Annotated in this window: 429 protein-coding genes, 5 tRNA genes, 3 rRNA genes, 5 pseudogenes and 1 riboswitch (2 of these 443 cut by a window edge); of the genes and pseudogenes, 160 read left to right on the top strand and 282 right to left on the bottom strand. The window is 57.5% G+C overall.

What is annotated here, in order from left to right:
- Window positions 1-179, bottom strand: the 5' end (the start) of a protein-coding gene (locus BJP61_RS04315; protein WP_171997876.1) for an alpha/beta hydrolase. Its footprint begins 661 nt before the window's first position; the window shows 179 of its 840 coding nt (coding positions 1-179); its start codon is at window positions 177-179; its stop codon lies off the left edge, out of view.
- Window positions 180-373: 194 nt separating this feature from the next.
- Between BJP61_RS04315 and BJP61_RS04310 the strand changes: the two genes are divergently transcribed.
- Both BJP61_RS04310 and BJP61_RS04305 read left to right on the top strand, forming a co-directional pair.
- Window positions 374-3,493 (top strand): autotransporter outer membrane beta-barrel domain-containing protein, encoded by a 3,120-nt coding sequence (locus BJP61_RS04310; protein ID WP_171997875.1) that lies wholly within the window; start codon window positions 374-376, stop codon window positions 3,491-3,493.
- A 267-nt stretch (window positions 3,494-3,760) separates the two neighbouring features.
- Window positions 3,761-4,378, top strand: a complete 618-nt coding sequence (locus BJP61_RS04305) for a DUF2238 domain-containing protein (RefSeq protein ID WP_171997874.1) — start codon at window positions 3,761-3,763, stop codon at window positions 4,376-4,378.
- 41 nt (window positions 4,379-4,419) lie between these two features.
- Here the strand turns inward: BJP61_RS04305 and BJP61_RS04300 are convergent, their stop codons facing one another.
- Window positions 4,420-5,373: a LacI family DNA-binding transcriptional regulator gene (locus BJP61_RS04300; RefSeq protein WP_038867734.1), complete on the bottom strand. Its 954-nt coding sequence runs from the start codon at window positions 5,371-5,373 to the stop codon at window positions 4,420-4,422.
- Window positions 5,374-5,663: 290 nt separating this feature from the next.
- Here BJP61_RS04300 and BJP61_RS04295 point away from each other — a divergent pair, with 290 nt between their 5' ends.
- The 4 genes from BJP61_RS04295 to BJP61_RS04280 all read left to right on the top strand — a co-directional run bounded on the left by BJP61_RS04295 (window position 5,664) and on the right by BJP61_RS04280 (window position 9,290).
- Entirely contained in the window at window positions 5,664-5,978 is a 315-nt protein-coding gene (locus tag BJP61_RS04295; RefSeq protein WP_171997873.1) for a PTS sugar transporter subunit IIB, read from the top strand.
- A gap of 16 nt (window positions 5,979-5,994) precedes the next feature.
- A complete protein-coding gene (locus BJP61_RS04290; protein ID WP_038867727.1) occupies window positions 5,995-7,320 on the top strand; it encodes a PTS transporter subunit EIIC in 1,326 nt (441 codons plus the stop codon).
- Window positions 7,321-7,456: 136 nt separating this feature from the next.
- Entirely contained in the window at window positions 7,457-7,762 is a 306-nt protein-coding gene (locus tag BJP61_RS04285) for a PTS lactose/cellobiose transporter subunit IIA (RefSeq protein ID WP_038867722.1), read from the top strand.
- Between the two features lie 148 nt (window positions 7,763-7,910).
- Window positions 7,911-9,290, top strand: coding sequence for a carbohydrate porin (locus tag BJP61_RS04280; protein WP_038867719.1), 1,380 nt, complete (start codon window positions 7,911-7,913; stop codon window positions 9,288-9,290).
- 96 nt (window positions 9,291-9,386) lie between these two features.
- On the opposite strand, the gene BJP61_RS04275 is transcribed toward BJP61_RS04280, so the two are convergent.
- Window positions 9,387-10,517 carry a mechanosensitive ion channel family protein gene (locus tag BJP61_RS04275; RefSeq protein ID WP_038867716.1) on the bottom strand — a complete coding sequence of 377 codons (1,131 nt, stop codon included), beginning with the start codon at window positions 10,515-10,517 and terminating at the stop codon, window positions 9,387-9,389.
- A 197-nt stretch (window positions 10,518-10,714) separates the two neighbouring features.
- On the opposite strand from BJP61_RS04275, the gene BJP61_RS04270 reads away from it, so the two are divergent.
- Window positions 10,715-11,755, top strand: coding sequence for an aldo/keto reductase (locus BJP61_RS04270; RefSeq protein ID WP_038867713.1), 1,041 nt, complete (start codon window positions 10,715-10,717; stop codon window positions 11,753-11,755).
- Window positions 11,756-11,821: 66 nt separating this feature from the next.
- Here the strand turns inward: BJP61_RS04270 and BJP61_RS04265 are convergent, their stop codons facing one another.
- Both BJP61_RS04265 and BJP61_RS04260 read right to left on the bottom strand, forming a co-directional pair.
- Window positions 11,822-12,319: a TIGR00645 family protein gene (locus tag BJP61_RS04265; RefSeq protein ID WP_038868356.1), complete on the bottom strand. Its 498-nt coding sequence runs from the start codon at window positions 12,317-12,319 to the stop codon at window positions 11,822-11,824.
- 121 nt (window positions 12,320-12,440) lie between these two features.
- Window positions 12,441-12,941 carry a hypothetical protein gene (locus BJP61_RS04260; RefSeq protein ID WP_038867709.1) on the bottom strand — a complete coding sequence of 167 codons (501 nt, stop codon included), beginning with the start codon at window positions 12,939-12,941 and terminating at the stop codon, window positions 12,441-12,443.
- 105 nt (window positions 12,942-13,046) lie between these two features.
- On the opposite strand from BJP61_RS04260, the gene BJP61_RS04255 reads away from it, so the two are divergent.
- Window positions 13,047-13,448 carry a hypothetical protein gene (locus tag BJP61_RS04255; RefSeq protein ID WP_171997872.1) on the top strand — a complete coding sequence of 134 codons (402 nt, stop codon included), beginning with the start codon at window positions 13,047-13,049 and terminating at the stop codon, window positions 13,446-13,448.
- 5 nt (window positions 13,449-13,453) lie between these two features.
- The gene (locus BJP61_RS04250; protein WP_075193812.1) at window positions 13,454-13,873 is read left to right on the top strand and encodes a cytoplasmic protein; all 420 of its coding nucleotides are present in this window, start codon (window positions 13,454-13,456) and stop codon (window positions 13,871-13,873) included.
- Here the strand turns inward: BJP61_RS04250 and fucR are convergent.
- A complete protein-coding gene (gene fucR, locus BJP61_RS04245) occupies window positions 13,859-14,599 on the bottom strand; it encodes an L-fucose operon activator (RefSeq protein WP_161579599.1) in 741 nt (246 codons plus the stop codon). The two genes, BJP61_RS04250 and fucR, sit on opposite strands and share 15 nt — an antisense overlap.
- Window positions 14,600-14,770: 171 nt before the next feature.
- Here fucR and BJP61_RS04240 point away from each other — a divergent pair, with 171 nt between their 5' ends.
- Window positions 14,771-15,667, top strand: a complete 897-nt coding sequence (locus BJP61_RS04240; protein WP_075193810.1) for an SDR family oxidoreductase — start codon at window positions 14,771-14,773, stop codon at window positions 15,665-15,667.
- Window positions 15,668-15,737: 70 nt separating this feature from the next.
- Here BJP61_RS04240 and exbD read toward each other — a convergent pair whose 3' ends face one another.
- Window positions 15,738-16,163 (bottom strand): TonB system transport protein ExbD, encoded by a 426-nt coding sequence (gene exbD, locus BJP61_RS04235; protein ID WP_038867698.1) that lies wholly within the window; start codon window positions 16,161-16,163, stop codon window positions 15,738-15,740.
- Window positions 16,164-16,169: 6 nt separating this feature from the next.
- Window positions 16,170-16,904, bottom strand: coding sequence for a tol-pal system-associated acyl-CoA thioesterase (exbB, locus tag BJP61_RS04230; RefSeq protein ID WP_038867696.1), 735 nt, complete (start codon window positions 16,902-16,904; stop codon window positions 16,170-16,172).
- Between the two features lie 249 nt (window positions 16,905-17,153).
- Here exbB and metC point away from each other — a divergent pair, with 249 nt between their 5' ends.
- Together metC and yghB are read left to right on the top strand one after the other, a co-directional pair.
- Entirely contained in the window at window positions 17,154-18,341 is a 1,188-nt protein-coding gene (gene metC, locus BJP61_RS04225; RefSeq protein ID WP_038867688.1) for a cystathionine beta-lyase, read from the top strand.
- Between the two features lie 118 nt (window positions 18,342-18,459).
- Window positions 18,460-19,113: a DedA family general envelope maintenance protein YghB gene (yghB, locus tag BJP61_RS04220; protein ID WP_038867686.1), complete on the top strand. Its 654-nt coding sequence runs from the start codon at window positions 18,460-18,462 to the stop codon at window positions 19,111-19,113.
- A 28-nt stretch (window positions 19,114-19,141) separates the two neighbouring features.
- On the opposite strand, the gene BJP61_RS04215 is transcribed toward yghB, so the two are convergent.
- Entirely contained in the window at window positions 19,142-20,035 is an 894-nt protein-coding gene (locus BJP61_RS04215) for an AraC family transcriptional regulator (RefSeq protein WP_171999237.1), read from the bottom strand.
- A gap of 3 nt (window positions 20,036-20,038) precedes the next feature.
- Window positions 20,039-20,230: a hypothetical protein gene (locus BJP61_RS04210; protein ID WP_131824746.1), complete on the bottom strand. Its 192-nt coding sequence runs from the start codon at window positions 20,228-20,230 to the stop codon at window positions 20,039-20,041.
- On the opposite strand from BJP61_RS04210, the gene yqhD reads away from it, so the two are divergent.
- From yqhD to BJP61_RS04195, 3 genes are all read left to right on the top strand, one after another.
- A complete protein-coding gene (gene yqhD / locus BJP61_RS04205) occupies window positions 20,223-21,386 on the top strand; it encodes an alcohol dehydrogenase (protein ID WP_171997871.1) in 1,164 nt (387 codons plus the stop codon). The genes BJP61_RS04210 and yqhD overlap by 8 nt on opposite strands.
- Before the next feature lie 105 nt (window positions 21,387-21,491).
- Window positions 21,492-22,319 (top strand): 2,5-didehydrogluconate reductase DkgA, encoded by an 828-nt coding sequence (dkgA, locus tag BJP61_RS04200; protein ID WP_038867680.1) that lies wholly within the window; start codon window positions 21,492-21,494, stop codon window positions 22,317-22,319.
- Between the two features lie 76 nt (window positions 22,320-22,395).
- On the top strand, window positions 22,396-22,905 hold the full coding sequence (locus BJP61_RS04195; protein ID WP_038867678.1) for a DUF3828 domain-containing protein: 510 nt from the start codon (window positions 22,396-22,398) through the stop codon (window positions 22,903-22,905).
- Between the two features lie 65 nt (window positions 22,906-22,970).
- Here the strand turns inward: BJP61_RS04195 and BJP61_RS04190 are convergent, their stop codons facing one another.
- Window positions 22,971-23,273 (bottom strand): putative quinol monooxygenase, encoded by a 303-nt coding sequence (locus BJP61_RS04190; protein WP_171997870.1) that lies wholly within the window; start codon window positions 23,271-23,273, stop codon window positions 22,971-22,973.
- Between the two features lie 54 nt (window positions 23,274-23,327).
- A complete protein-coding gene (gene grxB / locus BJP61_RS04185) occupies window positions 23,328-23,963 on the bottom strand; it encodes a glutaredoxin 2 (RefSeq protein WP_075193804.1) in 636 nt (211 codons plus the stop codon).
- A 192-nt stretch (window positions 23,964-24,155) separates the two neighbouring features.
- Between grxB and BJP61_RS04180 the strand changes: the two genes are divergently transcribed.
- The 4 genes from BJP61_RS04180 to treC all read left to right on the top strand — a co-directional run bounded on the left by BJP61_RS04180 (window position 24,156) and on the right by treC (window position 29,241).
- Window positions 24,156-24,782: a TetR/AcrR family transcriptional regulator gene (locus BJP61_RS04180; protein ID WP_038867672.1), complete on the top strand. Its 627-nt coding sequence runs from the start codon at window positions 24,156-24,158 to the stop codon at window positions 24,780-24,782.
- A 240-nt stretch (window positions 24,783-25,022) separates the two neighbouring features.
- A complete protein-coding gene (treR, locus tag BJP61_RS04175; RefSeq protein ID WP_161579560.1) occupies window positions 25,023-25,970 on the top strand; it encodes a trehalose operon repressor TreR in 948 nt (315 codons plus the stop codon).
- A 136-nt stretch (window positions 25,971-26,106) separates the two neighbouring features.
- Entirely contained in the window at window positions 26,107-27,525 is a 1,419-nt protein-coding gene (gene treB / locus BJP61_RS04170) for a PTS trehalose transporter subunit IIBC (RefSeq protein ID WP_038867664.1), read from the top strand.
- Window positions 27,526-27,585: 60 nt separating this feature from the next.
- Complete coding sequence (gene treC / locus BJP61_RS04165; RefSeq protein WP_171997869.1) at window positions 27,586-29,241, top strand: alpha,alpha-phosphotrehalase; 1,656 nt, start codon at window positions 27,586-27,588, stop codon at window positions 29,239-29,241.
- Between the two features lie 27 nt (window positions 29,242-29,268).
- Here treC and BJP61_RS04160 read toward each other — a convergent pair whose 3' ends face one another.
- Window positions 29,269-29,799 carry an NAD(P)H-dependent oxidoreductase gene (locus BJP61_RS04160; RefSeq protein ID WP_038867659.1) on the bottom strand — a complete coding sequence of 177 codons (531 nt, stop codon included), beginning with the start codon at window positions 29,797-29,799 and terminating at the stop codon, window positions 29,269-29,271.
- Between the two features lie 102 nt (window positions 29,800-29,901).
- Between BJP61_RS04160 and BJP61_RS04155 the strand changes: the two genes are divergently transcribed.
- From BJP61_RS04155 to nrdG, 3 genes are all read left to right on the top strand, one after another.
- The gene (locus BJP61_RS04155; RefSeq protein ID WP_075192377.1) at window positions 29,902-30,783 is read left to right on the top strand and encodes a LysR family transcriptional regulator; all 882 of its coding nucleotides are present in this window, start codon (window positions 29,902-29,904) and stop codon (window positions 30,781-30,783) included.
- A gap of 297 nt (window positions 30,784-31,080) precedes the next feature.
- Window positions 31,081-33,216 (top strand): anaerobic ribonucleoside-triphosphate reductase, encoded by a 2,136-nt coding sequence (nrdD, locus tag BJP61_RS04150; RefSeq protein WP_038867654.1) that lies wholly within the window; start codon window positions 31,081-31,083, stop codon window positions 33,214-33,216.
- 179 nt (window positions 33,217-33,395) lie between these two features.
- Window positions 33,396-33,860, top strand: a complete 465-nt coding sequence (gene nrdG / locus BJP61_RS04145; protein ID WP_038867651.1) for an anaerobic ribonucleoside-triphosphate reductase-activating protein — start codon at window positions 33,396-33,398, stop codon at window positions 33,858-33,860.
- Window positions 33,861-33,889: 29 nt separating this feature from the next.
- Here nrdG and BJP61_RS04140 read toward each other — a convergent pair whose 3' ends face one another.
- The 11 genes from BJP61_RS04140 to pmbA form a co-directional block, all read right to left on the bottom strand.
- On the bottom strand, window positions 33,890-35,800 hold the full coding sequence (locus tag BJP61_RS04140) for a PRD domain-containing protein (protein WP_171997868.1): 1,911 nt from the start codon (window positions 35,798-35,800) through the stop codon (window positions 33,890-33,892).
- A 111-nt stretch (window positions 35,801-35,911) separates the two neighbouring features.
- Complete coding sequence (locus BJP61_RS04135) at window positions 35,912-36,652, bottom strand: KDGP aldolase family protein (RefSeq protein WP_038867647.1); 741 nt, start codon at window positions 36,650-36,652, stop codon at window positions 35,912-35,914.
- A complete protein-coding gene (locus BJP61_RS04130) occupies window positions 36,649-37,767 on the bottom strand; it encodes a DgaE family pyridoxal phosphate-dependent ammonia lyase (protein ID WP_171997867.1) in 1,119 nt (372 codons plus the stop codon). Before BJP61_RS04130 ends, BJP61_RS04135 begins: the two co-directional genes overlap by 4 nt.
- Window positions 37,751-38,884 carry an amidohydrolase/deacetylase family metallohydrolase gene (locus BJP61_RS04125; RefSeq protein ID WP_171997866.1) on the bottom strand — a complete coding sequence of 378 codons (1,134 nt, stop codon included), beginning with the start codon at window positions 38,882-38,884 and terminating at the stop codon, window positions 37,751-37,753. The genes BJP61_RS04130 and BJP61_RS04125 overlap by 17 nt, the downstream gene beginning before the upstream one ends.
- A 39-nt stretch (window positions 38,885-38,923) precedes the next feature.
- Window positions 38,924-39,568, bottom strand: coding sequence for a DUF4310 family protein (locus tag BJP61_RS04120; protein WP_038867642.1), 645 nt, complete (start codon window positions 39,566-39,568; stop codon window positions 38,924-38,926).
- Window positions 39,569-39,578: 10 nt separating this feature from the next.
- A complete protein-coding gene (locus BJP61_RS04115) occupies window positions 39,579-40,355 on the bottom strand; it encodes a DUF4311 domain-containing protein (protein ID WP_038867640.1) in 777 nt (258 codons plus the stop codon).
- Window positions 40,356-40,377: 22 nt separating this feature from the next.
- Window positions 40,378-40,680: a DUF4312 family protein gene (locus tag BJP61_RS04110; RefSeq protein ID WP_038867638.1), complete on the bottom strand. Its 303-nt coding sequence runs from the start codon at window positions 40,678-40,680 to the stop codon at window positions 40,378-40,380.
- Window positions 40,681-40,683: 3 nt separating this feature from the next.
- Window positions 40,684-41,046 carry an SFCGS family glycine-rich protein gene (locus BJP61_RS04105; protein WP_038867636.1) on the bottom strand — a complete coding sequence of 121 codons (363 nt, stop codon included), beginning with the start codon at window positions 41,044-41,046 and terminating at the stop codon, window positions 40,684-40,686.
- 16 nt (window positions 41,047-41,062) lie between these two features.
- Complete coding sequence (locus BJP61_RS04100; RefSeq protein WP_071603785.1) at window positions 41,063-41,404, bottom strand: glycine dehydrogenase; 342 nt, start codon at window positions 41,402-41,404, stop codon at window positions 41,063-41,065.
- 303 nt (window positions 41,405-41,707) lie between these two features.
- On the bottom strand, window positions 41,708-42,094 hold the full coding sequence (gene cybC, locus BJP61_RS04095) for a cytochrome b562 (RefSeq protein ID WP_171997865.1): 387 nt from the start codon (window positions 42,092-42,094) through the stop codon (window positions 41,708-41,710).
- Between the two features lie 57 nt (window positions 42,095-42,151).
- Entirely contained in the window at window positions 42,152-43,504 is a 1,353-nt protein-coding gene (pmbA, locus tag BJP61_RS04090) for a metalloprotease PmbA (protein WP_075192370.1), read from the bottom strand.
- Window positions 43,505-43,611: 107 nt separating this feature from the next.
- Between pmbA and yjgA the strand changes: the two genes are divergently transcribed.
- Window positions 43,612-44,163 carry a ribosome biogenesis factor YjgA gene (gene yjgA / locus BJP61_RS04085; protein ID WP_075192369.1) on the top strand — a complete coding sequence of 184 codons (552 nt, stop codon included), beginning with the start codon at window positions 43,612-43,614 and terminating at the stop codon, window positions 44,161-44,163.
- Window positions 44,164-44,487: 324 nt separating this feature from the next.
- Window positions 44,488-45,696, top strand: a complete 1,209-nt coding sequence (locus BJP61_RS04080) for an aldose 1-epimerase family protein (RefSeq protein ID WP_171997864.1) — start codon at window positions 44,488-44,490, stop codon at window positions 45,694-45,696.
- A 56-nt stretch (window positions 45,697-45,752) separates the two neighbouring features.
- Here the strand turns inward: BJP61_RS04080 and mpl are convergent, their stop codons facing one another.
- Complete coding sequence (gene mpl / locus BJP61_RS04075; RefSeq protein ID WP_038869940.1) at window positions 45,753-47,132, bottom strand: UDP-N-acetylmuramate:L-alanyl-gamma-D-glutamyl-meso-diaminopimelate ligase; 1,380 nt, start codon at window positions 47,130-47,132, stop codon at window positions 45,753-45,755.
- 175 nt (window positions 47,133-47,307) lie between these two features.
- Here mpl and fbp point away from each other — a divergent pair, with 175 nt between their 5' ends.
- Window positions 47,308-48,306 (top strand): class 1 fructose-bisphosphatase, encoded by a 999-nt coding sequence (gene fbp / locus BJP61_RS04070; protein ID WP_038856242.1) that lies wholly within the window; start codon window positions 47,308-47,310, stop codon window positions 48,304-48,306.
- A 212-nt stretch (window positions 48,307-48,518) separates the two neighbouring features.
- Here fbp and BJP61_RS04065 read toward each other — a convergent pair whose 3' ends face one another.
- The 5 genes from BJP61_RS04065 to ytfQ all read right to left on the bottom strand — a co-directional run bounded on the left by BJP61_RS04065 (window position 48,519) and on the right by ytfQ (window position 54,854).
- Window positions 48,519-50,084, bottom strand: a complete 1,566-nt coding sequence (locus tag BJP61_RS04065; protein WP_171997863.1) for a methyl-accepting chemotaxis protein — start codon at window positions 50,082-50,084, stop codon at window positions 48,519-48,521.
- Window positions 50,085-50,194: 110 nt separating this feature from the next.
- A complete protein-coding gene (gene yjfF / locus BJP61_RS04060) occupies window positions 50,195-51,184 on the bottom strand; it encodes a galactofuranose ABC transporter, permease protein YjfF (protein WP_075192366.1) in 990 nt (329 codons plus the stop codon).
- Entirely contained in the window at window positions 51,171-52,196 is a 1,026-nt protein-coding gene (gene ytfT / locus BJP61_RS04055; RefSeq protein ID WP_108695643.1) for a galactofuranose ABC transporter, ATP-binding protein YtfT, read from the bottom strand. Before ytfT ends, yjfF begins: the two co-directional genes overlap by 14 nt.
- 10 nt (window positions 52,197-52,206) lie before the next feature.
- Window positions 52,207-53,709: a galactofuranose ABC transporter, ATP-binding protein YtfR gene (gene ytfR, locus BJP61_RS04050; protein ID WP_171997862.1), complete on the bottom strand. Its 1,503-nt coding sequence runs from the start codon at window positions 53,707-53,709 to the stop codon at window positions 52,207-52,209.
- Between the two features lie 188 nt (window positions 53,710-53,897).
- A complete protein-coding gene (gene ytfQ / locus BJP61_RS04045; RefSeq protein WP_075192363.1) occupies window positions 53,898-54,854 on the bottom strand; it encodes a galactofuranose ABC transporter, galactofuranose-binding protein YtfQ in 957 nt (318 codons plus the stop codon).
- A gap of 400 nt (window positions 54,855-55,254) precedes the next feature.
- Here ytfQ and ppa point away from each other — a divergent pair, with 400 nt between their 5' ends.
- Window positions 55,255-55,782: an inorganic diphosphatase gene (ppa, locus tag BJP61_RS04040; protein WP_038867619.1), complete on the top strand. Its 528-nt coding sequence runs from the start codon at window positions 55,255-55,257 to the stop codon at window positions 55,780-55,782.
- A gap of 48 nt (window positions 55,783-55,830) precedes the next feature.
- Here ppa and BJP61_RS04035 read toward each other — a convergent pair whose 3' ends face one another.
- The 14 genes from BJP61_RS04035 to tamA all read right to left on the bottom strand — a co-directional run bounded on the left by BJP61_RS04035 (window position 55,831) and on the right by tamA (window position 73,564).
- Window positions 55,831-57,426: a methyl-accepting chemotaxis protein gene (locus BJP61_RS04035; RefSeq protein ID WP_171997861.1), complete on the bottom strand. Its 1,596-nt coding sequence runs from the start codon at window positions 57,424-57,426 to the stop codon at window positions 55,831-55,833.
- Between the two features lie 166 nt (window positions 57,427-57,592).
- Window positions 57,593-59,206, bottom strand: coding sequence for an O-antigen ligase family protein (locus BJP61_RS04030; RefSeq protein ID WP_171997860.1), 1,614 nt, complete (start codon window positions 59,204-59,206; stop codon window positions 57,593-57,595).
- Between the two features lie 217 nt (window positions 59,207-59,423).
- The gene (locus BJP61_RS04025; protein WP_171997859.1) at window positions 59,424-60,377 is read right to left on the bottom strand and encodes a fimbrial protein; all 954 of its coding nucleotides are present in this window, start codon (window positions 60,375-60,377) and stop codon (window positions 59,424-59,426) included.
- A 127-nt stretch (window positions 60,378-60,504) separates the two neighbouring features.
- Window positions 60,505-61,020 (bottom strand): fimbrial protein, encoded by a 516-nt coding sequence (locus tag BJP61_RS04020; protein ID WP_161579574.1) that lies wholly within the window; start codon window positions 61,018-61,020, stop codon window positions 60,505-60,507.
- 10 nt (window positions 61,021-61,030) lie between these two features.
- Window positions 61,031-61,636 carry a fimbrial protein gene (locus tag BJP61_RS04015; RefSeq protein WP_255485489.1) on the bottom strand — a complete coding sequence of 202 codons (606 nt, stop codon included), beginning with the start codon at window positions 61,634-61,636 and terminating at the stop codon, window positions 61,031-61,033.
- A 10-nt stretch (window positions 61,637-61,646) separates the two neighbouring features.
- On the bottom strand, window positions 61,647-62,165 hold the full coding sequence (locus tag BJP61_RS04010) for a fimbrial protein (RefSeq protein WP_171997857.1): 519 nt from the start codon (window positions 62,163-62,165) through the stop codon (window positions 61,647-61,649).
- Between the two features lie 10 nt (window positions 62,166-62,175).
- Entirely contained in the window at window positions 62,176-62,751 is a 576-nt protein-coding gene (locus BJP61_RS04005; RefSeq protein ID WP_171997856.1) for a fimbrial protein, read from the bottom strand.
- Window positions 62,752-62,772: 21 nt separating this feature from the next.
- On the bottom strand, window positions 62,773-63,531 hold the full coding sequence (locus tag BJP61_RS04000; RefSeq protein WP_171997855.1) for a fimbria/pilus periplasmic chaperone: 759 nt from the start codon (window positions 63,529-63,531) through the stop codon (window positions 62,773-62,775).
- Window positions 63,532-63,573: 42 nt separating this feature from the next.
- The gene (locus tag BJP61_RS03995) at window positions 63,574-66,084 is read right to left on the bottom strand and encodes an outer membrane usher protein (protein ID WP_171997854.1); all 2,511 of its coding nucleotides are present in this window, start codon (window positions 66,082-66,084) and stop codon (window positions 63,574-63,576) included.
- A 59-nt stretch (window positions 66,085-66,143) separates the two neighbouring features.
- Entirely contained in the window at window positions 66,144-66,695 is a 552-nt protein-coding gene (locus tag BJP61_RS03990) for a fimbrial protein (protein ID WP_171997853.1), read from the bottom strand.
- A 73-nt stretch (window positions 66,696-66,768) separates the two neighbouring features.
- Window positions 66,769-67,302 carry a fimbrial protein gene (locus tag BJP61_RS03985; protein ID WP_161579579.1) on the bottom strand — a complete coding sequence of 178 codons (534 nt, stop codon included), beginning with the start codon at window positions 67,300-67,302 and terminating at the stop codon, window positions 66,769-66,771.
- A 417-nt stretch (window positions 67,303-67,719) separates the two neighbouring features.
- Window positions 67,720-68,055, bottom strand: coding sequence for a gamma-glutamylcyclotransferase (locus BJP61_RS03980; RefSeq protein WP_004387569.1), 336 nt, complete (start codon window positions 68,053-68,055; stop codon window positions 67,720-67,722).
- Between the two features lie 2 nt (window positions 68,056-68,057).
- The gene (locus BJP61_RS03975) at window positions 68,058-71,834 is read right to left on the bottom strand and encodes a translocation/assembly module TamB domain-containing protein (RefSeq protein ID WP_171997852.1); all 3,777 of its coding nucleotides are present in this window, start codon (window positions 71,832-71,834) and stop codon (window positions 68,058-68,060) included.
- Entirely contained in the window at window positions 71,831-73,564 is a 1,734-nt protein-coding gene (gene tamA / locus BJP61_RS03970) for an autotransporter assembly complex protein TamA (RefSeq protein WP_075192351.1), read from the bottom strand. Before tamA ends, BJP61_RS03975 begins: the two co-directional genes overlap by 4 nt.
- A 224-nt stretch (window positions 73,565-73,788) precedes the next feature.
- On the opposite strand from tamA, the gene msrA reads away from it, so the two are divergent.
- The 3 genes from msrA (at window position 73,789) to BJP61_RS03955 (ending at window position 77,477) form a co-directional block, all read left to right on the top strand.
- On the top strand, window positions 73,789-74,427 hold the full coding sequence (gene msrA, locus BJP61_RS03965) for a peptide-methionine (S)-S-oxide reductase MsrA (RefSeq protein WP_038867588.1): 639 nt from the start codon (window positions 73,789-73,791) through the stop codon (window positions 74,425-74,427).
- 105 nt (window positions 74,428-74,532) lie between these two features.
- Window positions 74,533-75,948 (top strand): DUF1996 domain-containing protein, encoded by a 1,416-nt coding sequence (locus BJP61_RS03960; protein WP_075192350.1) that lies wholly within the window; start codon window positions 74,533-74,535, stop codon window positions 75,946-75,948.
- A gap of 197 nt (window positions 75,949-76,145) precedes the next feature.
- A complete protein-coding gene (locus tag BJP61_RS03955; RefSeq protein WP_038867583.1) occupies window positions 76,146-77,477 on the top strand; it encodes a hemolysin family protein in 1,332 nt (443 codons plus the stop codon).
- A 64-nt stretch (window positions 77,478-77,541) separates the two neighbouring features.
- On the opposite strand, the gene BJP61_RS03950 is transcribed toward BJP61_RS03955, so the two are convergent.
- On the bottom strand, window positions 77,542-77,748 hold the full coding sequence (locus BJP61_RS03950; RefSeq protein WP_004387562.1) for a DUF1107 domain-containing protein: 207 nt from the start codon (window positions 77,746-77,748) through the stop codon (window positions 77,542-77,544).
- 328 nt (window positions 77,749-78,076) lie between these two features.
- On the opposite strand from BJP61_RS03950, the gene BJP61_RS03945 reads away from it, so the two are divergent.
- Window positions 78,077-78,634, top strand: a complete 558-nt coding sequence (locus BJP61_RS03945) for a YtfJ family protein (RefSeq protein ID WP_038867581.1) — start codon at window positions 78,077-78,079, stop codon at window positions 78,632-78,634.
- Here BJP61_RS03945 and cysQ read toward each other — a convergent pair.
- Complete coding sequence (cysQ, locus tag BJP61_RS03940) at window positions 78,624-79,367, bottom strand: 3'(2'),5'-bisphosphate nucleotidase CysQ (protein ID WP_171997851.1); 744 nt, start codon at window positions 79,365-79,367, stop codon at window positions 78,624-78,626. The two genes, BJP61_RS03945 and cysQ, sit on opposite strands and share 11 nt — an antisense overlap.
- A gap of 219 nt (window positions 79,368-79,586) precedes the next feature.
- Between cysQ and BJP61_RS03935 the strand changes: the two genes are divergently transcribed.
- Window positions 79,587-81,530: a bifunctional 2',3'-cyclic-nucleotide 2'-phosphodiesterase/3'-nucleotidase gene (locus tag BJP61_RS03935; protein WP_171997850.1), complete on the top strand. Its 1,944-nt coding sequence runs from the start codon at window positions 79,587-79,589 to the stop codon at window positions 81,528-81,530.
- Window positions 81,531-81,650: 120 nt separating this feature from the next.
- Here the strand turns inward: BJP61_RS03935 and BJP61_RS03930 are convergent, their stop codons facing one another.
- Complete coding sequence (locus BJP61_RS03930) at window positions 81,651-82,031, bottom strand: helix-turn-helix domain-containing protein (RefSeq protein ID WP_075192347.1); 381 nt, start codon at window positions 82,029-82,031, stop codon at window positions 81,651-81,653.
- 89 nt (window positions 82,032-82,120) lie between these two features.
- On the opposite strand from BJP61_RS03930, the gene BJP61_RS03925 reads away from it, so the two are divergent.
- The 5 genes from BJP61_RS03925 (at window position 82,121) to BJP61_RS03905 (ending at window position 86,054) form a co-directional block, all read left to right on the top strand.
- A complete protein-coding gene (locus BJP61_RS03925; RefSeq protein WP_171997849.1) occupies window positions 82,121-82,975 on the top strand; it encodes an SDR family oxidoreductase in 855 nt (284 codons plus the stop codon).
- A 108-nt stretch (window positions 82,976-83,083) separates the two neighbouring features.
- Window positions 83,084-83,455, top strand: a complete 372-nt coding sequence (locus BJP61_RS03920; RefSeq protein WP_038868348.1) for a lysozyme inhibitor LprI family protein — start codon at window positions 83,084-83,086, stop codon at window positions 83,453-83,455.
- Window positions 83,456-83,540: 85 nt separating this feature from the next.
- The gene (locus BJP61_RS03915) at window positions 83,541-84,365 is read left to right on the top strand and encodes an AraC family transcriptional regulator (RefSeq protein ID WP_038867572.1); all 825 of its coding nucleotides are present in this window, start codon (window positions 83,541-83,543) and stop codon (window positions 84,363-84,365) included.
- A gap of 59 nt (window positions 84,366-84,424) precedes the next feature.
- Complete coding sequence (locus BJP61_RS03910) at window positions 84,425-85,006, top strand: DUF1349 domain-containing protein (protein WP_075192344.1); 582 nt, start codon at window positions 84,425-84,427, stop codon at window positions 85,004-85,006.
- 79 nt (window positions 85,007-85,085) lie between these two features.
- A complete protein-coding gene (locus BJP61_RS03905; RefSeq protein WP_038867568.1) occupies window positions 85,086-86,054 on the top strand; it encodes a DMT family transporter in 969 nt (322 codons plus the stop codon).
- Window positions 86,055-86,085: 31 nt separating this feature from the next.
- Here BJP61_RS03905 and BJP61_RS03900 read toward each other — a convergent pair whose 3' ends face one another.
- Window positions 86,086-87,759 carry a methyl-accepting chemotaxis protein gene (locus BJP61_RS03900; protein WP_171997848.1) on the bottom strand — a complete coding sequence of 558 codons (1,674 nt, stop codon included), beginning with the start codon at window positions 87,757-87,759 and terminating at the stop codon, window positions 86,086-86,088.
- Window positions 87,760-88,002: 243 nt separating this feature from the next.
- On the opposite strand from BJP61_RS03900, the gene ytfE reads away from it, so the two are divergent.
- The gene (gene ytfE, locus BJP61_RS03895) at window positions 88,003-88,668 is read left to right on the top strand and encodes an iron-sulfur cluster repair protein YtfE (RefSeq protein ID WP_171997847.1); all 666 of its coding nucleotides are present in this window, start codon (window positions 88,003-88,005) and stop codon (window positions 88,666-88,668) included.
- Between the two features lie 67 nt (window positions 88,669-88,735).
- On the opposite strand, the gene cycA is transcribed toward ytfE, so the two are convergent.
- Window positions 88,736-90,148, bottom strand: coding sequence for a D-serine/D-alanine/glycine transporter (gene cycA / locus BJP61_RS03890; protein WP_171997846.1), 1,413 nt, complete (start codon window positions 90,146-90,148; stop codon window positions 88,736-88,738).
- 288 nt (window positions 90,149-90,436) lie between these two features.
- The gene (gene fklB, locus BJP61_RS03885) at window positions 90,437-91,057 is read right to left on the bottom strand and encodes an FKBP-type peptidyl-prolyl cis-trans isomerase (RefSeq protein ID WP_007709296.1); all 621 of its coding nucleotides are present in this window, start codon (window positions 91,055-91,057) and stop codon (window positions 90,437-90,439) included.
- Between the two features lie 191 nt (window positions 91,058-91,248).
- On the opposite strand from fklB, the gene BJP61_RS03880 reads away from it, so the two are divergent.
- Window positions 91,249-91,827 (top strand): LysM-like peptidoglycan-binding domain-containing protein, encoded by a 579-nt coding sequence (locus tag BJP61_RS03880; protein WP_171997845.1) that lies wholly within the window; start codon window positions 91,249-91,251, stop codon window positions 91,825-91,827.
- Between the two features lie 72 nt (window positions 91,828-91,899).
- Here BJP61_RS03880 and rplI read toward each other — a convergent pair whose 3' ends face one another.
- The 5 genes from rplI to yjfP all read right to left on the bottom strand — a co-directional run bounded on the left by rplI (window position 91,900) and on the right by yjfP (window position 94,244).
- Window positions 91,900-92,349: a 50S ribosomal protein L9 gene (rplI, locus tag BJP61_RS03875; RefSeq protein ID WP_075192341.1), complete on the bottom strand. Its 450-nt coding sequence runs from the start codon at window positions 92,347-92,349 to the stop codon at window positions 91,900-91,902.
- Window positions 92,350-92,390: 41 nt separating this feature from the next.
- On the bottom strand, window positions 92,391-92,618 hold the full coding sequence (gene rpsR / locus BJP61_RS03870) for a 30S ribosomal protein S18 (RefSeq protein ID WP_000135199.1): 228 nt from the start codon (window positions 92,616-92,618) through the stop codon (window positions 92,391-92,393).
- A gap of 4 nt (window positions 92,619-92,622) precedes the next feature.
- Entirely contained in the window at window positions 92,623-92,937 is a 315-nt protein-coding gene (gene priB, locus BJP61_RS03865; RefSeq protein ID WP_032966206.1) for a primosomal replication protein N, read from the bottom strand.
- A gap of 5 nt (window positions 92,938-92,942) precedes the next feature.
- A complete protein-coding gene (rpsF, locus tag BJP61_RS03860) occupies window positions 92,943-93,338 on the bottom strand; it encodes a 30S ribosomal protein S6 (RefSeq protein ID WP_001216673.1) in 396 nt (131 codons plus the stop codon).
- A 177-nt stretch (window positions 93,339-93,515) separates the two neighbouring features.
- Window positions 93,516-94,244, bottom strand: a complete 729-nt coding sequence (yjfP, locus tag BJP61_RS03855; RefSeq protein WP_171997844.1) for an esterase — start codon at window positions 94,242-94,244, stop codon at window positions 93,516-93,518.
- A gap of 203 nt (window positions 94,245-94,447) precedes the next feature.
- Here yjfP and bsmA point away from each other — a divergent pair, with 203 nt between their 5' ends.
- From bsmA to BJP61_RS03840, 3 genes are all read left to right on the top strand, one after another.
- Entirely contained in the window at window positions 94,448-94,756 is a 309-nt protein-coding gene (gene bsmA / locus BJP61_RS03850) for a biofilm peroxide resistance protein BsmA (protein WP_038867551.1), read from the top strand.
- Window positions 94,757-94,891: 135 nt separating this feature from the next.
- Window positions 94,892-95,167, top strand: a complete 276-nt coding sequence (locus tag BJP61_RS03845) for a DUF1471 domain-containing protein (RefSeq protein WP_038867549.1) — start codon at window positions 94,892-94,894, stop codon at window positions 95,165-95,167.
- A gap of 148 nt (window positions 95,168-95,315) precedes the next feature.
- Window positions 95,316-97,247 (top strand): methyl-accepting chemotaxis protein, encoded by a 1,932-nt coding sequence (locus BJP61_RS03840; RefSeq protein ID WP_038867547.1) that lies wholly within the window; start codon window positions 95,316-95,318, stop codon window positions 97,245-97,247.
- Here BJP61_RS03840 and BJP61_RS03835 read toward each other — a convergent pair whose 3' ends face one another.
- From BJP61_RS03835 to nnr, 18 genes and pseudogenes are all read right to left on the bottom strand, one after another.
- Complete coding sequence (locus tag BJP61_RS03835; protein WP_161579589.1) at window positions 97,248-98,882, bottom strand: isovaleryl-CoA dehydrogenase; 1,635 nt, start codon at window positions 98,880-98,882, stop codon at window positions 97,248-97,250. It lies immediately after the preceding gene.
- 89 nt (window positions 98,883-98,971) lie between these two features.
- Window positions 98,972-100,159: a glutathionylspermidine synthase family protein gene (locus tag BJP61_RS03830; RefSeq protein WP_171997843.1), complete on the bottom strand. Its 1,188-nt coding sequence runs from the start codon at window positions 100,157-100,159 to the stop codon at window positions 98,972-98,974.
- Window positions 100,160-100,810: a DUF1190 domain-containing protein gene (locus BJP61_RS03825; RefSeq protein ID WP_038867540.1), complete on the bottom strand. Its 651-nt coding sequence runs from the start codon at window positions 100,808-100,810 to the stop codon at window positions 100,160-100,162.
- 22 nt (window positions 100,811-100,832) lie between these two features.
- Window positions 100,833-101,231: a DUF350 domain-containing protein gene (locus BJP61_RS03820; RefSeq protein ID WP_081642103.1), complete on the bottom strand. Its 399-nt coding sequence runs from the start codon at window positions 101,229-101,231 to the stop codon at window positions 100,833-100,835.
- 187 nt (window positions 101,232-101,418) lie between these two features.
- Window positions 101,419-102,150, bottom strand: a complete 732-nt coding sequence (rlmB, locus tag BJP61_RS03815) for a 23S rRNA (guanosine(2251)-2'-O)-methyltransferase RlmB (RefSeq protein WP_075192337.1) — start codon at window positions 102,148-102,150, stop codon at window positions 101,419-101,421.
- Window positions 102,151-102,245: 95 nt separating this feature from the next.
- The gene (rnr, locus tag BJP61_RS03810; protein ID WP_075192336.1) at window positions 102,246-104,675 is read right to left on the bottom strand and encodes a ribonuclease R; all 2,430 of its coding nucleotides are present in this window, start codon (window positions 104,673-104,675) and stop codon (window positions 102,246-102,248) included.
- Window positions 104,676-104,711: 36 nt separating this feature from the next.
- A complete protein-coding gene (nsrR, locus tag BJP61_RS03805; RefSeq protein ID WP_032966202.1) occupies window positions 104,712-105,137 on the bottom strand; it encodes a nitric oxide-sensing transcriptional repressor NsrR in 426 nt (141 codons plus the stop codon).
- 154 nt (window positions 105,138-105,291) lie between these two features.
- Window positions 105,292-106,590: an adenylosuccinate synthase gene (locus tag BJP61_RS03800; protein ID WP_038867528.1), complete on the bottom strand. Its 1,299-nt coding sequence runs from the start codon at window positions 106,588-106,590 to the stop codon at window positions 105,292-105,294.
- Window positions 106,591-106,693: 103 nt separating this feature from the next.
- Window positions 106,694-106,891 (bottom strand): DUF2065 domain-containing protein, encoded by a 198-nt coding sequence (locus BJP61_RS03795; protein WP_007709257.1) that lies wholly within the window; start codon window positions 106,889-106,891, stop codon window positions 106,694-106,696.
- Window positions 106,892-106,954: 63 nt separating this feature from the next.
- Complete coding sequence (gene hflC, locus BJP61_RS03790) at window positions 106,955-107,959, bottom strand: protease modulator HflC (protein WP_038867525.1); 1,005 nt, start codon at window positions 107,957-107,959, stop codon at window positions 106,955-106,957.
- A gap of 2 nt (window positions 107,960-107,961) precedes the next feature.
- A complete protein-coding gene (gene hflK, locus BJP61_RS03785) occupies window positions 107,962-109,206 on the bottom strand; it encodes an FtsH protease activity modulator HflK (protein WP_075192335.1) in 1,245 nt (414 codons plus the stop codon).
- A gap of 171 nt (window positions 109,207-109,377) precedes the next feature.
- Window positions 109,378-110,658 (bottom strand): ribosome rescue GTPase HflX, encoded by a 1,281-nt coding sequence (gene hflX / locus BJP61_RS03780; RefSeq protein WP_038867521.1) that lies wholly within the window; start codon window positions 110,656-110,658, stop codon window positions 109,378-109,380.
- Between the two features lie 73 nt (window positions 110,659-110,731).
- A complete protein-coding gene (gene hfq / locus BJP61_RS03775) occupies window positions 110,732-111,040 on the bottom strand; it encodes an RNA chaperone Hfq (RefSeq protein WP_004385293.1) in 309 nt (102 codons plus the stop codon).
- A gap of 100 nt (window positions 111,041-111,140) precedes the next feature.
- Window positions 111,141-112,091 carry a tRNA (adenosine(37)-N6)-dimethylallyltransferase MiaA gene (miaA, locus tag BJP61_RS03770; protein WP_171997842.1) on the bottom strand — a complete coding sequence of 317 codons (951 nt, stop codon included), beginning with the start codon at window positions 112,089-112,091 and terminating at the stop codon, window positions 111,141-111,143.
- Window positions 112,084-113,979, bottom strand: a complete 1,896-nt coding sequence (gene mutL / locus BJP61_RS03765; protein WP_171997841.1) for a DNA mismatch repair endonuclease MutL — start codon at window positions 113,977-113,979, stop codon at window positions 112,084-112,086. Before mutL ends, miaA begins: the two co-directional genes overlap by 8 nt.
- 9 nt (window positions 113,980-113,988) lie before the next feature.
- Window positions 113,989-115,323, bottom strand: coding sequence for an N-acetylmuramoyl-L-alanine amidase AmiB (gene amiB / locus BJP61_RS03760; RefSeq protein WP_171997840.1), 1,335 nt, complete (start codon window positions 115,321-115,323; stop codon window positions 113,989-113,991).
- A 16-nt stretch (window positions 115,324-115,339) separates the two neighbouring features.
- The gene (gene tsaE, locus BJP61_RS03755; protein ID WP_038867502.1) at window positions 115,340-115,798 is read right to left on the bottom strand and encodes a tRNA (adenosine(37)-N6)-threonylcarbamoyltransferase complex ATPase subunit type 1 TsaE; all 459 of its coding nucleotides are present in this window, start codon (window positions 115,796-115,798) and stop codon (window positions 115,340-115,342) included.
- Window positions 115,773-117,318, bottom strand: a pseudogene (gene nnr / locus BJP61_RS03750) (bifunctional ADP-dependent NAD(P)H-hydrate dehydratase/NAD(P)H-hydrate epimerase); the annotation flags it as partial. The pseudogene nnr and the gene tsaE, both read right to left, overlap by 26 nt.
- Here nnr and queG point away from each other — a divergent pair.
- On the top strand, window positions 117,317-118,456 hold the full coding sequence (queG, locus tag BJP61_RS03745) for a tRNA epoxyqueuosine(34) reductase QueG (protein ID WP_171997838.1): 1,140 nt from the start codon (window positions 117,317-117,319) through the stop codon (window positions 118,454-118,456). The pseudogene nnr and the gene queG sit on opposite strands and share 2 nt — an antisense overlap.
- Window positions 118,457-118,725: 269 nt before the next feature.
- On the opposite strand, the gene BJP61_RS03740 is transcribed toward queG, so the two are convergent.
- The 4 genes from BJP61_RS03740 to orn all read right to left on the bottom strand — a co-directional run bounded on the left by BJP61_RS03740 (window position 118,726) and on the right by orn (window position 119,733).
- Window positions 118,726-118,801: transfer RNA gene (locus tag BJP61_RS03740), tRNA-Gly, on the bottom strand.
- Window positions 118,802-118,834: 33 nt separating this feature from the next.
- A tRNA-Gly gene (locus BJP61_RS03735) sits at window positions 118,835-118,910 on the bottom strand.
- Between the two features lie 34 nt (window positions 118,911-118,944).
- A tRNA-Gly gene (locus BJP61_RS03730) sits at window positions 118,945-119,020 on the bottom strand.
- Window positions 119,021-119,187: 167 nt separating this feature from the next.
- Entirely contained in the window at window positions 119,188-119,733 is a 546-nt protein-coding gene (gene orn, locus BJP61_RS03725; RefSeq protein WP_161578844.1) for an oligoribonuclease, read from the bottom strand.
- A gap of 112 nt (window positions 119,734-119,845) precedes the next feature.
- Between orn and rsgA the strand changes: the two genes are divergently transcribed.
- From rsgA to mscM, 3 genes are all read left to right on the top strand, one after another.
- On the top strand, window positions 119,846-120,892 hold the full coding sequence (gene rsgA, locus BJP61_RS03720; protein ID WP_075192330.1) for a small ribosomal subunit biogenesis GTPase RsgA: 1,047 nt from the start codon (window positions 119,846-119,848) through the stop codon (window positions 120,890-120,892).
- Window positions 120,893-120,988: 96 nt separating this feature from the next.
- The gene (gene asd / locus BJP61_RS03715) at window positions 120,989-121,951 is read left to right on the top strand and encodes an archaetidylserine decarboxylase (RefSeq protein ID WP_161578846.1); all 963 of its coding nucleotides are present in this window, start codon (window positions 120,989-120,991) and stop codon (window positions 121,949-121,951) included.
- 17 nt (window positions 121,952-121,968) lie between these two features.
- Window positions 121,969-125,301: a miniconductance mechanosensitive channel MscM gene (gene mscM, locus BJP61_RS03710; RefSeq protein ID WP_038867484.1), complete on the top strand. Its 3,333-nt coding sequence runs from the start codon at window positions 121,969-121,971 to the stop codon at window positions 125,299-125,301.
- 146 nt (window positions 125,302-125,447) lie between these two features.
- On the opposite strand, the gene epmA is transcribed toward mscM, so the two are convergent.
- Entirely contained in the window at window positions 125,448-126,425 is a 978-nt protein-coding gene (gene epmA, locus BJP61_RS03705; protein ID WP_038867474.1) for an elongation factor P--(R)-beta-lysine ligase, read from the bottom strand.
- A gap of 302 nt (window positions 126,426-126,727) precedes the next feature.
- On the opposite strand from epmA, the gene frdA reads away from it, so the two are divergent.
- The 5 genes from frdA to BJP61_RS03680 all read left to right on the top strand — a co-directional run bounded on the left by frdA (window position 126,728) and on the right by BJP61_RS03680 (window position 130,678).
- Window positions 126,728-128,518 (top strand): fumarate reductase (quinol) flavoprotein subunit, encoded by a 1,791-nt coding sequence (gene frdA, locus BJP61_RS03700; RefSeq protein ID WP_171997837.1) that lies wholly within the window; start codon window positions 126,728-126,730, stop codon window positions 128,516-128,518.
- Complete coding sequence (locus BJP61_RS03695) at window positions 128,511-129,257, top strand: succinate dehydrogenase/fumarate reductase iron-sulfur subunit (protein ID WP_038867470.1); 747 nt, start codon at window positions 128,511-128,513, stop codon at window positions 129,255-129,257. The genes frdA and BJP61_RS03695 overlap by 8 nt, the downstream gene beginning before the upstream one ends.
- The gene (gene frdC, locus BJP61_RS03690) at window positions 129,257-129,652 is read left to right on the top strand and encodes a fumarate reductase subunit FrdC (RefSeq protein ID WP_038867468.1); all 396 of its coding nucleotides are present in this window, start codon (window positions 129,257-129,259) and stop codon (window positions 129,650-129,652) included. Before BJP61_RS03695 ends, frdC begins: the two co-directional genes overlap by 1 nt.
- A 10-nt stretch (window positions 129,653-129,662) precedes the next feature.
- Window positions 129,663-130,022: a fumarate reductase subunit FrdD gene (gene frdD, locus BJP61_RS03685; protein ID WP_038867465.1), complete on the top strand. Its 360-nt coding sequence runs from the start codon at window positions 129,663-129,665 to the stop codon at window positions 130,020-130,022.
- A 122-nt stretch (window positions 130,023-130,144) separates the two neighbouring features.
- Complete coding sequence (locus tag BJP61_RS03680) at window positions 130,145-130,678, top strand: lipocalin family protein (RefSeq protein ID WP_038867498.1); 534 nt, start codon at window positions 130,145-130,147, stop codon at window positions 130,676-130,678.
- Here BJP61_RS03680 and sugE read toward each other — a convergent pair.
- Complete coding sequence (gene sugE / locus BJP61_RS03675) at window positions 130,675-130,992, bottom strand: quaternary ammonium compound efflux SMR transporter SugE (protein ID WP_038867463.1); 318 nt, start codon at window positions 130,990-130,992, stop codon at window positions 130,675-130,677. The genes BJP61_RS03680 and sugE overlap by 4 nt on opposite strands.
- A gap of 278 nt (window positions 130,993-131,270) precedes the next feature.
- On the opposite strand from sugE, the gene BJP61_RS03670 reads away from it, so the two are divergent.
- A complete protein-coding gene (locus tag BJP61_RS03670; protein WP_038867461.1) occupies window positions 131,271-131,876 on the top strand; it encodes a LuxR C-terminal-related transcriptional regulator in 606 nt (201 codons plus the stop codon).
- Window positions 131,877-131,913: 37 nt separating this feature from the next.
- Here the strand turns inward: BJP61_RS03670 and ecnB are convergent, their stop codons facing one another.
- The 3 genes from ecnB to efp form a co-directional block, all read right to left on the bottom strand.
- A complete protein-coding gene (gene ecnB, locus BJP61_RS03665) occupies window positions 131,914-132,060 on the bottom strand; it encodes a lipoprotein toxin entericidin B (RefSeq protein ID WP_004386070.1) in 147 nt (48 codons plus the stop codon).
- Between the two features lie 102 nt (window positions 132,061-132,162).
- A complete protein-coding gene (locus tag BJP61_RS03660; RefSeq protein WP_071603781.1) occupies window positions 132,163-132,294 on the bottom strand; it encodes an entericidin A/B family lipoprotein in 132 nt (43 codons plus the stop codon).
- 55 nt (window positions 132,295-132,349) lie between these two features.
- Entirely contained in the window at window positions 132,350-132,916 is a 567-nt protein-coding gene (efp, locus tag BJP61_RS03655) for an elongation factor P (protein WP_004386068.1), read from the bottom strand.
- Between the two features lie 40 nt (window positions 132,917-132,956).
- Between efp and epmB the strand changes: the two genes are divergently transcribed.
- Window positions 132,957-133,985: an EF-P beta-lysylation protein EpmB gene (epmB, locus tag BJP61_RS03650; protein ID WP_171997836.1), complete on the top strand. Its 1,029-nt coding sequence runs from the start codon at window positions 132,957-132,959 to the stop codon at window positions 133,983-133,985.
- Window positions 133,986-134,129: 144 nt separating this feature from the next.
- Here the strand turns inward: epmB and BJP61_RS03645 are convergent, their stop codons facing one another.
- From BJP61_RS03645 to BJP61_RS03630, 4 genes are all read right to left on the bottom strand, one after another.
- Window positions 134,130-134,483 (bottom strand): DUF4156 domain-containing protein, encoded by a 354-nt coding sequence (locus tag BJP61_RS03645; protein WP_038867456.1) that lies wholly within the window; start codon window positions 134,481-134,483, stop codon window positions 134,130-134,132.
- A gap of 151 nt (window positions 134,484-134,634) precedes the next feature.
- A complete protein-coding gene (gene groL / locus BJP61_RS03640) occupies window positions 134,635-136,278 on the bottom strand; it encodes a chaperonin GroEL (RefSeq protein ID WP_038867453.1) in 1,644 nt (547 codons plus the stop codon).
- A 48-nt stretch (window positions 136,279-136,326) separates the two neighbouring features.
- Window positions 136,327-136,620, bottom strand: a complete 294-nt coding sequence (locus tag BJP61_RS03635) for a co-chaperone GroES (RefSeq protein ID WP_004387018.1) — start codon at window positions 136,618-136,620, stop codon at window positions 136,327-136,329.
- Window positions 136,621-136,755: 135 nt separating this feature from the next.
- Window positions 136,756-137,232, bottom strand: coding sequence for an FxsA family protein (locus tag BJP61_RS03630; RefSeq protein WP_038867450.1), 477 nt, complete (start codon window positions 137,230-137,232; stop codon window positions 136,756-136,758).
- A 337-nt stretch (window positions 137,233-137,569) separates the two neighbouring features.
- Here BJP61_RS03630 and aspA point away from each other — a divergent pair, with 337 nt between their 5' ends.
- From aspA to yghU, 8 genes and pseudogenes are all read left to right on the top strand, one after another.
- On the top strand, window positions 137,570-139,006 hold the full coding sequence (gene aspA, locus BJP61_RS03625) for an aspartate ammonia-lyase (RefSeq protein ID WP_075192325.1): 1,437 nt from the start codon (window positions 137,570-137,572) through the stop codon (window positions 139,004-139,006).
- Window positions 139,007-139,118: 112 nt separating this feature from the next.
- Window positions 139,119-140,420, top strand: a complete 1,302-nt coding sequence (locus BJP61_RS03620) for an anaerobic C4-dicarboxylate transporter (protein WP_038867445.1) — start codon at window positions 139,119-139,121, stop codon at window positions 140,418-140,420.
- A gap of 125 nt (window positions 140,421-140,545) precedes the next feature.
- Window positions 140,546-140,893 (top strand): divalent cation tolerance protein CutA, encoded by a 348-nt coding sequence (cutA, locus tag BJP61_RS03615; protein WP_038867443.1) that lies wholly within the window; start codon window positions 140,546-140,548, stop codon window positions 140,891-140,893.
- Window positions 140,869-142,605 (top strand): protein-disulfide reductase DsbD, encoded by a 1,737-nt coding sequence (locus tag BJP61_RS03610; protein WP_161578851.1) that lies wholly within the window; start codon window positions 140,869-140,871, stop codon window positions 142,603-142,605. The genes cutA and BJP61_RS03610 overlap by 25 nt, the downstream gene beginning before the upstream one ends.
- 50 nt (window positions 142,606-142,655) lie before the next feature.
- Window positions 142,656-143,231, top strand: coding sequence for a transcriptional regulator (locus tag BJP61_RS03605; RefSeq protein WP_038867430.1), 576 nt, complete (start codon window positions 142,656-142,658; stop codon window positions 143,229-143,231).
- A gap of 114 nt (window positions 143,232-143,345) precedes the next feature.
- A tRNA-Phe gene (locus BJP61_RS03600) sits at window positions 143,346-143,421 on the top strand.
- A gap of 342 nt (window positions 143,422-143,763) precedes the next feature.
- Window positions 143,764-144,725 (top strand): annotated as a pseudogene (locus BJP61_RS03595) (nickel/cobalt transporter).
- A gap of 109 nt (window positions 144,726-144,834) precedes the next feature.
- Window positions 144,835-145,701, top strand: coding sequence for a glutathione-dependent disulfide-bond oxidoreductase (yghU, locus tag BJP61_RS03590; protein WP_161579059.1), 867 nt, complete (start codon window positions 144,835-144,837; stop codon window positions 145,699-145,701).
- Window positions 145,702-145,760: 59 nt separating this feature from the next.
- Here the strand turns inward: yghU and kduI are convergent, their stop codons facing one another.
- Window positions 145,761-146,597, bottom strand: coding sequence for a 5-dehydro-4-deoxy-D-glucuronate isomerase (gene kduI / locus BJP61_RS03585; RefSeq protein WP_038867421.1), 837 nt, complete (start codon window positions 146,595-146,597; stop codon window positions 145,761-145,763).
- Between the two features lie 399 nt (window positions 146,598-146,996).
- On the opposite strand from kduI, the gene kdgT reads away from it, so the two are divergent.
- The gene (gene kdgT, locus BJP61_RS03580) at window positions 146,997-147,992 is read left to right on the top strand and encodes a 2-keto-3-deoxygluconate transporter (protein ID WP_038867497.1); all 996 of its coding nucleotides are present in this window, start codon (window positions 146,997-146,999) and stop codon (window positions 147,990-147,992) included.
- 32 nt (window positions 147,993-148,024) lie between these two features.
- Here the strand turns inward: kdgT and BJP61_RS03575 are convergent, their stop codons facing one another.
- Both BJP61_RS03575 and crfC read right to left on the bottom strand, forming a co-directional pair.
- Entirely contained in the window at window positions 148,025-148,876 is an 852-nt protein-coding gene (locus BJP61_RS03575; RefSeq protein WP_171997835.1) for a diguanylate cyclase regulator RdcB family protein, read from the bottom strand.
- A 5-nt stretch (window positions 148,877-148,881) separates the two neighbouring features.
- Window positions 148,882-151,245: a clamp-binding protein CrfC gene (gene crfC / locus BJP61_RS03570; protein ID WP_161580883.1), complete on the bottom strand. Its 2,364-nt coding sequence runs from the start codon at window positions 151,243-151,245 to the stop codon at window positions 148,882-148,884.
- A gap of 563 nt (window positions 151,246-151,808) precedes the next feature.
- On the opposite strand from crfC, the gene BJP61_RS03565 reads away from it, so the two are divergent.
- Together BJP61_RS03565 and phnH are read left to right on the top strand one after the other, a co-directional pair.
- Window positions 151,809-152,144, top strand: a complete 336-nt coding sequence (locus BJP61_RS03565) for a zinc ribbon domain-containing protein YjdM (protein ID WP_171997834.1) — start codon at window positions 151,809-151,811, stop codon at window positions 152,142-152,144.
- Between the two features lie 713 nt (window positions 152,145-152,857).
- A complete protein-coding gene (gene phnH, locus BJP61_RS03560) occupies window positions 152,858-153,454 on the top strand; it encodes a phosphonate C-P lyase system protein PhnH (RefSeq protein ID WP_038867410.1) in 597 nt (198 codons plus the stop codon).
- Here phnH and yjdP read toward each other — a convergent pair.
- From yjdP to BJP61_RS03545, 3 genes are all read right to left on the bottom strand, one after another.
- A complete protein-coding gene (yjdP, locus tag BJP61_RS03555) occupies window positions 153,451-153,792 on the bottom strand; it encodes a DDRRRQL repeat protein YjdP (RefSeq protein ID WP_038867408.1) in 342 nt (113 codons plus the stop codon). The genes phnH and yjdP overlap by 4 nt on opposite strands.
- A 106-nt stretch (window positions 153,793-153,898) precedes the next feature.
- A complete protein-coding gene (locus tag BJP61_RS03550; protein ID WP_171997833.1) occupies window positions 153,899-156,214 on the bottom strand; it encodes a hypothetical protein in 2,316 nt (771 codons plus the stop codon).
- Window positions 156,214-158,070 (bottom strand): ATP-binding protein, encoded by a 1,857-nt coding sequence (locus tag BJP61_RS03545; protein ID WP_171997832.1) that lies wholly within the window; start codon window positions 158,068-158,070, stop codon window positions 156,214-156,216. The genes BJP61_RS03550 and BJP61_RS03545 overlap by 1 nt, the downstream gene beginning before the upstream one ends.
- Before the next feature lie 547 nt (window positions 158,071-158,617).
- Here BJP61_RS03545 and BJP61_RS03540 point away from each other — a divergent pair.
- Together BJP61_RS03540 and BJP61_RS03535 are read left to right on the top strand one after the other, a co-directional pair.
- A complete protein-coding gene (locus tag BJP61_RS03540; protein ID WP_038867402.1) occupies window positions 158,618-158,770 on the top strand; it encodes a Hok/Gef family protein in 153 nt (50 codons plus the stop codon).
- 399 nt (window positions 158,771-159,169) lie between these two features.
- Window positions 159,170-159,322, top strand: a complete 153-nt coding sequence (locus tag BJP61_RS03535; protein WP_032966408.1) for a Hok/Gef family protein — start codon at window positions 159,170-159,172, stop codon at window positions 159,320-159,322.
- 260 nt (window positions 159,323-159,582) lie between these two features.
- Here the strand turns inward: BJP61_RS03535 and gltP are convergent, their stop codons facing one another.
- Window positions 159,583-160,896 (bottom strand): glutamate/aspartate:proton symporter GltP, encoded by a 1,314-nt coding sequence (gltP, locus tag BJP61_RS03530; RefSeq protein WP_038867496.1) that lies wholly within the window; start codon window positions 160,894-160,896, stop codon window positions 159,583-159,585.
- A gap of 424 nt (window positions 160,897-161,320) precedes the next feature.
- Here gltP and acs point away from each other — a divergent pair, with 424 nt between their 5' ends.
- From acs to BJP61_RS03510, 4 genes are all read left to right on the top strand, one after another.
- The gene (gene acs, locus BJP61_RS03525; RefSeq protein WP_038867395.1) at window positions 161,321-163,279 is read left to right on the top strand and encodes an acetate--CoA ligase; all 1,959 of its coding nucleotides are present in this window, start codon (window positions 161,321-161,323) and stop codon (window positions 163,277-163,279) included.
- Between the two features lie 96 nt (window positions 163,280-163,375).
- Window positions 163,376-163,687 carry a DUF485 domain-containing protein gene (locus tag BJP61_RS03520; RefSeq protein ID WP_038867495.1) on the top strand — a complete coding sequence of 104 codons (312 nt, stop codon included), beginning with the start codon at window positions 163,376-163,378 and terminating at the stop codon, window positions 163,685-163,687.
- Window positions 163,684-165,333 (top strand): cation/acetate symporter ActP, encoded by a 1,650-nt coding sequence (actP, locus tag BJP61_RS03515; RefSeq protein ID WP_075192314.1) that lies wholly within the window; start codon window positions 163,684-163,686, stop codon window positions 165,331-165,333. The genes BJP61_RS03520 and actP overlap by 4 nt, the downstream gene beginning before the upstream one ends.
- A 141-nt stretch (window positions 165,334-165,474) precedes the next feature.
- Entirely contained in the window at window positions 165,475-166,770 is a 1,296-nt protein-coding gene (locus BJP61_RS03510; RefSeq protein WP_075192313.1) for a Gfo/Idh/MocA family oxidoreductase, read from the top strand.
- Between the two features lie 33 nt (window positions 166,771-166,803).
- Here the strand turns inward: BJP61_RS03510 and BJP61_RS03505 are convergent, their stop codons facing one another.
- On the bottom strand, window positions 166,804-168,450 hold the full coding sequence (locus BJP61_RS03505; protein WP_038867391.1) for a Na+/H+ antiporter: 1,647 nt from the start codon (window positions 168,448-168,450) through the stop codon (window positions 166,804-166,806).
- 138 nt (window positions 168,451-168,588) lie between these two features.
- Complete coding sequence (gene ghxP, locus BJP61_RS03500; RefSeq protein WP_038867387.1) at window positions 168,589-169,938, bottom strand: guanine/hypoxanthine transporter GhxP; 1,350 nt, start codon at window positions 169,936-169,938, stop codon at window positions 168,589-168,591.
- A gap of 104 nt (window positions 169,939-170,042) precedes the next feature.
- Between ghxP and BJP61_RS03495 the strand changes: the two genes are divergently transcribed.
- Window positions 170,043-170,192: a hypothetical protein gene (locus tag BJP61_RS03495; RefSeq protein ID WP_161580889.1), complete on the top strand. Its 150-nt coding sequence runs from the start codon at window positions 170,043-170,045 to the stop codon at window positions 170,190-170,192.
- Between the two features lie 61 nt (window positions 170,193-170,253).
- On the opposite strand, the gene BJP61_RS03490 is transcribed toward BJP61_RS03495, so the two are convergent.
- Complete coding sequence (locus tag BJP61_RS03490) at window positions 170,254-170,922, bottom strand: glutathione S-transferase (protein ID WP_171997831.1); 669 nt, start codon at window positions 170,920-170,922, stop codon at window positions 170,254-170,256.
- Between the two features lie 77 nt (window positions 170,923-170,999).
- A complete protein-coding gene (soxR, locus tag BJP61_RS03485) occupies window positions 171,000-171,458 on the bottom strand; it encodes a redox-sensitive transcriptional activator SoxR (protein ID WP_038867382.1) in 459 nt (152 codons plus the stop codon).
- Between the two features lie 86 nt (window positions 171,459-171,544).
- Here soxR and soxS point away from each other — a divergent pair, with 86 nt between their 5' ends.
- Window positions 171,545-171,868 carry a superoxide response transcriptional regulator SoxS gene (gene soxS, locus BJP61_RS03480; RefSeq protein ID WP_004386206.1) on the top strand — a complete coding sequence of 108 codons (324 nt, stop codon included), beginning with the start codon at window positions 171,545-171,547 and terminating at the stop codon, window positions 171,866-171,868.
- Here the strand turns inward: soxS and BJP61_RS03475 are convergent.
- Entirely contained in the window at window positions 171,856-173,463 is a 1,608-nt protein-coding gene (locus BJP61_RS03475; protein ID WP_144420880.1) for an EAL domain-containing protein, read from the bottom strand. The genes soxS and BJP61_RS03475 overlap by 13 nt on opposite strands.
- Before the next feature lie 581 nt (window positions 173,464-174,044).
- Here BJP61_RS03475 and BJP61_RS03470 point away from each other — a divergent pair.
- Window positions 174,045-174,323, top strand: coding sequence for a YjcB family protein (locus BJP61_RS03470; RefSeq protein WP_171997830.1), 279 nt, complete (start codon window positions 174,045-174,047; stop codon window positions 174,321-174,323).
- 55 nt (window positions 174,324-174,378) lie between these two features.
- Here BJP61_RS03470 and BJP61_RS03465 read toward each other — a convergent pair whose 3' ends face one another.
- From BJP61_RS03465 to ssb1, 3 genes are all read right to left on the bottom strand, one after another.
- Entirely contained in the window at window positions 174,379-174,723 is a 345-nt protein-coding gene (locus tag BJP61_RS03465) for a hypothetical protein (protein WP_038867371.1), read from the bottom strand.
- Between the two features lie 175 nt (window positions 174,724-174,898).
- Window positions 174,899-175,945, bottom strand: a complete 1,047-nt coding sequence (locus tag BJP61_RS03460) for a GGDEF domain-containing protein (protein WP_171997829.1) — start codon at window positions 175,943-175,945, stop codon at window positions 174,899-174,901.
- Window positions 175,946-176,372: 427 nt separating this feature from the next.
- Window positions 176,373-176,915 (bottom strand): single-stranded DNA-binding protein SSB1, encoded by a 543-nt coding sequence (gene ssb1, locus BJP61_RS03455; RefSeq protein ID WP_007702264.1) that lies wholly within the window; start codon window positions 176,913-176,915, stop codon window positions 176,373-176,375.
- A 230-nt stretch (window positions 176,916-177,145) separates the two neighbouring features.
- On the opposite strand from ssb1, the gene uvrA reads away from it, so the two are divergent.
- A complete protein-coding gene (gene uvrA, locus BJP61_RS03450) occupies window positions 177,146-179,974 on the top strand; it encodes an excinuclease ABC subunit UvrA (RefSeq protein ID WP_038867366.1) in 2,829 nt (942 codons plus the stop codon).
- Window positions 179,975-180,118: 144 nt separating this feature from the next.
- On the opposite strand, the gene BJP61_RS03445 is transcribed toward uvrA, so the two are convergent.
- The 7 genes from BJP61_RS03445 to dnaB all read right to left on the bottom strand — a co-directional run bounded on the left by BJP61_RS03445 (window position 180,119) and on the right by dnaB (window position 190,068).
- On the bottom strand, window positions 180,119-182,431 hold the full coding sequence (locus tag BJP61_RS03445; RefSeq protein WP_171997828.1) for a filamentous hemagglutinin N-terminal domain-containing protein: 2,313 nt from the start codon (window positions 182,429-182,431) through the stop codon (window positions 180,119-180,121).
- 509 nt (window positions 182,432-182,940) lie between these two features.
- Window positions 182,941-183,294 (bottom strand): MmcQ/YjbR family DNA-binding protein, encoded by a 354-nt coding sequence (locus tag BJP61_RS03440; protein WP_038867364.1) that lies wholly within the window; start codon window positions 183,292-183,294, stop codon window positions 182,941-182,943.
- Window positions 183,291-183,713 (bottom strand): secondary thiamine-phosphate synthase enzyme YjbQ, encoded by a 423-nt coding sequence (locus tag BJP61_RS03435; RefSeq protein WP_038867361.1) that lies wholly within the window; start codon window positions 183,711-183,713, stop codon window positions 183,291-183,293. The genes BJP61_RS03440 and BJP61_RS03435 overlap by 4 nt, the downstream gene beginning before the upstream one ends.
- A 126-nt stretch (window positions 183,714-183,839) precedes the next feature.
- Entirely contained in the window at window positions 183,840-185,522 is a 1,683-nt protein-coding gene (locus BJP61_RS03430; RefSeq protein WP_171997827.1) for a ShlB/FhaC/HecB family hemolysin secretion/activation protein, read from the bottom strand.
- A gap of 433 nt (window positions 185,523-185,955) precedes the next feature.
- Window positions 185,956-187,149: an aromatic amino acid transaminase gene (gene tyrB, locus BJP61_RS03425; RefSeq protein WP_171997826.1), complete on the bottom strand. Its 1,194-nt coding sequence runs from the start codon at window positions 187,147-187,149 to the stop codon at window positions 185,956-185,958.
- Between the two features lie 259 nt (window positions 187,150-187,408).
- Entirely contained in the window at window positions 187,409-188,488 is a 1,080-nt protein-coding gene (alr, locus tag BJP61_RS03420) for an alanine racemase (protein WP_171997825.1), read from the bottom strand.
- 173 nt (window positions 188,489-188,661) lie between these two features.
- Window positions 188,662-190,068, bottom strand: coding sequence for a replicative DNA helicase (gene dnaB / locus BJP61_RS03415; protein ID WP_004388597.1), 1,407 nt, complete (start codon window positions 190,066-190,068; stop codon window positions 188,662-188,664).
- Window positions 190,069-190,188: 120 nt separating this feature from the next.
- On the opposite strand from dnaB, the gene BJP61_RS03410 reads away from it, so the two are divergent.
- Window positions 190,189-191,172 (top strand): quinone oxidoreductase, encoded by a 984-nt coding sequence (locus tag BJP61_RS03410; RefSeq protein WP_038867353.1) that lies wholly within the window; start codon window positions 190,189-190,191, stop codon window positions 191,170-191,172.
- Between the two features lie 180 nt (window positions 191,173-191,352).
- Here BJP61_RS03410 and pspG read toward each other — a convergent pair whose 3' ends face one another.
- The 4 genes from pspG to BJP61_RS03390 form a co-directional block, all read right to left on the bottom strand.
- Complete coding sequence (gene pspG / locus BJP61_RS03405; RefSeq protein ID WP_007752812.1) at window positions 191,353-191,613, bottom strand: envelope stress response protein PspG; 261 nt, start codon at window positions 191,611-191,613, stop codon at window positions 191,353-191,355.
- A 131-nt stretch (window positions 191,614-191,744) separates the two neighbouring features.
- The gene (dusA, locus tag BJP61_RS03400) at window positions 191,745-192,740 is read right to left on the bottom strand and encodes a tRNA dihydrouridine(20/20a) synthase DusA (protein ID WP_161579047.1); all 996 of its coding nucleotides are present in this window, start codon (window positions 192,738-192,740) and stop codon (window positions 191,745-191,747) included.
- A gap of 90 nt (window positions 192,741-192,830) precedes the next feature.
- A complete protein-coding gene (locus BJP61_RS03395; protein WP_038867347.1) occupies window positions 192,831-194,111 on the bottom strand; it encodes a conjugal transfer protein TraF in 1,281 nt (426 codons plus the stop codon).
- A gap of 146 nt (window positions 194,112-194,257) precedes the next feature.
- A complete protein-coding gene (locus BJP61_RS03390; protein WP_038867345.1) occupies window positions 194,258-194,764 on the bottom strand; it encodes a cupin domain-containing protein in 507 nt (168 codons plus the stop codon).
- Window positions 194,765-194,872: 108 nt separating this feature from the next.
- On the opposite strand from BJP61_RS03390, the gene zur reads away from it, so the two are divergent.
- Window positions 194,873-195,388, top strand: coding sequence for a zinc uptake transcriptional repressor Zur (zur, locus tag BJP61_RS03385; protein WP_038867342.1), 516 nt, complete (start codon window positions 194,873-194,875; stop codon window positions 195,386-195,388).
- A gap of 80 nt (window positions 195,389-195,468) precedes the next feature.
- Here zur and BJP61_RS03380 read toward each other — a convergent pair whose 3' ends face one another.
- The 4 genes from BJP61_RS03380 to BJP61_RS03365 form a co-directional block, all read right to left on the bottom strand.
- Entirely contained in the window at window positions 195,469-195,678 is a 210-nt protein-coding gene (locus BJP61_RS03380) for a CsbD family protein (protein WP_004388591.1), read from the bottom strand.
- Window positions 195,679-195,889: 211 nt separating this feature from the next.
- Window positions 195,890-197,197, bottom strand: coding sequence for an MATE family efflux transporter DinF (gene dinF, locus BJP61_RS03375; RefSeq protein WP_171997824.1), 1,308 nt, complete (start codon window positions 197,195-197,197; stop codon window positions 195,890-195,892).
- Between the two features lie 122 nt (window positions 197,198-197,319).
- Window positions 197,320-197,928, bottom strand: coding sequence for a transcriptional repressor LexA (gene lexA / locus BJP61_RS03370; protein WP_038867337.1), 609 nt, complete (start codon window positions 197,926-197,928; stop codon window positions 197,320-197,322).
- 108 nt (window positions 197,929-198,036) lie between these two features.
- The gene (locus BJP61_RS03365) at window positions 198,037-198,405 is read right to left on the bottom strand and encodes a diacylglycerol kinase (protein WP_161579045.1); all 369 of its coding nucleotides are present in this window, start codon (window positions 198,403-198,405) and stop codon (window positions 198,037-198,039) included.
- Between the two features lie 132 nt (window positions 198,406-198,537).
- Between BJP61_RS03365 and plsB the strand changes: the two genes are divergently transcribed.
- Window positions 198,538-200,964 carry a glycerol-3-phosphate 1-O-acyltransferase PlsB gene (plsB, locus tag BJP61_RS03360; RefSeq protein ID WP_075192303.1) on the top strand — a complete coding sequence of 809 codons (2,427 nt, stop codon included), beginning with the start codon at window positions 198,538-198,540 and terminating at the stop codon, window positions 200,962-200,964.
- Between the two features lie 47 nt (window positions 200,965-201,011).
- Here the strand turns inward: plsB and ubiA are convergent, their stop codons facing one another.
- The 5 genes from ubiA to malK form a co-directional block, all read right to left on the bottom strand.
- On the bottom strand, window positions 201,012-201,884 hold the full coding sequence (ubiA, locus tag BJP61_RS03355; protein WP_038867330.1) for a 4-hydroxybenzoate octaprenyltransferase: 873 nt from the start codon (window positions 201,882-201,884) through the stop codon (window positions 201,012-201,014).
- Window positions 201,884-202,393: a chorismate lyase gene (gene ubiC, locus BJP61_RS03350; protein ID WP_075192302.1), complete on the bottom strand. Its 510-nt coding sequence runs from the start codon at window positions 202,391-202,393 to the stop codon at window positions 201,884-201,886. The genes ubiA and ubiC overlap by 1 nt, the downstream gene beginning before the upstream one ends.
- Before the next feature lie 182 nt (window positions 202,394-202,575).
- Window positions 202,576-203,541, bottom strand: coding sequence for a maltose operon protein MalM (gene malM / locus BJP61_RS03345; RefSeq protein WP_171997823.1), 966 nt, complete (start codon window positions 203,539-203,541; stop codon window positions 202,576-202,578).
- Window positions 203,542-203,663: 122 nt separating this feature from the next.
- On the bottom strand, window positions 203,664-204,980 hold the full coding sequence (locus tag BJP61_RS03340) for a maltoporin (RefSeq protein ID WP_161579043.1): 1,317 nt from the start codon (window positions 204,978-204,980) through the stop codon (window positions 203,664-203,666).
- Window positions 204,981-205,024: 44 nt separating this feature from the next.
- Window positions 205,025-206,134 carry a maltose/maltodextrin ABC transporter ATP-binding protein MalK gene (gene malK / locus BJP61_RS03335; RefSeq protein WP_007667583.1) on the bottom strand — a complete coding sequence of 370 codons (1,110 nt, stop codon included), beginning with the start codon at window positions 206,132-206,134 and terminating at the stop codon, window positions 205,025-205,027.
- Window positions 206,135-206,503: 369 nt separating this feature from the next.
- On the opposite strand from malK, the gene malE reads away from it, so the two are divergent.
- The 5 genes from malE to BJP61_RS03310 all read left to right on the top strand — a co-directional run bounded on the left by malE (window position 206,504) and on the right by BJP61_RS03310 (window position 211,632).
- The gene (gene malE / locus BJP61_RS03330) at window positions 206,504-207,694 is read left to right on the top strand and encodes a maltose/maltodextrin ABC transporter substrate-binding protein MalE (RefSeq protein ID WP_038867325.1); all 1,191 of its coding nucleotides are present in this window, start codon (window positions 206,504-206,506) and stop codon (window positions 207,692-207,694) included.
- Between the two features lie 162 nt (window positions 207,695-207,856).
- Window positions 207,857-209,398: a maltose ABC transporter permease MalF gene (gene malF / locus BJP61_RS03325; protein WP_161579042.1), complete on the top strand. Its 1,542-nt coding sequence runs from the start codon at window positions 207,857-207,859 to the stop codon at window positions 209,396-209,398.
- 11 nt (window positions 209,399-209,409) lie between these two features.
- Entirely contained in the window at window positions 209,410-210,300 is an 891-nt protein-coding gene (malG, locus tag BJP61_RS03320; RefSeq protein ID WP_038867311.1) for a maltose ABC transporter permease MalG, read from the top strand.
- 223 nt (window positions 210,301-210,523) lie between these two features.
- The gene (locus tag BJP61_RS03315) at window positions 210,524-211,165 is read left to right on the top strand and encodes a glutamate racemase (protein ID WP_171997822.1); all 642 of its coding nucleotides are present in this window, start codon (window positions 210,524-210,526) and stop codon (window positions 211,163-211,165) included.
- A complete protein-coding gene (locus BJP61_RS03310) occupies window positions 211,165-211,632 on the top strand; it encodes an acyltransferase (RefSeq protein WP_171999235.1) in 468 nt (155 codons plus the stop codon). Before BJP61_RS03315 ends, BJP61_RS03310 begins: the two co-directional genes overlap by 1 nt.
- On the opposite strand, the gene BJP61_RS03305 is transcribed toward BJP61_RS03310, so the two are convergent.
- From BJP61_RS03305 to pgi, 6 genes are all read right to left on the bottom strand, one after another.
- Window positions 211,618-211,809: a hypothetical protein gene (locus tag BJP61_RS03305; protein ID WP_171997821.1), complete on the bottom strand. Its 192-nt coding sequence runs from the start codon at window positions 211,807-211,809 to the stop codon at window positions 211,618-211,620. The two genes, BJP61_RS03310 and BJP61_RS03305, sit on opposite strands and share 15 nt — an antisense overlap.
- An 82-nt stretch (window positions 211,810-211,891) precedes the next feature.
- Window positions 211,892-213,988: a YjbH domain-containing protein gene (locus BJP61_RS03300; RefSeq protein ID WP_038867300.1), complete on the bottom strand. Its 2,097-nt coding sequence runs from the start codon at window positions 213,986-213,988 to the stop codon at window positions 211,892-211,894.
- The gene (locus BJP61_RS03295) at window positions 213,988-214,722 is read right to left on the bottom strand and encodes a capsule biosynthesis GfcC D2 domain-containing protein (RefSeq protein WP_161579040.1); all 735 of its coding nucleotides are present in this window, start codon (window positions 214,720-214,722) and stop codon (window positions 213,988-213,990) included. Before BJP61_RS03295 ends, BJP61_RS03300 begins: the two co-directional genes overlap by 1 nt.
- Entirely contained in the window at window positions 214,722-215,357 is a 636-nt protein-coding gene (locus BJP61_RS03290; RefSeq protein ID WP_220393057.1) for a YjbF family lipoprotein, read from the bottom strand. The genes BJP61_RS03295 and BJP61_RS03290 overlap by 1 nt, the downstream gene beginning before the upstream one ends.
- Before the next feature lie 68 nt (window positions 215,358-215,425).
- Window positions 215,426-215,674 carry an exopolysaccharide production protein YjbE gene (gene yjbE, locus BJP61_RS03285; RefSeq protein ID WP_038867292.1) on the bottom strand — a complete coding sequence of 83 codons (249 nt, stop codon included), beginning with the start codon at window positions 215,672-215,674 and terminating at the stop codon, window positions 215,426-215,428.
- A gap of 380 nt (window positions 215,675-216,054) precedes the next feature.
- Entirely contained in the window at window positions 216,055-217,704 is a 1,650-nt protein-coding gene (pgi, locus tag BJP61_RS03280) for a glucose-6-phosphate isomerase (RefSeq protein ID WP_161579039.1), read from the bottom strand.
- Between the two features lie 760 nt (window positions 217,705-218,464).
- Window positions 218,465-218,658, top strand: a riboswitch (Lysine riboswitch).
- Window positions 218,659-218,767: 109 nt separating this feature from the next.
- Here pgi and lysC point away from each other — a divergent pair.
- The gene (gene lysC, locus BJP61_RS03275) at window positions 218,768-220,120 is read left to right on the top strand and encodes a lysine-sensitive aspartokinase 3 (protein ID WP_171997820.1); all 1,353 of its coding nucleotides are present in this window, start codon (window positions 218,768-218,770) and stop codon (window positions 220,118-220,120) included.
- A gap of 22 nt (window positions 220,121-220,142) precedes the next feature.
- On the opposite strand, the gene BJP61_RS03270 is transcribed toward lysC, so the two are convergent.
- Genes BJP61_RS03270 through BJP61_RS03260 form a run of 3 tightly spaced genes read right to left on the bottom strand, consistent with a single transcriptional unit; the run spans window position 220,143 to window position 223,304 of the window.
- Window positions 220,143-220,928 carry a nucleotidyltransferase domain-containing protein gene (locus tag BJP61_RS03270; RefSeq protein WP_038867286.1) on the bottom strand — a complete coding sequence of 262 codons (786 nt, stop codon included), beginning with the start codon at window positions 220,926-220,928 and terminating at the stop codon, window positions 220,143-220,145.
- A gap of 16 nt (window positions 220,929-220,944) precedes the next feature.
- On the bottom strand, window positions 220,945-222,168 hold the full coding sequence (locus BJP61_RS03265) for an RtcB family protein (protein WP_038867284.1): 1,224 nt from the start codon (window positions 222,166-222,168) through the stop codon (window positions 220,945-220,947).
- Window positions 222,169-222,170: 2 nt separating this feature from the next.
- Window positions 222,171-223,304 (bottom strand): slipin family protein, encoded by a 1,134-nt coding sequence (locus BJP61_RS03260; protein ID WP_171997819.1) that lies wholly within the window; start codon window positions 223,302-223,304, stop codon window positions 222,171-222,173.
- Between the two features lie 475 nt (window positions 223,305-223,779).
- Here BJP61_RS03260 and rtcR point away from each other — a divergent pair, with 475 nt between their 5' ends.
- The 3 genes from rtcR to BJP61_RS03245 all read left to right on the top strand — a co-directional run bounded on the left by rtcR (window position 223,780) and on the right by BJP61_RS03245 (window position 226,865).
- A complete protein-coding gene (gene rtcR, locus BJP61_RS03255) occupies window positions 223,780-225,372 on the top strand; it encodes an RNA repair transcriptional activator RtcR (RefSeq protein ID WP_171997818.1) in 1,593 nt (530 codons plus the stop codon).
- Window positions 225,373-225,554: 182 nt separating this feature from the next.
- The gene (gene panS, locus BJP61_RS03250; RefSeq protein ID WP_038867277.1) at window positions 225,555-226,502 is read left to right on the top strand and encodes a ketopantoate/pantoate/pantothenate transporter PanS; all 948 of its coding nucleotides are present in this window, start codon (window positions 225,555-225,557) and stop codon (window positions 226,500-226,502) included.
- 90 nt (window positions 226,503-226,592) lie between these two features.
- Window positions 226,593-226,865 (top strand): DUF3811 domain-containing protein, encoded by a 273-nt coding sequence (locus BJP61_RS03245; protein ID WP_038867274.1) that lies wholly within the window; start codon window positions 226,593-226,595, stop codon window positions 226,863-226,865.
- A 91-nt stretch (window positions 226,866-226,956) separates the two neighbouring features.
- On the opposite strand, the gene BJP61_RS03240 is transcribed toward BJP61_RS03245, so the two are convergent.
- Window positions 226,957-228,588: a Na/Pi cotransporter family protein gene (locus BJP61_RS03240; protein WP_161578840.1), complete on the bottom strand. Its 1,632-nt coding sequence runs from the start codon at window positions 228,586-228,588 to the stop codon at window positions 226,957-226,959.
- Between the two features lie 895 nt (window positions 228,589-229,483).
- A complete protein-coding gene (gene metH, locus BJP61_RS03235) occupies window positions 229,484-233,167 on the bottom strand; it encodes a methionine synthase (RefSeq protein WP_161578839.1) in 3,684 nt (1,227 codons plus the stop codon).
- A 197-nt stretch (window positions 233,168-233,364) separates the two neighbouring features.
- On the opposite strand from metH, the gene iclR reads away from it, so the two are divergent.
- Window positions 233,365-234,201 (top strand): glyoxylate bypass operon transcriptional repressor IclR, encoded by an 837-nt coding sequence (gene iclR, locus BJP61_RS03230; RefSeq protein ID WP_038867268.1) that lies wholly within the window; start codon window positions 233,365-233,367, stop codon window positions 234,199-234,201.
- Window positions 234,202-234,243: 42 nt separating this feature from the next.
- On the opposite strand, the gene aceK is transcribed toward iclR, so the two are convergent.
- From aceK to metA, 4 genes are all read right to left on the bottom strand, one after another.
- On the bottom strand, window positions 234,244-236,082 hold the full coding sequence (aceK, locus tag BJP61_RS03225; protein WP_171997817.1) for a bifunctional isocitrate dehydrogenase kinase/phosphatase: 1,839 nt from the start codon (window positions 236,080-236,082) through the stop codon (window positions 234,244-234,246).
- A 146-nt stretch (window positions 236,083-236,228) separates the two neighbouring features.
- Entirely contained in the window at window positions 236,229-237,536 is a 1,308-nt protein-coding gene (aceA, locus tag BJP61_RS03220; RefSeq protein WP_038867264.1) for an isocitrate lyase, read from the bottom strand.
- 31 nt (window positions 237,537-237,567) lie between these two features.
- Complete coding sequence (gene aceB, locus BJP61_RS03215; RefSeq protein WP_171997816.1) at window positions 237,568-239,166, bottom strand: malate synthase A; 1,599 nt, start codon at window positions 239,164-239,166, stop codon at window positions 237,568-237,570.
- Between the two features lie 272 nt (window positions 239,167-239,438).
- Window positions 239,439-240,368: a homoserine O-succinyltransferase gene (gene metA, locus BJP61_RS03210; RefSeq protein ID WP_038867261.1), complete on the bottom strand. Its 930-nt coding sequence runs from the start codon at window positions 240,366-240,368 to the stop codon at window positions 239,439-239,441.
- Window positions 240,369-240,573: 205 nt separating this feature from the next.
- Between metA and BJP61_RS03205 the strand changes: the two are divergent.
- A pseudogene (locus BJP61_RS03205) lies at window positions 240,574-240,795 on the top strand (hypothetical protein); the annotation flags it as partial.
- Window positions 240,796-240,917: 122 nt separating this feature from the next.
- On the opposite strand, the gene rrf reads toward BJP61_RS03205, so the two are convergent.
- From rrf to BJP61_RS03185, 4 genes are all read right to left on the bottom strand, one after another.
- Window positions 240,918-241,033, bottom strand: a 5S ribosomal RNA gene (rrf, locus tag BJP61_RS03200).
- Window positions 241,034-241,125: 92 nt separating this feature from the next.
- A 23S ribosomal RNA gene (locus BJP61_RS03195) occupies window positions 241,126-244,029 on the bottom strand.
- Window positions 244,030-244,230: 201 nt separating this feature from the next.
- A tRNA-Glu gene (locus tag BJP61_RS03190) sits at window positions 244,231-244,306 on the bottom strand.
- Between the two features lie 78 nt (window positions 244,307-244,384).
- A 16S ribosomal RNA gene (locus tag BJP61_RS03185) occupies window positions 244,385-245,927 on the bottom strand.
- Together the 16S, 23S and 5S rRNA genes with 1 tRNA gene alongside form the textbook arrangement of a ribosomal RNA operon.
- 476 nt (window positions 245,928-246,403) lie before the next feature.
- Between BJP61_RS03185 and BJP61_RS03180 the strand changes: the two genes are divergently transcribed.
- Complete coding sequence (locus BJP61_RS03180; RefSeq protein WP_038867252.1) at window positions 246,404-246,958, top strand: gamma carbonic anhydrase family protein; 555 nt, start codon at window positions 246,404-246,406, stop codon at window positions 246,956-246,958.
- Here BJP61_RS03180 and BJP61_RS03175 read toward each other — a convergent pair.
- Genes BJP61_RS03175 through dprA form a run of 6 tightly spaced genes read right to left on the bottom strand, consistent with a single transcriptional unit; the run spans window position 246,934 to window position 250,710 of the window.
- Window positions 246,934-247,191, bottom strand: coding sequence for a DUF1488 domain-containing protein (locus BJP61_RS03175; protein WP_075193688.1), 258 nt, complete (start codon window positions 247,189-247,191; stop codon window positions 246,934-246,936). The genes BJP61_RS03180 and BJP61_RS03175 overlap by 25 nt on opposite strands.
- Window positions 247,188-248,006, bottom strand: coding sequence for a shikimate dehydrogenase (gene aroE / locus BJP61_RS03170; RefSeq protein ID WP_171997815.1), 819 nt, complete (start codon window positions 248,004-248,006; stop codon window positions 247,188-247,190). The genes BJP61_RS03175 and aroE overlap by 4 nt, the downstream gene beginning before the upstream one ends.
- Before the next feature lie 3 nt (window positions 248,007-248,009).
- Window positions 248,010-248,582 (bottom strand): L-threonylcarbamoyladenylate synthase type 1 TsaC, encoded by a 573-nt coding sequence (gene tsaC / locus BJP61_RS03165; protein ID WP_171997814.1) that lies wholly within the window; start codon window positions 248,580-248,582, stop codon window positions 248,010-248,012.
- Window positions 248,572-249,129: a type I DNA topoisomerase gene (locus tag BJP61_RS03160; protein ID WP_071603778.1), complete on the bottom strand. Its 558-nt coding sequence runs from the start codon at window positions 249,127-249,129 to the stop codon at window positions 248,572-248,574. The genes tsaC and BJP61_RS03160 overlap by 11 nt, the downstream gene beginning before the upstream one ends.
- A gap of 23 nt (window positions 249,130-249,152) precedes the next feature.
- Window positions 249,153-249,626, bottom strand: coding sequence for a DUF494 family protein Smg (gene smg, locus BJP61_RS03155; RefSeq protein WP_038867234.1), 474 nt, complete (start codon window positions 249,624-249,626; stop codon window positions 249,153-249,155).
- Window positions 249,598-250,710 carry a DNA-protecting protein DprA gene (dprA, locus tag BJP61_RS03150; protein ID WP_171997813.1) on the bottom strand — a complete coding sequence of 371 codons (1,113 nt, stop codon included), beginning with the start codon at window positions 250,708-250,710 and terminating at the stop codon, window positions 249,598-249,600. Before dprA ends, smg begins: the two co-directional genes overlap by 29 nt.
- Window positions 250,711-250,839: 129 nt before the next feature.
- Between dprA and def the strand changes: the two genes are divergently transcribed.
- The 5 genes from def (at window position 250,840) to mscL (ending at window position 255,654) form a co-directional block, all read left to right on the top strand.
- The gene (gene def / locus BJP61_RS03145; RefSeq protein ID WP_038867230.1) at window positions 250,840-251,355 is read left to right on the top strand and encodes a peptide deformylase; all 516 of its coding nucleotides are present in this window, start codon (window positions 250,840-250,842) and stop codon (window positions 251,353-251,355) included.
- 18 nt (window positions 251,356-251,373) lie between these two features.
- On the top strand, window positions 251,374-252,321 hold the full coding sequence (fmt, locus tag BJP61_RS03140) for a methionyl-tRNA formyltransferase (protein WP_171997812.1): 948 nt from the start codon (window positions 251,374-251,376) through the stop codon (window positions 252,319-252,321).
- A 68-nt stretch (window positions 252,322-252,389) separates the two neighbouring features.
- Window positions 252,390-253,679 (top strand): 16S rRNA (cytosine(967)-C(5))-methyltransferase RsmB, encoded by a 1,290-nt coding sequence (rsmB, locus tag BJP61_RS03135; protein WP_171999231.1) that lies wholly within the window; start codon window positions 252,390-252,392, stop codon window positions 253,677-253,679.
- A 40-nt stretch (window positions 253,680-253,719) separates the two neighbouring features.
- Window positions 253,720-255,096, top strand: a complete 1,377-nt coding sequence (gene trkA, locus BJP61_RS03130) for a Trk system potassium transporter TrkA (protein ID WP_038867224.1) — start codon at window positions 253,720-253,722, stop codon at window positions 255,094-255,096.
- 153 nt (window positions 255,097-255,249) lie between these two features.
- On the top strand, window positions 255,250-255,654 hold the full coding sequence (gene mscL / locus BJP61_RS03125; protein WP_038867220.1) for a large-conductance mechanosensitive channel protein MscL: 405 nt from the start codon (window positions 255,250-255,252) through the stop codon (window positions 255,652-255,654).
- Here mscL and BJP61_RS03120 read toward each other — a convergent pair.
- From BJP61_RS03120 to rpsJ, 31 genes are all read right to left on the bottom strand, one after another.
- A complete protein-coding gene (locus BJP61_RS03120) occupies window positions 255,608-255,868 on the bottom strand; it encodes an alternative ribosome-rescue factor A (RefSeq protein WP_038867218.1) in 261 nt (86 codons plus the stop codon). The two genes, mscL and BJP61_RS03120, sit on opposite strands and share 47 nt — an antisense overlap.
- A 52-nt stretch (window positions 255,869-255,920) precedes the next feature.
- Window positions 255,921-256,346 (bottom strand): Zn(2+)-responsive transcriptional regulator, encoded by a 426-nt coding sequence (zntR, locus tag BJP61_RS03115; protein WP_038867217.1) that lies wholly within the window; start codon window positions 256,344-256,346, stop codon window positions 255,921-255,923.
- A 2-nt stretch (window positions 256,347-256,348) separates the two neighbouring features.
- On the bottom strand, window positions 256,349-256,714 hold the full coding sequence (locus BJP61_RS03110) for a DUF1992 domain-containing protein (RefSeq protein ID WP_075193695.1): 366 nt from the start codon (window positions 256,712-256,714) through the stop codon (window positions 256,349-256,351).
- A 110-nt stretch (window positions 256,715-256,824) separates the two neighbouring features.
- Complete coding sequence (rplQ, locus tag BJP61_RS03105; RefSeq protein ID WP_004388624.1) at window positions 256,825-257,211, bottom strand: 50S ribosomal protein L17; 387 nt, start codon at window positions 257,209-257,211, stop codon at window positions 256,825-256,827.
- A 40-nt stretch (window positions 257,212-257,251) separates the two neighbouring features.
- On the bottom strand, window positions 257,252-258,241 hold the full coding sequence (gene rpoA, locus BJP61_RS03100) for a DNA-directed RNA polymerase subunit alpha (protein ID WP_004388623.1): 990 nt from the start codon (window positions 258,239-258,241) through the stop codon (window positions 257,252-257,254).
- 25 nt (window positions 258,242-258,266) lie between these two features.
- Window positions 258,267-258,887: a 30S ribosomal protein S4 gene (gene rpsD / locus BJP61_RS03095; protein ID WP_004388622.1), complete on the bottom strand. Its 621-nt coding sequence runs from the start codon at window positions 258,885-258,887 to the stop codon at window positions 258,267-258,269.
- A 31-nt stretch (window positions 258,888-258,918) separates the two neighbouring features.
- Window positions 258,919-259,308 carry a 30S ribosomal protein S11 gene (gene rpsK / locus BJP61_RS03090; protein WP_004388621.1) on the bottom strand — a complete coding sequence of 130 codons (390 nt, stop codon included), beginning with the start codon at window positions 259,306-259,308 and terminating at the stop codon, window positions 258,919-258,921.
- 16 nt (window positions 259,309-259,324) lie between these two features.
- Window positions 259,325-259,681, bottom strand: coding sequence for a 30S ribosomal protein S13 (gene rpsM / locus BJP61_RS03085; protein WP_004388620.1), 357 nt, complete (start codon window positions 259,679-259,681; stop codon window positions 259,325-259,327).
- Between the two features lie 146 nt (window positions 259,682-259,827).
- On the bottom strand, window positions 259,828-259,944 hold the full coding sequence (gene rpmJ, locus BJP61_RS03080; protein ID WP_000868187.1) for a 50S ribosomal protein L36: 117 nt from the start codon (window positions 259,942-259,944) through the stop codon (window positions 259,828-259,830).
- A gap of 30 nt (window positions 259,945-259,974) precedes the next feature.
- Window positions 259,975-261,306, bottom strand: coding sequence for a preprotein translocase subunit SecY (gene secY / locus BJP61_RS03075; protein WP_004388619.1), 1,332 nt, complete (start codon window positions 261,304-261,306; stop codon window positions 259,975-259,977).
- Window positions 261,307-261,313: 7 nt separating this feature from the next.
- Window positions 261,314-261,748 (bottom strand): 50S ribosomal protein L15, encoded by a 435-nt coding sequence (rplO, locus tag BJP61_RS03070; RefSeq protein WP_004388618.1) that lies wholly within the window; start codon window positions 261,746-261,748, stop codon window positions 261,314-261,316.
- 3 nt (window positions 261,749-261,751) lie between these two features.
- On the bottom strand, window positions 261,752-261,931 hold the full coding sequence (gene rpmD / locus BJP61_RS03065; protein ID WP_001140434.1) for a 50S ribosomal protein L30: 180 nt from the start codon (window positions 261,929-261,931) through the stop codon (window positions 261,752-261,754).
- 6 nt (window positions 261,932-261,937) lie between these two features.
- Window positions 261,938-262,438, bottom strand: a complete 501-nt coding sequence (gene rpsE, locus BJP61_RS03060; RefSeq protein WP_004388617.1) for a 30S ribosomal protein S5 — start codon at window positions 262,436-262,438, stop codon at window positions 261,938-261,940.
- 14 nt (window positions 262,439-262,452) lie between these two features.
- Window positions 262,453-262,806 carry a 50S ribosomal protein L18 gene (gene rplR / locus BJP61_RS03055; protein ID WP_000358956.1) on the bottom strand — a complete coding sequence of 118 codons (354 nt, stop codon included), beginning with the start codon at window positions 262,804-262,806 and terminating at the stop codon, window positions 262,453-262,455.
- 9 nt (window positions 262,807-262,815) lie between these two features.
- A complete protein-coding gene (gene rplF / locus BJP61_RS03050; protein WP_038867213.1) occupies window positions 262,816-263,349 on the bottom strand; it encodes a 50S ribosomal protein L6 in 534 nt (177 codons plus the stop codon).
- A gap of 12 nt (window positions 263,350-263,361) precedes the next feature.
- The gene (rpsH, locus tag BJP61_RS03045) at window positions 263,362-263,754 is read right to left on the bottom strand and encodes a 30S ribosomal protein S8 (protein WP_007702493.1); all 393 of its coding nucleotides are present in this window, start codon (window positions 263,752-263,754) and stop codon (window positions 263,362-263,364) included.
- Between the two features lie 33 nt (window positions 263,755-263,787).
- Window positions 263,788-264,093 (bottom strand): 30S ribosomal protein S14, encoded by a 306-nt coding sequence (gene rpsN / locus BJP61_RS03040; protein WP_004388614.1) that lies wholly within the window; start codon window positions 264,091-264,093, stop codon window positions 263,788-263,790.
- 14 nt (window positions 264,094-264,107) lie between these two features.
- On the bottom strand, window positions 264,108-264,647 hold the full coding sequence (gene rplE, locus BJP61_RS03035; RefSeq protein WP_007670001.1) for a 50S ribosomal protein L5: 540 nt from the start codon (window positions 264,645-264,647) through the stop codon (window positions 264,108-264,110).
- 14 nt (window positions 264,648-264,661) lie between these two features.
- Window positions 264,662-264,976: a 50S ribosomal protein L24 gene (gene rplX, locus BJP61_RS03030; RefSeq protein WP_000729185.1), complete on the bottom strand. Its 315-nt coding sequence runs from the start codon at window positions 264,974-264,976 to the stop codon at window positions 264,662-264,664.
- Window positions 264,977-264,986: 10 nt separating this feature from the next.
- Window positions 264,987-265,358, bottom strand: a complete 372-nt coding sequence (gene rplN / locus BJP61_RS03025) for a 50S ribosomal protein L14 (protein WP_004388611.1) — start codon at window positions 265,356-265,358, stop codon at window positions 264,987-264,989.
- 166 nt (window positions 265,359-265,524) lie between these two features.
- A complete protein-coding gene (rpsQ, locus tag BJP61_RS03020; RefSeq protein ID WP_000130100.1) occupies window positions 265,525-265,779 on the bottom strand; it encodes a 30S ribosomal protein S17 in 255 nt (84 codons plus the stop codon).
- A complete protein-coding gene (rpmC, locus tag BJP61_RS03015) occupies window positions 265,779-265,970 on the bottom strand; it encodes a 50S ribosomal protein L29 (protein ID WP_004388609.1) in 192 nt (63 codons plus the stop codon). Before rpmC ends, rpsQ begins: the two co-directional genes overlap by 1 nt.
- Window positions 265,970-266,380: a 50S ribosomal protein L16 gene (gene rplP / locus BJP61_RS03010; protein WP_004388608.1), complete on the bottom strand. Its 411-nt coding sequence runs from the start codon at window positions 266,378-266,380 to the stop codon at window positions 265,970-265,972. The genes rpmC and rplP overlap by 1 nt, the downstream gene beginning before the upstream one ends.
- A gap of 12 nt (window positions 266,381-266,392) precedes the next feature.
- Window positions 266,393-267,094, bottom strand: coding sequence for a 30S ribosomal protein S3 (gene rpsC / locus BJP61_RS03005; RefSeq protein ID WP_004388607.1), 702 nt, complete (start codon window positions 267,092-267,094; stop codon window positions 266,393-266,395).
- A gap of 17 nt (window positions 267,095-267,111) precedes the next feature.
- Window positions 267,112-267,444, bottom strand: a complete 333-nt coding sequence (gene rplV / locus BJP61_RS03000) for a 50S ribosomal protein L22 (protein WP_000447529.1) — start codon at window positions 267,442-267,444, stop codon at window positions 267,112-267,114.
- A 13-nt stretch (window positions 267,445-267,457) separates the two neighbouring features.
- A complete protein-coding gene (gene rpsS, locus BJP61_RS02995; RefSeq protein WP_001138115.1) occupies window positions 267,458-267,736 on the bottom strand; it encodes a 30S ribosomal protein S19 in 279 nt (92 codons plus the stop codon).
- A 16-nt stretch (window positions 267,737-267,752) separates the two neighbouring features.
- A complete protein-coding gene (gene rplB, locus BJP61_RS02990) occupies window positions 267,753-268,574 on the bottom strand; it encodes a 50S ribosomal protein L2 (protein ID WP_000301864.1) in 822 nt (273 codons plus the stop codon).
- A 17-nt stretch (window positions 268,575-268,591) separates the two neighbouring features.
- Window positions 268,592-268,894 carry a 50S ribosomal protein L23 gene (rplW, locus tag BJP61_RS02985; RefSeq protein WP_004388606.1) on the bottom strand — a complete coding sequence of 101 codons (303 nt, stop codon included), beginning with the start codon at window positions 268,892-268,894 and terminating at the stop codon, window positions 268,592-268,594.
- Complete coding sequence (gene rplD / locus BJP61_RS02980) at window positions 268,891-269,496, bottom strand: 50S ribosomal protein L4 (protein WP_000424395.1); 606 nt, start codon at window positions 269,494-269,496, stop codon at window positions 268,891-268,893. Before rplD ends, rplW begins: the two co-directional genes overlap by 4 nt.
- A gap of 10 nt (window positions 269,497-269,506) precedes the next feature.
- Window positions 269,507-270,136 carry a 50S ribosomal protein L3 gene (gene rplC, locus BJP61_RS02975; protein WP_007681261.1) on the bottom strand — a complete coding sequence of 210 codons (630 nt, stop codon included), beginning with the start codon at window positions 270,134-270,136 and terminating at the stop codon, window positions 269,507-269,509.
- Between the two features lie 32 nt (window positions 270,137-270,168).
- Window positions 270,169-270,480 (bottom strand): 30S ribosomal protein S10, encoded by a 312-nt coding sequence (gene rpsJ, locus BJP61_RS02970; RefSeq protein ID WP_001181005.1) that lies wholly within the window; start codon window positions 270,478-270,480, stop codon window positions 270,169-270,171.
- A gap of 379 nt (window positions 270,481-270,859) precedes the next feature.
- Here rpsJ and BJP61_RS02965 point away from each other — a divergent pair, with 379 nt between their 5' ends.
- Complete coding sequence (locus BJP61_RS02965) at window positions 270,860-271,327, top strand: A24 family peptidase (RefSeq protein WP_075193697.1); 468 nt, start codon at window positions 270,860-270,862, stop codon at window positions 271,325-271,327.
- Window positions 271,328-271,330: 3 nt separating this feature from the next.
- On the opposite strand, the gene bfr is transcribed toward BJP61_RS02965, so the two are convergent.
- The 11 genes from bfr to fkpA form a co-directional block, all read right to left on the bottom strand.
- Window positions 271,331-271,807 carry a bacterioferritin gene (gene bfr, locus BJP61_RS02960; protein ID WP_171997811.1) on the bottom strand — a complete coding sequence of 159 codons (477 nt, stop codon included), beginning with the start codon at window positions 271,805-271,807 and terminating at the stop codon, window positions 271,331-271,333.
- Window positions 271,808-271,872: 65 nt separating this feature from the next.
- Window positions 271,873-272,067, bottom strand: coding sequence for a bacterioferritin-associated ferredoxin (gene bfd / locus BJP61_RS02955; protein WP_007702510.1), 195 nt, complete (start codon window positions 272,065-272,067; stop codon window positions 271,873-271,875).
- Between the two features lie 177 nt (window positions 272,068-272,244).
- Window positions 272,245-273,429: an elongation factor Tu gene (tuf, locus tag BJP61_RS02950; RefSeq protein WP_038869252.1), complete on the bottom strand. Its 1,185-nt coding sequence runs from the start codon at window positions 273,427-273,429 to the stop codon at window positions 272,245-272,247.
- A gap of 67 nt (window positions 273,430-273,496) precedes the next feature.
- Window positions 273,497-275,611 carry an elongation factor G gene (gene fusA / locus BJP61_RS02945; protein WP_038867180.1) on the bottom strand — a complete coding sequence of 705 codons (2,115 nt, stop codon included), beginning with the start codon at window positions 275,609-275,611 and terminating at the stop codon, window positions 273,497-273,499.
- A gap of 97 nt (window positions 275,612-275,708) precedes the next feature.
- Window positions 275,709-276,179 carry a 30S ribosomal protein S7 gene (gene rpsG / locus BJP61_RS02940; protein ID WP_007720812.1) on the bottom strand — a complete coding sequence of 157 codons (471 nt, stop codon included), beginning with the start codon at window positions 276,177-276,179 and terminating at the stop codon, window positions 275,709-275,711.
- A gap of 95 nt (window positions 276,180-276,274) precedes the next feature.
- The gene (rpsL, locus tag BJP61_RS02935) at window positions 276,275-276,649 is read right to left on the bottom strand and encodes a 30S ribosomal protein S12 (RefSeq protein WP_002436309.1); all 375 of its coding nucleotides are present in this window, start codon (window positions 276,647-276,649) and stop codon (window positions 276,275-276,277) included.
- Between the two features lie 124 nt (window positions 276,650-276,773).
- Window positions 276,774-277,061, bottom strand: a complete 288-nt coding sequence (gene tusB / locus BJP61_RS02930) for a sulfurtransferase complex subunit TusB (RefSeq protein WP_075193953.1) — start codon at window positions 277,059-277,061, stop codon at window positions 276,774-276,776.
- Window positions 277,062-277,069: 8 nt separating this feature from the next.
- Window positions 277,070-277,429, bottom strand: a complete 360-nt coding sequence (gene tusC / locus BJP61_RS02925) for a sulfurtransferase complex subunit TusC (protein WP_171997810.1) — start codon at window positions 277,427-277,429, stop codon at window positions 277,070-277,072.
- Window positions 277,429-277,815 (bottom strand): sulfurtransferase complex subunit TusD, encoded by a 387-nt coding sequence (gene tusD, locus BJP61_RS02920; RefSeq protein WP_038867177.1) that lies wholly within the window; start codon window positions 277,813-277,815, stop codon window positions 277,429-277,431. The genes tusC and tusD overlap by 1 nt, the downstream gene beginning before the upstream one ends.
- On the bottom strand, window positions 277,815-278,537 hold the full coding sequence (locus BJP61_RS02915; protein ID WP_038867175.1) for a transcriptional regulator: 723 nt from the start codon (window positions 278,535-278,537) through the stop codon (window positions 277,815-277,817). The genes tusD and BJP61_RS02915 overlap by 1 nt, the downstream gene beginning before the upstream one ends.
- Before the next feature lie 174 nt (window positions 278,538-278,711).
- Window positions 278,712-279,539 carry an FKBP-type peptidyl-prolyl cis-trans isomerase gene (fkpA, locus tag BJP61_RS02910; protein WP_161580007.1) on the bottom strand — a complete coding sequence of 276 codons (828 nt, stop codon included), beginning with the start codon at window positions 279,537-279,539 and terminating at the stop codon, window positions 278,712-278,714.
- Window positions 279,540-279,754: 215 nt separating this feature from the next.
- Between fkpA and BJP61_RS02905 the strand changes: the two genes are divergently transcribed.
- Entirely contained in the window at window positions 279,755-279,973 is a 219-nt protein-coding gene (locus BJP61_RS02905) for a SlyX family protein (protein WP_007720801.1), read from the top strand.
- Between the two features lie 54 nt (window positions 279,974-280,027).
- Here the strand turns inward: BJP61_RS02905 and slyD are convergent, their stop codons facing one another.
- The 4 genes and pseudogenes from slyD to kefG all read right to left on the bottom strand — a co-directional run bounded on the left by slyD (window position 280,028) and on the right by kefG (window position 283,276).
- Window positions 280,028-280,612 (bottom strand): peptidylprolyl isomerase, encoded by a 585-nt coding sequence (slyD, locus tag BJP61_RS02900; RefSeq protein ID WP_038867172.1) that lies wholly within the window; start codon window positions 280,610-280,612, stop codon window positions 280,028-280,030.
- A 94-nt stretch (window positions 280,613-280,706) separates the two neighbouring features.
- Window positions 280,707-280,907 (bottom strand): YheV family putative zinc ribbon protein, encoded by a 201-nt coding sequence (locus tag BJP61_RS02895; protein WP_171997809.1) that lies wholly within the window; start codon window positions 280,905-280,907, stop codon window positions 280,707-280,709.
- 10 nt (window positions 280,908-280,917) lie between these two features.
- A pseudogene (gene kefB, locus BJP61_RS02890) lies at window positions 280,918-282,722 on the bottom strand (glutathione-regulated potassium-efflux system protein KefB).
- Window positions 282,722-283,276 (bottom strand): glutathione-regulated potassium-efflux system ancillary protein KefG, encoded by a 555-nt coding sequence (gene kefG, locus BJP61_RS02885; protein ID WP_071603777.1) that lies wholly within the window; start codon window positions 283,274-283,276, stop codon window positions 282,722-282,724. Before kefG ends, kefB begins: the two are co-directional and overlap by 1 nt.
- Before the next feature lie 124 nt (window positions 283,277-283,400).
- On the opposite strand from kefG, the gene BJP61_RS02880 reads away from it, so the two are divergent.
- From BJP61_RS02880 to BJP61_RS02870, 3 genes are all read left to right on the top strand, one after another.
- Window positions 283,401-285,311, top strand: coding sequence for an ABC transporter ATP-binding protein (locus BJP61_RS02880; RefSeq protein ID WP_171997808.1), 1,911 nt, complete (start codon window positions 283,401-283,403; stop codon window positions 285,309-285,311).
- Window positions 285,312-285,722: 411 nt separating this feature from the next.
- A complete protein-coding gene (locus BJP61_RS02875; protein WP_038867166.1) occupies window positions 285,723-286,844 on the top strand; it encodes a toxic anion resistance protein in 1,122 nt (373 codons plus the stop codon).
- A 59-nt stretch (window positions 286,845-286,903) separates the two neighbouring features.
- Complete coding sequence (locus BJP61_RS02870; RefSeq protein ID WP_038867164.1) at window positions 286,904-287,878, top strand: 5-bromo-4-chloroindolyl phosphate hydrolysis family protein; 975 nt, start codon at window positions 286,904-286,906, stop codon at window positions 287,876-287,878.
- 89 nt (window positions 287,879-287,967) lie between these two features.
- On the opposite strand, the gene BJP61_RS02865 is transcribed toward BJP61_RS02870, so the two are convergent.
- Complete coding sequence (locus tag BJP61_RS02865; RefSeq protein ID WP_171997807.1) at window positions 287,968-289,458, bottom strand: nicotinate phosphoribosyltransferase; 1,491 nt, start codon at window positions 289,456-289,458, stop codon at window positions 287,968-287,970.
- Window positions 289,459-289,469: 11 nt separating this feature from the next.
- Window positions 289,470-290,327, bottom strand: a complete 858-nt coding sequence (gene prs / locus BJP61_RS02860) for a ribose-phosphate diphosphokinase (RefSeq protein ID WP_171997806.1) — start codon at window positions 290,325-290,327, stop codon at window positions 289,470-289,472.
- Between the two features lie 195 nt (window positions 290,328-290,522).
- Here prs and BJP61_RS02855 point away from each other — a divergent pair, with 195 nt between their 5' ends.
- From BJP61_RS02855 to BJP61_RS02840, 4 genes are all read left to right on the top strand, one after another.
- The gene (locus tag BJP61_RS02855) at window positions 290,523-291,242 is read left to right on the top strand and encodes an NUDIX domain-containing protein (protein WP_038867150.1); all 720 of its coding nucleotides are present in this window, start codon (window positions 290,523-290,525) and stop codon (window positions 291,240-291,242) included.
- A gap of 74 nt (window positions 291,243-291,316) precedes the next feature.
- Complete coding sequence (locus BJP61_RS02850; protein WP_038867148.1) at window positions 291,317-292,333, top strand: hydrolase; 1,017 nt, start codon at window positions 291,317-291,319, stop codon at window positions 292,331-292,333.
- Window positions 292,334-292,552 (top strand): YheU family protein, encoded by a 219-nt coding sequence (locus tag BJP61_RS02845; RefSeq protein WP_038867145.1) that lies wholly within the window; start codon window positions 292,334-292,336, stop codon window positions 292,550-292,552.
- Between the two features lie 48 nt (window positions 292,553-292,600).
- A complete protein-coding gene (locus BJP61_RS02840; protein ID WP_038867142.1) occupies window positions 292,601-293,470 on the top strand; it encodes a phosphoribulokinase in 870 nt (289 codons plus the stop codon).
- Between the two features lie 61 nt (window positions 293,471-293,531).
- On the opposite strand, the gene BJP61_RS02835 is transcribed toward BJP61_RS02840, so the two are convergent.
- Window positions 293,532-293,936 carry an OsmC family protein gene (locus tag BJP61_RS02835; RefSeq protein WP_038867140.1) on the bottom strand — a complete coding sequence of 135 codons (405 nt, stop codon included), beginning with the start codon at window positions 293,934-293,936 and terminating at the stop codon, window positions 293,532-293,534.
- A gap of 308 nt (window positions 293,937-294,244) precedes the next feature.
- On the opposite strand from BJP61_RS02835, the gene crp reads away from it, so the two are divergent.
- Window positions 294,245-294,877: a cAMP-activated global transcriptional regulator CRP gene (gene crp / locus BJP61_RS02830; protein ID WP_000242758.1), complete on the top strand. Its 633-nt coding sequence runs from the start codon at window positions 294,245-294,247 to the stop codon at window positions 294,875-294,877.
- A gap of 65 nt (window positions 294,878-294,942) precedes the next feature.
- Window positions 294,943-297,027: a YccS/YhfK family putative transporter gene (locus BJP61_RS02825; protein WP_171997805.1), complete on the top strand. Its 2,085-nt coding sequence runs from the start codon at window positions 294,943-294,945 to the stop codon at window positions 297,025-297,027.
- Here BJP61_RS02825 and BJP61_RS02820 read toward each other — a convergent pair whose 3' ends face one another.
- The 5 genes from BJP61_RS02820 to ppiA all read right to left on the bottom strand — a co-directional run bounded on the left by BJP61_RS02820 (window position 297,028) and on the right by ppiA (window position 300,371).
- Window positions 297,028-298,248: an aspartate aminotransferase family protein gene (locus BJP61_RS02820; RefSeq protein WP_038867135.1), complete on the bottom strand. Its 1,221-nt coding sequence runs from the start codon at window positions 298,246-298,248 to the stop codon at window positions 297,028-297,030.
- 86 nt (window positions 298,249-298,334) lie between these two features.
- Window positions 298,335-298,898 (bottom strand): aminodeoxychorismate synthase component 2, encoded by a 564-nt coding sequence (gene pabA, locus BJP61_RS02815; RefSeq protein WP_038867133.1) that lies wholly within the window; start codon window positions 298,896-298,898, stop codon window positions 298,335-298,337.
- A gap of 30 nt (window positions 298,899-298,928) precedes the next feature.
- The gene (locus BJP61_RS02810; RefSeq protein WP_161580015.1) at window positions 298,929-299,531 is read right to left on the bottom strand and encodes a putative adenosine monophosphate-protein transferase Fic; all 603 of its coding nucleotides are present in this window, start codon (window positions 299,529-299,531) and stop codon (window positions 298,929-298,931) included.
- On the bottom strand, window positions 299,521-299,691 hold the full coding sequence (locus BJP61_RS02805; RefSeq protein ID WP_071603776.1) for a YhfG family protein: 171 nt from the start codon (window positions 299,689-299,691) through the stop codon (window positions 299,521-299,523). Before BJP61_RS02805 ends, BJP61_RS02810 begins: the two co-directional genes overlap by 11 nt.
- 107 nt (window positions 299,692-299,798) lie before the next feature.
- The gene (gene ppiA / locus BJP61_RS02800) at window positions 299,799-300,371 is read right to left on the bottom strand and encodes a peptidylprolyl isomerase A (protein ID WP_007702586.1); all 573 of its coding nucleotides are present in this window, start codon (window positions 300,369-300,371) and stop codon (window positions 299,799-299,801) included.
- 275 nt (window positions 300,372-300,646) lie between these two features.
- On the opposite strand from ppiA, the gene tsgA reads away from it, so the two are divergent.
- The 11 genes from tsgA (at window position 300,647) to BJP61_RS02745 (ending at window position 312,984) form a co-directional block, all read left to right on the top strand.
- Window positions 300,647-301,834: an MFS transporter TsgA gene (tsgA, locus tag BJP61_RS02795; RefSeq protein WP_038867129.1), complete on the top strand. Its 1,188-nt coding sequence runs from the start codon at window positions 300,647-300,649 to the stop codon at window positions 301,832-301,834.
- A 323-nt stretch (window positions 301,835-302,157) separates the two neighbouring features.
- Window positions 302,158-304,704, top strand: coding sequence for a nitrite reductase large subunit NirB (gene nirB, locus BJP61_RS02790; RefSeq protein ID WP_171997804.1), 2,547 nt, complete (start codon window positions 302,158-302,160; stop codon window positions 304,702-304,704).
- A complete protein-coding gene (nirD, locus tag BJP61_RS02785) occupies window positions 304,701-305,027 on the top strand; it encodes a nitrite reductase small subunit NirD (protein ID WP_038867125.1) in 327 nt (108 codons plus the stop codon). Before nirB ends, nirD begins: the two co-directional genes overlap by 4 nt.
- A 279-nt stretch (window positions 305,028-305,306) precedes the next feature.
- On the top strand, window positions 305,307-306,110 hold the full coding sequence (gene nirC, locus BJP61_RS02780) for a nitrite transporter NirC (protein WP_038867123.1): 804 nt from the start codon (window positions 305,307-305,309) through the stop codon (window positions 306,108-306,110).
- Window positions 306,111-306,122: 12 nt separating this feature from the next.
- Window positions 306,123-307,496 (top strand): siroheme synthase CysG, encoded by a 1,374-nt coding sequence (gene cysG, locus BJP61_RS02775; protein WP_161580017.1) that lies wholly within the window; start codon window positions 306,123-306,125, stop codon window positions 307,494-307,496.
- A 283-nt stretch (window positions 307,497-307,779) separates the two neighbouring features.
- Window positions 307,780-309,120 (top strand): fructoselysine/psicoselysine transporter FrlA, encoded by a 1,341-nt coding sequence (gene frlA, locus BJP61_RS02770; RefSeq protein WP_171997803.1) that lies wholly within the window; start codon window positions 307,780-307,782, stop codon window positions 309,118-309,120.
- Window positions 309,121-309,141: 21 nt separating this feature from the next.
- Entirely contained in the window at window positions 309,142-310,164 is a 1,023-nt protein-coding gene (gene frlB, locus BJP61_RS02765) for a fructoselysine 6-phosphate deglycase (protein ID WP_075193274.1), read from the top strand.
- Between the two features lie 50 nt (window positions 310,165-310,214).
- Window positions 310,215-311,045 carry a fructoselysine 3-epimerase gene (frlC, locus tag BJP61_RS02760; RefSeq protein WP_171997802.1) on the top strand — a complete coding sequence of 277 codons (831 nt, stop codon included), beginning with the start codon at window positions 310,215-310,217 and terminating at the stop codon, window positions 311,043-311,045.
- Window positions 311,042-311,827 (top strand): fructoselysine 6-kinase, encoded by a 786-nt coding sequence (frlD, locus tag BJP61_RS02755; protein ID WP_171997801.1) that lies wholly within the window; start codon window positions 311,042-311,044, stop codon window positions 311,825-311,827. The genes frlC and frlD overlap by 4 nt, the downstream gene beginning before the upstream one ends.
- A gap of 101 nt (window positions 311,828-311,928) precedes the next feature.
- Window positions 311,929-312,660, top strand: coding sequence for a GntR family transcriptional regulator (locus BJP61_RS02750; protein WP_075193275.1), 732 nt, complete (start codon window positions 311,929-311,931; stop codon window positions 312,658-312,660).
- 153 nt (window positions 312,661-312,813) lie between these two features.
- Window positions 312,814-312,984: a YhfL family protein gene (locus tag BJP61_RS02745; protein ID WP_038867109.1), complete on the top strand. Its 171-nt coding sequence runs from the start codon at window positions 312,814-312,816 to the stop codon at window positions 312,982-312,984.
- Window positions 312,985-313,077: 93 nt separating this feature from the next.
- On the opposite strand, the gene trpS is transcribed toward BJP61_RS02745, so the two are convergent.
- The 12 genes from trpS to BJP61_RS02685 form a co-directional block, all read right to left on the bottom strand.
- A complete protein-coding gene (gene trpS / locus BJP61_RS02740) occupies window positions 313,078-314,082 on the bottom strand; it encodes a tryptophan--tRNA ligase (RefSeq protein ID WP_038867107.1) in 1,005 nt (334 codons plus the stop codon).
- Window positions 314,075-314,833 carry a phosphoglycolate phosphatase gene (gene gph, locus BJP61_RS02735; protein ID WP_075193276.1) on the bottom strand — a complete coding sequence of 253 codons (759 nt, stop codon included), beginning with the start codon at window positions 314,831-314,833 and terminating at the stop codon, window positions 314,075-314,077. The genes trpS and gph overlap by 8 nt, the downstream gene beginning before the upstream one ends.
- Entirely contained in the window at window positions 314,826-315,503 is a 678-nt protein-coding gene (gene rpe, locus BJP61_RS02730) for a ribulose-phosphate 3-epimerase (RefSeq protein WP_038867103.1), read from the bottom strand. Before rpe ends, gph begins: the two co-directional genes overlap by 8 nt.
- A gap of 44 nt (window positions 315,504-315,547) precedes the next feature.
- On the bottom strand, window positions 315,548-316,366 hold the full coding sequence (gene dam, locus BJP61_RS02725) for an adenine-specific DNA-methyltransferase (RefSeq protein ID WP_171997800.1): 819 nt from the start codon (window positions 316,364-316,366) through the stop codon (window positions 315,548-315,550).
- Between the two features lie 70 nt (window positions 316,367-316,436).
- The gene (gene damX, locus BJP61_RS02720; RefSeq protein ID WP_171997799.1) at window positions 316,437-317,750 is read right to left on the bottom strand and encodes a cell division protein DamX; all 1,314 of its coding nucleotides are present in this window, start codon (window positions 317,748-317,750) and stop codon (window positions 316,437-316,439) included.
- Between the two features lie 92 nt (window positions 317,751-317,842).
- Window positions 317,843-318,931, bottom strand: a complete 1,089-nt coding sequence (aroB, locus tag BJP61_RS02715) for a 3-dehydroquinate synthase (protein ID WP_038867097.1) — start codon at window positions 318,929-318,931, stop codon at window positions 317,843-317,845.
- Window positions 318,932-318,987: 56 nt separating this feature from the next.
- On the bottom strand, window positions 318,988-319,509 hold the full coding sequence (gene aroK / locus BJP61_RS02710) for a shikimate kinase AroK (RefSeq protein ID WP_004386573.1): 522 nt from the start codon (window positions 319,507-319,509) through the stop codon (window positions 318,988-318,990).
- A 295-nt stretch (window positions 319,510-319,804) separates the two neighbouring features.
- The gene (hofQ, locus tag BJP61_RS02705; RefSeq protein ID WP_255485530.1) at window positions 319,805-321,055 is read right to left on the bottom strand and encodes a DNA uptake porin HofQ; all 1,251 of its coding nucleotides are present in this window, start codon (window positions 321,053-321,055) and stop codon (window positions 319,805-319,807) included.
- The gene (locus tag BJP61_RS02700) at window positions 320,970-321,347 is read right to left on the bottom strand and encodes a HofP DNA utilization family protein (protein ID WP_220393060.1); all 378 of its coding nucleotides are present in this window, start codon (window positions 321,345-321,347) and stop codon (window positions 320,970-320,972) included. The genes hofQ and BJP61_RS02700 overlap by 86 nt, the downstream gene beginning before the upstream one ends.
- Window positions 321,348-321,366: 19 nt before the next feature.
- Complete coding sequence (locus tag BJP61_RS02695) at window positions 321,367-321,843, bottom strand: hypothetical protein (protein WP_075193278.1); 477 nt, start codon at window positions 321,841-321,843, stop codon at window positions 321,367-321,369.
- Window positions 321,827-322,264 (bottom strand): PilN domain-containing protein, encoded by a 438-nt coding sequence (locus BJP61_RS02690; protein WP_255485465.1) that lies wholly within the window; start codon window positions 322,262-322,264, stop codon window positions 321,827-321,829. Before BJP61_RS02690 ends, BJP61_RS02695 begins: the two co-directional genes overlap by 17 nt.
- Before the next feature lie 113 nt (window positions 322,265-322,377).
- The gene (locus BJP61_RS02685) at window positions 322,378-323,169 is read right to left on the bottom strand and encodes a hypothetical protein (protein ID WP_038867092.1); all 792 of its coding nucleotides are present in this window, start codon (window positions 323,167-323,169) and stop codon (window positions 322,378-322,380) included.
- Window positions 323,170-323,288: 119 nt separating this feature from the next.
- On the opposite strand from BJP61_RS02685, the gene mrcA reads away from it, so the two are divergent.
- Complete coding sequence (gene mrcA, locus BJP61_RS02680) at window positions 323,289-325,841, top strand: peptidoglycan glycosyltransferase/peptidoglycan DD-transpeptidase MrcA (RefSeq protein WP_038867091.1); 2,553 nt, start codon at window positions 323,289-323,291, stop codon at window positions 325,839-325,841.
- 78 nt (window positions 325,842-325,919) lie between these two features.
- Here mrcA and nudE read toward each other — a convergent pair whose 3' ends face one another.
- Window positions 325,920-326,480 carry an ADP compounds hydrolase NudE gene (gene nudE / locus BJP61_RS02675; RefSeq protein ID WP_038867187.1) on the bottom strand — a complete coding sequence of 187 codons (561 nt, stop codon included), beginning with the start codon at window positions 326,478-326,480 and terminating at the stop codon, window positions 325,920-325,922.
- A 337-nt stretch (window positions 326,481-326,817) separates the two neighbouring features.
- Between nudE and BJP61_RS02670 the strand changes: the two genes are divergently transcribed.
- The 4 genes from BJP61_RS02670 (at window position 326,818) to hslO (ending at window position 331,002) form a co-directional block, all read left to right on the top strand.
- The gene (locus BJP61_RS02670; RefSeq protein ID WP_038867090.1) at window positions 326,818-328,956 is read left to right on the top strand and encodes an intracellular growth attenuator family protein; all 2,139 of its coding nucleotides are present in this window, start codon (window positions 326,818-326,820) and stop codon (window positions 328,954-328,956) included.
- Between the two features lie 62 nt (window positions 328,957-329,018).
- Complete coding sequence (gene yrfG / locus BJP61_RS02665; protein WP_038867088.1) at window positions 329,019-329,699, top strand: GMP/IMP nucleotidase; 681 nt, start codon at window positions 329,019-329,021, stop codon at window positions 329,697-329,699.
- Window positions 329,699-330,100 carry a ribosome-associated heat shock protein Hsp15 gene (hslR, locus tag BJP61_RS02660; RefSeq protein WP_038867087.1) on the top strand — a complete coding sequence of 134 codons (402 nt, stop codon included), beginning with the start codon at window positions 329,699-329,701 and terminating at the stop codon, window positions 330,098-330,100. Before yrfG ends, hslR begins: the two co-directional genes overlap by 1 nt.
- 23 nt (window positions 330,101-330,123) lie before the next feature.
- Window positions 330,124-331,002 (top strand): Hsp33 family molecular chaperone HslO, encoded by an 879-nt coding sequence (gene hslO / locus BJP61_RS02655; RefSeq protein ID WP_038867086.1) that lies wholly within the window; start codon window positions 330,124-330,126, stop codon window positions 331,000-331,002.
- Between the two features lie 50 nt (window positions 331,003-331,052).
- On the opposite strand, the gene BJP61_RS02650 is transcribed toward hslO, so the two are convergent.
- Complete coding sequence (locus tag BJP61_RS02650) at window positions 331,053-332,765, bottom strand: DUF4153 domain-containing protein (RefSeq protein ID WP_171997796.1); 1,713 nt, start codon at window positions 332,763-332,765, stop codon at window positions 331,053-331,055.
- A 428-nt stretch (window positions 332,766-333,193) separates the two neighbouring features.
- On the opposite strand from BJP61_RS02650, the gene pckA reads away from it, so the two are divergent.
- Window positions 333,194-334,813, top strand: a complete 1,620-nt coding sequence (gene pckA, locus BJP61_RS02645; protein WP_171997795.1) for a phosphoenolpyruvate carboxykinase (ATP) — start codon at window positions 333,194-333,196, stop codon at window positions 334,811-334,813.
- Between the two features lie 57 nt (window positions 334,814-334,870).
- Here the strand turns inward: pckA and envZ are convergent, their stop codons facing one another.
- Complete coding sequence (gene envZ / locus BJP61_RS02640; protein WP_038867082.1) at window positions 334,871-336,217, bottom strand: two-component system sensor histidine kinase EnvZ; 1,347 nt, start codon at window positions 336,215-336,217, stop codon at window positions 334,871-334,873.
- Complete coding sequence (gene ompR / locus BJP61_RS02635) at window positions 336,214-336,933, bottom strand: two-component system response regulator OmpR (RefSeq protein WP_006177890.1); 720 nt, start codon at window positions 336,931-336,933, stop codon at window positions 336,214-336,216. Before ompR ends, envZ begins: the two co-directional genes overlap by 4 nt.
- Window positions 336,934-337,276: 343 nt before the next feature.
- Between ompR and greB the strand changes: the two genes are divergently transcribed.
- The 5 genes from greB to feoC all read left to right on the top strand — a co-directional run bounded on the left by greB (window position 337,277) and on the right by feoC (window position 343,589).
- Window positions 337,277-337,750: a transcription elongation factor GreB gene (gene greB, locus BJP61_RS02630; RefSeq protein WP_171997794.1), complete on the top strand. Its 474-nt coding sequence runs from the start codon at window positions 337,277-337,279 to the stop codon at window positions 337,748-337,750.
- Between the two features lie 112 nt (window positions 337,751-337,862).
- Complete coding sequence (locus BJP61_RS02625; RefSeq protein ID WP_075193285.1) at window positions 337,863-340,187, top strand: Tex family protein; 2,325 nt, start codon at window positions 337,863-337,865, stop codon at window positions 340,185-340,187.
- A 599-nt stretch (window positions 340,188-340,786) separates the two neighbouring features.
- The gene (feoA, locus tag BJP61_RS02620; RefSeq protein ID WP_038867066.1) at window positions 340,787-341,011 is read left to right on the top strand and encodes a ferrous iron transporter A; all 225 of its coding nucleotides are present in this window, start codon (window positions 340,787-340,789) and stop codon (window positions 341,009-341,011) included.
- Window positions 341,012-341,037: 26 nt separating this feature from the next.
- Complete coding sequence (gene feoB, locus BJP61_RS02615) at window positions 341,038-343,353, top strand: Fe(2+) transporter permease subunit FeoB (RefSeq protein WP_038867064.1); 2,316 nt, start codon at window positions 341,038-341,040, stop codon at window positions 343,351-343,353.
- Window positions 343,353-343,589 (top strand): [Fe-S]-dependent transcriptional repressor FeoC, encoded by a 237-nt coding sequence (gene feoC / locus BJP61_RS02610; RefSeq protein WP_075193286.1) that lies wholly within the window; start codon window positions 343,353-343,355, stop codon window positions 343,587-343,589. Before feoB ends, feoC begins: the two co-directional genes overlap by 1 nt.
- 33 nt (window positions 343,590-343,622) lie before the next feature.
- On the opposite strand, the gene BJP61_RS02605 is transcribed toward feoC, so the two are convergent.
- Complete coding sequence (locus BJP61_RS02605; protein WP_038867060.1) at window positions 343,623-343,892, bottom strand: YdgH/BhsA/McbA-like domain containing protein; 270 nt, start codon at window positions 343,890-343,892, stop codon at window positions 343,623-343,625.
- 84 nt (window positions 343,893-343,976) lie between these two features.
- Window positions 343,977-344,756 (bottom strand): pimeloyl-ACP methyl ester esterase BioH, encoded by a 780-nt coding sequence (bioH, locus tag BJP61_RS02600; protein ID WP_171997793.1) that lies wholly within the window; start codon window positions 344,754-344,756, stop codon window positions 343,977-343,979.
- Window positions 344,757-344,795: 39 nt separating this feature from the next.
- On the opposite strand from bioH, the gene gntX reads away from it, so the two are divergent.
- Together gntX and nfuA are read left to right on the top strand one after the other, a co-directional pair.
- On the top strand, window positions 344,796-345,473 hold the full coding sequence (gntX, locus tag BJP61_RS02595) for a DNA utilization protein GntX (protein WP_171997792.1): 678 nt from the start codon (window positions 344,796-344,798) through the stop codon (window positions 345,471-345,473).
- Between the two features lie 58 nt (window positions 345,474-345,531).
- Complete coding sequence (gene nfuA / locus BJP61_RS02590; RefSeq protein ID WP_007720650.1) at window positions 345,532-346,107, top strand: Fe-S biogenesis protein NfuA; 576 nt, start codon at window positions 345,532-345,534, stop codon at window positions 346,105-346,107.
- 159 nt (window positions 346,108-346,266) lie between these two features.
- Here nfuA and cspA read toward each other — a convergent pair whose 3' ends face one another.
- The 3 genes from cspA to malP all read right to left on the bottom strand — a co-directional run bounded on the left by cspA (window position 346,267) and on the right by malP (window position 351,264).
- Window positions 346,267-346,479 (bottom strand): RNA chaperone/antiterminator CspA, encoded by a 213-nt coding sequence (gene cspA, locus BJP61_RS02585; RefSeq protein WP_038867051.1) that lies wholly within the window; start codon window positions 346,477-346,479, stop codon window positions 346,267-346,269.
- A gap of 272 nt (window positions 346,480-346,751) precedes the next feature.
- Entirely contained in the window at window positions 346,752-348,851 is a 2,100-nt protein-coding gene (gene malQ / locus BJP61_RS02580) for a 4-alpha-glucanotransferase (protein ID WP_171997791.1), read from the bottom strand.
- 10 nt (window positions 348,852-348,861) lie between these two features.
- A complete protein-coding gene (malP, locus tag BJP61_RS02575) occupies window positions 348,862-351,264 on the bottom strand; it encodes a maltodextrin phosphorylase (RefSeq protein ID WP_171997790.1) in 2,403 nt (800 codons plus the stop codon).
- Between the two features lie 613 nt (window positions 351,265-351,877).
- On the opposite strand from malP, the gene malT reads away from it, so the two are divergent.
- Entirely contained in the window at window positions 351,878-354,583 is a 2,706-nt protein-coding gene (malT, locus tag BJP61_RS02570) for an HTH-type transcriptional regulator MalT (RefSeq protein ID WP_038867044.1), read from the top strand.
- Window positions 354,584-354,730: 147 nt separating this feature from the next.
- On the opposite strand, the gene BJP61_RS02565 is transcribed toward malT, so the two are convergent.
- The 3 genes from BJP61_RS02565 to glpE form a co-directional block, all read right to left on the bottom strand.
- The gene (locus BJP61_RS02565; protein WP_038867185.1) at window positions 354,731-355,489 is read right to left on the bottom strand and encodes a DeoR/GlpR family transcriptional regulator; all 759 of its coding nucleotides are present in this window, start codon (window positions 355,487-355,489) and stop codon (window positions 354,731-354,733) included.
- A 25-nt stretch (window positions 355,490-355,514) separates the two neighbouring features.
- Complete coding sequence (glpG, locus tag BJP61_RS02560) at window positions 355,515-356,345, bottom strand: rhomboid family intramembrane serine protease GlpG (RefSeq protein ID WP_038867042.1); 831 nt, start codon at window positions 356,343-356,345, stop codon at window positions 355,515-355,517.
- Between the two features lie 80 nt (window positions 356,346-356,425).
- Complete coding sequence (gene glpE / locus BJP61_RS02555; RefSeq protein WP_038867182.1) at window positions 356,426-356,755, bottom strand: thiosulfate sulfurtransferase GlpE; 330 nt, start codon at window positions 356,753-356,755, stop codon at window positions 356,426-356,428.
- 224 nt (window positions 356,756-356,979) lie between these two features.
- On the opposite strand from glpE, the gene glpD reads away from it, so the two are divergent.
- The gene (gene glpD / locus BJP61_RS02550) at window positions 356,980-358,497 is read left to right on the top strand and encodes a glycerol-3-phosphate dehydrogenase (protein WP_171997789.1); all 1,518 of its coding nucleotides are present in this window, start codon (window positions 356,980-356,982) and stop codon (window positions 358,495-358,497) included.
- A gap of 145 nt (window positions 358,498-358,642) precedes the next feature.
- The gene (locus BJP61_RS02545) at window positions 358,643-360,202 is read left to right on the top strand and encodes a sensor domain-containing diguanylate cyclase (protein ID WP_171997788.1); all 1,560 of its coding nucleotides are present in this window, start codon (window positions 358,643-358,645) and stop codon (window positions 360,200-360,202) included.
- A 7-nt stretch (window positions 360,203-360,209) separates the two neighbouring features.
- On the opposite strand, the gene BJP61_RS02540 is transcribed toward BJP61_RS02545, so the two are convergent.
- From BJP61_RS02540 to asd (BJP61_RS02510), 7 genes and pseudogenes are all read right to left on the bottom strand, one after another.
- Window positions 360,210-360,665, bottom strand: a complete 456-nt coding sequence (locus BJP61_RS02540) for a hypothetical protein (protein WP_171997787.1) — start codon at window positions 360,663-360,665, stop codon at window positions 360,210-360,212.
- A gap of 68 nt (window positions 360,666-360,733) precedes the next feature.
- Entirely contained in the window at window positions 360,734-363,181 is a 2,448-nt protein-coding gene (gene glgP, locus BJP61_RS02535; protein WP_038867027.1) for a glycogen phosphorylase, read from the bottom strand.
- Window positions 363,182-363,193: 12 nt separating this feature from the next.
- Complete coding sequence (glgA, locus tag BJP61_RS02530; RefSeq protein WP_038867026.1) at window positions 363,194-364,627, bottom strand: glycogen synthase GlgA; 1,434 nt, start codon at window positions 364,625-364,627, stop codon at window positions 363,194-363,196.
- A 97-nt stretch (window positions 364,628-364,724) separates the two neighbouring features.
- On the bottom strand, window positions 364,725-366,008 hold the full coding sequence (glgC, locus tag BJP61_RS02525; protein ID WP_032805004.1) for a glucose-1-phosphate adenylyltransferase: 1,284 nt from the start codon (window positions 366,006-366,008) through the stop codon (window positions 364,725-364,727).
- Between the two features lie 13 nt (window positions 366,009-366,021).
- Window positions 366,022-368,004, bottom strand: a complete 1,983-nt coding sequence (gene glgX, locus BJP61_RS02520; protein ID WP_171997786.1) for a glycogen debranching protein GlgX — start codon at window positions 368,002-368,004, stop codon at window positions 366,022-366,024.
- Window positions 367,991-370,186 carry a 1,4-alpha-glucan branching enzyme gene (gene glgB, locus BJP61_RS02515; protein ID WP_038867024.1) on the bottom strand — a complete coding sequence of 732 codons (2,196 nt, stop codon included), beginning with the start codon at window positions 370,184-370,186 and terminating at the stop codon, window positions 367,991-367,993. Before glgB ends, glgX begins: the two co-directional genes overlap by 14 nt.
- Before the next feature lie 258 nt (window positions 370,187-370,444).
- Window positions 370,445-371,550: pseudogene (gene asd, locus BJP61_RS02510) on the bottom strand (aspartate-semialdehyde dehydrogenase).
- A gap of 169 nt (window positions 371,551-371,719) precedes the next feature.
- Between asd (BJP61_RS02510) and BJP61_RS02505 the strand changes: the two are divergent.
- Complete coding sequence (locus tag BJP61_RS02505) at window positions 371,720-372,313, top strand: YhgN family NAAT transporter (protein ID WP_038867019.1); 594 nt, start codon at window positions 371,720-371,722, stop codon at window positions 372,311-372,313.
- A 102-nt stretch (window positions 372,314-372,415) separates the two neighbouring features.
- On the opposite strand, the gene gntU is transcribed toward BJP61_RS02505, so the two are convergent.
- From gntU to BJP61_RS02480, 5 genes are all read right to left on the bottom strand, one after another.
- Window positions 372,416-373,756 (bottom strand): gluconate transporter, encoded by a 1,341-nt coding sequence (gntU, locus tag BJP61_RS02500; protein ID WP_038867017.1) that lies wholly within the window; start codon window positions 373,754-373,756, stop codon window positions 372,416-372,418.
- Between the two features lie 3 nt (window positions 373,757-373,759).
- Window positions 373,760-374,287 (bottom strand): gluconokinase, encoded by a 528-nt coding sequence (gene gntK, locus BJP61_RS02495; protein ID WP_038867014.1) that lies wholly within the window; start codon window positions 374,285-374,287, stop codon window positions 373,760-373,762.
- 141 nt (window positions 374,288-374,428) lie between these two features.
- Window positions 374,429-375,424, bottom strand: a complete 996-nt coding sequence (gene gntR / locus BJP61_RS02490; protein WP_171997785.1) for a gluconate operon transcriptional repressor GntR — start codon at window positions 375,422-375,424, stop codon at window positions 374,429-374,431.
- A gap of 104 nt (window positions 375,425-375,528) precedes the next feature.
- Window positions 375,529-376,224 carry a pirin family protein gene (locus tag BJP61_RS02485; protein WP_053531595.1) on the bottom strand — a complete coding sequence of 232 codons (696 nt, stop codon included), beginning with the start codon at window positions 376,222-376,224 and terminating at the stop codon, window positions 375,529-375,531.
- 121 nt (window positions 376,225-376,345) lie between these two features.
- Complete coding sequence (locus BJP61_RS02480; protein ID WP_171997784.1) at window positions 376,346-377,386, bottom strand: oxidoreductase; 1,041 nt, start codon at window positions 377,384-377,386, stop codon at window positions 376,346-376,348.
- Window positions 377,387-377,658: 272 nt separating this feature from the next.
- Here BJP61_RS02480 and yhhY point away from each other — a divergent pair, with 272 nt between their 5' ends.
- Window positions 377,659-378,156, top strand: a complete 498-nt coding sequence (gene yhhY, locus BJP61_RS02475) for an N-acetyltransferase (protein WP_075193295.1) — start codon at window positions 377,659-377,661, stop codon at window positions 378,154-378,156.
- Between the two features lie 117 nt (window positions 378,157-378,273).
- Here yhhY and ggt read toward each other — a convergent pair whose 3' ends face one another.
- Window positions 378,274-380,031 carry a gamma-glutamyltransferase gene (ggt, locus tag BJP61_RS02470; protein WP_171999228.1) on the bottom strand — a complete coding sequence of 586 codons (1,758 nt, stop codon included), beginning with the start codon at window positions 380,029-380,031 and terminating at the stop codon, window positions 378,274-378,276.
- A 129-nt stretch (window positions 380,032-380,160) separates the two neighbouring features.
- Here ggt and BJP61_RS02465 point away from each other — a divergent pair, with 129 nt between their 5' ends.
- Window positions 380,161-380,637 (top strand): DUF2756 family protein, encoded by a 477-nt coding sequence (locus BJP61_RS02465; RefSeq protein WP_171997783.1) that lies wholly within the window; start codon window positions 380,161-380,163, stop codon window positions 380,635-380,637.
- Here BJP61_RS02465 and ugpQ read toward each other — a convergent pair.
- The 12 genes from ugpQ to BJP61_RS21795 all read right to left on the bottom strand — a co-directional run bounded on the left by ugpQ (window position 380,634) and on the right by BJP61_RS21795 (window position 390,609).
- Complete coding sequence (ugpQ, locus tag BJP61_RS02460; RefSeq protein ID WP_075193297.1) at window positions 380,634-381,374, bottom strand: glycerophosphodiester phosphodiesterase; 741 nt, start codon at window positions 381,372-381,374, stop codon at window positions 380,634-380,636. The two genes, BJP61_RS02465 and ugpQ, sit on opposite strands and share 4 nt — an antisense overlap.
- Entirely contained in the window at window positions 381,371-382,444 is a 1,074-nt protein-coding gene (locus BJP61_RS02455) for a sn-glycerol-3-phosphate import ATP-binding protein UgpC (protein WP_038866967.1), read from the bottom strand. Before BJP61_RS02455 ends, ugpQ begins: the two co-directional genes overlap by 4 nt.
- A 1-nt stretch (window position 382,445) precedes the next feature.
- Complete coding sequence (ugpE, locus tag BJP61_RS02450) at window positions 382,446-383,291, bottom strand: sn-glycerol-3-phosphate ABC transporter permease UgpE (protein ID WP_038866965.1); 846 nt, start codon at window positions 383,289-383,291, stop codon at window positions 382,446-382,448.
- A complete protein-coding gene (ugpA, locus tag BJP61_RS02445) occupies window positions 383,288-384,175 on the bottom strand; it encodes a sn-glycerol-3-phosphate ABC transporter permease UgpA (RefSeq protein WP_038866963.1) in 888 nt (295 codons plus the stop codon). The genes ugpE and ugpA overlap by 4 nt, the downstream gene beginning before the upstream one ends.
- A 217-nt stretch (window positions 384,176-384,392) precedes the next feature.
- Window positions 384,393-385,712: a sn-glycerol-3-phosphate ABC transporter substrate-binding protein UgpB gene (ugpB, locus tag BJP61_RS02440; RefSeq protein ID WP_075193298.1), complete on the bottom strand. Its 1,320-nt coding sequence runs from the start codon at window positions 385,710-385,712 to the stop codon at window positions 384,393-384,395.
- A gap of 170 nt (window positions 385,713-385,882) precedes the next feature.
- Window positions 385,883-386,251 (bottom strand): type II toxin-antitoxin system death-on-curing family toxin, encoded by a 369-nt coding sequence (locus tag BJP61_RS02435; protein WP_161581900.1) that lies wholly within the window; start codon window positions 386,249-386,251, stop codon window positions 385,883-385,885.
- Window positions 386,251-386,472: a type II toxin-antitoxin system Phd/YefM family antitoxin gene (locus tag BJP61_RS02430; RefSeq protein ID WP_007730583.1), complete on the bottom strand. Its 222-nt coding sequence runs from the start codon at window positions 386,470-386,472 to the stop codon at window positions 386,251-386,253. Before BJP61_RS02430 ends, BJP61_RS02435 begins: the two co-directional genes overlap by 1 nt.
- Before the next feature lie 132 nt (window positions 386,473-386,604).
- Window positions 386,605-387,318, bottom strand: a complete 714-nt coding sequence (gene livF, locus BJP61_RS02425) for a high-affinity branched-chain amino acid ABC transporter ATP-binding protein LivF (RefSeq protein WP_038866956.1) — start codon at window positions 387,316-387,318, stop codon at window positions 386,605-386,607.
- A 1-nt stretch (window position 387,319) separates the two neighbouring features.
- Window positions 387,320-388,087: a high-affinity branched-chain amino acid ABC transporter ATP-binding protein LivG gene (livG, locus tag BJP61_RS02420; protein WP_038866954.1), complete on the bottom strand. Its 768-nt coding sequence runs from the start codon at window positions 388,085-388,087 to the stop codon at window positions 387,320-387,322.
- Entirely contained in the window at window positions 388,084-389,364 is a 1,281-nt protein-coding gene (locus BJP61_RS02415) for a high-affinity branched-chain amino acid ABC transporter permease LivM (RefSeq protein ID WP_075193300.1), read from the bottom strand. The genes livG and BJP61_RS02415 overlap by 4 nt, the downstream gene beginning before the upstream one ends.
- Window positions 389,361-390,287, bottom strand: a complete 927-nt coding sequence (gene livH, locus BJP61_RS02410; RefSeq protein WP_038866950.1) for a high-affinity branched-chain amino acid ABC transporter permease LivH — start codon at window positions 390,285-390,287, stop codon at window positions 389,361-389,363. The genes BJP61_RS02415 and livH overlap by 4 nt, the downstream gene beginning before the upstream one ends.
- Window positions 390,288-390,351: 64 nt before the next feature.
- Window positions 390,352-390,609, bottom strand: coding sequence for an amino acid-binding protein (locus tag BJP61_RS21795; RefSeq protein WP_171997782.1), 258 nt, complete (start codon window positions 390,607-390,609; stop codon window positions 390,352-390,354).
- Window positions 390,610-391,029: 420 nt separating this feature from the next.
- On the opposite strand from BJP61_RS21795, the gene panM reads away from it, so the two are divergent.
- The gene (gene panM / locus BJP61_RS02400) at window positions 391,030-391,422 is read left to right on the top strand and encodes an aspartate 1-decarboxylase autocleavage activator PanM (protein ID WP_038866997.1); all 393 of its coding nucleotides are present in this window, start codon (window positions 391,030-391,032) and stop codon (window positions 391,420-391,422) included.
- A 233-nt stretch (window positions 391,423-391,655) separates the two neighbouring features.
- On the opposite strand, the gene BJP61_RS02395 is transcribed toward panM, so the two are convergent.
- The 3 genes from BJP61_RS02395 to BJP61_RS02385 all read right to left on the bottom strand — a co-directional run bounded on the left by BJP61_RS02395 (window position 391,656) and on the right by BJP61_RS02385 (window position 395,835).
- A complete protein-coding gene (locus tag BJP61_RS02395; protein WP_144420914.1) occupies window positions 391,656-392,759 on the bottom strand; it encodes a branched-chain amino acid ABC transporter substrate-binding protein in 1,104 nt (367 codons plus the stop codon).
- Between the two features lie 250 nt (window positions 392,760-393,009).
- Window positions 393,010-394,251, bottom strand: coding sequence for an amino acid permease (locus BJP61_RS02390; protein ID WP_171997781.1), 1,242 nt, complete (start codon window positions 394,249-394,251; stop codon window positions 393,010-393,012).
- A 318-nt stretch (window positions 394,252-394,569) separates the two neighbouring features.
- Window positions 394,570-395,835: a 4-aminobutyrate--2-oxoglutarate transaminase gene (locus BJP61_RS02385; protein WP_171997780.1), complete on the bottom strand. Its 1,266-nt coding sequence runs from the start codon at window positions 395,833-395,835 to the stop codon at window positions 394,570-394,572.
- 118 nt (window positions 395,836-395,953) lie between these two features.
- Between BJP61_RS02385 and BJP61_RS02380 the strand changes: the two genes are divergently transcribed.
- Window positions 395,954-397,447, top strand: a complete 1,494-nt coding sequence (locus tag BJP61_RS02380) for a PLP-dependent aminotransferase family protein (RefSeq protein WP_171997779.1) — start codon at window positions 395,954-395,956, stop codon at window positions 397,445-397,447.
- Window positions 397,448-397,492: 45 nt separating this feature from the next.
- Here BJP61_RS02380 and rpoH read toward each other — a convergent pair whose 3' ends face one another.
- The 4 genes from rpoH to ftsY all read right to left on the bottom strand — a co-directional run bounded on the left by rpoH (window position 397,493) and on the right by ftsY (window position 401,932).
- Complete coding sequence (gene rpoH / locus BJP61_RS02375; protein ID WP_007679219.1) at window positions 397,493-398,350, bottom strand: RNA polymerase sigma factor RpoH; 858 nt, start codon at window positions 398,348-398,350, stop codon at window positions 397,493-397,495.
- 261 nt (window positions 398,351-398,611) lie between these two features.
- The gene (gene ftsX / locus BJP61_RS02370; protein WP_038866995.1) at window positions 398,612-399,667 is read right to left on the bottom strand and encodes a permease-like cell division protein FtsX; all 1,056 of its coding nucleotides are present in this window, start codon (window positions 399,665-399,667) and stop codon (window positions 398,612-398,614) included.
- Entirely contained in the window at window positions 399,660-400,328 is a 669-nt protein-coding gene (ftsE, locus tag BJP61_RS02365) for a cell division ATP-binding protein FtsE (protein ID WP_015742802.1), read from the bottom strand. The genes ftsX and ftsE overlap by 8 nt, the downstream gene beginning before the upstream one ends.
- A gap of 2 nt (window positions 400,329-400,330) precedes the next feature.
- Entirely contained in the window at window positions 400,331-401,932 is a 1,602-nt protein-coding gene (gene ftsY, locus BJP61_RS02360; RefSeq protein ID WP_171997778.1) for a signal recognition particle-docking protein FtsY, read from the bottom strand.
- Window positions 401,933-402,121: 189 nt separating this feature from the next.
- Between ftsY and rsmD the strand changes: the two genes are divergently transcribed.
- Both rsmD and BJP61_RS02350 read left to right on the top strand, forming a co-directional pair.
- Window positions 402,122-402,718 (top strand): 16S rRNA (guanine(966)-N(2))-methyltransferase, encoded by a 597-nt coding sequence (gene rsmD / locus BJP61_RS02355; RefSeq protein ID WP_038866935.1) that lies wholly within the window; start codon window positions 402,122-402,124, stop codon window positions 402,716-402,718.
- Window positions 402,708-402,977 (top strand): DUF1145 family protein, encoded by a 270-nt coding sequence (locus BJP61_RS02350; protein ID WP_038866934.1) that lies wholly within the window; start codon window positions 402,708-402,710, stop codon window positions 402,975-402,977. Before rsmD ends, BJP61_RS02350 begins: the two co-directional genes overlap by 11 nt.
- Window positions 402,978-403,032: 55 nt before the next feature.
- Here the strand turns inward: BJP61_RS02350 and BJP61_RS02345 are convergent, their stop codons facing one another.
- Entirely contained in the window at window positions 403,033-403,398 is a 366-nt protein-coding gene (locus tag BJP61_RS02345; RefSeq protein WP_161580046.1) for a DUF2500 domain-containing protein, read from the bottom strand.
- A gap of 140 nt (window positions 403,399-403,538) precedes the next feature.
- On the opposite strand from BJP61_RS02345, the gene BJP61_RS02340 reads away from it, so the two are divergent.
- Window positions 403,539-404,165, top strand: coding sequence for a lysoplasmalogenase (locus BJP61_RS02340; protein ID WP_038866932.1), 627 nt, complete (start codon window positions 403,539-403,541; stop codon window positions 404,163-404,165).
- Between the two features lie 100 nt (window positions 404,166-404,265).
- A complete protein-coding gene (zntA, locus tag BJP61_RS02335) occupies window positions 404,266-406,479 on the top strand; it encodes a Zn(II)/Cd(II)/Pb(II) translocating P-type ATPase ZntA (RefSeq protein ID WP_171997777.1) in 2,214 nt (737 codons plus the stop codon).
- A 132-nt stretch (window positions 406,480-406,611) separates the two neighbouring features.
- Here zntA and BJP61_RS02330 read toward each other — a convergent pair whose 3' ends face one another.
- From BJP61_RS02330 to tusA, 4 genes are all read right to left on the bottom strand, one after another.
- Entirely contained in the window at window positions 406,612-407,898 is a 1,287-nt protein-coding gene (locus BJP61_RS02330; RefSeq protein ID WP_038866928.1) for a TRAP transporter large permease, read from the bottom strand.
- An 11-nt stretch (window positions 407,899-407,909) separates the two neighbouring features.
- The gene (locus BJP61_RS02325) at window positions 407,910-408,419 is read right to left on the bottom strand and encodes a TRAP transporter small permease (protein ID WP_038866921.1); all 510 of its coding nucleotides are present in this window, start codon (window positions 408,417-408,419) and stop codon (window positions 407,910-407,912) included.
- A gap of 48 nt (window positions 408,420-408,467) precedes the next feature.
- The gene (locus BJP61_RS02320) at window positions 408,468-409,451 is read right to left on the bottom strand and encodes a TRAP transporter substrate-binding protein (RefSeq protein WP_075193310.1); all 984 of its coding nucleotides are present in this window, start codon (window positions 409,449-409,451) and stop codon (window positions 408,468-408,470) included.
- Window positions 409,452-409,636: 185 nt separating this feature from the next.
- Window positions 409,637-409,882, bottom strand: a complete 246-nt coding sequence (tusA, locus tag BJP61_RS02315) for a sulfurtransferase TusA (protein WP_038866917.1) — start codon at window positions 409,880-409,882, stop codon at window positions 409,637-409,639.
- Window positions 409,883-410,088: 206 nt separating this feature from the next.
- On the opposite strand from tusA, the gene BJP61_RS02310 reads away from it, so the two are divergent.
- Window positions 410,089-410,754, top strand: a complete 666-nt coding sequence (locus BJP61_RS02310; RefSeq protein WP_038866915.1) for a 7-cyano-7-deazaguanine/7-aminomethyl-7-deazaguanine transporter — start codon at window positions 410,089-410,091, stop codon at window positions 410,752-410,754.
- 73 nt (window positions 410,755-410,827) lie between these two features.
- On the top strand, window positions 410,828-411,385 hold the full coding sequence (locus tag BJP61_RS02305; protein ID WP_038866913.1) for a DcrB family lipoprotein: 558 nt from the start codon (window positions 410,828-410,830) through the stop codon (window positions 411,383-411,385).
- A 39-nt stretch (window positions 411,386-411,424) separates the two neighbouring features.
- Here the strand turns inward: BJP61_RS02305 and BJP61_RS02300 are convergent, their stop codons facing one another.
- Window positions 411,425-412,615, bottom strand: a complete 1,191-nt coding sequence (locus BJP61_RS02300; protein ID WP_075193312.1) for an MFS transporter — start codon at window positions 412,613-412,615, stop codon at window positions 411,425-411,427.
- Window positions 412,616-412,762: 147 nt separating this feature from the next.
- Between BJP61_RS02300 and BJP61_RS02295 the strand changes: the two genes are divergently transcribed.
- Window positions 412,763-413,821 (top strand): AI-2E family transporter, encoded by a 1,059-nt coding sequence (locus tag BJP61_RS02295; RefSeq protein WP_038866909.1) that lies wholly within the window; start codon window positions 412,763-412,765, stop codon window positions 413,819-413,821.
- A 5-nt stretch (window positions 413,822-413,826) separates the two neighbouring features.
- On the opposite strand, the gene BJP61_RS02290 is transcribed toward BJP61_RS02295, so the two are convergent.
- Entirely contained in the window at window positions 413,827-414,333 is a 507-nt protein-coding gene (locus tag BJP61_RS02290) for an NlpC/P60 family protein (protein WP_038866993.1), read from the bottom strand.
- Window positions 414,334-414,637: 304 nt separating this feature from the next.
- Between BJP61_RS02290 and BJP61_RS02285 the strand changes: the two genes are divergently transcribed.
- Window positions 414,638-416,053, top strand: a complete 1,416-nt coding sequence (locus BJP61_RS02285) for a glutamine synthetase family protein (protein WP_171997776.1) — start codon at window positions 414,638-414,640, stop codon at window positions 416,051-416,053.
- 24 nt (window positions 416,054-416,077) lie between these two features.
- Window positions 416,078-417,487 (top strand): trehalose-6-phosphate synthase, encoded by a 1,410-nt coding sequence (locus tag BJP61_RS02280; protein WP_171997775.1) that lies wholly within the window; start codon window positions 416,078-416,080, stop codon window positions 417,485-417,487.
- A gap of 6 nt (window positions 417,488-417,493) precedes the next feature.
- On the opposite strand, the gene BJP61_RS02275 is transcribed toward BJP61_RS02280, so the two are convergent.
- Window positions 417,494-418,684 carry an NAD(P)/FAD-dependent oxidoreductase gene (locus BJP61_RS02275; protein WP_171997774.1) on the bottom strand — a complete coding sequence of 397 codons (1,191 nt, stop codon included), beginning with the start codon at window positions 418,682-418,684 and terminating at the stop codon, window positions 417,494-417,496.
- 229 nt (window positions 418,685-418,913) lie between these two features.
- Between BJP61_RS02275 and pitA the strand changes: the two genes are divergently transcribed.
- Window positions 418,914-420,416 carry an inorganic phosphate transporter PitA gene (gene pitA / locus BJP61_RS02270; protein WP_038866892.1) on the top strand — a complete coding sequence of 501 codons (1,503 nt, stop codon included), beginning with the start codon at window positions 418,914-418,916 and terminating at the stop codon, window positions 420,414-420,416.
- 50 nt (window positions 420,417-420,466) lie between these two features.
- On the opposite strand, the gene uspB is transcribed toward pitA, so the two are convergent.
- Window positions 420,467-420,802, bottom strand: coding sequence for a universal stress protein UspB (gene uspB / locus BJP61_RS02265; protein ID WP_038866891.1), 336 nt, complete (start codon window positions 420,800-420,802; stop codon window positions 420,467-420,469).
- Between the two features lie 395 nt (window positions 420,803-421,197).
- On the opposite strand from uspB, the gene uspA reads away from it, so the two are divergent.
- From uspA to BJP61_RS02250, 3 genes are all read left to right on the top strand, one after another.
- The gene (uspA, locus tag BJP61_RS02260; RefSeq protein ID WP_004388310.1) at window positions 421,198-421,635 is read left to right on the top strand and encodes a universal stress protein UspA; all 438 of its coding nucleotides are present in this window, start codon (window positions 421,198-421,200) and stop codon (window positions 421,633-421,635) included.
- A gap of 173 nt (window positions 421,636-421,808) precedes the next feature.
- Window positions 421,809-422,000 carry a stability determinant gene (locus tag BJP61_RS02255; RefSeq protein WP_171997773.1) on the top strand — a complete coding sequence of 64 codons (192 nt, stop codon included), beginning with the start codon at window positions 421,809-421,811 and terminating at the stop codon, window positions 421,998-422,000.
- 32 nt (window positions 422,001-422,032) lie between these two features.
- On the top strand, window positions 422,033-422,275 hold the full coding sequence (locus BJP61_RS02250; protein ID WP_255485459.1) for a type II toxin-antitoxin system RelE/ParE family toxin: 243 nt from the start codon (window positions 422,033-422,035) through the stop codon (window positions 422,273-422,275).
- 66 nt (window positions 422,276-422,341) lie between these two features.
- Here BJP61_RS02250 and rsmJ read toward each other — a convergent pair whose 3' ends face one another.
- Together rsmJ and prlC are read right to left on the bottom strand one after the other, a co-directional pair.
- Window positions 422,342-423,094 (bottom strand): 16S rRNA (guanine(1516)-N(2))-methyltransferase RsmJ, encoded by a 753-nt coding sequence (gene rsmJ, locus BJP61_RS02245; RefSeq protein WP_075193318.1) that lies wholly within the window; start codon window positions 423,092-423,094, stop codon window positions 422,342-422,344.
- A gap of 8 nt (window positions 423,095-423,102) precedes the next feature.
- On the bottom strand, window positions 423,103-425,145 hold the full coding sequence (prlC, locus tag BJP61_RS02240; RefSeq protein ID WP_075193319.1) for an oligopeptidase A: 2,043 nt from the start codon (window positions 425,143-425,145) through the stop codon (window positions 423,103-423,105).
- A gap of 193 nt (window positions 425,146-425,338) precedes the next feature.
- Between prlC and BJP61_RS02235 the strand changes: the two genes are divergently transcribed.
- Both BJP61_RS02235 and gorA read left to right on the top strand, forming a co-directional pair.
- Complete coding sequence (locus BJP61_RS02235; protein WP_038866881.1) at window positions 425,339-426,181, top strand: 23S rRNA (adenine(2030)-N(6))-methyltransferase RlmJ; 843 nt, start codon at window positions 425,339-425,341, stop codon at window positions 426,179-426,181.
- A gap of 74 nt (window positions 426,182-426,255) precedes the next feature.
- On the top strand, window positions 426,256-427,608 hold the full coding sequence (gene gorA, locus BJP61_RS02230; protein WP_038866878.1) for a glutathione-disulfide reductase: 1,353 nt from the start codon (window positions 426,256-426,258) through the stop codon (window positions 427,606-427,608).
- A 79-nt stretch (window positions 427,609-427,687) separates the two neighbouring features.
- On the opposite strand, the gene BJP61_RS02225 is transcribed toward gorA, so the two are convergent.
- Together BJP61_RS02225 and BJP61_RS21810 are read right to left on the bottom strand one after the other, a co-directional pair.
- Complete coding sequence (locus BJP61_RS02225) at window positions 427,688-429,292, bottom strand: STY4199 family HEPN domain-containing protein (protein WP_171997771.1); 1,605 nt, start codon at window positions 429,290-429,292, stop codon at window positions 427,688-427,690.
- Between the two features lie 58 nt (window positions 429,293-429,350).
- Window positions 429,351-429,530, bottom strand: a complete 180-nt coding sequence (locus BJP61_RS21810; RefSeq protein ID WP_346341554.1) for a hypothetical protein — start codon at window positions 429,528-429,530, stop codon at window positions 429,351-429,353.
- A gap of 33 nt (window positions 429,531-429,563) precedes the next feature.
- On the opposite strand from BJP61_RS21810, the gene BJP61_RS02220 reads away from it, so the two are divergent.
- Together BJP61_RS02220 and BJP61_RS02215 are read left to right on the top strand one after the other, a co-directional pair.
- Window positions 429,564-430,139: a GNAT family protein gene (locus BJP61_RS02220; RefSeq protein ID WP_075193323.1), complete on the top strand. Its 576-nt coding sequence runs from the start codon at window positions 429,564-429,566 to the stop codon at window positions 430,137-430,139.
- Between the two features lie 112 nt (window positions 430,140-430,251).
- Entirely contained in the window at window positions 430,252-430,650 is a 399-nt protein-coding gene (locus BJP61_RS02215; RefSeq protein ID WP_007730710.1) for a YdeI family stress tolerance OB fold protein, read from the top strand.
- 45 nt (window positions 430,651-430,695) lie between these two features.
- On the opposite strand, the gene BJP61_RS02210 is transcribed toward BJP61_RS02215, so the two are convergent.
- Window positions 430,696-431,454 carry an SDR family oxidoreductase gene (locus tag BJP61_RS02210; RefSeq protein WP_161581910.1) on the bottom strand — a complete coding sequence of 253 codons (759 nt, stop codon included), beginning with the start codon at window positions 431,452-431,454 and terminating at the stop codon, window positions 430,696-430,698.
- 118 nt (window positions 431,455-431,572) lie between these two features.
- On the opposite strand from BJP61_RS02210, the gene BJP61_RS02205 reads away from it, so the two are divergent.
- The 3 genes from BJP61_RS02205 (at window position 431,573) to BJP61_RS02195 (ending at window position 435,162) form a co-directional block, all read left to right on the top strand.
- Window positions 431,573-432,472, top strand: a complete 900-nt coding sequence (locus BJP61_RS02205; RefSeq protein WP_161580055.1) for a LysR family transcriptional regulator — start codon at window positions 431,573-431,575, stop codon at window positions 432,470-432,472.
- 52 nt (window positions 432,473-432,524) lie between these two features.
- On the top strand, window positions 432,525-433,559 hold the full coding sequence (gene yhjD / locus BJP61_RS02200) for an inner membrane protein YhjD (protein WP_161581911.1): 1,035 nt from the start codon (window positions 432,525-432,527) through the stop codon (window positions 433,557-433,559).
- 274 nt (window positions 433,560-433,833) lie between these two features.
- Window positions 433,834-435,162: an MFS transporter gene (locus tag BJP61_RS02195; protein ID WP_038866852.1), complete on the top strand. Its 1,329-nt coding sequence runs from the start codon at window positions 433,834-433,836 to the stop codon at window positions 435,160-435,162.
- 266 nt (window positions 435,163-435,428) lie between these two features.
- Here BJP61_RS02195 and BJP61_RS02190 read toward each other — a convergent pair whose 3' ends face one another.
- Window positions 435,429-437,486 (bottom strand): AsmA family protein, encoded by a 2,058-nt coding sequence (locus BJP61_RS02190; RefSeq protein WP_171997770.1) that lies wholly within the window; start codon window positions 437,484-437,486, stop codon window positions 435,429-435,431.
- 64 nt (window positions 437,487-437,550) lie between these two features.
- Window positions 437,551-438,324 (bottom strand): cyclic-guanylate-specific phosphodiesterase, encoded by a 774-nt coding sequence (gene pdeH / locus BJP61_RS02185; protein WP_171997769.1) that lies wholly within the window; start codon window positions 438,322-438,324, stop codon window positions 437,551-437,553.
- Window positions 438,325-438,557: 233 nt separating this feature from the next.
- On the opposite strand from pdeH, the gene BJP61_RS02180 reads away from it, so the two are divergent.
- On the top strand, window positions 438,558-439,490 hold the full coding sequence (locus BJP61_RS02180; protein ID WP_171997768.1) for a sugar kinase: 933 nt from the start codon (window positions 438,558-438,560) through the stop codon (window positions 439,488-439,490).
- 106 nt (window positions 439,491-439,596) lie between these two features.
- Here BJP61_RS02180 and BJP61_RS02175 read toward each other — a convergent pair whose 3' ends face one another.
- The 9 genes from BJP61_RS02175 to bcsR all read right to left on the bottom strand — a co-directional run bounded on the left by BJP61_RS02175 (window position 439,597) and on the right by bcsR (window position 455,412).
- On the bottom strand, window positions 439,597-441,075 hold the full coding sequence (locus tag BJP61_RS02175) for a pitrilysin family protein (protein ID WP_038866844.1): 1,479 nt from the start codon (window positions 441,073-441,075) through the stop codon (window positions 439,597-439,599).
- 198 nt (window positions 441,076-441,273) lie between these two features.
- Entirely contained in the window at window positions 441,274-442,560 is a 1,287-nt protein-coding gene (locus BJP61_RS02170) for a dicarboxylate/amino acid:cation symporter (RefSeq protein WP_075193329.1), read from the bottom strand.
- 180 nt (window positions 442,561-442,740) lie between these two features.
- Window positions 442,741-444,684: a sensor domain-containing phosphodiesterase gene (locus BJP61_RS02165; protein WP_220393056.1), complete on the bottom strand. Its 1,944-nt coding sequence runs from the start codon at window positions 444,682-444,684 to the stop codon at window positions 442,741-442,743.
- 123 nt (window positions 444,685-444,807) lie between these two features.
- Window positions 444,808-448,311, bottom strand: a complete 3,504-nt coding sequence (gene bcsC / locus BJP61_RS02160) for a cellulose synthase complex outer membrane protein BcsC (RefSeq protein WP_171997766.1) — start codon at window positions 448,309-448,311, stop codon at window positions 444,808-444,810.
- A complete protein-coding gene (bcsZ, locus tag BJP61_RS02155) occupies window positions 448,293-449,408 on the bottom strand; it encodes a cellulose synthase complex periplasmic endoglucanase BcsZ (RefSeq protein ID WP_038866835.1) in 1,116 nt (371 codons plus the stop codon). The genes bcsC and bcsZ overlap by 19 nt, the downstream gene beginning before the upstream one ends.
- A 6-nt stretch (window positions 449,409-449,414) precedes the next feature.
- On the bottom strand, window positions 449,415-451,847 hold the full coding sequence (bcsB, locus tag BJP61_RS02150) for a cellulose biosynthesis cyclic di-GMP-binding regulatory protein BcsB (RefSeq protein WP_171997765.1): 2,433 nt from the start codon (window positions 451,845-451,847) through the stop codon (window positions 449,415-449,417).
- Between the two features lie 12 nt (window positions 451,848-451,859).
- The gene (bcsA, locus tag BJP61_RS02145) at window positions 451,860-454,478 is read right to left on the bottom strand and encodes a UDP-forming cellulose synthase catalytic subunit (RefSeq protein WP_075193333.1); all 2,619 of its coding nucleotides are present in this window, start codon (window positions 454,476-454,478) and stop codon (window positions 451,860-451,862) included.
- Window positions 454,475-455,209 carry a cellulose biosynthesis protein BcsQ gene (bcsQ, locus tag BJP61_RS02140; protein WP_171997764.1) on the bottom strand — a complete coding sequence of 245 codons (735 nt, stop codon included), beginning with the start codon at window positions 455,207-455,209 and terminating at the stop codon, window positions 454,475-454,477. Before bcsQ ends, bcsA begins: the two co-directional genes overlap by 4 nt.
- Window positions 455,206-455,412: a cellulose biosynthesis protein BcsR gene (gene bcsR, locus BJP61_RS02135; RefSeq protein WP_038866831.1), complete on the bottom strand. Its 207-nt coding sequence runs from the start codon at window positions 455,410-455,412 to the stop codon at window positions 455,206-455,208. Before bcsR ends, bcsQ begins: the two co-directional genes overlap by 4 nt.
- Before the next feature lie 172 nt (window positions 455,413-455,584).
- On the opposite strand from bcsR, the gene bcsE reads away from it, so the two are divergent.
- From bcsE to bcsG, 3 genes are read left to right on the top strand one after another with little or no spacing between them, the layout of a single operon-like run.
- Window positions 455,585-457,159: a cellulose biosynthesis protein BcsE gene (gene bcsE, locus BJP61_RS02130; protein WP_171997763.1), complete on the top strand. Its 1,575-nt coding sequence runs from the start codon at window positions 455,585-455,587 to the stop codon at window positions 457,157-457,159.
- The gene (bcsF, locus tag BJP61_RS02125; protein WP_075193335.1) at window positions 457,156-457,353 is read left to right on the top strand and encodes a cellulose biosynthesis protein BcsF; all 198 of its coding nucleotides are present in this window, start codon (window positions 457,156-457,158) and stop codon (window positions 457,351-457,353) included. The genes bcsE and bcsF overlap by 4 nt, the downstream gene beginning before the upstream one ends.
- Window positions 457,346-459,031: a cellulose biosynthesis protein BcsG gene (gene bcsG / locus BJP61_RS02120; RefSeq protein WP_038866826.1), complete on the top strand. Its 1,686-nt coding sequence runs from the start codon at window positions 457,346-457,348 to the stop codon at window positions 459,029-459,031. The genes bcsF and bcsG overlap by 8 nt, the downstream gene beginning before the upstream one ends.
- 159 nt (window positions 459,032-459,190) lie before the next feature.
- Here the strand turns inward: bcsG and dppF are convergent, their stop codons facing one another.
- Window positions 459,191-459,897 carry the 3' portion of a dipeptide ABC transporter ATP-binding subunit DppF gene (gene dppF / locus BJP61_RS02115; RefSeq protein WP_038866824.1) on the bottom strand. It continues 307 nt past the right edge of the window, so only the last 707 of its 1,014 coding nucleotides appear in the window; its start codon lies off the right edge, out of view; it ends in the stop codon at window positions 459,191-459,193.

Raw genomic sequence — 459,897 nt, 5'->3', positions numbered from 1 at the left:
GTTATGCGCTGCCAGGTGCGAAGAGATATCCCACCCGCAACAATCTCTTCACTGATTAAACCGCCGCGTGTTGCCTGCGCTTGTGCGCTTTCACGAAAATTTTCACTGGCGCATCCCGCTAACAATAAAATCATACTAATCAATAATACGCGTGCAGACATCAGGTCTTTCTTAGGCATTTTTATTGTCCAGCAGAATTTTATTTAACCGAAACTATAAAGTATCGCGCGGCCTGCGCCGAAAATCGTTAAGCCTTGCTTATCGTTTTCTTTGCAAACGCCTCGTTTATCGCAACGGAATGTAAGCAGACGAATTTGAACATAACACATTGGCTTCTTTCGTTAATCACAAGCGCGATAACGCACGGTACATCATGAAGAAATCACGGTTTAACCAGCAGGGAACATGGCTGGTAGCGTTAACCTCTGCCCAGGGACTGCTGGCACCTTATGCCTTTGCGGTTTCGGCCGACTATGTCATTTCCAGCCCGCAATTTAACGTTCAGATCCCTGCTGAATCTGAGACGGTACGCGTCACGAATGAAGGGAGCGCCACGGGTGACGGGGCCGCAGGGCTGGATGTCAGCCAGCAAGCTAACCTCAATTCACTGGTTAACGACGGCTCGATTTCGGCGATTAACGGCGAACTCGGCAATATTTCCCTTCACGCTCTGCAAAACCAGGGAACCGTTAGCACGATTAATAATACCGGCAGCATTAAAGTCACGGGCGACAGCGGTAATTACTCAAGCAGCGCCATTAACCTGACGAGCACCAGCCATGTTGGCACGCTAACCAACAGCGGCACGATTGCCGGCCCGCAATCCACCACGTATTACAGCAATACTGATTACACCAACTTTGGCGGCGGTATTACTAACAGCGGCGCGATAGGCACCCTTAATAACCTTTCAGCAGGCGTGATCAGTGGCCAAACCGGCGTGAATAACAGCGGGACTATCGACCTGCTGGAAAACGCGGGCGTTATTAACTCGATTATCAGCAATACCAATGGCTATTATTATAACAGCGGCGCGATATATAACTCCGGCACCATTAATACGTTGCATAACACGGGCACCATCGCTAGCACCAATAACAACACCTCTCATTATAATGATTCCGCTATTTTTAATAACAGCACAGGCGTCATTAAATCATTAATCAACGACGGTAAACTTTCCAGCGCCTATTTCGGTGTGTATAACGTCGGTCAGATAGAGAAGCTGGTTAATAACGGCGATATCACTGGCTCTGTGGTAGGGGTTTTCAACCGTAACTATACCAACACTGTGGTTTCCGCCGGCACCATTATTAATAACGGCACCATCAGCGGCAATTATGGTGTTTATACTTCGAATTATAATACTCAAGCGGCAGCCACGTCGTTGATTAATAACGGCGCCATTACCGGTAACTACTACGGTATTTATATCGATGGCAGCAACGGCGCTAAAAATGCCATTATCAATAACGGCACGATTACCAGCAATAACGCGATTTACATCCGGGGCACCACTGAATCTACACTGACTATCACCAACAGCGGCATCATTGAAGGCAATATTACGTCCAACAACGGCGCGGCGCTGGAATTTATCGGCGGTACGGATAAGCAGGGCGTTCTTACGGGGGCTCGCATCGTCAGCGACGACGAAACTGTTTCCGGCACTAACGGCATCGGTACGATTGCCAGCAACGGTGACGTTATCTTCCGCTCCGGCGCGATGCTGCTGAATGACAACATCAATATTGCCACTCTCAAGACAAACAGCCTCTCAGGCGATGAGAGCAGCGCCACCGCTGGCACCGTGATTAACGATGCGGCGCAGCTACAGGTTAACGCTCCGATCGCTATCAGCGGCAACTATCATCAAAACGCGGGCGCGACGCTTATCCTCGGCGTGAGCAATACCGCGTCCGCCAGCGGCGATATCGCCCAGGACACCGGCTATGGCCGCCTGAACGTCACAGGCACCGCCACCGTGGATCAAGGCTCCACCGTGTCGCTTGCCCGTACCGGCAACACCTATAAGTTCGCGCCCGGCCAGCGTTATGTCGTTATCAACGCCAACAGCAACGGCACTAACTATAACGCGGACAAACTGACGTATAAGGCTGTGGGTTATACCGGCCAGGTTACAGGTTCAACTTATGTTGACGAGACCAACAGCGCGCTGGTCGTCAGGCTAGAAAAAGCGCCGACGCCGCCTTTGCCAGAAACGCCAACCGCACCGGGTAAACCTGCGACGCCAGAAACGCCAACCGCGCCTGGTAAACCTGCAACGCCCGGAACGCCAACCGCGCCAGTTAAGCCGCCAGTCGTCGTAAAACCGCCTGTGTCGCCGGTGACCGGGCCTGAGCGGGCCACCACGTCGAACGCGACGTCGTCGCTGAATGGCCTCGCCAGTTACTCCGGCATCGCGCCGCAACTGCTTGAGCTTTATAACGCGTCGCTGGCGATTGAAGGCACGAAAGAAGCCAACCGCGTGGGCGAGCGTCTTTCTACCAGCCAGAACATCAATGTCAGCACGGCGAGCGGCGTGGCGACATCCACCGCAATGGGTGTCGTCGGCAACCATCTGGATACCATCCGCAGTCCGCAAACGGCGGGCCTGAGCGGCGTGTCAACCGGTGACGGCTACAGCGACTGGATAGTCTGGGCGCAACCGTACGGCGGCTATACCCGCCAGGACAGCACCCGCGAAGTGAGCGGTTACAGTGCGAAATTCGGCGGCCTGCTGTTTGGCGCAGACCGTACCGTCGCAGAAGACTGGCGCGTGGGTGCGGCGCTGAACTACAGCAACACCTCCGTACACGGTAAAGACAACCTGACCGGCAACAACTCAACCGCGAATAACTATGGTGTGATTGGCTATGCCGGCTACGCTGGCGACCCGTGGTTTGTGAACCTGTCCGCCGCGCTGACCCGTCAGAACTACGACACGGTGCGTCGCGCAGAATTTACCGGCTTCTCCGGCGCGGCAAACGGCAAGTTCAACGGCCAGTCCGTGACCCTGCAAAGCGAATTCGGCTACCCGTTCACGCTGCCTGCTGAGGTTGTTCTCACGCCGATGGCTGGCCTGACTTACGGTTATCAGCACGTTGATGGCTATAAAGAGAGCGGCGGCAACGGCATGGCGCTGGAGGTGGGCTCATCGCACACGCAATCGGTCACAAGCGATCTTGGCGCGCGCATTGAGAAAGGCTTCGACACCGGTCTTGGCCGCCTGACGCCGTTCGCGCAGGTCTCCTGGATCCACCAGTACGACAACCGCCGGGCAAGTAACACCGCGACCTACGCCGCCGATACCATTGGCGAGACGCAGTTCACCACCAAAGGTGCCGCGCCGGTTAAGGATATGGCGGGTCTGTCAGTCGGCAGCACGCTGTTTAACGCCAGCGACCTGAGCGTTGACGCGCGTTATGACCTCCAGGCTGCCGAGCGTTACCAGGCGCACACCTTCAGCCTGCGCCTGAACAAATCGTTCTGAGCATTACCCTGAAAACTCACGGGGCCACGCGGCCCCGTTTTTTATTTCAGGCGTACCACATCCCCCCTCTCCCGTCTCGCGATACGCCCTCTCCTCTGCGGCCCGATCCCACGCGGCACGCGTTTCATCATGAGCCCGGCCGTAATCCATCTAAAATGAATAAGATAACGTTTGTGGCATTGTGCCTGGCGCCGCCAGGTGGCCGCGCGGCGCAGTATCAATGCTTTTGGTTTACGCTTTTCACCTGGCTTTTGTGAAGGATCGCTGATGAAAACCTCTCGTCCCTTTTATCTCACCGCAGGCGTTGCGCTGCTGGCGCTGTTGCTGGTCATCACCGCGCTGACCACCGGGCGCAGGCTGACCTGGCTTATGGAAGTAATGCCGGTACTTATCGTGGCGCCGGTGTTATGGGTCACCGCGAAGCGCTATCCGCTGACGCCGCTGCTATATGCGCTGATTTTTATAGGCTGCGCGTCGCTTATCGTCGGTGGGATGTATTCCTATGCGCGCGTACCCGTCGGGTTTGCGGTGCAGGAGTGGTTCGGACTCTCGCGCAACCCTTACGACCGCTTCGGGCATGTATTGCAGGGGCTGGTTATCTCGATGGCGGCGCGGGAAGTGCTGGCGCGCGGCGGCTACCGGCTCGGCGCGAAAATGCTGGCGTGTCTGGTCTGCTGCGTGACGCTTGCCATCAGCGCGTTTTATGAATTGATTGAGTGGTGGGTGGCGCTGGCGCTCGGCAAAGACGCCGATGATTTCCTCGGCACCCAGGGCGATGAATGGGATACGCAGGCGGATATGCTCTGCGCGCTGGTGGGCGCGTTTATTTCGGTGTTCGTGCTGGGGCGCTGGCATACGCGCCAGCTGCGGCGCTTTTTGCGCTAATGCCGCCATTAAAAAAGCCGCCCGCAGGCGGCTTTTTATTTTTAGCGTTTATGCATTTCCGGCAGGAATAAGTCGCCGCGCAGCACGCCGCTGCCCAGCACATCCTGCGTTTTCTCATTCAGCCAGCCGACAATACGCGCGGCCATCACATCCATCGAATATTCGATAGCCGGGATTGTCGGGATACCAGGCATATGCAGCGTGCCCGCCAGGCTGAAGACCATGATTTCGTCCGGCACCGATTTGTTGAATGCCTGAAGCTGCGGGATCACCCGCTGCGCCTCCTGATCGTCTGCCACCAGCAGCGCATTGAAGTTCACCGTCGTGGCATTATTCAGCAGCTCCTGCAACGCCACCGACGAGGAGGTGGCGTCCATAAATACCAGATTGCGGTTAAAAGGCAGGAAATTGCGCTCCAGCGCCAGCTTATAGCCGAGCAGCACCTGATCGGCGAAGCCGTTGCCGTGCGGATAGATAAGCGCAATCTGGCGGCGGCTCTGGCGAATCAGATAATTACAGGCGGTTTCCACAGCGAACGCGTGGTCGTACTGGAGACTGGGGGCGTTTTCGCTCTCCATACAGTCCACCAGAATGACATTTTCCTGCGTGATGTTTAACGGAAACCGCGCGCCGATAATAAGCACGTCGTCGCACAGGCCGCTGGTGAGTTCGTCGAGCGCCTGCATCACTTCAGGTTTGCTGTTGGCGAAGCGCAGCAGCAGGTGTTTCTGATGCTGGCTGAGCTGTTTTTCCAGCGCGTAGAGGTAGCCGGTGGTCTGGTTAATATTATCCTGCGCGCAAATCACGCCAATGCAGCCGGTGCTCTGGCTCAGCAGCGACTGGGCGATGACGTTAGGCCGGTAGTTGAGTTCATCCACCGCCTTCAGCACCGCCTGACGGCTGGCTTCCTTCACGCCGCGCGATCCGCTCAACACCCGTGACACCGTGGCTTTCGACACCCCGGCCAAACGCGATACGTCGTTGATTGTTGACATCTTTTTCCCCTGACAGAAACCTGGCTTTCTGCGTCAAACTTTCATCAAAAATTGTTCAGATGATAACCGGCTGAAGTATATCCGTTTCCCGAAATCATGGAAACCGATTTTCCATTTCGTATCCGTGCTACCCATTCCGCGTGAAAAGCTGTGATGCAAATCCAATTAATCCGCGCGATAAGCGGGAGATCTTGATAGGGCTCACAGTTCCATTTTTTATAAATGGAAATCGGTTTCCATATCCTATCCAATCATCTCCGCAATAAGTTTTTACATTTAAGGATGAGGTCATGTACAAGATTATGCTGTGTTGCTCTGCGGGGATGTCCACCAGTCTGCTGGTGAGGAAAATGGTAGACGCGGCGGAAGAACGGGATCTTCCGGTGCAGATCGAAGCCTGGGGCGTGGCCGAATTTGATACGCAGTTTCCAAAGTATCAGGTGGTGCTGCTCGGGCCGCAAGTGAAGTATATGTTACCGACGCTGTCGCAAAAGGCTGCCGCTCACGGCATTCCCGTGCAGGCCATCGATATGATGGATTACGGAATGCAGCGTGGCGACAAAGTGCTGAACTACGCGCTCTCGCTCATCGAAGCGGCGCATTAGAAACAGGATCTCGCCCATGAGTTCTTTATATCAGTCGATGATTGCCGTCATTGAACAGACGATCACCCCGCTCGCCGGCAAGCTCGGCCAGCAGAAATACGTTATCGCCATTCGCGACGGCTTCACCGCGGCGCTGCCGTTTATGATTATCGGCTCGTTTATGCTGGTGTTTATCTTCCCGCCATTCTCCGCCGATACCACGGTCGGCTTCGCCCGCGCCTGGCTCGATTTCTCCGAGACTTACCGCGAGCAACTGATGCTGCCGTTTAACCTCAGCATGGGCGTGATGACCTTTTTTATCGCGGTCGGGATCGGCGCAAGTCTGGGACGGCAGTTCCAGCTTGACCCGGTGATGTCCGGCCTGCTGGCTTTTATGGCGTTTTTGCTGGTCGCCGCGCCCTATTCCGACGGCAAAATCTCTACGCAATATCTCTCCGGCCAGGGCATTTTTACGGCGCTTATCACCGCCATTTACTCTACCCGCGTGTACGCCTGGCTGAAGCAGCATAAAGTGACGATCCGGCTGCCGAAAGAAGTGCCGACCGGCGTGGCGCGCTCTTTTGAAATCCTCATCCCGGTGATGGCGGTCATGGGCACGCTGCACCCGCTGAACCTGTTTATCGAAGCGCAAACCGGCATGATTATGCCGCAGGCGATTATGCATCTGCTGGAGCCGCTGGTTTCCGCCTCGGATTCCCTGCCCGCGGTGTTGCTCTCGGTACTGCTGTGCCAGATTTTCTGGTTCGCCGGCATCCACGGCTCGCTCATCGTCACTGGCATTATGAACCCGTTCTGGATGGCGAACCTCTCCGCCAACCAGGCTGCGCTCGCCGCGGGCGCCGCGCTGCCGCACACCTATCTGCAGGGCTTCTGGGATCACTATCTGCTGATTGGCGGCGTCGGCTCTACCCTGCCGCTGGCGTTCCTGCTGCTGAAAAGTCGCGTCACGCACCTGCGCACTATCGGCAAGATGGGCGTCGTACCGAGCTTCTTTAATATTAACGAGCCGATTCTGTTTGGCGCGCCCATCATCATGAACCCGATGATGTTCCTCCCGTTCGTCTGCGTGCCGCTGGTGAACGCCGTGCTCGCCTGGACCGCCACGCGTCTGGGCCTGATTGAACAGGTGGTGTCGCTCACGCCCTGGACGACGCCTGCGCCCATCGGCGCCTCCTGGGCCGCCAACTGGGCCTTCGCCCCGGTGGTGATGTGCCTTCTCTGCATGGTGATGTCAGCGCTGATTTACCTGCCGTTCCTGCGCGCCTATGAGCGTTCACTGATTAAAACCGAAGAGCTGAAGGCCCGTAACGCCGCGCCGACGGCGCAAACCGTCACCGGATAATTACCGTCGCGCTACGGACAGCGCGTCTGAATAACGGTGTCGGGAATTGTCACCCGAAATAAACGCGTGGCGTATTACGCCATGCGGGGGCGGCTGCGCCCCTGTTATTTCCATTTAACAGAAAGAGTAATAAAGAATGATTGCACTGGAAGAAGCGGTAATGGAAATCATCGTTAATGCGGGGCAGTCGCGCAGCCTCTGTTTTGAAGCGCTGCACGCCGCCCGCGCGGGAAATTTCACCGAAGCGCAACAGCTCCTGCGCGAGGCCGACGGCTACGCCCGTCAGGCGCACCAGATGCAGACGAAGCTGATTGAGCAGGACGCGGGTGAAGGCCGCCAGCCGATGACGTTAATTATGGTGCACGCGCAGGATCATTTAATGAATTCCCTGCTCGCGCGCGAATTTTCTGAAGAGCTGATGCATTTATATCAGCGTCAGTAAAAACCATTCCTCCGGAATAATTTCCGGATTGCGATAAATAGCTGTACCCGAAACGACGTAAATAGTTTTCCCGATGATAGCGCATAAATTCTGGCCCGCCAGAAGGGGAAACTGTTGTCTTAATAATAGTGACGATAAAGAGATAATTATGACTACGTTAAAAAAACTTCCATTAACCATGGCGGTTATCGCCGCGCTTTGCCCGCTGTCTGTGCTCGCTCAGGAATACACGCAGGAACAAATCGACGCCATGGTGGCAAAAGCGGTGGACAAAGCTCTGGCCGAACGTCAGGCGAAAATCGACGCCGCGATGAACAAGAAAGCGGATGTCATCACCGAACCGCAATCCGCGGCCCAGACGCCGGACCTGGCGATTCCGTTCGGTGTGAAATTCACCGGCTACGCCCGTTACGGCGCGCATTATCAGAGCGGCGACCAGAAGTTTATTGCGGTCGACGGCTCTTATAACGGCGCCTCCGCCATTGGCCGACTTGGTAACGAAGGCAACGGCGGCGAATTCCAGCTATCCAAAGCGTTTAAGGGCAGCAATGGCGCTATCTGGGACGTCAACGTGATGTTTGACCACTGGGGCGACGAAGTGAACCTGAAAAAAGCCTACGCGGGCGTAACGAATCTGCTCGATTCCAACCCGAACGCCTATTTCTGGGCTGGCCGTGATTTCCACCAGCGTCCGCAACAGGGCATCAACGACTACTTCTGGATGAACCACGACGGCCAGGGCGCCGGGGTGAAAAACTTCGATCTCGGCGGCGTGCAGCTCGATCTGGCCGTGGTCGCCGCCGTGGAATCCTGTAGCCCGGAAGTGATGGAAGATGAAGCGAACCCGTCGCGCATCACCTGTACCGGCGGTTCCGGCACCGGCGATAAAGGCAACTACGCCGCCACGTCGAAACTGCACGGCATGAAAATTGGCCCGCTCGATCTGGAGCTGTATGCCAACTACGGCTTTGACTCCAAAGCGGTGGACCGCGACGAACGCCTGAAAGCCTGGCAGGGCGGCGCGGTGCTGAGCCACACCACCGACAGCGGCGTAAACAAGCTTATCGCCCGCTACTCTGATAACTCAGACAACAGCGTGTATAACAAAACCGACGATCTGACTGCCGTTTATGCGAGCTTCGAAGGGCTGCATAAGTTCACGCAGCAGGCGCAGATAGAATATCTGCTGGCGTTCCATGACTACGATAACGACGCCGACAACCGCGATAATCGCCGCAACTACAACGCGATTGTGCGCCCGATGTATTTCTGGAACGACGTTCACTCCACCTGGCTGGAAGCGGGCTGGCAGCGCGTCGATTATAAAGAAGGCGGCGACAATGACGGCTGGAAAGTGACGCTCTCGCAGAATATGTCTATCGCGATGGGGCCGGAATTCCGCCCGATGCTGCGTTTCTACGTGACCGGCGGCGAAGTGGATAACAAACGCACCGCGCGCGTGAACAATACCGAAGAATCACAGCTCGATTCGCTCAACATCGGCGCTATGTGGGAAGCCTGGTGGTAAGGCGACCACCGCGCGGCGCTGACGTGCGGCACGTATAAAAAACCCGCCGCCGGAAAACCGGGGCGGGTTTTAGCGCCTCTGTGCGCAGGTAAACCGTTACGCCGGGCTTGCCGCCTGCGGCGAGTCGTCCTGTGGTTTACCGTCCTGAGTCTTTTCTTCCTCTGGCGCGTCAGGCTGAATAATCACGCGGCTTGGCAGCGCCAGACGCACGCCAAGCTCCTGCAACCCTTCCATAATGCGCAGGTTAATCTCCTGCTGCAGATCCATGTACTGGTTGTAATCCGCCGTATTGAGAATATGCACCACTTCATAGGTCAGGCGATCCTGATCGAACGTCGCGAAATGCGCGCGGTCGAAGCGGGTTTCGCCATATTGCTCAATGATCGATTTCACCATCGGGCCGATTTTGCGCAGTTTCTCTGGCGGCGTGGCAAGCGAGACGCCGAACGTAAATACGATGCGGCGGGTCTGCATGCGTTTGTAGTTATGGATAGTCTGCTGAAGCAGAATGGCGTTGGCACAGACGATCTGCTCGCCGCTTAAGCTGCGGATACGCGTGGTTTTGAGTCCAATATGCTCGATAGTGCCGGACACATCGTTAAACACCACGAAATCGCCAATCTCAAACGGTTTATCGAAACCAATCGAGAGCGAGGCGAAGACGTCGCTTAACACCGTCTGTACCGCCAGCGCGATGGCGATACCGCCAACCCCAAGGCTCGCCACCAGCGCGGTGATATTGACGCCGGCGTTGGCAAGAATCGACAGCAGCATCACCGCCCAAATCAGCGCGCGGATCATCAGCCCAAGAATAATCGTCGTCACCGGATTGCGGTGCGCGCCGGGGCGCATCAGTGAATGACGCAGCCACGACTGCACCGCCTGATCGAACCACAGCGCGATTTGCAACGCCAGCACCAGGAACCAGGCGTGGGAAATCGTGCTGTGCAGACGGTCAGGCAGGCTGACGAACTGCAGGCTGAACAGGAACGCCGCAAATAAAATCAGGATCCGCCGCGTCTTTTTCAGCACATCGAGAAAGACTTTATACGCGGTGCTGTTGTTATGCTCTTCCGCCCAGCGGGCGATCCGCTTGTGCAGCAGCGCCAGGATTTTATTCACGACCCAGTAGGTGATGGCGGTAACCGCCAGGACCAGCAAGACATTTCCCCAGAACGTTAACGAGGTCATCAGCCGCAAAAAATTGGTGTGCAGAATGTACTCCATTCATCCTCCGTGGTTGGCAGCCCTAAAGTGAAATCTGAGTATAGACCATCGCTAAGGACGCTCTTTTCATAGGGTTATGCACGGGCAGATGACAAATTGATGAATACCGCGCGCCGCGTTTTCACTTGTCGGCACGCCGGGGTACGTTAATATAGAAACGGCGTTTCAGATTATGAAAATAACAGACAGGAGAAACCATGCCGTACCTTGCCAACCCCGCCCGTTACGAACAGATGGAATATCGCTTCTGCGGCCGCAGCGGTCTGCGCCTGCCGGCGCTCTCGCTCGGCCTGTGGCACAGCTTCGGCCATGTCGCCGCTCTGGAGTCGCAGCGCGAACTGCTGCGCAAAGCGTTTGACCTCGGCATTACGCATTTTGATCTCGCTAATAACTACGGGCCGCCGCCGGGCAGCGCCGAAGAGAACTTTGGCCGCCTGCTCAAAACCGATTTCGCGCCCTATCGCGACGAGCTGATTATCTCCACGAAAGCGGGTTACGACATGTGGCCAGGCCCCTACGGCAGCGGCGGTTCACGCAAATATCTGCTGGCGAGTCTCGATCAGAGCCTGACGCGTATGGGGCTGGATTACGTCGATATTTTCTATTCGCACCGCGTTGATGAAAACACGCCGATGGAAGAGACCGCCGCCGCGCTGGCTCAGGCGGTACAGAGCGGCAAAGCGCTCTATGTCGGCATTTCGTCCTATTCGCCAGAGCGCACCGAAAAAATGGCGCAGCTACTGCGCGAGTGGAAAATCCCGCTGTTAATCCATCAGCCGTCTTATAACCTGCTAAACCGCTGGGTCGATAAAAGCGGCCTGCTGGACACGCTTGAGCAGAACGGCGTCGGCTGTATCGCCTTTACGCCGCTGGCGCAGGGGCTGCTGACCGGCAAATACCTCAACGGTATTCCGGAAGGCTCGCGTATGCAGCGTGAAGGGAAAAAGGTGCGCGGCCTGACGGAAAATATGCTGACCGAGGCGAATCTCAATAGCCTGAAGCTGTTAAACGAGATGGCGCAAAGCCGCGGACAGAGCATGGCGCAGATGGCGCTAAGCTGGCTGCTTAAAGATAATCGCGTGACGTCAGTGTTAATTGGCGCGAGCCGCCCGCAGCAACTGGAAGAGAACGTGCAGGCGCTGGCGAATACCCATTTTACGCCGCAGGAGCTGGAGACGATTGATAAACATGTCGCCGATGGCGAACTGAATCTCTGGCAGGCGTCGTCCGACAAATAATAAAAAGCCCCTTCATCGGAAGGGGCGCATTCTTGCACAGCGTCTGACGGTGCGTACCGTTGGGAATTATTTGTGCTCGTTGCGGGAGATTTTATCCAGATACCCCATCACGAACGCTGACAGCACAAACGTGAGGTGGATTATCACATACCACATCAGCTTATTATCCGGCACGTTTTTCGCGTCCATAAAGACGCGTAACAGGTGAATCGAAGAGATAGCGACAATCGACGCCGCGACTTTATTTTTCAGCGAACTGGCATCCATTTTCCCAAGCCAGCTCAGCTTTTCCTTACCTTCGTGAATATCGAGCTGGGAGACAAAGTTTTCATAGCCGGAAAACATCACCATCACCAGCAGCCCGCCGACCAGCGTCATATCCACCAGCGACAGTAACAGCAGAATAAGATCCGCTTCAGCTATCGATAAAATGTTCGGCAGAACGTGGAAGATTTCCTGGAAGAATTTGACGGTGAGCGCCAGCAGAGCCAGCGACAGCCCAAAGTAAACCGGGGCCAGCAGCCAGCGCGAAGCGTACATTGCGTTTTCGATAAAGCGTTCCATAGCGTCCTGAAAAATAGCCATAATGGCTTTTCAGTATAACGCACAGACGTTACTGTCTGGCAACCACCCCGCCAGCCGCGCGTAACAACCGCAAACAAAAGATAAACACGCAGACAGGCGGTTACACCTGAGTGATGTCGACCTGCGGACGCTGATATTCCGGCCAGACGATGGCCACCAGTTGCGGGTACGCCTCCTGACTGAATTCATGGAAGCAGTGGCGCAGGTTGAGGACTTCGATATCAGAGAAAGTGACTAACTCGCCGTTCAGACAGCGTTTTTTTAAATTATCGTAATATTTATAAACCGCGGAATTAAGATTACTGCAACGGCGCTGCGCCTCAAATAAACCTGGCGTCGCGTTCAGCTCTTCAAATGTCATTTTTTTAATAGTGGCATTAGTAAAATCAATATATTCATGATTAACGCGCCAGTACCACAACGGCGTAATTGCGTTAAGGAGCGCAGAGAAATGGTCTTCACCCTCTTCTTTGTTGCGCGGCGGCATGGGCTCTGCGCCAGAGCCGTTTTCTGGTTTATTGCCACCATTTTCTTTCATAAAGAAAAGCACGCCGCTTAAAAGTAGCAGCAAGGTAATGACAGAATAAAAAATACTGTTCATGCGCAGGCTCCGTTTTTTTTGATTTTAATTTTACGGCATGTTATTGTCAACGAAAACCATCCAGCCTATTTCTTTATCCTTCTGATATAAAAGGAAATAACATCAATGTTGCCCGACAATCTTGTGCCGGCGCGTTATCGTATTCCCACACCAGACAGCCAACCCTCCGGCGAACAAAATAGCGAAAATTTAACTCAGGGAAAGCCAAAGCTCGAAGAATATGAAACCGACATATTGAGTGGCAAATCTCTGGCGGGTCAGAGCGGCAACGTACTGCTTGAAGAACGCGACCGTCATATTAAAGCACGCCTGCTGAGTGTGGTTAAAATTGAGGCTTACACTAAAGTCCTGAATAAACTGGTCGAAGATAATGCTATTAGCGCTGAAGAATTGGCAGAACTGATCGCCACCAAAACCGCGCAGATTAATGAGGCGGGTAATAAAATTTGGCTTAATCTCATTACCCAGGAAAAAGACGCCCCTGTTTTTTATAAGTTCGAGGATTAACTGGCGTGACGGAAATTACCTCCAGCCACCAATATTTCACTTTAGATAAGCAAGAAGAACAGAAATTTATCTTAAGTCAGAATTTGCAGGCGCTGATTAATGAAAAGAATGAAGCCATTGCGGGTTATACCCGGGCAGTGCTGACGATCCCGGCGGCCCTGGTTCAGCTGAAATGGCACAATCGCCGCGAAATCTATCCGTTTCTGGTGAAAGAAGAGGTGTATGGCGCGGTGCTTGAAGAAATCATGAACCGGCATCCGCAGCTGCGTGCGCCAGTTATGGCGGCGATTGAAGAACATTATCAGCAGATTAAAGCGCAGGAAGCCGCAACGCTGATGTTGAGCCGTCAGCTTGCCGATGGTAACTGCCAGACCTCATCCGTAACGCCGCTTGCGCAACCGCCCGCTCCCTCAACCGACAAGTAGCGCGCCCGCTTTTTGCCTGCCGTTTTCCTCCTGCGTTATCACCTCCGTTACCTGCTCCAGCGTTCCGATTTGCACTTCGCCGGTACGATTGCGTTTGCTGCGGTCGATAAGCAACAGCGATTGCGCCGCCCGGCGCAGCAACAGCGTTTTATACTCCGCATTCCACGAGCGCGCGTCCCAGATGCCGCCCGCCTCATCAATGCCCTGGCACGAAAACAGAAACAGATCGATATCGATATGTTTGAGCAACGCTGGCAGCGACGGGTTTTCATAACAGGCTGCCTGCCGGTGCAGAATGCCGCCAGTGCTGATAAGCGTCACCTGTTCGCGTCGCGCGACCTCCTGCCCTATCCGCACGCTGTTGGTGAGAATAGTGAGCGGCACGTCAGGGAGCTGGCGCGCCAGATACCAGCAGGTCGAGCTGGCGTCGAGCGCCACCACCATTCCCGCATCCAGCCAGTTTAGCGCGTTGCGCGCGATATCCATTTTATGCGCATGATGGCTTTTCGCCCGCGTCTGGAAAGGATCGTCATGGTTTTCCACATCACGACGCAGCGCCCGCGCGCGCCCGTGGCTGCGCAGGATATTCCCGGCGCGTTGCAGCTCGCTTAAATCGCGCCGGATCGTCTCCTGGCTGACGTTAAGACGGCTCGCCAGCGCCTGGGTCGTCAGCGCCTCATGCGCCCATAAGAGCCTGATAATCTTCTGCTGTCGCTCGGTTTTCATCATGCTGCTCCGTCGGTGGATGGCCTGGGTGACGCGCCGTTTCATTATTGCAGCAGGTCGTCGCAAAGGAGAACCAGACCGCGCCGGAAATACAGAAAATCCTGATAATTTTCGACAGCGCAGCATAAGGCACTACCCTTAGAAATACGCTTTGATAACGAGGAGGAACTTATGGCGAACGACCAGAACAAGATCCAGGACCCGACGACCCAGTACTTCACCGGGGAATATCCAAAGCAGAAACAGCCTGCGCCGGGCATTCAGGCAAAAATGGAGCCGGTGCCGGACTGCGGCGAGAAAACCTACAAGGGCAGCGGTCGTCTTCAGGATCGTAAGGCACTGGTGACAGGGGGCGATTCCGGTATCGGGCGCGCTGCCGCCATTGCTTACGCGCGAGAGGGCGCAGACGTGGTGCTGAATTACCTCCCGGACGAGCAGCAGGACGCCGAAGAGGTCAAAGCGCTGATTGAAGAGGCAGGCCGCAAAGCGGTGCTGATCCCAGGCGACCTGACCGATGAGAAATTCGCCCGTGAACTGGTGCATCGCGCCATTGACGAACTCGGCGGCCTGGATATCCTGGCGCTGGTAGCCGGTAAACAGACGGCGGTTGAGCAGATTGCGGATCTGACCAGCGAGCAGTTCCAGAAAACCTACGCGACCAACGTGTTCGCGCTGTTCTGGATAACCCAGGAGGCGCTGCCGCACCTGAAACCGGGGGCGAGCATTATTACGACGTCGTCCATTCAGGCGTATCAGCCGAGCCCGCACCTGCTGGATTACGCCTCCACGAAGGCCGCTATCCTGAACTACAGCCGCGGCCTTGCGAAACAGGTGGCCGAAAAAGGCATTCGCGTGAATATCGTCGCCCCTGGCCCCATCTGGACGCCGTTGCAGATTTGCGGTGGTCAGCCGCAGGAGAAAATCCCGCAGTTCGGCCAGCAGACGCCGCTTAAACGCGCCGGCCAGCCCGCCGAGCTGGCGCCGATTTACGTCTACCTGGCAAGCCAGGAGTCGAGCTACGTCACTGCCGAAGTCCACGGCGTAACCGGCGGCGAACACCTGAGTTAATCGCCCGACGCGGAACCATAAAAAAAGCGCGGCTTGTGCCGCGCTTTTTCTTTGCCTGAAGGATTAAGCGTTATTTCGCTTTCGTCACTTCCTGGCCGACCAGGCCGATTTTCAGATAACCCGCCTGATGTAGCGTATCCATCACGTTCATCATGGTTTCGTAGTCAACCGTTTTGTCAGCGCGGAAGAAAATCGTGGTGTCTTTCTTGCCGCCGGTCTGCGCGTCCAGCGCGCTGACCATCGTGTCGCGGGTGACCGGGTCGTTGCCGATAAACATCGTTTTATCCGCTTTCACCGACAGATAGACCGGTTTTTCAGGCCGCGGCTGCGGCTGGCTTGACGACGCCGGCAGGTTAACTTTTACATCGACAGTCGCCAGCGGCGCGGCCACCATAAAGATAATGAGCAGCACCAGCATCACGTCGATAAACGGCGTGACGTTAATTTCGTGCATTTCGCCGTTATCATCGAGATTTTCGTTAAGACGCATCGCCATAGGGCATTAACCTAAACGCAGTTTCTGAGCAGTACGTACCGGCTGCGCCTGAGCGCTTGCCTCGAGATCCAGATCGCGGCTTTGCAGCAGCAGCACCTGTGCCGCGACATCGCCAAGCGTCGCTTTATAGCTGCCGATGGTACGCGCGAAGATGTTATAGATAACCACGGCCGGGATAGCGGCGATAAGACCGATGGCCGTTGCCAGCAGCGCTTCAGCGATACCCGGCGCCACAACCGCGAGGTTGGTGGTCTGCGACTGAGCGATACCGATAAAGCTGTTCATGATGCCCCATACGGTGCCGAACAGGCCGACAAACGGGGAGATAGCGCCGATGGTGGCGAGATAGCCGTTGCCGCGCCCCATGTGACGGCCTGCCGCCGCGACGCGACGCTCAAGACGAAAACCGGTGCGCTCTTTAATGCCTTCGTTATCTTCGCTGCCTGCCGAGAGTTCGCGCTCGTTCTGCGCTTCTTCAATCAGGCGGGCGCTGAGGCTTTTCGGGCCAAAACGCTCGGCCATGTCGCGTGCGTCGTTCAGCGTGCGGGCGCCTGCCAGCTCCTGCTGTTCGCGCTTGAGGCGGCGCTTGTGACCGGCGAGCTCAACGCTTTTGCTAAAGAAAATCGCCCAGGTCACAACGGACGCCAGGATAAGACCGATCATGACGATTTTCACCACGATGTCGGCATGCTGATACATGCCCCAGACGGAGAGATCCGTCTGCATCAAATTATTTCCCACTCTGCATCTCCAGGACGAAAGTCACAAAACTGCTCACAATGATATCAAAATGACATCGAATTGATAGTAGTTCTCATTAGTATTTGCATGGTGCGCCAGCGCACATTTTTTTTCTTTGCGCTCAGACAGGAAAGCGGCGCAGATGACGTTTTTTCATCTTTCCCGACAATCGCAAAACAGCGCGAGGCGGCGGCCGTTTTCCGTGGTAACGTAGTTTTAGACATCCAGACGTTCAGACAGGGGACTTCCATGACCAGCAAACACATCGAGACGACGCTTATCCATGCCGGACGCGCGAAACGTTATACGCAGGGGTCGGTCAACAGCGTGATCCAGCGGGCGTCCTCGCTGGTGTTTGACAGCGTCGAGGCGAAAAAGCAGGCCACCGCCGGGCGCGCGCAGGGCGAGCTGTTTTATGGCCGTCGCGGCACCCTGACCCACTTTTCGCTCCAGGAGGCGATGTGCGAGCTGGAAGGCGGCGCGGGCTGCGCGCTGTTTCCATGCGGCGCGGCGGCAGTCGCCAATACGATTCTGGCGTTTGTCGAACAGGGCGATCATGTGCTGGTGACCAACAGCGCATATGAGCCGACGCAGGATTTCTGCACCAAAATTCTCGCGAAGCTCGGCGTCACCACCAGCTGGTTCGATCCGCTGGCGGGCGCAGATATCGCACAGCAGATCCGGCCCAATACCAAAGTGGTGTTTCTGGAGTCGCCAGGCTCGATTACGATGGAAGTCCACGACGTGCCCGCAATTGTCGCCACGGTGCGCCGCATCGCGCCGGAGGCCATCATCATGATGGACAATACCTGGGCTGCGGGCATTTTGTTTAAGGCGCTCGATTTCGGCGTCGATATCTCCATTCAGGCGGGCACCAAATATCTGGTTGGCCATTCGGACGCGATGATCGGCACCGCCGTCGCCAATGCGCGCTGCTGGGATACGCTTCGTGAGAACGCCTATCTGATGGGCCAGATGGTGGACGCCGACACCGCGTATGTTACCAGCCGTGGCCTGCGCACCCTTGCCGTGCGCCTGCGCCAGCATCACGAAAGCGCGCTGAAAGTCGCGCAGTGGCTGGCGGCGCATCCGCAGGTGGCGCGCGTTAACCACCCTGCGCTGCCGGGCAGCAAAGGCCATGAATTCTGGAAGCGTGATTTCAGCGGCGCCAGCGGCCTCTTCTCTTTTATTCTCGACAGGCGGCTGAGCGAGGCGGAGTTCGCGCGCTATCTGGATAACTTCACCCATTTCAGCATGGCGTACTCCTGGGGCGGCTATGAATCGCTGATCCTCGCCAATCAGCCGGAAGAGCTGGCGGCGATACGTCCGGCGGGTGGCGTCGACTTCACCGGCACGCTGGTGCGGCTGCACATCGGGCTTGAAAATGTCGAAGATTTAATCGCCGATCTGGAAGCAGGCTTTCATCGCATCGCCTGAAGTGAAAAAAAACGCCATTATCACGGGAAAAGAGAGGGTTTGTTGAACCTGTAATGCAGATGCGCCGGTACATTTAGAGGTACAATAGTGGCAATTCCGCTGTTCCACAGGATCTCCCATGGCTGTTATCCAGGATATTATCGCTGCGCTCTGGCATCACGATTTTGCCGCGCTGGCGGACCCGCATGTCGTTGGCGTTGTCTGGTGCGTGATGTTTGCCACGCTGTTTTTAGAAAACGGTCTGCTGCCGGCCTCTTTCCTGCCGGGTGACAGCCTGCTTCTGCTGGCGGGCGCGATGATTGCCCAGGGCGTCATGGATTTTGTGCCGACGCTCGTGATCCTCACGTCGGCGGCGAGTCTCGGCTGCTGGCTGAGCTATGTTCAGGGGCGCTGGCTTGGCAATACGCGCGTCGTGCGCGGCTGGCTCGCGCAGTTACCGGCGAAATATCACCATCGCGCCACCTGCATGTTTGACCGTCACGGCCTGCTGGCGCTGCTGACCGGGCGTTTCCTGGCTTTTGTACGTACCCTGCTGCCGACGATGGCGGGCATTTCCGGGCTATCAAACCGCCGCTTTCAGATTTTCAACTGGCTGAGCGCGCTGATTTGGGTCGGCGTGGTCACCGGTTTTGGCTATGCGCTCAGCATGATCCCGTTCGTGAAGCGTCACGAAGATCAGGTCATGACGTTTCTGATGATCCTGCCAATTGCACTGCTCGTGATTGGCCTGCTCGGCGCCGTGCTGGTAGTGCTGAAGAAAAAAACGCACTAATATTCTGCGGGCGGAGCGCCAGCTCCGCTCACGACAGCGCGCGCAGGCGCGCGGCATCCTCTCCCGGCGTCACCCCGAAATAACGTTTAAACTCCCGGCTAAATTGCGACGCGCTCTCATACCCCACCTGCATCGCCGCCGCGCTGGCTTTCATGCCGTTATGCGCCATCAGCAACCGCGCTTTTTGCAGCCGCCAGGTTTTCAGGTATTGCAGCGGCGAGGTGCTGGTCACCGCTTTGAAATTATGGTGAAACGCCGACACGCTCATGTTGGCCTCGGCGGCAAGCTGCTCTACCGTCAGGCTTTCGGCATAGCGCGTTTCGATGCGCCGCAGCGCGCGGCTGATGAGGCTGAAATGGGTCTGACGGCTCACCAGCGCCATCAGCGCCCCGCCGCCCGGCCCTTTCAGGACGTGGTAGAGGATCTCGCGCACCACCTGTTTGCCGAGAATACGCGCGTCGAGCGGCTCTTCCAGCACCTCCAGCAGCCGCTCGACGGCGCAGAGGATCTCATCGGTCAGCACGCCGGAATTAATGCCGCACGAGCAGGGCGCGGGCCGGAAGTGGTCATCTTCGCCAATCTCCATTACCAGCGCCTGAAGCTGTAACAGATCGATATTAATGCGCAGGCCCGCCAGCGGCTCCTCCGGGGTGGCGAATGTTTCGCACTCGAACGGCAGCGGCACCGTCAGCAGCAGATATTCGCGCGGATCGTAGCGGAACACTTTATCGTTGAGATAACCCGTTTTATGGCCGGAAAAGAGAAATATGATGCCGGGCTGATAAATCACCGGCGTGCGTGCGCCGGGCGTCGTGCCGTACAGGAGTCGCACCTCCGGCGGCAGAAACGCCAGCGATTTTTCTTTCTCTTTCAGTCTTCTAATCTCGTCGGCAATCTTGCGGCAGACGCTGTCACGGTTCATCAATCACGGCTCCTGATGCGCTTTTATCCGGCCTCCAGTGTGCGCAAAAAAACGCGTTTCCTCCAGCGGCAAAGAGAAATGGGCAAGAGAAAGGCAGGAATGAGCATTGAGACCGCGCCGCCCCATGCCGACAATAGTCGTCATCCCTTCACGCCCGGCGTGACGCTTATTCCAGAAGGAGTTTTCGATGAACAATTTCAACCTCCACAACCCGACCCACATCGCCTTTGGTAAAGGCGCCATCAGCGAACTACGCGCGCTCATTCCGGCTGACAGCCGCGTGCTAATCACTTACGGCGGCGGCAGCGTTAAAAAAACCGGCGTGCTCGATCAGGTTTACAGCGCGCTGAATGGTCTCGACGTGCTGGAGTTCGGCGGTATCGAGCCGAACCCGTCTTATGAAACGCTGATGAACGCGGTCGAACTGGTGCGTAAAGAAAACGTGACATTTTTACTGGCCGTCGGCGGGGGTTCGGTACTGGATGGCACTAAATTTATCGCCGCTGCCGCGCACTATGCTGCCGCCAGCGATCCGTGGCATATCCTCGAAACCCGCGGCAGCGATATCACCAGCGCCATCCCGATGGGCTCGGTGCTGACGTTGCCTGCGACCGGCTCGGAATCCAATAAAGGCGCGGTCGTCTCACGTCGCGCCACCGGCGATAAACAGGCGTTCCACTCGCCGTTCGTGCAGCCGCGTTTCGCCATTCTCGATCCGGTTTACACCTATACCCTGCCGCCGCGCCAGGTGGCGAATGGCGTGGTGGACGCGTTTGTGCACACCGTTGAGCAGTACGTCACGTACCCGGTGAACGCGAAAATCCAGGATCGCTTCGCCGAAGGCATTCTGCTGACGCTTATCGAAGAAGGCCCGAAGGCGCTGAAAGAGCCGGAAAACTACGAGGTGCGCGCCAACCTGATGTGGGCCGCCACCCAGGCGTTGAATGGCCTGATTGGCGCGGGCGTGCCGCAGGACTGGGCAACGCATATGCTCGGCCATGAGCTGACCGCGATGCACGGGCTGGATCACGCCCAGACGCTGGCGGTAGTGCTGCCAGCGCTGTGGAATGAAAAGCGTAACGAGAAGCGCGCCAAACTTCTGCAATACGCGGAGCGCGTGTGGAAGATCACCGAAGGCAGCGACGATGAACGCATCGACGCCGCCATTGCCGCCACCCGCCGCTTCTTCGAAACCATGGGCGCGCCGACCCGCCTGAGCGATTACGGCCTGGACGGCAGTTCCATCCCGGCGCTGCTGGCGAAACTTGAAGAGCACGGCCTTACCGCGCTTGGCGAACATCAGGATATTACGCTCGACGTGAGCCGCCGTATTTACGAAGCCGCCCGCTAAGCTTTTTGCGCGCGACCTTTCGTTTTTGGCTATTTCGACCAGACTTAACTCACCTGACTTGCACCGGGGCAACAACCCCGGTGTGTTAGCTCAAAAGGAGGAAATATGGCAAATCCAGGCGTAATTAAGCTGCATGACGGCAACCTGATGCCCCAGCTCGGCCTCGGCGTATGGCAAGCGAGTAACGAAGAGGTCGTCACCGCTATCCATAAAGCGCTGGAGGTGGGCTATCGTTCCATCGATACCGCGGCGGCCTATAAAAACGAACAAGGCGTGGGCGACGCGCTGAAAAGCGCGGGCATCGCGCGCGACGAACTGTTTATCACCACCAAACTGTGGAATGACGACCAGAAGCGCCCGCGCGAGGCGCTGGAAGAGAGCCTCGAAAAGCTGCAGCTCGACTATGTGGATCTCTATCTGATGCACTGGCCGGTGCCGGCTATCGACCGCTATGTCGAGGCGTGGAAAGGCATGATCGAACTCCAGCAGGAAGGGCTTATCAAGAGCATCGGCGTGTGTAACTTTAACGTTGAGCATCTGCAACGCATTATGGATGAAACGGGCGTGACGCCGGTTATCAACCAGATTGAACTGCACCCGCTGCTGCAACAGCGCCAGCTCCACGCCTGGAACGCCACGCATAAGATCCAGACGGAATCCTGGAGCCCGCTGGCGCAGGGCGGCGAAGGCGTGTTTGATCAGAAAATCATCCGTGCGCTTGCCGATAAATACAGTAAAACCCCGGCGCAGATTGTCATCCGCTGGCATCTCGACTGCGGGCTGGTGGTCATTCCGAAATCCGTCACGCCGTCGCGTATCGCCGAAAACTTCGACGTCTGGGATTTCCGGCTGGATAAAGACGAGCTGAGTGAAATCGCGAAACTCGACCAGGGCAAACGCCTCGGCCCCGACCCGGATCAGTTCGGCGGTTAATCGCGCCTGTTGGCGGCAAAAAGAAAAAACAGCATACTACGCAAGCCTGTTTACGGACGTTTGAGGACCAGTTCCGATGAAGCACCGCTTAGCGTTAGTTATGCTGTTTTTTTCCGCCAGCGCGCTGGCGCAAGGGGCCGCGCAAACCCCCACGCAATTTCTGAAAGCGCTCTATCAGAGTTACGCCAAAGGCAATGAACCGGTAGATTTCGCAAGCACTGGCGAGCAGCAGATCCTCTCCGACCGCCTGCTGAATCTGGTGGACGAAGATACGCGTCTCGCGGGCGGCGAAGTGGGCTTTCTTGATTACGATCCCATCTGCTATTGCCAGGACTGGGACGATCTGGCGGTAGACAAAATCAATGTCACCAGCAGCGACGCGACCCATGCCAAAGCCACGGTCACCTTCCGCCCGTTCCGCAGCTCGCCGGACGCCACCACGCAAAGCTTCGCGCTTATTAATGAAAAAGGCCGCTGGCGCATCGACGACATCATGAACGGCAACGGCAGCCTGTATCAGTCGCTGCAGGAGAGCAGCCAGCAGCTCCGCGCCGACCGCACCAACAGCGACGCGGTTTCGCCCTGATAGCGATAGCGCGCAATAAAAAACGGCATGCCCCTGGCACGCCGTTTTTATTTGTTAATACCGTTTTACTTCGCTTTGCCGCCTGCGAGCTTGTCCAGCAGCATCACGTCTGAGGTTTCGATATATTTCGGCAGCTCAGAGAACAGATGAACGATGTGCGACGACTGCAAATGTTTTTGCAGCAGCTCGCGGCTCTCCCACTCTTCAGTCCAGACGAAACGGCGCGGGTTTTCACTGTCGCGGTTTAGCTGATACACAATGCAGCCCTCTTCCGCGTGCGTTTTCTCAATCACACCGCGAAACAGCTGCTCAAGCTTCTCTTCATTGCCAGGCTTACTGACGAAAACAGCGACTACTGGAACGGTCATGATGTACTCCTGAAGTGATGTTGAATAAACAGGCGGCGCTTACGCCCGTTACGGTTATTTCGCCTGGTCGCTTAACAGCGCCACCTGCGTTTGCGCCGACACGCGCGCGATATACGCCTGCGTCTGTGGGCCAAACGCCGCGCCTTTGACGATGGTGAGCGAGCGCAGCAGCGGGAAGAGTATGAAATCGGTGGTATCGACAGTGTGACGTTCAGCCACCAGCGGCTCAAGCGCCGCGAGCTGCGCGTTCACCTGCTCAAGCAGCGCCGGGGTCTGCGCGCGCAGCGCGGCTAAATCGCCAAACGCGTTCTCTTCACGCGCCGTATAGGCCCGGCGGGCTTCCGGTGTCGCCAGCTCGGCGAAGTCGCCCTCGGTAAAGCGCGGGATAACCAGATCAAAAAGCGGAGCCGAGACTGACTCGCACCACTGTTTGATGGCCTCATCAACCGGCGCATCGGCAACGCGCGGCCCGGCAAGGCCGTCGACATAACGCACGATATCCATGCTCTCCGGCATATATGTGCCGTCATCTTTTTCGAGAATCGGCACCACTTTGCGCCCGACCATGCGGGTCGGCGTTTCGGCGTCGCCTTCCATAATGACCGAGACCTCGAAAGGCAGCTTTTTCAGGCCGAAAATCATCAGGGCGCGGACACAGAACGGGCAGTGCTCGTAGATATGCAGCTTCATGCAATTCTCCATGATGGAAGGCGGCGACGGCAGTGTTTATCGCTCGCAAAAAGTACTACTGATGAGTAACATTACTCGATAGTAACATAACGCACTGGCGTGACAAGGCCAACGAAATCGCCCCTCGCGATACCCTTGCCCCACGCCTTACAGTAAGCTAGCGCCCTTTAGGCCGCATGCAGGAGAGTGGATTTGCAGACAGACGCTGACAACCCGGAACGCCAGAAACCGAAACGGGGCGCCGCTACCCGCCGTCGGCTGTTGAAGCACGCCTGCGCCGAGTTCGCGCGGCTTGGCTATCACAGCACGAAAGTCAGCAATATCGTCAAGGCGAGCGGCCTGAGCCAGCCGACGTTTTATCTCTATTTCGAAAGCAAAGAAGCGGCTTATGAAGAGCTGGTGGGCGAGTTCCGCCAGCGCCTGGAACGGCTCACCGAAACGCTGCTGATCCGCACACGCGTGGAGGGCGTAGCGCTGGTGAAAAGCGTCCAGCAGAGCATTATCAAGCTGCTGGAATTTCTGGCAGAAGATCCGGCGTTGACTGAAATTGGCTTTTTCCAGCCGCCCGGTTGTACACAGACCAAAGCGGCGCTGGCGAAATGGATAGCCAGCAATATCGCCAAAGAACAGGCTATCGGCGTGTTTCGCCGCGATATCGACGCGCTGCACATGGCCCGCTGCATCGTCGGCATGGTCGATCAGATGGCGCGCGTCCCGGCCGACGACGCGACGCCGCACACGCTGGCCTCAGGTTGCGCGCAACTCTTATGCGAAGGGATCTGGGTGCGCCATCCGCCTCACGAGGCATCAGACGCCTGATCGCGTCTCTTCCCTCGCCCGCCAGACAGACGACGGGCGCACAATTTAGCCGCTGCCCGATTGATAAGCCACCTGCCATCGGCGAAGATAGCCGCCGCTTCGCTTACCCGCATAAAACGACGGTAAATCATCGCCGTTCGCCGGAATCTGCCTGAACCAGATTTTGCCCATTGCGCGCGGCGCGGCGCGCATTACCTTAACGCATAACACCTTTTCGACCGCCAGCCAGAGGAATGGACGATGCAAAACCGCCTCACCATCAAAGATATCGCGCGCTTAAGCGGCGTGGGGAAATCCACGGTCTCGCGCGTGCTCAATAACGAGAGCGGCGTCAGCGAGCGCACCCGCGAAAAGGTGGAGGCAGTGATGCGCCAGCACGGTTTTTCTCCTTCCCGCTCGGCGCGGGCGATGCGCGGGCAGAGCGATAAAGTGGTGGCGATTATGGTCACGCGCCTGGATTCGCTGTCGGAAAACCTGGCGGTGCAGACGATGCTGCCGGCGCTCTATGAGCAGGGATATGACCCTATTATGCTGGAGAGCCGCTTTTCGCCAGCGCTGGTGCGGGAGCATTTAGGCGTGCTGAGCCGACGCCATATCGACGGCGTGATTTTATTTAGCTTTACCGGCGTTAACGAGGCGCTGAGCGCCGCCTGGCAGGATTCGCTGGTGCTGATGGCGCGCGACGCGCCGGGCTTCGCGTCGGTCTGTTTCGATGACGAAGGCGCGATACGGCTTCTGATGCAGCGTCTGTATGAAAAAGGCCACCGGCGCATCAGTTTTCTTGGCGTGCCGCACAGCGATATCACCACCGGCAAACGCCGTCACGAAGCCTATCTCGCCTTTTGCGAGCAGTACGGGCTGACGCCCCGCGACACGCTGCCGGGGCTTGCAATGAAACAGGGCTTTGAGCATGCCGCCGAGGTGCTTTGCGACGACACTACCGCGCTGGTTTGCGCCACTGATACCCTGGCCATTGGCGCCAGTAAATACCTCCAGCAGCGCGGCGGCGCGCCGTTGCAGCTCGCGAGCGTCGGTAATACGCCGCTGCTAAAATTCCTCCACCCGGAGACGATCGCCGTCGATCCGGGGTATGGCGAAGCCGGTCGCGCGGCGGCGAAACAGCTTATCGATCAGATTACCCGCCGCGCCGATCCGCGCCAGATAGTGATCCCCGCTCATCTTGACTGACTGTGGCCCGCAGCCACGTTTATTGTGATCGCCCTCCGTTTTCGGGAACGTTCCCTTTCACGTTCGGGCGGTTACTCGCTACTCTGCGCAACAGGCCATCCGAGCCTCGTACCTACCTCTGCGACAGGGCTTCATCATGAGCAAAGTAAACCAACAGGATATCGATAAGCTGATAGAACTGGTGGGCGGCCGTGAGAATATCGCGACCGTCAGCCACTGTATTACCCGCCTGCGCTTTGTACTGAACCAGCCAGCCAAAGCCGATCCGAAAGCCATCGAAGAACTGTCGATGGTCAAGGGCTGTTTCACCAATGCCGGACAGTTCCAGGTGGTGATCGGCACCAACGTCGGCGATTACTATCAGGCGCTGATCGCCACCAGCGGTCACAGCGCCGCCAGTAAAGATCAGGCCAAACTCGCCGCGCGCCAGAACATGAAATGGCACGAGCGGCTCATTTCCCACTTCGCCGAAATCTTTTTCCCCCTGCTGCCCGCGCTGATTAGCGGCGGTCTGGTGCTCGGTTTTCGCAATGTGATAGGCGACGTGCCGATGAGCGGCGGCAAAACGCTGGCGCAGATGTTCCCGGTATTGCAGACGGTGAACGATTTCCTGTGGCTGATTGGCGAGGCTATCTTCTTCTATCTGCCGGTCGGGATCTGCTGGTCGGCGGTGCGCAAAATGGGCGGCACGCCGATCCTTGGGATCGTGCTTGGCATCACGCTGGTTTCCCCGCAACTGATGAACGCCTACCTCCTCGGCCAGCAAACGCCGGAAGTCTGGAATTTCGGGCTCTTTTCCATCGCCAAAGTCGGTTATCAGGCGCAGGTGATCCCTGCGCTGCTTGCTGGCCTCGCGCTCGGCATGATTGAGATACGCTTAAAACGACTGGTGCCGGATTATCTCTATCTGGTGGTCGTGCCGGTCTGCTCGCTGTTGCTCGCCGTGTTTCTGGCGCACGCGTTTATCGGCCCGTTCGGGCGCCTTATCGGCGACGGCGTGGCGTTCGCGGTGCGTCACCTGATGACTGGCAGCTTCGCGCCTGTCGGGGCGGCGCTGTTTGGCTTCCTCTATGCGCCGCTGGTGATAACCGGCGTCCATCAGACCACGCTCGCCATCGATATGCAGATGGTCCAGAGCCTCGGCGGAACGCCGGTATGGCCTCTGATTGCGCTGTCGAATATCGCGCAGGGCTCAGCGGTGATGGGCATTATTATGACCAGCCGCAAACACAACGAGCGTGAAATTTCCGTTCCGGCGGCGATTTCCGCTTACCTTGGCGTCACCGAGCCTGCGATGTATGGCATTAACATGAAATACCGCTTCCCGATGCTGTGCGGCATGGTGGGTTCCTGCATTGCAGGGCTGCTGTGCGGCTTAAGCGGCGTGATGGCGAACGGTATCGGCGTCGGCGGCCTGCCTGCCATTCTCTCCATCCAGACCAGTTACTGGGAGGTGTATGGCATGGCGATGCTGGTGGCGATTATCGTGCCTTTTATCCTCACAACGTTCCTTTATAAGCGTAAATCCCGCCAGGGAACGCTATTAGTCGTCTAACTTTTAGAGTGGTACGGGGAGCGCTGCGGCGCTCCCTTTCAGCAACGGCAGGAATGCGTTATGACTAAAACTCTGCCCTGGTGGCAAAACGGGGTGATTTACCAGATTTACCCAAAGAGCTTTCAGGATACGTCCGGCAATGGCACGGGCGATCTGGCGGGCGTTATCCGGCGTCTTGATTATCTGCGCACGCTCGGCGTCGACGCCATCTGGCTCACCCCGTTTTATCTCTCCCCGCAGGTCGATAACGGCTACGACGTCGCGAACTACACCGCCATCGATCCGGCCTACGGCACGCTGGAGGAGTTCGACACGCTGGTAGCCGAAGCGCACGCCCGCGGCATCCGGCTGATTCTGGATATGGTGTTTAACCATACGTCGACCCAGCACGCCTGGTTTCACGACGCGCTGACCCGCGAAAGCGCGCACCGCGATTTTTACATCTGGCGAGACGGCACGCCGGAAGAGGCGCCGAACAACTGGCGCTCGAAGTTCGGCGGCAGCGCGTGGCGCTGGCACGCGGAGAGCGGCCAGTACTATCTTCACCTGTTTGCGCCCGAGCAGGCGGATCTTAACTGGGAAAATCCGCAGGTGCGCGACGAAGTCAAAAAGGTTTGCGAATTCTGGGCCGATCGCGGCGTGGACGGCCTGCGCCTTGATGTCATCAACCTGATTTCAAAAGACCAGGATTTCCCCTCCGATGACCAGGGCGACGGGCGGCGTTTTTACACCGACGGGCCGCGCATTCATGACTATCTGCAGGAGCTAAGCCGCGACGTCTTTACGCCGCGCGGGCTGATGACCGTGGGCGAAATGTCCTCCACCACGCTCGATAACTGCCAGCGCTACGCCGCGCTGGAGGGCCACGAGCTTTCGATGACCTTTAACTTTCACCACCTGAAAGTGGATTACCCGAACGGGCAGAAGTGGACGCTGGCGCAGCCCGATTTCGTGGCGCTGAAAGCCATCTTCAACCACTGGCAGCAGGGGATGCATAATGTCGCCTGGAATGCGCTGTTCTGGTGTAACCACGACCAGCCGCGTATCGTTTCGCGCTTCGGCGATGAGGGCGAACTGCGCGTCCCGGCGGCAAAAATGCTCGCGATGGTGCTGCATGGCATGCAGGGCACGCCCTATATCTATCAGGGCGAAGAGCTCGGCATGACCAACCCGCACTTCACACGCATCATCGATTACCGGGATGTGGAAAGTCATAACATGTTTGCGGAGCGGCGCGCGCAGGGACAAAGCCCGGAGACGCTGCTGGCGATCCTCGCCAGCAAATCGCGCGACAACAGCCGCACGCCGATGCAGTGGGACGACAGCGAAAATGGCGGCTTTACCACCGGCACGCCGTGGGTAGGGTTGTGCGATAACTATCGCGAAATCAACGCCGCGCGCGCGCTCGACGATCCGGATTCCGTTTTTTACGCCTATCAGAAGCTTATCCAGTTGCGTAAGGCCCACCCCATCTTTACCTGGGGCGACTATCAGGATCTGCTGGCGGATCACCCTTACCTCTGGTGTTACCGCCGCGAATGGCAGGGCCAGCAGCTGGTGGTGATGGCCAACCTCAGTCGCGAAACGCACTGGTGTACGCCGGGCGAATTCAGCGGCGAATGGCAGCTGTTAATGAGCAACTACCCGGACGCGGCCTCTAAACCTGCAGAAACGAACCTGCGCCCGTTCGAAGCCGCTATCTGGCTGCAACCCTGAACCTTGCCCGGCACCCGCCGGGCATCATCAGCTGACCAGCGCGTTCACGCGGCTCAGCCACTGCGCCACGCCCGCATCGAGATCGGCATCGCTCAGCACATGCGTGCCCTGAATCAGCGCGGGCGTCTGCCAGACCATGCCGGTCATATTGGCCATCGCGTGGAACGGCAGCCAGAACTCCTCTATCGGATACCGGTTGTAGCCCTCTGGCGAATACGCCTGGGCGTTGCCGCCGGTCGACACCATCAGCATAAACGGTTTGCCATGCAGGCGGTCACCGCCGCTGCCATACGCGAAACCGTGCTCCAGCACGTGGTCCTGCCACTCTTTTAAAATCGCGGGCGCGCTGTACCACCAGAACGGAAACAGCATCACCACTGCGTCATGGGCCAGCAGCAGCGCCTGCTCGCGCTTCACATCGATCCGGAAATCCGGGTATTCGCGCATCAGCTCATGCACGGTCACCTGCGGCAGCGCCTTCAGCGCTTCGATAGCGGCGTGGTTAACGCGTGATTCATCCGGGTAACGGTGCCCGGCCAGCACCAGCACTTTTTTCATTTTTTCTCTCCTCAACGGTGATGTTGAGGTAATGTTGGCACGACGCAGGATTAACCTGTAGCGCGGTTCCGGGCATATCTGTTTCAACCAAAGGTATCAACCATGACGCTGACTTCCGACGTGCATCGCCTGCTTCCAGCTTTTCTGGCCGCGGCGCAGAGCCAGAGTTTTTCCGCCGCCGCGCGCCTGCTGGGCGTGACGCCTGCCGCCGTGAGCAAAAGCGTGCGTCAGCTGGAAGCGCGGCTTGGCCGCGTGCTGTTTCAGCGCAACACCCATTTTGTAGTCCTGACGGAAGAAGGCGCGGCGCTGCGTGACCAGGTGGCGCCGCTGTGGCACGCGTTAAATCAGGCGCTGGAAAAACCCGCCGACGAGCCGCAAGGGCTGGTGCGCGTCAGCGTTATCCCCGGTTTTGGTCGCTATCTTCTGATGCCAGCCCTGCCCGCGTTTCAGGCGCGATACCCGCAGGTACGGCTGGATCTGGCGATGGACCCGCGCCGCGTCAATCTCATTGGCGAGCGGATAGACGTGGCGGTCGGCCAGCGCACCGTGCAGGACAGCCGGGTGGTGACGCGCGAGATCCGCCCGATGCGCATGATGCTCGCCGCTTCGCCCGCTTATCTGGCGCGCTTCGGCACGCCGCAGCACCCGCAGGAGCTGCTGCATCACCGCTGCCTCGTTCATCGCAACCCCGGCAACGGCAAGCTGCAAAGCTGGCTTACTGACGAACTGGCGATGGAAGAGCAGCACGCGTTTCTTATCAGCACGTTTCCCGACGTGCTGGTCGACGCAGCGCTGGCGGATATGGGCATCGTCTCGCTCGCTGACTGGTATCTGGCGCCGCCCATCGCAGCAGGCCGCCTGGTGCCGCTCATGGAGCCTTACTGGCCCGTGCCGCAGCCGCTGTGGGTGAAGTATCCCAACCACCGCCTGGCCCCACGGGTGCGGGCATTCGTCGACTTTTTAATCGAAAAATTCACGGCGTAAATATTTCGCATCCGTCAGCGCAGATGCTGAGCGCGCTCGCCGCTTTGCTTTGTCCTGCATCAATAAAATCGCAAACTTGTTTGATGCAAATCACTATATATAGACATTAAAATCCACCGCGGCCCAACATCTTGTTATTTCAGGCTACCCTTTCACCAGTCAGGCTTTGTTGAAACCGACACAAAGCTGTGGATAAAACGGGCCGGCTTCGCCGTTACTGAGGGTTTATTCAGAAGATAGCCCACATGGCGCGCGACGGAGTTTCTGTGGATAACCTGTGCTTAATATGGAGTGATCATGACACCGCATGTAGTGAAACGAGACGGGTGTAAAGTACCTTTCAATTCAGCGCGCATTCACGAAGCGATTCTTCGTGCGGCGCAGGCAGCGGGAGTCGATGACGCAGACTATTGCGCCACCGTCGCACAAATCGTCAGCAATCAGATGCAGCATCGTCGTGAAGTGGATATTCATGAGATCCAGACGGCGGTGGAGAATCAGCTGATGGCGGGCAATTACAAGCAACTGGCGCGCGCCTATATTGAGTATCGCCACGACCGCGATATCGCCCGCGAGAAACAGGGCCGCCTTAACAAAGAGATCCGCGGCCTGGTGGAACAAACCAACCCGGCGCTCCTGAACGAAAACGCCAATAAAGACAGCAAAGTCATCCCCACCCAGCGTGACCTGCTGGCGGGCATCGTCGCACGTCACTACGCCCGTCAGTATCTGCTGCCGCGCGATGTGGTGCGGGCGCATGAACGCGGCGAAATCCACTATCACGATCTCGACTACTCGCCCTTTTTCCCGATGTTCAACTGCATGCTTATCGACTTAAAAGGCATGCTGACGCAGGGCTTTAAAATGGGCAATGCCGAGATTGAACCGCCGAAATCGATCTCGACCGCGACCGCGGTGACGGCGCAAATCATCGCCCAGGTCGCGAGCCATATCTATGGCGGCACCACCATCAACCGTATCGATGAAGTGCTGGCGCCGTTTGTGACGGCGAGCTACAACAAGCATCGTCAGGTGGCCGAAGAGTGGCAGATTGCGGACGTGGAAGGCTACGCCCGTGCCCGTACCGAAAAAGAGTGTTACGACGCGTTCCAGTCGCTGGAATATGAAGTCAACACGCTGCACACCGCCAACGGCCAGACGCCGTTCGTCACGTTTGGGTTCGGGCTCGGCACCTGTTGGGAATCCCGCCTGATCCAGAGTTCGATTCTGCGCAACCGCATCGCCGGGCTTGGCAAAAACCATAAAACGGCGGTGTTCCCGAAACTGGTGTTCGCCATCCGCGACGGGCTGAATCACAAAGCGGGCGATCCGAATTACGACATCAAACAGCTGGCGCTGGAGTGCGCGAGTAAGCGCATGTACCCGGATATCCTCAATTACGATCAGGTGGTGAAAGTCACCGGCTCGTTCAAAACGCCGATGGGCTGCCGAAGCTTCCTCGGCGTTTATGAAGAAAATGGCGAGCAGATCCACGACGGGCGCAATAATCTCGGGGTTATCAGTCTTAACCTGCCGCGCATCGCGCTGGAAGCGAAAGGCGATGAAGACGCATTCTGGGCGCTGCTGGACCAGCGTCTCACGCTCGCCCGCAAAGCGCTGATGACGCGTATCGCCCGCCTCGAAGGCGTGAAAGCGCGCGTGGCGCCCATTCTGTACATGGAAGGCGCATGCGGCGTGCGGCTTAAACCCGATGACGATATCGCACAGATCTTCAAAAATGGCCGCGCGTCGATTTCACTCGGCTATATCGGTATTCACGAAACCATTAACGCGCTCTGCGGCAATCAGCATGTGTATGACAGCGACGCGCTACGCGCCAAAGGGATAGCCATCGTCGAGCGTCTGCGCCAGGCGGTGGATCAGTGGAAGGACGAAACCGGCTACGGGTTTAGCCTCTACAGCACACCGAGCGAAAACCTGTGCGATCGCTTCTGCCGCCTCGATACCGCCGAATTCGGCGTGGTGCCGGGCGTAACCGATAAAGGGTATTACACCAACAGCTTCCACCTGGACGTGGAGAAAAAGGTTAACCCGTACGACAAAATCGATTTTGAAGCGCCCTACCCGCCGCTCGCCAGTGGCGGATTCATCTGTTACGGCGAATACCCGAATCTTCAGCATAACCTCAAGGCGCTGGAGGACGTGTGGGATTACAGCTATCACCACGTGCCGTATTACGGCACCAATACGCCGATTGATGAATGTTATGAGTGCGGCTTTACCGGCGAATTCGAATGCACCAGTAAGGGCTTTACCTGCCCGAAATGCGGCAACCACGACGCCACGCGCGTTTCCGTTACCCGCCGCGTATGCGGTTATCTCGGCAGCCCCGACGCCCGCCCTTTCAACGCCGGTAAGCAGGAAGAGGTAAAACGCCGCGTGAAGCACCTCGGCAACGGCCAGATTGGGTAAGTGACCGGGGCGAATGCGCGCAGCCAACGCAGCGATGGCGTCAGTGGAGAAGCGGTTTCGCAAAGCAACTGGCGTCAGAGCAAGGCGGCAAGCAAACGAGTCCCCGGGAGCTGACGCCAGTCAGTGACCGGGGCGAATGCGCGCAGCCAACGCAGCGATGGCACCAGTTGAGAAGCGAAATGAATTATCACCAATACTACCCGGTCGATGTCGTCAACGGCCCCGGCACCCGCTGTACGCTGTTTGTCGCAGGCTGCGTCCACGAATGCCCGGGCTGCTATAACAAAAGTACCTGGCGGCTTAATTCCGGCGTGCCGTTCACCGACGACATGGAAAACCGCATCATCAGCGACCTTAACGACACCCGCGTCAGACGCCAGGGGCTGTCGCTCTCAGGCGGCGATCCGCTGCACCCGCAAAATGTGCCGACTATCCTGCGGCTGGTACGGCGGGTACGGGCCGAATGCCCCGGCAAAGATATCTGGGTCTGGACGGGGTATAAAATCGATGAGCTTAACGACGCCCAGCGCGAGGTGGTGGCGCTCATTAATGTGCTGGTCGATGGTAAATTTGTGCAGGATCTCAAAGATCCTGCGCTTATCTGGCGCGGCAGCAGCAATCAGGTTGTCCACCGGCTGCGCTGATCGCAGCGGCTCCCCCCGCAGGAGAGCGACTAAAACCGGCTCAGACACGCCATCGCCACCTCGTGGAAACTGGCGAAATCGCGACACGTTTGCAGCCGTTCTGCCGCGCGTTCCCGCAAAAACGTCACGAACAGATCGTAAATCGTCATCGCCTCTTCATATTCGCGCTTGCTAATGGCGAGCAGAAAAATCACATGCGCGGTTTCTTCGCCCCACGCTATCCCCTGCGGCGCCAGCACGGTATAAACCACGGTTTTGCGCGCCATCAGCCCCAGGGAGTGCGGCAGGGCTATCCCGTCGCCAAGCAGCGTACTGACGATAGCCTCGCGCTCCACCACCGAAGGCAGGAAATCGGCACCGACATAGCCCTCCTGCTCCAGCTCTGCGCACAGCTGCGTAAAGAGCTCCTGCTGGGTCAGCGGCCCGTCCACCACGCGAAAATGCCGGGCGTCGAAATATTTCTCCAGCATCCAGGGCCGGGTCCGATCCACCAGCACCAGCTTACCTATCTGCTCAAGCTGGAAATCGGTGGGAAACGGCGACATTACCACCACCGGCTTATCTTTTTCCGCCACCCGCGCGGTGGAAATCACAAAATCCTCGGCGATGGCGGCGCGCTGTTCGTAGTCGCGCAGCGTGGCGATTTCACTCACCTCCAGCTGCGGATATCTGCGCAGCAACATCGACTGGATCATACGCACCGTGGAGTTCCCCGTGTCGCAGACCAGCAGCACGCGCGGATTGCGCTGATAGCCCACGTTATAGTGGCGCTCCAGCCCGACGCCGATATGCAGCACCAGAAACCCCACCTCGTTTTCGCTGATGGTATAGGGCGTATATTTGCCCCAGCCGGAGACCGCCGCGAGCGTCATATCCCAGGCCATCGGATAGTGCTGTTTTATATTGCCGAGCAGCGGGTTAGGAATATTTATCTGGTAGCGCACGCGGGTGATCATGGTGCGGATATGGGTCAGCAGGTCGGCGCGCAGTTGCTCATCGGTCAGCAGGTTGTAGTTATAGTGCGTGTTGATATAGCGCAGGATGTAGCTCGCCAGCGCTTCGGCATCATCGGCGCTGATGGCGCTGGGCTCCAGCTCCTGCACCTGACGCGCGGCGATATGTACCCGCAGCCAGTTTTCTTCGGCGTCCGATAGCGGTTTGCCGCACAGCGCCTGCAGCAGAGCCGCAATATCGCGCGCCGCCTCGCGCACGCTCTCATCCACATCGTCGGCGACGAATTCAGGCAGCGGATAGCCCTCGCTGATGCGCCGCACCGCCACGGCGCAGTAAAGCTGAATAAACTGCTCGCCCTCGTCGGTAAAGCGCAGTCGCGCACGTGCGAAAATCGCCGGCAGCCCGCCGCCGAGGCGCTCCTGCACGCCGGCGTTCAGCGCCTCTTCGGTAATCAGCGGGTTGGCGCTGTCCTGTTGGGCAAGTTGCCAGAGCAGGTCAGTCAGGCAGGCGCGCAGCGCCATCTCGCTGCCAAAGAGCTTCATGCCGTGACGCGGGCGGGTCTCCAGCGTCAGGTTATAGCGGGTGAACAGCTCGCGCACTTCGGCCATATCGCTTTGCAGCGTGGCGCGGCTTACAAACCACTCGTCGGCAAGATCCTCAAGCTTCAGGGAAAACGCGGCCGTCAGAAAGCGCACCGCCAGGTAATTAACGCGCTCCGGCGCGGTACGCGGAATGCGCAGCGCCTTCGGGCGGCTCGCCTGCAATGCCTGATAACGCCCCGGGTCGTCCACGTTGAGCTGATAGCCGCTGCCGCGATTAAGCACCAGCTGGACGCCGTGCTGGCGCAGTAACGCATTGAGCGCGCTGATGTCGGCGCGCACGGTGCGCGTGGTGACGTTTAACCGGCGCGCCAGCTCATCCTGCGGCAGCGCTTCGTTTTGCAGCAGATCAAACAGCCGGGACAGACGTTGACTCGGGAATCGCACACCGGTTTCCTCTCGTTAAACGGGCGCGCCATCGCGCCCGCGAATGGCATCAGGCAGGGTTTATATTTATCACGGTGATAAATATATTCTCCAGCCCTGACGTAAAACGGCTTAGCCCACCTGCTCGCGCGTCATCGCCAGCAGACGTCGCACATCCTGCGGGCGTGTGTCGCCGCTGGCGCTGTCGATTATCGAACTGTAAATATGCGGGATCACTTTGCTCACCCCCGCCTCCAGCGCAATACGCAGGATCTCCGTAAAGTTATCCAGATCGATGCCGCCGGTCGGCTCCAGCCAGAAGTCGTGACGCGCGCACGCCTGCGCCACTGCCTGATACTCCTCGCGGCAGGCGAGCCCGCCCATGGGGAAATATTTAATCGAGCTGCCGCCCATATCCTTCAGCAGGGCGATAGCGGTTTCTACCGGCACGATGCCGCCGGGCGCGGCGCTGCTCAACGGGCCGGTGGAGATTTTCACCTGTCCTGGCGTGCCGGTCGGCGACACCAGCCCGTTGACGACGGTCTCGTTTTGCCCCAGCAGCGCGCGGCTCGCGCCCACGCCGGTAAACACCTGATTCACATGCTGCGGCTGTAGCTCGCGCGCGATGGCGCTGACCATCGCCGACTGGTTCGGATCGCCTGCGCCAAGCCCTACCGACAGCGCGTTATCAATGCGTGCCGCGTAGTCGCGCATGTCGGCGACGGCGCTCGCCACGTCCGGGTAGTTTTTAGAGAGCACGCCCACCAGCACATGCCCTTCGGCGGCTTCATACACCGCGCTGGCGTTTTCTTTGGAACCCGCCAGCACGTTCAGGCAGACGCGGTCCCGGTAAAAATTCGGTGTCAGTTTCATGCGTCAGCCTCCTGATTCAGCTCGTCGCGGATACGGCGGAAAACAATATCCAGTTGCGCGGCGCTGACGCTGCGCACGTCGGCTTCGATGATGCCTTCGTTGGCCTTGTAGCCGCGAAAATAGATAGCGTATTCGCCCTGCCGGAGCGCGTTGACCAGTTCGCCGGTCGGTACGCCGGTCACGGCTTCGTCGAATTTGATTTCGCTGCGGGCGATGTCGCGTCCGGCGCTGTCCCACACCACACGCGCCGTCACGCCGGTAAGCGTGTTGAGCTGTTCGATAAACGGCGTCATCTTAGCGACCATCTCCGCCCCGCTCTCTTTTGGCGCGCTGAGGTAATGTTCAATGGCGCAGGTCAGGCCGAGAATGCCCTCTTTACCGACTTTCATCGCGCGCCCGATGCCGTTCGCCTGACGTTTCACCCATTCGATATACCGGGTTTTACCGATGACCAGCCCGCTGCCAGGCCCTTCGATGGCTTTCGCGCCGCTGTAAATCACCAGATCGGCGCCGGCGCGGTAGTAGCACTGCAAATCTTCTTCCGCGGCGGCATCGACAATAAGCGGCAGCCCATGCGCGCGCGCCACCCCGGCGGCCTGCGCCACGCTCAGCATGCTTTTCTGCACGCAGTGGTGCGATTTCACATACAGGATCGCCGCCGTGCGCGGCGTGATCGCGGCAGCCAGCTGTTGCGCCGAGCATTCATTGGCGTAGCCCGCCTCGACCAGCTTTCCGCCGCCCAGCGCCACCATCGTGCCGACCGGCGCGCCGTAATTCACGTTGTGGCCTTTCGGCAGCACGATTTCGTTTTGCTCAATCGCCGTGGTATGCAGATTTTCCAGCAGCCAGTCGCTCTCTTTTACCAGCACCGCCGCCACCGACTGGGCAAGCCCCGCCGACGCGCAGGAGACGATCGTCGCCGCCTCCACCTCCAGCAGCCTTGCGATGTAAGCGCCGGTTTTATTCACCAGATCTTTCATCTCGAAATAGTGATTAAGCCCTTCGGACATGGCTTCGACCACGGCCTGGCGCGGCGTGGAGACGCCTAATACCGTCATGCGTCCTGAAGCGTTAATCACCTGTTTTAAATCATATTTTTCATGCACTGAAGGCATTTTCCGCGCTCCCTTGTTCGGTCATGTGCCAGACGCCCGCGCGCACGGCGGCAAGCGGCACCAGTCGCCGCTCGCCATGCAGGCTATGGTCGTCGGCGTCGGTAAACCGCACCGGCTGGCGGCGCAGGTCGAAAATAGTCAGATCGGCGTCCGCGCCTGGCGTCAGACGGCCTTTATGTTCAAGGCGTAGCGCCTGCGCGGCATGCAGCGTCACGCAGTCAATCACCTGCGGCAGCGACAGGCCGATGGCGAGAAACTTCGACATCACATGGGCAAGGCTTTTCACCGGGCCGTTGATGCGGTTGCGGCAGTAAATGTCCGAGCTGATAGTGTGCGGCACAATGCCCTGCGCGATAGCCAGACGCGCCACGTCAAAGCTAAAGCTGGCGCTACCGTGGCCTACGTCCAGCCGCACGCCGCGCCGCAGCGCGTCACTGATGCTGGCGCGAAGCGCGCCCTGCGGCGTCAGAATGCGGTTCGGCTTGCCGTTATAACAGTGGGTGATGATGTCGCCGTCGCACAGCCGCGCGGCAATGTCATCGAGCGGCGGTGGGCCGTTGCCGATATGCACCATCAGCGGCAGATTGCCGTTCTCCTGCTGAATGGCTTTGGCGCGCTCAAGCGGCGCGATACCGTTATCGCCGATCACGCTGCTGCTCATGCGCGCCTTCAGGCCGACAATAAAGCCGGGGTGGCGGGCAATCGCGTCACGCGCGGCGGCGGCATCGATATTCGCCATATCCGCCAGCTCGTTCTGGGCGATAAGCCCGACCTTCGAAATATTGAGCAGCGCCAGCACGTCGGTCACGACGCCGCGCGTCAGCGCGTAAAAATCGTCGATATCGTTCGCGCCGGTACTGCCCGCATCCACAACCGTGGTGACGCCCGTCGCGATGCCGACCGCGTCCGGCTCGTCGTGATAAATCGGCGATTTCGGGTAGCAGTGAACGTGCAGGTCTATCCAGCCTGGGCTGACGTAATGCTCGCCGTTGAGGTCGCGCGTTTCGCGCGCCGCGCCGGACACCTCGCCGAGCGCCGCGATGACGCCGTCTTTCATGGCGATATCCGCCAGCGTGTCATCCACCAGCCGCGCCTGACGCAGGATCAGATCAAACATAGGCACTCCTTAAAGGCGGGCGCCGTAGCGCCCGCACGGTTAACCGATCGCCACCGGGAACAGCGAGCCCAGGATCATCGCGCCGAGAATAGCGCCGCCGGTGATGGGCTTCTGCCAGAGGTAGAACAGCAGCGCGCCGACGAGCGAGCCGATGCCGACAGGAATCGAGGCCGCCATCGCGCTCAGGATAATCAGCGGCCCGAGGAAGCGTCCGGAGGCGTTGCCCGCGCCCATCATCACGTCCGCCCCGTAGGTGGAGTCGCTCTGGTTGATGGTGAATTTGCGCGCCAGAATGATGACGTAGCCGATAGCGAGACCTATCAGCAGCCCGGTCACCAGCGAGGCGGCGAAGTTCGCCACCGGAAAGACAACCCCCGCGCCCAGCAGCAGCGCCGGGACGCCAAGCCCCACGCCAGTCTGGATGGCGCCGCCGATATCCAGGATCCCCACCAGCGAACCTTCGATAATGCGCGCAAAGAGAAAACTCGCGCCGAACGCCGCCACTGCGCCGTAAACTCCTGTATCGATCCCGGCTTTGAGCATCGCCACGAACGCCACTTCGTTAAACGCGCCGATGCCGTAGAGGTAATACATGTGCGTCCCGGCGAACACGCCGGAGGAGAGCAGGCCGACGAAGATCGGGAATGACCAGTCGGCGTACCAGAAACCTTTATTCTCTTCCATCACGCGCTCCTTATTTGCCGCTCAGGGAGTTGTGGATAAGACTGAGCCAGTCCGGCACGGTCAGATGGAAAGATTCGATCATTTTCATATCGAAGCCGCGGAAGAAGGCGCTCAGCACGAACAGCAACACGATGGCGACCATCATCACTTTAGTGACGCGGTTCCAGCCGCTCTCTTCGATGCCTTTGCCGATAAGAATGCCGAGCACCAGGCCCGGTACGGCGTTGCCCATAATCAACTGCGCCGCGCCGCCGAAAACGGTGGCCCAGAAGCCCGATTTTTTACCGGCGTCGATAGCGGCCAGCCAGAAAATCACCGGCATGACGGTGTTCACCAGCAGGTTGGCGGCAGGCACCAGTACTTTGACGGCGGTGACCTGTAAGGCTTCTGGCACGGCGGAGGCCGTGGTGTTGAGGAAGGTGACGACCGCCATGCCGATAAGTCCGCAGGCGATAGCCATTTTTTTCGGATTGTGCAGGGTTTCGCCGAGGTTGCGGTTTTTCACCATCAGCGCCGCCGCGCCCCAGTTGGGGATAATGCGGTGGTCGACATCCTGCGTGAACGAGCCCGCCGCGACGGACGAGGCCCAGGCGTTAAAGAAGAACCCTAACCCAAAGGAGAAGTGCGAGGCCGGATCGCCTTCGCAGGAGTTTAACTCGCCTAATGTACGAAAGGCGCCCATCCCCTGCGTGGTGGGCGCATGAAACATGCGTGCGGCCCCGGCGCCCACGCCAACGCCGACCAGGCCGCCGATGATGAGCGATTTTATTAATATTATCAGGAACATTCGTCTGCCCTTATAGTAACAATCAGCTGTGTTGCGTGACGAAATCCACCTTGTCGAGATTGATGGCGGTCACGTTGACGGTAACGTCCAGCTCCACGCTGAAAGCCCGTCTTTCCCGGCGCAAAAAGAAAAACAGAAACGCTTCTTTGCGCACCGTTTCCCGCGCATGAACAACCTGCACCTCCTGTGGCTCAATGCGCAGTAAGATATGCGGCGAGGCTTTCATCACCGCCGCCTGAACCTGATTCAGGGCATCGGCAAACGCGCGCGCTTTGGCCTCGCCTTTGCCTTTTACCCTCACCGTGGTGGTGAACTGTTCTTTCATGCGTTATGCGCCATATTTCTTTTTCCAGGCGTCCACCAGCCGCTCGCCCAGCTCTTCTTTGTCCATAAAGCCAAAGCCCAGCACGTTGCAGCCTTCATTAATCGCAGTGACGCCCTCTTCCACGGAACGCATGCCATATTTCGCTTTGTAGCCATGTTTGGTCTGGGCGGTGATGGCACCTGCGCCGCCGCTGCCGCAAAACGAAATGCCGAACGTCGCGCCTTCGGTTTTCATCACGTCGCCAAGCTTCATGTCTGCCGCCACGCCAGGCACCACAACGGCGCGCCCGCCCGCTTTTTCCACCCCCGCCGCTACCTTCTGGCCTTTGCCCAGACGATCGCCAATCACTACCGTAATCTGTTCCATGGTTCGCTCCTGAAGGTTAAAGATTCTCTTTCGCTACCTCGAAGTGCACCGACAAAAGCCAGGCCTCTTCGTCAGGCAAATTGCCGAACTGCGCCACGACTTCCCGCGCCAGCGCCATCGCGTCGGGTGAGATCTCCTCAAAAAGACTCTCCTCGACCTCCGGCAGCGGTTCGCCCGTTACCGAGCGGTGCGCCATGGCCCGCACGTGCGAGTTGAGCATCTGCCGCTGCACGGCGTTGGGCATTATCTGGTGGCGCTCAAGGAGCGCGTAAACTTCATCCAGCATCCGCCCGGCAAGCGTCGCGGTCTCTTCCGCGTGTTGACATCCGGCGTTGTTCATTACCGCTCCGTTATTCACTCTGCATACCTGGTTGATTGCGCTGAAGTCACAGTAACGGCGGGTGTTAAAGGTTTGTAGCGAGTTGTTTTCCACTTCGAAGTGGAAAGGAGAACGGCGGCAGTGATCTGTTCCACATAAAAGCCGTGAATAGATATAAACCACTAAATAAATGTGATGAATATCACTGGCGACCACGCCGGGAGAAAGGAAAAGAAAATATCGGGCTTGCGACGTCGCGCGCGAAAAACAGCAGTGAATAAGCGTTGCTTATGGCCGTTGAGACGTCGGGAGCGCGGCGGAACACCGCCGCGCAGAAAGGGCTTAGCGGAACTTTTTGTGGTAGGTGTTGCGGGTGGTTTTGAATGCTTCGGCGCTGGCCTGCGCCTCTTTGATTTTGCCTTCATCGACAAGCTTCAGCGCGCCGTCAATCTGGCCCACCAGCGTGTCGAGACCGTGACGGAAATCTTTCATTTCCGGGCTGTCCGCCGGTTTATCTTCGAGCTTCGGCGGGGTTTCTTTTTTGGCATCCAGCGCCGCCTCGCGCATTTTCGCCAGCGCGGTTTTCATCTCCGCCGCGTCGCTGGTTTTCTGTACGACTTTCAGGTTTTCATTCAGGGTGTCCATGTTGTCTTCCAGATCCGCCCACGCCGCGGCGCTGGTGAACAACAGAGAGGAGACCGCTAACATCGCTAACGCTTGCTTACGCATTGACTCACCTTTTTATTGTTATGACGAAAAAAAGGCGCCTCACCGGGCGCCCTTGCCTTACTCACCGGCGATTTTCATCTCCGGCAGTAATACTGAACCACACTGAATATTGCTGCGTGTTTCAATATCGTCACCAATGGTAACCATATTGCGCCACATCTCTTTAAGATTGCCGGCGATAGTGATTTCGCTCACCGGATACTGGATTTCGCCGTTCTCCACCCAGAAGCCCGCCGCGCCGCGCGAATAATCGCCGGTGATGCCGCTGACGCCCTGGCCCATCAGTTCGGTCACGACAAGACCGGTGCCCATCTCTTTCAGCAGTTGCTCAAAGCTCAGGCCGCGCCCTTTGATGCGCCAGTTATGGATGCCGCCCGCATGCCCGGTGCTTTTCAGGCCCAGCTTGCGCGCGGAGTAGTTAGTGAGCAGCCACTGCTGCAGCACGCCGTCTTTAATGATGTCGCGACGCGACGTCGCCACGCCTTCGCTGTCAAACGGCGTAGAGGCGAGCCCTTTACGCAGGTGCGGATGCTCTTCAATAGTGAGCCAGTCCGGCAGGATCTGCTTGCCGAGCGCGTCGAGCAGGAACGTGGATTTGCGATAGACCGCGCCGCCGCTGATAGCCCCGACCAGATGGCCAAACAGCCCGGTCGCCACTTCGCGGCCAAAAATCACGGGCGCTTTCATGGTCGGCAGTTTGCGCGGCGAAAGGCGCGACAGGGTGCGGCGGGCGCACTCTTCACCGACCCACTCCGGCGATTCCAGGTCTTCCAGCGCGCGGCCGATGGTATAGGCGTAGTCGCGTTCCATATCGCCGTTCTCTTCGGCGATAACACAGCTTGAAAGCGAATGGCGCGTCGAGCTGTAGCTTTGCAGCATGCCATGACTGTTGCCGAAGACTTTGATGCCGTAATGGCTGTTAAAGCTGCCGCCTTCGGTGTTGGTGATGCGTTTATCCGCCTTTAAGGACGCCTGTTCGGCGCGCGCGGCGTATTCGATAGCCTGTTCCGGCTCGATTTCGGCCGGGTGGAAGAGGTCGAGATCCGGCGCGTCAAAGGCCAGCAGATCTTTTTCCGCCACGCCCGCGCACGGGTCCGGCGAGGTATAACGGGCGATATCCAGCGCCGCCTGTACGGTGCGGGCGATAGCGTCCGGGCTTAAATCGGTCGACGAGGCGCTGCCTTTACGGTTCTGATGATAAACCGTGATGCCAAGCGCGCCGTCGCTGTTGAACTCCACATTCTCCACCTCACCGTAGCGGGTGCTGACGCTGATGCCGGTCGTTTTGCTGACCGCCACTTCCGCGCCGTCCGACTTGCCGGACGCCAGCTCCAGCGCCTGAGAAACCGCCTGTTCCAGCGCTTTGCGCTGCGCTTCAACTTGTGTGATTACTTTCATCGCGAGTGCCATAATGTAAGGTGAAACTTCAAAGCCACATTTTGTGAGTCTAACAGAGAACCATTTCGCAGTGCGCGCCTTAACTGGTAGTATTAGCCTCTTTTTTTGAGGAGCCTGAGATGACAAAGCAGCCCGATGACTGGCTCGATGAAGTGCCCGATAACGAAAACGACGACGATGATGATGAGATTATCTGGGTCAGCAAAAGTGAAATTAAACGCGACGCCGAAGAGCTGAAGCGCCTTGGCGCTGAACTGGTCGATCTCGGTAAAAACGCGCTGGATAAAATTCCGCTGGATGACGATCTGCGCGCGGCCATTGAACTGGCGCAGCGTATTAAGAAAGAAGGCCGCCGCCGCCAGATGCAGCTTATCGGCAAAATGTTGCGTCAGCGTGACGACGAGCCGATCCGTCAGGCGCTGGATAAGCTGAAAAACCGTCACAATCAACAGGTGGCGCTGTTTCATAAGCTGGAGCAATTGCGCGATCGTCTGATTGAAGAAGGCGACGACGCGGTGCCGGATGTGCTGAACCTGTGGCCGCAGGCGGATCGCCAGCAGCTGCGTTCGCTCATCCGCAACGCCAAAAAAGAGAAAGAAGGCAATAAACCGCCGAAATCCTCACGTCTGATCTTCCAGTATCTGCGCGAACTGGCGGAAGGCGAGCAGTAATTCCCCGCGGCTCAGGCACTGCCTGAGCTGTTTTTCTGTTTTCCATTTCTTTTATTGATGCTTTACCGCAGCGTCAGCGGCGATTTTACACACCGTCATTTTATCGACACGCATTAGCTGAATCGTTAAAGCTAAAAATGCACCCCTTCACATTTTCAAACACGCAATTCAATACATTTTCACAGTAAACGCCACACCACTCACAGTTAACAGTGTAAAAAACGGCTTTTTTTGGACAGTTGAAAACGATCACGTTTTCTTTTCAACCGATACGCCAGGCTGCATGAGCAAAACAAAAATCGATTCAGCTAAAAGGACGAAAAGATGAACAAAATCGTATGGCTTACCCCGCTTGCCCTGCTGATTTGCGCCCAGGCGAGCGCGCAAACCTGGGTGCTGACTGATGCTGAACAGGGCGTCGAGAAAGGAAACTGGCAAATCAGCAGTCAAAAGCTGAAGTTACAGGCCGCGCCGTTCAGCATCGAGCAGAAAGTGCTGCACGGCGGCAAACAGGAAGGCAGCAAAATCATCACTATTACCAGCAAAGACGGTCTGACTATTGTCTTAAGCCCGACGCGCGGCATGAACCTGCTGCGCGCCGACGGGTTTGGCGTGCGCATGGGCTGGGATTCGCCGGTAAAAGAGGTGGTGAACCCGGCATTTATTAATCTGGAAAGCCGCAACGGGCTCGGCTGGCTGGAAGGCTTCAACGAGATGATGGTGCGCTGCGGCTATGAATGGACCGGCCATCCGACCACTGCTGACGGTCAGCTGTACACGCTGCACGGCAAAGCGGGCAACACGCCCGCCTCGCGTGTGGAAGTGGAAGTGAGCGAGAAAGCGCCGTATGAAATCAAAGTGCGCGGGCTGCTCAAAGAGAGCACGTTCAAGAAAGCCGATTTGCAGACGCTGACCGAACTGCGCTACGTGCCGGGCAGCAACAGCTTCAGCCTGAACGATGTGCTGACTAACCACGCGGATTACCCGCACGACTACCAGATAATCTATCACAGCAACTTCGGCCAGCCGATTCTGGAAGAGGGCTCGCGCTTTATCGCCCCGGTGGAAAAAGTCAGCCCGTTTAATGGCTACGCCAAAGGCGGCCTGAACGGCTGGAACACCTATAGCGGGCCGACCAAAGGCTTTGACGAAATGGTGTTTAACCTGACGCCGCTCGGCGACGCCAGCCAGCAGACCGTCGCCGCCGTGGTGAACAAAGCGGGCGATAAAGGGGCGGCGATGAGCTTTAACCTGAAACAGCTGCCGGTGCTGACGCTGTGGAAAAACACCGACACGCTGAAACAGGGCTATGTCACAGGCATTGAGCCCGGCACCAGCTACGCCTACCCGGTGACGATTGAGCGCGAGCAGAAACGCGTGAAACAGCTTGCCCCTGGCGAGAGCACGCGCTTTGAGCTGACCTATACGCTGCTGCATAACGCGCAGCAGGTGTCGGAAGTGGAAAAACGCGTGGCCGACATTCAGGGAGATAAAAAGACCATCCAGGAAGAGACGCCGATCGCCAAAGAGTGATCGTTGCCTGTAAAAAAGCCTCCGCATGCGGAGGCTTTTTTATCAGCGAAAACGGCTCAGTGCGTCTGCGCCTGTTCAGCTTTTTTCGACAGCGCGTCCAGCAGCTTCTGATGAATGCCGCCGAACCCGCCATTGCTCATCACCAGAATGTGATCGCCCGGCTGCGCGGTTTTAACAATCATCTCTACCAGCGTGTCGATGTCAGCGCTCCAGTGGGCGGGCTGAATGCAGGCGTCCGCCACCTCCGCCACCTGCCACGGAATGTGGTGCGGCTGGAACAGGAACACTTCATCGGCGCGACCGAGCGACGGCGCGAGATCGTCTTTGCAGACGCCCATTTTCATGGTGTTGGAGCGCGGCTCCAGCACAGCGATGATGCGCGCGGTGCCGCCCACTTTGCCGCGGAGCGCAGCAAGCGTCGCGAGAATCGCCGTCGGGTGGTGCGCAAAATCGTCATACACGGTGACGCCGTTGGCCTCGCCGCGCAGCTCAAGGCGACGACGCGCGTTGACAAACGCGCCGAGCGCCTGGGCGGCGTCAGCCGGCGTCACGCCCACATGGCGCGCCGCGGCGATGGCGGCCAGGCCGTTTTGCATGTTGTGCTCGCCCACCAGTTGCCATTCCACCTGGCCCACGCATTCGCCGTCCAGCCACACTTCCCATTTCGAGGCATCGTTGGTGAGTTTTTTCGCCTGCCAGCGGCCCTGCTCGCCGAGCTGCTCCTGCTCGCTCCAGCAGCCCATCGCCATCACCTGTTTAAGGTTGACGTCGTTTTCCGGCCAGATGATTTTTCCCTGCCCCGGCACGATGCGCACCAGATGGTGGAACTGCTTCTGGATAGCTTTAAGATCGTCAAAGATATCAGCATGGTCGAATTCAAGGTTGTTCAGCACCAGCGTGCGCGGCGCGTAGTGAACAAACTTGGAGCGTTTATCAAAGAACGCGCAGTCATATTCATCCGCTTCGATAACAAAAAACGGACTGTCGCCGAGGCGCGCGGAGACGTCGAAATTGCCCGGCACGCCGCCGATAACGAAGCCAGGCTTGTAGCCGCAGGCTTCCAGAATCCAGGTCGCCATGCCTGCCGTCGTGGTTTTCCCGTGGGTGCCCGCCACCGCCACAACCCAGCGGTCTCGCAGGACGAAATCGTGCAGCCATTGCGGGCCGGACATATAAGGAATGCCCTGCTCCAGCACCGCCTCGACGCACGGGTTGCCGCGGGTCATGGCGTTGCCAATCACGACCAGATCCGGGCGCGGCTCCAGTTGCGAGGCGTCATAGCCCTGAATCAGGTCGATCCCTTGCTTTTCCAGCAGGGTGCTCATCGGCGGATAGACGTTGGCGTCCGAGCCCGTCACTTCATGACCCAGCGAGCGCGCCAGCATCGCCACGCCGCCCATAAATGTGCCGCAAATTCCCAGTATATGAATACGCATAGGTACAGTCCTTATTAAAACTGGGGGACATTCTACCTGTATGCAGCGGGGCGAATAAATGCATTTCAGGATAATCCGCATTTTGCTGGCGCGATTCACCTGTGCGCTACAATTTGAATCTTTGTTAAGATTGTTGCGATCGCTTTACTCAACTTCAGGATGCAGGGAAAGTGTTATGAAAACGTTAGGTGAATTTATTGTTGAAAAGCAGCACGAATTTTCTCACGCCACCGGGGAACTGACGGCGCTGCTGTCGGCAATAAAGCTTGGCGCGAAGATCATCCACCGCGATATCAACAAGGCCGGTCTGGTCGATATCCTGGGTGCCAGCGGCGTCGAAAACGTGCAGGGCGAGACGCAGCAAAAACTCGATCTGTTCGCCAATGAAAAGCTGAAAGCCGCGCTTAAGGCACGCGATATCGTGGCGGGCATCGCCTCCGAAGAAGAGGACGAAATCGTGGTTTTCGAAGGCTGCGAACATGCGAAGTACGTCGTACTGATGGACCCGCTGGACGGCTCTTCCAACATTGACGTTAACGTTTCTGTCGGCACCATTTTCTCTATTTACCGTCGCGTGACGCCGGTCGGCACGCCGGTAACGATGGAAGATTTCCTGCAGCCTGGCAGCCAGCAGGTCGCCGCAGGCTACGTGGTCTACGGCTCCTCCACAATGCTGGTCTACACCACCGGATGCGGCGTGCACGCGTTTACCTACGATCCGTCGCTCGGCGTGTTCTGCCTGTGTCAGGAACGTATGCGCTTCCCGGCCAGCGGCAATACGTACTCCATTAACGAAGGGAACTACATTAAATTCCCGATGGGCGTGAAGAAGTACATTAAATATTGCCAGGAAGAGGACAAAGCGACTCAGCGCCCGTATACCTCGCGCTATATCGGTTCGCTGGTGGCGGATTTTCACCGTAACCTGCTGAAAGGGGGTATTTACCTCTACCCGAGCACCGCGAGCCACCCGGAAGGCAAGCTGCGCCTGCTGTATGAATGCAACCCGATGGCGTTCCTGGCCGAACAGGCGGGCGGTAAAGCGAGCGACGGCAAACAGCGTATTCTGGACATCAAGCCGGACAGCCTGCACCAGCGCCGTCCGTTCTTCGTCGGCACCGAACAGATGGTGAATGACGTCGAGCGGTTTATCCGCGAATTCCCGGACGCGTAAGCGCGCGTTGAGCGGTAACAAAAAAAGGCAGCCACGGCTGCCTTTGTTGTTGATGGAGAGCCGCGGGAGGCGGCATGAACGGCGGGTGCGCTTTGCGTACGTGCTCCACACCCCTTTATCTGCCCTTTTTCGTAAGGCGGGTCAGCGCAGCGCACCGACCACATTATTGACCGCCCCGCCCCGCCGCCTGCTTCGCCGCAAACGCCGCAATATTACTGTACCGTCTGCAACCGGAAAGAGGCCATCGCTTCCACCAGTTGCTGCGCCTGCTCTTCCAGCGAGCGGGTCGCAGCGGAAGATTGCTGCACCAGCGCCGCGTTCTGCTGGGCGGTTTCGTCCATCTGGCTCACCGCGATATTCACTTGCTCAATGCCGCGACTCTGCTCCAGCGACGCATCGGCTATCTCGCGCACCAGCTTCGTCATTCGCAACACTTCTTCGGCTATCTCATCCATTGTCTCCCCGGCCTGCTGGGCCAGCTCGCTGCCCTCGCCTACCTGGCTTTGCGAATTACTGATCAGCGTGCGAATTTCTTTAGCCGCCTCGGCGCTGCGGCTGGCGAGCGTGCGCACTTCGCCGGCCACCACCGCAAAGCCGCGCCCCTGCTCGCCCGCGCGCGCGGCTTCCACCGCCGCGTTCAGCGCCAGGATATTGGTCTGGAAGGCGATGGCGTCAATTACGCTCAGGATGTCGCCGATACGGTTTGAACTGCCGGAAATATCACGCATTTTCTCAATGACATAACACACCATCTCGCTGCCGCGATCGGCAGTCTCAGAGACCGCTTTCGCCAGCTGGTGCGCCATCCCGGCGTTATCGGCGTTCTGTTTCACCGTCGCGGTGATCTGCTCCATACTCGCCGCCGTCTGCTCAAGCGACGTGGCGGTGGATTCGGTGCGCTGGGCCAGATCGACGTTGCCCGCCGCCAGCTCGCGGCTGCCGGTGTCTATCTGCGCGCTGGCGTCGCGCACGCGCATTACCGACCCGGCGAGTGACAAACGCATGGTTTCGATAGCGCTGACCAGACGCCCCAGCTCGTTATTGCTGGTGGCGGTCAGCGCGCGGGTTAAATCGCCCGCCGCCACGTGTTCCAGCTGTTCTACAGACTGTGCCAGCGGCTTTAACAGCAGATGGCGCAGCGCCAGCCAGACCAGCGTCATCATCGCGGCGGTAAGCAGCGCCACCAGCCCTATCAGCGCCAGCATCACCTGTTTTTGCGCCAGTACGCGCTCCACTTCCCGGCTGCCGCGCGCCTCGCCCCAGCGCTGGAACGCGTGTACATCGTTATCAAACGCGCGGGTGAGCGGGATAAGCCCATTGCCGAGCAGATCGTAATAATCGTCCGGGCTCTGCTTGTTGAGCGCGGCCATCATCGGTGCGAGACCCTGGCCGTTCAGCGCGTTGAAGCTCTGGTTGAGTTTGCTCAGCAACAGCGCGCCCTGTTCGTCGTCAACATCGCTGGTGAGTACCGTTTTCAGCAGTTGCTGGCCGCTGACCAGCTCGCCCGCGATCGTTTTAATCGACGTCGCCGCGTCATCCACCATGCCGATTTCCATCAGGCGCACCGCCTGCCCCGCCTCGTTACGCGCGCGCAACAGCAGCGTATAGCCTTCGTTCAGACGCATCATTTTTTCGCCCTGCAACGCGTTAATGCGCTGTAAGGACGCAGAACTTTGTGTGAGTGAATAAATGCCCATGGCGCTCACGAGCAGAAGCAGAAAAGCCATGACCGCCAACAGCGTCAGCAGCCCAGTACGGATAGAGAGATTTCTCAACATGGTGGGGTCCCGGTAATCGCGATAGCTTATTCCATTGAATAAAAAACTATCGGCAATGACCGGGGAAAGTTTAGACAGTTCAGTCAGATCAAGATCTTATATCTAAAAAGTTAGTGCGGCGTCACACGCGTCACTTCAGCGCTCTGTCGGCGTTCCCACAGTACCGTCAGCCCGCGTTGCAACGCGATAAAAATAAACAGCAGCAGGCCGATGGCGATTTTGGTCCACCAGGAGCTTAATGTGCCGTCGAAATTAATATAGGTCTGGATAAGCCCCTGGATTGCCACGCCGAACAGCGTGCCGAGCACCGTGCCGACGCCGCCTGAGAGCAGCGTGCCGCCAATCACTACCGAGGCGATGGCGTCGAGTTCAACGCCCACGCCCGCCAGCGCATAACCCGCCGAGGTGTAAACGGAGAAGACAATGCCCGCGAGCGTGGCAAGGCCGGTTGAGAGCATATAGATACGCACCGTGACGCTGCGGGTCGAGATCCCCATCAGATTCGCGGAAGTGGCGCTGCCGCCGATGGCATAAACCTGGTTGCCGAAGCGGGTGCGGTGCGCGAGGAAAATCCCGATAATCACCACGCCGAGCATCAACAGCCCCATCGCGCTGAGCCGTCCGCCGCCCGGTATTTTCCAGGCGAGACTTGAGAGCGTGTCGTAGATCGGGTGGTTAATCGGGAGAGATTCTTCAGAAACCAGATAACTGACGCCGCGCAGAAAGAACATGCCTGCGAGCGTGATGATGAACGCCGGAATTTTGAGCGCGTCGATAAGCCAGCCCATCAGCGCGCCGAACGCGCAACCCATCATCAGGATCAGCGGAAACGCCACCAGTGGCGACATGCCCCAGAAGCCGATCGCCTTGGCGAGAAACACCCCGGTAAACGCGATCACCGAGCCGACCGACAGATCGATACCGCCGGAGAGGATCACAAACGTCATGCCGACCGCGATGATCCCGAGAAAGGCGTTATCAGTCAGGATATTGCAGATCACGCGCGTCGAGGCGAACCCCGGAAACTGCGTCAGGCAGTAGAGGTAGCCGAGCACAAACACCGCCAGCGTGATAGTGAGCGGCAGGTTACGTTTTATCATGGCGGCGGACTCCTTTAATCAGACCAATAAACCGCGGCGACTGGACAATCAGCACGCAGAGCACCACGACGGCTTTCACCACCTGGTTCAGCTCTGGCGGGAAGCCGGATAGCAGAATCCCTGTATTCATCCCCTGAATAATCAGCGCGCCGACGACCGACAGCGCCAGATTAAAGCGCCCGCCCATCAGCGACGCGCCGCCAATCACCACCGCCAGAATGGCGTCAAGCTCAAGCCACAGCCCGGCATTGTTGGCGTCCGCGCCGCGAATATCCGCCGTGACGATAATCCCGGCGATAGCCGCGCACAGCCCGCTCAGCATATAGGTGAGCATGACGATAAGCCGGGTACTGACGCCCGCGTTTTTCGCGGCGCGAATGTTAATCCCTACCGCTTCAATAAACATGCCGAGCGCGGTTTTGCGAGTGAAGAGCCAGAACGCCAGCAGCGTCACCAGCGCGATGATGACCGGCGTGGGGAAGAGCAGCAGCGAGCCGCTGCCAAGCCAGGCGAGCGACGGCGAATCAAAGGTGACGATCTGCCCGGAGGTAATGAGCTGCGCCACGCCGCGCCCCGCGACCATCAGGATCAGCGTCGCCACAAACGGCTGGATTTTCAGTACGGCGACCAGAATGCCGTTCCACAGCCCCGCCAGCACGCCGACGCCGAGCGCGGCCAGGATAACCACCGCGAGGCTGTGCCCTTGCACCGTGAGCGTCGCGGCGGTCGCGCCCGCTATCGCCATGACGGCGCCGACGGAAAGATCGATGCCGCCGGTGGCTATCACCAGCGTCATGCCGATAGCGAGCAGCGCCACGGGGGCGGCGCGGTTGAGAATATCTATCGGGCTGCCGAAAAGTCGCCCGTCCTGTAAAACTATCTGGAAGAAGTGATCGGCCACCAGGCCATCAACCAGCAGCACCAGCAGCAGCGCCGCGAGTTGCGGCATGCCGGGCGGCCACCGCCAGCGGCGCTTCGGCGCTCCCGTTTCCGGTAATGAACGAGACATCACGCGTTGCTCCTTATGCCGCAATGGCATTCATAATGGCGCCAACCGAGAGCTCCCCGAGCGGGATCTCCGCCACCTGCTGGCGGTCGCGCAGAATAATCACCCGGTCGGCGTAGCCCACCAGTTCTTCGAGTTCCGACGAGATAACCAGCAGCGCCAGCCCGTCGGCGCAGAGCGTTTCGATAAGCCGGATAATCTCTGCGTGCGCGCCAACGTCAATGCCGCGCGTCGGCTCATCAAGGATGAGAAATTGCGGTTTTGTCAGCAGCCAGCGCGACAGCAGAACCTTCTGCTGGTTGCCGCCGGAGAGCAATTCGATGGGCTGTTCCGGCCCTGGAGTACGAATGCCGAGCTGGCGAATAAACCGCGCGGCGATCTCATCCTGTTCGCGCCGTGGGATCGGGCGCAGCCAGCCGCGCTGGGCCTGAAGCGCCAGAATGATGTTTTCACGCACCGAGGCGGCGCCGATGATCCCATCCGTTTTACGATCCTCCGGGCAGAAACCGATGCCAAGCCGCGACGCCTGCTGCGGCGAGCGCAGCGTCTGCGGTTTACCTTTGATGGTAGCGGTGCCGCTGTCCGCCGGGTGAATGCCGAAGATCACTTCGGCGGTTTCGGTGCGCCCGGAACCGAGCAGTCCCGCCAGGCCCACGATCTCACCGGGACGAACCTCCAGCGAAAACGGCGCGATGACGCCTTTTTTACCGTAATCCCGGAACGCGGCGACCGGTTTTTCGCTAAGCAGCGTGCGACCGGCGCGCTGGAGAGCGTTACTTTCCAGCTCACGTCCAAGCATCATTTTCACCAGCTCGATTTGCGGCAGCTCGGCGGTCTCCCGCGTGCCGACAAATTTTCCGTTGCGCAGCACCGTGATGCGATCGGTGACTTCATAAACCTGATCGAGAAAGTGGGTGACGAACACCAGGCTGACGCCCTGCGCGCGCAACTGGCGCATCAGGGTAAAGAGCATTTCGACCTCTTTGGCATCGAGGCTCGCGGTGGGTTCATCGAGGATCAATACGCGCGCCGAGAGATCGATCGCGCGACAGATAGCGACGATCTGCTGCATCGCGACCGAAAAGCGGTTGAGCGGTTCGCGCACGTCAAGATGAAAACCATAAGATTCGAGCAGCGCCGTGGCGCGCTTTTCCATCTCCCTGCGACGCAGCAGGCCAAAGCGGCGCGGCTCGCGACCGATAAAGAGGTTATCGGCCACCGACATATTAGGCAGCAGGTTAACCTCCTGGTAAACGGTGCCGATGCCGAGCTGCTGCGCGTGCGCGGTGTTGCGCGGCCGCACCGCCTCGCCGCCGAGATAAATCGTGCCGCCGTCAGGCTGGTAGACGCCGGTGAGCGCTTTAATCAGCGTCGATTTGCCGGCGCCGTTTTCCCCCAGCAGCGCCATAATTTCCCCGCGCCGCAGGCTGAAATCGACATGGTCGAGCGCCTTTACGCCAGGAAACGTTTTGCTTAAGCCTTCCGTTCGCAGGATTTCCTGGTGATTATCGTTATGCATTGTCGGACTCTCCTGTGGCCCCGGGCCGGGTGTCGTGCGATGCCGTGAGTGCGCCGGCCGTTATAGCGGGCGCGCTGGTCGTTGCGGCGGGTGCGCTTAATCGCCCACTTTCCCTTCCAGGGAGAGGGCCGGGGTGAGGGTCAGTGCCCTCACGGCCCCCTCGCCAGAAGCCGGTCACGCGCGGCGGCTTAATACCCCATCGTTTTCTTCTTCTCTAACATCTCTTTGGCGGTATCCGGCAGATAGAGCACCGACTGGGTGATGGTCAGCTTCTCCGGCTGCGTGCCGTCTTTCTTGAATTTCTCCAGCGCGTCGAACGCCGGGCCGGCCATATTCGGGGTCAGCTCCACGCTCGCGTTCGCCTCGCCGTCTACCATCGCTTTGAAAATATCCGGCACGCCGTCGATAGAGCCCGTGAGGATATCTTTGCCCGGCTTCAGCCCGGCCTCTTTGATGGCCTGAATGGCGCCGATCGCCATGTCGTCGTTATGGGCGTAAACCATGCAGATGTTTTTGCCGTTGTTCTCGGCTTTGATAAAGCTCTCCATGACTTCTTTCCCTTTGGAGCGGGTAAAGTCGCCGGATTGCGAACGGATAATCTTGATGTTGGACGCTTTCGAAATCGCCTCGGCGAAGCCTTTCTTACGATCGATAGCCACGCTCGCACCGACGGTGCCCTGCAACTCCACGACGTTACACGGTTTGCCCGCGACGGTTTTCACCAGCCACTCGCCGATAAGCTTGCCTTCCAGCACGTTGTCGGCGGTGACGGTGGTCATGTAGAGCGACTTGTCTTTCACATCAATGGAGCGGTCCAGCAGGATAACCGGGATCTCCGCGTCTTTTGCCTCTTTCAGCACCGGCTCCCAGCCTGTCGCGACTACCGGCGCGATAAAGATCGCATCCACGCCCTGGGCGATAAACGAACGCACCGCTTTGATCTGGTTCTCCTGCTTTTGCTGGCCATCGGCGACTTTGAGCGTAATACCGCGCTTCTGCGCCTCGCTTTTCGCAACGCTGGTTTCCGCCGCGCGCCAGCCTGATTCAGAGCCGACCTGAGAAAATCCCACGGTTAACGGGGCCGCCAGCGCCATAGACGACATGGCTGCCGAAACTGCTGTGACAATAAGTAAGCGCTTCCACATAAAGGTATCCTCGTCGGGTTATTGTTGGGTAAGGTCCACCTGTGGCGAAACTATAGACAAGCGTGGATGTAACTGAATGCGTTACATCACAATTCAAAAAAGTAACGAAAAAGTTAAAAAACAGGATGACCTTGATTTCACGCCAGCCGGGAGACAGCGCGGCGGGCGGCAGGGCGGCATCGGGCAAAAATTTTTAGCGTAAAAATGCCCGTTAACGACGCTTTGTAAACGGTTTCAGTAATTTATTGAGGATGCAGCTGGCTTTATGGATTAATTTGTCATGGGAAAACGCTGAAAGCACCACCAGGCGCGCGGGCGAAAGAAAAGAGTCCACGACTTTCCATTGCAGTTGGCTATAATACCGGGCACTTGTTTGCCATACATTTTTAAGGAAACAGACATGAGCTTACTGAACGTACCTGCGGGCAAAGATCTGCCGGAAGACATCTACGTTATTATCGAAATTCCGGCTAACGCGGACCCGATCAAATACGAAGTGGATAAAGAGAGCGGCGCGCTGTTTGTTGACCGTTTCATGTCCACCGCGATGTTCTATCCGTGCAACTACGGCTACATCAACCACACCCTGTCTCTGGATGGCGACCCGGTTGACGTACTGGTCCCGACGCCGTACCCGCTGCAGCCGGGCTCTGTGATCCGCTGCCGTCCGGTCGGCGTGCTGAAAATGACTGACGAAGCAGGCGAAGATGCCAAGCTGGTTGCGGTACCGCACACCAAACTCTCTAAAGAGTACGATCACATCAAAGACGTGAATGACCTGCCGGAACTGCTGAAAGCGCAGATCGCTCACTTCTTCGAGCACTACAAAGATCTGGAAAAAGGCAAGTGGGTTAAAGTGGAAGGCTGGGATAACGCCGAAGCCGCTAAAGAAGAGATCCGCGCCTCTTTCGAACGCGCGAAGAAGTAATTCGCCGCGAAGAAAACACCGCCTCCGGGCGGTGTTTTTTTATGGGCGTTACGCCAGCGCTTCATCCTGACGCGCGGCCAGACGGAAAACGCTGACGGAGTCGAGCAGCTTCTCGGCCTGATACTGCATCGACTGCGCCGCCGCGGCGGATTCCTGCGACAACGCGGCGTTCTGCTGCGTCGCAGCGTCCATCTGGGTGACCGCGATATTCACCTGATCGATGCCGGTGCTCTGCTCGCGGTTCGCCATCGAAATGGTCTCGACCAGCTCGCTCACGCGCTGCACGCTTTTCAGGATCTCTTCCATCGCGCTGCCCGCGCCTTTCACCAGACTGTTGCCTTCATCAATACGGCTGACCGAACGGTCAATGAGGTTACGGATATCCTGCGCCGCCGAGCCGGAACGCTGCGCCAGCGCGCGCACTTCCGCCGCCACGACCGCAAAGCCGCGCCCTTCCGCGCCTGCGCGCGCCGCTTCTACCGCCGCGTTGAGCGCCAGAATATTGGTCTGGAAGGCGATACCGTCAATGACGCTGATAATGTTGCTGATTTCAGTGGAGAACTGGTGGATTTCGCTCATGGTTTGCACCACGCGCTCAACCACTTCGCCGCCCTGCCCGGCCACCTGGCAGGCGTCACGCGCGATGTTGCTCGCAAAACGCGAGTTTTCGGCGTTGTTTTTCACAACCGACGTCAGCTCTTCCATCGACGCCGCGGTCTCTTCCAGCGCGCTCGCCTGCGCCTCATTACGTGCTGAAAGCTCGCGGCTGCCGGTGGCGATTTGCGCCGACGCGGTAGCGATGGTCTCCGTACCGCTGCGCACGCCGGAAACGATGCGGGTCAGGTTCGCATTCATCTCCTGGAGCGCGCCCATCAGTTCGGCGGTTTCATCACGCCCGCTGACGGTGATCGGCGTTTGCAGATCGCCTGCGGCGACGTTGCGCGCGATAGTGACCGCCTGCGCGAGCGGGCGCGTAATGCTGCGCACCAGCCAGAACGTGATGATGATGCTGGCGATAAGCGTCAGCGCCATCGTGATAAGCAGCATGGTGCGGGTCTGCTGATACTGCTCAAGATTGCGCGCTTCGGTCTGCCGGGTCAGGAACTCCGCCTGTTTCAGCGTTTTGGCGACCACCTCGTCAATCATCCGGGTCGGCTCGCGATCAATGCCGCTGACCTGCTTATCGACGCGCTGGGCGCTCGTCACATCGGCGATGTCATACTGCGCAATCGCCGCCAGATAGCTTTTTTCCAGCTCGTCGTGCAGCGTGATGGTCTGGCGTACTTCATCGGCGTTCAGCCCCAGTTGCGGCAGTAGCGTCGTCAGACGGTTTAACAGCGCCTGGGTTTTATCGCTCTGAGCAATAAACGCAGCTTTATATTTATCAAACGCCGCCTGCCCGTTAGTGCCGCGCAGCAGGGTGTTTTTCCACTCCTGAACCTGAATTTTGAACTGCACCTGCGCATTACGCGCGGTGTCGATGCTCTCCGCTATCACCTTTTCCGTGGCCATAATCTGGTTATTTTGCTCAAGCCCGTCGGCGTTGATAGTCAGGCCGCGAATGCCGATAAACAGCACCGCGACAAGCAGTAACGCCGCCAGCAGACCGAGCCGTTGCCCGATAGTCAGGTGGTTTAATTTCATACTCTGTCTTTCCCATGGTGTAAGCGCGCCTGAAAGGGACGCGTCAGATCTATCGGCCTGCAAAATGCAGGCTTTATGGGGCGTAAGCGAGCAGAGAGAGTAGCAGTGGTTAAGTTGTTAATTAGCCACGCTAAAACATTTATGGCAGTTTTATGACAGCGCAGATTTACGGCACATTGCTTATTTGCGCAGCAGGAAACAGGCGCTCATACTGCGCGCGCAGGCGGGCCGCAGCGGCCATATCGCCGCGATGCTGCGCAATCATTATCTGACTTTGCCAGAGATTTTTATCGTTATGGCGCTGCGACCAGCGCTGCGCCTGCGCCATAAATTCGTCCAGATTCGCCTCGTTATGGGTGCGGTTGTAGTCGATTAAGAGCGCCACCATCGCGTCGAATTTCGCGCGTTCAAACTGCGTGGCGAAATACCAGGGCGCAGGCGCAGGAAAGCCTGCCAGGCCGCTGCGCTCAAGGCGCGTGAGCTGGTGATTCGCATAAAGCCCGGTCGCGCTGAAGGCGATAAGAGTGAGCGCCAGAGCGCCGCACAGGACGCGCCACCACAGACTGACAGGCGCCGGTGCTCGTAGTGACGACTCCACCGCGCCGAGGCGCAGCAGCAGGATAAACAGCCCAAAATGCACAAAGGACTGATAAAACGGGTACTCAAGATTCAGATGCACCAGCAGCGGTACTACCAGCAGCGCAAATGCCGTGGCTTCACGCCCGCGCCGCCAGGCGTTTTTCAGCATCAATAGCCAGCCCGCCACCAGCAACAGCATACCGGCGAGCGCCACCACGCCGCCCTGGAACCACATAAAGAGCAGCTCGTTATGCGGATGGGTGATTGGCATAGAATAGCGGTAGCCCAACCCGGGATGCGCCAGCGCCCAGCGGCTGAAGGCATATTCAAAGGTGCCGTAGCCCCAGCCGAGCCACGGTTTTTCCATGATCATTTGCCAGGTAATCACCAGAATATGCCAGCGCTCGCGGGTGGAGCCGGCATAGTCGCGGGCCATCAGATACGGCTCGCCGTTGACCATCACCGTGACATGCTGCGTGATATAAACACCCGCGCAGGCGCAGAGCGCTATGATGACCAGCGCCGCGCCTGCACGAGAGGCTTTTCCCCGCCCGGCAACGGCGCAGAGTACGGCAATAACGACAACCGCGCCGATAGCGCCAGCGCGTGACTGGTTGAGCGCCAGTACAAACGTGAGGACGCCGAGGCCCACGGTAATTAGCCCGATGCGCGCAGCACGACGCGCCGTCAACAGTAACAAGAAACCGCAGCCGGCGCCGGTGGCGAGAAAGCTCGCCAGCAGGTTCACCTGCTGGAAGATGCCGTAGGGGCGGCCCTGGTTGCGCAGCCAGTCGAACTCATACAGCCGGGCGGCGAGGTGCGGGCAGAACGCCTGCAGCAGGGCGATAAGCGCCTGCCCCAGCGCCAGCACAAACACGGCCAGCAGCGCCGCGCGCCGGTGGCGTGGCGTGAACGGCAGGCGCAACAGCGCCTGCCACAGCAGGAGTGCTGCCAGCAGCACCCACACGCCGGGGTTGCCGCGCGCCTGCAAAAGCCACGGCAGCAGGAGCAGCAGCCCGCCCGCCAGCAGCAGCGGCTGACGCTCCGCTCCGCCTTTGTTATGCCGCCACGCCAGCACCATCACCACCAGCCCCAGCCAGCAGAGAAACGTGAGGTTAAAAGGCAAAGCCACGCCGGACCCGCCGGAGTCGGGAATATAAAACAGCATCAGGCAGAGTAATAATAACAGCAGGGTTTTCATTTGTATTCACAATAGAGAAAAGGGACGCCGGTATAAGACCGGGCAGAAATAAAGAGTTATGACAACCTTTAACACTCTGGCTGATATTAATCCGGAAATAAAAAACCAGCCTATAACAGGCTGGTTTAAGACGCTGAATTGGATCCTTACAGCCGGAAATGTAATTGATAAAGCCGGAAAGAGGAAATTAATACATTCAGCCCGGCCTGACCCTAAATTATTGCTGCGTCATCACCAGTACCGCGCTGGCGGTAAACGGCCCGGTTTTAATATCAGCCACTTCTACCGACGGATTGCGCACCGCTTCAAACTTCAGCGTGACATCCGTGTTTCCTTCGGGAAACTGCATGGTCGTTATATCTGATGGCGAAAGTATTTTATCGTTATAACTTACCGCCACACCTAACCCATTAATGGATGAATTCACCACCTGAGAACCGCTGACCGTAATCGGCGTATAGTTAAGCTGCATTTTCATGCTTGCCGCTCCGCCAGTACAGGTTACCGGAAACTGCGCTGACTGAGGCTGACCGGAGCCCGGCACGGTAGGAATCACCGCTCTGTCAAGCGTGCCTAAATTGACATCAAGGTTATTACTATTATTGACCTTACAGGATATTACCGGCTGTGGTGGGGTTGGAGGTAGAGGACCAGGACCATATGAAGGACATGAATTCCAACTGGAATCAGGTAGATTTATTGAATATATCCCCCCATTGCCTTCAAGATAGAGACAATATTCCCCCTCCCCATCATGTAAATTCGAATTTATAAAGGCTCTCGAACCGCCGGAAAAGGTTAAATTCTGATCGCCAATGGACTTACTTGCATCAATCCATACAGCATTCGTTTTCGTCAAATCCTTTTCCGTATGTAAGCGATCTGGAAATACCCCAAACACTTCTATCCTCATGGAGTAATTTCCGGAAACAGGAACATAATTTCCCGAGGGAACACTTAAAGTACATGCGCCTCCAACCCACGAAGGATCTTTGCCAATAATAGCATGATCATACCCATCCGGGCAGTCGTTATAAATCCCACCTGCATCTCCTGTTGACCTTATTCCAGGGACCCCGCTAATTGTTCCTGCCTGAACAAGCGGCACAGCCATGAGAACCGACAGCGCTATTATTAATGAAACCAGATATTTACACATATATTCTCTCACTATCAGATCCCTGCTTCCTGTTTTTTACGGAAGATATAGATTTCTGACCTACGTATTATATTCCTGTCGTAAGCAAAATAGGCCTGTCCATATTTCGCCAACGCCATTTTTATAAAGGTATTAGATATTACTGATAACTCGCCGTCAGGGTCGCCGTGGCGCTGAACTCCCCTTCGGCCAGGGTTTTGACCGGGTCCTGCACCGGCACCGCCGTGAGCTTCAGCGACGGCAGCGCCCCCAGCGTAGTCTCCAGCGGCGTGTTCAGCGCCAGCGGCTGGCCGTTAGCCTCTATCCGGATAGCGAGCCCGTCCGCGCTGGTAGTGACCGCCGCGTCGTCGTAGCCCGCCGCCGTGCCGCTCATCGTCAGGCTCAGCGGCGAGCTGTCAGCGGCCCCCTGGCAGTCCACGGTATAGGGAATGGTCTGCCGGTAGTTGGTGCCGTTGACCTTGTTCACCCCCACCTGGCCGAACGCCACGTCAATGACCTGGTCGTTATTAACGGTGCAGGGGGTGGCGAGGATAAATTCTCCCCCGAAGTTCACGCTCATGCTGTCGCCGGTCTGCGCTGCCCGGGCCGTCTGCAGCAGCCCCGCCGCCAGCATGGCGGCCCCGGCAAGCAGCAGGGCGATACGTTCTGTTCTCATATTTCCCCCCTCAGTTAAACGCCATCACCAGCGAGCCGGAGGCCGTGAAGACATCGCCGCTGACCACGTTCTTGCTGTTTTCGGTACTCACCTGCACCAGCTTCGCCTGCAGGGCCGGCGGGTTCTTCTGGTCGATGCTGAACCAGGCGTCCATGGTCTGCGCCGTGCCGTTCACCATCAGCTCAATCCCCACAATGCCCTTGTCCGTACCCAGTACTTTGGTGCCGTTATAGGTTTCATAGCTGCCGGAAGAGGAGGTGAATTTCATCTGTAATAAACCTGCACTATCGCCTGAACAGATAAAGCTGGCGGTGAGCGGCTGCTCATAGTTGCCGTCCAGTTGGACGGTCGTGGCGCCTGTCGCCTTCAGCCGGACCTGGCCGAAGTCCACCTGCAGCGACCCGCCCGGGTTAAACTCACAGCTCCCGTTCGCCGTGACCGTCCCCGTGATATTAATGTTCATGGAAGACTGGTCGCCGGCTTTTGCCGCGGCCTCCGGGATGACGCCGCAAGGCACCAGCAATAACGCAGCTACCAGTAGTTTGCGAGCTCTGCCCGCACGGGTGGCCCACCGCCGCCCTTTGGCTCCGGTCAGGCCGTATGTCGTCCTTTTCAACTTCATCCCCTTACTGATAGCTCAGGATAAACGTGCTGATGGCCGTGAAGCTGCCTTCGGTCAGCGACTTGTTTGCCAGTACGGTCGGCTGTATCTGCACGAAGGCGTTAAAGTTCAGCGTGGTGTTGCCGCTCGCCAGCGGCATCTCCGGGCTGGCTTTATTCACTGGCAGCAGCGTGCCGTCCTGGCGTTCAATACCTATCGCCACGCCCTTCGCTGTACTTGATGCGTCCAGCGCCAGCAGGTCTGTCAATTCGGTATCGACTGTGCCCTGGAAAGTCACACCGACCGTGCTCATGATGGCCGGGTCGCACTCCTGCAGATGGATAGCGAACGGCTGGCTTTTTGTCCGCTGATACTGGTAGAGGTATTTCGTCACCACCGTACCGAAATCCAGACTGATATCGGTATCGGCGTCCGGCAGGGTGCAGGGCTCCGCCACCAGCGTGCCGGAGAAATGCACGTTATCCGCCGCCGCCAGCGCCTGCGTGGTACAGGCCAGCAGCAGGAACAGCATCCGTTTCTTCATTACCTGCTCCTTACTGGTAGATCATGCTGAAGTTAATCAACGCATGGTAAGGCCCGGCCATGAACGGTGCGGCGGTGCGTTCGGGCGTCAGCGTGAAAGTCACCTGGTCCTGTCCGGGATTGAGCAGCACGGTATCTCCCTGCTGGGCCATTTTTACCGTTTGCCCGCGGCTGTCTTTCAACCGCAGCCCGATGCCGGAGGCGCCCGTGACCTTAATCAGATCCGGATTGAACGCATCGGTCGGCGCCACAAACCGCGCCTGATACGCAGGCTGCTCCGCGCTACGGGTGTGCGTTAATGCCGTGAGGTTAGCGCTGCGCGTCGAGATTTCAGGGCAGTCGCGCAGGTAAAGCGTCACCGTTACCGGTTTTGCCATTTTGCCGACAAGGCTTACATCGGCGCGGGAGATATCGCCCAAGTCAACGTCCTGCCAGGCGGAATCCATCTCTAACCGGCAAGTATTCTCGCGCATCACGCCATGCACATAGAGCTCGCCGCCATCCGCCGAGACCGGCTCATCCGCCATCACTGGCGCGATAAAGCCAAGCGCTGCGCTAAGCGCGAAAATGTGAGCCATCCTTTTCATAAACGAGTCCTTTGCTGCCGCTTAGTTTTTATCTTTCAGCAGTTTTGCCGTGCAGGTTGCACCGCCGCAGCTGAACTGGATTTTCGGACGTCCGCCGTAGTCGTTCACGTAAGTGAGCACCGGGCTGTTGCCAAACGCGGCTGCGGAGGCGGCAATGGTTGCGCTGCCTTTCGGGCTTACCATCACAGGTTCAAAACCTACCGGTTTTCCTTTAGCTGACGGGGCCCCTTCGACAATCGTCAGGAAATACGGCGTCGGGTTATTCACCACAAATTTATCGCCCTGGCGCGTTAGCGTTACTTTCTCTACCCAGTCGCCTTCCGCCGCCTGGGTTTTGTCGAGTGCGATGGCCGCCGGGCGATAAAAGAGCTTGATGCGTGTCTGCAGCGCAATTTGCAGCGTATTCGGTTTATTGCTGCGCGGCGGGATCTCGCGCAGGTTGAAGTAGAACAGCGTTTCTTTGTCCTGCGGCAGCGTTCCCGCCGCAGACGATGCCTGCACTTTCACCTGGCTTTTCGCTCCGGCTTCTATGCGCTGTACTGGCGGCAGCACCGTCAGCGGGCCGGTGATTTTGTTGCCCTGCGCATCTTCAATCCACGCCTGGGCAAGGTAAGGCAGTTTTTTATTTTCATTACTGATATTCAGGCTGATGGATTTCTCCTCGCCGTTATAGACCACGCGGGTGCGATCGAGCGCGATAGCGGCAAACGCCTGCTGAGTCGCCATAACACCGGTCAGCGCCAGTGCGGCGGTAAAAATAGTGTTTCTCATACTTAACATAATGAATGACCCGTTGAGGTTTAATCGGTTTACCGCCGCGCCTTAACGGCACGGCAATAGCAGATTTCCGTTCTCGCTCGTCCCTTGCAGGTTTTCTGGCAGCGTGACCGCACATTGCGTTGCGCCATTCCAGTTCACCTGTAATTTGTGGCCCGGCTTCAGACCGCTTAACCAGGCCTGGCCCTCGTCATTGACGATGCCGACTTCCTGATTTTCCGCGTTACGCACGCTGGCGCCGAATGGCGGGAAAGTGCCGTCCGCGAGACGGATAATCGCCATCGCCTTAAGGCCGGAAATCACATTAAATTTGCGATAGCCAATCGCGCCTTCGGTAAGCGTTGCCTGCACCACCGATGCAGTCGCTTCCGCATCCTCTGGCAACTTGTTGATATCAATGCTCAGGCTGTTTTTGCTGTAATCACTGACATCCGTCACCACCGCTTTGCCGAAATGGTTGGTAGTGGTGGCGTTGGCATAACCCTGTACCGGGATATCCGCCGCATCGCCGGTATCTAACAGCACGCGCGTTCCGCCCATGACGTTAGAACGGTGCAGCGCGGCGCCTTTCGCCGTTGCCGTCATCCCGCCGCGCAGCGATACGCCCGCTGAGCTGTACTGACCATGCTGGTAATCCAGGTTGCCGCTCACCTCGGCGAGTTCGCCCGGATGATCGTAATAGCCGCTCAGGTTGCCGCCGTCATCGCTGCCGCCCGCCGCGATACGGTAGTTATCGCCATTATCTAACCGGTCGAAATAGCTCAGGTTGTGGTTACTGGCGTCCGCGCTGTATGACGAGTTAAGCCCCAGCGTGCCGGTATCGCCCATCGGTAAGGAGAGCGACATATACATGCCGTCGTCGTTTTCGCCGTTAAACTTATTGCGGTACGCTGTGAGCGACGCGCTAATATTTTTCATTTTCCCGATATCGAAATAGCGTGACAGCGACAGGCTGTAGCGATCTTCCGCCGGGTTATTCCAGTAGGTCTGGTGCGAATAGTTCAGGTACGCGCTCAGCCCGATGCTCTCAAACTGCTGGCTGAAGGAGACGGTGTACATCTCCTTGCTTTGCATGAAATCGCCGTTATCCGCTTTGTAATTCAGATAATCGTTAAAGCTCATAAAGTCTTTTTCTGAGAAGCGATAACCTGCGAAGGTCACCTGGCTTCCGGTTTCATCAAAGCGCTTCGAATAGCTCACGCGATAAGACTGACCGTGACGCTCTTCGCCACCGTCGAGCTTCGCCCCGGAGCGGGTAATATCGAATGCCAGCGCCCCCAGCGCCATCAAATCGCGGCCGACACCCAGCGCCGTTGCAAGATAGTTGCGGCTTGCCACCAGACCGCCATAGAGTGACCAGCCGTTGCTGATACCCCAGGAAAATTCACCAGAGCCGAAACCACTGCCTTCGCTATGGTGATCGTAAGTACTCGGCCGCCCGGCATACATTTTGTAACGCACGCTGCCGGGGCGCGTCAGATACGGGATCGACGCGGTGTTCACTTTATATTCCTGCACCGAGCCGTCCTGCTCCTGCACGCGCACATCCAGCGCGCCGGACACCGAGTTATTCAGATCCTGAATCGCGAACGGCCCCGCCGCGACCTGAGTTTCATATATCACGCGCCCCTGCTGAGAAATCGTCACTTTAGCGTTGGTTTTCGCCACGCCGGTGACCTCAGGCGCGTAACCGCGCAGGTTCGGCGGCAGCATATTGTCGTCGGAAACCACGCTCGCGCCTGCAAAACGCACGCTGTCGAACAGATCCGAGTTCATATAGTCTTCGCCGAGCGTTAATTTCGCGCCCATTTTTGGCAGCGCCCGGTACATCTGAAAACGGCTCCAGGTCCACTTTTTCTGGCCGCTGGTATTTTCCGATTGATCGTCATAGTTAGCCTGCCAGTCGGCGCGTAAGCGCCACGGCCCGACATTAGCGCCAACGGTACCGTTGCCGGAGACCGATTTATCATCGCCGCCCTGGCTGCCTTCGTTATGGCGCGTCTGGGCGTTAACGTTGTAATCCGCAATCAGGCCCGGAATACCGTCGTCCCACATTGAGGGCGGCACCCAGTCATCAGAGGTATATTCCAGGTACGCCTGGGGTACGTTCAGCGTTAGCGTACCGCTGCCCAGATCCGGCGTCGCCTCTACGCCGTTCAGCGCCGTCACATCCACGCACTGGCCGTTATGCCAGGTTTTCAGCTGTGTAAAATATTTCTCTTTAAAACCGAATTTCTTCACCTGATCCGGCGTAAAACAGATGCGCGTCTGGCTTTTGTCATTTTCGTCAGCCAGAACGCTGACAGGCTGTTCTTCAAGCTGGTTCTGATTAACTTTAATAGTAAAGGTATAATCGCCCGGCATAATATAGCCGCGCTTTGAAAACTGACTCAGATCGATATTCTGCTTATCTTTTACGTCTAATACGTCCGTATTAAACTGGATATCATCCGCCGCCATTGCGGGGGTCCGTAAACACGCGCAGATGCATAACGCCAGCGCTGACGGCACCATCAGTGTTGATAGAGTGGCATGCTTATTATGTTGTCTGGCCATATCCCTTTTGCCGGTTTACGGGCAATCTCTGTCAAAAAAATCAGCAATAAAGAAGGTGCTTAAAAATAATCAATACGATATTTAATTACCGATGAGTATTCGCCTGGACGTAGCCCATCATCATTTGCTTTAAGGCGTAGCTCGTAATCCAGTTTAATATCGTCACCAGAGATTTCTGTATAAGGCAATGGCTGTCCGGGGTGGATCTCATCCCCGTTTTTACTGGCAATTTCCAGCGCCACGCCGCCTGCTTCGCCTGTTACCTGAAACAGTCCGTCATCGTCAGCACCATCAAAGGTCACCTGCAAAAACTGCCATGGCGCGTCGCCTGGCTCTCCGGTATCAAATGTACAATTCACCAGATGAATGGAAAACGGCTGTGCAATGCTTTCGCCTGCACGCTTCAGCACATTCATCGATGCTGCCGGCATTTCGATAGACTGGTAACGACTCTCCATGGCGATATCACAAGCTCTGGAAACAATGGAGCCTTGCATACTCACTCGACCATTTAAGCCGATATCAAATTCGGAAGCCTGATGCGATGCCTTCGCGGCCAACGCTGTACATCCCAGGGCCAAAGCTATTGCATAACACCTGATTTTGGTCATGAGATCCGTCTCTGAAAGAGGGGGAAACCATACGCCCGCCAGGGCGGACGTATGTTCCCTGGTAACGCTAAACTTATTCGTAAGCCAGAGTGAAGTCAGCTACAGCGGTGAAGTCACCCGGGGTCACGGTTGCAGACGCGCCGTCGCCCTGCAGGTAAGCGGAGAACAGCAGCGTGTTATTACCATTCTGCAGTTCACGCGCTTCAGACGCTTCGCCCAGTTTGATCTGCTCGCCGTTGCCGTCGGTCAGGATCAGGCTGGCACCTTTCGCTGTACCGGTAATACCCAGAGAACCGTCCGTTGCACCTTCAGCGCCGGTAAACGTGGTTTTAACGGATTTCAGCGTGGAAACATCACAGTTTTCCAGCTTGATTTCGAAGTTACGCGGTACGGAAGTACCGGTGTTACCGTTTGCTTTCAGCGCAACGTTAGAAACCTGGCCCATGCTCACGGTCTGATCGATGCTGTCCGGGTTGATAGAGCACGGCGCATCAATAATAGAACCAGTGAAAGTCACTTTTCCGTGGCCCTGATCTTTTGCGTTAGCCATACCTGCCGCCAGCATCAGACCCATTGCCGCTGCCAGAGAAACTTTGCTGAATTTCATGATTTTTCCTTGAGTTAAATTAACGGGTTCCTTTAAAAACCTTCAAAGTGATCAATATAATATTCACTACACAAATATGTAATGCCACTTATATTTGCCACACCTCGAATTCATGGGAATTTTATGTTCCGCATCAGGAGTCATCAAGAAATATAAAGTCTAAAAAAAGAACAGAATTATCTTCATGAAAGGAATGAAACCAATTCTCTGAAAATCAGAATAAAAATGCATTAATCAGGCATTTAAACACGGTTGATAAATAACATTGCTTATCAATGCAGATTCACTCAATTCCCCATGAACTTTTTTGGCCCCATAATTAATAAAAAGCAATTAACATCCATTAAAAAGCATATTTAATTAAACTACAGACAATAAAAAACCACGCCGAAGCGTGGTTTTCAAAGGATATTGACGTTACCTGTCGAGCCAGTTACCGCTCTCAATACGGGTAAGCCCTTCTGTAGGACGCTGATACACATACATCCAGGCGCTGCCGTACGGCGTCTGGATAAGCTGGCGTTTATACTCGCCGCGCGCGGTGCGCAGCGCATCCAGCTCGGCAAGCGTCGTGGCATCGATACGATACACCTCGCCGACGACCGAGCCCTCTCCCGGCACTGCGCCCGGATAGTGGCCCAGGCTGAAGAGCTGGTAGTTTTCGATGTCGTAATCACCCAGCCACTGGGCGTTGGTCATCCAGTGGCTGTTGCCCTGTTTGCGTCGTAAACTGCCGTAGACAAATATTCGCATTGCTAAAACTCAAACTGATAGAGCAAATCAAGTGCCTGATCTACGCCAGACACCGCTTCCAGATATAGCTTAGGCATCAGGCGATACCTTAGCGTGAGCGTCGCCAGCGAGTCAAAAATGCCCACGCCGTATTTCACCTGGAGACCCGGCAGTACATAGCCGCTGACCACCACCTGGGAGGAATCCCCTACCCCTTCGGTGTCCAGCGCCAGATTGCTTACGCCAAACGTCTCGCCGATTTTACCCACAACCTGCCCACTTTGTGCAACCCCCAGGCCAATTAGCATGGAAGTCATGGCATCGCTGTCGCTCTGGCCGCTCTCCAGCCCTTGTCCGCGCAGCAGATAAGAAAGCGCTTCCTGCTGCGACATCGCCGGGTCGGAGAAGACTTCCACCTTCGGCTCGTCAGTCTCGCCGGTGACACGCACACCAGCGATCACATCGTTTTCTGTCGCCTCAGGGTTACGGATCGCCTCAATATTCAGCAGCGGCCTGTCCGGCGGACCGGAGAACAGCAGCTCCCCTTTACGCACCAGCAAATCCTGACCATAGGCGTGGAAGCGCCCTTCCGGAATATTGATCTGCCCGTTCAGGCCCAGGCCCTGTTTATCCTGCGCGGCTTTGAGGTCGCCGGTAAGGCGTGCCTTCAGCCCAAAAGCATCTATCCGCACGTTATTTCCAACGTGAACGATCAGATTACTATTAACAGGAATGGACGCGCGCTGTTCTTCTTCCGGTTTCAGATTTTCATCGAGCAAAACTTCATCACTGGAGACGCCCACCGCGCTTTCCGGCAGGTCATGCACCACGATACGCGCCCAGGGCACATCCACACGGCCATCGAGCGTGATAAGGCTCGGCGTCGCTTCCAGCACCACATCCGGCGAGACATCCAGTCGCACCATCGGCGGCACGGTGATCCGCACCCGGCTGCCACGCGCCGCCACCCTGGCGCGCCAGTTATCGATCTGGCTCCAGTCTGCGTTGCCGTCGAGCGCGATTTCGCCCTGTTTCGTGCGCACCACGCCCTGTAGCGTCGAGCTCATCCCGTTGAAGTTCATCGCCAGCTGGCTTGGCTGCATATCGAAGGGCATAAAGTTTCCTTCGATATCGACACCATTGAGCTGCATCTGACCGAAAAGCTGCGGCTGACGCGCGTTGCCGCCAAGCCGCAGGCTGGCGCTCAGAATGCCCGCCGCCTTTTCACCGCGTGAAAAGACCGGATTAGCGATAGCAAGCGAGAAATTACGGATATTCACGTTCCCGGAGAGGTTACGACGCTCCTGCGGGTCCGCCACCTGAATATCGCCGTCAAACTGCCCGTTGTTCGCCAGCCGAATCAGCCAGTTAAGCCGCGCGCGGTTATTGCGCAGTTCCGCGTTAAGATTCAGCGTATCAAACGCCACCAGCAGCGGACTGCCGTTAACCAGCTGCGTGACGCGCACGCCGCGCCCGGCCAGCTGCACCTGTCCCTGCGGCAGCCCTTCTTTCGTTGTGTCCCAACTGACGTCTGCCTTACCGGTAAAGAGGCCGCTCGCCTGCGTTTCTTCCGGCATAAACGGCTTAATCATCGCGAGATCGAAGCGGTTGAGGTTAACCTGCGCGCGGCCGCTGGCGCCCGCGTCGATAGTTTGCGGCACGCACAGTTCGGCGTTCGGGTTACGCCAGCAGTGCGGGCCAATGGCGATTTTCTGCTCCTGACCGCGATAATCGAGCGTGAGCGCCCGGCTCAGCGCCCACGGGCCCACCGGGGTGGCGAAACGGGTATTATCAATCTCACCGCGCCAGCGCATGGCCTGACGGTCAAAACTGCCGCGCAGGTCAAGCTGGCCGGAGACCGGCTCGCCCTGCACGCGCAACGCCATCTGGTGCGATTTCTCGTTGCCTTTGGCCGCAAGCGTAATCAGCCGCAGATTGATATCCCCCTGCATAAGACGCTCGACACGCAGATCCAGCGTGCCGCCAATCTGATCGGTGGATTTTACATCGCCCAGCAGACGCACCTGGGCCACAGAGAGTTCCTGCCAGCGCAGATTGCGTGCGGTCACATCCGCGTTGAGCTCCGGCGCGTCGACGTTGCCGCGAATTTTCACCAGCCCTTTCGCCGTGCCGCCGAGGCCCGGCAGCGCGTTGTCGAGCGCGGGCGCGTCGATCGTCGCGTCAAGCGAGAGATCTTTTACGCCGAGATCGCCTTTGATGTCTGCTTTGTTGCGCCCAAGCTCCAGATGCAGGCCCGGAATCGTCCATTGCAGATAGCTGTTGCCCTTCAGCTTACCGTCAACATTCACTTTGTTCTGTTTGACGTTCCCTGCAAGTTTCAACTCCGGCACGTCAAGCTGCCAGGTACCGCCGTAAAGGCTCCCGCGCAGCTTTATCAGCCCGTCGAGCTTCGACGGCCATTCTGGATACTGTTTCGCGGTGTTAATGTCCTTGAGGGCCAGCTCGCCGCGCCAGCTGATGGCCTGCTGCCAGTCGAGCAGCGCCGTCAGCGTGGTGTGGCCCTGGAGCGCCGCGACATCCAGCTTGTCGATATTAATTTGCTGTTCATTGCCCTTACCGTCGAGCGTAATGGTGGCGGGGGGCAATTGTTCCCCTTTGACGGCGGTGCGAAACGACAGCGCGTAGTCGGTCATTTTGCCGGAAAGCTTCAGCTTCAGATCATCCGCCTGATACTGACGCGGGCCAGTGAGCGGCCAGTAGAGTTGATCGCTGGTGATATCCAGATTAAGCGGCAGCCCGGCTTCGGCAAGCTTCGTCTGGCCGCGCAGCACCACGTCTACCGGGCCGGAAAGATTAACGCCGAACTCCAGCTGCTCGCGCAGCGCGCCGCCCACTTTAAGCTTCACCTTTTCGCCCTTGAGCGGCTCGACGTTTAGCGTGCTGTTGAGGGTGATATCCACCGGCCAGTTATTGCGCAGCTCGGCGCTGCCGGTGGCGTTCACCGTGCCCTGGTTCGAGTCGATATCCAGCGTGTCGAGCTTCGTCACACCATCCACGCTGCTGATTTTCACCAGCATATTATTAACCGTGATATCGGTGTCGCCGGTCAGGCGCAGCTGTTCGCCGCGAAAACTTTCCACCGTCAGGTTCAGCGGCAGATGCACGTCGGTCATCTCCGGCAGCACCGGTTTTGAGAACAGGTCACGCAGCGTCTCGCCAAGCGGTTTTTCCTGCGGCTGCGGGTTGTTGACCTTCGGTTCAACCACTTCTTCCTGCGCGACATCCGCCGCTTTCGGCAGCGCTATCAGCAGCCCCTGCAACGAAGTGGGTTTGAGCGTCAGGTTACGGCTCTCCCAGGCGAGGCCCGAGCTGAAATCCATCACCGACACCAGCGTGTCGTCGATTTTAATATTAACGTTATGCAGCGCCGCCCGGCTCAGCGTAATCGGGTACGGCGTGGAGAGATCAAGCGGCCCGCTCTCCTCTTCTTCCACTTTCGCGGCAGGCGGCATCTTTTTAGTATCCACCACCACATTCACATCTTTCAGTGAGAAATCGTTCACGCACAGGCTGCTGTCGCGCAGGCAGGCGAGCTTCACAGAAAGATGGATTTCACCGGCGTTAACGTCCACGCCCGGTTGCTGGTAGCGCAGCGAGGTGACGGTAAGGTTACGCCAGCCCCCGGTAACGCGGCCGATATCCAGCCCCGGCACCCAGCGGTTCGCCGCGTTGAAAATCAGATGCAGGCCGGTAGTCGTGCCCACCAGAAACCCGACGGTAGCGATAAGCAGAACTATGACGGCCAGTACGGCGAGGCTGATTTTTTTTACACGACTCATAATTCAGGCCCCAGACCGATGTAAAACTGCAAACCATGCTCCTCTTTGTCGCCTACCGGCACCGCGAAATCGAGCTTGATGGGGCCGACCGGCGACTGCCAGCGTACCCCGACGCCCGCGCCGGTTTTGAAATTACTCTGTTTGATGTCGTTAACCGCTTCGCCGGAATCGACAAACACCGCGCCCCACCATTTACCGGTGACGTTGTACTGGTACTCAAGCGACCCGGTGGCGAGTTTCGAGGCGCCCGTCAGCTTGCCGTCGTCGTCTTCAGGCGAAATCGATTTGTATTTATACCCGCGAATGCTGCGGTCGCCGCCCGCGAAGAAACGCAGATCCGGCGGCACACGCTCAAAATCATTGGTCTCTATCCAGCCGAGATTGCCGCGCGCCACAAAGCGGTGTTTGTCATAGAGCGTGCGGATCCAGACGTTTTGCGCCTGCAACACGACGAAATCGACATCCGAGCCCCAGGCGGTGTCCGAGTAGTCGATGGAATAGCGCTGCGAATCACCCCAGGTCGGCATCAGGCCGCCTCGTGAGCGGGTGCGGCTCAGCATGACGCCAGGATAGAGCAGCATCGTGGTGTGGGTGACGTTGGCCTGGGTAAAGTGGTCGAGGCTCCAGCGCAGGTTAATGGCGCGCTGCCAGCCGCTGGAGAGATCCCAGTAGCGTGAAACCGCAAGCGTCGTTGAGTCGGCTTCGGTGTCGTTGAGATCGGTGCGCTTAAAACCGCCCTGCAGCAGGTAATACTGCTCCAGCGGGTTCTTCAGCAGCGGCATTTTATAGCTGAAATCGAGCTGCTGTTCCGGCGCGGAAATACTGGTCGAGGTGGTCAGGCTATGGCCGTAAGAGTTGATCCACGGCTTACGCCAGTTCGCTTTCAGGCGCGGCCCGACATCGGTGGAATACCCGGCGCCCACCTCGACGGTGTTTTTAATGCGCGGCGAGACCACGCCCCGCAGCGGCAACACTTTCGTCTTACGGGATTTTTCAAACTCCGGCGCCACCACCACCGAGTTAAACCAGCCGGTGGCGGATAATCGACGGCTCAGCTCCGCTACGTCGCTCGACTGGTAGTCATCGCCTTTTTTAAACGGCACGAGGTTTTGCAGATACTCCTCGCGGATTTGCGAGCCCGCAAAAGTCACGTCGCCGAAGCGATAGCGCGTACCGCTGTCATAATCGATATCCCAGAACGCCTGGCGACGCTCGACCGACACGCCGAGCTGGCTCTTTTTGTATTCGCTGTCGAAATAGCCCCGACGCAGCGCCACGCTGGTCAGCCCTTTTTTGAAGCTATCGTAGTCGTTATGGTTCAGCACGGTGCCGACGGCGGGACGCTTTTTCAGCAGCGCGAGATACTCTTTATCATCGCGCGCGCCGCCGCGCAGGATGACATTGGTGGCGCCGATACGCACCGGCTCGCCGGGGTTAACGCGCGCCAGCAGCACCTGACGGCGACCGCCGGGCGGCGGCTCGCGCAGTTCAAAATCAATGGTGGGTTCATAATAGCCCAGCGCTTTCAGCCCGTTACGGATGGCGTCATCGACGCGCGCGCGAAAGCGGCGGTCCGGCGTGACCTCATCAACCTGAATGGTGGAAAGCTGAGCGCGAACGTTTTTTTGCAGCGCGCCGGACAACCCTTCTACCTGCAAACGCACGGGCGCCGCAGTCGAGGCGCTCGCCATCAGCAGTGCGGCCCAGCACAAGTTACGGATTTGTGGCACGTTTTCTCCTGAATATCCCTTATTCCCACCCCTGGAAGGAAACCTGATGCCGCTCCGTGGCCTGACAAAACTCCGCTAAATGGAGTTGAAAAAAAGACGATCAGCCAAATATTTCTTATGTTTAATTTAGTCGCATTTAAACGCTTTATTGTGGGCAAAGAGCCGCTTCGTGACAACCGCAGGCGAAAATTTGCGCGCTCAACATTTTTCAGGAGGTCGGCGCCATGAGTTTTTTTGATAAGAAACAGCTAGTTACCCAGGAAGATGCACTGCCCGGGCGAAACACCAAAATGCCGGTGGCGTCACTGCATACCGTGACGGGTCACTCAATGACCAACGTGCCGGAGGGTATGGAAGTGGCGCTGTTCGCGATGGGCTGCTTCTGGGGTGTGGAACGGCTGTTCTGGCCATTGCCGGGCGTCTACAGCACCGCAGCGGGCTATACCGGCGGCTATACGCCGAACCCGACCTACCGCGAAGTATGTAGCGGTCAGACCGGACACGCCGAAGCGGTGCGTGTCGTTTATGACCCGAAAGTTATCAGCTATGACCAGCTGCTGCAGGTGTTCTGGGAAAACCACGATCCGGCGCAAGGGATGCGTCAGGGCAATGACGTCGGTACGCAATACCGTTCGGCCATTTACCCGCTGACGCCGGAGCAGGAAACGGCGGCGCTGGCGAGCCTCGATCGGTTCCGCGCGGCGATGGAAGCGGCGGGCGACTATCGCCATATCACAACGGAAATCGCCCCGGCGTCGCCGTTTTACTATGCCGAAGATGAGCACCAGCAGTATCTGCATAAAAATCCGTACGGCTACTGCGGCATTGGTGGGATCGGCGTCTGCCTGCCGCCCGAGGCCTAACGATTTATCAATTCCCGTCTTATCAGACTTTTTGATAAGTGATGAGAGGCGATAAGCGGCGCGTACATGGTATGTCTCGACCGAACCTGGCTGCGGAGACATACCATGAAAACCACAACGCTGTTGCGCACGTTTATTCCGGTTGTAACTGGCCTTAGCGCCCTCTCCGCCTGGGCTGGCCCCCAGGCGGATGTAGTCTGCTCCTTCCACCATACCGCGGGCGATGACGCCATCATGATGTATGGAATGCCGAACCATGCCATGCTGCATGACTTTTTCGGCAATACCCATACCGATGCGTATTCTGACTACACGCGACTGCGCCATCAGCCGGAAACCACCTGCAATAACAAAGCGGACAGCTCCGCCTGGTGGGCGCCCACCATGAAGCTGCCCGACGGGCAAATCGTCAGGCCCGCCTACCAGAAAACCTATTATCAGAGCACGAACGTCGATAAATACCCCCTGACACCCTTTCCGCTCGGGCTGGAGCTGCTGGCCGGCGACCATCACGGCACCGGGCCGAACAAACGCATCACTTTTCTGTGCGGCAACGGCAAGGGCTACACCAACACGGCGGGGGAAGTGTGTGGGCTGCGTGAAAAAGGCGACGCGGTGCAATTTAACATCGGCATTCAGTTTCCCAACTGTTGGGACGGCATCAACCTCAAACCGGTACGCGGCAGGATGAACGCGACTTACGCCAGCGACGCGGGCGCGTGCCCTGCGCAATTCCCGGTGAAAATCCCGACGGTTAATATGAATGTCGCCTGGGTACTGCCGCAAATCACCTCACTGGATACCGCAAAAATCGAACTCTCGATGGATCCGGAGATGAACGGTGAAACGCGCACCGAAAAATGGGGCAGCATCTACACCGCGCACGGCGATTTTATGAACGGCTGGCCGGTGGAATCGGCGCAGTTTATGACCGAAGAGTGCATGAATAATAATATGGACTGCGGCACCAATATTCCCTTCAGTTATACCCGCGCGATAGCCGACACCTGGGTCAGCAGCGCCGAGCCGCAGCGCAACTTTGGCGACGATACCACGTTGCAGGTGCAGGATGACTGGCGCAACGGCGGCCGCACCGCCAATACCGAAATCATGTCGCTGGTGAAATTTTCTATCCCGCCGCTGCCGGAGGGCTATTCCGAGGCCGACGCCGCGCTGTTTAAATATAAAATTCGTATCTATGGCGGCAAAAACGCCGAAGGGGCCGATCAGATCTTCTTTTATCCAACGGACACGCAGTGGGACGAGCATCAGGTGAACTGGAACAATCGTCCGGCCTGCAATTACCGCTCGGATGGCATACTTTATCTCGATAAACAGCGTGTCTATCGCTACGTGGATGTCGATAAAGCCGTGCGGGCCGCGCTGGCAGCCGGGAAAACGGAAATCGCCTGGTATATCGGCGGCGACCGTCAGGGCAATAACTACAGCTTCAACCCGGCCGGCAGCAAAGAAAATCTGCTGCTGATGCTGGTGGGCTATAAAACTACCCCGGAAATCTGACCTCTTTCCCCCGCAGTCTTGCCCTGGGGCGGCGGGGCTTTCTTCACGCGTTGCGCAACCCTCTGGCAGCCCCGCTGGGGCTTACGCTATACTACCCTTTGAATTTGCAGGCCTCCTTCTCTACGGGCCCGCAATCACAGTGTTTTCACACAATAATCAACTTCCCTTCCGAGGATCCGGCGATGGCTGGATAAGATATGTTAAACAGTATTTTACTGATACTTTGTCTCATTGGCGTCAGCTCGTTTTTCTCGCTTTCCGAGATCTCGCTTGCCGCCTCCCGTAAAATTAAACTCAAGCTGCTGGCCGATGAAGGCAACATCAACGCCCAACGGGTGCTGAAGATGCAGGAAAACCCCGGCACCTTCTTTACCGTGGTGCAGATAGGCCTGAACGCTGTCGCTATTCTGGGCGGTATCGTGGGCGATGCGGCGTTTTCGCCGGCGTTCTATACGCTGCTGGTCCGGTTTATCTCGCCGGAAGCCGCCGAGCAGGTCAGCTTTATCCTCTCCTTTACGCTTGTCACCAGCCTGTTCATTCTCTTCGCCGACCTGACCCCGAAACGCATCGGTATGATTGCGCCTGAAGCTGTGGCTTTGCGTATCATCAACCCGATGCGCTTCTGTCTGTTCCTCTTCCGCCCGCTGGTGTGGTTCTTTAACGGCATGGCGAATGTGATTTTCCGCATCTTCAAGCTGCCGATGGTGCGCAAAGACGACATCACTTCCGATGATATCTACGCCGTGGTGGAAGCCGGCGCGCTCGCGGGCGTGCTGCGCAAGCAAGAGCATGAGCTTATCGAAAACGTGTTTGAGCTGGAGTCGCGCACCGTGCCGTCCTCTATGACCTCGCGCGAAAACATCGTCTGGTTCGATCTCCACGAAGATGAGCACAGCCTGAAGCAGAAAATCGCCGACCATCCGCATTCAAAATTCCTGGTGTGTAATCAGGATATCGACCACATCGTCGGTTATGTCGATTCCAAAGAGCTGCTTAACCGCGTGCTGGGCAACCAGAGCCTGGCGCTCAATAGCGGCGTGCAGATTCGCAACACGCTGATCGTGCCGGATACGCTGACGCTCTCCGAAGCGCTGGAAAGCTTCAAAACAGCGGGCGAGGATTTTGCGGTTATCATGAACGAATATGCGCTGGTGGTAGGGCTTATCACGCTCAACGACGTAATGACCACGCTGATGGGCGATCTGGTTGGACAGGGGCTGGAAGAGCAGATCGTCGCGCGCGACGAAAACTCATGGCTTATCGATGGCGGCACGCCGATTGACGATGTCATGCGCGTGCTGGATATCGACGAATTCCCGCAATCCGGAAACTACGAAACCATCGGCGGCTTTATGATGTTTATGCTGCGAAAAATCCCGAAACGTACCGATTCGGTGAAATTCTCCGGGTATAAGTTCGAAGTGGTGGATATTGATAACTACCGCATCGACCAGCTGCTGGTGACGCGTATCGATAACAAACCGGGTGTCCTGACGCCCAAACTGCCGGACGAGCAAACCGCCGCCTGAGCCTCAAAACACTAACGGCCCCATCGGGGCCGTTTGTCTTTACTGCCTACGCACAACGCTGTCGTTACGCCATCTCAGTCTGGAGACGCATAACCTGACGGTTGACTTCGGACATGACGGAGTAGTGCTGCTTGTCCTTCACTTTCGGGACGAGGATTTTGCCTTTATCAAACTCGAAAGCGCCAACATCCTTGATATACAACCGTCCACGAAACAGGATCTTCACGTACTTCGCCACCTGAAGCGGGTTGTAACGTTGGAAAATTTTCATTGTTCTCTCCTGCTGAAGATTACGCCCTGCGGTACCACATTTGGACCAGCATCATTAAGGCGCAAAATTTGTTGCCAGATGACTATAGACCAGAACTGCGAGAGCACCCACTCTGCCTGACTTTATTTACCCTTTTATTACAATCTTTCAGAATTTTCTTTTCAAAACTCGAAAAACCACAGGAGAATGCCGCTTTTTTTCACGGGTTCTGTGCGTTCGCCCGCAAACTGGCACTCTGGTTGCGTGAAAACAGAAAATTAACACTTAAGCTAAAAAGCAATGGACTCAAGTGGTCCGATCACCTGCAAATGAGAAGAAGGAGCCACCTATGACCCTGCGCGGAATGCTGGCGCTGAGCTGTCTGCTGCTGCCGATGATGGCCTCAGCACATAATTTTAAAGAGAACGAGCGCGTCCCACCGGTAGGCATCAATGACAAAGGCGAGCTAATGCTGAATAAAGATCAGTTTAGCTACAAAAACTGGAACAGCGCGCAGTTACCTGGAAAAGTGCGAGTGCTGCAACATATTGCCGGACGCACCTCGGCGAAAGAGAAAAATGCGGGGCTGATTGAAGCCATCAAAGCGGCAAAATTCCCGCATGACCGCTACCAGACGACCACCGTGGTCAACAGCGACGACGCCATTCCCGGCACCGGCATGTTCGTACGCCACAGTATTGAGAGCAATAAACAGCAGTATCCATGGTCGCAGTTTATTGTCGACAGTAACGGCGTGGCGCAGAAAGCCTGGCAACTGGAGTCGGAAAGCTCGGCAATTGTTGTGCTGGATAAAGACGGGCGGGTGCGGTTCGCGAAAGACGGCGGGCTGACGCAGGATGAAGTGCAGCAGGTGATTAGCCTGCTGCAACAGTTACTCAGTAAATAGAGACGCGGAAGCTGGGGTTCAGGAAGGATTCACGCGGCGTGTAATCCAGGGTTTTGCCCTGCCAGTCGTGAACCTGCGCCCCGGCGGCAATCGCCACCGCGTGGCCTGCCGCGGTATCCCAGGTGTTGGTCGGCCCGAAGCGCGGGTAAAGCTGCGCCTCGCCTTCCGCCACCAGGCAGAATTTCAGCGACGATCCGACGGATGTGGTCTGATGCTCGCCGAGCTGTTGCAGATAATCCTGAAGCTCGGCGTTATCGCCGTGAGAGCGGCTGATCACCACGCGCGGCGGACGCGCGTCGCGCACCTGAATCTGCTTACGTACGCCGCACTCCTCTTTCCACGCTTTTCCTTCCGCCGCGCTGTACATCACCTTCAGCACCGGCGCGTAAACCACGCCAAGCACCGGCTTGCCGTCTTCAATCAGCGCGATATTGACGGTAAATTCGCCGTTGCGCTTCAGGAACTCTTTGGTGCCGTCCAGCGGGTCCACCAGCCAGTAGCGCTGCCAGTGCTGGCGTTCGTCCCAGCCTGGCGGATCTTCTTCTGAGAGCACCGGCACCTGCGGCGTCAGCGCTTTCAGCCCGGCGACAATCACCGCGTGCGCTGCGATATCCGCCGCCGTTACCGGCGAATCATCAACCTTATGGGTGGCTTCCAGCAGCTTGTGACCCTCGTAGACTTCCATGATGGCGCTGCCTGCGTCGCGCGCCAGTTGGCAAATCTGTTCTAACATTGTCATCCACCTCTTTCTCGTTTCGCAGTCCGTCCCGGCTGCGGATTTAACACCTTGTTTTATCGATATGATTTTTATATCGCATTGCGGCGTGTTCCGCTATCTGTGAAGCGATTCCGGTTTCCCCATCCTTTTTTCTGGCAGGATTCACACTTTTGTAAGCAACAAACGATAGATACATAAACTTTTGTGGCTTCGCTCTGAAAAAGGACCTGCATAATGATTAAGTTTAGTGCAACGATGATAGCCACGCTGGTCGCCGCCAGCGTGAACGCCGCCACGGTGGATTTGCGTATTCTGGAAACCACCGACCTGCACAGCAATATGATGGACTTTGACTATTACAAAGACGCGCCGACGGAAAAATTTGGTCTGGTGCGTACCGCAAGCTTAATCAACGCCGCGCGCCAGGAGGCCGTTAACAGCGTGCTGGTGGATAACGGCGATCTGATCCAGGGCAGTCCGCTTGGCGATTACATGGCGGCCAAAGGGCTGAAAGACGGCGATGTGCATCCGGTCTATAAAGCGATGAACACGCTCGATTACGCCGTCGGCAACCTCGGCAACCATGAATTCAACTACGGCCTTGATTACCTGCACAAAGCGCTGGCCGGCGCGAATTTCCCCTACGTCAACGCCAATATTATCGACGCCAGGACCCAGAAGCCCCTGTTCACTCCCTATCTGATCAAAGAAACCCAGGTGAAAGACAAAGACGGTAAGCCGCACACGCTGAAAATCGGCTATATCGGCTTTGTGCCGCCGCAAATCATGACCTGGGATAAGGCGAATCTGAGCGGCAAAGTTACCGTTAGCGATATTACCGAAACCGCCCGCAAATATGTGCCGCAGATGCGCGCAGAAGGCGCGGATCTGGTGGTCGTGGTGGCGCACTCGGGGCTTTCCGCCGAGCCCTACAAGGCGCTCGCGGAAAACTCTGTCTACTACTTAAGCCAGGTGCCAGGCGTCGACGCGATCCTCTTTGGCCACGCGCACGCCGTCTTCCCGGGCAAAGATTTTGCGGCCATCAAAGGCGCGGATATTGCGAAAGGCACGCTGAACGGCGTACCGGCCGTGATGCCGGGCATGTGGGGCGATCATCTGGGGATCGTCGATCTGGTGCTCAATAACGACGACGGCAAATGGAAAGTCGCGCAAAGCAAAGCCGAAGCTCGCCCCATCTATGACGCCCAGGCGAAGAAATCGCTCGCCGCGGAAGATCAGAATCTGGTGAAAGTGCTGAAAGCCGATCACGACGCCACGCGCGAGTTTGTCGGTCAGCCGGTCGGCAAATCCGCCGATCCGATGTACAGCTATCTGGCGCTGGTGCAGGACGATCCGACCGTGCAGGTGGTGAATAACGCCCAGAAAGCGTATGTCGAACACTTTATCCAGGGCGATCCGGATCTGGCGCAACTGCCGGTGCTCTCCGCCGCCGCGCCGTTCAAAGTGGGCGGGCGCAAAAACGATCCGGCGAGCTTTGTGGAAGTGGAAAAAGGTCAGCTGACGCTGCGCAACGCCGCCGATCTCTATCTCTACCCCAACACGCTGGTGGTGGTAAAAGCGACGGGCGCCGAGGTGAAAGAGTGGCTGGAGTGTTCCGCCGGGCAGTTTAACCAGATCGACGTCAACAGCACGACGCCGCAGCCGCTGCTGAACTGGGACGGCTTTCGCACCTATAACTTTGATGTGATAGACGGCGTGAATTACCAGATAGATGTCACGCAGCCTGCGAAATATGACGGCGAATGCCAGACCGTGAACCCAAAAGCGGAACGCATTAAGCATCTGACGTTTAACGGCAAGCCCATCGATCCAAAAGCAACCTTCCTGGTGGCGACCAATAATTATCGCGCTTACGGCGGGAAGTTCGCAGGCACGGGCGACAGCCATATCGCCTTCGCCTCGCCGGACGAAAACCGCGCGGTGCTGGCAGCGTGGATAGGCGCGGAAACCAAACGCGCGGGCGAAATCCACCCGGCGGCGGATAACAACTGGCGTCTGGCACCCATCAATAGCCGCCAGAAACTGGATATCCGCTTTGAAACCTCGCCCTCTGACAAAGCCGCCGCGTTTATCAAAGAGAAAGCGCAATATCCGCTGAAAAAGGTCGGCAACGACGACATCGGTTTTGCTGTCTATCAGCTCGACTTAAACCGCTAACCCCCTTCCCGGCCCGTAAATACGGGCCGGATATCATCCACCGCGTCGTTGCAGTATTAGCCCGGGTGTGACTGACAGTTTAAGGCAGCCGCACCCGGCATCCTGCATAACGCCCGGTTTTTACGCCGCCCGCTCGCCCCGGTTCGCCACAACCTGCGGCGTATGCACTTCTATCCAGTCCGCAAGCGCCGCCACCTTCTCGCTCACCTCCAGGCCGAGCGGCGTCAGGCTGTACTCCACATGCGGAGGCACCACCGGATAGGAGACGCGATCCACGAAGCCGTCCTGCTCCAGCGCCTGTAACGACTGCGCCAGCATTTTTTCGCTGACGCCGCCCATTTTCCGGCGCAGATCGCTGAAACGGTGCGTACCGTCGCGCAGCGCCACCAGAATCAGCACGCCCCAGCGGCTGGTCACATGCTTCAGCACGTCGCGTGACGGGCATGCTTCGGCGAACAGATTGCCATCGCGCAGCTGTTCACTCAGGGTTGGGATCGTCATAAGGATACTTACCTTTTTGTGCGTACTTACTAAAAGTGAGTTTGAGTGATAGTGTGCCACAACACACACCAGAGACAAAGGAAAAGACCATGATCGCGATTACCGGCGCTACCGGCCAGCTTGGCCAGCGCGTTATCAACACCCTCCTCAAAACCGTTGCGGCGCAGAACATTGTCGCTGTCGTTCGCAACCCGGCGAAAGCCGCCGCGCTCGCGGAACAAGGCGTGCAGGTACGCGCCGCCGACTACAGCGACGTCGCGGCGCTGACCTGCGCATTACAGGGCGTGGAAAAGCTGCTGCTCATCTCCTCAAGCGAAGTGGGCCAGCGCGTGGCGCAGCACCGAAATGTTATTGAGGCCGCCAAAGCCGCAGGCGTACAGCTCATCGCCTACACCAGCCTGCTGCATGCCGACCGCTCGCCGCTCGGGCTTGCCAATGAACACGTCGCCACCGAGAACATGCTCGCCGACGCGGGCATCCCTTACGTGCTGCTGCGTAACGGCTGGTACACCGAAAACTATCTGGCGAGCGTGCCGCCTGCGCTTGAACATGGCGTGTTTATTGGCAGCGCTGGCGACGGGAAAATCGCTTCCGCCAGCCGTCAGGATTATGCCGACGCCGCCGCCAAAGTATTAACGCTTGATAACCAGGCCGGGCGCGTGTACGAACTGGCGGGCGACGAGGCCTGGACGCCAGGCGATCTCACCGCGCTGTTAAGTCAGACTACGGGCAAAAACGTGGTGTATCAGAACCTGAGCGAGGCGGATTTCGCTGCGGCACTTACGGGCGCGGGCCTGCCGGAAAGCTTTGCGGCACTGCTGGCGGATTCTGATATCGGCGCGTCCAAAGGCGGTCTGTTTGACGACAGCCATCAGCTCAGCGCGCTCATTGGCCGCCCCACGACGCCGCTTGCGACCAGCCTGCGCGCGGCGCTCGAAAAGTAATCGCTCCTGTGCGCCAAATCTGGCAGGCTGATTTCCCTGGGCCTGCCAGATACAATGCGCTCGCCTGCCGAAGGCGCTCACAACAATAAACTGAAAACAGGGATCTTCATGAAAGCACATATTCTCGCTCTCCCGCTGCTGCTGTGCAGCGCCGCCGCATGGTCGATGAGCTGCGACAACCCGCGCAGCCCGTATGACACCACCTACTGCGCCGCGCTGGAAATGGTGCAGGGCGACCGCGACCTCAACCAGCAGTACAAAAACACCATGGCGGCGCTCTCGCCTGCGCAGAAACAGATCGTGAAAAACGCCCAGATCTCCTGGCTGAAAGTGCGTGACCACGAGTGCGCGGAAGACGCCACGCTGCTGCTCGGCTGCGTGAATGAGAAAATGGCCGCCCGCATCGCGCTGCTGAAAAGCATCGAGCGCGAGTGCCGTAACTCCGGCTGCGACGACGCCAATCTCTCCCGCATCGAATAACCGTCAGGTTAATTAATTGTTAATACCGGTGGCTAAGCCCGCAGTTGTTCTTATAATAAGGCTTCACCTCTAGTGGAGAGCCACCGTGCAAGGCGTACCCGAGCAGTTCTTCGACGAACGTGACAGCGCCCGCTTCCGACAGTTGCCCGCGCTGCCGGGCGTTGAGCTGTACCACGCCCATATCGCCCGTTACGCCTTTGAGCCTCACACGCATGAAGCCTTCGGTATCGGCGCTATCGAACTCGGCGCCGAGCGCTTTCGCTATCGCGGCGCGCAGCATGTGGCGGCAGTGAATTCTCTGGTCACGATGAACCCTGATGAGCTCCACACCGGCGAGGCGGCCACTCAGCAGGGCTGGCGCTACCGGATGATCTATCTGGAGCCACGGACGCTGGAGCAACTCACCGGCGAGCGTTGCTGGTGGTTTGGCGAGGTGGAACGTCATGACCCGCTGCGCGCGCGCCAGACAGGTCAGCTTATCGCTGCGCTCTGGTCAGCGCCGGATACGCTGGCGCAGCAGGGGCTGTTGCTTGATATCATCGACACGTTCCGCCCCTACGCACGCCATGCGCCACAGGCGACAACCGACGGCGCGCACCGTTTCGATCGGGTGCGCGACTATCTTTACGACAATTACATGCAGCCGCTGACGCTCGATGACATCGCCGCCGAGGCGTCGCTCAGCCCCTATCATTTCCAGCGCCAGTTCAAAGCCCGCTATCACGTGACGCCGCATCAGATGCTGATGGCGGTGCGGCTGTGGCGCGCCAAGCAGTTTCTCGCCGCCGGGATGCCCGCCGCCGAAGTGGCCGCCGCCGCAGGCCTGGCCGACCAGGCGCACCTCACCCGCGCGTTCACCCGCCGCTACGGCATTACCCCCGCACGCTACCAGAAACAGGTGGCCCGTTAAGCGCGCATTCGCGTCTCGCCCGGCTATAATTCAGGCACATTCGGGAACGGGGAACATAAATGGAAACTCTGGCGAACGGACGCTGGCTGAACGAACCGGCCAGCTGGCGGCTTGACAATAACGCGCTGCATGTCACCACTGACGCGCAAACGGATTTCTGGCAAACCACCTGGTATGGCTTTCAGCGCCATTCCGGGCATGTTTTCGGCGTTGAGGTGACGGGCGATTTTACGTTTCAGGTCCGCGTCGAAGGCGACTTCACCACGCTGTATGACCAGGCGGGATTGCTGCTGATGGCAGATGAACACCACTGGCTGAAGGCAGGCATTGAGTATAACGACGCGCAGCCAATGATAGGCAGCGTGCTGACGCTTGAGCGCTCCGACTGGGCGACCGGCATTTTCCCCGCCGCCCAGCAACACTTCTGGCTGCGCCTGACGCACCAGAATCACTGCCTGCGGCTTCAATATTCCACCGATGGCGAAACCTGGCCGCTGCTGCGCCTGTGTCCGTTCCCGGATGCGCAGCGCTATTTTCTGGGCGCGATGTGCTGTACGCCGACGCGCGCCGGGCTGGAGGTCACTTTCTCCGATTTCCGCCTCGGGCCGCCGAACGGTAAAGATTTGCACGATCTGAGCTAATGCGCAGCAAGCTGGTACAAGACGCGCGTTTTTGCGCCCCGCTACACTTGCCCGCTGAACAGCAAAGTGGGTGGTGGTGATGTTAACAGGCGTGTTTTATGCCCTGCTGGCGGGGCTGATGTGGGGGCTGATTTTTGTCGGCCCGTTAATCGTACCGGAATACCCGGCGGTGTTGCAGTCGATGGGGCGTTATCTCGCGCTGGGCCTGCTGGCCGTACCGCTGGCGTGGGCCGGACGCAAGCGGTTAAAACAGCTCAGCGTGCGCGACTGGCTGACCGCGCTGGCGCTGACCATGATGGGCAATCTTATCTATTACGTGTGCCTCGCGAGCGCCATTCAGCGCACCGGTGCGCCTGTTTCCACGATGATCATCGGCACGCTGCCGGTGGTCATCCCGGTTTTCGCTAATTTGCTTTACAGCCGACGCGATGGCCGTCTGCCCTGGCGACGCCTCTTTCCGGCGCTGGCGGCCATTTTCTGCGGGCTTATCTGCGTAAACTTCGCCGAGCTGCGTCAGGGCCTGCCGGGCTTCACGCCCGCCCGTTACGGGAGCGGCATCGCGCTGGCGGTCATTTCGGTTATCTGCTGGGCCTGGTATGCGCTGCGCAACGCGCGCTGGCTGCGAGAAAACCCTGACAAACACCCGATGATGTGGGCGACGGCCCAGGGGCTGGTGACGCTGCCGGTTTCACTGGCGGGTTATATTGCGGCATGCCTGTGGCTGGCAGCAGGCGACAGTGGTTTCGCGCTGCCCTTCGGCCCGCGTCCCGGCGTGTTTATCGCGCTGATGGTGGCTATCGCGCTGTTTTGCTCATGGATTGGCGCATTGTGCTGGAATATTGCGAGCCAGCGTCTGCCGACGGTGATCCTCGGGCCGCTTATCGTTTTCGAAACCCTGGCCGGGCTGCTCTATACCTTTTTACTGCGGCAGAGTATGCCGCCGCTCCTGACCCTGACCGGCATTGCCCTGCTGGCGCTGGGCGTGGTGATGGCGGTGCGGGTGAAAGTGGTGCCGGTCGCGGAACGCGCGCCACAGGAGGCGCGATAAAAAAAGGCCCGTCGGTGACGGGCCTTAAGGCTCAGAAGGTTTCCCAGTTGTCGCTGCCGCCCGCCGGAGCGGCTTTCAGGCTCGCCGTCGGCGCTGGCGTGCTGAAGGACGGCGCCTTCGGCGCAGCGCTCGCCATGCGAGACTGGGCGCGGTTGAGTTTAAAGACCGCGACCGCCTCGTTCAGCTTGCCCGCCTGATCTTCCAGAGCGGCCGCCGCCGCGGCGGATTCTTCCACCAGCGCGGCGTTCTGCTGCGTCACTTTATCCATTTCGGAGACCGCAAGGCCGACCTGATCGATACCGCGGCTCTGCTCGTCGGACGCGGAGGCGATTTCGCCCATGATATCGGTCACGCGGGTCACCGCGCCGACCACTTCTTTCATGGTTTCGCCCGCTTCGCGCACCAGTTGCGAACCCGCATCGACACGGTTGCCGGAGTTCTCGATAAGCGCTTTGATCTCTTTCGCGGCCTGGGCGCTGCGGCTTGCCAGCGTGCGGACTTCACCGGCCACGACCGCGAAGCCGCGGCCCTGCTCGCCGGCGCGTGCGGCTTCTACCGCCGCGTTAAGCGCGAGGATATTGGTCTGGAACGCGATGCCGTCGATAACATTGGTTATCTGGGCAATCTGATTAGAGCTGGCCGCGATTTCATCCATCGTGCGCACAACGCCATCCACAACCTCACCGCCTTTCAGCGCGGTTTCCGACGCGGTACGTGCCAGCTGGGTCGCCTGACGAGCGTTATCGGCGTTCTGTTTCACCGTCGCGGTGAGCTCTTCCATGCTGGCGGCGGTTTCTTCCAGCGACGCGGCCTGCTGCTCAGTGCGGGAAGAGAGATCGTTGCTGCCTGCGGAGATTTCGCTCGCGCCGGTGAAAATGGTGTCGGTGCTGTCGCGCACGGTGCTGACCGTGCGGGCCAGCGACTGCTGCATGTCGTGCACATTGCGCGCCAGCAGCGCCATTTCGTTATTGCCGTGAGCGTCGATAGGCTGCGTCAGATCGCCTGCGGCAATCGCGCGGATGTGGCCCATGACGTCATGCAGCGGCAGCAGCAGGACGCGACGCATCGCCACCCAACTGACGATAATCACAGCCAGCACCAGTACCATAATGGCAGAAAGGATCCACAAAATGCGCTGGTAGTCGCTTTCGTTATCTTTCACGCCCTGACTGGAGAGCTTCGCCTGCTCGGCGCGCCATTCGCGATAGACCATCTGCATCGCGTTTTGCTTCTGCTCGGCGTTCTGCTTGAACATCCCTTCCAGATCGCCTGCGGCCAGCAGTTTGTTCATCTGCGCGAGCGTCGAGGAGTAGATGCGATACTGCTCTTCCAGACGGTCAACGACCTGCTCATTCATGCCCGGCGTTTCCGGCAGCGCATAGTAAGTGTCGTAATGGCTTTTCGCGTCCGCCAGCAGTTTGTTGGCCGTGGCAACGAGTTCATTAAGCTGGCCGCCGTTAATCTGATTCGCCATGCTGCTTTGCAGGCGCAACATGCCGCGGTTCAGCGTAACGCGCGTCTGGTTGAGGCTTATCCAGGCGTCGGTAAATTCCGCCACGTTCTGGCTGGAAATTTGCGACACGTTAAAGTTGTCTTTGTCATTGTTGAGCGCGCTAATGAAAACGCCTGCCGCGATAAGCTGCATGGCGCCCAGAACGATCAACACGGTGATTAAAAGAGTAATGACTTTTATACGTTTAAACATGAATGACCTTAGTGCAGGTGTAAACTGATGTGTATCTATCGGCAGGTCATTCGGGTTATTTAACGCGCAGGCCGCGATACGATGCGGTTTCCAGTTATTTCCTGATAGCTATCAGTAGTTTAGTCATGAAAATATTTTTGTGACGCACCTCTCATTTTAATCCCCCTCCTCTAAAGGGTTATAGCCTGCCGATAAAGATGCATTTAGTATGCATCTTATACAAATGATGAGTGAGGTACTGCTATGGCCTTCCGCGACCAACCCCTTGGCGAACTGGCGTTAACCATCCCCCGCGCTTCCGCGCTGTTCCGTAAATACCATCTCGATTTCTGCTGCGGCGGCAAACAGACGCTGCTGCGCGCCGCAGAGCGCCAGGCTCTCGACCTGGACGCCATTGAACGCGAGCTGGCGACGCTTGCCGACGCGCCGCTGGAAAAGGACTGGAAAACCGCGCCGCTTGCGGAAATCATCGATCACATCATCGTGCGCTACCACGACCGTCACCGCGAACAGCTGCCGGAGCTGATTTTGCAGGCGACCAAAGTGGAGCGCGTCCACGCCGATAAACCGGGCGTGCCGAAAGGGCTTGCTAAGTACCTGACGATGCTCCATGAGGAGTTGACCCGCCACATGATGAAAGAAGAGCGCGTGCTGTTCCCGATGATTAAACAGGGCATGGGCAGCCAGGCGATGGGGCCAATTAGCGTGATGGAAAGCGAGCACGACGAGGCGGGCGAACTACTGGAGGTGATTAAACACACGACGAATAACGTGACGCCGCCGCCGGAAGCCTGCACCACGTGGCGCGCGATGTACAACGGCATTAACGAGCTTATCGACGATCTGATGAATCACATCAGTCTGGAGAACAATAATTTATTCCCGCGTGCCCTCGCTGGCGAAAAATAAAGGCGCCCTTTCGAGCGCCCCGGTAACTTGACCTTTTGGGCCCGATACGTGGGCCCTTTTTTATGGCTTAGCGGCGAAAGTTCGCGAGACGCTTCTTGCCAATAAACAGCCAGCACACGCCGAGCACCACAAACCACAGCGGCGTGACCATCAGCGCCTGTCGCGTGTCATCTTCCAGCGTCAACAGGGCGATAACAAATATGAAGAACGCCATGCAAACCCAGCACATCACCTTGCCGAGCGGCATTTTGTAAATTGACTTCTCATGCAGGTGCGGGCGCTGCTTACGGTATACCAGGTAAGAGCACAGGATGATGGTCCAGACGAACATAAACAGGATAGCCGACACGGTGGTGATCATCGTGAAAGCAGTGATGACGTTCGGGTTGATATAGAGCATCACGACGCCGCCTAACAGGCAGATACAGGAGAAGGTCAGCCCTTTTGCCGGTACCGCGCGTTTTGAGAGTTTGGCGAAGGCTTTCGGGGCCACGCCATCCTGCGCCAGACCGTAGAGCATACGGCTGGTAGAGAAGACGCCGCTGTTAGCAGAGGATGCCGCAGAGGTCAGCACCACGAAGTTAATCAGGCTCGCCGCCGCCGGCAGCCCCACCAGCACAAACAGCTCCACAAACGGGCTCTTGGTCGGGACGACCGAGCTCCACGGCGTCACGGACATGATAATAATCAGCGCGAAGACGTAGAACATAATGATGCGGACTGGAATGGAGTTGATCGCACGTGGCAGCGATTTTTCCGGGTCTTTGGTTTCGGCGGCGGTGGTGCCGACCAGCTCAATACCGACAAAGGCGAAGACCGCTATCTGGAAGCCTGCGAAGAAGCCGCTCAGCCCTTTCGGGAACCAGCCGCCCTCATTCCACAGATGCGCGAATGACGCCTCGACGCCGGTCGGCGATTTAAAGTGCATCAGCACCATCACCAGCCCCACCACGATAAGCCCGACGATGGCGACAATTTTAATCATCGCGAACCAGAACTCCATTTCGCCGAACATTTTCACGGTCGCGAGGTTAAGGGAGAGCAGGAGCACAACGACCGCCAGCGACGCGACCCAGTCTGATAATCCAGGGAACCAGAACTGAGCATAGGCGGTGATCGCCACGACATCGGCCATGCCGGTGACCACCCAGCAGAACCAGTACGTCCAGCCGGTAAAATATCCCGCCCACGGCCCGAGCAGATCGGCGGCGAAATCGCTGAAGGATTTATATTCGAGATTGGAGAGCAACAGCTCGCCCATCGCCCGCATGACGAAGAAGAGCATGAAGCCGATAATCATATACACAAAAATGATCGACGGGCCGGCGAGGCTGATGGTTTTGCCGGAACCCATAAACAGCCCGGTGCCGATAGCGCCGCCGATAGCAATCAACTGTATATGACGATTAGTAAGATTACGCCGTAGCGACTGCTCGGCCGGCGCCTCAGCAGCGTCAGCCACTTTGATTTGATCTGACATGTTCGTTTCCTGTACCTGTCTGTGTTGTTGAGGCTCTGCTGGCCTCTATTTACGCGTCGAAATGACGATGTCCTTGGCAAAACATCATCGATATTAGGTAAGAATCGGAGGGTTGAATACTATGATTTAAATATAATGTTAATTTTATGTTTAAAATGGGTGGCAAATCACTTTCACTTCGCGAAATGCATCACAAAAATACCCGCAATCCGCTTATTATCAAAATAAAATCGCGTCATTTCACTTACGGGAAAACAAATCCCCGCCGCAGCGGGGATGATAAAGCCGTTACAGGATTTCCAGCAGTTCGACTTCAAATACCAGCGTGCTGAACGGCGGAATGGACGCGCCCGCGCCGCGCTCGCCGTAAGCCAGGTTGTGCGGAATAGTGAGTTCCCATTTAGAGCCGACCGGCATCAGAGTCAGCGCCTCGATCCAGCCTGCGATAACGCCGCTCACCGGGAATTCCGCCGGTTCGCCGCGCGCGACGGAGCTGTCGAATACGGTGCCGTCGATAAGCTTGCCGGTGTAATGCACGCGGACGCGATCTTTACGAGAAGGAATCGGCCCCTCGCCCTGGGTCAGCACGCGGAATTGCAGACCGGATTCGGTGCTGTTTACCCCGTCGCGCTCGCGGTTTTCGTCCAGGTATTTCTGGCCTTCTACTGCCATCTCCTGCTGGCGCTCGCGGCGCACTGCATCGGCGCGTTCGTGGATCTCACGCAGCGCGCGATGCACGACATCAACAGGCACGGCAGGCTGGTTGCCTTCCAGCGCGTCACGCAGCCCCGCCACCAGCGCTTCCGGCAGCAGCCCTTGTAAGCCTGACTCGCGCAGTTGCTGTCCGACCTGTAAGCCAATACCGTAGCTTGCCTGCGCTTCGATGGTGTCAAAAGAAGGGGTTGTCATGGGGTTATCCTTTCTCAATGGGAAAATTAGCGGGCAGCATAACAGCAGCGCCACGTCGGGTAAAATAATCCTCCGGCGCGCGGGATGCCGTGGCGCTCACGAATGCGCGCTTTACTACCGGCATCAAACAGTTAGCGCGCTATAATGGTACACTGGCGCGGCGATAGCGTTGGAGTAAATGAGGAGAAGACATGCCCGGACGAATTAAACCGCTGCTGGCGCAGATATGGCACGCCCCGGACCGTATCCGGCTGATGGATCCGCTGCCCCCAGCACACCGACGCGGCATTATTCTTTGCGCGATACTCATCGTGCTGTGCTTTCTATGGCCTTCTCCCGACGCGCCGAATACGCCGCAGCGACGCGACGCCGAACTCGATTTCAACCGCACGCCGGAGCCGCCCGTACAGCCGCAGGCTGTCTCTCCCGCAGAAACGCCTGAGGCGAACGTTCAGCAGCCCGCTTCCGGCGCGCCGGTACAACCCTTCCAGAATAATGATATTGAGCAGCAGTGGCGCACCTATCGCGTAGAGTCCGGCAAAACGCTGGCGCAACTGTTCCGCGACCATAATCTTCCGCCGGAAGATGTCTATGCGATGGCAAAAGTGGAAGGCGACGGGAAGCCGCTCAGTAATCTTCAGCAGGGGCAGATGGTGCAGGTGCGTCAGAATGCCAGCGGCGTCGTGACGGCGCTGACCATTGATACGGGCGATAATCAGCAGGTGCTGTTTACCCGCCAGCCGGACGGCAGTTTCTTACGCGTACGCTGAATATTTTCAGCGGCTCAGAAAAGCAAAACGCCGGCGCGAGGCCGGCGTTTTTACGTGCAGTCGAGTAAGAACTTACTCAGCAACCACGTTTACAATCACTTTAGCAAATACTTCGCTGTGAACCTGGAAGTCCACTTCGTGTTCGCCAGTGGTACGCAGAACGCCGTTCGGCAGACGAACTTCGCTCTTAGCCACGTCAACGCCAGCTGCAGTGACAGCGTCAGCGATGTCGCGAGTACCGATGGAACCGAACAGTTTACCTTCGTCGCCCGCTTTGGACGCGATGGTAACGGTGCCCAGCGCATTGATTTTCTCTGCGCGAGCTTCAGCAGCGGACAGAACGTCAGCCAGTTTGGCTTCCAGTTCAGCACGACGTGCTTCGAAGAACTCAACGTTTTTCTTGGTAGCCGGCACAGCTTTGCCCTGCGGAACCAGGAAGTTACGAGCGTAGCCCGCTTTAACGTTTACCTGGTCGCCCAGGCTGCCCAGGTTTGCTACTTTATCAAGCAGAATAACTTGCATTACCTTATCCTCTCAAAGTCGTATTAATGGACCGTGACCGATTACTGATGACGATCAGTGTACGGCAGCAGGGACAGGTAGCGAGCGCGTTTGATAGCGCGAGCCAGCTGACGCTGGTATTTTGCACGGGTACCGGTGATACGGCTCGGGACAATCTTACCGCTTTCGGTGATGTAGTTTTTCAGCGTAGCGATATCTTTATAGTCGATCTCTTGAACGCCTTCCGCGGTGAAACGGCAGAACTTGCGACGACGGAAATAACGTGCCATTTGGCTAGTCTCCAGAATCTATCAATTCAATCTGCTCGGCATGCAGCACCATTTTGCTCAGTCCGTTCTTTGCCTTGTGGCAACTGATGAACCCCTGAACGGTGACTGCCGTACCGACCGTTATACTGTGAGTAATGGCCTGGTTTTCATGCCCGCTGATTATTACAGGCATCTGACACCACGCCTGCCGGTGGAAACCGGCCTCCTCCTGCACAGAACGATGCTCAAGCACGAACTGGCAATGAGGAATTCCTGATGGGCTGACCTTACGAAGGGGTGCCCTGCACACGGTGCCGGACAACACCAGACGGTTGGCCATCAGAATTACTCTTCAGAATCCCCAGCTTCAGCATCATCTGCGGTTTCGTTAGCGAAATCATCGCGACGCTCGCGGCGCTCGTCTTTCGCTTTAACCATCGGAGAGGCTTCAGTTACGGCGTGCTTGGTACGCATAACCATGCTGCGGATAACGGCATCGTTGAAGCGGAAGGTAGTTTCCAGCTCATCGATAACTTCCTGCGGCGCTTCAACGTTCATCAGAACGTAGTGTGCTTTGTGCAGTTTGTTGATCGGGTAAGCCAGCTGACGGCGGCCCCAGTCTTCCAGACGGTGGATCTTGCCTTCTGCACCAGTGATGGCAGCAGAGTAGCGCTCGATCATGCCCGGAACCTGTTCGCTCTGGTCAGGATGGACCATAAAAACGATTTCGTAATGACGCATCGAATTGCTCCTTACGGATTATTCAGCCTCCTGTCTGGGTCAGCCGCGGCCCGGGGAGGCAAGGAACGTGATTAAAGGGCGGCTGAAAAATTGACGCGTCATTCTACTTTCGCACCCCGGTAAACTCAAGGTAATTGGTAAAAAAAAGCGCAATGGCGTTTTTGCCTGGCGCGGCGCTTAACAATGGCGGCGGAAAAAGGCCACTGCCGCCTCCAGCGCTTCGGGCGTGATGCGGTGTTTAACCCCCGCCTGCCAGGCGCACGTGAGATGCGCATCAAGCCCGCGCCCGCGCAGCGCGTCGGCGAGACGCTGGCTCTGCGCCGCAGGCACTACATCATCGTCTTCGCCGTGCCAGAGCAGCAAGGGGCGATCCGCGACGCGCGTCAGTTGCGTGTCGACATCCCAGGGCGCCAGCACGGCCCGAATGGCGTCAGCCTCACCGGCATCCGGCGGGAAGAGCGTATGGGAGAGCGAGGTGAAGTAACCGGAGCCCATTAGCGCCGCGACTGCCCGCACTTCGGGGTGATGCGTCATAATGCCGAGCGCGGTCATCGCCCCCATCGACGCGCCGCCGATAGCGAATTTGCCTTCCGCCACCAGCCCTTCTTCTCGCAGCGCGTCATAAAGCCGCGGATATTCCGTGATGGCCGCATGAAGAATATGCCAGAACTGCGTCATGCGGCGCGCCGCGTCACCGCTAAAGCGCGCGCCGTGATCGGGCGCGTCCGGCATCACTACGCGAAACCCGGCCTGCGCCAGCGCGACGGCGAAATAGCTATAGACCGTTTTGGACGAGGCAAAGCCGTGATAAAACAGTACCGTCGGCAGCGCCACTGCATCCGCGCCTGCCGGTGCGGCATGCAGCGCTTCGATGCCGGCAAACCGCCGTGTTGAAATTTCGATCATACTTATCTCCTGCGCAACGTCATTCGGCAGGTATGCCATGATGTACAGACGAGCGCAACGCGTAAGGGTTTTTAGCGGGTTGAGAGATGGATTACGCTTTTGCAATTTTATAGTAAAAAAAGCGCGCTTTACCTGGCAGAACCGGGATATTCAACGCCCTGATTCCCTTACACTCACTACACTCTAAGCCTGAGGTAACGAGAATGCTTATGCGACGGCTCATTCCTTTATTTATGGTGGCGACACTCACCGCGTGCAGCGCCCTGCAGGGCACGCCGCAACCTGCGCCGCCGGTGGCGGATCACCCGCAGGAGATCCAGCGCTACCAGACGCAGGGGCTCACGAAAATGGGCACCGTCACCACCCTGCAATATGGCTCGCCAGATGATGCGCTGCGCGATATCGCCGCACAAGCGGGTGCCGCTGGCGCGGATTACTATCAGGTGGTCTCTAATGACGACACCCTGTTGCCGGGCCGCTGGCACGCGCAAGCCATTTTGTACCGAAAGTAAGCGTAAGCCGTGGTTTTATTTAGCAAAATTTACACTGCTTTGCGTGCATTGATCGTACCTGCTGCACAATAGCTTTCGGACTGCGCCGGGAACCGGAGCGCTGCGTTTATCGAAACAGGTGTAAGGGAGCTGACAATGAAACGATCGCTGGCTTTAACGTCGCTGTTGTTATCCGCGGGTCTGATTACCACTTCCGCGCAGTCCGCTGAAGAGGTGAACGCCGATCGGGTCACCGGCTTAAATGAAATCGGCGTTATTTCGGTCAATGATATTTCCGGCACGCCGCAGGAGATAGAAAAAGTCATCGCTTATAAAGCGGACGAGCAGGGCGCGGCGTATTATCGAATTATTCAGATGCATGAAAATCACCGCCCCGATAACTGGCGGGTGCAGGCAATTATCTATAGTTGAACGTTCTTTAGCTAAATTTTGTATTTTATTTATCCTTGCAATGATCTAAATCAATTTAACTTGAAACAAATGGTTACATTTAGCCACTAAATGTTAGCGCTCACGTGCCGTTGAAGGTGCGGAATATTAAGCGCACATGGGCTAATTTATGACACTTTCATTTCAACGCTGGGGACTGGGCGCGAAGCTCTCCTTCCTCACGGGCGTCGCAGTAGCGGCGCTTTTCCTGTTATTCACGTTTGCTTTAAGTCACAAAGCCAGCCAGCAGCTGGAAGCGCTGGCGCTCGAAGATCTGCATAACCAGACCACCAGCGTGGTGGATATGGCGCAGATGTTCGACAGCAGCCTCAATGAAGAGGTGGCGAGCTTCACAAAACTCTTTAACAGCTTTATTCCGCAACCTGTCAGCCGCGACGACAGCCAGATGCAGAGCATTAACGGCATTAGCGTGCCGATGCTTAAGGGCGGCGAGACGTCCCTGCATGAAAACAACGCGCTGCCTGACGACTTTCTGGCCCGTACCGGCGCTATCGCCACGCTGTTTGTGCGCAGCGGCGATAACTTCGTACGCGTGGCGACCTCGCTTCGCAAAGAAGACGGCAGCCGCGCTATCGGCACGCAGCTCGACACCGCAAGCCCGGCATTCGCGCCTGTGATGAAAGGCGAAACCTACCGCGGCCTGGCGCTGCTGTTCGGAAAACGCTACATCACGCAGTATGAACCGGTAAAAAACGCCAGCGGCCAGGTGATTGCCATCCTCTTCGTCGGGGTCGATATCACCAACTCCTGGCAGGTGATGCGCAATAAAATCCTGAGCCGTCGCCTTGGTGAGAGCGGGCATTTCTACGTTATCAACCGCGCGCCGGGCAAAACCTACGGTCAGTTCCTTTTTCATCCGAGCGAAGAAGGCAAACGTCCGGCATGGCCGGAGGCGATCCTGACCCCGGTGCTGACGCAGCCGCAAGGCACGCTGGAGATGAAAAAGCCGGATGGCCGCACCGCGCTGCTGAGCTTTACGCAACTGCCGGGCTGGAACTGGGCGATTGTGGGCGAAGTAGACAAAGCGACGCTGCTCAGCGGCGTGAACAGCATGCGCAACCAGTTCCTCGCCGCCGGGGTGATCGTGTCGCTGCTCTTTGCGGCCGCCTTTGTCTGGACCGTTCGCCGCTGGCTCACCACACCGCTGCGTAACGTTATCACGCTCGCGCGCCAGTACGCCGCAGGCGATCTGCGCGATACCATCGACACCCGTCGTCACGATGAAGTCGGCCAGCTTATCGATGCCATTAACGGCATCGGCAACGGCTTACAGCAGATCGTGACGCAGGTGCGCGATGCCGCAGGCGAAATCAGCCAGGGTACCCGCGCGCTGGCGTCTGACAGCGGCGAGATCAGCGAGCAGATCAACAAGCAGGCCAGCAGCGTGGAGGAAACGTCCGCAAGCATGGAGCAACTGGCGGCCACGGTACAGCAGAACGCCGCGAACATGGAGCAGACCCAGGGCCTGGTGAAAGAAGCGTCCGACGCCGTACAGCAAGGCGGCGCGACCGTCAGCAACGCGGTGACCACCATGAACGACATCCGCAGCGCCTCCCAGCGCATCGCGGATATCACTCACGTGATTGAATCTATCGCCTTCCAGACCAACATCCTGGCGTTAAACGCCGCGGTGGAAGCGGCGCGCGCGGGCGAGCACGGCAAGGGCTTCGCGGTGGTGGCTCAGGAAGTGCGGGCGCTGGCGGCACGCAGCGCCAACGCGGTCAAAGAGATAGAGCAGCTCATCAGCGACACGCTCGCCAAAGTGAGCGAAGGCCATGCGCTGTCTGAGCAGACGCGCCAGGCAATGGAGTCGATCATCGGCCGTATCGGCCAGATCAACCAGTTGGTCACGGAGATCAACCACGCCTCGCACGAGCAGTCTGCGGGTATTGGTCAGGTGAATATCGCCATGCATCAGATTGGCGAAGCCACTCACATCAATGCCGAGCGCGTGACGCGCAGCGAGCAGACCGCACAGGTGCTGCGCGAGAAAGGTCATCACCTGAACGAGCTGGTGAGCCTGTTCCGCCTCAAGGCCTGATCAGCCTGCCCCGCCCGTGGCGCGCAGCAGCGCCTGCGCCAGCACCGGTTCCGGTAGCGGGCTGTCGCCACGGGTATCCAGCATCATCCGACACCAGGCTTGCGCCAGCGGCGGCGTTAGCGAACGCAGCACCTGAGCGCCGGTCGCCAGTAAAAAGAGCTGGCCGGTAATGGCGCGCCCGGCCGCTTCATCCGGGCGACGCAGTTGCCCGGCCAGTTGCCGCCACGCGCGATCAAAGTGCCGGTCCTGCCCTTTCACCGCATCAAACTCGTCGCTCAGCATCTCCATCACGCCCGGCTGGCGCGCCAGCACCCGCAGCACATCAAGACACATGATATTGCCGGAGCCTTCCCAGATACTGTTGACCGGCATCTCCCGGTAGAGACGCGGTAGTTCGCTCTCCTCGCAATAACCAATACCGCCCAGCGCTTCCATCGCCTCCGCCACAAACGGAATGCCGCCTTTGCAGACGCTATATTTCGCCGCTGGCGTAAAAAGCCGCGCAAAAGCCACTTCATGCGGCGATTCGCGCTGCGCCCAGGCGCGCGCAAGACGAAACAGCAGCGCGGTCTGGCCTTCCAGCTGAAGCGCCATGCGCCCCAGCACCTGCCGCATTAACGGCTGGTCGATAAGGTTTTTGCCGAACGCCTGACGCTGATGCGCGTGATAGAGCGCCACCGCCAGCGCGCGGCGCATCAGCCCGTGGCTGCCGAGCGCGCAGTCAAAGCGCGTCATGCCGCCCATCCGCAGGATCTGGCGCACGCCTTCGCCCTCTTCCCCCAGCAGCCAGCCGAGCGCGTCCAGAAACTCCGCCTCGCTGCTGGCGTTTGAGCGATTGCCAGTTTTCTCTTTCAGGCGCTCCAGCCGCACCGCGTTACGCTGCCCGTCCGGCAGAAACCGCGGCACGAAAAAGCAGGAGAGCCCGCCTTTCGTCTGCGCCAGCACCAGATGCGCGTCGCTTTGCGGCACCGAGAAAAACCATTTATGCCCCACCAGCCGGTAGGCTTCGCCCGCGCCGCGCCGGGAAACAGGCTCCGCGCGGGTGGTGTTGCTGAGTACATCCGAGCCGCCCTGCTTTTCCGTCATTCCCATGCCGATGAGCAGCCCGCGTTTCTGGGCGCCAGGTAGCAGATGGGTATCGTAGCGATCGCTGGCAAGCGGCGCGCGCCAGTCGGCGAACAGCGGCGGCAGCTGGGCCTGAAGCAGCGGCGTGGCGGCGAAGGTCATGGTTATGGGGCAGAGCGTGCCCGCTTCGACCTGCGCATGCAGCACAAAGCGCGCGGCGCGCGCCACCAGCGCGCCTTCGCGCGCGGTCTCGCTCCAGGGAAGATTATGGACGCGGTTGGCGCACAGCCCTTGCATCAGCAGGTGCCAGGCCGGGTGAAAGCGCACGTCGTCGAGGCGCTCGCCACGGGCGTCGTAGCGCAGAAGCTCCGGCGGGTTGACGTTGGCGAGCCGTCCCAGCTCCAGCGATTCAGCGGTACCGAGCTGCTGGCCGATACTGGCGAGCAGCTCCGCGTCCCAGCCTGCGCCTTCGCGCAGCACTGCCTCGCGCAGCGCCGTATCGGAAAGAAAAAGATTGCTGTTATTGAGCGCGACGGGCTGGTTAAACACCGTATGGGTTTGCCAGTGCATATTCCCTCTCCTTACCTGTGGCAACGCCAGTAAGTATGGATGGCGAGGGAAAAGAAACCGCCCGCGCGCTTCACAAAAGCGAAAAACCGTCAGCCGGCGATGTAATGCGGAACGAAGCGTGAGGTGTCTTTGGTGATGAGCGAGCCATCCTCACGGATGCCGATACCGGCAGGCTCGTCGCCAACGACCCAACTGCCAAGCAGCGTATAGCTGTCGCCAAAGCGCGGCAGCGCCTGAAACGCCTGCCAGATCACCGGTTCATGGCCGTAGTCGCCGTCTTCCTGCGCCAGCACGCGCGCGTCGTTATCAAACAGCGTCACATTGCCGCCTTCGCGTGAGAAGAGCGGCTTGCGCACATAGCCTGCGTAGCCGGAAAGCGCCTGCGCCACCTCGTGCCGCTCGCGTGAAAAATCGTCGGCAAACCAGGACGGCAGCAGGTTTGGGTGCCCCGGAAAATGCGCCCAGAGCAGCGGCAGCAGCCCTTTATTGCTGAGAATGCTTTTCCATAGCGGCTCATACCAGCGCTCGGCGCGCTTGCACAGCAGCGGGCCGTTGTCGTCGCGCATCATCCACTCCAGCGGATAGAGCTTAAACGCCTGGCGAATCACCTTATCGTCCAGATCCGTCAGCACGCCGCCGAGACCCAGCCCGATATCCTCGATATAGATAAAGCGCGTCTCCAGCCCCGCCTGACGCGCGCAGTCCTCCAGATACAGCACCGTGCCGCGATCCTCTTCGGACGCCTGACAGCAGCTGAAATAGAGCGGATCGGGTGTGGTTATTCCGGCCAGACGGGCGATCAGCTTTTCCTGGATAGAATTGAACTGATCGGCGTCGCGCGGGATCGTGCCGTGGCGGCGCGCGTCTTCCAGCCACTGCCACTGAAAATAGGCGGACTCATACAACGAAGTGGGCGTATCGGCGTTGTACTCCAGAAGCTTCACCGGCCCCTGCCCGGTCCAGACAAAATCCATGCGTCCGTAGAGCGACGGATCCTGCGCTTTCCAGCTGTCGGCGATGGCATCCCAGTACAGCTCGGGGATCGCAAGACGCTCAAGCATCGCCTGATCGCGCACGGCGCGATCGACTATCTCGAGACACATCTCGTGCAGCTCGGCGGTGGGCGCTTCTATCTGTTCTTCAATCTGGCGCAGCGTAAAGCGATAGGCGCGGCTTTCATCCCAGTAGATCTCATCATCGATGATGTGAAAGTGAAAGCCGTGTTCATGGGCGATACGCGCGAGATCGGGCCGTACCGGTGTCTGATGGCGGAGCATTTAGCCTCCCCAGCTGCTGCGGGAGCCTGATGAGCGGCCAAAGCCGCCACGTGAAATCGTCGTGGCGCTACGGGTCACCAGGCCGTGGCTGCTCGCCGTCGTGCTTTTACTGCCGCGCCAGACATAGTCGCCAGAGCCGTTTTGCCACACGGGGCGCGTGTAGTAATAGTGATAACCTGTGCTGGAGGTGTAATACGTCGAAGAAGAGTCATCCAGCTCACGCTTTTTATTCGCGTTGCTGGCCAGCAGAAAGCCGGCCATCATCGGCACCCAGGTTTTCGCCGCGCCGTCGTAGTAGCAGGCGTTGCCGTAGCGGGTGCTGCAGGCGTCCCAGGTGAGATTCGGAGGAATATCTTTTTCGAATTCGGCTTTAGCGGTGTTCCACGCATTCGTGCACATGTCTGCCGGATGACCGTCGGCGCTGCACTCTTGCGGCGTCGCGTAATACACCCCGTCGCCGTCATTGTCGTTATCGCCATCATCCTGACAGGCTTTAAGACCGAAAAATGCCGCTCCGCCCATAATGGCGAGGGTTAATATTTTCGGCCCTTTCCTGTCCGGCTCCGGGCGCGAATACGATTTTAAATCGGCGCCCTGCGCCACCGGATTGAACGGTTTTTTCTTACCGCGTTTTTTCCTTGCTGCCGCCATGTTCTTCCTTGTTTTCTCTCTTTTACCAGGTCATGCAGGCCGCGTTAAGAATACCGCCAGCCAGCGACGCCACGCCCATAAAAATACCGGCCGCAACGTTGCGGTTAATAATTTTTTCGCTCAGTTTCGGCATGTATAAACGCACGCCAGCGTAGATTATAAGCTGGACGACGAGCGCGATCGCCCCCCAAATCAGATAGTCGATAATGCTGACGGAGTTGATCGCAGCGCTGGCGAGCGGCACGACATAACCTAAAATCGCGCCGCCGAAAGTAATAGCCGCCGCGCTGTTATTCTCTTTAATTAACTGCCACTCGTCGTGGGACGTAATTCGGGTGTAGATGAACATAAAGCAATTGATCATCGCCAGCCCGATAAAAAAGTAAGCGCAAAACGCCATCAGTCCGTGGAATGTCTGCACGATTTCTTCTCCTGAATCCAGTTAGAGGTATTTATTCAACAGGTGAATAGCCTGTGGCGCTTATAGTAGCAGCGGAGTTTAGCGTTATTGATGCTTTAATAAAACTTTACACAGGCCAGGGAGTTATCGGCAGGAGCGCGAAAAAACGCAGCGGAAATAAAAAAACCCTCCGCAGAGGGTTTGAAAATTAGCTGCGCTGACGCACGGCTTCAAAGAGGCAGATGCCCGTCGCCACCGAGACGTTCAGCGAAGAAACGCTGCCCGCCATTGGGATGCTGATAAGCTCGTCGCAGTGCTCGCGGGTGAGACGGCGCATGCCTTCGCCTTCCGCGCCCATCACCAGCGCCAGCGGGCCGGTCATTTTGCTCTGATACAGCGTATGATCCGCCTCGCCCGCCGTACCGACTATCCAGACGTTCTCTTCCTGCAAGAGACGCATGGTGCGCGCCAGGTTTGTGACGCGGATCAGCGGCACGCTTTCCGCCGCGCCGCAGGCGACTTTTTTAGCGGTCGCGTTGAGCTGCGCGGAGCGGTCTTTCGGCACAATCACCGCATGGACGCCCGCGGCGTCGGCGCTGCGCAGGCAGGCGCCGAGGTTATGCGGATCGGTCACGCCATCCAGGATCAGCAGGAACGGCTGAGCATGCGCCGCCAGCAGATCCGGCAGATCGTTTTCGCCATACTGACGCCCCGGCTTCACGCGCGCCACGATGCCCTGATGCACCGCGCCGTCGGCTTTTTCATCCAGCCACTGGCGGTTCGCCACCTGCACCGGCACGCCCTGCGCTTCGATCGCATGGATAAGAGGCAGCAGACGTTTATCTTCACGCCCTTTCAGAATAAACACCTCCTGAAAACGCTCGGGAGCGCGCTCCAGCAGGGCCTGCACCGCGTGGATGCCGTAAATCATTTCACTCATGAATGGTACTCGTTATGGGCGGCGAGCCGCCCGGTTTTCAGCAACAAATATAAAGCATACGATGATGCGTTGGGCCTGACGCGCAGGCCCCGCGATTAGCTGTCGCGCTTTTTCTTCGCCGCGCGCTTCGCTTTGGTGGCGGCGGCGATTTTAGCGGTTTTCTCCGACGGCTTTTTGGCTTTTTTCTCAGGCTTCGCCTTGCCGTTGCCTTTCTCTTTACGGAACGCGTCGTTAGGCTCGAAGTTCTGGCGTTTGCCAACCTGACGGCGGCTGCGATTTTTACCGCCACCGCCTCTCTTCTCGCGTTCGCGCGCGGTTTTACCCACGTTGCGCGGCCCACGTTCGCTGGAGATCAGCGAGAAATCAATCTTACGCTCGTCCATGTTCACCGCTTCGACTTTAACCTCGACGCGATCGCCCAGGCGGTACGTCTGCCCGCCGGACTCGCCGATCAACCGCTGGCCGACCTGATCGAAACGGTAGTAGTCGTTATCAAGCGAGGAGACGTGCACCAGACCGTCGATAAAGAGATCCGCGAGACGTACAAAGAAGCCAAAGCCGGTCACGCTGGAAATCACGCCGGAGAAAGTCTGGCCGACCTGATCCTGCATGAAGTCACATTTAAGCCAGTCCGCTACTTCGCGGGTGGCTTCATCGGCGCGACGCTCGGTCATGGAGCAGTGCTGGCCCAGTTGCAGCATCTCTTCCATCGTGTAGTGGTAGCCGCCGCTTTCGGTGGTGTTGCCTTCATGGCCCTGCTCTTTCGCCAGCAGATATTTAATCGCGCGGTGCAGCGTAAGATCCGGGTAGCGGCGAATCGGCGAAGTAAAGTGCGCATAAGATTGCAGCGCCAGGCCAAAGTGGCCGCGGTTTTCCGGATCGTAAATCGCCTGTTTCATCGAGCGCAGCAGCATGGTTTGCAGCATCTCGTGATCGGGACGATCGGCGATAGAATCCAGCAGTTCGGCGTAATCGCGCGGCTCCGGCTTGCTGCCGCCCGGCAGCTCCAGACCCAGCTCCGCCAGCACCGAACGGAATGAGGTAATCGCCTCGTTGGTCGGACGATCGTGAATACGGAACAGCGCCGGCTCTTTGTGCTTCTCGACAAAGCGCGCCGCCGAAATATTGGCGAGGATCATGCACTCTTCGATGAGCTTGTGCGCATCGTTACGCTGGGTCTGCTCAATGCGATCGATACGGCGCTCGGCGTTAAAGATAAACTTCGCCTCTTCGCTCTCAAACGAGATGCCGCCGCGCTCGGTGCGCGCCTCTTCCAGTGCTTTATAGAGGTGATGCAACTCTTCAAGATGCTTCACCAGCGGCTGATACTGGCTACGCAGATCTTCATCGCCCTGCAAAATGTGCCACACCTTGGTATAGGTGAGACGGGCATGCGAGCTCATCACCGCTTCATAGAATTTATAACCAGTCAGGCGGCCTTTGGCGGAGATGGTCATCTCGCAGACCATGCAGAGACGGTCAACCTGCGGGTTAAGCGAACACAGCCCGTTCGAGAGCACTTCCGGCAGCATCGGAACGACCTGCGACGGGAAGTAAACCGACGTACCGCGGTTGCGCGCTTCGTCATCAAGCGGCGTCGGGGGACGCACGTAGTAACTGACGTCGGCGATAGCCACCCACAGGCGCCAGCCGCCGCCGCGTTTCTTCTCACAGAAGACGGCGTCATCAAAGTCGCGGGCGTCTTCGCCGTCGATGGTGACGAGCGGCAGGTCGCGTAAATCGACGCGTCCGACTTTCGCCTCTTCCGGCACCTCTTCTTTCAGGTGCGCAATCTGCTCTTCGACGGCTTTCGGCCAGACGTAGGGAATTTCATGGGTACGCAGCGCCATATCCACGGCCATGCCGGTGCCCATGTTGTCGCCAAGCACTTCGACGATTTTACCGATTGCTTTGGTGCGACGGGTAGGACGCTGGGTCAGCTCGACGACCACGACGTAGCCCATGCGGGCGCCCATAATCTCTTCCGGCGGGATAAGAATATCAAAGCTCAGACGGCTGTCGTCTGGCACCACGAAGCCGACGCCGGCGTCCGTGAAATAGCGGCCGACGATATTGCTCTGCTTTGGCACCAGCACACGTACGATACGCGCTTCACGGCGACCTTTACGATCCGATCCGAGCGGCTGCGCCAGCACGATATCGCCGTGAATGCAGGTTTTCATCTGCTCTGAGGAGAGATAAAGATCGTCTTTGCGTCCTTCGACGCGTAAAAAACCGTAACCGTCGCGGTGACCGATCACGGTACCTTTTTGCAGATCAAGACGTTCCGGCAGCGCGTAGCACTGGCGGCGGGTAAAGACTAACTGGCCGTCGCGCTCCATCGCGCGTAAGCGGCGACGCAGCGCTTCCTGCTGCTCTTCGCCTTCAATGCCGAGTTCGTTCGCCAGTTCATCGCGGTTAGCCGGTTTTTCACGTTTTGTTAAATGCTCGAGGATAAATTCCCGGCTCGGGATGGGATTGGTGTACTTCTCAGCTTCTCGTTCCTGAAAAGGATCTTGTGACATGGCGGTTCCTCCGTTGTCATCTGTGGCGCGAATGCGTCATTCCACCAGCAATAATTTGTAGAGCGGCTGGTTTTCATGCACTAAATCGGCCAGCGTGTAGTTATCCAGTTCCTGAAGAAAGCGTTCTACCGCCCCACCCAGCACCTGTTTCAGGCGACACGCGGGCGTGATATGACAGAACGCGCTGCTACAGTTCACTATAGACAGGGGCTCCAGCTCGCGCACGACATCGCCGATGCGGATGGTCGCGGCCGGTTTGCCGAGGCGGATCCCGCCGTTTTTACCCCGCACGGCGGTTACGTAGCCCGCACGACTAAGTTGGTTGATAATTTTGACCATATGATTGCGGGAGACGCCGTACACCTGAGTGACTTCAGAAATGCTGGTCATGCGGCCTTCCGGCAGAGACGCCATATAGATCAAAGCCCGTAGCCCGAAATCGGTAAAACTCGTTAACTGCACATCAACCTCAGAGTATGGGAGGGGAAAAACGCGGTTCGCCCACAGGGCGATATGTTGATGATAAACCAGCCAGATGTCAGGCGGCTAATTTATTTGAAAAAGGCGGGTAAAATCCGGGAAAAACAGAGGGCGCGATCGCCGCGCCCTGGGTGTCTTACGCGTCGAACGGATCGCGCAGGATCATGGTTTCGGTACGATCCGGACCGGTAGAGATGATGTCGATCGGCACGCCGGTGACTTCTTCAATACGTTTGATGTAGTTCAGCGCCGCCTGCGGCAGACCGCTACGCTCTTTCACGCCGAAGGTGGATTCAGACCAGCCCGGCATGGTTTCGTAAATCGGCTCGATACCTTCCCAGTCATCCGCCGCCATCGGGGTGGTGGTGACTTCGCGGCCATCCGGCATGCGGTAAGCGACGCAGATTTTCACCTCTTCCAGACCGTCCAGCACGTCCAGTTTGGTCAGGCAGAAGCCAGAAAGGGAGTTGATCTGCACGGCACGGCGTACCGCGACCGCATCCAGCCAGCCGGTACGACGGCGACGGCCAGTGGTGGCGCCGAATTCGTTACCTTTTTTGCACAGGAATTCGCCGATGTCGTCGAACAGCTCAGTCGGGAACGGGCCTGCGCCAACGCGGGTGGAGTAGGCTTTGATGATGCCGAGCACGTAGTCCACATAACGCGGGCCAATACCGGAACCGGTCGCCACGCCGCCGGCGGTGGTGTTGGAGGAGGTCACATACGGGTAGGTGCCGTGGTCGATATCCAGCAGCGTACCCTGCGCGCCTTCAAACATGATGAAGTCGCCGCGTTTACGCGCCTGATCCAGCAGATCAGAAACGTCAACGACCATGCTGGTCAGCACGTCGGCAATCGCCATCACGTCGTCCAGTACTTTCTGGTAGTCGACCGCGTCAACTTTGTAGAAGTTCACCAGCTGGAAATTATGGTATTCCATGACTTCTTTCAGCTTATCGGCGAAAGTCGCTTTATCAAAGAGATCGCCTACGCGCAGACCACGACGCGCCACCTTATCTTCGTAGGCCGGGCCGATGCCGCGACCCGTGGTACCGATGGCTTTGGCGCCGCGCGCTTTCTCACGCGCCACGTCGAGCGCGACGTGGTAGTCAAGGATCAGCGGGCAGGCTTCGGATAACAGCAGTCGTTCGCGAACCGGGATACCGCGGTCTTCCAGTTCCTTCATCTCTTTCATCAGCGCCGCAGGCGACAGCACAACGCCGTTACCGATGATGCTGGTGACGTTATCGCGAAGAATACCTGAGGGGATAAGATGGAGGACGGTTTTTTCACCGTTGATTACGAGAGTATGGCCGGCGTTGTGACCACCCTGGTAGCGCACAACATATTTAGCCCGTTCAGTCAGAAGATCGACGATCTTCCCTTTACCTTCGTCACCCCATTGGGTGCCCAGTACGACGACGTTGTTACCCATTTTTTCAAAATCACCGTTTGCTTAAAAAAGGATTCTAACACCAGCTTTCCTGATGTTCAGCCCTTTTTGTATACAAATTTCGTCGATTATGCCCGAATTTTATTCAGTTAATCGTTTTCCTCAACATGTAGTAGATAACTATCCCGGCCACCACAAGACCGCCGCCAAAACGACGCAGTAAGGTATCCGGCAATTGCGCTACCGAGACTATCATGCGTCGCCATAAGCGCGGAAAAAGCAGCGGGCCGAGCCCTTCAACCACCAGCACCAGCGCGAGCGCCAGCAAAACTGTTGTATTCATGGTATGTAAAACCTGGATAAAAAAAGAGCCGGTAATGACCGGCTCTTGTTTAAGGGTTAGGGCTTAGCGAGCGCTATTGGCCGGCGTTTTCATATAGCGGAAGAAATCGCTGTCCGGGCTCAGCACCATCACATCCTGATTGGAGTTGAAGCTGCTTTCATAGGCGCGCAGGCTACGGATAAAGGCATAGAAATCCGGATCCTGGCTGAACGCGTCGGCGAACAGTTTCGCGGCTTCGGCATCGCCTTCACCACGCAGAATACGCGCCTGACGCTCCGCTTCCGCAAGCGTACGGGTCACTTCGTAATCCGCCGCAGCGCGCAGTTTTTCAGCTTCTTCCTGACCCTGCGAACGGTGACGACGGGCTACCGCTTCACGCTCGGCGCGCATACGGTTGAAGATAGCCTCGGAGACTTCCGCCGGCAGGTTGATTTGCTTGATACGCACGTCAACCACTTCAATACCCAGCGCTGCCATGCTGTTCGGGTTGATCACCGGCACTTTGCCGTTGGTCTCTTCCGTAACACGCTTGGCCGCTGATGCGATAGCGTCATCGGCTGCCGGGGTTTCGACTTCATCTTCCGTACCCGCGGAACCAGAATTCAGCGCTTCACGCACTTCAGACGTCAGACGACCACGGGAGTCAGTGACGATATCTTTCACGTCAAGGCGACCGATTTCAGAACGCAGACGGTCAGAGAATTTACGTTTAAGCAGTACTTCCGCCTGAGAAACGTCGCCGCCGCCTGTCGCCAGGTAGTAACGGCTGAAATCGCTGATGCGCCACTTAATGTAGGAGTCGACGATCAGATCTTTTTTCTCTTTGGTGACGAAACGATCCGCCTGGTTATCCATAGTCTGGATACGGGCGTCCAGCGTCTTCACCGACTCGATAAACGGCATCTTGAAGTGCAGGCCAGGCTCATACACTTTTGGTTTGTTATCGCTGTCGCGTACCACTTTGCTGAATTGCAGGATGATGCCGCGCTCACCCTCTCTCACCACAAAAATTGAGGTGTAAAGCACCACCAGCACGATGATGATTACCGCAATGACTGACTTACGCATCGTTATTCACTCCCTTCGCGCTGGTAATCGTTACGCTGCGCGTTGGCACGGCGTTGATCCATAATATCGCCACGGCCAGAGGACGCGCTGTTGCTCGCGCCGCTGTTGCCGCTGCCGGAAACCGGCGGCAGACGCAGCAGTGGATTGCCGCTGTTGCTGTCGTCGCTGGCGGCAGGCGCGGAACCGCCTTTCAGCATCTGGTCGAGAGGCAGGACCATCAGGTTGCCGCCCTTGTCGTTAACCAGCACTTTACGGGTGTGGCTAAGCACTTTTTCCATGGTTTCGATATAGAGACGCTCGCGGGTGATTTCCGGCGCGGCTTTATACTCCGGCAGGATCTTCGCAAAACGCGCCACTTCACCCTGCGCTTCCAGGATAGTCTGGGTTTTGTACGCACGCGCCTCTTCAAGGATACGCTGTGCCTGGCCGTTCGCGCGCGGCTGCACTTCGTTGGTGTACGCTTCCGCTTCACGGATGTACTGCTGCTCGTTTTCACGTGCGGCAATCGCGTCGTCAAACGCCGCTTTCACCTCTTCCGGCGGACGAGCCGCCTGGAAGTTGACGTCCAGCAGCGTAATGCCCATGTTGTACGGACGGATCGTCTCTTCCAGCTCGCGCTGGGTATCGCTACGAATAACGGTACGCCCTTCCGTCAGAATACGGTCCATCGTGTATTTGCCGATAACACCGCGCAGGGCGCTGTCAGTGGCCTGACGCAGGCTGTCGTCCGCATTGGCGACGCTAAACAGGTAGCGCTGCGGATCGGTCACGCGGTACTGCACGTTCATTTCCACGCGCACAACGTTTTCGTCAGAGGTCAGCATGATGCCGGAGGCAGCCAGCTCGCGCACGGCTTCCACGTTGACCGGCACCACTTCATCGATAAAGGTTGGCTTCCAGTTGAGACCCGGCTCAACCAGATGGCTGAATTTGCCAAAGCGCGTCACAACGCCGCGTTCGGCCTCTTTAATGGTATAGAACCCGGTGACGGCCCATAAGATGACCGCAGCCGCCGCGACAATGCCCACCACGCGGCCGCCGATATGACCACGCGGCTCCTGCGAAGAACCGCCGCCTTTACCACCGCCAATCCCGCCCAGCTTTTTACTGAGCTTACGGAAGATATCATCCAGATCCGGCGGCCCCTGCTCGCGACCGCCTTTATTTCCCCCAGAGTTGCCGCCAGGCTTGCTGCTTCCCCACGGGTCGCGGTCCTGTCCGTTATTACCGGGCTGATTCCACGCCATGTTTATGCTCCATATTTGTTATGCGGTGATATACCTTTCGTTCTCCAGGCCGCCTTATGCCAGGCGCGTGTTTCATTCTGCGAAAGAGAAACACACGCGGGCGGCATAACGCGACCGGGGTCCATCCGGGTACCCCCCAAAGGGGAATATTTTCAGGCTTCGGCCAGCCGGTTAGACCACGTAGTCAACCAATGCCGGTTCCTGTTTACAGAGGCGACGCCAGTCGACAATCGGCATGCGAATTTGCAACCCGACGCAACCGTCCTCCTCCATCCACTCTTTTTCTATCGCCTGAAGCTGGTAAAACCGGCTCCGCAGACGTCCGGCTTCTGGCGGAAGGTGCAGCGCATGCTGGACGATTTCGCCGGAAAGACGTTCTGTCAGGGCCTGGAAAAGCAGTGGCACGCCCGCCCCCGTCTGCGCGGAAAGCCACACGCGGATGGGCACATTCTCATCGTTTCTGTCGATACGCGGCTCGAAATCTTCCAGCATGTCGACTTTATTCATTACCAGCAGCGTCGGGATTTCATGGGCGTCGATTTCTTCGAGTACGGTATTTACCGCCTCGATGTTCTCCGCCATCCGCACGTCCGCCGCGTCAATGACGTGCAGCAGCAACGTCGCCTGACGGGTTTCTTGCAGTGTCGCTTTAAACGCCGCCACCAAATCATGCGGCAGGTGGCGGATAAACCCTACGGTATCCGCCAGCACCGTTTCGCCAACGTCTGCGACATCAATGCGGCGCAGCGTCGGGTCGAGTGTCGCAAACAGCTGATCGGCTGCATACACCTCGGCCGTGGTGATTTGGTTAAACAGGGTGGATTTGCCGGCGTTGGTGTAGCCCACCAGTGAGACGGTAGGAATATCGGCTTTGGTACGCGACCGACGTCCCTGCTCTCGTTGCTTCTCGACGCGCTCCAGCCGCGAGAGGATCTGAGTAATACGGTTACGCAGTAAGCGACGGTCGGTTTCCAACTGGGTTTCACCCGGCCCACGCAGGCCGATACCGCCTTTCTGGCGCTCAAGGTGGGTCCAGCCGCGCACCAGTCGCGTGGCTAAATGGCGCAGCTGCGCCAGCTCAACCTGCAGCTTCCCTTCATGGGTGCGCGCACGTTGGGCGAAAATATCAAGAATCAGCCCGGTGCGGTCGATAACGCGACACTCGCACAGGCGCTCAAGGTTACGTTCCTGAGCCGGGGTCAACGCATGATCAAAAAGGACAACAGACGCCCCAGTGGCTTTGACTGCATCGGCAATCTCAACGGCTTTACCTTCACCAACAAAATACTTTGGGTGCGGCGCTTTACGGCTACCGGTAATCACCTGTAATGCTTCGACACCGGCGGAAGAGACCAGGGATTCAAATTCCTGGAGATCTTCCATATCTTTGTCTTGCGTAAAATAGATGTGTACCAGCACCGCCTGCTCACCGGCATCATAACGGTCAAACAAGCGTAAACCCTCTTAAAATACCAGCGGGGAACACAGACGAACTGGTCCCCCGACATGGAGCAACAGCCTGGCCTTATTCGGCGTCTTCGCTATCCTGAGAGGCAGCGGAAGATGGCTGTGCGTTGTTGCTGTGATGGTAGTTATTAGAACCGCCACCCGCGTTGTTACTATGGTGAGAAACCGGACGAGACGGCACCACGGTCGAGATCGCGTGCTTGTAAACCATCTGGCTGACCGTGTTTTTCAACAGGATCACGAACTGATCAAAAGATTCAATCTGACCTTGCAGCTTAATACCATTCACCAAATAAATAGAAACTGGAACACGTTCCCGACGCAGAGCGTTGAGGAACGGATCTTGCAAAGATTGCCCCTTAGCCATTCTATCTTTTCCTTATATGCTTGTTGTTTATACTCTTGAACCCTTGGGCTCTGAAAAACTGCGTAAAAATCCGCGCACGATACGATTCAATTGTACACATTCATTGTTGCTTCGCACCAATAACCTGTAATACATCACTGTACGCTTGTTCAGGCGCCTCACTGTCGAGCCAGTGTACCCCTTCCCAACCGCGCAGCCAGGTCATCTGGCGCTTCGCTAACTGTCTCGTGGCGCAAATACCTCGATAAACCATTTCGTCGTATGAGATTTCGCCCGCCAGATAAGACCACATCTGCCGGTATCCCACGCAACGAACGGAAGGCATGTCCGTATGCAAATCTCCACGGGCAAATAGCGCCCGGACTTCTGCCTCAAAACCTGAAGCTAACATCTGGTGAAAACGCTGCTCAATGCGCTGATGGAGCAGTTCACGGCTCGCCGGGGCGATGGCGAACTGATGCACCTGATAGGGCAGAGCTTCTCCTGACGTTTGCGTCAGTTCCGTTAAAGTTTTACCCGAAATGAAAAAAACTTCCAGTGCCCGGGAAAGCCTTTGCGGATCGTTGGGATGGATTCGCTGTGCCGCGACAGGATCTATCTCCTGAAGCTTGCGATGCAGCGTGTCCCACCCCTGCTCTGCCGCCTGTCGTTCAATCTCCGCTCTGACGGTTGGATCTGCTGACGGAAGCGGGGAAAGCCCCTCCAGCAGCGCCTTAAAGTAAAGCATGGTACCGCCCACCAGCAGCGGTATCCGCCCGGCGGCGACAATCTCCGCCATTTCCTTCAGCGCATCACGGCGAAAGTCCGCCGCCGAATACGCCTGTGCCGGGTCGATGATATCCAGTAGCCGGTGCGGCGCCTGCGACAATTCGTGCGCGTCAGGCTTGGCGGTGCCGATATCCATACCTTTATAAACCAGCGCGGAATCAACGCTTATCAACTCTACCGGCAGCGTCTGGCGCAGACGAATGGCTAACGCCGTTTTGCCCGACGCCGTCGGACCCATCAGAAAAATCGCCTTTGGAAGGCCAGTATTGCTTACGTCATTCATGTTTCAGGGCATTCATCGCCGGTTGTAAATCGATAAGTTGTAATAAACCATCCGGCGGAGATTTCACCATCAGCGGACACAGCCTTTCGAGTTCCGCGAGCGTCGCGATGGCTTGCGCGACACTCCACGGTTGCGCGTTAACCAGATGGCGGGCAAGCCATCCAGCCACAGCGGCGTCGTCAGCGTTTGTCTGCTGCGCCAGGTAGCCTATCAGTTCAGGAATCAAGATTTGTAAATTTTGTTGGCGTAAGGGTAAAGGCACTGCACGAATCGTCACATGTTGCGCATCCAGCACGATTTCAATACCCAATCGCTGAAGCTGCGGCTGCGCGCGCGTCACTATCTCCCGCTCATCGGCGGAGATTTTCAGACGCACCGGGATGAGCAGCGGCTGCGCGCAGGGCTTCTCATCGCGCGGCAGCAGTTGCGCCTGTTTAAGATGCCGCTCCGCCACGCTTAACGCCAGCAGCATTAGTTTGCCGTCGCGCTCAAGCAGCGCCACGTTTTCCGCCACCAGCGTCAGCACGCGTCCGAAACTGTACGAATGGCCGTCAAGCGCAGGCGCGGGCGGCAATACTTCCCGCGCCGGAGCTGCGGGCGGCGTAGTAACGGCAGGCGTTTCCAGCAGTTGCTTATACAGCGCGCCCTGCTGTTTCTGATAACCCGGCGCCGCATGAGGCCAGCCGCCGTTGCTGGCGCCGCTGCGCCCTGCCCCGCCGGAGGACGAGCCACCCGATGCCGTATAACGCGGCGCGTCGTTTTCCCTCGCGGGGGTTCGCTCGCGCGGCGTCGGGTCGGCGAACTGGTTTTTGCCTGCCGCGACGCGGTTTTCCGGCTGCCAACGCGGAGCGTCTTGCGCCGGTGTTTCTAACGCCAGCGGATTCGACGCCTGCTGCTGGAGCACGCTCACTACACCCTGATAAATAAAATCGTGCACCAGTCGCGACTGGTGAAAGCGCACTTCATGCTTGGCGGGATGGACGTTGACATCCACCTGATGCGGATCGATTTCCAGATAAAGCACATAGGCGGGCTGCTGATCGATGCCGAGCTTATCTTCGCAGGCCTGGCGAATCGCGTGGTTGATCAGCCGGTCGCGCATCATGCGGCCATTCACGTAGCAGTACTGGATTTCGGCAAGCGCCGCGGTGGTGCCTTTCGGCTCCGCGACCCAGCCGCGCAGCGCCAGATCGCCATGCTGCCACTCGATAGCCAGCGCCTGCTCCAGAAACGCGGGGCCGCAAATCGAGCCAAGGCGACGCTCGCGCGGCGCGTTGCCCTGCACTGCCCGGTACTGGCGCATCATTTTGCCGTTGTGGCTGAGGTTAATCGTCACGTCAAAGCGCGCCAGCGCTATGCGCCGCACCACTTCGTCGATGTGCGTGAACTCGGTTTTCTCAGTGCGCATAAACTTGCGCCGCGCGGGGGTGTTGTAAAACAGATCCAGCACCTCCAGCGTGGTGCCGACCGGATGCGCCGCCGGTTTGATGGTCACGTCCATGTCGCGCCCCTCGGCGTAGGCCTGCCAGGCTTCCTGCTGGTCGGCGGTGCGGGAGGTCAACGTCAGGCGTGAGACCGAACTGATACTCGCCAGCGCCTCGCCGCGAAAACCGAGGCTGATGATAGCTTCCAGGTCATCCAGCGAGGCGATTTTACTGGTGGCGTGACGCGCCAGCGCCAGCGCCAGCTCCTCTTTTTTGATGCCGCCGCCGTTGTCGCGAATGCGGATAAGCTTCGCGCCGCCGCGCTCGATATCGATATCGATACGCGTGGCGCCCGCATCGAGGCTGTTTTCGACCAGCTCTTTCACCACCGACGCAGGGCGCTCCACCACCTCGCCAGCGGCGATCTGGTTCGCAAGCTGCGGCGGCAGAACCTGAATCGGCATGAATTCTCCTTACTGAATCACAGTGACCTGACCTGAAACGCTGTCAGCGGAGCGGGCGGTCTGCCCCGTTCCGCCGTCACTCTTTGGCGCGGCCTGGAGCGGATGCGCAATAAAGTAATTGCGCAGCCCCTGGTAGATAGCCTCGGCGATCTGCTGCTGATAGTCATCGCTCGCCAGCAGGCGTTCTTCGCCGTTGTTACTGATAAAACCGGTCTCGACCAGCAGCGATGGAATATCCGGCGAGCGCAGTACGCCAAGGCTGGCGTGCTCCGGACGGCGCTTATGCAGCGAACCGACGCGCTGCAACTGCCCCAGCACGCTGGTGGCGACATCATACCCGACGCGCTGCGAATGGCCGAACTGCAAATCCAGCACCGCCTGACTCAGGTAAGGGTCCGCCTGACTGTTGGCCAGCACGTCGCCCGCGCCGCCCAGCAGTTCCGATTGCTTCTCATGCTGCTCCAGCCAGCTCGCCATTTCACTGTTGGCGCGGCGGTTGGATAGCACCCAGACGGACGCGCCGGTGGCATCGCGGTTCGGCGCGGCGTCGGCATGAATCGACACCAGCAAATTCGCGTTTTGCTGGCGCGCTACATCAGAGCGGCCCATCACGGAAATGAAATAGTCGCCGTCGCGCGTCAGCACGCCTTTAAACATCGGATCGTCGTTCAGCAACGTACGCAGCTTGCGGGCGATGGCGATAGTGACGTTTTTCTCGCGCACGCCGCCGGGGCCGATAGCGCCAGGGTCCTGTCCGCCGTGCCCGGCGTCGATCGCCACAATCACACGGTCAGAAACAGCACGGCTCGCGCTGCGCCCGGGCCGGGTCACGGTATTGCTGCCCACGACGCTTGTGATACGGTCATTATCCGAGCGGAACGGGTTGCGCGCAGGCTCTGACGGGCGCACCGGCGCGGAAACAGGTTCGCGTTGCGCCACGACAGGCGGTGGCGGCGGTTCGTCCGCTTCGATGGTGAAGATCACGTTATAACCCGCGCCTTTTTGCTGCTTCACGGCGCGCGCCTTGCCGTCTTTGGTTAACTCGACGACCAGACGCAGAGATTGATTATCTTTCGGCTGCCCGGCGCGAATGCTTTTGACCAGATTTTCGCCGCTGAACAGCAGCGGCAGACCCTGAATCACGCCGGTCTGTTTAATATCGAGCGCGACGCTGCGTTTGCCCTGTTGCGAATACGCGTATTCCGGATCGCCCATAAAGCTCAAGGTGATCCGCGCCTGGCCGTCGCCGTTGGAAACCTGAATATCGGAAAGCGTCGCCCCGAACGCTGGCGTGCATATCGCCAGCAGAAGCGCCGCGACCCAGTTTTTCATGCATGTGATCATCCCATCGTCCTTGCGTTCAGGCGAGGCGCGCCAGCAGCGCGTCGCCGGCAGCGGAGACCGCTTTCACCCGCGCTTCACGCCCCTGATCCTGCCATGACAAGTGGATTTCGATATCCGGCGGCGGCAGGACGCCCGCCCCTTGCTGCGGCCATTCCACCAGACAAATAGCGTCATCGGTGAAGTAATCGCGGATGCCCATAAATTCAAGTTCTTCCGGATCGGCAAGGCGATAGAGATCGAAGTGATAGATCATCATGTTTTCAAGCGTATAGGGCTCGACGAGCGTGTAGGTCGGGCTTTTAACGTTGCCCTGATGGCCGCACGCCTGGAGAAACCCGCGGCTGAACGTGGTTTTGCCCGCGCCCAAATCGCCGTACAGATGGATAACGGTCGCACCGCGACAGGCGCGCGCCACGCGTGCGCCGAGGTCGAGGGTCGCCTGCTCTTCGGGTAATGGTATAACGCGATTCATCATGATTCTGGTCTGTCTATATCCGGGTTAACAAAACGATAGAGCGTGGAGAACAGATCGGTCGCCAGCATGCCGCGCGTACCAAAGCGTGCCGCGAGCGCATCCGCCGCCGCGCCGTGGGCCACACAGCCCGCGCAGGCGGCATCATACGGGTTCAGCCGCTGCGCCAGCAACGCGCCGATAATGCCTGACAGCACATCGCCCATGCCGCCCGTGCCCATGCCCGGGTTGCCGGTATCGATAATGCCGCATTCGCCTTGCTGGCCTGTCACCACTGTGCCCGCGCCTTTCAGCACCACGCAGCCGCCGTAGCGCTGCGCCAGCTCTCTGGCGCTAAGTAAGCGGTCACTCTCAATTTCTGCCACGCGGCGATTAAGCAACCGCGCGGCCTCGCCAGGGTGCGGCGTAAGAATGCGATTGTGACGTGTATCGGGAGCGATTGCCAGAAGGTTCAGCGCGTCCGCATCCCACAGCATCGGTTTGTCGCAGTGGCGAACTTTTTCCAGTGCCGCTTTCCCCCACTCCTGCTGTCCGAGTCCCGGTCCGATGACCACGACATCGGCCCAGGCCAGGCTCTCATCAAGCGCATTGTCGGTGAGCGCATGCACCATCAGTTCCGGTCTTGCGGTCACCAGCGGCGCGATGTTTTCCGCGCGAGTAAGTACTCGCACCAGACCTGCGCCCGCGCGCAGCGCCGCCTCGCCGGTCATGCGGATAGCACCAGCAGTCCCGTGATCTCCGCCAATAATCACCAGCTTGCCGTTATCGCCTTTGTGCGAACCGGGCCTGCGCGGCGTAAGCCATTGGGAAAGCTGCGCCGTGTCGAAACGCCTGTACGGCGCCTGCTGACCGGCAAGCCACGCCTCAAGGCCCAGCGCGTGGTAGTGCAACCGCCCGACCACATCGCGCGCCCGGCCCGTGAGCAGGCCAGGCTTGAGCGCGATAAACGTAACCGTATGCGCGGCGTGAATGACCGCGCCCGGCGCGCCGCCGGTTTGCGCCAGCAGTCCGGAGGGAATATCGAGCGCCACAACGGGCGCGGCATGGCGGTTGGCCTGGTGAATCAGCGCGGCGACATCTTCGCGCGGTGCCTGGGTCAGCCCCGTGCCCAGCAGTGCGTCGATGATTAAATCGCAGGTTTCCGGCAGCGGCGTGTGCGGCGCATGAATGTCGCCGCCCGCGTTGAGCCACGCGTCGCGCGCGGCTTGCGCTTCTTCCGGCAGCGGTTTGTCGCGCTCCAGCGCCACCACCGTAACGTCGATACCCGCCGCCTGCGCAAGACGCGCCACGACATAGCCGTCACCGCCGTTGTTGCCGTGGCCACAAAGCACCAGCCAGCGCTGGCTATGCGGGTACGCCGCGCGCGCCACCTGAAACGCTGCGTCGCCGGCGCGCTGCATCAGCTCGTAAAGCGTCAACCCAAAACTGTCCGCCGCCTCCCGCTCCGCCGTGCGCAGCCAGTCCGCAGGCCAGACGGAGTGTGGTATACTGGCGCCGTTTTTGTTCATCCCGTGGTCCGTCATGTCTGAACCCCTCGATCTCAATCAGTTAGCGCAAAAAATTAAACAATGGGGCGCCGAGCTTGGCTTTCAGCAGGTAGGTATTACCGATACCGATCTGAGCGCCAGCGAAGGCGCGCTTCAGGCGTGGCTGGATAAACAGTATCACGGCGAGATGGAGTGGATGGCCCGTCACGGCATGCTGCGCGCGCGCCCGCATGAACTGCTGCCCGGCACGCTTCGCGTCATCAGCGTGCGGATGAATTATCTGCCCGCCAACGCCGCCTTTGCGCGCACTCTAAAAGATCCCTCGCTCGGCTATGTAAGCCGTTACGCCCTGGGGCGCGATTACCATAAACTCCTGAGAAACCGGCTGAAAAAACTCGGCGAAACGCTGCAAGCGCATTGCGCGTCGCTGAATTTTAGACCCTTTGTCGACTCCGCGCCCATTCTTGAGCGCCCGTTGGCGGAAAAAGCCGGTCTCGGCTGGACAGGCAAACATTCGCTCATCCTCAACCGCGACGCCGGATCATTTTTCTTTCTCGGCGAGCTGCTGGTCGATTTGCCGTTGCCAGTGGATAAACCCGTTGAAGAAGGCTGCGGACGCTGCGTGGCCTGTATGACCATCTGCCCGACCGGCGCGATTGTCGAGCCGTATACGGTGGATGCGCGCCGCTGTATCTCGTATCTCACCATCGAGCTGGAAGGCGCTATCCCGGAAGAATTTCGTCCATTGATGGGCAACCGTATCTACGGCTGTGATGATTGTCAGCTGATCTGCCCGTGGAACCGCTTTTCACAGCTCACCGACGAGGCGGATTTCAGCCCGCGACAGGCGCTACACGCGTCGAAGCTGATTGAACTGTTTGGCTGGAGCGAGGCGCACTTTCTGAAAGTCACCGAAGGATCGGCGATACGCCGCATTGGTCACTTACGCTGGCTGCGTAATATTGCGGTCGCGCTCGGCAACGCGCCCTGGGATGAAGCCAATATTGTTGCGCTTCGTCAGCGCAAAGGTGAACACTCGCTTCTCGACGAGCACATAGACTGGGCGATTGCGCAACAAACAGACAAACGTAACGCCTGTGTGGTGGAAGTGCAGTTGCCGCAAAAGCAACGGCTGGTCAGAGTAATTGAGAAAGGGCTGCCGCGCGACGCGTAGACGCGTTTCGCTGTGAATAAAATTAAAAAAGTCTTGCCATTCAAAGGCCAGATTTATCAAAAAACCTCATAAATAACATTTAGTAATAAATTATTATTTATGAAAATCAGATGGTTACAAAAAAGATGTGATCAAAGTTATCATTCAGGCGTACAGGATAACTTTACGCAAACTGTGGATAAGTCTGTTCAGAAACTTTTTGGATAAACGCAAAAAACCAGCCGCAGCGCGCTTTGTCGCTGTGGATAATTTGTACAATCGAAGAGATTTGGAGCGGGAAACGAGACTCGAACTCGCGACCCCGACCTTGGCAAGGTCGTGCTCTACCAACTGAGCTATTCCCGCTTGGGTGGTGTTGCCTTTCGGCATTTCAAATTTTGGAGCGGGAAACGAGACTCGAACTCGCGACCCCGACCTTGGCAAGGTCGTGCTCTACCAACTGAGCTATTCCCGCTTGGGTGGTGCTGCCTTTCGGCGATTTCAAATTTTGGAGCGGGAAACGAGACTCGAACTCGCGACCCCGACCTTGGCAAGGTCGTGCTCTACCAACTGAGCTATTCCCGCTCTGCGTAATTCACATTTCTGTGTCGTTACGGGAGGCGCATTATACGAGAAATGATTTCTACCGCAACCCCTTAAACGCTTTTTTTTGTGATTTTTATCTGACTGCTTTTTTATTCGCCAAAGTGTTCACTTTACCAGCAAAAGAGGGGCTTAGCCCCTCTTCGCCATCACAATTTAATGAAATGTTCGCGGTAATAGGCGAGCTCCGCCACCGACTCGCGGATATCGTCCAGCGCCTGATGCGTATTTTGTTTCTTAAGGCCATTCAGTACATCCGGCTTCCAGCGGCGCGCCAGCTCTTTTAGCGTACTGACGTCCAGGTAACGATAGTGGAAATAGGCTTCCAGCTCCGGCATGTACTTAAACAGGAAGCGGCGATCCTGGCCGATGCTGTTACCGCAAATAGGCGATTTGCCCGCAGGCACCCACTCTTTAAGGAATTCAATCGTCGCCAGCTCCGCCTCGCGCTCGCCCATCGTGCTCGCTTTAACGCGCTCCACCAGGCCGCTGGCGGTATGCGTGCGCACATTCCAGTCATCCATCAGCGCCAGCTGCTCATCGGACTGATGCACAGCGATAACCGGGCCTTCCGCGAGAATATTCAGATCGGCGTCGGTCACCAGGGTGGCGATTTCAATGATGCGATCCTGTCGCGGATCGAGTCCGGTCATCTCCAGATCGATCCAAATGAGGTTGTTTTCATTGGCACTCATGCTATTTTCCATCCGTTATCGCGTCACACCGGGGTGACAGGCAGTTAATTCATTTACAATAGCTGATATCATAGAGGTTTTGCCCACCAGGGGCGACCAGGAGCCATTAAGATTGAGCAAAAATAAACTCTCCAAAGGTCAGCAGCGCCGCGTGTCAGCGAACCATCAGCGCCGGCTCAAACAGACTACGGAGAAAGCCGATCCGGACGACTCGCAATTTGGCGAGCCTCGCGAAGGTCGCGTGATCAGTCGCTTTGGTCAGCATGCCGACGTCGAATCGTCAGACGGCGGTGTGCATCGCTGTAACATTCGCCGCACCATACGCTCGCTGGTGACCGGCGATCGCGTCGTCTGGCGCCCGGCGAAAGAAAATGTTCAGGGCAAAGGCATTGTCGATGCGGTACACGACCGTACCTCTGTACTGACGCGCCCGGATTTCTACGACGGCGTGAAGCCTATCGCCGCGAATATCGACCAGATAATCATCGTATCGGCCATCCTGCCGGAGCTGTCGCTGAACATTATCGACCGCTATCTGGTGGCCTGCGAAACGCTGGAGATTGAACCTTTACTGGTCCTCAACAAAACTGACCTGCTTGATGAAAACGACCTCGCTTTCGTCAACGAGCAGATGGATATCTATCGTCGTATTGGTTATCGCGTACTGCTGGTGTCCAGCTACAAAGACGAAGGGCTGAAGGAGCTGGAGCAGGCACTCATCGACCGCACCAGTATTTTCGCGGGACAGTCGGGCGTGGGTAAATCGAGCCTGCTGAACAATCTGCTGGGCCTGAAGGATAACCAGATTCTGGTTAACGACGTCTCTGACAACTCCGGGCTTGGTCAGCACACCACCACCGCCTCACGCCTGTACCACTTTCCGGGCGGCGGCGAAGTCATCGACTCGCCGGGCGTGCGTGAATTCGGCCTGTGGCACCTTGAGCCGGAACAGATAACGCAGGGCTTTATCGAATTTCACGACTATCTGGGGCTCTGCAAGTTCCGCGACTGTAAACATGGCAACGATCCCGGCTGCGCCATTCGCGAGGCCGTTGAGCGCGGCGACATTGCCGAAAGCCGTTTCGACAACTATCACCGCATTCTGGAAAGCATGGCGCAGGTAAAAACGCGTAAAAACTTTTCTGATAGCGACGACTGACAATTAAGCTGTGCGTCGTTAGAATCAGCCCCTTTTTCTGACAGGCCCGGCGCGCAGCCGGGTCAGGAATGATGAAACACTGGCCTGGAGGCTACCTTGTTAAACGAAATCAAACTTTCGCTGCAATATATTCTGCCTAAACAGTGGCTCACTCGCCTTGCTGGCTGGGGCGCGAGTAAACGCGCGGGCTGGCTGACCAAACTGGTCATCGACCTGTTCGTAAAATACTACAAGGTCAACATGAGCGAGGCGCAGAAGCCCGATACCGCCAGCTACCGCACCTTTAACGAATTTTTCGTGCGCCCACTGCGCGATGAAGTCCGCCCGCTTAACACCGATCCGAATGTGCTGGTAATGCCGGCGGACGGCGTGATAAGCCAGCTTGGCCGTATCGAAGGCGATAAGATCCTGCAGGCCAAAGGCCACAACTATTCGCTGGAAGCGCTGCTTGCCGGCAACTATCTGATGGCCGATTTGTTCCGTAACGGCAGCTTCGCCACTACGTACCTGTCGCCGCGTGACTACCACCGCGTGCATATGCCGTGTAACGGTATCCTGCGTGAAATGATCTACGTACCGGGCGATCTCTTCTCGGTAAACCATCTGACCGCTCAGAACGTGCCGAACCTGTTCGCCCGTAACGAGCGCGTTATCTGCCTGTTCGATACCGAATTTGGGCCAATGGCGCAGATCCTGGTGGGCGCGACGATTGTGGGTAGCATCGAAACCGTCTGGGCTGGCACTATCACCCCGCCGCGCGAAGGCATTATCAAACGCTGGACGTACCCGGCGGGCGAAAGCGACGGCGCCGTAGCGCTGCTGAAAGGCCAGGAGATGGGCCGCTTCAAGCTGGGCTCCACGGTTATCAACCTGTTTGCGCCGGGTAGCGTCGAGCTGGTTGAACATCTGCAAAGTCTCTCCGTCACTCGCCTCGGCGAGCCGCTGGCGGTATCTACCGACGCGGTGACGGCGGATGTCGCGCCTGCGGTGATTGCGCCGGAAGAGATCGAAGCCGAACGCGATGCTAACCCGCTGGTCGATAACGACCAGGACCGTTAATGCAAAGGTAAAATGACGTGCGCCTGATTCTTTACGTGCTGCTGGCCTGGAGCCTGAGCTTTTGGGCGAACGCCGCGACGGCGCCCGATGAAAAACAGATAGCCCAGGAGCTGGAGCAAGCCAAAGCGGCCAAAAACCAGCCCGATCAGGCGCAAGTGGTTGAAACCCTTCAGTCCGCGCAAAACGCGCTTGAGGAGAGAAAAGCCTCCCTTGAGCGCGCCAGACAGTATCAACAGGTTATCGATAATTTCCCGAAGCTGTCGCAATCGCTGCGCCAGCAACTCAATAACCTGCGCGACGAGCCGCGCCGGGTGCCCACAGGGCTTACCACCGACGCGCTCAATCAGGAGATCCTCCAGGTCAGCAGTCAGTTGCTGGAAAAGAGCCGCGAAGCGCAACAGGAGCAGGATCGCGCCCGCGAAATCGCCGACTCCTTAAGCCAGCTTCCCCAGCAGCAAACCGACGCGCGCCGCCAGCTTAACGAGATGGAACGCCGCTCGGGCGCGTCGTCAGGCTCTACCGCGCTCGGCGCCGCCCAGCTTCTCGCCCAGCAGGCGGAATCCGCACAGCTCAAAGCGCGCGTTGATGAACTGGAACTCGCGCAGCTCTCCGCGAGCAACCGTCAGGAGCTGGCGCGCCTGCGTGCGGAGCTGGCGCAAAAGCAGAGCGAGCAGCTCGATACTTACCTGCAGGCGCTGCGTAATCAGCTCAACAGCCAGCGCCAGCAGGAGGCCGAACGCGCGCTTGAAAGCACCGAGCTCCTGGCCGAGAACAGCGCCAACCTGCCTCCGGCTATCGTCGAGCAGTTCAACGTCAACCGCGAGCTCTCCCGCGCGCTAAACCAGCAGGCGCAGCGTATGGATCTTGTCGCATCGCAGCAGCGTCAGGCCACCAGCCAGACGATGCAGGTGCGTCAGGCGTTAACGACGCTGCGCGAACAGTCGCAATGGCTTGGCGTCTCCAACGTACTTGGCGAGGCGCTGCGCGCGCAGGTCTCGCGCCTGCCGGAGATGCCGAAACTGCAACAGCTGGATACCGAAATGGCCCAGTTGCGCGTGCATCGCCTGCGTTATGAAGATCAGCTTAACAAGCAGCCGCAACTGCGCCAGCTGCGCCAGGCCGATGGCACGCCGCTGACGGCGGAGCAGAATCGCATCCTGGAAGCGCAGTTGCGTACCCAGCGCGAACTCCTCGGCTCCCTGTTGCAGGGCGGCGATACGTTAATCCTTGAACTCACCAAGCTGAAAGTGGCCAACAGCCAGCTTGAAGACGCGCTTAAGGAAGTGAACGAAGCGACGCACCGCTATCTGTTCTGGACCTCGGATGTCAGCCCGCTCAGCATCAGCTGGCCGGTGGATATCGTGCAGGATCTGCGCCGCCTTATTTCGCTCGACTTTTTCGGCCAGCTCGGCAAAGCCGCCGTGATGATGGTCACCAGCAAAGAGACGCTGCTGCCGCTGTTCGGCGCGCTGCTGCTGGTGGGCTTCAGCATCAGCTCCCGCCGCCATTTCACGGCGTTTCTGGAGCGCTCCAGCGCGCGCGTCGGTAAGGTCACGCAGGATCACTTCTGGCTGACGCTGCGCACAGTATTCTGGTCGATTCTGGTAGCCTCACCGCTGCCGGTGCTCTGGGCCACGCTCGGCTACGGGCTGCGTGAAGCCTGGCCCTGGCCTATCGCCGTCGCGGTGGGCGACGGCGTGACGGCGACGGTGCCGCTGCTGTGGGTGGTGATGATCTCCGCCACCTTTGCCCGCCCGAACGGCCTGTTTACCACGCACTTCGGCTGGCCTCGCAACCGCGTCGCCCGCGCGATGCGCTATTACCTGATGAGCATTGGCTTTATTGTGCCGCTGATCATGGCGCTGATCACCTTTGATAACCTCAACGACCGCGAATTCTCCGGCTCGTTGGGCCGTTTGTGCTTTGTGCTGATTTGCGGCGCGCTGGCTATCGTGACGCTCAGCCTCAAACGCGCAGGCATTCCGCTCTATCTGGATAACGAAGGCAATGGCGACAACTGGGTAAACCGGCTGCTGTGGAACCTGATGCTGTGCGCGCCGCTGATGGCGATCCTCGCCGCAGCCGTCGGTTATCTCGCCACTGCGCAGGCGCTGCTGGCGCGTCTGGAAACTTCCGTCGCCATCTGGTTCCTGCTGCTGGTTATCTACCACATTATTCGCCGCTGGATGCTGATCCAGCGCCGTCGTCTGGCCTTTGACCGCGCCCGCTCGCGCCGTGCGGAAATTCTGGCCCAGCGCGCCCGCGGCGAAGAAGAGCCGCCCCACGGGCACAGCACCGAGGGCAGCGTCGAGGTGGATGTCGCCGAGCTCGATCTCGACGCCATCAGCGCTCAGTCGCTGCGCCTGGTGCGCTCCATTCTGACGCTTATCGCGCTGCTGTCGGTCATTGTGCTGTGGTCGGAAATCCACTCGGCGTTCGGATTCCTTGAAAACATTTCCCTGTGGGATGTGACGTCGACCGTCCAAGGCGTGGAGAGCATTGAGCCTATTACCCTTGGCGCGGTTCTGATTGCCATTCTGGTGTTTATCGTCACCACGCAGCTGGTGCGCAATTTGCCTGCGCTGCTGGAGCTGGTCGTGCTACAACACCTGGAACTGACGCCCGGTACCGGCTATGCCATCACCACCATCACCAAATATCTGCTGATGCTGATTGGCGGACTGGTGGGCTTCTCAATGATTGGTATTGAATGGTCCAAGCTGCAGTGGCTCGTGGCGGCGCTCGGCGTCGGGCTTGGTTTCGGCCTGCAGGAGATTTTCGCTAACTTTATCTCGGGCCTGATTATTCTCTTTGAAAAACCGATTCGTATCGGCGACACCGTGACCATTCGCGATTTAACGGGCAGCGTGACGCGCATTAATACCCGCGCTACTACCATCAGCGACTGGGATCGCAAAGAGATTATCGTGCCGAATAAAGCGTTTATCACCGAGCAGTTTATCAACTGGTCGCTGTCTGACTCCGTCACCCGCGTGGTGCTGACGGTGCCTGCGCCATCGGACGCCAACAGTGAAGAGGTGACGCAGCTGCTGTACCGCGCCGCCGAGAAGTGCAGTTATGTGATAGATAACCCGCCGCCGGAAGTGTTTTTGGTGGATTTACAGCAGGGTATTCAGCTGTTTGAGCTGCGTATCCATGCCGCTGAAATGGGGCATCGCATGCCGCTTCGCCACGAGATCCACCAGCTGATTTTGCAGGGCTTTCGCGAACACGGTATCGAAATGCCGTTCCCGCCCTTCCAGATGCGTCTGGAGAGCCTGGATGGCAAACGCACCGCGCGAACGTTAACCTCTGCCGGCCGCACCAGCCGCACGCCGGGAAGCATGTAACGAAAAAGGAGCCGCAAGGCTCCTTTTTTATGGCGGTGAGGCGTGGAGTAAAGGTGGGCGCGCGTCGCTTAACCCCCTACGTCTGGCGCCTGTTATGGATAAGGCAGGTAAACGCAGCGCATTCGCCACAGACCCGCCCTCGACCGTTACGCCCGATCTACCGTAAAGGCGATAACTTCCGCGAGGCTTTCCGCGCCCAACGCCAGCATAATCAGACGATCCACGCCCAGCGCGACGCCGGAGCAATCCGGCAGGCCCACTTTCAGCGCTTCCAGCAGATTGTAATCCACCGGCTGCTGCGGCAGACCACGCTGAAGGCGCTTGCGGTTATCTTGCTCGAAACGCTGCTGCTGCTCGCGCGCGTCGGTGAGCTCATGAAAACCATTCGCCAGCTCAATGCCTTTGTAATAGACCTCAAAACGCTCCGCCACGCGGTGATCTTCAGTGCTGATTTGCGCGAGCGCCGCCTGGCTTGCCGGGAAGTGATAAACAAACACCGGACGGTCTTTTCCGATATGCGGCTCGACGCCCATGGTGAACAGCAGTTGCAGCAGCGTGTCGCGATCTTCTTCGGTATCGGCGATGTTGCTGAGATCAAGCTTCGCCGCCGCCTCGCGCAGCAGGGTTTTGTCCGCCGACAGCGGGTCGATTTCCAGATGGCGCTGAAACGCCTGCTGGTAAGAGATCGTCTCCGCGGGCTGGCAGTCCAGCACCTGTTGCAGAAGGTCATCCACCTCATTCATCAGGCGATACATATCGTAGTGCGGACGGTACCACTCCAGCATGGTGAATTCAGGATTGTGATGACGCCCCATTTCTTCATTACGAAAGCTGCGGCACAGCTGATACACCGGCCCGCAGCCCGCCGCCAGCAGGCGCTTCATATGATATTCCGGGCTGGTCATCAGATAGAGATTGATCCCCTGAGAATGGCCGGGGCCGACGAAACGCGTTTCGAACGGGAACAGGTGGATATCGGTTACCGTCGCCTGGCTCATGCAGGGGGTTTCCACCTCCAGTACGCCGCGATCCGCAAAGAAGCGACGGATCTCCGCCATAATCGCGGCGCGCTTTAACAGGTTGGGGATGGATGCGCTCGGCTGCCAGGTGGCCGTCTCGCTCATGGTACTTTCTCCGTCTTGAAACAAGGGCACGAAGTCTACTCGTATCGCGTTCGCCAGACAAATTTTGCGCAGTTTTTTCCTGCGAAGAGGCCAATTTTCCGTTTTGTGAGCCACTTCATCAAGCGGGCTGATAAAAGCCGTCGTAACGCCCCAAAAAATCGAACACATCAAATTTCCCCTTTAGGGGTACGGTTATACTCAGCTACCCAAAAAGGAGCAGGGGAACGCTTTACCCCCGCGCAGCCCCGAGTTTTCGCCTTTGTTACCGCGCGGTGGGAATAACTAAAACCCGGAGGAATGTCGTGCAAACTTTTCAAGCCGATCTCGCCATTATCGGTGCCGGCGGCGCGGGACTACGGGCCGCCATTGCGGCGGCCGAGCGCAATCCCAACGCTAAAATCGCACTGATTTCAAAAGCCTACCCAATGCGTAGCCATACCGTTGCGGCCGAAGGCGGCTCGGCAGCGGTCGCGCAGGATCATGACAGTTTTGAGTATCACTTCCACGACACCGTCGCTGGTGGCGACTGGCTGTGCGAGCAGGACGTGGTGGACTATTTTGTGAAGCACTGTCCGCGCGAGATGACCCAGCTTGAACAGTGGGGCTGCCCGTGGAGCCGCCGCCCGGATGGCTCGGTCAACGTCAGGCGCTTTGGCGGCATGAAAATCGAGCGTACCTGGTTTGCCGCGGATAAAACCGGCTTCCATATGCTCCACACGCTCTTCCAGACTTCCCTGCAATTCCCGCAGATTCAGCGCTTCGACGAGCATTTCGTCCTCGATATTTTAGTGGACGACGGTCAGGCGCGCGGCCTGGTCGCGATGAACATGATGGAAGGCACGCTGGTGCAAATCCGGGCCAACGCGGTCGTGATGGCGACCGGCGGCGCGGGGCGCGTTTACCGCTACAACACCAATGGCGGCATCGTCACGGGCGACGGCATGGGCATGGCGCTCTCACACGGCGTTCCGCTGCGCGATATGGAATTCGTACAATATCACCCGACGGGCCTGCCCGGCTCCGGCATTCTGATGACGGAAGGCTGCCGCGGCGAAGGCGGCATTCTGGTTAACAAAGACGGCTACCGTTACCTGCAGGATTACGGCATGGGCCCGGAAACTCCGCTCGGCGAGCCGAAAAACAAATATATGGAGCTTGGGCCGCGCGATAAAGTCTCGCAGGCATTCTGGCACGAATGGCGCAAAGGCAACACGATTGCCACACCGCGCGGCGATGTGGTCTATCTCGACCTGCGCCATCTTGGCGAGAAAAAGCTGCTGGAGCGGCTGCCGTTTATCTGCGAACTGGCGAAAGCCTACGTGGGCGTCGACCCGGTGAAAGAGCCGATTCCGGTACGTCCGACGGCGCACTACACCATGGGCGGCATCGAAACCGACCAGCGGTGCGAAACCCGCATTAAAGGGCTTTTCGCCGTGGGCGAATGCTCATCGGTCGGGCTGCACGGCGCCAATCGCCTCGGCTCGAATTCGCTTGCGGAGCTGGTGGTATTTGGCCGCCTCGCAGGCGAACAGGCGATGGAGCGCGCAATGGCCGCGTCCCCCGCCCGCGACAGCGCGCTGAGCGCGCAAACAGCGGATATCGAAGCGCGCCTGCATAAGCTTATCAACCAGGAAGGCAATGAAAGCTGGGCGAAAATTCGCGACGAGATGGGGCTTTCAATGGAAGAAGGCTGCGGCATCTATCGTACGCCGGAGCTGATGCAGAAAACGATGGATAAACTCGCAGAGCTGCAGGAGCGCTTCAAACGCGTGCGCATCAGCGACACGTCCTGCGTGTTCAACACCGATCTGCTCTACACCATTGAGCTTGGTCATGGGCTTAACGTCGCCGAATGCATGGCACATTCCGCCATGGCGCGTAAAGAGTCGCGCGGCGCGCATCAGCGCCTGGATGAAGGCTGCACCGAACGCGATGATGTTAACTTCCTGCGTCACACTCTCGCCTTCCGCGACGCTGACGGCACCACCCGTCTGGATTATAGCGACGTAAAAATTACCACTCTGCCTCCGGCGAAACGCGTGTATGGCGCAGAATCGGAAGCGGCTGATAAAAAGGAGACGGCGAATGGCTGAGATGCAAACGCGGCGCATCGAAGTGGTGCGCTATAACCCGGAAACCGACCACGCGCCGCACAGCGCATTTTATGACGTGCCTTGGGATGAACAGACCTCGCTGCTGGACGCGCTGGGCTATATCAAAGACAACCTGGCGCCGGACTTAAGCTACCGCTGGTCGTGCCGCATGGCGATTTGCGGCTCCTGCGGGATGATGGTCAACCGCGTACCGAAACTCGCCTGCAAAACGTTTCTGCGTGATTACCCTTCCGGCATGAAAGTCGAAGCGCTGGCGAATTTCCCGATCGAGCGCGATTTAGTGGTCGATATGACCCACTTTATCGAAAGCCTGGAGGCGATTAAGCCATACATCATCGGCAACCCGCGCACGCCAGAACAGGGGCCAAACACCCAGACGCCCGCGCAGATGGCGAAATACCATCAGTTTTCCGGCTGCATCAACTGCGGGCTGTGCTATGCCGCGTGCCCGCAATTCGGGCTGAACCCGGAGTTCATCGGCCCGGCGGCCATTACGCTCGCGCACCGCTATAACCTCGACAGCCGCGATAAGGGCCAGAAGGCGCGTATGCCGCAACTTAACAGCCAGAACGGCGTCTGGACCTGTACGTTCGTCGGTTATTGCTCGGAAGTCTGCCCGAAACATGTCGACCCGGCCGCCGCTATCCAGCAGAGCAAAGTGGAGAGCTCGAAGGATTTCTTAATCGCCATGCTGAAACCCGGCGCAAGGAGTGAATAATGACCTCGAAACGTAAGCCTTATGTACGGACGATGGAAGCCAGCTGGTGGAAAACGCTGCCATTCTACCGCTTTTACATGCTACGCGAAGGCACATCCGTGCCCGCAGTCTGGTTCAGTATCGTGCTGATTTATGGTCTGTTCGCGCTAAAACATGGCCCGGAGAGTTGGGCCAACTTTGTGGGTTTTCTGCAAAACCCGATTGTCGTGTTGCTCAACGTTATCACGCTGCTTGCGGCGCTGCTGCATACCAAAACCTGGTTTGAGCTGGCGCCGAAAGCCGCCATCGTGGTAGTGAAAGACGAAAAAATGGGGCCTGAACCGGTCATCAAGGCGCTTTGGGGCGTGACGGCGCTCGTCACGGTGGTCGTATTGTTTATCGCCCTGTTCTGGTAAGGAGGAGATCGTGATTAATCAACACCCGAAACGTTCCGACGAGCCGGTATTCTGGGGGCTGTTTGGCGCAGGCGGCATGTGGTGCGCGGTTGTCGCGCCGGTTATCGTCCTGCTGGTGGGCATCCTGCTGCCGCTCGGCATCGGGCCCGAAGGCGCGTTCAGCTATGAACGCGTCCTGGCGTTCGCCCAGAGTTGGGTTGGCCGTCTGTTTCTGCTACTGATGATTGTGCTGCCGTTGTGGTGCGGGCTGCACCGCATTCATCACGGCATGCATGATTTGAAAGTACATGTTCCCGCCGGCAAATGGGTTTTCTACGGCCTCGCCGCCATTCTGACGGTCGTCACGCTGATTGGCGTTATCACGCTCTGACGCCCTCGCGCCGCTTCTTCGCAAGCGGCGTATTCCCTCCACTATTTCGCTTTCGCACAATTACAAAAGCTCAACGGGCATCTACACTTAGCATTAAAAAACAGAAGGATCCCGCCATGCGTATTCGACTACTCCCTGTTGTTGCTACCGTCGCGACTGCGGCACTGCTGGTCGCCTGTAGCACACCCACGCCGCCGCGCGGTGTCACGGTCGTGGAAGATTTCAACGTCAACCGTTACCTCGGCACCTGGTATGAGATTGCCCGCTTCGACCATCGCTTTGAGCGCGGTCTGGAACAGGTCACCGCTACCTACAGCCTGCGCGGCGACGGCGGGCTGAACGTCATTAACCGCGGTTTTAATCCTGACCGCAATAAATGGCAGCAGAGCGAAGGCAAAGCCTATTTCACCGGCAATACGCACCGCGCCGCGCTGAAAGTCTCGTTCTTCGGCCCGTTCTATGGCGGCTACAACATTATTGCGCTGGATAAGGATTACCAGCATGCGCTGATTTGCGGGCCGGATCGCAGCTATCTGTGGATCCTCTCCCGCACGCCTACCATCAGCAAGCAAGTGAAAGAGGATCTGCTGGATACCGCCACCCGTCAGGGCTTCGCGGTGGAGAAACTGATCTGGGTAGACCAGCGCGCCCGTTAGTGGGTGCTGAGTTTAAGACCGACGATCCCCGCGACGATAAGCCCCAGGCTCACCAGACGCGCGGGGCTTGCCGACTCGCCTAACAGCAGAATGCCAGTGATAGCCGCGCCGACCGCGCCGATGCCCGTCCAGATGGCATAGGCCGTACCGGTCGGCAGGCTTTTCATCGCCCACGAGAGCAGCACAATGCTGACGATCATCGCCGAAACGGTGATGAGACTGGGTACAAGACGGGTAAAACCGTGGGTATATTTCAGGCCGACGGCCCAGACAACTTCCAGAAGACCGGCGATTAACAGAACGAACCAGGACATACTCAGCTCCAGGTTTGCGGGGCCGTCCCCGTTCAACGTGACGCGCTTGCAGGTCGTCCCACAAGGCCAGGTGATTAAAACGCCGCGATCATCCCTTCTTAGCGCACATTTTGCAACCGTGTTTTTCCTAAACCAGCGGATCCTCACGGGTTAAGCCAGGAAATAGCCGCGATTGTGCGCGTACATCACGGGTTCAGTTAGCAATAAATCTTCCTATGATGAAACACTTTCCTGCTGGCTACAGCAGGTGCGTCTTTCTCTCCATAATGAATCCGAGCATGTATAAAATTTTACTGGTTGACCGCTGTCATTTCAGCCGTACCGGGCTCGAAAGCTGGCTCAATCACTCCGAAGATTTCGCCGCGCCGTTCCACGTGACGGCAACCGATCATTTACTGCGTGCGCGCGAGCTTCTTATGCAGTGGCAACCTAATATGGTGATTGCCGATCTTCACGGGTTTATGGGAGATGTTCATCACGTAAATCAGTTCTCCTCCATCTTTGCAGCCTGCGGCAACACCACGCGTCTGATCCTGCTGCAAAGCGGCGTATCGGACGTGCTGGACGATTATTGCTCGCAGCAAATCACCTGGCGCATTGCGAATAAAACTATCGGGCTGCGCGAACTGGGGCAATTGATTAGCAAAGCGCTGATGTCGCGTCCGCCATTTGGTGAGCCGAAAAGCATTACGCCATTACTGACGCTGCGCGAAGAGCGCATTCTGGAATGGTGGGGCGTGGGAATGAGCAATGAGGAGATTGCGCGCAAAATGGGGATCGCCGTCAAAACGGTTTACACCTATAAACGCAATATTCGCATGAAACTCGGCGCTGATAACCGCTTTTCGCTGTTCGTGCCGCTGCCGGAGATGTGCGTAAGATAACGGTACGACGCCAGGCGGAGCCGTACCGTCGTCATCATTACTGCGATGCGCGGGTTGCCGCGCCAGAGATCGCGCTGCCGCCGTCCTGAATATCTTCGCCCACGCCACGAGTGGTGTTACAGGCCGTCAACAGTGAAGAAAGAACCAGTGCTGAAAAGAGCGCCGCAATTGTTTTCTTAACCATAATCTCTTCCTTTTATTGCCTAAGTTATTTGTGTATAGCCATTTAAGCATAGACAAAAACTGACACACTGGCGGAAGGAAACGGTTTTTAGGAACAGAGGAACTATTTTGCCGCGCGCTCAATCGCGCCGCCAAGATGCCGGATATCTTCGCCAAAGCCGCGAGCCGTATTGCAGGCGCAGGCAAGCGAACAGAGCAACAAAACAAGAAACGGACGTAACAGCGGGGTTTTCATCGTGATCCCTGTAACCTGCGACGTGGCGCAACCACGCCGCAGACAACAGTCGGAATTATTTTACGCGGGAAACGTATTCACCAGAGCGGGTGTCCACTTTGATGACTTCGCCGATCTGGACGAACAGCGGAACTTTAACCACAGCGCCGGTAGAAAGCGTCGCCGGTTTGCCGCCGGTACCCGCGGTATCGCCTTTCAGGCCCGGATCGGTATCAACGATTTCCAGCTCCACGAAGTTCGGCGGAGTGACAGAGATCGGCTGGCCGTTCCACAGGGTCACGATGCACTCAGCCTGATCCAGCAGCCATTTGGCGTTGTCGCCTACGGCTTTCGCGTCAGCCGCCAGCTGTTCGAAGGTTTCGTTATTCATGAAGTGCCAGAACTCACCGTCGTTGTAGAGGTAAGTCAGGTTCATATCCACAACGTCTGCGCCTTCTGCGGAGTCGGTGGATTTAAAGGTTTTTTCTACGCGGGAACCCGTCAGCAGACGGCGCAGCTTAACGCGCGCGAACGCCTGACCTTTACCCGGTTTAACGAATTCGCTGGATTCAACGGCGTACGGTTCGCCGTCCATCATGATTTTAAGACCGGCACGAAAATCGTTGCTAGAATAAGTCGCCATAAGGCCCTCTGAAATTGTTAACTGGTAGCTAAGCCACAAAATGGCGCATATTGTAACCCTAAATCCCCCATCCAGAGAAGATTGGTTATCGCAACTTGCCGATGTTATCACCGATCCCGATGAGCTCCTGCACCTTCTCAATATAGATACTGACGAAGAACTGCTTGCCGGACGCGACGCGCGCCGCTTATTTGCGTTGCGCGTACCGCGGGCGTTCGTCGCGCGCATGGAGAAAGGCAACCCGCAGGATCCGCTGCTGCGACAGGTGTTGACGTCGCGCGAAGAGTTCGTGGCGGCGCCCGGTTTTACCACCGATCCGCTTGAAGAGCAAAACAGCGTGGTGCCAGGGCTGCTGCATAAGTATCACAACCGTGCGCTATTACTGGTGAAAGGCGGCTGTGCGGTGAACTGCCGCTACTGCTTCCGCCGGCATTTCCCGTATGCCGATAACCAGGGCAACAAGCGTAACTGGCAGGCCGCGCTGGACTACATCGCCGCACATCCGGAACTGGATGAGATTATATTTTCCGGCGGTGACCCGCTGATGGCGAAAGATAATGAGCTGGAGTGGCTGGTGGCGCGCCTTGAGGCGATTCCTCACTTAAAACGCCTGCGTATTCACAGTCGCCTGCCGATCGTTATCCCGGCGCGTATTACCGACAGTCTGGTCCGGTTACTCGGCGAGACGCGGCTGCAGGTGCTGCTGGTTAACCATATCAATCACGCGCAGGAAATTGACGACGCCTTTCGCGCCGGTATGGCAAAGCTGCGGGCGGCAGGCGTAACGCTGCTGAACCAGAGCGTGCTGCTGAAGGGCGTAAATGATAACGCCGCGACGCTTGCGGCGCTCAGCAATGCGCTGTTCGATGCGGGCGTAATGCCCTATTACCTGCATGTGCTGGATAAAGTCCAGGGCGCGGCGCATTTTATGGTGAGTGACGACAAGGCCCGGGCGATTATGCGCGAGTTGTTATCGCTGGTATCGGGTTATCTGGTGCCAAAACTGGCGCGTGAAATCGGCGGTGAACCGAGCAAAACGCCGCTTGATTTGCAGTTACGACAGAGCTGATTTTCGGCATCACATCATACAAAACGGTGACGCTTACCCACCCTACCGTTTTTTAACGTCGCCACTTTTTCTGGGTGAGGCGGGCAAGCGCGAGCGCACCCGCCTTTTTTATTTCAGATACCCGTTAGTGCTTCTGAATTCTGATTAATTTGGGCACTTATACACCTGACCGACCATTTTGCTGGACGTGGGAACAAAGCTTGAAAGCAGGTTCTGGGTCGGGCTGCTTACGCCGTAAAGCACGTTTCCGCCCATTTCGGCAGCCTGATTACGCAGATCGTTCGCCGCGCCGCGCATGGAGCCGCCCTCTTCGCCGTGCTGGCCGGAAAGCCAGTTGCTCTGCTCGCCGGTCGCGGTGCCAAGCAAGCGGCACTCTTTACCTGGCTGCTCTTCGACAAAACGCACGTTCTGGCCTGCGGCAGAGAGTGAATTACCGTTGCTGCATCCCGCCAGCAGCAGCGCTGCGACAACCATTCCTGTAGTGACTTTCAAGCGCATGTTATTCCCCATTATGAAGAGCTGGTGATAGCCTGGGCTTCGTATGCCCGGTAAGACCTTATACTAAAAAGATGACCAAAAGAAAAACCCCGGCCATTGCTGACCGGGGTTTTAACACACTACATCATTAAAGATGTAAGGTGGTGGGCAATTACATCATGCCGCCCATACCGCCCATGCCGCCCATACCTGCAGCGCCTAAGTCGGCTTTATCTTCTTTCGGCAGGTCAGTAACCATGCACTCGGTGGTGATCATCAGGCCAGCCACAGAGGACGCGTACTGCAGCGCAGAACGGGTTACTTTGGTCGGATCCAGGATACCCATGTCGATCATGTTGCCGTATTCTTCGGTCGCCGCGTTGTAACCGTAGTTACCGTCGCCCGCTTTCACGTTGTTAGCAACAACAGACGGCTCTTCACCAGCGTTGGATACGATCTGACGCAGCGGAGCTTCCATTGCGCGCAGCGCAACTTTGATACCCACGTTCTGGTCTTCGTTCTGGCCGGTCAGCTCGGTCAGTTTCGCCGCAACGCGTACCAGCGCTACGCCGCCACCAGCCACCACGCCTTCTTCCACCGCAGCACGGGTCGCGTGCAGGGCGTCTTCAACGCGGGCTTTTTTCTCTTTCATTTCAACTTCGGTCGCCGCGCCAACTTTGATAACCGCAACGCCGCCTGCCAGTTTCGCTACGCGCTCCTGCAGTTTTTCACGGTCGTAGTCAGAGGTCGCTTCTTCGATCTGCTGACGGATCTGACCTACACGGCCCTGGATTGCGGATTCGTCGCCCACGCCATCGATGATGGTGGTGGTGTCTTTGTTGATAACCACGCGTTTCGCCTGGCCCAGATCTTCCAGGGTGGCTTTTTCCAGTTCCATACCGATCTCTTCAGAGATAACGGTACCGCCGGTCAGGATAGCAATATCCTGCAGCATGGCTTTACGACGGTCGCCGAAGCCCGGTGCTTTCACCGCAGCCACTTTCACGATGCCGCGCATGGTGTTCACAACCAGGGTCGCCAGCGCTTCGCCTTCAACATCTTCAGCGATGATCAGCAGCGGTTTGCCTGCTTTCGCCACGGCTTCGAGAACCGGCAGCATTTCGCGGATGTTGGAGATTTTTTTGTCAGCCAGCAGGATGAACGGGCTTTCCAGTTCAACAGCGCCAGTTTCCGGCTTGTTGATGAAGTACGGAGACAGGTAGCCGCGGTCGAACTGCATACCTTCAACCACATCCAGCTCGTCCTGCAGACCGGTGCCTTCTTCAACGGTGATAACGCCTTCTTTACCCACTTTCTCCATCGCTTCGGCAATCAGTTTGCCCACGGTTTCGTCGGAGTTCGCGGAGATGGTGCCGACCTGAGCGATAGCTTTAGAGTCAGAGCACGGTACGGAGAGCGCTTTCAGCTCTTCAACAGCGGCGATAACCGCTTTATCGATACCGCGTTTCAGGTCCATCGGGTTCATGCCAGCCGCAACGGCTTTCAGACCTTCGGTGATGATAGCCTGAGCCAGTACGGTTGCGGTGGTGGTACCGTCGCCTGCCGCGTCGTTCGCTTTGGAGGCTACTTCTTTCACCATCTGGGCGCCCATGTTTTCGAACTTGTCTTCCAGCTCGATTTCACGTGCTACAGACACGCCGTCTTTAGTGATAGTCGGCGCACCGAAAGATTTGTCCAGTACCACATTACGGCCTTTCGGGCCCAGGGTAACTTTCACTGCGTCTGCCAGTACGTTTACGCCGCGCAGCATTTTCACACGAGCGTCGTTACCGAATTTTACGTCTTTAGCTGCCATATCGTTATTTCCCTTAAATTCGTACGTTCAGTTTGTTCGCGCGTGAGATTACGCTTCAACAATTGCCAGAATGTCGCTTTCAGACATGATCAGCACTTCCTGATCGTCCAGCTTCTCGGTTTTTACACCATAGCCATCGTTGAAAATGACGATGTCGCCGACTTTCACATCCAGCGGCTTCACTTCGCCGTTTTCAAGGATGCGGCCATTGCCAACAGCCAGCACTTCACCACGAGTAGATTTACCCGCGGCAGAGCCGGTCAGAACGATGCCGCCAGCAGATTTAGATTCAATTTCTTTACGCTTGACGATCACGCGATCATGCAATGGACGAATATTCATTGATAGCTCTCCTTTGAGAAAGTCCGTATCAGTTAGGGATTGAGCCGGCCCGTTAAGGTTTCCGGCTGGTGCCCAGAGAGATGGGGTTGGGGTTTTCCCCCTTCAAGGGGGGAAAAGAAAAAATTTTTGGATTTTTTATCGCGAGTCGCGATCGTGGTCTTCGAGGCGCTTCGGACCGTCATCTTTGCGCTGGTATTCGCCGTCAAAGGTATTCCCGCCCTGCGAAGAGGCGCCAAAGCCCCCTCCCGGCGTACGGCTAAAGCGCAAATGCGGCATCAGGCGAAGAGTAATGAGTTTCTGCACTGGCGGCAGCAATAACAGCAGGCCCAGGAAGTCAGTAAAAAAGCCAGGCAACAGCAGCAGCAGACCGGCGATAATCAGCGACACGCTTTTCAGCATTTCCGCCGCCGGGCTCTCACCCGCCGCCATTTTCTGCTGCATCAGCATCAGGTTTTTAAAGCCCTGGTTGCGTACCAGCGACATTCCGATAACCGACGTAAAAATCACCAGCAGTAAGGTCAGAAAAACGCCGAACACATGCGCCACCTGAATAAAGATGGAAATTTCAATGTAGATGTAAAGAAAGAAGGCGATAAAGGGTATCCAGCGCACCGGGTTCTCCTGTAAAAAGCAGGCGCCTTCTGGCGCCTTAGAAATAGATGTGCAAACGCATATACACTGAGATGGAGACGCCTTAGTCAAAGTTCAATCACTTTGCACGGACATTTTTTCTGGAAATTTTTAAGCGGTGACATATTTCACAGTTTAATAATTGTCGTCAGGCGCGCCCGGGAATAAGTGATCCAGGTTACGGCTTTTCGCTATCATCAGCATATGATCGTGGGCACCAGACCGATTAAGGACATAAATGTCGGTCATTTTACTTCCATAACCACATATATCCTGTGAGTTTGGTGCAATCTTAGTCAGCTTAAGTAAGAAGGTTCACATGTTAAACAACATTCGTATCGAAGAAGATTTGTTGGGTACCAGGGAAGTTCCAGCGGATGCCTACTATGGTGTTCATACTCTGCGAGCGATTGAAAACTTTTACATCAGCAACAGCAAAATCAGCGATATCCCTGAATTTGTTCGCGGCATGGTGATGGTGAAAAAGGCGGCAGCGCTGGCCAACAAAGAGCTGCAGACCATCCCACGCAAAGTTGCCGATACGATTATCGCGGCCTGCGATGAAGTGCTGAACAACGGAAAATGCATGGATCAGTTCCCGGTGGACGTCTACCAGGGCGGCGCGGGCACATCCGTGAATATGAACACCAACGAAGTGCTGGCGAATATTGGCCTTGAGCTGATGGGCCACCAGAAAGGGGAATATCAGTTCCTCAACCCCAACGATCATGTGAACAAATGCCAGTCCACTAACGACGCCTACCCGACGGGCTTTCGCATCGCGGTTTACGCCTCTATCGTCAAGCTGGTCGACGCGATTAAAGAGCTGGGCGAAGGCTTCCAGCGCAAGGCCGTAGAATTTGAAAACATCCTGAAAATGGGCCGCACTCAGTTGCAGGACGCCGTGCCGATGACGCTTGGTCAGGAGTTCCACGCGTTCACCGTGTTGCTGAACGAAGAAACTAAAAACCTGCTGCGTACGGCGGAATTGCTGCTGGAAGTGAACCTCGGCGCGACCGCGATCGGTACCCGTCTGAACACCCCGGACGGCTATCAGCAGCTGGCGGTGCAGAAACTCGCGGAAGTGAGTAACCTGCCGGTCGTCCCGGCGGAAGACCTGATTGAAGCGACCTCTGACTGCGGCGCTTACGTTATGGTGCACAGCTCGCTCAAGCGCCTGGCGGTAAAACTCTCCAAGATCTGCAACGACCTGCGCCTGCTCTCTTCAGGTCCGCGTGCGGGCTTAAACGAAATCAACCTGCCGGAACTGCAGGCGGGCTCGTCCATCATGCCCGCCAAAGTGAACCCGGTAGTGCCGGAAGTGGTAAACCAGGTCTGCTTTAAAGTGATCGGCAACGACACCACCGTTACGATGGCGTCTGAAGCGGGTCAGTTACAGCTCAACGTCATGGAGCCGGTTATCGGCCAGGCGATGTTCGAGTCCATCCACATCCTGACTAACGCCTGCTACAACCTGCTGGAAAAATGCGTCAACGGCATTACCGCCAATAAAGAGGTGTGCGAAGGCTACGTTTACAACTCTATCGGTATCGTCACCTATCTCAACCCGTTCATCGGCCACCACAACGGCGATATCGTCGGGAAGATTTGCGCCGAAACCGGTAAGAGCGTGCGTGAAGTGGTGCTGGAGCGCGGCCTGCTGACGGAAGCGGAGCTGGACGACATCTTCTCTGTCCAGAACCTGATGCATCCGGCTTACAAAGCAAAACGCTATACCGATGAAAGCGAACAGTAATCCCCTTTCGGGGTACACTAAAAAGGCACGTCTTCGGACGTGCCTTTTTCGTTTAATGGATACCAAATTATAACTTTTAATTATCCAATAATTAACCATCAAGGAAGCCATCATGATAGTTGTCGAACTTATCATCGTTTTACTGGCGATTTTTCTTGGCGCCAGGCTGGGGGGAATCGGCATAGGTTACGCCGGCGGGCTGGGGGTGCTGGTGCTCGCCGCCATCGGGGTTAAACCCGGTAATATTCCTTTTGACGTTATCTCTATCATCATGGCGGTGATCGCCGCCATCTCTGCGATGCAGGTCGCAGGCGGGCTGGATTTCCTGGTGAACCAGACGGAAAAGCTACTGCGCAAGAACCCGAAATACATCACGATCCTGGCACCGGTAGTCACCTATTTTCTGACCATTTTCGCCGGCACCGGCAACATCTCGCTGGCTACCTTGCCGGTTATCGCCGAAGTCGCGAAAGAACAGGGCGTGAAGCCTTGCCGCCCGCTCTCGACCGCCGTCGTCGCCGCGCAGATCGCCATTACCGCCTCGCCGATTTCCGCCGCCGTGGTGTATATGTCGTCTGTAATGGAAGGGCACGGCGTCAGCTACATTCATCTGCTGATGGTCGTGATGCCGTCCACGCTCGCCGCCGTACTGGTCATGTCGTTTCTGGTTTCCGTGCTGTTTAACTCAAAGCTGTCTGACGATCCGGTTTATCAGAAGCGCCTGTCGGAAGGATTAATTGAGCTGCGCGGCGACAAGCAGGTTGAAATCAAACCGCGCGCCAAAACGTCCGTCTGGCTGTTCCTGCTGGGTGTGGTCTGCGTGGTGGCTTACGCCATTATCAACAGCCCAAGCCTGGGTCTGGTGGCGAAACCGTTAATGAACACCACCAGCGCTATCCTTATCATCATGCTGAGCGTTGCAACGCTTATCACGCTTATCTGCCGCGTGGAAACCGACAGCATTCTGAACTCCAGCACGTTTAAAGCCGGGATGAGCGCCTGTATCTGTATTCTTGGCGTGGCCTGGCTTGGCGACACGTTCGTTTCCCATAATATCGACTGGATCAAAGCGACCGCAGGCAGCGTGATTCAGGGCCATCCGTGGTTGCTGGCGCTGATTTTCTTCGTCGCCTCGGCGCTGCTCTACTCGCAGGCGGCCACCGCTAAAGCGCTGATGCCAATGGCGCTGGCGCTCAACGTCTCGCCGCTGACTGCCGTGGCCTCGTTCGCCGCCGTGTCCGGCCTGTTTATTCTGCCGACCTATCCGACGCTGGTGGCCGCGGTCCAGATGGATGACACCGGCACGACCCGTATCGGGCGTTTTGTTTTCAACCATCCGTTTTTTATTCCCGGCACGCTCGGCGTCGTGCTGTCGGTCTGCTTCGGCTTCCTGCTCGGCAGCGTACTGCTGTAACGCCTTTTCGGGGCGCTGCGGCGCCCCTTTTCCTGCGCCAAAACCCACGCTTACACTCCGTCGCTAACGCGCGCACTCCGCCCGTTGTATAGTAACCGTTTGAACGTTTCAGGCAGGAGGGCTCTATGCTGGATGAAAATACCGTTACTCACGCCGCGCCGGAGGCGGTCGTCGTGCTTTGCACCGCGCCGGACGAAGCCACCGCGCAGGATCTGGCGGCCAAAGCGCTGGCGGAAAACCTCGCCGCCTGCGTCACGCTGCTGCCGGGCGCGACCTCGCTCTACTACTGGGAAGGGAAACTGGAGCAGGAGTACGAAGTGCAGATGGTGTTGAAAAGCGACACCGCGCGCCAGCAGGCACTGCTGAGGTGTCTGAAAACCCATCATCCTTACCAGACGCCCGAACTGCTTGTCATACCTGTCATTCACGGAGACGAAGACTACCTCTCATGGCTCAACGCATCCTTACGCTGATCCTGCTTTTTTGCAGCCTCCAGGCCTCCGCTGGCCTTTTCAGCCAGCAACACGCCTCACAATTTGTTCCTGCAGACCAGGCCTTTGCATTCGATTTTCAGCAGCAGCAAGACGACCTGACGCTGACCTGGCAGATTAAGCCCGGTTACTACCTCTACCGCCAGCAGATCCGCGTGACGCCCGCGAACGCGCGCGTCGCCTCCCCCGCGCTGCCCGCCGGCGAGTGGCATGAAGATGAGTTCTTCGGCAAAAGCGAGATTTACCGTGACCGCCTCAGCGTGCCGCTTACGGTAGAGCAGGCATCGACGGGCGCGATGCTGACCGTCACCTACCAGGGCTGCGCCGACGCTGGCTTTTGTTATCCCCCCGAAACGCGCAGCGTGCCATTGAGCGCGGTTGAGCCGCCGAAAGCCGCAGATGCCGCCGCACAATCCCACGCTGAACAGCCCTCTCTCTCCACCGGGGAGCGAGATGCAGTGAAGAACGACGCACCGCCCGCCACGCTGCCCTTCTCCGCCCTCTGGGCGCTGCTGATTGGCATCGGCGTCGCCTTCACGCCCTGTGTGCTGCCCATGTATCCGCTGATCTCCGGCATCGTGCTTGGCGGCGAGAAACGTCTTTCGACCGGGCGGGCATTGCTGCTGGCGTTTGTCTACGTTCAGGGTATGGCGCTGACCTACACCGCGCTGGGGCTGATTGTCGCCGCCGCCGGGCTGCAATTTCAGGCAGCGTTGCAAAGCCCGTGGGTGCTGGTAACGCTCTCGGTGGTATTTATCCTGCTGGCGCTCTCCATGTTCGGGCTTTTCACGCTGCAACTGCCCGCGTCGCTGCAAACGCGCCTGACGCTAATGAGCAACCGCCAGCGCGGCGGCTCGCCAGGCGGCGTCTTCGCGATGGGCGCGATTGCCGGGCTTATCTGCTCGCCCTGCACCACCGCGCCGCTCAGTGCCATCCTGCTTTACATCGCCCAAAGCGGCAATCTGTGGCTTGGCGGCGGCACGCTTTATCTGTACGCGCTCGGCATGGGCCTGCCGCTGATGCTGGTGACTGTGTTCGGCAACCGTCTGCTGCCGAAAAGCGGGCCGTGGATGGAGCAGGTAAAAATCGCGTTCGGCTTTGTTATCCTCGCTCTGCCGGTGTTTCTGCTGGAGCGCGTGTTGGGCGAGCCGTGGGGATTGCGGCTCTGGAGCGCACTTGGCGTCGCGTTCTTCGGCTGGGCGTTTATTACGAGCCTCAGCGCCGTTAAAACCTGGATGCGCGCGGTACAAATTGTGCTGCTGGGCGCCGCGCTGATTTGCGCCCGTCCGCTGCAGGACTGGGCCTTCGGCGCGCCCACGGCAGAAACGCAGGCGCATCTGAACTTTACGCGCATCGCTACGGTGGGCGATCTCGACCGGGCGCTGGCGCAGGCGAAAGGCAAACCGGTCATGCTCGATCTCTACGCCGACTGGTGCGTCGCCTGCAAAGAGTTTGAGAAATACACCTTCAGCGCGCCGGACGTGCAGCGCGCGCTCAACGGCGCCGTGCTGTTACAGGCCGACGTAACCGCCAATCGCGCGGCGGATGTCGCGCTGCTGAAGCGCCTTAACGTCCTCGGGTTGCCCACCATTATTTTCTTCGATGCACAGGGCAACGAAATCGTGAACGCCCGCGTCACCGGCTTTATGGACGCGCCCGCATTCACCACGCATTTGCACAATCGCCTGCGGTAAACAACACTTGGGTGGGAGAAACCGTTGGGCTAAACGGAGAGGAGTAGACCGTGCAACGTGAAGAAGTGCTGGAGCAGGCCCTGCATGTGCTTGAACAGGAAGGGATTGCTAATACCACGCCAGAAATGGTGGCCGCTGCCGCGCAGTGTCCGGCGGAAGAGATGCAGCGCTACTGGCCGGATCGCGAAGCGCTGCTGTATGACGCGCTGCGCTATTTAAGCCAGCGCGTGGATGCCTGGCGCCGCCAGTTGATTTATGACGATACGCTGAGCGCCGAGCAGAAGCTGATGGCGCGCTATCAGGCGCTGACGGATTGCGTCAGCCAGGACCGCTACCCGGGTTGCCTGTTTATCGCCGCCTGTACGTTTTACCCGGAGGCGTCCCACCCCATTCATCAGCTGGCGGATAATCAAAAGCGCGCCGCGTATGACTATACGCATGAGCTGTTGACGCAACTGGAGGTGGACGACCCGGCGATGGTCGCCGAACAGATGGAACTGGTGCTGGAAGGTTGCCTGAGCCGCCTGCTGGTGAAGCGCAGCCAGGCGGATGTGGATACCGCGCGTCGCCTCGCTGAAGATATCCTGCGTTTCGCGCAGTGCCGTCAGGGCGGCGCCCTGACCTGAGGCGCGCTGACGGGCCGCTTTTGCCTGAAAATCAGCCAGTCAGCACAGTTTCAGGGATTTTTTATGACAAAGCCGTTGACGCCTTCGGGCCTTTACGGTTTAATGCGCCCCGTTGCCCGGATAGCTCAGTCGGTAGAGCAGGGGATTGAAAATCCCCGTGTCCTTGGTTCGATTCCGAGTCCGGGCACCACTTATTCAGAAAAACCAGCCTACGGGCTGGTTTTTTGCTTTTGGGGAGCCGGACTCTCCATCGAACGTCGTTCGATTCACTCGTCGCATCCCTGCGACTCGCCCTGCGGGCAGCGCGGCGCGCTGTGCAAAAACGCTCCCGGCGTTTTGTCCGGGTCCGGGCACCACTTATTCAGAGAACCCGCCCAAAAGGCGGGTTTTTGCTTTTAGGGATCGGGGATCGCCATCGAACCATCGAACGTTGTTGGATACCCCTGTCCCTTTGCCCGCTTCGCCCCTTCCCCGCTGGCCTCTGCGGCTGACATCGTTATACTTGCTGGATGCTTATTCACGGGGTATCCGCATGTCGACTGCCATTCTGAATCGCCGCTGGCAACGTCCTGGCGCGCTGCTGCTGACGCTCTGCGCGCTGGGCGCGGCATTTTTACTCTGGAGCCACTGGGGCGCGTTTCTTCAGTGGGCATTTAGCCTGCAAATCGCCCTGCACCGTTATCTGGTGCTCTATCTCTTACAGCTCAATAACCATCAATACACCGGCGGTATCTGGCTTATCAGCGGCGCGTTTATTTACGGCGTGCTGCATGCCATCGGGCCGGGCCACGGCAAATTTATCGTCAGCGCCTACCTCGCCACCAACCGCGAAAGCCTTCTCGCCGCGCGGCTGGTGCCGCTCGCAGGCAGCCTGATGCAGGGCGTGAGCGCCATCGCGTTTGTGTTTATCCTGGCGGTAGGTTTTAACCTGGCCTCGGGCGATCTCAGCCAGAGCCGCTGGTATCTCGAAAAAGCGAGCGCGCTGCTTATCGGCGCGTTCGGGCTATTTTTGCTCCTGCGCGCGGTGCGCAGCCTCCGTCCCCCCGGTTGCACATCCGCGCGCTGACGCCGGTCGGTTCTCACCCGGAAGACTGCGGCTGCGGTCATCACGGCGTCGGCAAGACGACGGATGACAGCGACTGGCGCGCCCGACTGGGCGTGATTTTCGCCATCGGCGCGCGGCCGTGTAGCGGCGCCATTATGATTATGCTGTTCGCCAACGCGCTCGGCATGGTGAGCTGGGGCATCGCGGCGGTGATGACGATGGCGCTCGGCACGGCGCTCTCCATTATGGCGCTGTCGCTCGGCGTGCAGTATGCACGCAACGCCACCACAAGGTTGTTCGGCGGTCAAACCACGCCTCGTCAGGCGCAGCGTATCGCCGCGCTGCTGCAAATTGCCGGCGGGCTGGCGCTGCTGCTGTTCGCCGTCGTGCTGTTTTTAACGGTGATCCCCATTAGCCCTAATGGCGACTATATCGCCGCCGGTTGTTGAGCCCGTAATGCCACAACCGGATAACAGGTGAAGACGCCGCCGCCTGCTACACTCGAAAACGCGAACCGGACGCCCGGTTTATTACTTACTTATCGCGCGGGATAACACTATGTCTCAAAACGAATATCAGCCACCTGAAGTCTGGACCTGGGAACCGCAATCTGGCGGCGCCTTTGCCAGCATCAACCGCCCTGTCGCCGGGCCGACGCATGAGAAAACGCTGCCGGTCGGCAAACATCCGCTACAGCTTTACTCCCTCGGCACGCCGAACGGCCAGAAAGTGACGATCCTGCTGGAAGAGCTGCTGGCGCTCGGCATCAGTGGCGCGGAGTATGACGCGCACCTGATTCGCATCGGCGAAGGCGATCAGTTCTCCAGCGGCTTTGTGGATGTGAACCCGAACTCCAAGATCCCGGCGCTGCTGGACCGCTCGGTGACCCCGGCGGTACGGGTGTTTGAATCCGGCGCGATCCTGCTCTATCTCGCCGATAAGTTCGGTCATTTCCTGCCGGAAGATTTTGCCGGTCGCGCCGAAGCGCTGAACTGGCTGTTCTGGTTGCAGGGCTCAGCGCCCTATCTTGGCGGTGGTTTCGGTCATTTTTACCACTACGCGCCGCAGAAAATCGAATACGCGATTAACCGCTTCACGATGGAAGCCAAACGCCAGCTCGACGTGCTGGATCGCCAGCTCGCGCAGCATCGTTTTATCGCGGGCGACGAGTACTCCATCGCCGATATCGCCATCTGGCCGTGGTACGGCAATGTGGTTATCGGCGGGCTGTATGAGGCGAGCACGTTCCTGCAGGTTGATGAATACAAACATGTGAAACGCTGGGCCGAAGAGGTGGCGCAACGTCCGGCGGTACAGCGCGGCCGTATCGTTAACCGCACCTGGGGGCCACTTAACGAGCAGCTTCACGAACGGCACGACGCCTCGGATTTTGAGCAAAATACCGAAGACAAACGCGGCGCGTAAGCCACAAAAAAGCCTCGTCAGTGACGAGGCTTTTTTTATGCGCGTAAACGCGTGAACCGTTAACGCAGATCTTTTACGGCGACATGATCCATATCGTCGAACACCTGATTTTCGCCCACCATTCCCCAGATAAAGGTGTAAGCGCGCGTGCCAACGCCTGAGTGAATCGACCAGCTCGGAGAAATGACGGCCTGCTCGTTTTGCACCACGATATGACGCGTCTCCTGCGGCTGGCCCATCATATGGAATACGCAGCTATTCTCTTCGAGACCGAAGTAGAAATAGACCTCCATGCGGCGCTCATGCGTATGGCACGGCATGGTGTTCCACAAGTTGCCCGGCGCGAGTTCAGTCAGCCCCATGCTGAGCTGGCACGTTTCCAGCACATCGGGAATAAAGTATTTATTGATGGTGCGGCGATTACTGGTGACGTCCTCGCCAAGATGCACCGGCGAGACATCCGCCGGCGTGACGCGTTTGGTCGGGAAGGTCGTATGCGCCGGCGCGCAGTTGTAGTAAAAACGGGCCGGGCTCGCCGCATCCACGCTCTCAAACACCACTTCCTGCGCGCCCTTGCCAACATACAGCCCGTCGCGGCTGTTCATCTCATAACGGGTGCCATCCACCGTGATGATCCCCGGCCCACCGATATTGATAACGCCCAGCTCGCGGCGCTCCAGAAAATAGCTCACTCCCAACTGCTTGCCCACTTCACCGCCCACGCTAACGGTGCGGTTCACCGGCATAACCCCACCGACGATGATGCGATCGATATGGCTGTAAGTCATGGTGTACTCATCAGCCACAAAAATCTTCTCGATTAAGAACTCTTTGCGCAGCCCGGCGGTATCCAGGGTTTTCGCGTGATCGCTGTGAATGCTTTGACGAACGTCCATTCTGACTCCTCGTGACGTTACGGGGGGATAACGTCGCCCCCGGTATGATATGCGTGAAAAAACCAAATTAAATAACAATGAATTTACATAAATTTTCGCTGAGTTTGATGCTAGCAAATGCGTGAATCAATAATGTGATCAAGATAACCAAAACAGCGTTTCATTTCTATTGAATCATTATTCCACAAGAGAGATAGTAGCACCAGTTACTTCAATAACGGGATAAGTCACGACAGACGACTCTCCATACTCATAAAACTGATGATAGCCGCAGCTGCCTTTGTGCTGCCGCCCTACACAAAAAAAACGAACTAACACGGTGAAAATCAATGATTTTTATCGCGGGACTCTTTTGACCTTAATTCGGCCAGGGGCTGAATAATACCGCTGAGGTTTATGATGAAGATTAAAGCCACTATGGAACGCATTCCGGGAGGGATGATGCTTATCCCGCTGTTACTCGGGGCTATTTTAAATACGCTGGCTCCACAGACCGGGAATTATTTCGGCTCGTTTACAAAAGGTATGATTAGCGGAACGGTGCCTATTCTCGCCGTCTGGTTTTTCTGTATTGGCGCGTCCATTGATTTGCGTGCGACGGGAACGGTGCTCCGTAAATCGGGCACGCTGGTGCTGACCAAAATTGCCGTGGCCTGGCTGGTCGCGATGATTGCAGCGTCCTTTATTCCGGATACCGGCATCCAGACCGGCTTTTTCGCCGGGCTGTCTGTGCTGGCTATCGTCTCTGCGATGGACATGACCAACGGCGGCCTCTACGCCAGCCTGATGAACCAGTACGGCACGAAGGAAGAGTCCGGCGCGTTTGTGCTGATGTCGCTGGAGTCCGGTCCGCTGATGACGATGGTGATCTTAGGCTCTGCGGGCCTCGCCTCTTTCGAGCCGCATCACTTCATCGGCGCGGTGCTGCCGTTTCTGATCGGCTTCGCGCTGGGTAACCTTGACCACGATCTGCGCGCGTTCTTCAGTAAAGCCACGCCGGTGCTGATCCCGTTCTTTGGTTTTGCGCTTGGCAATACCATTAATCTGAGCGTGATTATGGAGACCGGTCTGCTTGGGATCCTGCTGGGCGTGGCGGTTATCATCATCACCGGCATTCCGTTGATTCTGGCGGATAAACTCCTGGGCGGCGGTAACGGTACGGCGGGCGTGGCGGCGTCGTCAGCGGCGGGTGCCGCAGTGGCGAACCCGGTTATCATCGCGCAAATCAACCCGGCGTTTGAACCGGTGGCGGCGTCGGCTACGGCGCTGGTGGCCGCGAGCGTTATCGTGACGGCGATTCTGGTGCCCATTATTACCGCGTTGTATGCCCGGCATGTGGCGAAACAGGTGCCGGAGGCGCAGAAAGCGCAGAGCGTCGGAACGCTGCCGCGTTAACTCCCACACCCCGCTCCGGCGGGGTGTTTTTTTCAGAGCAGGAAAATCTCTTCCACCAGCGCGTTCACCAACCGCCGTGCAGAGCAGATGCGCGGCATGCCAAGCGACATGCTCTGCCATGTCTGGGTTATCGACCAGCTCACCGGATGGCGTTCCTCGTCATATTCCGCGCCCAGCCAGCAGAGCATATCTTTATGTTCCAGCAGGCCCGGCTGCGGCGGCGTATGCATCCACTGCTGACAGAAGTGGCGCGTATGGGCTGAGGCATTGGCGCTCTGCGCCAGCCGAAGCGCCATCTCTTCATATACCTGTGGCAACAGCGTGCTTCGCAGGTGGGGCTCGCCCAGGCGCCACGCGTCGCCGAACGCGCCCCAGCGTAGCTCCTCCAGCGCCACGTAGCAGCGCCCCGCGGGCGACCAGCCGTTAAACTCACCGCTTTTCCAGCGCGTCATCACGTCACTGATATGACGCTGCGCTGACGCCATTAAATCGCTCTGACGCAATTGCGACTCCAGCCGCGCGGCGCTGTGCTGGTACTGGCACGCCATGACGTCGAGCGCCTGCGCGAAGGGCGCCGACGCGCCCTTTTCGCTGAATCGCTGGCGGCGAAAGGCCAGCGTCTGCGCCGTCAGGCTTAGCGCCAGATGCCCCGGCGGGCTCTGACGGGCAAGCGTCGCCAGCATGTTTAACGCCAGGATTTCCGGCGTCGCCGCAGGCGGCTCGGCCACCACCAGCGATTTTTGCAGCCGCTCGCGCACTTTCTGATGCTGCGGGTGCGGGCGGCAGTGGCGCTCGTCTTCCGGCCCTTTCGCCAGATCCACCATCAGGCGCCCGCGCAGCGCGTGTAAATGTCGGCCCGGCCCTTCAATGAGTGAACCGTTCATGGCGTTCAGTGCTCCACGGAAAACAACGTCTGAATATCGTCACGCAGCGAACGGGCATCTTCATTAATGTCGCGCGCGGTTCGCGCGCACTGCTGAAGCTGCTCACGCAGCGCGTTACGCGATGACTCGCTCTGCTGGCGCGCCGTCAGGCTCTGCCTGAGGTTCGCCTCAATGGCCGCCATCGCCATCTGGAACTCCGCGAAAAACGTCGCCATGCCCGCCGTCACGGAGATATCGACCTGCGCGTTCATCGCCTGGCGAATCTGCGCACAGAACCGGCTGACATAACGGCTCAGCGTCTGTTTGAGCTGCGGCAGGTCGATAACGTAGCGCGAGCGCATGGCCGTACAATCTTCCCAACCCAAATCGCTGCTGTTCAGCCAGCGGGCCACGGTGCCGCGCACGCCGCTGTTGCGTGGCGCGCTGGCGACCGGCACGCTCTCTTCTTCAATCACATCGTTAAACAGCTGGTGCGCGTTGAAGTTAAGCTGGCTGCGCTGGAATACCGGCAGCGTGATATGCGCGCGAAAACCGGTGCGGCGCAGCCCTTCCGTGACGCGCTGTTCCAGCGGCGCCAGCGCGGCGCGCAGGATGTCGCCCAGGGCGGTTTCCAGTTCGCTGAAATGGGCCGCCAGGTCGCGGGTCAGATTTTCCTGTACCGATAAAAGAATCAACTCGCAGGAGGCGCGAATTTTATGCAGCAGCATCCGCGCGTCGCTTTCCTTATCCAGATGCAGCTGTTCGCTGCCCGCGTCGAAATCGCGGCCCCAGGTCACCGCGCGGCGTACCGGGCTGCTAAGAGAAAGCGGCGGCACGTTGCCGGTATCGAAATAACTGGCGATGTCCGCCAGCACCTTTTGCTCGTGACCCGCGATATTCTCCGAAGCGCGCCCCAGCGCCTGAACGACGTGTTCCTGAATGGCTTTGCTGGCATCTGCCTGGCAACGTTGTAGCTGTGCGATGTCATTCTTCATTTGAGAGATACTCTCCACCAGTTGGTCATTTGCGATATCCAGCCCCTGACAGCGAAAGTCCAGGTAGTCCCGGGTGCATTGCGCATAGTGAATTAATTTTGCGCAGGCCGAACGCAGCGCATAGAGCGAAGCGTGAGCGTGCGCCGTGTGCAAAATCGCGCGAATGGGCGCTTCGAAAAGGGAATCTTCCCAGAGCAGATCGGCGGCATGGCGCAGGTGCGCGGCATCGGTGAAATCGGCGCTCCGCCAGCGGCGACCCAGCGCCGCCTCGGCGAAATCCTGCACCCACCGCTGTTCGTCGTGAGGCGGCAGGCAGCCATGCTGTGCGAGCTCCTGGCGCGCACGGTTGGCCAGATAACCCCACATGGAAGAAACCGGGAAAATATGCGCCGGATCGATAGCGCCTTTCATCAGCGTGCCGGCGATCAGCGCCCGCACCTGATCTTCATCGTCGCTGTTGCGATCCATCTGATCGAATTTATTGACCAGGGCGTAGAGCGGCACCGACTCGCCCACCGCCGCAAGCGCCAGACGCACATCTTCGTCGGAGGTCGATTTCAGCTGGGTGTAATCCATCACGGCGAGGACCGCCGAGGCGCGGGCGATTTGTTCCTGAAGCATTTTTTGCAGGTGCGGCTGCCCGGCTTCGTTCGGCCCCGGTGTGTCCAGCAGCGTCAGCTGGCCCAGCCCGCGCTCCATCCCGGCCAGGTGGGTAAACTCCACTTCTATCACCGGAATATGTTCAATGGCGGCGTAAGCGCGAAACGGAAAAGGCACATCCAGCACGCCTGAGAGACGCACCAGATCGTTTAAGCTTTTCAGGCAGTGAAAAATCGGCTGTGCGCCAAGATAGTGTTTTTCAAAGGACGTGCCGTTCAGGATACGCGCCAGCAGAGCGTCCATATCGCGGTCGATTTCAAGACGCCGCGCCAGGGTGTCGCGCGAGGCGTTTTGTAAACGCGCGCGCAGCGCCTGCATCAGCGTTTCGATAGGCCCGGCGTGCGAAAAATGCAGCACCGGCTCCTTCTGGCCCGGCGTATGGCGGATAAGCGTCGGCAGCGCCGTCATCGGACGGTTGCGGTTCGGCAACACCTCTTTGCCGACAATCGCATTAATGGTGGTCGATTTACCGGCTTTCATCGTGCCGACAATCGCCAACACCATCTCCTGATGCGTGGTTTTTCGCAGCTCAGCTTGCAACATCTCCTGCTGGGCCTCCATACCCCGCACGGAAAAATGAAGAGGATGTACGGTTGCGCATGCCTGCCTGACGGTGTTCCCACGATCGTCCTGCGCTGCCAGCGGCACCTTTTTCATGGCGCTGAGATTATGCAACGCCAGTTGAAGTAGCCGCTCCGCTTCCTGATTCATTTCAAATACAGTCTGTGTGTGCATGAAAAATCTTTCCTTAACACAAATTAAATGACCTTTTGCCTTAATTTTTTATTAGCTCAATGCGGCTTTTATAATTACGTGTGGAAAATATCCTGCGTTTCACAACGATACCCGATGGAAAACTGGCGTAAAAAAATGCCATACCATCGTTGTGGTAAAATAAGTTTGAGACGATGAGAAACGTTTCTGAACCTTCATCTTCGTCAGGAAACCAAATAATCACGCTCTCATACCAGAGGGTAACCGGTATTTCAGAGTGAAAGAATATATCCTCACATCGACCATTTGACAAAAATGCGCCGACTTCCGGGGATGGATTTAATAATACGACTCTACATTAACCGCTTCAGAATAACACCGCCTGGCAATAAATCACGATATATGTTTTATCCCGGCAGGAAAAAGGTGAGCACGGCTTCAAAGCGGCGAGGTGCCAGGCGTAAACAAGCCCGTAAAAGGTAAGGTTTTAGGGTATAATCCCGCCCTTCGCGCGCGTCGCGTCAGCGAGCGCTTCTTGCGCAGCCTTTTTTTGCTGCCCCGTTGGTTTATTTTAAGGAGAAACCATGTCAATGCCAGCCTGCCCGCAATGCGGCTCTGAGTATACCTATCTGGATAATAATCTTTACGTCTGCCCTGAATGCGCGCATGAATGGCGCGATGGCGAAGCCGCCGCTGAGAGCGACGCGCTGGTCGTAAAAGATGCCAACGGCAACCCGCTGGCCGACGGCGACAGCGTCACAATTGCTAAGGATCTCAAGGTAAAAGGCAGCTCGTCGATGCTGAAAATCGGTACTAAGGTGAAAAATATCCGCCTCGTGGAAGGCGATCATAACATCGACTGCAAAATCGACGGCTTCGGCCCGATGAAGCTCAAATCTGAGTTCGTCAAAAAAAGCTGACGCCCCGCCAGAGCGCATTTCCCCTGGGCTGGCAGCCAGCGCGGCAAGCCCAGGGTCCCAGACAGCCGCATGCCAACTGGACGGAGCTCTGGGCAGAATAAAATAGCGCGCCCGCCCGATTTATCGCTGAATTTTTAAAGACGACATTTTGTCGCCACGCTATCGTTATTGCGATCCAGCCCTTATTTTCGCGTTCATTCTAAAAAAAGAATGAGAAAAACCAGGAAAGCGGCGTAAAATAGAAAACAGATAAGCCATTTCTATAAATCCCCTTTAAAATCAACAGAATAAATAACTCCTACACACAAATTAAGCCCTGCTTAACTTTTCACCAGTTTCTTTTAAGAATATTATTAATGGCTCTCATTTAAATACAAAAAAGACGCCACGCAATATAATATTAAAATTAGCAATCGGATATATAATAGCGGCGCATACAGTGAAGAATAATAATCATACCTGCGCGCTCTGTTTATTTAACGCAAGACGGTGTTATTTTTTCTTACCTGACTTAAGCCGAATATTACCTTCTCTCATCGATGATTCCGCTAAAGGCAGCGCGATCGTCTCCTTCATTTATTGCGTCACAATTCATCGGCCTGTCATGTTTGTTTAACATTAGGGTCATATTAGGCCGTCAGGATGTGCCGCAACCTGTATCCGGCAACGTCTGCTGACGTCACGCCGTGATGCGCAGCAGTATGGAGATCCTGATGACGTTAAATACCGCCTTTGATTCACCGGTGCACGATGCGCAACAGTGCTTTCGTCGCCTGCTAAAGGCCATGAGCGAGCCTGGCGTAATTGTGTCGCTGCAGTTGCTTCGCCACGGCTGGCAGCCACTCAGCGTGGCCACCACCAGCGTGCTGCTCACGCTGACCGATAACGATACGCCCGTGTGGCTGTCCCCTTCACTGGCAAATGATATTGTGCGCTCCAACCTGCGCTTTCATACCGGCACGCGGATTGCCGAAACGCCGGACGACGCGGTGTTTGCCGTCGCCGATGACAACCTCAACCCGTTGTTGCCCGACCGGCTGGCCCACGGCAGCGCCATTGCGCCTGAACACAGCGCCACGCTGATTTTACAGGTCAACAGCCTGAGCGGTGGACGGATGCTGCGCCTGACGGGCGCGGGCATTGCGGAAGAGCGCATGATCGCGCCGCAACTGCCGGAGTGCATTATTGAACAGCTCGCCGATCGCTTGCATGCGGGTTCGCTTGGCATTGATCTGCTGCTCACCTGTGGCGATCGCCTGCTGGCTATCCCGCGCGCGACCCATGTGGAAATCGCCGACAGCGGCCGCTAGCGATACGCGTCCTCATCCAGCCGCTGCTCTTCTTCCTCAAGACGGCGGCGTTCCTCATCCAGTCGCCGCTGGCGCTCGTCCAGTTGCCGGTGACGCTCCTCCAGACGTCTGCGCCGCTCTTCATAACGTGTATGACTCTCGTCATAACGCGTGCGGCTCTCGTCGTCGTAGTCACGGTTATCCTGCGTGTCGCGACTATCCGGGCGATACGCGTCGTTGATCGCTTCTGTAACGGCATTCACCGTATCGTCAAAGACCGAATCGAGACCGTCCGCCAGCGCATGGCTGCTGGAGAGAGAAAGCGCGGCGAAAAGCCAGGCGTGAAGATGTGATTTCATAAAGCCAGCCCTGTGTTTGACTGGTCTTAAAATAATGAGGGAAAAGAACGGCAGACAGCGGAGGATTCTCAAATCGGGCGGCGCTGACCGCCGCCCGTTATATCGACTATAGCTGGTAGCGCTCCATCACCTGGCGGTGACGGGTTTCATCAAGGCCGCCCCTGATGGCGACATCCAGCCAGTGGATCGGGTGTTTCCACCCCTGCGTCAGTTCGCCAAGCATCGCATCCACTTCCAGCGGCGAGACGGACTGCGGCATCGCGAGCATAAAGTAGATGCCCGGCAGGGTTTCGCCGCTTTCGCTATCCGTGACCTGGTAATCCGATTCGCAATGTACCCAGACGGCACCGCCGCGCTGACGCACGCCATTCACAAACGCGTTGAACGTCTCTTCGCCCGGATCGACGCCGTCGATAAACCAGCTCGGCGCGTAGTCGCCCGGCGCCAGCGTTTTCACGACGTTATGTAGCGGAATGAAGTTCGCGCGCTCTTGTTCATCTTCCGGCGGCGTGTTGAGCAGGTTAGCGTCAAATACCACCGACTCGTTCATATGCTGCGGCGCTTTACGCCATGACGGCTGGAAAACGCGCGCCGTCACCGGGCCGGTTCGCTGGGCGAAATAGAAATATTCGTCGTGATTCTCGAAGAAACGCAGGCGCACAGTGCCCCACTCTTCCTCAACCGGGCCTTCATCAGTGCTGAACTGCATGCCGAGACGCGCGCCGGCTTCACGCACGGTCGTCCAGTCTTCACTGGCGCTGGCGGCGGTAAGCAGATCCCACAGGATGTTACTGGCGTCCTCTTCACGCGCGTCCATCATCGCCACAGCATCTTTAAAGTAAGCTGTCGCGCGGTCGTACGCTTTCTGGCGCATCGCCGCCTGGCCTGCCAGCATCAGCGGCGCGATTTTCTGCTGGCCCTGCGGCGTGGCGCGCAGCGCCTGGCTTAAGGTTTCCAGTTTTTCCCAGTCTTCCTGCGCCTGCGCCACCTGCACTTCAAACCACAACGCCACATGCGGCAGCGCATCGCGATAGGTGTCGGCGAGCGTCTGGATCTCTTCGTAATGGCGCGCGTTAAGCAGCGCGGAAAGCAGATGGAACAGCGGCGACGCCTCCTCCTGCGGATGACGTTTCTGCCAGCCGCGCAGCAGATCTGTCGCTTCGCCGTGCGCCTGGCAAGCTTCGAGCGCGGAGGCCGCGAGCATCAACAGGTTTTCGTCGTCAGGGCGCTGCGCAGACGCCAGCATCAGCCACTGGGCCTCCTGCTCCGGATCGCGCGTGACGCCTTCCTGCTCGCCGCGCTCCTCAAGCCAGGCCATCAGCGCTTCGGCAGGCACCGGCAGTTCGACCTGGGTTTCCATCGCCGCGATCTGCTGCTCGAACGCCGCCAGGGCGGCATCTTCGTCATGCGGGTTGCGCAATTTGGCAGCACAGTCTTTCGCCAGCGACAGCGCGCGACGCGCGATCCAGGTGGTGCCGCGCGCCAGCGCCATCGCGATATGGGTTTTCGCGACGATAACCGCTTCGCGCCAGGCCTGGGCTTCAAGACGCTGCTCCAGGATCAGCTGCAGCGCGCTGCCGGTCTGCCAGTTGTTGTATGCCGGGTTGAGGCGCGCCAGTTGCTCCACCACGCGTACCCAGCGCATACGGTTATAAGCCGTGAGACGATCCCACGGCAACAGCCATTCGCGGGCATCTTCTTCGCGGCCCATCAGCGCCAGGACTTCCGCTTTCATCATCATCATGACCTGGCGGGTCTGCTCACTGCTGTTTTCCATCTCTTCTTCATGCAGCTGATCGATGATCGCCAGCGCTTCGTCATAACGACCCAGCAGCATCAGCGCCTGCGCTTCGTTCTCTTTCAGGCCATTCACATCTTCTTCGCCTGCCGCGCGGCGTTTTTCCATCTGCTGATGAACAAACGCCAGCGCCTGCTCAACTTCGCCTTTGTCGATCATCGCAAAGAATTGCTCTTCCGAAAGACACAGAAAGCAACTGCGCAGCGGGGTGATTTTAGAGAGCGTCTCCTGACAGACGGCGATACGCTCATCCGCCCAGCCCGGACCATCGACGTTGCTGTAACAGGCGCTGAGATCCTGGGTGACGCAAATGGATTGCGGGCACTCCGCGGCATCGGCCTGATGGGCGCGTTCAAACAGCGCGACCACGTCGCCCAGCGCTTTTTCGCCTTCACCAAGGTTGCCGATGCGGTGGCGCATCTCCCAGTGGCCGACCATGACTTCGATCCACGGATTGCCTGAAGTTTTCTTCAGCGCGCGCGCTTCCGGCAACAGCGCTTCGGTTTTACCGGTCTGCACTTCAACAACGGAATCGATCAGTTTATCGACATGCTGCGTTATCCAGGGTTTACCGGCTTCTTCCAGGTCCCGCTGATATTGCTCATACCATGCCCAGATATCCATTAGTTGCTTCCTTTTGTTGTCGGTGTAATAAGTTGCGCAGTGATGCAACTGAATGTCTCCAGCGCCTGACGGAAGTCATACTCACGGGAATCTCCCGTCGCCAGAGCAAGAATAATTTTGAGGCTTTTCAGCAGCTGCGTGGCGCCGGGCGCGATGGGCTGCCCGGCGCGCCAGGCCTGTGATAAGGCTTTTACCGCGGGATTATTAAAATTGATGTAGAGCCGTACCGGCGCTTGCTGTTCTATCTTGCTGGCGAACTGGCGCGCCAGCATTAGCGCGGCGGTGCTCATACGACGATCGGCATCATCCTGCTCCAGCCGGGCTTTCAGCTCGGCGTCGCGGTTGACCACCATCACCAGCGGCAGCGTCGCGGGCTCAAACGAGGACATCACGCACTCCTCGTCGTCGCGCAACTGCTCGCTCCACCAGGCGGCTTCTTCCTCGCTGACGTCATGCAGCGCAAAAAGCTGCTCGTTACCCGCCGACGTGCCCACTTCCACCAGGCGCGCACCATAAAGCGTCGCCCAGCGGCGCAGGAACGGGACCACGGCGTAACGATAGCCCAGCGCGACCGGACGCCCGGAGAGACGGAACAGCATCTCCTCAAAGCCGCCTTCTTCGCTGAGCATGACATGCAGCGTGTTGTTCTGGCGCAGCGCCTTCACTGGCAGATCGCCCTGTGAGGTCGGGATCAGCAGCTCATCTTTTAACAGATCGAACAGACGATCGTCGCAGATGGCCGCGCCGAGCAGCGCTTCATTGTGACGCACCAGCACGCGACGCCAGACGGCGGGTTGCTGTCTGGCGAGCTCCGCGAGGCCGTTAATCAGCGCCTCGGTCAGCGCCGCCTGGGTGGCGTACCAGGTGACGTCGCGCTGCAAATCCTCGCGGCTGGCGGTCGGGGTCAGGCGGTTAGACTCGATAACGCCGCCGACAAAACCAGCCCAGGGCGGCAACAGTTCGCGCGCCTGATCGTCAAGCAACATGCCGCGCAGGAACAGCGACAGATTGCGGTTATCGCTGGTGCCATACGTCGCGCCATCCTGCAGCCACAGCATGCCAACTGCGTCGCTGTCGCCCGAAGGTTCGACCAGCAACGTACACAGCGGGGTAAACGCGCGCTCGAAGCGGCTGGCGAATTCGATATTCTGCTTCTGACGCAGCGCCGGATGCAGCGCCACGCCCTCCTGCGACGTAGCGCGCCACGGCGGCGTCAGGTGATTTACCGCCGTCTGCTCGTCACCGACGAACAGCGGCTCTTTCATTAATATGCAGTAGCGGCCCAGCACGTCGCCGAGCAGCTTGTTATTCGCCAGGTATAAGAATTCGTCTTTCAGATGCAGCGTGACGGTGGCGCCCGGCTCGCGTGGGCTCGCAGGCGTTACGCTGTAGGTTTCGCCGCTGGCGGAGGCGTAAAGCCAGCCTTCGTCGGGCGTTTTCCAGGAGGTAGTGTGTACCGTGACCCGCTCCGCCAGCACAAAGGCGGAAAGGAAACCGAGACCAAACATCCCGATAAGCCCGGTGTTGTCATCCTGCTGGCGCAGATGGCGGGTGTAGCCCACGCCGACGGTCGCCAGGAAATCGTGGATCTCCTGCTCCGTCAGGCCCGAGCCGGTATCATGAATGACGATGGTGCGGTTTTGCGTGTCGCCCGTGACGCGGATTTCCGCAAGCCGGTCCGCAGCGCCCTCTTCCAGTCGTCGTCTGACAATCGCGTCATGCGCGTTTTGTACCAGTTCACGGATGGCGACCATCGGCGTGGAGTAAAGGTGTTTGCTGAGCACCTGCATTAACCCCGGCAAGTTCACCGGCGTCTCGTGTTGTCCTGTTAATGGCGCGGTAATGAGGTTATCCACTGTGACTCTCTGTATTTTCCGGCTGTGGTTGTCGGTAGGCCTGGCCGGGCGGCGCGCAAGCGCGTCTTCGCCTTTTCGGCAGACATAAGGGAGAGATGATAAGGGTGTACGGGCGTGGGGTATACTATCATTCCCGATAGTTTTCAGGACCGCTGGCCCGCCGCACGCGTTCTCTCTTCATAAGAATATGCAATACGGGCATTTCAGCACGCCTGCCCGGGAATAAAATACCGTAAATCACCGCCTTTACGGGAGCGCGTAATAATATTCTGTTAAGCGAACTGTTATTTAAAAAGACTACAAAATGCGAGCGTTATTCCAGAAACCCTGCAAACGGCGCATTGGGAATTACATTATGCTTGTTATTTAAAAATTGAGGGAGAGGAGTATTATAAGCACGGGTGCTTAAGGCTTTCTGTCTTAAGCAAACGTGAGGGACAGAAAGTAGAAAGCCCCGGGCAATATTTCTATTAACCCGAGGCTATCCCTCAACCATCAGCAAGTTGAGATTAGCCTCTTACTCATCGAATTGCAAGGAGTAAAAGGCATGATGCCACTGCGTTATTTACTGGCCTGTTTATTAGTGGTCTGCGTAACTATTTTGATTTTTGCTTTAATGAATCGGGGTATGTTATGCGAGTTTACCATCAGAAGCGGCAACCAGGAGGTGGCAGCTAAGCTTTCCTGTAAGGACAAGTAAGGCTCTCCCGGGCGGGGTTTCCTCGCCCGGCAAGCCGGGCGTTGAGGACTTAACGCACCCAATTTTTCCTGCTCGCATAATGTGGTCTGCTCGTAGGTATATGAGATTTTATTGCGCTAAAAACGGCACGTATATTCATATTACTCTGCGGCCATTTAATATCCATCACCAAAATAAATGCAACAAACCCGCGTTAAATTACATTTGGATTTTTATTTAAATCAGGCGTGATGAGCATTATGATGGACGTCGGGTGCTTAAGACTTTCTGTCTTAAGCCGACGCGAGGGACAGAAAGAAGAAAGCCCCGGGCAATATTCCTATTAACCCGAGGCTAACCCTCAACTCCCAACAAGTTGAGATTAGCCGCTTACTCGCCGAAAGGCAAGGAGTAAAAGGCATGAAGCCACTCAAATATCTGTTCGCATGTTTCGTTGTATTTTGCGTCACGATATTAATTTTCGCTTTAATTAACCACGGCACGTTATGTGAGTTAACGATAAAGCACGGAAATAAGGAGGTGGCGGCACGGCTTGCCTGCTCTGACCGGTAATGCTTTCCGGGCGGAGTTCGCTCCGCCCGACTTGCTGGCGTTGAGTGCTTAACGCACCCGTTTTTACGGTTATCGGCGTATCGCCTCTGGCGGTACGCCACCTTGTTTACACCGCCTTGTTTTACGCCGGCAGCGTTGGCGCGGGCTGGCAGGTCGTAAGCCTCTCGTACGCGGCATTCAGCGCGCCGCCGGAGCCATAAAAAAACCCCGCCGGAGCGGGGTTTGCAGAACAGTACGCGCAAAGCCTTAAGTGCGGCGCGTTAATCGTTGGCGGTACTGTCGAACCGGCCAAGCACCTCGCGCTCATAAGCCTGCGCTTTTTTGCGGTCGAACTTGTGCTCCCACTTGGCGATAACCAGCACCGCCAGCGCATTACCCACCACGTTCAGCGCGGTGCGCGCCATGTCGAGGATACGGTCAACGCCCGCGATAAACGCCAGGCCTTCCAGCGGAATGCCCACGCTGCCAAGCGTCGCCAGCAGCACCACAAAAGAGACGCCCGGGACGCCCGCGATGCCTTTTGAGGTCACCATCAGCGTCAGCACCAGGATAATTTCCTGGCCCAGCGACAGCTCAATCCCGTAAAGCTGCGCGATGAAAATCGCCGCGATGCTCTGATAAAGCGTTGAGCCGTCGAGGTTAAACGAGTAGCCGGTAGGGACTACAAAGCTTGTGATGGAAGCAGGCGCGCCATAGGCTTCCATTTTTTCGATAATACGCGGCAGCACGCTTTCAGAGCTTGCCGTGGAGTAGGCCAGAATCAGCTCATCTTTCAGAATGCGGATCAGCGTCCAGACGCGCAGCCCGCACATCCGCGCCACCGCGCCGAGCACCACCAGCGCGAAGAACAGAATCGCCACGTACACCAGAATGACCAGTTTCGCGAGCGGCCAGAGCGATGCGAAACCAAAGTTTGCCACTGTTACCGAGATCAGCGCAAACACCCCCACCGGTGCATAGCGCATCACCATATGGGTGACTTTAAACATGGTTTCGGACACGGAGCGGAACACCGTCACCAGAGGTTCACGATGTGCGGCTGGCAACGAAGACAGCCCTAAGCCGAACAGGACCGAGAAGAAGATGATGGGCAGCATTTCGCCTTTCGCCATCGAGGCGAAAATATTGGTCGGCACCAGCGACAGAATGGTACCCATCAGGCCGTGAGCGTGGCTCTGCACCTCTTCGGTCGTATGCTGATATTTTGAAATATCCACCGCTGCCAGCTGCGACATATCGATGCCGCTGCCTGGCTGAAACACGTTCGCAAGCGTAATGCCAAGCACGATCGCGACGGTGGTGATCACTTCAAAATAGAGGATGGTTTTCGCGCCGATGCGCCCAAGCTGTTTCGCATCGCCGACACCGGCAATCCCGACCACCAGCGTGGAGATAACAATCGGCACCACAATCATTTTGATGAGATGAATAAAAATGTCGCCTGCGGGCGAAAGGAGATTAGTCACCAGCCATTCACGGCTATCCGTCTGATAATGAAGAAAACTGCCCAGAAGAATACCCAGCACCAGGGCCAGCAGGATCTGCCAGGCCAGGCTGATTTTACTGTTTTTCATAACGACTTTACTTCCTAAATTACAGCGCCATTCCCACGCGTGCTCGAATGAGAACGACGCAAGCTGAAAGGGGTATGACAAACGTTGGGTGATATTGTGGGGTTTTTTAACGCGTTTAATCAGTACCACTTGCACGGCATCCTGCGCAACCCTTTAAGAACAGGCATATTCACTGAAATTTGCCTTAATAACCCTAATTTATCGCGATAATCAATTATAAGCCAATGTTATTAAAAGGATTATAAAATCGAGTCAGCAAATAATACTTAATAGCAATTATTTTCCTTGAAAGATTCGTTTGATGAATTTTCATGCAGTTTCGGGAATGCGTGATCTGCCGCCCAAAAAGTAAACAAAGCTATTCTCGAGCCTGTTCTTAACTTTTGCGTGACATATCATTAACATCTAAAAGGAGAAAAAAGCCATGAGCCAAATCCACAAACACCCTATTCCCGCGGCTATCGCGGAACGCTGCCTGATAACGCCTGAACAATATGATGCGAAATATCAGCAATCTGTACATGACCCTGACGCGTTCTGGGGCGAACAGGGCAAAATCCTCGACTGGATCACCCCTTACCAGAAGGTGAAAAACACCTCCTTCGCACCTGGCAATGTCTCCATTAAATGGTATGAAGACGGCACGCTAAACCTGGCGGCGAACTGTCTTGACCGACATCTTAACGAGCGCGGCGATCAAACCGCGATCATCTGGGAAGGCGACGACGCCACCCAGAGCAAACACATCACCTATCGCGAACTGCATCGCGACGTCTGCCGCTTTGCCAACACGCTGACCGATCTTGGCATTAAAAAAGGCGATGTTGTCGCTATCTATATGCCGATGGTGCCGGAAGCCGCAGTCGCTATGCTGGCCTGCGCCCGTATCGGCGCGGTGCATTCGGTCATTTTCGGCGGCTTTTCGCCGGAGGCCGTTGCCGGGCGCATTATCGATTCCAGCGCCCGTCTGGTTATCACCGCGGACGAAGGCGTACGCGCTGGCCGTGCAATCCCGCTTAAGAAGAACGTCGACGACGCGCTGAAAAACCCGGGCGTGACCAGCGTTGAACATGTGGTGGTCTTTAAACGCACCGGCGGCGCGACCGAATGGCACGAAGGGCGCGATCTCTGGTGGAATGAGCTGGTCGAGAAAGCCAGCGCGCACCACCAGCCGGTAGAGATGAACGCTGAAGATCCGCTATTTATCCTCTATACCTCCGGCTCGACCGGCAAACCGAAAGGGGTGCTGCACACCACCGGCGGTTATCTGGTCTATGCCGCCACCACCTTCCTCTACGCCTTCGATTACCATCAGGGCGATATTTACTGGTGTACTGCGGATGTGGGCTGGGTTACGGGACACAGCTATCTGCTCTACGGGCCGCTCGCCTGCGGCGCGACCACGCTGATGTTTGAAGGCGTGCCAAACTGGCCATCCGCCAACCGCATGGCGCAGGTGGTGGATAAGCATAAGGTCAATATTCTCTATACCGCGCCGACAGCCATTCGCGCGCTGATGGCCGAAGGCGATAAAGCCATCGACGGCACTGACCGCTCGTCGCTGCGCATTCTCGGCTCGGTGGGCGAGCCCATCAACCCGGAAGCCTGGGAGTGGTACTGGAAGAAAATCGGCAACGAAAAATGCCCGGTTATCGACACCTGGTGGCAGACCGAAACCGGCGGCTTCATGATAACGCCGCTGCCGGGCGCGACCGAGCTCAAGGCCGGTTCCGCCACGCGTCCATTCTTTGGGGTGCAGCCAGCGCTGGTGGATAACGAAGGCAACCCCCAACAGGGCGCCACTGAAGGCAACCTGGTGATTACCGACTCCTGGCCAGGCCAGGCGCGTACGCTGTTCGGCGATCACGAGCGTTTCGAGCAGACCTATTTTTCGACCTTTAAAAACATGTATTTCAGTGGCGACGGCGCGCGTCGCGACGAAGATGGCTACTACTGGATAACCGGGCGCGTGGATGACGTGCTGAACGTCTCCGGCCATCGTCTCGGCACGGCGGAGATTGAATCTGCGCTGGTGTCGCATCCGAAAATCGCCGAAGCCGCCGTGGTGGGTATTCCGCACAGTATCAAAGGCCAGGCGATTTACGCTTACGTGACGCTGAATCACGGTGAGGAACCCACCGCAGAGCTTTACAGCGAAGTGCGAAACTGGGTGCGCAAAGAGATTGGCCCACTGGCGACCCCGGACGTGCTGCACTGGACGGATTCGCTGCCGAAAACCCGCTCCGGCAAAATCATGCGCCGCATTTTGCGCAAAATCGCCGCAGGCGATACCAGCAACCTCGGCGATACCTCGACGCTCGCCGATCCGGGCGTGGTGGAAAAACTGCTCGAAGAGAAGCAGTCCATCGCGATGCCGTCATAACCGAACACCGCTCCTGGCGGCTCCCTCCCCGCAACGGGGAGGGGAAACCACCCTACTGATAATAAAACCCCTACCCTACTTCTGGAGACTGCGATGATGAATAACGATATTTGTCAGCAGATAGAGAACAGTGCGCCTTACAGGGAGTTAGTTCATAAACGGCAACGGTTTGCCTTCATCCTGTCCATCATCATGCTGATTATCTACGTCGGCTTTATCCTGCTTATCGCGTTCGCGCCGGGCTGGCTCGGCACGCCGCTCTCGCCTGGCAGCAGCGTCACGCGCGGCATTCCGATAGGCATCGGCGTTATCCTGATTTCGTTTATTCTCACGGGCGTCTATGTCTGGCGCGCCAACAGCGAATTTGACCGTCTGACCCATGCGGTGCTCAAAGAGGTGCAGTCATGATGAAAAGGATGCTTTTTCCGCTGCTGATGGCCCTGTCGCCCGCGGTCCTGGCTGACGCGCTCACCGGTAATGTTGAGCGCCAGCCGACCAACTGGCAGGCGATAATCATGTTCCTGATTTTCGTGGCGCTGACGCTTGGCATCACATACTGGGCCTCAAAACGCACCCGCTCGCGCAGCGATTATTATACGGCGGGCGGCAACATTACCGGCTTCCAGAACGGCCTTGCGATTGCTGGCGATTTTATGTCCGCCGCGTCTTTTCTGGGGATTTCCGCACTGGTTTACACGTCAGGCTACGACGGGCTGATTTACTCGCTGGGCTTCCTGGTAGGCTGGCCGATTATTCTGTTTTTAATCGCCGAGCGGTTGCGCAACCTCGGGCGCTATACCTTCGCGGATGTCGCCTCTTACCGTCTGAAGCAGCGGCCCATTCGCCTGCTTTCCGCCTGCGGCTCGCTGGTGGTAGTGGCGCTCTATCTCATTGCGCAGATGGTCGGCGCGGGCAAGCTGATTGAGCTGCTGTTCGGCCTCAACTATCACGTCGCCGTGGTGCTGGTAGGCGTGCTGATGGTGATGTACGTACTCTTCGGCGGCATGCTGGCGACCACCTGGGTGCAGATTATCAAAGCCGTGCTGCTGCTGTTTGGCGCAAGCTTTATGGCGTTTATGGTGATGAAGCATGTCGGTTTCAGCTTTAACAATCTGTTCTCTGAGGCGATGGCGGTGCACCCGAAAGGCAGCGCCATCATGAGCCCTGGCGGGCTGGTGAAAGATCCGGTCTCGGCGCTCTCGCTCGGCCTTGGACTGATGTTCGGCACCGCGGGTCTGCCGCATATTCTGATGCGCTTTTTCACGGTCAGCGATGCCCGCGAAGCGCGTAAAAGCGTCTTTTACGCCACCGGTTTTATGGGTTACTTCTACATTCTGACCTTTATCATCGGCTTTGGCGCCATCATGCTGGTGGGAGCCAACCCGGCCTTTAAAGACGCCGCCGGCGCGCTGATTGGCGGCAACAATATGGCGGCGGTGCATCTGGCCGACGCGGTGGGCGGCAATCTGTTCCTGGGCTTTATCTCGGCGGTCGCTTTCGCCACCATCCTGGCGGTGGTCGCCGGCCTGACGCTCGCGGGCGCTTCGGCGGTATCGCATGATCTCTACGCCAACGTGTTCCGCAAGGGCGCGACCGAGCGTGAAGAGCTGCGGGTGTCGAAAATCACCGTGCTGGTGCTCGGCGTGGTGGCTATTTTGCTCGGCATCCTCTTTGAGAAACAGAATATCGCCTTCATGGTGGGCCTGGCGTTCTCGATTGCCGCCAGCTGTAATTTCCCGATAATTCTGCTCTCCATGTACTGGTCGAAGCTGACCACCCGTGGCGCGATGATTGGCGGCTGGCTGGGCCTCCTGACGGCCGTCATCCTGATGGTGCTTGGCCCGACCGTCTGGGTGCAGGTGCTCGGCCATAGCGCGCCGGTGTTCCCGTATGAGTACCCGGCGCTGTTCTCCATCGCCGTCGCGTTTATCGGCATCTGGATTTTCTCAGCGACCGATAACAGCCCGGAGGGCAACCTGGAGCGCGAGCAGTTCCGCGCGCAGTTTATCCGCTCGCAAACCGGTCTTGGCATCGAACAGGGCCGCTCGCACTAACCCCTTCCCCCGGCCATTGCGGCCGGGGATCACATTTTTCCCCCTCCGCCATATCCAAACCTGCCGATAGCGCTACATTAGCAAAATGAAACGACGTTTTTGTTTTATCCATACGATATTCCCTTTTGCTGAGAGGACGCTATGAAGAAATACGCCCTGGTGGGAACCGGCGGGCGCGCCGGGATGTATATCGAGGCTGTCGGCAGGACATTTCGCGACAGCGCGCGGATGGTCGCCTTTTGCGACACCAACCACACCCGTATGCGCTACGCCAACAGCCTGCTGGAAAAGGCGGGCGCGCCGCCGGTGCCCTGCTTTGATGCGCAACAGTTTGAAACCATGATCCAGGAGACGCAGCCCGATACCCTTATCGTCACCACGATCGACCGCACCCATGACGACTATATCGTGCGCGCGCTCCATGCGGGCTGTGATGTCATTACCGAAAAACCGATGACCATTGATGAAACGCGCGCGCTGCGTATCCTCGACGCCATCGAAGAGACGGGCCGCCAGGTGCGCGTCACCTTCAACTACCGTTACGCGCCGCACCACAGCAAAGTGCGCGAACTGCTAATGAACGGCACCATCGGCGACGTGTTTTCGGTGCATTTCGAGTGGCTGCTGAACACGGAACATGGCGCGGATTATTTCCGCCGCTGGCACCGGGAGAAGCGCAACAGCGGCGGCCTGCTGGTGCATAAATCCACGCACCATTTCGACCTGATGAACTTCTGGCTCGGCAGTTACCCGGAGCGCGTATACGCGGAGGGCGCGCTACGCTTTTATGGCCGGGAAAACGCCGAGAAGCGCGGCGTCTCGTCCTTCTACCCGCGCGCCCACGGCTATGCGGCGGCGAAAGACGACCCATTCGCGCTGCATATGGAAGAGAGCGCGCAGCTTAAAGCGCTCTATCTGGATGCCGAACATGAGGACAGCTACTTTCGCGATCAGAGCGTCTTTAGCGACGGTATCACCATTGAAGACACGCTCTCGGTGCTGGTGAAATACCAGAACCAGACGCAGATGACGTATTCGCTCAACGCGTATCTGCCGCAGGAGGGGCTGAACGTGGTGTTTAACGGCAGCCGCGGGCGGCTTGAGATGAAGCTGGTGGAGAACTCCTATGTTAACGGCGGCGGGCTGCGCGAAGCCGAAGGGAGCCTCGATCGCTGCGATATCACGGTGTACCCGATGTTCGCCGCACCCTGGAAAGCGGATTTTACACTCGGCGAAGGCGGTCACGGCGGTGGTGATAATGCGATGCTGGCGGATCTCTTTGGCGAACCGGGCGATGACCCGCTGCAACGCGCCGCCGATCACCGCGCGGGCGCGATGTCGATTCTGACGGGCATCGCCGGGAATCTCTCAATGCAGCAACAGCGGCCGGTGAACTTCAGGGAGTTCGAGCTGGTGCGGCGGCTTCAGGGACGATAACAAAAAACCGCCGGGCAAGCCCGGCGGTTAGTGTTATTTACGCTCCATCAGCAGCGCTTCCAGCAAATCCATATCGTGCAGCATTTTCTGCAGCGTCTCGTTGCTGATTTGCCGCGTGGCACGCAGGTGGTACAGCTCGGCGCGCTCCGCACGCAACGCGGTAAGACGGAAACGACGCTCAAGGTTTTCCTCAAGCTCGCTGTTTTCCACGTCGTTGCGCCCGTCGGCGCGGCGGCGCAGGTTCCCGACGACACGCGCCGAAACCTCTTTCAGCAACTGATCGTCGATGTTCTCTTCGGTATTGGCAGCCAGACGCTCTTCCATTTTCTGGATGGCCGTAATCGCTACTTCCGCCGTTACCGCACGCGCCATACGCTCTTCTTTATGAGCCAGTCCGTGGTCCGGCGTTTCAACCTGTTGCAGCAAAATGGGCAGCAGGATCACGCCGACAAACAGCGAGAAGAGAATGACGCCCGCCGCGAGGAACACCAGCTCATAGCGCGCCGGGAAGGGCGAGCCGTCCGGCAGCAGCAGCGGGATCGAGAGCACACCGGCAAGCGTAATCGCCCCGCGCACCCCGGCGAACGAGGCGACCAGCAGCTCACGCGTGGAGTACGCGCCAAACGTCAGCGGCTTCTTCTTAAGAAAACGCAGGCTAAAGCGCTTCATAATCCACAGCCACAGGAAACGCACGCCAATCAGCGCCCCGTAAATGAGGACGATATCCATGAACAGCATCCAGGTTTCCACGTTCGGATCCAGTTCGGCGGCGGCGAGCGAGGTCTCCATAATGCCTGGCAATTGCAGACCGAGCATCAGGAAAACCATGCCGTTAAACACAAACTCCAGCATCGACCAGACGCTGTTGGCGCGCAGGCGCATCGCCAGCGGCGCGGTGCGCATCACGCCGGAGCGGGTGATGGTCATCCCGGCGGCCACCGCGGCCAGAATGCCGGAGAAGCCGATATGTTCGGCAATCAGGTAGGACGCGAACGGCAGCAGAAACAGCAGAACGATCTGCGTGGCGGGCTCATCGCCGCCCCAGCGGCTCAGCAAACGCAGCGAGCGGCCATACAGCCAGCTGACGGCGATACCGGCGAGCAGGCCGCCAATCGCCACTTTTAAAAACTCCAGCGACGCGCCGCCCACCGTAAAGACCATCGTGCCCATCGCGACCGCGACGGCGAACTTCAGGGACACCAGACCAGAGGCGTCATTCATCAGCGCCTCGCCCTGCAAAATCCCCATGATTTTTTTCGGAATGCGACCTTCGCCGACGATGCCGGAGAGCGCCACCGCATCGGTGGGCGACAGCACGGCTGCGAGCGCGAACGCTGGGATCAGCGGGATGCCTGGCACCATCCAGTAGATGAGAAAACCGATGCCGACGACGGTGAGCACCACCAGCGCCAGCGCGAGGCCGATGATTTCACGGCCATGATCGAGAAATTCGCGGGTCGGCGTTTTCCAGCCGTCGGCAAACAGCAGCGGCGGAATGAACAGGACCAGGAACAGCTCCGGGTTGAAGTCAACGTGCAGACCAAACGTAGGCCAGGCGAGCAGCGCACCGATGGCTATCTGCATCAGCGGCAGCGGGATCTGAAACGGCAACATGCGGGTCACGACGCCGGAGAGCGAGACCATGAGGGTCATAATGAGGATGGTAAAGAAGATTTCCATGCGGTCAGTGCGGCTCCTTGTTATCTGTGATGAAAGACTCACCCCTGATAATAGAACATTGACGCGCCGGAAAAGGAACCAGGTTGTGCCGTGAGGGCCGGAAAAAGCGGGCCGTAGCCCGCTTTGTTAAAGGAATATTTAGATTGCCCAGCCGCCCGCGTAGAAAGCGACCAGCGCAATGGCGATAACCACGGTACCGATATTGAGCTTACGGAACTCGCCGGAAACCAGGCGGCCAATCACCAGCGACGCGAAACCGATCATAATGCCGGTGACGATGTTGCAGGTCAGGACGATAAATACCGCGGTGATAAGGCCAGCCATCGCGTCGACGAAATCGTTGAAATCGATTTTCGCCACGTTGCTGAGCATCAGCAGGCCGACATACATCAGCGCCGGCGCGGTAGCGTAAGCCGGCACCAGGTAAGAGAGCGGTGAGAGGAACAGGATCAGCAGGAACAGCACGCCGACGGTGATCGCCGTCAGGCCGGTTTTGCCGCCCGCGGCAGTGCCTGCGGCGGATTCGATGTAGACCGCCGCCGGAGCCGCGCCCACCAGACCCGAGAAGACGCTGGAGAGTGAATCCGTCGTCAGCGCTTTGCCGCCATCGATAATCTGGCCGTCTTTATCCAGCAGATTCGCCTGGCCTGCGACCGCGCGGATGGTGCCGGTGGCGTCAAATACCGCCGTCATGACCAGCGCCAGCACGCTTGGGATCACGACTGGGTCGAGCGCGCCCATGATATCGAGGCTGCCGATCAGCGAATTGCCGTGCTCATCGCTCAGCGACGGCATCGCGAACAGGCCTGTGAATTTCACCGTCGGGTCGAAAATCAGGCCCACCACAGAGATGCCGATGATGGTGAGCAGAATGCCGCCCGGCACTTTGAGTTTTTCCAGCCCGATAATCACCGCCAGACCGATAAGCGACATGATCACCGGGAAGCTCGCGAAATGACCGAGCGCCACCGGCAGGCCGTCGAGCGGGTTCTTGATGACCAGGCCCACGCCGTTGGCGGCAATCAGCAGCAGGAACAGGCCAATGCCGATACCGGTGCCGTGCGCCACGCCCTGCGGCAGGTTGCGCAGGATCCAGCTGCGAATGCCGGTCGCGGAAATGACGGTAAACAGTACGCCCATCAGGAAAACCGCGCCGAGCGCGACCGGCACGCTGATGTGCTGGCCGAGCACCAGGCTAAACGCGGTAAACGCGGTCAGCGAGATGGCGCAACCGATAGCGAGCGGCAGATTTGCCCACAGCCCCATGACGATGGAGCCGACGCCTGCGACCAGACAGGTGGCGACGAACACGGCGGCAGGCGGAAAGCCCGCTTTGCCGAGCATGCCCGGCACGACAATCACCGAATAGACCATCGCCAGAAACGTGGTGAGACCGGCAACGACTTCCTGACGGACATTGCTGCCGCGTGCGGAAATTTTAAAGAAGGCGTCGAGCGAACCGCCGTTACGCGCAGAAGGCGTAGACATAATGAGACATCCCCTGAAAGTGAGTATTTTTTATAACTCGCGCGTGGCAAACAACCCGCTGCGGATCAAACGTTAACTCCCTGCGTTCTGTTTGTGGTGTTGGAATGGCCACAAAAAGCAAACGTTTAACTCCACGCGCAAAAAACGGCAAAATTTTAAGGCAAACGATTATCCAGCCTTCGGACGGGGATTTTCAACTGAACTTTACGGCTTTTGCCAAAAACCTGCGCTGGCTGATGAATAATTCAGCGTAGGCTGCGCAAACGATATCGTTGATGCGCAAAAAAATGGCCTTCCGGGGAAGGCCGGGGGGCGTCAGCCGCCGGGGATCTCCAGCGGGCCGCCTTTTTCAATGGCGCGCTGCCAGGCCGGGCGCGCCTGCAGGTTATTGAGCCACGCGCGCAGCTGGCGAAATTCGCCGGCATCGCTGCGCGCCAGCAGGGCGATAATCGGAAAGCTCATCTGAATATCGGCCATGCTGAAGCTCTGTCCGGCAAACCACGGGTGTAGCGTCAGATGATCCTCAATAAAGCGCGTATGGGTGGCGAGCTGCTTATTCAGCCAGGCTTTTTGTACGCCCTGCCCGAGCGCTTTGCCGAGCGTGCGAAAGCCTATCGGCACCGGCTTTTTACCGAGGCTGCTGAAAACCAGTTTCATCATCAGCAGCGGCATCAGCGATCCTTCGGCGTAGTGCAGCCAGATGCAGTACTGCATTTTTTCTTCGGCATCCTGCGGCTTCAGGCGCTGCGTGGCGTCATAGGTCTCCTGGAGATATTCCAGAATGGCGCCGGACTCGATAATTTTATGGCCGTTATCTTCCAGCACCGGCGATTTGCCAAGCGGATGCACTTTCTTCAGCGCAGGCGGCGCCAGCATGGTGGGCTCGCGCTGGTAACGCACCAGCTCATAGGGCAGACCCAGCTCTTCCAGCGCAAAAAGAATGCGCTGCGAGCGGGAGTTATTCAGATGATGGACCGTCAGCATGGCGTTTTCCTTTCGCTTTTCATTGCATTAACTATAGAGAATCCATCGCTGACGCACAGGATTTGTTTAGCCGGTGCCTATTCATCTTCCAGCAGTCGCGCCCCACTGCCCTGCGCGCCGAGCCGGTCTTCAGGGTTGCGCAGCGGACAATCGCGGTGCGACAAACACCCGCAGCCGATGCAGCCGTCGAGATCGTCGCGCAGCGCAGTCAGCGTTTTGATGCGCCGGTCCAGCTCCTCGCGCCACTGGGTGGAGAGCTGTTTCCAGACTTTCGGACTCAGGTTTTGGCCTTCCGGCAGGACGCCGATAGCTTCGCCAATCGTCGCGAGTGGAATGCCGATACGCTGGGCGATTTTAATGATCGCTACCTGGCGCAACACATCGCGCCGGTAACGGCGCTGGTTGCCGCTGTTGCGGGTGCTTTTGATCAACCCTTTGGTCTCATAAAAGTGTAGCGCAGAGACTGCGACGCCGCTGCGCTTCGCAACTTCGCCCGGCGTGAGCAGCGATTTGATTCGGGGTGCTTTCTTTTCCATCTGGGGCTTTACCTCAAGTTAACTTGAGGAATTATACTCGCCGCTCAGAAGAACGGCTAACCCATAACTGAGGAAGAGGACGGCTTATGTCACATCAGGAAATTATCCACGCACTGACGCAATGGATTGATGAGCATATTGACCAGCCACTGAATATCGACGTGGTGGCAAAGAAGTCGGGCTATTCGAAATGGTATTTACAGCGGATGTTTCGCACCGTAATGCACCAGACGCTCGGAGAATACATTCGAAAACGTCGGCTGCAGCTGGCGGCGCAGGAATTGCGCACGACCCGGCGGCCGATATTTGATATCGCGATGGATTATGGTTATGTGTCGCAGCAGACGTTTTCGCGTATTTTCCGCCGCCAGTTTGACCGCACGCCGAGCGATTATCGTCAAAGCGCCTGACGGTTAACGACGCAGTTCTGCCAGCCCGGCATCGCCCGGGCGTCATCCTGTTGCAGCCAGGTGATAAACTCTTGCTGCGACAGCGCTTTTGAAAAATGCCAGCCCTGACAATACTGCACGCCGCGCTTTAACAGCCAGGCCACCTGCTCTGCGGTTTCCACGCCTTCGGCGATGATTTTCAACCGCAGGCTATGGGCCATATCGATAATATGCTCGGCGATCAAATGACTGGTGCTGTTGGTGGTTAAGGTATCGATAAACGATTTATCGATTTTCAGAATATCGACGTTCAGCGAATAGAGATTATGCAGATTGGAATATCCGGTGCCGAAATCGTCAATGGCAATCTCAAAGCCCGACTGACGAAACGCCTGTATAACCGGCGTGGTGCGCGGCACGTCAATAAAACCCCGTTCGGTCACTTCTATCTTGATTTGCTGCGCCCGCACGCCGTGCTGGCTATTCTTGCCTTCAATTAATGCAATCAGACGCGACGAATGGAAATCGGATGCCGAAAGGTTAATGGAGATATAAATTTGCGGATGGGTCGCTAAGAAATGGCCTAAGTCATTAAATAACTCTTCGACTACATAATCCGTTACCTGCGCGATCATCCCGGTTTTTTCCGCGAGCGGAATAAATTCCGCTGGACTCATCACCTGACCGTTATAGCCCGGCCAGCGCAGCAGCGCTTCCGCGCCAACGCACATACCGTGTTTGATATCCATAATCGGCTGGTAATGCAGGCGCAGCATGCGCTTTTGCAAGGCGCGCTGCAGCTGGCGGCTCGGTGAATTAAAGCGGTGGCGAGTGCGGGTGCTGATAAACACCAAAAGGCCCCCCATCAGCAGCCCAAGCGGCAACATTACTGACATCTGACGCCGCCACGCCTGCCAGAACCAGGTCTCGGACGTCGAAACGACAATGGCGATGGGGCGTTTGCCCGAGACGACTATCGACCAGAAGCGGCCTTCTTTTTGAAAATCGGTTTTATGCGCGCGCGCGAACGGTGCCAGCGTATGGGCGTCTGTTTTTTCACTCAATGAAAAAAACGCCCGGGTCGCAGTATCATAAACGCCGTAAGTCAGCGCGGTGTCGTTCGTTAATATTTCACTAAAAGAGAGAGGGTTAACCACCGCGACATAATTGCCTTTACGCAAATAAATCATTTTGTGGCCGGAGTAGAACGGCGTGTCACGGTAATAATAGAAGGCGATATCCGGTGTGCGCGTATAATTCGCCGGAGAGAGAATAAAAGGCTGATCGAACAGGGGCGAGCATAATAACTCATCACCCTGAGCATAAATTAAGTCTTCGACATAAATCTGACCGCGAGCAATATCCAGCATATTGCGCTGATGGGCTGGCGAGCATATTTCACCCTGATATTTTTCGGCTTCATTACGGGCTTTCTCGACGTGGCTTAGCACCAGTTCGGTGCGGTTGAGCACAAGCTGCGCGAAGGTATCCAGATGCGCGCGCGTTTCGTTGACAGCCCGATGGTGGGCGAGCCAAAGCGCAAGCATCACAGGCAGTAAGACCACCATGATTATGCCTGAGATTCGCAACGCCTGCCGTCGTGCCCTGAAATTCATTATGGCCTCATATCCCTGCTTTCTGTGTCACATTTATTACCTGATGAGACACGTCGCAAACAGGTGTTTACGTTGCATCAATCAGCAGGCATTGGCAATAGCCTTTTCCAGTTACCAGGTCAATATTTCACGTGAAAGATTAAAATTTGCCGTAAGGAAAAATGCCAACGGCTATTTAATTTTTCTTAAGTGAAATATTTACGCTAATGCTGGCCCTAAAATTCATCAACCGTTCCAGAAAACGATTTAAGTTAAATTAATCATGATTGCCGAAAAAATGTACGGCCTGCTTTTTTATGTCGAAATGGTAATGCCCGCATCGGTTAAATCTAAAAAACCGCTTTTTTGTGTATTGCGTTATTTCTGAACATTTTCATCGCATGCGGGATCATGCCCCCCTTGCCAGGGTGATTTTTTCAACAAAGCGCAGCCGCCAGACTGGCGAATAAAACAACAAATGTGATACAGTTCACACTTAGTGTGCAAGTTTACATGCTTGCCGTCACGTTAAATTTTAACGCCGCGCCAGGCCCACCTCTCCCTGGCCACCCGCGCGGCAGGTCGTTTTGAGGACAGGTTTCATGGCTACACTTACCGCCAGCATGGTACTGATGCGCTGGCAACTTCTGGGTGCGGTTTTAATGTTTCTGGCCAGCACTCTTAATATTCAGTTTCGCAAATCTGACTACCAGGCGCTGGCGGTGATCAGCAGCGGTCTGGGAATTGTCTCCTCCTGCGTCTTCGCCACCGGTCTGCTCGGGGTGAGCATCGACTTCCACGCCATCTGGCACAATATGAAAGACATCATGGTGGAAGTGATGAGTCATACACCGCCGGAATGGCCGATGGTGGTGACCTGATTTGCCCGCTCGCTGATTTAAGCCCCTGCGCCAGGGGCTTTTTTGTGCCCTGCGTTTACATACAGCCCGCGCAGCTGGTGCAGCGCCAGTCCGCTTTATTCACCGCCCGCCAGAAGGCACGATAGTAGTACTCCTCAAGCGGAATGCCGTTATCGAAAAACCAGTCGGTCAGCCATTCGACGTTTTCGACAATCCACTCATCCTCTTTAAGTCCGTCAGCGAACATTTCATCTTCCGGATCGATAATCGAATAGATCCCCCAGGTGTTCATCGCTTTTTCCTGCCAGTGTGGCGGCAGCGTCACCGGACGCTCTTCGAACGTAATCATCCAGTGGCCGTGGCAGAGCAGATTGCCGTTACGGCTCCAGGCGGCGGTAAACGGGTTATTTTCCTGTGTCATCGCGTGCGTTCCCTGTGTGAAATTCACCTGCGGGCGGCAACTGGCGCGCGCGTCAATAAACGCCGTCGCACAGGAAGGAATCGCAAAGCATGTCACTTCGTTATCACCGGGAAAATGCTAACTAAGAGGTACCCGGGGGTTACTTTTCATGATTTTTTGATGCGTAATCAGCACGTTAATCGGCGATCACCAGCCGGTTTCGCCCCTGCTGCTTACCGGCGTACAACATTTTATCGGCACGGTTAAGCGCCCTCTCAAACCCTTCTTCTTTGCCGAGCGCGCTGAGTGCCAGCGTGGCGGTCACTTCACGTGGGTTCTTGTCCGTCTGCCCGACCCACTCCTGAATGCGCGTCAGCAGGCGCTCCGCCACCCGTCTCGCATCCGACAGCGAGGTCTCAGGCATCAGCACCAGAAACTCCTCGCCGCCCCAGCGCGCCACGATATCGCTTTCACGCACGTTATCGGTGATTGCCCGCGCGATGCGCTGCAAAATCATATCCCCGTAACTGTGGCCGCAGCTGTCATTGATCGCTTTAAAATGGTCGATATCCAGCAGCAGCAGCGCCACATCATGACTACCGGACTCTTTTTCCAGTAGCGATACCTGGTGCATAAAGTGACGCCGGGTATAGAGATTCGTCAGACTGTCGCGGCTGGCGGTGTTAAAGAGATCGAATTTCATGGTGTGCGTGAATTCAACCGAGCGCAGCGTCGTATACATCAGAAGCCCAATCGCCATCACAGCATTGGCGATGCCGATGCCATTTAATACCGGCGCGCTTAAGCCGGACGCTGTCCCCATATGATCGCGCAGGGCATAGCCCACGGTGCCAAGCACCGCAATAGCCGTCAGGAATATCGCGCGCCGCACCGGCACCTGCTGAAAGCTGAACGACACAATCGGGATAAGCGAAAACACAAACAGATAAAAATTGCTCTCCCAGCCCAGCATTACCGTGGTGGCGATGGCGTGCGCCAGGATCTCCACGCTCATCAGAGTGCCGACATAAAGATACCGGTAATGCTCTATTTCATTCAGACAATGGGTATAAACCATCACGCTGAAGATGTTAAAAATGGCGAGCGTCGGGATCCCCATCGACAGAAACAGAAAAATCAGCCCGACGTGAATCATCAACGCCAGCCAGACGATCGGGATAATGTGTTGCCAGTATTGGTCGGTCGCCTGGCTAAGAAGTTGGTCGCGATCTCTTTCTGACATGGGCTAACCTGAAGTCGGGGCATCCCTGCCGAAAACGTATAGAGCGTCTGGATGCTTCATGAAAACTATATCGGCAATCGCCCGGCGAGATTTAGCGCACCACCGCGTAAAAGCGCTATGCCGTTCATTTATGGCCTATTTCTATCGCCAGCCAGAGGCGGAACGGGTTGATGCTTAAAAAGCCTCCGAATGGCTTACATATTACCGTTTTCGCATCAGGTCAGTGGTTAATGGCGCAGATAAAGCCATAGTTCAGCGAGAGGCGCGCAGAAAAGCGGCAGAAAAGAAAGATAAATAACGCGCTGAATAAGCACAGGGCGACAAAGCAGGAAAGCGCAGAAATAAAACCGCGGATAAAGAAAAAGCCCTGCCGGAGGCAGAGCTTTTCGGTGCATGCTGACGGGGCGCCCGGACGGAGCGCCGCGTATCAGAACGGGATATCGTCGTCGAAATCCATCGGCGGTTCATTGGAAGGTGCCGGAGCCTGCTGCTGCGGACGGGACTGCGCGCCGCCGCTGAACTGTGCGCCGCCACCCTGCTGCTGCGGCTGCTGAGGCTGACCCCAACCGCCCTGCTGCTGGCCGCCGCCCATGTTGCCGCCTGCCGGTGCGCCGCCGCCCTGACGGCCGCCCAGCATCTGCATGGTGCCGCCGACGTTAACCACGACTTCGGTAGAGTAGCGATCCTGACCGCTCTGATCCTGCCACTTACGGGTGCGCAGCTGGCCTTCGATGTAGATCTGCGAGCCTTTGCGCAGGTATTCGCCCGCCACTTCCGCCAGCTTGCCGTACAGCACCACGCTGTGCCATTCGGTCACTTCTTTCATCTCACCGGTCTGCTTGTCGCGCCAGGATTCGGAAGTTGCCAGGCGCAGGTTCGCCACGGCCCCGCCGTTCGGCATGTAGCGTACTTCCGGGTCCTGCCCCAGATTACCGACGAGAATCACCTTGTTTACGCCTCTGCTGGCCATGATCGTGTCTCCTGAAAACATTTCTTAATAGTGTAAACATTCCATTCTACCACGTCAGCCTTCAATGTTGATAGCTGCGAGACGGCTTCAGGAAATGTTCACACAGTATACACGGTTGCAAATAAATACTGGATATCCATTCAGGTTAAATTGTGTCATAATTAACCGTTTCTGGCCACCGGTTGTCCTTCAAACACCCAGGCATTAGCGTTCAAATCCAGGAAAGGTGAATGGATAAGATAGAAGTTCGGGGCGCCCGCACCCACAATCTCAAAAATATCAACCTCGTCATTCCGCGCGACAAACTCATCGTCGTGACCGGGCTGTCGGGTTCCGGCAAGTCTTCGCTGGCTTTCGACACGCTCTACGCCGAAGGGCAGCGCCGTTATGTCGAGTCGCTTTCCGCGTACGCGCGTCAGTTCCTGTCGCTGATGGAAAAGCCGGACGTCGACCATATTGAAGGGCTGTCGCCCGCGATTTCCATCGAGCAGAAGTCGACCTCCCATAACCCGCGTTCTACTGTGGGTACCATTACTGAAATTCACGATTACCTGCGCCTGCTGTATGCCCGCGTCGGCGAGCCGCGTTGCCCGGATCACGACGTGACGCTGGCCGCCCAGACCGTCAGTCAGATGGTGGATAACGTACTCGCGCTGCCGGAAGGCAAGCGCCTGATGTTGCTGGCGCCGGTCATCAAAGAACGTAAAGGCGAGCACACCAAAACGCTGGAAAACCTGGCAAGCCAGGGGTATATCCGCGCCCGTATTGATGGCGAGGTGTGCGATCTTTCCGATCCGCCGAAGCTTGAACTGCAGAAAAAACACACCATCGAAGTGGTGGTGGACCGCTTTAAGGTGCGTGAGGATTTAGCCCAGCGCCTGGCGGAGTCATTTGAAACCGCGCTGGAGCTTTCCGGCGGCACGGCGGTCGTGGCGGATATGGACGACGAAAAAGCGGAAGAGCTGCTGTTCTCCGCCAACTTCGCCTGCCCGGTGTGCGGCTACAGCATGCGCGAGCTTGAGCCGCGCCTGTTCTCGTTTAACAACCCGGCTGGCGCGTGTCCGACCTGCGACGGGCTCGGCGTGCAGCAATATTTCGATCCGGATCGCGTGGTGCAGAACACCGAGCTGTCGCTTGCGGGCGGCGCTATCCGCGGCTGGGATCGCCGTAACTTCTACTATTTCCAGATGCTGCGCTCGCTCGCCGACCACTATAAATTCGACGTGGAAGCGCCGTGGAACACGCTCAGCGATAAAGTACAGAAAGCGGTGCTGTTCGGCTCCGGTAAAGAGACGATCGAATTTAAATATATGAACGATCGCGGCGATACGTCTGTGCGTCGTCATCCGTTCGAAGGCGTGCTGCATAATATGGAGCGCCGCTATAAAGAGACCGAATCCAACGCGGTGCGCGAAGAGCTGGCGAAATTTATCAGCAACCGTCCGTGCGCGACTTGTGAAGGTACGCGTCTGCGTCGCGAAGCGCGCCACGTATTTGTAGAAAATACCGCGCTGCCGACCATTTCCGACATGAGCATCGGTCATGCGATGGAGTTCTTCAACAACATGAAGCTCTCCGGCCAGCGCGCCAAAATCGCGGAAAAAGTGCTGAAAGAGATTGGCGATCGCCTGAAATTCCTGGTGAACGTCGGCCTGAACTATCTGACGCTTTCCCGCTCAGCGGAAACGCTCTCCGGCGGCGAAGCGCAGCGTATTCGTCTGGCAAGCCAGATTGGTGCCGGTCTGGTGGGCGTGATGTACGTGCTGGATGAGCCATCTATCGGCCTGCACCAGCGCGATAACGAACGTCTGCTCGGCACGCTTATCCATCTGCGTAACCTCGGCAATACCGTGATTGTGGTAGAGCACGATGAAGACGCCATTCGCGCCGCCGATCATGTGATAGACATCGGCCCTGGCGCTGGCGTACACGGCGGCCAGGTCGTGGCGGAAGGCCCGCTTGACGCGATCATGGCGGTGCCGGAATCACTGACCGGGCAATTCATGAGCGGTAAACGCAAAATTGAAGTGCCGAAAGAACGCGTGAAGGCGGACCCGGAAAAAGTGCTGAAACTCACCGGCGCGCGCGGCAACAACCTGAAAGACGTTACGCTGACGCTGCCGGTTGGTCTGTTTACCTGCGTAACCGGCGTTTCCGGTTCCGGCAAATCGACGCTGATTAACGATACGCTGTTCCCGATAGCCCAGCGCCAGCTCAACGGCGCGACTATCGCCGAGCCTGCGCCCTATCGCGATATTCAGGGGATGGAGCATTTCGATAAGGTCATTGATATTGACCAGAGCCCGATTGGCCGCACGCCGCGCTCGAACCCTGCAACGTATACGGGCGTCTTTACGCCGGTGCGCGAGCTGTTCGCTGGCGTACCGGAATCGCGCTCGCGTGGCTATACGCCGGGCCGCTTCAGCTTTAACGTCCGTGGCGGACGTTGCGAAGCATGTCAGGGCGACGGCGTTATCAAGGTGGAGATGCACTTCCTGCCGGATATCTACGTGCCGTGCGACCAGTGTAAAGGCAAGCGCTACAACCGCGAAACGCTGGAAATTAAGTACAAAGGTAAGACTATCCACGAAGTGCTGGACATGACTATCGAAGAGGCGCGTGAGTTCTTCGACGCGGTGCCGGCGCTGGCGCGTAAGCTGCAAACGCTAATGGATGTGGGCCTGACTTACATTCGTCTCGGCCAGTCTGCGACAACGCTCTCCGGCGGTGAAGCCCAGCGCGTGAAGCTCGCCCGCGAGCTCTCAAAACGAGGGACCGGCCAGACGCTTTACATTCTTGATGAGCCGACCACCGGTCTGCACTTCGCGGATATTCAGCAACTGCTGCAAGTGCTCCATCAGCTCAGGGATCAGGGCAACACGATCGTGGTGATTGAGCATAACCTGGATGTCATCAAAACGGCCGACTGGATTGTCGATCTTGGCCCGGAAGGCGGCAGCGGCGGCGGTGAGATCCTCGTCTCCGGCACGCCGGAAACCGTGGCAGAGTGCAAAGAGTCGCATACCGCGCGCTTCCTTAAACCCCTGTTAAATCAGTAAATTATAATCCGGGTCAGCAGGCCCGGATTTATTTATTCTGAATTCCCCCTACCCTTATTCTCCGAAGCTGCGTTTCACTCGTCTTCTTGCCCTATAAAAAATGCCCCACAAAGCGGGGCATTTAACATCTCTTAAGGGAGAGGATTAACGACGGTAGTAAGTGGCGCTACCGCTACTATTATTGTTCGCCGGGTGGGCGATATCGCTCGGTACTGGCTGCACTTGCGGCTGTGGCTGCGGATTAACCGGGACATGATAATCATCAGGGCGCGGTTGAGGTTGAGGCTCAGGACGTGGCTGCGGCTCAGGACGCGGCTGCGGGCCTGGTTGCGGTTGCGGAACGTAATCAGGGGTAATGGTTCCCTGATTATCAACGATTGTATTGGCTGCGGTAATCACTTCTTCGCCGCTGATAGATGCATCTTTAGCATTCGTCAGCTTTTTAACGGAGAAATAGACGTCGCCATTGCTGGCGATAGTACCTTTGTTCGTTACCGTATCACCCGTCCAGCTAATGCCATTCGCGCCGTTAATTTCCCCCTGGTTCACGAAGTCATGCTGCTGGGTCTGAAACTGAACCTGGTTAGCCGCCACAATCTTACCGCTGTTGTAATTATCGGTAGATACCGGGCTACGCCCACCACGCATATCCAGTTTAAAATTATTACCAGCCTGAATCAGGCCTTCGTTTGCAAAGCGGTTATAGACGCTAAAAGTAGCGTCGCGGCCCGCAGTAATAACGCTGGATGAATCTGAAACAAAATTATTGCCAGCGATGACGACATCTTTCTTACCTTTGATAAGGCCACTGCTGTTATCCACCGTCGTGCCATAAACAATATTCAGGGTATTTGCTGAGTTTATTTCACCGTTTTTATTATCGAGCGCGCCATTCCCATTTAAATAAAGCTGCGTATTCTCGCCTGTAGAGAAAATACGGCCATTTTCATTGTTAATAGTCCCATAAGCAATAGTAGAAGCCGGGCCGCCATAACGATTATGGGTGTCTCTGACATCCCCCTCACCAGAGTAGATCCCGCCGTCATTATGGTAATTACGGCTCCAGTCTTCCTTAGAAACGAAATCGCCGCTATTAGTATTAATCAGGGTAACACCACTTAACGCGAGAGTATTATGCGCCTCTATCAAACCTGCATTATTATTCAGCACTGTGGCAGTGATACTGAGGTTACCATCAGAAGCGATCACGCCCTGTTCATTATCAAGGCTGCTGACTTCCGGTTCAAGCCGGTTGTGATAGTTATAGTTAAGCCAGGCATCATCGCCACTCTGAATCTGGCCACCTTTATTATTCAGCGTTGAACCGTTCATGGAGAGTGTGCCTTTTGACTCTACATGGCCGCTTTCGTTATCAAAATTACCGCTGCGGATATTAACGCTACGACCTGTTATTTCGCCGCCACGGTTTTGAATTTCACCACCTTCATTGGTCTGAATATTCAACACATCTTCAGAGCGAATCTCAGCGTTATTATTCACCAGGGATGCGGCGCTGATATTTCCTTGTTTACCCGCTGCGATCAGGCCGCCGTGATTGGTTAACTGGCCCTCAACATCAATGCTCAAATTGTCATCAGCAATGATACTGGCGTGATCAAGACGAACGCCAACGCCTTCTTCAGTACCGATCATTTTAATTTTGCCGGCATACATTGAACCCAGAGCAGAAACGTCCAGCGCCAGTTCCGGCTTATCGCCATCTGAATCCAGTTTCGTGACTTTACCCTTAGCATCAATGCTGTTGGTGCCGGTCACGATGGTGAGATTTTTAGCCTGCAATTCCCCGTTCAGTTTCACGGAGCGGGCCACGATATCGGTGTACGCCGGCTTGCCATCATTACCGACGTCCATACCTGCGCCAGTAATAACGATTTCGCCTTTGTCCACTTTTACGCCGGTCAGTTTCCCATCGTCATCAAAAGTTGGCGTCCCTGTCGTCAGCGAGGCATGGTTAGTATTAATGAAACCGCAGCCGTCGCAGGTAATGCCTGACGGGTTAGCGATAATAACCTGAGCAGATTTGCCTGCCACTTCCACCATACCGTTCAACTGGCTTGGGTCGGACGAACGCACTTCGTTAAGGATAATCGTCGCGCTGTTACCGGCGAGATTGCTGTTAGCGTCGATGTTGCCAGCGAGCTGGGTAGAGGTGTTAGCCGTGCTGTTGTTCAGCACTACGCCATTTTTGTCTACATTAAATTCAGAGTAAATATTGTGCGAAACGCCCTGCTCGCTGGCTTTGTTGATATCGACGACCGTTGCGCCATTTGCGCCAGTATGAATGCCTGGCTGATTTGCCGCGCTGGTATCTGCGGTAATCGCCGCTTTCGCCGATTCAACCATCCCCAGTGCTAAAAGCGTAGCGAAGCAAACCGGGCCCATTTTCGCATAAAGCGTATGCTTAGCTACGCTTTTTACTTCTTTCCTGTTTTTCATTTCCTTTTCCTTTTTCTGTTAAATTCCAGGGCAATATGACGTACATATTCATGCCATTTATTAATGCCGTACAACTCATAATAAAAACATGCGCGTCATAATTACCGCCTCAATTATATCTTTTAAATATGAAACCAAAAATAAGCCACAATTAATCCCGATGAGACAAATAACCTTCATGAATATATAGCAGACAAATAAAAAGCTTAGATTATTCAAATGACGCAATAAATGTTCAATATATTGCAAAACAATCAGAGAACAGGGAAAGGAAGTGTATTAAAGAACGCTTTTAATTTATTCACAATAAAAAAGGAATCGCCTGATATTGAGGGCCATATGCATGCAGTAAAACAAACATATCAACCCTGACGTTAATTTCAGCGCGGGTTTATATTCAGACAAAACATCATTTTTATCTGCTTCAGGCATCATAACCGTCGCCGGTTTCTGCGGCTCAGAAACATACGCTCAAACCCAATGCGCGGGTCTGTGCCCGCGCAAATGCCTTATACCGAAAGCTGCTGTCGGGTTTGTTCAGGCAACAGCCCGAGCGCCTGCTGATACGACGCGTCGACCAGATAGTAGATCTGCGAATCCGGTAAGTTACCGTCAAGATAAACCGTGCTCCAGTGCGCTTTATTGAGCTGCGCGCTGGGAAAGACATCTTTATGCTCCTGGCGCAGCAGCTCCGCCAGCTCCGGGCTCGTTTTCAGCGACACGGCAGGCCGCTGGTCAGCCTCATGCACCATCGCGAACATCACGTCGCCGACTTTTATTTGCGCCGCTTGCCAGTCGCGATGCTCGCTTTGCTCAGCGCCCGGTTTTTTCATGCAGTAATCCAGTAATTCAGAATGGGTCATAAGGATTCTCCTTGAAGCGTCGCGACTACCCTGCGCGAGCCGCCATGATTGCGATGTTCCCCAAGCCAGATCCCCTGCCAGGTGCCGAGTAGCAGGCGTCCCTGCTTTACCGGCAACAGTAAGGAAACCCCCAGGGTGGAGGATTTAATGTGCGCGGGCATATCGTCCGGCCCTTCGTCGTCATGTTCATAGGACGCGTTTTCAGGCGCGGCTTTAAGAAAATGGCGCTCCATATCCCGGCGTACCGAGGGATCGCAATTTTCGTTAAGCGTCAGAGAGGCTGAGGTGTGCTGAAGCAGCAGATGCAGCAACCCCGTCTGCACCTGCGCAAGCGCGGGAAGCTGGCTGACGATTTCATCAGTAATAAGGTGAAAACCCCGCGGTCTGGCTGTTAATGTCAGGGTTTGTTGAAACCACATACGCTGCTCCCTTAAAATCGTTACCCTCTAAGTGTGCAGACTACGCGGCAAAAGGCAAAATTCCGCTGGCGTTATGCTGTCATTTTACACATCACTTTCGCAAGAAGCGTAAATCTGGCGCGGCGCTCAGTATTGCCACTGCATTGCAAAGCCCAGCGTGAACGGGCTGGTATGCATGTTGTCAGGTTTTAAGAGCGGCGCGCCAGCGAAGAGATCGTACCCGAATTTGCCTTTCACTCCCCGCACGCCGAGCACAGCGCCCGCGATGCGCTTTCCGCTCCAGTAGTCGTTTTTCGAGCCTTTAACTTCGCCATAATCCACGCCCATATAAGGCTGTACGCCCCACTGCGGCAGGTTGAGGTTGATATCGTTGCGCAAATACCAGCCTTTATCCGCATACAGTGTCGTCTCTCCGTCAAAGCCGCGTACCGTCCAACGGTTGCCGATGGTAAATTTATCCGGCTGCGTCAGGCGATCCGGCGAAGTCTGCGACATAAAATGCGGCTCATAACTCATCGAGAGGTTACCTGCGCGGAACGGAAACGAGCCATCAACGCCCAGCGTGAGAATACGCGCCTGCGCATCGGCATTGCCCACTTCCTCTTCGGCATCCGCCTGTTCGTTAAACCAGTGCGCGGCCTTCTGGTAGCCGAGACGGGCTTTTATCTGGCCGAAAGAGAGATACGCCAGGTGCTCCAGCGACAGTTTCCAGTTGCTGGTTTTGCGCCGCTGCACCTCGATTTCCACATCGTTAAGCAGGTATGTGGAGTCCCGGCGAAAAGCCTTCAACGCCAGCGTGGTTTTCTGACTGTTGCTGCGATAAATCACGCGACTTAACTGGGCGCTGCGATATTTTTCGATCCCGCTGTAGAGATAACTAAACGCGCCGTCATGGATAGTCTGGGTATAACGGTACTTGCTGCCATAAAGTTCAAGCAGCCAGTAGCCCCAGGGAACGGAATAAAACGCCGAGACGTTATCGCTGCGGCGGCCATCCTGGTTTTTCAGCCCTCCGCCATAGGCGGCGTAAAACATATCATTCAGTGAAGTCAGATTATCGAGGTAAAACGCCAGCCCGCTCTGGTAACGTCCTGTATATTTGCTGCCGGCATCATCCGCCCACGCGCCGAGCCGCCAGTGTTTGGGCTGCGTACGCGTAACCTCTACCCGCGTCTCGCCAGGTTTCGTACCGGGAAGTAAATGAATACTGGCGTTCGAGCCTGGCGTGCGCTGTAAATTCTCAAGCCCTTGTTCAAGACCGCGTAAATCCAGCACATCGCCTTTTTTTTCCGGAAAATTATTGATGGCATGTATGTATTTACCGGAATCATCTTTGAAGACAATATCGCTAATCGTACCGGGAAGAATGTGAAAGGTTAGCGTGCCGCTTTTGAGATCCTGCGCGGGGATCAAGACCCGCGTTGTGATATAGCCATGTTCAATCAGGCGGTTTTGCACCGCGTTACGAAGGGCTTTCAGGCCATTAATACCGATGCATTTTCCCTTCATGCTCAGGACGATATCCCGAAAGGTCATCCAGTGCGCGACAGCATTTTTGTTTTCAAACAAAATATTATTAATGGGATAACAGGGATTTTCATCTGGCAGGTTCAGACCCGCTTTATGTTCATCCTTTGAGCCAGAAAGTAAGGATTTACTTTCAGTAGCAAGGCTGTCATGCCGGGCTTCATTCTGTTGTTGCTGGTTTAATGCCTGCTGGTTCGCCATGACTTCAGCATAAGCCGGGGAATGCACGCCAGCCAGTACTGAAATAATCGCGATACAGACGCTTGAACGACGAACACTCACATGAATTCCTTAACGATCCCTGTTTCCCGGCTTCCGTTTATACGCGCGACGTAAACGGCTTCCCTGATCCTGTAATAAAAAATAGCCGGCAGATATATAGTGCCGCTTCCGGCATCGCAAAGAAAACCTGTAAGAAAGTGCGAATAACTCTGCGGAAAAATGAAAGCGGGGAATAAGAGCCGCAAATAATTGAGGCGGCAATGCGTGATTAGCGCATCCATAAATAAACAGATGCGTAAAAAAGACTCCACTAAAGCTCGCGAAAAGGGTGCAGGTGAGTTTTACGTTAAGTCGAGAAAGTAACTTGAGGCTGACTGATTAAATTAATATATTTCATTCGGCTTACAAATTAACGGGTAATCATTAAGAATTGACGCAATCCCGGTGGCGTTAAAAGAGGAAAAAGCGCTGCGAAGCAGCGCTTTGAGAAAAGTTACATGACGGCGGCGAACGCCTGCGCAACCTGCTGCACGTTGCTGCGGTTAAGACCCGCCACGCACATACGACCGCTGCTGATGAGATAAACACCGAACTCGTCACGAAGACGGTTAACCTGCGCGGCGCTGAGGCCGGTATAGCTGAACATGCCGCGCTGCTTCAGCAGGTAATCGAAATTACGCCCCGGCACTTCGGTTTTCAGCACTTCCACCAGCGCCTGACGCATCTCCAGAATGCGACAGCGCATCGCCTCAACTTCCGCGAGCCACTGCGCTTTCAGCGCGGCGTCGGTGAGCACGGTCGCGACCACCTGCGCACCGAAATTCGGTGGGCTGGAGTAGTTGCGGCGCACGGTCGCTTTGAGCTGGCCAAGCACGCGCGCGGCGGTTTGCGCGTCGTCACAGACCACCGACAGCCCGCCCACGCGCTCGCCATACAGCGAAAAGATTTTCGAAAACGAATTGCTGACTAACGCGGGGAGACCGGCGCTGGCAATAGCGCGGATCGCGTACGCGTCTTCTTCCATCCCCGCGCCAAAGCCCTGATAGGCGATATCCAGGAATGGGATCAGTTCACGCGCTTTCAGCACCTCGACCACTGCATCCCACTGGGCGTTGGTAAGATCGGCGCCGGTCGGGTTATGGCAGCACGGATGCAGCAGCACGATGTCGCGCGCAGGCAGCGTGTTGAGCGTTGCCAGCAGCGCGTCGAAACGCACGCCGTTGGTTTCCTCATCAAACCAGGGGTAAGTGCTTACTTCAAAGCCAGCGCCGCTGAAAATCGCGACGTGGTTTTCCCAGGTGGGATCGCTCACCCAAACGCGGGAATGTGGGAAGTAACGCTTAAGGAAATCGGCGCCGATTTTCAGCGCGCCCGACCCGCCTACCGTCTGAATGCTGGCGATACGGCCCGCGGTCAGAGCCGGATGATCGGCGCCGAACAACAGCGGCGCGATGGCGCCGCGGTAGGCGTTAAGACCTTCCATCGGGAGATAAAGCGAAGCGCCGTGCGGCTGCGCGTTAAGACGTGCCTCAGCCTGCGTTACGGCCTGTAGCTGCGGGATAATGCCCTGTTCGTTGTAATAGAGGCCGATACTCAGGTTCACTTTGTCGCCACGCGAGTCTTCTTTAAAGCGTTCCATGAGCGAAAGGATGGGGTCGCCGGCGTAGGCGTCAACATTCTGAAACACGCTTGGTTCTCCAGATTTACGGTGTGATGTTTGTCCACAATAAACCGGATAGCGCGGCAGATCGAGCGGGATATGGTTGATTCGCAGCGCAAAGATCAGGGGACGGCAGAGAGCGGGTAAGTGCAGACAGAGGATAAGCGAAGATGGCGGGGGCGCTGCGCTTACCCGCCCGACAATCCTCTATCACCCTATTAGCCAGATACGCGGGATAGTTAAGCGCAGCGCGCCTGCCGCCAGCCATTAACGCGCTGCGTGACGTTCAATCCTCGTAACGCATCGCAACCCGCGAAGTGAGCCGTGTGACAAGTTCGTAAGCGCTCACATCTGTTACTTTGGCGATGCGTTCGACCGGCAGGCCGTCGCCCCACAGGATGATGCTATCGCCCGCTTTTTCCTGCGCGCCTGGGCCTAAATCCACACAAATCATATCCATCGCCACGCGTCCAACGATCGGCACTTCGCGGCCATTAACCAGCACCGGCGTCCCGGTGGGCGCGCAGCGCGGATAGCCATCGCCGTAGCCCATCGCCACTACGCCAAGCCGCGTATCGCGCTCGCTCACCCATGTGCCGCCATAACCTACCGGCTCGCCCGCTTTATGGTCGCGTACGGCGATCAGGCTTGAAATGAGTGACATCGCGGGCTGAAAGCCCAGCTCCGCGCCCCACGGATGCGTATCCAGCGGCGACACGCCATAAAGGATAATGCCGGGGCGCACCCAGTCGAAGTGCGACTGCGGCCAGAACAGAATGCCGCCGGACGCCGCAATAGAGCGCTTGCCGGGTTTGTCATGCGTAAAGCTGTTGAAAATATCCAGCTGACGCTCGGTGGCGCCGCATTCTGGCTCGTCGGCGCGGGCGAAATGACTCACTATATTCACCGGCTGACGCACGTTTTTACAGGCCGCGAGCCGGTCGTAAAATGCCTGCGCCGCCTCCGGACGCACGCCTAAGCGGTGCATGCCGGTATCGAGTTTCATCCAGACAGTCACCGGCTCCGACAGCGCCGCCTGCTCCAGCGCCGCCAGCTGTTCTTCGCTATGCACGGCGGTATGCAAATTCTGCGCAGCGATAACCGGCAGATCGCTGGCGTTAAAAAAACCTTCCAGCAGGAGAATGGGTTGCGTAATACCGCCTTCACGCAGACGCAGCGCCTCTTCAAGGCGGGCTACGCCGAACGCGTCGGCATCAGGAAGAGTGCGGGCGGTCTCAAGGAGACCGTGTCCATAGGCGTTTGCCTTCACTACCGCAACCAGCTTACTGGCGGGCGCCAGTTCACGCAGGCGTTGCAGGTTGTGACGCAGAGCGCGGCGGTTTACTACCACAGTTGCCGCTTGCATTGACTTTCCTTGCAGTTGTTTTGGTGTTTTAACTTTTAAGCTACAGACAATTTGGCGTTATTGGCGCAGCGAGTTCGGGTGCGGCCAGCGCGCAGCCACCGGAGCGTACTGAAGTACGTGAGGATGGCGAGCACTGCCCAAGCCCGCAATCGCAAGTAAAATAGCCAAATTAATCATTCGTCGTCGTACTGAGGGCCAGCATAGTTATCAAACCGCGACCACTGCCCATTAAACGTCAGGCGCACCGTGCCGATAGGGCCGTTACGCTGCTTACCGATAATGATCTCCGCGATGCCTTTTAAATCGCTGTTCTCGTGATACACCTCATCACGGTAGATGAACATGATAAGGTCGGCGTCCTGCTCGATGGAGCCGGATTCACGCAAATCCGAGTTCACCGGGCGTTTGTCGGCGCGCTGCTCCAGCGAGCGGTTAAGCTGCGAGAGCGCCACCACCGGCACCTGAAGCTCCTTCGCCAGCGCTTTCAGCGAGCGCGAAATCTCAGCAATTTCCAGCGTTCGGTTATCAGAGAGCGACGGCACGCGCATCAGTTGCAGGTAGTCGATCATAATCAGGCTTAAGCCGCCGTGCTCACGGTAGATGCGGCGCGCGCGGGAGCGCACTTCCGTCGGGGTCAGGCCGGAGGAGTCGTCAATATACATATTGCGCTTCTCAAGCAGAATACCCATGGTACCGGAAATGCGCGCCCAGTCCTCATCGTCCAGCTGGCCGGTACGAATGCGCGTCTGATCGACGCGGGAGAGCGATGCCAGCATACGCATCATAATCTGCTCGCCGGGCATCTCAAGGGAGAAAATCAGCACCGGTTTATCCTGCAGCATCGCGGCGTTTTCGCACAGGTTCATGGCGAATGTCGTTTTACCCATTGACGGGCGCGCCGCCACGATGATCAGATCCGAGCGCTGTAAGCCCGCGGTCTTTTTATTGAGATCCTGATAGCCGGTATCGACGCCCGTCACGCCGTCGTGCGGCTGCTGGTAAAGCGTTTCGATGCGCGCGACGGTAGCTTCGAGGATCTGGTCAATACTCTTCGGCCCTTCGTCTTTATTGGCGCGGTTTTCGGCTATCTGGAATACGCGCGATTCGGCGAGATCGAGCAGATCCTCACTGGTGCGGCCCTGCGGATCGTAGCCGGCGTCGGCAATCTCATTGGCGACGGAAATCATGTCGCGCACCACCGCGCGTTCTCGCACGATATCAGCATAGGCGCTGATATTCGCGGCACTGGGGGTGTTCTTGGAAAGCTCCGCGAGGTAGGCGAAGCCGCCGACGCTTTCCAGCTGCCCTTGTAGCTCCAGCGATTCCGACAGCGTGATCAGATCGATGGGTTTGCCCATCTCCTGCAGGCGATGCATTTCGGTGAAGATCATGCGGTGCTGGCGGGTGTAGAAATCCTCGGCCACGACGCGCTCGGCCACATCGTCCCAGCGCTCGTTATCCAGCATTAAACCGCCCAACACCGACTGTTCCGCCTCCATGGAATGCGGCGGCATTTTCAGCCCGGCGACCTGCGGGTCACGAGGTTCAGTAGGTTTGTTGAAGGGTTTATTTCCTGCCATAGTGAATGGAGTTACCAAAAATCATCATCAGAGAGAATGTGGAGTGTATCTGATCTGAGTCGTTTTGTACTCAGTTTGCACGCTCCCGCGTTCATGCCCGACACTTAACAAGGAGTTCCTATGGCGACGCGTATTGAGTTCAGCCAGCATGGCGGACCAGAAGTGTTAAAAGCGGTGACGTTCACCCCGGCCGACCCGGACGAGCTTGAAGTCCAGGTGGAAAACAAAGCCATCGGCATCAACTATATCGACACCTATATTCGCAGCGGACTTTACCCGCCGCCAGCGCTTCCGGCAGGGCTTGGCACTGAGGCCGCAGGCGTCGTCACCAAAGTCGGGAGCGGCGTGACGCACCTCAAACCTGGCGATCGCGTGGTTTACGCCCAGTCGGCGCTCGGCGCCTACAGTTCAGTGCACAATGTCCCGGCGGACAAAGCCGTCGTGCTGCCGGACGTTATCTCCTTTGAACAGGCGGCGGCCTGCTTTTTAAAAGGGCTGACCGTCTTTTATCTGCTGCGCAAAACCTATGAAATTAAACCCGACGAGATGTTTCTGTTTCATGCGGCCGCAGGCGGCGTCGGGCTTATCGCCTGTCAGTGGGCCAAAGCGCTTGGCGCGCGGCTTATCGGCACCGTCGGCTCGGCGGAAAAAGCCCAGCGTGCGAAACAGGCGGGCGCCTGGGAGCTGATTAACTATCGTGAAGAGAGCGTGCCCGAGCGAGTGCGTGAGTTGACCGGCGGGAAAAAGGTGCGCGTGGTGTATGACTCGGTCGGTAAAGAGACGTGGGAATCGTCGCTCGACTGCCTGCAGCGGCGTGGACTGATGGTGAGCTTCGGCAACTCCTCCGGCCCGGTCACCGGCGTGAACCTGGGGATCCTCAACCAGAAAGGCTCGCTTTACGTAACGCGCCCGTCGCTTAACGGCTATTTAACGAATCGTGCCGAACTGGAAGAAGCCAGCAACGAGCTCTTTTCGCTGATCGCAAGCGGCGTGATTAAAGTGGATGTGGCCGACAGCCAGAAATTCGCGCTGGAAGAGGCTACGCGCGCGCATCAGACGCTGGAGAGCCGCAGTACACAAGGCTCCAGCTTATTGATTCCCTGAAAGAATTAGGGCTTCCCGCAGGAAGCCCTTTCTTTTTTATTGTCGCGCTGGTTGTAGGGTACAGCGCTGATGAATTCTGTCATACGGCGGACATATTGACAGATTGAATAAGCAAATAATATGGCTTTCGACTGAAAGCCCGCCGGAAAGTTGCAGGGTTGTGATCAACCCCGCAACTTATCAGTAACGCCAGCGGTTCGCCCGGCTATAGCGTGAGGTGCGGCGATAATCCGGCACTTTCGGGGCCTTCACGCTGCGGATCACCCAGACGACAGCGACTGCCAGCAACAGCCACGGCAGCACTTTAATCATCAGCGCGAATACGCCACCGAAAAACATTACCAGCGTCGCCACCATCAGCGCGGCGATGATGCCGAGCAGCGACACGCCCGTTGCCAGCAGCATCAGGAAGAAGGCCACCACAAACAGCAGTTCAAACATTCTCGTTCTCCTTTGAAACGTTATGCCCTGCTATTACAAGATTCGTGCCAGAATTAACTTATTGAATCGAAAAGAAACGCCCCCGGTGGCAGCCGGAGGCGTTAGTGAAATTAACCATATTATGGCGAAGATCAGCGCTTGTCGGCCACCAGCTTCAGCGCCTGCTCCAGTACATTGATATCTGCGCCTGGCTTGTGGGCATTTTCGCTCAGGTAGCGTCGCCACTGGCGCGCCCCCGGGATCCCCTGGAACAGCCCGAGCATATGACGGGTGACGTGGCCTAAATAAGTGCCGTTCGCCAGTTCACGCTCGATGTACGGATACATCGCGCGCACCACCGCGACCGGGTCGGCGTCCGGCGTATCAAGCCCAAAAATGTCACGGTCGACCGATGCCAGCAGGCCAGGATTCTGGTAGGCCTCACGGCCCACCATTACGCCATCCATATGCGCCAGATGGGTTTTCACCTCGTCCAGCGTTTTGATGCCGCCGTTTATCGACATTGTAAGCTGCGGGAAATCGCGCTTGAGCTGATAAACGCGCGGGTAATCGAGCGGCGGGATCTCACGGTTTTCTTTTGGACTCAGGCCAGACAGCCACGCTTTACGCGCGTGGATTATAAAAGTGTCGCAGCCGCCCTGCTCCGCCACAGTACCGACGAAATCGCAGAGGAATTCGTAGCTGTCCTGCTCATCGATGCCGATGCGGGTTTTGACCGTCACAGGAATGGAAACCACATCGCGCATCGCCTTAATGCAGTCGGCAACCAGCTGCGCCTCGCCCATCAGGCACGCGCCGAAGCGGCCATTCTGCACGCGGTCAGACGGGCAGCCGACGTTCAGGTTGATCTCATCATAGCCGCGCGCTTCGGCAAGCTTCGCGCAGTGCGCCAGCGCCGCCGGATCGCTTCCGCCAAGCTGTAACGCCACCGGATGTTCCTCTTCGCTATAGGCGAGATAGTCACCTTTGCCATGGATGATGGCGCCGGTCGTCACCATTTCGGTATACAGCAGCACCTGCGAAGAGAGCTGGCGCAGGAAATAGCGGCAGTGGCGATCGGTCCAGTCGAGCATGGGCGCGATGGAAAAACGATGGGCGGGAAAAGCGTTACGGGATGTGGACGTCATAGTAGCTAAGCGAGTCGAAGTTCGGGCTGAAAAAGGGGCGCTACTATAGCACAAACTTCAGGCAGGGGCGCACTGCGCCCCTGCAAAGGATCAGAAGGTCAGGCTCAGCTGCGCGCCTGCGCCCCAGGTTTCGTCTTCGCCGACGATCCCGGTGAGATCGAGATGCACGCGGTTGAACGGCGCGAAACCAACACCCGCCGTAAACACATTGCTTTCGTTATCCTTCACGTCGGCACGGAAACCGCCGCGCACCGCCAGCCAGCTAAGCGGACGCACTTCAGCGCCGACGCCGACAAACTGCGAGTTCTCTTCGCTCTTAAAGCCTTTGGTTTCCGTCAGATCGCCATCGGCGCTCAGCGTCACCAGATCGTTATGCCAGGCCACCCCGGCGGTTACCAGCGGCGAGATCTCATAGGTATCTTTAAAGCCGTTAACCTCTTTGGTATCGATATCGCGCGAAAGCAGGTTCTGCCCGCTCAGGCCCACCGTCCAGTTTTCGCCGAAATCCGCCGCCAGGCCAGCGTCGACGTTAAAGCCGGTGTCATCATTGCGGTAGCGATCGCTGTCCCAGTCGCTGCTCTTATAGTTATAAATTGAGACCGAGTAGTTATAGAGCCAGGTTTTTTGCAGCTTCGGCGTGACGCCAACTGACACCGGCACGTCGCCCAGCTGGAACTGGCGAGCAAACGCCACGCCGTAATCGGAGACGATCGCCGCACGGCCAAACGCCGAGGAGGTCAGGCGATCGGTTATCGTGTCGGAGCCATTGATCGCCGCGTTGATTATCTGCCCGCCCGCGTAAAGATCGTCATTTTCAATGCGGCGCAGGTAGTCGATATCGCTCTGATCCACCCGGGTGCTGACGCGCGCGTGCGCATAGGCTTTCGCCACAAATGCCACCGCCAGCACGTCGTTGGGGATACTCACGGCGATACCGCCCGCCGCGCGCGCGTTGGCCGATTTGCCGCGCAGGTTTTCCAGCTCGTCGCCAAGCTCGCCCGCCGCGCCCTGGAACTGGCGCAGCGTGCCGATAGGATCGGCGGCGATATCCCCTGGCGTCAGGCTGTTCACCACATCGCGATAATAATCGACGCGATCGCTGATATGGTCGATTTCATCTTCAAGATTGTCTTTATCGGTAATTTGCGCCTGTAATGCCGGGAGAATCACAGTAATGTCATCATCCGGCTGAGAACGCGCCAGTAACGCCGGGTTAATCAGCACGCCGCTGCCGTAATCGGCTGACGCGACGCCGGTTCCGCCCATTGCATCGTTACGGGCCTGCGCCCAGGTATTTGCCGCACTCGCCTGATTTGCTATCACCATAGAAAGGGCGACGGCTGCCACTGAAGGTTTGATTATATTTTTCACAGTTTACCCGCTTATTATCAACACGAAGGACATCCTCTGCCTTTGCCAGACAGAGACGATTTCTGTTGTGAAGAACGCACTACGCCAGAGGTTGAGGCTTTGTCTCAACGGCAATTCCGGGCTCGTTTCGTGATCGCCCTCATTATTTATAGATTAGGCTTCTTAATTCGTGTAGGTAAGCCATCGTGCGGACCGAAAAATTGTGGCGGGTGATCGATCCAGCGGTCTGGCCGGGTGGCGGCATAGGCGCCGTTGAGCGGGTAATAGATGCGGTTTTCCGGTTTGTTCGCCTCGCCCACCACCAAAAGGCGTACTTCACTATCGGTATTATTAATGAAGGTGTGACAGAGGCCAGTACCAGCCGGAAAGCCGACGCTGTCACCCGGTTTTAACGGCCAGAGTTCACCGTTAAGCCAGACGTCCGGAAACCCTTCCAGCACATAAACAAACTCTTCTTCGCTACTCTCGGCGTGTGGGTAAGACGTGCGACGCCCCGGCGGCAGGCGCTCATGATGAATGCCGAGCCGCGTCAGGCCCGTCCGTTTCGCCAGCGGCGCGCCGACAGACATGCGTTCATTGCTGTCGGGATAAGCCGCGTCGTCGCTGCCCTCCACATCCTGCCAGTGACAAATACAATCAGGCCGAGCTTGCATAAACACCTCCAGATAAGTTACCTGAAAGGTATAACACAGCCGGGATGTCGGTGTTTTGGCCGGTTCATGATAAAGTGATGACTTAATCATGATTCATAGAGGATGCCGATGGATACGACGATTTCGCAGGAAGTTCTGGCGCAGGCTGAAAAGCTCTGCCAGCAACGTAATGTGCGCCTGACTCCGCAGCGCCTCGAAGTGCTGCGTTTAATGACGCTACAGCCAGGCGCGATCAGTGCTTATGATCTGCTCGATCTGCTGCGCGCAACCGAACCGCAGGCGAAACCGCCGACCGTCTATCGCGCGCTCGATTTTTTGCTTGAGCAAGGTTTTGTGCATAAGGTGGAGTCCACCAACAGCTACGTGCTGTGTCATCTGTTCGACAACCCGGCGCATACTTCAGCAATGTTTATCTGTGGGCGTTGCGGCGTGGTGAAAGAAGAAGCGGCAGAAGGGGTGGAAGATATTATGCATGCGCTTGCGGCAAAAATGGGCTTTGCGCTGCGCCATAATGTTATCGAAGCACATGGTCTTTGCGCGGCCTGCGCGGAAGTGGAAGCGTGTCGCCATCAGGGGCAATGCGGGCATGACCACAGCATTACAGTGAAAAAGAAAGCGCGTTAAACCAGGCGGGTGGTACATCCTTGTACCGGTGGGCAGGGCAGCCTCAGGGAAATAATACCGTTGAGGTGGTAGCCAGCCGATTACCAGCGGTAATCGTGGCGAGATTCCCAGTCAGTCACTTCCTTGTCGGCTTCATCTTTCGCGTAACCGTAACGTTCCTGGATTTTACCTACCAGCTGGTCACGTTTCCCTTCGATGATAGTCATATCATCGTCGGTTAATTTACCCCATTGTTCTTTCACTTTACCTTTAAACTGTTTCCAGTTACCGCCAGCTTCATCTCTGTTCATAGACGTCTCCTTTAACATTCGGTAGTGAATCAGTCTCACAGGTTTTCCTGTGGGGGCTCAGCCAGAGTTGTCTTCATCATTTGCTGAACGTACTACTTATTTTAGACGTCAATTTTAACCGTGGCGGGATATTCAGAATCTTTAACCATAACGAAGCGCTGACGCGGATAATCTATCGGTTGTCACGTCAGCGTTATCGTAGCGGAAAAGCTCAGTGCAGCAGGCGGCCGCGACGCCATAAATAGCCGAGCGACAGTCCGCGCAGCGCCAGAAAAACGGTGAGCGCCAGCCACAGCCCGTGATTGCCGAGACTGGGCAGCGTCAGCAGCGTGAGGCCAAACCCCAGCGCCGCGACAGCCATACTGTTGCGCATCTCCGCCCCGCGCGTCGCGCCGATAAACATCCCGTCCAGCAGATAACACCAGACGCCGACAACAGGCAGGATCACCTGCCAGAAGAGATAGGGTTGCGCCAGCGCCTGCAGCGAAGGCAGAGAGGTTAACAGCGACACAATCTGCTGCCCCGCGATGGCGTACAGCAACGCAAACGCGAGCGCCACCATTCCAGCCTGTCGGCACGCCGCGCGCCAGACGCTGTGCAGCTGCGATTTATCCTTTGCGCCAAACGCCTGCCCGGCATGGGCTTCCACTGCGTAGGCGAACCCGTCGAGCGCATAGGCAGTGAACGTGAGCAAGGTCATCAGGAGCGCGTTAACGGCAACAATATCGCTGCCGAGCCGCGCGCCGAAAACGGTAACAGACGCAAAACAGAGTTGCAGCAGCAGCGAGCGCAGCATGATATCCCGGTTCAGCGCCAGTAGCCTGCCGATGCCGCCGCGCCAGGCGGTTTTCAGCATCGCGAGCGTAATACCACGCAGGCGCAGCACACGGACTGCCATTATCAGCCCGATGCCAAGCGTCGCGTACTCTGCGATGGCGGTCGCGAACGCTGCGCCCTGCACGTTCAGGCCAAGCCCCATCACGAACCAGAGATCGAGCGCGATATTAAGCAGGTTGCCGACGACGAGCAGAATGACTGGCGCTCTTGCGTACTGCACGCCAAGCAGCCATCCCAGCAAAACCAGGTTCGCCAGCGACGCGGGCGCGCTCAGCCAGCGAATCTCCAGAAATCGTCGTGCCTGCGTCAGCACGGCGTCGCTACCGCCTGTGATATGTAGCGCCAGAGCAATCAGCGGCTCGCGTAGCGCGATAATCAGCGTACCTGCGAGAAGCGCCAGCGCCATTGGCTGCACCAGCGCGCGGGCCAGCGCCGCCGGATCGCGCGCGCCGAACGCCTGTGCGGTAAGGCCGGTGGTGCTCATGCGCAAAAAGAGCAGCAGCATAAAGAGAAAACTGGTGGCGGTCGCGCCGACCGCGACGCCGCCCAGATAAATGGGGCTGTCGAGATGGCCGATTACCGCGGTATCCACCAGCCCGAGCAAGGGCACAGTGATATTGGAGAATATCATTGGCAGCGCGAGGCGCCAGAGGGCTTTGTCGGTAGAGGTCAGAAAAGGCATATGGCGTTCCGATGCCGTTACGCGAAGAAAACCGTGTATAAAATTAGCGGAGCAGGAGAGTCATTACCGTAACCGGGGCGGGCCAGTTACGGTAATGAAGCGTTACGAAGCCGGGAAAGCTGTCAGAGCCACTCGCCGTTGCGAATAACGCCGACCGCCAGGCCTTCGATAGAGAAGTTGTGCTCGCGCAGATCGACAACGATAGGTTTGAACTCGTTATTTTCTGGCAGCAGCTCAACGACATTGCCCTGTTTTTTCAGGCGCTTTACCGTTACTTCATCGTCAATGCGCGCCACAACGACCTGGCCGTTGCGCACATCCTGCGTTTTATGAACTGCTAACAGATCGCCGTCCATAATTCCGATATCTTTCATCGACATCCCGCTTACGCGCAGCAGGAAATCCGCATTCGGCTTAAACAGGCCCGGGTCAACCTGATAGTGGCCTTCGATATGCTGCTGCGCCAGCAGCGGCTCGCCCGCCGCGACACGCCCCACCAGCGGCAGACCGTTTTCTTCTTCCTGCAGCAGACGAATACCGCGCGACGCGCCGGAAACAATCTCAAGCACCCCTTTGCGCGCCAGCGCTTTAAGATGCTCTTCCGCCGCGTTAGGCGAACGGAAACCCAGACGTTGCGCAATCTCCGCGCGCGTAGGCGGCATGCCGGTCTGGCTGATGTGATCCCGAATGAGATCAAACACCTCTTGTTGCCTGGTAGTTAATGCTTTCATTCCGCCCCCTGGGTGCATATACAGTGATGCTGTGAGTATATACAGCTAAAGGCGATTTTAAAACCATAACCGGTTAAAAAAGCGCTTCTTTAGCAATTTCTGGAAAACTTATCGCAAATGCTGCCAGAGCAGCGTGACCCACACGACCAGCGCGAGGATAATCGACAGCAGTACCGCGGCGGACCCCATGTCCTTGGCGCGCCCCGAAAGTTCATGAAATTCAGGGCCAATGCGATCCACCACCGCTTCGATGGCGCTGTTAAGGATCTCAACGATCATCACCAGCATAACGGAGCTAATGAGGAACAAACGGGTCATCAGGTCGACGTCCAGCCAGCAAGCGATAATAATTGCTGCAATAACGGCGACCGCCTCCTGGCGAAACGCAGCTTCATTTTTCCAGGCAGCGCGCAATCCCTTCCAGGAATAGCCTGCTGCTTTAATAATTCGGGTTAACCCCGTGGTGTTATTGGCCATGACAAGAAACCTTTTTTAAATTCAGGCGTCAATGCTAATGCGCTTCGATAAAGAAGCACCACAGAAATTCTACGGAGTTTCTGATATTCTTGCGCCGCAATTGCATTATTAACCAGAGGCTTTACATCGTTTATGTCCGGTTGGCCACGAATTTACTACAAATTACTTAATTTACCATTAAGCGTGCTGGTAAAAAGCAAGTCCATCCCGGCGGCACCCTGCCCCGAACTTGGGCTCGATACTTCACGCCCCATCATGTATGTGCTGCCGTATAACTCGAAGGCGGATCTCCTGACGCTGCGTGCCCAGTGCCTGGCGCACGATCTGCCAGATCCTCTGGAGCCGCTGGTTATCGACGGCACTGAACTGCCGCGCTATGTGTTTATCCACGGCGGCCCCCGCGTGTTCACTTATTACACGCCGAAAGAAGAGTCGATCAAGCTGTTCCACAACTATCTCGACCTGCACCGCAGCAACCCGGATCTCGACGTTCAGATGGTGCCGGTCTCTGTGATGTTTGGCCGTGCGCCGGGCCGTGAAAAAGGCGTGGAAAACCCGCCGCTGCGCATGCTGAACGGCATCCAGAAATTCTTCGCGGTCTCCTGGCTTGGTCGCGACAGCTTTGTCCGTTTCTCGCCCCCCGTGTCGCTGCGTCGCATGGCGACGGAGCACGGCACCGACAAGCGTATCGCCCAGAAACTGGCCCGCGTGGCGCGTATGCATTTCGCGCGCCAGCGCCTCGCCGCCGTCGGCCCGCGCCTGCCGGCGCGCCAGGATCTCTTTAACAAGCTGCTCTCTTCAAAAGCCATCGCCCGCGCGGTGGAAGATGAAGCGCGTACTAAAAAAATCTCGCATGAGAAAGCCCAGCAGAATGCCGTCGCGTTGATGGAAGAGATTGCCGCGGACTTCTCCTACGAAGCCATTCGTATTACCGATCGCGTTCTGGGCTTTACCTGGAACCGTCTGTATCAGGGTATCAACGTCCATAACGCCGAGCGCGTGCGTCAGCTGGCGCATGATGGTCATGAGATTGTTTATGTGCCCTGCCACCGCAGCCACATGGATTATCTGCTGCTCTCTTATGTGCTTTATCACCAGGGGCTGGTGCCGCCGCACATCGCTGCGGGCATCAACCTGAATTTCTGGCCAGCCGGGCCGATTTTCCGCCGGCTGGGCGCTTTCTTTATTCGCCGCACCTTTAAAGGCAACAAGCTCTATTCGACGGTGTTTCGTGAATATCTGGGCGAGCTTTTCAGCCGCGGCTATTCGGTAGAGTATTTTGTGGAGGGCGGACGTTCGCGCACCGGCCGTCTGCTTGACCCGAAAACCGGCACGCTCTCCATGACTATCCAGGCGATGCTGCGCGGCGGCACGCGTCCAATTACGCTGGTGCCGATTTATATCGGCTATGAACACGTGATGGAAGTGGGCACTTACGCCAAAGAGTTGCGTGGCGCCACCAAAGAAAAAGAGAGCCTGCTGCAGATGCTGCGCGGCCTGAGCAAGCTGCGTAATTTAGGCCAGGGTTACGTGAATTTCGGCGAACCGCTGCCGCTTATCACCTTCCTTAACCAGCATGTGCCGGAGTGGCGCGACGCCATCGACCCGATCGAAGCGGTGCGTCCGGCATGGCTGACGCCGACAGTGAATGAAATTGCCGCCCAACTGATGGTGCGCATCAACAACGCAGGCGCAGCTAACGCCATGAACCTTTGCTGCACCGCGCTGCTGGCGTCGCGTCAGCGCTCGTTAACTCGCGAGCAACTGACCGAACAGCTGGAGTGCTATCTGAGCCTGCTGCGCAACGTGCCGTACGCGCCAGACGCCACGGTGCCGGACGCCACGGCGACGCAGCTCATCGAGCACGCTCTGCAGATGAACAAGTTCGAGGTCGAGAAAGACACTATCGGCGATATCATCATCCTGCCGCGCGAGCAGGCGGTGCTGATGACTTATTATCGCAATAACATCATGCACATGCTGGTGCTGCCTTCGCTTATCGCCGCCATCGTGACGCAGCACCGCCGTGTCAGCCGCGAGGCAGTTCAACAGCAGGTTGAACTGCTGTTCCCTATGCTCAAGGCAGAGCTGTTCCTGCGCTGGGAAAAAGAAGAAGTGGCGGCAGTTGTCGATGCGCTGATTAACGAAATGGCGCAGCAGGGGCTTATCCTGGCCGATGATGTCTGGTTACAGGTTAACCCGGCGCGCTCCCGCACGTTGCAGTTGCTGGCGGCGGGCGTTCGCGAAACGCTGCAACGCTACGCGATCACCTTCTGGCTGCTGAGCGCCAATCCGTCTATCAACCGCGGCACGCTGGAAAAAGAGAGTCGTACCGTGGCGCAGCGTCTCTCCGTGCTGCACGGCATCAACGCGCCGGAATTCTTCGACAAAGCGGTATTCTCAACGCTGGTGCTGACGCTTCGTGACGAAGGTTATATCAGCGATACCGGGGATGCCGAACCCGCAGAGACCATGAAGGTATACCAGATGCTGGCGGAGCTGATGACGTCTGACGTCAGGTTGACTATCGAGAGTGCGGCCGCACTAGCGGGCGAGTGATACGTTCTGGCAAATGAGAGCAAAAAGGCGGGGAAACCCGCCCTTTTTTAAAACTTTAAATAACTTAGCGCCAGGCCGATAAACACCAACAGCCCCACATAGTTATTATTTAAAAACGCGCGGAAGCAGGCGTCCCGATCGCGGTCAGCGATGATTTTCTGCTGCCAGATAAACAGCGCGCCCGCGCCAGCCAGCCCGGCATAAAAAAACGCGCCCAGGCCGTTCAGCCAGCCGACGGCACCCAGTAGCGCCAGCACGGCAACCTGCAAAAGCCCGATAATCAGTTTATCGTGACGCCCAAAGAGGATGGCCGTTGATTTCACGCCGATTTTCACATCGTCGTCGCGATCGACCATCGCATATTCCGTATCGTACGCTACCGCCCAACAGATATTGGCGAAAAACATCAGCCAGCAGCTTAACGGCAGCGACTCGCTTACCGCGCAAAACGCCATTGGAATCGACCAGCCAAACGCCGCGCCCAGCACCACCTGAGGCAGGTGCGTATAGCGCTTCATAAACGGGTACATCCAGGCCAGCGCCAGCGCCGCAACCGAGAGCAGAATGGTTTTCACATTCAGCGTCAGTACCAGCAGAAATGACAGCAGTACAAGGATCACGAACAGGTTGCGCGCCTCTTTCTCCGTCACCGCGCCGCTCGGTAAAGGCCGGTGCGCCGTGCGCTTCACATGACCATCGAATTTACGGTCAGCATAATCGTTGACGACGCAGCCTGCCGCGCGCATCAGCCAGACACCCGCGACAAATACCGCGAGGATCCACAGCGGCGGTACGCCGGGGGCCGCCACCCAGAGCGCCCACAGCGTCGGCCAGAGCAGCAGTAACGCGCCGATCGGCTTATCGGTGCGCATCAGGCGGTGATAGGCGAGCAGCTTATCCTGCGTCAGGCTCCACTCCATTATTTTTCCTCTCCGTACAAGGGTGATGCGGGTAAAAACAGTTCGGTCAACAGCAGCGGCTTGCCGGATAACCGTAGCAGGGAGCGTCGTCCCCAGAGTTCGTCGCTGCGGCCCGGCTGGATAAAGTCGCGCGTCAGGGTCGATGACGTGAAGAGATAACGGCCAAGCGGCGTGGTGCCAAGCTGCTGCAACGCCAGTTCCGGCCCACACAGTGTAGACTCCGGCACCAGCGTGCGCCCGACCAGCCACGGTACGCCGTCGCCGCACAGCAGGATTTCCCGCAGCCAGTAGCGCGGCTCATGAGGTAAAAACTCACCATCTTCCGCGAGCGCCTCAGGGCCGACAAATCCTTCAAACAGCATCTCCACCGTCACCCGCTCACAAAAGCCTTCAAAGCGGCGGGTCATGGAGTCTTCCAGCATCAGCCAGTCCAGCAGGGCGCTATCAAGCGTGCTGGTATCGTCAAAAAAGGACAACGCGCGCAGTTGTCTCAGCGCGGGATGGGACATGCGTGACTCTCCGGGGCCAAAAGTGCACGTATTGTAACGCAGAACCAGCAAAACGGGGGCGGGGAAACAAGGAGTACGAACAAAAGCGCAACATGGGTGCAACAGAACGGCATGCTGCGTCGGGAAAAAAGGTGCGCGAACGCGCACCAGGTGTTGCAAACATCAGCAGCGCGGGGCGACTGTCACCCCTTGCCTTTTACGCTACTGATAAAAGTCTGGCGAGCCGTGGTGGAGCCCAGGCGCTCGGCTTCATTCAGCAGTTTCAGGGCCTTATCGACATCCCCTTTGGCGACCGCCTGTTTAATGGCGCGGTTGAAATACGCCTCGGTGTCGTTCAGCACCGGCTCGCTCTTCGCCACAGGCGCGGGCGCGGCACCCGGTGCCGGTGCCGGAGCCGGAGCGGCAGGCGCTGGCGCTGGTGCGCTATAAGCGGAGGCAGGCGCTGCAGTATTGCCTACCGTGACAGGCGACGGGCCGGAGGAGCCAAACAGCGGGCCGACCAATACGCTGGATGCGGAGTTAGTGCTTACTTTCAGTTTAAGTCTTCCGTCAGGCGTATGACGAGCCACCGGATCGGCGATATCCGGCACGGCGTTACCTACCCCTTTGGCATAGGCTTTCGCCGGGTTGGTCATGGTCGTGGTCTTTTGCAAATCCTGCGGCGTGGTGAAGACCAACAGGTACAGCTTCTGCTGCCCGAGCGCTGGCGTCAGCTTAAGGACACCTTCCAGGCGGTCTTCGGAAACCACGCCCGGCTCCTGATAGGTGAAGTAGCTGCTCGGGAAGTACGCGGCAGGCGTTAAGTTCTGATCCAGCACCAGCACGTTGGGTGCGTAAATGCCGGTCTGTTTGTTCGCAAGGCTGGTGAGCGTGATGGTCAGCTCGCCGATGTTCGCCGGCACGCTGTACGCCGCGACTTTGCCGGTAATGCCCGGCACGTTGAGGGTCTGGCCGGTGGCGGCGAGATCGGTCGTCTGGGTTTGCGACTGCGCGACAGGCGTCCAGGTCAGGCGCTGTAACTCACCGGCCGGGATAGCGGGCGCAGCGGAGGTGTTTTGCGGCACGATATTCACATCAGCAAAGCTGACGGCAGGCGCGCCCGCGAGCAGCGCTGTGCTTAAGCATAATGCGACGAGACGTTTTTTCATTTTTATGACCTCGAATAGAAAGGGAAACGGTAGCCAGGCAATAGCGCGTTTCCCGAAAATCGGTACTTTCAATGAGGGGTCAGAGGGGCTTTCGCCCCCCTTGTTACTACGATAACGCGTGATTACCACCAGATTTCCATCTGAGCGCCGAAGCTCCACTCATCACTGTCGCCGCGGCTGCTGTTACCGAACTGGGTGAAAGTGCCTGTCTTAACAGCTTCAGAGGTGGTGTTGTTGTCAGAGTTTTTCACATAACCCCAATTCTCATCCCACTTGGCGTAGGTTGCGAAGACGCGGATAGCCGGGCGAGACCAGATGCTGTCGCCAGCCTGCCACTGTTGCGCCAGGGTGATTTTGTACTGGTTGTTGGTTTCGTCAACCTGCTGAGACTTCACGTTGTCGTAGCCGACTTCCAGCAGGGTGCTCATGATTGGCGTCCACTTGTACATCGGACGAACACCCACGGTCCACCAGGTGTTGCCGCGATTGTTGTCGCGGTCGGTGTCCTGATACATGGCCACATACATCATGTCCCAACGATCGCCCATAGAAATGGAGCCGTGGTCAAGAATACGGATCAGGCTGCCGTCGTTATCTACTTCACCGCCGCGAGCCTGGCCTTTACCCTGAGAAGTCATGGAGTCCGTCGCGTACTGAACGACAAATTTGTTAAAGCCAGTGCCGATAGTCTGCGTATGTTCAGCAGTGAACATCCAGCCATCTTTAGAAGCACCCGGGCGCAGATAGTAGTCATCCGGAATGTTGGTATGGCCGTAATCAACCCCTAACTCCAGAACGCCGTTCGGGTTGGTTTCGATGCCAGACCAGCGAACATCAAACACATCATTTGGCACGTCGTTGTTGTAAGTACGTACCCCATTAGCATCACGGTCTGCAAAGCCTGAAGAACCGCCCTGTTCGCTTGAACGGGTCGCCGCCAGAGCAAGTTTACCTACGCCGACATCAATATTTTCGATACCTGCGCCCGGACCAGAGATATCCCAGTAGTAGAAGTCGATCATGTGAACGTCATGACGTTGGTAGAAACGCTTACCTGCCCAGATATTGGCGCCCGGCAGCGAGTCAATCAGGTTTTTACCAACAACGTTAAATTCGCGAACCGCTGGCGTATCCGTATTTTCAAAGTCGTTTAACTGATTGGTTCTGTAACCAATGTTGGAGTCGAAGTAGAAGCTCTTGTCACTTTCCTTCCACACTTCCTGACCTAATTTAATTTCCGCATAGGTTTCACACTCATTACCCAGACGGTATTTAGAACCTGCCCCCGTTGCCTGGAAGCACTGCTGTTCGCCACCACTACCGGTCCAGCCGATGCCGGAACGGGCATAACCTTTGAAGTCCACCGCAGAGGCCTGCGCGGCGAAGATACCCGCCATGACGGCCACAGCCAGAGGGAGTTTACGCAGAGTTATCATCATTCTATCTCCTGAGATCTTTTGCTTTTCTTTGTAATCGGGGGCGCTTAAACGCCCGGCTCTTTATGCAACCGACGACAGGCGGTGCCATCTTCCCGAAAAAGATGGCAACGCTCCGGCGGCAAGCCGATAGCGAATGTGGCGCCCTCTTCTACCAGCACGACGTCATTCTGGCGGTAGACCAGGTTCTGACGCAGAGCAGGGATTTGGATGTGAATCTGAGTTTCATGACCTAACTGCTCGACCACCTGCACTTCGCCTTCGAGGGTAACGTCGGCGATATCGCTCGGCAGGAGGTGTTCCGGACGGATGCCAAGAGACATATTGGCGCCCACCTGAACCTGGGCACTCTCTACCGGCAGCCAGACCAGCTGGCGGTTCGGCAGCTCCACCTGCACCTGATCGATGGCGGTGGCGGTGACTTTCACCGGCAGGAAGTTCATCTTCGGCGAGCCAATAAAGCCCGCGACGAAGCGATCTGCCGGGTAGTGATAAAGTTCCAGCGGCTTGCCCACCTGGGCGACGCGGCCTGCGTCCAGCACCACGATTTTGTCGGCGAGCGTCATCGCTTCGACCTGATCGTGGGTGACGTAAATCATGGTGCGCTTAAGGCGCTTATGAAGACGGGAGATCTCAATACGCATCTGCACGCGCAGCGCGGCGTCGAGGTTAGACAGCGGCTCATCAAGCAGAAATACTGACGGCTCCGCCACCAGCGTACGGCCAATCGCCACGCGCTGACGCTGCCCGCCTGAGAGGGCTTTCGGGCGGCGATCCAGCAGGTGCGCCAGCTGCAGCACTTCCGCCACCTGCGTGACGCGCTGGTTGATAGCCTCTTTGCGGGCGCCCGCCAGCTTCAGGCCAAAGGACATGTTTTCGGCGACCGACAGGTGCGGATAGAGCGCGTAAGACTGAAACACCATCCCCACGCCGCGCTCGGCGGGCGGCACGTCGTTCATACGCTTGCCGCCGATATGCAAATCGCCGCTGGTGATGGTCTCAAGCCCGGCAATCATACGCAGCAGCGTCGATTTACCGCAGCCCGACGGCCCGACAAACACCACAAACTCGCCTTCGGTAATGTCGAGATTGATATCCTTCGACACCACCACCTCGCCCCAGGCTTTTGTTACGTTGCGAAGCTGAACGCCTGCCATTCCCTTCTCCCTTGTCTACTTCACCCGCCTCTCGCGGGAAAACCACGTTGACGGCACTATGCGCCCTGCGCGAGGCCGGGCCATCCTCCACCCCCGCCTTTTTTATGGGGGAGGAGACGGGAGGATGAGGGGCTGGCGGCTGTCCCGCCGTCAGGCGGCCCGTGGCGATTTTCGTGATGCGGACGGCAAAAAACGCAGCGGTTTTCTGTGCGCCAGGCCACAGAAATTCCACTTATGTAACCCAGATCACATTACGAAGCGGTGGGGCGTAGAGAAAAGGAGGATGAGAAGCGCTTGTCAGATGCCCAGACTGGTACAGGTAAAGCCAATACGTGTATCCACGCGCAAACCACTAAAAGGATAGGAGTTATGAAAATTAAAAGCGGCGTACGCCTCCTCGCCCTCTCCGCGCTGACGACGGCGCTCTTTTCTGCCTCTGCTCTGGCCAAAATCGAAGAAGGTAAGCTGGTTATCTGGATCAACGGCGATAAAGGCTATAACGGCCTGGCCGAAGTAGGTAAAAAGTTTGAACAGGACACCGGCATTAAAGTCACCGTTGAACATCCGGACAAGCTGGAAGAGAAGTACCCGCAGGTGGCCGCGACGGGCGATGGCCCGGATATTATCTTCTGGGCTCATGACCGTTTTGGTGGTTACGCGCAGTCTGGCCTGCTGGCGGAAGTCACGCCGGAGAAAGCCTTCCAGGACAAACTCTATCCTTTCACCTGGGACGCGGTGCGCTTTAACGGCAAAATTATCGCCTACCCGGTGGCCGTGGAATCCCTCTCGCTGATTTACAACAAAGACCTGGTGCCGAACCCGCCGAAGACCTGGGAAGAGATCCCGAAACTGGATAAAGAGCTGAAGGCGAAAGGCAAGAGCGCGCTGATGTTCAACCTCCAGGAACCGTACTTCACATGGCCGATTATCGCCGCTGATGGCGGTTACGCCTTTAAATTTGAAAACGGCAAATATGACGTGAAAAACGTCGGCGTAGACAGCGCGGGCGCGAAAGCAGGTCTCGGCTTCCTGGTTGACCTTATCAAAAACAAACACATGAACGCCGACACCGATTACTCCATCGCGGAAGGGGCATTCAACAAAGGCGACACCGCCATGACCATTAACGGTCCGTGGGCGTGGGCAAACATCGACAAGAGCAAGGTGAATTACGGCGTAGCGCCGCTGCCGACCTTCAAAGGCAAACCGTCTAAACCGTTCGTGGGCGTGCTGAGTGCGGGTATCAACGCCGCCAGCCCGAACAAAGAGCTGGCGAAAGAGTTCCTGGAAAACTACCTGCTGACCGATCAGGGTCTGGAAGCGGTCAATAAAGACAAACCGCTGGGCGCCGTCGCGCTTAAATCCTACCAGGAGAAACTGGAGAAAGATCCGCGTATCGCCGCGACAATGGCGAACGCGAAAACCGGTGAAATTATGCCGAACGTGCCGCAGATGTCCGCGTTCTGGTACGCCGTACGTACTGCGGTGATCAACGCCGTTACCGGTCGCCAGACCGTTGACGAAGCGCTGAAAGACGCGCAGGGCCGTATCGCCAAATAATCGGTAGTGGATAACGGCGGGTAGCGCTTTGTTTACCCGCCCGACAACACCCTTCACAGACAGGTACGGTGGGTAAGCAAAGCGCCACCCACCACGTCATGTAACGCGTTATATCGTGGCACGGCCACAACTATGTTTTCACCGTTGTTGAGGAAGATCCCCATGGATGTCATTAAAAAGAAACACTGGTGGCAAAGCGACGCGCTGAAATGGTCGGCGACAGGTCTGCTGGGCTTACTGGTGGGTTACCTTGTCGTTTTAATGTACGCACAGGGGGAGTACCTGTTCGCCATCATGACGCTGATTTTAAGCTCGGTTGGCCTCTATATTTTCGCCAATCGCCGCGCCTACGCGTGGCGTTATGTCTATCCGGGCCTTGCGGGCATGGGCCTGTTCGTGCTCTTTCCGCTCGCCTGCACCATCGCCATCGCCTTTACCAACTACAGCAGCACTAACCAGCTCACCCAGGAGCGCGCGCGTCAGGTGCTGATGGACCGTAAATATCAGGCGGGCGAGAGCTATACCTTCGGCCTGTATCCTGTCGGTGAGCAGTGGCGTCTGGCGCTGACCGACGCCGGCGACAAATACTTTGTCTCTGAACCGTTTAAATTTGGCGGCGAGCAGAAACTGAAACTTACCGCCGCGCCAGCCCTGCCGGAAGGCGAGCGCGCGACGCTGCGCGTCATCACCCAGAACCGTCAGGCGCTGAATCAGATAACCGCAGAACTGCCGGATGCCAGCCAGCTTGTCATGAGCTCGCTGCGCCAGTTCTCCGGCACGCGTCCGCTCTACACGCTCGCCGATGACGGCACGCTTACGAATAATCAGAGCGGCGTGAAATATCGCCCGAATAACGATATCGGCTTTTATCAGGCCATCACTGCCGACGGCCAGTGGGGTGATGAAAAACTCAGCCCCGGTTACACCGTTTCCATCGGCTGGGATAACTTTTTGCGTGTTTTCGCCGATGATGGCATCCAGAAACCCTTTATGGCCATCTTCGTCTGGACCGTCGTCTTCTCGGTGCTGACCGTCGTGCTGACCGTCGCGGTCGGCATGGTGCTGGCGTGTCTTGTCCAGTGGGAGTCGCTCAAGGGCAAAGCCATCTATCGCGTGCTGCTGATCCTGCCTTATGCGGTGCCCTCGTTTATCTCGATCCTGATTTTCAAAGGGTTGTTCAACCAGAGTTTCGGTGAGATCAACATGATGCTGAGCGCGCTGTTCGGCATCAAACCGGCCTGGTTTACCGACCCGACCACCGCGCGCGCCATGATAATCATCGTCAACACCTGGCTTGGCTATCCGTACATGATGATCCTTTGCATGGGGCTTTTGAAGGCGATTCCGGACGATCTCTATGAGGCCTCGGCGATGGACGGCGCAGGCCCGTTCCAGAACTTCTTCAAAATTACGTTCCCGCTGCTCATCAAGCCGCTGACGCCGCTGATGATCGCAAGCTTCGCGTTTAACTTTAATAACTTCGTGCTGATCCTGCTCTTGACCAACGGCGGCCCCGACCGTATCGGCACCACAACGCCTGCGGGCTACACCGACCTGCTGGTGAGCTACACCTGGCGTATCGCCTTTGAAGGCGGCGGCGGACAGGACTTCGGCCTCGCAGCGGCAATTGCCACGCTGATCTTTCTGCTGGTCGGCGCGCTGGCGGTGGTGAACCTCAAAGCCACGCGCATTAAGTTTGATTAAGGAGACTTCACATGGCTATGGTTCAACCGAAATCGCAAAAGCTGCGCCTGCTGGCTACGCATCTGCTGCTGCTGGCGTTTATCGCCGCCATTATGTTTCCGTTGTTGATGGTCGTCGCGATTTCGCTGCGCCCCGGCAACTTTGCCACCGGTAGCCTTATTCCGGATCAGATCTCCTGGGAACACTGGCGCCTCGCGCTCGGGTTTAGTGTGGAACACGCCGACGGACGCGTAACGCCGCCCCCGTTCCCGGTCCTGTTATGGCTTTGGAACTCGGTGAAGATCGCCGCGATTACCGCAGCAGGCATCGTGGCGCTCTCCACCACCTGCGCCTACGCCTTCGCCCGTATGCGTTTCCCGGGTAAAGGCGCGCTGCTGAAAGGCATGTTGATTTTCCAGATGTTCCCGGCGGTGCTGTCGCTGGTGGCGCTCTACGCGCTGTTTGACCGTCTCGGCCAGTACATTCCGTTTATCGGCCTTAATACCCACGGCGGCGTGATCTTCGCTTATCTGGGCGGCATCGCGCTGCATGTCTGGACGATCAAAGGCTATTTCGAAACCATCGACGGCTCGCTGGAAGAAGCCGCGGCGCTTGACGGCGCGACGCCGTGGCAGGCGTTCCGGCTGGTGCTGCTGCCGCTCTCGGTGCCCATTCTGGCGGTGGTGTTTATTCTGTCGTTTATCGGCGCGATTACCGAAGTGCCGGTCGCCTCGCTGCTGCTGCGCGATGTGGACAGCTACACCCTGGCGGTGGGCATGCAGCAATATCTCAACCCGCAAAACTACCTGTGGGGCGATTTCGCGGCGGCGGCCGTGCTCTCGGCCATCCCGATTACCGTGGTCTTCCTGCTGGCGCAGCGCTGGCTGGTGAGCGGCCTGACGGCGGGCGGCGTGAAAGGCTAACCCTCTTCATCGTTATTTTTTGCCACTGCAGTGCCATTGTATCCCTGACTTGATGTTTATTCGGCGGCCCACGGGCCGCCTTTTTTATTGTCGCCGCATGCGCGCCGCCACGACGCGAAAAGCGTGACGGCGTCTATACTCAAGGGTTCAGGTTTTGCAGCGCCCGACGGGGCTGCGCATTGTTAACGGTCGCGTTAACGCTTACTTACGACAGGGAAAGAAGATGAAAATAGCCTGCCTGCATACGGCGCAAAGTAACGTCGCGGTTTTTGATGAGGCCGCCCGCTCGCTGGATCTTCCGCAAGACGCTTTAACTCACGAGGTCATGCCCCACCTGCTTGAACAGGCGCAAACCGCGGGCGGCGTGACGCCAGAAATCGAAAAAGAGACCATCGCCGCGCTGGCGCAGCTGCGTACCGATGCGGATGTGGTTCTGCTTACCTGCTCGACGCTCGGCTCCGCCGCCGATTTTCTCGGCCAGGATCCGGGCATTATGCGCGTGGATCGCGCGCTGGCGCAGGCGGCATCCACTGCCGGAAAGCCCGTGGTCGTGCTGTGCGCGGCCCCGACCACGCTTCACCCGACCGCAGCGCTGTTTCGCGCCACGCTATCGCCCACCACCCCGCTGGCCGTAGAGATTATCCCCGAGGCCTGGGCGTTGTTTCAGAGCGGCCAGCATGACGCCTTTCACCAGCGCGTCGCCGAAGCGGCGCAGCAGGCGTTCGCGCGCGGCGCAGGCTGTGTGGCGCTGGCTCAGGCGTCAATGGCGGGTGCCGAACGTTACTTCAGTCACCCAAAACTGCTGACCAGCCCGCGCGCCGCGCTGGCGCAGATTGTCGCTCGTCTTGAGCGGGACCGCGCGTGATGTTCGGGAATACGCCGAAAATGCGCGAGGCGCGCGTAAGCGATGTGGTTGTCGGGCGCGACGTGGTGATTTATCAGCCTGCCAACCTCTATGGCTGCGAGCTGGGCGACGAGGTATTTGTCGGCCCGTTTGTGGAGATCCAGCGCCACTCACGGGTAGGGCGCGGCACGCGGGTGCAGTCGCATACGTTCATCTGCGAGTATGTGACCATCGGCGAGGCGTGTTTTATCGGCCACGGAGTGATGTTCGCCAACGATATGTTCCGCGACGGTAAGCCAGACCCGGACCGCGCCAACTGGGCGCGGATAACGATTGGCGATAACGTATCGATTGGCAGCGGCGCGACCATACTGGCGGTATCGATTTGCGACGGCGCGGTAGTCGGCGCAGGCAGCGTGGTGACGAAGCCGATTACCGAAAAAGGCGTTTATGCCGGGAATCCGGCGCGATTGTTACGGCTGTTGTGAAGATTTCGCCAGACGCGGTGTGCCCTTCTCCCATTCAGAGAGAGGGGACATCATTGCGGTAGAGGGCATGGCGGTCATGGCGGTGGAGGGCATGGCTCTGGCGACGGGCGTGCTTCGCTTAACCGCCTGACGGGCCTCCTGTGGAATATAGGGCAGGTAAGCGCAGCGCTTACCCACCCTACCCTCACGACCTGCCCGTTATCCCGGTCCTTTCGATCACCTTATCCTTCCGCCATTGCGGTCACCCTGCGTCCACGCGTTAGCGGAAATTCAGGCTCTTATCGCTGGTCATGCTGTAGAGATCGAACTTACGGCCCAGCATCTGACCGCCGTCACGGGTGAGCGGCGTCCAGCCGATAGCCGCGCGGCTGCGGGTCGGGCTGGTGGTAAAGAGATCGAACGGCACCGATACATACACGCCTTTGGTGAAATCCCCCTCGCCGTACTCTTCAGGCGACACGTTGGTAATGGTGGCGTACGCGCCCACTACAATGCCGCTGTCGAAATGTTTCGACACCTCAAGCGTGCCCCCTTTGTCGCCCGCCAGATACTGACCGACGCTCGCTTTAATCAGCACATCCTGCGCAAACGGCGGCGTCCAGTAGGCGGTCAGGTGCCCGGTTTTCACGCTGTAATCGGTGAACTTCATCATGTTCTGCGGGCTGGTCCAGTCACGCTGCTTCACGTAGTTGCCGTTGACGCCAAATGCCCAGTTGCTGTCCACCGGACGCCACAGCACTTCCGCGCCCGCGCCCGCGTACATGGTTTCCAGATAACCCGCGTAGATCTGACCGTAGAAATCGCCGCCCAGATGCTGGAAGTAGTTGGCCTGCAGGTTATTTACGTAATAGTTGTTTTCAACATATTCACGCACGCGGGTACGCACGCGCGGCAGCGGCGAACTGTCTTTCGGATCGGTGTAGTTAAATTTGTCGTAGTTATTCGCCAGATTCACAAACACGCTACCGGTCGTCAGCAGGTGGTCAGTCAGCCAGAGATCGGCGGTGCCCATCAGGCCGAGCTGGTACATGTAGAAATTTTCCGGGCCGCCGATGGACTGATTCAGCACCGGGTTGAGCGCGATGTTAAAGCGCGATTTTTCGATATACCAGCCCTGCTCCGGGTTCTCCGCCTCTACCGGCGCCATACGCTGCTGCGCCAGTTGGGTTTCATGGCCGAGCGGCTCGCCTTCGAGATGGCGTCTTAGGCTCGCCACATCGGTTTCCGTGGTCACCTGCGGCATATTCAGACGCGTTTCAGTAATCCGGATGCGGTTCACGCCTTCTGGCAGGTCGTTCATGATAATGCGGTTGGCGCGCTCAATGCCCTCGCGCGAGTCGCGATACTTATACTGCTCGCCGGTAACGTAGAGCGTATCGCCCTTCACCTGGATCTGCGGATCGTTAAGCCCGGCGTTATATTTCAGCGAGGTGAGCTGGTTTGCCACCACGCTGTGCTGCAACACCGGATCCTGCGGCTGCGGCTCATATTCCGGACGACGGTTATCGTTATAGGACGGGCGCAGATCGTTAAAGTTGGTGCGCAGCGTAAAGCCGAACATCAGCGTGTTGCCGCGCTCGTAGCTCAGATTCACGTCCGCCCAGTCGGCGACACGGTAAATCGCGCCGACGTTAAATTTGCTCTTCTGATCGATTTTACCCGCGAAGTCCTGGGTGTAGTTGTTGCCTTCATACTCCAGCTTCAGGCGCAGCGGCTGCCACGGCGTCTGGTATTCGATGCCGCCGAAAATCGCGGCCGGGCCGTGGAACATGGTGCTGCCGTCGATAGAGCCCGCGCGCTGGTAGCTCGGGTCGCGGTAGCAGAATTTGTCGTCATACTGGCAGAACGGGTTTTTCACGTTGCCGTTGGTGCCAAGATAGCCCCAGCCAAGCCCCAGCGAGAAGTCAAATGGCCCCCAGGCTTTACTGGCGACCAGATATTCGGCGTCAAACAGGCCCGTACCGCCGATATCGCGCGCGCCTACCGCGACCTGCGGCAGCCAGTAGCCCTCTTCCCACAGGCGCAGCTTGAGATCGAACGCTTTATCTTTATAGGTCTGGTTGCCGGAGAACGAATCCACGCTGGAGTATTCGCGGGTACGCACGTCGGTGTAGCGCAGCGTGGTTTCGAGCCACGGGAACAGCTGAATGGACGCTGAGTAGTAACGATACTGGTCGTTATCGTGATAGTTCAGGCTAAGTTCGCCGTCGCGCGCCATACGCGCCGTCGGCGTCTGCATCAGGCCAACGCCCCCAAAATCGGTCTGCGAGGGGCCAACAGGGGCCGGATACGTTTCGGCATGGCAGGCGGAAGCGACCGCCAGCGCCAGCAGGCTGAGGTAGTAATGTGTTTTCATTAATCCGGTATCCGATGCGTCAGAGAAGAGATGATTTGCTCGTTCAGCCCGTCATACGCTGAGGTAAACGTATGGTCGGCAAAGCCGACGTACAGGATGCTGCCGGGCATCGGTTCAACGTGGCGTTTATTCCAGTAGGCCACTGGCACTTTTTCCACGCGCCCGGTCGGCTGAATCAGCCAGGCGTAGCTGCGCTCGGCGCCGCTTAAACGGCTGACCTCATCGAGATAATCGGTGACCGGCTTGCCGGGAGTAAACGTTTTTTTGCCAGGCGCGCTGACCAGGCCTGCGAGCGTAATAGTGGATGGCTGCTGGCCGACCCATAACTCGTAGTCGCCTTCCAGCGGCGGATTGTTTTGCGGACGCACCCGCACGCGGTCCGGGTCAAGGATGACTCTCTGACGGCCCGTCACTTTCATGGCCTGTAACTGCTGACGCACGCGGTTAATCGCCGCGCCGTCATCGCCGCCCTCTTCGGCGGCCAGTGACGCCAGGCGGTTTAACAGCACCTGATGTTGCGCCTGCGCCTCAACGCTTGCCTGACGTTCGCTGATAACCGCGCCCAGCCACCAGCTGCCAGCTAACTGCGGTTGAGAAACCAGATCGGCGAGATGTTTCGCGCCGGAAACTTTTAGCGGCTGTGCATGGTCCCGATAAACGGTAATGGTGCCGTCGGCGAAAGCGCAAAAGCTGCCGAGGCTAAATATCAGCGAAGCGATAAGTGTGGTTTTCATTATTTCGCTGCCTTCAACAGAATAGTAGTGACCGGGAAATAGCCCGCACCCAGATATTGTTTTGACTGACGAATCTGCCCTTCGCTGTCCACCCAGAAGCGGTTATGCCAGGTGGCCGCATCGGTAGTCACTTCTTCATCCAGCACACGCACGGGCGTGATATCACTGCCCACTTTCAGCGTATCGGTGCCGTCCCAGGTAAAAGTAGAGCGGGCGGTGGCGTAACGCACCTGGTGGCGCTCGGTCCAGCCCATCGTGCGCGTCCAGCTGGCGCCATCGATAATTTGATTCGTGTGCGCCAGGGGGTCGGCGGCCACGTTATTAATGTCGATAAGATTGTCGGCGAGGCTTAAGGTTTTCACGACGCGGCCATGCTGCGTCACGATCGTCGCGCGGTCCTGCGTAACCCATTTTTGTTGGCCATTTTCAGAAAACGCGAGCACCACAAAGAGTTGCGGGCCGTTATTTAGCGTCATGTACTGGCTGGCATAAGGCATGTTCTGGATATCGTCATCCGTGAGCTGTACGCCATCCGGGCCGAAGAGGCTTTGCCTGAGTGAATTGCCGAGTCCCTTGGTCGTGGTGGAGCAGGCCTGAATCATCAGGCACATCAACACAATCGCGAGTCGCTTCACGATATTTCCCCAAAAAAAGTCAAAATAACCACACCGTAGTGTGGTTATGGTTAAAGCCCCCGAAGGGTTTACTGGGTGGTGCTGGTGGTGGTGGTAGTGGTGGTCCCGGTATTGGAACCATCGCCGCCGCCGGTGGCGGCAAGCGCCACACCGACTACCGACCCTACAGTGCTTGATGCGGTGGCGCTGGAGCTGCCAACCGACACGGAGGTCGCTGCCGAGCCTGCCGCTTCACCGACGCTAACCGGTGCCGCCTGGGCTGAGACAGCAGCGCCAAGCGCTGCAATGGCGAAAACGCCACTAAGGATTTTCTTCATATCAATTTCCCTTCATTGAATGAATGGAGATTTACCCGAAAAGATTTTCAGGCGCTTCCGAGTATACACAACAACCCCTGTCGGTTTACGACACAGGGAAATAGGCACAGGGTTTTAGGATAATTCGACAAATAGCGAGGGATGTCATAATAGATTTTATATAAATCGCATATTTTTCAATTTGTTATAATATATCCCTGATAAAGGGTAATCCGGTTTATCTGAAACCCTTCAGGCGTGCGCAAGCCGGGCGCGGCGATTTTCGGATTAACCTCAAGATTAAAGAGTAGCGGGAAACAGGCGGACAACAAGATTTATCTGAGAAAAAAATGCCGGCATATTGCCGGCATCATTACGCTTATTTTGCAGGGCTGCTTAAATCAGGCGCGCCAGGCTTTATAACGGTTAATTAAGCCGTTGGTGGAGCTGTCGTGGCTGTCGATCGCCTTCTCATCGCCAAGCTCCGGCAGGATGCGGTTAGCAAGCTGTTTGCCAAGCTCCACGCCCCACTGGTCGAAGGTGAAGATGTTCAGAATCGCGCCCTGGGTGAAGATTTTGTGCTCGTAGAGCGCAATCAGCGCGCCCAGGCTGAACGGGGTAATTTCACGCAGCAGAATAGAGTTAGTCGGGCGGTTGCCTTCAAATACTTTGAACGGCACCACGTGATCCAGTTGCGCCGGATCTTTGCCCTGATCGCGGAACTCCTGCTCTACGACGTCGCGGGATTTACCGAACGCCAGCGCCTCGGTCTGAGCGAAGAAGTTAGACAGCAGCTTCTGGTGATGATCCGACAGCGGGTTGTGGGTGATGGCAGGCGCGATGAAATCGCACGGCACCAGCTTGGTGCCCTGATGGATCAGCTGATAAAACGCATGCTGGCCGTTGGTGCCCGGCTCGCCCCAGATGATAGGGCCCGTCTGGTAATCCACAGCGTTGCCGTTGCGGTCAACGTATTTGCCGTTGGATTCCATGTTGCCCTGCTGGAAATAGGCGGCGAAACGGTGCATGTATTGGTCATAAGGCAGAATCGCTTCGGTTTCCGCGCCAAAGAAGTTGTTGTACCAGATGCCAATCAGCGCCAGCAGCACCGGCAGGTTTTTGTCCAGTTCGGTGGTGGAGAAGTGCTGATCCATCGCGTGCGCGCCGGAGAGCAGCTCGACAAAGTTGTCGTAACCGACAGACAGAATAATGGACAGACCGATCGCCGACCACAGAGAGTAACGACCGCCGACCCAGTCCCAGAATTCGAACATATTTGCGGTATCGATACCGAAATCGCCCACCGCTTTGGCGTTAGTGGAGAGCGCCGCGAAGTGCTTCGCCACGTGTTTTTCGTCGCCGGCGGTGCTCAGGAACCAGTCGCGCGCGCTGTGCGCGTTGGTCATGGTTTCCTGCGTGGTGAAGGTCTTGGACGCCACCAGGAACAGCGTGGATTCCGGATTCACTTTCTTCAGCACCTCGGCGATGTGGGTGCCGTCCACGTTGGAGACGAAGTGCATGTTCAGGTGGTTTTTGTACGGGCGCAGCGCTTCGGTGACCATGAACGGGCCGAGGTCAGAGCCACCGATGCCGATGTTCACCACATCAGTGATCGGCTTGCCGGTGTAGCCTTTCCACTCGCCGGAGATAATCGCTTCGGAGAATTTTTTCATTTTCTCCAGTACCGCGTTCACTTCCGGCATCACATCTTTGCCGTCAACCAGGATAGGCGTGTTGCTGCGGTTGCGCAGCGCGACATGCAGCACGGCGCGGTCTTCGGTACGGTTGATCTTCTCGCCGGAGAACATGGATTTAATCGCGCCCGCCAGATCGGTCTCTTTTGCGAGATCCAGCAGTTTGCTGAGGGTTTCTTCGGTGATGCGGTTTTTGGAGTAGTCCACCAGCATCAGATCGTTGAAGGTGGCGGAGAATTTACTGAAGCGGTCGGCGTCTTTGGCGAAGAGGTCAGCGATAGTGACATCTTTCATAACGTCGAAGTGATTCTGTAGTGCCTGCCAGGCAGAAGTCTGCGTTGGGTTGATGTTTTTCATAGCAATACTCTTGTGATTTGAGAATTGTGACTGCGGTCGATTGTAGCGCCAGTCGCTGAAATTGTGATGATTTTTATCATAAGGCCGGACGCACGCCTCCCCAGAGAGCAGACCAAAGTATAGCCGTTATAAGTTATTTTCCTGGCAGCCCGCGTAACATGAAAAATCCCTATGACCGTATCGTTGACAATCCCCCGGCCAAACCTTTATTTATGAATACGTCCCGCGACAAGCGCGCTGCGCGCCGTCTGCCGGACACTGTTATGGTGTTTCAGGCGCAATACATGGAAACCTGAAACCGCTGAAAACCGATACTCCAGCATTTCGTTTTGCCGCAAGGCGGCGACGCAGCGAATCCCCGGGAGCATACAAAAGTATGTGACGGGGGTGAGCGAGGAAAGCCAACGCCGCGGAAAAACAAAAAGCAATGAGTCGCTGTTTTCCAGAATAGTTCGGGATGTGGCAAGGCGGTAAGCGAGAAAGCGGACGCACGCTCAGTCTGAACAAAACCGATACTCCAGCATTTCGTTTTGCCGCAAGGCGGCGACGCAGCGAATCCCCAGGAGCATACAAAAGTATGTGACGGGGGTGAGCGAGGAAAGCCAACGCCGCGGAAAAACAAATAGCAATGAGTCGCTGTTTTCCAAAATAGTTCGGGATGTGGCAAGGCGGTAAGCGGGCGCATCCCCAGGAGCATACATAAGTATGTGACTGGGGTAAGGCCGCGCAACCAACGCAGCCACAGCCTGAAATATGAAGGAAAACCAGAAGAGGCGCGTCGCCCAGGTAGCGTGTGCAAGGAGCCAGTCCTGCGACCACACGTCATGGGGAGCGACGCCGAGGTAGCGCGGCGTCTGGCAACGTTCGCTATCGACTGCAGGGGCTGAATCCCCTGGGTTGTCACCCGAAGCGCCCGCAGTCGGACGCTTCGCAAGGTGGAGCGCTTCTGGGTGAATGTAGTTGTGGTTTTTCCCGTCTGCGTCCGCCCCCTTACCGCTCTCTCCTTGTGCCATGGCTGATAAACGTTGCGCCATCACGGATGGTTCCCTGACACGAGGTAGTTATGACAAATTCTTTAGTGGTCGCTAAATTTGGCGGCACCAGCGTGGCGGATTTCGACGCCATGAACCGCAGCGCCGATGTCGTCCTGGACGATGGCAAGGTCCGCCTGGTGGTGCTTTCCGCCTCCGCTGGCATCACTAATCTGCTGGTGGCGCTGGCCGAAGGGCTGGAAGCGACCGAGCGCTTTGTAAAGCTCGACGCCATCCGCAAAATTCAGTACGACATCCTGGAGCGCCTGCAAAACCCGACGGTGATCCGCGAAGAGATCGACCGCCTGCTGGAAAACATCGCCACCCTTTCTGAGGCCGCGTCGCTCGCCACCTCTACGGCGCTGACTGACGAGCTGGTCAGCCACGGCGAGCTCATGTCCACCCTGCTGTTTGTCGAAATCCTGCGCGAGCGAAACGTGCAGGCGCAGTGGTTCGACGTGCGCAAAGTGATGCGCACCAGCGACCGCTTTGGCCGCGCCGAGCCGGATGTTGCCGCGCTTGCCGAACTGTGCGCGCAGCAACTCACGCCGCGCCTTGCGGAAGGACTGGTGATAACGCAAGGGTTTATCGGTAGCGAAACCAAAGGGCGCACCACCACGCTTGGCCGCGGCGGCAGCGATTATACCGCCGCGCTGCTTGGCGAGGCGCTACAGGCGAGCCGCATCGATATCTGGACTGACGTACCGGGCATTTACACCACCGACCCGCGCGTGGTGCCTGCCGCAAAACGCATTGATGAAATCGCCTTTGAAGAAGCGGCCGAGATGGCGACGTTTGGCGCCAAAGTACTGCATCCGGCGACCCTGCTGCCCGCGGTGCGCAGCGATATTCCGGTGTTTGTCGGCTCCAGCAAAGACCCGAAAGCGGGCGGCACGCTGGTGTGCAATAAAACCACCCATCCGCCGCTGTTCCGCGCGCTGGCGCTGCGCCGCAAACAGACGCTGCTCACGCTCCACAGCCTGAATATGCTGCACTCGCGCGGCTTCCTGGCCGAAGTGTTCTGCATCCTGGCGCGGCACAATATTTCGGTCGATCTCATTACCACGTCGGAAGTGAGCGTGGCGCTGACGCTTGACACCACCGGCTCCACCTCGACCGGCGACACGCTGCTGACGCAGGCGCTGCTGACCGAGCTCTCCTCGCTTTGCCGCGTGGAAGTGGAAGAAAATCTGGCGCTGGTCGCGCTGATTGGCAACAACCTCTCGAAAGCCTGCGGCGTGGGTAAAGAGGTGTTTGGCGTGCTGGAGCCGTTCAACATCCGCATGATTTGCTATGGCGCGTCGAGCTATAACCTCTGCTTCCTGGTGCCGGGCAACGACGCCGAACAGGTGGTCCAGAAACTGCACCATAATCTCTTCGAATAAGTAAAAAAATGGCCTGACACTGTCAGGCCATCACCGTTTCATAAAGCAGTTTATCTAACAGACTCGCCTGCGCTTTTTCGCTGTGCGGCAGTTCCGGCGGCGTTTCGCCACGCGCCAGCTCTGCCGTGATGAACGCGTGTATCCGCGGCATCGCCGCGCCATATTCGGCCTCGCCCGCCCGCTGTTTTCTCGCCAGCAGCGCGTCTATTTCCTGACGCAGCAGCGGATCGGTCACGGTGCCCTCCAGCAAATGGACAAAACGCATCGGCGGCGCGCCCTTGCCCGCTTCTATCCAGCGAACTGCAAGCAGCGGGCGCAACACGTAGAAATATTTCTTCAGCCGCACCTGCTCGCCCTGCAAATAACTGAGAAAGTTTTTGCGCGCCATAGAGTAATAGTGCCAGCGCGCCCGCTCGGCGGAGAACCACAGCGGCACCTGTTCGCGCAGCGCGCCGATAGCCGTCTCATCCTGCTGATAGACGATCGGCGAATCAAGCCACTCGATAAGCGTGGGGTTCGCCCGTTTAAGCAGCCCGAGCGCCTTACGCCACTCCCAGCCGCAGACATCGAGCGTGTCATCTATAGGCAGTTCGATGACATCGCGCGGCGGCTCCACGCGTAAATACCACGCCGGCGGGTGCACATAGAGAAAGCGCACATCGTAATCACTGTCCGGCGAGGCAAAGCCCCAGCCGCGACTGCCCGACTCACAGGCGTAAAGCACTTTCACGCCATGCTTTTGTTCCACTTCAGTTAATACCTGCCGCACGCGCTCGCGCATGGCGGCGTCCACGCCGTTCAGTTCCATGTTGTTTCCTTAAAAATTATCCCTTAACGCACACGACCTGACGCAGCGTATGCACAATTTCCACCAGCGACGACTGCGCCGCCATCACGGCCTCGATGTCTTTATACGCCATCGGAATTTCGTCGATCACGTCGCTGTCTTTACGACACTCAACATGCGCCGTGGCGCGAATTTGATCTTCCACTGTGAAGCGTTTTTTCGCCGCGGTACGGCTCATGGTACGCCCGGCGCCGTGGCTGCATGAGCAGAAGCTCTCTTCATTACCCAGCCCACGCACGATAAAACTTTTCGCGCCCATTGAGCCTGGGATTATCCCCATCTGCCCTTTCTGCGCCGACACCGCCCCTTTACGCGTCACCAGGATCTCTTCGCCAAAGTGCGTTTCCTTCTGCACATAGTTATGGTGGCAGTTCACGGCCTCCTGCTGCGTCATAAACGGCTTCGTAATGATGGCGGACAGCGCAGCCAGCACGCGGTTCATCATCACTTCGCGGTTCTGGCGGGCAAAATCCTGCGCCCACTCTACCGCTTCGATGTAATCGGCGTAGTGCTTGCTGCCCTCTTCAAAATAAGCGAGGTCGCGGTCCGGCAGATTGGCGATATGGCGTTGCATATCTTTCTGGGCAAGCCCGATAAAGTGGGTGCCGATGGCGTTACCCACGCCGCGTGACCCGCTGTGCAGCATCACCCAGACGCGCTCCTGCTCATCAAGGCAGATCTCGATAAAGTGGTTGCCGGTACCGAGCGTTCCCAGATGCTGATGATTATTGGTTTTCAGCAGGTTGGGATATTTATCGGTCAGGCGCTTAAAGCGCGGCGCGAGCGTCGCCCAGTGATTATCCACATCCTGCGGCGTGTTCGACCACGACCCTTTATCGCGCTTACCGTGACCGACGTTACGCCCGTGCGGAACGGCCTGCTCGATAGCGCTACGCAGCCCGCTCAGGTTATCCGGCAGATCGCGCGCGACAAGCGAGGTGCGCACCGCGATCATTCCGCAGCCGATATCGACACCTACCGCCGCCGGGATAATCGCGCCTTTGGTCGGGATCACGCTGCCGATGGTGGAGCCTTTACCCAGGTGCACATCCGGCATTACCGCCAGGTGTTTAAAGATAAATGGCATTTTTGCCGTCTTCAGCAGTTGCTCGCGCGCTTCCGGCTCCACCGGTACGCCGTGCGTCCACATTTTTACCGGCGCGCCGTTAACCTGCGCCAGCGTCTGATAGTTTTCTTTCATTTTCATACACCTTTAATCTGTACCAGCCCCTGCAGCACCTGATCCAGGCCGCCGAAAACGGAGATCTTATCGATACGCTCCGCCACTTTTTCCAGGGTTTCGAGTTCTTTCAGTCGCAGGGCGACCGGGTTGTTTTCCATGACTTTCGCGGTGTTCAGCAGCGAACGGGTCGCGGCGGTCTCTTCACGGCGGCGGATAACATTGGCCTGCGCGGATTTCTCCGCTTCTACCAGCCGTGACAAAATGGTTTTCATATCGCCCGGCAGGACAATATCTTTCACACCGGTTGACGCGACCTCGATGCCAAACGGCGCCATGCGGGCAATCACCTGCGCACTCACCACGTCATCAATCACCTGTTTGTTTTCCAGCAGTTCATCGAGCGTGCGGGTGCCGACCGCCTCGCGCAGCGCGAATTGCAGTTCGCGGTATAAATACTCCAGCGGTTTGGCAAGCTGGCTGTACGCCTGCAACACGTCCTGATAGCGCCAGTTCGCGCCGAGGTTGATGCGCAGGTTCACTTTATCTTTGGTCAGGATCTCCTGGCCGGAGACATCCATCGCCTGAATACGCGTATCCACCACTTCGGCTTCTACCAGGTGGTTGATTTTCCAGTAGGCGCTTAAGCCTGGCGGCAGCAGCGGCTGGGTGACGCCGTCGATTTTCAGCACGCCCACGTGCCACGCCGGTACGTTGACGGCAAGGACTGCGTCGCGGCCCTTCACCGCCGCATCGCGACCGCGTGGCTGCAATACCGCGTTCATGATTTCCGTCGGCACCTGCACGTCACGAGTATCGACAAGCACGGCGCGCAGGCTGTCGCCGTCACGCCAGAAGAGACGACGTGCGCCCGGCGGGATGATTTCCACCAGCACGTTGTTGCGCCACAGCGCCGCCGTTTCGTTATCGGCGGTATCGACCGCCAGGCAATACTTCTCTACCCATTCTGGCTGAAAACGACGCAAATAATCGGCCAGCTCCAGCGCCACATCGCCGCTGTTCAGCGCCACGATGGTGACGTCCGGTTTGTTAAACCACGGCAGGCGATGCTCGCCCGCTTCCAGCACCTGATAATAGTCGCCCTGTTTTGCCAGCAAACCCAACTGGCCCTTACGAATCGTCACGTTGTTATTCATTTTTTCCCTTACTGTTCTGGCTGACGCGGATAATGGCGCGAAGCGGAAGGGGGAAGCGACCGCTGTTCTGGTCTTTTCTGCCTGCCGCCCGGCGCCATGACCGGCGTCAGCGTGTGGCAGTCGCTAACCACTCAACCGCCGGGGTACTGCTGATAACGTTTCTCTGGAAGGAGAAAATCACATTCAGGAGTCGAACCTGATAAACCGAAAGTTTTCCGGGTCATTTCACTGGCGGAACGCCCCCTGGATAACGTGTTACCGTTCCCGGTGCGCCGGCGGGGTCAATAGCCCCTGCATATCCAGCGTGCTGACGCAGTAATCATTGCCAGAACCGTGCCAGTTTCGGTTAAGGGAAAAATAAATTTTTAAACTATTGATTATAATGAGCTAATTTTTTCAAATTCTGTGCAACGAGCAGGCTGAAAAGGGTTATGATTTATCTTTAAATATCGCTATTTATATTTAAGGATAAGAGATGCAAAAGCGCCGCGTGGTGATAGGCATGCTTGGTACTGTGCTGGACCAGCGCGGTAAACGCGCTAACCGCTGGACGAAATGGCGCCCCAGCATCGCGCTGTGTCAGCAGCCTGATTTGCCCATCGACCGGTTTGAACTGCTGCATCAGGCGCGCGACGCGTCGCTCGCAGAGCGGGTGACAGAAGATATCGCCGCCGTCTCGCCGCATACGGAAGTGCGTTCGCATACCGTCGTGATGGACGACCCGTGGGATTTCGAAGAGGTTTACGCCGCGCTGCTGGATTTCGCCACACACTATACGTTTGATACCGACAATGAAGAGTATCTGGTGCATATCACCACCGGCACGCACGTGGCGCAGATCTGCTGGTTCCTGCTGACGGAAGCCCGCTACCTGCCCGCGAGCCTGCTGCAAACCAGCCCGGCCAGGGGCGACGTTACGGACGCGGAAAAAGCCATCGGCACCCGCTCAGTTATCGATCTCGATTTAAGCCGCTATGCGGCACTCACCAGCCGTTTTCAGCGCGAACAGCAGCAGTCTGTCTCCTTTCTGAAATCGGGCATCGACACACGCAACGCCACCTTTAACCGCCTGATCGACCAGATCGAGCGCGTGGCGTTGCGATCGACCGCGCCCATCCTGCTGACCGGGCCCACCGGCGCGGGCAAATCGTTTCTCGCGAGGCGCATTTTCCAGTTGCGCCAGGCGCGCCACCTTGTGCAGGGGCGGCTGGTGTCAGTGAACTGCGCGACGCTGCGCGGCGATAACGCGATGTCGACGCTGTTCGGCCATGTGAAAGGCGCCTTTACCGGCGCGCAGCAGGCGCGGCCAGGGCTTTTGCGCGAGGCCGATGGCGGCGTGTTGTTTCTCGATGAGATAGCCGAGCTGGGGCTTGACGAGCAGGCGATGCTGCTCAAAGCGATTGAGGAAAAAACCTTTTTCCCGTTCGGCGCGGATAAAGAGGTGCGGAGCGATTTTCAGCTGATCGCCGGTACGCATCGCGACATGCAAAAGTGGGTCGCCGAAGGGCGTTTTCGCGAGGATCTTTACGCGCGCATCAATATGTGGGCTTTCGCGCTGCCAGGGCTTGCCGAGCGGCGCGAGGATATCGCGCCTAACGTGGAATATGAACTGCAACGCTTCTCCACCCAGCAGCAGACGCAGATCCGCTTTGATAAAACGGCGCGGGAGACCTATCTCACTTTCGCCTGTTCGCCCCAGGCGCGCTGGCCGGGTAATTTCCGCGAGCTGGGCAGCTCCGTGGCGCGCATGGCGACCCTTGCCGAACAGGGGCGCATTACTGACGCGCTGGTGGAGGAAGAGATAACACGCCTGAAGGCGAGCTGGCAGCCGCTGTCAGGCCCTGCCGCCGCGCTGCCCGTCGACACGGCGACGCTCGATCTCTTCGACCGGGATCAGCTGGCGGCGGTGATCGCCGTGTGCAGGCGTAGCGCCTCGCTCTCTGAAGCCGGACGCACGCTGTTCGCTGTTTCACGCCAGAAAAAAGCCAACCCGAACGACGCCGACCGGCTGCGTAAATATCTGGCGCGCTTCGGGCTTAGCTGGGAGAACGTCAGAGACGCCGGATGAGAGACTTTCACCATAATTCGTTTGAATAACTTTTCCTTGCACGATAAACAATACCTATGGCCGGGCTCGCTCCCGGCTTTTTTATAACGACACAACACAACATTCTCCCCATTGAAAACGGGTTGCGGCAAGGCTCCGCCTGACGGCAACGCGCATAACGACGGGGCTGCAAGGAAAACACGATGCTCGCGATATTTACCCGGCTGTTCCCGCTCTGGGCGCTGCTGCTCTCGGTTATGGCGTACTACACGCCTTCTACATTTACCCCTGTCGGCCCGTGGGTCAGCGCTCTTTTGATGCTGATTATGTTCGGCATGGGCGTGCACCTGAAAATCGACGATTTTAAACGTGTCCTGTCACGCCCTGCGCCGGTGGCGGCCGGGATTTTCCTGCACTACCTGGTGATGCCGCTCGCCGCGTGGCTGCTGGCGCTGCTGTTTCATATGCCGCCGGATCTCTCCGCCGGCATGGTGCTGGTCGGTAGCGTGGCGAGCGGTACGGCGTCTAACGTGATGATTTATCTGGCGAAGGGAGACGTGGCGCTGTCAGTGACTATTTCGTCAGTCTCGACGCTGGTAGGCGTTGTCGCCACCCCGCTGCTGACACGCCTGTACGTGGACGCCCATATTCAGGTGGATGTGATGGGCATGCTGCTGAGCATTCTGCAAATCGTCGTGATCCCGATTGCGCTGGGGCTGATTGTTCATCATCTCTTTCCCCGGCTGGTGAAAGCGGTAGAGCCGTATCTGCCGGCGTTTTCGATGGTCTGTATTCTGGCGATTATCAGCGCTGTGGTGGCAGGGTCGGCGGCGCATATCGCGTCCGTCGGGTTGATGGTGATTGTGGCGGTGATCCTGCATAACAGCATCGGGCTGCTCGGCGGTTACTGGGGCGGACGCCTGTTTGGCTTTGACGAATCTACCTGCCGGACGCTGGCGATTGAAGTCGGCATGCAGAACTCCGGGCTCGCCGCCGCGCTCGGCAAAATCTACTTCTCGCCGCTCGCCGCGCTTCCCGGCGCGCTGTTCTCAGTCTGGCATAATCTTTCCGGCTCGCTGCTGGCCGGTTACTGGTCCGGCAAACCGGTAGACGCCAGCGCGACGAAGAAGCGGCGCAAGCGTAAAGCCTGAAGAAATAAGCCCGGTTTTGCCGGGCTTATTTACTGTGTTGCCTGCGGCGTTGCGTTACACTGGCGGCTCACCCCCTGAGGAGTCGCTACCATGTCCCTGCCCCGACTGACCCAGAAAGAGATGACAGAAAGCGAACAGCGCGAGTTAAAAACCCTGCTCGACCGCGCCCGCATCGCCCACGGCCGCCCGCTTACCAATTCCGAAGCGAATCACGTTAAAAAAGAGTATATCGACAAGCTGATGGCGCAGCGCGAACTCGCCGCCAGACAAACCCGCAAACAGAAAAAAGCGCAGGCGTATAAACCGGACAGCGAAGCGACCTTTTCGTGGTCCGCGAGCACGCCGGTTCGCGGCAGGCGTTAACGGCAGCGCGGCGTTACGTGCGTTCTGCACGCCAGAATAAAAAACCTCGCCAGCCGCGAGGTTTTTTGTAAGCGCCGGAAAGCGTTGCCGATTACTCCTCCAGCCTTTCCTCATCGTCGTCCGGCTGTTCCAGAATGCTGTAGGCCACGGCGCAGAAGAGCGAGTTGAGGCGCTTCATATCGCCAAGCAGCCCGAGATGCAGCGAGCTGGTTTCGATGCTCTGCACGTTTTGCTGATGCAGCCGATCCACATGCGCGTGCGCGTAGCGCCGGTTGAGAATGCGGAAACGATGCTTATAGCGCCGCAGGCGGCGGGCGCTCGGCACGTCGCCGGAGAAAAAGACCGACAGGCTCAGCTTCAGGTTGGCGGTGAGCTGGGCCAGCAGCGTATCCAGCTCTTTGATGCCCTCCGGTGAAAACGCGCGGCGCGCGGCGAGAGATTTATCCGCCACCTCACTGCCCATGCGCTCCAGAATATCCGCCGCCTGTTCAAGGTTGAGCGACATCTCGATGATTTCCGCCCAGCGCTTCGCCTCGGCCTCCGCCAGATCTTCTTTCGGCATACGCGCCATATAGAGTTTGATGGCGGTGTAGAGCACGTCGACATCGTCGGCGAGCCGTCGCAGCGCCTTTTCCTGGCGCGGTTCGCCGTGCATCACCTTACCGTAGACCTCCAGCATCTGCTCCAGCACATCACCGATGCGCAGCGTCTCGCGCGCGGCGTTGGCAAGCCCGAGCGCCGGGGTGTCCAGCGCGCTCGGGTCGAGATGGCGCGGCTTCATGCGCAGATCGGTTTCCGGCGCATCCGCAATCATGCGCTGGCACAGCCGCGCCATCATGCCCGCAAACGGCACCATCGCCAGACAGCGAATAAGGTTGTAGAAGACGTGGAAATAGATAACCAGTTCCGACTCTTCCAGCGGCAGTTTATGAAGCGTTTGCGCGAGCAGATGCACGAAGGGCAATACCAGAAGGCTGCCCACCAGCTTAAAGAGCAGGCTGCCAAGCGCCACCCGCCGCGCCGCCGGGCTGGCGGCCCCGTTGTTGAGCATCGCCAGCAGACCGGAGCCTAAATTCGCGCCGATGACCAGACAGAGCGCCACCTCAAAGGAGATAACGTCAGTCGCATTAAGCGTGGCGGTGAGCAGCACCGCCGCCAGGCTTGAATAGCTGATGACAGCAAACATCGCGCCGATAAGCGCATCAAGCATGATATCGCCGGTGAGCGAGGCGAAGATGACCTGTACGCCGGAAGCTTTGGTGATGGGCGTGACCGCCTGCACAATGAGCTCCAGCGCCTGAAGGATCAGCCCAAGCCCGATGGCGACGCGCCCCAGTTGCCCGGCGCGGCTCTGTTTGCGGCTCAGAAAGAAGATGACGCCGATAAAAATCAGCAGTGGCGAGAGCCAGGAGAGATCGAATGTCAGCACGCGCGCCATCAGCGCCGTCCCGACATCGGCCCCGAGCACAATTACCAGCGCGGGCGTGAGCGCGACCAGATCCTGTGCGACGAACGAGGTGACCAGCATCGTGGTGGCGTTGCTGCTTTGCACCAATGCCGTCACGCCGATGCCTGCGCAGAAGGCGAGCGGCTTTTTCTCCACGCTGCGGCTAAGCACGCTTCGTAACCGCGCGCCGAAGACGCGCATGACGCCGGTACGCACAATGTGTGTGCCCCATACCAGCAGCGCCACAGCAGAAAGCAGGTGTAACAGCGTTAACACGGCTTCTCCTTACAATGAGGGTCCATAGGGTGTCGTAAGACGAGGCGCGTCAGCGTGTTATGGCCTTCGTCTGTCATCATTATAAGTGGTTAACGCAAGGAAGTCGGCGGGACGGTGATTTATGGCGGGCGTGTTTGCGCGGGGGCATTGGCGGATGCGTTTGCGCAGGCACCAATGGCGGGTGGCGCTGCGCTTACCGCCCTATAAATCCATCTTACGACTGGTAAGATGGGTAAGCTGAGCGCATTCAACGGCGAGCGGATGACGGCGTCTGGCCGTCGGCGGCAAAGCCTGGTTGCGCGCGGACTGCACGCAACGCGGGGCGGGTACACGTACTACGTGACCCGCGTGAATACAGCCCAGACGCAAGCTGGAGATTCAGCCAGGCCAGAGTCTGGCCGTCGGCGGCAAAGCCACGTTGCGCGCGGACTGCACGCAACGCGGGGAGCGTACACATAGTACGTGACCTGCGTAAGTACAGCCTAGGCGCAAGCTGGAGATTCAGCCAGGCCAGTGCCTGACCGTCGGCGGTAAAGCCTGGTTGCGCGCGGACTGCACGCAACGCGGGGCGCGTACACGTAGTACGTGACCCGCGTGAATACAGCCCAGGCGCAAGATGGAGATTCAGCCTGGCCAGAGTCTGGCCGTCGGCGGCGAAGCCAGGTTGCGCGCGGACTGCACGCAACGCGGGGAGCGTACACATAGTACGTGACCCGCGTGAATACAGCCCAGACGCAAGATGGAGATTCAGCCTGGCCAGAGTCTGGCCGTCGGCGGCGAAGCCAGGTTGCGCGCGGACTGCACGCAACGCGGGGAGCGTACACGTAGTACGTGACCCGCGTGAGTACAGCCCAGGCGCAAGCTGGCGAGTAAGCCAGGCCAGAAGGACCAGAAACTAATCGGCGTCGTAACCCAGATTAGCCGCAAGCCACCGCTCCACGTCGCTCACGCTCATCCCTTTACGCTGGGCGTAATCTTCCACCTGGTCGCGCTGGATCTGCGCCACGGCGAAATATTTACTCTCCGGGTGGCTGAAGTACCAGCCGGAGACCGACGCGCCGGGCCACATGGCGTAGGATTCGGTCAGTTTCATGCCGATACGGTTCTCGACGTCGAGCAGTTTCCAGATCGCCGCCTTTTCGGTGTGCTCCGGGCAAGCCGGATAGCCGGGCGCCGGACGGATGCCCTGATAATTTTCGCGGATGAGCTCTTCGTTGCTGAGATTCTCATACGGCGCGTACCCCCACAGCACTTTGCGCACGCGCTCGTGCAGATACTCGGCAAACGCCTCCGCCAGACGATCCGCCACCGCTTTCACCATGATTTTATTGTAATCATCGTGCTGCGCATCGAACGCTTCCGCCAGCGCGTCCTCTTCCAGCCCGCCGGTGACGGCGAACGCGCCGAGGTAATCGGCTTTGCCGCTGTGCTTCGGCGCCACGAAATCTGCAAGGCAGTAGTTCGCAAAGCCCACTTTCTCTGTCTGCTGGCGTAAGTGATGACTCACTGACAACACATGCGTGCGCGTCTCGTCGCGGTAGATTTCGATATCATCGCCAACCCGGTTCGCCGGGAACAGCCCCACCACGCCGCGCGGCGTTAACGATTTATTGGCGCTCAGCGTGTCGAGCATCTCGTTAGCGTCTTTAAACAGCCGCTGCGCCTCAACGCCCACAATTTCATCTTCAAAAATGCGCGGATATTTCCCGGCCAGCGACCAGGTCATGAAGAATGGCGTCCAGTCGATGTAGTTGCGCAGCGTTTCGATGCTGGCGGTCACCTCTTCCACGCCCAGGCGATGCGCTGCGGGCGGCGTGTAGCTCTCCCAGTCGAACGCCAGATCGTTTTCACGCGCGGCGGCGAGCGTCACCGGCGGCGTGCGCGGCTTTTTACGCGCATGCTGAATCCGCACGGTTTCATACTCTTTGCGGGTGCGTGCGACGAAATCGTCGCGCAGCGTATCCGACAGCAGCGAAGAAACGACGCCCACGGTGCGCGATGCGTTCTGCACATAGACCGTCGGCCCGCTGTAGTTCTGCTCGATTTTTACCGCCGTATGCGCTTTAGAGGTGGTCGCGCCGCCAATCAGCAGCGGCAGGGTAAAACCCTGGCGCTCCATCTCTTTCGCGACGTTGACCATCTCATCGAGCGACGGCGTAATCAGCCCCGAAAGCCCGATGATATCGGCGTTCTCTTCGCGCGCGGTTTTGAGGATTTTATCGGTCGGCACCATCACGCCAAGATCGATAATCTCGTAGTTGTTGCACTGGAGCACCACGCCGACGATGTTTTTGCCGATGTCATGCACGTCGCCTTTTACGGTCGCCAGCACGATTTTGCCATTGCTCTTGCCGACCTCTTTGCTCGCCTGGATGTACGGCTCCAGGTACGCCACCGCCTGTTTCATCACGCGCGCGGATTTCACCACCTGGGGCAGGAACATTTTGCCTTCGCCGAAAAGGTCGCCAACCACGTTCATACCGTCCATCAGCGGCCCTTCAATAACCTCAATCGGGCGGGTGGCCTGCTGGCGCGCCTCTTCGGTATCCTGTTCGATAAATTCGGTAATGCCTTTCACCAGCGAATATTCAAGGCGCTTTTTCACATCCCACGAGCGCCATTCGGCCTGCTGCGGGTCTGCCGCCGCATCGCTTTTGCTGCCGCGGTATTTCTCGGCAAGCGCCAGCAGCCGCTCGGTGCCGTCAGCGCGCCGGTTGAGGATGACGTCTTCCACGGCGTCGCGCAGCTCGGTCGGGAGGTCGTCGTAGATCGCCAGTTGCCCGGCGTTAACGATACCCATATCCATGCCGTTACGGATGGCATAGTAGAGGAACACGGCGTGGATCGCCTCGCGCACCGGATCGTTGCCGCGAAATGAGAACGACACATTCGAGACGCCGCCGGAGATCAGCGCGTGCGGCAGCTCGCGTTTAATGTCTTCACACGCGCCGATAAAATCCTGCGCATAATTGTTGTGCTCGTCGATGCCCGTTGCGACCGCAAAGATGTTTGGGTCGAAGATAATATCTTCCGGCGGGAAACCGACCTCTTCGGTAAGGATCTTGTACGCCCGCCGGCAGATTTCGATTTTGCGCTCACGGGTGTCTGCCTGGCCCACTTCGTCAAACGCCATCACCACCACGGCCGCGCCATAGCGGCGCACCAGTTTTGCGTGATGCACGAACGTTTCGACGCCCTCTTTCATCGAAATGGAGTTAACGATGCCTTTGCCCTGAATACACTTCAGGCCCTTTTCGATAACGTCCCATTTCGAGGAGTCAATCATAATGGGCACGCGGGCGATGTCCGGCTCGCCGGCAATAAGGTTAAGGAAACGCACCATCGCTGCTTCAGCGTCGAGCATCCCCTCATCCATGTTGATGTCGATTATCTGCGCGCCGCTCTCGACCTGCTGGCGCGCCACGTCCAGCGCTTCGCTGTATTTCTCTTCTTTAATGAGGCGCTTAAATTTGGCGGAGCCGGTAACGTTAGTGCGTTCGCCGACGTTTACAAACAGCGAGTCGTCGCCGATATTGAGCGGCTCAAGGCCCGCCAGGCGACAGGCGACCGGCACGTCCGGCAGCTTGCGCGGCGCCACGCCATCCACCGCGCGGCACATGGCCGCGATATGTTCCGGCGTGGTGCCGCAGCAGCCGCCGACAATATTCAAAAAGCCCGATTCCGCCCACTCGCGGATCTGCGCGGCCATGATGTCGGCGTCTAAATCATATTCGCCGAAGGCGTTCGGCAGGCCCGCGTTGGGGTGCGCAGTGACGTAACACTCCGCGATACGCGACAGCTCGGCCACGTACTGGCGCAGCTCATCCGGGCCCAGCGCGCAGTTGAGGCCAAACGTGAGCGCGTCGGCGTGACGCAGCGAGTTGTAAAACGCCTCGGTGGTCTGGCCCGACAACGTGCGACCGGAGGCGTCGGTAATAGTGCCGGAAATCATGACAGGCAGCTCGACGCCGAGCGCCTCGAACTCCGCCTTCACGGCGAAAATTGCGGCTTTGGCGTTGAGGGTATCGAACACGGTTTCGATAAGAATCAGATCCGAACCGCCTTCAATCAGCGCGCGTGTGGATTCGCGGTAGGCGTCTACCAGTTGGTCAAAAGTGACGTTTCGAAAGGCCGGGTCGTTAACATCAGGCGAAATGGAGGCCGTGCGGTTAGTGGGCCCTAACACACCTGCCACATAGCGCGGTTTTTCCGGCGTGCGTGCAGTCCATTCGTCGGCGCAGGCGCGGGCGAGCTTCGCGGCCTCCAGGTTGATTTCCGCCGACAGCGATTCCATCTGGTAATCGGCCATCGCGATGGTCGTCGAGTTGAAGGTGTTGGTCTCGATAATATCGGCGCCCGCCTCGAAGTAGGCGTAGTGAATAGCCGCGATGATGTCAGGCCGGGTGAGCGCCAGCAGGTCATTATTACCTTTGAGATCGCACGGCCAGTCGGCAAAACGCTCGCCGCGGAAATCCTCTTCATCCAGACGATAGCTCTGGATCATGGTGCCCATACCGCCGTCCAGCACCATAATGCGTTCAGCTAGTTGCTGGCGCAGCTGTTCAGTTTTGCTACTCACATATGCTCCTGATACTCGACTCAACCCAGGCCGGAAAGGCCAGCGAACCATACTGGCATAAAGCGATCGGGCGGGAAAGGCGCGCGGCGGCAACTTGAGACATGTTCATTATTCACTGATCCGATGAGTTGCCTGGCGGTTGCATTATCGCCAAATAAAACGAAAATGATTTCCACGATACAGAAAAGGAGGCCGTTATGGTCGCTGCCGTACCCGCCAAACGTGGCAAAAAGCCCCGTAACGCCACCGCTGCCGCCGCGCCGCAGGCGACGGGCCAGGTGCAGTCGCTCACGCGCGGCCTGAAACTGCTGGAATGGATCGCGGAATCGCAAGGCAGCGTGGCGCTGACCGAACTGGCGCAACAGGCTGGCCTACCAAACTCCACCACGCATCGCCTGTTAACGACGATGCAGCAGCTGGGCTTTGTCCGTCAGGTGGGCGATCTCGGCCACTGGGCGATCGGCGCGCATGCGTTTATTATCGGCAGTAGCTTCCTGCAGAGCCGTAACCTGCTGGCGATTGTCCATCCGATTCTGCGCAAGCTGATGGAGGATTCCGGCGAAACCGTGAACCTCGCCGTGCTCGACAAGAGCGATCATCAGGCAATTATTATCGATCAGGTGCAGTGTAACCAGCTGATGCGCATGTCCGCGCCGATTGGCGGCAAGCTGCCGATGCATGCCTCCGGCGCCGGGAAAGCGTTTTTGTCGCAGCTCAGCGAGGAAGAGGTGTCCGCGCTGCTGCATCGTCAGGGGCTGAAAGCCTATACCCATGCGACGCTGGTCGCGCCAGCGCACCTGAAAGACGATCTCGCCCAGACGCGCAAGCGCGGCTACTCCTTTGACGATGAAGAGCATGCGCTCGGCCTGCGCTGCGTGGCCGCGTGCATTTATGACGAGCATCATGAGGCATTCGCCGCGATCTCCATTTCCGGACCTATTTCGCGGATGACCGACGACCGTGTGACGGAGCTGGGCGCGCTGGTGATCCGGGCGGCAAAAGAAGTCACGCTGGCTTATGGTGGGGTTCGTTAAGACGGGAGCGCCGGGCAGCGGCTATGCCGTTCCCGACACGCGTTAAATGAAAATGCCGGAGGGGCGTGGCGCATCCGGCCCGTCCCCTGACTCTGCTTCACTCACCGTCAAGGGCGTCAGCCCGGAAATAGCAGGTTCCGTCGGGCTGCTTTGGTTTGGCCAGCGCACGCAAAACCGCTGGCGCCGACGGTAGGCGTATACATCCTCCACATGCCCTTCCCGAATACGCGCCTGTAGCGCGCGCCAGTAGCTGGCGCTGAACAGATCGCTGTGCATCTCTTCAAACAGCGGGCCGATTTTCGGGTCGGCGCAGAGCCAGTGGCGAAACTCCTCCGGGAAGACGTCGCCGGGGGCGACGCTGTACCAGGGCTCGGCGCTGAGTTCGTCTTCCGGGTAGCGCGGCGGCGGGATATCGCGGAAGTTCACCTCGGTCATGTAGCAGATCTCGTCGTAATCGTAGAAAACGACCCGTCCGTGACGCGTGACGCCAAAGTTTTTAAACAGCATATCGCCGGGGAAAATATTGGCCGCGGCAAGCTGACGAATGGCGTTGCCATATTCTTCGATGGCGTCGCGCAACTGCTGGCCCGTCGCCTGCTCAAGCCAGAGGTTGAGCGGCACCATCCGCCGCTCGATATAAAGATGACTGATGGAAATAGCGTCGCCCATGTCGGTGAGCTTCTGCCCGACCTCCTGTTGCAGCAGCGCCATCAGCGCCGGGCTGATGCGCCGTTTTTCGATAACGAAATTCTCAAACTCCTGGGTGTCTGCCATACGCCCGACGCGGTCATGCTCTTTAACCAGCTGATAGCAGGCGCGCACGTGCGCTTCGCTCATCTCCTTCTGCGGGGCGAAACGGTCTTTGATGACTTTGAAAACCCGGTCGAACCCCGGGAGCGTGAAGACCAGCATCACCATGCCGCGGATGCCGGGCGCTTCAATGAACTGCTCGTCGGCATGGCGCAGGTAGTGGAGATATTCGCGGTAGCTTTCGGTTTTGGCGTGTTTCTGACAGCCAATCGCCATGTAGAGCTCCGCCGTGGTTTTCCCCGGCAGGATTTCACGCAGCCACTCGACAAGCGCGGCGGGCAGCGGCGCGTACACCATAAAATAGGAGCGGGCGAAGCCGAAGACGATACTGGCTCCGGCGCTGCCGGTAAGGCAGGTGTCGACGAACAGTTTGCCGTCGTCGCTGCGGTGGACAGGCAGCAGAAACGGCAGCGAGGCGTCGGGCAGACGCAGTTTACCCACCAGCCAGGCGGCTTTGTTGCGGTAAAAGAGTTCGTTGGCGATTTCCAGATGCGCCTGCGCGAGCCGCGTCGGGCCGAGCGTTTCATTGAGATGCGCGATGATGTAGCGAATGTCTCGCGCGAGATCCTGCCACGGCAGGCGCAGCGGCAGATAGCCAAGCAGGGTGGCGAGCAGCGGTTGCCAGCCCTGCTCCGGGAAAAACGTTTTGGCGAGCGGACGCGGAATGGTGCGAAAACGTCGCGCCGGCTGAGAGCTGAAAATAAACAGCCGCTCCGGTGTGAGCGAGCGGTGATCGTAAAGCCGGCAGTAAACCGAGTTGAAAAAGCTTTCGGCGATTTCAAAGCGCGGGTAATCAGGGAGCAGCTCGGTGTAATGGCGCTTTACGCGCAGCAGAAAGTCCGCGTTGGTGGCCTTTCCTTCCATGATGCAGCGCAGTTGCTCCACCACCAGCCCGACATGGTGGTCATAGAGGTGGATGCGGCTTTTCATCGCCTGCTGGACGGCATGCCAGTCGGCCTGCTCGAAGCGGTGCTGCGCGCCCGCGGTGATCTCCAGAAAGCGGCCATATTGCGCGTCAAAACCCTGCAGGATGGTTTGGGCGATAAGGAGTTCGAGTCCACGCGACGGCATAGGCAGGCTCCGTGTGTGAAAGGGGAAAGAGTGTCAGCCATTACGGTGGGGGCGCTTCGCTTACCCATCCTACAGTGCTTCATGGCGATAACGCCTTACCGACAAACGTAGGGCGGGTAAGCTTAACGCCACCCGCCATAACGCCGTCAGAACTGCGCTTCTTCCGTCGAGCCCGTCAGCGCCGTGACGGACGACGCGCCGCCCTGAATAATGGTCGTCACGTTGTCGAAATAGCCGGTGCCCACTTCCTGCTGGTGCGAGACGAAGGTATAGCCCTCTTTGCCTGCGGCAAACTCAGGCTGCTGCACTTTCTCGACGTAATGCTTCATCCCTTCGCCCTGCGCGTAGGCATGGGCGAGATCAAACATGTTGAACCACATGCTGTGGATGCCTGCGAGCGTGATGAACTGGTATTTGTAACCCATCGCCGACAGCTCCTCCTGGAAAGACGCGATGGTTTTGTCATCGAGTTTTTTCTTCCAGTTGAATGACGGCGAGCAGTTATATGCCAGCAGCTTGCCGGGGAAACGCGCGTGGATAGCTTCGGCGAAGCGGCGTGCCTGGTCGAGGTCCGGCGTAGAGGTTTCACACCATACCAGATCCGCATAAGGCGCATAGGCGAGCCCGCGGCTGATGGCCTGCTCAACGCCCGCACGTGTGCGGAAGAAGCCTTCGCTGGTGCGCTCGCCGGTAATAAATTCACTGTCATAAGGATCGCAGTCGGAGGTGATCAGATCTGCCGCGTCGGCGTCGGTGCGCGCAATCAGCAGTGTCGGCACGCCCATGACATCCGCCGCCAGTCGTGCTGCCACCAGCTTCTGGATGGCCTCCTGCGTCGGCACCAGCACTTTACCGCCCATATGACCGCACTTTTTCACCGAGGCGAGCTGATCTTCAAAATGCACCGCCGCCGCCCCGGCTTCAATCATCGCTTTCATGAGTTCGAACGCATTAAGCACGCCGCCAAACCCCGCCTCGGCATCGGCCACGATCGGCAGGAAATAGTCGACATAGCGCGGATCGCCCGGCTCAATGCCCGCCGCCCACTGGATCTGATCGGCGCGACGAAACGTATTGTTGATCCGCTCAACGACCGCTGGCACGGAGTTGGCCGGATAGAGGGATTGATCCGGATACATGCTGGCCGCGAGGTTAGCGTCCGCCGCCACCTGCCAGCCGGAAAGATAAACCGCCTCAATCCCTGCCTTCGCCTGTTGCAGCGCCTGGCCGCCGGTCAGCGCGCCGAGGCTGTTGACGTAACCTTTTTTCGACTCGCCGTGCAGCAGGCGCCACATCCGGGCAGCGCCGAGCTTCGCCAGCGTACATTCCGGGTTAACCGACCCGCGTAATTTCACCACGTCCTGCGCGCTATAGGGACGGCGAATGCCTTCCCAGCGCGGGTGTGTCCATTCCTGCTCTAACTGCTGAATTTGTTGGGTACGTGTTGTCGTCATGGCAGATGCTCCATTTTGTTGTGGTGTAGGATCAGGCCAGCAGGCGATAGCCGGGCAGCGTCAGGAAGTCGATCAGTTCATCAGAGGTGGTGATTTGCTCCATCAGTTGAGCGGCCTCGTCAAAGCGGCCATGGCTGTAGCGCTGCTCGCCAAGCTCCTCCTGAATCACGCGCATCTCTTCAGCAAGCATCTGGCGGAACAGGTCTTTGGTCACCTGTTTGCCGTTGCTGAGCGTTTTCTGATGATGGATCCACTGCCAGATGGAGGTGCGCGAGATCTCCGCCGTCGCGGCATCTTCCATCAGGCCATAAATCGGCACGCAGCCGTTGCCGGAGATCCAGGCTTCAATGTATTGCACCGCCACGCGGATATTGGCGCGCATGCCCTCTTCAGTGCGCTCGCCGGGGCACGGCTCAAGGAGTTGTTCTGCGGTAATGGGCGCATCATCGTCGCGCAGCACATGGAGCTGGTTTTTATGCTCGCCGAGCGCGCGGTCGAACACGGCCATCACCGTATCGCCGAGGCCCGGATGGGCAATCCAGGTGCCGTCATGACCGTTAGCGGCTTCAAGCTCTTTATCGGCTTTCACTTTGTTGAGCACCCAGGTGTTGCGCTCGCTCTCTTTACTGGGAATGAATGCCGCCATGCCGCCCATCGCGAAGGCGCCGCGGCGATGGCAGGTTTTAATCAGCAGACGGGAGTAGGCGTTCAGGAAAGGTTTATCCATCGTCACGGATTGTCTGTCCGGCAGGACGCGATCCGGATGATTTTTAAGGGTTTTTATGTAGCTAAAGATGTAATCCCAGCGGCCACAGTTTAGCCCGACGATATGATCACGCAGCGCGTGCAGGATTTCATCCATCTGGAAAACGGCGGGCAGCGTCTCGATAAGCAAGGTGGCTTTAATGGTGCCGCGCGGCAGGCTGAACCTGTCTTCCGCATAGCTGAACACGTCGCTCCACCAGGCGGCCTCGCGCCAGGACTGGGTTTTCGGCAGGTAGAAGTAAGGGCCGCTGCCCTTGGCCAGCAGATTTTTATGGTTATGGAAGAAGTAGAGCGCGAAATCAAACAGGCTGCCAGGAATGGGCTCGTCGCGCCAGGTAACGTGTTTTTCGGGCAGATGCAGGCCGCGCACACGGCAAACCAGAACGGCCGGGTCGGGCTTGAGCTGATAAATTTTACCCGCTTCGTTGGTCCAGGTGATGGTGCCTTTTATCGCATCGCGCAGGTTTATCTGCCCCTCGATCACTTTGCTCCATGCGGGGGCCAGTGAATCCTCGAAATCTGCCATAAAAACTTTGACGTTCGCGTTGAGCGCGTTGATTACCATTTTGCGATCGACCGGGCCTGTTATCTCGACGCGCCTGTCGAGGAGATCGTCAGGAATACCGCGGATTTTCCATTCCCCATTTCTTATGGAAGCCGTTTCCGAAAGAAAGTCTGGCAGCTTCCCGCTGTCAATATCCTGCTGCACCTGCTGGCGCGCCGCGAGCAGGCTGTTGCGCTGCGGCGTAAAACGGGCCACCAGTTCAGTAAGAAACTCGACGGCTTCGGGCGTCAGGATCTGTCGTTCCTGTTCGCCAAATGGCTGACTAAAAGCCAGTTCTGCGGTAATGACCTGTTGATTCATAGCAGCGCTCCTCGGTTTTGATCCAAAAGATTCCTCATTGCTGCCGTACGCGATCTCTTACGTTCAGATTTCGTACAGTACCATTAAGACTACTCAATATAATTTCAAAATCAAAAACAATTTCCATTTTTATCATTTAATAGATGCAACCTTTTGAATTTGAATAAAATAAAGGGAAAGCGGAGAGTGAATTGATTTTCAAAAACAAAAAAGGCACCCGAGGGTGCCTTCTGAAGCGTGCTGAAACGCTTAAGGATCTTGTGCGTGGAATTTTATTCGAGCGTAGGGTTCATATGGCGCAGATCGTATGGAGTGATCTGGTACACGTAATAGTTGAGCCAGTTGGTGAAAAGCAGGTTGCCATGGCTCCGCCAGGTCGCGCGCGGCGTCCTGGTGGGATCGTCATTCGGGAAGTAGTTGTAGGGGACGCGTGGCGCAAGACCTGCTTCAACATCGCGAAAATATTCGCCTGCGAGCGTCAAAGCGTCATATTCCGGATGGCCGGTGACAAACGCGATACGCTTATCCTTACTGGCAAACAGGTAAGCATCGCCCTCTTCTGATTCGGCAAGAATATCAAGGTCGGTATAATCGCGGATCAACGCTGCCGGGAAATCGGCATAGCGTGAATGCGGCGCCAGGAAAGAGTCGTCAAAACCTTTAGTCAGCAACGCGTGTGGCTGCGTGATGTGATGCTCATAGACCCCGGAGATTTTCTCTTGTCGCGTCTGTTTAGGAATGCCATACAGGATATTCAGTGCAGCCTGCACAGCCCAACAGACAAAAAGCGTCGAGGTGACGTGCTCTTTCGCCCACTCAAGCACCTGCTTGATTTGCGGCCAGTAAGCGACATCATTGAACTCCACCAGGCCCAGCGGGGCGCCAGTGACGATTAAGCCGTCATAGTTCTCATTACAGATATCGTCGAAGTTGCAGTAGAAGTTATTGAGATGCTCCGCAGGCGTATTGCGCGATTCACGGCTGTCGATACGCAGCAAGCGGATATCGACCTGCAAAGGTGAGTTAGACAGGAGCCGCAGGAACTGATTTTCCGTTTCGATTTTCTTGGGCATCAGATTCAGGATCAGCACCTTAAGCGGACGGATCTCCTGAACGCTGGCGCGTGATGTTGTCATCACGAAGACATTTTCCTGACGCAGAAAGTTTACGGCTGGTAACTCATCAGGCACCCGAATCGGCATAACCTTTACCTCACAACACACGTTTATACGTTTAGACATCCAGACAGCCAACAATAACCAGAAATAGCGTGAATGTCGAGCGTACCAGCATAAGGTGAAAATGTTTCACGGGAAGGGTGAATGCGGGGATCTTCAGTCAGGAAAGTGGGCTGGTATGGGGGACAGAGGATGGCGGGATGTGTCATAAGAGGTGACAGGGAGATGCGGCATGGTCCGGCTGTGCGTGACGCACGAAATCGGGTTTGCGCGAACGGTTGCCGACCGGGTTAGCTTTATGGATCGCGGCGAGATTGTGGAAGCGGCGCCGCCACAGAAGCACTTTTTCAGCCCGCGTTCAGAACGTGCCCGCGCGTTTCTCTCTGGTTATTCACTGATAAGAACTCTTTTACCGGGCTTGCCTGAACGGGATTTTTTAATAATCAGCTAAGTACGAAAAGCAGGGCGCGGCAGCATGAAAGCGCCTACCGGTTACGGAAGTGGTGCGGAGTGCTGGCGGGGGAAAACAAAAAAGCCCCATGCTTTCGCATGAGGCTTTTCTGTTTATTTGATGCCTGGCAGTTCCCTACTCTCGCATGGGGAGGCCCCACACTACCATCGGCGCTACGGCGTTTCACTTCTGAGTTCGGCATGGGGTCAGGTGGGACCACCGCGCTACAGCCGCCAGGCAAATTCTGTCCGTTCACCGCATACCGCCATGAACGTTTATCCGTCACAAGCTGAATCTCTCTCTCAACACGCCAGACTTCTTTGGCGTTGTAAGGTTAAGCCTCACGGTTCATTAGTACCGGTTAGCTCAACGCATCGCTGCGCTTACACACCCGGCCTATCAACGTCGTCGTCTTCAACGTTCCTTCAGGAGACTTAAAGTCTCAGGGAGAACTCATCTCGGGGCAAGTTTCGTGCTTAGATGCTTTCAGCACTTATCTCTTCCGCATTTAGCTACCGGGCAGTGCCATTGGCATGACAACCCGAACACCAGTGATGCGTCCACTCCGGTCCTCTCGTACTGGGAGCAGCCCCCCTCAATTCTCCAGCGCCCACGGCAGATAGGGACCGAACTGTCTCACGACGTTCTAAACCCAGCTCGCGTACCACTTTAAATGGCGAACAGCCATACCCTTGGGACCTACTTCAGCCCCAGGATGTGATGAGCCGACATCGAGGTGCCAAACACCGCCGTCGATATGAACTCTTGGGCGGTATCAGCCTGTTATCCCCGGAGTACCTTTTATCCGTTGAGCGATGGCCCTTCCATACAGAACCACCGGATCACTATGACCTGCTTTCGCACCTGCTCGAGCCGTCACTCTCGCAGTCAAGCCAGCTTATGCCATTGCACTAACCTCCTGATGTCCGACCAGGATTAGCTGACCTTCGTGCTCCTCCGTTACACTTTGGGAGGAGACCGCCCCAGTCAAACTACCCACCAGACACTGTCCCCACGCCAGATTATGGCGCCAGGTTAGAACATCAAACATTAAAGGGTGGTATTTCAAGGTTGGCTCCACGCAGACTGGCGTCCACGCTTCAAAGCCTCCCACCTATCCTACACATCAAGGCTCAATGTTCAGTGTCAAGCTGTAGTAAAGGTTCACGGGGTCTTTCCGTCTTGCCGCGGGTACACTGCATCTTCACAGCGAGTTCAATTTCACTGAGTCTCGGGTGGAGACAGCCTGGCCATCATTACGCCATTCGTGCAGGTCGGAACTTACCCGACAAGGAATTTCGCTACCTTAGGACCGTTATAGTTACGGCCGCCGTTTACCGGGGCTTCGATCAGGAGCTTCTCTTGCGATAACCCCATCAATTAACCTTCCGGCACCGGGCAGGCGTCACACCGTATACGTCCACTTTCGTGTTTGCACAGTGCTGTGTTTTTAATAAACAGTTGCAGCCAGCTGGTATCTTCGACTGACTTCAGCTCCACCCGCAGGGGCTTCACCTACATGTCAGCGTGCCTTCTCCCGAAGTTACGGCACCATTTTGCCTAGTTCCTTCACCCGAGTTCTCTCAAGCGCCTTGGTATTCTCTACCTGACCACCTGTGTCGGTTTGGGGTACGATTTCGTGTTACCTGATGCTTAGAGGCTTTTCCTGGAAGCAGGGCATTTATTGCTTCAGCACCGTAGTGCCTCGTCATCACGCCTCAGTGTTAAAGATAACCGGATTTGCCTGGTCATCACACCTACACGCTTAAACCGGGACAACCGTCGCCCGGCCAACATAGCCTTCTCCGTCCCCCCTTCGCAGTAACACCAAGTACAGGAATATTAACCTGTTTCCCATCGACTACGCCTTTCGGCCTCGCCTTAGGGGTCGACTCACCCTGCCCCGATTAACGTTGGACAGGAACCCTTGGTCTTCCGGCGAGCGGGCTTTTCACCCGCTTTATCGTTACTTATGTCAGCATTCGCACTTCTGATACCTCCAGCATGCCTCACAGCACACCTTCACAGGCTTACAGAACGCTCCCCTACCCAACAACACACAGTGTCGCTGCCGCAGCTTCGGTGCATGGTTTAGCCCCGTTACATCTTCCGCGCAGGCCGACTCGACCAGTGAGCTATTACGCTTTCTTTAAATGATGGCTGCTTCTAAGCCAACATCCTGGCTGTCTGGGCCTTCCCACATCGTTTCCCACTTAACCATGACTTTGGGACCTTAGCTGGCGGTCTGGGTTGTTTCCCTCTTCACGACGGACGTTAGCACCCGCCGTGTGTCTCCCGTGATAACATTCTTCGGTATTCGCAGTTTGCATCGGGTTGGTAAGCCGGGATGGCCCCCTAGCCGAAACAGTGCTCTACCCCCGAAGATGAGTTCACGAGGCGCTACCTAAATAGCTTTCGGGGAGAACCAGCTATCTCCCGGTTTGATTGGCCTTTCACCCCCAGCCACAGGTCATCCGCTAATTTTTCAACATTAGTCGGTTCGGTCCTCCAGTTAGTGTTACCCAACCTTCAACCTGCCCATGGCTAGATCACCGGGTTTCGGGTCTATACCCTGCAACTTAACGCCCAATTAAGACTCGGTTTCCCTTCGGCTCCCCTATACGGTTAACCTTGCTACAGAATATAAGTCGCTGACCCATTATACAAAAGGTACGCAGTCACCCTCTTACGAAGGCTCCCACTGCTTGTACGTACACGGTTTCAGGTTCTGTTTCACTCCCCTCGCCGGGGTTCTTTTCGCCTTTCCCTCACGGTACTGGTTCACTATCGGTCAGTCAGGAGTATTTAGCCTTGGAGGATGGTCCCCCCATCTTCAGACAGGATATCACGTGTCCCGCCCTACTCATCGAGCTCACAGCCTGTGTGCCTTCGTGTACGGGGCTGTCACCCTGTATCGCCGGCCTTTCCAGACCGTTCCACTGACACACAAGCTGATTCAGGCTCTGGGCTGTTCCCCGTTCGCTCGCCGCTACTGGGGGAATCTCGGTTGATTTCTTTTCCTCGGGGTACTTAGATGTTTCAGTTCCCCCGGTTCGCCTCACAGCACTATGTATTCATGCTGAGATAGTGCAACGAATTGCACTGGGTTTCCCCATTCGGACATCGCCGGTTATAACGGTTCATATCACCTTACCGGCGCTTTTCGCAGATTAGCACGTCCTTCATCGCCTCTGACTGCCAGGGCATCCACCGTGTACGCTTGTTCGCTTAACCTCACAACCCGAAGAAGTCTTCGTGCTGCGAGTTTGAGAGACTCTGACACACCGCGCATTCCTTATTACGGAAGAATGCAGCAGCGTGTCTGTTTCAATTTTCAGCTTGTTCCGGATTGTTAAAGAGCAAATATCTCAAACGTGACTTAACAGTCATTTTTGAGATATTAATCGGTAACGCCTTTCACTCATTACCAGCAGGTGGCGTCCCTTAGGGGATTCGAACCCCTGTTACCGCCGTGAAAGGGCGGTGTCCTGGGCCTCTAGACGAAAGGGACTTCGCTTTCGCAGACAACCCTGCTTCTTTACTTTCTATCAGACAATCTGTGTGAGCACGCGAGGTTGTATCTTGCAGGTAAGGAGGTGATCCAACCGCAGGTTCCCCTACGGTTACCTTGTTACGACTTCACCCCAGTCATGAATCACAAAGTGGTAAGCGCCCTCCCGAAGGTTAAGCTACCTACTTCTTTTGCAACCCACTCCCATGGTGTGACGGGCGGTGTGTACAAGGCCCGGGAACGTATTCACCGTGGCATTCTGATCCACGATTACTAGCGATTCCGACTTCATGGAGTCGAGTTGCAGACTCCAATCCGGACTACGACGCACTTTATGAGGTCCGCTTGCTCTCGCGAGGTCGCTTCTCTTTGTATGCGCCATTGTAGCACGTGTGTAGCCCTGGTCGTAAGGGCCATGATGACTTGACGTCATCCCCACCTTCCTCCGGTTTATCACCGGCAGTCTCCTTTGAGTTCCCACCATCACGTGCTGGCAACAAAGGATAAGGGTTGCGCTCGTTGCGGGACTTAACCCAACATTTCACAACACGAGCTGACGACAGCCATGCAGCACCTGTCTCAGAGCTCCCGAAGGCACTCCCGCATCTCTGCAGGATTCTCTGGATGTCAAGACCAGGTAAGGTTCTTCGCGTTGCATCGAATTAAACCACATGCTCCACCGCTTGTGCGGGCCCCCGTCAATTCATTTGAGTTTTAACCTTGCGGCCGTACTCCCCAGGCGGTCGACTTAACGCGTTAGCTCCGGAAGCCACGCCTCAAGGGCACAACCTCCAAGTCGACATCGTTTACGGCGTGGACTACCAGGGTATCTAATCCTGTTTGCTCCCCACGCTTTCGCACCTGAGCGTCAGTCTTCGTCCAGGGGGCCGCCTTCGCCACCGGTATTCCTCCAGATCTCTACGCATTTCACCGCTACACCTGGAATTCTACCCCCCTCTACGAGACTCAAGCCTGCCAGTTTCGGATGCAGTTCCCAGGTTGAGCCCGGGGATTTCACATCCGACTTGACAGACCGCCTGCGTGCGCTTTACGCCCAGTAATTCCGATTAACGCTTGCACCCTCCGTATTACCGCGGCTGCTGGCACGGAGTTAGCCGGTGCTTCTTCTGCGAGTAACGTCAATGGCCAAGGTTATTAACCTTAACCCCTTCCTCCTCGCTGAAAGTACTTTACAACCCGAAGGCCTTCTTCATACACGCGGCATGGCTGCATCAGGCTTGCGCCCATTGTGCAATATTCCCCACTGCTGCCTCCCGTAGGAGTCTGGACCGTGTCTCAGTTCCAGTGTGGCTGGTCATCCTCTCAGACCAGCTAGGGATCGTCGCCTAGGTGAGCCGTTACCCCACCTACTAGCTAATCCCATCTGGGCACATCTGATGGCATGAGGCCCGAAGGTCCCCCACTTTGGTCTTGCGACGTTATGCGGTATTAGCTACCGTTTCCAGTAGTTATCCCCCTCCATCAGGCAGTTTCCCAGACATTACTCACCCGTCCGCCACTCGTCAGCAAAGCAGCAAGCTGCTTCCTGTTACCGTTCGACTTGCATGTGTTAGGCCTGCCGCCAGCGTTCAATCTGAGCCATGATCAAACTCTTCAATTAAAGTTTGATGCTCAAAGAATTAAACTGTTAGTTCGTAATGAATTAACTGTTGTTCACTTGAGACTTGATATTCGTTTATCGTCCGTAGACGTTAAGATATCAGTGCCCCGAGTGCCCACACAGATTGTCTGATAAATTGTTAAAGAGCGGTGCGACGCGGCCTTCAGCCTGCCGTCGCGAGGTGGCGTATATTACGCTTTCCTCTTTCAGAGTCAACCCTTAATTTCAGGATTTTTCTCTCATCGCTTCGGCTATTTCGTGAAGTGCTTCACATTGCCGTCTCGATGGAGGCGCATTATAGGGATCTCAGTTTTCAGCACAACCCTTTTTTCGATCTTTTCTTTCAACTGCCGTTTTTTCACGCGCATTGCTGCGATCCCGCTCGATCTGCTCAACGAATACACGCATTTGCCCTTGCGCAGCGCCTTAAATCCAACCAAAGTCTTCATATCGATTGATACGAAACCGAGGCGATCATGTCTTCTGTATTGCGTTCTTATAAAAATACGTTCCCCCAAACCGGCCAGCGCGTAATGCTGGATAGCTCAAGCGTAGTGATTGGCGATGTGAGAATGGCTGATGATGTTGGCGTCTGGCCTCTGGTGGTTATCCGTGGCGATGTTAACTATGTCTCGATTGGCGCGCGCACCAATATTCAGGATGGCAGCATACTGCACGTCACGCATAAGTCTTCTTATAACCCTGAAGGTAATCCGCTGCGCATTGGCGAAGATGTTACCGTTGGGCATAAAGTTATGCTGCACGGCTGCACGATCGGTAATCGTGTGCTGGTTGGTATGGGATCGATCGTCCTCGACGGCGCCATTATAGAAGACGACGTGATGATAGGCGCCGGCAGCCTGGTGCCACAGAATAAACGACTGGAAAGCGGCTACCTGTATCTCGGCAGCCCGGTAAAACAGATTCGTCCTTTAAAAGACTCGGAGCGGGAAGGGCTGCGCTATTCCGCCAATAATTATGTGAAGTGGAAAGATGAGTATCTGGCTCAGGAGAGCCAGACCCAACCCTGATCATCCTCTTGCTGGGCAGCGATAAGCTGCTCAGCTTCCTCTTCCAGATCCCATCGGTGCTGGCGGAACGCGGCTAACCACCCCTGCGGCGTATCAGCGGAGAAGCGGGCCGCCAGGGCAGTTTTATTGATAGCGCAGGTTAACACCAGCCCATTCACCAGCGCCGGAAAGCAAACGGCTTGCTGTTCCTCATCCCAGTATTCACGATCCGGGAACTGAATCGCCTGATTCATTGCGCCAGCTCCTCTTTAAGCTTTTCAATGACAGGCGCCACTTCCGGCAGTACGCCATGCCAGAGCAGAACCGCATGGGCCGCCTGTCCCACCAGCATACCTAATCCATCCGCCAGCTGGGTGGCGCCCTGCGTTGTGCACCAGGACAGGAACGGAGTCAGCCCTTTCTGGTAGAACATGTCGTAGCACGCCGTTTTCTCATTCACCAGCGAAGCCGGGAGCGGCGGGATCTCACCGCTAACACCACTCGAGGTGGCATTGATAATAAGATCGAATGCATGGCCGTCCAGATCCTGGAGCGCAACGGCGCTGACACTACCGGTATGGCTGAACAGGTCCGCCAGCACCTGCGCACGCGCAAAAGTGCGGTTGGTTATTGTCACTGCGCAATCTAATGAAAGCAGCGGCAACAATACGCCTCTGGCTGCGCCCCCCGCTCCTACAAGAAGGATACGGTAGCGCGGTTTGATCATACCGAGACGCTCAAGATCGCTCAGCAAGCCGATACCATCGGTATTATCGCCCAGTAAGCGTCCGTCTTCGAGCCGCTTCAGCGTGTTGACCGCCCCAGCCAGGGCCGCCCTTTCCGTCAATTCATCCGCACGGGCAAAAGCCTGTTCCTTGAACGGCATCGTAACATTGGCGCCTTTTCCCCCGGCACTGAAGAAGCCCTCCAGCGTCTCCAGGAACGAATCAAGCGGCGCCAGTACGCGTCCGTAGGGATGCTCAATCCTGAGCTGTGCTGCAAATTGCTGATGTATAAACGGCGATTTGCTGTGTGCGACAGGATTACCAAAAACGGCGTAAGTTTCCATGCATTAACCTTGTCGGAAAAGTTCACCTGTGAGCGCATCACGGATCTCGGAAGGATTTTGTCGCCCCCCCGTTGCGCCATGCAATACAGGGAAATCGTCGCCGAACTGCGCCAGCACTTCCTGCGCCGTACGGCACGGCTCCAGTCCGGAGAGATTTGCACTGGTAGATACCAGTGGCTTACCGAAGGCTTCGCACAGCGCAATAACCTGTGGGTGATTGGTCACGCGCACCGCCAGCGAATCAAAACGGCCGGTCAGCCAGCGTGGTGTTGACGGTTTCGCCGGGAAGACGAACGTTACCGGCCCGGGCCAGCAGGCAAACACCGCTTCACGCTGTTCAGGCGTCAGAGCCTTGTCATCTATATAAGGCTCCAGTTGTTTGAAATTCGCCGCAATCAGGATGAGCCCTTTTTCCATGGGCCGCTGCTTAAGTTCAAGCAGACGTTTTACAGCGGTTTCGCTATCCGGATCGCACCCCACGCCGAAAACGGCTTCTGTCGGGTAAGCGATGACATTTTCATTTTTAAGGACGTCGACGATATGCGATATCGCGTCCGCAGACTGGTTATTCTTCACGATCTGATTCCGCCGTTACCGGCTTTCCACATTGTTTACTGGCACAAAAACGTTTTACGCCCTGTGCGGTTTTCTTTTCTATAAGGAGGGGATAATGACATTCCGGACACTCGCCGGCTACCGGTTTGAAATTAATAACAAACTGGCATTCCGGATAGCGATCGCAGGAATAAAAGGTTTTGCCAAAGCGTGAACGCCGCTGCACCAGATGACCGGTGCTGCACTGCGGGCAGGCAAGCGCGGTATCGTCGGGCTTGTCGATCTGCTCGGTATGCTCACATTCAGGGTAGCGGCTACAGCCGATGAACATGCCGAAGCGCCCCTGCCGGAGCACCAGGGTCGCATCGCATGTCGGACACTGCTGCCCTTCAAGTACTTTGACAATATGACCATCCGCCTGCCCTTTCAGCGGCCGGACGTAATCACATTCAGGATAATGCGAACATCCCAGGAAAGGACCATGTTTCCCGGAACGAATAAGAAGTTCAGCCCCGCATTTTGGGCAGGGCTCGTGTTTGGGCACTGAAAAGAGTGCTGACCTTGCCATAATTCACCACTGCGCTGAAAATATCAGTGCAGCATACCGTCATTCACTTCAAAGAGCAGTTCTTCCATTTGTTGATAGGCATTTTCACATCCGGGAATGTTGAAAAGCACCATCAGGATGACCCATTTCAAATCTTCTAAATCAAACTCAGCGGTATCCAGCGCCATGACGCGCTCAATGACCATTTCACGAGTTTCGAGATTCAGCACCTGAATTTGTTCCAGAAACAGCAGGAACCCCCGACAGCTGGCGTCCAGCCGCTGACACTCTTCTGCGGTGAAAATTCGCATTGAGAGTGGATCCGACGCCAGTTGCATCGGTGCGGAAAGCCCTTCCTGATAATCCGCCAGCTTCTCCAGCCATAACAGCGCGTTAAAAATATCTTCCTGATCAAAACCCGCATCCGTCAGGTCCCGCGTCAGCTTATCCTGGTCAACGCGCATCTCAGCTTCGTTATGGATATAGGTTTCAAACAAATACATTAGTACGTCGAACATGGCCTGCCCTCCTCACTCGGACATAGCCGCCGGGTACAGCTGCGATCCATCCTGCTAACTCCAGTTCGAGTAGCTGGGCTACCGTCAATGGCACAGGTTGGCCGGCACGTTCAGCGACGACGTCAACAGGTGTAACCTCATCTCCTACGTTAGCCAACAGCCCGGGAAATGGCAATGCACCTTCCTCTTGATCCGGTGAATAATTCGTCGCGTTAAGCCAGGGCAGCTCGTTTTGTAAATAATCGATAATGTCCTGAGGGTGCGTAACGGCTATCGCGCCTTGCTGAATCAGCCAGTGCGGCCCTTCGCAGCCAGGATTGCCGACAGGGCCGGGAAGCGCGAAAACCTCCCGCCCTTGCTCCAGCGCACACCGGGCGGTGACCAGTGAACCGCTGCGTAATGCCGCCTCCACCACCAGCACGCCAATGCTTAACCCGCTGATGATGCGATTACGTCTGGGGAAATTGGCCGGCCGGGGCTGTGCCTCAAAGGGGAATTCGGAAATGACCGCGCCGCCCCGCGTAATAATCTCTTCTGCCAGTTTACGGTGCCGAGCGGGATAAATCTGCGCCAGACCATTGCCCAGTACTGCGACCGTTGTCCCTTGCGCGCGTAGCGCACTACGATGCGCCACGGCATCGATACCCAGCGCAAGGCCGCTGGTTAGCGTCAGACCGCTTTCCGCCAGCGCGTAACAGAGCTTGCTCCCCCAATGTTCGCCATACCAGGAATGATGGCGGCTACCAACGACAGCCAGCTGCGGCCGGGCCAGTGCAGCAGGGTCGCCTGCCACAAGCAGCGCACCGGGAAACCATTCGAACGCGCGCAAAAAATCTGGGTACGCAGGAGAGAGCGCCGTCAGCAGATGATGGCCTGGAATATCAAGCCAGCGCAGGGCCGCATCAAGCTTCGCGGCGGGATAACTGAAAAATAGCGTTCGCTGCTTCGCATTTAAACCGGCCAGACGCAACGCGTCAGCGGGATCCTCCTGCATATTTTGCAGACGCTGAAAAGCCCGAACCATTATTTCACCGCTCAGGCTGTAAACCGCCATCAGGCGTAACCAAATCTCCGTTGGTGACATTGCGCTACCCCTCGCCAGACGCCGTTCTCTCATCCCTGTGATTCGTCGCTGATGCTGTCAATCAAAAGGGGATTTGTCTAGAATAGAGGATAAGATCCTTTCAACTCTTGAATACAGCTCTGGAAACTTATGTCAGTTTTGCAGGTATTACATATTCCGGACGAGCGGCTTCGCATCGTCGCTGAACCGGTTAAAGAAGTTAATGCAGATATTCAGCGTATCGTTGATGATATGTTCGACACGATGTACGCCGAAGAAGGTATTGGGCTCGCGGCGACCCAGGTGGACATTCATCAGCGCATTATCGTGATTGATGTCTCTGAAAACCGCGATGAGCGTCTGGTGCTTATCAACCCGGAGTTACTGGAACAATCCGGCGAGACCGGTATTGAAGAAGGTTGCCTGTCGATTCCGGAACAGCGCGCTTTTGTGCCGCGCGCCGAGAAAGTAAAAATTCGCGCGCTCGACCGCAACGGTAACTCTTTCGAACTGGAAGCTGACGGCCTGCTGGCTATTTGTATCCAGCACGAAATGGATCACCTGGTCGGTAAACTCTTTATCGATTATCTGTCGCCGATGAAGCGTCAGCGTATTCGTCAGAAAGTTGAAAAACTGGATCGCATGAAGGCGAAAGCCGCAGGTTAAATAAAGACAGGGAATAACGTGTCCGAGTCACTTCGCATTATTTTCGCCGGTACGCCGGATTTCGCAGCGCGTCATCTTGAGGCGCTGTTGTCCTCTTCCCATGAGATTGTCGGCGTGTTTACTCAGCCAGACCGCCCGGCAGGCCGCGGTAAGAAGCTAATGGCTGGGCCTGTGAAGGTGCTGGCTGAGGAAAACGGTCTGCCGGTTTTCCAGCCAAAGTCTCTGCGCCCTGTTGAAAATCAGGAGCTCGTGGCTGCGCTGAATGCGGATGTGATGGTGGTTGTCGCCTACGGACTCATTCTTCCGGAAGCGGTGCTTGCCATGCCACGTCTTGGCTGCATTAACGTCCACGGTTCGCTGCTGCCGCGCTGGCGCGGTGCGGCGCCTATCCAGCGTTCGCTCTGGGCGGGCGATACGCAAACCGGCGTGACTATCATGCAGATGGACAAAGGGCTTGATACGGGTGATATGCTGCGTAAGCTCACCTGCCCGATTACGGCAGAAGATACCAGCGCCTCGCTGTATGACAAGCTCGCGCAACTGGGCCCGCAGGGATTACTCGCCACCCTGAGCGATCTCGCATCCGGCGCAGTGGTTCCTGAGAAGCAGGATGATTCCAAAGCGACTTATGCGGAAAAGCTCAGTAAAGAAGAAGCACGCCTCGACTGGATGCTTTCCGCAGTTCAACTGGAACGCTGTATCCGTGCGTTTAATCCATGGCCCGTCAGCTATTTCATGATTGACGACCAGCCCGTTAAAGTCTGGAAAGCGTCAGTGTTGGATCAGCAGAGCAAAGCAGCGCCCGGCACCGTACTTGAGGCCGGTAAACAGGGCATCCAGATTGCGACAGCCGATGGCATACTGAACCTTGAAGATCTCCAGCCTGCGGGCAAAAAGCCGATGTCAGCGCAGGATCTTTTAAACTCCCGCCGGGAGTGGTTTACGCCAGGCAATATTCTCGCCTGAGCGACGGCATTAACAGCCCGGTTTTCCGGGCCTTTTTATTTTAAACGCAGGTTAACCTGCCCGTGGCTATGAAAAAATCCATTAATCTGCGCAGCATGGCGGCGCAGGCTATCGAACAGGTAGTCGAAAAAGGCCAGTCACTTAGTACCGTTCTGCCGCCCCTTCAGCACAAAGTCTCCGATAAAGATAAAGCCCTGCTTCAGGAGCTTTGTTTCGGCGTGCTTCGCACGTTCTCGCAGTTGGAATGGCTTATCAATAAGCTGATGTCACGTCCGATGACCGGCAAGCAGCGCACCATTCACTACCTGATAATGGTGGGTTTCTACCAGCTGCTATATACGCGCATTCCTCCACACGCCGCGCTGGCGGAAACTGTCGAAGGCGCGGTGGCGATTAAGCGCATGCAGTTTAAAGGCCTCATTAATGGCGTTTTGCGCCAGTTCCAGCGCCAGCAGGAGGAGTTGCTGGCCGAATTCGCGGGGCAGGATGCACGCTATCTACACCCGCTGTGGATCTTAAAACGCCTGCAGACAGCTTATCCGCAGCAGTGGCAGGCAATAGCAGAAGCCAATAACGAGCGTCCGCCGATGTGGCTGCGCGTTAATCGTCAGCATCATTCCCGTGACGAGTGGCTCAGGCTGCTGGAAGAAAACGGGATGACAGGCCATACCCATCCGCGATATCCGGACGCCGTACGTCTTGAAGCCCCGGCGCCGGTTAGCGCTCTTCCTGGTTTCGAAGAGGGCTGGGTCACGGTTCAGGACGCCTCGGCGCAGGGGTGCGTCGAGCTTCTGGCGCCGCAAAACGGCGAGACCATTCTTGATCTCTGCGCGGCTCCTGGCGGAAAAACTACGCATATCCTCGAAGCCGCGCCGCAGGCCAGAGTGATGGCGGTGGACGTTGACGCGCAGCGTATCACTCGAGTCTACGACAACCTGAAACGTCTTAATATGCAGGCAGAAGTTAAAGTGGGCGATGGCCGTTTCCCGACGCAATGGTGCGGCGATACGCAGTTCGATCGTATTCTGCTGGATGCCCCCTGCTCAGCAACCGGCGTAATGCGCCGCCACCCGGATATCAAATGGCTGCGTCGTGATTCCGATATCGCCGAGCTGGCGCAATTGCAGTCCGAAATTCTGGACGCCATCTGGCCGCATCTGAAGCCAGGCGGTACGCTGCTGTATGCTACCTGCTCGATTTTGCCGGAAGAAAACAGCGAGCAGATCCGTGCATTTCTTGCAAGAACGCGGGATGCACAGCTTGATGGCACCGGATCGCCACAAATGCCCGGCATTCAGAATCTGCCCAGCGCGACAGAAGGCGACGGCTTCTTTTACGCTAAGCTAATCAAAAAGTGATCGGGCCCGCGAGGCGGCCCCGGATGGGTGAAGCAAAACGATGAAGATAATCATTCTGGGCGCCGGCCAGGTCGGCGGTACGCTGGCGGAAAACCTGGTAGGCGAAAACAACGATATTACCGTTGTCGATACCAACAGCGATCGTCTGCGCATACTTCAGGATAAGTTTGATTTGCGCGTCGTGCAGGGGCACGGCTCCCATCCGCGCGTTCTGCGCGAGGCGGGCGCTGACGACGCTGATATGCTGGTTGCGGTCACCAGCTCTGATGAGACGAACATGATCGCCTGTCAGGTCGCGTATTCCCTGTTTAATACGCCTAATCGTATCGCGCGTATTCGCGCGCCAGATTATGTGCGTGATGCCGAACGCTTGTTTACGCCTGAAGCGGTGCCAATCGATCATCTGATCGCACCGGAACAACTGGTGATTGATAATATCTACCGGCTTATTGAATATCCAGGCGCCTTGCAGGTGGTGAATTTCGCCGAAGGTAAAGTCAGTCTCGCCGTTGTGAAAGCCTATTATGGCGGTCCACTGGTCGGTAACGCGCTCTCGACAATGCGCGAACATATGCCGCATATTGACACACGTGTGGCCGCTATTTTCCGTCACGACAGACCTATCAGGCCGCAGGGTTCCACTATTGTGGAAGCGGGTGATGAAGTGTTTTTTATCGCGGCGTCACAGCATATCCGCGCTGTCATGAGCGAACTTCAGCGGCTCGAAAAACCTTATAAACGCATTATGCTGGTAGGCGGTGGGAATATCGGCGCGGGCCTCGCGCGCCGGCTGGAAAAGGATTACAGCGTTAAGCTTATTGAGCGCGATCAACAGCGCGCCGCAGAGCTCGCGGAGAAACTGCAGCATACGATCGTATTTTATGGCGATGCATCGGATCAAGAGCTGCTTGCAGAAGAGCATATCGATCAGGTGGATCTTTTTATTGCTGTCACTAATGATGACGAAGCTAATATCATGTCCGCAATGCTGGCCAAACGTATGGGCGCAAAAAAAGTGATGGTGCTGATTCAGCGCCGTGCCTATGTGGATCTGGTGCAAGGCAGCGTGATCGATATCGCTATTTCGCCTCAGCAGGCGACGATTTCTGCGCTGCTTGGACATGTGCGTAAAGCGGATATCGTCAGCGTCTCGTCGCTGCGTCGCGGCGTGGCTGAAGCCATCGAAGCCGTAGCGCATGGCGATGAGACGACATCCCGCGTTGTCGGACGCGTAATTGATGATATCAAGCTGCCGCCTGGTACCATTATCGGTGCGGTAGTGCGCGGTAATGATGTCATGATCGCCAATGACAATTTACGTATTGAGCAGGGGGATCATGTGATTATGTTCCTGACCGACAAAAAATACGTTACCGATGTCGAGCGACTCTTCCAGCCAAGCCCCTTCTTTTTATAAAATTCAGGCGGCTGCGGCCGCCTTTTTTATTGTCGCTGAATATATCCGCATGATCTTCAAGGATTAAAAGCAATTTTCTCTTAAGCGGTAAAATGGAAAATCATATTTCCTTTGTTAGACTTAGTTAGGTTTTAAAATCCAGGGAGTAGAACAATGAGCTTTTTTAAAGAGTTTCGTGAATTCGCAATGCGCGGAAACGTGGTGGATTTGGCAGTGGGTGTCATTATTGGTGCCGCATTTGGCAAGATTGTTTCTTCACTCGTGGCCGACATTATTATGCCACCGCTGGGCTTGTTAATTGGGGGAATCGATTTTAAACAGTTTGCTTTGACGCTGCGACCTGCTGTCGGAGATACGCCCGCCGTCATCATGCACTATGGTGTTTTCATTCAGAACGTGTTTGATTTTGTGATTGTCGCTTTCGCTATTTTTCTGGCCATTAAGGTCATTAATAAATTGCACCAGAAAAAGCCAAAGGAAGCGCCGGGTCCAAGCAAAGAACAGGTTTTACTTACTGAAATCCGCGATTTGCTGAAAGAGCAAAATCGTCGCACATAAAGGCCCGCAAAAGCAGAAGGCCAGTGGTAAAAAAGCGATTTGCTTGTTTGCCACTGGCCTCCCAGTTACTCCGCTTGCCATGTTTTCCTTTACGCTGGTAGCTGCCTTTCCCTTTGAGGTTTTTTTCAACACGCTGGCGAAACAGAGGATCATGCAGCAGGGCTTCTATCGCGTTATCCTGGATTTGCCCTTTGGTATGTTTATAGCGACTCATCATTGCTCCTGTAGTTTATTCGACGCAAGTGTAGGCCTGAGAAGGTGAAAGATCAATGCGACCCGGTCTCTCCATTCGCGCCCTGCTCAAGTGTCTCCAGGATCGAGCAATAAACGCTGCTGTGCGCCGTGCCGCAACAGGCGTCATTCAGCTTCTGCAAAGAAACGCGCATGTTCTGCAATTCCTGAATACGGCTGTCGACTTCATGCAGTCGCGCCTGAACAATACTTTTCGACTCCTGGCAGGTGTGATGCTCCGGATCAATGCGAATCGATAGCAGTTCTCTGATGGACTCAAGGGTAAACCCTAACTGACGCGCATGGCGAATGAAGCGCAGACGTCGCAAATCGTTGTCAGTATAGAGTCGGAAGCCGCCTTCAGTACGGATTTCATGCTCCATCATTTGCTGTTTCTCGTAATAACGCACGGTGTCCGGCGTTACGCCTGCAAGGCGCGCAAGCTCTCCAATACGATACATCGTTATTCCTCCAGTTTGCTGGCGAGGGCGCTGGCGTAGCTGCCGCGCAGAAAATCAGTACTAAGCCCTGCCTGCTTCAATTTAAGCTCTAGCAAAGCCAGTCTTTTACAAACGGTCTGGTAATCAGGATGGTGATGATTAATTTCACTAAGGAGATCATTAAGCAGTAACGCTTCTTTGCGCGCCTCAAGCTCGGGTGGAAGGAAGCCCGCATTTTTCAACAACCGATAGCCGACACGCAGTTCAGGCGCGAGGTGCGAATCGTCGTCAAGCACCAGCGGCTCGCCAGAACCAGGTAGGTTGTCGAATTCACCTTTTTGCTGGGCCTCAAGGATATGGCGTTCGGCCCACTGATCCATTAACCACATTGCAGACTCCTTAAAGGGAATGAGAGCAGAAGTGAAGAATAGGCGATAGAACCCCAGAACGACAGGTATAAAAAAACCCGCCGAGGCGGGTTTTTTCACTACACTGCAAATTATTCTGCAGCTGCTTCTGCTTGCGGCTCGGCGCGATCAACCAGCTCGATGTATGCCATCGGAGCGTTGTCACCAGCACGGAAGCCACACTTCAGAATGCGAGTGTAACCACCGGCACGGCTCGCGAAACGCGGGCCCAGCTCGTTAAACAGTTTTGCCACGATCTCGTTATCACGAGTACGGGCGAATGCCAGACGACGATTAGCTACGCTGTCGGTCTTGGCAAGAGTAATCAGCGGCTCAACTACGCGACGCAGCTCTTTCGCTTTCGGCAGGGTCGTCTTGATGATTTCATGACGAACCAGGGAGCCGGCCATGTTGCGGAACATTGCCTGGCGATGGCTGCTGTTGCGGTTCAGTTGACGACCACTCTTACGATGGCGCATGACCTTATCCTTCTCAGTAAAACCTTAACCTGTGATCCGGTTACTCATCTGCAATGCTTGCCGGCGGCCAGTTTTCCAGGCGCATGCCCAGAGACAGACCACGGGAAGCCAGCACATCTTTAATCTCAGTAAGAGATTTCTTACCGAGGTTCGGCGTTTTCAGCAACTCAACCTCGGTACGTTGTACCAGATCACCGATGTAGTGGATAGCTTCTGCCTTAAGGCAGTTAGCAGAGCGGACAGTCAATTCCAGATCGTCAACAGGGCGCAGCAGGATCGGATCGAACTCTGGTTTCTCTTCTTTCACTTCCGGCTGACGAACATCACGTAAGTCAACGAAAGCTTCAAGTTGTTCTGCCAGGATGGTCGCCGCACGACGAATCGCCTCTTCAGGATCGATTGTGCCGTTGGTTTCCATTTCGATGACCAGCTTGTCCAGGTCGGTACGCTGTTCTACACGCGCTGCTTCAACATTGTAGGCAATACGTTCTACAGGGCTGTAGCAAGCGTCGACCAGCAGACGGCCGATTGGGCGCTCATCTTCTTCCGAATGAATTCGGGCAGACGCCGGCACATAACCACGACCGCGCTGAACTTTGATGCGCATGCTAATAGATGCGTTCTCATCGGTCAGGTGGCAGATCACATGCTGCGGCTTGACGATTTCGACATCACCGTCATGGGTGATGTCGGCTGCGGTTACAGGGCCAATGCCAGATTTATTCAGAGTAAGTACAACTTCATCTTTACCCTGAACTCTCACCGCCAGCCCTTTCAGGTTGAGCAGGATCTCCAGGATATCTTCCTGAACGCCTTCTTTGGTGCTGTACTCGTGCAGTACACCATCAATCTCAACCTCGGTCACCGCGCAACCCGGCATCGATGAAAGCAGAATACGGCGCAGTGCGTTACCCAGAGTATGGCCAAAGCCACGCTCTAAAGGCTCAAGGGTCACCTTGGCGTGCGTCGAACTCACTTGCTCGATATCTACCAGGCGCGGTTTTAGAAACTCTGTCACAGAACCCTGCATTGTGTCCTCTCTTTGGTACTAAGCTTTACTTGGAGTAAAGCTCGACGATCAGGTGTTCGTTAATGTCCGCAGACAGATCGGTGCGCTCAGGCTTACGCTTGAAGGTACCTTCCATCTTGCCAGCATCAACTTCCAGCCAGGTTGGCTTTTCACGCTGCTCAGCCAGCTCCAGAGCGGCTTTCACGCGAGACTGCTTTTTCGCTTTCTCACGAACGCTGACTACGTCGTTCGGACTAACCTGGTAAGAAGCGATGTTAACAACACGACCGTTTACCATAATCGCTTTGTGGCTAACCAGCTGACGTGCTTCTGCACGAGTGGCGCCAAAGCCCATACGGTATACAACGTTGTCCAGACGACCTTCCAGCAGAGCCAACAGGTTTTCACCGGTGTTGCCTTTCAGACGCGCGGCTTCTTTGTAGTAGTTACGGAACTGACGCTCCAGCACACCGTAGATACGGCGAACTTTTTGCTTTTCACGCAACTGCACACCATAGTCAGACAGACGCGGTTTACGTGCGCCGTGCTGGCCAGGAGCTTGTTCAATTTTACACTTGGTATCGATCGCGCGAACGCCAGACTTAAGGAACAGGTCTGTGCCCTCGCGACGGCTCAGCTTGAGCTTAGGACCCAAATATCTTGCCATTTTCTTTCTCCAACATTCCTAAAAACGGGCGTTATACGCGACGTTTTTTCGGCGGACGACAACCGTTGTGAGGGATCGGAGTCACATCAGTAATATTAGTGATGCGGAAACCAGCGGCGTTCAGAGCACGAATAGTAGATTCGCGGCCCGGACCCGGTCCCTTAACCATAACTTCCAGGTTCTTGATACCGTATTCTTTCACGGCTTCTGCGCAACGCTCTGCTGCAACCTGAGCTGCGAACGGAGTGGATTTGCGAGAACCACGGAAACCGGAACCACCGGCAGTTGCCCAACCCAGAGCGTTACCTTGACGATCAGTAATAGTAACGATGGTGTTGTTGAAAGAAGCATGGATATGAGCCACGCCGTCAGAGACTTGTTTTCTTACACGCTTACGTGCACGAACTGGTGCCTTTGCCATTATTCAATCACCCCGATTATTTCTTGATCGGTTTGCGCGGACCCTTACGGGTACGTGCGTTGGTCTTGGTACGCTGACCGCGAACCGGGAGACCACGACGATGACGCAAACCGCGATAGCAACCAAGATCCATCAGGCGCTTGATGCTCATACTCACTTCACGGCGCAGATCACCTTCAACGACAAATTTGGCAACTTCGTCACGCAGCGTGTCGATTTGTTCTTCAGACAGCTCACTGATCTTAACATCTTCAGCGAAACCCACTGCAGCCAGGATAGCTTTAGAACGGGTTTTGCCGATACCGTAGATCGAAGTTAATGCGATTACGGCATGCTTATGATCAGGAATGTTAATGCCTGCTATACGGGCCACTATGCACTCCTACTATATTGATTATGCGCCCCATGCTGAAAAGCCCGTTTTCAGGATACTCAAATGGAAACGCACAGACATACAAAAGATTGGCTGGCTAATCTAGCCAGCTCAACCCAACTTTGCAAGAAAAATATGCGAGATAATCAGCCTTGACGCTGTTTATGCTTCGGCTCGGCACTGCAAATCACGCGGATGACGCCATCACGCTTAACGATTTTGCAGTTACGGCATAATTTCTTGACGGAAGCACGAACTTTCATTTTTACTCTCCGTAACTTCTCAAGCGACCATTAACGGCCGTAGCCTTTGAGGTTCGCTTTCTTCAATGCAGACTCATACTGACTAGACATCATCAGAGTTTGCACTTGAGCCATAAAGTCCATGATGACAACGACAACGATAAGTAATGACGTTCCACCAAAATAGAACGGAACCTTCATTGCATCACGCATGAACTCCGGGATCAGGCAAATGAAAGTAATATACAGCGCGCCAACTAAAGTCAGGCGTGTCATTACTTTATCGATATACTTCGCCGTTTGTTCTCCCGGACGAATTCCTGGCACGAATGCACCGGACTTCTTCAGGTTATCTGCTGTTTCACGCGGGTTGAAAACCAACGCCGTGTAGAAGAAACAGAAGAAGATGATTGCAGACGCATAGAGTAACACATAAAGCGGTTGCCCAGGCTGCAAATACAGCGAAATTGTTGTCAGCCAGTTCCAACCAGTACCGCCCCCGAACCATGATGCGATGGTCGCCGGGAACAGAATAATACTGGAAGCGAAAATTGCCGGAATAACCCCAGCCATGTTCACTTTCAGCGGTAAATGTGTGCTCTGTGCAGCATAGACACGACGACCTTGCTGACGTTTTGCATAGTTCACGACGATACGGCGCTGACCACGCTCAACAAACACAACAAAGAAAGTCACTGCGAATACTAATACTGCAACCAACAGCAACAGGAGGAAGTGCAGGTCGCCTTGCCGCGCTTGCTCGATGGTATGGCCAATGGCCGGCGGAAGACCCGCAACGATACCAGCGAAGATTATGATAGAGATACCGTTGCCGATACCACGCTCAGTAATCTGTTCGCCCAGCCACATTAGGAACATTGTCCCGGTGACAAGACTCACAACAGCGGTGAAATAGAATGCAAAGCCCGGATTAATTACCAGGCCTTGCATACCAGGCATATTCGGCAGACCGGTAGCAATACCGATCGACTGGAATATTGCCAGCACCAGAGTGCCGTAACGGGTGTACTGGCTGATCTTACGACGACCAGACTCCCCTTCTTTTTTCATTTCTGCCAATGTCGGGTGAACGACAGTTAGTAGCTGGATAATAATAGAGGCCGAAATATACGGCATAATACCCAGAGCGAAAATAGAAGCACGGCTAAGAGCACCACCAGAGAACATGTTAAACATTTCAATGATGGTGCCACGCTGTTGCTCAAGCAGTTTGGCAAGTACAGCGGCATCAATACCAGGGATTGGAATAAAAGAGCCAATTCGGAACACAATCAGCGCACCGATAACAAACAGCAGTCTGCGTTTCAGTTCGCCAAGGCCACCTTTGGCACTTTGAAAATCTAATCCCGGTTGTTTAGCCATCTGCTACTTATTCCTCGATTTTACCGCCAGCAGCTTCGATAGCAGCACGAGCGCCTTTAGTCACACGCAGGCCACGAACAGTTACCGGACGAGTAACTTCACCAGCCAGAATCACTTTCGCGAATTCAATCTGGATGCCGATAATGTTTGCCGCTTTCAGCGTGTTCAGGTCTACCACGTCGCCTTCTACTTTAGCCAGATCAGACAGACGAACTTCTGCCGTGATCATTGCTTTACGAGAAGTGAAACCGAATTTCGGCAGACGACGGTACAGAGGCATCTGACCGCCCTCGAAACCGCGACGTACGCCACCGCCAGAACGAGACTTCTGACCTTTGTGACCACGACCACCGGTTTTACCGAGGCCAGAACCGATACCACGACCCAGGCGTTTACCCGCCTTTTTGGAGCCTTCGGCCGGAGACAGAGTATTTAAACGCATCTCTTACTCCTCAACTTTAACCATGAAGGAAACCGCGTTGACCATACCGCGAACAGCAGGAGTATCCTCGCGCTCTACGGTGTGGCCAATACGACGCAGACCCAGGCCAAGCAGCGTTGCCTTATGTTTCGGCAGACGACCGATTGCACTGCGGGTTTGAGTGATTTTAATAGTCTTTGCCATGGTCAATTACCCCAGAATTTCTTCAACGGATTTACCACGCTTGGCAGCGACCATTTCCGGGGATTTCATGTTGGCCAGGCCATCAATAGTTGCACGAACCACGTTGATCGGGTTGGTGGAACCATAGGCTTTAGCCAGAACGTTATGAACCCCAGCGACTTCCAGAACGGCGCGCATTGCACCACCGGCGATGATACCGGTACCTTCGGAAGCCGGCTGCATGAATACACGAGAACCCGTGTGAGCACCTTTAACCGGGTGCTGCAGGGTGCCGTGGTTCAGCGCGACGTTAATCATATTGCGACGGGCTTTTTCCATCGCTTTCTGGATCGCTGCCGGAACTTCGCGTGCTTTACCGTAACCAAAACCAACGCGGCCGTTGCCATCACCCACTACAGTCAGAGCGGTGAAGCTAAAAATACGACCACCTTTTACGGTTTTAGATACGCGGTTTACCGCGATCAGCTTTTCCTGCAGTTCGCCAGCTTGTTTTTCGATGTGAGCCATCTTACACCTCTACCTTAGAACTGAAGGCCAGCTTCACGGGCAGCATCTGCCAGTGCCTGGACACGACCATGATATTGGAAACCAGAGCGGTCAAAGGAAACATCTTTGATGCCTTTTTCCAGCGCGCGCTCAGCAACAGCTTTACCAACTGCTGCAGCGGCGTCTTTGTTTCCAGTGTACTTCAGTTGCTCAGCAATAGCTTTTTCTACAGTAGAAGCGGCTACCAGAACTTCAGAACCGTTCGGGGCGATTACCTGTGCGTAAATATGACGCGGGGTACGATGTACCACCAGGCGGGTCGCACCAAGCTCTTTGAGCTTGCGACGTGCGCGGGTCGCACGACGGATACGAGCAGATTTCTTATCCATAGTGTTACCTTACTTCTTCTTAGCCTCTTTGGTACGCACGACTTCGTCGGCGTAACGAACACCCTTGCCTTTGTAAGGCTCAGGACGACGGTAGGCGCGCAGGTCAGCAGCAACCTGGCCGATCAGCTGTTTATCAGCGCCTTTCAGCACGATTTCAGTCTGAGACGGACATTCTGCAGTGATACCCGCAGGCAGCTGATGATCAACAGGGTGGGAGAAACCCAGAGACAGGTTTACTACGTTCCCTTTGATCGCTGCACGATAACCTACACCAACCAGCTGCAGCTTCTTAGTGAAGCCTTCGGTAACACCGATAACCATTGAATTCAGCAGGGCACGCGCGGTACCAGCCTGAGCCCAACCGTCCGCAAAACCATCACGCGGACCGAAAGTCAGAGCATTATCTGCATGTTTAACTTCAACAGCATCGTTGAGAGTACGAGTCAGCTCGCCGTTTTTACCTTTGATCGTGATAACCTGACCGTTGAGTTTTACATCAACGCCGGCAGGAATAACGACCGGTGCTTTAGCAACACGAGACATTTTTTCCTCCGATTAGGCTACGTAGCAGATAATTTCGCCACCAAGACCAGCCTGGCGCGCTGCACGATCAGTCATAACACCTTTAGAGGTAGAAATAACCGCAATACCAAGGCCAGCCATAACTTTCGGCAGCTCATCTTTTTTCTTATAGATGCGCAGACCTGGGCGGCTGACACGCTGAATGCTTTCTACAACAGCTTTACCCTGGAAGTACTTAAGAGTTACTTCCAGTTCCGGCTTGGTGTCGCCTTCAACTTTAAAATCTTCAATAAAACCTTCTTCCTTCAGCACGTTGGCGATTGCCACTTTCAGCTTGGAGGAAGGCATGGTGACCGCAGCTTTGTTCGCGGCCTGACCGTTACGGATACGGGTCAGCATATCCGCGATCGGATCTTGCATGCTCATCTGTCTTTACTCCCGTGATTCAATTGGTGACAATTACCAGCTAGCCTTTTTCAGACCCGGGATTTCACCGCGCATAGCGGCTTCACGGACCTTAATACGGCTCAACCCGAACTTCCGCAGGAAAGCGTGCGGACGACCAGTTTGACGGCAGCGGTTACGCTGACGAGACGGGCTGGAATCACGCGGCAGAGTCTGCAGCTTCAGAACAGCGTTCCAACGATCTTCGTCGGAAGCGTTCACATCAGAAATGATCGCTTTCAGTTCAGCGCGTTTAGCGAAGTATTTTTCAGCTAAAGCTACGCGCTTTACTTCGCGTGCTTTCATTGATTGCTTAGCCATGAAGTAACCCTACCTTACTTGCGGAACGGGAAGTCAAAGGCAGCCAGCAGAGCACGGCCTTCTTCATCAGATTTCGCAGTAGTGGTAATGGTAATATCCAAACCACGAACGCGATCGACTTTGTCATAGTCGATTTCCGGGAAGATGATCTGCTCACGGACACCCATGCTGTAATTGCCACGACCGTCGAAAGACTTAGCGGACAGGCCGCGGAAGTCACGAATACGCGGTACAGCAATAGTGATCAGGCGCTCAAAGAACTCCCACATGCGTTCGCCACGCAGAGTTACTTTACAGCCGATCGGATAGCCCTGACGGATTTTGAAGCCTGCAACAGATTTGCGTGCTTTGGTGATCAGCGGTTTTTGACCGGAGATTGCTGCCAGGTCAGCTGCTGCGTTATCCAGCAGTTTCTTGTCAGCGATCGCTTCACCAACACCCATGTTCAGGGTGATCTTCTCGACCCGAGGGACTTGCATGACAGAATTGTAGTTGAACTGAGTCATCAGTTTATTAACTACTTCGTCTTTGTAGTAATCATGCAGTTTCGCCATCGTACTACTCCAAATTACTTGATAGTTTCGCTGTTAGATTTGAAGAAACGGACTTTTTTGCCATCTTCGAATCTAAAGCCTACACGGTCAGCCTTGCCGGTTGCCGCATTGAAGATTGCAACGTTAGAAACCTGAATTGCAGCTTCTTTTTCAACGATGCCACCCGGTTGGTTCAGGGCCGGAACCGGCTTCTGATGTTTCTTAACCAGGTTGATACCTTCAACAATGACCTTGCCGGAAGACAGGACATTCTTAACTTTACCGCGCTTACCTTTATCTTTACCGGTTAACACGATAACTTCGTCATCACGACGGATTTTCGCTGCCATGATTCGCTCCTTAGAGTACTTCTGGTGCCAGAGAGATGATTTTCATAAACTTCTCAGAACGAAGTTCACGAGTTACCGGCCCAAAAATACGCGTACCGATAGGCTGCTCGCTGTTGTTGTTCAGAAGAACACAAGCATTGCCATCGAAGCGAACGACAGAACCGTCAGGGCGACGAACACCCTTCTTGGTGCGCACCACTACCGCCTTCAGCACATCACCTTTCTTAACTTTACCGCGAGGAATTGCTTCCTTGATGGTAATTTTGATGATATCGCCGACGCCTGCGTAGCGACGGTGCGAGCCACCCAGAACCTTGATACACATTACGCGACGCGCGCCGGAGTTGTCGGCGACGTTCAGCATAGTCTGTTCTTGGATCATTTCAGTGCTCCGCTAATGTCAACTACTACTTCGGGACCTAAATATCAGGTCGTTAAAAATCCCCATAATCGAGGGCGCGGCATTATAACACCGCTCACAGGATATGGGTAGAAAAAATAAACGGCTCATCGCTGAGCCGTTTATTCTGTTAGAGAGCGCTACTCTATTACAGAACCGCTTTCTCTACAACGCGAACCAGCGTCCAGGACTTAGTCTTGGACAGCGGACGGCATTCGCGGATTTCAACCACGTCACCGATACCGCATTCGTTGTTCTCGTCATGTACGTGCAGTTTGGTCGTACGCTTGATGAATTTACCGTAGATCGGGTGTTTCACAAAACGCTCGATGGCAACAACAATGGATTTCTCCATTTTGTCGCTAACAACGCGACCTTGCAGAGTACGGATTTTATCGGTCATTACGCACCCGCCTTCTCAGTCAGTAAAGTCTTAACGCGTGCGACATCACGACGCACTTGCTTCAACAGGTGAGTCTGTTGCAGCTGGCCACTTGCAGCCTGCATACGCAGGTTGAACTGCTCGCGCAGCAGGTTAAGCAGCTCGGTGTTCAGCTCTTCAACACTCTTCTCACGCAGCTCTTTTGCTTTCATTACATCACCGTCTTAGTTACAAAGGTGGTTTTAATCGGCAGTTTCGCTGCTGCCAGCTTGAATGCTTCACGGGCCAGCTCTTCCGGCACACCGTCCATTTCGTACAGGACTTTACCCGGCTGAATCAAGGCAACCCAATACTCCACGTTACCTTTACCTTTACCCATACGCACTTCCAGCGGCTTTTCGGTGATCGGTTTGTCCGGGAATACACGGATCCAGATCTTACCCTGACGCTTAACTGCACGGGTCATTGCACGACGTGCTGCTTCGATCTGACGGGCAGTCAGACGACCACGGCCAACAGCTTTAAGACCGTAAGTGCCGAAGCTAACATCCGTACCCTGCGCCAGACCACGGTTGCGGCCTTTGTGCACTTTACGGAATTTTGTACGCTTTGGTTGTAACATCAGCGACGCTCCTTATTTACGGCCTTTACGCTGCTGCTTTTTCGGTTGAGCAGCCGGTTTTTCCGGTTGTTCAACAGCAGCCATACCACCAAGGATCTCACCTTTGAAGATCCACACTTTAACGCCGATTACACCGTAAGTGGTGTGCGCTTCGGAGGTGTTGTAGTCGATGTCAGCGCGCAGAGTATGCAGCGGAACGCGACCTTCACGATACCACTCGGTACGTGCGATCTCAGCGCCGCCCAGACGGCCGCTAACTTCAACTTTGATACCTTTAGCGCCCAGACGCATGGCATTCTGTACAGCACGCTTCATAGCACGACGGAACATAACGCGACGTTCCAGCTGAGAAGTGATGCTATCAGCAACCAGTTTTGCGTCCAGTTCAGGTTTACGAACTTCGGCGATATTGATCTGTGCAGGCACGCCAGCGATGTCCGCTACGCCCTTACGCAGTTTTTCAACGTCTTCACCTTTCTTACCGATAACGATACCCGGGCGAGCAGTGTGAATGGTCACACGGATGCTTTTAGCCGGACGCTCGATAACGATACGAGATACAGACGCTTTAGCCAGTTCCTTATTCAGGTACTGACGAACTTTAAAGTCGCTGTCCAGGTTGTCAGCGAATTCTTTGGTGTTCGCGAACCAGGTAGAGTTCCATGGTTTTACAATACCCAGGCGAATACCATTAGGATGTACTTTCTGACCCATTGCTAGTCTCCAGAGTCTCAGCGATCGGACACAACCACAGTGATGTGGCTGGTGCGCTTCAGAATGCGATCTGCACGACCTTTCGCACGCGGCATAATGCGTTTCATGCTCGGGCCTTCGTCTACGAAAATTTTCGTGACTTTCAGATCGTCAATGTCAGCGCCATCGTTGTGTTCAGCGTTAGCAATGGCAGATTCCAGGACTTTCTTAACCAATACAGCTGCTTTCTTATTGGTGTAGGTCAGAATATCCAGAGCCTGCGACACTTTCTTACCGCGAATCAGGTCAGCCACCAGGCGAACCTTCTGAGCAGAAGAACGAGCATGGCGATGTTTAGCGATAGTTTCCATCTCTTCCTCCTACTTATTTCTTCTTGGCTTTTTTATCAGCCGCGTGACCGCGATAAGTACGGGTCGGTGCGAATTCACCCAGTTTGTGACCGACCATTTCATCGGAAACAAAGACTGGAACGTGCTGACGACCATTATGGACAGCGATGGTCAAACCGATCATGTTTGGAAAGATCGTTGAACGACGGGACCAAGTGCGCAGGGGCTTCTTGTCACCGCTTTCCACCGCTTTCTCTACCTTCTTCAGCAAGTGCAGGTCAATAAAAGGACCTTTCTTGAGAGAACGTGGCATGGCTTATCCTCTAAAATTATTTGCTACGGCGACGTACGATGAATTTATCAGTACGCTTGTTGCTGCGGGTCTTCTTACCTTTGGTCTGAACGCCCCACGGAGTTACCGGGTGCTTACCAAAGTTACGACCTTCACCACCACCATGTGGGTGATCCACCGGGTTCATCGCCGTACCGCGAACGGTAGGACGAACACCACGCCAGCGTGCAGCACCTGCTTTACCCAGAACGCGCAGCATATGCTCAGCGTTACCAACTTCGCCCAGAGTAGCGCGGCAGTCAGCTTCCACTTTACGCATTTCGCCAGAACGCAGACGCAGGGTGACATAAGCACCGTCACGAGCAACGATCTGAACATAGGTACCAGCAGAACGTGCCAGCTGACCGCCTTTACCTGGTTTCATTTCTACGTTATGAACAGTAGAACCAACCGGGATGTTGCGCATCGGCAGGGTGTTACCTGGTTTGATTGCAGCATCAACGCCAGACTGAATCTGGTCGCCAGCTTTCAGGCCTTTAGGGGCCAGGATGTAACGGCGCTCGCCATCTTTGTACAGAACCAGCGCGATGTTCGCGGAGCGGTTCGGATCGTACTCAAGACGTTCAACAACTGCCGGGATACCGTCTTTGTTGCGTTTGAAGTCAACAATACGGTAGGCCTGTTTGTGACCACCACCGATGTGACGAGTGGTGATACGGCCATTGTTGTTACGACCACCGGATTTGCTGTTTTTTTCCAGCAACGGAGCAAAAGGTTTGCCCTTGTGCAGCTCAGGGTTAACCACTTTAACAACGTGGCGACGACCCGGAGATGTCGGTTTACATTTAACAACTGCCATTGTATTACTCCTCCGACTTACTCAGCGCCGCCGATGAAGTCCAGATTCTGGCCTTCTTTCAGGGTGACGTAAGCTTTTTTCCAGTCGCTACGACGACCGATACGCTGTCCGTGACGTTTAACTTTCCCTTTAACAACCAGGGTGTTAACGACTTCGACTTCGACTTCAAACAGTTTCTGCACAGCAGCTTTGATTTCTGCTTTAGTCGCGTCTTTAGCAACTTTGAGAACGATGGTGTTGGTTTTTTCCATCGCAGTAGACGCTTTTTCAGAAACGTGCGGTGCGCGCAGCACCTTCAGCAGACGTTCTTCACGAATCATGCCAGCATCTCCTCAACTTGCTTAACAGCATCAGCAGTCATTACGACTTTGTCGAAGGCGATCAGGCTAACCGGGTCGATACCTGTAGCATCGCGTACGTCAACCTTGTGCAGGTTACGTGCGGCCAGGAACAGGTTTTCGTCCAGTTCACCGGTGATGATCAGCACATCTTCCAGAGCCATGTCTTTCAGTTTCTGTGCCAGCAGCTTGGTTTTCGGCGCTTCAACAGAGAACTTCTCGACAACGATCAGACGATCCTGACGTACCAGTTCGGACAGGATGCTTTTCAGCGCGCCGCGGTACATCTTTTTGTTAACTTTTTGACTGTGGTCCTGCGGACGCGCAGCGAAGGTTACGCCACCAGAACGCCAAATCGGGCTCTTGATGGAACCAGAACGCGCACGGCCAGTACCTTTCTGGCGCCACGGTTTTTTACCGGAGCCAGTTACTTCAGCACGGGTCTTCTGAGCACGAGTACCCTGACGAGCACCAGCTGCGTAAGCAACTACAACCTGGTGTACCAGCGCTTCGTTGAAATCACGACCGAAGGTAGTTTCGGAAACAGTCAGCGCGCTCTGCGCGTCTTTCAGTACTAATTCCATTGCTATCTCCTCACGCCTTCACAGCTGGTTTAACGATCAGGTCGCTACCGGTCGCACCCGGGACAGCACCTTTAACCAGCAGCAGGTTGCGCTCAGCGTCAACACGTACTACGTCCAGGCTCTGAACGGTTACACGCTCGTTACCCAGCTGACCTGCCATTTTCTTGCCTTTGAACACTTTGCCCGGAGTCTGGTTCTGACCGATAGAACCCGGAACGCGGTGGGACAAGGAGTTACCGTGAGTAGCGTCCTGGGTACGGAAGTTCCAGCGCTTAACGGTACCGGCGAAACCTTTACCTTTAGAGGTGCCAGTTACGTCAACTTTTTTAACTTCAGCAAACAGCTCAACGCTAATGCTCTGACCTACGGTGTATTCTTCGCCATCAGCGAGACGGAATTCCCACAGACCACGGCCAGCTTCTACGCCAGCTTTAGCGAAGTGACCCGCTTCCGGCTTGGTTACGCGGTTAGCTTTTTTAGCACCGGTGGTAACCTGCACAGCGCGGTAGCCGTCGTTAGCCAGGTCTTTAACCTGAGTAACGCGGTTTGCTTCAACTTCGATTACGGTTACTGGGATAGAAACGCCTTCTTCAGTGAAGATGCGGGTCATACCCACTTTTTTACCGACTAAACCAATCATTGTTTCAACCTCTCAATCGCTCAATGACCTGATTAACCCAGGCTGATCTGCACGTCTACACCGGCAGCCAGATCCAGACGCATCAGAGCATCAACGGTTTTCTCGGTTGGCTCAACGATGTCAACCAGACGCTTGTGAGTGCGGATTTCGTACTGATCACGCGCGTCTTTGTTAACGTGCGGGGAGATCAGAACGGTAAAGCGCTCTTTGCGGGTCGGCAGCGGGATCGGACCACGGACTTGCGCACCAGTGCGCTTAGCAGTCTCGACGATTTCCGCGGTTGATTGATCGATCAGACGATGATCAAACGCTTTCAGGCGGATACGGATTCTTTGGTTCTGCATGAGACCAGAGCTCCAATTATTTTATAGACGAAAATGATTACTCCTCGAACCCATTACGATTGATGGGAGAGTGTAATCGTTCTTACGTAGCCCCCCGATTGGGAGCATTGTAGATAGCCAAACCGCAGCTATCAGGGTTCATATTGAACCCGCCGTCATTAATGACAAGCCCGCGCATTATACGTAAATCTGACGCCGACGCAAGCTCTGATTAGAAATTAAACATTCTTCCGTACTGCATCGCAGTCTACTGCAACATGTACGTCCGCGGCTAGATTAGCTGGAATGTATCGCGCATCACTGAAAGAACGCCATTCGCTTCGCCGCACACAGATTGTATTTTTACGGCGTTATGAATGGCTCACCAGAAGGTGGTGATATGATTACGTTATGGTTATTGGGGTATATATTGCTGAACGCAGGGCTAGTGCTGAAAGATCTTCGTTATGGCCTGCTACCCAACAGCCTGACTTGTCCCCTCCTTTGGCTGGGTTTGTCTTACCATCTCATTTTTCAGTCACGCTTCCTCGCTGATGCGGTAGCGGGCGCACTCATTGGCTACCTATCCTTGTCGTTGCTTTACTGGGCTTACCGATGGTTACGTAATTCTGAAGGGCTGGGATATGGCGATGTTAAATATCTCGGCGCGCTTGGCGCCTGGCATGGATGGCAGATGTTGGGCCTGTTGCTTTTAACTGCCGCTTTGCTCGGGCTAATGATGTCGTTTTTCCTGTACCGTAAAAAAGAGCCGATGCATTTACGAAAAACCCCGCTACCTTTTGGTCCATTTCTGGCGGCAGCGGGGTTGCTTTGCAGTATCTCTACTTTCCAGATACTGGATGTATAAATGTTAGCTCTGTTCTTTAATCTGGGACTGAATGTAATTCTGCAGGCCAATTTTGCTGATAAGATCCAGCTCGGTTTCAAGCCAGTCGATATGGTGCTCTTCGTCCTCAAGGATTTTGATCATGATATCCCTGCTGACGTAATCATGAATAGAATCTGCATAGGCGATAGCCTCACGCAAATCTTTCGCGCCTTCCATCTCAAGAGTGAGATCGGAGCGCAGCATTTCTTCTACATCTTCGCCGATATGCAGTTTACCCAGGTCCTGAAGGTTGGGGATGCCCTCAAGAAATAAAATACGTTCGATATAAATATCGGCGTGTTTCATTTCATCAATAGACTCATGGTATTCGACATCGTTGAGGCGCATCAGGCCCCAGTTTTTGAACATTCTCGCATGGAGAAAGTACTGGTTGATTGCGATAAGCTCATTTCCCAATAATTTATTGAGATAGTTTATTATCTTAATATCACCTTGCATTTTGCTTCCCTCCGCTTCCACTACATGAAGCGTAGATGGGCTGGCGTGGAAGTCAAAATCTGCGGTCAGGCAATTTCCTGATACTCAGGGATCTGCATCAGCTCGTCCTGCATTATTTCGCGGGCGGCGCGAACGCATTTACCACACTGATTGCCAATCGGCATAAATTTACGAAGCTGCTGGAAGGACTGGGGATGATGCTGACGTACCGCCTGCCGTATTTTTTTATCGCTGATACCATTACACAAACAAACGTACATGATAACTCCCGTTCAGTTTATGCACAGAGTGTAAATGAGAATGGTTATGATTACAACGAGGCAGGGACAGACTTTTAATGAGGGATGAGTGGCTTTAGAAAGTGTATAAACCTTTAGAACAACTTTTCCTTATAAAACAAAAAGGGCGCCGAAGCGCCCTTTTCAATTCTGAGTTAATTAGCCCAGAACTTTAGCAACCACGCCAGCGCCTACGGTACGGCCGCCTTCGCGGATTGCGAAACGCAGACCGTCGTCCATTGCGATCGGGTGGATCAGGGTGACAACCATTTTGATGTTGTCGCCCGGCATTACCATCTCAACGCCTTCCGGCAGTTCGATGGTACCGGTCACGTCAGTGGTACGGAAGTAGAACTGCGGACGGTAGCCTTTGAAGAACGGAGTGTGACGGCCGCCTTCGTCTTTGGACAGAATGTACACTTCAGATTCGAACTTGGTGTGCGGCTTGATGGAGCCCGGCTTAGCCAGTACCTGACCACGTTCGATTTCTTCACGTTTGATACCACGCAGCAGAACACCTACGTTCTCGCCCGCGCGGCCTTCGTCCAGCAGTTTGCGGAACATTTCAACGCCGGTACAGGTAGATTTCGCGGTGTCTTTGATACCAACGATTTCCACTTCTTCACCAACTTTGATGATACCGCGCTCTACACGACCGGTAACAACGGTACCACGACCGGAGATGGAGAATACGTCTTCGATCGGCAGCAGGAACGGCTTGTCAATCGCGCGCTCCGGTTCCGGGATGTAAGAATCCAGGTGACCTGCCAGCTCGATGATTTTCTCTTCCCACTCAGCTTCGCCTTCCAGCGCTTTCAGCGCGGAACCGCGAACGATCGGGGTGTCATCGCCCGGGAAGTCGTACTGAGACAGCAGCTCACGCACTTCCATCTCAACCAGTTCCAGCAGCTCTTCGTCATCAACCATGTCGCATTTGTTCAGGAACACGATGATGTACGGAACGCCTACCTGGCGACCCAGCAGGATGTGCTCACGGGTCTGCGGCATCGGGCCGTCAGTCGCAGCAACAACCAGGATAGCGCCGTCCATCTGAGCAGCACCGGTGATCATGTTTTTCACGTAGTCGGCGTGGCCCGGGCAGTCAACGTGCGCGTAGTGACGAGTCGGGGTGTCATATTCAACGTGAGAGGTGTTGATGGTGATACCACGAGCTTTTTCTTCCGGCGCGTTATCGATCTGATCGAATGCACGAGCAGAACCACCGTAGGTTTTAGCCAGAACGGTAGTGATGGCAGCGGTCAGGGTAGTTTTACCATGGTCAACGTGGCCGATAGTACCGACGTTAACGTGCGGTTTTGTACGTTCAAATTTTTCTTTAGACACGGCTATATTCCTTACTATAGTGCCCCCTCGCCGAGAGGGCACGGGACTTTGGTTTTAACCCTGAGGCTTATTTGCCACGGGCTTCGATAACGGCCTGAGCGACGTTGTTCGGCGCATCATCATACTTCAGGAATTCCATAGTGTATGATGCACGACCTTTGGTCAGAGAACGCAGCTGAGTTGCATATCCGAACATTTCAGACAGCGGAACTTCAGCGTGGATCTTCACGCCAGTCACTTCGGATTCCTGACCACGCAGCATACCGCGACGACGGCTCAAGTCACCGATAACGTCACCAGTGTTCTCTTCCGGAGTTTCTACTTCAACCTTCATGATCGGCTCAAGCAGAACTGGTTTTGCTTTCTTAAAGCCTTCTTTAAAGGCGATAGAAGCTGCCAGTTTAAACGCCAGTTCAGAGGAGTCAACGTCGTGGTAAGAACCGAAGTGCAGACGAATACCGATGTCTACTACCGGGTAACCTGCCAGCGGACCAGACTTCAGCTGCTCCTGGATGCCTTTATCAACGGCCGGGATGTATTCGCCAGGAATTACACCACCTTTGATGTCGTTGATGAACTCGTAACCTTTCGGGTTAGAGCCCGGCTCCAGCGGGTACATGTCGATCACAACGTGACCGTACTGACCGCGACCACCAGACTGCTTAGCATGTTTACCTTCAATGTCGGTAACCTTGGTGCGAATCGCTTCGCGGTAAGCAACCTGAGGTTTACCTACGTTCGCTTCAACGTTGAATTCACGCTTCATACGGTCAACGATGATGTCGAGGTGCAGCTCACCCATACCAGCGATGATGGTCTGGTTAGATTCTTCGTCAGTCCATACGCGGAAAGACGGGTCTTCTTTAGCCAGACGGCCCAGAGCCAGACCCATTTTTTCCTGGTCAGCTTTGGTTTTCGGTTCAACCGCGATAGAGATTACCGGCTCAGGGAATTCCATGCGCTCCAGAATGATCGGGTGATCCGGGTTACACAGAGTGTCACCGGTGGTCACGTCTTTCAGACCGATAGCTGCAGCGATATCGCCCGCGCGAACTTCTTTGATCTCTTCACGCTTGTTAGCGTGCATCTGTACGATACGACCGAAACGCTCACGTGCGGATTTCACGGAGTTCAGGATGGTATCGCCAGAGTTAACCACGCCAGAGTACACGCGGAAGAACGTCAGGTTACCCACGAACGGGTCGGTAGCGATTTTGAACGCCAGAGCAGAGAACGGCTCTTCATCGCTCGCATGACGCTCAGCCGGAGTATCTTTACCGTCGTCCAGGATACCGTTGATCGCAGGTACGTCAACCGGGGATGGCAGGTAATCAATTACCGCATCCAGCATCGCCTGAACACCTTTGTTCTTGAACGCAGAACCACAGGTTACCAGGATGATTTCGTTGTTCAGAACGCGCTGACGCAGAGCCTTTTTGATCTCTTCTTCAGTCAGTTCTTCACCACCCAGGTATTTCTCCATCAGCTCTTCAGAAGCTTCAGCAGCGGATTCGATCAGGTTCTGGTGCCATTCGTCAGCCAGGTCCTGCATGTCAGCCGGGATATCTTCGTATTCGAAGGTTACGCCCTGGTCTGCATCGTTCCAGTTGATGGCTTTCATTTTCACCAGGTCAACAACACCAGTGAAGCCGTCTTCAGCACCAATTGCCAGCTGCAGCGGAACCGGGTTCGCGCCCAGGCGGGTTTTGATCTGACCAACAACTTTCAGGAAGTTCGCGCCCATGCGGTCCATTTTGTTAACGAACGCGATACGCGGAACTTTGTATTTGTTAGCCTGACGCCATACGGTTTCAGACTGCGGCTGAACACCACCAACTGCGCAGTAAACCATTACCGCACCGTCAAGAACACGCATAGAACGTTCTACTTCGATTGTGAAGTCAACGTGCCCCGGGGTGTCGATGATGTTGATACGGTGCGGCTCATACTGCTTAGCCATACCAGACCAGAATGCGGTAGTCGCAGCGGAGGTAATGGTGATACCACGCTCCTGCTCCTGCTCCATCCAGTCCATAGTAGCGGCGCCGTCATGAACTTCACCGATTTTGTGGTTTACACCGGTGTAGAACAGAATACGTTCGGTAGTAGTGGTTTTACCGGCGTCGATGTGCGCACTGATACCGATGTTACGATAGCGTGCGATGGGTGTTGTACGAGCCATTTGATTCCTCGTTTGTTTCTTTAGGCGCTCAAATTAAGTTGCCCAGGACGGGCGACTCACTTGAAGCGCCCGTCTGGTGACTAACATGCCGAAGGGATTACCAACGGTAGTGTGCGAACGCCTTGTTGGCTTCTGCCATACGGTGAACGTCTTCACGTTTCTTAACTGCAGTACCTTTGTTGTCTGCAGCATCAGAAAGTTCGTTCGCCAGGCGCAGAGCCATGGATTTATCACCGCGTTTACGAGCAGCTTCAACGATCCAACGCATTGCCAGGGCATTACGACGGACCGGACGGACTTCAACTGGAACCTGATAAGTAGAACCACCTACGCGGCGGGACTTAACTTCGACAGTCGGACGAACGTTGTCCAGCGCGACTTCGAAAGCTTCCAGTTCAGATTTACCAGAGCGCTGAGCCAGGGTCTCAAGAGCACTGTATACGATTGCTTCTGCAGTAGATTTTTTACCATCTACCATCAGGATATTTACAAATTTAGCCAGCAGTTCTGATCCGAACTTCGGATCCGGCAGAATTTTACGCTGACCAATGACGCGACGACGTGGCATGGAAATACTCCGTTGTTAATTCAGGATTGTCCAAAACTCTACGAGTTTAGTTTGACAGTAATATAAAACGTTTGGCCTTACTTAACGGAGAACCATTAAGCCTTAGGACGCTTCACGCCGTACTTGGAGCGAGCCTGCTTACGGTCTTTAACGCCAGAGCAGTCAAGCGCACCACGAACGGTGTGGTAACGAACACCCGGGAGGTCTTTTACACGACCGCCACGGATCAGGATCACGGAGTGCTCCTGCAGGTTGTGACCTTCACCACCGATGTAGGAAGTCACTTCAAAACCGTTAGTCAGACGAACACGGCACACTTTACGCAGTGCGGAGTTCGGTTTTTTCGGGGTGGTGGTATATACGCGAGTACATACGCCACGTTTTTGCGGGCATGCTTCCAGCGCCGGCACGTTGCTTTTTGCAACTTTGCGAGAGCGTGGTTTGCGTACCAGCTGGTTAACTGTTGCCATTAAATAGCTCCTGGTTTTAGCTTTTGCTTCGTAAACACGTAATAAATCGTCCCCATATAATATGAGGACGCGGAATTTTAGGGCTGTGCTTAAAGGGTGTCAAGAAATATACAGCGTTCGGGCGTTACCAGGCCATCTGGCTCGCGTGTTTTACTGTGAGTTTGACGAAATCAGTATAGCTAATCGTTTCGACATTGCTCGAAATTTGAGCGCCCAATCCTCTGGCTTCAATGTCGTTTTCTAAGGCGCACACCCGGGCGGGTGAGGCCAGCAGCGCAGTCAGAAAGCGGCTGTGGTTAAGCGCGGCGACCACGCCGTCCTGCATCAACAGAATATCGTCGCTGGCGCGTACCAGACGCAGCAGGGCCTCAAGATCGGTCTGCCAGGGCGAGCGAGAAAGCGTATACAGCATGGCGTTCCTTAAAAAGTCAGCACGACATCGTAGCCATCAAGGCGCTCGCGCAGGGCACCGGCGTCGAGCATTTCGACATCAATAACAAACGTCTGTTCCTCACTCAGCCCGCGCTCGCGAAGTGATTCAAGGCACACATAGCAGCGCTCGATATCATACAGCGGCAATACTTTGAACGTGGCGATATAGTCGCGGGCGAGAATCGTCTGCGGCACCTGTCCTGGCAGGATCTGAAAAACGCCGTCGCTTATGAAAAAGACGCCGATCTCCTCCGTTAAGGCTGACATCGCCAGCAACGCATCAAGTCCTTCACGCCCGGATGCGGTGCCATGCGGCGCGTGAGTAAAGACAAAGGCTACCTGTTTCATTAAAATTCTACCACTCTGTCACAGGTCAGCGCGGCTTCCGCCAGCGCGCCGAGGCCGCTCAACACAAACCCTGGCTGGAGATTCGCGCCCGCAAGCCCCTGCTGGCGCGCCTCTTTTTCATCCGTCACGCCGCGGCGCAGCGCTGCCGCGACGCAGATGTGCAACGCCACGCCGTTTTCGTTATGAAGCTGTTCCCAGGCGCGTACCAGATCGAACTCATCACTCGCGGGCGCCGTCAGCTGGTTTGCGTTATACACCCCTTCGCGGTAGAAAAAGACGCTCTCAAGGCTGTGGCCTTCCGCCAACAGCGCTTTGGCAAACTGCAACGCGCTGCTCGCCTGCTGGGTGCCATACGCGGGCCCGGTCACCATCAGGGCAAAACGCATCAGCGATCCTGCCCCTGAAAATCCCCGTTTTTGAACTGGCGGATATAAAGGTAAACCGTGTGTTTGGAGATATTAAGCCGGTCGGCCACCTGGTTGATAGCGTCTTTAATATCGAAGATGCCTTTCTCATAGAGGTTAAGGACAATCTGACGGTTCTTGGCGTTGTTAGAGACGTTTCGGTCGGCGTTCACTTCTTCAATGGTGAACTCCAGCGTCTGGGTCACGAGGTCTTCAACGGACGACGCGAAGTTTACAGACGACGGCACTTCCTGAGTTTCCGGCGGCACAAACGTGCTCATTATCTGCGAGAACGGCACATCCAGATTCATATTAATGCACAGCAGACCAATCACGCGGTGTTCCCGGTTACGGATGGCGATAGTGACCGATTTCATCAGGACGCCGCTTTTCGCGCGGGTGAAATAGCACTTAGACACGCTGCTGTCTGCACCCGTCATATCATGCAGCATACGCAACGCGAGATCGGTAATCGGCGAGCCGATTTTCCGGCCCGTATGTTCGCCATTGGCAATACGGATCGCCGAGCATTTCAGATCCTGCAGGGAATGCAGCACAATTTCACAGTGGGAGCCGATGAGCATCGCTAACCCGTCCACGACCGCTTCGTAGGAGCGCAGGATATCAAAATCGGTCTGATCGAAGGGACGCTGATCCAGCAGATCGAGTTCGCTGGCCTCATTGGTTAATAGCGAATTGGACATGAAAACATACCACCCTTTACAGCGAGCCTGTCGTCTCTCAAGGTCTGGGCAGACTCATCATTCAGTTGTTACGTAACTCGCTAAAGTAATACAGCGGGTGCAACACTAGCCAGCTTTTATTATACGTGGCTGGGATAAAAAAACCGCCGCCCTGAGGCGGCGGTCTGCGAAACGTTACTTCGCTTTGGCGGCATCGTCCGCTTTATCACCCGCGGCGGCCTTCGGGGCTGCATCGGCTTTCGCCGCCGGATTGATATCCAGCAGTTCTACGTCAAATACCAACGTGGAGTTAGCCGGAATGCCCGGAACGCCGTTTTTGCCGTAAGCCAGCTCAGGCGGGATAACCAGCTTGATTTTGCCGCCTTTCTTGATGTTTTTCAGGCCTTCGGTCCAGCCCGGGATCACGCCGTCAAGACGGAAGGACAGCGGCTCGCCGCGCTTGTAGGAGTTGTCGAACTCCTGACCGTCGATAAGCGTGCCTTTATAGTTAACGACAACGGTGTCGCTCTCTTTCGGCGCAGCGCCAGTGCCTTCTTTCTCGACTTTATACAGCAGGCCGGTAGAAGAGGTCTTCACGCCTTTTTCTTTAGCGAATTTTTCACGGTAGGCTTTGCCTTTAGCTTCGTTTTCCGTCGCGTCTTTCTCGACTTTCGCCTGAGCGGCGCCTTTCACGCGGGTTTCGAAAGCCTGCAGGGTCTGCTCAATTTCCTGATCGGAGAGTTTGCTCTTATCAGCAAAAGCGTCCTGGACACCGGCGATCAGCTGGTTTTTATCCAGTTTGATGCCCAGTTTTTCCTGTTCCTTCAGGGAGTTTTCCATGTAACGGCCCAGCGAAGCACCCAGCGCGTAAGCAGATTTCTGATCGTCGTTCTGGAATGCGGCTTTGCTGTCAGCGGCGGCAGCGTTCTGCTGCTGTGCGGCTGGCGCAGCAAAAGTCAGGGGAGCGTTAAACGCCACAGCCATCGTGGTCGCCAGCAGCGTTACTTTAAACAGTGATTTCATCCATTATCTCCAGGGTTGGGGCCTCTCACCCCAGGGGTTATCTTTAAAAACGAAAGTCGTACTATAAAACGTCGCCACGGAAATCAACATAACGACTTTTCCGTTTCGGGCGTTATTTCAGACTTAATTTGTTTAAATAAGTTTCTTTCTGTTGAAGCAACCCGGCAGAATCCGGAAAAGTTGCGTAGAATCGCGACGCAAAGGGGAGAGACATCATGCAAAACGAATCGACAGAGCATCGCATCGCTGAGCTGGAAAGCCGACTGGCGTTCCAGGAAATCACCATTGACGCGTTAAACCAGTCTGTTACCGCACATGAGCTGGAACTCGCGAAACTGCGCGAACAGCTCAAAATCATGGTGGAGAAAATCAAAGCCTCGCAGACGTCGATGATCGCGTCACAGGCGGAAGAAACGCCGCCGCCGCATTATTGACTGACCGAGGCGGGCAGTAAAAAGGGGCGCCGGAGCGCCCCTTTTTTATCTGGCTTAGTGGCAACCGCAGCCGCCGTTGCCGCAACCACCTTTACCGTGGTCGTGATCGTGGCTGTGGCCGTGACCGCCGCAGCAACCATCATGGTCGTGATCGTGGTCATGGTGATGACCGTTTGCGCCATGAACGTGGCCATGAGCCAGTTCTTCTTCGGTCGCTTCACGAATAGCCACAACTTCAACGTTGAAGTTCAGGTTCTGGCCCGCCAGCATATGGTTACCGTCAACCACGACATGGTCGTCGCCCACTTCGGTGATCTCAACCGGCACCGGACCCTGATCGGTTTCCGCCAGGAAACGCATGCCAACCTGCAGCTCGTCAACGCCCATGAAGACGTCTTTCGGTACGCGCTGTACCAGGTTTTCGTCATACTGGCCGTAAGCGTCGTTAGCGCCTACGTTCACATCGAATTTATCGCCAACATCGTGACCTTCCAGCGCAGCTTCCAGGCCGGAGATCAGGGAGCCGTGACCATGCAGGTAGTCCAGCGGCGCACTCACCGGAGACTCATCAACCAATACACCGTCTTCTGTACGTACCTGATAGGCCAGGCTGACCACCAGGTCTTTTGCTACTTTCATGATATCTCCTGAGTGAGGAAAAAAGACTGGCGCCGATTGTAGCCCAAATCGACGCCTGTGTACCCTTTAGCTTAAAGAAACCTGCGGCATCTCGCTAGTCGGGATGAAAAATCCCTATGACTTGCTCATCTTTGCGAACCTTCTCGCGCACTTCTTTATCTGCCTCGCGCATCTGTTGCCCGCACTTCACGCACTCAACGATATCGACCTGATTCTCCCGCCACATCGCGAGAGAATCCTGCGCCTGACATTTCGGGCAGACGGCCCCGGCAATAAAACGTTTACGCACCGCCATAGCTCAACCTCTATTCAAACTCGTCCCAGCCATCCAGCTGGCGTCGTTCCTGTTGCATCTCGCGATGAAAAATTTCTTCCAGTTCACGCCGCGCCTCGCGCACGCGGGAGATTTGCGCGTTATCGGTATGCACCGGCATTAACTCACGCAGCATCCGCATATCGAGCCGGCGGAAATGCAACTGTGCGCGCTGCGCCTGATGCGGATGCATCCCAAGCGAAATCAGCGTTTTTCGCCCCAGCTCCAGCGCGCTGGAGAAGGTTTCACGAGAAAACTGCTTCACGCCGGCCTGCAACAGCTCATGGGCTTCCACGCGTCCACGCGCTCGCGCCAGGATCTCCAGTTGCGGAAAGTGCTGCTGGCAGAGATGCACGATGCGCATCGTGTCTTCCGGATCGTTGCAGGTGACGACTATCGACTGCGCCGATTCCGCGCCTGCGGCGCGCAACAGCTCAAGCTCTGTCGCGTCGCCATAGTAAACTTTATAGCCATATTTACGCATCAGGTTGACCGCGCTGATATCGCGTTCAAGCACCGTGATCCGCATTTTATTCGCCATCAGCAGACGGCCGATGACCTGACCGAAACGCCCGAAACCGACAATAATCACCTGCGGTTTATCATCTTCCACATACGGCGTCTCGTCATGCTCATCCTGCGCGTTGAAGTGGCGCGCCAGCAGCCGGTCGATGCCTTTCATCACCAGCGGCGTGGTCATCATCGAGAGTGTCACCGTCACCAGCAGCAGCGCCATCTGGTCGTTATGAAATAGCTTCTGCGACGATGCGCTGGAAAAGAGCACAAACGCGAATTCCCCGCCCTGGCTCAATACGCCAGCAAACTGCAAACGCTCAGTACGACGCAGCCCCTGAAAACGCCCGAGGCCGTACAGCACCGCCATCTTGACGCCTACCAGTACCGCCACGCTCATCACCACCCACAAAATATGGGTATAGAGGACGCCCAGGTTTAACGCCATGCCGACCGAGATAAAAAACAGCCCCAGCAGCAGGCCTTTAAACGGTTCAATGGCGATTTCCAGCTCGTGGCGATATTCGCTCTCCGCCAGCAGGATCCCGGCGATGAATGTGCCAAGCGCCATCGACAGGCCCAGTAAATCCATAAACAGCGCCGAGCCCAGTACCAGCAGCAGCGCAGCGGCAGTGAACACCTCGCGTACGCCGGAACCGGCGATAAAGCGAAACACCGGACGCAGCAAATAACGCCCGCCGATCAGCATCCCGGCGAACGCCAGCACTTTCATGCCGATCTTCAGCCAGTCAGGGTGTTCATCGCCATTGCCCGCCAGCAGCGGCACCAGCGCCAGCGCGGGGATCACCGCCAGATCCTGGAACAATAGTACGGAGAACCCTAACTGCCCGCCTTCGGTGCGGTTCATGCCTTTATCGCGCATCAGCTGCAACGCCATCGCGGTTGACGACATCGCAAGACCGATCCCCCGACAATCGCCGCCTGCCAGGCGAAATCGGTCAGCATCAGCAGCCCTGCCAGCACCACCGCGCTTAACAGCACCTGCGCCGCGCCGATGCCGAAGATAGAGCGCCGCAGTTTCCAGAGTTTCGAGGGGTTCAGCTCAAGCCCTATCAGGAACATCAGGAAAACAACGCCAAGCTCCGAGAAGTGCAGAATTTCTTCGACGTCGCTGATAAAGCCGAGGCCCCACGGGCCAATCGCTATGCCGGCGAGCAGATACCCCAGCACCGCGCCGATGCCAAGCCGTGCCGCTATCGGCACCGCCACTACCGCGGCGAAAAGAAACAGAATGCCTGCCAGCAGCAGGTCCGAGCCTTCCATCAGAAGCCCCCCGGCGTTAACGGCGCGGTCAGCCAGCGTTCATACGCGTGGCCCTGTGCCGCCAGTTCAGAAAGCGACTGACGACGCGCCCAGTAAATAATCAGCGGCGTCATCCAGTGCATACGGCACATGGCGGCCGTCAGTTCGAAGGGCCGTAAAATGTCGCTCAGGGCATAGCGGTTAAAACCATCGGGACGATAGGCCGTTTCCGGCTCGCCGGTGGTAATGACGCAGCGCCAGTATTTCCCGGCGAGCTGATTGCCGCCCACGCCGCTGGCGAAACCGCGGCTTAACACGCGGTCGAACCACTCTTTTAACAGCGCCGGACAGCTATAGGTATAAAGCGGGAACTGAAAAACGATCACGTCGTGATCGCGCAGTAGCGCCTGCTCATGGCTGATATCGATAAAGAAATCGGGATAGTGGGCATAGAGGTCATGCACCGTGACATTGGGTAATTGCAGAGCCGGCTTAAGCAAAACCCGGTTGGCCACCGAGTCCTGAGATTCCGGATGGGCATACAGCAGCAAAACTTTCGCTGTCTGTGACATCATTCCCCTCCAGGGCGTCGTCATTGTTACTATTTTGGGCTACCATGGCGGCCCCACGCGGTGCCCTAGAGCATCACGTTACATGAATATAATGACAATTTAACATAGTCTGAATCTACGGCGCCTTATGATTGTTTTCTCCTCGTTACAAATTCGTCGCGGCACCCGCGTACTGCTGGACAATGCCACCGCCACCATTAACCCGGGCCAGAAAGTGGGCCTGGTGGGCAAAAACGGCTGCGGCAAATCCACGCTGCTGTCGCTGCTGAAAAACGAGATAAGCGCCGACGGCGGCAGCTTCACGTATCCGGGCACCTGGCAACTTGCCTGGGTGAATCAGGAAACGCCCGCGCTGCCGCAGCCCGCGCTGGAATATGTGATTGACGGCGATCGCGAATATCGCGCGTTTGAGCGCGAGCTTAACGAGGCGACCGAGCGCAACGACGGCCACGCCATCGCCACGGCGCATGGCAAGCTCGACGCCATCGACGCCTGGACCATCCGTTCGCGCGCTGCGAGCCTCCTGCACGGCCTGGGGTTCAGCAATGAACAGCTTACCCGCCCGGTGAGCGATTTCTCCGGCGGCTGGCGTATGCGTCTTAACCTCGCGCAGGCGCTAATCTGCCGCTCTGACCTGCTGCTGCTTGACGAGCCGACCAACCACCTCGATCTCGACGCGGTCATCTGGCTGGAAAAATGGCTGAAAAGCTATAACGGCACGCTGATCCTTATCTCGCATGACCGCGATTTCTTAGATCCGGTGGTGGATAAAATCATCCATATCGAACAGCAAAATATGTTCGAGTACACCGGCAACTACAGCTCGTTTGAGCGCCAGCGCGCCACGCGTCTCGCCCAGCAGCAGGCGACCTACGAAAGCCAGCAGCAGCGCGTCGCGCATCTGCAAAGCTTTATCGATCGCTTTAAAGCCAAAGCGTCCAAGGCGAAGCAGGCCCAGAGCCGTATTAAAATGCTGGAACGTATGGAGCTGATTGCGCCTGCGCATGTGGATAATCCGTTCCACTTCAGCTTCCGCGCACCGGAAAGCCTGCCCAATCCGCTGCTGAAAATGGAAAAAGTCAGCGCCGGTTATGGCGAGCGCATTATTCTGAACTCCATCAAGCTCAACCTGGTGCCCGGCTCGCGTATCGGCCTGCTGGGGCGTAACGGCGCGGGTAAATCAACGCTGATTAAACTGCTGGCGGGCGAACTGGCCCCGATCAGCGGCGATATCGGGCTCGCCAAAGGCATCAAGCTGGGCTACTTCGCGCAGCATCAGCTGGAGTTTTTACGCGCCGACGAGTCGCCGCTGCAACACCTGGCGCGCATTGCGCCGCGTGAAACCGAACAGCAGTTGCGCGACTACCTCGGCGGCTTCGGCTTCCAGGGCGATAAAGTCACAGAAATCACCGAGCGGTTCTCCGGCGGCGAGAAGGCGCGCCTGGTGCTGGCGCTCATCGTCTGGCAGCGCCCTAACCTGCTGCTACTCGATGAGCCGACCAACCACCTCGACCTCGATATGCGTCAGGCGCTGACCGACGCGCTGATTGAGTTCGAAGGCGCGCTGGTCGTGGTCTCGCACGACCGTCACCTGATTCGCTCCACCACTGACGATCTCTACCTGGTGCATGATGGCAAAGTCGAACCGTTCGACGGCGATCTCGACGATTACCAGCAGTGGCTGAGCGACGTGCAGAAGCAGGAGAGCCAGAGCGACGACATCAGCCGCGAGAAAGACAACGGCAACAGCGCCCAGGCGCGCAAAGATCAGAAGCGCCGTGAAGCCGAGCTGCGCACCCAGACGCAGCCGCTGCGTAAAGAGATAACCCGTCTGGAAAAAGAGATGGAAAAGCTCAACGCCACGCTCGCAAGTGTTGAAGAGAAGCTCGCCGACAGCGCCATTTACGATCCGGCACGTAAGGCCGAAATGAATGAGTGTCTGCAAACGCAGGCGAAGACCAAAGCGGCGCTGGAAGAATGCGAAATGGCATGGCTGGACGCCCAGGAGCAGTTGGAAGCGATGCTAAATCAGCCTTAATGTTCTACGCTGGCAGGCCGTCTGCTGGCGTGGCATCGACGACGGTCTTTCCGCGTCGTTGTCGGGCCCGCGGCCGCCCTGCTGGTGGTCTGCTTGTCATCGTGATTCTGTCTCCAGAGGTAGCCAGCCTGCGCGCTGCGGGTCGCTGTCCCGCTACGCTAAAACGCATAGGTTTCATCCCCGGAGAGGGATAGCAACGGTCAGGTAATACCCGTTCAAAATCATTGAAACAAAAATCATCTTTGCTTACTCTCCAGGCTCTCTACACACAGAAAACACGCGTTATATAGCGCGGAACTCTCAGCCCACATATAAAAATAGTCGCTCTGTCTGATGACTCCCCCACTCGAATAAGGCGTCAGGACAAGATGGTCACAGCCGTGGCTACAATAAAAACTGAGGAAATAGTTAATGACAGATACGACCTCCGTCGCCGCTCCGTCGTCCCTGCCCGCAGCGATGAAAGATATTTTACCCGCCGGCGAAGCGTTAACTCCGGCGGAACAACAGGACGTTGAAAAGCTAATGAACCAGATAGACATTACCGACCCTGTAATGTCGCTTTCGTGGGGTGCCAAAACCATGGGAGAAATCTCTCGGTTTTCTGATGCCTTGCTGGAGCAGGTGCAGGCGAAAGATGCCGGCGTGGTGGGCGAGCAACTGACAGACTTACTGAGTAAGGTTAAAGAGGTGGATTTAACCTCGTTCAGCGAAAAGCCGGGCTTTCTGGCTTCCGTCCCTCTTGTCGGCAAGCTGTTTAACCGCCTCGAACGCACGTTATTAACGTATCAGACGCTGGCGCGTCAGGTTGAGAATATCTCCGCCAGGCTTGAAGAAGCGATGGTTGATTTACTGCGCAATATTTCCACGCTTGAGCAACTATTCATTCGCAATCGCGACTACTATCAGCAAATCAATCTGCATATTATTGCCGGCAAGCTAAAAATCGCCCAGCTGCAGAACATCGATATGCCCCTTGCCCAGCAGCACGCCGCTGATGACGCACTGAAGATGCAGACCGCCCGGGACCTGGAAGCCAACATTCAACGTTTTGAACGTCGCCTTCATGACCTGATGCTGTCCCGCACTATCGCCATCCAGACGGCGCCCCAGATTCGCCTGATGCAAGGCAACAGCCAGTCACTGGCGGAGAAGATCCAGAGTAGCCTGCTCACAACCATCCCGGTGTGGAAAACCCAGCTGGTGCTGGCGCTATCGCTACACACTCAGCGCCAGGCAACGAAACTGCAAAAAGACGTATCAGATACCACTAATGATATGCTGCGCCGCAACGCGGAGCTGCTACAGACCGGCACGGTCGAGACGGCTCGTGAAGTGGAACGTTCGGTGGTGGATATCGACACCCTGCGCGATGTCCATGCGCGTCTGTTGACGACCATTGAAGAATCTGTCGCCATCGCCAGCAATGCGCGCGCGAGCCGTCAGAGCGTGGAAAAAGAGCTGTCGGTTATGGAAGACGAATTGCGCACGCGTCTTTCAGCTATCGCCAGCGGAACCGCGCATCAGGCATAAACACTTAACCAGCCGGGCGCGGCGGATGATGCCGCGTCACGCATGTTATGAGAACAGGAATGGCTACTTTTTTAGAAACGCTTCATAACAAGCGCTGGAAGCGTGTCCTTATCCAGCTGTGTATTATGCTATTTTCGGTCAGTTTCGATAATGCCCTGTTGCAGGATACCCTTGCCCATACCCATACATCCCCTGACGCCTTAAGAGGGCCATTAGCCGTATCCTGCTGGGTGGGGTTCATCCTTCTTGCCCGCGCCCTGTTTTACGACCGCGTGGCATTCACGGTCGGTATTCTTGCCGGGCTATTCTGGCCAGGGGCGAACGCCGGCTTCGCATTTTGGGCAGGCGGCGTGGCGCTGGTGACGTATATCCTGCGCAATCTGAAGCCATTTCTAAAAATCTACATCTGGTATCTCATCCTGGGCTGGCTGGCCTGTCTGGCTTACTTAGACGCCTTTGGCACACAGTCATTGTCGGCAGGATATGTCAGCTTCGCTGGTATTCTTATCGCCATTGGGAGCGGCTGGACGCCGCTTTCCATCGCCCTTCGCCGCCTTTTGACGACATTAAAAAATAAGCGGCTCGGGAAAAAAGCGAAGCCCGTTGCCGAACCGCTCCCGGCCGGGCAGGAGACAACAACCGATTTCGACGCTGAACGTGAGGTCCGTTATTTAACGTCCCTGCAAGGGCTGGCGCCGGCGCTTCAGACGGAAATCGATGGCATTATCAATTATACGAACCTGATAATGCTCTGTATTAAAACCGATCCTAAAGATGTGGAGCCGGGAACAAAATTCCTGCAGCGCTATCTGCCCGCGGTAAGAGACATCACGACAAGAAGCCATCGCCTTGTAGAGCAACAAGCGGAGAATAGCAGCGTTGATGAAATTAACGCTCGCAGCGCCGCCATGCTTAAAACGCTGCATTCCGCGTTCAGCCAGCAGCATGCCCGCCTGTTAGAAAATGATAAGACCGAACTGGCTATTGAAATGAGCACGCTCGATAAGATGCTCAAGACGGACGGTTACGTATAATTCGATGAAAGTGCGCCTGCAAACGCAGACGCAGTTGGAAGCGATGCTGCAAAACGACTAACCGGGCCCGCAGGCCCGGTCTGTGACGATTAACGCTGCGCCGCCAGCCGCTGGCGCAGGGTTTCCAGATGTTCCACGCCGTGCAGTTTGCCATCCAGGAAGCGGGTTTTCAGTTCGCCCTGCTGTTCCTGCTCCAGCGTCTGCTCGTCAAACAGCTGATAATCGCCGTTCTCGTCACGCTCCACCCGCAGCAGCCCGCGTGCTGAACGTTTCAGTCCGCTGTCGGTTTTCGGCTCTTTGAAAATCATGCGGCCCACGCCGTTCACTTCACCGTAGGTGGCTTTCATCGCAAAGCCGAAGGTGTCGCGGGTGTTGTACTGGTAGGTGAAAGAGCCCACGCCAAACACCACGTTCGAACTGGCAAAGCCTTTCGCCGCCAGACGGCGCAGGATCTCTTCGGCGCGATCGAGCGTGATGGAATCGCCGTAAATCAGGCCCACATGTGGATCGAGCACTTTATAGCCTTTCTCATTCACGGTGCCGCCGAAGATTTCCCACAGCACTTCCACCGAGCCCTTCTCTTCCGGCGTGCGGTCGGCGCGGGTATCGTCATCGGCGCCGGTGCCGCAGAGGATCTCCACCGGGTCGCCGCTGTCCGGGCGGAACACCACGCGGCCTTCACGCGCCATAATCTGCGCTTTCAGCTCGCGGGTATATTCGGTGATAACGCGCCAGTAATCCCAGGTGTCGGACACAATCGAGACAAAGCCGTTCGGGTAGAGAGAGCAAATCAGGCGGCGGAACGTCTCAATTTCGCTCTCTTTCTCGCCCATGCACATCACGCTGTGCTCGGTCGCCGGAATAGACGCGGCGATAAAACAGTCCTGCCCCTGTGTGTAGTAATCGCGGGCGTAGAGCATCGACGGAATATTATCGGTGCCTTTAAAGCTCAGCAGATGGCCGCTGCCCGCCTGCGCGGTATCCTGCAAGCCTGACATCCCGCGAAAAGAGAAGTCGTGGCACTGGAAATCCAGGTGGCTCACGTCAGAGCAGGTTTTCTCTGCCCAGCGCTCGCAGATTTTACGGTAGTGGTGCGCGATGGTGGCGTTAGTGGAGGATTTCCACAGCTCCGCCGAGAGCACGGTTTCCAGATAGTTCACCAGCCAGAAGAATTCCGGGAGCGTATTGGTAATGGTCAGCACCGGCACTTTCATCGCCACTTTGCTGCCTTCATCCAGTGCCTTGATATGCAGCGGCAGATAACCAAGCTGATGCAGTGCGCGAATATGCTCCGCGCTTACCGCGCCTTTGCCGATATAGCTGTCCATTACCGCCAGGTACTCGTCAACCACCTCCGCCTGCGGGCGCGCGAAAAATTGTTCGTTAAAGAGGTCGACCAGGAACCATTGCAGGAACCCTTGCAGGCCGAAGAACACCAGCTTGCCGTCTGCGACAGGAGAGTGGAAATGACGATCGCTGCGCGGCGTAAAGTTGGAATACACTTTGGTGGTGCCAGCCGGATACTGTTCGCGATGCGATACTTTGTAGCCATCAATAGCCAGAATCGGATTCATGTTCATCTTCCTTCCCCTTACGCGTTATAAATAGTATTGATATCAATCATTTCTACCCGATCCTGCGCCAGTGAGGCAGGCGCGAAGGAAGTCGTCGTATACAACTGGTCAATACCGTTATTGAGCAGGTTTTCGACGCCTTTTGAAAACACGCCGTGGGTAACGTACAGACTGACGCTACGGGCACCCGCGTCGCGCAGCACCTGGGCGGAGCCGATAAACGTGCCGCCCGCGTCGCACAGGTCGTCGACAATCAGCACCGCCTTGTCTTTTACGTCGCCGTCCACCAGACGAAAACCGGTCAGCTCGCCGGTGGCGACATTGCGCTGTTTGGTCAGCGTGGCGAAACCTTCAGCCCCGACCGCCTGCGCTACCGCGTGTATTTTCTTAAGCGCGCCGGCGTCCGGCGCGACCAGCAGCAGCTCACCGGCTTTAAGGGCACTGACGAGCGTCTGGCTTTGCATCAGGCAGCGCGCCTGCGGGATGGCCACGAGATTATCGATGGCGGCCGCAGCGGCTTCGCTGTGCGGGTCCAGAACGAACACTTTGTCGAAACCGAGCGTGTTTAACTGGCGGGCGAACACTTTCAGCGCAAAGCTGTCGCCCGGCTGCATATGCCTGTCCTGGCGGGCATACGGTAGCCACGGCAGTTCCAGATGGCTGAAGCGCACATCGCAATGCTGACGCACCGCGTCGGTCAACTGCGCCAGCAGCATAAAGTCGTCCATCGTTTTCATGGCAGCGGCGCGAATACGCATCAGCGAGGCGACGCGAGGCAGCTCGCCGGTCACTTTCGCCCATACGGCGCCGTCAGGAAAACGCCCGGTCTGCGTTGCTATCTCTCGTCCGTCTACCATCAGTTGCGTCTGCATCATATTCGCCCCGGTTAGTGAGTTATTGTCCTTGCGACACATTTAATATTGTCCAAGAGACATTAATAAGCAAGCGAAAGTTTCGACGGCGCCGTTAAAAAATAGCATTTTGCTGAAAATTAAAGCAATAAAGGTTTATGTTGCCCCGGTCTGTCGGGCTGGTAAACTTGTCTCTGAGACAATTAAACGGAGCGGCGTATGACCACTGAAGCGGAATATCTGGAAAGCTACGATCCGGCGCGGTTCCCTTCCCCGCTGGTGACCGTGGACAGCGTGCTGTTCACCCTGCATGACCAGGCGCTCTGCGTACTGCTGGTGCAGCGTGCCCGCCAGCCGCAGCAGGGGCGCTGGGCCTTGCCTGGCGGCTTTATCGATCTGCAAAAAGATGCCTCGACGCACGCTACGGCGCTGCGCAAACTCACTGAAAAAACCGGCGTGCGCCCGTCATGGCTGGAGCAACTGGAGACATTTTCCGGCCCGGATCGCGACCCGCGCGGCTGGAGCCTGACGACCGCATGGTTTGCGCTTATCGCCTGGGTCGACTGCCAGCCGCATATCGCCTCCGTCAGCGACGCGCAGTGGGTGCCAGTTACCGGGCTGGATACGCTCGCGCTGGCGTTCGATCACCGCACGATTATTGAGGCCGCGCTGCGACGCCTGCGCCAGAAAACCATGTACTCGCTCCTGCCGGTGTACTGCCTGCCGGAATGCTTTACCCTGAGCCAGCTGCAGGAGGCGACGGAAATTATTCTCGGCCAGCCTATCCAGCGTAAAAGCCTGATCCGCCGCTTTGAGGCCTCGGGCATGTTTGAAGAGACCGGCGAGAGCGTCGCGACCGGCGCGCGTAAAGCCCGGCTCTGGCGGCGCAAGCCGGATGCGGACATTCATCTTTTCTCGCGTAATTTGCTGGCTGAGTGATCCGCATCAAACCATCAACAAAATGAATAACAATCGTTATAGTAGTTAGCGAACTAACCAACAGACAGCGTGCCATGGCCGACATTACTCCCGCAGAACTCCCTGCACTGAACACCGATTCCTCACACTTTCAGCCGATGCCGGGGGTAAGTAATCCACATCTGCAGACCATGCTGCCGCGCGTCCTGCGTCGCCGGTTGCAGTTTGAGCCGCACTGGCAGCGTCTGGATCTGCCGGACGGCGATTTTGTCGACCTCGCATTTAGCGAAAACCCCGATCAGGCGCGCCACAAGCCGCGTCTGGTCGTGTTTCACGGGTTAGAAGGCAGCCTGCACAGCCCTTACGCCCACGGGCTAATTCATGCGGCGAAAGCGCGCGGCTGGCTCGGCGTGGTGATGCATTTTCGCGGTTGTAGCGGTGTGCCCAATAAAATGGAGCGCATCTATCATTCCGGCGAAACCGAAGACGGCACCTATTTTCTGCGCTGGCTCGACGAGCGCTACGGCACGGTGCCGACAGCGGCGGTCGGGTATTCGCTTGGCGGCAACATGCTTGGCTGCCTGATGGCGGACATTGACGCCGCTTTCCCGCTTAATGCCGGGGTGATCGTCTCCGCGCCGTTTATGCTGGAGCACTGCTGTAACCATATGGAAAAAGGCTTTTCGCGCTTTTATCAGTTCTATCTGCTGAACCTGTTGAAAGCGAACGCCACCCGCAAACTGAAGGCCTGGCCCGGCACGCTGCCCATTGAACTGGCCCAGCTTAAACGCCTGCGCCGCATCCGCGATTTCGACGATCTTATCACCTCGAAAATTCACGGCTACCGCGACGCCGTCGATTATTACCAGCAGTGCAGCGCCCTGCCGCGGCTTGCGAAGATCACCCGCCCGACGCTGATTATTCACGCCAAAGACGACCCGTTTATGGATCATCACGTGATCCCCGATCCGGCCACGCTGCCTGCTAATATTGAATATCAGCTGACGGAGCATGGCGGTCACGTGGGCTTCGTCGGCGGCACGCTGCGTCAGCCGAAAATGTGGCTGGAGCAGCGCATTCCTGACTGGCTAACCCCTTATCTGGACCGATAAATGATCATTCCCTGGCAAGAACTCGACCCCGATACGCTGGACCGACTGATTGAAGCCTTCGTCTTGCGCGAAGGCACCGATTATGGTGAACATGAACGCTCGCTTGAGCAAAAGGTCGCCGATGTGCGGCGTCAGTTGCAAAGCGGCGAAGCCGTACTTGTGTGGTCTGAACTGCACGAAACGGTCAATATCATGCCGCGCGCGCAGTTTCGCGGTTAACGTTGCCTGGCGGAGCCTTGCCCCGCCGCTTCAGGGAGTTGTCTCGCTATGTCTGCCAAACATCCGGTTATCGCCGTCACGGGTTCCAGCGGCGCGGGCACCACGACGACCAGCCTTGCGTTTCGTAAAATTTTCGCCCAGCTGAATCTTCACGCCGCCGAAGTGGAAGGCGACAGCTTTCACCGCTACACGCGCCCGGAAATGGACATGGCAATCCGTAAGGCGCGCGATTTGGGCCGCCATATCAGCTATTTCGGCCCGGAGGCGAATGATTTCGGCCTGCTGGAGCAAACCTTTGTGGAATACGGCCTGACCGGCAAAGGGCAGTCGCGCAAATATCTGCATACCTACGATGAAGCCGTGCCCTGGAATCAGGTGCCAGGCACTTTTACGCCGTGGCAGCCGCTGCCGGAGCCAACAGATGTGCTGTTTTATGAAGGCCTGCACGGCGGCGTGGTGACGCCGCAGAATGACGTGGCGAAGCATGTCGACTTGCTGGTGGGCGTGGTGCCTATCGTCAACCTGGAGTGGATCCAGAAAATGATCCGCGACACCAGCGAGCGCGGGCATTCCCGCGAGGCGGTGATGGATTCCGTGGTGCGCTCGATGGAAGATTACATCAACTACATCACGCCGCAGTTTTCACGCACGCATATCAACTTCCAGCGCGTGCCGACGGTGGACACCTCAAACCCGTTCGCCGCCAAAGGCATTCCGTCACTCGACGAGAGCTTTGTGGTGATTCATTTCCGTAATCTGGACAATATCGATTACCCTTGGCTGCTCGCGATGTTGCAGGGCTCGTTTATTTCTCACATCAATACGTTGGTGGTGCCGGGCGGCAAAATGGGGCTGGCGATGGAGCTGATTATGTTGCCGCTGGTGCAGCGGCTGATGGAAGGCAAGCAGATACAGTGACGCCACGCCGTAACAGGCAGAAATCGTAGGGCGGGTCAGCGCAGCGCCACCCGCCCCCGCATTACCCTTCTATCACCTCATACGAATGCGTAATGTTCACGCCTTTGCCGAGCATCAACGCCACCGAACAATATTTTTCCGCCGACAGATCCACCGCACGCGCGACCGCTGCATCCTTCAGAGCCTTCCCCGTCACGACAAAATGCAGGTTGATATGCGTGAACAGGCGCGGCGCCTCTTCGCGGCGCTCAGAGGTGAGCTTCACTTCGCAGTCAGTCACCTCGTGACGGCCTTTTTGCAGAATAGACACCACGTCGATAGCGCTGCAACCGCCTGCGGCCATCAGCACCATTTCCATCGGGCTTGGCGCTTTGTCGCCAGAGTTGCCATCCATCAGGATCTGGTGGCCTGATGCGGACTCGCCCAGGAAGGTTAAGCCTTCCACCCATTTCACTCGTGCATGCATGATTATCGCTCCAGGCTATTCATTTTACTGACAGATTACGCGGCCCCGCCATAAGAGGCAACGGAAGGCGACCTGCGTCAAGCTGAAACGAGACAACAGGAGACACCTGAGAAAAGCTATGCTAAAACAGTCTGGATGCAGCGGCGATACATTGATGTTACGCATGTATGCAGAGGAGAGACAATTTATCGGCTGCGATGTCCACGGACAGCCAACTTCCCTGGATGCGGGAAGATGATGATTGCAGAGCCAGACAGGGGTTACGCGCCCTGTCTTTGGAGCCAGTTTAAAACAGAGGATAACCGCGCATGGTGCTTGGCAAACCGCAAACAGACCCGACTCTTGAATGGTTCTTGTCTCATTGCCACATTCATAAGTATCCATCTAAGAGCACGCTGATTCACCAGGGTGAAAAAGCGGAGACGCTGTACTACATCGTCAAAGGCTCAGTGGCAGTGCTGATCAAAGACGAAGAGGGCAAGGAGATGATCCTCTCGTACCTGAATCAGGGAGACTTCATCGGCGAACTGGGTTTGTTCGAGGAAGGTCAGGAACGCAGCGCCTGGGTTCGCGCTAAAACTGCCTGTGAAGTGGCTGAGATCTCTTACAAAAAATTCCGTCAGCTGATTCAGGTAAACCCGGATATTCTGATGCGTCTTTCTTCACAGATGGCGCGTCGTCTGCAGGTGACCTCGGAAAAAGTCGGCAACCTGGCGTTCCTCGACGTGACAGGCCGCATCGCGCAGACGCTCCTGAATCTCGCCAAACAGCCGGACGCCATGACCCATCCGGACGGTATGCAGATCAAAATTACCCGCCAGGAAATCGGTCAGATCGTGGGTTGCTCCCGCGAAACCGTGGGCCGTATCCTGAAGATGCTCGAAGATCAAAACCTGATTTCCGCGCACGGGAAAACCATCGTGGTTTACGGAACCCGCTAAGGTTTCTGAAAAAAACGGCGTGTCGCTTCGGTAACACGCCGTTTTTGTTTCTATACTTCTCCCCTATGTGGCGTCGTCTTATCTATCACCCTGAAATCAATTACGCTTTGCGGCAAACGCTGATCTTAAGCCTGCCGGTCGCGGTGGGATTGATGCTGGGCCATTTACAACAGGGGCTGCTGTTCTCGCTGGTGCCCGCGTGCTGCAACATCGCCGGTCTCGATACCCCCCACAAACGCTTCTTCAAACGCCTGATTATCGGCGCGTCGCTGTTCGCGCTGAGCAGCCTGGCGGTACAGTTTCTGCTGTTGCAGGCGGTGCCGCTGCCGCTGATTTTGCTGATGCTGGCGCTGCTGCTCGGCGTGACGGCGGAGATAAGCCCGCTGCATGCGCGTCTGCTGCCCGCGTCGCTTATCGCGGCGATTTTCACGTTAAGCCTTGCCGGCAATATGCCGGTCTGGCAACCGATGTTGCTCTATATTCTCGGCACCCTCTGGTATGGCTTGTTCAATGGCTTCTGGTTCTGGCTGTGGCGTGAGCAGCCGCTTCGCGAATCGTTAAGCCTGATTTATCTAAGCCTCGCTGATTACTGCGAGGCGAAATATAGCCTGCTGACACGCCATACCGACCCGGAACAGGCGCTGCCGCCGCTGCTGGTGCACCAGCAAAAAGTCGTGGATCAGATAAGCCAGTGTTATCAGCAGTTGCAAATGCTGGCGGCGACCCGGCAGAACGGCTACAAGCGTCTGCTACGCGCCTTTCAGGTAGCGCTGGATCTTCAGGAGCATATCTCGGTGTCGCTGCATCAGCCGGGCGAAGTGCAAAAGCTGGTGGAGCGCAGCCATGCGGAAGCGGTGTTGCGCTGGACGGCGCAAACCGTGGCCGCGCGCCTGCGCACGCTCTCCGACGATATCCTCTATCACCGCTATTCTCACCGTTTTACGATGGACAAACAGATCGAGGCGCTGTCAAAAATCGCCCGCCAGCACCCTGATAACCCGGTCGGGCAGTTTTGTGAATACCATTTCAGCCGCATCGCCCGCGTGCTGCGTACCCAGCGCCCGCTTTACGCCCGCGACCTCATGGATAACGGCCAGCGCCGCCTGCCGCTGTTGCCCACGCTGAAAAGCTATCTGTCGTTCAAATCGGCCGCGCTGCGCACCGCGGCGCGGCTTGGCGTGATGCTCGCGGCGGCGGGCCTGCTGGCGAGCGTATTTCAGTTGCCGAAGCCGTACTGGATCCTGATGACGGTCCTGTTCGTCACGCAAAACGGCTACGGCGCGACGCGGGTGCGCATTTTGCACCGTGCGGGCGGCACGCTGGCCGGGCTGATTATCGCGGGCATTACGCTGCATCTGAATGTGCCGCAGGGCTATACGCTGCTCGGCATGCTGGTAGTGACCTTAATCAGCTATCTCATTATCCGCCGCAACTACGGCTGGGCGATGATTGGCTTCACCGTGACGGCGGTCTATTCGCTTCAATTACTGACGCTGAACGGCGAGCAGTACATTGTGGCGCGTCTGATTGACACCCTGACAGGTTGTCTCATCGCTTTTGGCGGTATGGTCTGGCTCTGGCCGCAGTGGCAAAGCGGCCTGCTGCGCCAGAACGCGCACGACGCGCTGGAAGCCGATCAAGAGGCGCTGCGCCTGATCCTGAGCGACGATCCACAGCCCGCGCCGCTCGCGTGGCAGCGCATGCGCGTCAACCAGGCGCATAACGCGCTCTACAACTCGCTCAATCAGGCGATGCAGGAGCCGGGCTTTAACAGCCGGTATCTGGAGGATATGCGCCTGTGGGTAACACACAGCCAGTTTATCGTCGAGCACATCAACGCGATAACGACGCTGGCGCGCGAGCAATCCACGCTGACGCCGGAAACCGCGGCGCGCTACTTACAGGCCTGTGAAATCGCGCTGCAACGCTGTCAGCAGCGGCTGGAACATGACACGCCGGGCGAGACGCAAAACGAGGCGGTGCTGGAGGGCGAAGAGGTATTGCCGGAAGGGCCGCTCAGCGTGATGGAACATCACCTGCTGCGCATTCTCGATCATCTGCGCACTATGCACACTATTTCGTCCGTGGCGTGGCGTCAACGGCCCCACCACGGGATCTGGCTCAGGCGGCGCCTTAGCCCGTCACGCTGATCAGCTGTTCACCACGCGTGCGACCGCGCGTGCAAAACGGGCCATGCCTTCGTCGATATCGGCGCGCTCCACCAGCAGCGACGGCGCGAAACGCATCACGTCCGGGCCGGCATTAAGCACCATCACGCCCTCGGCGGCCGCCGCATAAAGCAGGTCACGCGCGCGACCGTGGAACGCCGGTGCCAGCTCGGCGCCAATCAGCAAACCCATGCCGCGAATGTCGCTGAACAGGCCGTACTGCTCGCCGGTTTGCTTAAGATGCTGCACAAACTGTTCGCGCTTGCGCGCCACGCCGTCCAGTACGTCCGGGGTATTGATGATATCAAACGCCTCGCCCGCGACCGCGCAGGCCAGCGGATTACCGCCATACGTGGAGCCGTGGGAGCCAACGTGAAATGCCGAGGCAACCTCATGCGTCGTCAGCATCGCGCTCACCGGGAAACCGCCGCCGAGCGCTTTGGCGCTGGTAAGAATGTCCGGCGTCACGCCATAGTGCATATAAGCAAACAGCTTGCCGCTGCGGCCCATGCCGCACTGCACTTCATCAAACACCAGCAATGCCTGATGGGCGTCGCACAGCTCGCGCAGGCCACGCAGGAATTCCGGCGTCGCGGCCGTTACGCCGCCCTCGCCCTGTACCGGCTCGACCACGACCGCGCAGGTGTGGTCGTCCATCACCGCTTTTACCGCGTCGAGATCGTTGAACGGCACGTGAATAATATCTGCTGGTTTCGGGCCAAAACCGTCGGAGTATTTCGCCTGGCCGCCCACGGAAACGGTAAACAGCGAACGGCCATGAAACGCGTTATAAAACGCGATGATTTTGGTTTTGTATGGGCTGTGGCGGGTGATGGCATAGTGACGGGCCAGCTTAAACGCGGTTTCGTTGGCTTCGGTGCCGGAGTTCATAAACACGACGCGTTCGGCGAACGTGGCGTCTACCAGTTTTTGCCCCAGGCGCAGCGCGGGTTCGTTGGTGAAAACGTTACTGGTGTGCCAGAGCATTTCGCCCTGCGCTTTCAGCGCCTCCACCAGCCGCGGGTGGCAATGGCCGAGCGCCGTCACCGCGATGCCGCCCGCGAAATCGACATACTCCTTGCCCTGCTGATCCCAGACACGGCTGCCCTTGCCTTTCACCGGAATAAATTCAGCCGGTGCATAAATCGGCAGGATCACTTCATCAAAGGTGGCGCGCGTAATTGCTGTTTTTTCAGTTGCCATTTCATGCCCATCCAGTAAATGTGCCATCGCACATGAAAAGATAAGCATAAAATATGAATAAAAAATCAATAAAAGGCAATAAAAATTCAGCGAGAAAGAAAGTTCGCAAGCAACTGGTGGCCCTGCTCGCTCAGGATGCTTTCCGGGTGGAACTGCACGCCTTCCAGCGGCAGTTGACGATGGCGAATCCCCATAATCTCGCCCTCGTCCGTCCAGGCCGTTATCTCAAACTCGGCGGGCAGCGTGGCGCGGTCGATAATCAGCGAGTGGTAGCGGGTCACGGTTAGCGGGTTATTGAGCCCGGCGAAAACGCCCGTATTGTTGTGCTGGATAACCGAGGTCTTGCCGTGCATGACATTCTGCGCGCGCACGACCGCCGCGCCGAAAGCCTGACCGATGGCCTGGTGTCCGAGGCAGACGCCGAGAACAGGCAGACGACCGGCATAGCGGCGGATAACCTCAAGCGAAATACCCGCCTCATTCGGCGTGCAGGGGCCGGGGGAAATCACGATACGCGCGGGCGCGAGCGCGTCGATATCGTCAGGCGTCAGCTCATCGTTGCGCCTGACCATCACCTCTGCGCCCAGCTCGCTGAAATACTGAAACAGGTTCCAGGTGAAAGAATCGTAATTGTCGATAAGCAGTAACATGGCGGCTCCGAAAAAAAGAACCGCGCCAGTTTACTCGCTTTCCCGCGCTTCGCTCACTACGCTTGCAAAGATTTTCTCAAGCGGCGCCAGGTCGCCCATCGCGCCCGCCTGGTTGGCGGCGCGCCACGCATCGACATCAATATCCCGCCAGTCGAGGGTATACCCCGCATGCAGCGCCAGTTGTTCGAAAAATACGCGCTGCGCGCGCCCGGTGCCGATGCGGAACGGATGCAGCACGTTAATTTCACAGTAGTAATGCGCAAGACGAGCTACAAATTCGTCTTGCTCCAGGCCGACGAGATAATCCTCGTCTTCCAGCGCCTGCATCAGCGCGTTGCCCTCTTTTTCCAGATATTCAAAATGGGCAAAACGCGTGTCGCCCTGGTAAATATCCACTTCACGCAGTTCGCCCGCCCATTCGTAGATATCCTGAAAAAGCTGACGGTGGATAGCGCACAGGTGCGGTAGCCCGCGCTGAACCGGGCCGAGTTCCAGCGTCGCCGCGCGCAGGGAAGTCAGCTCGCGCTCGGCGTGCTGGAGATCCTGCGCAGCATGGATGTTCAGCCGGTTGCGCAGTACATCGCTGCCGGACCAGAAATAAGGGTCGCGCCCGTCGCCGAATTTATCGCTCATAGTGCCCCCTCAGCTCTTCAATGCGCGCCAGCGCTTCTTCGCGGGTTAAGGTCACCAGAGGCACCTCGATGCCTTCCAGCCGGTTGCTGGCCTGAAAGTTATGGTTTTTTTGCGCGTCCCAGAGCCGGGACTTTTGTCTGTCGGTGAGTTTTCTGGCCATTTTGCCTCCCTGAACGTAACCCCATGTGCCACAAGTATAAGCAGCAATGGGCGGGTTTGCCGGGAGGAGAGACGACGCGGGCCGTGAAGCCCACGTCAGGATGAGGGTTACGGCAGGACTTTCGCAGAGAGGATCACAACCGGTTTGGACGGCACATTCTGGTACGGGCCAACGTCGTGGGTCTGCACCTGGGCGATTTTATCCGCCACATCCATGCCTTTGACCACTTTACCGAAAACAGCGTAGCCGAAGTCGCGCTGGCCGTGGTTCAGGAAGGCGTTGTCAGCGACATTGATAAAGAACTGGCTGGTGGCGCTGTCTTTATCGGCGGTGCGCGCCATAGCGATGGTGCCGCGCGCGTTTGGCAGACCATTATCCGCCTCGTTTTTCACTGGCGCATTGGTCGGTTTTTGCTGCATATCCGCCGTGAAGCCGCCGCCCTGCACCATAAAGCCTGGGATCACGCGGTGGAAAATGGTGTTGTTGTAAAAACCGCTGTTAACGTAATCAACAAAGTTCTTCACGCTTGCCGGCGCTTTCTGGCTGTTCAGTTCCAGCTCAATATTCCCCGCGGAGGTGGTAAGCAGCACGTGCGGGTCGCCTTTTGCCGCCAGTGCAGCAGGAGAAAGGGCAGAGAGAGCAAATACAGCCGCAACAGCCGCCAGAGTGGATTTGAGCATGACGAATTCCTTACGAAGCAGAAAAAAGCGAGTGGGTCGATTCTAAATAGCGAATGCATGACGTGCCAGAGATTTACCTGGTTTTACGTACCAGCGCGCAGCGAAAACGCGCTCATCGGATCTGATGCGTATAATTCTGTGACGGGCATCATATAAACAATGTCGTTTTACACAGCATGTGATCAATGTTTGTTTTATTGGATCACATTACGCCCTAGAATGCCCACGTTCTCGGCGCCGTCAACGCGCTTTACACTTCTATTCACAGGCCAGTCATGACTAACAGCAATCGTATTAAGCTCACATGGATCAGCTTTTTTTCCTACGCCCTTACCGGCGCGTTGGTGATCGTCACCGGGATGGTGATGGGCAATATCGCAGAGTATTTTCATCTGCCCGTATCCAGCATGAGTAACACCTTTACCTTCCTGAATGCCGGGATCCTTATATCTATCTTTTTAAACGCCTGGCTGATGGAAATCGTGCCGCTGAAAACCCAGCTGCGCTTTGGTTTTGTGTTGATGGTGCTCGCCGTAGTGGCGCTGATGTTCAGCCAGAGCCTGACGCTTTTCTCCGCTGCGATGTTCGTGCTCGGCCTGGTGAGTGGGATCACGATGTCGATCGGGACGTTCCTGATTACGCATATGTATGAAGGACGCCAGCGCGGCTCCCGCCTGCTGTTTACTGACTCCTTCTTCAGTATGGCCGGGATGATTTTCCCGATGGTCGCCGCGTTTCTGCTGGCGCGCAGCATTGAGTGGTACTGGGTTTACGCCTGCATTGGCCTGGTCTATGTCGCGATTTTCATTCTGACTTTCGGCTGTGATTTCCCGGTACTTGGCAAACATGCCCCACAGGAAAACCAGCCGGTCGCAAAAGAGAAATGGGGCGTGGGCGTGCTGTTCCTCTCCATCGCCGCGCTCTGCTACATTCTGGGCCAGCTGGGCTTTATCGGCTGGGTGCCGGAATACGCTACCAAAGGTCTTGGCATGAACCTGAATGATGCCGGTACGCTGGTGAGCAACTTCTGGATGTCTTATATGGTCGGCATGTGGGTCTTCAGCTTCGTTCTGCGCTTCTTTGATTTGCAGCGCATTCTGACCGTGCTGGCAGGTCTCGCCACGGTGCTGATGTACTTCTTTATTACCAGCAAGCCGGAGCATATGGCGTGGTTTATTCTGGCGCTCGGTTTCTTCTCCAGCGCTATTTACACCACCATCATTACGCTCGGCTCTCAGCAGACCAAAGTCTCCTCGCCGAAGCTGGTTAACTTCATCCTGACCTGCGGTACCGTCGGCACCATGCTGACCTTTATCGTGACCGGCCCGATTGTGGCGAATCACGGCCCGCAGGCGGCGCTGTTTACCGCCAACGGCCTCTACGCCGTCGTGTTTGTAATGTGCTTCGCGCTGGGCTTCGTCACCCGCCATCGCCAGCACGCGAAAACCGCGGCAGCGCACTAAGCATTATCCGTCCCCTCCCGGCCGGGAGGGGACATTCTGTTTAATTTCCCCACTGTTTCGCTTCCCGTTCCGTCCCGGTTTTACCTCGCTCTCGCTTTGTATCAGATATTCACGCCATAAAATTTTCTGGCGAAAATTCATTCCGCATCGGTTCAAAAAACGAACACCCGTGAAACCCTAATCAATTCCTGCACTTAGAAAAACCCACAAAAATCAAGGATATACCCCTTAAGAGGTATATAAAGATGTAATTGATTTACATCAATAAGCGGGGGTGCTGAATCGTTAAGGTAGGCGGTAATAGAAAAGAAATCGAGGCAAAAATGAGCAAAGTCAGACTCGCTATTATCGGTAACGGCATGGTTGGTCACCGCTTTATCGAAGACCTTCTCGATAAAGCCGATCCAGGCCAGTTCGATATCACCGTCTTCTGTGAGGAGCCGCGCATCGCCTATGACCGCGTGCACCTCTCTTCCTACTTCTCTCATCATACCGCTGAAGAACTGTCGCTGGTTCGCGAAGGCTTTTACGACAAGCACGGCGTGAAAGTGCTGGTAGGCGAGCGCGCCATCACCATCAACCGTCAGGAGAAAGTGATCCACTCCAGCGCCGGGCGCACTGTCTATTACGACAAACTGATTATGGCGACCGGCTCCTACCCGTGGATCCCGCCGATTAAAGGCTCCGAAACGCAGGACTGCTTTGTCTACCGCACGATTGAAGACCTGAACGCGATCGAAGCCTGCGCGCGACGCAGCAAACGCGGCGCGGTCGTCGGCGGCGGTCTGCTCGGTCTTGAGGCCGCTGGCGCGCTGAAAAACTTAGGCGTTGAAACGCACGTTATCGAATTTGCGCCGATGCTGATGGCCGAACAGCTCGACCAGATGGGCGGCGAGCAGCTGCGCCGTAAAATTGAAAGCATGGGCGTGAAAGTACACACCAGCAAAAACACCCAGGAAATCGTGCAGCAGGGCGTCAACGCGCGTAAAACCATGCGCTTTGCCGACGGCAGCGAGCTGGAAGTCGACTTTATCGTCTTCTCCACCGGTATCCGCCCACGCGACAAACTGGCTAAACAATGCGATCTGGACATCGCGCCGCGCGGCGGCGTCATGATTAACGATCAGTGCCAGACATCCGACCCGGATATCTACGCGATCGGCGAATGCGCCAGCTGGAACAGCCGCGTCTATGGCCTCGTGGCGCCGGGTTACAAAATGGCGCAGGTGGCGGTCGACCATATTCTCGGTAACCCTGGCAACCGTTTTGAAGGCGCGGATCTCAGCGCCAAGCTGAAACTGCTGGGCGTGGATGTCGGCGGTATCGGCGACGCGCATGGTCGCACCCCGAAATCCCGCAGCTATGTGTTCCTCGACGAAAGCAAAGAAATTTACAAACGTCTTATCGTCAGCGAGGACAACAAAACGCTGCTCGGCGCGGTGCTGGTAGGCGACACCAGCGATTACGGCAACCTGCTGCAACTGGTGCTGAACGGCATCGAACTGCCGGAAAACCCGGATTCGCTGATCCTGCCGTCGCACGCAGGCCAGGGCAAACCCTCCATCGGCGTTGATAAACTGCCGGACAGCGCGCAGATTTGCTCCTGCTTCGACGTCACCAAAGGCGCGCTCATCGCCGCCATTAACAAAGGCTGCCACACCGTTGCGGCGCTGAAAGCGGAAACCAAAGCCGGTACGGGCTGTGGCGGCTGTATTCCGTTGGTCACCCAGGTGCTGAACGCTGAACTGGCGAAACAGGGCATCGAAATCACCAACAACCTTTGCGAACACTTTGCGTACTCTCGCCAGGAGCTGTACCACCTGATTCGCGTCGAGGGCATTAAATCCTTCGACGAACTGCTGGAAAAACATGGCCAGGGTTACGGCTGTGAAGTGTGTAAACCGACCGTCGGTTCCCTGCTGGCCTCCTGCTGGAATGAGTACATCCTCAAACCGCAGCACACGCCGCTGCAGGACACCAACGACAACTTCCTGGCCAACATCCAGAAAGACGGCACCTACTCGGTGATCCCGCGCTCCGCTGGCGGTGAAATTACCCCGGAAGGACTGATGGAAGTGGGTCGCATCGCCCGCGAATTTAACCTGTACACCAAAATCACCGGTTCTCAGCGTATCGGTCTGTTTGGCGCGCAGAAAGATGACCTGCCGGAAATCTGGCGTCAGCTGATTGCCGCGGGCTTTGAAACCGGCCACGCTTACGCTAAAGCGCTGCGTATGGCGAAAACCTGCGTCGGCAGCACATGGTGCCGTTACGGCGTCGGCGACAGCGTGGGCTTCGGCGTTGAGCTGGAGAACCGTTACAAAGGCATCCGCACCCCGCACAAAATGAAATTCGGCGTTTCTGGCTGTACGCGCGAATGCGCCGAGGCACAGGGTAAAGACGTGGGCATTATCGCCACCGAAAAAGGCTGGAACCTGTATGTCTGCGGTAATGGCGGGATGAAACCGCGCCATGCCGACCTGCTGGCGGCGGATCTCGATAAAGAGACCCTGGTGCGCTACCTCGATCGCTTCATGATGTTCTACATCCGCACCGCCGACAAACTGACCCGCACAGCCTCCTGGCTGGAAAGCCTCGAAGGCGGCATCGACTATCTGAAGAGTGTGATTATCGACGACAAGCTGGGCCTTAACAGCCAGCTGGAAGCCGAAATGACCCGCCTGCGCGAAGCGGTGATTTGCGAGTGGACCGAAACGGTCAATAACCCGCAGGCGCAGGGCCGCTTCAAACACTTCGTCAACAGCGATCGCCGCGACCCGAACGTGCAGGTGGTGCCGGAGCGCCAGCAGCATCGTCCGGCCACGCCTTATGAGCGTATCCCCGTCACCTTCGTGGAGGAAACCGTATGAGCCAGTGGAACACCATTTGCAAGCTCGATGATATTGTCCCGGCGACCGGCGTCTGCGCGCTGGTAGGCGAACACCAGGTGGCGATCTTCCGCCCTCGCGCCAGCGAAGAAGTTTATGCCATCAGCAATATCGACCCGTTCTTTGAGGCGAGTGTCCTGTCGCGCGGCATTATCGCCGAGCATCAGGGCGACCTGTGGGTCGCGAGCCCGCTGAAAAAACAGCGCTTCCGCCTGCGTGACGGGCTTTGTATGGAAGATGAAAGCCGTTCTGTGGCGCACTTTGAGGCGCGCGTGAAAGACGGTCAGGTACAGGTGAAGGCGTAACCCGGGAAGGCCAGACAACGCCTTCAGGTTTCAGGCGGGTGGCGCTTCGCTTACCCGCGCCTGATTCGCGGGCGTTGACACACAGGGTGGATAAGCGCCACGCATCCACCACGGCGCGCAGAGCGCCTCCGCTCATTAACAATGTTCCATCGGCGTTCCGCTTAACGGACCGCCCGTTAAGGACAACAACAAATAAGCGCGCCAGCAGGCGCGCCGCACTAACGCATCTTTTTTATTTTCTTAATTTTTTAATTTCACTCACTTTTTAGGATAACCACTATGTTTACCGACACGATCAATAAGTGCGCGGCGAATGCCGCCCGCATCGCTCGCCTCTCGGCAAATAATCCTCTGGGTTTCTGGATCAGCTCCGCGATGGCGGGTGCGTACGTCGGGCTCGGGATTATTTTGATTTTCACTCTCGGCAACCTGCTTGAGCCCGCCATTCGCCCGCTGGTGATGGGCGCCACGTTCGGCATCGCGCTGACGCTTGTGATTATCGCGGGTTCTGAACTCTTTACCGGTCACACCATGTTCCTGACGCTCGGCGTAAAAGCGGGCACCATCAGCCACGGTCAGATGTGGGCGATCCTGCCGCAAACCTGGCTTGGCAATCTGGTCGGCTCCGTGTTTGTCGCCCTGCTCTACAACTGGGGCGGCGGTAGTCTGTTGCCGGTAGACACCAGTCTTGTGCACACCGTGGCGCTCGCAAAAACCAGCGCGCCCGCCACCGTGCTGTTCTTCAAAGGCGCGCTCTGTAACTGGCTGGTCTGCCTCGCTATCTGGATGGCTATCCGCACCGAAGGCGCAGCGAAATTTATGGCTATCTGGTGGTGCCTGCTGGCTTTTATCGCCTCCGGCTACGAGCACTCCGTCGCCAACATGACGCTGTTCGCGCTCTCCTGGTTCGGCCACCACAACGAGGCATTCACACTCAGTGGTATCGGGCATAACCTCTTGTGGGTAACCCTGGGCAATACCCTTTCTGGCGCCGTGTTCATGGGTTTGGGTTACTGGTATGCTACGCCGAAAGCAGAGCGCCCGCAGCCTGCCGCGCAGACCGCACCAGAAACCGCTCGTTAAGAAGGATACGCCGTGGATCACCTGCCGATATTTTGTCAGTTACGCAATCGCGCCTGCCTGCTGGTCGGCGGCGGCGATGTTGCGGAGCGTAAAGCGCGTCTGCTGCTGGAGGCAGGCGCTACGCTTACGGTCAACGCGCTGGCGTTCGCGCCGCAGTTTGAAGCCTGGGCCGAACAGGGCATGCTGACGCTGGCGCCGGGCGCTTTCGACGCCCGTCTGCTGGACGACTGCTGGCTGGTGATCGCCGCCACGGACGATGACGAGGTCAATAACGCGGTCAGCGACGCTGCCGAAGCGCGACGCATCTTCTGCAACGTGGTGGATGCGCCGAAACAGGCGAGCTTCATCATGCCGTCTATTATCGACCGCTCGCCGCTGATGGTTGCGGTCTCGTCAGGCGGCACTTCACCGGTGCTGGCCCGTCTGCTGCGCGAAAAGCTCGAAGCGCTGCTCCCTCAGCATCTCGGCAAAGTCGCCGGTTACGCTGGTCAACTGCGCCGCCGCGTTAAACACACATTCACCTCTATGAGCGAGCGCCGCCGCTTCTGGGAAAAATTTTTCGTGAACGACCGCCTCGCGCAGTCGCTGGCGAACGACGATGAACAGGCTGTGACCCGCATTACCGAAACGCTGCTTAACGAGCCGCTGGACGATCGCGGTGAAGTTGTGCTGGTGGGCGCAGGCCCTGGCGATCCGGGTTTGCTGACGCTCAAAGGGCTACAGCAGATCCAGCAGGCGGATATCGTGGTTTATGACCGCCTGGTTTCTGATGAAATCATGAATCTGGTGCGCCGCGACGCCGATCGCGTGTTTGTCGGCAAGCGCGCGGGCTATCACTGCGTGCCGCAGGAAGAGATTAACCAGATCCTGCTGCGTGAAGCCCAGCGCGGCAAACGCGTGGTGCGCCTTAAAGGCGGCGACCCGTTTATCTTCGGGCGCGGCGGCGAGGAGCTGGAGACCCTCTGCGAGGCGGGCATCCCCTTCTCGGTCGTACCCGGCATTACCGCGGCGTCGGGCTGCTCTGCCTACGCCGGCCTGCCGCTGACCCACCGCGATTATGCGCAAAGCGTGCGACTCGTAACAGGACATCTCAAAAATGGCGGCGAATTTGACTGGCACAATCTGGCGGCGGAAAAACAGACGCTGGTGTTCTATATGGGGTTAAACCAGGCCGCGGCCATTCAGGAAAAACTCATCGAACATGGCATGGATCCGGCGATGCCGGTTGCGCTGGTGGAAAACGGCACCAGCGTGAAACAGCGCGTGGTGGCAGGCGTATTAACCGAGCTGGGCGCGCTGGCGCAGCAGGTGGAAAGCCCGAGCCTGATTATCGTCGGCCGCGTCGTGGCGTTACGCGACAAACTCAACTGGTTCTCGTCTAAATAACCCTCTCTCAGGCCAGCACCGCTGGCCTGAAAAAAATCCCTCTTAATTTCAAACAATTAACTAAAAATATATTACATCCTGCCAACATGCGGCGATTTTGTGATCTGCCTCGCCAACACTATTCATCATGTGTTGTTATATTGGTTATGCGTCATCTCATTATGAAAACAGCCTGACGGCATTCCGCGACCCCACATAACGGGTCGTGCGGCCTCCTGCTGCCTTCATCCAGGCGACGCGCTCTGAATCCTACAACCCTGTTCAATACTAAAAAGGTAACGATATGGAAGGCCAGGAACTCCAACGCAAGCTCGGCTTCTGGGCCGTGCTGGCCATTTCCGTCGGAACGACCGTCGGTTCCGGTATTTTCGTTTCGGTTGGTGAAGTCGCGAAAGCGGCAGGCACCCCGTGGCTGACCGTGCTCGCTTTTGTGATTGGCGGTTTAATTGTTATCCCGCAGATGTGCGTTTATGCGGAGCTCTCCACCGCCTACCCCGAAAACGGCGCAGATTATGTTTATCTGAAAAATGCCGGCAGCCGTCCGCTGGCGTTTCTCTCCGGCTGGGCCAGCTTCTGGGCTAACGACGCACCGTCGCTCTCTATTATGGCGCTCGCCATCGTCAGTAATTTCGGCTTTCTGGCGCCACTCGATCCGCTCACCGGTAAGCTCGTCGCCACCGGGTTGATCCTTGCCTTTATGCTGCTTCACCTGCGCTCGGTGGAAGGCGGCGCCACGTTCCAGACGCTAATTACCATCGCCAAAATCATTCCTTTCGCGATTGTGATTGGCATCGGCGTTTTCTGGCTGAAGGGCGATAACTTCACGGCGCAGGCAACCAGCGCCACCACCAGCGCAGCGGCGGGCATGATGGCGCTGCTGGCGGGTATCTCGGCCACCAGCTGGTCCTATACCGGTATGGCGTCTATCTGCTACATGACCGGCGAAATCAAAAACCCCGGCAAAACCATGCCGCGGGCGCTGATTGGCTCCTGCCTGCTGGTGCTGGTGCTCTACTCACTGCTGGCGTTGGTTATCTCCGGGCTAATGCCGTTTGAAAAACTCGCCGCCTCCGAAACGCCGATTTCCGACGCGCTGACATATATTCCGGCGCTCGGCAGCGTGGCGGGCGTATTTGTCGCCGTTACCGCCATGATAGTTATCTTAGGCTCGCTCTCCAGCTGCGTGATGTACCAGCCGCGCCTGGAATACGCGATGGCGAAAGACAACCTGTTCTTCAAATGCTTCGGCCATGTGCACCCGAAATACAACACGCCGGATGTCTCCATCATCCTGCAGTGCGCGCTGGGCATCTTCTTCATCTTCGTGTCAGACCTTACCAGCCTGCTCGGCTATTTCACCCTGGTGATGTGCTTTAAAAACACGCTTACGTTCGGCTCCATCATCTGGTGTCGCAAGCGTGAGGACTATAAACCGCTGTGGCGCACGCCGGCCTTCGGCCTGATGACCTTCGCCGCCATCGCATCAAGCCTGATTCTGGTTGCGTCCACCTTCGTGTGGGCGCCCGTTCCGGGCCTTATCTGCGCCCTGATTGTTATCGCCACCGGTCTGCCCGCTTACGCCTTCTGGGAAAAGCGCAACCGCCGCCTGGCTCATGTTTCTTAACCCTGTCTGGAGAGTTGTTTCATGCTGAATATCGATAAAAGCACCGTGGATTTCCTGGTCACCGAAAACATGGTTCAGGAGGTGGAGAAAATTCTGGAAAAGGATGTGCCGCGCGTACACGCCATTGTGGACGAGATGATCAACCGCGGCATCGACCGCATCTATTTTGTCGCCTGCGGCTCACCGCTTAACGCGGCGCAGACGGCGAAGCACCTGGCGGACCGCTTCTCCAGCCTTCAGGTTTACGCGCTTTCCGGCTGGGAGTTCTGCGACAACACGCCGCACCGGCTCGATGCGAAATGCGCGGTAATTGGCGTCTCCGACTACGGCAAAACCGAAGAGGTCATCAAGGCGCTGGAGCTGGGTTCCGCCTGCGGCGCGCTGACCGCCGCCTTCACCAAGCGCCCGGACAGCCCGATCGTGCAGGCCGCCGAACATGTGGTGGCGTATGAAGCCGACTGTATCTGGGAGATCCATCTGCTGCTCTGCTACAGCGTGGTGCTGGAGATGATCACCCGCCAGGCGCCACACGCTGAGATCGGCAAAATCAAAAACGATCTCCGCAAGCTGCCGCAGGCGCTGGGGCATCTGGTGCGCACCTGGGAAGACAAAGGCCGCCAGCTCGGCGAGCAGGCGTCACAATGGCCGATGATCTACACCGTGTCCGCAGGCCCGCTGCGTCCGCTCGGCTACAAAGAGGGCATCGTGACGCTGATGGAGTTTACCTGGACGCACGGCTCGGTCATTGAGAGCGGTGAGTTCCGCCACGGGCCGCTGGAGATTGTCGAGCCGGGCGTGCCGTTTCTGTTCCTGCTTGGCAATGATGAAAGCCGTCATACCACCGAGCGCGCCATCCGCTTTGTGCGCGAGCGTACCGATAACGTCATCGTTATCGATTACGAGGAGATTTCCCAGGGGCTGCACCCGTGGCTCGCACCGTTCCTGATGTTCGTGCCGATGGAGTGGCTCTGCTACTACCTCTCCATCTACAAAGACCACAACCCGGACGATCGCCGCTACTACGGCGGCATTGTTGAATATTAATCCCCCGCCCGGCCCCTGCGGGGCCGGGCATGGCTGCAAGGAGAAGGGTTATGAAAACGGGTATGTTTACCTGCGGGCATCAGCGGCTGCCGCTGGAGCACGCCTTTCGCGACGCACACGAACTGGGCTATGACGGGCTGGAGCTGTGGGGCGGCAGGCCGCACGCGTTTGCGCCGGATCTCAAAGCGGGCGGCATTCGCCAGGTGAAAGCGCTCGCGCGCGTTTATCAGATGCCGATCATTGGCTACACGCCGGAAACCAATGGTTATCCCTATAACATGATGCTGGGCGACGAGCGGATGCGTCGCGAAAGCCTCGACATGATCAAACTCGCCATGGAAATGGCCAAAGAGATGGACGCGGGCTTTACGATGATCTCCGCCGCCCATGCGGGCTATCTGACCGGGCCGGACGCCATCTGGCAGCGCCTTGCGGATAATCTGCGCGAGCTGTGTGATTTCGCCGGGGATATCGGCATCGATCTGCTACTGGAGCCACTTACGCCTTATGAATCCAACGTGGTGTGCAACGCAAACGACGTGCTGCGAGCGCTGTCGCTGGTGCCCTCTGCGCGCCTTTACAGCATGGTCGATATCTGCGCGCCGTTTGTACAGGGTGAGCCCGTCATGAGCTACTTCGACAAACTGGGCGATAAGCTGCGTCATCTGCATATCGTTGACAGCGACGGCGCAAGCGACAGCCACTACATCCCCGGAGAAGGCAAAATGCCGCTGCGCGAGCTGATGCGCGATATCACTGACCGCGGCTACGACGGCTATTGCACTATCGAGCTGGTCACTATGTATATGAATGAGCCGCGGCTTTACGCCCGTCAGGCGCTGGCGCGCTTTCGCGACCTGCTGCCGCAGGAGGCGCTATGAAAACTCTGGCGACGGTTGGCGATAACTGCGTGGATATTTATCCGCAACTTGGCAAGGCGTTTTCCGGCGGCAACGCCGTTAACGTGGCGGTTTACAGCACTCGCTACAGGATGCGGCCCGCGTGCGTCAGTTGGGTCGGCGATGACGATTATGGCGACATGCTAAGGCAGGATCTGGCACAGTACGGCATAGATATCTCGCATCTGCATACTCAGCCTGGCGTCACGGCGCAGACCCAGGTGGAGCTTCGCAATAATGACCGCGTTCTTGGCGACTACACCGAAGGCGTGATGGCGGGCTTTACGGTCAGCGACGAGGATCTGCGCTGGCTGATGAGGTTCGATATTATTCACTCCGCCATCTGGGGCCATGCCGATCCCGCCTTTCCGGCGCTTCACGCCGCCGGGAAGACGCTGTCGTTTGATTTTGCCGACAAATGGGAAAGCCCGCTGTGGCGTACGCTGCCAGAGCATCTTGATTATGTATTTGCCTCTGCGCACGAAGAGACGCCGTGGCTGCGCGACCGCCTGCAAACGGTGGTGGAGTGCGGCGCAGGTGTTGCCATCGCGACCCTGGGCGAGCATGGCAGCCTGGCCTGGGATGGCGCGCAGTTCTGGCGCATGCCGCCGGAGCAAGTCCAGGTGATTGACACGATGGGCGCCGGAGATTCTTACATCGCCGGTTTCCTCTGCGCTATCGCCGCCGGGCTGCCGCTCGTTGATGCCATGAAACAGGGTACGCAGTGCGCGGCGAGAACGCTTGGCTATCACGGCGCCTGGTAAGGTCTGCGTTGGCGTGACGTAACTCACGCCAACGCCCTGTCACTCCTCAATAAACGCTCTTATAATCATCCCCACGTTTTCTACAACCTCAGGGTCGATACATGCCAGCCACGGAGCGCTACTCTCATCAACTCCTTTATGCCACTGTCCGCCAGCGTCTGCTTGATGACATAGAGCAAGGCGTCTACCAGGCCGGTCAGCAGATCCCCACAGAAAGTGAGTTGTGTACGCTCTATAACGTCAGCCGCATCACTATTCGTAAAGCGATTAGCGATCTGGTGAAAGATGGCGTCCTGATCCGCTGGCAGGGCAAAGGCACGTTTGTACAGAGCAAGAAAGTGGAAAACGCCTTACTGACCGTCAGCGGCTTTACGGATTTCGGCGTGTCGCAAGGCAAGCCCACCAAAGAAGAAGTGATTGAACAGGCGCGCGTCAGCGCAGATCCGTTCTGCGAACGCCTGAATATTCCGGGCGGTAGCGAGATGTTCCTGCTCCGCCGGGTGATGTATCTTGATGGCGAACCGCTGTTTATCGACGCCTCGTGGATCCCGCTTTCACGCTACCCGCAGTTTGACGACATTTACAGCGCGGGCGCTTCAACCTATCAGCTGTTTCAGGAACGCTTCGATACGCAGGTGGTAAGCGATAAAAAGACCATCGATATTTTTACCGCCACCAAAGCAGAAGCGCAGTGGCTGAAATGCGAGCTGGGCGAGCCGCTGTTTCGCATCAGCAAAATCGCATACGACCAGCATCAAAAACCCGTGCACTATTCCGAGTTGTTCTGTCGCGCTAATCGCGTCACCCTGACTATCGATAACCAGCGGCGCTGAACAACAGCGCCCGCGCGGTTTTTCCTTCCCTGCAAGTCCTGTTACTGACGTTGACTTCCCCTGCCTGGAGCTGCATAAAGTCATCCCGTTATGAATTATCATAAAAGATATTCATATCAGTTATTTAGGAACCTTTATCAATAGGGATGCACAATGAAAAACCTGATTAAACTCGCCATGCTGGCGGCCGTACTGTCATCACTGACCGCCTGCACCGGCCATATCGAAAATAAAAACAAAACCTGCAGCTATGACTATTTGCTCCATCCGGCGATTTCTATTTCCAAAATGATCGGCGGCTGCGGGCCGGCGGCAGATCAGTAAGCGTTGGTCTGAGAAATAAAAAACCCCTCGCGTGAGGGGTTTACAGGCGGCAATAAAAAACCGGGATTACCCCGGTTTTCTCTTTGCGTGACCTTACGGCTGGGCCACAAAGCCGATGGCTTCGTAAACCTTTTTCAGCGTTTCGCCAGCGTGCGCACGGGCTTTTTCGGCCCCTTCCTTCATCACGCTCTGCAGAAAGTCTTCGTCGTTGCGGTAGCGATGATAACGCTCCTGAAGCTCGGTCAGCATGCCGGAAACGGCATCTGCCACTTCGCCTTTCAGGTGGCCATACATTTTGCCTTCGAAATGCTGCTCCAGTTCCGGGATACTCTGACCGGTCACGGCCGAGAGAATATCCAGCAGGTTGGACACGCCCGCTTTGTTAGCCACGTCATAACGCACCACCGGCGGTTCGTCGGAATCAGTGACCGCGCGTTTGATTTTCTTCACGACTGATTTCGGGTCTTCCAGCAGGCCGATCACGTTGTTGCGGTTGTCATCGGACTTGGACATCTTTTTGGTCGGCTCCAGCAGCGACATCACGCGCGCGCCCGATTTCGGGATGAACGGCTCCGGTACGCGGAAAATATCGCCGTAGATAGCATTGAAGCGCTGCGCGATGTCGCGGCTCAGCTCCAGATGCTGTTTCTGGTCTTCGCCCACCGGCACCAGGTTGGTCTGATACAGCAGGATATCCGCCGCCATCAGCACCGGGTAATCAAACAGGCCAGCGTTGATGTTTTCCGCGTAGCGCGCGGATTTATCTTTGAACTGCGTCATGCGGCTCAGCTCGCCGAAATAGGTATAGCAGTTCAGCGCCCAGCCCAGCTGTGCATGCTCCGGCACGTGGGACTGAACGAAAATGGTGCTCTTTTTCGGGTCGATGCCGCAGGCGAGATAAAGCGCCAGCGTATCCAGCGTGGCTTTGCGAAGCGCGGCCGGGTCCTGACGCACAGTGATGGCATGCTGATCCACGATGCAGTAGATGCAGTGATAGTCGTCCTGCATGTTAACCCACTGACGCAGCGCACCCATATAGTTACCGATGGTCAGTTCTCCGGATGGCTGCGCGCCACTAAAAACGATGGGCTTACTCATTTTTTAATTCCTGATTTTCACTGTGGGGTAGCCCGAACGCGGGCAGTAGGTCGCGGAAATGGTCAAAGACGAGATCCGGGTTGCTTAACGTTATCGCTTCGCCGTAGTTATAGCCATAGCTCAGGCCGACGCTTGCGCAACCGGCGGCCTGCGCCGCCTGAATATCATTGCGTGAATCGCCCACAAAGAGCAACTCCTGCGCCGACACCTGCAACGCTTCCATGACTTTCAGCAGCGGCTCCGGGTGTGGTTTTTTATGCTGGACGTCGTCGCCGCCGATAATAATGCTGAAGTATTCCGCGATGCCGAGTGATTCCAGCATAGGCGCGACGAAGGGCGTCGGCTTATTGGTGACCAGGCCAAGCGCCAGACCGTGACGGCGCAGCGCGCCAAGCGTCTCGTACACGTCAGGGAATAATACGCTGCCCGCTTCCACGGCCTCGCCATAATAGCGGTCGAACAGCCGACGCATCATGCGGGCCTGTTCGTCTTCGGGAATAGCGTCCGTTTCCGCCGGTTTTCCTGCGGCGGCGCGCAGCGCGGCCTTTTCCTGCCGCGCCCAGGTGAGCGCGCGCTCAACCAGCACATCGGCGCCGTTGCCAATCCAGGTAATGACGCGCGCCTCGCCCGCCGTGGGGAGCTCCAGCGCATAGAGCGCGTTATCCACGGCATACGTCAGGCCCGGCGCGCTGTCCACCAGCGTGCCGTCGAGGTCGAACGCGACAGCGCGAATCGATTGCAGCTTATCCATGAGAAACCTTCGCCAGCTCACTACGCATATCGTTGATGACTTTCTGATAATCCGGCTCGTTGAAGATGGCCGAGCCCGCCACGAACATGTCGGCGCCCGCTGCGGCGATCGCGCCGATATTGCTGACCTTCACGCCGCCATCCACCTCCAGACGGATATCGCGCCCGGAGGCGTCGATGCGCTGGCGCACTTCTTTAAGCTTGTCCAGCGTCTGGGGGATAAAGGACTGACCGCCAAAGCCCGGGTTTACCGACATCAGCAGAATAACGTCGAGCTTGTCCATCACATAGTCGAGGTAGCTCAGCGGCGTCGCCGGGTTAAAGACCAGGCCCGCTTTGCAGCCGTGCTCTTTGATAAGCTGCAGCGAGCGGTCGATGTGCTCGGAGGCTTCCGGGTGGAATGTAATGATGCTGGCGCCCGCGTCGGCGAAATCCGGGATCAGGCGATCGACGGGTTTCACCATCAGGTGCACGTCGATTGGCGCCGTGATGCCGTAATCGCGCAGCGCCTTCAGCACCATCGGGCCGATGGTGAGGTTGGGCACATAATGGTTATCCATAACATCGAAATGGACGACGTCGGCACCGGCGGCGAGCACCCGGGCGGTGTCTTCACCCAGCCGGGCAAAGTCGGCCGACAGAATCGAGGGGGCAATCAAATACTGTTTCATCCGCTTCTCCATTAAGTCTTGTGTATATGGCGGACGGAACCGGCTCAGGCTTCATAAAGCGCCAGCAGTTCGTCCACCTTTCTGCGCGTGCCGCCATTGCTGCTGATGCTGCGTCGTACCCGCACCTTATGCAGCTTCGCCTGCTGATACCACTGGCGGGTCAGCTCGGTGTCGTGGTTGGAAATCAGCACCGGAATACGCTGGCTTTGCAGCCCTTCCGCAAGCTGTGCCAGATGCTGTTGCTGTTCCAGATTAAAGCTGTTCGTATGATATGCCGTAAAGTTCGCGGTGGCGGAGAGCGGCGCGTAAGGCGGATCGCAATAGACCACAGCGCTGCTCTCCTGCTGCGCCCGCGCCATGCTGGCGTCATAGGATTCACAAATAAACAGCGCGTTCTGGGCGCGCTCAGCGAAGTGGTACAGCTCCGTCTCCGGAAAATAGGGCTTTTTGTAACGGCCAAACGGCACATTGAACTCGCCGCGCAGGTTGTAGCGGCACAGGCCGTTATACCCGTGGCGATTGAGATACAAAAAGAGCAGCGCGCGGCGGAACTCGTCCCGGCTCTGGTTAAACTCTTCGCGCAGCTGATAGTACACCTCGGCCTGATTATGCTCGGCGGTAAACAACAGACGCGCCTCGCTGACGTAATCGTCCGTTTTATCTTTCACCGTGGTGTAGAGGCTTATCAGATCGCTGTTGATGTCGGATAACACGTAGCGCGAATAATCGGTGTTAAGAAAAACCGATCCCGCGCCGACGAAGGGCTCGATAAGACACTCCCCTTCAGGGAGATGACGTTTGATATCTTCGAGCAGGGGGTATTTCCCCCCTGCCCATTTAAGAAAAGCGCGATATTTTTTCATGCTGCCTGATTAATTCATACCTTCCCACGCTGTGGAGAGGACGCTCCGACAGCATACTGCGCTTTACTCATTACTTCAGATCGGCCTGGACCTGGTGAATCGGCTTAGCCCACGGGTTTTTCGCCTGAACGTCTGCCGGCAGCGAAGACACAGCGCGTTTCGCCTCATCTTTCGAGCCGTACACGCCGCTCACCAGCACATACCACGGCTGACCATTACGGGTGGTCTGATACACCACGTAGTTTTTCAGATTCTCTTTTTTCGCCCACGCGTTCAGGTTGTTGTAGTTCGAAGAACTGCTCAACTGAAGCGTGTAATGGCTACCCGGAGCAGATTTCAGCGCACCGACATTACCCGCGCTCGCGCCGCCCGCAGGGGCGGAGGACTGGCTTGCCGCAGGCGCGCTGCTCTTCGGTGCCGTCGCGGCGGTTGATGCTGGCGCTTTCACCGGTGCGGAAGCGGTGCCTGTCGCAGGCTCGCTGCGCTTCGGCGCGCTGGTCGGTTTCTGTTCCGTCGCGGTAGTCTTCGCTGGGGCCTGCTGCGGTTTGCTCTGGGTGGTCTGCGCTTTACGCGGCTCAGACTCAATCACCATCTGTTTACGCTCAGGGCGCGTGGTATTCGCATTATGGCGCGCCGGCGTCTGGGCCTGCGCGGCGTCGCGCGGCGGCTGCTGCGATGCGGCGCCATTACCATTAACCGGCGCAACGGTCGCAGGCTCGGTCGGCAGCGTCGAACCCGACACCGCGTTATCAATCTGGCCTTGTTGCTGCGTCAGCGCGTTATTCAGATCGCCCGGCACTTCGACACGCTGCTGGCCTTCCGGCGCGGCTGGCGTCTGGGCCTGGGTCGGGGTAGAAGACACCGGCGGCAGTGAGATATCCTGCGGCGAATTACCCGTGGTCTGATTCGCGGCGGAGGTATCGCCAGGCTGCGGCTGCGCGCCGTTGGCCTGATCGGACGGACTGCCCGCGTTACCGGACAGATCGATGTTTTTCTCGGCGTTCTGCGCCTGGGCGTCATCCGCTTTAGTGGCGTCGGGGCCTTTCAGCGCTGAGCCGATGCCGATAATCAGCAGCACCAGTACCAGAATACCGAGCGCCATCATCAGATGCTGGCGAGAAATGGGCCCTTTCGGGGGCGCTTTTTTACGCTTACGCGGGCGACGTTCCTGTGCCTCGTCATCCACCAGCGATTCATCCGCTTCGTAAGTCTCTTCCGTCTGCGCGCGACGTGTGCGCGCCGGACGACGATCTTCTGCGTCGACATCAACGTCATCAATGTTGATTTGCGGTTCGTTATCGAACTCAGCAGGTTTACGAGAACGACCAGGACGACGATCGCTGGGATCGGGTTTCAGCTCGTCTTCTGGTTTGAATTCATCCATTTAACACCCCACTCAAAGGCTCAGTGCGGCCTGTGCCACGCTATTGCCCGATAGTAAAAACGCCATCGCTGGCGAACAGTACTTTTTAATGATCACGCCTGCTGACAGTCAGCAATTGCGCTTAATACCAGATCGTGCGGCACTCCGCCGCGCACTTCACTCTTCCCGATAGCCAGCGGCAGCACTAAGCGCAGCTCGCCAGCCAGCACTTTTTTGTCGCGCATCATGTGCGGCAGATACGCCTCGGCCGCCATCGACGACGGGCCGGTAACCGGCAGACCGGCGCGTTTCAGAAGCGCGATAATGCGCTCGACATCCTGCGCCTCGAACTGACCAAGGCGCTGCGCGGCGCGAGCCGCCATCACCATACCCGCCGCCACGGCCTCGCCATGCAGCCAGTTGCCGTACCCCATTTCCGCTTCGATAGCGTGACCAAAAGTATGGCCCAGGTTCAGCAACGCGCGCATACCGCTTTCGCGCTCATCTGCGGCAACGACATCAGCTTTTATCTCACAGCAGCGACGAATACAGTACGCCATCGCCGCGCCGTCGAGCGACAGCAGCGCATCAATATTCTCTTCCAGCCACACGAAGAAATCGCGGTCGAGGATGATGCCATATTTGATCACTTCCGCGAGACCGGAGGAGAGTTCACGCGCGGGCAGGGTTTTCAGACAGTCGAGATCGACCACCACGGAGGCGGGCTGCCAGAAGGCGCCTATCATGTTTTTGCCGAGCGGATGGTTAACGGCGGTTTTGCCGCCAACTGAGGAATCGACCTGTGAAAGCAGCGTGGTCGGCACCTGGATAAAACGCACGCCGCGCTGATAACAGGCGGCAGCGAACCCGGTAAGGTCGCCGATAACGCCGCCGCCGAGCGCGATAAGCGTAGTATCGCGGCCATGCGGTTTTTCCAGCAGGGCGCTGAACACGGTTTCCAGCACAGCGAGGCTTTTATGCTGCTCGCCGTCCGGCAAGATCACCTGGTCAACCTTTACGCCAACCTGTTCCAGCGTGGAGCGGACTTTATCCAGCCACAGCGGCGCCAGCGTTTCATTGGTGACCAACATCGTCTGGTCACCTGCACGCAAAGGCCAAAAGGAAGCCGGATCGTTGAACAATCCGGCTGCGATGGTGATAGGGTAACTACGTTCCCCGAGAGTAACCGTTAACCTCTCCATGACGTTCAGTAACCTTCTGTGCATTTACCCGCAGGTGAGTAAGGATTTCGCCGGAATCAGTTATTTTCCAGCATATGGATAATCTGGTTAGCCACGACTTTTGCGCTCTGATCGTCAGTACGGATAGTGACGTCGGCAATCTCTTCGTACAGCGGATTACGTTCGTTAGCGAGCGCTTCGAGCACTTCACGCGGCGGCGTATCGACCTGTAACAGCGGGCGTTTTTTATCGCGCTGAGTACGGGCCAGCTGCTTTTCGATAGTGGTTTCCAGATAGACCACCACGCCACGCGCGGAGAGACGATTGCGGGTTTCGCGGGATTTGACAGAGCCACCGCCGGTCGCCAGTACAATACCCTGTTTTTCCGTCAGCTCATTGATGACTTTTTCTTCGCGATCACGGAAACCTTCTTCGCCTTCTACATCGAAGACCCAGCCGACATCAGCCCCGGTACGTTTTTCGATCTCCTGGTCGGAGTCGTAAAATTCCATGTTGAGCTGTTGTGCTAACTGACGCCCAATAGTGCTTTTGCCAGCACCCATAGGCCCAACCAGAAAGATATTGCGTTTCTCTGCCATTTTTTCGGTACTACTAAGACAATTCGTTGATGATAAACCCGCGAGCAATAACCCTGAGCTGCGGGAAATGAACTGAAACCTCTTAAGCGATAGTGCGAGAGTCAGATCAAAAATTATCTCAACACTCAAGGTAGTTTGGCAACCGAATAAATCACCGCGTCTGACGCACAGGAGTGAAAAAACAACAACGGATGCACCGCCTCCGACCGACTCTCAAATCGGTACTCCTTGTATGCTAATTCCACCCCGGCGTCAAACATCCGGCGACGATAATGGCTAAAAACTCCCGTGCGGATCAGGCTCCGTTGATAATATGCGGCGTAATAAACACCACCAGTTCGCGTTTTTCGTTGTCTTTGCCGTCATGACGAAACAGGCTCCCAAAGAGCGGAATATTTCCCAATACCGGCACCTGTTCATTCCCGGCTTTATTTTTTTGCTGGAAAATTCCGCCAAGCGCCAGCGTTTCGCCGTCTTTTACTTCCACCTGCGTTTCTATTTCTTGTTTATCAATCGCTAACACTTCGCCATCGGCCTGTTGCAGCGCCTGGCCCGGCATGTTCTGGCTGATGCGAAGCTTAAGCCGGATGCGTCCGCCCTGCCCGATAGTCGGCGTTACTTCCATGCCGAGCACCGCTTCTTTAAACTCCACCGACGTCGCGCCGCTCTCGCCGCTTGATACCTGATACGGGATCTCGCTGCCCTGCTTAATACTGGCGGGTTGCTGATGCGCGGCGAGTAGCCGCGGGCTGGCGATGATCTCCACCTTTTGTTTTTGCTCCAGCGCCGAAAGCTCAAACTCCAGCATACGCCCGTCGATACGACCGATATTAAAGCCCAGCCGCGTAGTGGCATCGGCGACCGCCAGGTCAGCGGAAATGGTGGTGGGGTGATACAGTTTCGTGGCGCCTTCGGCGTCGGCGGTGCTCCACTTAACGCCCAGCTCACGCAAGCTCTGCTGATTAATCGTCACGATATGCGCCGCCAGCTCTACCTGTCCTACGGGAATATCCATCTTCGTGACCCACTCCTGCACCTGACGCAGCGCGCTGGCGGTATCGCGGATCAACAAGCGATTAGTGCGTTTATCCACCGTGACGCTGCCACGCGGCGTCATCAGTTTATCCCCGAGCGCGGCGAGCGACGCGGCAAGCTCCGCCGCCTCGGCATGGCGCAGCGTGACAGTCTCGCTGATCAGTGGCAGATTCAACGCCTGCTGTTGGCGTGACGCCTCGCGCTGAGCCAGCTTTTGCTGCTCCCAGGCCTCCGGATATACCCGCAGAATGTTGTTCTCTTTCCGCCAGCGCAGACGCGCGCTCTCTGTGACCATCTGAAACGCCTGCTGCCACGGCACGTTTTGCAGGTGCAGCGAGACAACACCGTCTACGCCCGGCGCGATCACCAGATTCAGTTGCTCGCTCTCCGCCAGCGCCTGTAAAAGCTGTATGACCGGCGTCTCATCAGCGACCAGAGAAACGCCCGGGCTCGCGGGCGCGGCGCAGGCGATTTTCGCTGCGAGTAATAATAAAGGAAGGGATCTCCTTATCATGATGCGCATCCTTAAGTGTCCATACCAGAACCGAAGGGCGACACCCTTCGCCATTTTTTAACGTCGCCTTAACGGCGTCTGCCCCGATGAGCTGCCAGCCTGTCGGAAGCATCGCGCCGGGGCTTAACCGCAGCCACGTTTTTGCCGGCGTCTGCAACAGCACTCGCACCGCCCCGCCTTTCTGGACCATGCCGCCGTAGCGCCAGAGTGAGGCCTGATGCGACTGACAACGCGCCTGCGGCGGCGCAAACGGGTCGCGACTGGCGAAGGCTGGCAAAGACACCAGCAACAGCAGCGCCCACAGCGCGTTACTTTTCATGGGTGCGCCCCAGTTGTAACGTCAGGCGCAGCGTCTGCCCGCCGTCAGCACGCAGCGCGAACCCATGCGCCAGCATGTCGCTTCGCGCGAGCCCGGCGAAAATCGCCGGCACGTTCGGCCAGGCCAGCGCCAGTTCAAGCTCTCCCGTTTCGCCCTGCGGCTGCCAGCGGATGAGGTGCCCCTCCGCACCGGTATTCAGCGCATGCGGCGAGAACGGCGTCAGGACAAGCTGCGCCTCAAGCGCCGCGGCTTCGCGTTGCCTGTCGGGCAGCGCCGCGCGCTGCCGTTGTAAATTGCGTAGCGTCACGGCCTGCTGTTGAAGCTGCGCCTCCAGCGGGTTAATGCTGCCGGCCAGCGGCGCCAGCCCCCCGTAAGCCGTCCCCACAAGCAACGCTAACCAGCCGCCTGCACAGGCCGTACGCAGCGACGCCGGGCCGGTAAGCCAGCGGTCAATAAACAGGCGCATCGGCAGCCTCCTTTTGCAGTGAAACGCTAAATCGCCAGTAGCCCTCCTGTTCCCGGCGCGTTTCGCCAGGCGTCAGCCGCGTAAAGGGCGCAAGCCCGCGCAGCTTCTCCTCAAAAAGCGTGAGCGCCTGCGGCTCGTAAGCGTTGCCAGTGATCTCCAGCCGATTGTCGTGAAAGTGCAGCCCCGTCAGCCAGAGCGATTCTGGCAGCGCGTCGGCGAGCGTCATCAGGCGCTGCTGCCATGCCGCGACCTCCTGACGGCGGCGCTCCCGCTGCTGCCAGCGCGCCTTAAGCGACTCATAAGCCGCCTCGGCGTTTCTCGCCTGTTGTAGCTGCGCCTTTTGGGCGGTAATGGCGAGCGTTTGCGCCTCAAGTCGCTGCTGAAGCACCCGCTGCTGCCTGGCGATAACGCGATAAGTCATACCCGCTGCAAGCGCTGTGACCCATGCTGAGAGAAGAAAAAAAGTGCCCCACCGAATAAGCCGCGTGCGCCGCCGCACATGCCGCCACGGCAGCAAATTAACGTGCCGCCGCATTACGCCGCTCCCAGCGCCAGACCGATCGCGACGGCGAAGCGCCAGGGCGTATCCGGCTTCGGCGGGCAGGCCCAGGTGACGGCCTGCCACGGGTCGAACAGTTGCCAGCCTTTGTCTTCTTCCGGTAACGCGCCGCACAGGGCTATCTCCTGCGCCTGCACGCCAAGCTGCGTGCCAAGCGCCGCCAGCCCTTCGACGCCCGGCGTTGCGCACACGCCCCAGCGCTCGCGGGTTGCCCACAACCACTGCGCCCCCGACTGCGCTACCACAGCCTGACAGGCCTCGCCGGTATACGGGAAAAAGCAGGCCAGCGCGCTGGCGTCGGGCGTCAACGCGGCAGGCGTGAAGCGCAACGCGCGGGCGCAGGCCATTAGCTCCGCCACCTCAGCGGCGCGCGCGGCCGTTACCGCATACGCGTTGCCGTCCCGGCTTTCGGCAAAGTCAAACGCCAGCGCGTCGGGCGGCAGTGAGAGCTGGCGCGCCGCGACGGCGCCGAGCCACGCCTCGCACTCCGGTTCGCACAGGGCGGTGGCGGGCCGGGGAAGCTCCCGTTGCAACGTGCGCTGCGCCGGGAATCCAAGCCGGATCGATGCCGCGCGCGGGAGCTGCGCGCGCCACGGCGTCAGCGCTTCGATTAACGCCTGCCGTCGCTGTTCATCATCCTGATAAGGCGTCAGCGGGAGCGCCCACCAGCGCTGCTGCTTCCAGCCGCCTCGCCTGAGGGAGAGCGCGACAGCCATCACGCTATCTGATTGAATATGTAAGCCAATTTTCCATTCCGTGCCGATCATTTTCGAGGTTCTCCCTGTCCCGCTAAATGAAAATGCCATATCAATGCTTCTGGCTTGCCTTTATACTACCGCGCGGTTGTTTATAAACTGCCCAACAGAAACTAAATGGGAAATCCTCGGTGAAGTTCGTAAAGTATTTATTCTTCCTTGCAGTCTTTTGCATTCTGCTGGGAGCTGGCTCGATCTACGGTCTGTATAAATTTATCGAGCCGCAGTTGCCTGACGTCGCCACGCTGAAAGATGTGCGGCTCCAGATCCCTATGCAGGTGTATAGCGCCGACGGCGAACTGATCGCCCAGTACGGCGAAAAACGCCGTATTCCGCTGACGCTGAACCAGATCCCGCCGGAAATGGTGAAAGCGTTTATCGCCACAGAAGACAGCCGCTTCTACGATCACCACGGCGTCGATCCGATCGGGATCTTCCGCGCCGCGAGCGTCGCGCTGTTTTCCGGCCACGCCTCGCAGGGCGCGAGCACCATTACGCAGCAGCTGGCGCGTAACTTCTTCTTAAGCCCGGAACGCACCCTGATGCGTAAAATCAAGGAAGCCTTTCTCGCGGTGCGTATTGAGCAGTTGCTGACGAAAGATGAAATCCTTGAGCTTTACCTGAACAAAATTTACCTCGGCTATCGCGCCTACGGCGTGGGCGCCGCCGCGCAGGTGTATTTCGGCAAAACGGTAGATCAGCTCTCCTTAAGCGAAATCGCGGTGATTGCCGGTTTGCCGAAAGCACCTTCGACCTTTAACCCGCTTTACTCGCTCGATCGCGCCACCGCGCGCCGTAATGTCGTGCTGTCGCGTATGCTGAGCGAAGGCTATATCAGTCAGTCGCAGTATGACGACGCGCGCAGCGAAACCATTAACGCCAACTATCACGCGCCGGAAATCGCGTTTTCCGCGCCATACCTGACCGAAATGGTGCGTCAGGAGATGATCAGCCGTTACGGCGAAAACGCTTATGAGGACGGTTATAAGGTTTACACCACCATTACCCGCCGTATTCAGCAGGCCGCGCAGAAAGCGGTGCGCGATAACGTGATGGATTACGATATGCGCCACGGTTACCGCGGCCCGTCTAACGTGCTGTGGCGCGTGGGCGAAGCGGCGTGGGATGATAAGAAAATCACCGATTCGCTGAAGGCGCTTCCGACCTACGGGCCGCTGCTGCCTGCCGTGGTAACGTCAGCCACCCCGGACGAAGCCACCGCCCTGCTGGCAGACAGTTCCTCTGTCTCGCTGAAAATGGACGGCGTGCGCTGGGCGCGCCCTTACCGCTCCGATACCGCGCAGGGCCCGACGCCGCGCCGTATTACCGACGTGTTGCAGGCCGGCCAGCAGATTTGGGTACGTAAAGTTGATGACAGCTGGTGGCTTGCTCAGGTGCCGGACGTGAACTCGGCGCTGGTCTCCATCAACCCGAAAGATGGCTCGGTGCTGGCGCTGGTCGGCGGCTTCGATTTCAATCAGAGCAAATTTAACCGCGCCACTCAGGCGCTGCGTCAGGTAGGCTCTAACATCAAACCGTTCCTGTATACGGCGGCGATGGACAAAGGTCTGACGCTCGCGAGCATCCTGAACGACGTGCCGATTTCCCGCTGGGATGCTGGCGCGGGCTCCGACTGGCGGCCGAAAAACTCCCCACCGGAATATGCCGGGCCGATTCGTCTGCGCCAGGGTCTGGGGCAGTCGAAAAACGTGGTGATGGTTCGCGCCATGCGTGCGATGGGCGTCGACTACGCGGCGGAATATTTACAACGGTTCGGCTTCCCGGCGCAGAATATCGTGCATACGGAATCACTGGCGCTGGGCTCCGCCTCCTTCACGCCGCTGCAGGTCGCGCGCGGCTATGCGGTGATGGCAAACGGCGGCTTCCTTGTGGACCCGTGGTTTATCAGCAAAATCACCAACGCTCAGGGCGAACCGCTGTTTGAGGCGAAGCCGAAAATCGCCTGCCCGGAATGCGATATTCCGGTTATCTATGGCGAAACGCCGAAGTCGGACGTGCTGGAAAATAAAGACGTGGAAAACGTGGCGACATCCGCAGAACAGCGGAACGCGCCGGTGCCGATGCCGCAACTGGAACAGGCAAACCGCGATCTGGTCGCGCAGAGCCCGGCGCCGCAGTACGCGCCGCACGTGATAAGCACGCCGCTGTCGTTTTTAATTAAAAGCGCGCTGAACAGCAATATTTTCGGCGAACCGGGCTGGCAGGGAACAGGCTGGCGCGCGGGGCGCGACCTCCAGCGTCGTGATATCGGCGGTAAAACCGGTACGACCAACAGTTCAAAAGATGCATGGTTCTCGGGTTACGGGCCGGGCGTCGTGACGTCGGTCTGGATAGGCTTTGACGATCACCGCCGCGATCTGGGCCGTACCACGGCCTCCGGTGCGATTAAAAACCAGATTTCCGGCTACGAGGGCGGCGCGAAAAGCGCGCAGCCAGCCTGGGATGCGTATATGAAAGCCGCGCTGGAGGGCGTGCCGGAAGAGCCGCTAACGCCGCCGCCTGGCGTGGTGACGGTGAATATCGACCGCAGCACGGGCCAGCTGGCGAACGGCGGCAACAGCCGGGCGGAGTACTTTATCGAAGGCACGCAGCCGACCCAGCAGGCCGTGCATGAAGTCGGCACAACGATTATCGATAACGGGGAAACCCACGAGCTGTTCTGATACAACGACAAACGCCCCGTCATGGGGCGTTTTTTTATGGGGCGCGTTATATACGCCTGTTGCTGCGCGTTTTGCTTTTTACAGTCTGCCGTGCATCTTCAGCCATTCGCGCACTAAAAACAGCGCGCTGACATTTCGTGCCTCACTGAAATCCGGATCTTCCAGCAAATCCATCATATGCGCCAGCGGCCAGCGCTCCTGCACCAGCGGCTCAGGCTCATCGCCTTGCAACGTTTCCGGATACAGATCTTCCGCCACCAGGATATTCATTTTGCTGGAGAAATAAGACGGCGCCATGGTGAGTTTTTTCAGGAAAGAGAGCTGATTTGCGCCGAAACCGACCTCTTCTTTTAATTCACGGTTCGCCGCTTCATAAATATTTTCACCCGGATCGATAAGCCCTTTGGTAAATCCCAGCTCGTACGATTCGGTGCCGACGGCATATTCGCGAATTAATATCAGATGGTCGTCGATAATCGGCACGATCATAACCGCTTCACGCTCGGAAGGACGCATACGTTCATAGACGCGCTGCTCGCCGTTGCTGAACGCCAGGCTCACCTGTTCGATATTGAAAAGGCGTGAACGGGCTACCGTTTCGATATTTAAAATAGTGGGTTTTTGTAGGGATTTATTCATATTAACCGGCCACCGGGTAACAATATCTTTGCTCATTGTGCGACACACCGCACGGTTCGGGCAATGCGAATCGTTTTTTTATTTACATTCCGGCAACCTCGCACGCGCATAAAACCCAAATACCCATTTATGTCAAGAGGTTGAATTTAAAATAAGAATTTGCTGATATTTCCGGCCTTCTCGCTTTGCTAACATTGATTTACTGCTGGTATGCCTCAAATAATTTCATTCGAATTGAACCCATACCTGTCGATTTTTGATCATTGTTCTGCCTTAATGTTGCATAGGCAATACTTGTTTACATTTGCACTGAGTACCGTGATTTGATGGGGAAAGCATGAGCACTTTGTTGATTTTCGTCGCTGCTATGCTGGCCTGCATCGTCATTGCAGGCTGGTGGATAAAGCGCAAAATTCGCCCCCGTCATCCCCGTTTACCCGCCCAGGTGTTTGCTGGCGCCACGACCCGTAAACTCAGCAGTGAAGAGCGTAGCGCCATCGAAAGCTATCTGGAAACGCTATCGCGTTTTCAGGATTCGCCGACGCCGACCGGCGCCATCAAAGCGCCCGTAAAATTAACGCTGACACAAAACAGCGGCACCGTCTACAGCATCCGTCGCGCCATCACCCGCTACGGCCTGTCTTCCGATGACCCGAACAAATGGCGCTACTACCTGGATTCGGTGGAAGTGCACCTGCCGCCATTCTGCGAGCAATACATTACCGACGACAACAGCGTCGAGCTTATTCGTACCGCTACGCTGCCGCTGGTTATCTCGCTTAACGGCCATTCGCTGCAGGAACATGTGCATGAGGCGCGCGGCTATGTGCTGGAAGGACCGACGTCTGGCCTGGCGTCCATTCGCGGCGAAGAGAGCGAGCAGATTGAACTGCTGAATATACGCCAGGAGACGCAGGAAGAGCACGCGCTTGGCCGCCCGGACGGGCTGCGTGAGGCGCTGCTGATCTGCGCCTCATTCGTGCTCTTTTTCCTCTGTCTCGTGACGCCGCCAGTCATGCTTCCCTGGCTTGCCGGGGGTGCGATTCTGCTCCTCGGCGCGGGCCTGTGGGGGCTTTACGCGCCGCCGGCGAAAACGGCGCTGCGCGAAATTCACTGTCTGCGTGGCACGCCGAAACGCTGGGGCCTGTTTGGCGAAACCAATCAGGAACAGCTTAATAATATTTCGCTTGGCATTATCGATCTCATCTATCCGGCCCACTGGCAGCCGTTTATCGCTCACGATTTAGGGCAGAAAACGGATATTGATATCTATATGGATCGCCATGTCGTGCGCCAGGGTCGTTTTCTGTCGCTGCATGATGAAGTCAAACATTTTCCGTTGCAGCACTGGCTGCGCAGCGCGGTCATCGGCGCGGGCGCGCTGCTGGTATTGCTGCTCCTGACGCTCTGGGTGCCGCTCGATATGCCGTTCAAGCTGACTATCTCGTGGCTTAAAGGTGCGCAAACGGTCGAGGCGACCAGCGTCGCGCAACTGGAAGAAGCGGGCCTGCGTGTCGGCGATACGCTGCGTATTGACGGCACCGGCATGTGTAACATTCATCTGCCGGGCCGCTACACCACGCGCCAGAACTACCCGTTTATGCCGTTCGACTGCTCGCAAATTCTCTGGAATAACGCAAGCCCCCTGCCCCTGCCGGAATCCGACACGGTGACCAAAGCCACTGCGCTGGCAGAGGCGGTAAATCGTCAGCTGCATCCGCAGGAAGGCGACACCAAAATTAACCCGCAACTGGCCTCGGCCATTCAGAAATCGGGCATGGTGCTGCTGGATGATTTCGCCGAGATCGTGCTGAAAACCGAAGCGCTGTGTACGGGCGAAGAAGAATGCGTAAGGCTTAAAAACGCGCTGGTGAACCTCGGCAATACCAAAGACTGGCCGTCGCTGGTCAAACGCGCCGGCGAAGGCAAGCTCGACGGCATTAACGTGCTGCTGCGCCCGGTCAGCGCCGAATCGCTCGATAATCTGGTCATCGCCTCGACGGCGCCATTCTTCGTGCGCGAAACCAGCCGCGCCGCGCAGTCGCTGAACAGCCCGCCGCCGGGCGGCTTTATGATTGTCAGCGACGAAGGCAAGGATATGGTCAACCAGCCGCTGCCGCCGACGTCGTTGTATGACTTCCCGCCGCAGGAGCAGTGGAAAGAGTTCCAGCGCCTGGCCGGTATGTTAATGCAGACCCCGTTCCACGCGGAAGGCGTCGTCACCAGCCTGCGCACCGATGCTAACGGCACGCAGCACGTCACGCTGAGCAGCGTGCCGGACAGCGCCGGGCTGTGGCGCTACTTCGGCACGTCGTTGTTAATGCTGATTATGCTCGTCTGCGCGCTCTATAACGGCGTCGTAGCCCTGCGTCGCTGGCAGCGCAGCCGCACCCGCATTGAAGAAATCCAGCGCTATTACGAAAACTGCTTTAACCCGCAACTGGTCCCCTCCGCAGATATTCGCCCCCTGTTCTGATAATCCGGCGGCGACGGGTTTATGGTAACCTGTCGCCCCTTTTTCCTCAGGCGGGAGTTCCTATGCCTATTGATATCGCCTGGCAGGAGGTTGATACCGTTCTGCTGGACATGGACGGCACGCTGCTCGATCTGGCGTTCGATACCTTTTTCTGGCAGAAGCTGGTCCCCGAAACCTTGAGCCAGCAGCGCGGCATTCCGCTGGATGACGCCCACCACCAGATCCGCGCCGAATATCATGCCGTGCAGCATACGCTAAACTGGTACTGTCTGGATTACTGGAGCGATCGCCTGGGGCTGGATATCTGCGCCATGACGACGGAACAGGGGCCGCGCGCGTTGATACGCGAAGACACCGTGCCGTTTCTCGACGCGCTGAAAGCCTGCGGTAAGCGGCGTATTCTGCTGACCAACGCGCATCCGCATAATCTGGCAGTGAAGCTTGAGCATACCGGGCTTGCTCAGCACCTTGATTTATTGCTTTCCACCCACACATTTGGTTATCCAAAAGAGGATCAGCGGTTATGGCAGGCCGTTGCCCGGCACACCGGTCTTGACGCGTCGCGCACGCTGTTTATCGACGACAGCGAGCCGATTCTCGACGCCGCCGCGCGGTTTGGTATTCGCTACTGTCTCGGCGTCACCAATCCTGATTCAGGCGTTGCGGATAAATGCTATCAGCGCCATCCGGCGCTTGGCGATTACCGTCGTCTGATCCCCTCGCTGCAAACCGAGGAGTCGTGATGAAAGAAAAATCCACCGAAGGGGTTCGCCTGGACAAATGGCTCTGGGCGGCGCGCTTCTATAAAACCCGCACGCTGGCCCGCGAGATGATCGAAGGCGGCAAAGTGCACTACAACGGGCAACGGACGAGACCGAGTAAAATTATCGAACCGAACGCAGTATTAACTCTGCGTCAGGGAAACGATGAACGCACGCTGGTGGTGAAAGGAATAACCGACCAGCGTCGCCCGGCAGCCGAGGCGGTACTGCTGTACGAAGAGACGGCAGAAAGTATCGAAAAGCGTGAAAAACTTGCGCTGGCGCGTAAACTCAACGCCCTTTCCATGCCGCATCCGGATCGTCGCCCGGATAAAAAAGAGCGCCGCGATCTGATCAAATTTAAATTTGGCGACAGCGAATAACCGTCACGCCAGGAGAGAGAATAATGGCTCAACACGACCAACTACACCGCTATCTTTTTGAAAATTATGCCGTGCGCGGCGAACTGGTGACGGTTTCAGAAACCTGGAAACAGATCCTTGAAAACCATGACTATCCGCTGCCGGTTAAGACGCTGCTGGGCGAACTGCTGGTCGCCACCAGCCTGCTGACCGCCACGCTGAAATTCGCGGGCGATATTACCGTGCAGCTGCAAGGCGACGGGCCGATGACGCTTGCGGTTATTAATGGCAACAATCAGCAGCAGATGCGCGGCGTCGCGCGTGTGCAGGGCGAAGTTCCGGCGGACGCGGACCTGAAAACGCTGGTCGGCAACGGCTATCTGGTCATCACCATCACACCGGAAGAAGGCGAACGCTATCAGGGCGTAGTGGGGCTGGAAGGCGATACCCTGGCCGCATGCCTGGAAGATTACTTTATGCGTTCCGAACAGCTGCCGACCCGCCTGTTTATCCGCACCGGCGAAGCGCAGGGACAGCCAGCCGCAGGCGGTATGCTCCTGCAGGTGCTGCCGGCGCAGGATGCCCAGACGGATGACTTTAACCATCTGGCGACGCTGACCGAAACCATTAAGGCGGATGAGTTGTTCACACTGCCTGCCAATGAGGTGCTGTGGCGTCTCTATCATGAAGAAGAAGTGACCGTTTACGATCCGCAGGCAGTGGAGTTCAAATGCACCTGTTCGCGTGAACGTTGCGCAGACGCGCTGCGCACGCTGCCGGATGAAGAAGTCACGCAGATTCTGGAAGAAGATGGCGAAGTGGATATGCACTGTGACTACTGTGGCACCCACTATGTGTTCGACGCGATGGATATCGCCGGGATCCGCAAAAACGCCTCTCCGGCCGATCCGCAGGTGCATTAATACCTGCTGCGCTTCCCGCCGCCTGGCGGGAAGCGCTTCATTGATACTGTTTATTCCTGATAGCTGAGCGTTATCTTCACGCCACCGATATCCACGTCCTGCCAGGCTTTATCTTTTCCTTTGATTTGATTGGCGCGCAGCGCCTGCCCAAACGCCTCGCGGCTCAGGCTTTCCGGTACAGCCATACTCCAGCCGACCTGCTGCCACTGGCCATTTTCGCGCTGCGCCACGCTACAACTGCGATCAACACTGCTGCACAGCAGCACTTCTTTTTGCCCGTCATGATTCAGATCCAGCATCGATACCACACAGCTTCCCTTCTCATATAAACAGCTGCGCACATTGTAGGCGTTCTCTCCCCGCGCCCACTTCCACCAGCTCTCGTCAGGTGCCGCCGTGCCGTTTGCAAGGGTAATCGCGCGGCGCAGGCTCTCCTCGCCGACAGGCGCCGTGGCTTCCTGGGAGAGTATGCTGTTCATGGCCTGACGGTTTTCCGGGTCCGCCATAAACGTTGTGTTGTTGCGCAGCGTATTCAGCGCCGCCTGCCCGCGTCGCCCGGCGTGCTGGAGCATATACAGGCTCAGGTAGTCGGCCTTTTGCGTCCCGCGCTCGTAGCGCGCCATCTGGCTGTCCACACTGATGCGCCACGGGTCGAGCACCGGCGAATGGCTTAATACTAACAGCGCGAACGAAAACACCATCACCACGCGCCCGCCGGTGTCATTACCCTGTTCGCCGGTTTTCGCCCCGCGGACTACGCGAAGCGCAGCGCCCACCGCCCAGCACAGCACCGTCGCGGTGATAAGGGCGGCGTAAACGCGCGATGGCGTCCAGCCATACTGCTGCACGCGCAGCCACAGCGACCACGCGGCCAGCGCGGCAAATAGCGGGGTCATAATCAACCCGGCGTTATTGAGCAGACGCAGCGCCTTGTGCGCCGGCGGCGCGCTGCGCCACGGGGCGTCCGCCAGGCTTGCGAGCGCCAGCAGCATCAGCGCCAGCGTGTTCAGCAGCGCGTTACAGGAGGTGCGCGCCGCCAGCCCGTCAAGCCCGACAAACGGCAGCGTGACTAAAAACAGCAGCGCGATAAGCGCGGCGAGCGGCAGCAGGCCGGATGCTGCCAGCGTCAGAAAGCGGATCAGCGCCTCGGTAATGCGTGTCTGGCTGCGACAGAGCAGCAGGCAGACCACGCCGGAGACCGTCACCATGACAAAGCCGAAGAGCGGCGTGTTGAAAAATAGCGTCTCGAAGAAACCAATATTCACCGCGCTAAAAAGCTTCGCCCACAGCAGCAGCACGCCCCAGAAAACGCCAGCCAGCGCCAGCGCCAGCAGCAGCGCCACACCGTTGTTCCATAACGCCAGGCAGCGCGAAACCGGCGCGCCCTCGTTGCTGTCGCGTTGCAGCCAGGGCATGGCGATAAAGAGCGTGGCGGCCAGATGGAAATACCAGCTCACCACCATTTCACTGGCGTCCAGTTCATCGACGCCCGCGATTGACCAGCGCATCCAGCCGGACATCAGCCCGACCAGCAGCATCAGGGCGCCCGTCATCAGCCAGAAACGCGGCGCGCGCAGGCGCACCGCCGCCAGCGCAACGCTGACGCAGAGCGTTATCGCCAGCGAGTGCACTATCAGCGCCGAGCCCTGGCTCATCACAATAAGGTTGTGCGGGCCCGTTAAATACATCAGCAGGCCGCAGAGCGCGGCGATAACCACGATGCCCAGGCGCGTCGTGCGCGCTAAGGGGAGGAGTTCAGACATAGCGATAATCCTTTAAAAACGCATTTATGCGTTGAATATAAACCGCGTTGGTGAAGTGAGCGTGAAGTGTCAAGAACGCCATTTGATACGCCAGGCGCGCAGGCGCGTCAGCAAAAAGACGATTATCCAGTGCGATCGCACGCCGGTTTTGGTTTTCACAGAAAAGATAATTTTCTTCAGGAAAGCGCTTACAGTCACAAAGTGCGGGTTTAGCGGGTGGCTTTTATAACATATTCGGAACAATTAACGCGTTCACAGATAAAATGTTGCCATACTCTGAGTCCCGTCGTGACCGGTCTCACAGAACTTTCCACTATGGCGCGCCTGGCGACCCATCAGTTACGTAAATCTATGAAGCCTGTCGCGGTTAACGTCCCCGGAACAACCCTACAATTTCAGGCAGTATAAATTGGCTAAGGAGCAGTGAAATGCGAGTTACAGGCATAACCCCGCAGGATCTCAAGGCTTACGGTATCAACGACGTCCAGGAGGTGGTTTATAACCCCGATTATGAAACGCTCTATCGCGAAGAACTCGATCCTTCGCTGGAAGGCTACGAGCGTGGGGTGCTGACAAATCTGGGTGCGGTGGCCGTGGACACGGGAATTTTTACCGGCCGTTCGCCAAAGGATAAATACATCGTGCGCGATGACACCACGCGAGACACGCTCTGGTGGTCCGACAATGGCAAAGGCAAGAATGACAACAAACCGCTGACGCCGGAAAACTGGCAGCATCTGAAAGGCCTGGTAACGCAGCAGCTTTCCGGCAAACGCCTGTTTATCGTCGATGCGTTCTGCGGTGCCAACCCGGATAGCCGCCTGTCGGTGCGTTTTATTACCGAAGTGGCCTGGCAGGCGCATTTCGTTAAGAACATGTTCATTCGCCCGTCCGATGAAGAACTGGAAGGCTTCGAACCCGATTTCATCGTGATGAACGGCGCGAAGTGCACCAACCCTGACTGGAAAACGCAGGGGCTGAACTCCGAGAATTTCGTGGCCTTCAACCTGACCGAACGGATGCAGCTTATCGGCGGTACCTGGTACGGCGGCGAGATGAAAAAAGGCATGTTCTCGATTATGAACTACCTGCTGCCGCTGAAAGGCATCGCGTCGATGCACTGCTCGGCGAACGTCGGCGAGAAAGGCGACGTGGCGGTGTTCTTCGGTCTCTCCGGCACCGGTAAAACCACGCTCTCCACCGATCCGAAACGCCGTCTTATCGGCGATGACGAACATGGCTGGGACGATGATGGCGTGTTTAACTTCGAAGGCGGCTGCTACGCTAAAACCATTCGCCTTTCTGAAGACGCCGAGCCGGATATCTATCACGCCATCCGCCGCGACGCGCTGCTGGAAAACGTGACCGTGCGCGACGACGGCAGCATCGATTTCGACGACGCGTCGAAAACCGAAAACACCCGCGTCTCTTACCCGATTTACCACATCGATAACATCGTCAAGCCGGTGTCGAAGGCGGGCCACGCGACCAAAGTTATCTTCCTGACTGCCGATGCGTTCGGCGTTCTGCCGCCGGTCTCCCGTCTGACCGCCAGCCAGACGCAGTATCACTTTCTTTCCGGCTTTACGGCTAAACTCGCGGGCACCGAGCGCGGCGTGACCGAGCCGACGCCGACGTTTTCGGCCTGCTTCGGCGCGGCGTTCCTGATGCTGCACCCGACACAATACTCGGAAGTGCTGGTCAAACGCATGCAGTCGGCAGGCGCGCAGGCGTATCTGGTCAATACCGGCTGGAACGGCACCGGCAAGCGCATCTCGATTAAGGATACCCGTGCGATTATCGACGCCATCCTGAACGGGTCGCTGGATGACGCCGAAACCTTCACGCTGCCGCTGTTTAACCTGGCTATCCCAACCAGCCTGCCGGGCGTTGACGAGCATATCCTTGACCCGCGTAACACATATGCCTCACCGGAGCAGTGGCAGGAGAAAGCGCAGCAGCTGGCGAAACTGTTCATCAGCAACTTTGAGAAATATACCGACACGCCTGCGGGCGCCGCGCTGGTGAGCGCCGGCCCGCAACGTTAAGCGGATACACGTAAAAACGGCTCCGTAAAGGAGCCGTTTTTTTATGGCGTTACGTTATCAACTGTTTTTCGCAACCGCCGTACCCACTGGTACCGGCAGCCAGGCGCGAATGCGCAGCCCCCCGCGCTCACTTTTGCCGATATCCAGTAAACCATGATGGTTATCGATAATACGCTGCACAATGGCAAGCCCAAGCCCCGTGCCGCTGGTGCTGCGCGCGCTGTCGCCGCGCACGAATGGTTGCAGCAGATGTTTAAGCTGCGACGGCTCAATGCCCGGCCCGTCATCTTCCACCTGGAACCACGCGCGGTTGAGTTCGGTGCCGCTACTCACTTTGATCCAGCCGTTGCCGTAGCGCGCGGCGTTCACCACCATGTTCGCCACGGCGCGTTTGATGGAGAGCGGATGAATACGCAGCGGAATTTCGCCGCTTTGCAACGCCGTTTCTATCTCGCGCTCATAGCCGCTTTCCGAGGCGATCACTTCGCCCAGCACCGCGTTAAGATCGGCGGTTTCCAGCGGCATCTCCTGTCCGGTACGCAGATAATCGATGAACTGTTCGATGATGGCGTTGCACTCTTCGATATCTTTATTGATCGACTCCGCCAGATAGCCGTCGCCCTCGCTCATCATCTCAGTCGCCAGACGAATGCGCGTCAGCGGCGTGCGCAGGTCGTGGCTGACGCCCGCCATCAGAAGCGTGCGGTCGTCGGCGAGCTGTTTCACGCCTGCGGCCATATGGTTAAAGGCGCGCGTCACTGAACGCACCTCGGAGGCGCCATATTCGCGCAGCGGCGGCGGAATGATCCCTTTACCGACCTGCAACGCCGCGTGTTCCAGCTCCACCAGCGGCCGGTTCTGGATACGAATAAACAGCCACGCGCCACCGATCGCCAGCAGCATTATCGCCAGCGTATAGCGGAACAGCGGCGAAAAATCGCCCTGATGAATTTCAGTCAGCGGCACGCGTACCCAGATATTGGGCGACAGCCAGGTTTTCAGCCACACTACCGGCGAGCTTTTATTGACCTCGACACGAACTTCCGTCGGGCCGCCAAGCTGCTGCGCCATCTGCTGGCTTAAAAACTCATAATGCTGCGCCCAGCGCAACCCCGCCTCTTCCGCCGCCTCGTTGGCGTACAGCGAAATGCCAAGCTCGCGGTAGATCTCGCGGCGAAACGCCGGCGGCACCACCAGCTGCGTCCCGTCCTCCAGCTGCAGTTTATCGGTCATCAGCATACGGACTTCGTAGGCCAGGACTTTATTAAACTGCTGGAGGCTCGGTAGGATGGCGAAGTTAAGCACCACCAGGTAGGTCGTCACCAGGCTTGCGAACAGCAAGGTGACGATTAAAAGCAGCGTGCGGGCGAAAGAACTACGAGGCGAGAAGCGCAGCTTCCTCATGCTTTAGCGCCGTCCGGCACAAAGACGTAGCCCAGGCCCCAGACGGTCTGGATATAGCGCGGGTGCGCCGGATCTTCTTCCACCATACGACGCAGGCGGGAAATCTGTACGTCGATAGAGCGCTCCATTGCGGAATATTCGCGACCGCGCGCCAGGTTCATCAGCTTATCGCGCGACAGCGGTTCACGCGGGTGGCTGACCAGCGCTTTCAGCACGGCAAACTCGCCGCTGGTAAGCGGCATCGGCTCATCTTCGCGGAACATCTCGCGGGTGCCGAGGTTCAGTTTGAATTTGCCGAAGGCGATCACGGCTTCTTCCTGCGACGGCGCGCCCGGCAGCTCATTCGCCTGACGGCGCAGCACGGCACGGATGCGGGCCAGCAGCTCGCGCGGGTTAAACGGTTTCGGGATATAGTCGTCGGCACCAATTTCCAGCCCCACGATGCGGTCCACCTCTTCGCCTTTCGCGGTCACCATGATTATCGGCATCGGGTTACTCTGGCTGCGCAGACGGCGGCAGATAGAAAGCCCATCTTCGCCGGGGAGCATCAGATCAAGCACCATCAGGTGGAAGGACTCACGGGTCAGCAGGCGGTCCATCTGTTCGGCGTTTGCCACGCTGCGCACCTGGAAGCCTTGCTCGGTGAGGTAACGCTCAAGCAGCGCGCGCAGGCGCATATCGTCATCCACCACCAGAATCTTGTAATTTTCTTGCATTGTGTTTACTCCCAAAGGCTCAAACAGTTGTAACGCCATTCTAAAAAAGTGTGCGTCAGCCGGTGAGTTAAATCTGGTATATATTCTAGTCGAAATTGTTACAAAGCATATTTAACAGCAGCTTATCTTCACTTTCCATCACAAAACCGGCGTGTCCTTAAGGAACGGCATAATGACGCTGCCGACATCACCCTAATCATAAACGAACTGGCGTATTTCGTATGCTCATGCTGATTTTTAACGCAGGTCGACATCGCCGCGCGCTTTCGCGGCGCAGGCGCTTCACATTCGCCACCGCGCCCGCTAAGGTACGGACGTTAAAATTATCAGCGAAGGCCAGCCGATGAAAACGCCGTTAATTACCCGCGAAGGTTACGAAAAACTCAAAAAAGAGCTCGATTATCTGTGGCGCGAGGAGCGGCCTGAAGTCACCAAAAAAGTGACCTGGGCGGCAAGTCTCGGCGATCGCAGCGAAAACGCCGACTATCAGTACAACAAAAAGCGCCTGCGCGAAATCGACCGCCGCGTGCGCTATCTCACCAAATGCCTTGAGCATTTAAAAATCGTCGACTATTCGCCGCAGCAGGAAGGCAAAGTCTTTTTCGGCGCCTGGGTCGAAGTGGAAAATGACAACGGCGACATGAAGCGCTTTCGCATTGTCGGCTACGACGAGATTTTTGGCCGCAAAGACTACATCTCTATCGACTCCCCGATGGCGCGCGCGCTGCTTAAAAAAGAGGAAGGCGACGTAGCGACGGTGCAGACGCCGGGCGGCGAAGCCACCTGGTATGTCAACGCGATTGAATATGTGAAGTAGCCAACCCCGGATAGCTCCGAAACCCGCCACGGGCGCGGCTACGGCTGGCATTTTTACCCTTCAGTCCGTATAACTGTGCCCTGACTTTTTGTACTTAACAGATGATATTGCCATGATGAATAATTCGCTCAGTCGTATTATCGCCAGTGAGCTTCAGGCCAGGGATGAACAGGTAGACGCTGCCATTCGCCTGCTTGATGAAGGGAACACCGTGCCGTTTATCGCACGCTATCGTAAGGAGGTCACCGGCGGTCTGGACGATACCCAGTTACGTCAGCTGGAGACACGTCTGGGCTATCTGCGCGAACTGGAAGAACGCCGCGCGTCTATCCTTAAATCGATTGCCGATCAGGGCAAACTCACCGACGAACTTCAGGCGGCCATTACCGGCACCCAGAGCAAAACCGAGCTTGAAGATCTCTATCTGCCCTACAAACCGAAGCGCCGCACCCGCGGACAAATCGCCATCGAGGCGGGTCTTGAGCCGCTGGCGGATCTGCTGTGGAGTGACCCGTCCCATGAACCGGACGCGGAAGCGGCGAAATTTATCGACGCCGGGAAAGGCGTGGCCGACACCAAAGCGGCGCTCGACGGCGCGCGTTATATCCTGATGGAGCGTTTCGCCGAAGACGCGGCTCTGCTCGCCAAAGTCCGTGACTACCTGTGGAAAAACGCGCACCTGGTCTCGACTGTTGTGCCGGGCAAAGAGGAAGAAGGCGCTAAATTCCGCGACTATTTCGCGCACCATGAACCGATCGCCACGGTGCCGTCGCACCGCGCGCTGGCGATGTTCCGCGGGCGCAACGAAGGCGTATTGCAGCTCTCGCTCAACGCCGACCCGCAGTTCGACGAGCCGCCGCGCGAAAGCTACTGTGAGCAAATTATCACCGATCACCTGGGCCTGCGCCTGAACAACGCCCCGGCTGACAGCTGGCGTAAAGGCGTGGTGAGCTGGACCTGGCGCATCAAAGTGCTGATGCATCTGGAAACCGAGCTGATGAGCACGCTGCGCGAACGCGCAGAAGACGAGGCGATCAATGTATTCGCCCGCAACCTGCACGATCTGCTGATGGCGGCCCCGGCGGGCCTGCGCGCCACGATGGGCCTCGATCCAGGCCTGCGCACCGGCGTAAAAGTGGCGGTCGTGGACGCGACCGGCAAGCTGGTGGCTACCGACACCGTTTATCCACACACCGGCCAGGCGGCGAAAGCGGCGGTCGTGATCGCGGCGCTTTGCGAGAAGCATAATGTGGAGCTGGTGGCTATCGGCAACGGCACCGCGTCGCGCGAAACCGAACGTTTCTTCCTCGACGTGCAGAAGCAGTTCCCGAAAGTGACCGCGCAAAAGGTGATTGTCAGCGAGGCGGGCGCATCGGTTTATTCCGCCTCCGAGCTGGCGGCGCAGGAATTCCCGGATCTCGACGTCTCGCTGCGCGGCGCGGTGTCTATCGCGCGTCGCCTGCAGGATCCGCTGGCGGAGCTGGTAAAAATCGACCCGAAATCCATCGGCGTGGGCCAGTATCAGCATGACGTCAGCCAGTCGCAGCTGGCGCGCAAACTGGACGCCGTAGTGGAAGACTGCGTAAACGCCGTCGGCGTCGATCTGAACACCGCCTCGGTGCCGCTGCTGACGCGCGTGGCGGGCCTGACGCGCATGATGGCGCAGAATATCGTCGCCTGGCGCGACGAGAATGGCCAGTTCCGCAACCGCCAGCAGTTGCTCAAGGTAAGCCGTCTGGGGCCGAAAGCGTTTGAACAGTGCGCCGGGTTTCTGCGTATCAACCACGGCGACAACCCGCTTGATGCCTCGACCGTACACCCGGAAGCCTACCCGGTAGTGGAGCGCATTCTGGCGGCAACCGAACAGTCGCTGCGTGACCTGATGGGCAATAGCAGCGCGCTGCGTAACGTCAGGGCGGTGGATTTCACCGACGAGCGTTTCGGGGTGCCGACCGTGACCGACATCATCAAAGAGCTGGAAAAACCCGGCCGCGATCCGCGTCCGGAGTTCAAAACCGCTCAGTTCGCCGACGGCGTGGAGACGATGAACGACCTCCAGCCGGGTATGGTGCTGGAAGGCGCGGTGACAAATGTGACTAATTTCGGCGCGTTTGTGGATATCGGCGTGCATCAGGACGGGTTAGTGCATATTTCGTCGCTGTCCGACCGGTTCGTAGACGATCCGCATACCGTGGTGAAAGCGGGCGATATCGTGAAAGTGAAAGTGCTGGAAGTGGATTTGCAGCGTAAGCGTATCGCGCTGACCATGCGTCTCGATGAGCAGCCGGGCGAAGGTAATGCCCGGCGCGGCGGCAATAGCAACCGCGAGCAAAACAGCCGCCCGGCGCAGAACCGCAAGCCACAGCGGGAAAGCGCCAGCAGCGGCAACAGCGCGATGAGCGACGCGCTCGCCGCTGCGTTTGGCAAAAAGCGGTAAGCATCCGCGACAGTTAAAGGCCGGGAAACCGGCCTTTTTTATTGGGTCAGGGATGACGGGTTGTCGCGGGTGCTGGCGCGTCGGATGTGCGACCACGGGTACGCTTACCCGCCCTACGTTCAACAGCTTTTTTGTAGAGTCGATAAGCGCAGGGAGGATAAGCGCAGCGCATCCACTTTTAACAGCGACGCCGCTGCCCCCTGCGCGCCACGTTCTTTATTTAAATAACGCCACACTCTGAAATAAAAATAAATATGTGCGCGGTTACATTTTTCATTTAAATAACAATAGCGCCAAATAAATAACACGCGGATATTCAGGCAAACCACCACTACGCCCGCAATTTAATTTAACCTTATGAATCATAAACAATAACGGTATATAAAACGCCTGCTGACGCGTGACAGCGCTGATTTTTTTGCGCCAGAACAAATAAAGTTCAGAAATTATCGCTGCGCCGCAATATTGCGTTGCAGATAAAAACCATTCTCATTACCATCTTAATCAGATTAACATCCCTTCCCGCGCAATAATCGGCTTTCGGCCGTTGTATAGCCACGGCTCACCGCCGCTGAGCGCATCCGGAATAAGCAGGTTTTATGCAATTCACACCGAATAGTAGCTGGAAAATCACCGGTTTCGCCCGGGAAATTAGCCCGGCGTACCGCCAGAAATTATTGTCGCTCGGCATGCTGCCGGGCTCGTCGTTTGAGGTAAAACGCGTCGCACCGTTGGGTGATCCAATTCATATCGAAACCCGACGCGTAAGCCTGGTGCTGCGAAAAAAAGATTTGTCGCTGTTGCAGGTTGAAGCGGCCCGCTGACCTCTCTCGTTATTGAGTGTATGCAAATGAAAAAATTAACCATCGGCTTAATTGGCAATCCGAACTCCGGTAAAACTACGCTGTTTAATCAGCTAACCGGCGCGCGTCAGCGCGTGGGCAACTGGGCGGGCGTCACGGTGGAGCGCAAGGAAGGCAGCTTCGTCACTACCGATAATCAGGTCACGCTGGTCGACCTGCCCGGCACTTATTCGCTGACGACCATCTCCTCCCAGACCTCGCTGGATGAACAGATCGCGTGCCATTACATTCTCGGCGGCGAGGCGGATCTGTTAATAAACGTGGTCGACGCCTCCAACCTTGAGCGCAATCTCTATCTCACGCTGCAACTGCTGGAACTCGGCATCCCGTGCGTGGTGGCGTTAAACATGCTGGATATCGCGGAAAAGCAAAACATTCGAATCGACATTGACGCGCTGGCGAGCCGCCTCGGCTGCCCGGTCGTGCCGCTGGTTTCCACACGGGCGCGCGGCATCGACAGTTTGAAACTGGCGATTGACCGGCATCAGCGCAATCAGGATATCGAGCGCGTGCACTACCCGGCGCCGCTGATGGAGGCCGCGGACGCGCTGGCGTCAGCGATGCCCGGTGAACTTTCCGCGCAGCAGCGCCGCTGGCTCGGCCTGCAAATGCTCGAAGGCGATATCTACAGCCGCAGCGTGGCTGGCGCGGCAACCGCCCGGCTCCCGCAGACGCTGGCTACGCTTGAAACGCAGCTTGATGACCCGGCGCTGCATATTGTCGATGCCCGTTATCAGAGCATCGCAGCCATTTGCGACGCGGTCAGCAACAGCCTTACCGCCGAGCCGCACCGTCTCACAGCGGCGGTAGATAAAATTATCCTCAACCGCTTCCTTGGCCTGCCGGTGTTTTTGGGCGTGATGTATCTGATGTTCCTGCTCGCCATTAACATCGGCGGCGCGTTGCAGCCGATTTTCGATGCGGGATCGGTGGCGATTTTTATTCACGGGCTACAGTGGGTTGGCTATACGCTGCACTTCCCTGCCTGGCTGACGCTGTTTCTGGCCCAGGGGATCGGCGGCGGCATCAATACCGTGCTGCCGCTGGTGCCGCAAATCGGCATGATGTACCTGTTTCTGTCGTTTCTTGAGGATTCCGGTTATATGGCCCGCGCGGCGTTTGTAATGGACCGTCTGATGCAGGCGCTGGGGCTGCCGGGCAAATCGTTCGTGCCGCTGATTGTCGGTTTCGGCTGCAACGTGCCGTCGGTGATGGGCGCACGCACGCTGGATGCCCCACGCGAGCGGCTGATGACCATCATGATGGCGCCGTTTATGTCCTGCGGCGCCCGACTGGCGATTTTCGCGGTGTTCGCCGCCGCCTTTTTCGGTAATGACGGCGCGCTGGTGGTCTTTTCGCTCTATCTGCTCGGCATCGTGATGGCGGTCCTGACGGGCCTGATGCTGAAATATACCCTGATGCGCGGCGAAGCCACGCCGTTTGTGATGGAACTGCCGGTCTACCATGTGCCGCACCTGAAAAGCCTGCTGTTACAGACCTGGCAGCGCCTGAAAGGCTTTGTGCTGCGGGCCGGGAAAGTGATTGTGGTGGTTAGCGTATTTATTGGCGCGCTTAACAGCTTTTCGTTCAGCGGCCAGACCGTGGACAACATTAATGATTCCGCGCTGGCCTCCGTCAGCCGTGTACTGACACCGCTGCTGGCGCCGATTGGCGTGCAGGACGACAACTGGCAGGCCACCGTCGGGTTATTCACCGGCGCGATGGCGAAAGAAGTGGTGGTCGGTACGCTGAACACGCTCTACACCGCTGAAAATATCCACGAGGCGCCGTTCGACGCCGCGAGCTTCAGCCTGACGGACGAACTCACCGGCGCGCTGACCGAGACTTGGCAGAGCCTGAAAGACACGTTCAGCCTGAGCGTGCTGGCAAACCCGATCGAGGCCAGCAAAGGCGATGGCGAGATGGCCACCGGCGCGATGGGCGTGATGAGCGCTAAATTCGGCAGCGAAGCCGCCGCTTACAGCTATCTGGTGTTTGTGCTGCTCTATATCCCGTGCATTTCGGTCATGGGCGCAATTGCCCGCGAGTCGAGCCGCGGCTGGATGGGCTTCTCGATTCTCTGGGGCCTGAACATCGCGTATTCGCTGGCGACGCTGTTTTACCAGGGCGCGACGTTCCAGGCGCATCCGCTCTACAGCCTGACGGCGATGCTGACCGTCGTGCTGTTTAACGTGGCGCTGATTACCGCGCTGCGCCGGGCGCGTAGCCGGGTGGATGTGAGCCTGCTGGCGTCGCGCCGCGACGCGCACTGCTGCGATACGCCCGCCGGGGAGTGCCACTAATGGCCACGCTGATGGAGGTGCGGGATCTGCTGGCGCTGTCAGGGAGAATGGATGCGCAGCGCATCAGCGACCAGCTTGCCGCGCCGCTGCCGCTGATTAACGCGATGCTCAGCCGGCTGGAGGCGATGGGGAAAGCGGAGCGTCAGGAGGATGAAGTATCGGGCTGTCTGAGCGGCAGTTGTCGACGCTGCCCGGAGGGCAAAGCCTGCCGTAAAGAAGTGTGGCGGCTGCGGTAGTATGAAGGGCGGGCACGATACCCGCCCTTTTTGTTACTTGTAAACATCCGCCGTGGCGTGAATATCTTTGCCGGTTTTCTCGCCGCTGGTGATGACATAATATTTGCCGCCCATCTCATCAGCTTTCTTGACCAGCTCTTCTTTCGCATCCATCGGCGCGGTGCCTTTGTCAGAGACGATAGTGCCGATTTTGGTCAGATTCATCTCTTTCACTTTATCTTTTTGCAGCTCTTCCGCCGCCAGCGCGCCAAACGACAGCGAACCCAGAACAACAGATAACAGCATACCCGTGCGTAGTTTCATGTTTTTGGCTTCCTGTTCAGATGATTTAAAAGGGCGCTGCGAAAAACGCCCCGATAACAATGACATCTAAAGTATGGCTCGCTTTTAGCGGTTTGCCAGGCGAGCCCTGAACGCCAGCAGCGCGTCGCAGAACTGACGCGGGTGAGAGATGAATGGCGCATGCGCCGCTTTGTCGAAAACCAGCGAGTCGCTGGCGGGCCAGCGCTCATCAAGCAGTGCGGCGACCTTGCGCGGCACCAGCCCGTCGAGACGTCCATAAAGGCGTAAAAAAGGCCCCTGCCAGGCGGCGAGCGCCTCGCGCAGATCGGCGGTTTTAAGGATCTCCAGCCCACCGTTTAGCACATCGGCACCCGGCAACTGCTGCGCCAGGACGATGGATTTCAGCGCACGCGCATCCTGGCGCGCCGTTTCTGTGCCGAGCGTTTGCAGCGCCAGGAAGCGCTCCACCGTACGCTGAAAATCGTCGCTCAGCTGGCGCTGAAAACCGCTTAACACGTCAGGCTTAATGCCGGGCCAGTCGTCGCCCGCCTGAAAACAGGGTGATGACGCGACGGTCACCAGCGCCTCAACCCTGGCCGGCGCGTTCAGCGCCACCTGGCTTGCCACCAGCCCGCCGAGGCTCCAGCCCAGCCAGATGGCGCGTTCGGGCGCGCGGCTCGCCACCAGGCGCGCCATTTCATCCAGCGTCAGCGCGCCAAAGCCCTGGCTGCGCCCATAGCCCGGCAGATCCACCAGATGCAGCGTAAAGTGCGAGCTTAATTCCTGCGAAATGCAACGCCACACTTCGGCATTCAGCCCCCACCCGTGCAGCAGCACAAGATGACAATTTCCTTCGCCCGTGGTCTGCCACCAGATGTCATTCATCCGTTACTCTTCTCATGATTGATGTACAAGGAGGTCGTCATGCTAACAATACCGGGGATGTGTTGGCTATGCCGGATGCCGCTGCGCATACCGGGCTGGGGTGTCTGTTCGCGCTGCCAGCGGCGCAGGCTAACGCCGGTCTGTCCGCAATGCGGGTTGCCCGCCGCGCTGGCGACGCTGCCCTGCGGCCGCTGTCTGCAAAAGCCGCCGGCCTGGCAGCGGCTTATCGCCGCGAGCGATTATGCGCCGCCGCTGAGCACGCTGGTGCATCAGTTTAAATTTCACGGGCACACCGCGCTTTCGTCCGCGCTTGCCCGTCTGCTGTTATTAACCGTGCTGGCCGCAAAACGCGCCGCCACCCTGCCCGCTGCGGATCTTATTATCAGCGTGCCGCTGCACCGCACGCGCGCCTGGCGACGCGGCTATAACCAGAGCGCACTAATCGCCAACACGCTTTCCCGCTGGCTCGGGATACGCTACGCACCGGGCGCCGTCGTGCGCGTAAAATCCGCCCCGCCCCAGCGGCAGCTCAGTGCCAGGCAGCGGCGCAGCAACCTGAAAAACGCTTTTCGGGTTGAATTGCCGGTGGCGGGTCTCCATATCGTTATTGTAGATGATGTCGTCACGACAGGGAGTACCGCTGCCCAAATCGCGCGCCTGCTGAAGCGCAACGGCGCGGCGACTGTCCAGGTATGGTGCCTGTGTCGAACCTTGTAGAGCCTCGATGATGGGCGTATTATAACCAACTAAAATAGTCAACTATTAGGCCATTGCTATGATCCGTATTTCCGATGCCGCCCAGGCACACTTTGCCAAGCTACTGGCAAATCAGGAAGAAGGGACGCAGATCCGCGTATTCGTTATCAATCCAGGCACCCCGAATGCTGAATGTGGCGTGTCTTACTGCCCGCCCGACGCCGTGGAAGCTACGGATACCGCACTGAAATTCGATCTGCTCACCGCTTATGTGGACGAACTGAGCGCCCCGTATCTGGAAGATGCGGAAATCGATTTTGTGACCGACCAGCTGGGCTCGCAGCTCACGCTGAAAGCGCCTAACGCGAAAATGCGTAAAGTCGCGGACGACGCGCCGCTGATGGAGCGCGTGGAGTATTTACTGCAGTCGCAGATCAACCCACAGCTGGCAGGCCACGGCGGCCGTGTGACGCTGATGGAAATTACTGACGAAGGCTACGCCATTCTGCAATTCGGCGGCGGCTGCAACGGCTGTTCTATGGTAGACGTAACCCTGAAAGAGGGTATCGAAAAGCAGCTGCTGAACGAGTTTCCGGAACTCAAAGGCGTGCGCGATCTCACTGAGCACCAGCGCGGCGAGCACTCTTACTACTAAGCGCCGGACGTCAGCCATAAAAAAGCCCGCTTTAAGCGGGCTTTTTTTTCGCGTATGCTCGGAATAAAAAAACCCGCACAAGGCGGGTTCTTTTTTGCGTCGATCTCACTGCTCAGGGCTATCCCGTCATCGCTGTCGGAAACCGCGCAAGCGGGGCGATTAGATAGCAGTTACGTTAGCAGCTGCCGGGCCTTTCGCGCCGTTTTCAACGGAGAAAGTGACCTTCTGGCCTTCTTCCAGGGTTTTGAAGCCGTTGTTCTGGATAGCGGAGAAGTGAACGAAAACGTCCTTGCTGCCGTTGTCCGGAGTGATGAAGCCAAAACCTTTTTCCGCGTTAAACCATTTTACTAAACCAGTCATTTTATCAGACATGTTATCACCTTAAATCAATCATTGAGCCTTACGGCATTCGTGGCCTGCATAACAGAATTTACTTAGCGCTTATGGAGGAGACTCAAAAAGAAGGGATATCTTGGGATAACACTTGAAATGAGAACTGCTTTACTAAACTGCTTTTCGACGGGTCTGTCTCGCAAACCGAGGAGTGCATTAACGCATGCCCACTCAAACAAAGCAAGCTTTTTATTCAGGGAAGAGAAAAACGTCGCCCCTGCGTACCTTAAGCGAAACGCAGGGGCGAGCCATTACTTACGCTTTGCCGCAGACGCGGCGCGGCGGCGTTTATCTAAATCGCTAATCAGCCGGTTTACGGTCGGATCAGCAAACATCGCCTCCAGCCCGACGGTGAGCTTGCGCCGCCAGTTTTGATACTGATCGCTGGTGCCGGGAATGTTGACCGGCTGCGCCATATCGAGCCAGTCTTCCGGTTGCAGGCCAAGCAGCGCGCTGTTGCTGTCGGCGATATAACGCTGGAGCGCGCGGTTCAGCGTGGCGCCCATTTTCATGCGCGCGGCGTGATGCCCGGCGCGTTTCGGCAGACAACCGTGCTGATGCAGACTCTCAAGCAGCCCCTGTTTGGCGCGCTCGCGGTCGGCATACAGTCCCTGCAATACCTCTTCGTCAGGATAAAGCCCGAGCTTTTTGCCAAGCGTCAGATCGCCGCTTTCCCAGTAACCGCGCAGCGTCGGCAAATCATGCGTGGTCGCGACCGCCATCGCCTGCGTCGTCCAGCGTTTCGGCGCGCGAAAGCGGCTGCCGCCTTCGTTTTCGAAGTAGAGCACTTTATAGGAGTAAACGCCGCTGTCGCGCAGCTTGCCGACAATCTCCGCCGGCACAGTACCCAGATCTTCGCCGATCACCATGCAGCGGTGGCGCTGGCTTTCCAGCGCGAGGATCGCCAGCAGATCGTCGACCGGATATTGCACGTATGCGCCTTTATCCGCGGTTTCGCCGTAAGGGATCCACCACAGGCGCAACAGCGACATCACATGGTCGATACGCAGCGCGCCGCAGTGCGTCATGTTGGCGCGCAGCAGTTCGATAAACGGCTCGTAAGCGCGGGCCTGCATCACGTGCGGATCCATTGGCGGCAGGCCCCAGTTCTGGCCAAGCGGCCCGAGTATGTCCGGCGGCGCGCCGACTGACGCCTTCAGGCAATAAAGCTCGCGATCGCACCAGGTTTCCGCACCGCCTTCCGCCACACCGACCGCCAGATCGCGGTACAGCCCAATCGGCATAGCATGCGACTGACTGGTCTCCCAGCAGCGGGCGAACTGCTCATACGCGAGCCATTGCAGCCAGAGATAAAAATCGACGTCATCTGCGCGTTTTTTGCAAAACGCCTGCACTTCCGGGCTGCTGGTGCTCTGATACGCCTTCGGCCAGGCTGGCCAGCCCCAGCGCATCGGATCTTCCTGCGCCTGCCAGGCGTGAATAGCATCGAACGCCGCTTGCCAGTAAAGCCCTTCGCCCGCGCGCGCCACGAAATCACGAAACGTCACGACGGCGTCGTCGTCCGGGCCGCGCGTGGAAAAGCGCTTCCAGGCCATCCGCAGCGCCGTAAGCTTCAGCGTCGTGACGCTGGTGTAATCAACCCACTGTGAGTCCCGCGCGGCGCTCAGCGCCTTTTGCGTCGCGTCGAGCCTCCACCAGGCCTGCGCCTCATCGCTCAGGTGGAAATCCTCCACCGCGTTAACGTCGATATAAATCACGTTGAGCCAGCGGCGCGAGGATGGGCTATACGGGCTCGCGCTTTCCGGGTTCGCTGGATAGAGCGCGTGAATGGGGTTTAAGCCGATAAACGCGCCGCCGCGTGCGCCCACTTCATTGAGCATCGCCTTCAGATCGCCGAAATCGCCGATGCCCCAGTTGTTCTCCGAGCGCAGCGTATAAAGCTGTACGCACGCGCCCCAGAGTTTTTTGCCGTCGCGCAGCGCCTGAGGCTCATAGCAGCGCTTTGGCGCGACGATAAGCCGACAGTGCCAGCGGCTGTCATCACGGGTAAGCGTGAACGTGTGATAGCCCTCCGCAAGTTTTGCGGGCAGCGTGAGCGCCTCGCCGCCGCGTGCGACGCCGTTAAACTGCGCGCCGGTCTCGCTGGTCAGCAGCCACTGATACTCGCCGCGGCCCTGGGGCGTAAGCTGCATACGGCGGCTTTTCGCCACCACCAGTACTGGCGGCAGCGGCGATTTCGCGGTCGCTTTCGGCGCGGCGTCAGGGTTCATCGCGTCCAGCAAACGCCGTTTGGTCTCTGCGCCAATCGCCTGCGGTTTGCCGTGCGCGTTGATATAGTTGGGGCTAATCCCCGCCGCGAGGGCGGAGGAGTCAAGGCGTTTGCTTTCCATGGCGGCTCCTTTAGCGTTTTGCCTGCCAGATACGTTGCTGATAATCCCGGATAGAGCGGTCAGAGCTGAACATGCCGCAGCGCGCGGTGTTAAGGATAGCCGCGCGGGTCCAGGCTTCCTGGTCGCGGTAGAGCACATCCACCTGCTTCTGGGCTTCAACATAGGCGGAAAAGTCAGCCATCACCAGGTACGGGTCGCCGCCCTGTTTATCCATGCTGTGCAGCATCTGATCGAAGGCGTGCTTGTCGCCGTCGGTATAGACGCCTTTCTCCAGCTCTTTGAGTACCGCGTCCAGCAGTTTGTCTTTTTTGCGCCATTTCACCGGGTCATACCCTTTGGCTTTGAGCGCTTTCACTTCTTCAACGGTGTGGCCGAAGATAAAAATGTTCTCATCGCCAACCTGCTCGGCAATTTCGACGTTCGCGCCGTCCAGGGTGCCGACGGTAAGCGCGCCGTTCAGCGCCAGCTTCATGTTGCCGGTGCCGGACGCCTCTTTACCGGCAGTCGATATCTGCTCGGAGATATCCGCCGCCGGGATCATCATCTCGGCGACAGAGACGTTGTAATCCGGCAGGAAGACCACTTTGAGCTTATCGCCGATGGCCGGATCGTTGTTCACTGCCTGCGCCACTTTGTTGATAGCGTAGATGATATTTTTGGCGTGGTAATAACCGGGCGCGGCTTTCGCACCGAACAGGAAGACGCGCGGCACGCGATCCGCCTGCGGGTTTTCACGAATTTCTTTATACAGCGCAAGGATATGCAGCAGGTTGAGGTGCTGGCGTTTGTATTCGTGCAGGCGTTTGATCTGCACGTCAAACAGCGCATTCGGGTTAATTTCAATACCGGTGCGGGCGTGAATATACGCCGCCAGACGCTGCTTATTTTCCTGCTTAATGGTGCGGTATGCCTTACGGAACGCCGCGTCGTCAGCATATTTTTCAAGCCCTGCCAGCGCGTCGAGATCGTTGACCCACTCTTTTTTCAGCGTCTTATCGATAAGCGCGGCCAGCGCCGGGTTGCACTGTTTGATCCAGCGGCGCGGCGTGATGCCGTTGGTGACGTTATGGAATTTGTTCGGCCACAACTGGTGATATTCCGGGAACAGATCTTTCACCACTAAATCGGAGTGCAGCGCCGCCACGCCATTCACCGCAAAGCCGCTTACCACGCAGAGGTTCGCCATACGCACCTGACCGTGATGCACCACGGCGAGCTTCGCCCAGACCGCCTCGTCGCCAGGCCAGGTTTTGCTGACAAGCTTTTTAAAGCGCGTGTTTATCTCTTTAATGATTTGCATGTGGCGCGGCAGCAGCGCGCGGATGAGGCGCTCGTCCCAGCACTCCAGCGCCTCTGGCATCAGGGTGTGGTTAGTGTAGGCAAAGGTGTTGCTGGTGATGGCCCAGGCCTCGTCCCAGCTCAGCTGATGCTCGTCAATCAACACACGCAGCAGCTCAGGAATGGCGATGGTCGGGTGGGTGTCGTTAAGCTGGATCACCTCGTAAGCCGGCAGCTCGGCAAGCTTGCGGCCCGCCAGATGATGACGACGCAAAATATCCGCGACAGAACAAGCGCACTGGAAATATTGCTGCATCAGACGCAGCTTTTTTCCCGCCTGATGGTTGTCGTTCGGGTAGAGCACTTTGGTGAGTTTTTCCGCGTCGACGCCCTGCTGTTCGGCGCGCAGGAAATCACCGTCGTTGAACTTTGTCAGGTCAAACGGATGGGCGTGCGTCGCCTGCCACAGGCGCAGCGGCTGCGTCACGCTGTTGCGATAGCCGACCACCGGCAGATCCCATGCTTCGCCGGTGATAACAAAGCCCGGCTCCCAGCGCGTGTTTTTACCTTCTTTGATAACCTTGCCGCCGATCCCCACCTGCACGTTCAGCGCCGCGTTATGGGTAAACCACGGGTAACTGCGGCGCTGCCAGTCGTCCGGCGCTTCCATCTGCTTGCCATCGTCGAACGACTGGCGGAACAGCCCGTACTGGTAATTAAGACCATAGCCGGTCGCAGACTGGCCGACGGTCGCCATGGAATCCAGGAAGCAGGCCGCCAGACGACCCAGACCGCCATTGCCTAATGCCGGGTCTGTCTCCTGCTCCAGCAGATCGCCGAGATGGATATTGTGCCCTTCGAGAATGCTGCTGACCTCATCGTGCCAGCCAAGATTCAGCAGATTATTGCCGGTAAGGCGGCCAATCAGAAACTCCATAGAGATGTAGTTAACGTGGCGCTGCTGCGCCTTCGGCTGCCGGGCTGGAATAGCGACGAGCAGTTCTGAGAGCGCGCCGCTGACCGCCTGCCACCACTGGCGCTGCGTCATTTCTTTGGCGCTGTGCAAACCAAAACGCTGCCACTGACGGGTCAGGGCAGCCTCGAAATCGGCCGGATTAAAGGTGGGCTGTGACATAGTAAATCGGGGTCCTGTAGCAAGAAAATAGGGATAATTTTCGTTAGTTTGCCCGGCGGCCTGAGCGAATTCCTCATCCTGGCCCCGATTAGCGAGGGAGGAGGCGCGGGGAGTAGCAAAAACTGTGATCGCCGCCACTAAACCTTAGCGGCTGGCGGTGAAAACGGGCAAAAGAACGTGAGATTTCTGCAACAGGAGGACGCATCAGAGAGGCGGTATGAGGGGCGCACAGAGGCGTCTGCGAACCGTTATGTAACAGAAGGAATGATTTCTCACCAAAAATAACGCGTAACGTCTGTTTTTGTTACTTTGTGGCGTGATTCCGCCCACAAAACCCACTTAAAAACAGCCTGTCTTCTTACCTTTATTGCCCTGATGGCGGAATTACGCACAGCGCCTTTTTTATGCCAACCCAGAGCCCGTGCCTGTTTGCGAGAAGTGGACAGGAATTATTCACAGAAAAAATGGAAATGTGACAGAGTGCAACTTTAAGCGGCCCGAAAAAGGACATAACTTGCAATCGCGCCCGTTCTGTCCGACCTTAATTTAGTATTAATTACGAAGCGCAAAAAAAATCGTCATCTCGTTGCCTCCTGCACAGTGAAGTGATCCTATGTTGATACCGTCTAAGTTAAGTCGCCCGGTTCGTCTTGAACACACTGTGGTTCGTGAACGTCTTCTGGCTAAATTATCCGGCGCTAGCAACTACCGACTGGCGCTTATCACCAGCCCTGCGGGGTACGGCAAAACCACGCTGATTTCGCAGTGGGCCGCAGGAAAAACCGAGCTGGGATGGTATTCACTGGATGAAGGTGACAACCAGCAGGAGCGCTTCGCCAGTTATCTTATCGCCGCCATCCAGCAGGCGACCGGCGGGCACTGCGTTAGCAGCGAAGTGATTGCGCAAAAACGCCAGTACGCCAACCTGTCATCGCTCTTCGCGCAGCTGTTTATCGAACTTGCAGCGTGGTCGCGCCCGCTCTATCTGGTGATTGACGACTACCACCACATTACCAACCCCGTTATCCATGAGGCGATGCGCTTTTTCCTGCGTCATCAGCCCGATAACCTGACGCTGGTTGTGCTGTCGCGTAATCTGCCGCAGTTGGGTATCGCCAACCTGCGCGTGCGCGAACAACTGCTTGAAATCGGCAGCCAGCAGCTCGCCTTTACACATCAGGAGGCGCGTCAGTTTTTTGACTGCCGCCTCAGTCAGCCGATTGAACCGGCGCAGAGCAGCCGCCTGTGCGATGACGTCGCGGGCTGGGCCACCGCGCTACAGCTTATCGCCCTTTCTGCCCGACAAAATACCGGCGCGGTGCACCAGTCAGCGCGCCGTCTGGCAGGCATTAACGCCAGCCATCTCTCCGATTATCTGGTCGATGAGGTACTGAACAACGTTGATGCCGATACCCGTCAGTTTTTGCTGAAAAGCGCCCTGCTGCGTTCGATGAACGACGCGCTGATCGTGCGCGTGACCGGCGAAGAGAACGGCCAGATGCGGCTTGAAGAGATCGAACGTCAGGGCCTGTTTTTGCAGCGTATGGACGACTCTGGCGAATGGTTCAGCTATCACCCGCTGTTTGGTAATTTCCTGCGCCAGCGCTGCCAGTGGGAGCTGGCGACGGAACTGCCGGATATCCACCGCGCCGCCGCGGAAAGCTGGATGGCGCAGGGCTTCCCGAGCGAGGCTATCCACCATGCGCTTGCGGCAGGCGATGCCAGTATGCTGCGCGATATTCTGCTGAACCACGCCTGGGGGCTGTTCAACCACAGCGAACTCACACTGCTGGAGCAGTCTTTAAAAGCGCTGCCCTGGGAGAGCCTGCTGGCGAACCCGCGCCTGGTGCTGTTGCAGGCATGGCTGATGCAGAGCCAGCATCGTTACAGCGAAGTCAACACCCTGCTGGCGCGCGCCGAGCAGGAGATGAAAGGCGAAATGGACGAGACGCTGCATGGCGAATTCAATGCCCTGCGCGCGCAAGTCGCGATTAACGACGGCGACCCGGACGAGGCCGAACGGCTGGCGATGGTGGCGCTCGACACGCTGCCGCTGGCGAATTTTTACAGCCGTATCGTGGCGACGTCGGTACACGGCGAAGTGTTGCACTGCAAAGGCGATTTAACCAAATCGCTGTCAGTGATGCAGCAAACCGAGCTGATGGCGCGCCGTCACGATGTCTGGCATTACGCGCTCTGGAGCCTTATCCAGCAGAGCGAAATTCTCTTCGCCCAGGGCTTTTTGCAGGCCGCGTGGGAGACGCAGGAGAAAGCGTTTGTGCTTATTCAGGAGCAGCATCTGGAACAGCTGCCGCTCCATGAGTTCCTGCTGCGCATTCGCGCGCAACTGCTGTGGGCCTGGGCGCGTCTTGATGAAGCGGAAACCTGCGCGCGCACCGGTATGACGGTGCTGGCGAGCTATCAGCCGCAACAGCAGTTGCAGTGCCTGGCGCTGCTGGTGCAGTGTTCGCTGGCGCGCGGCGATCTCGACAACGCCCGCAGCCATCTGAATCGCCTTGAAAATCTGCTGGGCAATGGCCATTACCACAGCGACTGGGTTTCCAACGCCGATAAAGTGCGGGTGATTTACTGGCAGATGACCGGCGACAAAGCGGCGGCCGCGACCTGGCTGCGCCAGACGCCGAAACCGGCCTTCGCCAATAACCATTTTCTGCAAAGCCAGTGGCGCAACATCGCGCGCGCGCAGATCCTGCTTGGCGAATACGGCCCGGCGGAGATGGTGCTGGAAGAGCTGAACGAAAATGCGCGCAGCCTGCGCCTGATGAGCGATATCAACCGCAACCTGCTGTTGCTGAATCAGCTTTACTGGAACGCCGGGCGTAAAAGCGATGCCCAGCGGGTCTTGATGGAAGCCCTGACGCTCGCAAACCGCACCGGGTTTATCAGCCATTTTGTGATTGAAGGCGAGGCGATGGCGCAGCAGTTGCGCCAGCTGTTACAGCTTAATACGCTGCCGGAAATCGAACAGCATCGCGCGCAGCGCATTTTGCGCGACATTAACCAGCACCATCGCCATAAATTCGCGCATTTTGATGAGAATTTCGTCAATAAACTGTTGAATCATCCGGAAGTACCGGAGCTCATCCGCACCAGCCCGCTGACCCAGCGCGAGTGGCAGGTGTTGGGGCTTATCTATTCCGGTTACAGCAACGACCAGATCGCGGGCGAGCTTGACGTGGCCGCAACGACCATCAAAACCCATATCCGGAATTTGTATCAGAAGCTCGGCGTGGCTCACCGTCAGGCCGCCGTGCAGCATGCCCAGCAGCTGTTGAAAATGATGGGGTACGGGGTTTAAGACGGCGATTCACGCCCACAGTGGGTGGCGGGCTTAAACGGTGGGTGCGTTCGCTTACCCACCCTGCCTGCTCATCAAACGGGTTGCGTAGGGCGACTCAGCGCAGCGCACCCGTCGCCTCATTAACAACGCCGCCCACCAACATCATCAACACAACTCTAACTGCACCTTATTGGCATTAATCACCTGCATCACGCCGGCAGGCGGCATGATGTCGGTATACACGGCGTCCACGAGGCTGATGCTGCCTAAATTCACCATTGCGTTACGGCCAAACTTAGAGTGATCCACCACTAACATGACGTGGCGCGAGTTTTCGATGATGGCACGCTTGGTGCGCACTTCGTGATAGTCGAACTCCAGCAGCGAGCCGTCGCTGTCGATGCCGCTGATGCCCAGAATGCCGAAATCGAGCCGGAACTGAGAGATAAAATCGAGCGTCGCCTCGCCGATAATCCCGCCGTCGCGGCTGCGCAATTCGCCGCCCGCCAGGATGATGCGGAAATCGTCTTTTACCATCAATGTGTTCGCCACGTTCAGGTTATTGGTGACGATACGCAGATTCTCATGGTTTAACAGCGCGTGCGCCACGGCCTCTGGGGTGGTGCCGATATCGATAAAAAGCGTCGCGCCGTTGGGGATCTGGCTTGCGACTTTATAGGCGATACGCTCTTTTTCCGCCGTCTGGGTGGCCTTACGATCATGCCAGGAAGCATTGACCGAACTTGACGGCAACGCCGCGCCGCCGTGGTGGCGCAGGATCATATTTTGTTCAGCGAGATCGTTAAGATCGCGACGAATAGTTTGCGGGCTGACGGCGAACTGCTCTACCAGTTCCTCGGTGCTCACATAGCCCTGCTTTTTGACCAGTTCAATAATGGCGTCGTGACGTTGTGTTTGCTTCACACCCTTCTCCTGACGTGTTGCCGTATTATTTTCGTTTTCGCGCATGCAGAGTATCCGTCATGGCCATCGCCAGGCCAATCAGCATCCCCGCCACCAGATCGGCGTTCGCCGTCTTGTTGCCAAACAGCCCCAGCCCGCCAATGGCCAGCCACAGCAGCATAAACACCAGAATCCCGCGCGGCAGGTGCAGCCCGCTTTCCGGCTCACGCTCGCCGCGCAGCCAGACATAGCCAACGAGCGCGTAAACCACGCCGCCGAGGCCGCCAAACCATGGGCCGCCTACCTGAAACTGGATAACGCCGCCCACCAGCGCCGTCACCAGCGTCAGCGTCAGCAGCTTGCCGCTGCCCACCCGCTTCTCCAGCGGACCGGCAAGATACCACCACCATAGCAGATTGAAGATCAGGCTCAGGAGGGAAAAGTGCAGCAACAGGGGGCTGACATAGCGCCAGAGTTGAAATTTGAGAGAGGGATCGAAAGGCCATGCAAGCCAGACGGCGACTTGCGGATAACCAATGATGCTCATCGCGAGATACGCCACGACGCACAACACCATCATGCCAAGCGTAAGCGGGCCCGCGTGAGCGCGCACGGTCGCCATAAACGGATAAGAGCGATAGCGCAGACCAGCGTTAAGCTGCCCGGTCTGCCAGCTCGCGGAGAGATAGCGCGGATCGCCCGGATGCGCCAGGAAATAGCTCAGCTCCGCTTTTACTTTTTCGGCCTGCGATTCATCGGCCAGCCAGACATCCCAGGTGTCGTGTCGCTGAATGTCCAGCATGACGCCCTGAGTCGCCATATAGTCAACAAACGCCTGGGCCAGACGCGGGTTGTCAAACGCGTTAATCATCAACATAGATAGCAAGTCGTTCTGTTCAGAGGGGTATCCCCACAGGAGAGAAACAGTATACCTGCGAACGACGCGGAGACCGACGCTTAACTCTCGCCGTGTGCCACTTCCGCCGGGAAATGTCGATGCCAGGCGTCAAAACCGCCGTCGACGCTGTAGACCTGGTCAAAGCCCTGATGAATCAAATACTGCGCCGCTCCCTTGCTGCTGTTGCCGTGATAACACATCACCAGCACCGGCACGTCAAAATCCGTCTGCTGCATAAAAGCGGGCAGCGTGGCGTTAGTTAAATGAAACGCGCCCGGCGTGTGGCCCATCGCGTAACTTTGCGGATCGCGAATATCCACCAGCACGGCGCTCCCCTGCTGCAGTTTCTGGTGCGCTTCTTCGACATTAATGCATTCAAACTGATCCATGGTGCTCTCTTTCATCGGTAAAGGGGGCGTCTGCCTGACACAACGGCGCACGGCGCGTGTGTCGATAATAACGTAAGTGTAAGGCTTCCTCCGGCTGTAACGCCATAATGTTATTCACATCACACTGAATTGTTTTTTTGTTGTTATCAAAAGCGCGTTTGTTTGCTATTATGAGCGATAACGAACATTTATGAGCTTTAACGAAAGTGCGTGAGGGCAGCAGCATGGAAACCAAAGATCTGATTGTGATAGGTGGGGGCATCAACGGTGCCGGTATCGCGGCAGACGCCGCAGGGCGTGGATTATCTGTGCTGATGCTGGAAGCGCAGGATCTGGCATGTGCCACCTCTTCCGCCAGCTCCAAATTGATCCACGGCGGGCTGCGCTACCTGGAACATTATGAGTTCCGTCTGGTGAGCGAGGCGCTGGCCGAGCGCGAAGTGCTGCTGAAAATGGCGCCGCACATCGCCTTCCCGATGCGCTTTCGACTGCCGCACCGCCCGCATCTGCGCCCCGCGTGGATGATCCGCACCGGCCTGTTTATGTACGATCACCTCGGCAAACGCACCAGCCTGCCGGGCTCTACCGGTTTGCGTTTTGGTTCGGATTCCGTCCTGAAGCCGGAAATCGTGCGCGGTTTCGAATATTCTGACTGTTGGGTCGATGACGCCCGCCTGGTGCTGGCGAACGCCCAGATGGTCGTGAAAAAAGGTGGTGAAGTGCTGACCCGCACCCGCGCCACCTCTGCACGCCGCGAAAACGGCATGTGGATTGTGGAAGTGGAAGATATCGATACCGGCAAAACTTACACCTGGCAGGCGCGCGGTTTGGTGAACGCCACCGGCCCGTGGGTGAAAAACTTCTTCGATGACGGCCTGCAACTGAAATCGCCTTATGGCATCCGCCTTATCAAAGGCAGCCACATTGTGGTGCCGCGCGTGCATACCCAGAAGCAGGCGTACATTCTGCAAAACGAAGATAAGCGCATCGTATTTGTCATTCCGTGGATGGATGAGTTTTCTATCATCGGCACCACGGACGTCGAGTACAAAGGCGATCCGAAAGACGTGGCGATCGACGAGTCGGAAATCAGCTACCTGCTGAAAGTCTACAACGCGCACTTCAAAAAACCGCTGGGCCGCGACGATGTGGTCTGGACATACTCCGGCGTGCGTCCGCTTTGCGATGACGAATCCGATTCGCCGCAGGCGATCACCCGTGACTATACGCTCGATATTCACGACGACAACGGCAAAGCGCCGCTGCTGTCGGTCTTCGGCGGTAAGCTCACGACGTACCGCAAGCTTGCCGAACATGCGATGGAGAAGCTGTCACCGTATTACCACAATATCGGCCAGGCGTGGACCCGCAGTGCGGTGCTGCCGGGCGGGGCTTTCCAGGGCGAGCGCGATGATTACGCCGCGCAGCTGCGCCGCCGTTATCCGTTCATCAGCGAGGCGCTGGCGCGTCACTACGCGCGGACCTACGGCAGCAACAGCGAGCTGATTCTCGGCGATGCCGCCGATCTTAACGCGCTCGGTGAAAACTTCGGCCATGAGTTCTACGAAGCGGAACTGCGCTACCTGGTTGAGCATGAGTGGGTGCGCCGTCTGGATGACGCCATCTGGCGCCGTACCAAACTGGGCATGTGGCTGAACGCTGAAGAACAGTCGCGCGTCGCGCAGTGGCTCGCCGAAAACGTCGATAAAAAAGCGAACGTCACGCTCTCTCTCGCCTCGTAATGCCCCTCTGTCCCGCGACCGCGCTATCCTGCATGGTCGCGTCTTTTTACCTGTCTATTCCGCCTGTCGCCACGGCTTTCTGTCGCTAAAATCAACAAAATCGTATTACTATCGTTTATCTGAAACGCCTTCAGGAGAGCGCCGCTTGCGCAAGGCAAAATTACGTTCACCCGATGCCGTGATGCTGGCCTTTTTACTGTTGATTTCGCTGCTGGTGGCAGGGGTCAGCGGCTGGTCGCTATGGCAATCCTGGCAGCATAGCGTTGAAGAGACGGAGCGGCAGGCACGTAACCAGTCGCTTTCACTGGCGCGGCAGGCGGAGGATACCTTTCTTCAGGTGCAGCTAACGCTTGATGAGCTGGTACGCCGCTCCGACGATATTTTCCTCCAGCCCGCCGAGTGGAGCGGCCTGCGCGGTCAGCTCGCCCAGCAGCAGCGTCAGCTGCCGCAGCTTCACGGGCTGTTCGTTTATGATACTCAGGGCGACTGGCTCGCGACCTCCGGCGGCTATATCCCCGCGCGGGCCAATAACGCCGACCGTGAATATTTTATCTGGCACCGCCAGCATAACGATACCAGCATCCGTATCGGTCACGTGCTGCGCAGCCGTTCTACCGGCGATCTGGTGGTGCCGGTCTCGGTGCGGCTGAATAACCGCGAGGGGCGCTTTCGCGGCGTACTGCTGGCGACGGTGAAGCTCGATTATTTCCGCCAGTTTTACGGCTATTACGAAATGGGGCCGAGCGATACGCTGGGCATCACGTTCGTGGATAGCACGGTGCTGTATGTGCGTCCGTTCCCGGATTCCTACATCAACCGCACCCTCTCCTCCAGCCCGCTCTTTACCCGCATGCTGAAGATAGCCCCGACCGGCGGCGGCGCCTGGAAATCGGCGATTGACGGCGTGCCGCGCATCTTCGGCTACTCCATGCTGGCGCGCTATCCGCTGGTGGTATCGGCGGGCTATGACATCAATCAGCTGCGCGCGACCTGGTGGCGCAACAACATTCCGACCGTGGCGCTCAGCGCCGTACTGCTGGGCGTGGTGATGATTTTCGGCGTGCTGGTGCTGCGCCAGATCCGCGCCACGTTGCGCTACCAGCAGGAGCTTATTGTGCTGCGCGATGATCTGACGCGCTCGAATCATATTCTGCACGATCTGGCCCTGGTGGACGGCTTAACCGGCCTGGCTAACCGCCGCCAGTTCGATATTTATCTGGAGCAGTGCATCGCCCGCGCGCGCCAGACCGGTCTGCCGGTCTCGCTGGTCATGTGCGACATCGATTTTTTCAAAAGTTATAACGATACCCTGGGCCACGTGGCGGGCGATGAGTGTCTGAAGGCGGTGGGCGAGATCCTGCGCAGCCTGCCGCTGCGCAATTCCGACCGGGTAGCGCGCTACGGCGGCGAAGAGTTCGCGATTATTCTGCCGGGCGCGGATATTCATGCCGCGCAGCGGGTAGCGTTACGGGCACTTGAGGCGATTCATCACGCCCGCCTGGCGCACCCGGCCACGCCGTTAACAGAGAAAGTGCTGACGATAAGCGCAGGCGCCGCAACGGGAGTTGATGAGAATATCGATGCGGAGACGCTGAAAAACCGGGCTGATGAGGCGCTCTATCAGGCGAAGCGCGCGGGGCGTAATTGTGTCGTGGGCGCAACGGGCGACCGCCATATTCTGATGGACGCGCCGCCTGAGGCGTAAGGCGCGCTTATCTGGCGCGCCAGCGTCCATAATAAAACCCGGCGAGCAAAATACTCTGCGCCAGCGCGGGGATCCACAGCGGCCATTCGAAGGGGAAACCTTCCATGATCATTCCCCAGTAGGCGGTCGGGCACCAGCCGAAAAAGAGCAGCGCGCCGGGCGGCGGCGCGGGTAAAAATGACGCCTGCGCGCTAAACGCCGCCGCGCACAGCAGATACCAGACAAACGCGGCCCAGAACGCGTACTCGCCCGTGGGCCGCCGCCGCGCCTGATGTTTGCCTAATAACGCCAGCGACAGGATCTGTAGCAGCGCCAGCACAATAATGCCGACGCTGTCAGAAGCGAACGTGCGCAGCGCGCCGGAAAGCACGATATCTGCCACCGCCCCATACACCTGCGCCAGCAGCGGCGCACCTATCAGCGAAACGAGCAGCGCGCCCGTCCATGTTGTTTTCTGCCTCATCCTTGCCTTTCAGATCCATAAAAAAACCAGAGTGTCGCCACTCTGGTTGCGTTGATAATGCCGGGATCTTACAGCCGTACGGGCGTAATGTTCCAGATATTTTCCGCGTACTCCTGAATCGTGCGATCAGAGGAGAAATAGCCCATGTTGGCGATGTTGTGCATCGCACGCGTGGTCCACACCTCCGGCTGGCGGTAGAGTTCATCGACGCTGTCCTGACAATCCACATAGCTGCGGAAATCCGCCAGTACCTGATAGTGGTCGCCGAAGTTAATCAGTGAATCCACCAGATCACGATAGCGGCCCGGCTCTTCAGGGCTGAATACGCCGGTGGCGATTTGGGTCAGCACCTGGCGCAGCTCTTCGTCCTGCTCGTAGAACTCGCGCGGTTTGTAACCGACGCGACGCAGCGCTTCCACTTCATCCGCCGTGTTGCCGAAGATAAAGATATTCTCTTCGCCAACGTGCTCCAGCATTTCAACGTTCGCGCCATCGAGCGTGCCGATCGTCAGCGCGCCGTTGAGCGCGAACTTCATGTTACTGGTGCCGGACGCCTCGGTGCCCGCAAGCGAAATCTGCTCAGAGAGATCTGCCGCCGGAATAATGAGCTGCGCAAGACTGACGCTGTAGTTCGGGATAAACACCACCTTCAGCCGATCGTGAACCTGCGGATCGTTGTTGATGACCTTCGCCACATCGTTAATCAGATGAATAATATGCTTCGCCATGTAATAGGCCGAGGCGGCTTTACCGGCGAAAATATTGACGCGCGGCACCCAGTCAGCGTCCGGATCGGCCTTGATGCGGTTGTAGCGCGTGATCACGTGCAGCACGTTCATCAGCTGACGTTTGTACTCATGAATACGTTTGATCTGGACGTCAAACAGCGCTTTGGGGTTCACCACCACGTTAAGGTGCTGCGCGATGTAAATCGCAAGCCGCTTTTTATTTTCAAGCTTCGCCTCGCGCACCTGCTGGTTCACCGTCGGGTAGTCGATATGCTGCTCCAGCTCGCTCAGCTGGCTGAGATCGGTACGCCAGGTGCGCCCGATGTTCTCATCCAGCACTTCCGAGAGCGCCGGGTTCGCCAGCGCCAGCCAGCGGCGTGGCGTCACCCCGTTGGTCACGTTGGTAAAGCGCATCGGGAAAATGGCCGCGAAATCCGCAAACAGCGACTGCACCATCAGATTGGAGTGCAGCTCCGACACCCCGTTGACCTTGTGACTCACAATCACCGCAAGCCAGGCCATGCGTACGCGACGCCCGCTCGACTCGTCGATAATCGATACGCGGCTCAACAACCCGGTATCGTTCGGGTATTGCTCCTGAACGGTACGCAGGAAGTAGTCATTGATTTCAAAAATAATTTGCAGATGGCGCGGCAGGATTTTACCGAGCATATCCACCGGCCATGTCTCCAGCGCCTCGCTCATCAGCGTGTGGTTGGTGTAGGAGAAGACCTGGCACGTCACCTCAAATGCTTCGTCCCAGCCGAATTTATGCTCGTCGATAAGCAGACGCATCAGCTCAGGAATCGACAGCACCGGGTGGGTGTCGTTGAGGTGAATCGCCACTTTCTGCGCCAGGTTGGCGTAGGTTTTATGCAGCATAAAGTGGCGGTTTAAAATGTCCTGCACCGTGGCGGAGACCAGAAAATACTCCTGGCGCAGGCGCAACTCGCGCCCCGAATAGGTGGAGTCGTCCGGATAGAGGACGCGCGACACGTTTTCGGAGTGGTTTTTATCTTCCACCGCTGCGAAGTAGTCGCCCTGATTAAATTTACCGAGGTTAATGGCGCTACTCGCCTGCGCGCTCCAGAGGCGCAGCGTATTGGTGGCGTCGGTATCGTAGCCGGGAACAATCTGGTCGCACGCGACGGCGATAATCTCTTCGGTTTCTACCCAGCGGGTCTTTTTGCCTTCCTGCTGGATGCGGCCGCCGAAACGCACTTTATAGCGCGTGTTATGGCGCTGAAACTCCCACGGGTTGCCATATTCCAGCCAGTAATCCGGGGACTCTTTTTGACGCCCGTCGACGATGTTCTGCTTGAACATGCCGTAGTCGTAGCGAATGCCGTAGCCGCGCCCAGGAAGGCCGAGCGTCGCCAGCGAATCGAGGAAGCAGGCGGCAAGACGCCCGAGACCGCCGTTGCCGAGGCCCGGGTCGTTCTCTTCGTCGATGAGCTCCTCCAGGTTCAGCCCCATCTCCTCCAGCGCGTTCTGCACATCTTCATAAATGCCGAGTGACAGCAGCGCGTTAGAGAGCGTGCGGCCAATCAGAAATTCCATCGACAGATAGTAGACCTGACGCACTTCCTGCGAGAGTTGCGCGCGGTTGGAGCGCAGCCAGCGCTCCACCATGCGATCGCGCACCGCAAACAGTGTGGCGTTCAGCCACTCATGTTTATTAGCGATGGCGGGATCTTTACCGATGGTGAACATCAGCTTATAGGCGATAGAGTGTTTTAACGCCTCCACGCTCAGGGTTGGCGAAGCATAGCTAAAGGGTTCATTCATCGACGTGTTCCTTTACAACAAGCGTTGATAAAGTTCGCGGTATGACTTCGCCGCGACCTGCCAGCTAAAATCCATCCCCATGGCCTGGCGCTGGACAAAACGCCAGAGAGACGGACGGGACCACAACACGAAAGCGCGCCGGATAGCCCGTAACAGCGACCAGGCGTTACTGTCTTCAAACACAAAACCGCTGGCGATGCCGTCCGCCAGGTTTTCCAGCGAACTGTCGGAAACGGTATCCGCAAGCCCCCCGGTGCGGCGCACCAGCGGCAGCGTGCCGTACTTCAGGCCGTAGAGTTGCGTCAACCCGCACGGCTCGAAGCGGCTCGGCACCAGAATCACATCCGCGCCGCCCATAATGCGGTGTGAGAACGCCTCGTGATAGCCTATCTGCACGCCGACCTGGCCCGGATGTTCTGCGGCGGCGGCGAGGAAGCCTTCCTGCAACACCGGATCGCCCGCGCCGAGCAACGCCAGTTGCCCGCCCTGCTCCAGCAGCCCCGGCAGCGCCTCCAGCACCAGATCCAGCCCTTTCTGGCTGGTCAGGCGGCTGACCACCGCAAAGAGCGGCACTTTGTCATTCACCTTCAGGCCCATCGCTATCTGAAGTTGGCGTTTGTTTTCCGCTTTCTCCTCCAGCGTATCGCGGGTATAGCGCGACGCGAGGAGCAAATCATGCGCCGGGTTCCAGATGTTCTCGTCGACCCCGTTCAGAATACCCGACAGCCGCCCTTCGCTGTGGCGCTGTTTGAGCAGCCCCTCCAGCCCGTAAGCGAACTGCGGTTCGGTGATTTCACGCGCGTAAGTCGGGCTCACCGCCGTAATATGATCGGCATAGTAGAGGCCCGCTTTAAGGAACGAGATCTCACCGTTAAACTCCAGGCCGTTCATATTAAACATCGACCATGGCAGTCCGATTTCATCCATGTGATGCGCGTAAAACATGCCTTTGTAGGCGAGGTTATGCACCGTAAACACCGATTTCGCCGGACGACCGCGCGCCGCCATATACGCCGGCGTTAAGCCCGCATGCCAGTCGTGCGCGTGTACAATATCCGGGCGCCAGAACGGGTCCAGCCCGGCGGCCATTTCGCTGCCCACCCAACCCAGCAGAGCAAAGCGAATCACGTTATCGGCGTACGCGTATAAATTCGTGTCGTGATACGGGCTGCCCGGACGGTCATAGAGGTGCGGCGCGTCGATAAGATAGATGCCGACCCCGTTGAAATGTCCAAATAGCAAAGAGATACGCCCGGCAAAGGTATCGCGACGCGTAATCACTTTGGCATCCGCGACGCCACGACGGAGATCGGGGAAGCCCGGCAGCAATACGCGGGTATCCACGCCGTCAGCAATCTGCGCAGCAGGCAACGCGCCAAGGACATCCGCCAGCCCACCGGTTTTCAGCAGCGGAAAAAGTTCAGAACATACATGTAAGACCTGCATTATCTCTCCCGTTGAATGTCACAGCGCAACAGGCGCGCCGAACGCGAAACATCACGCGCGGAAACCATCGTCCGTGCGCACTTAATCCTTGTGCGACTCAGTCTGACAAACGCGCCAGCATGTCGCGGGTCACCAATACAATGCCCTCTTCGGAACGGTAGAAACGGCGAGCATCCTCTTCGGCGTTTTCGCCAATCACCATGCCTTCAGGGATAACACAGGCCCGGTCGATAATGCAGCGACGCAGGCGGCAGGAGCGGCCAACCCAGACATCGGGCAGCAGCACTGCGGAATCAATATTGCAAAACGAGTTCACGCGCACGCGCGGGAACAGTACCGACTGCACCACCACCGAGCCGGAAATAATGCAGCCGCCGGAAACCAGCGAGTTCAGCGTCATGCCGTGGCTGCCGGAGCGGTCCTGCACGAATTTGGCTGGCGGCAGCGACTCCATGTGCGTGCGGATAGGCCAGTCCTGGTCGTACATATCAAGCTCCGGCGTCACCGAAGCGAGATCGAGGTTCGCTTTCCAGTACGCCTCCAGCGTTCCCACATCGCGCCAGTACGGTTCCGCATTCGGATCAGACTGGACGCACGAGAGCGGGAACGGATGCGCGTAGGCTTCGCCGCTGTACGTCACTTTCGGGATAATGTCTTTACCGAAGTCGTGGCTGGAGGATTCGTTTTTGTCATCCTCTTCCAGCAACTCATAAAGATAGTCGGCATCAAAAATATAGATCCCCATGCTGGCGAGCGCTTTAGTATCGTCGCCCGGCATGGACGGCGGGTTCGCCGGTTTTTCCACAAAATCGATAACTTTGCTGTTCTCATCAACCGCCATCACCCCGAAGGCTCTCGCTTCAGCCACCGGCACTGGCAGGCAGGCCACCGTGCAGCGCGCGCCTTTCTCGACGTGGTCGATAAGCATCCGCGAGTAGTCCTGCTTGTAGATATGATCGCCTGCGAGGATGACCACATACTCCGCTTTATAGCGACGGATAATGTCGAGGTTCTGGGTCACTGCGTCAGCGGTGCCGCGGTACCAGGTTTCGCCGTGTACGCGCTGCTGCGCGGGCAGAAGATCGACAAACTCGTTCATCTCTTCACTGAAGAACGACCAACCGCGCTGGATATGCTGCACCAGCGTATGCGACTGATACTGCGTGATAACCCCGATACGACGAATGCCAGAGTTGATGCAGTTCGAGAGCGCGAAGTCGATAATGCGAAACTTACCGCCGAAATGAACGGCGGGCTTGGCGCGGGTCGCGGTCAAATCTTTCAACCGTGTACCGCGACCACCAGCCAGGATCAGCGCCACGGATTTCAATGGCAACTGTCTTGCCAGCATTAACGGATCTTTCTTTTCAAGCCTGACCATGACGAACTCCTGTTTATGACTTCTGGAAGACGCACACACCGTGCGCAGGCCCATGCCATACAGCCATGACAACCGGATTATCCTCTCCGGCAAATGGGGGAACGGCGCGCCACTCCCCTTCAGGTAATACGATCTCGCTTACTTCATCGTGGCCGTTAAGGGTAACAAGCCAGCGATCGGACAAGAGGATTTGCAGCAAGCGTGTGCCGCTGTGCCACTCCTCAGGCCGCATCGGCACGCCCGCGGCGTTCAGCCAGCGGACATTGCCGTCGTGCTCTTCCCACCAGGATGCGGCGGTCAGGGCCGGGATCTGCCTGCGCAGGCGGATCAGAGCGGCGGTAAACGAGACAAGCCCCTCGTCAGCCTGCGACCAGTCAAACCAGGTCAGTTCGTTATCCTGGCAATACGCGTTGTTATTGCCATGCTGGCTGTGACCGTGTTCATCGCCCGCCAGCAGCATCGGCGTGCCCTGCGACAGCAGCAGCGACGCCAGTAACGCGTGCGCGCTGGCGCGCCGCGCGTCCTGAATACTCTGCCCGCCGCCCAGGCCTTCATAACCGTGATTATTGCTGTGGTTTTCCCACGCGCCGTCGCGGTTATCTTCGCCGTTGGCTTCATTGTGTTTGCCGTTGAACGACACGCAGTCGCGTAGCGTAAAACCGTCATGCGCTGTCACCAGGTTGACGCTCGCCCACGGCTCGCGCCCGTCGCGGCGATACACATCCGCCGATGCGGCAAAGCGGGTGGCGAATTCGCCAGGCCCTGATTCACGGCGCAGCCAGAAGCGGCGCATATCGTCACGAAAACGGTCATTCCACTCGGCGAACGGCGGCGGGTAGTTACCTACCTGATAACCGCCTGGGCCGATATCCCACGGCTCGACGATAAGCTTCACGGCAGAGAGCGTCGGGTCGCGGCGCATCGCCTCGAAAAGCGGCGCGTCCTGACGGAACGCTGGCGTGCGGCCCATCACGGTCGCCAGATCAAACCGGAATCCGTCGACATGGCACGTCTCCACCCAGAATTTCAGGCAGCCCATGGCGTAATCCACCACCGCCGGATGGCTCAGGTTCAGCGTGTTACCGCAACCGGTCCAGTTGTGATAATCGCCATGGTCCTGTAACCAATAATAGCTACGGTTATCAATTCCGCGCAGGGATAAGGTCGGTCCTTCGAGATCCAGTTCGGCGCTGTGGTTGAGCACAACGTCGAGGATCACCTCAATACCCGCGTTGTGTAGCGCTTTAACCGCGTCGCGAAACTCATTCAATGCCGCCTGCGGCGTGGGCTGCGAGGCGTAGCGCGTCTCGGGTGCCCAGAGTGCGAGCGGGTTATATCCCCAGTAATTGGCAAGGCCGAGGCGTTGCAGGCGCGGCTCGCTACAAAATTTCGCCACCGGCTGTAACTCCAGGGCGGTAATACCGAGCCGTTGAAACCAGGCGATCATCGCCGGGTGGCCGAGCGCCGCGTAAGTGCCGCGCAGCGCGGGCGGGATAGCCGGGTGCAGGCGCGTTAAGCCGCGTACGTGCGCCTCGTAAATCACCGTTTCGCCCCAGGGGATAGCGGGCGGCGCGTCGTTTTCCCAGTCGTAACGGTCGTCCATCACCACCGCTTTGGGCATCACGTCGCGGTTGTCGCGCGGGTCCGGCGCGTCGATACCGCCATACAGGCGCGGGTCGTCCACGACATCCCCTTCCACACCGCGGGCGCAGGGGTCGAGCAACAGTTTGGCCGGGTTAAAGCGATGACCCTGCGCAGGGTTCCACGGGCCATGCACGCGGTAGCCGTAACGCAGGCCAGGCCGCGCGCCGGGCAGATAGCCGTGCCAGATATCGCCGCTGCGGGCGGGCAGCGCATAACGCGATTCGTTGCCGCTGTCGTCAAACACGCACAGCTCCACCTTTTCCGCATGCGCGGAAAACAGCGTGAAATTCACGCCTGCGCCGTCAAACCAGGCGCCAGGCGGAGCGGAACGGCCTGCGTTAAGCTGCATCATCTGCCTCTCTGACCAGCCAGATAGTGGCAAGCGGCGGCAGCGTGAGGGAGAGCGAGTTGTCGCGTCCGTGGCTTGCAATAGCCTCACTGCGCACCTTACCGCCGTTACCGGCGTTGCTGCCGTGGTAGTGCTGCGAGTCGGTATTGAGGATTTCACTCCACTCGCCCGGCTGGTTAATACCGAAGCGATAGTTGTGACGCACCACCGGCGTAAAGTTGCTGGCGACGATGATTTCATTCCCCTGCGAATCGCGGCGCACGAAGATAAATACCGAGTTCTGGTTATCCTCTACCACCAACCATTCGAAGCCATAGGGATCGAAATCAAGTTCATGCAGGGCTTTGTGGTGGCGATAGGTGGAATTGAGATCCCGCACCAGTCTTTGCACGCCGTGGTGCCAGTTGTCATCGCCTTCAAGCAGATGCCAGTCGAGGCTGGCGTCGTGGTTCCACTCGCGCCCCTGCGCAAACTCATTGCCCATGAACAGCAGTTTTTTGCCCGGGAAACCCCACATCCAGGCGTAGTAGGCGCGCAGATTGGCAAACTTCTGCCAGGCATCGCCGGGCATACGGTCGAGAATCGATTTTTTGCCATGCACCACTTCGTCGTGCGACAGCGGCAGAACGAAGTTTTCGGTGTAGTTGTAAATCATCCCGAAAGTCATTTTGTGGTGATGGTACTGGCGATAAACCGGGTCGAGTTTCATGTAGTCGAGCGTGTCGTGCATCCAGCCCAGGTTCCACTTGTACCAGAAGCCGAGACCGCCCGCAGACGGCGGACGGGAGACGCCCGGGAAATCGGTGGACTCCTCGGCCATGGTCACCGCGCCGTTTACCTGCTCGCCGATAATGCGGTTGGTGTTGCGCAGGAACTCCATTGCTTCGAGATTTTCACGCCCGCCGTACTGGTTTGGGATCCACTCGCCCTCTTTGCGGCTATAGTCGCGATAAATCATCGAGGCGACGGCGTCTACGCGCAACGCGTCGATGCCGAAACGCTCGGTCCAGTACAGCGCGTTGCCCACCAGGAAGTTGCTCACTTCGCGGCGGCCATAGTTGTAAATCAGTGTGTTCCAGTCCTGGTGATAGCCTTCGCGCGGGTCGCCGTGCTCATAAAGCGCGGTGCCGTCGAAATTCGCCAGCGCGAAATCATCGGAGGGGAAATGCCCCGGCACCCAGTCGAGAATGACATTCAGCCCGGCGGCGTGCGCGGCGTTGATAAAATAGCGGAACTCTTCGCGCGTGCCGAAACGGCGGGTGGGCGCGTACAGACCGGTCGGCTGATAGCCCCAGCTGCCATCAAACGGGTGTTCATTCACCGGCAGCAGTTCGATATGGGTAAAGCCCATCCACTTCACGTAAGGGATCAGCTGGTCGGCAAGCTCCCGGTAGCTCAGCCAGAAGTTGTTGTCGGTATGACGACGCCAGGAGCCGAGATGCACTTCGTAAATGGAAATGGGCGCGTCGAAACGGTTAGCGTCCTGACGCGCCGTATTGGGCGCTATTTTTTCCGGCAGCCCGCAGATAAGCGACGCGGTTTCCGGGCGCATCTGCGCCTCAAACGCGTACGGGTCGGATTTCATGCGCAGATGACCGTTGGCGTCGATCATCTCATATTTGTAGAGCTGGCCGTTGTGCGCGCCGGGGATGAACAACTCCCAGATGCCGCTCTCTTTACGCAGCCGCATCGGGTGGCGGCGGCCATCCCAATAGTTGAACTGTCCCACCACGGAGACGCGCTGCGCGTTCGGCGCCCAGACGGAGAAACGCGTGCCGGTGACGCCGTCCATCGTGTCCGGGTGCGCGCCGAGCGTTTCATAAGGCCGCAGATGGGTGCCTTCGGACAGCAGCCAGACATCCAGCTCCTGCAACAGCGGCCCGAAACGATAAGGATCATCAATCAGATTCTGCTGGCCGTGCCAGATCACGGCCAGCTGATAGCGAAATGGGTTTTTACGACGCGGCATCACGCCGCTGAAGAAACCGCGAGAATCCAGACACTCCAGCTTGCCCACTTTACGCCCGGTCTTAGGTTCAATGACCCAGACTTCGGTAGCGTCGGGAAGCAGCGCGCGGACTTCAATCCCGGCCTCGGTGGTGTGCATGCCCAGAACGGAGAAAGGATCCGAAAAATGGCCCGCGATCAGCGCATTAATCACGTCTCTTGAGACACGATCAGACATGGTTATCATCCTGTTTATTTGGTGCCGCCCCATTCCAGCCTTACGCCTGCGCGTCCGGTAGCGACACTCTTAATGACCTGAACGGGCAAAGCCTGAAACATTCCTTGAGCTGTGCCGTTCCACCTGGAAGTATGACGAGGATATCCCGCCTTGTGTTAAGCATAGCCAGGGGATTCCGTTACCCCTCAGAAAATATGAAACATTCGACTTTTCTTTAGTGACGCAGATAAAAAAAGAGCGCCGAAGCGCTCTTTTTGTTTAAGCCAGTTGACGCAGCATACGCCGCAGCGGTTCGGCGGCCCCCAGAGGAGCTGGTCGCCGACCGTGAACGCGGAGAGATACTCCGGCCCCATGTTAAGCTTGCGCAGGCGTCCGACCGGCGTGCTGAGCGTGCCAGTGACCGCCGCAGGCGTCAGTTCGCGCACGGTGATATCGCGGTCGTTTGGCACCACTTTCACCCAGTCGTTATGGCCCGCCAGCAGCGATTCGATAGTCGGCAGCGAGACATCTTTTTTAAGCTTCAGCGTAAACGCCTGGCTGTGGCAGCGCAGCGCGCCGATGCGCACGCACAGGCCATCGACCGGGATAACCGACGAGGTGCCGAGAATTTTGTTGGTCTCCGCCTGGCCTTTCCACTCTTCTCGGCTCTGGCCGTTATCGAGCTGTTTATCGATCCACGGAATAAGGCCGCCCGCCAGCGGTACGCCGAAATTATCCACCGGCAGGTCGCCGCTGCGGGTCAATGCCGTGACTTTCCGCTCGATATCAAGAATGGCGGAGGCCGGGTCGGCCAGTTCCGCCGCGACGTGCTGCTGCAACAGGCCCATCTGGTTCAGCAGTTCGCGCATATGGCGCGCGCCGCCGCCGGACGCCGCCTGATAAGTCGCGACAGAAACCCACTCCACCAGGTTTTCCGCGAACAGCCCGCCCAGCGACATCAGCATCAGGCTGACGGTGCAGTTACCGCCGACAAACGTCTTCACGCCGTTATTCAGGCCGTCGGTAATCACATGCTGGTTCACCGGGTCGAGAATAATAATGGCGTCGTCTTTCATGCGTAGTGAAGACGCCGCGTCAATCCAGTAACCCTGCCAGCCGCTTTCACGGAGCTTTGGATAGATTTCGTTGGTATAATCGCCGCCCTGGCAGGTCACGATAATGTCCAGCGCCTTCAGCGCGTCAAGATCGTAAGCGTCCTGAAGCGTGCCGCCGCCCTGTGCGCCGAAAGCGGGCGCGGGCTGGCCGAGCTGGGAAGTAGAGAAAAAGACAGGACGAATGGCGTCAAAATCGCGCTCTTCCACCATGCGTTGCATGAGTACAGAGCCGACCATACCGCGCCAGCCGATAAAACCAACATTTTTCATAACCCGTGTTCCTGCGAGATGTGCTTTGTGTGCGTGTCGGGAGATACCCGTAGATACTTTCACCATACAAAATGCAGCTAAAGTGGCAAGTGAAATTAATCAATGATCGTCTGAACATCAGAAACAGAGCTAATCAGGCGTCGCGTTTACCGTTATCAGGACTCTTTTCATGAATGACATTCTCTCCGCCGCCGTCCTGCTGATCCTGATTATGGATCCGCTGGGCAACCTGCCGATTTTCATGTCGGTGCTCAAGCATACCGAGCCGAAACGCCGCCGGGCGATTATGGTGCGCGAGCTGTTTATCGCGCTGCTGCTGATGCTTATTTTCCTGTTCGCGGGCGAGAAAATCCTCGCGTTCCTGAACCTGCGCGCGGAAACCGTCTCTATTTCCGGCGGCATTATTCTCTTCCTTATTGCTATCAAAATGATTTTCCCAAGCCAGGAGGGCAACAGCACCGGCCTGCCTGCGGGCGAAGAGCCCTTTATCGTGCCGCTGGCGATCCCGCTGGTGGCGGGCCCAACGCTGCTCGCGACGCTCATGCTGCTCTCGCACCAGTATCCGAACCAGATGGGGCATCTGGTTATCGCGCTGCTGCTCGCCTGGGGCGGCACGTTCGCCATCCTGTTGCAGTCGTCGCTGTTCCTGCGCCTGCTCGGTGAAAAAGGCGTGAACGCGCTGGAGCGCCTGATGGGCCTGGTGCTGGTGATGCTCGCCACCCAGATGTTCCTGGACGGCATCCGGGCGTGGATGAAGGGGTAAAAAAAGGGCTTCCACTGGGAAGCCCTTTTATTGTCAGCCCTGCCCCCGGGAGAAGGCTTAAGGCTGACAAAAAACCGCCGGGTAATATCGAAGAAATCGTTATCAGGACAGTAGTGTAAACGCGATCATCCCGACAATGGCGCCGGTGGTGCCGAGCAGCGTTTCCATCATCGTCCAGGTTTTCAGGGTCTCCCCTTCAGTGGCGCCGGTAAACTTACCGAACAGCCAGAACCCGGCGTCGTTAACGTGGCTCACCACAATCGAGCCGCCCGCGATACAAATGGACAGCGCCGCAAGCTGCGCGCCGGAGAAGTGAAGCTGTTCAATAACCGGCATCACCAGCCCGACGGCCGTGAGACAGGCCACGGTCGCGGAGCCCTGAATAATGCGCACCGCCGCCGCCAGCACAAAGCAGGTGACGGCAATCGGCAGGCCCACGCCGGTCAGCGCTGCGCCGAGCGCCGGGCCGACGCCGGAATCCACCAGCACCTGTTTGAACACGCCGCCTGCGCCAATCACCAGCAGAATAATGCCCGCCGGTTGCAGCGCCTGGCCGCAGACCGCCATGACCTTCTCTTTTTCCATGCCCTGACGACGCGCCAGACCGTAAATTGCCACCAGGCACGCGACCAGAATCGCGGTAAACGGATGGCCGATAAACTGCAGCCATTCGTAGAGCGTGGAGCCCTGCTCGGTAAAGCGCGCGGCGATGGTTTTAAGACCCACCAGCACCAGCGGCAGCAGGATCAGCGCAAGGCTAAAGCCAAAAGACGGCAGTTTGCCCTCGCCCAGATGCGGTTCGCTGATATCGTCAGGAATATGCAGTTCCACATAACGGCTGATGAAATTGCCAAACAGCGGCCCGGCCACCAGCATGCCCGGAATGGCGGCGCACAGCCCGATTAAAATCATCCAGCCGAAATCGGCGTGCATCTGGGAGGCAAGCAGCATTGGCGCAGGCCCCGGCAGCAGGAACGCGGCAGCGGCGGCGACGCCTGCGAACAGCGGGATCACAAGCTTCACCAGGTTGGTGCCGGTGTGGCGCGCCATCGAAAACGCGACGCTAATCAGCAATACGATCGCCACTTCGAAAAACAGCGGCAGCGCGCAGATGAGGCCCGCAAGACCAATCGCATAATGCGCCCGGCTATGGCCGAACGATTTCAGCATTTTGACCGCAATCTGGTCGACCGCGCCGGTTTCATGCAGGATTTTGCCGAACATGGCGCCCAGCGCCACGACGACGGCCAGAAAACCGAGCGTGCCGCCCATGCCTTTTTCCATGGTGGCGGCGATTTTATCGAGCGGCATGCCGGAGAAAAGCCCGGCACCGATGGACACCACCATCAGCGCCACGAAGGCGTGCATTCGCGCCTTCATCACTAAAAACAACAGAAGTAAAACGGACCCTACTGCCGTTAAAACGAGGGTTAATGTATTCACAACTTACTGGCCTTTGTTGATAAGCGCGATCGTGCTGTCGATAACGTCGTCAAGCGACTGGTTGATATCCACAAACAACACATCTTTTTCATCTTCCTGCGGGGCTTCCAGCGCCTCGAACTGGGTCACCAGCATTTGCGGCTTGAAGAAGTGCCCTTTACGCGCGCGCAGGCGGCTTTCGATCACTTCAAAATCGCCTTTCAGCCAGATGAAAGAGAGATTCGGATTGCCGCTGCGCAGAATGTCGCGGTAGCGCTTTTTCAGCGCCGAGCAGACGATCAGCGACACTTTGTTGGTGCGTTGCATCGCGAAGGCGGCGTCGTTGAGCGCCTGTAGCCACGGCGTGCGGTCATCATCATTAAGCGGATCGCCGGACGCCATTTTCATAATGTTGCGGCGCGGATGCAGAAAGTCGCCATCCAGAAACGCCGCTTTCAGACGATGCGCGACTTCGCTGGCGACAACGGATTTCCCGCTGCCGGAAACGCCCATCAGGATATAAATGTGGTGATCATGATTGGTCGTGCTCATTGCAGAACTCCCCTGGCAAAGGCATTACGGATAATGTTACGGGTAACTGTTAACGGTAACATTGTCTGGCTCACACTGAAAATTAGCAATTTCCGCAGGAGGCCAGTGTGAATAAGTGTGAACTAGCTCAAATTTGTGGGATTAAATTGAGCCGCCCGGCGAGAGCGTAAAACCGAGATCGAGCATCTGCGGCGTGACGGTTTCGCCACGGATGCGCGCCAGCAGGCGTTCCGCGCCGATGCGTCCCATGCGCTCGCGCGGCGTAAGCACGCTGGCGAGCTGCGGCTCCATCACCTGCCCGATATCGTGGCCGTGGAAGCCGGCGATAGCCATATCGTCAGGAATACGCAGACCCAGGCGCTGACACTCGAACGCGGCGCCGATAGCGAGATCGTCATTGGTGCAGAAAATACTGTCGAGCTGCGGATATTCGCGCCGCGCCTGCCGCAGCAGTTCGCTGCCGGTAGAGAATGACGAAGAGTGCTCCACCATGACGCTGTAAGGCGTCAGCCCAGCGTCAAGCATCGCCTGCTCGTAGCCTTTCTGTTTCATGATGGTGCGTTCATCAAGACGCGCGCCGAGATACGCGACGTGACGATGGCCGCGGGCGATAATTTCCGCCGTCATCTGGCGCGCGGCGTCGAAGTTATCAAACCCTACGGCGATATCGAGGCAGGGCGAGACGCTGTCCATCAGTTCCACCACCGGAATGCCCGCTACTTCAATCATCTTCAGCGTGCGCTGCGTGTGGTTGCGCTCGGTTAAAATCAGCCCGTCAATATTCCAGGAGAGCATCGATTCCAGACGTTCTTCCTCCAGCTCCGGCTTATAGCCGTAGTGGGCAAGCATGGTTTGATAACCGTGCGCGTCGATAACGCTTTCAATGCCGCGTAAGACTTCGGCAAATACCTGGTTGGTCAGAGAGGGCAGCAACACGCCAATAGCGCGGCTGGTAGCGTTGGAGAGAATATCCGGCGCGCGGTTGGGAATGTAGCCAAGATCGTCCAGCGCCGCCGCGATTTTACTGCGCAGCGCCAGCGAGACTTGCTCGGGGTTGCGCAGATAGCGGCTGATGGTCATTTTGGTCACGCCGACGCGATCGGCCACATCCTGAAGTACCGGTCTTCTCTTTTTCATCGTCCTGAAGGGGGGATAAGGTCATGGGTAATAACCAGTTTATCACGGACGCGCAACAACCTTCCCCTGTTTAGAGGAAGGTTGCGAGTGAGGTTAAGGAATTATCAGACCGGCGGCAGATCGAACAGCAGGATTTCGCTGTCGCTGTCGGCGCGGATGGCAAGCGTCGCTTCGTCCCAGATAGCCAGGCCGTCGCTGGTGGTCGCGCGGGTGCCGTTAATGGTCACATCGCCTTTCACCACCTGGATCCAGACGCGACGACCGGCAGCCGGCGTGTACTCGCCCTCTTCGCCATTGGGCAGCGCCCAGCGCGACAGTTCCATATCCTGATGCACTTTCAGCGACCCGTCGCGGGCGTCCGGCGACAGCACCAGCTGGCGGCCCTGGGCGGCGTCGAAGCGGCGCTGCTCATAACGCGGTTCGATGCCGTTTTCAGACGGGATTATCCAGATCTGATACAGACGCAGACGCTCGGTGGCGCTCGGGTTGTATTCCGAGTGGCGAACCCCGGTGCCGGCGCTCATTATCTGAAACTCACCGGCAGGCACCTGTTCTTTGTTGCCCATGCTGTCCTGATGTTCTACCGCGCCTTCCAGCACGTAGGTCAGAATTTCCATATCTTTATGCGGGTGCGTACCGAAGCCCTGACCGGCGTCGATGACGTCGTCGTTGATCACCCGCAGGGCGGAGAAGCCCATAAAATTCGGGTCGTAGTAGTTGGCGAAAGAAAAAGTGTGCCAGGAATCGAGCCAGCCGTGGTTAGCATGGCCACGTTCATTTGCTTTGCGTAAATAGATCATCGTGTACCCCCTTAGCGATTTGATGGGGTAAGTGTGTACCCGAACGGTTCGCGATCATAGAGGGTGAAAATTGACTCCTCTGTTCAAATTTTGTGAATAAGAACAGAGGAGCCGGTAACCCCTATTTCGCAAGGGTTACCGTGGCAGGAGACGCCTGCTCGAAACCGCGTTCGAGGATCTCCAGATTGGTGAGCACTTCAGATTCTCTGACATAATTCGGCGCGCCGTTAACCAGGGTGTCATAGAGCGCGTCATACACGCGGCCATAGTCGCCCACTTCCGGTTTTATCTCTTCACGCACCGTTTCGCCCCGCTCGTTGACATACTCCAGCCGCCCTGTGCTTTCATCCGCCGCAAAGCCCGGTTCGCCCGGCATGATCCCGGCCTTCAGGCTGGTCTCCTGCTGGTCGATGCCATATTTGATAAACGAGCCCTTTTTGCCGTGGACGATAAATTTCGGGTAGTCGATTTTGACGTAATGGCTGGTCTTCACAATGGCTTTCAAATCGCCATAAAACAGCTGCGCCTCAAAGGTGTCGTCCGGGTTGGCCTTATTGCGCAGGCTGCGGATGTCGTAGCTGACGTGATCGGGCCGGCCAAACAGCGAAATAATCTGATCCATCGTATGCACGCCGAGTCCGAAAAACATGCCGTCCTCCGGCAGGCCCGGTTTGGTTTCCGCCTCCGGGCGGTAGTAATCGAAATGGCTTTCGATTTCGACAATCTCGCCCAGTTTGCCGCTCTCAATTACCTTGCGAGCGGTGAGGAAGCAGGCGTCGAACCGGCGATTCTGATACGGCGTGACCACCAGCCCCTTGCTCTTCGCCAGATCCAGCAGCAGGCGCGCATCCGCGACGCTTGTCGTGAACGGCTTCTCCACCAGCACGTTTTTCCCGGCTTCCAGCGCGCGTTTCGCGTAGTCGAAATGGCTGTCGGCGTGGGTGCAGATAACCACCAGCTTCACCGAGTCGTCGTTCAGGATGTCATCCAGCACGCTGGTGAAGTGAATATGCTGATAACGCGGATGGCTTTCCAGCTCCGGTTTAGGATGACGGCGGAAAATATGCGCGACGTGAAATGTCTCTTTGCGGTGTAAAACGTAGGGAAGATGGTAGCGGGTGGTGCTTTTGCCAAAACCAATAAAAGCGCAGTTAATCGTCATTGCCCGATCCTTATAGCGAGTTAAAGCGTTGGTTTAACCATAGATCATCAGGCAAAAAAAAAGCCAGCACCCGGCTGGCTAAGAAATACTGGAAGCAATGTGAGCAATGTCGTGCTTTCAGGATGATTCCGTTGGGGTTCCCCTGAACGCATGGCAATAATAATCATTATCATTCGCATGTGTCCAGCCTTTTTTGAAAAAAATTTGGGAATTGACCACAAAGAAAAAACCATTGATGTTGAGAGGGTTATCGGAAAACACAGGGGAACGCCATGAATGACGTCGTGGTAAGACATGCAGAAGCTGACGATGCGCAGGCGTTGCAGCAGATCCACACAATGCCGGAGATCATCCACAACACGCTGCAAATCCCGCATCCGTCGCTGGCGATGTGGCGCGACCGGCTCGGCGCGCCGCAGCCGGGGCGTCGTCAGTTAGTGGCGTGCATTGACGAGCAGGTGGTGGGCCATCTGGCCTTAACGGTCGAGCAGAACCCGCGCCGCAGCCATGTAGCGACATTCGGGATGAGCGTGCATCCGGCGTGGCGCAACCGCGGCGTGGCCTCGGCGTTGATGCGTGAAATGGTGAACCTGTGCGATAACTGGCTGCGTATTGAGCGAATAGAGCTGACGGTGTTTGTCGATAATGCGCCTGCGCTGGCGGTATATCGTAAATTCGGGTTCGAGACGGAAGGCACAGGCCGCCGTTACGCCCTGCGCGACGGGGAGTATGTGGACGCGTACTTTATGGCGCGAATGAAGGCCGGTTAACGGGCGCTGGCGGAGGTTGTTAAGGCGGGCGCGCGTGGCTTACCCGCCCAGGCGAACCCTGTCGCCGTTTTTAATGCACGCCCGCCTTTCGCATTACGCGATACGGCGGGCGCTACCTTAATACCCCGCCGTTAAATCATCCACGCTGCGCGGGTCGGACGCGCCATAAAGCGCCCCGTCCGGGCCAATCATAATGCTCTGGGTGCTGCCCATCGCCTCTTTCACCGCCACGTTCTGCCCTTTTTCACGCAGCAGCTTCAGCGTATCCGGGCTAAAGCCCTTCTCCACCCACAGCTGATCCGGCAGCCACTGATGATGGAAACGCGGCGCGTTAGTGGCTTCCGCCACGTTCATACCGAAATCGATTGAGTTCACGACCATCTGCAATACGGTAGTAATAATACGGCTGCCGCCCGGGCTGCCGGTCACCAGCCAGGTTTTGCCATCCTTCACGACAATCGTCGGCGACATCGACGACAGCGGGCGCTTTTTCGGCCCTACGGCGTTCGCATCGCCCCCCACCAGACCATAAACGTTCGGCGTGCCCGGCTTCGCGGAGAAATCGTCCATCTGGTTATTCATCAGAATACCGGTATCGCCCGCCACAATGCCGCTGCCGAAGGTGGTGTTCAGCGTGTAGGTCACCGCCACCGCGTTGCCGTCTTTATCGACAACCGAGAAATGCGTCGTCTGGTTGCTCTCATAAGGCGCGAGATTGCCAGGCTTTATCTCCTTTGACGGCCGCGCTTTATTCACATCAATCTGCTGCGCCAGCGTTTTTGCGTAATCCTTGCTGGTCAGCGCCTGCCAGGGCACCTTCACGAAATCGGGGTCACCCAGATATTCCGAGCGGTCGGCGTAGGCATATTTTTCCGCCTCGGCCATTATCTGCATCGCGTCAGCGCTGCCGAAACCATATTTATGCAGGTCGAAATTTTCCAGAATATTAAGGATTTGCACAATGTGGATCCCGCCGGACGACGGCGGTGGCATTGAGTACACCTGATAACCGCGATAGCCGCCGCTCACAGGCGTGCGCTCCACCGCTCTGTAATTCGCCAGATCGGCTTTAGTGATAAGCCCGCCGTTTTTCGCCATTTCATCAGCTATCTGATCGGCGATGGGGCCTTTATAAAAGGCGTCCGGGCCATTTTTAGCGATAAGCTCAAGGCTTTTCGCGAGGTTCGCCTGCACCAGTTTGTCGCCTTTCTGGTAAGGATTGCCGTCCTGTTTCCAGAATATCGCTTTACTGGCCGGGTGGTTCGGGAGCGTCTCCACGCCGTAGGTTTTTAAATCGATAGCCAGCGCGTCGTTTACCGTAAAGCCGTCACGCGCCAGCGCAATGGCGGGCTGGATAACGTTATCGAGCGACATCGTGCCATATTTTTGCAGCGCCAGCGCGAAGCCCGCGACGCTGCCCGGCGTGCCGGAGGCGAGATGTGAAGTGAGCGATTTTTTACTGTCGGCGTTGCCCTGCGCGTCGAGGAACATATCGCGCGTGGCTTTCTCTGGCGCCATTTCGCGAAAATCGATCGCGGTCACTTTGCCGTCTTTGGTGCGCAGCATCATAAAACCGCCGCCGCCGAGGTTACCGGCCTGCGGGTGTGTGACCGCCAGCGCGAACCCTACTGCGACCGCCGCATCCACCGCGTTGCCGCCCCGCTTCAGCACATCGACGCCCACCTGGGTCGCGGCGGCATCCACAGACGCCACCATGCCGTGTTCGGCGCGCACCGGATGAAACACATCCTCTTCAACGCCATAGGAGACCGGCGCAGGCGCCGCAACGGGCGGAGGCGCTGCCGCCGCCGATACGCAAAAGGCTGCCGCCAGCGCGGCTATCGCGGTCTGGCGTACGGTTTTCCACTGCATCATCATTATTTTTCTCCGGTTCTTGTCTGGGACACTCCCCGGATCAAGTCTGGTTCACAACTCTTAAAAGATCATCGTGTTGTCACAGAGGGAGTAAACTTAAAAGATCTTCCATACGGGGAGGGAAATACCATGAAACGTTACTTACTGATTGCCGCCGCGCTGCCGCTGGCGGCGCTGGCCGAACCCATCAACGTCCTCAATAACCCGAACCAGCCGGGGTACGTAAACCCCAGCCAGCAACGTTTACAGACGCAGATGCAAAGCCAGCAGATCCAGCAAAAAGGTATGCTGAACCAGCAGCTCCAGACGCAGAGCCGTCTGCAACAGCAGAACCTGCAAACGCAGATGAACGCCAACACGCAGCGTATTCAGCAGAACCAGCCGGGGAATCTGAACCCGCAGCGGGAGCAGGTACTGCCGAACACCAACGGCGGTATGCTGAACGGCAACAGCGGCAGTTCGCAGCACATGCTGAACAGCACCGGCAGCAGCGGCGCGACGCTGAACAGCCCTCAGCAGACGCATATGATCCAGCCGCACCAGAACGGTGACATGCTGCGGCAAAACGGCGCTACCTTAAACACAAATAGCGCCATCGCGCCTTAAGCGCGGAAATCAGGCCCTATCTCGTCAATCGCGTCGGTGCAGATGCAGTCAACGCCCCAGGCGAGCAATTCCAGCGCGCGCCGGGGCGAATTGACGGTATAGACCAGGATGCGCAGCCCGGCGTCTTTAAGCTGTCTGACGCGCGCCTGATCCAGCAGCTTGTGGTTGAGGTGAATCGACACACAGCCAAGCCGCGTGGTCAGCGCCTGCCAGTCATCGCGCCACTCATCCAGCAACAGCCCGCGCGGCAACTCCGCGGCGGCCTGTTGCGCCGCTTCCAGCGCCTCGACAGAAAATGACGAGAGCAGCGGCGCGGTCATCCCCTGCCAGAGTTCACGTGCGGCCAGCGCCACCACGCGCCCGGTTTCTTCATCGGCGCCGGTCGTCGGTTTGATCTCGATATTCGCCATCATGCGGTGTTCACGGCAGCGCTGCGCCACCTCGCTCATCAGCGCCAGCTTCTCGCCTTTAAACGCGCCGCTGTACCAGCCGCCGGCATCCACTTTCAGCAGGTCATCCCAGTTCAGCTCGCCCGCCACGCCCCAGCCGTTGCTGGTACGTTCAAGCGTGTCGTCATGCAGCAGGAAAATCTGGCCGTCTTTCGAAAGCTTGACGTCAAACTCAATCATGGCGTGCCCCAGACGCGCGCCGGTGTCGATCGCCGCCAGCGTGTTTTCCGGCGCCAGTCTGCCGCCGCCGCGGTGAGCGACGATCGGAGGATATGGCCAGTTGCTCATAGTCGTTGTCCTGTTTCACCGTCAAAAAAGTGCAGATGGGTTTCCGGCAGGTGTAGCCACAGCTGGCTGCCCGGCTGTGGGCGCTCCTGATGCGCGAGGCGCGCCACCACTTTCTGGCTGCCCCAGCGGCCATGCGCGAGATTATCCGCGCCCAGCATTTCCAGCGTATCGAGCGGCAGCGGCACGCCGCCTGCGGCTTGTGAGCTTAACGCAATATGTTCCGGGCGGATACCCAGCGTCACTTTCCGTCCGGCGAGCGTTTTATGCAGCCCGCCAAGCGGCAGAGAGAGACCGCCGTCAACGTCAAAATGGGTTCCGTTGGCGTTAACGCGCCCTTCCAGCAGGTTCATCGCCGGGCTGCCGATAAAGCTCGCCACAAAGCGGCTGGCGGGCCTTTCATACACATCAACCGGCGTACCTATCTGCTCCGCCACGCCTTTGTTCATCACCATCACGCGCTGGGCGAGTGTCATCGCTTCTACCTGATCGTGCGTGACGTACAGCGATGTGGTGCGCAGGCGGCGGTGCAACTGTTGCAGCTCAAGGCGCATCTGCACGCGCAGTTTGGCGTCGAGGTTAGAGAGCGGCTCGTCAAAGAGAAACACTGCCGGGTCGCGCACGATGGCGCGGCCCATTGCCACGCGCTGCCGCTGCCCGCCGGAGAGTTCGCGCGGGCGGCGCTTCAGCAGCCCGTCCAGCTCCAGAATACGCGCGGCTTCTTTGACACGCTCGGCGATATGCGCTTTGCCCATGCCGCGAATTTTCAGGCCCCAGGCCATGTTCTCCTCCACGTTCATGTGCGGGTAGAGGGCGTAGTTCTGGAACACCATCGCGATGCCGCGCTCTTTGGGTTCCATTTCCGTGACGCGCTGGCGGTCGATCCAGATATCGCCGCTCGTCACCCGCTCAAGCCCGGCCACCATACGCAGCAGCGTGGATTTGCCGCAGCCGGACGGGCCGACCATCACGATAAATTCGCCATCCGCCACGTCGACCGTCAGGGGCTGGATCACCTGTGTTTTGCCGTTATCCCAGCTTTTGGTCACCGCCTGAAGTTTTAAACCTGCCATTTTATTTCTCGCTGTCTACCAGCCCGCGGACAAACGCGCGCTGCATTACCAACACAATCACCACCGGCGGGATAAGCGTCAGCAGCATCGCCGCCATCACCTGATTCCACTGCGTGCTGCCCTCACCTACCGAAATCATGCCTTTGATACCGGCCACCGCCGTGCCAAGCGCCGGGTCGCTGACGATAAGCAGCGGCCAGAGGTATTGGTTCCAGCCGTAGATAAACGTAATGACAAACAGCGCCGCCAGGTTGGTTTTCGACAGCGGCAGCACGATGTCGCGGAAGAACCGCATCGGCGAAGCGCCGTCGATGCGCGCCGCCTCCATGAGCTCATCGGGCAGCGTCATAAAGAACTGGCGGAACAGGAATGTCGCGGTGGCGGAGGCCATCAACGGCAGCGTCAGGCCGGTATAGCTGTCCATCAGCTTCAGGCTGGCAATGACGTCTACCGTCGGGAAAATACGCACTTCTACGGGCAGCATCAGCGTAATAAAAATCATCCAGAAGAAGAGGTTCCTCAGCGGGAAGCGAAACCAGACGATGGCGAATGCCGAGAGCATCGACACCGCGATTTTCCCGACGGTAATACTGAACGCCATGATGAAACTGTTGAGCAGCATCAGCCAGAACGGCGCGCTGTTGGCGCCGACGCCGTTGATCCAGATGTCTTTCAGGTTTTCCCACAGGTGCGTGCCGGGGATAAGCGTCATCGGCGTGGCGAACACGGCCTGGTTGTCGAGCGTTGCCGCCACGAACGCCACGTAGAGCGGAAAGAGAATGGCGGCGATGCCGAGAATTAAAATGGTATGGCTGAAAATCGTCAGCCCGCGGCGGTTTTCAATCATTGGTAGCGCACCTTACTTTCCACATAGCGGAACTGCACCACGGTGAGGATGATCACCAGCACCATCAGCACCACCGACTGCGCGGCGGAGGTGGAGAGATCCAGTCCGGCGAAGCCTTCGCGGTAAATCTTGTAAATCAGCGTGGTGGTGGCCTGCACCGGCCCGCCCGCGGTGGCGGCGTCGATAACCGGGAACGTGTCGAAAAACGCGTACACCAGATTGACCACCAGCAGGAAAAAGCTCACCGGCGCGATAAGCGGCAGCGACAGCTTAAAGAAACGACGCACCGGGCCTGCGCCGTCGATAGCGGCGGCCTCGACCAGCGAGCGCGGGATAGACTGCAGCGCGGCGAAGAAAAAGAGAAAGTTGTAGCTGATCTGCTTCCAGACCGAGGCGAAAACCACCAGAAACATCGCCTGCCCGCTGTTTTGCGAGTGGTTCCAGTAATACCCCATCTGCTCCAGCACATGGGTAATCAACCCGCGTCCGGGGTTGAAGAGGAAAATCCACAGCACCGCGGCGATAGCGGGCGCGACGGCGTAGGGCAGCAACATCAGCGTCTGATAAAAGCGGCTGCCGCGCACCACATAATCCACGAGGGCGGCGAAAAACAGCGACACCAGCAGGCCGCTGACGGTCACCAGCGCGCTGAATTTAATGGTGGTCCAGAAGGAGTCCAGGTAATAGCTGTCATGAAACAGCTGCGTAAAATTCGCAAGCCCGACAAACTGGCTGGAGAGCCCGAACGGATCGACGCTTTGTACCGAATACCAGAGCGCCTCGCCCGCAGGCCAGATAAAAAAGATAACGGTGATAATCAGCTGCGGCGCCAGCAGCGCATAAGGCAGCCAGCTTGCGCGAAACACCGGACGGGATGATGACATAAAGAGACACTTTCCTGAAAAATGCCGGGAGCGGCTTCGCCTTACCCGGCCTGGGAACTATCACGTGCAGAGCGGTAATCGCCTGATGACCTGCAAGCCGCCTGTAGGGCGGGTAAGCGCAGCGCATCCGCCACGACAGACCGACAACCTTATTCAGGGCGGGTAAGGCAGCGCCGCACCCGCCACATCAAACCGGCTGTCCCTGCCGGCTCTGGGGTTACGATTTCGTCGACTGCTCGAAGCGGCGCAACAGCTGATTACCACGTTCAACCGCGGCATCCAGCGCCTGCTGCGGGGTTTTCTTACCCGTCCAGACGCTTTCCAGCTCTTCGTCAACCACGGTGCGGATCTGCGGCATATTGCCCAGACGCAGCCCTTTGGTGAACGGCAACGGCGGCTTGTTCAGCATCTGGCGAGTGGCGATATCCGCACCCGGATTCTTGTCATAGAAGCCCTGCTCGCGGGTCAGGTCGTAAGCCGCTTTGGTGATAGGCAGATAGCCGGTTTTCTGGTGCCATTCCGCGGCGTTTTCCGGCTGCGCGAGGAAGCTCAGGAACTCTGCGACGCCTTTGTACATCTCTTTGTCTTTGCCCTGCATCACCCACAGGCTCGCCCCGCCGATAATGGCGTTCTGCGGCGCGCCTTTCACGTCGGCGTCGTAAGGCATCATGCCCACGCCGTAGTTGAATTTGGCGTAGTGGCGGATATCCGCAAGCGACCCGGAAGACGCGGTGGTAATCGCGCAGTCGCCGTTATAGAACTTCTCGGTCGACTCATCCTTGCGCCCGAAGTAGCTGAAATCGCCTTTCTTGTTGAGTTCCTGCAGCAGCGCGATGTGCTTCACCTGCTCCGGCTTGTTGAATTCCAGCACCGCATCGGCGCCGTCGAAGCCGTTATTTTTGGTGGCGACCGGCAGACCGTGCCAGGCGCTGAAGTTTTCAATCTGGATCCAGCCCTGCCAGCCGCTGGCGTAGCCGCACTTCATGCCCGCAGCTTTCAGCTTCGCGGTATACGCGGCCAGATCCTGCCAGGTTTTCGGCGGCTGCTCCGGATCTAAGCCCGCTTTTTTGAAGGCGTCTTTGTTGTAGTAGAGCACCGGGGTGGAGCTGTTGAACGGCTGGGAGAGTAAGTGCCCGCTTTTCGCGTCGGTGTAGTAACCGGCGACCGTCGGCACAAACTGCGATTCGTCGAATTTAATGCCAGCGTCGTTGAAGACTTCGTACACCGGTTTGATCGCTTTTGAGGCCATCATGGTGGCGGTGCCTACTTCGTAGACCTGCAAAATCGCCGGGGCATTGCCGGTACGGAAGGCCGCGATGCCCGCCGCCAGGCTCTGTTCGTAGTTGCCTTTATAAACCGGTTCGATTTTGTATTCCGGGTGCGCCTGGTTGAACCGCTGCGCCAGCGAATTCACCTCTTTACCCAGTTCGCCTTCCATGGAATGCCAGAACGGAATGGTGGTGGCGGCCATCGCCTGGCTGCTCAGCGCCCATCCCAGAGCCACACAAATTGCTGTACGTCGTAACGAAGCTGTCATGTCTGTTATCTCTCTGATTATGCGTCGTTTGAGATGCGCGAAATCACGCGTTTTATGCTCGCGAGCTAACATGACATGCGCGTATGACAGAAAAATAACTGGATAATGACAAAACAGTGACGCAAGCGCGGCAGAGAAATGACGCGCCGATGATGGTCTGATGACAGGAGCTAAGCGCGAAGCTGGGCAGCTATCTCTTCCAGGGTCAGACGCCCTGCCGCCGCGTTGACGGTCATCTCAACAAAAGCCGGATTAGCCGCAAGCGCGATACCGTTTCGCTTAAGAAGCAACAGCGTAATGAAAAGCGCCGTGCGCTTATTACCGTCGTTGAAAATTTGGCCTCGCGCAATCGCCAGTAAATGCATCGCCGCCAGCAGCCAGATATCGTCAACGCCTTCGTACTCATATTTATTAAGCACGCGATACATTAACGCTTCGACCCGCCCCGGATCGGGCATCCCTGTGACGCCGGGCGTCACCTGCAATAAGCGGTCATGGAAGCGAACTATCTCCTCCGCTGAGATAAAGTGAATCGTCATTACCTGTCCGCAAGCTCCCTGATTTCATTACCGTGCACGGCCATCATCTCCGCGAATTCGGCATCCAGTTTGGCCGCCTGGTAACGTTCAAACTCTTCGGCGCTGATGATAACGGCCGGTTTATGGCCGCGGCGCGTAATGGTCACTGGCGTTCCGGTGGTGGCGGATTCCAGGGCGGAAGCGAGCTGCTGGCGCGCTTCGCTGTAGTTCATCGTACGCATAAAGCCTCCTCTAAAGTACAAATTAATTGTACAAGTAATGCGTACATAAAACAAAAGCCGGGTGGCGTTTCGCCATACCCGGCTTTCTCAATGCACCGGCCCGGTAACCTTACGCCACCGGGCCGCGATGACTTAACCGCCTAAATAGGCGCTGCGCACCGCCTCGTTGGCGAGCAGCGCGTCGCCGGTGTCCTCAAGCACCACATGGCCGTTTTCCAGCACGTAACCGCGGTCGGCGAGCTTCAGCGCCTGGTTGGCGTTTTGCTCGACGAGGAAAATGGTCATGCCCTCTTTGCGCAGTTGTTCGATGGTGTCGAAAATCTGCTGGATGATAATGGGCGCCAGACCCAGCGACGGCTCATCCAGCAGCAGCAGGCGCGGCTGGCTCATCAGCGCGCGGCCAATCGCCAGCATCTGCTGTTCGCCGCCGGACATCGTGCCGGCGCGCTGGATGCGGCGCTCATGCAGGCGCGGGAAGAGATCGTAAACACGCTGAATACGCGTCTGAAACTGCGAGCGGTCGGCGAAAAAGCCGCCCATCGCCAGGTTCTCTTCCACCGTCATGCGGGAGAAGACGCGGCGGCCTTCCGGCACAATCGCCACGGCCTCGCGCATAATGCGCGCCGTCTGCCAGTCGGTAATGTCTTTGCCATCAAAAACGATACGCCCGGTGCTTGCGCGCGGATCGCCGCATAGCGTGCCGAGCAGCGTGGTTTTCCCCGCGCCGTTGGCACCGATAAGCGTGACGATTTCGCCCTGCTTAATGTGCAGGCTCACCTCATGCAGCGCCTGGATTTTTCCGTAGTGCGCGCTCACCTTGTCAAAAGACAACATCACGTTTTCCATCTTATGCCTCACCCAGGTATGCGCGAATCACGTCAGGGTTGTTGCGGATCTGCTCCGGCGTACCGTTGGCAAGCGGCGTTCCCTGATTCACGACATAAATACGATCGGAAATGCCCATCACCAGTTTCATATCGTGCTCAATCAGCAGAATGGTGGTGTTGTGATGGTTACGCAGTTCGACAATCAGCTCGTCCAGCTCTTTAGTCTCTTTCGGGTTGAGACCCGCCGCCGGCTCGTCAAGCATCAGGATCTCCGGCTGCGTCACCATACAGCGGGCAATCTCCAGACGACGCTGGTCGCCGTAGGCGAGGTTGCCCGCCTGGCGGTTGGCGTGCTGCAACAGATTGATGCGCTCAAGCCAGGTGGCGGCGCGATCCAGCGCCTCGCTGTGGGCGCGACGAAACGCCGGCGTTTTCAGCAGGCCGGAAAACAGCCCGGACTTCAGTTGCTGATGTTGCGCCACCAGCAGGTTTTCAATCACGGTCATTTCGCGAAACAGCCGCACGTGCTGGAAGGTGCGCACCACGCCCATACGGGCGATCTGCTGGCCCGGCAGCCCTTCGAGATGCTGGTCGCGCAGCATAATGGTGCCGCCGGTGGGCTTGTAAAAGCCGGTCAGGCAGTTGAATACCGTGGTTTTACCGGCCCCGTTCGGGCCAATCAGCGAGACGATTTCACGCTCGCGCAGTTCAAGCGAAACGTTATTCACGGCAAGCAGGCCGCCAAAGCGCATCATCAGGCCGTTGACGGATAATAAGGGCTGACTCATGCCTGCTCTCCTTTACTGCTCACACCATTTTTCAGTTTCAGCTGCGGGCGTGTCATCGGCAACAAGCCCTGCGGACGCCAGATCATCATCAGCACCATCAGACCGCCCAGCACCAGCATGCTGTATTCGTTCAGGTCACGCATCAGTTCACGCGACACCACCAGCAGAATGGCGGCGAGGATCACCGCGAACTGCGAGCCCATGCCGCCCAGCACCACAATCGCCAGCACGAACGCGGATTCCGCGAAGGTGAACGACTCCGGGCTGACGAAGCCCTGGCGCGCGGCGAACAGCGTACCGGCGAAACCGGCGAACGCGGCGCTGATAGTAAAGGCGGTGAGCTTGATGCGCGTCGGGTTCAGGCCGAGCGAGCGGCAGGCAATCTCATCTTCGCGCAGCGCTTCCCATGCGCGGCCCAGCGGCATACGCAGCAGACGGTTAATCACGAACAGCGAGAACACCACCAGCAGCAGCGCCACCAGGTAGAGCCAGATAACGCGGTCGGCAGGGTCGTACTTCACGCCAAAGAAGTTGCTGAAAGTGTCCCATCCCCCTTCGCGCGCGGTGCGGCTAAATTCCAGGCCGAAAAAGGTCGGTTTGGGGATCTGGCTGATGCCGTTCGGGCCGCCAGTGATTTCGGTATTGTTGAGCAGCAGAATACGGACGATTTCGCCAAAGCCGAGCGTCACAATCGCCAGGTAGTCGCCGCGCAGGCGCAATACCGGGAAGCCGAGCAGGAAACCGGCGGCGGCAGCCACCAGGCCCGCCAGCGGCAGACAGGTCCAGAAGCCCAGACCGTAGTAGTGGTTCAGCAGCGCGAAGGTGTAAGCGCCGATGGCGTAAAAGCCGCCATAGCCCAGCACCAGCAGGCCGGAAAGCCCTACCACCACGTTCAGGCCGAGGCCCAGAATCACGTAAATCATGGTCAGCGTGGCGATGTCCACCGTGCCGCGCGAGACCATAAACGGCCACGCGACGGCGAGCGCCAGAAGCCCCAGCAGGAACAGCTTCTGTTTCGGCGTCGAGCCATCGATAGCCGGCAGAATAAACTTCGGCCCGGAGACGTTTTTCAGGCCCTTTTGAAAGAGCGGGCGCAGGAGCTGGAACAAAAAGACCACGCCGGTGCCGATGGCAATCCACTCCCAGCGGATGCTGTCGGCGGTGTCGACGACAAGACGCGTGCCGTCCAGCTCAAGCTGAACGCCCATAAAAATGCCTGCCAGCAGGAAGAACATGGCAGCCGCCAGCAGCGCCGCCACAAAATGCATCGGTTTCATACTTTTTCTACCTCCGGGCGGCCCAGAATACCGGTCGGCATCACCAGCAGTACGCCGATCAACAGGGCAAACGACACAACATCTTTATATTCGGTGCTGAGATAGGCGGAGCAGAGCGATTCGGTCACGCCGAGGATAAGCCCGCCAATCATCGCGCCCGGAATGCTGCCGATGCCGCCCAGCACGGCGGCGGTGAAGGCTTTCATCCCGGCCATAAAGCCGATGTAGGGGTTGATGACGCCGTAGAACTGGCCGAGCAGCACGCCCGCCACCGCCGCCATCGCCGCGCCTATCACAAAGGTGAGCGCGATAACGCGATCGGTGTTGATGCCAAGCAGGCTCGCCATTTTCAGATCTTCCGCGCAGGCGCGGCAGGCGCGCCCCATGCGGGAGTAGCGGATAAACAACGTCAGCGCGAGCATCGCCACCACCGTCACAACCCAGATAACCAGCTGCATCGTCGTAATGCTGGCGGCGAAGTTATCGCTGCTGCCGATGGTCCACTGTCCGTTAAACAGGCTCGGCAGCGCGACGTCGCGCGAGCCCTGCGTCAGGCTGACATAGTTTTGCAGGAAGATTGACATCCCGATGGCGGAGATCAGCGCAATCAGGCGCTTGGAGCTGCGCACGGGGCGATACGCCACGCGCTCAATGCTCCAGCCGTAGGCGCTGGAGACGACAATCGCGCCGATAAAGGCGGCGCCGACCAGCAGCCAGCTGGCGTCGATGCCCATCATCATGAGCGCGGCGATGATCATGAATGACACATAGCTGCCGATCATATAGACCTCGCCGTGGGCGAAGTTGATCATGCCGATAATGCCGTAGACCATGGTGTAGCCGATGGCGATCAGCGCATAGGTGCTGCCCAGCGTGACGCCGTTAAACATCTGCTGCAGAAAATAGAGAAACTGCTCGGACATAACGTAACCTTATTAAAACCTGCCAGACGAAGCGCCGACAGGCGGGATGAACATCGGGTATGCTTTATTTCGCGGCCACAGACGGGCCGTTTTTCGCAACGGTTGACGCCCCGTCGGCATGCCACGTGAAAACACCTGCTTCAAATCCTTTCAGATCGCTTTTTTCATCCCAGTTCAGCGGCCCAGGCACGGCATTTGCGCCATGCGGAGTTAATTTTTGTACCGGAGCGGCAAGGTCGCGGTCGATCCCGTGAGCGCTTACCGCCTGAGAGAGCGCCAGCGCTATCATCCCCGCAAGCCAGCGCGTTGCGTTGCTGTTCATCCTCAAATCCCCGTTCGTGTTGTGTGTTGCTAATAAGTTTTATTATGGTTAAAAAATATTCTGCCGTTTTAATAGACAACGCTATTTTTACCTGTCTCTTTAAAGAGTTAGCGTGGTTTTTCGCGAAACTATAATTAAAACATCTATTTTTCAGTCTATTAAGCAAAGATAATATTCTGAAACATGGCCGAGATAAACAAAAAAAAGCGCAACGAATAGCATAAAATATCGGTACTATTAGCCAGATAAAACGCTAGTATTCAGGGTTATCTGCTGGTTAAATTTCATTCCCCGCGCTTTCCCGCTACCTAATGAATAAGACAAAAACTAATCAGCTACCGAATAGATCTTGCGGTGGCGTCCAGCAGCCAGAAAAAATCGGGTAAACTCAATTATCCATCCCTGGCGGAAAGCGTGTTTATGAAACTGACTATCCTTCGTCTGCATACCCTGAGCGAACAGGACAAAATCGACCTCGCAAAGATTTGGCCGGAATATCCTTCTGATTCGTTACGTCTTGATGAGAACCATCGCATCTATGCTGCGCGCTTTAACGAACGGTTGCTGGGCGCAGTGCGCGTGACGCTGCGCGGCACCGAAGGCGCAATGGATTCCCTGCGGGTGCGGGACGTCACACGCCGACGCGGCGTCGGGCATTATTTGATTGAAGAGACGATTCGCGATAACCCGTCGATGACGGACTGGTGGGTGATGGATATCGGCGTGGAAGACTACAACGTGATGAACGCGTTTATGCAGACGCTGGGCTTTGCGGCACAGCAGGATGGCTGGGTAAAGCATACAGGAGCCTGAGACTGGCCTGACTGCGGATATAAAAGGTGGGTACGCTACGCTTATCTGCCTCCTGCTCGCTCCGCAGCCAGCGCCGCCATAGCGCGAAAGACGCCCTCTCGATTTTCCCCCGGCTATTTCGTGTTACAACAAGGCGGCAAACCCTGAAATCCCCGGACACTTACGCCAGTAAGAGGCCGGGGTTGAAGAAGGCAGCCAACGCCGCTATAGCGCGAAAGCCGCCGGGGAGAAGTTTATTTCGCGTCGGTCGCCGTTCCGTTGGCATGCCAGGTAAACACGCCGAACTCAAACCCTTTCAGATCGCCTTTCGCATCCCAGGAGAGCGGGCCCATGACCGTTTCGACAGCGTTCGCTTTCAGGTATTTGGCGATTTCAGCCGGGTCATCGCTCTGGTTCAGACCAGCGGCCAGAGACTGCAGCGCAGCGTAGGTCGTCCACACGAACGCGCCGCTCGGATCCTGTTTCTTCGCTTTGATAGCATCCACAATCGGTTTGTTCGCCGGCACCTGATCGTAGTTCTTCGGCTTGGTCACCAGCATGCCTTCGGCTGACTCGCCCGCGATGTTAGACAGTGACACGTTCGCCACGCCTTCCGGCCCCATAAACTGGGTTTTCAGACCTGCCGCACGCGCCTGGCGCAGGATCTGTCCCATTTCCGGGTGATAGCCGCCGTAATACACGAAATCGATATTTTCTTTCTTCAGGCGCGCCACCAGCGTGGAGAAATCTTTCTCACCGGCGGTAATACCGTCGAAGAAGACCACGTTAGCGCCGCCTTTCTTCAGACCGTCCTGCACCGCGCGGGCCAGGCCTTCGCCATACTGCTGTTTGTCATGAATAACCGCGATATTCTTAGGTTTAACTTTATCGAGAATGTATTTCGCCGCAGTCGGGCCCTGATCGGAATCCAGACCGGTAGTGCGCAGGATTAACTGATAGCCGCGCGCGGTCAGCTCCGGCGCCGTTGCGGCCGGGGTGATCATCAGGATGCCTTCGTCTTCATAAATATCAGACGCTGGCTGCGTGGAGGAGGAGCAGAGGTGGCCGATAACATATTTCACGCCGTCGTTAACCACTTTGTTCGCCACCGCCACCGCTTGTTTCGGGTCGCAGGCATCGTCATATTTGGTGATAACCAGCTTGTTGCCTTTGATGCCGCCTTTGGCGTTGATATCGGCAACGGCCTGCTCGGCGCCGGTAAATTCCTGGTCGCCATATTGCGCTACCGGGCCAGACATGGCGCCCACCACGGCAATTTTAATATCTTCCGCCATCGCCATGCTGCTCATCGCCAGCGCAATCGCGCCTGCCAGTAACGCTTTACCCGTCATTTTCATCCTGAGGTTCCCCATTCTTGTGGTCATTGCAGTTGTGGTGTTGTTGTTTTTCGCTACTTTATTTCCGCTTCGCTTGTAAGCGCAGCATTTAATAATGGTTTTAAGCCCTGCCGCCTGGCTAAAAGCAGCATACTCTGCTAAAAACATACCCCATTTTTATGAATTTGGAATCACTATTTTTCACGTCAATTATGGCGGGGAGCGGTCAAAAAACATCCGCCGCGCCTGTCACGCGGCGGGTTATCGGGTTTTACCAGCCTGCGGGCAGATAACCGAAGGCGGAGAGCACCGCGTAAATCGCGCTGGCCACATAGAGCACAACAATCAGCGTCTGGATCAGCGGATGCGTACTCCACGTACACTGCCAGCGGGGCGAGAGCTCCCCATGACGACGCGCGCCGCGCAAAATAAGAATAGGCATAATGGAAAGGATCACGCCGCTGAACACGCCTGCAAAGTAGAGCGCGTTCACAAAAGAGACCATGCCGCTGTAGGCGAGCGCGAACGGCGGCAGCGCCACCACCGCCAGCACGCCGAGACGTCTGAACGGCTGCGCGTCGTCGCCGAGGCGGAATTTATCGAAGATATTCGTCAGAAAGCTGCCGCCCAGGCCCCAGTAAGAGGTGAGCATCGCGCAGAGCGCGAAAATATTGGCCGAGAAAAACGCCCATTCGCCCAGCGCGCGGCCCCAGGAGATGGTCGCCACTTCAGAGATGTTATCAAGCCCGCTCAGCGCGATAACCGAGAGCGGCACCAGCGCCAGCAGCGTAAAGGTGATAATCATCCCGACGATAATCGCTTTCGGCAGTTTTTCCGGTTTGTCGGCGAAACCGCGCGCCATCTCCGGCACGATGTATTGCGCGGCGAAGCAGAACGCGGTGACGTTAAATACCGGCACCATGTAGCGCCAGTCGCCGTCCAGCAGCCAGCGCATCTGAGTAGACTCATGCATCAGCGTGGCAATCACCAGCACCGCTATCATCACCACCATGCCGATGCTGATAAATTTCTCGCCGCGACCAATGGCTTTCAGGCCGAGCCAGAGAATACCTGCCGCCGGAATAAAGAAAATCAGGCTGCCGATGGCGGGCGACACGCCGATAAGCGAACTCAGAAGTTTGCCGCTGCCGGTCATGTAGGCGGTGAGCGCGCCGACGCTGTTGACGCATACCGAAGCAAACATCAGCCAGGCGCCGATGCGCCCGACGTAACGCCCCGCGAGGCCGCTTAACTGCAAATGCGCGCGGGTACGCAGCGTCGCTTCGGCGACATAAAGCATGGTGATAGTGGTCAGCACGCCGACGACGGCAAGCCAGAACAGAAGCGGCATAAAGCCCGCTTTGCTTGAGGCATAGGCGATAGAGAGGACGCCTGCGCCGATATTGGTGCCAACGATCATCGCCACGCCTTCGAGGAAGCTCAGTGATTTCGGTGATGACGCAGCCCGCTCTCGGGCCGCCCACAGTGAGGCGGAGGTTGTGTTTTCAGACATAGTTCTTCCTTAAATATCCGGCGGCTATCACCACCGGAAGCGGTTGTGTTCACGGTGTTTTATTGTGTTAGCAAGTGAGATATTTAAGCTTCGGGCCTGTCAGCCTCCCGAAGCGCGCTCCTTCGCAGGTTCCCCAAAGACGCGCCGTTATGGCCCGCTGCCGCGCGGCGGCCAGGCCATAAGGCGGGCGCCCTCGGGGTATTTCCTGTTTCGTGTTGCGGGACGGTTTTGTCTGCCTTGTGCGGTGGTTGCTGCGCTTCCCGCTACGGGCTGTGGCGGGTAAGCCGTGCGTGCCCGCCGTTCAAACCGTTATCGCCGTTACCGCCCCAGCGCGCGGGAGAGGATCGCCAGCGCTTTGCTGAACTGCGCATCCGGAATAGTCAGCGGATACAGGAAGCGGATAACGTTGCCGTAAACGCCGCAGCTCAACAGCAGCAGCCCCTCTTCACGGGCGCGCGCCTGCACGTCCTGGGTAAACGACAGCGACGGCTTGCCGGTCTGCGGATCGTTGAATTCCACGGCCACCATTGAGCCCTGCCCGCGCACCTCCGCGATGGCCGGGCAATGCTGACGCGCCTGATTCAGCACTTCTTTCAGGTGCTGGCCCAGCTCGTTCGCGCGCTGGCACAGATTTTCCTCATCAATCACGTCCAGCACCGCATGCGCCGCCGCGACCGCCAGCGGGTTGCCCGCATAGGTGCCACCGAGGCCGCCCGGGGCGGGCGCGTCCATCACCTCCGCTCGCCCCACCACGCCGGAAAGCGGCATACCGCCCGCCAGGCTTTTCGCCATCGTCAACAGGTCAGGCTTCACGCTGTAGTGTTCCATCGCGAACAGCTTGCCGGTGCGCGCGAAACCGGTCTGCACCTCATCGGCGATCAGCAGGATCCCGTGCTCGTCACAAAGCGCGCGCAGCGCCTGCATAAACGCGGGCGGCGCCACGTTAAAGCCGCCTTCGCCCTGAACCGGCTCCAGCACGATGGCCGCCACCTGATCCGGCGCGATATCCGCTTTGAAAATGCGCTCAAGGCTCGCCATCGCGTCGTCCACCGATACGCCGTGCAGTTCATTCGGGTACTGCGCGTGGAACACGGAGCCAGGGAACGGGCCGAAGCCGATTTTGTACGGCGCGACTTTGCCGGTCAGCGCCATTGTCATAAACGTGCGGCCGTGGAAGCCGCCGCCAAAGGTGATAAGGCCAGGACGACGGGTATACGCGCGGGCAATTTTCACGGCGTTTTCGACGGCTTCCGCGCCGGTGGTGAAGAAAGCGGTTTTCGCCGGGCCGTCAATGGGCGCGCGTTCGTTGATGCGCTCGGCCAGCGACACATAACTTTCGTAGGGCACAATCTGGTACGCCGTATGGGTAAAGGCGCGCAGCTGGTTTTCGATGGCTTCCACGACGCGCGGGTGGCGATGGCCGGTGTTCAGCACCGCGATGCCTGCCGCGAAGTCGATAATCTCGTTGCCTTCCACGTCCCACAGGGTGGCGTTTTCGGCTTTTTCGGCATAGAAGCCGCACATGACGCCGACGCCACGTGGGGTGGCGCTCTGACGACGTTGGTTCAATTCTGAATTTTTCACCCGCATTCTCCTGCTGATAAACGTCACTTTTTAGCAACAAACCTGAAACAGTGACGTTTATTTACCCAGGCTATGGCCCTATAATCGAGTACCAGTTTCGAATAAATGAGGGATCCAATTGCATTCTTTAGTGTCCGATCTCTTATTACTTCGTCTCGGTGAACAACGCGACGAGCGCCTGCATAAGCGGCTTTATAACGCGCTGCGCCTGACTATTCTCGACGGTAGCCTGCCGCCGCAAAGCCGTCTGCCCGCGTCCCGGGATCTTGCCCAGCAGCTCGGCCTTTCTCGTAACACTGTTTTAACAGTTTATGAACAATTGCTGGCGGAAGGATATGTGACGTCACGCGCTGGCAGCGGAACATTCGTCGCCGGAATGCTGCCGGACAGCCTGTTATCTGCGCCGCCGGTGGCGCAAGGGGAGCACGATCGCGTACCGCCCGCAGGCTTCTCTTCACGCGGAAAAACGCTGCTCGGGCAGGTGAGCGCCAGCCCAAAACAGTGGGGCGCGTTTATTCCTGGCGTGCCGGATGTCCACGCGTTTCCACATCAGCTCTTCAGTAAAATCCAGGCGCGACTCAGTCGCCGTCCAACCCCGCAGCGCCTCACCTATAGCTGTCAGGGCGGCACACCGGAGCTGCAACGCGCGCTGGTCGATTATTTGCGGGTGTCGCGCTCGGTGCACTGCACTGCCGACCAGGTGCTGATCACTGAAGGCATCCACCAAGCTATCGATCTTGTGGCGCGCATGCTGTGCGACCGCGGCGATGTGGCGTGGGTAGAGGAGCCGTCGTACTGGGGCATCCGCCATGTATTGCAGATGAACGAGGTGAATATCGCGCCGGTGATGGTCGACCGCGCGGGCATGGTGCCGCCAGCGCGCCGGGAGACGCCGCCGCGGCTGATTTTCGTCACGCCGTCGCATCAGTACCCGCTCGGGGCGGTGATGAGCCTGGAGCGCCGCCAGCGGCTGCTGACACTGGCGCGCCAGACCGGCAGCTGGATTGTGGAAGACGATTACGACAGCGAATTTCGCTTCTCAGGCCAGCCAATCCCGGCATTACAGGGGCTCGTGGCCGACCCGCCGGTGATTTACATCGGCACCTTCAGCAAAACGCTTTATCCGGGCCTGCGCATCGGCTATGTGGTGTTGCCGCGCGCGCTGGCGCAGGAGATGAAAACCGCGCATGCGGAGCTCTATCGCGGCGGACATTCGATTATCCAGGCGGCGCTGGCGGAGTTTATCGAGGCGGGGCATTACAGTGCGCATATCCGGCGTATGCGGCTGCTGTATGGCCGTCGCCGGGCCTGCCTGACCGCGCTTATCACGCGCTATCTTGGCCCGCAGGCGCTGTCAGATTTCAGCGATAATGCCGGGCTGCATCTGGTGCTGAATCTGCCGGATGACGCCGACGATGTGGCGATCGCCCGGCTCGCCAACGAACGCGATATTCTGGTGCGTCCGCTCTCGCGCTATTACCTGACGGAAAACCGGCGGCGTGGTCTGCTGATGGGCTTCGCCTGCGTGGCGGAAGAGAAAATGGAGGGCGCGTTTAAAGCGCTGCTGGCGTGTATTGAGGCAGCGTACCCGCACCTTATCCGGTACGCCTGAAACAAAACACCCCGCTTAAGGCGGGGTGTCATCAGGCTGCGTGGCTCAGGCTTCTATCGCGGCGCGCAGTTTTTTCATCGCATTTTTTTCAAGCTGACGTACGCGCTCGGCGGAAACGCCGTAGCGATCGGCCAGCTCCTGCAGCGTGCTTTTGTTGTCTTCGTCCAGCCAGCGCGCGCGAATGATCTGCTGGCTGCGCTCGTCGAGACCCTGCATGGCGTCGGTCAGTTTGTCGGCGGCGTGCTCTTCCCAGTTGTCATCCTCAATGCCGTCAGCAAAGTTGGAAGACTTGTCCTGAAGGTACAGCACCGGGGCCATCGGCTGGCTGTCGCCCGCGTCATCGTCTGACGACATATCAAACGTCATATCCTGCGCGGCCATACGCGATTCCATTTCGCGCACGTCTTTGCTGGAGACACCGAGCTCACGAGCCACCATTTCCACTTCGTCCTGGTTAAACCAGCCCAGACGCTGCTTCGTTTTACGCAGGTTAAAGAACAGCTTACGCTGCGCTTTAGTGGTAGCGACTTTCACGATGCGCCAGTTACGCAGCACATATTCGTGGATCTCCGCTTTGATCCAGTGCACGGCGAAGGAAACCAGACGCACGCCTACTTCCGGGTTGAAGCGACGCACCGCTTTCATCAGGCCGATATTGCCTTCCTGAATCAGATCCGCCTGCGGCAGGCCATAGCCCGCATAGTTACGAGCGATATGAACAACAAAACGCAGGTGGGACAGGATCAGCTTTTTCGCTGCTTCCAGATCGCCCTGGTAATGCAGCTTTTCAGCCAGTGCCCGCTCTTCGTCTGCCGATAACATCGGCCAGGCGTTGGCCGCCCGGATATACGACTCCAGGTTACCGACCGGGGCTAAAGCTAAAGTTTGCATTTCTTTGGTCATTCAAATCCTCTCAATCGACATCGGACTGGCGTTCGTCCCCATCAGGCAACAAACGGGCCAGCATGGTTGAGCAACGAGACTATCAGCCACTCTTTTATCAGACCGTGATTTTATCCACAAGTTCCCTTAAGGCTTGTGTATAAATTACGCACAAAATGTGACATTGCTATGAAAAAGCGTGGGCAGGAGAAGCGGAATTCATCGGTACGTATCCCCTGCTGACGGGAACTCGTAGCAGGGGATGATTATAACAAATATTTTTTATTCCGGAGTAAAGTGACGTAAATGTTGCACGGTCGCAAGCCAGGCGGCTGCCCAGCCAATCATCGAGCAGACCAGCAGCAGCAACAGGCATTCATCAAAAGATAACCCGCTGATTTCAAACGTCGTTCCGAAAACTTTCGCCACATCCGTCACGGCGGCGGATAACCGCATCACCAAAATTTCTGACAGAATCAGTGAAAGTAATGCGCCGGTAAAACCGAGCAGCGCGCCGCCGTAAAGGAACGGGCGCAGAATAAAACCATCCGTCGCGCCAATCAGTTTTTGCACATTAATCGTGTCGCGACGCGCGAAAATGCTCAGGCGTACGCTGTTGCCGATGACGAGGAACACCGCCGCCACCATCAATACGCCAATCATCGCCGCCACGCGCCCGACCAACCCGGTGAGCGCCGCAAGCCGCGCGAACCAGCTGTCATCCATACGGACTTCGTCAACGCCCTGCAACCGCGCCACGCGATCGCGCAGCGTATTAAGCGCCTCGCTGCTCTGGAAATCGAGCTTCGGCTCGACCACGACTACTGCTGGCAGCGGGTTTTCTTCCAGCATATCGAGCGCGCCGCCAAAGCCTGACCAGTTGCGGAACTCGCCCAGCGCTTCGTCGCGCGACAGGTAATTGACCTTCGCCACGCCCGGTTCGGCCTGAAGCTGGCCCACCACCTGCTGCGCGGCATTATCGTCGAGCGTTTTATCGAGATAAACGGTTATCTGCGGCGACGGGTAATACTGGGTCGCCGCCTCGCTGACGTTTTTGTACACCATGTAGCAGACGCTCGGCAGCGTCAGCGAAATGGCAATCACCATAATGGTTAAAAACGTGGCGAGCGGTTTGCTTTTCAGATCGGCAAGCGCGCCCTGCCAGGCGTAACGCACCTGTTCATTGATGCCGCCCTGCCGCGATTTACCTTTGACGTTGGAGCCTTTATTTCGCTTCTGCACAGGCCGTCCTGTTTCACCGGAGGAACGCTGTTTACGGAAATTATCCAGCTTGTTGCTAAAGCGCCGAATTTCATTCAGCGCATCACGTTTATTCACCAACACGGCCTCCATGCAAATGCCCTTCGCTCAGGGTGAGCACCGGGTAACTGCGCCGTGAGATAAGCCCGGTGTCGTGCGTCGCCATCAGTACCGTCACCCCGACGCGGTTAAACTCTTCGAAAAGACGCAGAATGCCTTCCGAGAGAGCGTCGTCCAGGTTACCCGTCGGTTCATCCGCCAGCAGCACCGCCGGTTTATTGACCACCGCACGGGCGATCCCCACACGCTGCTGTTCACCGCCAGAGAGCTGGATCGGGAAATTTTTCGCTTTGTCCAGCAGGCCGACTTTATCCAGCGCCGCCGAGACGCGACGGCGAATATCTTCGCCGCTGGCGCCTGCGATGATCAGCGGGATCGCCACATTATCGTAGACGGTTCTGTCCATCAGCAGATGGTGATCCTGAAAAATCATGCCGATCTGGCGACGCAGAAACGGCACTTCACGGTTTTTCAGGCGGCTAATATCATGGCCGCCAAACCAGATTTTTCCGGCGCTGGGCCGTTCGATACCGCAAATCAGCTTCAGCAGCGTACTCTTACCGGCGCCGGAGTGGCCGGTAAGAAAAGACATCTCGCCAGGCCGCAGGTGGAACGTGACCCCCTGCAGCGCTTGTCTCCCACCGAGATAGGCTTTGCTGACATGTTCAAAGCGAATCATGGTTAATCCTCTCGGGCAAAAAGTGCCTCAATAAAGTCGCCCGCGTTAAACGGACGCAAATCTTCAATACGTTCGCCCACGCCAATGTAGCGAATCGGAATGCCAAACTGGTCGGCCACCGAGAAGATAACGCCGCCTTTGGCGGTGCCGTCCAGTTTGGTGAGCGTAATGCCGGTGAGCCCGACGGCCTCGTGGAACAGCTTCGCCTGGCTTACTGCATTCTGACCGGTGCTGGCGTCGATGGTCAGCATCACTTCATGCGGCGCGTTCTCGTCGAGCTTTTTCATCACGCGGACAATTTTTTTCAGCTCTTCCATCAGGTGCGATTTATTCTGCAAACGCCCGGCGGTGTCGGCAATCAGCACGTCAACGCCGCGCGCTTTCGCCGCCTGGATGGCGTCGAAAATCACTGAGGCGGAATCGGCGCCGGTATGCTGCGCGATAACCGGAATGTTATTGCGCTGGCCCCAGACCTGGAGCTGTTCCACCGCCGCCGCGCGGAAGGTATCTCCCGCCGCCAGCATGACCGACTTGCCTTGCTGCTCAAACTGACGCGCCAGCTTGCCGATGGTGGTGGTTTTACCCACGCCGTTGACGCCGACCATCAGGATAACGAAAGGCGTTTTGCCTTCCACGTTTAACGGCTCGTCCACTTTGGCGAGAATTTCGCCCATCTCATCTTTCAGCAGGCCGTAAAGGGCTTCTGCATCACGCAACTGCTTGCGGCTCGCGCCTTCAGTCAGACTGGCGATAATTTTCCGGGTGGTATCGACGCCCACATCGGCAATCAGTAACTGCTCTTCCAGCTCCTCGAACAGATCGTCGTCGATTTTTTTGCCGCGGAACAGACTGATAAATCCGGAACCGAGATTTTCTTTCGTTTTCAGCAGGCTGCGTTTAAGACGCGCGAAGAAACCCTCTTTAGTCGGCTTCTCCTGCTCAGCGACTGGCGCAGCGTCTTCGATTGCCTCCGGCTCGGCTTCGAGCGCCGCTTCCGGGTCAGCCGCCAGCGCAGCCAGCTCTTCTTCGCTAATCGGCGCGTCTTGCGCAATCTCGTCTTCACCGCGCGAAACGTCTGGCGCCGCAGGCTCGATGACCGGCTCTTCAACCTCAATGACCGGCTCTTCTTCGGCGAGCGTGTCAATAGCAGCCGTCTCTTCGATAACGTCTTCTTCAACAATCGTCTCGCGGGCCGTCTCTTCCGGTACCGTTTCAGCAACCGGCTCAGGCGTTATCTCGACCGGCGTGCGGTTTTCTTCCTGCTCCGGCAGCCACTCTTCGGCTTCCACCACCGGCGGCGCTACCGCCTGCGGCTGCTCCGGCTCGGGCTGTACGGGAGCCGCAACCGGCTCCGGCAGCTGTGCCTTTTCCTGCTCTTCATGAACGACGCTTTCGCTGACTGCGACCACGTCGTCGGCGAATTTTTCAGACTCCGCCAGGGAGTGCGTCGTCTCTTCAGCGGTTGTCTGCGAGTCAGGCTCAACGCGCTCTTCTGTCGCCGCGGGTTGTTCTGTTACTTTTTGTTGTTCGGCTTCAGTTTCTGCCTGCTCTTTCTGGCCAAAACCGAGCCAGGAAAAAAAGCCACGTTTCTTCTCTTTTGCCATTGGCGAATGCACTCCTCGCGGTTAATACATGGCGCAGTCCCGTCGTCTGGCTCAGGGTACTGAAAAAATTGCGAATGAATAAGTTAGTCTACCACTTTCCCGCCGGGGCGGCATACCGCCGCACGGAGGTTTCGCCCGCCCGTTTGCGCCGCTAGAATAGCAGCCCAGACTGAAAAGCGTGTGAGCATAATGAAGAAACCAACCTCATCAGGTAGCGGCCAGATCCGCATCATTGGCGGACAGTGGCGCGGCAGAAAGCTGCCCGTGCCTGACAGCCCCGGCCTGCGCCCGACCACCGACCGCGTGCGCGAAACCTTATTTAACTGGCTGGCGCCTTATCTGGTTGGCGCGCGCTGCCTGGATTGCTTCGCGGGAAGCGGCGCGCTGGGCCTGGAGGCCCTCTCCCGTTACGCCGCCAGCGCGACGTTGCTGGAAATGGAGCGCGGCGTCGCGCAGCAGCTTCAGAAAAACCTTGCTACGCTCAAATCCAGCGCCGGGAAGGTAGTGAACGCTAACACACTTAACTTTCTCAATCAGAATGGCGAGCCGCACGACATCGTGTTTGTCGACCCGCCGTTTCGCAAAGGGCTGCTGGAAGAGACGTTAACCCTGCTGGAAACGCGCGGCTGGCTGGCGCCGCAGGCGCTGATTTATGTTGAAAGCGAAGTGGAAAATGGCCTGCCGCCGGTGCCTGCCAGCTGGCAGTTACACCGGGAAAAAGTCGCAGGCCAGGTGGCTTATCGGCTCTATCTGCGCGAGACACAAGGAGAGGAACATGCTGATTAATCTGGGTCGTCTGCTGATGCTGGGCGTGTGGGGCTTTCTGGTGCTGAACCTGATCCAGCCATTCCCGCGTCCGCTGAATATTTTCGTCAACGTAGCGTTATTTTTCATGATAATCATGCATATTCTGCAATTATCGCTGCTGCGCGCCACACAGCCTAAAGACGCCCCGCCGTTAAGCCGCTTTGAGCAGGCGCGTATTTTTATCTTCGGCGTATTTGAACTGATCGCCTGGCAGAAAAAGCAGAAAACGCCGCGTTAACGCGCGCACATATTCTTTAGGGCAGGTAAGCGAAGCGCCCCGCCTTGCTGCGTTGTTAACGCGCAGGCGCGGGCACAAACTCCAGAAACCGCGAGCCCTGATACACCAGCCGCCCCTGGTCGCCGACCGTTAGCTGGTGATAATGGGCTTCATCCATCCGAAATCGCATCTCCGCCCCGCCTTCCTGCGGGCGAAACGTCGCCTCATACCGCACGGTTTGCGCAGGCGGCGCGACCTGTTGCTCACGCGAAAGCCTTCCGGTAGCGGGTTTTTCCCGCTTGCTGGCGACGACCACGTCTTCCTGCGTGACCGGGGCCGCGTCATTTTCTGTTTTCTCGCGCCGCTGCTGTACATAACGAAAAGAGGCGGCCGCGACGATTAACGCAATGATAACAATGAAAAAAAGCGGTGGCTTACTCATGATGGATTCCGGCGGCTCAGATCTTTTTAAGAATACCCCGCAGCGCCAGGCGTTGTCATCCCGGCCGTCTGACCACTAGACTGAAATGAAGGGCCGCGCGTCACATGCGCACGTTACAATAACTGAATCAGGGACTTATCATGCTTTGGTCGTTTATTGCTGTCTTTTTATCCGGTTGGCTGTATGTCGATGCGTCTTACCGCGGCGCGACCTGGCAACGCTGGGTGTTTAAACCCTTAACGCTGTTGTTGCTGCTGTTGCTGGGCTGGCAGGCGCCGCTGACAAGCCCGACAGGTTATCTGGTGCTGGCAGGGCTGGTGGCGACGCTCGCGGGCGACGCGCTAATGCTATTGCCGCGCCAGCGGTTGCTCTACGCCTTCGGCGCATTTTTCCTGTCGCACCTGCTTTACACCATCTGGTTCGCCAGCCAGATGACGCTGTCGTTTTTCTGGCCGCTGCCGCTGGCGTTGCTGGTGATTGGCGTGGCGCTGATCGCCACTATCTGGACTCGCCTTGATGAACTGCGCTGGCCCATTTGCACCTATATCGGCATGACGCTCGTCATGGTGTGGCTCGCGGGCGAGCTCTATTTCTTCCGCCCGACCGACACCAGCTTCTCAGGCTTTGTGGGCGCAGCGCTGCTGCTGCTGAACGCGATCATCTGGCTCGGCAGCCATTACCGTAAGCGCTTTACCGCAGACAGCGCGATTGCGGCGGCGTGTTACTTCGCGGGCCACTTTATGATTGTCCGCGCGCTCTATATCTGACCGACGGGCGGTGAAATTCCGCCCACAATTCTCTTGACTCTGGAGTCGACTCCAGAGTGTAAGCTCCGGTAATGAGAAAATTATCATTACCGGAGGCGCCATGAGCACCCCTTCTGAAAAGCCCCGCGTGACCCCGCAGTTTGCCAAAATGACGCTGACGCCCATGCCGCAGAAACCGTCTGGCGGCGAAGCGCCCTGCTGTTCGGGCGCCTGTGACGCCCCGCAACCGGCAGGTGAAGCCACAGGCGCGCTGCGCTGGCAGGTCGCCGGTATGGACTGCGCCGCCTGCGCGCGCAAAGTGGAAAACGCGGTGCGCCAGGTGGCGCAGGTGCGTCACGTTCAGGTGCTGTTCGCGACCGAAAAACTGGTGGTGGACGCGCCGCCCTCGCAGCGCGAGGCCATCGAACAGGCGGTACGCGCCGCCGGTTATACGCTGCGCGACATGCACACCGCCGCGCCCGCCGCCTCATCAGCCTGGCGCGAAAACCTGCCGATCCTCATTATCGCCGCGCTGATGGCGCTGAGCTGGACGCTGGAGCAGTTTCACCCGCAGGCGGGCCGCGCGGCGTTTATCGTCACGACGCTGGTCGGCCTGTTCCCGGTCGCCCGTCAGGCGTGGCGTCTGACGCGCAGCGGCAATCCTTTCGCCATCGAAACGCTGATGAGCGTCGCCGCCACCGGCGCGCTGATCATCGGCGCCAGCGAAGAGGCGGCGATGGTGCTACTGCTCTATTTAGTGGGCGAACGGCTGGAAGGCTGGGCGGCGAACCGCGCGCGCAGCGGCGTCAGCGCACTGGTAGCGCTGCGCCCGGAAACCGCGGTGCGGCTGCGCGGCGACGCCCGTGAAACGGTCGCGATAAGCGCGCTTCAGCCCGGCGATGTGATTGAAGTGGCCGCAGGCGGGCGGCTCCCGGCCGATGGCAAACTGCTTGGCGCGGCGGCGAGTTTCGATGAGAGCGCGCTGACCGGCGAATCGCTCCCCGTTGAGCATCAGCCGGGCGATAACATTCCGGCGGGCGCCACAAGCGTTGACCGGCTCGTCTCGCTGGAAGTGACCTCGCGCCCCGGTGAGAGCGCCATTGACCGTATTCTGCATCTGATTGAAGAGGCAGAAGCGAAGCGCGCGCCAATTGAGCGTTTTATCGATCGCTTCAGCCGCCTTTATACCCCGGCCATTATGGCAGCGGCGCTGCTGACCGCGCTTATCCCGCCGCTACTGTTCGCCGCCCCCTGGCTGCCCTGGATTTACAAAGCGCTGGCGCTGCTACTGATTGGCTGCCCGTGCGCGCTGGTGATTTCGACGCCTGCGGCCATTACGTCTGGTCTTGCCGCCGCCACGCGTTTCGGAGCGTTGATTAAAGGCGGCGCGGCGCTGGAGGCGCTCGGGCGCGTCGAGCAGATAGCGTTTGATAAGACCGGCACGCTCACCGCCGGTACGCCGCAAGTGACGGCAATCTCTCCGGTTACCGGGCTGGAAGCGGACGCCCTGCTGGCCTTCGCCGCCGCCGTGGAACAGGGCAGCACGCATCCGCTGGCGCAGGCGGTCGTGCGCGAGGCGAGCGAGCGCGGCGTGGCCGTGCTGCGCGCCGGGGAACAGCGCACACTGGCGGGTGTGGGCGTCGAAGCGCAGGTGGAAGGCCGCCGCGTGCGTATTAGCGCGCCGGATAAAGTCTCCATTGCGTTGCCAGACGAGTGGCGGCAGCGCATCCGCGATGAGGAGGCGCAGGGGCAGACGGTTATCGTCGTGACCGCAAGCGATCAGCTTCTTGGCACGCTGGCGCTGCGCGACACGCAGCGCGCCGACGCCCGTGACGCAGTAGGAAAACTGCGCGCGATGGGCATTCAAAGCGTGATGCTGACGGGCGATAACCCGCGCGCGGCGGCGGCTATCGCAAAAGCGCTCGGCATGGATTATCGCGCCGGGCTGCTGCCTGCCGATAAGGTCGGGCAGGTGAATACGCTCAATGCCCGCGCGCCGCTGGCGGTGGTGGGCGACGGCATTAACGACGCGCCCGCGATGAAAGCCGCCACGATTGGCATCGCAATGGGCAGCGGCACTGATGTGGCGCTGGAAGCCGCCGACGCGGCGCTGACGCATAACCGTCTCGCGGCGCTGCCGGAGATGATCGCCCTGGCCCGCGCCACGCACCGCAATATTCGCCAGAACATCGCGATTGCGCTGGGGTTAAAGGCGGTTTTCCTCGTCACGACGCTGCTCGGGTTAACCGGCCTGTGGCTGGCGGTGCTGGCCGACACTGGCGCGACGGTGTTAGTGACCGCCAATGCGTTAAGGCTGTTGCGCCGACGAGGCTGAAGGGAATGTGGTGCACAAGGCGGGTAAGCGCGCTTACCCACCCTGCGCGGTCTGGAAGGCAAATGCTATGACCCGTTGTTTGCAGGGCGGGTAAACAGCGCGCATACCCGCCCTTTTGCAAACACAGCCCGCTTACATCATTCCTAATATGCGCGGCAGCCAGAGCGATATCGCCGGAATATAAGTCACCATCGCCAGTACAATCAGCAATATGCCGTAGAACGGCAACATCGCGCGCACCACGGTTTCGATATTCTTTTTGCTCACGGCGCTGGCGACAAACAGCACCGAGCCCACCGGCGGCGTAATCAGGCCGATCCCGAGGTTCACCATCATGATCATCCCGAAATGCACCGGATCGATGCCAAGCTGATTGGTGACCGGCAGCAACACCGGCGTCAGGATCAAAATGATCGGCGCCATGTCCATCAGCGTGCCGATCAGCAGCAGCATAATGTTGAGATACATCAGGATGACGTATTTGTTATCCGAAAGCGTGGTGAAAAACTCGGTAATGCGCATCGGCAACTGCATGTACGTCATCACTGCGCCGAAAGCGGATGCAAAACCGATGAGGATCATGACAATCGTTACCGTTTTCACGGTGCGGAACATCAGCTTCGGCAGTTCGCTCCACTTATAGTCGCGATAGATAAACATCGTCACAAAAAATGCCCACAGACAGGCCACCGCTGCCGATTCCGTGGCGGTAAATATGCCACTCAGAATCCCGCCCAGAATGATGACCACCGTCATCAGCCCCCACAGCGCGTCGACGAAAATCTTCAGCGCCTGCTTAAACGGAATCCGCTCGCCCTTCGGGTAGCCGCGCCGCCGGGCGAAGGCGATGCAAAGGACCATCAGGCTCAGGCCCAGCAGCAGCCCCGGCATTACGCCTGCAATAAACAGCGTCGCGATTGACACCGTACCGCCCGCCGCCAGCGAGTAAATCACAGAATTATGGCTGGGCGGGATAAGGATCGCCTGCACCGAGCCGCTTGCCGTCACCGCCGCCGCGTATTCGCGCGGGTAGCCCTTCTTTTCCATCTCCGGGATCATCACGCTGCCGATAGAAGCGGTATCCGCCACCGAAGAGCCGGAGATCGCGCCAAAAAACGTCGAGGCGACGATATTCACCAGCGACAGCCCGCCGCGGATAAAGCCCACAAACAGATAGGCGAAGTTCACCAGCCGCCGGGCGATGCCGCCTTCCGCCATAATCGCGCCCGCCAGAATAAAAAACGGGATCGCCAGCAGCGTGAATTTGTTAACGCCGCTGGTTATCTGGATCATTAACGCCTCCAGCGGCAGGTCTATCCAGAGCGCGCCTGCAATAGCGCTCAGACCCACCGCGAAAGCGACCGGCATTCCCAGCGCCAGCAGCACGGCAAGCGTGGCCAGTAAGATAAAAGCGTCCATGGTGTTCCCCGTCAGCTATGGTTGCCAATCAGCACGACCGGACGGTTCTCCTGGGAACCGAACAGCAGTCGCTCGATGACGAACAGAATCATGATCGCCGAGCCAATCGGCAGCGGCAGGTAGCTTTCTCCTGAGGTCAGCACCGGGAATTCCGCGACCGGCTGCTCCCAGAGTTCCATACACAGCAGGGCGCTGTACCAGAACATCACCAGCGAGATAATCAGCATCAGCAGGTCGACGATACGCGCGCAGACCCGCTGTGCGAACGCGGGCAGACGGTCAGTAAGCATGTTTACCGCGATGTGCGAGCCCGCGCGATATCCTACCGCCGCGCCGATAAACGTGAACGTGACCATGCAGATAATGGCGACCGGCTCAGGCCAGGATTCGCCGCGATTAAGTACGTAGCGTGAGAAAATACCCACCGGGATAACGACCGTCATAATCAACAGCGCAAACCCGGCCACCACCATGGCAAGCAGGTACAGGCGATCCATCCAGACCAGAAAGAATCGGGACATAACAACTCCGCAGAGGGTAAGGCGCCGGGGCTGGCCCGGCGCGCAGGATCATTTAACGTCGGCGATCGCCTTCATGAGCTCCTGGTGTTTCGCGCCATACTGTTCGCGCACCGGCTCCGTCGCTTTCACGAAATACGCTTTATCAATGTCATGGAACTGCACGCCGCCTGCTTTCATTTTGTCGAGGGCCTGTTTGTTATACGCGTTCCACAGTTCGCGCTGTTCCATTTGCGCCTCGCGGGCTAGGGTCAGGATTTTCTGCTGCTGCTCGGGCTTGAGCTTGTCCCACTTCACTTTGGAGTAGAGCAGCATTTCGGGGATGATAAAGTGGCCGCTCAGGGTGTAGTGTTTGGCGACCGGCAGGTAATTGTGGGCGATATAGGTGGGTGGGTTGTTTTCCGCGCCGTCGATAACGCCGGTTTGCAGACCGCTGTAAACTTCGCTCACGCCCATCGCAACGGCGTTCGCGCCCATCGCTTTCAGCGTGCCGATAGCGACAGGGCTGCCCTGGACACGAATTTTCATGCCCTGTAAATCTTCAGGCTTAATGACCGGATTTTTGGTGATTAAGTTGCGGGTGCCGGAATCCATCCAGCCTAAAAAAACCAGCCGCGACTTCGGGTTGCTGGTGAGCTTATCGCCGATTTGCTTACCAATATCGCCATCAATGACCTTATGCATATGGTCTTCATCGCGAAAGACATAGGGCAGCGTAAAAACCTCGATCTCCGGCAAAATCGCCGCGACGGGCGCCATTGAGACGCGGATCATGTCGATAGCGCCCATCTGCGCCTGCTCAATCATCTGCTTCTCATCGCCCAGCACGCCTCCCGGAAACACTTTGATCTCCAGATCGCCATTAGTTTGTTGTTTTAATTTTTCACCCATGTTTTGCACGGCCACGATGTTCGGATACCCCTGCGGGTGAACATCGGCCGCTTTAATCACTTGCGCGTGAAGGGCAGGCGCAAACAGCAGTGACGCGGTGGACAGGCACAGACCGGCGAAAGCCGGAATAAATCGCTTTTTCATCGGGTCGCTCCAGAAGGTATGGACAGGCTAGTTATAAAACGGCGTTTTGATTTGACGGTTATAAACTAGACGACGTCCTGTAAAGCCGGGGTGAAGCGCCTCACAAAAGCAACAAGTCTGAAACAAGGGTTTAAAAAGAATGTGACGCAGGTTCAGAAAGCCGCGCTGAGCGGCTTCCGAAGAGGTTACTGGCCTTTACGCAGCAGATAGCGATACGGCAGCGTTTCGGTTTGCGACGCTATCAGTTCATGCTCCATAAAACGGCAGAAACCGGGAATATCGCGGGTTGTCGCCGGATCGTCGGCCACGATCAGCAGCGTTTCGCCAGGCTGCATATGGCGCACCGTTTTACGAACCATCATTACCGGCTCAGGGCAGCGCAGCCCGAGGGCGTCAAGGGTGTGGTCAGGGTTGGCGAACAGATCGGTCATGCTTCTCTCGGGATAGTGAAAAACCGCTTTAGTTTACGCGCCGTTTTTAGCGACGCAACACATGTGAACGATTGCGTTAAAATTAACCATTGCATTGACGATACAAAGCAGTATCATGCGGCGGCTTTTGCGCAAACGTACTGCGTCTGCCTTGAGCATGAAGATGAACTGGGTTCCCTCACCCCAACTAACAAAAAGGTCACAATATGACTCCCTTTACTCCTGGTCAGCGCCGCAATGCGCTCGTCTGGCTTTCGTTGTTTCATTTGCTGGTCATCACCTCCAGTAACTATCTGGTACAGCTGCCAGTCTCCATTTTTGGTTTTCACACCACCTGGGGCGCGTTTAGCTTTCCGTTTATTTTTCTCGCCACCGATCTGACCGTGCGCATTTTCGGCGCGCCGCTGGCACGACGCATTATTTTCGCTGTGATGGTGCCTGCGCTGCTCGTCTCCTACGTCATCTCCTCGCTGTTCTACATGGGCAGCTGGCAGGGGTTCGGCGCGCTGGCGCACTTCAACCTGTTTGTGGCGCGCATCGCGACCGCGAGCTTTATGGCGTATGCGCTGGGGCAAATTCTCGATGTGCATGTCTTTAACCGCCTGCGCCAGAGCCCGCGCTGGTGGCTCGCGCCGGGCGCGTCGCTGCTGCTTGGCAACGTCAGCGATACGCTGTCGTTTTTCTTTATCGCCTTCTGGCGCAGCCCGGACCCGTTTATGGCCGAGCACTGGATGGAAATCGCGCTGGTGGACTACACCTTCAAGGTGCTTATCAGCCTGATTTTCTTCCTGCCGATGTATGGCGTTCTGCTGAATATGCTGTTGAAAAAGCTGGCGGATAAATCCGATTTCCGCGTGCTGCAGCGCGGTTAAAGGTTCACGGAATTTCTTGTGTTAAGATGCAGGGACGGGTCGTAACGACCGTCTCTTGTAAAGGAATAAGTGAATGCGCAATCTGGTGAAATATGTCGGTATTGGCCTGCTGGTGATGGGGCTTGCCGCCTGCGACAACAAAGACAGCAACGCGCCGGCCAGCGCCGGTGCTTCACAGAGCGAAGCCTCCGGCCAGCCGATAAGCCTGCTGGACGGTAAACTGAGCTTCTCCCTGCCGGCCGATATGACCGATCAGAGCGGTAAGGTCGGCACGCAGGCAAACAACATGCATGTCTACTCCGACGCCACCGGTCAGAAAGCGGTTATCGTTATCGTCGGCGAGAAAAGCCAGGAGTCGCTGGAAGTGCTGGCGAAGCGTCTGGAAGATCAGCAACGCGCCCGCGACCCGCAACTGCAGGTCGTCACCAATAAAGCGATTGAAGTTAAAGGCCAGAAGCTGCAGCAGCTTGACACCGTCATCTCTGCCAAAGGCCAGACCGCCTACTCTTCCGTGGTGCTGGGCAACGTGGATAACCAACTGCTGACCCTGCAAATCACGCTGCCTGCCGACAACCAGCAGCAGGCGCAGAGCACGGCAGAAAACATCATCAACACCATCGTGGTGAAATAAGTCGCGATAAAAACGTGCTTACCTTAACGGCCTGCCCTTTTACGGGGCGGGCCGTTTTTTTAAGCGCACGCTCAACAGAATGGCGAGCATCACCAGCCCTGCCGCCGCCAGATAAATCGCCGGTACGCCCGCCCAGGCCATCAGCACGCCCGCCGCAGGGCCGGTTATCCCAAGCGACAGATCCATAAACAGCGTATAAGTGGCGAGCGCCGCGCCCTGATTACTCTGGGGAACGGCTTTCACCGCCACGACGCCGAGCGCCGGGAACACCAGCGAAAAACCCGCCCCCGCGAGGAAAGTGCCCACCTTTGCCATCCACGGACAGACCGCCAGACCGACCAGCAACAGCCCCAGCGTTTCCACCACGCCGCATATCAGCGTCACGTTAATGCCGCCCAGCCGGTTAATGGCATTCGGAAACAGCAGCCGCGTGCCGACGAAAGCACCGCTGAAGAGCGTCAGAGCGAAGGCCGCGCCGTCCCAGCCTTTCGCCTGGTAGAAGAGCGTAATAAAGGTGGCGATCACCCCAAAGCCGGATGTGGTGAGCGCAAGCGCCATGCCGAACGGCCAGACCTTACCGAGCACCGCACGAAACGGCAGCGGCTTGCCTTTGCTGGCTTTCACCGCCGGGCGCGGCAACGCTAACACGATCCCAACCAGCGCCACGCCCATAATCACACCCGCCACCAGCGGCAGACCGCCCAGCCGGTAGCACAGCGCGCCGAGCGGCGCGCCGACTGCCATCGCCCCATAGGTGACGACGCCGTTCCAGGAGATGACTTTACCGATATGCGCCGAGCCGACCACGCCGACGCCCCAGAGCGTCGAGCCGGTACCCGCGCAGCTCTGCCCGAAGCCCAGCACCACCCGCCCGAGACACAGCAGCGCCAGCGACACCAGCGGCCAGCCGCCGCCCCACCACGCCAGAAAATAGCTCGCGCCACTCAGCAGGCAGCCGAACATACCGACGATAACGACGGTTTTCGGCCCCCAGAGATCGGCATAGCGCCCGGCATGAGGACGACTTATCAGCGTGGCGATATACTGCAGGCTGATAACAAGCCCCGCCCAGAACGGACTAAAACCCATGACATCATGGACGTAGCCGGGCAGTACCGCCAGCGGCAGGCCAATGGTCAGAAAGGTAGCGAAGTTAAAGATAACGATGGAGACGATTTTCAGGTTCAGCCGCAGGCCGCTTAATGCGGGTTCGGCGCAGACATCCGGCATGACATTTCACTTTTTCAGCAACAGCGGTAGCGTCAGTATAAACCTGATATTTCCTGCAACGGAAATGCCAGGCTTTCAGACTTCCCCCCTGCGGCGCAATACCCAATGCACACTACACTAAGAAAGCCCTCATAAAAGGAATTGGTTATGATTGGTCCACAACGTCCCCAACAAGATAAAGTCGGCCTGCATATGCTGCAAAAGCTGGCGGCGCTGGTCATTATTCTGGCGGGCATTCACGCCGCCGCGGAAGTGATTGTGCCGCTCCTGCTGGCGCTGTTTCTGGCTATTGTGCTTAACCCTCTGGTGACCTGGTTTATACGCCGGGGCTTTCGCCGTCCTGTCGCCATTACGATCGTCGTGTTCGTGATGCTGATTGGCCTGACGCTGCTCCTGGGCGTGCTGGCCGCGTCTTTCAATGAATTCATCGCGTTAATGCCGAAATATAATAAGGAACTGACGCGAAAACTGCTCCATCTTCAGGAAATGGTGCCTTTTTTACACCTGCATCTCTCACCGGAGCGAATGCTGCAACGCATGGATTCCGAGAAAATGGTGACCTTCGCGACGACGCTCATGACGCAGCTCTCCGGCGCGATGGCGAGCATCGTGCTGCTGGTGATGACCGTCGTGTTTATGCTGTTTGAAGTACGCCACGTGCCTTATAAGCTGCGCTTCGCGCTCTCCAACCCGCAGTTGCATATCGCCGGGCTGCACCGCGCGTTAAAAGGCGTCAGCCACTATCTGGCGCTCAAGACGCTTATCAGCCTCTGGACCGGCGTGATTATCTGGCTCGGCCTGACGCTGCTTGATATCCAGTTCGCGCTGATGTGGGGCGTGCTCGGCTTTTTGCTTAATTACATTCCGAATATCGGCGCGGTGCTGTCAGCCATTCCGCCGATGATTCAGGCGCTGCTGTTTAACGGCGTGTATGAAGTCTTTATGGTGGGCCTGCTGTTCTCGCTGGTGCACATGATCCTGGGGAATATCGTCGAACCGCGCATGATGGGTCACCGCCTCGGGATGTCCACAATGGTGGTATTCCTCTCGCTACTGTTCTGGGGATGGCTGCTGGGGCCGGTGGGCATGCTGCTCTCGGTGCCGCTCACCAGCGTCTGTAAGATCTGGATGGAGACCACGCACGGCGGCAGCAAACTCGCCGTATTGCTCGGCCCCGGACGTCCGAAAAGCCGGCTACCGGGGTAGCGCAGTCACACCACGCGGCGCGCGGCGAGATAACGTGCGCGCCAGTAGCGGTTGCTCAGGCTGGAAATGGTTACGCCTTTCTCTTTCGAGGCGTGAATGAACTGGTTGTCGCCGATATAGACGCCTACATGGCGCTGACGCGGGCCGGTGTTGAAAAACACCAGATCGCCTGGCTGCAGCGCCGTTTTTCTTACCGCCCGGCCTTTTTTAATCTGCTCCTGCGTAGTGCGCGGCAGCGCAACACTCGCCGATTCGGCAAACAGGTGCTGCATCAGCGCCGAACAATCAACGCCCCGGCGGGTCGTGCCGCCGAAGTGATAGCGGGTGCCCTTCCAGCTGACGTAGCGGCTCAGCAGTGCGCTTTTCAACCGCGTCGGCGGTGCATCATGGTGAAAACGGTATGAGAAATCCGCATTCGCATTCTGGGAGTGCCAGACATGCGACGGGGCAGCGCTGAACGCTGGCGCAGAAAGCAAAGCGGCGAAATAAAAAATCATCAATAAAAAACGCATCGCGGTCACTAACGTCATGTGTTGCTGTTCCCTACCCGGCAGGAAGTGGGCTCCTTATGGGCTTCCTGTTACGGGGCGCAACGTTAACAACTGGCGATAAAGCGTACTATCAACTCTCGCTACATTCGCTTGTTACTTCCCTTTCATTCCCCTTCGTGCAGCGCGCGTAACCCCTTCATCCGGCAGCGAATAAACGCCATTTTTACGCGCCAGGCCTTTCTTTTTACGGGATTTTTACAACGGCGCGCTGCCGAAAACGCTAGCCTTTGACCATCGCCCGAGCGGCATTGAAGAAGCGTAACGTATGTTTTCCTTTGCTCTTACTCCCTGGTTTAAACCCCGCAGTCCGATAACGGCGCCCGTCAGTCAGGAACCGATTATGTTCTCCACTTTGCTCAATACATGGATGCTGGCGGGCACGCCTGACGGTGTCGCTGTGCCGTTTCGTCAGGAGGCCGAGGCATATTTGCGGGAATATCCGCAGACCCGCCACGTTGATATCTATCTGCACGATCTTAACGGCTGCCGTCGCGGTAAACGCGTCAGCGTGGAGAGCCTGCGCGCGCTGGCGCAGGGCTGCTACTTCCCGCAATCGATCTATGAAATGGATATCGAAGGGCACGTGATTGACGGCGCAGTGGCGCAACGCGAGCCGGACCAGCGCTGTCTGCCGGTCAGCGGCACGCTGCGCCCTTGCGCGGGCGATCCAGAGCATCACGCCCAGCTCCTGCTCTCCATGCAAAGCCCGGATGGCGCAGGCTGCCCGCTTGAGCCTCGTGTCGTGCTGGAGCGCCTGCTGGCGACCTTTCACGCCCGCGGTTTGTACCCGGTCGTGGCGCCTGAAGTGGAGTTCTATCTGCTGGCACAGGATGGCGCGCCGCCGACGTCGCGCTGTTTTGATATCGACATGCCAGGGCGCGATAACGCGCTGCTGGAAGCGATGGAAACCGAAGCGCGCCGTCAGGGTCTGCCGCTTTGCGGCATCGTGGCGGAAGCGCAAGCGGGCCAGTTCGAGCTTAATTTTTGTCACAGCGGGCGCGTGGTGGCGCTCTGCGATCAAGTGCTGGCGGCCCGGCGGCTGGTACATCAGGTGGCGGAAAAACAGGGCTACTACGCCAGCTTTATGGCGAAGCCGCTGTCAGCGCTCGCGGGCAGCGGCCTGCACTTTCATCTCAGCCTGAACGACGCGCAGGGCAATAATCTGTTCGCCAGCGAAGCGGGTCAGCCAAACGTCATGATGCGCCGCAGCCTGAGCGGCCTGCTGGCGTTGATGCCAGCCAGCGTCGCGCTGATCACGCCTGGCGCCAATGCGTTCCGGCGGCTGCGCAAGAGCCTGAACGAGCCGCTGTTCTCCTCCTGGGGCTATAACGATCGCTCGGCGGCGCTGCGCCTGCCCTGCGCCGATGCAAACAGCCAGCGCATCGAGTACCGGCTCGCGAGCGCGGACGCCAACCCCTATCTCGTGGCGGCGGCGGTACTGGCGGGGGTGCTTTATGGGCTCGACCATCCGCTTACGTTGCCGCAGGCCGGTTCAGGCGCGGGACAACCCGAGCTGCCGCTGTTCTGGCCGGACGCGCTGGCGCGTTTTCAGGAGGCCGACTGGCTGCGTAAACGGCTGGGCGCGCCATTCAGCGACGCCTGGCTCGCCTGTAAACAGCAGGAGCTGGCCCGGTTTGAAAGTGAAGTCACCGACGCGGAAAAACGCGCGCATCGCCATTAATTACGCTTAAAGAAGAGGTGAGTCATGTCTCGCTTAGTCATGATATCCAGCCGGTGCGGCGTGCCGCACGGCGCCGACGCGCAGGCGGAAGCCCTGCACGATATTATGCGCCAGCGCGGCGGCCTGTGGATGGGCTGGAGCGGCGCCATTGGTCTTGCGGGGGAGCCGCGCCGGGTCGCCGTGCGCGACACCGCAGGCTATACGCGCCAGCGCTGGACGATGTCGCCCGCCGAATACGCCGACTACTATCACGGCTATGTGCACCAGGCGCTGTGGCCGGTATTCCATAACCGGCCCGATCTCGCCACGCACCAGAAGGGCGCATTCTGCGCCTATAAAACCTGGAACGAGGCAGTGGCGGAGATGGCGACGGACGAGATCTGCCCGGATGACGTGGTCTGGGTGCAGGATTACCATCTCATTCCTCTTGGGCGCTGCCTGAAAGAGGCGGGTTTGCTGAACCCGTGCGGCTTCTTTTTGCATCAGCCGTTTCCGCCCGGCGACGTGTTCAGAACGCTGCCGGAGCATGACTGGCTGATGCGCTCGCTCTTTTTCTACGATCTGATTGGCTTTCAGTCGGGCAGCGACGTGAATAACTTTTTGCTGTGCGTGATGCGCCACTACCGTACGGAGCGGCTTTCCGCCACTACGCTTCGCGTTAACGGGCATATCATTAACGTCGGCGTCTTTCCCTGCGGCGTGGCGACGCCGCGCCCGACCCGCCACGCGCCGCTGACCGGCAAAAGCGGCGCGTTATATCCGCGCCAGCTTATCGTCAGCGACGATGTGATAAATGACATCAGCGGCATTCATTACCGCATCGATGCGATGCGCAGCCTGCTGAATAACCATCCGCAATACCTGCGCGAAGTGACGCTGCTGCAAATGAGCGATCCGGCCAAAGAGTACCCGCATTTTTCACCGCGGCTGGAACAGCAACTGGCGCGTTTTTGCAGCGAGGTTAACGGCGCTTTTGGCGATCTCAGCTGGTTTCCGGTGAATTATCTGCATAACGACGCGCTGAACCGGCGCGCCGTCGCCGGGATTTACGGCCGCGCCAGAGCAGGGCTGTTTACGCCGCTGTCAGAGGGGGTCAGCCTGAGCGCTAAAGCCTATGTGCTGGCGCAGGATCCCGCCGATCCGGGCGTGCTGATCCTGTCGCAATTTACCGGCACGGCGGAGCAGCTTAAAGGCGCGATAATCGTCAATCCGTATGACGCGCATGAGCTTAGCGAAGCGCTGCATTCCGCGCTCTCGATGCCGCTTGCAGAGCGCAAACAGCGCCATGCGGCGCTGCTGACGCAAGTGCGGCAGTATGATAATCAGTGGTGGGCGGGCGCGTTTCTCGACGCGCTGGATGGCGAGCCTGGCGCGCCCGCGTCGCTTCGGATGACGCGCCAGTACGGCATTTTCACGCCGCAAAATCTCTACTGAAACGCGTTATTCGACGAGCGCCTGGGCGCAGGCCCAGGCGGAACTCCAGGCCCACTGGAAGTTATACCCGCCGAGCCAGCCGGTCACATCCACCACTTCGCCGATAAAATAGAGACCCGGCACGTTGCGCGCCTCCATCGTGCGGGAGGAGAGCTCGTGAGTATCCACCCCGCCAAGCGTCACTTCCGCGGTGCGATAGCCTTCGGTGCCGTTGGGCTGGACGCGCCAGCCGTGCAGCGTCTCCAGCAGTTCTTGCTGCTGGCGGCTGTTGAGCTGTTTCAGCGTGACGTCCGGCAGTTGTCCGAGGCTTTGCAGACACTCCACCAGCCGCTTCGGCAGCAGCATCGCGAGTGTGTTTTTCAGGCTCTGATTCGGGTGCGCAGCGCGCTGTTCGTCGATAAACGCGCCCGCGTCGACATCCGGCAACAGGTTGACCGTTACCCACTCGCCCGGTTGCCAGTAGCTGGAGATCTGCAACATCGCCGGGCCGGAGAGCCCGCGATGGGTAAAGAGGATGTTTTCGCGAAAGACCGTGCCGTTGTCAGCGGTCACCACGGCGGGCACCGAGACGCCGGAGAGCGTCTGGATCTGCTCCAGCAGCGGCTTGTGGAGCGTAAACGGCACCAGGCCGGCGCGGGTCGGCAATACCTTCAGGCCGAACTGTTCCGCGACTTTATAACCAAACGGCGTCGCGCCGAGGCCGGGCATCGACAGACCGCCGCTCGCGATCACCAGCTTCGGGGTCTGCGCCGCGCCGCCGTTCAGCGTCAGGGTGTAGCCGTTCTCGTCGCGCGCGATATCCAGCACTTCACTGCGCAGCCGCACGGTGACGCCGCCTTTCTCACACTCCGCCATCAGCATCGTAACAATCTGTTCCGCCGAATCATCGCAAAAAAGCTGCCCGAGCGTTTTCTCGTGCCAGGCGATGCCGTGCTTGCCTACCAGATCGATAAAATCCCACTGGGTGTAGCGCGCCAGCGCCGATTTACAGAAATGCGGGTTAGCGCTGAGGTAGGCGGAAGGCTCAACGTAAAGGTTGGTGAAATTGCAGCGTCCGCCGCCGGACATCAGGATTTTCCGCCCGGGTTTCTTGCCGTTATCCAGCACTAAAACCCGGCGCCCCGCCTGCCCTGCCTGCGCCGCGCAGAATAATCCTGCCGCGCCCGCCCCTACGATGATGGCATCAAACTGTTCCACAACCCTTCCTCATTGCCGTTAAGGCCGCGAATTGTAAAGTTTCCTCTCTGGTCGCACCAGACAAAACCCTGTTACAAATTCTAATAAATTGAATTTAAAAGGTAATCTCTTTAGTGAAATTGACATTCCGATGACACCGATTAAAAAAAGTCTATATTTCACTTTGCCCATGCTGCCGTTGTCTTAGATAATGCGCCGCGTTCATGTCCTCAAAATGGCGTAACGTCCTATGCTACATTTGTTTGCCGGGCTGGATTTACACACTGGCCTGTTACTATTGCTTGCTCTGGGATTTGTACTGTTTTATGAAGCTATTAACGGCTTCCATGATACGGCAAACGCAGTCGCAACGGTTATCTATACACGCGCTATGCGATCGCAACTTGCGGTGGCCATGGCGGCTCTCTTTAACTTCCTCGGTGTTCTGCTTGGCGGCTTAAGCGTGGCTTATGCGATTGTGCATATGCTGCCGACCGATCTGCTGCTGAACGTGGGCTCCGCTCATGGCCTGGCGATGGTCTTTTCCATGCTGCTGGCCGCTATCATCTGGAACCTCGGCACCTGGTATCTGGGCCTGCCGGCGTCCAGCTCCCATACGCTGATTGGCGCTATCATCGGGATTGGTCTGACTAACGCCCTGATGACCGGCACGTCCGTGGTGGACGCGCTGAATATCCCGAAAGTCATTAATATTTTCGGTTCGCTGATTATCTCACCGATTGTCGGTCTGGTATTCGCAGGTGGCCTGGTGTTTTTGCTGCGTCGCTACTGGAGCGGCACCAAAAAACGCGCCCGTATCCATCTGACGCCCGCCGAACGTGAAAAGAAAGACGGCAAGAAAAAGCCGCCGTTCTGGACCCGTATTGCGCTGATTCTGTCGGCTATCGGCGTGAGTTTCTCTCACGGCGCGAACGACGGTCAGAAAGGCATTGGCCTGATTATGCTGGTGCTGATTGGCGTGGCGCCTGCGGGCTTTGTGGTGAATATGAATGCCTCCGGCTACGACATCACCCGCACCCGCGACGCGGTCAATAACGTGGAAACGTACTTCCAGCAGCATCCGGCCGCGCTGCGTCAGGTGGCGGGCGTCGACCCGGTTATCCCGACGCCGGAGCAGGTGAACCCGACGGGCAATCCGAAAGAGTTCCACTGTGACGCCAGCCGCGCCATTCTGGCGCTGGATCGCGCGAAAGCGATGCTCAACAACATCGACAGCTATGACAAGCTGAACGTGGATCAGCGCAGCCAGCTGCGCCGCATTATGCTCTGCATCTCCGACACCACCGACAAAGTGGCGAAGCTGAAAGAGACCAGCGCGGAAGATCAGCGCCTGCTGAAGAACCTGAAGGCGGATATGCTCAGCACCATTGAGTACGCTCCGGTCTGGATCATCATGGCTGTCGCACTGGCGCTTGGCATCGGTACGATGATCGGCTGGCGCCGCGTGGCGACCACCATCGGCGAGAAAATCGGTAAGAAAGGCATGACCTACGCGCAGGGCATGTCGGCGCAGATGACCGCGGCTGTCTCCATCGGCGTTGCGAGCTATACCGGTATGCCGGTATCCACGACGCATGTGCTCTCGTCGTCGGTCGCGGGCACGATGCTGGTCGATGGCGGCGGTCTGCAACGCAAAACCGTCACCAGCATCCTGATGGCATGGGTATTCACTCTGCCGGCGTCTGTCGCGCTCTCAGGCGCGCTGTACTGGATAGCGCTGCGTTTCGTGTAAGCGAAGCCGTGTAAGCGTGAAGAAGCGGGTCAGGCAACTGACCCGCTTTTTTAATGCCAAATCATCAGCCCAACCAGGCTGATAATGACTAATCCGCAGAGTGAACTGGTGAGAATAAACTGGCGACGCACGCGTTCGCAGCGGCGAATAAATTCGTCGTCATGATGATCGAGATAACGCTGCCAGTAGATATACCAGACAAGGCGAATCTGTTTGCTGGGCTGACCATGCGCGGTAAAAAAGCCGCCACCGTCCACATATTGATAAAGCAGCGGATCGCATCCTCTGAGCACCACCAACAGCGCGCGTAACGATGAGAAATAACGCGCCATATTAATAACGCAAACCAAAAACAAGGCCCAAAACAGCGCGACGGTGCTTATCATACCTTCCCCCCGACGACTCGCCTGGAAAGCAATGGCTCTCCAATACCTGAAAGACTGTTCTGTGAAAGCGTGCATGCGTGAAAGTCGATCGGGTTCACATTTATTCACCCGAACGGCTTTTTTAATAGTGTAGGAGATCCGGTAATTTTTTTACCACATCGTTAATCCTTATCAACGCTCGCGGAGCTATTTTTAGCTTGAATGTATGCGACCCCGGCGCATTGACGGATCTACCGGGGCGCTATAAGGTAAAATTAGCTTTAGCGCTAAGTCTTTACGCTGGAATGCGTTCCCGCGATTGTGGTACGCAGGACGCGGGCACGGGGATGACGCCGCAGGCAGCAATACGTCATCCTGTCCACTGGTCATCGACATCTTATGGAAGGAGTAACACTATGGCTTACAAACATATTCTTATCGCGGTCGATCTGTCTCCTGAAAGCAAAGTGCTGGTAGATAAAGCGGTATCTATGGCGCGCCCCTATAACGCGAAGATTTCCCTGATTCATGTCGATGTGAATTATTCCGACCTCTACACCGGGTTAATTGACGTTAACCTGGGCGACATGCAAAAGCGTATCTCCGAAGAAACGCATCACGCGCTGACCGAGCTCTCCACCAACGCGGGCTATCCGATCACCGAAACCCTGAGCGGCAGCGGCGATCTGGGCCAGGTGCTGGTTGACGCTATCAAAAAATATGATGTGGATCTGGTGGTATGCGGTCACCATCAGGATTTCTGGAGCAAGCTGATGTCTTCTGCGCGTCAGCTTATCAACACCGTTCATATCGATATGTTGATTGTTCCGCTGCGCGACGACGAAGAGGCGTAATGGCGATGGCGGGTGCGCGACGCTTACCCGGCCTGCAGGTTCTCGTTGGCAGTCATTTCGGATTTCATTGACCTCAAACCGCGGCACAGGCCGCGGTTTTCATTTCCGCTTTAATTAGTTCACTCCCACCCGGACGTTATACTGCTTAAAAATGAATCGTAGAGAAAACGCGTATGCCAAAACATGACTTCCCCGGCATCTCCAGATTCGAGCCCCATGAACAGGCGGAACAGTACGAACGGTGGTTTCGTGAAAAAGTGGAAGCCGCAGCGGCAAGCCGCCAGCCCATCACGCCAGAGGAAGATGTGATAGCAAGCGCGCGCAAGATCATTGAAAGCGCAAAAGTGAGTAGAAAAATGGCGTAATGCGCCCCATTCAATGGACTGAAGCAGCAAAAATGGATCTTTTTGCGCTTATTAGCGTTGTCGCCAGTGACAATCCTTCCGCCGCGCAGGCGTTATTAACGCGTATTGAAGCGTCGAATTTACCCGCAGCGCATTATCCGGAGATGTTCCGCGAAGGCCGAGTGGCGGATACCCGCGAAATCATCGCCCATCCGAATAATATCGTCGTTTATAACGTCACTTCCGAATACCTGCTGGTGCTGAGCGTGCTGCATGCCCGTCAGCAGTTCCCGTAATGACTATCGCGATATGGGCGAACAGCCAGACCGCCCGATACGCACACGCTTACCGGGCCAGGCTGTTTAGGCCAGCGTGCCCGTGTAGATATCAAACCGATGTCCTTTCGTGACCACGGCATTCGGGGTAGCCACGTCGCCAAGCGGCGGCGCGTAATCGGGGCGTTTAACTACCACACGTTTTGTGGCGAGCGCGCGCGCAGGCGCCAGCAATCCGTCGGCATCGAGATCCGGCCCCACCAGCGACTGAAACACCCGCATCTCTTTTTTCACCAGGGCGCTCTTCTGCTTGTGCGGAAACATCGGGTCGAGATAGACCACTTCCGGGCGCGGCGTAATGGCTTCCAGCGCCGTCAGGCTGGAGGCATGGATAAGCTGTAACCGCTCGCGCAGCCACGGCCCGATTTCCGCATCCTGATAGCCGCGCGTCAGGCCGTCATCCAGCAGCGCCGCGACTACGGGGTTGCGCTCCAGCATCCGCACATGACACCCCACCGACGCCAGCACGAACGCATCGCGCCCGAGCCCCGCCGTGGCATCCACCACCTGCGGCAGATAGCTGCCCTTCACGCCGACCGCTTTGGCCACCGCCTCGCCGCGTCCACCGCCGAATTTCCGCCGGTGCGCCATCGCGCCCTCGACGAAATCGACAAAAATTCCGCCAAGCTTCGGCTCGTCACGCTTGCGCAATTCAAGATGTGCAGGCGTCATTACCAGGGCCATCGGGTTATCGGCGTCGTGCCTCAGCCCCCAGCGGGCCGCCAGAACAGATAAGGCGCCGTCTCCGGCGCCTGTTTCATCAATCAGACAAATGTTCACGCGTAAGATCAGCCCTGGATGCCGTAATGTTCCAGCATCGCGTCGAGCTGCGGTTCGCGGCCGCGGAAGCGTTTGAACAGCTCCATCGGCTCTTCAGAACCGCCGCGCGTCAGGATGTTATCGAGGAACGACTGCCCGGTTTCGCGGTTGAAAATCCCCTCTTCTTCGAAACGGGAATAGGCGTCCGCCGCCAGCACATCGGCCCACAGATAGCTGTAGTACCCCGCCGCGTAGCCGCCGGCGAAAATATGGCTGAAGGCATGCGGGAAGCGGCCCCAGGTCGGGCCTGGCACCACGGCCACCTGCTTTTTGATCTCCGCGAGGGTTTCCAGCACTTTCGCGCCCTGCTCCGGGCTGAACTGCGCGTGCAGGCGGAAGTCGAACAGGCCGAACTCCAGCTGGCGCAGGATAAACATCGCCGCCTGGTAGTTTTTCGCCGCCAGCATTTTATCCAGCAGCTCCTGCGGCAGCGGCTCGCCGGTTTCGAAATGACCGGAGATAAACGCCAGCGCGTCCGGCTCCCAGCACCAGTTTTCCATAAACTGGCTCGGCAGTTCGACGGCGTCCCACGGCACGCCGCTGATGCCCGCGACCCCTGGGGTTTCTATACGGGTCAGCATATGGTGCAGGCCGTGACCGAACTCATGGAACAGCGTAATGACTTCATCATGCGTGAACAGCGCCGGTTTGCCGCTCACCGGACGATTAAAGTTACAGGTGAGATACGCCACCGGTTTTTGCAGCGAGCCATCCGCTTTACGCATCTGGCCGACACAGTCGTCCATCCACGCCCCGCCGCGCTTGTTTTCACGCGCGTAGAGATCGAGGTAGAAGCTGCCGCGCAGTTCGCCGCTCTCGTCATAGAGTTCGAAGAAGCGCACGTCCGGGTGCCACACGTCGATATCTTTGCGCTCTTTCGCGCTGATGCCATAAATGCGCTTCACGACCTCAAACAGGCCGTTAACGGCTTTGTTTTCCGGGAAATACGGGCGCAGCTGTTCATCGCTAATGCTATAGAGATGCTGCTTCTGTTTTTCGCTGTAGTACGCGATATCCCACGGCTGCAGCTCGTCCACGCTGAAATGTTCTTTGGCGAAGGCGCGCAACTGGGCGAGTTCTTTTTCACCCTGCGGGCGCGCGCGTTTGGCCAGATCGGTTAAGAAATCCAGCACCTGCTGCGGGTTTTCCGCCATTTTGGTAGCGAGCGATTTTTCCGCGTAGCTGTCGAAGCCGAGCAGTTGCGCCAGCTCGTGACGCAGCGCCAGGATCTCTTCCATTACCGGCGTGTTATCCCATTTACCCGCGTTCGGCCCCTGGTCGGAAGCGCGTGTGCTGTAGGCGCGATACATCTCTTCGCGAAGCCGCCCGTTATCGCAGTAGGTCATTACCGGCAGATAGCTCGGGATATCCAGCGTCAGCAGATAACCCTCTTGCTCTTTGGCTTCGGCCATTGCTTTCGCGGCCGCCAGCGCGCTTTCCGGCATACCGGAGAGTTCAGATTCATCGGTCACAAGCTTCGTCCAGCCCTGAGTCGCGTCCAGCACATTGTTGCTGTAGAGCGAGCCCAGTTCGGAAAGACGCGCGGCGATTTCGCCGTAGCGCTTCTGTTTTTCTTTCGGCAGGCCGATGCCGGAGAGTTCGAAATCGCGCAGCGCGTTATCAACCGCTTTTTTCTGAGCGGTGTCGAGCTTCGCGTAGTTTTCGCCGTCGCGTAAATCGCGATAGGCCTGGTAAAGCCCTTCATGCTGGCCCACCCAGGTGCTGTATTCAGAGAGCAGCGGCAGCGTCTGCTCATAGGCTTCGCGCAGTTCGGGGCTGTTTTTCACGGAGTTCAGGTGGCTCACCGGCGAAAAAATACGGCCCAGTCTGTCGTCCGTCTCCGCAAGCGGCTGGCAAAGCGATTCCCAGCTGTAAGGCGCGCCGCGGCTGACTACCGCCTCCACCTGCGCGCGGCACTCTTCCAGCGCTTTCGTCACGGCTGGCACCACGTGCTCGGGTTTAATGGAGGAAAACGGCGGCAGTTCAAAAGGCGTCAGTAATGGATTGGTCATAAGCGCGTCCTGATTAGTGTTTGTTAAGCGCATCTTGCAGCGACAATGTCTTGTAGCATGGGGTTTAGTGTAGTTAATTTCAATGCCCCGCGCTGGGCTTTACCCGTTCAGAGAGCACATCCCGTAAGCGGTCACTTTCCGGTATACTGTTCAAAATCGATGTTCATTTACGCCTTTTGGAAACCCATCCCGCATGCTCAGTTACCGCCACAGCTTCCACGCCGGCAATCACGCCGACGTCCTCAAACACACTGTCCAGAGCCTGATCATTGAGTCGCTCAAAGAGAAGGAAAAACCGTTCCTGTATCTGGACACCCACGCGGGTGCCGGGCGCTATCAGCTGAGCGGCGAACACGCCGAACGCACGGGCGAATATCTCGACGGCATTGCGCGCATCTGGCAGCGGGACGATTTACCTGCGGAGCTTGAGCCGTACATCAGCGCGGTGTCGCATTTCAACCGCAGCGGCCAGTTGCGCTACTACCCCGGCTCGCCGCTTATCGCGCGCCAGCTGCTGCGCCCGCAGGACAGCCTGCAACTCACCGAGCTGCATCCGAGCGATTTCCCGCTGCTGCGCGGCGAATTTCAGAAAGACGAACGCGCCCGCGTGGAGCGCGCCGACGGCTATCAACAGTTGAAATCCAAACTGCCGCCCGCCTCGCGTCGCGGCCTGATCCTTATCGACCCGCCTTATGAAATCAAAACCGATTATCAGGCGGTGGTGCAGGGCATCAATGAAGGCTATAAACGCTTTGCGACCGGCGTTTACGCGCTCTGGTATCCGGTGGTGTTGCGTAACCAGATCAAGCGTATGCTAAACGATCTGGAAGCCACCGGCATCCGCCGCATTCTGCAAATCGAGCTGGCGGTGCGCCCGGACAGCGATCAGCGCGGCATGACCGCGTCGGGCATGATTGTTATCAACCCGCCGTGGAAGCTGGAGCAGCAAATGGCGAATGTCCTGCCGTGGCTGCATCAAACGCTGGTGCCGTCAGGCATTGGCCACACCTCGCTGAAATGGGTCGTGCCGGAGTAATCGCAGCCATAGATGGACCCTTTTTTCGTCAGGACTACAATCGCGTTAATTCGAATCATTAAAAGGTAACAGCCATGACCAGACACTACGACTACCTCGCCATCGGCGGCGGCAGTGGCGGTATCGCTTCTGTCAACCGCGCCGCCATGTACGGCCAGAAATGCGCCCTGATTGAAGCCAAAGCGCTGGGCGGCACCTGCGTCAATGTCGGCTGCGTACCGAAAAAAGTGATGTGGCACGCCGCGCAAATTGCTGAAGCTATTCACCTTTACGGCCCGGACTACGGCTTCGACACCACCGTAAACCATTTTGACTGGCAAAAGCTGGTGGCGAGCCGCACCGCCTATATCGACCGTATCCACACTTCGTACGACAACGTGCTGGGCAAAAATAATGTCGATGTGATTCAGGGCTTCGCCCGTTTTGTGGACGCGCATACGGTGGAAGTGAACGGCGAGCGGATCACGGCCGATCACATCCTGATCGCGACCGGCGGCCGTCCGAGCCACCCGGATATTCCGGGCGCGGAATATGGCATCGATTCTGACGGTTTCTTCGCGCTGTCGGCGCTGCCGAAACGTGTGGCGGTGGTGGGCGCGGGCTATATCGCCGTTGAACTGGCAGGCGTGATTAACGCGCTGGGCGCAAAGACGCACCTGTTTGTGCGCAAGCACGCGCCGCTGCGCACTTTTGATCCGATGCTTTCTGAAACGCTGGTGGAAGTGATGCAGGCCGAAGGCCCGCAGCTGCACACCCACGCAACGCCAAAAGCGGTTGTCAAAAACAGCGACGGCAGCCTGACGCTGACGCTGGAAGATGGCCGGTCAGAAACGGTGGACGCGCTGATCTGGGCGATTGGCCGCGAGCCGGAAACCGATAATTTCAACCTGGCGGCGACGGGCGTTAAAACTAACGAAAAAGGCTACATCGTTGTCGATAAATACCAGAACACCAATGTGCCTGGCATTTATGCCGTGGGTGACAACACCGGCGCAGTAGAACTGACGCCTGTCGCGGTCGCCGCGGGCCGTCGCCTCTCCGAACGCCTGTTTAACAACAAGCCGGATGAGCACCTTGATTACAGCAATATTCCGACCGTGGTGTTCAGCCATCCGCCGATCGGCACCGTCGGGCTTACCGAGCCGCAGGCGCGCGAGCAATATGGCGACGATCAGGTGAAAATCTATAAATCGTCGTTTACCGCGATGTACACCGCCGTGACCTCACACCGACAGCCGTGCCGCATGAAACTGGTGTGCGTCGGGCCGGAGGAAAAGATCGTCGGTATACACGGGATCGGCTTCGGCATGGACGAAATGCTGCAGGGCTTTGCGGTAGCGCTGAAAATGGGCGCGACCAAAAAAGACTTCGACAACACGGTCGCCATCCACCCGACCGCGGCGGAAGAGTTTGTGACCATGCGTTAATCGCATTTACGCATAATGCAAAAAAGAAGGGGAAGCCAATGCTTCCCCTTTTTGCTGCCGCGCTTTTACCGCCGCGAAATTACCGAATCGTCTGGTAAATCGCCTCGCGAATCTTCACCCATTTCTTTGTTTCGTCGCCCGGATTCGCCTGCGCGCGCAGCTGCGCCTGCTCCAGCTCATGCTTCTGGCGCTGTACCACCACCGGCGCGGTGCAAAACGCCTGCAAATATTGTTTACGCATCGACGTCAGCTTTTCGCCCTGCGACATCGCGTGGCTCAGGGTCGTGATCATCCGCCGGCACGGCTTTGACTCATCCATCTGCACGCGATAGCGCAGCAGCGTCTCAAGCGTCGCCTCCTGGTTTTTCGCGAGCGCCTGCTCGGTCCAGGCTAATTTCCAGTTCATCCCGGCTTCTAAAAAGAGGCGCGTAACTACAGCGTCATCACGGTCGATAGCGGCGCGCAGATTTTCTTCATCCCAGGTGATACCCATATTGTTGAGCTTGTGGCGCGGGCTGTCGTCATTGTTTTCCGGCTCGGCGGCCATCGCGGTGGCGACCGGCGCCGTGGTGTCGCGCGCCGCAGTCGGCGGGTTGAGCGAATCACTGGCGATAAACAGCGCGCCAACCACCAGCGCGATAGCGCCAAGACCCACCGCACCCCACACCGCGCCCATAACCAGCTGGCGCGTCTCCTGCTTTTTGCCGTCCTGCCGCTTGCTCGGGCTTTCGATAGTGTCGCGCACCTCAAAAATATCGCCGCCGACCACGCTGTTTTTCTTCGCCGCATGCTCGAAAAAGGTTTTTAACTGCGCGTCATCCGCCTTCATCAGCGCGGCAGGATTCACGCGCGTGCGCCCTTCGCCGCAGGCTTTATGCAGAGGTGCGCTGATGGCGTTGAAATAGTTATCCAGCATCACTTCCTGCGCGCCGGAAAGCGGTTTGCCGAGCGTGGCGGTATTACGGATATCACGGATGTCATCCAGCAGCGTTTGCAGCGTTTTACGCGGCTCGACGAACAGCGTCAGCGAGGTCGCGCCCTGGAAAAGCCGGTCGTAATGGCGGGCGAAGAGCTTTTTATCCACTACCAGCATCGCCAGTTCGCTGAACAGCATGCCGCTCAGCACATCGCCTTTATCGCCCATTTTCAGCCAGCGACGCACTTTATCGCCGCCGCACAGCTGCTTAAGCTGATTGACGCGCTGCTGTTCTTCAGGCCATGCCTCGCGCACCATGCCGCGCAGCGTCAGATCCAGCGCGCGCAGCTGGCGCAGCGCTTCTCCCTGCTTCGCCTCTTTATTCACGTCCATATCGGTGGAGTAGCCGAGCTTCGGCTGCTGGTTGCGTACCTTCTCAAGGCAGGTCACGAAGCGCAGCGCGGCAAGAAGCTGATTCTCGGTAACATCCTGGCCGCTTTCATACTGCGGCACCAGCTGCTGCAAATGGCGTAGTTGCAGGGTGAACTGGGACATGTCGGCGTCGTTGAGATTCAGCCGCCGGGCGACGGTCGCCCAGTTGCCGAGATTCAGGCGCGCCTGATCAAGCTGTTGCAGAAACCATTGCGGATCTTTTCCTTCCGCGACGTTAACGCCAAGCAAAACCAGGATCTCAACCGACGCCTGACGAATCACCGTGAGCGCAGTTTCAAACGTTTCTCTTACCAGAGGCTGTGTGGTGCGGGCCATTTTGCATCCTTTTCACGCTCAACGCCCCGCAATTATCACGAACGGGACGGGCGAAATTTCACTTAAGTATATTTTTATTTCTGAATTTTTTGTCTGCGCTGACAGGCAGTGAAACAACATAACTGAAAATAGCCGGAAAAAAAGTGACAGCGCGATTTTTGCGTAAAAAATCGCCGCGCCCTGCCTGAATTAGCGGGGAAAGCGCGCGCCGGATGACAGCGGCGCGTTTTTCGGGCAAGACTGTTCTGCCTGTTCACGCGACGGAGATTGTATGCCACCCGAGACGCCTTTTAACGACGCCCTGTTGACCTTCGGGTCCGCCAGTCTGAGTTACCGGCCCATTACGCCCGACGACTGGCCCTTCTTTTTAAGCCTGCAACGCGACGACGCCGTGATGCGTTTTGTCGCCGACCCGCGCACTGACGCGCAGAGGATGCAGGATTTCGCCGCACGTTTGCCGCCCTGGACGCCGCAGAGCGCTCACTGGCTCTGTCTGCTTATCCGCGAAACGCGCAGCGGCCTGCCCGTGGGCGTGACGGGGTTTGTCATGCGCGGCGACGGTATCGCGGAAGTAGGGTTTCTGCTCAGCAGCGCCTTTCAGGGGCGCGGCTACGGTTATGAGTCGTTGCGCGCTATTTGCCGCTTAGCCTTTAAAGAATGCGGCCTGCGCCGGCTGGTTGCGACCGTCACCGGCGGCAATATCGCCTCGAAGAAAACGCTGGAGAAAGCCGGGTTTATTCAGGAAGGCACGCTACGTGAGAGCTATTATCTCGGTGGGCGCTGGCACGACGACTGGCTGTTCGGCCTGCTGGCGCGGGATGATAACTACCACAACCCGCAGGGCTAAGGGCGCAGGGCGCGCCCTTTAACCCCCTCACACGCGGCTTTCGCTGAAAGACGTTTTCGCTTCCTTGTGCCAGGCTTAAAAGACATTCACCTGAAACGACACAGGGAGACGTATGAAAAAAACAGTGATTATCGCAACGCTTTCCGCGTTATTAACGCTGCCTGCGCTGGCCGAAGAGAAAGGCGGTTTCAAAAATGACGAAGCGCCGCCACCGCCGCATCAGCTAAAAGATGGCTATCGCGGCATCACGGACGCCCGTTCTATAGACGTGAAGCAGGCCAAAGAGATGCACGACGGCGGAACCGTGACGCTGCGCGGTTATCTGATCAAGAAAAAAGGCGACGATCTCTATCAGTTCCGCGATAAAGGCGGCGATATTGATGTCATGATCCCGCATGCGGTTTTTCAGGGCAAAGACGTGAGCCCCGATGAGCTGGTCGGCATCAGCGGCACGCTCGATAAGAAACAAAAGCCGTACCGCATTCGTGTGAGCCATTTCCAGAAAGAGTAACCCGTCTGAATACCTTGCCCGGTCGCACCGGGCAAGGCCATTGTTTTACAGGAACATCCCGCCAGAAACCTCGATGCGCTGTGCGTTCGCCCAGCCGAGTTCATCGCTGACAATCGCCGCCATCGCCGCGCCGATATCATCCGGCAGGCCCACGCGTCCCAGCGCCGTCTGCGACGCGATAAAGCGGTTAAGCTCTTCGTTATCGCGCACCCGACCCCCGCCGAAGTCGGTTTCAATCGCGCCCGGAGCAATGATATTCACCGCAATCTTGCGGCTGCCAAGCTCTTTAGCCTGATAGCGCGTCAGCACTTCCATTGCGCCTTTCATCGCCGCATAAGCCGAGTAGCCCGGCAGTGCGAAGCGCGTCAGCCCGCTGGAGACATTCAGGATGCGCCCGCCGTCGTTAATCAGCGGCAACAGCTGCTGGGTCAGGAAGAACGGCCCTTTGAAGTGAATGTTCACTAACTCGTCGAACTGCGCCTCGCTAAACTCGCTGAATGGCGCATAAATGCCAACGCCTGCGTTGTTGATTAAATAATCAAAGCTGTCGCGCTGCCAGGTCTCTTGCAGCTGCGTTTTGACCTGCGCCACGAAATCCGCAAAGGTCGTACTATCGGCGACGTTCAGCGCCAGAGCCGCCGCCTTCCCGCCTTTTTGTTCAATTTCACGCACCACCGCGTCGGCGTCTTCACGCCGATGCTGGTACGTCAGAAGAACACCAATTCCACGCTCTGCGAGCTTCAGCGCTGCGTTTTTACCGAGCCCGCGGCTGCCGCCGGTGATGATTGCGATGCGTTGCGTCATAAATACCTCTTCAGGGTCTGGGTGGTCGTTGAGTAAAAGCTTATTAGCTGCTAAAAGAACGATAAAGAGCGCCAGGTACGCTTCACTGTTCCATTAAAAACAACAATGAGCTCAAACAATGGATAAAATTCACGCAATGCGTTTATTCGTGCGCGTGGCGGAGCTGGAGAGTTTTACCCGCGCCGCCGAGACCCTGAGCCTGCCGAAAGGCAGCGTCTCACGACAGGTTCAGGCGCTGGAGAACGCGCTCGGCACGCGCCTGCTGCACCGCACCACGCGACGGGTGCATCTCACCCAGGATGGTCAGGTCTATTACGAACGCGCACGCGATCTGCTCGCCAACCTTGATGAACTCGACGGCCTGTTCCTGCACGACCCGGCGAGCGTCAGCGGGCGGCTGCGGGTCGACATGCCGGTCGCGGTGGCGCAAAACGTTGTGATACCGCGCCTGCCGGAGTTTCTTCATCACTATCCCGGCATCGCGCTGGAACTGAGCAGCAGCGACCGGCTGGTGGATGTGGTGCGCGAAGGGTTTGACTGCGTAGTGCGCGTCGGTCAGCTGAAGGATTCCGGGCTGGTGGCTCGACCGCTTGGCAAACTGAGCCAGGTAAACTGCGCGAGCCCGGATTATCTGGCGCGCTTCGGCTGCCCGGAATCGCTCGACGACCTCGCCTCGCACGCGATGGTGCACTACACGCCGACGCTCGGCTCGCGGCCTTTGGGCTTTGAAATCGGGCATGAGAGCGCAAGTGAGTGGATACAAACCGGCGGCGTGCTGACGGTGAACAGCACGGAAACGTATCAGGCCGCCTGCTTTGCCGGGCTGGGCATTATTCAGGTGCCGCGCATTGGCGTACGCGAGGCGCTGCGCAGCGGCAGACTGGTGGAAGTGCTGCCGCAGTATCGCGCCGCGCCGATGCCGGTCTCGCTTATTTACCCGCACCGCCGGCATCTGTCGCGTCGCGTGCATCTGTTTATGGAGTGGCTGGCGTCGGTGATGAAAAGCTACGTTGACTAGCGGCGGGCTATACTTGGAAGCAAGTTGTAAAAAATAAAAGGAATCAACGCTAATGACCACGCCGGAGCAGCCCGCAAAACGTCCGACCGAAGATTTAAAGTATCAGCCTGTCCCACAGCTGGATACCCGCCCGGATGAGAAGAAAACCGTCGACAAACCCGCAGAGGGCGTGATCGGCACGGTGAAAGAAAAAGTGGAGCAGGTAGAGCGCCGACCGGCAATCGCCCACCTGATCCGCGCCTTCGAGCGTTTTAACGAGCGCATGGGTAATCAGTTCGGCGCCGCTATCACTTACTTTTCGTTCTTATCAATGATCCCGGTACTGATGGTGTCGTTCGCGGTCGCAGGCTTTGTACTCGCTTCGCACCCGACGCTGCTACAGGACATTTTTAATAAAATCCTGCAGAGCGTGAGCGATCCGACGCTTGCCAAAACGCTCAGCAGCAGCATTAACGCCGCCGTGGAACAGCGCACCACGGTCGGGATCGTCGGGTTCGGCGTGGCGCTCTATTCCGGCGTGAACTGGATGGGCTATCTGCGCGAGGCTATCCGCGCGCAGTTCCGTGACGACTGGGAGCGCGGTGCGGATGATGAAAAAGAGAAGTGGTGGCTGAAGTACCTGCGCGATTTTATTTCGCTGATTGGCCTGCTGGTGGCGCTCATCATCACCATGTCGATTACGTCCGTGGCGGGCTCGGCGCAGGAGACCATTATTCGGCTGCTACATCTGGACGCTATCGGCTGGCTGAAACCCGTCTGGCATCTGATTGGCCTCGCCGTTTCCTTCTGCGCCAACTATCTGCTTTTCTTCTGGATCTTCTGGCGTCTGCCGCGCCATCGCCCGCGTAAAAAAGCGCTGCTGCGCGGCACCGTGATCGCCGCCATCGGCTTTGAGGTTATCAAAATCATCATGACGTATACCCTGCCGTCGCTGGTGACCTCGCCGTCCGGCGCGGCATTCGGCTCGGTGCTGGGACTGATGGCCTTCTTCTATTTCTTCGCGCGCCTGACGCTGTTCTGCTCCGCCTGGATTGCCACCGCGCAGTATAAAGACGACCCGGAAATGCCGGGTAAAAACCCCGCGTAACCTTGCCGCGCGGGCTGAGAAAAACGCATTTTTTCAGCCCGCCGCCTCCCTTTCAGAATAAAAATCCAGTGCGTAACTTTTATTTAACCTAAAACCAGTTTTATCATCTAAATATGAAAATCTGTGAAGCATTTCATAGAAGATAATTAGCTGGCGTTAATACTATCCGCTTTTTGGCTATTTTTTGTTCGCTTTTACAGGGCGCGTTGAATTGAAATGTCGTTTTTGCTGTGGCTAATATGGGGTTTCGACGGTACTAAAATAAGAAAATTCTATGCAAGCATCCATCGCAACCCCCATCGACAACGAACAAGACGCCGCGCCCGTTAACTCGCGCAGTAAGGTCGTCATCGCCTCGCTCATCGGCACCGCCATTGAGTTTTTTGATTTCTACATTTACGCCACCGCGGCGGTGATTGTGTTCCCGCACATTTTCTTCCCGCAGGGTGACCCGACCGCCGCGACGCTACAGTCGCTGGCGACATTCGCTATTGCCTTCGTGGCGCGCCCTATCGGCTCGGCGGTATTCGGCCATTTCGGCGATCGCGTGGGCCGCAAGGTGACGCTCGTCGCCTCGCTGCTGACGATGGGGATTTCTACGGTATTGATCGGCCTGCTGCCGGGTTATGCGTCTATCGGCATTATGGCGCCGCTGCTGCTGGCGCTGGCACGCTTCGGCCAGGGGCTGGGCCTCGGCGGAGAATGGGGCGGCGCGGCGCTGCTCGCAACAGAAAACGCGCCCGCGCACAAACGCGCGCTGTATGGCTCCTTTCCGCAGCTTGGCGCGCCCATCGGCTTCTTCTTTGCCAACGGCACCTTCCTGCTGCTCTCCTGGCTGCTGACCGACGAGCAGTTTATGAGCTGGGGCTGGCGCGTGCCATTTATCTTCTCCGCTGTGCTGGTGCTGATTGGCCTGTATGTCCGCGTGTCGCTGCATGAGACGCCGGTGTTTGCCAAAATCGCCAAAGCGAAGAAACAGGTGAAAGTGCCGCTCGGCACGCTGCTGACGAAACATGTGCGCGTAACCGTTCTCGGCACGTTCATTATGCTCGCCACCTATACGCTGTTTTACATCATGACGGTCTATTCGATGACCTTTAGCACCACGCCTGCGGCGCAGGGCGGCCTCGGTTTCCCGCGTAATGACGTGCTGTGGATGCTGATGATGGCGGTGATCGGCTTCGGCCTGATGGTGCCGGTCGCGGGCCTGCTGGCGGACCGCTTCGGTCGTCGTAAGAGCATGATTACGATTACGACGCTGATCCTGCTGTTTGCGCTGTTTGTGTTCCCGCCGCTGCTGGGCTCGGGCAGCCAGACAATGGTGATGGCGTATCTGCTGATCGGCCTGAGCCTGATGGGGCTGACGTTCGGCCCGATGGGCGCGCTGCTGCCGGAGCTGTTCCCGACCGAAGTGCGCTACACCGGCGCGTCGTTCTCCTACAACGTGTCGTCGATTCTTGGCGCGTCCGTAGCGCCGTATATCGCTACCTGGTTGCAGGCGAATTACGGACTGCTTTACGTGGGGATTTATCTCGCGGCGATGGCGGCGCTGACGCTGATTGCGCTGATCGCGACCAAAGAGACACGCGATCAGTCGCTGTAATTCCCCCACGTATTAACGAAAAGGCGGCCCCCGGGCGGCCTTTTTTGTTTATGGCGGGAAGCAAAGGCTGGATGGCGGGTGTGTCAACGGCGTGAAAAGGCCGGGGCCTGCCACGTGCTTAAACGACATGCACTTAAACCACGCCGCCGGCCTTGCGCACGTCTCATTCCCAGAAAACGAAAACCCCGTCGAACACGACACCGACGGGGTTTTCGTTCAACGCGGGCGCGACGGGCACCCGCTTTTTACGACGATACTGGAGCCCCTTATTGCTTCATCTGCCCCAGGATAGCGCTGCACTGGTTCTCGCTGCCCTCGGATGGCGAAATCAGCGCCAGCAGCGCTGCGGCAGGCGTCACGAGCGTTGCGAGCGCGGCGGCAACCGCCCCACGCGCAATCAACGGCCCTGGCTTCACGCCATAATCCGGCTCCTTAAAGGTACCGCGCACATAGAGCGGCGAGCGCAGCGTCACGATGCGCACTCCTTTACTTTCCGGATTGATGGTCAGATCCAGCCGCTCATCAGCGAAACTGGTGGTGCCGGTGATGTTAATCAGCGCGTTTTCGGTATCAAAGGCGAAAATTTCCGGGCGCGCCACGCCGTTAGTCAGGTTCAGGTTCGCCGCCGCGCAGTTCACCCGCACTTCGTCGTCGCCGAAAATCTGCCCGACGATAAAGTTACCCACGTTCAGGCCCAGAATTTCCATCAGGTTGCGGCTGATAAGCCCGTCATTCATCAGGATCTTCAGGTTGCCGTCGCTGGTGCCGAGCAGCGACGCGACAGAGTTACCGGTGCCGCGCAGCTTCGCGTCGCCGTTGAGTTCACCGAGCGTGCGCTGCATCAGCTCTACGTTCGGCATCAGCTCTTTCAGCTTCAGTCGGCGCGCCTGAATATCCGCCGCGCCCTGCATCGGCTGTTTATCGCCGTCGAGGTGAATATTGGCGTCAATCGTCCCGCCCGCCATGCCGAATTTCAGCGGCTTGAGGCGTAAATCGCCGTTGGTGAGCAGAATATGGGTGGTGAGATCGCTAATCGGCAGGCGCGTGCTGTGCTCAATACGACGCCCTTTAAAGCGCACGTCCGCATCCATCACGTCCCATTTGTTGGTCTCAAAAGTGTCATGCGGCAGAACTTTGTCGCCGGGCTGCGCCGGTTTTTCGCCTTTTTTCTGCTCGGCGTTTTTGCTCTTCTGCGCGCCCGCGCCGGAATCGACGCCAATCAGCGGGCCAAGGTCGGCAAGCCGCAACTGCCGCGACTCCAGATCCCCTTCCAGTTTCGGGCGCGGTTTACGCTGGCTGTAGGTCAGCGAGCCGTGGATGTCGCTCTCGCCGATCCGCCCGTTAAAGCCGCGATAGTCATAGACCGAGCCTTTTTCGCTGTCGATTTTCGCGACAAGGCGGCCATCAGTTTCAAACGGCGGGGTATCCGGCAGCAGTACGCCGGTCAGCTCGTAGAGATCGCCCAGCGAATCGCCGGCGAATTTGAGCTGTAGATCGACGCCGCCCATATTCATCGGGTCGTTAACCGTGCCGACAAACGCCACGCGGGTATCGCCGGAGCGCAGATCCGCCTGCACCGGGAACGGCGTGCCTTCGCTTTTCAGCGCCAGCATTCCGCCGATTTTCCCGCTGCCGCGCAGCGGCTGATCGTTATATGTGCCGCGCGCCTTCAGCCCGAACACATAATCGCCGACCTTATCGCCGTCTTTTTTCTCTTTCTCGCCGGTCACTTCGTTAAAGGGCAGCGGCTTACCGAGCGGATCGATAAGAATTTCCACATCGGCGCGGCTGACCTTATCGTCCACCCGCAACCGGCCCTGATCGAACAGAATATTGTCGAGCCGGAACGACCAGGCAGACGGCTGCTGCGTCTCCTCGCCGTCGTCCTGCTTCATGTCGAACGTCCAGTTATTGGTTTTTTCCGACAGACGAATCAGTTGCGCGTCCGGCTTCTGAAATTTAATCCACGGGAGATAAACGGTTTTGGTGAGCAGCGCCAGCGGGGCCAGCGTCGCCTCCACGCGCGGCAGGTGAATCATGGTTACCTGCGGAATATCGGGCGGGTTGCCAAGTACGACATCTTCAGCATGCAGATGCGGCCAGGGCACCCAGCTTCGCCAGCCGGGCTCTTCTTTGTTTCGCTCCCATACCACGCCCAGATCGCCACGTATGGCAAAGGGGCGGTTTAGCTCCGTGGAGACCTTCTGGTTGATGGTCGGCTTAAGCCGATTCCAGTCAAACGTCGCGATAATGATGATAGCGACAACGACCAGCAACAAGAAAACCCCTGCTACCACGCTGATTATTTTGGTTGTTTTTGTCATCCTCACACCTCGTCCTGATGATGCCTGCCTTCACTAAAGATAGTGCACGACAGCGCAAAGCTCATCAGGAGAGTCTGAGTATTACCGTTTCCAGCGTTTCGAAGGGCACAGGGCGCGAGAGAAAATAGCCTTGCGCGGCCAGCGCAGGCGACTGCTGCACATCCTGCCACTCTTCGAGCGTTTCCACGCCTTCGACTATCACGCCTTCGCAGTAGCGGTTCATCAGTTGCAGAAGCATTGTAAACAGCGTGCGGCCTTCGGCGCTCTGACGCAGCATGATGAACAGTTCACGCGCCACTTTAATGTAGTCATAGCGCACTTCGCTCAGCGCGGAGAAGTTCGCCATGCCGGTGCCGAAATCGTCCAGCCATAGCGGGCCGAATTCGCAGAAGCTCGCGAACGTCGAGTTTTGCGGCAGGCTGATATGTTCCACCAGCTCAAAGCGCACCCACGGCAGCGCTTCGGTCATGGCGCGGATCTGCGGCATGTCGCGCATCGCCATCAGCGTCGGGCCGTCGACATTAACGGACGCCAGAATATTATTTTCCGTAAAAAACGGCGCGCGCGCGCAGAGCACCTGCAACTGCTCTTCAATGACTTCCACACGATAGCGTACCGGCAGGCCGGCGAAATAGCGGTCTGGCGCGATGCGGCGCGTCGGCTCGCTAGGGTGCGTGACAATGGTCAGCAGCTCCACCGCCAGCAGCCGCCCGTCGGTTCTGTAGATCGGCTGATAAGTATAGGTTCGCTCGCACTGCAGCCAGTAGCGCCGCTCATGCAGGCTTTCGACACTCGCCGACGGCAGCGCCAGCCGGTGAGTGACCTGTTTTAAATTCATGGTAATTGGTCCTGTTATGTGATGGCTTACCGGGACTCGTCCTGGAATTATCGGCGCTACGGTTGAGAACTTTATGCACAGTTGTCCGACCCGCAGGGTTATAAGGAATAACGCTTTTTGTCGGGAATTCTGGGGTAGCTCAAAAAATACTGGAACAGCGTTTTAAAACGTTTGACTGCGCGATCGCGGCGGCACACACTAACGCCCATCTTCTCGTTTTCAGGTGAGTCACTATGTCAGAGCAAAAGATTGCCGTGATTGGCGAATGCATGATTGAACTGTCGGAAAAGGGCACGCAGGTAAACCGCGGCTTTGGCGGCGATACGCTAAATACCTCGGTCTATATCGCCCGTCAGGTGAGCCCGCAGGCGCTCTCGGTGCATTACGTTACCGCGCTTGGCAAAGACAACTTCAGCCAGCAGATGCTCGACGCCTGGCAGGCCGAAAACGTGAAAACCGATCTGATCCAGCGCATGGATAACCGCCTGCCAGGGCTTTACTACATCGAAACCGACGAACGCGGTGAGCGCACCTTCTGGTACTGGCGCAACGAAGCCGCCGCCCGCTTCTGGCTGGAGAGCGACGAGGCCGACGCCATCTGCGCGCAGCTGGCGCACTTTGATTATCTCTACCTGAGCGGCATTAGCCTGGCGATTTTAAGCCCGCAGAGCCGCGAAAAGCTTCTCGGCCTGCTGCGCGCCTGCCGCGCCAACGGCGGCAAGGTGATTTTCGACAATAATTACCGCCCGCGCCTGTGGGCGAGCCGCGAAGAGACGCAGCAGGTGTATCAGCAGATGCTCGCCTGCACCGATATCGCTTTTCTGACGCTTGATGACGAAGACGCCCTGTGGGGCGAAAAACCCGTCGACGACGTGATTGCGCGCACCCAGGCGGCGGGCGTGCGTGAGGTGGTGATTAAACGCGGTGCCGAATCATGCCTCGTGGCGGTGGCGGGCGAGCCGCTCTGTGAAGTGCCGGCAGTGAAGCTGCCGAAAGAAAAGGTGATCGACACCACCGCGGCGGGCGACTCGTTCAGCGCCGGTTACCTGGCAGTACGCCTGACCGGCGGCAGCGCGCAAGCGGCGGCGAAACGCGGCCATTTGACCGCCAGCGCCGTGATTCAGTATCGCGGCGCGATTATCCCGCGCGAGGCGATGCCGCAGTAAGCCGCACGCGTTAATGCGCCCGGCCCACAAGCCGGGCTTTTTATTGCCTGTCGCACCCAGAAAAAAACCCGGCGCCAGGCGTCGGGTTTTATCACCACCGTAATGATTAACGGGCGGGCGGAATGTCTGTGACATCCGTGCGCGCGTCATCCTGCGTAAGCGGCGGCGTTACGGGCGTCATAATACGATCCCACGTCTCCTTGAGCGCCTTCACGCTGTACTCCTCTTCGCCCTTCGGTTGCAGCAGGATAAGCGCCATCTCCTGCGAGAGTTGCTGGCGTAAATCCTGATTCAGCTCGGCGGCGGTCAGGTTGTTGAGGAAACTCTGGCGCAGGTTCTGATACTGCTCCGGCGCGATGTCCACCACCTGATTTTGCAGCGAGCGCATCCGCTGGTTAATGAGCACGTCGGTATCGGTGCGCGCATAGGTCGCGAACAGCTTTTGCAGCTCCAGTTTTTTCTGGGCGATCAGCGCGTTGAACTCATCCACCGACAGGCCGTTTTCGCGCACGTTCGCAAGCTCACGGGCAATCAACGCCAGGTTGCTGTCGAGCTTGTCGTTTGGCGACTCCAGGTTGATGGCGCACTGGGCGCGCTGGAACAGCACGCGGCAGTCAAAGCCAATGCCGATATCTTTAATGTTGTTTTTGCTTAAGTTCTGCTGAACGTGCCAGAACAGCGCTTCGCGCGCCAGGTCTGCGCGCCAGTAACGTTGCAGCGCGGCGGATTCGCGGATAGGCTGCCACGGGTTGTCCCACATAATCGAGAGGCGATCCTGGCGCACGCTGTCCGTCATGATGGAGACGGGTTCACGGCGCAGCGGCGACAGCGTCGGCACCGGGGCTGGCGTCTCGCGTTTGCCTTTCAGCTCACCGAAGGCTTTGTTGATTTGCTCCGCCACCGCGCGGCTGTCGACGTTGCCGACCACGATAAGCGTCATGGCGTCCGGGGTATACCACTTCTCGTAATACGCTTTCAGCTGCTGCGCATCCACTGGCTGCTTCAAATCGACTGAAGGATCATGGCCCAGCAGCGTGGAGCCTTTCAGCCGATGACGCCACCAGCCATCCTGGGTATCGGGCCAGGTGGCGACCATATCCTGCGTCTGCAGCGCTTTGGTGATACTTTCCGGCGTAATGGCGACGCGGCCTGCGGTATCGGAGAGATAAGTCAGTGCTTCTTTGAGGAGATCGTTGCGGTTATTCGGCAGGCTCAGGTTAAACAGCGTGTAGTCATAAGAGACGACCACCGGCGGCATCGGGCGTTTGGGATCGATGCTTTGCTGCCAGAGCGAGCGCGCCTGCACAGCCTGGAGACTCCCGCTCTGAGTCAGCGCCAGCCGCGGCAGAAAACGGGTGTAGCCGCTTTGCTGGGTGGTTTCGGCGAGCGACCCGGCGTTAACGGTCAGGCGAATTTCAACGCGATCGCTCGGGCGCTGCGGAGTGGAAAGAATTTGCCACTGAAAGCCATTGCTCAGCGTGCCCTGTTGCCAGGCCGGGTCGGGCTGGAGCGGTTCTGCCTGCACGAGGCTGGCGGCCGCCATCAGTATGCCGCCAGCGATAAGTCGAATTCTTGTGCCCTGCATGTATACCCCTGATCAACATTCCTGGTTAAAAACAGTCAAATGGCGACAAGAGCTGCTGTGGCCCGCCGCCAAAGATAGCGCTTAAACTTTTCGTTAGACCGCAAAAATGCGGAAATGTCGCGCAATAGAGGGAAATAAACGCTAATTATGCGCAGGCACCCGCCGCCAGAGCAAGCAGCGGCGGGTTAAAGAGTGTGATCAGGAGGAGATTTGCTGCGTTTTGGAGCCAGAATGCTTGTTATTGAGCGTTTCGCGCAGCTGGTTTTCATCAAGCTCTTTCACCCACTTCGCCACTACCACTGTCGCCACGCCGTTGCCCACCAGGTTGGTTAATGCGCGCGCTTCAGACATAAATCGGTCGATGCCGAGGATCAGCGCGAGCCCTGCCACCGGCAGATGACCGACCGCCGAAATAGTGGCCGCCAGCACGATAAATCCGCTGCCCGTCACACCCGCCGCGCCTTTCGAGGAGAGCAGCAGCACCACCAGCAGGGTTATCTGATGGAAAATATCCATATGGCTGTTGGTCGCCTGAGCGATAAATACCGCCGCCATCGTCAGATAAATCGACGTGCCGTCGAGGTTAAACGAGTAACCGGTCGGGATAACCAGCCCCACCACCGATTTACGGCAACCGAGCTTTTCCATTTTATCGAGCATACGCGGCAGCGCGGATTCCGACGACGACGTGCCGAGCACGATCAGCAACTCTTCTTTGATATAGCGAATGAACTTGAAGATATTAAAGCCGGTGGCCCGCGCGATGCTGCCCAGCACGACAACCACGAACAGAATACAGGTGATGTAGAAGCAGATGATGAGCTGGCCGAGCTGCACCAGCGTGCCGACGCCATATTTACCGATAGTAAATGCCATGGCGCCGAATGCGCCGACAGGCGCCAGACGCATGATCATATTGATGATGCCGAAAATCACCTGCGAAAAGCTTTCGATCACGTTGAAAATCAGCTGGCCGTTGCGGCCCAGACGGTGCAGCGCGAAGCCGAACAGCACGGCGAACAGCAGCACCTGGAGAATATTGCCGCTGGCGAATGCGCCGATAACGCTTGAGGGGATGACATCCATCAGAAAGGCGATGACGCCCTGCTGCTGCGCCTGCTCGGCATAAACTGCGACGGCTTTAGCGTCGAGCGTTGCGGGGTCGACATTCATCCCGGCGCCCGGCTGTACCAGGTTGACGATAACCAGGCCGATAATCAGCGCCACGGTACTGACAATTTCAAAATAGAGTAGCGCGACCGCGCCCGTGCGCCCCACCGCCTTCATGCTTTCCATACCCGCGATGCCGGTCACGACGGTACAGAAAATCACCGGCGCGATAATCATTTTAATCAGCTTCACGAAGGCGTCGCCCAGCGGTTTCATCTGCGCGCCCAGCTCCGGGTAGAAGTGACCGAGCAATATCCCGATCGCTATCGCGGTCAATACCTGAAAATAGAGGCTTTTGAAGATAGAGAGTTTCATAGGGGTGTCCTTGAAGGTAATAACCACAGGAATTGTGTGTGAAAATCCCGCCTGTAGCGCTAAAAGTAACACCCGTAAAACATGTCAGATATATCGAAGCATCATTTTGGAAACATAAATGTTAAATTTTATGAGCTGAAACGCGTCAGCCTGAACGGTTTTACACCCTTTGCAGCGGTTTTAGGGTTTTGACAGCCAGGCGTCTTCAAATGCCGCCGGCGTTGCCGCTTTGCCAAACAGAAAGCCCTGGCCCACCGTTACGCCCGCGCTCAGGAGCCAGTCGCGCTGCGCCTCGTTCTGTATGCCTTCCGCCACCAGATCGAGGTTAAGGTTTTTCGCCATATTGATGATTGCCGATACCACGCTGTCATCATCCGGCAGATTATCAATAAAGCTTTTGTCGATTTTCAGGCTGTCGACCGGCAGCGCTTTCATCTGCTGTAGCTGACTTAAGCTCGCATATCCCATGCCGAAATCATCAAGCGCGATGCGCACGCCCGCCTCACGCAACGGGCGCAGCATGGCGATGGCCGCGCCGGTATCGGTGATGCGCTGGCTTTCCGTCATCTCAAGCGTCAGCGTGCCAGGCGCAATGGCGTAACGTGCCAGCCGTTGCAGCATGGTCTGCACCAGATCGCGGTTTAACAGTTGCAGCGACGACACATTCACCGACAGCGGCAGCATGATGCCGTGCGCCTGCCAGCGCGCCAGCAGCTGACACGCCTCTTCCAGCACCCAGTCGCCGACGGTGACGATAAGCCCGCTTGATTCAATATTCTCAATAAGCCCGGCGGGCAGCGTCCAGTCGCCGTCCGGCTGGCGTTCGCGCAGCAGCGCCTCCGCGCCGACAATCTCGCCGGTGCGCATATCCACCTGTGGCTGTAGCCAGACCGCGTACTGGCGGCGCGACAGCGCGTTTTGCATGGCGTGTTCCTGCGCGTTCGCTGATTTTTCGCCGAAAAACGCCACCTGATTCACGCCTTTGCGCCGCGCGTCGAGCGCTGCGGATACCGCACTTTGATAGAGCGTCGAGGCATTCTGGCGGCCATCAAACATCGCCACGCCGATGCTGGCTGCGGCGGCGTGAACAGCGGAATGCGGCTCCAGCGGCTCGTGAAGCGCGGCCAGCAGCTGTTGCGTCAGCGTGACCGCGTGCTCCGGCGTCTTCACGCCGTGGGCGATAATCGCGAAATCGTCCTGGCTAATTTGCGCCAGCACCATGCGCGGCGTCAGTACCGAGCGCAGCTTTTCCACGCGCGCCAACGCCAGCGCCCCGGCTTCACGCAGCGGCTCGCAGGCCACATACAGCAGCGCCGTCGCGCCGCCGCTCGCTACGGCTTGTTCCAGCAGCGCCATCAGCAGCGCCCGGTTCGGCAGGCCTGTTTGCGCAAAACGCGTGGCGCTGGAGCGCGCCTCGTCAAACTGACGCGCCAGCGCCTGCTGGTTGCGGTTGTAGCTGCGCACCAGCATGCCGATTTCGTCATCCTGATGCAGGCGCGGAATGGTGAGCTGATGATGCGCCAGCTCATGCGCGTCAAGCTCATTCAGCGTACGGGTGATATCCCGCAGCGGGTGGAGGATCAACCGGTTAATGCACCAGGTGATTGCCACAGAGAGGATCAGCGCCAGCAGCAGGAACGTCGTCAGCAGCGTCGAAATAGCGTTGATAATGAAGCGATACATGCGCCAGGAGTCGGCCTGAAGCACCAGATACGCCAGCGGCTGCGGGTTGGCGGGCCGCTCCAGCGAATAGAGCGGCAGGGTTATCTGCACCGGCAGCTCGAAAACGCGCGCCAGCGTCACCGGAATGGGCCGTTCGGGCGTAAAGCGCATGCGCAACGCCTGGAACTGATTGGGCAACACCACGTCAGCGCGGCTTATCACGCCAGCGGGTTTGATGTCGCGAAGGATAGACTCCGCTTCCGGAATGTTAGCCTTCAGGATCGCGGCGGAGAGCGGCTGGCGCACTGAGCGGGCGATGCTCTCCATCTGCATGGCGGTGTGGTAACGGTGCGATTGCACAAAATGAAACAGCAAAACGACGCTGAAAATAAAAAGAAAAAAGACGGAAACGGCCGAAACCATCGCCATCTGTTTAATCGTTAGGGAACGACTGACTCGCAACTTGATTCTCCACTGATGCCACTGCCCGCATGATAATCACTCATAATTATCATTGCGGGCGGAAGTATACTGCATTGTTGTGGAATTTAACCGCGCGGCCGGGCCGAACGGGCATTATTCTCGTTACCTGTCGGCGTATGGCGTCAGCGTCCGCGGCGGCATATCCATGTCTCCCTGCCAGCCAGCCTGCGAGTAGCGGATAAACAGCGAGAAATTGCTCGGCGTGTAATCCTTCGCCTGCTGAATGTTCACCGCCGCGCCGACCGACCAGTTTGCGGTGATGCGCCGTTCAACCAGCGCGTTGGCCGTATACCCCCAGCCAGCGCTGCTGTCGCCCTCTTCCTGCGCATCTTTATCGGCGTAACGGTTCAACGCCGGATTAGCCGGGTTGATGACCGGCGTCGGGATCAGGCCCGACAGCGGGTAACGGCGCTGGTCTTTGGTGCGCGTATGCGACCATGAACCTGAAGCGCCAAGCTCCCAGGACCAGTTTTCGGTTCGCATTCGCCACGCCACCGGCACCGCGAACGAGACGTACTCCTGCGGGCTGTAGTAACCGCCCTGGCCTAAAGAGTAACCGCTCAAATCTTTCTCATAGTGCCACACCATGTTGTTGAGCCCAATGGTGAGGCGCTGATTATTTTCGTTAATCAGCTTGTAGTAATAGCCGCTCATCCAGCGGACACGCCAGTTATCAGCGACGTTTTTACCGGTGAGCTGATCGGCGTTGAGGCTGGCCCAGACGCCATGCGCCTCGCCGCGATCGTAGCTGATGCTCGCCCCGCCGCCCGTCGCGCGCACGCCGCCCCAGGTGGTGCCGGTGTTAGACGGCGCGTCACGCTGTCCGCCGAAAGCCAGCATGGAGCTGGAAATCGGTCGGCGATGGGCGTTAACGGTATAGCCAATCGGGCCGAGATCGCTGCTGTAGCTGACGCCGCCCACCACATCGACCACGTTAAACCCGATTGGCGTGGTGCCGAGATCCACATCCCAGGTCTCATTCTGCCAGCCTGCCGCCACGCTCACGCCGGAGGCGCGCTGTTTCGCGTTGCCGGAGCAAGGCGTTTCGGCGCAGGTGCCCCAGGTTTCGCTGTAGCTGTCACCGCTGAAGCTGCCCGGATTCATATTCACCGCGTCGGTGCGCAGGAACATCCGCCCGTCGCGCAGCGGCGCGTCCACCTGCAACATAGTGGTGTTCGCTTTCAGATCCGAATACCCCGGCGTACCGCTGGAGCCCCAGTAGTCATGCTGGAGCGTCACGTTTAAATCCTGCTGACGATACAACTCCGCCGCATCGCCGCGCACGCTGCGCTTCAGCCAGTCATCGCTGGCGTCGTTGCGGGTGAGACGCGTGAAGGCGTCGTTATCGGCAGGTCGCGTCGGGGTGATGCCCGAGGCCACCATCGCGTCGCGATACGTCTGTAACGCCTGCTGCGGCTGACCGTTCTGGCGCTGGAAGCGCGCGGCATCACGCAGCACCAGCGCGGTTTCCTGCGACGGCGGCTGCGTTCTGGCGGTAGCGGCAAGCACGGCGAAAGCCTGTTGCGCGCGCTGCGTGTCGCCAAGCGCCGCCTGAGCGTTGGCGAGGCGTCGCAGCGTGCCAGGCGAGCGCGGTTCGCCGTTTGCAGCAGGCGTCGCCAGCGCGGCGAGCTGTTCGCGCGCGGCCGCATTATCGCCTTCGGCAATCAGCGTTTCGGCAAGCCCGAGCCGCGCCTCTTCGCTGCCCGGCGTGCGCGTCAGCACCGTCTGGTATTGCGCGCGCGCCGCCGCGTTATCGCCGCGCTGCTGCGCCCAGTCGGCGAGCGTTAAATCGATACGGTCAGAGGCGGGCTGCTGGCGCAACAGCGCAATGGCCTGCGCCTCCTGACCGCTGTCACGCAGACGATTAGCGGTCGCCATGAGTTCATTGGTTTGCAACCGCTGCGCCAGTTCGAGAATATTCGGCGTCCATTTATCGCGCGGCAGCGTGTTGAGATGCGTGAGCGCGGCGCGCTCGCGATCGCTGCCGGAAAGATAGAGTCCGTATGCGTAGACCTGCTCAGGGTCGGTCGGCCTGCGCTGGGCCAGTTGCCCAAGCAGAATATCGGCATCGCGGCGTTGTCCGGCGGCGGCCAGATCGCTTGCCAGCCGGTAGGTTATCCAGACGCTTTCCGGGTCGAGCGCCAGCCGCTGGCGCTGTAGCGCGGCGGCCTCAGCGAAACGCCCCTGGCTTTCCAGCGCGCTGGCCTGCTGTTCAAGGCGATCGTTGGCGAGGCTGCGCTCAATATCTTCAATGCTTTGCCGCTGGCTGGCCGAGAGCGTGGCAATAAAGGCATCTGCCCGCTCTGGCGACTGGCGGCGGTAAAGATTCGCCAGTCCGCGTACCGCGTTGCTGTTGGCGTTATCCATGCGCAGCGCCTTCTGGTAATAGCGCTCGGCCTGCGCATCGTCTTTGCGCGCCACCGCTACGTCGCCCAGCCCCAGCACCGCGTAACTGTCGGTATTGTCCACCGTTGCGGCCTGCTGATATTTCTGCTGCGCCTGCGCCAGATTATTGGCTTTCAGCGCCGCGTCGCCTTGCTCTATCAACAGCCAGTAGCGGTTGACCTGCAACAGGCTCTGCCAGCGGCCGCTGTTGGGGCTGTTCGGGTCCTGTTTCAGCGCCTGCTCCAGCAGCGGCACAGCGCGCGCGCGGTTGCCCTGTTGGGAATAGGCCTGCGCGAGCGCGCCCAGCGCCTCGCTGTCGTTCGGGTTCGCGGTGACCGCGCGGCTCAGATCCGCCACCGCGCTGGCGCCCTGTCCCTCTTCCACTTTGGCGATGCCCTGCATTCTGGCGCGATAGGCCGGGTCGGCGAGCTTGCTTTGCTGCTCCGCCAGCAGCCCTTTGGCTTTATCCGCCGTTTCACCGCTGCTGAATACCTGTAAGAAGCGCTCCAGCGCGGCGACGCTGGCATCGCTCGTGGGCATGCCCTGAATCTGCTGATACCAGAGATCCGCCGCCGTTTCGCGTCCGCCGCCCGATTTCGCCATCTGCTCCAGAATGCTAAAGCCTTCCTGCTGGCGGTTGGCGGAAAAGAGCTGTAGCGCAAGTTGGGTACGCAGCTGATCGTTGCCCGGCGCGCGGGCGTTCAGCGCCTGCATCTGGCGGATCGCCTCGTCGCGACGCGCCGGGTCTTTCGCCACCAGCGTCCAGTATTCGACGGCCAGATCGCCGTCCGGCGGCGCGCCGTTAAACAGTTTTTGATACGCCGCGAGCGCCTCCTGGGTATGCCCGGTGGTGCCGAGCAGACGTGCCTGTTGTAACTGTTGACGCCCCTCCGGCGAGGCCAGCGCCAGGGTGATGCGCGCCTGTTGATATGCCGACGATTGCGGCGCGAGTTTGCCCAGTCGCGCAAACTGCTGCTGCGCGCCTGTGTTATCGCCCTGACGCAGCAGATAACGCATCCGCGCCGCGATCACGTCCGGGTCGTCCGGGCTTATCAGCTCCAGCCGGTAGAGTGACTGGCGCACCAGATCGTCACGTTTGGCGGATTCGCCAAGGCGCACCTGTTCGAGCAACTGCTGCCTGGCGTCCGGCTGCGCCTGCGCCTGCCCTGAGAGGGCGACGCCGAGCGTCAGCGCGGTGATACTTAACGCGAACTTGTGCATGACTCTCCCCAGGCGGGTTGTAGCTCACCGTCTACGGTGAAGCGAAAACGGTGTTGATCCCATCCCTGGCCGAACAGGGTTAATACGTAGCTGTAATAGGCGTCCTGCTGCGGGTAGTTATCGACCACGCGCTGACGCTGCAACGCCTGGGTATCGCGGTTTTGCAGGAACGGCAGCAGCGCGGCGGAAAAGCCCACCGGCCCGTTGCCCTGGGTTTTACCGTCAATGACGCGCGCTTTTTCCGGCGGCAGGCCCGCTTTCTGCGTCGCGGTTTCCATTGCGCTGAGCCGTTTGAGCAGCGGCGCCTGCTGTTCATCCGCCGGGTTCATCATGCCGACCCACAGGTAAACACGGATAGCATCGTAACTGCTGATAAGCGGCTTTTGCGGCTTCGCGGGCTTGAGCAGCCAGCCGTTGTCGGCCTCATAACTCACCCAGTCAGGCGAAAAGCCTTCGGGGGCGGTTTCCAGCAGCAGACGCAGGTTGGTCTCCCGGAGCGTCGTCCAGGGCTTGCCGTAACGGGTGAAATAGCGGGCCAGTTGCGGCGGCAGATAACTCGGGTTAAAGCGCCAGAGCGTCGGCTCGGCGAAGCTGACTTTGCCCGGCAGCAGCATGTCGCCAAGCTTCGGCACGGTCACGACTTCTTCTTTGGCGATACGGTCGAGAAGCGCTTTGCCGGTGTCGGTGTAGCGCGGCTCTTTCCACAGACGCCCCGCCTCCAGCAAACTCCAGGCTATCCATAAATCGGCGTCCGAGGCGGAGTTGGTATCGAGCGTCGTCCATTCGTCCGGCCCTTTCATGCCCCACAGCCAGGCCGGCAGCGTATTTTTGAGCGAGCCTTCGGCGAGGTTGTTTTCGGTCCAGAGCAGAATTTTGTCGAACGCCTCGCGGTCGTTGGCCGCCAGCGCGAAGAACAGCGCGTAGCTCTGCCCTTCAGACGTCGTGATTTTGCGCGGATCGCTGGGGTCAATCACGCGCCCTTCTTCGCTGATATAGCCGCCTTTGAAGCGATCCCAGTCGGGCCAGCTACAGGCGGCATGGGCTGAAACCGTCGCCAGCAACACGCCCGCCGCCAGCCATCTGCAAAGATTTTTCATAACACGTTACCCATGATTACCCGGATCAAGACGACGGCGGCTCAGGATACGCAGCAGACGCCACAACACCCAGGCCAGCAACACCACGCTGATGGCCGCGAAAATGGCCAGCAGGATCGGGTGGTTCGACAGCGCGTACCAGATGCGTTCAAACCACGGCAGGTGGCCGACGTAATAGACATCGCCCACGCGCAGGCTGTTAACACCCGATTCACGCACAATAACGACCGAGCCGTACATCGCGGCGCGTTTGCCGCTGTCGTTGAGCGCGTCGTTCAGCAGTTCATAACCACGCGGGCTGTCGGCCAGCAGCGCCACGACGCTGCGCTGATCATGGTACGGCGACTGGAAGCCCACGACCGCCGCCATCGGCCCGGAAGAGCGCACTTCAGTCTGCGTCAGCGGCTGGCGGTCGCGGGCGTCGGTATCGGCGAGCGTCACGTCGCGCGACGGGGTTTTTACCCAGCTTTCGGTGGCCTGCACCAGCATATCGACGTGTTTTTCATCTTTCAGCGATGCCGGCAGCGTGCCGATCACCAGAATGTCAGCGTCTTTATTCTGCATCTGGCTGCCATCGTCGGTGATAGTCAGGTTAATGGCCGGGAAACCGGTCTGCGCGCCGATAGTGCCCGCCGTGTCCAGCAGCGTGGTGAGTTGCGCCGGGTTCGGCTGTTTGGGCATCACGATAATCGTATCGGCGAGATCCGCCATCCGGCTGAACGGGAAACCGGAATTCGCAAAGGAGCGCAGATCCGGCATCGCGATAAAGTGGTGATAGCTTGAGAAATCGAGCGTCGAGTCGTCGCCTATCACCACACGGTTAGGCACCGTCTGGAAAGTGACGCAGTTTTCCAGCGTGCCGCCCGGCAGCGGGTTGGTGTATTCAAAATCAAAGCGCAGCTGGTTGGCCGCGCCGAGGCGCAGCGTCGGCAGCGTCACTTCGCTCTTGCCGTCCAGTAACCCCTGCAGCAGCGGCAGGCGCAGTAGCAGACGGTTGGTATCGTCTTTCGGCAGCAGGTTGAAGGATTGCAGGAACTGATTGTTCAGGCTGATATCCATCCGCGAGTTATCACGCGTGGCGGGCGCCGAATAGCGGTAGCTCAGGCGCATATCAATGCCGTTGCTGCGCAGCATGTAGAGATCTGGTGGCAGGTTGAGCGTCAGGTTAATCGGGTTCGGCTCAAGGCCGGTTGCCTGCAACTGCTCTTCATAGCTTTTCAGCTCGCCGAAGGTGACCGGACGGTCGGTGCGCACCCAGTTCGGCGCGTCGTAAGGCTGACGCGCCAGCAGCGGTTTCACCTCGCCCACTTCGACGCTGTCGCCGCGGAACAGCAGGCTGCCCTGCGCGATGCCTTTGGCGGCCTGCAACAGGTCTTTGTCATCGCGGCCCTGAATCACCAGCAGCTTCACCCACGGATTTTGCGGGTGGCTCATCATGCGCACCATCGGGCCTTTAGCGGGCGGCAGGTCGCGCAGGAAATCAGGACGTTTGTCGTTAGTGGCGAACACCACGGCGTGACGCGTCGGAAGCTCGTTATACAGCACCGGGAAACGCTGGCCGCGCCAGCCGGAGCGGGAGCCAAACCAGGAGGAGACAATGCTTGCCGCCTGCTGGGTGACGAGATCCGGCGAGGCGGCGAACACCATCGGCAGCTCCAGCGGACGGTTGTCACGTGAATCAAAGAACGGCACCGGGAAGTGCGACAGGTCATTTTGCAGTTGCAGCGTCTGGAACGTCAGGTTCAGCGCGCTGTTGCGCCCGATATCCATCCACAGCGTATTGCTGGCCTGGTTTTCACACACGTCGCGGTAGTGGCCGACAAACTCCAGACGCACGCGGTTGAAATCGCTGACGTAAAGCGGGTCGATAGGGACCTGGGCGGTGGTTTTCTTGCCGAGCTGCTCTTTGGTGACCGGCAGCACGTCCATCAATTCATCGTTCAGATAGACCTTAAGCTGCGACTGCACCGGCACCAGCGACGGCGACGGGGTGTAGGTCAGGTTCAGCGTGGCTTTCGAAATCACTTCGTCGCTGCGCATCCCGAACTCAACAAAGCCGTTCGGGCTGGTGCCTTTGAGGACCATGCTGCCCGGCGGCGGCGCGATGCTCGCGAAACTCAGCGTGACGTCGCGCGCGGGCGCGCCGTCCTGCACCACCGGCGCTCCGGCACCCTGCACGCCCGGCATGACCTGCCCGAGCACCGCGCCTTCCGTCGCGGGCGCAGGCTCGGTGCCCGCGGCAGGCGGCGTGGCGGGCGTTAACGCCTCGGTACGCGCAGGCGTCGCGGTCATAACGCCTTCGGTTGCCAGGGCGACCACCGGCACCGTCGGCGCCGCGGTCGCGTTCGGATCGTTTGTGGCTTCAGGCGCACCGTACGCTGCAGGCAACAGGCTCATTCCTACCGCCACAGCGCACATCAAGGAGAGTTTTCTTTTCATCGCGTATTTTCATCATTGTTGAGCCATAACCGGGAGCGCACGCTCCCCCAACGACGTCCGCTCCGGACGACGGGGGATAAACGACACTATCCAGGAAACCAGCGTGGTAAGGGTGCGAAAGACAATTTTTAATGACGCTGGCGCGAACTCCGCCAGGTGTCGATAGCCCCGGAAGCCGAGCTTGAGGATATCGAGCATGCTTTCCAGCGGTTTGTCTTCCGGAAAGCTGTCCTGCCAGAGCGCCCAGGTATCGGCGCGCGCAAAGGTGCACTGGACGAAATCGATATGCTGGCGGGTGGTCAGGCCGTCGAGATTCAGGCCCACTTCATCGCCAAAGACGCGCACGACTTTCGCCGGGAAGACGTACTCCTGCGCGCCGCGGTTCATCAGCAGGTTCACTTTCTGGCCCTGCAGGAGCTGCGCGCCGCCGTGGACTTTGATGCCGAGGCCACCGTCAGAGTAGTCCTGCACCGTACAAGAGAACAGATGGCCATCTTCGCGGGCGATTGCCGCTGGCATCACCATCTCCACGCGATGAGAGCGTCGCACCTGTTTGCTCTCCACTGACACCGCCACCGCGCCGCCGAGAATAATCAGGTTATAGAAGACCCAGACGATACTGACTACCACGGTGAGCATTTCATTCGCCGGGCCGTAGAAGTAGCGCCAGATGCCGACCAGGATGCCGAACAGGTTAATCAGCACCAGCATCAGATACGGGCGCGAAATCACCCAGTCGACATACTCTTCTTCCACCAGGCCGCCTTTGGCGGTGACGTTGAACTTCCCTTTGTGCGGGTTGAAGAGCGCCACCATCGTGGGCCGCGTAATATACCAGGCGAGTACCGTTTCGTAGATTTCACTCCAGAACGAGTGGCGGTATTTGCCCTGGATTTTGGAGTTGGTGAGGCTCGCGTGCGCCATATGCGGCAGTACGAACAGCGCTATCATCAGCGCCGGGGCGTAGATGATGTAAGCATGCAGCAGCAGGAACGCCAGCGGCGCGGTCAGGAAGATAAGCCGCGGCACGCCAGAGAGAAAGTGCAGCATCGCGTTGACGTAGCACAGACGCTGCCCAAGCTTCAGCCCTTTGCCGAACAGCGGATTGTCGAGACGGAAAATCTGCACCATGCCGCGCGCCCAGCGGATACGCTGGCCGATATGCGCCGAGAGGCTTTCCGTCGCAAGCCCCGCCGCCTGCGGAATACGCATGTAGGCGGAGGTATAGCCGCGCCGGTGCAGGCGCAGCGAGGTATGGGCGTCTTCGGTCACCGTTTCGACCGCGATGCCCCCGATCTCATCAAGCGGGCCACGGCGGATCACGGCGCAGGAGCCGCAGAAAAAGGTCGCATCCCACATGTCGTTGCCGTCCTGCACCAGGCCGTAGAACAGCGTCCCTTCATTCGGCGTTTTACGAAAACGCCCGAGATTGCGCTCGAACGGGTCCGGTGAGAAGAAGTGGTGCGGCGTCTGCATCATCGCGAGCTTTTTGTCTTTCAGGAACCAGCCGAGCGTCATTTGCAGGAACGAGCGCGTCGGCACGTGGTCGCAGTCGAAAATCGAGACAAAATCGCCCTTCGCAAGCTTCAGCGCGTTGTTGATGTTACCCGCTTTGGCGTGCTCATGCGTCGTGCGGGCGACATACTGCACGCCTACCGATTCAGCAAAGCGACGAAACTCTTCGCGGCCGCCGTCGTCGAGGATCCAGATAGTCAGCTTATCTTTCGGCCAGTCGATGCCGAGCGAGGCGTAAATCGTGTTCTTCACCACGTGCAGATCTTCGTTATAGGTCGGCACGAAAATATCGACCGACGGCCACTCTTTAAGATCTTTCGGCAGCGGCACCGGCTGGCGGTTGAGCGGCCAGATAACCTGGAAGTAGCCGAGCACCAGCACCACCCACGCGTAAGTTTCCGCCACCAGCAGCACCAGCCCGCACACCAGGCTTACCGGATCGTTCCAGTTCAGCGTGGAGGTGTAACGCCACCAGATATAGCGGCAGGAGACGGTAAGCGACAACACAATCAGCATCAGCGCCGAGAAACGGCCCGGCAGACGGCGCACCAGCATCGCCACGCCCCAGAGCAGCATCAGGAAAATAAACTGCGACAGCGGGTTAAACGGCTGCGTCACACAGAGAATGGCCAGCACCAGCGAGAAAAAGATAACCACACCCAGCACGACGCGCCGCAGGCGCTCGTTGATATGGCCCAGCTCTTTCTCCTCGTTAAGATGGTGGGTCTCATCGCTAAAACGCTGCGGGAGCGTTTCCAGCCAGAGGTTAAAACGCTCGCGCCAGAGTTGAAGCTTCGAGACCGCCCGCCAGCGCGGCGCGGCCACGGCACGCCAGGGCTGGAGCGTCAGCAGCCACAGCCCTTGTAACAGATAACGCACGATATCCAGCGGACGCGGACGGTCGGGGTTGATATGGGGAAACAGCAGCCCGTGCCGGACGCGGATCGCCTGCCAGTGCGGATTTTCCAGCGGCAGCAGCAGCCAGGCGAGCGTCAGCCACATGCAGCCCAGCGCCGCGCTGAAAGGCGGCGCGCCGTTGCGGCGGTAAGTGAGATAACGCTCGCGCAGCCGCGCGCGGGCTGGCGGCGCGAGCAGCAGGGCGGAGATGCTTATCATGCCCTTTCTCTCCCGTAATGCAGCAGACACCAGTTCGCCAGCGTGACTATCTCTTCCGCCACCAGCGAATCCGGGCGGTATTCGCCCACCGGCTGTTTAGCGGCGAAGCTCTCCATCATCGCCTCGTCGCGGTGAATCGCGACCGGCACCAGATTACGCTGCGTCTGCAGCCAGAGCTGCCAGATGTCGTTCTGCACCTGGCTTGAAATCAACCGAAAGTTTGCCAGCAGATCGCCGCCCTTGGGCAGCGCCTGCTGATGCAGGCGCGCGTGGCAGTTGGCGTCAGGCTGGACCACGCAGAGCGTGCGGTCGGCGACCTGCAACAGACTGCGGGTGACAGCGTCGAAACCGCACGGCAGATCGAGCAATATCCAGCGCCAGTGGCCGCTCGCCTTGAGATGCTGAAGGTGGTTGGCGAAAACGCCGAGCGACGCCGTCAGCGCGCCGCTGTTTTCCCATTCCGCCTGACGCAGCGAGCCATACGGCAGTACATCCAGCCCCGGCGCGTAACGCCAGGCGGTGGACTGCCAGGCTTTGCCGTCCAGCAGCGCGCGCGCCCAGCCGTCGGTGTGGTCGAAATCGATATTAAACGCGAGGCGCAGCAGGTTGTCCGGCGAGGCGTCAATCACCAGCACCGATTCGCCGAGCTGATGCAGCGCCCACCCGAGCGCCGCCGTTAAAGAGGTAGTGCCCACGCCGCCCCGCACGCCCTGTAATGCCAGAACGGTCATCCTTCTTGCGCTCCTGAATCACGACGCGCTAATTCCGCCAGCAGCGGCCAGCGCGCAATCGCCGTCGCGAGTTGTTCACGTTGAGAAATGTCGGTGTAGTCGAAATCTGGAAGTGAAAACACCCTGCTGAGTGCTTCGAAATCGTTCTGAAAGGTGTAGCCATGATCGGGCTGGCGTGCGGCCTTAGCGTCATTCTCAGGCATATATTCTGTTTTTCCTTAGAGCAATATCACTAAAGCCAGCAAACGATAACAAAGAATCTGCGCAGTCCCGGTTTGCATGCTAATGATCATGTTCTTTAATTTCAATGTTAGGTTTATTTCCTGGCTTTCGCTAGTAAACTGACAGTCATACTCTTTATATATTGAGGGCACCATGGCTCTTGTTTTTTCAATTGGCATTGATTCGCTATGGGATGAGCTGCGCCATATTTCGGCAGGCGGGCTGGGATGGATAAATTGCGACCGCTATAGCGACGCAATATTGTTCGTTAATCAAACACTTCAGGCACAAGCGCCGCAGACGAAAGTGGCTGTCATTACCATGAGCGCCGCGCCGGAAACCCTTATTTCTCCGCTTCCTCCCGCGCCGGCAGGCCCGGATGAAGTACGTCTGTTTACCATGCCGAATAGTCAGGATGCATTTCATCATCTGCATCACGATCTGCTTTGCAGTTTTGAACCGGAAAACTATTTTATCGTCCTGCTGTGCGCGGAAAACGCCTGGCAGGGTGTCGCGCCCGCTCATATTAAAGCCTGGATAAGAAAAAGCCAAAGCTGGGCACAAGAACAGCGCTGCACATTGCTGATTATTAATTCCGGCGCGCAGGCCGATCGGCAAACGTCAATGCTAATGAGCGAATACCAGCACCTTTCCGGCCTCGCCACGCTGCGCTATCAGGGCGACGCCTGGCTGTATGATGTGGCGTTCTGGTTTAACGATAAAGGCGTGAGCGCGCGTCAGCAGTTGCAGGTCACGTACGCCAATGGCCGCCTGGCGCTGGTGCCGCGTCAGGAAGTCTCGTTGCAATCGCGCAGCGACGAACGCCGTGTGCTGAGCCATATCGCCGTGCTGGAAGGCGCGCCACCGCTCTCCGAAAACTGGATGTTGTTTGAAAGCAACGACGCGCTGTTTAACGAGGCCCGCCAGGCCCAGGCCGCGACGGTTATCTTCTCGCTCACCCAAAACAACCAGATTGAAGGGCTGGCGCGTCACGTACACGCGCTGCGCCGCCAGCGCGGCAGCGCGCTGAAAATTATCGTGCGCGAGAACAAAGCCAGCGTGCGCGCCACCGATGAACGGCTGCTGCTGGGCTGCGGCGCGAATATGGTGATCCCGTGGAACGCGCCGCTCTCCCGCTGCCTGACGCTTATCGAAAGCGTGCAGAATCAACAGTTCACCCGCTTTGTGCCGGAAGATGTGAATACGCTGCTGGAGGCGATGCAGCCGCTGAAAATGCGCGGCTATCAGCCGTGGGACGTTTTCTGCAACGCCGTCGGCGCGCTGATGAATAATGTACTTATCCCGCAGGACAACAAAGGCATTCTGGTGGCGCTGCGCCCGGTGCCAGGCATTCGCGTCGAACAGGCATTAACGCTCTGCCGTCCCGGGCGCATGGGCGATATCGTCACGCTCGGTGAAAACCGGCTGGTGCTGTTTCTCTCGTTCTGTCGGATAACCGATCTCGATACCGCCCTGAGCCATATCTTCCCGCTGCCGATAAGCGAGCTGTTTTCCAACCGCATGGTGTGGCACGAAGATAAGCAGATAGCCGCAGAGATTTTCCAGATGAGCGCGATGCGCCCGGAGCAGTGGACCGCGCCGCTTGCGATGACGCGTCAGGCGAGCCAGACCGCCGCCATCCTTACGGATGCGCCGAAAACTCCCGTACGCCGTACGCCGACGCCCATTACGCTGCTTAACGATCCGGCACAGGAGCGCGCGTTATGATGTCGATTAGCGATATTCTTCAGCTTATTGCGCTGTGCGCGCTGGTGTTCATTCCTTTGGGGTATGCGCTGTGCGTGGGTAAGCGGCGTATCATGAAAACGCTGCGCCCGTTGCTGTTTCGCCCCCGCTTTGTTAAACCCGCTGGTACGTTGCGCCGCCGCTCTACCGTCAAGGCTAATGTAAAACATGACTAATCACGTTCACTCCGCTCCCCTTGCCCGCTCGGGCTGGCAAAACTGGCGCGGTCTTTCCGGCTGGAACTACTATTTCCTGCTGAAATTCGGCCTGCTCTGGACGGGCTACCTGAATTTCCATCCGCTCGCCAACCTGGTGTTTATGGCGTTTCTGCTGTTTCCGATCCCCAATCTGCGCCTGCACCGTCTGCGCCACTGGATAGCCATTCCGGTCGGTATTGGCCTGTTCTGGCATGACACCTGGCTGCCGGGGCCGCAAAGCATTATGAGCCAGGGCTCGCAGGTGGCGGGCTTTAGCACCGACTATGTGCTGGACCTGGTGACGCGCTTTATTAACTGGCAGATGATAGGCGCCGCCTTTGTACTGCTGGTCGCCTGGATGTTTGTCTCCCAGTGGGTGCGGGTGACGGTATTTGTGGTGGCGATTTTGGTCTGGCTTAACGTGCTGACCATTACCGGCCCGATCGTCTCGCTATGGCCTGCCGGGAACACCGCGCCCGCAACGGTGACGACCACGGGCGGCGGCGCGGCGCCGACGGTGGCGAATACCGCCAATAACCTGGTGGCGGGCGATATACCGCTGCAAACCGCCCCCGCAAGCTCACAGAGTATTAATGACTGGCTGAACAGTTTCTACGCCAGCGAGGCCAAACGCCAGACGACGTTCCCGGCGAGCCTGCCAGCCGACGCCCAGCCTTTTGATCTGCTGGTCATTAACATTTGTTCGCTGGCGTGGGCCGATGTGGAGGCCGCCGGCCTGATGTCGCACCCGCTGTGGTCGCATTTCGATATCGTGTTTAAGAACTTTAACTCCGGCACGTCATACAGCGGCCCGGCGGCTATCCGTCTGCTGCGCGCCAGCTGCGGCCAGCCGTCGCATAAAAACCTGTATCAGCCCGCCGGCGAGCAGTGCTACCTGTTCGATAACCTGGCGAAGCTCGGCTTCAAGCGTCACCTGATGATGGACCATAACGGCGTGTTCGGTAACTTCCTCAAAGAAGTGCGCGAAAACGGCAATATGCAGGAGCCGCTGATGGATCAGTCGGGGCTGCCGGTGAATCTGCTGTCGTTCGACGGCTCGCCGGTGTATGACGACGCGGCGGTGCTTAACCGCTGGCAGCAGACCGTGAAGGGCGAAGGCAGCGGCGATCGCAGCGCCACGTTCTTTAACCTGCTGCCGCTGCATGACGGCAACCACTATCCGGGCAACAGCAAAACCGCCGATTACAAAGCGCGCGCGCAGAAGCTGTTTGACGAGCTGGACGCGTTCCTCACGCAGCTCGAAAAAGAGAATCGCAAAGTCATGGTGGTGATCGTGCCGGAGCATGGCGCGGCGCTGCAGGGTGATAAAATGCAGGTTTCCGGCCTGCGCGATATCCCGAGCCCGGCTATCACGCACGTGCCGGTCGGCATCAAGTTTATCGGCATGAAAGCCCCGCATCAGGGCGCCGCGGTTGAGATAGATCAGCCAAGCAGCTTCCTTGCGATTTCGGAACTGGTAACGCGGATGCTGGATGGGAAAAACTTTGTGGCCGATAACGTGGACTGGCAGGGGCTGACCAGTAATCTGCCGCAGAGCGCGCCGGTCTCTGAGAACGCTAACGCCGTGGTGGTGCAATATCAGGGGAAACCCTGGGTGCGCTTAAGCGGCGGCGATTGGGTGCCGTACCCGCAGTAAGCCGGTGTGGTGGAGCGTGGCGGGGGCGCAGGCTTACCCGCCCTATAACGACGCTACCGGTATTATTCGCAGGGACACGCGAAGCGCATCCACCACGGCCTGCCATAACACCCAAAAAAAAGCCGACGCTCTGCGTCGGCTTTTTGTTTCGCGCGTAGGTTATGGAATGCGCGGCTCGCCGGTTTCATCCTGATCGACGGCGAAACAGGCCACTAACTGACCGTTATACTCCTTCAGCTGCGGCTGGATCTGCGTGCACGGCCCGAAACGGCGGCGGCAACGGGCGCTGAAGGCGCACCCCGGCGGCGGATTCAGCGGGCTTGGCAGCTCGCCGGTGAGCTTGATGCGCTCGCGGCGGTCGTCCGGGTTCAGGCGCGGCGTCGCGGAGAGCAGCGCCTGGGTGTACGGATGACGCGGGTTCGAGAAAATCTGGTCTTTGGTGCCCTTCTCCACGCAGCGGCCCAGATACATCACCATCACTTCATCGGCGATGTGCTCCACCACCGACAAATCGTGGGAGATAAACACATAAGAGAGCCCCAGATCCTGCTGCAAATCCATCATAAGGTTCAGAACCTGCGCGCGCACCGAGACATCAAGCGCCGACACCGGTTCGTCGGCTATCACCACATCCGGGTCGAGCATCAGCCCGCGCGCGATAGCGATACGCTGACGCTGGCCGCCGGAGAACATATGCGGATAGCGGTCGTAATGCTCGGTTTTGAGACCGACTTTCGCCATCATCGCCAGCGCTTTTTCGCGGCGCGCCTCTTTGCTGAGCGAGCTGTTAATGAGCAGCGGCTCCTCAAGGATTTGCCCCACTTTTTTACGCGGATTCAGGGAGCCATACGGGTTCTGGAACACGA

Source organism: Cronobacter sp. JZ38 (genome assembly GCF_008932145.1).
GTDB lineage: Bacteria > Pseudomonadota > Gammaproteobacteria > Enterobacterales > Enterobacteriaceae > Cronobacter > Cronobacter muytjensii.
The sequence above is the reverse complement of the archived record's forward strand: the minus strand, read 5'-3'. Positions and strand labels throughout refer to the sequence as shown.

Coding starts and splice junctions, on each gene's coding strand:
- BJP61_RS04310 (WP_171997875.1), top strand. CDS start 374: ATGAAGAAATCACGGTTTAACCAGCAGGGAACATGGCTGGTAGCGTTA.
- BJP61_RS04305 (WP_171997874.1), top strand. CDS start 3,761: ATGAAAACCTCTCGTCCCTTTTATCTCACCGCAGGCGTTGCGCTGCTG.
- BJP61_RS04300 (WP_038867734.1), bottom strand. CDS start 5,373: ATGTCAACAATCAACGACGTATCGCGTTTGGCCGGGGTGTCGAAAGCC.
- BJP61_RS04295 (WP_171997873.1), top strand. CDS start 5,664: ATGTACAAGATTATGCTGTGTTGCTCTGCGGGGATGTCCACCAGTCTG.
- BJP61_RS04290 (WP_038867727.1), top strand. CDS start 5,995: ATGAGTTCTTTATATCAGTCGATGATTGCCGTCATTGAACAGACGATC.
- BJP61_RS04285 (WP_038867722.1), top strand. CDS start 7,457: ATGATTGCACTGGAAGAAGCGGTAATGGAAATCATCGTTAATGCGGGG.
- BJP61_RS04280 (WP_038867719.1), top strand. CDS start 7,911: ATGACTACGTTAAAAAAACTTCCATTAACCATGGCGGTTATCGCCGCG.
- BJP61_RS04275 (WP_038867716.1), bottom strand. CDS start 10,517: ATGGAGTACATTCTGCACACCAATTTTTTGCGGCTGATGACCTCGTTA.
- BJP61_RS04270 (WP_038867713.1), top strand. CDS start 10,715: ATGCCGTACCTTGCCAACCCCGCCCGTTACGAACAGATGGAATATCGC.
- BJP61_RS04265 (WP_038868356.1), bottom strand. CDS start 12,319: ATGGAACGCTTTATCGAAAACGCAATGTACGCTTCGCGCTGGCTGCTG.
- BJP61_RS04260 (WP_038867709.1), bottom strand. CDS start 12,941: ATGAACAGTATTTTTTATTCTGTCATTACCTTGCTGCTACTTTTAAGC.
- BJP61_RS04255 (WP_171997872.1), top strand. CDS start 13,047: ATGTTGCCCGACAATCTTGTGCCGGCGCGTTATCGTATTCCCACACCA.
- fucR (WP_161579599.1), bottom strand. CDS start 14,599: ATGAAAACCGAGCGACAGCAGAAGATTATCAGGCTCTTATGGGCGCAT.
- BJP61_RS04240 (WP_075193810.1), top strand. CDS start 14,771: ATGGCGAACGACCAGAACAAGATCCAGGACCCGACGACCCAGTACTTC.
- exbD (WP_038867698.1), bottom strand. CDS start 16,163: ATGGCGATGCGTCTTAACGAAAATCTCGATGATAACGGCGAAATGCAC.
- metC (WP_038867688.1), top strand. CDS start 17,154: ATGACCAGCAAACACATCGAGACGACGCTTATCCATGCCGGACGCGCG.
- yghB (WP_038867686.1), top strand. CDS start 18,460: ATGGCTGTTATCCAGGATATTATCGCTGCGCTCTGGCATCACGATTTT.
- BJP61_RS04215 (WP_171999237.1), bottom strand. CDS start 20,035: ATGAACCGTGACAGCGTCTGCCGCAAGATTGCCGACGAGATTAGAAGA.
- yqhD (WP_171997871.1), top strand. CDS start 20,223: ATGAACAATTTCAACCTCCACAACCCGACCCACATCGCCTTTGGTAAA.
- dkgA (WP_038867680.1), top strand. CDS start 21,492: ATGGCAAATCCAGGCGTAATTAAGCTGCATGACGGCAACCTGATGCCC.
- BJP61_RS04195 (WP_038867678.1), top strand. CDS start 22,396: ATGAAGCACCGCTTAGCGTTAGTTATGCTGTTTTTTTCCGCCAGCGCG.
- BJP61_RS04190 (WP_171997870.1), bottom strand. CDS start 23,273: ATGACCGTTCCAGTAGTCGCTGTTTTCGTCAGTAAGCCTGGCAATGAA.
- grxB (WP_075193804.1), bottom strand. CDS start 23,963: ATGAAGCTGCATATCTACGAGCACTGCCCGTTCTGTGTCCGCGCCCTG.
- treR (WP_161579560.1), top strand. CDS start 25,023: ATGCAAAACCGCCTCACCATCAAAGATATCGCGCGCTTAAGCGGCGTG.
- treB (WP_038867664.1), top strand. CDS start 26,107: ATGAGCAAAGTAAACCAACAGGATATCGATAAGCTGATAGAACTGGTG.
- treC (WP_171997869.1), top strand. CDS start 27,586: ATGACTAAAACTCTGCCCTGGTGGCAAAACGGGGTGATTTACCAGATT.
- BJP61_RS04160 (WP_038867659.1), bottom strand. CDS start 29,799: ATGAAAAAAGTGCTGGTGCTGGCCGGGCACCGTTACCCGGATGAATCA.
- BJP61_RS04155 (WP_075192377.1), top strand. CDS start 29,902: ATGACGCTGACTTCCGACGTGCATCGCCTGCTTCCAGCTTTTCTGGCC.
- nrdD (WP_038867654.1), top strand. CDS start 31,081: ATGACACCGCATGTAGTGAAACGAGACGGGTGTAAAGTACCTTTCAAT.
- nrdG (WP_038867651.1), top strand. CDS start 33,396: ATGAATTATCACCAATACTACCCGGTCGATGTCGTCAACGGCCCCGGC.
- BJP61_RS04135 (WP_038867647.1), bottom strand. CDS start 36,652: ATGAAACTGACACCGAATTTTTACCGGGACCGCGTCTGCCTGAACGTG.
- BJP61_RS04130 (WP_171997867.1), bottom strand. CDS start 37,767: ATGCCTTCAGTGCATGAAAAATATGATTTAAAACAGGTGATTAACGCT.
- BJP61_RS04125 (WP_171997866.1), bottom strand. CDS start 38,884: ATGTTTGATCTGATCCTGCGTCAGGCGCGGCTGGTGGATGACACGCTG.
- BJP61_RS04120 (WP_038867642.1), bottom strand. CDS start 39,568: ATGGAAGAGAATAAAGGTTTCTGGTACGCCGACTGGTCATTCCCGATC.
- BJP61_RS04115 (WP_038867640.1), bottom strand. CDS start 40,355: ATGTTCCTGATAATATTAATAAAATCGCTCATCATCGGCGGCCTGGTC.
- BJP61_RS04110 (WP_038867638.1), bottom strand. CDS start 40,680: ATGAAAGAACAGTTCACCACCACGGTGAGGGTAAAAGGCAAAGGCGAG.
- BJP61_RS04105 (WP_038867636.1), bottom strand. CDS start 41,046: ATGGAACAGATTACGGTAGTGATTGGCGATCGTCTGGGCAAAGGCCAG.
- cybC (WP_171997865.1), bottom strand. CDS start 42,094: ATGCGTAAGCAAGCGTTAGCGATGTTAGCGGTCTCCTCTCTGTTGTTC.
- pmbA (WP_075192370.1), bottom strand. CDS start 43,504: ATGGCACTCGCGATGAAAGTAATCACACAAGTTGAAGCGCAGCGCAAA.
- yjgA (WP_075192369.1), top strand. CDS start 43,612: ATGACAAAGCAGCCCGATGACTGGCTCGATGAAGTGCCCGATAACGAA.
- BJP61_RS04080 (WP_171997864.1), top strand. CDS start 44,488: ATGAACAAAATCGTATGGCTTACCCCGCTTGCCCTGCTGATTTGCGCC.
- mpl (WP_038869940.1), bottom strand. CDS start 47,132: ATGCGTATTCATATACTGGGAATTTGCGGCACATTTATGGGCGGCGTG.
- fbp (WP_038856242.1), top strand. CDS start 47,308: ATGAAAACGTTAGGTGAATTTATTGTTGAAAAGCAGCACGAATTTTCT.
- BJP61_RS04065 (WP_171997863.1), bottom strand. CDS start 50,084: ATGTTGAGAAATCTCTCTATCCGTACTGGGCTGCTGACGCTGTTGGCG.
- yjfF (WP_075192366.1), bottom strand. CDS start 51,184: ATGATAAAACGTAACCTGCCGCTCACTATCACGCTGGCGGTGTTTGTG.
- ytfR (WP_171997862.1), bottom strand. CDS start 53,709: ATGCATAACGATAATCACCAGGAAATCCTGCGAACGGAAGGCTTAAGC.
- ytfQ (WP_075192363.1), bottom strand. CDS start 54,854: ATGTGGAAGCGCTTACTTATTGTCACAGCAGTTTCGGCAGCCATGTCG.
- ppa (WP_038867619.1), top strand. CDS start 55,255: ATGAGCTTACTGAACGTACCTGCGGGCAAAGATCTGCCGGAAGACATC.
- BJP61_RS04035 (WP_171997861.1), bottom strand. CDS start 57,426: ATGAAATTAAACCACCTGACTATCGGGCAACGGCTCGGTCTGCTGGCG.
- BJP61_RS04030 (WP_171997860.1), bottom strand. CDS start 59,206: ATGAAAACCCTGCTGTTATTATTACTCTGCCTGATGCTGTTTTATATT.
- BJP61_RS04020 (WP_161579574.1), bottom strand. CDS start 61,020: ATGAGAACAGAACGTATCGCCCTGCTGCTTGCCGGGGCCGCCATGCTG.
- BJP61_RS04010 (WP_171997857.1), bottom strand. CDS start 62,165: ATGAAGAAACGGATGCTGTTCCTGCTGCTGGCCTGTACCACGCAGGCG.
- BJP61_RS04005 (WP_171997856.1), bottom strand. CDS start 62,751: ATGAAAAGGATGGCTCACATTTTCGCGCTTAGCGCAGCGCTTGGCTTT.
- BJP61_RS04000 (WP_171997855.1), bottom strand. CDS start 63,531: ATGTTAAGTATGAGAAACACTATTTTTACCGCCGCACTGGCGCTGACC.
- BJP61_RS03995 (WP_171997854.1), bottom strand. CDS start 66,084: ATGGCCAGACAACATAATAAGCATGCCACTCTATCAACACTGATGGTG.
- BJP61_RS03990 (WP_171997853.1), bottom strand. CDS start 66,695: ATGACCAAAATCAGGTGTTATGCAATAGCTTTGGCCCTGGGATGTACA.
- BJP61_RS03985 (WP_161579579.1), bottom strand. CDS start 67,302: ATGAAATTCAGCAAAGTTTCTCTGGCAGCGGCAATGGGTCTGATGCTG.
- BJP61_RS03980 (WP_004387569.1), bottom strand. CDS start 68,055: ATGCGAATATTTGTCTACGGCAGTTTACGACGCAAACAGGGCAACAGC.
- BJP61_RS03975 (WP_171997852.1), bottom strand. CDS start 71,834: ATGAGTCGTGTAAAAAAAATCAGCCTCGCCGTACTGGCCGTCATAGTT.
- msrA (WP_038867588.1), top strand. CDS start 73,789: ATGAGTTTTTTTGATAAGAAACAGCTAGTTACCCAGGAAGATGCACTG.
- BJP61_RS03960 (WP_075192350.1), top strand. CDS start 74,533: ATGAAAACCACAACGCTGTTGCGCACGTTTATTCCGGTTGTAACTGGC.
- BJP61_RS03955 (WP_038867583.1), top strand. CDS start 76,146: ATGTTAAACAGTATTTTACTGATACTTTGTCTCATTGGCGTCAGCTCG.
- BJP61_RS03950 (WP_004387562.1), bottom strand. CDS start 77,748: ATGAAAATTTTCCAACGTTACAACCCGCTTCAGGTGGCGAAGTACGTG.
- BJP61_RS03945 (WP_038867581.1), top strand. CDS start 78,077: ATGACCCTGCGCGGAATGCTGGCGCTGAGCTGTCTGCTGCTGCCGATG.
- cysQ (WP_171997851.1), bottom strand. CDS start 79,367: ATGTTAGAACAGATTTGCCAACTGGCGCGCGACGCAGGCAGCGCCATC.
- BJP61_RS03935 (WP_171997850.1), top strand. CDS start 79,587: ATGATTAAGTTTAGTGCAACGATGATAGCCACGCTGGTCGCCGCCAGC.
- BJP61_RS03930 (WP_075192347.1), bottom strand. CDS start 82,031: ATGACGATCCCAACCCTGAGTGAACAGCTGCGCGATGGCAATCTGTTC.
- BJP61_RS03925 (WP_171997849.1), top strand. CDS start 82,121: ATGATCGCGATTACCGGCGCTACCGGCCAGCTTGGCCAGCGCGTTATC.
- BJP61_RS03920 (WP_038868348.1), top strand. CDS start 83,084: ATGAAAGCACATATTCTCGCTCTCCCGCTGCTGCTGTGCAGCGCCGCC.
- BJP61_RS03910 (WP_075192344.1), top strand. CDS start 84,425: ATGGAAACTCTGGCGAACGGACGCTGGCTGAACGAACCGGCCAGCTGG.
- BJP61_RS03905 (WP_038867568.1), top strand. CDS start 85,086: ATGTTAACAGGCGTGTTTTATGCCCTGCTGGCGGGGCTGATGTGGGGG.
- BJP61_RS03900 (WP_171997848.1), bottom strand. CDS start 87,759: ATGTTTAAACGTATAAAAGTCATTACTCTTTTAATCACCGTGTTGATC.
- ytfE (WP_171997847.1), top strand. CDS start 88,003: ATGGCCTTCCGCGACCAACCCCTTGGCGAACTGGCGTTAACCATCCCC.
- cycA (WP_171997846.1), bottom strand. CDS start 90,148: ATGTCAGATCAAATCAAAGTGGCTGACGCTGCTGAGGCGCCGGCCGAG.
- fklB (WP_007709296.1), bottom strand. CDS start 91,057: ATGACAACCCCTTCTTTTGACACCATCGAAGCGCAGGCAAGCTACGGT.
- BJP61_RS03880 (WP_171997845.1), top strand. CDS start 91,249: ATGCCCGGACGAATTAAACCGCTGCTGGCGCAGATATGGCACGCCCCG.
- rplI (WP_075192341.1), bottom strand. CDS start 92,349: ATGCAAGTTATTCTGCTTGATAAAGTAGCAAACCTGGGCAGCCTGGGC.
- rpsR (WP_000135199.1), bottom strand. CDS start 92,618: ATGGCACGTTATTTCCGTCGTCGCAAGTTCTGCCGTTTCACCGCGGAA.
- priB (WP_032966206.1), bottom strand. CDS start 92,937: ATGGCCAACCGTCTGGTGTTGTCCGGCACCGTGTGCAGGGCACCCCTT.
- rpsF (WP_001216673.1), bottom strand. CDS start 93,338: ATGCGTCATTACGAAATCGTTTTTATGGTCCATCCTGACCAGAGCGAA.
- yjfP (WP_171997844.1), bottom strand. CDS start 94,244: ATGATCGAAATTTCAACACGGCGGTTTGCCGGCATCGAAGCGCTGCAT.
- bsmA (WP_038867551.1), top strand. CDS start 94,448: ATGCTTATGCGACGGCTCATTCCTTTATTTATGGTGGCGACACTCACC.
- BJP61_RS03845 (WP_038867549.1), top strand. CDS start 94,892: ATGAAACGATCGCTGGCTTTAACGTCGCTGTTGTTATCCGCGGGTCTG.
- BJP61_RS03840 (WP_038867547.1), top strand. CDS start 95,316: ATGACACTTTCATTTCAACGCTGGGGACTGGGCGCGAAGCTCTCCTTC.
- BJP61_RS03835 (WP_161579589.1), bottom strand. CDS start 98,882: ATGCACTGGCAAACCCATACGGTGTTTAACCAGCCCGTCGCGCTCAAT.
- BJP61_RS03830 (WP_171997843.1), bottom strand. CDS start 100,159: ATGCTCCGCCATCAGACACCGGTACGGCCCGATCTCGCGCGTATCGCC.
- BJP61_RS03825 (WP_038867540.1), bottom strand. CDS start 100,810: ATGGCGGCAGCAAGGAAAAAACGCGGTAAGAAAAAACCGTTCAATCCG.
- rlmB (WP_075192337.1), bottom strand. CDS start 102,150: ATGAGTGAAATGATTTACGGCATCCACGCGGTGCAGGCCCTGCTGGAG.
- rnr (WP_075192336.1), bottom strand. CDS start 104,675: ATGTCACAAGATCCTTTTCAGGAACGAGAAGCTGAGAAGTACACCAAT.
- BJP61_RS03800 (WP_038867528.1), bottom strand. CDS start 106,590: ATGGGTAACAACGTCGTCGTACTGGGCACCCAATGGGGTGACGAAGGT.
- BJP61_RS03795 (WP_007709257.1), bottom strand. CDS start 106,891: ATGAATACAACAGTTTTGCTGGCGCTCGCGCTGGTGCTGGTGGTTGAA.
- hflC (WP_038867525.1), bottom strand. CDS start 107,959: ATGCGTAAGTCAGTCATTGCGGTAATCATCATCGTGCTGGTGGTGCTT.
- hflK (WP_075192335.1), bottom strand. CDS start 109,206: ATGGCGTGGAATCAGCCCGGTAATAACGGACAGGACCGCGACCCGTGG.
- hfq (WP_004385293.1), bottom strand. CDS start 111,040: ATGGCTAAGGGGCAATCTTTGCAAGATCCGTTCCTCAACGCTCTGCGT.
- miaA (WP_171997842.1), bottom strand. CDS start 112,091: ATGAATGACGTAAGCAATACTGGCCTTCCAAAGGCGATTTTTCTGATG.
- mutL (WP_171997841.1), bottom strand. CDS start 113,979: ATGCCGATTCAGGTTCTGCCGCCGCAGCTTGCGAACCAGATCGCCGCT.
- amiB (WP_171997840.1), bottom strand. CDS start 115,323: ATGATCACATGCATGAAAAACTGGGTCGCGGCGCTTCTGCTGGCGATA.
- tsaE (WP_038867502.1), bottom strand. CDS start 115,798: ATGATGAATCGCGTTATACCATTACCCGAAGAGCAGGCGACCCTCGAC.
- queG (WP_171997838.1), top strand. CDS start 117,317: ATGTCTGAACCCCTCGATCTCAATCAGTTAGCGCAAAAAATTAAACAA.
- orn (WP_161578844.1), bottom strand. CDS start 119,733: ATGAGTGCCAATGAAAACAACCTCATTTGGATCGATCTGGAGATGACC.
- epmA (WP_038867474.1), bottom strand. CDS start 126,425: ATGAGCGAGACGGCCACCTGGCAGCCGAGCGCATCCATCCCCAACCTG.
- BJP61_RS03695 (WP_038867470.1), top strand. CDS start 128,511: ATGGCTGAGATGCAAACGCGGCGCATCGAAGTGGTGCGCTATAACCCG.
- frdC (WP_038867468.1), top strand. CDS start 129,257: ATGACCTCGAAACGTAAGCCTTATGTACGGACGATGGAAGCCAGCTGG.
- sugE (WP_038867463.1), bottom strand. CDS start 130,992: ATGTCCTGGTTCGTTCTGTTAATCGCCGGTCTTCTGGAAGTTGTCTGG.
- BJP61_RS03670 (WP_038867461.1), top strand. CDS start 131,271: ATGTATAAAATTTTACTGGTTGACCGCTGTCATTTCAGCCGTACCGGG.
- ecnB (WP_004386070.1), bottom strand. CDS start 132,060: ATGGTTAAGAAAACAATTGCGGCGCTCTTTTCAGCACTGGTTCTTTCT.
- BJP61_RS03660 (WP_071603781.1), bottom strand. CDS start 132,294: ATGAAAACCCCGCTGTTACGTCCGTTTCTTGTTTTGTTGCTCTGTTCG.
- efp (WP_004386068.1), bottom strand. CDS start 132,916: ATGGCGACTTATTCTAGCAACGATTTTCGTGCCGGTCTTAAAATCATG.
- epmB (WP_171997836.1), top strand. CDS start 132,957: ATGGCGCATATTGTAACCCTAAATCCCCCATCCAGAGAAGATTGGTTA.
- BJP61_RS03645 (WP_038867456.1), bottom strand. CDS start 134,483: ATGCGCTTGAAAGTCACTACAGGAATGGTTGTCGCAGCGCTGCTGCTG.
- groL (WP_038867453.1), bottom strand. CDS start 136,278: ATGGCAGCTAAAGACGTAAAATTCGGTAACGACGCTCGTGTGAAAATG.
- BJP61_RS03635 (WP_004387018.1), bottom strand. CDS start 136,620: ATGAATATTCGTCCATTGCATGATCGCGTGATCGTCAAGCGTAAAGAA.
- aspA (WP_075192325.1), top strand. CDS start 137,570: ATGTTAAACAACATTCGTATCGAAGAAGATTTGTTGGGTACCAGGGAA.
- BJP61_RS03620 (WP_038867445.1), top strand. CDS start 139,119: ATGATAGTTGTCGAACTTATCATCGTTTTACTGGCGATTTTTCTTGGC.
- cutA (WP_038867443.1), top strand. CDS start 140,546: ATGCTGGATGAAAATACCGTTACTCACGCCGCGCCGGAGGCGGTCGTC.
- BJP61_RS03610 (WP_161578851.1), top strand. CDS start 140,869: ATGGCTCAACGCATCCTTACGCTGATCCTGCTTTTTTGCAGCCTCCAG.
- yghU (WP_161579059.1), top strand. CDS start 144,835: ATGTCTCAAAACGAATATCAGCCACCTGAAGTCTGGACCTGGGAACCG.
- kduI (WP_038867421.1), bottom strand. CDS start 146,597: ATGGACGTTCGTCAAAGCATTCACAGCGATCACGCGAAAACCCTGGAT.
- kdgT (WP_038867497.1), top strand. CDS start 146,997: ATGAAGATTAAAGCCACTATGGAACGCATTCCGGGAGGGATGATGCTT.
- BJP61_RS03575 (WP_171997835.1), bottom strand. CDS start 148,876: ATGAACGGTTCACTCATTGAAGGGCCGGGCCGACATTTACACGCGCTG.
- crfC (WP_161580883.1), bottom strand. CDS start 151,245: ATGCACACACAGACTGTATTTGAAATGAATCAGGAAGCGGAGCGGCTA.
- BJP61_RS03565 (WP_171997834.1), top strand. CDS start 151,809: ATGTCAATGCCAGCCTGCCCGCAATGCGGCTCTGAGTATACCTATCTG.
- phnH (WP_038867410.1), top strand. CDS start 152,858: ATGACGTTAAATACCGCCTTTGATTCACCGGTGCACGATGCGCAACAG.
- yjdP (WP_038867408.1), bottom strand. CDS start 153,792: ATGAAATCACATCTTCACGCCTGGCTTTTCGCCGCGCTTTCTCTCTCC.
- BJP61_RS03550 (WP_171997833.1), bottom strand. CDS start 156,214: ATGGATATCTGGGCATGGTATGAGCAATATCAGCGGGACCTGGAAGAA.
- BJP61_RS03540 (WP_038867402.1), top strand. CDS start 158,618: ATGATGCCACTGCGTTATTTACTGGCCTGTTTATTAGTGGTCTGCGTA.
- BJP61_RS03535 (WP_032966408.1), top strand. CDS start 159,170: ATGAAGCCACTCAAATATCTGTTCGCATGTTTCGTTGTATTTTGCGTC.
- gltP (WP_038867496.1), bottom strand. CDS start 160,896: ATGAAAAACAGTAAAATCAGCCTGGCCTGGCAGATCCTGCTGGCCCTG.
- acs (WP_038867395.1), top strand. CDS start 161,321: ATGAGCCAAATCCACAAACACCCTATTCCCGCGGCTATCGCGGAACGC.
- BJP61_RS03520 (WP_038867495.1), top strand. CDS start 163,376: ATGAATAACGATATTTGTCAGCAGATAGAGAACAGTGCGCCTTACAGG.
- actP (WP_075192314.1), top strand. CDS start 163,684: ATGATGAAAAGGATGCTTTTTCCGCTGCTGATGGCCCTGTCGCCCGCG.
- BJP61_RS03510 (WP_075192313.1), top strand. CDS start 165,475: ATGAAGAAATACGCCCTGGTGGGAACCGGCGGGCGCGCCGGGATGTAT.
- BJP61_RS03505 (WP_038867391.1), bottom strand. CDS start 168,450: ATGGAAATCTTCTTTACCATCCTCATTATGACCCTCATGGTCTCGCTC.
- ghxP (WP_038867387.1), bottom strand. CDS start 169,938: ATGTCTACGCCTTCTGCGCGTAACGGCGGTTCGCTCGACGCCTTCTTT.
- BJP61_RS03495 (WP_161580889.1), top strand. CDS start 170,043: ATGGCCACAAAAAGCAAACGTTTAACTCCACGCGCAAAAAACGGCAAA.
- BJP61_RS03490 (WP_171997831.1), bottom strand. CDS start 170,922: ATGCTGACGGTCCATCATCTGAATAACTCCCGCTCGCAGCGCATTCTT.
- soxR (WP_038867382.1), bottom strand. CDS start 171,458: ATGGAAAAGAAAGCACCCCGAATCAAATCGCTGCTCACGCCGGGCGAA.
- soxS (WP_004386206.1), top strand. CDS start 171,545: ATGTCACATCAGGAAATTATCCACGCACTGACGCAATGGATTGATGAG.
- BJP61_RS03475 (WP_144420880.1), bottom strand. CDS start 173,463: ATGAATTTCAGGGCACGACGGCAGGCGTTGCGAATCTCAGGCATAATC.
- BJP61_RS03470 (WP_171997830.1), top strand. CDS start 174,045: ATGGCTACACTTACCGCCAGCATGGTACTGATGCGCTGGCAACTTCTG.
- BJP61_RS03465 (WP_038867371.1), bottom strand. CDS start 174,723: ATGACACAGGAAAATAACCCGTTTACCGCCGCCTGGAGCCGTAACGGC.
- BJP61_RS03460 (WP_171997829.1), bottom strand. CDS start 175,945: ATGTCAGAAAGAGATCGCGACCAACTTCTTAGCCAGGCGACCGACCAA.
- ssb1 (WP_007702264.1), bottom strand. CDS start 176,915: ATGGCCAGCAGAGGCGTAAACAAGGTGATTCTCGTCGGTAATCTGGGG.
- uvrA (WP_038867366.1), top strand. CDS start 177,146: ATGGATAAGATAGAAGTTCGGGGCGCCCGCACCCACAATCTCAAAAAT.
- BJP61_RS03445 (WP_171997828.1), bottom strand. CDS start 182,431: ATGAAAAACAGGAAAGAAGTAAAAAGCGTAGCTAAGCATACGCTTTAT.
- BJP61_RS03440 (WP_038867364.1), bottom strand. CDS start 183,294: ATGACCCATTCTGAATTACTGGATTACTGCATGAAAAAACCGGGCGCT.
- BJP61_RS03435 (WP_038867361.1), bottom strand. CDS start 183,713: ATGTGGTTTCAACAAACCCTGACATTAACAGCCAGACCGCGGGGTTTT.
- alr (WP_171997825.1), bottom strand. CDS start 188,488: ATGCAAGCGGCAACTGTGGTAGTAAACCGCCGCGCTCTGCGTCACAAC.
- dnaB (WP_004388597.1), bottom strand. CDS start 190,068: ATGGCAGGAAATAAACCCTTCAACAAACCTACTGAACCTCGTGACCCG.
- BJP61_RS03410 (WP_038867353.1), top strand. CDS start 190,189: ATGGCGACGCGTATTGAGTTCAGCCAGCATGGCGGACCAGAAGTGTTA.
- pspG (WP_007752812.1), bottom strand. CDS start 191,613: ATGTTTGAACTGCTGTTTGTGGTGGCCTTCTTCCTGATGCTGCTGGCA.
- dusA (WP_161579047.1), bottom strand. CDS start 192,740: ATGACGTCCACATCCCGTAACGCTTTTCCCGCCCATCGTTTTTCCATC.
- BJP61_RS03390 (WP_038867345.1), bottom strand. CDS start 194,764: ATGCAAGCTCGGCCTGATTGTATTTGTCACTGGCAGGATGTGGAGGGC.
- zur (WP_038867342.1), top strand. CDS start 194,873: ATGGATACGACGATTTCGCAGGAAGTTCTGGCGCAGGCTGAAAAGCTC.
- BJP61_RS03380 (WP_004388591.1), bottom strand. CDS start 195,678: ATGAACAGAGATGAAGCTGGCGGTAACTGGAAACAGTTTAAAGGTAAA.
- dinF (WP_171997824.1), bottom strand. CDS start 197,197: ATGCCTTTTCTGACCTCTACCGACAAAGCCCTCTGGCGCCTCGCGCTG.
- lexA (WP_038867337.1), bottom strand. CDS start 197,928: ATGAAAGCATTAACTACCAGGCAACAAGAGGTGTTTGATCTCATTCGG.
- BJP61_RS03365 (WP_161579045.1), bottom strand. CDS start 198,405: ATGGCCAATAACACCACGGGGTTAACCCGAATTATTAAAGCAGCAGGC.
- plsB (WP_075192303.1), top strand. CDS start 198,538: ATGTCCGGTTGGCCACGAATTTACTACAAATTACTTAATTTACCATTA.
- ubiA (WP_038867330.1), bottom strand. CDS start 201,884: ATGGAGTGGAGCCTGACGCAGGATAAGCTGCTCGCCTATCACCGCCTG.
- ubiC (WP_075192302.1), bottom strand. CDS start 202,393: ATGTCCCATCCCGCGCTGAGACAACTGCGCGCGTTGTCCTTTTTTGAC.
- malM (WP_171997823.1), bottom strand. CDS start 203,541: ATGAAAAAACGTCTCGTCGCATTATGCTTAAGCACAGCGCTGCTCGCG.
- BJP61_RS03340 (WP_161579043.1), bottom strand. CDS start 204,980: ATGATGATAACTCTGCGTAAACTCCCTCTGGCTGTGGCCGTCATGGCG.
- malK (WP_007667583.1), bottom strand. CDS start 206,134: ATGGCAGGCGTTCAGCTTCGCAACGTAACAAAAGCCTGGGGCGAGGTG.
- malE (WP_038867325.1), top strand. CDS start 206,504: ATGAAAATTAAAAGCGGCGTACGCCTCCTCGCCCTCTCCGCGCTGACG.
- malF (WP_161579042.1), top strand. CDS start 207,857: ATGGATGTCATTAAAAAGAAACACTGGTGGCAAAGCGACGCGCTGAAA.
- malG (WP_038867311.1), top strand. CDS start 209,410: ATGGCTATGGTTCAACCGAAATCGCAAAAGCTGCGCCTGCTGGCTACG.
- BJP61_RS03315 (WP_171997822.1), top strand. CDS start 210,524: ATGAAAATAGCCTGCCTGCATACGGCGCAAAGTAACGTCGCGGTTTTT.
- BJP61_RS03310 (WP_171999235.1), top strand. CDS start 211,165: ATGTTCGGGAATACGCCGAAAATGCGCGAGGCGCGCGTAAGCGATGTG.
- BJP61_RS03300 (WP_038867300.1), bottom strand. CDS start 213,988: ATGAAAACACATTACTACCTCAGCCTGCTGGCGCTGGCGGTCGCTTCC.
- BJP61_RS03295 (WP_161579040.1), bottom strand. CDS start 214,722: ATGAAAACCACACTTATCGCTTCGCTGATATTTAGCCTCGGCAGCTTT.
- yjbE (WP_038867292.1), bottom strand. CDS start 215,674: ATGAAGAAAATCCTTAGTGGCGTTTTCGCCATTGCAGCGCTTGGCGCT.
- pgi (WP_161579039.1), bottom strand. CDS start 217,704: ATGAAAAACATCAACCCAACGCAGACTTCTGCCTGGCAGGCACTACAG.
- lysC (WP_171997820.1), top strand. CDS start 218,768: ATGACAAATTCTTTAGTGGTCGCTAAATTTGGCGGCACCAGCGTGGCG.
- BJP61_RS03270 (WP_038867286.1), bottom strand. CDS start 220,928: ATGGAACTGAACGGCGTGGACGCCGCCATGCGCGAGCGCGTGCGGCAG.
- BJP61_RS03265 (WP_038867284.1), bottom strand. CDS start 222,168: ATGAAAGAAAACTATCAGACGCTGGCGCAGGTTAACGGCGCGCCGGTA.
- BJP61_RS03260 (WP_171997819.1), bottom strand. CDS start 223,304: ATGAATAACAACGTGACGATTCGTAAGGGCCAGTTGGGTTTGCTGGCA.
- rtcR (WP_171997818.1), top strand. CDS start 223,780: ATGCAAAAGCGCCGCGTGGTGATAGGCATGCTTGGTACTGTGCTGGAC.
- panS (WP_038867277.1), top strand. CDS start 225,555: ATGCTCGCGATATTTACCCGGCTGTTCCCGCTCTGGGCGCTGCTGCTC.
- BJP61_RS03245 (WP_038867274.1), top strand. CDS start 226,593: ATGTCCCTGCCCCGACTGACCCAGAAAGAGATGACAGAAAGCGAACAG.
- iclR (WP_038867268.1), top strand. CDS start 233,365: ATGGTCGCTGCCGTACCCGCCAAACGTGGCAAAAAGCCCCGTAACGCC.
- aceK (WP_171997817.1), bottom strand. CDS start 236,082: ATGCCGTCGCGTGGACTCGAACTCCTTATCGCCCAAACCATCCTGCAG.
- aceA (WP_038867264.1), bottom strand. CDS start 237,536: ATGACGACAACACGTACCCAACAAATTCAGCAGTTAGAGCAGGAATGG.
- aceB (WP_171997816.1), bottom strand. CDS start 239,166: ATGAATCAACAGGTCATTACCGCAGAACTGGCTTTTAGTCAGCCATTT.
- metA (WP_038867261.1), bottom strand. CDS start 240,368: ATGCCGATTCGGGTGCCTGATGAGTTACCAGCCGTAAACTTTCTGCGT.
- BJP61_RS03180 (WP_038867252.1), top strand. CDS start 246,404: ATGTCTTCTGTATTGCGTTCTTATAAAAATACGTTCCCCCAAACCGGC.
- BJP61_RS03175 (WP_075193688.1), bottom strand. CDS start 247,191: ATGAATCAGGCGATTCAGTTCCCGGATCGTGAATACTGGGATGAGGAA.
- aroE (WP_171997815.1), bottom strand. CDS start 248,006: ATGGAAACTTACGCCGTTTTTGGTAATCCTGTCGCACACAGCAAATCG.
- BJP61_RS03160 (WP_071603778.1), bottom strand. CDS start 249,129: ATGGCAAGGTCAGCACTCTTTTCAGTGCCCAAACACGAGCCCTGCCCA.
- smg (WP_038867234.1), bottom strand. CDS start 249,626: ATGTTCGACGTACTAATGTATTTGTTTGAAACCTATATCCATAACGAA.
- dprA (WP_171997813.1), bottom strand. CDS start 250,710: ATGTCACCAACGGAGATTTGGTTACGCCTGATGGCGGTTTACAGCCTG.
- def (WP_038867230.1), top strand. CDS start 250,840: ATGTCAGTTTTGCAGGTATTACATATTCCGGACGAGCGGCTTCGCATC.
- rsmB (WP_171999231.1), top strand. CDS start 252,390: ATGAAAAAATCCATTAATCTGCGCAGCATGGCGGCGCAGGCTATCGAA.
- trkA (WP_038867224.1), top strand. CDS start 253,720: ATGAAGATAATCATTCTGGGCGCCGGCCAGGTCGGCGGTACGCTGGCG.
- mscL (WP_038867220.1), top strand. CDS start 255,250: ATGAGCTTTTTTAAAGAGTTTCGTGAATTCGCAATGCGCGGAAACGTG.
- BJP61_RS03120 (WP_038867218.1), bottom strand. CDS start 255,868: ATGAGTCGCTATAAACATACCAAAGGGCAAATCCAGGATAACGCGATA.
- zntR (WP_038867217.1), bottom strand. CDS start 256,346: ATGTATCGTATTGGAGAGCTTGCGCGCCTTGCAGGCGTAACGCCGGAC.
- BJP61_RS03110 (WP_075193695.1), bottom strand. CDS start 256,714: ATGTGGTTAATGGATCAGTGGGCCGAACGCCATATCCTTGAGGCCCAG.
- rplQ (WP_004388624.1), bottom strand. CDS start 257,211: ATGCGCCATCGTAAGAGTGGTCGTCAACTGAACCGCAACAGCAGCCAT.
- rpoA (WP_004388623.1), bottom strand. CDS start 258,241: ATGCAGGGTTCTGTGACAGAGTTTCTAAAACCGCGCCTGGTAGATATC.
- rpsD (WP_004388622.1), bottom strand. CDS start 258,887: ATGGCAAGATATTTGGGTCCTAAGCTCAAGCTGAGCCGTCGCGAGGGC.
- rpsK (WP_004388621.1), bottom strand. CDS start 259,308: ATGGCAAAGGCACCAGTTCGTGCACGTAAGCGTGTAAGAAAACAAGTC.
- rpmJ (WP_000868187.1), bottom strand. CDS start 259,944: ATGAAAGTTCGTGCTTCCGTCAAGAAATTATGCCGTAACTGCAAAATC.
- secY (WP_004388619.1), bottom strand. CDS start 261,306: ATGGCTAAACAACCGGGATTAGATTTTCAAAGTGCCAAAGGTGGCCTT.
- rplO (WP_004388618.1), bottom strand. CDS start 261,748: ATGCGTTTAAATACTCTGTCTCCGGCCGAAGGCTCCAAAAAGGCGGGT.
- rpmD (WP_001140434.1), bottom strand. CDS start 261,931: ATGGCAAAGACTATTAAAATCACTCAAACCCGCAGTGCAATCGGTCGT.
- rpsE (WP_004388617.1), bottom strand. CDS start 262,438: ATGGCTCACATCGAAAAACAAGCTGGCGAACTGCAGGAAAAGCTGATC.
- rplR (WP_000358956.1), bottom strand. CDS start 262,806: ATGGATAAGAAATCTGCTCGTATCCGTCGTGCGACCCGCGCACGTCGC.
- rplF (WP_038867213.1), bottom strand. CDS start 263,349: ATGTCTCGTGTTGCTAAAGCACCGGTCGTTATTCCTGCCGGCGTTGAT.
- rpsH (WP_007702493.1), bottom strand. CDS start 263,754: ATGAGCATGCAAGATCCGATCGCGGATATGCTGACCCGTATCCGTAAC.
- rpsN (WP_004388614.1), bottom strand. CDS start 264,093: ATGGCTAAGCAATCAATGAAAGCACGCGAAGTAAAGCGCGTAGCTTTA.
- rplE (WP_007670001.1), bottom strand. CDS start 264,647: ATGGCGAAACTGCATGATTACTACAAAGACGAAGTAGTTAATAAACTG.
- rplX (WP_000729185.1), bottom strand. CDS start 264,976: ATGGCAGCGAAAATCCGTCGTGATGACGAAGTTATCGTGTTAACCGGT.
- rplN (WP_004388611.1), bottom strand. CDS start 265,358: ATGATCCAAGAACAGACTATGCTGAACGTCGCCGACAACTCCGGCGCG.
- rpsQ (WP_000130100.1), bottom strand. CDS start 265,779: ATGACCGATAAAATCCGTACTCTGCAAGGTCGCGTTGTTAGCGACAAA.
- rpmC (WP_004388609.1), bottom strand. CDS start 265,970: ATGAAAGCAAAAGAGCTGCGTGAGAAGAGTGTTGAAGAGCTGAACACC.
- rplP (WP_004388608.1), bottom strand. CDS start 266,380: ATGTTACAACCAAAGCGTACAAAATTCCGTAAAGTGCACAAAGGCCGC.
- rpsC (WP_004388607.1), bottom strand. CDS start 267,094: ATGGGTCAGAAAGTACATCCTAATGGTATTCGCCTGGGTATTGTAAAA.
- rplV (WP_000447529.1), bottom strand. CDS start 267,444: ATGGAAACTATCGCTAAACATCGCCATGCTCGTTCTTCTGCTCAGAAG.
- rpsS (WP_001138115.1), bottom strand. CDS start 267,736: ATGCCACGTTCTCTCAAGAAAGGTCCTTTTATTGACCTGCACTTGCTG.
- rplB (WP_000301864.1), bottom strand. CDS start 268,574: ATGGCAGTTGTTAAATGTAAACCGACATCTCCGGGTCGTCGCCACGTT.
- rplW (WP_004388606.1), bottom strand. CDS start 268,894: ATGATTCGTGAAGAACGTCTGCTGAAGGTGCTGCGCGCACCGCACGTT.
- rplD (WP_000424395.1), bottom strand. CDS start 269,496: ATGGAATTAGTACTGAAAGACGCGCAGAGCGCGCTGACTGTTTCCGAA.
- rplC (WP_007681261.1), bottom strand. CDS start 270,136: ATGATTGGTTTAGTCGGTAAAAAAGTGGGTATGACCCGCATCTTCACT.
- rpsJ (WP_001181005.1), bottom strand. CDS start 270,480: ATGCAGAACCAAAGAATCCGTATCCGCCTGAAAGCGTTTGATCATCGT.
- BJP61_RS02965 (WP_075193697.1), top strand. CDS start 270,860: ATGATTACGTTATGGTTATTGGGGTATATATTGCTGAACGCAGGGCTA.
- bfr (WP_171997811.1), bottom strand. CDS start 271,807: ATGCAAGGTGATATTAAGATAATAAACTATCTCAATAAATTATTGGGA.
- bfd (WP_007702510.1), bottom strand. CDS start 272,067: ATGTACGTTTGTTTGTGTAATGGTATCAGCGATAAAAAAATACGGCAG.
- fusA (WP_038867180.1), bottom strand. CDS start 275,611: ATGGCTCGTACAACACCCATCGCACGCTATCGTAACATCGGTATCAGT.
- rpsG (WP_007720812.1), bottom strand. CDS start 276,179: ATGCCACGTCGTCGCGTCATTGGTCAGCGTAAAATTCTGCCGGATCCG.
- rpsL (WP_002436309.1), bottom strand. CDS start 276,649: ATGGCAACAGTTAACCAGCTGGTACGCAAACCACGCTCTCGCAAAGTT.
- tusB (WP_075193953.1), bottom strand. CDS start 277,061: ATGCTGTATACGCTTTCTCGCTCGCCCTGGCAGACCGATCTTGAGGCC.
- tusC (WP_171997810.1), bottom strand. CDS start 277,429: ATGAAACAGGTAGCCTTTGTCTTTACTCACGCGCCGCATGGCACCGCA.
- tusD (WP_038867177.1), bottom strand. CDS start 277,815: ATGCGTTTTGCCCTGATGGTGACCGGGCCCGCGTATGGCACCCAGCAG.
- BJP61_RS02915 (WP_038867175.1), bottom strand. CDS start 278,537: ATGTCCAATTCGCTATTAACCAATGAGGCCAGCGAACTCGATCTGCTG.
- fkpA (WP_161580007.1), bottom strand. CDS start 279,539: ATGAAATCACTGTTTAAAGTAACGCTGCTGGCGACCACGATGGCTGTG.
- BJP61_RS02905 (WP_007720801.1), top strand. CDS start 279,755: ATGCAAAACGAATCGACAGAGCATCGCATCGCTGAGCTGGAAAGCCGA.
- slyD (WP_038867172.1), bottom strand. CDS start 280,612: ATGAAAGTAGCAAAAGACCTGGTGGTCAGCCTGGCCTATCAGGTACGT.
- BJP61_RS02895 (WP_171997809.1), bottom strand. CDS start 280,907: ATGGCGGTGCGTAAACGTTTTATTGCCGGGGCCGTCTGCCCGAAATGT.
- kefG (WP_071603777.1), bottom strand. CDS start 283,276: ATGATGTCACAGACAGCGAAAGTTTTGCTGCTGTATGCCCATCCGGAA.
- BJP61_RS02880 (WP_171997808.1), top strand. CDS start 283,401: ATGATTGTTTTCTCCTCGTTACAAATTCGTCGCGGCACCCGCGTACTG.
- BJP61_RS02875 (WP_038867166.1), top strand. CDS start 285,723: ATGACAGATACGACCTCCGTCGCCGCTCCGTCGTCCCTGCCCGCAGCG.
- BJP61_RS02870 (WP_038867164.1), top strand. CDS start 286,904: ATGGCTACTTTTTTAGAAACGCTTCATAACAAGCGCTGGAAGCGTGTC.
- BJP61_RS02865 (WP_171997807.1), bottom strand. CDS start 289,458: ATGAACATGAATCCGATTCTGGCTATTGATGGCTACAAAGTATCGCAT.
- prs (WP_171997806.1), bottom strand. CDS start 290,327: ATGATGCAGACGCAACTGATGGTAGACGGACGAGAGATAGCAACGCAG.
- BJP61_RS02855 (WP_038867150.1), top strand. CDS start 290,523: ATGACCACTGAAGCGGAATATCTGGAAAGCTACGATCCGGCGCGGTTC.
- BJP61_RS02850 (WP_038867148.1), top strand. CDS start 291,317: ATGGCCGACATTACTCCCGCAGAACTCCCTGCACTGAACACCGATTCC.
- BJP61_RS02845 (WP_038867145.1), top strand. CDS start 292,334: ATGATCATTCCCTGGCAAGAACTCGACCCCGATACGCTGGACCGACTG.
- BJP61_RS02840 (WP_038867142.1), top strand. CDS start 292,601: ATGTCTGCCAAACATCCGGTTATCGCCGTCACGGGTTCCAGCGGCGCG.
- BJP61_RS02835 (WP_038867140.1), bottom strand. CDS start 293,936: ATGCATGCACGAGTGAAATGGGTGGAAGGCTTAACCTTCCTGGGCGAG.
- crp (WP_000242758.1), top strand. CDS start 294,245: ATGGTGCTTGGCAAACCGCAAACAGACCCGACTCTTGAATGGTTCTTG.
- BJP61_RS02825 (WP_171997805.1), top strand. CDS start 294,943: ATGTGGCGTCGTCTTATCTATCACCCTGAAATCAATTACGCTTTGCGG.
- BJP61_RS02820 (WP_038867135.1), bottom strand. CDS start 298,248: ATGGCAACTGAAAAAACAGCAATTACGCGCGCCACCTTTGATGAAGTG.
- pabA (WP_038867133.1), bottom strand. CDS start 298,898: ATGTTACTGCTTATCGACAATTACGATTCTTTCACCTGGAACCTGTTT.
- BJP61_RS02810 (WP_161580015.1), bottom strand. CDS start 299,531: ATGAGCGATAAATTCGGCGACGGGCGCGACCCTTATTTCTGGTCCGGC.
- BJP61_RS02805 (WP_071603776.1), bottom strand. CDS start 299,691: ATGGCCAGAAAACTCACCGACAGACAAAAGTCCCGGCTCTGGGACGCG.
- ppiA (WP_007702586.1), bottom strand. CDS start 300,371: ATGCTCAAATCCACTCTGGCGGCTGTTGCGGCTGTATTTGCTCTCTCT.
- tsgA (WP_038867129.1), top strand. CDS start 300,647: ATGACTAACAGCAATCGTATTAAGCTCACATGGATCAGCTTTTTTTCC.
- nirB (WP_171997804.1), top strand. CDS start 302,158: ATGAGCAAAGTCAGACTCGCTATTATCGGTAACGGCATGGTTGGTCAC.
- nirD (WP_038867125.1), top strand. CDS start 304,701: ATGAGCCAGTGGAACACCATTTGCAAGCTCGATGATATTGTCCCGGCG.
- nirC (WP_038867123.1), top strand. CDS start 305,307: ATGTTTACCGACACGATCAATAAGTGCGCGGCGAATGCCGCCCGCATC.
- frlA (WP_171997803.1), top strand. CDS start 307,780: ATGGAAGGCCAGGAACTCCAACGCAAGCTCGGCTTCTGGGCCGTGCTG.
- frlB (WP_075193274.1), top strand. CDS start 309,142: ATGCTGAATATCGATAAAAGCACCGTGGATTTCCTGGTCACCGAAAAC.
- frlC (WP_171997802.1), top strand. CDS start 310,215: ATGAAAACGGGTATGTTTACCTGCGGGCATCAGCGGCTGCCGCTGGAG.
- frlD (WP_171997801.1), top strand. CDS start 311,042: ATGAAAACTCTGGCGACGGTTGGCGATAACTGCGTGGATATTTATCCG.
- BJP61_RS02750 (WP_075193275.1), top strand. CDS start 311,929: ATGCCAGCCACGGAGCGCTACTCTCATCAACTCCTTTATGCCACTGTC.
- BJP61_RS02745 (WP_038867109.1), top strand. CDS start 312,814: ATGAAAAACCTGATTAAACTCGCCATGCTGGCGGCCGTACTGTCATCA.
- trpS (WP_038867107.1), bottom strand. CDS start 314,082: ATGAGTAAGCCCATCGTTTTTAGTGGCGCGCAGCCATCCGGAGAACTG.
- gph (WP_075193276.1), bottom strand. CDS start 314,833: ATGGATAAGCTGCAATCGATTCGCGCTGTCGCGTTCGACCTCGACGGC.
- rpe (WP_038867103.1), bottom strand. CDS start 315,503: ATGAAACAGTATTTGATTGCCCCCTCGATTCTGTCGGCCGACTTTGCC.
- dam (WP_171997800.1), bottom strand. CDS start 316,366: ATGAAAAAATATCGCGCTTTTCTTAAATGGGCAGGGGGGAAATACCCC.
- damX (WP_171997799.1), bottom strand. CDS start 317,750: ATGGATGAATTCAAACCAGAAGACGAGCTGAAACCCGATCCCAGCGAT.
- aroB (WP_038867097.1), bottom strand. CDS start 318,931: ATGGAGAGGTTAACGGTTACTCTCGGGGAACGTAGTTACCCTATCACC.
- aroK (WP_004386573.1), bottom strand. CDS start 319,509: ATGGCAGAGAAACGCAATATCTTTCTGGTTGGGCCTATGGGTGCTGGC.
- BJP61_RS02695 (WP_075193278.1), bottom strand. CDS start 321,843: ATGCGCCTGTTTATTGACCGCTGGCTTACCGGCCCGGCGTCGCTGCGT.
- BJP61_RS02690 (WP_255485465.1), bottom strand. CDS start 322,264: ATGACTTATCGCGTTATCGCCAGGCAGCAGCGGGTGCTTCAGCAGCGA.
- BJP61_RS02685 (WP_038867092.1), bottom strand. CDS start 323,169: ATGATCGGCACGGAATGGAAAATTGGCTTACATATTCAATCAGATAGC.
- nudE (WP_038867187.1), bottom strand. CDS start 326,480: ATGAATAAATCCCTACAAAAACCCACTATTTTAAATATCGAAACGGTA.
- BJP61_RS02670 (WP_038867090.1), top strand. CDS start 326,818: ATGAGCACTTTGTTGATTTTCGTCGCTGCTATGCTGGCCTGCATCGTC.
- yrfG (WP_038867088.1), top strand. CDS start 329,019: ATGCCTATTGATATCGCCTGGCAGGAGGTTGATACCGTTCTGCTGGAC.
- hslR (WP_038867087.1), top strand. CDS start 329,699: ATGAAAGAAAAATCCACCGAAGGGGTTCGCCTGGACAAATGGCTCTGG.
- hslO (WP_038867086.1), top strand. CDS start 330,124: ATGGCTCAACACGACCAACTACACCGCTATCTTTTTGAAAATTATGCC.
- BJP61_RS02650 (WP_171997796.1), bottom strand. CDS start 332,765: ATGTCTGAACTCCTCCCCTTAGCGCGCACGACGCGCCTGGGCATCGTG.
- pckA (WP_171997795.1), top strand. CDS start 333,194: ATGCGAGTTACAGGCATAACCCCGCAGGATCTCAAGGCTTACGGTATC.
- envZ (WP_038867082.1), bottom strand. CDS start 336,217: ATGAGGAAGCTGCGCTTCTCGCCTCGTAGTTCTTTCGCCCGCACGCTG.
- ompR (WP_006177890.1), bottom strand. CDS start 336,933: ATGCAAGAAAATTACAAGATTCTGGTGGTGGATGACGATATGCGCCTG.
- greB (WP_171997794.1), top strand. CDS start 337,277: ATGAAAACGCCGTTAATTACCCGCGAAGGTTACGAAAAACTCAAAAAA.
- BJP61_RS02625 (WP_075193285.1), top strand. CDS start 337,863: ATGATGAATAATTCGCTCAGTCGTATTATCGCCAGTGAGCTTCAGGCC.
- feoA (WP_038867066.1), top strand. CDS start 340,787: ATGCAATTCACACCGAATAGTAGCTGGAAAATCACCGGTTTCGCCCGG.
- feoB (WP_038867064.1), top strand. CDS start 341,038: ATGAAAAAATTAACCATCGGCTTAATTGGCAATCCGAACTCCGGTAAA.
- feoC (WP_075193286.1), top strand. CDS start 343,353: ATGGCCACGCTGATGGAGGTGCGGGATCTGCTGGCGCTGTCAGGGAGA.
- BJP61_RS02605 (WP_038867060.1), bottom strand. CDS start 343,892: ATGAAACTACGCACGGGTATGCTGTTATCTGTTGTTCTGGGTTCGCTG.
- bioH (WP_171997793.1), bottom strand. CDS start 344,756: ATGAATGACATCTGGTGGCAGACCACGGGCGAAGGAAATTGTCATCTT.
- gntX (WP_171997792.1), top strand. CDS start 344,796: ATGCTAACAATACCGGGGATGTGTTGGCTATGCCGGATGCCGCTGCGC.
- nfuA (WP_007720650.1), top strand. CDS start 345,532: ATGATCCGTATTTCCGATGCCGCCCAGGCACACTTTGCCAAGCTACTG.
- cspA (WP_038867051.1), bottom strand. CDS start 346,479: ATGTCTGATAAAATGACTGGTTTAGTAAAATGGTTTAACGCGGAAAAA.
- malQ (WP_171997791.1), bottom strand. CDS start 348,851: ATGGAAAGCAAACGCCTTGACTCCTCCGCCCTCGCGGCGGGGATTAGC.
- malP (WP_171997790.1), bottom strand. CDS start 351,264: ATGTCACAGCCCACCTTTAATCCGGCCGATTTCGAGGCTGCCCTGACC.
- malT (WP_038867044.1), top strand. CDS start 351,878: ATGTTGATACCGTCTAAGTTAAGTCGCCCGGTTCGTCTTGAACACACT.
- glpG (WP_038867042.1), bottom strand. CDS start 356,345: ATGTTGATGATTAACGCGTTTGACAACCCGCGTCTGGCCCAGGCGTTT.
- glpE (WP_038867182.1), bottom strand. CDS start 356,755: ATGGATCAGTTTGAATGCATTAATGTCGAAGAAGCGCACCAGAAACTG.
- glpD (WP_171997789.1), top strand. CDS start 356,980: ATGGAAACCAAAGATCTGATTGTGATAGGTGGGGGCATCAACGGTGCC.
- BJP61_RS02540 (WP_171997787.1), bottom strand. CDS start 360,665: ATGAGGCAGAAAACAACATGGACGGGCGCGCTGCTCGTTTCGCTGATA.
- glgP (WP_038867027.1), bottom strand. CDS start 363,181: ATGAATGAACCCTTTAGCTATGCTTCGCCAACCCTGAGCGTGGAGGCG.
- glgA (WP_038867026.1), bottom strand. CDS start 364,627: ATGCAGGTCTTACATGTATGTTCTGAACTTTTTCCGCTGCTGAAAACC.
- glgC (WP_032805004.1), bottom strand. CDS start 366,008: ATGGTCAGGCTTGAAAAGAAAGATCCGTTAATGCTGGCAAGACAGTTG.
- glgX (WP_171997786.1), bottom strand. CDS start 368,004: ATGATGCAGCTTAACGCAGGCCGTTCCGCTCCGCCTGGCGCCTGGTTT.
- glgB (WP_038867024.1), bottom strand. CDS start 370,186: ATGTCTGATCGTGTCTCAAGAGACGTGATTAATGCGCTGATCGCGGGC.
- BJP61_RS02505 (WP_038867019.1), top strand. CDS start 371,720: ATGAATGACATTCTCTCCGCCGCCGTCCTGCTGATCCTGATTATGGAT.
- gntK (WP_038867014.1), bottom strand. CDS start 374,287: ATGAGCACGACCAATCATGATCACCACATTTATATCCTGATGGGCGTT.
- gntR (WP_171997785.1), bottom strand. CDS start 375,424: ATGAAAAAGAGAAGACCGGTACTTCAGGATGTGGCCGATCGCGTCGGC.
- BJP61_RS02485 (WP_053531595.1), bottom strand. CDS start 376,224: ATGATCTATTTACGCAAAGCAAATGAACGTGGCCATGCTAACCACGGC.
- BJP61_RS02480 (WP_171997784.1), bottom strand. CDS start 377,386: ATGACGATTAACTGCGCTTTTATTGGTTTTGGCAAAAGCACCACCCGC.
- yhhY (WP_075193295.1), top strand. CDS start 377,659: ATGAATGACGTCGTGGTAAGACATGCAGAAGCTGACGATGCGCAGGCG.
- ggt (WP_171999228.1), bottom strand. CDS start 380,031: ATGATGCAGTGGAAAACCGTACGCCAGACCGCGATAGCCGCGCTGGCG.
- BJP61_RS02465 (WP_171997783.1), top strand. CDS start 380,161: ATGAAACGTTACTTACTGATTGCCGCCGCGCTGCCGCTGGCGGCGCTG.
- ugpQ (WP_075193297.1), bottom strand. CDS start 381,374: ATGAGCAACTGGCCATATCCTCCGATCGTCGCTCACCGCGGCGGCGGC.
- BJP61_RS02455 (WP_038866967.1), bottom strand. CDS start 382,444: ATGGCAGGTTTAAAACTTCAGGCGGTGACCAAAAGCTGGGATAACGGC.
- ugpE (WP_038866965.1), bottom strand. CDS start 383,291: ATGATTGAAAACCGCCGCGGGCTGACGATTTTCAGCCATACCATTTTA.
- ugpA (WP_038866963.1), bottom strand. CDS start 384,175: ATGTCATCATCCCGTCCGGTGTTTCGCGCAAGCTGGCTGCCTTATGCG.
- ugpB (WP_075193298.1), bottom strand. CDS start 385,712: ATGACAGCTTCGTTACGACGTACAGCAATTTGTGTGGCTCTGGGATGG.
- BJP61_RS02435 (WP_161581900.1), bottom strand. CDS start 386,251: ATGACGATTCACTTTATCTCAGCGGAGGAGATAGTTCGCTTCCATGAC.
- BJP61_RS02430 (WP_007730583.1), bottom strand. CDS start 386,472: ATGCGTACGATGAACTACAGCGAAGCGCGCCAGCAGCTCGCTTCCGCC.
- livF (WP_038866956.1), bottom strand. CDS start 387,318: ATGGAAAACGTGATGTTGTCTTTTGACAAGGTGAGCGCGCACTACGGA.
- livG (WP_038866954.1), bottom strand. CDS start 388,087: ATGAGTCAGCCCTTATTATCCGTCAACGGCCTGATGATGCGCTTTGGC.
- BJP61_RS02415 (WP_075193300.1), bottom strand. CDS start 389,364: ATGAAACCGATGCATTTTGTGGCGGCGCTGCTGGCGGCTGCCATGTTC.
- livH (WP_038866950.1), bottom strand. CDS start 390,287: ATGTCCGAGCAGTTTCTCTATTTTCTGCAGCAGATGTTTAACGGCGTC.
- BJP61_RS21795 (WP_171997782.1), bottom strand. CDS start 390,609: ATGAACAGCAACGCAACGCGCTGGCTTGCGGGGATGATAGCGCTGGCG.
- panM (WP_038866997.1), top strand. CDS start 391,030: ATGAAACTGACTATCCTTCGTCTGCATACCCTGAGCGAACAGGACAAA.
- BJP61_RS02395 (WP_144420914.1), bottom strand. CDS start 392,759: ATGAAAATGACGGGTAAAGCGTTACTGGCAGGCGCGATTGCGCTGGCG.
- BJP61_RS02390 (WP_171997781.1), bottom strand. CDS start 394,251: ATGTCTGAAAACACAACCTCCGCCTCACTGTGGGCGGCCCGAGAGCGG.
- rpoH (WP_007679219.1), bottom strand. CDS start 398,350: ATGACCAAAGAAATGCAAACTTTAGCTTTAGCCCCGGTCGGTAACCTG.
- ftsE (WP_015742802.1), bottom strand. CDS start 400,328: ATGATTCGCTTTGAACATGTCAGCAAAGCCTATCTCGGTGGGAGACAA.
- ftsY (WP_171997778.1), bottom strand. CDS start 401,932: ATGGCAAAAGAGAAGAAACGTGGCTTTTTTTCCTGGCTCGGTTTTGGC.
- rsmD (WP_038866935.1), top strand. CDS start 402,122: ATGAAGAAACCAACCTCATCAGGTAGCGGCCAGATCCGCATCATTGGC.
- BJP61_RS02350 (WP_038866934.1), top strand. CDS start 402,708: ATGCTGATTAATCTGGGTCGTCTGCTGATGCTGGGCGTGTGGGGCTTT.
- BJP61_RS02345 (WP_161580046.1), bottom strand. CDS start 403,398: ATGAGTAAGCCACCGCTTTTTTTCATTGTTATCATTGCGTTAATCGTC.
- BJP61_RS02340 (WP_038866932.1), top strand. CDS start 403,539: ATGCTTTGGTCGTTTATTGCTGTCTTTTTATCCGGTTGGCTGTATGTC.
- zntA (WP_171997777.1), top strand. CDS start 404,266: ATGAGCACCCCTTCTGAAAAGCCCCGCGTGACCCCGCAGTTTGCCAAA.
- BJP61_RS02330 (WP_038866928.1), bottom strand. CDS start 407,898: ATGGACGCTTTTATCTTACTGGCCACGCTTGCCGTGCTGCTGGCGCTG.
- BJP61_RS02325 (WP_038866921.1), bottom strand. CDS start 408,419: ATGTCCCGATTCTTTCTGGTCTGGATGGATCGCCTGTACCTGCTTGCC.
- BJP61_RS02320 (WP_075193310.1), bottom strand. CDS start 409,451: ATGAAAAAGCGATTTATTCCGGCTTTCGCCGGTCTGTGCCTGTCCACC.
- tusA (WP_038866917.1), bottom strand. CDS start 409,882: ATGACCGATCTGTTCGCCAACCCTGACCACACCCTTGACGCCCTCGGG.
- BJP61_RS02310 (WP_038866915.1), top strand. CDS start 410,089: ATGACTCCCTTTACTCCTGGTCAGCGCCGCAATGCGCTCGTCTGGCTT.
- BJP61_RS02305 (WP_038866913.1), top strand. CDS start 410,828: ATGCGCAATCTGGTGAAATATGTCGGTATTGGCCTGCTGGTGATGGGG.
- BJP61_RS02300 (WP_075193312.1), bottom strand. CDS start 412,615: ATGCCGGATGTCTGCGCCGAACCCGCATTAAGCGGCCTGCGGCTGAAC.
- BJP61_RS02295 (WP_038866909.1), top strand. CDS start 412,763: ATGATTGGTCCACAACGTCCCCAACAAGATAAAGTCGGCCTGCATATG.
- BJP61_RS02290 (WP_038866993.1), bottom strand. CDS start 414,333: ATGCGTTTTTTATTGATGATTTTTTATTTCGCCGCTTTGCTTTCTGCG.
- BJP61_RS02285 (WP_171997776.1), top strand. CDS start 414,638: ATGTTTTCCTTTGCTCTTACTCCCTGGTTTAAACCCCGCAGTCCGATA.
- BJP61_RS02280 (WP_171997775.1), top strand. CDS start 416,078: ATGTCTCGCTTAGTCATGATATCCAGCCGGTGCGGCGTGCCGCACGGC.
- pitA (WP_038866892.1), top strand. CDS start 418,914: ATGCTACATTTGTTTGCCGGGCTGGATTTACACACTGGCCTGTTACTA.
- uspB (WP_038866891.1), bottom strand. CDS start 420,802: ATGATAAGCACCGTCGCGCTGTTTTGGGCCTTGTTTTTGGTTTGCGTT.
- uspA (WP_004388310.1), top strand. CDS start 421,198: ATGGCTTACAAACATATTCTTATCGCGGTCGATCTGTCTCCTGAAAGC.
- BJP61_RS02255 (WP_171997773.1), top strand. CDS start 421,809: ATGCCAAAACATGACTTCCCCGGCATCTCCAGATTCGAGCCCCATGAA.
- BJP61_RS02250 (WP_255485459.1), top strand. CDS start 422,033: ATGGATCTTTTTGCGCTTATTAGCGTTGTCGCCAGTGACAATCCTTCC.
- prlC (WP_075193319.1), bottom strand. CDS start 425,145: ATGACCAATCCATTACTGACGCCTTTTGAACTGCCGCCGTTTTCCTCC.
- BJP61_RS02235 (WP_038866881.1), top strand. CDS start 425,339: ATGCTCAGTTACCGCCACAGCTTCCACGCCGGCAATCACGCCGACGTC.
- gorA (WP_038866878.1), top strand. CDS start 426,256: ATGACCAGACACTACGACTACCTCGCCATCGGCGGCGGCAGTGGCGGT.
- BJP61_RS02225 (WP_171997771.1), bottom strand. CDS start 429,292: ATGGCCCGCACCACACAGCCTCTGGTAAGAGAAACGTTTGAAACTGCG.
- BJP61_RS02220 (WP_075193323.1), top strand. CDS start 429,564: ATGCCACCCGAGACGCCTTTTAACGACGCCCTGTTGACCTTCGGGTCC.
- BJP61_RS02215 (WP_007730710.1), top strand. CDS start 430,252: ATGAAAAAAACAGTGATTATCGCAACGCTTTCCGCGTTATTAACGCTG.
- BJP61_RS02210 (WP_161581910.1), bottom strand. CDS start 431,454: ATGACGCAACGCATCGCAATCATCACCGGCGGCAGCCGCGGGCTCGGT.
- BJP61_RS02205 (WP_161580055.1), top strand. CDS start 431,573: ATGGATAAAATTCACGCAATGCGTTTATTCGTGCGCGTGGCGGAGCTG.
- yhjD (WP_161581911.1), top strand. CDS start 432,525: ATGACCACGCCGGAGCAGCCCGCAAAACGTCCGACCGAAGATTTAAAG.
- BJP61_RS02195 (WP_038866852.1), top strand. CDS start 433,834: ATGCAAGCATCCATCGCAACCCCCATCGACAACGAACAAGACGCCGCG.
- BJP61_RS02190 (WP_171997770.1), bottom strand. CDS start 437,486: ATGACAAAAACAACCAAAATAATCAGCGTGGTAGCAGGGGTTTTCTTG.
- pdeH (WP_171997769.1), bottom strand. CDS start 438,324: ATGAATTTAAAACAGGTCACTCACCGGCTGGCGCTGCCGTCGGCGAGT.
- BJP61_RS02180 (WP_171997768.1), top strand. CDS start 438,558: ATGTCAGAGCAAAAGATTGCCGTGATTGGCGAATGCATGATTGAACTG.
- BJP61_RS02175 (WP_038866844.1), bottom strand. CDS start 441,075: ATGCAGGGCACAAGAATTCGACTTATCGCTGGCGGCATACTGATGGCG.
- BJP61_RS02170 (WP_075193329.1), bottom strand. CDS start 442,560: ATGAAACTCTCTATCTTCAAAAGCCTCTATTTTCAGGTATTGACCGCG.
- bcsC (WP_171997766.1), bottom strand. CDS start 448,311: ATGCACAAGTTCGCGTTAAGTATCACCGCGCTGACGCTCGGCGTCGCC.
- bcsZ (WP_038866835.1), bottom strand. CDS start 449,408: ATGAAAAATCTTTGCAGATGGCTGGCGGCGGGCGTGTTGCTGGCGACG.
- bcsB (WP_171997765.1), bottom strand. CDS start 451,847: ATGAAAAGAAAACTCTCCTTGATGTGCGCTGTGGCGGTAGGAATGAGC.
- bcsA (WP_075193333.1), bottom strand. CDS start 454,478: ATGATAAGCATCTCCGCCCTGCTGCTCGCGCCGCCAGCCCGCGCGCGG.
- bcsQ (WP_171997764.1), bottom strand. CDS start 455,209: ATGACCGTTCTGGCATTACAGGGCGTGCGGGGCGGCGTGGGCACTACC.
- bcsR (WP_038866831.1), bottom strand. CDS start 455,412: ATGCCTGAGAATGACGCTAAGGCCGCACGCCAGCCCGATCATGGCTAC.
- bcsE (WP_171997763.1), top strand. CDS start 455,585: ATGGCTCTTGTTTTTTCAATTGGCATTGATTCGCTATGGGATGAGCTG.
- bcsF (WP_075193335.1), top strand. CDS start 457,156: ATGATGTCGATTAGCGATATTCTTCAGCTTATTGCGCTGTGCGCGCTG.
- bcsG (WP_038866826.1), top strand. CDS start 457,346: ATGACTAATCACGTTCACTCCGCTCCCCTTGCCCGCTCGGGCTGGCAA.